This window comes from Bacillus sp. JZ34, from assembly GCF_053903205.1.
This window is the reverse complement of sequence record NZ_CP096403.1, coordinates 1611811-2073183: the sequence shown is the minus strand read 5'-3', so window position 1 is coordinate 2073183 and position 461373 is coordinate 1611811. Positions and strand designations below refer to the sequence as shown.

The 461373-nt window shown below is 45.9% G+C and carries 473 protein-coding genes, 1 tRNA gene, 1 other RNA gene, 6 pseudogenes, 4 riboswitches and 1 other annotated feature (1 of these 486 only partly in view); of the genes and pseudogenes, 86 read left to right on the top strand and 395 right to left on the bottom strand.

Going from position 1 to position 461373, the window contains the following annotated elements; all coding sequences use genetic code 11:
• The 5 genes from sucA to M1D90_RS10570 all read right to left on the bottom strand — a co-directional run.
• A protein-coding gene (sucA, locus tag M1D90_RS10590; RefSeq protein ID WP_023857355.1) for a 2-oxoglutarate dehydrogenase E1 component crosses the window boundary here: on the bottom strand, positions 1 to 380 show its beginning. The gene continues 2455 nt to the left of window position 1, outside the view; 380 of the gene's 2835 nt are visible here — the first part of the coding sequence; the start codon lies at positions 378 to 380; its stop codon lies off the left edge, out of view.
• Positions 381 to 764: 384 nt separating this feature from the next.
• The gene (locus M1D90_RS10585; protein ID WP_105978772.1) at positions 765 to 2678 is read right to left on the bottom strand and encodes a nitric oxide reductase activation protein NorD; all 1914 of its coding nucleotides are present in this window, start codon (positions 2676 to 2678) and stop codon (positions 765 to 767) included.
• 10 nt (positions 2679 to 2688) lie between these two features.
• Entirely contained in the window at positions 2689 to 3579 is an 891-nt protein-coding gene (locus M1D90_RS10580) for an ATP-binding protein (protein ID WP_023857357.1), read from the bottom strand.
• Positions 3580 to 3673: 94 nt separating this feature from the next.
• Positions 3674 to 4234 carry a superoxide dismutase family protein gene (locus M1D90_RS10575; RefSeq protein WP_407640594.1) on the bottom strand — a complete coding sequence of 187 codons (561 nt, stop codon included), beginning with the start codon at positions 4232 to 4234 and terminating at the stop codon, positions 3674 to 3676.
• Between the two features lie 143 nt (positions 4235 to 4377).
• On the bottom strand, positions 4378 to 5688 hold the full coding sequence (locus tag M1D90_RS10570; RefSeq protein WP_023857359.1) for a C40 family peptidase: 1311 nt from the start codon (positions 5686 to 5688) through the stop codon (positions 4378 to 4380).
• A gap of 1118 nt (positions 5689 to 6806) precedes the next feature.
• Between M1D90_RS10570 and M1D90_RS10565 the strand changes: the two genes are divergently transcribed.
• On the top strand, positions 6807 to 8165 hold the full coding sequence (locus M1D90_RS10565) for an MATE family efflux transporter (protein WP_023857362.1): 1359 nt from the start codon (positions 6807 to 6809) through the stop codon (positions 8163 to 8165).
• A gap of 42 nt (positions 8166 to 8207) precedes the next feature.
• On the opposite strand, the gene bshB2 is transcribed toward M1D90_RS10565, so the two are convergent.
• The 4 genes from bshB2 to rarD form a co-directional block, all read right to left on the bottom strand.
• Positions 8208 to 8873 (bottom strand): bacillithiol biosynthesis deacetylase BshB2, encoded by a 666-nt coding sequence (bshB2, locus tag M1D90_RS10560; protein ID WP_025811289.1) that lies wholly within the window; start codon positions 8871 to 8873, stop codon positions 8208 to 8210.
• A 16-nt stretch (positions 8874 to 8889) separates the two neighbouring features.
• Positions 8890 to 9240, bottom strand: a complete 351-nt coding sequence (locus M1D90_RS10555) for a YojF family protein (RefSeq protein ID WP_020451827.1) — start codon at positions 9238 to 9240, stop codon at positions 8890 to 8892.
• Position 9241: 1 nt separating this feature from the next.
• Positions 9242 to 9517: a hypothetical protein gene (locus tag M1D90_RS10550; protein WP_456283437.1), complete on the bottom strand. Its 276-nt coding sequence runs from the start codon at positions 9515 to 9517 to the stop codon at positions 9242 to 9244.
• A gap of 74 nt (positions 9518 to 9591) precedes the next feature.
• Positions 9592 to 10524 carry an EamA family transporter RarD gene (gene rarD, locus M1D90_RS10545; protein WP_020451828.1) on the bottom strand — a complete coding sequence of 311 codons (933 nt, stop codon included), beginning with the start codon at positions 10522 to 10524 and terminating at the stop codon, positions 9592 to 9594.
• An 81-nt stretch (positions 10525 to 10605) separates the two neighbouring features.
• On the opposite strand from rarD, the gene M1D90_RS10540 reads away from it, so the two are divergent.
• A complete protein-coding gene (locus tag M1D90_RS10540) occupies positions 10606 to 11058 on the top strand; it encodes a spore gernimation protein GerT (RefSeq protein ID WP_101561003.1) in 453 nt (150 codons plus the stop codon).
• A 228-nt stretch (positions 11059 to 11286) separates the two neighbouring features.
• The gene (locus tag M1D90_RS10535; RefSeq protein ID WP_020451830.1) at positions 11287 to 11985 is read left to right on the top strand and encodes an expansin EXLX1 family cellulose-binding protein; all 699 of its coding nucleotides are present in this window, start codon (positions 11287 to 11289) and stop codon (positions 11983 to 11985) included.
• A gap of 113 nt (positions 11986 to 12098) precedes the next feature.
• Here the strand turns inward: M1D90_RS10535 and M1D90_RS10530 are convergent, their stop codons facing one another.
• The 3 genes from M1D90_RS10530 to M1D90_RS10520 form a co-directional block, all read right to left on the bottom strand.
• Positions 12099 to 12377, bottom strand: coding sequence for a hypothetical protein (locus tag M1D90_RS10530; protein ID WP_025811285.1), 279 nt, complete (start codon positions 12375 to 12377; stop codon positions 12099 to 12101).
• Between the two features lie 65 nt (positions 12378 to 12442).
• Positions 12443 to 13189, bottom strand: a complete 747-nt coding sequence (locus tag M1D90_RS10525; RefSeq protein WP_025811284.1) for an SDR family oxidoreductase — start codon at positions 13187 to 13189, stop codon at positions 12443 to 12445.
• A 5-nt stretch (positions 13190 to 13194) separates the two neighbouring features.
• Positions 13195 to 13515 carry a winged helix-turn-helix transcriptional regulator gene (locus tag M1D90_RS10520; protein WP_023857369.1) on the bottom strand — a complete coding sequence of 107 codons (321 nt, stop codon included), beginning with the start codon at positions 13513 to 13515 and terminating at the stop codon, positions 13195 to 13197.
• A gap of 134 nt (positions 13516 to 13649) precedes the next feature.
• Here M1D90_RS10520 and M1D90_RS10515 point away from each other — a divergent pair, with 134 nt between their 5' ends.
• Positions 13650 to 14270 carry a nitroreductase family protein gene (locus tag M1D90_RS10515; RefSeq protein WP_020451833.1) on the top strand — a complete coding sequence of 207 codons (621 nt, stop codon included), beginning with the start codon at positions 13650 to 13652 and terminating at the stop codon, positions 14268 to 14270.
• Between the two features lie 44 nt (positions 14271 to 14314).
• Here the strand turns inward: M1D90_RS10515 and M1D90_RS10510 are convergent, their stop codons facing one another.
• On the bottom strand, positions 14315 to 14920 hold the full coding sequence (locus tag M1D90_RS10510; protein WP_025811283.1) for an alpha/beta hydrolase: 606 nt from the start codon (positions 14918 to 14920) through the stop codon (positions 14315 to 14317).
• A 320-nt stretch (positions 14921 to 15240) separates the two neighbouring features.
• Here M1D90_RS10510 and M1D90_RS10505 point away from each other — a divergent pair, with 320 nt between their 5' ends.
• Positions 15241 to 15444: a DUF3311 domain-containing protein gene (locus M1D90_RS10505; RefSeq protein WP_020451835.1), complete on the top strand. Its 204-nt coding sequence runs from the start codon at positions 15241 to 15243 to the stop codon at positions 15442 to 15444.
• Positions 15444 to 16925, top strand: a complete 1482-nt coding sequence (locus M1D90_RS10500; RefSeq protein ID WP_456283434.1) for a sodium:solute symporter family protein — start codon at positions 15444 to 15446, stop codon at positions 16923 to 16925. Before M1D90_RS10505 ends, M1D90_RS10500 begins: the two co-directional genes overlap by 1 nt.
• A gap of 44 nt (positions 16926 to 16969) precedes the next feature.
• On the opposite strand, the gene M1D90_RS10495 is transcribed toward M1D90_RS10500, so the two are convergent.
• Complete coding sequence (locus M1D90_RS10495; RefSeq protein WP_456283432.1) at positions 16970 to 18367, bottom strand: S41 family peptidase; 1398 nt, start codon at positions 18365 to 18367, stop codon at positions 16970 to 16972.
• 159 nt (positions 18368 to 18526) lie between these two features.
• Between M1D90_RS10495 and M1D90_RS10490 the strand changes: the two genes are divergently transcribed.
• Together M1D90_RS10490 and M1D90_RS10485 are read left to right on the top strand one after the other, a co-directional pair.
• The gene (locus M1D90_RS10490) at positions 18527 to 19237 is read left to right on the top strand and encodes a class I SAM-dependent methyltransferase (protein WP_023857372.1); all 711 of its coding nucleotides are present in this window, start codon (positions 18527 to 18529) and stop codon (positions 19235 to 19237) included.
• A gap of 99 nt (positions 19238 to 19336) precedes the next feature.
• Positions 19337 to 19591 carry a hypothetical protein gene (locus M1D90_RS10485; protein WP_020451839.1) on the top strand — a complete coding sequence of 85 codons (255 nt, stop codon included), beginning with the start codon at positions 19337 to 19339 and terminating at the stop codon, positions 19589 to 19591.
• A gap of 35 nt (positions 19592 to 19626) precedes the next feature.
• On the opposite strand, the gene M1D90_RS10480 is transcribed toward M1D90_RS10485, so the two are convergent.
• Both M1D90_RS10480 and deoD read right to left on the bottom strand, forming a co-directional pair.
• On the bottom strand, positions 19627 to 20448 hold the full coding sequence (locus M1D90_RS10480; protein ID WP_020451840.1) for a M15 family metallopeptidase: 822 nt from the start codon (positions 20446 to 20448) through the stop codon (positions 19627 to 19629).
• 33 nt (positions 20449 to 20481) lie between these two features.
• A complete protein-coding gene (gene deoD, locus M1D90_RS10475) occupies positions 20482 to 21180 on the bottom strand; it encodes a purine-nucleoside phosphorylase (RefSeq protein WP_003182742.1) in 699 nt (232 codons plus the stop codon).
• A gap of 208 nt (positions 21181 to 21388) precedes the next feature.
• Between deoD and M1D90_RS10470 the strand changes: the two genes are divergently transcribed.
• The 3 genes from M1D90_RS10470 to M1D90_RS10460 all read left to right on the top strand — a co-directional run bounded on the left by M1D90_RS10470 (position 21389) and on the right by M1D90_RS10460 (position 23487).
• Complete coding sequence (locus M1D90_RS10470) at positions 21389 to 22396, top strand: permease (protein WP_020451841.1); 1008 nt, start codon at positions 21389 to 21391, stop codon at positions 22394 to 22396.
• A 16-nt stretch (positions 22397 to 22412) separates the two neighbouring features.
• Positions 22413 to 23285, top strand: a complete 873-nt coding sequence (locus M1D90_RS10465) for a TIGR03943 family putative permease subunit (RefSeq protein ID WP_043054346.1) — start codon at positions 22413 to 22415, stop codon at positions 23283 to 23285.
• A 70-nt stretch (positions 23286 to 23355) separates the two neighbouring features.
• Positions 23356 to 23487: a hypothetical protein gene (locus M1D90_RS10460; RefSeq protein WP_023857374.1), complete on the top strand. Its 132-nt coding sequence runs from the start codon at positions 23356 to 23358 to the stop codon at positions 23485 to 23487.
• Positions 23488 to 23524: 37 nt separating this feature from the next.
• On the opposite strand, the gene M1D90_RS10455 is transcribed toward M1D90_RS10460, so the two are convergent.
• The 3 genes from M1D90_RS10455 to M1D90_RS10445 form a co-directional block, all read right to left on the bottom strand.
• On the bottom strand, positions 23525 to 23836 hold the full coding sequence (locus M1D90_RS10455; RefSeq protein WP_173636688.1) for a YodL domain-containing protein: 312 nt from the start codon (positions 23834 to 23836) through the stop codon (positions 23525 to 23527).
• A gap of 63 nt (positions 23837 to 23899) precedes the next feature.
• On the bottom strand, positions 23900 to 24511 hold the full coding sequence (locus tag M1D90_RS10450; RefSeq protein ID WP_026579547.1) for a phosphatase PAP2 family protein: 612 nt from the start codon (positions 24509 to 24511) through the stop codon (positions 23900 to 23902).
• Positions 24512 to 24620: 109 nt separating this feature from the next.
• On the bottom strand, positions 24621 to 24791 hold the full coding sequence (locus M1D90_RS10445; RefSeq protein WP_020451846.1) for a YozD family protein: 171 nt from the start codon (positions 24789 to 24791) through the stop codon (positions 24621 to 24623).
• Positions 24792 to 24913: 122 nt separating this feature from the next.
• Here M1D90_RS10445 and M1D90_RS10440 point away from each other — a divergent pair, with 122 nt between their 5' ends.
• Positions 24914 to 25048 (top strand): hypothetical protein, encoded by a 135-nt coding sequence (locus M1D90_RS10440; RefSeq protein WP_020451847.1) that lies wholly within the window; start codon positions 24914 to 24916, stop codon positions 25046 to 25048.
• On the opposite strand, the gene M1D90_RS10435 is transcribed toward M1D90_RS10440, so the two are convergent.
• The 14 genes from M1D90_RS10435 to msrA form a co-directional block, all read right to left on the bottom strand.
• Entirely contained in the window at positions 25041 to 25721 is a 681-nt protein-coding gene (locus M1D90_RS10435) for a hypothetical protein (RefSeq protein WP_020451848.1), read from the bottom strand. The two genes, M1D90_RS10440 and M1D90_RS10435, sit on opposite strands and share 8 nt — an antisense overlap.
• Before the next feature lie 165 nt (positions 25722 to 25886).
• Positions 25887 to 26108, bottom strand: coding sequence for a YozE family protein (locus tag M1D90_RS10430; protein ID WP_020451849.1), 222 nt, complete (start codon positions 26106 to 26108; stop codon positions 25887 to 25889).
• An 86-nt stretch (positions 26109 to 26194) separates the two neighbouring features.
• Positions 26195 to 26476, bottom strand: coding sequence for a YokU family protein (locus M1D90_RS10425; RefSeq protein WP_020451850.1), 282 nt, complete (start codon positions 26474 to 26476; stop codon positions 26195 to 26197).
• Positions 26473 to 27882, bottom strand: a complete 1410-nt coding sequence (gene kamA / locus M1D90_RS10420) for a lysine 2,3-aminomutase (protein WP_020451851.1) — start codon at positions 27880 to 27882, stop codon at positions 26473 to 26475. The genes M1D90_RS10425 and kamA overlap by 4 nt, the downstream gene beginning before the upstream one ends.
• Before the next feature lie 98 nt (positions 27883 to 27980).
• Positions 27981 to 28814 (bottom strand): putative beta-lysine N-acetyltransferase, encoded by an 834-nt coding sequence (gene ablB, locus M1D90_RS10415; protein WP_023857378.1) that lies wholly within the window; start codon positions 28812 to 28814, stop codon positions 27981 to 27983.
• A gap of 27 nt (positions 28815 to 28841) precedes the next feature.
• Complete coding sequence (locus M1D90_RS10410; RefSeq protein WP_026579416.1) at positions 28842 to 30110, bottom strand: peptidase; 1269 nt, start codon at positions 30108 to 30110, stop codon at positions 28842 to 28844.
• A gap of 13 nt (positions 30111 to 30123) precedes the next feature.
• Positions 30124 to 30777, bottom strand: a complete 654-nt coding sequence (locus M1D90_RS10405) for a 3-oxoacid CoA-transferase subunit B (RefSeq protein ID WP_020451854.1) — start codon at positions 30775 to 30777, stop codon at positions 30124 to 30126.
• Positions 30759 to 31451, bottom strand: a complete 693-nt coding sequence (locus M1D90_RS10400) for a CoA transferase subunit A (protein ID WP_020451855.1) — start codon at positions 31449 to 31451, stop codon at positions 30759 to 30761. Before M1D90_RS10400 ends, M1D90_RS10405 begins: the two co-directional genes overlap by 19 nt.
• Entirely contained in the window at positions 31448 to 32788 is a 1341-nt protein-coding gene (locus M1D90_RS10395; protein WP_456283429.1) for an aspartate aminotransferase family protein, read from the bottom strand. The genes M1D90_RS10400 and M1D90_RS10395 overlap by 4 nt, the downstream gene beginning before the upstream one ends.
• A 165-nt stretch (positions 32789 to 32953) precedes the next feature.
• Positions 32954 to 34189 (bottom strand): MFS transporter, encoded by a 1236-nt coding sequence (locus M1D90_RS10390; protein ID WP_043054354.1) that lies wholly within the window; start codon positions 34187 to 34189, stop codon positions 32954 to 32956.
• 139 nt (positions 34190 to 34328) lie between these two features.
• The gene (locus M1D90_RS10385; protein WP_003182774.1) at positions 34329 to 34457 is read right to left on the bottom strand and encodes a YjcZ family sporulation protein; all 129 of its coding nucleotides are present in this window, start codon (positions 34455 to 34457) and stop codon (positions 34329 to 34331) included.
• An 80-nt stretch (positions 34458 to 34537) separates the two neighbouring features.
• Positions 34538 to 35305: a GNAT family N-acetyltransferase gene (locus tag M1D90_RS10380; RefSeq protein ID WP_052500264.1), complete on the bottom strand. Its 768-nt coding sequence runs from the start codon at positions 35303 to 35305 to the stop codon at positions 34538 to 34540.
• A 348-nt stretch (positions 35306 to 35653) separates the two neighbouring features.
• On the bottom strand, positions 35654 to 36094 hold the full coding sequence (msrB, locus tag M1D90_RS10375; RefSeq protein ID WP_020451861.1) for a peptide-methionine (R)-S-oxide reductase MsrB: 441 nt from the start codon (positions 36092 to 36094) through the stop codon (positions 35654 to 35656).
• On the bottom strand, positions 36081 to 36626 hold the full coding sequence (gene msrA, locus M1D90_RS10370) for a peptide-methionine (S)-S-oxide reductase MsrA (RefSeq protein ID WP_020451862.1): 546 nt from the start codon (positions 36624 to 36626) through the stop codon (positions 36081 to 36083). Before msrA ends, msrB begins: the two co-directional genes overlap by 14 nt.
• Before the next feature lie 356 nt (positions 36627 to 36982).
• Between msrA and M1D90_RS10365 the strand changes: the two genes are divergently transcribed.
• Both M1D90_RS10365 and M1D90_RS10360 read left to right on the top strand, forming a co-directional pair.
• Positions 36983 to 37417 (top strand): MarR family transcriptional regulator, encoded by a 435-nt coding sequence (locus M1D90_RS10365; RefSeq protein ID WP_020451863.1) that lies wholly within the window; start codon positions 36983 to 36985, stop codon positions 37415 to 37417.
• A gap of 62 nt (positions 37418 to 37479) precedes the next feature.
• Positions 37480 to 37731, top strand: a complete 252-nt coding sequence (locus tag M1D90_RS10360; RefSeq protein WP_020451864.1) for a hypothetical protein — start codon at positions 37480 to 37482, stop codon at positions 37729 to 37731.
• Positions 37732 to 37791: 60 nt separating this feature from the next.
• Here the strand turns inward: M1D90_RS10360 and M1D90_RS10355 are convergent, their stop codons facing one another.
• A complete protein-coding gene (locus M1D90_RS10355) occupies positions 37792 to 38880 on the bottom strand; it encodes a diguanylate cyclase (protein ID WP_020451865.1) in 1089 nt (362 codons plus the stop codon).
• Positions 38881 to 39015: 135 nt separating this feature from the next.
• Positions 39016 to 40347: an MATE family efflux transporter gene (locus M1D90_RS10350; protein ID WP_256164020.1), complete on the bottom strand. Its 1332-nt coding sequence runs from the start codon at positions 40345 to 40347 to the stop codon at positions 39016 to 39018.
• 96 nt (positions 40348 to 40443) lie between these two features.
• On the opposite strand from M1D90_RS10350, the gene M1D90_RS10345 reads away from it, so the two are divergent.
• The gene (locus M1D90_RS10345) at positions 40444 to 41148 is read left to right on the top strand and encodes a DUF4397 domain-containing protein (RefSeq protein ID WP_075213128.1); all 705 of its coding nucleotides are present in this window, start codon (positions 40444 to 40446) and stop codon (positions 41146 to 41148) included.
• A 95-nt stretch (positions 41149 to 41243) separates the two neighbouring features.
• Here M1D90_RS10345 and ypmT read toward each other — a convergent pair whose 3' ends face one another.
• The 7 genes from ypmT to ilvA form a co-directional block, all read right to left on the bottom strand.
• A complete protein-coding gene (ypmT, locus tag M1D90_RS10340; RefSeq protein WP_020451868.1) occupies positions 41244 to 41444 on the bottom strand; it encodes a protein YpmT in 201 nt (66 codons plus the stop codon).
• Positions 41445 to 41475: 31 nt separating this feature from the next.
• Positions 41476 to 42048 carry a YpmS family protein gene (locus M1D90_RS10335; protein ID WP_020451869.1) on the bottom strand — a complete coding sequence of 191 codons (573 nt, stop codon included), beginning with the start codon at positions 42046 to 42048 and terminating at the stop codon, positions 41476 to 41478.
• Between the two features lie 9 nt (positions 42049 to 42057).
• On the bottom strand, positions 42058 to 42810 hold the full coding sequence (locus tag M1D90_RS10330; protein WP_145624885.1) for an SGNH/GDSL hydrolase family protein: 753 nt from the start codon (positions 42808 to 42810) through the stop codon (positions 42058 to 42060).
• A 139-nt stretch (positions 42811 to 42949) separates the two neighbouring features.
• Complete coding sequence (locus M1D90_RS10325) at positions 42950 to 43540, bottom strand: SCO family protein (protein WP_031305174.1); 591 nt, start codon at positions 43538 to 43540, stop codon at positions 42950 to 42952.
• Between the two features lie 8 nt (positions 43541 to 43548).
• Positions 43549 to 44391, bottom strand: coding sequence for a DegV family protein (locus M1D90_RS10320; RefSeq protein WP_075213130.1), 843 nt, complete (start codon positions 44389 to 44391; stop codon positions 43549 to 43551).
• A gap of 150 nt (positions 44392 to 44541) precedes the next feature.
• Positions 44542 to 44793, bottom strand: coding sequence for a YpmP family protein (locus M1D90_RS10315; RefSeq protein ID WP_145624890.1), 252 nt, complete (start codon positions 44791 to 44793; stop codon positions 44542 to 44544).
• A gap of 92 nt (positions 44794 to 44885) precedes the next feature.
• Entirely contained in the window at positions 44886 to 46154 is a 1269-nt protein-coding gene (gene ilvA / locus M1D90_RS10310) for a threonine ammonia-lyase IlvA (RefSeq protein ID WP_020451874.1), read from the bottom strand.
• Positions 46155 to 46386: 232 nt separating this feature from the next.
• Between ilvA and M1D90_RS10305 the strand changes: the two genes are divergently transcribed.
• Together M1D90_RS10305 and trhA are read left to right on the top strand one after the other, a co-directional pair.
• Entirely contained in the window at positions 46387 to 47388 is a 1002-nt protein-coding gene (locus tag M1D90_RS10305; protein ID WP_456283426.1) for a sigma 54-interacting transcriptional regulator, read from the top strand.
• Between the two features lie 15 nt (positions 47389 to 47403).
• Complete coding sequence (gene trhA, locus M1D90_RS10300) at positions 47404 to 48045, top strand: PAQR family membrane homeostasis protein TrhA (RefSeq protein WP_020451876.1); 642 nt, start codon at positions 47404 to 47406, stop codon at positions 48043 to 48045.
• A 40-nt stretch (positions 48046 to 48085) separates the two neighbouring features.
• On the opposite strand, the gene M1D90_RS10295 is transcribed toward trhA, so the two are convergent.
• The 11 genes from M1D90_RS10295 to M1D90_RS10245 all read right to left on the bottom strand — a co-directional run bounded on the left by M1D90_RS10295 (position 48086) and on the right by M1D90_RS10245 (position 58349).
• Complete coding sequence (locus M1D90_RS10295; protein ID WP_456283424.1) at positions 48086 to 48709, bottom strand: 1-acyl-sn-glycerol-3-phosphate acyltransferase; 624 nt, start codon at positions 48707 to 48709, stop codon at positions 48086 to 48088.
• A 14-nt stretch (positions 48710 to 48723) separates the two neighbouring features.
• Positions 48724 to 49212, bottom strand: a complete 489-nt coding sequence (locus M1D90_RS10290; protein WP_020451878.1) for a dihydrofolate reductase — start codon at positions 49210 to 49212, stop codon at positions 48724 to 48726.
• 357 nt (positions 49213 to 49569) lie between these two features.
• Positions 49570 to 50109, bottom strand: coding sequence for a phosphatidylglycerophosphatase A family protein (locus tag M1D90_RS10285; protein WP_025811261.1), 540 nt, complete (start codon positions 50107 to 50109; stop codon positions 49570 to 49572).
• A gap of 15 nt (positions 50110 to 50124) precedes the next feature.
• The gene (locus M1D90_RS10280) at positions 50125 to 50727 is read right to left on the bottom strand and encodes a YpjP family protein (RefSeq protein WP_023857393.1); all 603 of its coding nucleotides are present in this window, start codon (positions 50725 to 50727) and stop codon (positions 50125 to 50127) included.
• Between the two features lie 272 nt (positions 50728 to 50999).
• Positions 51000 to 51770, bottom strand: a complete 771-nt coding sequence (locus M1D90_RS10275; protein WP_035399808.1) for a class I SAM-dependent methyltransferase — start codon at positions 51768 to 51770, stop codon at positions 51000 to 51002.
• A 36-nt stretch (positions 51771 to 51806) separates the two neighbouring features.
• The gene (locus M1D90_RS10270; protein WP_025811259.1) at positions 51807 to 52241 is read right to left on the bottom strand and encodes a BrxA/BrxB family bacilliredoxin; all 435 of its coding nucleotides are present in this window, start codon (positions 52239 to 52241) and stop codon (positions 51807 to 51809) included.
• Positions 52242 to 52328: 87 nt separating this feature from the next.
• Positions 52329 to 54005 carry a dihydroxy-acid dehydratase gene (ilvD, locus tag M1D90_RS10265; protein WP_020451884.1) on the bottom strand — a complete coding sequence of 559 codons (1677 nt, stop codon included), beginning with the start codon at positions 54003 to 54005 and terminating at the stop codon, positions 52329 to 52331.
• A 343-nt stretch (positions 54006 to 54348) separates the two neighbouring features.
• Positions 54349 to 55485, bottom strand: a complete 1137-nt coding sequence (locus tag M1D90_RS10260; protein ID WP_026579412.1) for a conserved virulence factor C family protein — start codon at positions 55483 to 55485, stop codon at positions 54349 to 54351.
• 30 nt (positions 55486 to 55515) lie between these two features.
• A complete protein-coding gene (locus M1D90_RS10255; RefSeq protein WP_035338550.1) occupies positions 55516 to 56187 on the bottom strand; it encodes an HD domain-containing protein in 672 nt (223 codons plus the stop codon).
• Entirely contained in the window at positions 56175 to 56654 is a 480-nt protein-coding gene (locus M1D90_RS10250; RefSeq protein WP_020451887.1) for a glutathione peroxidase, read from the bottom strand. The genes M1D90_RS10255 and M1D90_RS10250 overlap by 13 nt, the downstream gene beginning before the upstream one ends.
• A gap of 15 nt (positions 56655 to 56669) precedes the next feature.
• Positions 56670 to 58349, bottom strand: coding sequence for a formate--tetrahydrofolate ligase (locus M1D90_RS10245; protein WP_103749549.1), 1680 nt, complete (start codon positions 58347 to 58349; stop codon positions 56670 to 56672).
• 151 nt (positions 58350 to 58500) lie between these two features.
• Between M1D90_RS10245 and metA the strand changes: the two genes are divergently transcribed.
• Both metA and M1D90_RS10235 read left to right on the top strand, forming a co-directional pair.
• Positions 58501 to 59409, top strand: coding sequence for a homoserine O-acetyltransferase MetA (gene metA, locus M1D90_RS10240; RefSeq protein WP_023857398.1), 909 nt, complete (start codon positions 58501 to 58503; stop codon positions 59407 to 59409).
• A 269-nt stretch (positions 59410 to 59678) separates the two neighbouring features.
• Positions 59679 to 60830 carry a diglucosyl diacylglycerol synthase gene (locus M1D90_RS10235; RefSeq protein WP_020451890.1) on the top strand — a complete coding sequence of 384 codons (1152 nt, stop codon included), beginning with the start codon at positions 59679 to 59681 and terminating at the stop codon, positions 60828 to 60830.
• 53 nt (positions 60831 to 60883) lie between these two features.
• Here M1D90_RS10235 and M1D90_RS10230 read toward each other — a convergent pair whose 3' ends face one another.
• A complete protein-coding gene (locus M1D90_RS10230; RefSeq protein WP_020451891.1) occupies positions 60884 to 61573 on the bottom strand; it encodes an AIM24 family protein in 690 nt (229 codons plus the stop codon).
• Positions 61574 to 61857: 284 nt separating this feature from the next.
• Here M1D90_RS10230 and cspD point away from each other — a divergent pair, with 284 nt between their 5' ends.
• Positions 61858 to 62058, top strand: coding sequence for a cold-shock protein CspD (gene cspD / locus M1D90_RS10225; protein ID WP_003230776.1), 201 nt, complete (start codon positions 61858 to 61860; stop codon positions 62056 to 62058).
• A gap of 54 nt (positions 62059 to 62112) precedes the next feature.
• Here cspD and M1D90_RS10220 read toward each other — a convergent pair whose 3' ends face one another.
• Positions 62113 to 62295 (bottom strand): hypothetical protein, encoded by a 183-nt coding sequence (locus M1D90_RS10220; protein ID WP_003182837.1) that lies wholly within the window; start codon positions 62293 to 62295, stop codon positions 62113 to 62115.
• A gap of 160 nt (positions 62296 to 62455) precedes the next feature.
• Here M1D90_RS10220 and M1D90_RS10215 point away from each other — a divergent pair, with 160 nt between their 5' ends.
• A complete protein-coding gene (locus tag M1D90_RS10215) occupies positions 62456 to 62722 on the top strand; it encodes a DUF2564 family protein (RefSeq protein ID WP_020451892.1) in 267 nt (88 codons plus the stop codon).
• Positions 62723 to 62781: 59 nt separating this feature from the next.
• Here M1D90_RS10215 and M1D90_RS10210 read toward each other — a convergent pair whose 3' ends face one another.
• Positions 62782 to 62967: a zinc-finger domain-containing protein gene (locus M1D90_RS10210; protein ID WP_003182841.1), complete on the bottom strand. Its 186-nt coding sequence runs from the start codon at positions 62965 to 62967 to the stop codon at positions 62782 to 62784.
• 14 nt (positions 62968 to 62981) lie between these two features.
• Positions 62982 to 63641 carry a reverse transcriptase-like protein gene (locus M1D90_RS10205; protein ID WP_075213134.1) on the bottom strand — a complete coding sequence of 220 codons (660 nt, stop codon included), beginning with the start codon at positions 63639 to 63641 and terminating at the stop codon, positions 62982 to 62984.
• A 74-nt stretch (positions 63642 to 63715) separates the two neighbouring features.
• Here M1D90_RS10205 and M1D90_RS10200 point away from each other — a divergent pair, with 74 nt between their 5' ends.
• The 3 genes from M1D90_RS10200 to sspL are packed head-to-tail and all read left to right on the top strand — an operon-like array spanning position 63716 to position 64994.
• Positions 63716 to 64417, top strand: a complete 702-nt coding sequence (locus M1D90_RS10200) for a queuosine precursor transporter (protein WP_023857402.1) — start codon at positions 63716 to 63718, stop codon at positions 64415 to 64417.
• On the top strand, positions 64407 to 64805 hold the full coding sequence (locus M1D90_RS10195) for a reverse transcriptase-like protein (protein WP_020451895.1): 399 nt from the start codon (positions 64407 to 64409) through the stop codon (positions 64803 to 64805). Before M1D90_RS10200 ends, M1D90_RS10195 begins: the two co-directional genes overlap by 11 nt.
• Before the next feature lie 42 nt (positions 64806 to 64847).
• Entirely contained in the window at positions 64848 to 64994 is a 147-nt protein-coding gene (gene sspL, locus M1D90_RS10190; RefSeq protein ID WP_003182847.1) for a small, acid-soluble spore protein L, read from the top strand.
• Between the two features lie 9 nt (positions 64995 to 65003).
• Here the strand turns inward: sspL and M1D90_RS10185 are convergent, their stop codons facing one another.
• The 15 genes and pseudogenes from M1D90_RS10185 to M1D90_RS10115 form a co-directional block, all read right to left on the bottom strand.
• A complete protein-coding gene (locus M1D90_RS10185) occupies positions 65004 to 65891 on the bottom strand; it encodes a 5'-3' exonuclease (RefSeq protein WP_456283421.1) in 888 nt (295 codons plus the stop codon).
• A gap of 84 nt (positions 65892 to 65975) precedes the next feature.
• Positions 65976 to 66125, bottom strand: a complete 150-nt coding sequence (locus M1D90_RS10180) for a hypothetical protein (protein ID WP_003182852.1) — start codon at positions 66123 to 66125, stop codon at positions 65976 to 65978.
• 79 nt (positions 66126 to 66204) lie between these two features.
• The gene (locus M1D90_RS10175; RefSeq protein WP_023857403.1) at positions 66205 to 66474 is read right to left on the bottom strand and encodes a YpbS family protein; all 270 of its coding nucleotides are present in this window, start codon (positions 66472 to 66474) and stop codon (positions 66205 to 66207) included.
• A 74-nt stretch (positions 66475 to 66548) separates the two neighbouring features.
• Positions 66549 to 70112: a dynamin family protein gene (locus M1D90_RS10170; protein ID WP_456283419.1), complete on the bottom strand. Its 3564-nt coding sequence runs from the start codon at positions 70110 to 70112 to the stop codon at positions 66549 to 66551.
• Positions 70113 to 70255: 143 nt separating this feature from the next.
• Positions 70256 to 70351: a Fur-regulated basic protein FbpC gene (fbpC, locus tag M1D90_RS10165; RefSeq protein ID WP_003182857.1), complete on the bottom strand. Its 96-nt coding sequence runs from the start codon at positions 70349 to 70351 to the stop codon at positions 70256 to 70258.
• A gap of 63 nt (positions 70352 to 70414) precedes the next feature.
• Positions 70415 to 70918, bottom strand: a complete 504-nt coding sequence (locus M1D90_RS10160) for an isoprenylcysteine carboxyl methyltransferase family protein (protein ID WP_039072797.1) — start codon at positions 70916 to 70918, stop codon at positions 70415 to 70417.
• Positions 70919 to 70925: 7 nt separating this feature from the next.
• Entirely contained in the window at positions 70926 to 72023 is a 1098-nt protein-coding gene (locus M1D90_RS10155; protein ID WP_214485388.1) for a type III polyketide synthase, read from the bottom strand.
• Between the two features lie 41 nt (positions 72024 to 72064).
• On the bottom strand, positions 72065 to 72616 hold the full coding sequence (locus M1D90_RS10150; RefSeq protein ID WP_020451901.1) for a GNAT family N-acetyltransferase: 552 nt from the start codon (positions 72614 to 72616) through the stop codon (positions 72065 to 72067).
• 73 nt (positions 72617 to 72689) lie between these two features.
• Positions 72690 to 74006 carry a nucleobase:cation symporter-2 family protein gene (locus tag M1D90_RS10145; RefSeq protein ID WP_020451902.1) on the bottom strand — a complete coding sequence of 439 codons (1317 nt, stop codon included), beginning with the start codon at positions 74004 to 74006 and terminating at the stop codon, positions 72690 to 72692.
• Positions 74003 to 74587, bottom strand: a complete 585-nt coding sequence (xpt, locus tag M1D90_RS10140) for a xanthine phosphoribosyltransferase (RefSeq protein WP_020451903.1) — start codon at positions 74585 to 74587, stop codon at positions 74003 to 74005. The genes M1D90_RS10145 and xpt overlap by 4 nt, the downstream gene beginning before the upstream one ends.
• Positions 74588 to 74705: 118 nt before the next feature.
• Positions 74706 to 74805, bottom strand: a riboswitch (purine riboswitch).
• 140 nt (positions 74806 to 74945) lie between these two features.
• The gene (locus M1D90_RS10135) at positions 74946 to 76448 is read right to left on the bottom strand and encodes a carboxypeptidase M32 (protein WP_023857407.1); all 1503 of its coding nucleotides are present in this window, start codon (positions 76446 to 76448) and stop codon (positions 74946 to 74948) included.
• Between the two features lie 115 nt (positions 76449 to 76563).
• The gene (locus M1D90_RS10130) at positions 76564 to 78483 is read right to left on the bottom strand and encodes an ATP-dependent DNA helicase (RefSeq protein WP_023857408.1); all 1920 of its coding nucleotides are present in this window, start codon (positions 78481 to 78483) and stop codon (positions 76564 to 76566) included.
• A gap of 108 nt (positions 78484 to 78591) precedes the next feature.
• Positions 78592 to 78768, bottom strand: a complete 177-nt coding sequence (locus M1D90_RS10125; protein ID WP_020451906.1) for a hypothetical protein — start codon at positions 78766 to 78768, stop codon at positions 78592 to 78594.
• A 196-nt stretch (positions 78769 to 78964) separates the two neighbouring features.
• A pseudogene (locus M1D90_RS10120) lies at positions 78965 to 79328 on the bottom strand (hypothetical protein).
• A 152-nt stretch (positions 79329 to 79480) separates the two neighbouring features.
• Positions 79481 to 79599 (bottom strand): annotated as a pseudogene (locus tag M1D90_RS10115) (IS1595 family transposase); the annotation flags it as partial.
• Positions 79600 to 79860: 261 nt separating this feature from the next.
• Between M1D90_RS10115 and M1D90_RS10110 the strand changes: the two are divergent.
• Positions 79861 to 80322 (top strand): hypothetical protein, encoded by a 462-nt coding sequence (locus M1D90_RS10110; protein ID WP_020451908.1) that lies wholly within the window; start codon positions 79861 to 79863, stop codon positions 80320 to 80322.
• Positions 80323 to 80450: 128 nt separating this feature from the next.
• On the opposite strand, the gene M1D90_RS10105 is transcribed toward M1D90_RS10110, so the two are convergent.
• From M1D90_RS10105 to M1D90_RS10070, 8 genes are all read right to left on the bottom strand, one after another.
• Positions 80451 to 81602, bottom strand: coding sequence for a THUMP domain-containing class I SAM-dependent RNA methyltransferase (locus M1D90_RS10105; protein WP_039072800.1), 1152 nt, complete (start codon positions 81600 to 81602; stop codon positions 80451 to 80453).
• Positions 81603 to 81697: 95 nt separating this feature from the next.
• Positions 81698 to 82084, bottom strand: an RNA gene (gene rnpB / locus M1D90_RS10100) — RNase P RNA component class B.
• A 52-nt stretch (positions 82085 to 82136) separates the two neighbouring features.
• Positions 82137 to 82433: a cell division regulator GpsB gene (gpsB, locus tag M1D90_RS10095; RefSeq protein ID WP_003182873.1), complete on the bottom strand. Its 297-nt coding sequence runs from the start codon at positions 82431 to 82433 to the stop codon at positions 82137 to 82139.
• Between the two features lie 80 nt (positions 82434 to 82513).
• On the bottom strand, positions 82514 to 83065 hold the full coding sequence (locus M1D90_RS10090) for a DUF1273 domain-containing protein (RefSeq protein WP_039072801.1): 552 nt from the start codon (positions 83063 to 83065) through the stop codon (positions 82514 to 82516).
• Between the two features lie 116 nt (positions 83066 to 83181).
• Positions 83182 to 83451 (bottom strand): CotD family spore coat protein, encoded by a 270-nt coding sequence (locus tag M1D90_RS10085; RefSeq protein WP_020451911.1) that lies wholly within the window; start codon positions 83449 to 83451, stop codon positions 83182 to 83184.
• A 241-nt stretch (positions 83452 to 83692) separates the two neighbouring features.
• Complete coding sequence (locus tag M1D90_RS10080; RefSeq protein WP_396278697.1) at positions 83693 to 85006, bottom strand: ribonuclease H-like domain-containing protein; 1314 nt, start codon at positions 85004 to 85006, stop codon at positions 83693 to 83695.
• A 5-nt stretch (positions 85007 to 85011) separates the two neighbouring features.
• Positions 85012 to 87255 carry a DEAD/DEAH box helicase gene (locus M1D90_RS10075; RefSeq protein WP_456283492.1) on the bottom strand — a complete coding sequence of 748 codons (2244 nt, stop codon included), beginning with the start codon at positions 87253 to 87255 and terminating at the stop codon, positions 85012 to 85014.
• 132 nt (positions 87256 to 87387) lie between these two features.
• Entirely contained in the window at positions 87388 to 87894 is a 507-nt protein-coding gene (locus M1D90_RS10070) for a PTS sugar transporter subunit IIA (RefSeq protein ID WP_020451914.1), read from the bottom strand.
• A gap of 172 nt (positions 87895 to 88066) precedes the next feature.
• On the opposite strand from M1D90_RS10070, the gene M1D90_RS10065 reads away from it, so the two are divergent.
• Complete coding sequence (locus tag M1D90_RS10065; protein WP_023857414.1) at positions 88067 to 88486, top strand: Hsp20/alpha crystallin family protein; 420 nt, start codon at positions 88067 to 88069, stop codon at positions 88484 to 88486.
• A gap of 18 nt (positions 88487 to 88504) precedes the next feature.
• Here M1D90_RS10065 and M1D90_RS10060 read toward each other — a convergent pair whose 3' ends face one another.
• A complete protein-coding gene (locus tag M1D90_RS10060) occupies positions 88505 to 88951 on the bottom strand; it encodes a YppG family protein (RefSeq protein ID WP_020451916.1) in 447 nt (148 codons plus the stop codon).
• Positions 88952 to 89129: 178 nt separating this feature from the next.
• Between M1D90_RS10060 and M1D90_RS10055 the strand changes: the two genes are divergently transcribed.
• On the top strand, positions 89130 to 89330 hold the full coding sequence (locus tag M1D90_RS10055) for a YppF family protein (RefSeq protein WP_011198064.1): 201 nt from the start codon (positions 89130 to 89132) through the stop codon (positions 89328 to 89330).
• A 23-nt stretch (positions 89331 to 89353) separates the two neighbouring features.
• Here M1D90_RS10055 and M1D90_RS10050 read toward each other — a convergent pair whose 3' ends face one another.
• Both M1D90_RS10050 and M1D90_RS10045 read right to left on the bottom strand, forming a co-directional pair.
• Complete coding sequence (locus M1D90_RS10050) at positions 89354 to 89725, bottom strand: YppE family protein (RefSeq protein ID WP_026579400.1); 372 nt, start codon at positions 89723 to 89725, stop codon at positions 89354 to 89356.
• 57 nt (positions 89726 to 89782) lie between these two features.
• Positions 89783 to 90010 carry a YppD family protein gene (locus M1D90_RS10045; protein WP_035338535.1) on the bottom strand — a complete coding sequence of 76 codons (228 nt, stop codon included), beginning with the start codon at positions 90008 to 90010 and terminating at the stop codon, positions 89783 to 89785.
• A gap of 199 nt (positions 90011 to 90209) precedes the next feature.
• Between M1D90_RS10045 and sspM the strand changes: the two genes are divergently transcribed.
• Positions 90210 to 90314 (top strand): acid-soluble spore protein SspM, encoded by a 105-nt coding sequence (gene sspM / locus M1D90_RS10040; protein WP_009328007.1) that lies wholly within the window; start codon positions 90210 to 90212, stop codon positions 90312 to 90314.
• A 31-nt stretch (positions 90315 to 90345) separates the two neighbouring features.
• Here sspM and M1D90_RS10035 read toward each other — a convergent pair whose 3' ends face one another.
• A complete protein-coding gene (locus tag M1D90_RS10035) occupies positions 90346 to 91305 on the bottom strand; it encodes a DUF2515 domain-containing protein (protein ID WP_023857417.1) in 960 nt (319 codons plus the stop codon).
• Positions 91306 to 91357: 52 nt separating this feature from the next.
• Between M1D90_RS10035 and recU the strand changes: the two genes are divergently transcribed.
• On the top strand, positions 91358 to 91954 hold the full coding sequence (recU, locus tag M1D90_RS10030; RefSeq protein ID WP_003182896.1) for a Holliday junction resolvase RecU: 597 nt from the start codon (positions 91358 to 91360) through the stop codon (positions 91952 to 91954).
• 57 nt (positions 91955 to 92011) lie between these two features.
• Complete coding sequence (locus M1D90_RS10025) at positions 92012 to 94681, top strand: PBP1A family penicillin-binding protein (RefSeq protein ID WP_456283415.1); 2670 nt, start codon at positions 92012 to 92014, stop codon at positions 94679 to 94681.
• 20 nt (positions 94682 to 94701) lie between these two features.
• On the opposite strand, the gene M1D90_RS10020 is transcribed toward M1D90_RS10025, so the two are convergent.
• The 18 genes from M1D90_RS10020 to M1D90_RS09935 all read right to left on the bottom strand — a co-directional run bounded on the left by M1D90_RS10020 (position 94702) and on the right by M1D90_RS09935 (position 110952).
• Positions 94702 to 95205 carry a YpoC family protein gene (locus tag M1D90_RS10020; protein ID WP_075213147.1) on the bottom strand — a complete coding sequence of 168 codons (504 nt, stop codon included), beginning with the start codon at positions 95203 to 95205 and terminating at the stop codon, positions 94702 to 94704.
• Positions 95202 to 95864 (bottom strand): endonuclease III, encoded by a 663-nt coding sequence (nth, locus tag M1D90_RS10015; RefSeq protein WP_023857420.1) that lies wholly within the window; start codon positions 95862 to 95864, stop codon positions 95202 to 95204. Before nth ends, M1D90_RS10020 begins: the two co-directional genes overlap by 4 nt.
• A gap of 16 nt (positions 95865 to 95880) precedes the next feature.
• The gene (locus tag M1D90_RS10010; protein WP_023857421.1) at positions 95881 to 96579 is read right to left on the bottom strand and encodes a DnaD domain-containing protein; all 699 of its coding nucleotides are present in this window, start codon (positions 96577 to 96579) and stop codon (positions 95881 to 95883) included.
• Between the two features lie 74 nt (positions 96580 to 96653).
• Positions 96654 to 97946: an asparagine--tRNA ligase gene (gene asnS, locus M1D90_RS10005; protein ID WP_026579395.1), complete on the bottom strand. Its 1293-nt coding sequence runs from the start codon at positions 97944 to 97946 to the stop codon at positions 96654 to 96656.
• A gap of 148 nt (positions 97947 to 98094) precedes the next feature.
• Entirely contained in the window at positions 98095 to 99279 is a 1185-nt protein-coding gene (locus tag M1D90_RS10000) for a pyridoxal phosphate-dependent aminotransferase (RefSeq protein ID WP_023857423.1), read from the bottom strand.
• 21 nt (positions 99280 to 99300) lie between these two features.
• Positions 99301 to 99786: a cell wall elongation/penicillin-binding protein regulator TseB gene (gene tseB / locus M1D90_RS09995; protein ID WP_020451926.1), complete on the bottom strand. Its 486-nt coding sequence runs from the start codon at positions 99784 to 99786 to the stop codon at positions 99301 to 99303.
• Positions 99787 to 99795: 9 nt separating this feature from the next.
• Entirely contained in the window at positions 99796 to 99966 is a 171-nt protein-coding gene (locus M1D90_RS09990) for a YpmA family protein (protein ID WP_003182913.1), read from the bottom strand.
• Positions 99967 to 100118: 152 nt separating this feature from the next.
• The gene (dinG, locus tag M1D90_RS09985; protein WP_456283413.1) at positions 100119 to 102911 is read right to left on the bottom strand and encodes an ATP-dependent DNA helicase DinG; all 2793 of its coding nucleotides are present in this window, start codon (positions 102909 to 102911) and stop codon (positions 100119 to 100121) included.
• Between the two features lie 123 nt (positions 102912 to 103034).
• Positions 103035 to 103418 (bottom strand): aspartate 1-decarboxylase, encoded by a 384-nt coding sequence (gene panD / locus M1D90_RS09980; RefSeq protein WP_003182918.1) that lies wholly within the window; start codon positions 103416 to 103418, stop codon positions 103035 to 103037.
• On the bottom strand, positions 103418 to 104284 hold the full coding sequence (panC, locus tag M1D90_RS09975; protein WP_095291607.1) for a pantoate--beta-alanine ligase: 867 nt from the start codon (positions 104282 to 104284) through the stop codon (positions 103418 to 103420). The genes panD and panC overlap by 1 nt, the downstream gene beginning before the upstream one ends.
• Before the next feature lie 2 nt (positions 104285 to 104286).
• Positions 104287 to 105120 (bottom strand): 3-methyl-2-oxobutanoate hydroxymethyltransferase, encoded by an 834-nt coding sequence (panB, locus tag M1D90_RS09970; RefSeq protein WP_020451930.1) that lies wholly within the window; start codon positions 105118 to 105120, stop codon positions 104287 to 104289.
• Between the two features lie 248 nt (positions 105121 to 105368).
• A complete protein-coding gene (locus tag M1D90_RS09965; protein WP_023857428.1) occupies positions 105369 to 106352 on the bottom strand; it encodes a bifunctional biotin--[acetyl-CoA-carboxylase] synthetase/biotin operon repressor in 984 nt (327 codons plus the stop codon).
• Positions 106337 to 107530 carry a CCA tRNA nucleotidyltransferase gene (locus M1D90_RS09960; protein WP_050820864.1) on the bottom strand — a complete coding sequence of 398 codons (1194 nt, stop codon included), beginning with the start codon at positions 107528 to 107530 and terminating at the stop codon, positions 106337 to 106339. The genes M1D90_RS09965 and M1D90_RS09960 overlap by 16 nt, the downstream gene beginning before the upstream one ends.
• Entirely contained in the window at positions 107490 to 108671 is a 1182-nt protein-coding gene (gene bshA / locus M1D90_RS09955) for an N-acetyl-alpha-D-glucosaminyl L-malate synthase BshA (RefSeq protein WP_095291605.1), read from the bottom strand. Before bshA ends, M1D90_RS09960 begins: the two co-directional genes overlap by 41 nt.
• Positions 108671 to 109372 carry a bacillithiol biosynthesis deacetylase BshB1 gene (bshB1, locus tag M1D90_RS09950; protein ID WP_020451935.1) on the bottom strand — a complete coding sequence of 234 codons (702 nt, stop codon included), beginning with the start codon at positions 109370 to 109372 and terminating at the stop codon, positions 108671 to 108673. Before bshB1 ends, bshA begins: the two co-directional genes overlap by 1 nt.
• Positions 109365 to 109778, bottom strand: coding sequence for a methylglyoxal synthase (gene mgsA / locus M1D90_RS09945; RefSeq protein ID WP_020451936.1), 414 nt, complete (start codon positions 109776 to 109778; stop codon positions 109365 to 109367). The genes bshB1 and mgsA overlap by 8 nt, the downstream gene beginning before the upstream one ends.
• Before the next feature lie 19 nt (positions 109779 to 109797).
• The gene (dapB, locus tag M1D90_RS09940; protein ID WP_020451937.1) at positions 109798 to 110601 is read right to left on the bottom strand and encodes a 4-hydroxy-tetrahydrodipicolinate reductase; all 804 of its coding nucleotides are present in this window, start codon (positions 110599 to 110601) and stop codon (positions 109798 to 109800) included.
• 12 nt (positions 110602 to 110613) lie between these two features.
• Positions 110614 to 110952 carry a nucleotide pyrophosphohydrolase gene (locus tag M1D90_RS09935; protein WP_146874480.1) on the bottom strand — a complete coding sequence of 113 codons (339 nt, stop codon included), beginning with the start codon at positions 110950 to 110952 and terminating at the stop codon, positions 110614 to 110616.
• Positions 110953 to 111089: 137 nt separating this feature from the next.
• Between M1D90_RS09935 and M1D90_RS09930 the strand changes: the two genes are divergently transcribed.
• Positions 111090 to 111962: a YitT family protein gene (locus tag M1D90_RS09930; RefSeq protein WP_023857433.1), complete on the top strand. Its 873-nt coding sequence runs from the start codon at positions 111090 to 111092 to the stop codon at positions 111960 to 111962.
• Between the two features lie 44 nt (positions 111963 to 112006).
• Here M1D90_RS09930 and ypjB read toward each other — a convergent pair whose 3' ends face one another.
• The 37 genes from ypjB to M1D90_RS09745 form a co-directional block, all read right to left on the bottom strand.
• Positions 112007 to 112807, bottom strand: coding sequence for a sporulation protein YpjB (gene ypjB, locus M1D90_RS09925; protein WP_023857434.1), 801 nt, complete (start codon positions 112805 to 112807; stop codon positions 112007 to 112009).
• A 74-nt stretch (positions 112808 to 112881) separates the two neighbouring features.
• Positions 112882 to 113466 (bottom strand): lipoprotein heptaprenylglyceryl N-acetyltransferase LhaT, encoded by a 585-nt coding sequence (lhaT, locus tag M1D90_RS09920; RefSeq protein WP_026579388.1) that lies wholly within the window; start codon positions 113464 to 113466, stop codon positions 112882 to 112884.
• 52 nt (positions 113467 to 113518) lie between these two features.
• Entirely contained in the window at positions 113519 to 113668 is a 150-nt protein-coding gene (locus tag M1D90_RS09915; protein ID WP_164468298.1) for a hypothetical protein, read from the bottom strand.
• A gap of 35 nt (positions 113669 to 113703) precedes the next feature.
• Positions 113704 to 114471, bottom strand: a complete 768-nt coding sequence (locus tag M1D90_RS09910; RefSeq protein ID WP_020451942.1) for a menaquinol-cytochrome c reductase cytochrome b/c subunit — start codon at positions 114469 to 114471, stop codon at positions 113704 to 113706.
• Between the two features lie 32 nt (positions 114472 to 114503).
• Positions 114504 to 115178, bottom strand: coding sequence for a menaquinol-cytochrome c reductase cytochrome b subunit (gene qcrB, locus M1D90_RS09905; RefSeq protein ID WP_003182952.1), 675 nt, complete (start codon positions 115176 to 115178; stop codon positions 114504 to 114506).
• Positions 115179 to 115180: 2 nt separating this feature from the next.
• Entirely contained in the window at positions 115181 to 115687 is a 507-nt protein-coding gene (locus M1D90_RS09900; RefSeq protein WP_003182954.1) for a QcrA and Rieske domain-containing protein, read from the bottom strand.
• Positions 115688 to 115833: 146 nt separating this feature from the next.
• Positions 115834 to 116280, bottom strand: coding sequence for a YpiF family protein (locus tag M1D90_RS09895; protein ID WP_025811228.1), 447 nt, complete (start codon positions 116278 to 116280; stop codon positions 115834 to 115836).
• Between the two features lie 82 nt (positions 116281 to 116362).
• Positions 116363 to 116902: a ReoY family proteolytic degradation factor gene (locus tag M1D90_RS09890; RefSeq protein WP_020451944.1), complete on the bottom strand. Its 540-nt coding sequence runs from the start codon at positions 116900 to 116902 to the stop codon at positions 116363 to 116365.
• Positions 116903 to 116970: 68 nt separating this feature from the next.
• On the bottom strand, positions 116971 to 118245 hold the full coding sequence (locus M1D90_RS09885; protein ID WP_023857438.1) for a tetratricopeptide repeat protein: 1275 nt from the start codon (positions 118243 to 118245) through the stop codon (positions 116971 to 116973).
• A gap of 232 nt (positions 118246 to 118477) precedes the next feature.
• Positions 118478 to 119764, bottom strand: coding sequence for a 3-phosphoshikimate 1-carboxyvinyltransferase (gene aroA, locus M1D90_RS09880; RefSeq protein WP_205802116.1), 1287 nt, complete (start codon positions 119762 to 119764; stop codon positions 118478 to 118480).
• Between the two features lie 10 nt (positions 119765 to 119774).
• Positions 119775 to 120890, bottom strand: a complete 1116-nt coding sequence (locus tag M1D90_RS09875; protein WP_025811226.1) for a prephenate dehydrogenase — start codon at positions 120888 to 120890, stop codon at positions 119775 to 119777.
• Positions 120891 to 120944: 54 nt separating this feature from the next.
• Positions 120945 to 122030: a histidinol-phosphate transaminase gene (gene hisC, locus M1D90_RS09870; RefSeq protein WP_020451948.1), complete on the bottom strand. Its 1086-nt coding sequence runs from the start codon at positions 122028 to 122030 to the stop codon at positions 120945 to 120947.
• Positions 122031 to 122039: 9 nt separating this feature from the next.
• Complete coding sequence (gene trpA / locus M1D90_RS09865; RefSeq protein WP_026579384.1) at positions 122040 to 122843, bottom strand: tryptophan synthase subunit alpha; 804 nt, start codon at positions 122841 to 122843, stop codon at positions 122040 to 122042.
• The gene (gene trpB, locus M1D90_RS09860; protein ID WP_020451950.1) at positions 122812 to 124038 is read right to left on the bottom strand and encodes a tryptophan synthase subunit beta; all 1227 of its coding nucleotides are present in this window, start codon (positions 124036 to 124038) and stop codon (positions 122812 to 122814) included. Before trpB ends, trpA begins: the two co-directional genes overlap by 32 nt.
• A complete protein-coding gene (locus M1D90_RS09855) occupies positions 124019 to 124675 on the bottom strand; it encodes a phosphoribosylanthranilate isomerase (RefSeq protein WP_025811224.1) in 657 nt (218 codons plus the stop codon). The genes trpB and M1D90_RS09855 overlap by 20 nt, the downstream gene beginning before the upstream one ends.
• Complete coding sequence (gene trpC / locus M1D90_RS09850) at positions 124675 to 125433, bottom strand: indole-3-glycerol phosphate synthase TrpC (protein ID WP_023857446.1); 759 nt, start codon at positions 125431 to 125433, stop codon at positions 124675 to 124677. The genes M1D90_RS09855 and trpC overlap by 1 nt, the downstream gene beginning before the upstream one ends.
• Positions 125426 to 126442 carry an anthranilate phosphoribosyltransferase gene (trpD, locus tag M1D90_RS09845; RefSeq protein WP_020451953.1) on the bottom strand — a complete coding sequence of 339 codons (1017 nt, stop codon included), beginning with the start codon at positions 126440 to 126442 and terminating at the stop codon, positions 125426 to 125428. Before trpD ends, trpC begins: the two co-directional genes overlap by 8 nt.
• The gene (gene trpE, locus M1D90_RS09840; protein WP_023857448.1) at positions 126414 to 127961 is read right to left on the bottom strand and encodes an anthranilate synthase component I; all 1548 of its coding nucleotides are present in this window, start codon (positions 127959 to 127961) and stop codon (positions 126414 to 126416) included. The genes trpD and trpE overlap by 29 nt, the downstream gene beginning before the upstream one ends.
• Before the next feature lie 247 nt (positions 127962 to 128208).
• Entirely contained in the window at positions 128209 to 128592 is a 384-nt protein-coding gene (gene aroH, locus M1D90_RS09835; RefSeq protein ID WP_023857449.1) for a chorismate mutase, read from the bottom strand.
• Positions 128589 to 129677, bottom strand: coding sequence for a 3-dehydroquinate synthase (aroB, locus tag M1D90_RS09830; protein WP_216920183.1), 1089 nt, complete (start codon positions 129675 to 129677; stop codon positions 128589 to 128591). Before aroB ends, aroH begins: the two co-directional genes overlap by 4 nt.
• Positions 129677 to 130849: a chorismate synthase gene (gene aroC, locus M1D90_RS09825; RefSeq protein ID WP_020451957.1), complete on the bottom strand. Its 1173-nt coding sequence runs from the start codon at positions 130847 to 130849 to the stop codon at positions 129677 to 129679. The genes aroB and aroC overlap by 1 nt, the downstream gene beginning before the upstream one ends.
• A gap of 71 nt (positions 130850 to 130920) precedes the next feature.
• Entirely contained in the window at positions 130921 to 131688 is a 768-nt protein-coding gene (locus M1D90_RS09820) for a CheR family methyltransferase (protein WP_020451958.1), read from the bottom strand.
• Positions 131689 to 131828: 140 nt separating this feature from the next.
• Complete coding sequence (gene ndk / locus M1D90_RS09815) at positions 131829 to 132275, bottom strand: nucleoside-diphosphate kinase (protein WP_026579377.1); 447 nt, start codon at positions 132273 to 132275, stop codon at positions 131829 to 131831.
• 124 nt (positions 132276 to 132399) lie between these two features.
• Complete coding sequence (gene hepT, locus M1D90_RS09810; protein ID WP_020451959.1) at positions 132400 to 133362, bottom strand: heptaprenyl diphosphate synthase component II; 963 nt, start codon at positions 133360 to 133362, stop codon at positions 132400 to 132402.
• Between the two features lie 29 nt (positions 133363 to 133391).
• The gene (locus M1D90_RS09805; protein WP_020451960.1) at positions 133392 to 134090 is read right to left on the bottom strand and encodes a demethylmenaquinone methyltransferase; all 699 of its coding nucleotides are present in this window, start codon (positions 134088 to 134090) and stop codon (positions 133392 to 133394) included.
• A 2-nt stretch (positions 134091 to 134092) separates the two neighbouring features.
• Positions 134093 to 134869, bottom strand: coding sequence for a heptaprenyl diphosphate synthase component 1 (locus tag M1D90_RS09800; RefSeq protein ID WP_128823170.1), 777 nt, complete (start codon positions 134867 to 134869; stop codon positions 134093 to 134095).
• A 143-nt stretch (positions 134870 to 135012) separates the two neighbouring features.
• Positions 135013 to 135243, bottom strand: coding sequence for a trp RNA-binding attenuation protein MtrB (mtrB, locus tag M1D90_RS09795; protein WP_023857455.1), 231 nt, complete (start codon positions 135241 to 135243; stop codon positions 135013 to 135015).
• A gap of 27 nt (positions 135244 to 135270) precedes the next feature.
• Positions 135271 to 135840 carry a GTP cyclohydrolase I FolE gene (gene folE / locus M1D90_RS09790; protein ID WP_020451963.1) on the bottom strand — a complete coding sequence of 190 codons (570 nt, stop codon included), beginning with the start codon at positions 135838 to 135840 and terminating at the stop codon, positions 135271 to 135273.
• A 209-nt stretch (positions 135841 to 136049) separates the two neighbouring features.
• The gene (hbs, locus tag M1D90_RS09785; protein ID WP_003183006.1) at positions 136050 to 136328 is read right to left on the bottom strand and encodes a non-specific DNA-binding protein Hbs; all 279 of its coding nucleotides are present in this window, start codon (positions 136326 to 136328) and stop codon (positions 136050 to 136052) included.
• A 417-nt stretch (positions 136329 to 136745) separates the two neighbouring features.
• Positions 136746 to 138224, bottom strand: a complete 1479-nt coding sequence (gene spoIVA / locus M1D90_RS09780) for a stage IV sporulation protein A (RefSeq protein ID WP_020451964.1) — start codon at positions 138222 to 138224, stop codon at positions 136746 to 136748.
• A gap of 201 nt (positions 138225 to 138425) precedes the next feature.
• Positions 138426 to 139142 carry a hypothetical protein gene (locus M1D90_RS09775; protein WP_023857456.1) on the bottom strand — a complete coding sequence of 239 codons (717 nt, stop codon included), beginning with the start codon at positions 139140 to 139142 and terminating at the stop codon, positions 138426 to 138428.
• A gap of 22 nt (positions 139143 to 139164) precedes the next feature.
• The gene (locus M1D90_RS09770) at positions 139165 to 139368 is read right to left on the bottom strand and encodes a DUF2768 domain-containing protein (protein ID WP_020451966.1); all 204 of its coding nucleotides are present in this window, start codon (positions 139366 to 139368) and stop codon (positions 139165 to 139167) included.
• A 325-nt stretch (positions 139369 to 139693) separates the two neighbouring features.
• Positions 139694 to 140734, bottom strand: coding sequence for an NAD(P)H-dependent glycerol-3-phosphate dehydrogenase (locus M1D90_RS09765; RefSeq protein WP_020451967.1), 1041 nt, complete (start codon positions 140732 to 140734; stop codon positions 139694 to 139696).
• Positions 140735 to 140749: 15 nt separating this feature from the next.
• Positions 140750 to 142060 carry a ribosome biogenesis GTPase Der gene (der, locus tag M1D90_RS09760; RefSeq protein ID WP_020451968.1) on the bottom strand — a complete coding sequence of 437 codons (1311 nt, stop codon included), beginning with the start codon at positions 142058 to 142060 and terminating at the stop codon, positions 140750 to 140752.
• Positions 142061 to 142221: 161 nt separating this feature from the next.
• Complete coding sequence (locus M1D90_RS09755; RefSeq protein ID WP_023857457.1) at positions 142222 to 142416, bottom strand: capping complex subunit for YIEGIA; 195 nt, start codon at positions 142414 to 142416, stop codon at positions 142222 to 142224.
• A complete protein-coding gene (locus tag M1D90_RS09750; RefSeq protein WP_020451970.1) occupies positions 142413 to 143312 on the bottom strand; it encodes a YIEGIA family protein in 900 nt (299 codons plus the stop codon). The genes M1D90_RS09755 and M1D90_RS09750 overlap by 4 nt, the downstream gene beginning before the upstream one ends.
• Positions 143309 to 143911 carry a YphA family membrane protein gene (locus M1D90_RS09745; protein WP_023857458.1) on the bottom strand — a complete coding sequence of 201 codons (603 nt, stop codon included), beginning with the start codon at positions 143909 to 143911 and terminating at the stop codon, positions 143309 to 143311. Before M1D90_RS09745 ends, M1D90_RS09750 begins: the two co-directional genes overlap by 4 nt.
• A 72-nt stretch (positions 143912 to 143983) precedes the next feature.
• Here M1D90_RS09745 and M1D90_RS09740 point away from each other — a divergent pair, with 72 nt between their 5' ends.
• The gene (locus tag M1D90_RS09740) at positions 143984 to 144115 is read left to right on the top strand and encodes a YpzI family protein (protein WP_003183025.1); all 132 of its coding nucleotides are present in this window, start codon (positions 143984 to 143986) and stop codon (positions 144113 to 144115) included.
• Between the two features lie 29 nt (positions 144116 to 144144).
• Here M1D90_RS09740 and fni read toward each other — a convergent pair whose 3' ends face one another.
• The 17 genes from fni to M1D90_RS09655 all read right to left on the bottom strand — a co-directional run bounded on the left by fni (position 144145) and on the right by M1D90_RS09655 (position 160528).
• On the bottom strand, positions 144145 to 145194 hold the full coding sequence (gene fni / locus M1D90_RS09735) for a type 2 isopentenyl-diphosphate Delta-isomerase (protein WP_023857459.1): 1050 nt from the start codon (positions 145192 to 145194) through the stop codon (positions 144145 to 144147).
• Positions 145195 to 145209: 15 nt separating this feature from the next.
• A complete protein-coding gene (gene rpsA / locus M1D90_RS09730; protein WP_039072803.1) occupies positions 145210 to 146358 on the bottom strand; it encodes a 30S ribosomal protein S1 in 1149 nt (382 codons plus the stop codon).
• 217 nt (positions 146359 to 146575) lie between these two features.
• Positions 146576 to 147256, bottom strand: coding sequence for a (d)CMP kinase (gene cmk, locus M1D90_RS09725; protein ID WP_025811219.1), 681 nt, complete (start codon positions 147254 to 147256; stop codon positions 146576 to 146578).
• Between the two features lie 80 nt (positions 147257 to 147336).
• Entirely contained in the window at positions 147337 to 147513 is a 177-nt protein-coding gene (locus M1D90_RS09720; RefSeq protein WP_023857462.1) for a YpfB family protein, read from the bottom strand.
• A 162-nt stretch (positions 147514 to 147675) separates the two neighbouring features.
• Positions 147676 to 149028: a germination protein YpeB gene (gene ypeB, locus M1D90_RS09715; RefSeq protein WP_023857463.1), complete on the bottom strand. Its 1353-nt coding sequence runs from the start codon at positions 149026 to 149028 to the stop codon at positions 147676 to 147678.
• Positions 149029 to 149044: 16 nt separating this feature from the next.
• Positions 149045 to 149962, bottom strand: a complete 918-nt coding sequence (gene sleB / locus M1D90_RS09710; protein ID WP_391509418.1) for a spore cortex-lytic enzyme — start codon at positions 149960 to 149962, stop codon at positions 149045 to 149047.
• Between the two features lie 185 nt (positions 149963 to 150147).
• On the bottom strand, positions 150148 to 150816 hold the full coding sequence (gene prsW, locus M1D90_RS09705; RefSeq protein ID WP_023857465.1) for a glutamic-type intramembrane protease PrsW: 669 nt from the start codon (positions 150814 to 150816) through the stop codon (positions 150148 to 150150).
• Positions 150817 to 150895: 79 nt separating this feature from the next.
• Complete coding sequence (locus M1D90_RS09700; protein WP_020451978.1) at positions 150896 to 151864, bottom strand: asparaginase; 969 nt, start codon at positions 151862 to 151864, stop codon at positions 150896 to 150898.
• 108 nt (positions 151865 to 151972) lie between these two features.
• The gene (locus M1D90_RS09695; RefSeq protein WP_023857466.1) at positions 151973 to 152938 is read right to left on the bottom strand and encodes a YpdA family putative bacillithiol disulfide reductase; all 966 of its coding nucleotides are present in this window, start codon (positions 152936 to 152938) and stop codon (positions 151973 to 151975) included.
• Between the two features lie 89 nt (positions 152939 to 153027).
• Positions 153028 to 154302: a Glu/Leu/Phe/Val family dehydrogenase gene (locus M1D90_RS09690; RefSeq protein WP_020451980.1), complete on the bottom strand. Its 1275-nt coding sequence runs from the start codon at positions 154300 to 154302 to the stop codon at positions 153028 to 153030.
• Between the two features lie 195 nt (positions 154303 to 154497).
• Positions 154498 to 155082, bottom strand: coding sequence for a genetic competence negative regulator (locus M1D90_RS09685; RefSeq protein ID WP_020451981.1), 585 nt, complete (start codon positions 155080 to 155082; stop codon positions 154498 to 154500).
• Between the two features lie 153 nt (positions 155083 to 155235).
• Positions 155236 to 156021, bottom strand: a complete 786-nt coding sequence (locus M1D90_RS09680) for a metallophosphoesterase (protein ID WP_020451982.1) — start codon at positions 156019 to 156021, stop codon at positions 155236 to 155238.
• 80 nt (positions 156022 to 156101) lie between these two features.
• The gene (locus M1D90_RS09675; protein ID WP_229029999.1) at positions 156102 to 156491 is read right to left on the bottom strand and encodes a YpbF family protein; all 390 of its coding nucleotides are present in this window, start codon (positions 156489 to 156491) and stop codon (positions 156102 to 156104) included.
• A 121-nt stretch (positions 156492 to 156612) separates the two neighbouring features.
• Entirely contained in the window at positions 156613 to 157341 is a 729-nt protein-coding gene (locus tag M1D90_RS09670) for a LysM peptidoglycan-binding domain-containing protein (RefSeq protein WP_026579370.1), read from the bottom strand.
• A 1-nt stretch (position 157342) separates the two neighbouring features.
• Positions 157343 to 157987: a CPBP family intramembrane glutamic endopeptidase gene (locus M1D90_RS09665; protein WP_020451986.1), complete on the bottom strand. Its 645-nt coding sequence runs from the start codon at positions 157985 to 157987 to the stop codon at positions 157343 to 157345.
• Positions 157981 to 159477, bottom strand: a complete 1497-nt coding sequence (locus M1D90_RS09660; RefSeq protein WP_026579369.1) for a RecQ family ATP-dependent DNA helicase — start codon at positions 159475 to 159477, stop codon at positions 157981 to 157983. Before M1D90_RS09660 ends, M1D90_RS09665 begins: the two co-directional genes overlap by 7 nt.
• Positions 159470 to 160528, bottom strand: a complete 1059-nt coding sequence (locus tag M1D90_RS09655) for a helix-turn-helix domain-containing protein (RefSeq protein ID WP_146874486.1) — start codon at positions 160526 to 160528, stop codon at positions 159470 to 159472. Before M1D90_RS09655 ends, M1D90_RS09660 begins: the two co-directional genes overlap by 8 nt.
• Before the next feature lie 263 nt (positions 160529 to 160791).
• Here M1D90_RS09655 and M1D90_RS09650 point away from each other — a divergent pair, with 263 nt between their 5' ends.
• On the top strand, positions 160792 to 161040 hold the full coding sequence (locus M1D90_RS09650) for a ferredoxin (protein ID WP_003183064.1): 249 nt from the start codon (positions 160792 to 160794) through the stop codon (positions 161038 to 161040).
• 138 nt (positions 161041 to 161178) lie between these two features.
• Here the strand turns inward: M1D90_RS09650 and M1D90_RS09645 are convergent, their stop codons facing one another.
• On the bottom strand, positions 161179 to 161760 hold the full coding sequence (locus M1D90_RS09645) for an ECF transporter S component (RefSeq protein WP_035338506.1): 582 nt from the start codon (positions 161758 to 161760) through the stop codon (positions 161179 to 161181).
• A 155-nt stretch (positions 161761 to 161915) separates the two neighbouring features.
• A riboswitch (FMN riboswitch) is annotated at positions 161916 to 162049 on the bottom strand.
• A 253-nt stretch (positions 162050 to 162302) separates the two neighbouring features.
• Here M1D90_RS09645 and serA point away from each other — a divergent pair.
• Positions 162303 to 163880 (top strand): phosphoglycerate dehydrogenase, encoded by a 1578-nt coding sequence (serA, locus tag M1D90_RS09640; protein WP_023857473.1) that lies wholly within the window; start codon positions 162303 to 162305, stop codon positions 163878 to 163880.
• Between the two features lie 48 nt (positions 163881 to 163928).
• On the opposite strand, the gene M1D90_RS09635 is transcribed toward serA, so the two are convergent.
• From M1D90_RS09635 to M1D90_RS09540, 20 genes are all read right to left on the bottom strand, one after another.
• On the bottom strand, positions 163929 to 164753 hold the full coding sequence (locus tag M1D90_RS09635; protein WP_026579366.1) for a peptidoglycan DD-metalloendopeptidase family protein: 825 nt from the start codon (positions 164751 to 164753) through the stop codon (positions 163929 to 163931).
• Positions 164754 to 164876: 123 nt separating this feature from the next.
• Positions 164877 to 165983 (bottom strand): GerMN domain-containing protein, encoded by a 1107-nt coding sequence (locus M1D90_RS09630; protein WP_023857475.1) that lies wholly within the window; start codon positions 165981 to 165983, stop codon positions 164877 to 164879.
• Entirely contained in the window at positions 165919 to 166503 is a 585-nt protein-coding gene (sigX, locus tag M1D90_RS09625; protein ID WP_023857476.1) for an RNA polymerase sigma factor SigX, read from the bottom strand. The genes M1D90_RS09630 and sigX overlap by 65 nt, the downstream gene beginning before the upstream one ends.
• Positions 166504 to 166775: 272 nt before the next feature.
• A complete protein-coding gene (locus M1D90_RS09620) occupies positions 166776 to 167690 on the bottom strand; it encodes an LCP family glycopolymer transferase (protein WP_026579365.1) in 915 nt (304 codons plus the stop codon).
• A 34-nt stretch (positions 167691 to 167724) separates the two neighbouring features.
• Entirely contained in the window at positions 167725 to 168555 is an 831-nt protein-coding gene (locus tag M1D90_RS09615; protein WP_039072806.1) for a polysaccharide deacetylase family protein, read from the bottom strand.
• A 315-nt stretch (positions 168556 to 168870) separates the two neighbouring features.
• Positions 168871 to 170004, bottom strand: a complete 1134-nt coding sequence (locus tag M1D90_RS09610) for a WD40 repeat domain-containing protein (protein ID WP_026579363.1) — start codon at positions 170002 to 170004, stop codon at positions 168871 to 168873.
• Complete coding sequence (locus M1D90_RS09605; protein WP_026579362.1) at positions 170001 to 171452, bottom strand: HAMP domain-containing sensor histidine kinase; 1452 nt, start codon at positions 171450 to 171452, stop codon at positions 170001 to 170003. Before M1D90_RS09605 ends, M1D90_RS09610 begins: the two co-directional genes overlap by 4 nt.
• A 3-nt stretch (positions 171453 to 171455) precedes the next feature.
• The gene (locus tag M1D90_RS09600; protein ID WP_101561245.1) at positions 171456 to 172157 is read right to left on the bottom strand and encodes a response regulator transcription factor; all 702 of its coding nucleotides are present in this window, start codon (positions 172155 to 172157) and stop codon (positions 171456 to 171458) included.
• Between the two features lie 420 nt (positions 172158 to 172577).
• Positions 172578 to 174359 carry an ATP-binding protein gene (locus M1D90_RS09595; protein WP_026579360.1) on the bottom strand — a complete coding sequence of 594 codons (1782 nt, stop codon included), beginning with the start codon at positions 174357 to 174359 and terminating at the stop codon, positions 172578 to 172580.
• Complete coding sequence (locus tag M1D90_RS09590; protein ID WP_020451999.1) at positions 174356 to 175078, bottom strand: response regulator transcription factor; 723 nt, start codon at positions 175076 to 175078, stop codon at positions 174356 to 174358. The genes M1D90_RS09595 and M1D90_RS09590 overlap by 4 nt, the downstream gene beginning before the upstream one ends.
• Before the next feature lie 144 nt (positions 175079 to 175222).
• On the bottom strand, positions 175223 to 176398 hold the full coding sequence (gene ccsB, locus M1D90_RS09585) for a c-type cytochrome biogenesis protein CcsB (protein ID WP_456283403.1): 1176 nt from the start codon (positions 176396 to 176398) through the stop codon (positions 175223 to 175225).
• 12 nt (positions 176399 to 176410) lie between these two features.
• A complete protein-coding gene (gene resB / locus M1D90_RS09580) occupies positions 176411 to 178051 on the bottom strand; it encodes a cytochrome c biogenesis protein ResB (protein WP_023857483.1) in 1641 nt (546 codons plus the stop codon).
• Entirely contained in the window at positions 178051 to 178587 is a 537-nt protein-coding gene (resA, locus tag M1D90_RS09575) for a thiol-disulfide oxidoreductase ResA (RefSeq protein ID WP_023857484.1), read from the bottom strand. The genes resB and resA overlap by 1 nt, the downstream gene beginning before the upstream one ends.
• Before the next feature lie 84 nt (positions 178588 to 178671).
• Positions 178672 to 179406: a 23S rRNA pseudouridine(2605) synthase RluB gene (rluB, locus tag M1D90_RS09570; protein WP_020452003.1), complete on the bottom strand. Its 735-nt coding sequence runs from the start codon at positions 179404 to 179406 to the stop codon at positions 178672 to 178674.
• A 159-nt stretch (positions 179407 to 179565) separates the two neighbouring features.
• Entirely contained in the window at positions 179566 to 180102 is a 537-nt protein-coding gene (locus M1D90_RS09565; RefSeq protein ID WP_023857485.1) for a spore maturation protein, read from the bottom strand.
• Between the two features lie 4 nt (positions 180103 to 180106).
• Positions 180107 to 180694 (bottom strand): nucleoside recognition domain-containing protein, encoded by a 588-nt coding sequence (locus M1D90_RS09560; RefSeq protein WP_020452005.1) that lies wholly within the window; start codon positions 180692 to 180694, stop codon positions 180107 to 180109.
• Positions 180682 to 181836, bottom strand: coding sequence for a D-alanyl-D-alanine carboxypeptidase family protein (locus tag M1D90_RS09555; protein ID WP_023857486.1), 1155 nt, complete (start codon positions 181834 to 181836; stop codon positions 180682 to 180684). Before M1D90_RS09555 ends, M1D90_RS09560 begins: the two co-directional genes overlap by 13 nt.
• A 153-nt stretch (positions 181837 to 181989) precedes the next feature.
• Positions 181990 to 182481 carry a YpuI family protein gene (locus M1D90_RS09550; RefSeq protein WP_023857487.1) on the bottom strand — a complete coding sequence of 164 codons (492 nt, stop codon included), beginning with the start codon at positions 182479 to 182481 and terminating at the stop codon, positions 181990 to 181992.
• Positions 182482 to 182595: 114 nt separating this feature from the next.
• Complete coding sequence (gene scpB, locus M1D90_RS09545) at positions 182596 to 183189, bottom strand: SMC-Scp complex subunit ScpB (RefSeq protein WP_023857488.1); 594 nt, start codon at positions 183187 to 183189, stop codon at positions 182596 to 182598.
• A complete protein-coding gene (locus M1D90_RS09540) occupies positions 183179 to 183934 on the bottom strand; it encodes a segregation/condensation protein A (RefSeq protein WP_023857489.1) in 756 nt (251 codons plus the stop codon). Before M1D90_RS09540 ends, scpB begins: the two co-directional genes overlap by 11 nt.
• Positions 183935 to 184116: 182 nt before the next feature.
• Between M1D90_RS09540 and M1D90_RS09535 the strand changes: the two genes are divergently transcribed.
• Both M1D90_RS09535 and M1D90_RS09530 read left to right on the top strand, forming a co-directional pair.
• Entirely contained in the window at positions 184117 to 184212 is a 96-nt protein-coding gene (locus tag M1D90_RS09535) for a YjcZ family sporulation protein (protein ID WP_003183108.1), read from the top strand.
• Positions 184213 to 184331: 119 nt separating this feature from the next.
• Positions 184332 to 184853: a DUF309 domain-containing protein gene (locus tag M1D90_RS09530; protein WP_035338489.1), complete on the top strand. Its 522-nt coding sequence runs from the start codon at positions 184332 to 184334 to the stop codon at positions 184851 to 184853.
• A gap of 10 nt (positions 184854 to 184863) precedes the next feature.
• On the opposite strand, the gene M1D90_RS09525 is transcribed toward M1D90_RS09530, so the two are convergent.
• From M1D90_RS09525 to M1D90_RS09480, 10 genes are all read right to left on the bottom strand, one after another.
• On the bottom strand, positions 184864 to 185238 hold the full coding sequence (locus M1D90_RS09525) for a GNAT family N-acetyltransferase (protein ID WP_020452011.1): 375 nt from the start codon (positions 185236 to 185238) through the stop codon (positions 184864 to 184866).
• A gap of 101 nt (positions 185239 to 185339) precedes the next feature.
• The gene (gene ribH, locus M1D90_RS09520) at positions 185340 to 185804 is read right to left on the bottom strand and encodes a 6,7-dimethyl-8-ribityllumazine synthase (RefSeq protein WP_043054366.1); all 465 of its coding nucleotides are present in this window, start codon (positions 185802 to 185804) and stop codon (positions 185340 to 185342) included.
• Positions 185805 to 185838: 34 nt separating this feature from the next.
• On the bottom strand, positions 185839 to 187035 hold the full coding sequence (locus tag M1D90_RS09515; RefSeq protein WP_328067298.1) for a bifunctional 3,4-dihydroxy-2-butanone-4-phosphate synthase/GTP cyclohydrolase II: 1197 nt from the start codon (positions 187033 to 187035) through the stop codon (positions 185839 to 185841).
• Between the two features lie 21 nt (positions 187036 to 187056).
• Entirely contained in the window at positions 187057 to 187704 is a 648-nt protein-coding gene (gene ribE / locus M1D90_RS09510) for a riboflavin synthase (RefSeq protein WP_023857491.1), read from the bottom strand.
• A gap of 11 nt (positions 187705 to 187715) precedes the next feature.
• Entirely contained in the window at positions 187716 to 188804 is a 1089-nt protein-coding gene (gene ribD / locus M1D90_RS09505; RefSeq protein ID WP_456283400.1) for a bifunctional diaminohydroxyphosphoribosylaminopyrimidine deaminase/5-amino-6-(5-phosphoribosylamino)uracil reductase RibD, read from the bottom strand.
• 109 nt (positions 188805 to 188913) lie between these two features.
• A riboswitch (FMN riboswitch) is annotated at positions 188914 to 189064 on the bottom strand.
• A 101-nt stretch (positions 189065 to 189165) separates the two neighbouring features.
• Positions 189166 to 189510 carry a hypothetical protein gene (locus M1D90_RS09500; RefSeq protein WP_020452015.1) on the bottom strand — a complete coding sequence of 115 codons (345 nt, stop codon included), beginning with the start codon at positions 189508 to 189510 and terminating at the stop codon, positions 189166 to 189168.
• Between the two features lie 266 nt (positions 189511 to 189776).
• Positions 189777 to 191966 (bottom strand): RNA ligase, encoded by a 2190-nt coding sequence (locus M1D90_RS09495; RefSeq protein ID WP_096748207.1) that lies wholly within the window; start codon positions 191964 to 191966, stop codon positions 189777 to 189779.
• Positions 191967 to 192182: 216 nt separating this feature from the next.
• A complete protein-coding gene (locus M1D90_RS09490; RefSeq protein ID WP_023857494.1) occupies positions 192183 to 192452 on the bottom strand; it encodes a hypothetical protein in 270 nt (89 codons plus the stop codon).
• Positions 192442 to 193572: a Rap family tetratricopeptide repeat protein gene (locus M1D90_RS09485; RefSeq protein WP_146874500.1), complete on the bottom strand. Its 1131-nt coding sequence runs from the start codon at positions 193570 to 193572 to the stop codon at positions 192442 to 192444. The genes M1D90_RS09490 and M1D90_RS09485 overlap by 11 nt, the downstream gene beginning before the upstream one ends.
• A 229-nt stretch (positions 193573 to 193801) precedes the next feature.
• Positions 193802 to 194239, bottom strand: coding sequence for a peptidylprolyl isomerase (locus tag M1D90_RS09480; RefSeq protein WP_020452019.1), 438 nt, complete (start codon positions 194237 to 194239; stop codon positions 193802 to 193804).
• Between the two features lie 337 nt (positions 194240 to 194576).
• On the opposite strand from M1D90_RS09480, the gene M1D90_RS09475 reads away from it, so the two are divergent.
• Complete coding sequence (locus tag M1D90_RS09475) at positions 194577 to 195473, top strand: DUF1002 domain-containing protein (protein ID WP_020452020.1); 897 nt, start codon at positions 194577 to 194579, stop codon at positions 195471 to 195473.
• Here the strand turns inward: M1D90_RS09475 and M1D90_RS09470 are convergent.
• Together M1D90_RS09470 and lysA are read right to left on the bottom strand one after the other, a co-directional pair.
• Positions 195470 to 196330: a poly-gamma-glutamate hydrolase family protein gene (locus M1D90_RS09470; protein ID WP_456283398.1), complete on the bottom strand. Its 861-nt coding sequence runs from the start codon at positions 196328 to 196330 to the stop codon at positions 195470 to 195472. The two genes, M1D90_RS09475 and M1D90_RS09470, sit on opposite strands and share 4 nt — an antisense overlap.
• A 259-nt stretch (positions 196331 to 196589) precedes the next feature.
• Positions 196590 to 197909 (bottom strand): diaminopimelate decarboxylase, encoded by a 1320-nt coding sequence (lysA, locus tag M1D90_RS09465; RefSeq protein WP_020452022.1) that lies wholly within the window; start codon positions 197907 to 197909, stop codon positions 196590 to 196592.
• Between the two features lie 365 nt (positions 197910 to 198274).
• On the opposite strand from lysA, the gene M1D90_RS09460 reads away from it, so the two are divergent.
• Positions 198275 to 198604, top strand: coding sequence for a hypothetical protein (locus M1D90_RS09460; RefSeq protein WP_023857499.1), 330 nt, complete (start codon positions 198275 to 198277; stop codon positions 198602 to 198604).
• Positions 198605 to 198648: 44 nt separating this feature from the next.
• Here the strand turns inward: M1D90_RS09460 and M1D90_RS09455 are convergent, their stop codons facing one another.
• From M1D90_RS09455 to M1D90_RS09365, 19 genes are all read right to left on the bottom strand, one after another.
• Positions 198649 to 200121 carry a spore germination protein gene (locus tag M1D90_RS09455; protein ID WP_020452024.1) on the bottom strand — a complete coding sequence of 491 codons (1473 nt, stop codon included), beginning with the start codon at positions 200119 to 200121 and terminating at the stop codon, positions 198649 to 198651.
• A complete protein-coding gene (locus M1D90_RS09450) occupies positions 200081 to 200683 on the bottom strand; it encodes a stage V sporulation protein AE (protein ID WP_020452025.1) in 603 nt (200 codons plus the stop codon). The genes M1D90_RS09455 and M1D90_RS09450 overlap by 41 nt, the downstream gene beginning before the upstream one ends.
• Before the next feature lie 6 nt (positions 200684 to 200689).
• Positions 200690 to 201040 carry a stage V sporulation protein AE gene (spoVAE, locus tag M1D90_RS09445; RefSeq protein WP_020452026.1) on the bottom strand — a complete coding sequence of 117 codons (351 nt, stop codon included), beginning with the start codon at positions 201038 to 201040 and terminating at the stop codon, positions 200690 to 200692.
• A 1-nt stretch (position 201041) separates the two neighbouring features.
• Positions 201042 to 202061, bottom strand: coding sequence for a stage V sporulation protein AD (spoVAD, locus tag M1D90_RS09440; RefSeq protein WP_020452027.1), 1020 nt, complete (start codon positions 202059 to 202061; stop codon positions 201042 to 201044).
• Positions 202062 to 202073: 12 nt separating this feature from the next.
• Positions 202074 to 202523 (bottom strand): stage V sporulation protein AC, encoded by a 450-nt coding sequence (spoVAC, locus tag M1D90_RS09435; RefSeq protein ID WP_020452028.1) that lies wholly within the window; start codon positions 202521 to 202523, stop codon positions 202074 to 202076.
• Between the two features lie 13 nt (positions 202524 to 202536).
• The gene (locus tag M1D90_RS09430; RefSeq protein ID WP_025811211.1) at positions 202537 to 202962 is read right to left on the bottom strand and encodes a stage V sporulation protein AB; all 426 of its coding nucleotides are present in this window, start codon (positions 202960 to 202962) and stop codon (positions 202537 to 202539) included.
• A complete protein-coding gene (locus M1D90_RS09425; RefSeq protein WP_020452030.1) occupies positions 202952 to 203572 on the bottom strand; it encodes a stage V sporulation protein AA in 621 nt (206 codons plus the stop codon). The genes M1D90_RS09430 and M1D90_RS09425 overlap by 11 nt, the downstream gene beginning before the upstream one ends.
• Positions 203573 to 203724: 152 nt before the next feature.
• Entirely contained in the window at positions 203725 to 204492 is a 768-nt protein-coding gene (gene sigF, locus M1D90_RS09420) for an RNA polymerase sporulation sigma factor SigF (protein WP_020452031.1), read from the bottom strand.
• 12 nt (positions 204493 to 204504) lie between these two features.
• Complete coding sequence (gene spoIIAB / locus M1D90_RS09415) at positions 204505 to 204945, bottom strand: anti-sigma F factor (protein ID WP_020452032.1); 441 nt, start codon at positions 204943 to 204945, stop codon at positions 204505 to 204507.
• Positions 204942 to 205295 carry an anti-sigma F factor antagonist gene (gene spoIIAA, locus M1D90_RS09410; protein ID WP_020452033.1) on the bottom strand — a complete coding sequence of 118 codons (354 nt, stop codon included), beginning with the start codon at positions 205293 to 205295 and terminating at the stop codon, positions 204942 to 204944. The genes spoIIAB and spoIIAA overlap by 4 nt, the downstream gene beginning before the upstream one ends.
• A 93-nt stretch (positions 205296 to 205388) precedes the next feature.
• On the bottom strand, positions 205389 to 206561 hold the full coding sequence (locus M1D90_RS09405; RefSeq protein WP_020452034.1) for a D-alanyl-D-alanine carboxypeptidase family protein: 1173 nt from the start codon (positions 206559 to 206561) through the stop codon (positions 205389 to 205391).
• A 156-nt stretch (positions 206562 to 206717) separates the two neighbouring features.
• Positions 206718 to 207524: a purine-nucleoside phosphorylase gene (locus M1D90_RS09400; protein ID WP_031304985.1), complete on the bottom strand. Its 807-nt coding sequence runs from the start codon at positions 207522 to 207524 to the stop codon at positions 206718 to 206720.
• A 20-nt stretch (positions 207525 to 207544) separates the two neighbouring features.
• The gene (deoB, locus tag M1D90_RS09395) at positions 207545 to 208729 is read right to left on the bottom strand and encodes a phosphopentomutase (protein WP_043054372.1); all 1185 of its coding nucleotides are present in this window, start codon (positions 208727 to 208729) and stop codon (positions 207545 to 207547) included.
• 193 nt (positions 208730 to 208922) lie between these two features.
• Positions 208923 to 209813 carry a site-specific tyrosine recombinase XerD gene (gene xerD, locus M1D90_RS09390; RefSeq protein ID WP_023855928.1) on the bottom strand — a complete coding sequence of 297 codons (891 nt, stop codon included), beginning with the start codon at positions 209811 to 209813 and terminating at the stop codon, positions 208923 to 208925.
• A gap of 6 nt (positions 209814 to 209819) precedes the next feature.
• Positions 209820 to 210044: a YqzK family protein gene (locus tag M1D90_RS09385; RefSeq protein WP_023855929.1), complete on the bottom strand. Its 225-nt coding sequence runs from the start codon at positions 210042 to 210044 to the stop codon at positions 209820 to 209822.
• A 120-nt stretch (positions 210045 to 210164) separates the two neighbouring features.
• The gene (gene fur / locus M1D90_RS09380; protein WP_003183178.1) at positions 210165 to 210614 is read right to left on the bottom strand and encodes a ferric iron uptake transcriptional regulator; all 450 of its coding nucleotides are present in this window, start codon (positions 210612 to 210614) and stop codon (positions 210165 to 210167) included.
• A 118-nt stretch (positions 210615 to 210732) separates the two neighbouring features.
• Positions 210733 to 211389, bottom strand: a complete 657-nt coding sequence (gene spoIIM, locus M1D90_RS09375) for a stage II sporulation protein M (protein WP_026579353.1) — start codon at positions 211387 to 211389, stop codon at positions 210733 to 210735.
• A 112-nt stretch (positions 211390 to 211501) separates the two neighbouring features.
• A complete protein-coding gene (locus M1D90_RS09370; RefSeq protein ID WP_023855931.1) occupies positions 211502 to 212848 on the bottom strand; it encodes a PTS sugar transporter subunit IIC in 1347 nt (448 codons plus the stop codon).
• 18 nt (positions 212849 to 212866) lie between these two features.
• Positions 212867 to 213166 carry a PTS sugar transporter subunit IIB gene (locus M1D90_RS09365; protein ID WP_003183185.1) on the bottom strand — a complete coding sequence of 100 codons (300 nt, stop codon included), beginning with the start codon at positions 213164 to 213166 and terminating at the stop codon, positions 212867 to 212869.
• Positions 213167 to 213431: 265 nt separating this feature from the next.
• Between M1D90_RS09365 and M1D90_RS09360 the strand changes: the two genes are divergently transcribed.
• From M1D90_RS09360 to M1D90_RS09350, 3 genes are all read left to right on the top strand, one after another.
• The gene (locus M1D90_RS09360) at positions 213432 to 214907 is read left to right on the top strand and encodes an NCS1 family nucleobase:cation symporter-1 (RefSeq protein ID WP_026579352.1); all 1476 of its coding nucleotides are present in this window, start codon (positions 213432 to 213434) and stop codon (positions 214905 to 214907) included.
• 126 nt (positions 214908 to 215033) lie between these two features.
• Entirely contained in the window at positions 215034 to 215576 is a 543-nt protein-coding gene (locus tag M1D90_RS09355; protein WP_039072809.1) for a GNAT family N-acetyltransferase, read from the top strand.
• A 24-nt stretch (positions 215577 to 215600) separates the two neighbouring features.
• A complete protein-coding gene (locus M1D90_RS09350; RefSeq protein ID WP_039072810.1) occupies positions 215601 to 216161 on the top strand; it encodes a GNAT family N-acetyltransferase in 561 nt (186 codons plus the stop codon).
• A 272-nt stretch (positions 216162 to 216433) separates the two neighbouring features.
• Here the strand turns inward: M1D90_RS09350 and M1D90_RS09345 are convergent, their stop codons facing one another.
• Genes M1D90_RS09345 through M1D90_RS09335 form a run of 3 tightly spaced genes read right to left on the bottom strand, consistent with a single transcriptional unit; the run spans position 216434 to position 218624 of the window.
• Positions 216434 to 216886, bottom strand: a complete 453-nt coding sequence (locus M1D90_RS09345) for a GNAT family N-acetyltransferase (RefSeq protein ID WP_023855935.1) — start codon at positions 216884 to 216886, stop codon at positions 216434 to 216436.
• 20 nt (positions 216887 to 216906) lie between these two features.
• The gene (locus M1D90_RS09340; RefSeq protein WP_026579349.1) at positions 216907 to 218070 is read right to left on the bottom strand and encodes a TIGR00375 family protein; all 1164 of its coding nucleotides are present in this window, start codon (positions 218068 to 218070) and stop codon (positions 216907 to 216909) included.
• Positions 218067 to 218624, bottom strand: a complete 558-nt coding sequence (locus M1D90_RS09335) for an NUDIX hydrolase (protein ID WP_026579348.1) — start codon at positions 218622 to 218624, stop codon at positions 218067 to 218069. Before M1D90_RS09335 ends, M1D90_RS09340 begins: the two co-directional genes overlap by 4 nt.
• A gap of 76 nt (positions 218625 to 218700) precedes the next feature.
• Between M1D90_RS09335 and mciZ the strand changes: the two are divergent.
• The 4 genes and pseudogenes from mciZ to M1D90_RS09315 all read left to right on the top strand — a co-directional run.
• Positions 218701 to 218817: pseudogene (gene mciZ / locus M1D90_RS09330) on the top strand (Z-ring formation inhibitor MciZ); the annotation flags it as partial.
• Between the two features lie 100 nt (positions 218818 to 218917).
• Positions 218918 to 219523, top strand: a complete 606-nt coding sequence (locus M1D90_RS09325) for a TetR/AcrR family transcriptional regulator (RefSeq protein ID WP_043054376.1) — start codon at positions 218918 to 218920, stop codon at positions 219521 to 219523.
• Between the two features lie 5 nt (positions 219524 to 219528).
• Positions 219529 to 219876 (top strand): DoxX family protein, encoded by a 348-nt coding sequence (locus M1D90_RS09320; protein WP_456283393.1) that lies wholly within the window; start codon positions 219529 to 219531, stop codon positions 219874 to 219876.
• A 73-nt stretch (positions 219877 to 219949) separates the two neighbouring features.
• Positions 219950 to 220870, top strand: coding sequence for an aldo/keto reductase (locus M1D90_RS09315; RefSeq protein WP_456283391.1), 921 nt, complete (start codon positions 219950 to 219952; stop codon positions 220868 to 220870).
• A gap of 41 nt (positions 220871 to 220911) precedes the next feature.
• Here M1D90_RS09315 and M1D90_RS09310 read toward each other — a convergent pair whose 3' ends face one another.
• The gene (locus tag M1D90_RS09310; protein ID WP_023855942.1) at positions 220912 to 221145 is read right to left on the bottom strand and encodes a YqkE family protein; all 234 of its coding nucleotides are present in this window, start codon (positions 221143 to 221145) and stop codon (positions 220912 to 220914) included.
• Positions 221146 to 221301: 156 nt separating this feature from the next.
• Here M1D90_RS09310 and M1D90_RS09305 point away from each other — a divergent pair, with 156 nt between their 5' ends.
• Positions 221302 to 222231, top strand: coding sequence for an alpha/beta hydrolase (locus M1D90_RS09305; RefSeq protein ID WP_023855943.1), 930 nt, complete (start codon positions 221302 to 221304; stop codon positions 222229 to 222231).
• 22 nt (positions 222232 to 222253) lie between these two features.
• On the opposite strand, the gene M1D90_RS09300 is transcribed toward M1D90_RS09305, so the two are convergent.
• Together M1D90_RS09300 and M1D90_RS09295 are read right to left on the bottom strand one after the other, a co-directional pair.
• The gene (locus tag M1D90_RS09300; RefSeq protein ID WP_003183211.1) at positions 222254 to 222493 is read right to left on the bottom strand and encodes a YqkC family protein; all 240 of its coding nucleotides are present in this window, start codon (positions 222491 to 222493) and stop codon (positions 222254 to 222256) included.
• A 13-nt stretch (positions 222494 to 222506) separates the two neighbouring features.
• Positions 222507 to 222830, bottom strand: coding sequence for an iron-sulfur cluster biosynthesis family protein (locus M1D90_RS09295; RefSeq protein ID WP_020452052.1), 324 nt, complete (start codon positions 222828 to 222830; stop codon positions 222507 to 222509).
• A gap of 109 nt (positions 222831 to 222939) precedes the next feature.
• On the opposite strand from M1D90_RS09295, the gene M1D90_RS09290 reads away from it, so the two are divergent.
• Positions 222940 to 223137, top strand: a complete 198-nt coding sequence (locus M1D90_RS09290) for a CDGSH iron-sulfur domain-containing protein (RefSeq protein WP_023855944.1) — start codon at positions 222940 to 222942, stop codon at positions 223135 to 223137.
• Positions 223138 to 223151: 14 nt separating this feature from the next.
• Here the strand turns inward: M1D90_RS09290 and M1D90_RS09285 are convergent, their stop codons facing one another.
• Both M1D90_RS09285 and M1D90_RS09280 read right to left on the bottom strand, forming a co-directional pair.
• On the bottom strand, positions 223152 to 224123 hold the full coding sequence (locus M1D90_RS09285; RefSeq protein ID WP_456283389.1) for a GNAT family N-acetyltransferase: 972 nt from the start codon (positions 224121 to 224123) through the stop codon (positions 223152 to 223154).
• Entirely contained in the window at positions 224120 to 224494 is a 375-nt protein-coding gene (locus M1D90_RS09280; RefSeq protein WP_341045647.1) for an antibiotic biosynthesis monooxygenase family protein, read from the bottom strand. Before M1D90_RS09280 ends, M1D90_RS09285 begins: the two co-directional genes overlap by 4 nt.
• 557 nt (positions 224495 to 225051) lie before the next feature.
• On the opposite strand from M1D90_RS09280, the gene M1D90_RS09275 reads away from it, so the two are divergent.
• Positions 225052 to 225678, top strand: coding sequence for an esterase/lipase family protein (locus tag M1D90_RS09275; RefSeq protein ID WP_456283387.1), 627 nt, complete (start codon positions 225052 to 225054; stop codon positions 225676 to 225678).
• Positions 225679 to 225827: 149 nt separating this feature from the next.
• On the opposite strand, the gene M1D90_RS09270 is transcribed toward M1D90_RS09275, so the two are convergent.
• Positions 225828 to 226040, bottom strand: coding sequence for a hypothetical protein (locus M1D90_RS09270; protein WP_023855949.1), 213 nt, complete (start codon positions 226038 to 226040; stop codon positions 225828 to 225830).
• A gap of 269 nt (positions 226041 to 226309) precedes the next feature.
• On the opposite strand from M1D90_RS09270, the gene nikA reads away from it, so the two are divergent.
• From nikA to M1D90_RS09240, 6 genes are read left to right on the top strand one after another with little or no spacing between them, the layout of a single operon-like run.
• On the top strand, positions 226310 to 227839 hold the full coding sequence (gene nikA, locus M1D90_RS09265; protein WP_341045650.1) for a nickel ABC transporter substrate-binding protein: 1530 nt from the start codon (positions 226310 to 226312) through the stop codon (positions 227837 to 227839).
• A complete protein-coding gene (nikB, locus tag M1D90_RS09260) occupies positions 227836 to 228777 on the top strand; it encodes a nickel ABC transporter permease (protein ID WP_020452058.1) in 942 nt (313 codons plus the stop codon). The genes nikA and nikB overlap by 4 nt, the downstream gene beginning before the upstream one ends.
• A complete protein-coding gene (gene nikC, locus M1D90_RS09255) occupies positions 228774 to 229604 on the top strand; it encodes a nickel transporter permease (protein WP_411220867.1) in 831 nt (276 codons plus the stop codon). Before nikB ends, nikC begins: the two co-directional genes overlap by 4 nt.
• Position 229605: 1 nt before the next feature.
• The gene (locus M1D90_RS09250) at positions 229606 to 230445 is read left to right on the top strand and encodes an ATP-binding cassette domain-containing protein (RefSeq protein ID WP_039072817.1); all 840 of its coding nucleotides are present in this window, start codon (positions 229606 to 229608) and stop codon (positions 230443 to 230445) included.
• Complete coding sequence (locus M1D90_RS09245; protein WP_020452061.1) at positions 230445 to 231230, top strand: ABC transporter ATP-binding protein; 786 nt, start codon at positions 230445 to 230447, stop codon at positions 231228 to 231230. The genes M1D90_RS09250 and M1D90_RS09245 overlap by 1 nt, the downstream gene beginning before the upstream one ends.
• A 15-nt stretch (positions 231231 to 231245) precedes the next feature.
• The gene (locus tag M1D90_RS09240; RefSeq protein ID WP_075754060.1) at positions 231246 to 232574 is read left to right on the top strand and encodes an MATE family efflux transporter; all 1329 of its coding nucleotides are present in this window, start codon (positions 231246 to 231248) and stop codon (positions 232572 to 232574) included.
• Between the two features lie 50 nt (positions 232575 to 232624).
• Here the strand turns inward: M1D90_RS09240 and M1D90_RS09235 are convergent, their stop codons facing one another.
• The 3 genes from M1D90_RS09235 to M1D90_RS09225 all read right to left on the bottom strand — a co-directional run bounded on the left by M1D90_RS09235 (position 232625) and on the right by M1D90_RS09225 (position 235094).
• Complete coding sequence (locus tag M1D90_RS09235) at positions 232625 to 233266, bottom strand: FusB/FusC family EF-G-binding protein (protein ID WP_020452063.1); 642 nt, start codon at positions 233264 to 233266, stop codon at positions 232625 to 232627.
• Between the two features lie 211 nt (positions 233267 to 233477).
• Positions 233478 to 233816 (bottom strand): YolD-like family protein, encoded by a 339-nt coding sequence (locus M1D90_RS09230; RefSeq protein WP_020452064.1) that lies wholly within the window; start codon positions 233814 to 233816, stop codon positions 233478 to 233480.
• 15 nt (positions 233817 to 233831) lie between these two features.
• A complete protein-coding gene (locus M1D90_RS09225) occupies positions 233832 to 235094 on the bottom strand; it encodes a Y-family DNA polymerase (protein ID WP_023855953.1) in 1263 nt (420 codons plus the stop codon).
• Positions 235095 to 235369: 275 nt separating this feature from the next.
• Between M1D90_RS09225 and M1D90_RS09220 the strand changes: the two genes are divergently transcribed.
• Together M1D90_RS09220 and M1D90_RS09215 are read left to right on the top strand one after the other, a co-directional pair.
• Positions 235370 to 235582, top strand: a complete 213-nt coding sequence (locus M1D90_RS09220; RefSeq protein WP_023855954.1) for a YqzH family protein — start codon at positions 235370 to 235372, stop codon at positions 235580 to 235582.
• A gap of 84 nt (positions 235583 to 235666) precedes the next feature.
• The gene (locus M1D90_RS09215) at positions 235667 to 236905 is read left to right on the top strand and encodes an MDR family MFS transporter (RefSeq protein WP_456283384.1); all 1239 of its coding nucleotides are present in this window, start codon (positions 235667 to 235669) and stop codon (positions 236903 to 236905) included.
• A gap of 50 nt (positions 236906 to 236955) precedes the next feature.
• Here the strand turns inward: M1D90_RS09215 and M1D90_RS09210 are convergent, their stop codons facing one another.
• The 19 genes from M1D90_RS09210 to M1D90_RS09120 form a co-directional block, all read right to left on the bottom strand.
• Positions 236956 to 237339: a VOC family protein gene (locus tag M1D90_RS09210; protein WP_095291531.1), complete on the bottom strand. Its 384-nt coding sequence runs from the start codon at positions 237337 to 237339 to the stop codon at positions 236956 to 236958.
• A 14-nt stretch (positions 237340 to 237353) separates the two neighbouring features.
• Complete coding sequence (coaA, locus tag M1D90_RS09205) at positions 237354 to 238313, bottom strand: type I pantothenate kinase (RefSeq protein WP_456283382.1); 960 nt, start codon at positions 238311 to 238313, stop codon at positions 237354 to 237356.
• A 242-nt stretch (positions 238314 to 238555) separates the two neighbouring features.
• Entirely contained in the window at positions 238556 to 239521 is a 966-nt protein-coding gene (locus tag M1D90_RS09200) for an ABC transporter permease (protein ID WP_023855957.1), read from the bottom strand.
• Positions 239499 to 240161 (bottom strand): ATP-binding cassette domain-containing protein, encoded by a 663-nt coding sequence (locus M1D90_RS09195; protein ID WP_023855958.1) that lies wholly within the window; start codon positions 240159 to 240161, stop codon positions 239499 to 239501. The genes M1D90_RS09200 and M1D90_RS09195 overlap by 23 nt, the downstream gene beginning before the upstream one ends.
• A gap of 115 nt (positions 240162 to 240276) precedes the next feature.
• A complete protein-coding gene (locus M1D90_RS09190; protein WP_023855959.1) occupies positions 240277 to 240765 on the bottom strand; it encodes a hypothetical protein in 489 nt (162 codons plus the stop codon).
• Positions 240766 to 241256: 491 nt separating this feature from the next.
• Positions 241257 to 241868: a bacitracin resistance undecaprenyl-diphosphatase BcrC gene (gene bcrC / locus M1D90_RS09185; RefSeq protein ID WP_023855960.1), complete on the bottom strand. Its 612-nt coding sequence runs from the start codon at positions 241866 to 241868 to the stop codon at positions 241257 to 241259.
• Positions 241869 to 241989: 121 nt separating this feature from the next.
• Positions 241990 to 242676, bottom strand: coding sequence for a bacitracin resistance ABC transporter permease subunit BcrB (gene bcrB, locus M1D90_RS09180; RefSeq protein ID WP_229029997.1), 687 nt, complete (start codon positions 242674 to 242676; stop codon positions 241990 to 241992).
• Positions 242677 to 242716: 40 nt separating this feature from the next.
• On the bottom strand, positions 242717 to 243637 hold the full coding sequence (bcrA, locus tag M1D90_RS09175) for a bacitracin resistance ABC transporter ATP-binding subunit BcrA (RefSeq protein ID WP_023855962.1): 921 nt from the start codon (positions 243635 to 243637) through the stop codon (positions 242717 to 242719).
• A gap of 79 nt (positions 243638 to 243716) precedes the next feature.
• The gene (locus M1D90_RS09170) at positions 243717 to 244751 is read right to left on the bottom strand and encodes a sensor histidine kinase (protein WP_023855963.1); all 1035 of its coding nucleotides are present in this window, start codon (positions 244749 to 244751) and stop codon (positions 243717 to 243719) included.
• Positions 244738 to 245454 (bottom strand): response regulator transcription factor, encoded by a 717-nt coding sequence (locus M1D90_RS09165; protein ID WP_025811198.1) that lies wholly within the window; start codon positions 245452 to 245454, stop codon positions 244738 to 244740. The genes M1D90_RS09170 and M1D90_RS09165 overlap by 14 nt, the downstream gene beginning before the upstream one ends.
• 158 nt (positions 245455 to 245612) lie before the next feature.
• Complete coding sequence (gene bacC / locus M1D90_RS09160; protein WP_456283380.1) at positions 245613 to 264692, bottom strand: bacitracin non-ribosomal peptide synthetase BacC; 19080 nt, start codon at positions 264690 to 264692, stop codon at positions 245613 to 245615.
• Between the two features lie 113 nt (positions 264693 to 264805).
• Positions 264806 to 272623, bottom strand: coding sequence for a bacitracin non-ribosomal peptide synthetase BacB (gene bacB / locus M1D90_RS09155; RefSeq protein ID WP_456283378.1), 7818 nt, complete (start codon positions 272621 to 272623; stop codon positions 264806 to 264808).
• 116 nt (positions 272624 to 272739) lie between these two features.
• Positions 272740 to 288504: a bacitracin non-ribosomal peptide synthetase BacA gene (gene bacA / locus M1D90_RS09150; RefSeq protein WP_456283376.1), complete on the bottom strand. Its 15765-nt coding sequence runs from the start codon at positions 288502 to 288504 to the stop codon at positions 272740 to 272742.
• A 335-nt stretch (positions 288505 to 288839) separates the two neighbouring features.
• The gene (locus M1D90_RS09145) at positions 288840 to 289544 is read right to left on the bottom strand and encodes a thioesterase II family protein (RefSeq protein ID WP_025811196.1); all 705 of its coding nucleotides are present in this window, start codon (positions 289542 to 289544) and stop codon (positions 288840 to 288842) included.
• Positions 289545 to 289590: 46 nt separating this feature from the next.
• Positions 289591 to 290856, bottom strand: coding sequence for an MFS transporter (locus tag M1D90_RS09140; protein WP_456283374.1), 1266 nt, complete (start codon positions 290854 to 290856; stop codon positions 289591 to 289593).
• Between the two features lie 458 nt (positions 290857 to 291314).
• Positions 291315 to 291824, bottom strand: a complete 510-nt coding sequence (locus tag M1D90_RS09135; RefSeq protein ID WP_023855132.1) for a DUF3189 family protein — start codon at positions 291822 to 291824, stop codon at positions 291315 to 291317.
• A gap of 53 nt (positions 291825 to 291877) precedes the next feature.
• Entirely contained in the window at positions 291878 to 292600 is a 723-nt protein-coding gene (locus tag M1D90_RS09130) for a poly-gamma-glutamate hydrolase family protein (protein WP_079289576.1), read from the bottom strand.
• 427 nt (positions 292601 to 293027) lie between these two features.
• Positions 293028 to 293810 carry an SDR family NAD(P)-dependent oxidoreductase gene (locus tag M1D90_RS09125; RefSeq protein ID WP_025811193.1) on the bottom strand — a complete coding sequence of 261 codons (783 nt, stop codon included), beginning with the start codon at positions 293808 to 293810 and terminating at the stop codon, positions 293028 to 293030.
• A 9-nt stretch (positions 293811 to 293819) separates the two neighbouring features.
• Positions 293820 to 294773 (bottom strand): MBL fold metallo-hydrolase, encoded by a 954-nt coding sequence (locus M1D90_RS09120; protein ID WP_023855135.1) that lies wholly within the window; start codon positions 294771 to 294773, stop codon positions 293820 to 293822.
• Between the two features lie 145 nt (positions 294774 to 294918).
• Positions 294919 to 295120: a binding site (T-box leader), on the top strand.
• Between the two features lie 44 nt (positions 295121 to 295164).
• On the opposite strand from M1D90_RS09120, the gene proC reads away from it, so the two are divergent.
• The gene (gene proC / locus M1D90_RS09115) at positions 295165 to 295986 is read left to right on the top strand and encodes a pyrroline-5-carboxylate reductase (protein WP_025811192.1); all 822 of its coding nucleotides are present in this window, start codon (positions 295165 to 295167) and stop codon (positions 295984 to 295986) included.
• Positions 295987 to 296049: 63 nt separating this feature from the next.
• Here proC and M1D90_RS09110 read toward each other — a convergent pair whose 3' ends face one another.
• Positions 296050 to 297654: a M20/M25/M40 family metallo-hydrolase gene (locus tag M1D90_RS09110; protein WP_025811191.1), complete on the bottom strand. Its 1605-nt coding sequence runs from the start codon at positions 297652 to 297654 to the stop codon at positions 296050 to 296052.
• Between the two features lie 136 nt (positions 297655 to 297790).
• On the opposite strand from M1D90_RS09110, the gene namA reads away from it, so the two are divergent.
• Positions 297791 to 298861 carry an NADPH dehydrogenase NamA gene (gene namA, locus M1D90_RS09105; RefSeq protein ID WP_095291163.1) on the top strand — a complete coding sequence of 357 codons (1071 nt, stop codon included), beginning with the start codon at positions 297791 to 297793 and terminating at the stop codon, positions 298859 to 298861.
• A gap of 119 nt (positions 298862 to 298980) precedes the next feature.
• Positions 298981 to 299742, top strand: a complete 762-nt coding sequence (locus tag M1D90_RS09100) for an alpha/beta fold hydrolase (protein WP_033155092.1) — start codon at positions 298981 to 298983, stop codon at positions 299740 to 299742.
• A gap of 35 nt (positions 299743 to 299777) precedes the next feature.
• On the opposite strand, the gene rpmG (M1D90_RS09095) is transcribed toward M1D90_RS09100, so the two are convergent.
• Positions 299778 to 299927 (bottom strand): 50S ribosomal protein L33, encoded by a 150-nt coding sequence (gene rpmG, locus M1D90_RS09095; RefSeq protein WP_003183271.1) that lies wholly within the window; start codon positions 299925 to 299927, stop codon positions 299778 to 299780.
• Positions 299928 to 300044: 117 nt separating this feature from the next.
• Positions 300045 to 300968 carry a ribonuclease Z gene (gene rnz / locus M1D90_RS09090; protein ID WP_025811189.1) on the bottom strand — a complete coding sequence of 308 codons (924 nt, stop codon included), beginning with the start codon at positions 300966 to 300968 and terminating at the stop codon, positions 300045 to 300047.
• 232 nt (positions 300969 to 301200) lie between these two features.
• Between rnz and zwf the strand changes: the two genes are divergently transcribed.
• A complete protein-coding gene (gene zwf / locus M1D90_RS09085; RefSeq protein WP_031304722.1) occupies positions 301201 to 302664 on the top strand; it encodes a glucose-6-phosphate dehydrogenase in 1464 nt (487 codons plus the stop codon).
• A gap of 37 nt (positions 302665 to 302701) precedes the next feature.
• Here zwf and M1D90_RS09080 read toward each other — a convergent pair whose 3' ends face one another.
• The 12 genes from M1D90_RS09080 to M1D90_RS09025 all read right to left on the bottom strand — a co-directional run bounded on the left by M1D90_RS09080 (position 302702) and on the right by M1D90_RS09025 (position 316337).
• Entirely contained in the window at positions 302702 to 304666 is a 1965-nt protein-coding gene (locus M1D90_RS09080) for a TRAP transporter permease (RefSeq protein WP_101561064.1), read from the bottom strand.
• Positions 304659 to 305177 (bottom strand): DUF1850 domain-containing protein, encoded by a 519-nt coding sequence (locus M1D90_RS09075; protein ID WP_146874526.1) that lies wholly within the window; start codon positions 305175 to 305177, stop codon positions 304659 to 304661. Before M1D90_RS09075 ends, M1D90_RS09080 begins: the two co-directional genes overlap by 8 nt.
• Positions 305178 to 305278: 101 nt before the next feature.
• Positions 305279 to 306268 (bottom strand): TAXI family TRAP transporter solute-binding subunit, encoded by a 990-nt coding sequence (locus M1D90_RS09070; RefSeq protein WP_130569432.1) that lies wholly within the window; start codon positions 306266 to 306268, stop codon positions 305279 to 305281.
• 245 nt (positions 306269 to 306513) lie between these two features.
• Positions 306514 to 307227 carry a GntR family transcriptional regulator gene (locus M1D90_RS09065; protein WP_020452095.1) on the bottom strand — a complete coding sequence of 238 codons (714 nt, stop codon included), beginning with the start codon at positions 307225 to 307227 and terminating at the stop codon, positions 306514 to 306516.
• A 119-nt stretch (positions 307228 to 307346) separates the two neighbouring features.
• The gene (locus M1D90_RS09060) at positions 307347 to 308762 is read right to left on the bottom strand and encodes a glycoside hydrolase family 1 protein (protein WP_268015751.1); all 1416 of its coding nucleotides are present in this window, start codon (positions 308760 to 308762) and stop codon (positions 307347 to 307349) included.
• A gap of 15 nt (positions 308763 to 308777) precedes the next feature.
• Positions 308778 to 310094, bottom strand: a complete 1317-nt coding sequence (gene celB, locus M1D90_RS09055; RefSeq protein ID WP_035338357.1) for a PTS cellobiose transporter subunit IIC — start codon at positions 310092 to 310094, stop codon at positions 308778 to 308780.
• 39 nt (positions 310095 to 310133) lie between these two features.
• Positions 310134 to 310466 (bottom strand): PTS lactose/cellobiose transporter subunit IIA, encoded by a 333-nt coding sequence (locus M1D90_RS09050; protein ID WP_025811183.1) that lies wholly within the window; start codon positions 310464 to 310466, stop codon positions 310134 to 310136.
• Positions 310467 to 310471: 5 nt separating this feature from the next.
• Positions 310472 to 310780: a PTS sugar transporter subunit IIB gene (locus M1D90_RS09045; protein WP_065643274.1), complete on the bottom strand. Its 309-nt coding sequence runs from the start codon at positions 310778 to 310780 to the stop codon at positions 310472 to 310474.
• A 147-nt stretch (positions 310781 to 310927) separates the two neighbouring features.
• Complete coding sequence (locus M1D90_RS09040; protein ID WP_020452100.1) at positions 310928 to 312589, bottom strand: alkaline phosphatase; 1662 nt, start codon at positions 312587 to 312589, stop codon at positions 310928 to 310930.
• 139 nt (positions 312590 to 312728) lie between these two features.
• Positions 312729 to 313514 (bottom strand): SDR family oxidoreductase, encoded by a 786-nt coding sequence (locus M1D90_RS09035; protein WP_020452101.1) that lies wholly within the window; start codon positions 313512 to 313514, stop codon positions 312729 to 312731.
• 115 nt (positions 313515 to 313629) lie between these two features.
• Complete coding sequence (gene gndA / locus M1D90_RS09030) at positions 313630 to 315039, bottom strand: NADP-dependent phosphogluconate dehydrogenase (protein ID WP_020452102.1); 1410 nt, start codon at positions 315037 to 315039, stop codon at positions 313630 to 313632.
• Between the two features lie 86 nt (positions 315040 to 315125).
• Positions 315126 to 316337, bottom strand: coding sequence for a DNA polymerase IV (locus M1D90_RS09025; RefSeq protein ID WP_229029996.1), 1212 nt, complete (start codon positions 316335 to 316337; stop codon positions 315126 to 315128).
• Positions 316338 to 316462: 125 nt separating this feature from the next.
• On the opposite strand from M1D90_RS09025, the gene M1D90_RS09020 reads away from it, so the two are divergent.
• Positions 316463 to 316750 carry a hypothetical protein gene (locus M1D90_RS09020; RefSeq protein ID WP_020452104.1) on the top strand — a complete coding sequence of 96 codons (288 nt, stop codon included), beginning with the start codon at positions 316463 to 316465 and terminating at the stop codon, positions 316748 to 316750.
• Between the two features lie 90 nt (positions 316751 to 316840).
• The gene (locus M1D90_RS09015; protein ID WP_229078641.1) at positions 316841 to 317626 is read left to right on the top strand and encodes a membrane protein insertase YidC; all 786 of its coding nucleotides are present in this window, start codon (positions 316841 to 316843) and stop codon (positions 317624 to 317626) included.
• Positions 317627 to 317760: 134 nt separating this feature from the next.
• Here the strand turns inward: M1D90_RS09015 and M1D90_RS09010 are convergent, their stop codons facing one another.
• Together M1D90_RS09010 and M1D90_RS09005 are read right to left on the bottom strand one after the other, a co-directional pair.
• Positions 317761 to 318879, bottom strand: coding sequence for a tripeptidase T (locus M1D90_RS09010; protein WP_023855148.1), 1119 nt, complete (start codon positions 318877 to 318879; stop codon positions 317761 to 317763).
• Between the two features lie 19 nt (positions 318880 to 318898).
• Positions 318899 to 320428, bottom strand: coding sequence for an acyl-CoA carboxylase subunit beta (locus M1D90_RS09005; RefSeq protein WP_456283369.1), 1530 nt, complete (start codon positions 320426 to 320428; stop codon positions 318899 to 318901).
• Between the two features lie 99 nt (positions 320429 to 320527).
• Between M1D90_RS09005 and prli42 the strand changes: the two genes are divergently transcribed.
• Complete coding sequence (prli42, locus tag M1D90_RS09000) at positions 320528 to 320620, top strand: stressosome-associated protein Prli42 (protein WP_023855150.1); 93 nt, start codon at positions 320528 to 320530, stop codon at positions 320618 to 320620.
• Between the two features lie 141 nt (positions 320621 to 320761).
• Here the strand turns inward: prli42 and M1D90_RS08995 are convergent, their stop codons facing one another.
• The 5 genes from M1D90_RS08995 to M1D90_RS08975 form a co-directional block, all read right to left on the bottom strand.
• Positions 320762 to 321721 (bottom strand): aromatic acid exporter family protein, encoded by a 960-nt coding sequence (locus M1D90_RS08995; protein ID WP_020452108.1) that lies wholly within the window; start codon positions 321719 to 321721, stop codon positions 320762 to 320764.
• 71 nt (positions 321722 to 321792) lie between these two features.
• Positions 321793 to 322515, bottom strand: a complete 723-nt coding sequence (locus M1D90_RS08990; RefSeq protein ID WP_026579330.1) for an amino acid ABC transporter ATP-binding protein — start codon at positions 322513 to 322515, stop codon at positions 321793 to 321795.
• Positions 322508 to 323170, bottom strand: a complete 663-nt coding sequence (locus tag M1D90_RS08985) for an amino acid ABC transporter permease (RefSeq protein ID WP_020452110.1) — start codon at positions 323168 to 323170, stop codon at positions 322508 to 322510. The genes M1D90_RS08990 and M1D90_RS08985 overlap by 8 nt, the downstream gene beginning before the upstream one ends.
• Before the next feature lie 86 nt (positions 323171 to 323256).
• Positions 323257 to 324024, bottom strand: coding sequence for a transporter substrate-binding domain-containing protein (locus M1D90_RS08980; RefSeq protein ID WP_456283367.1), 768 nt, complete (start codon positions 324022 to 324024; stop codon positions 323257 to 323259).
• Positions 324025 to 324252: 228 nt separating this feature from the next.
• Complete coding sequence (locus tag M1D90_RS08975) at positions 324253 to 324690, bottom strand: BrxA/BrxB family bacilliredoxin (protein ID WP_095291147.1); 438 nt, start codon at positions 324688 to 324690, stop codon at positions 324253 to 324255.
• Positions 324691 to 324874: 184 nt separating this feature from the next.
• Between M1D90_RS08975 and M1D90_RS08970 the strand changes: the two genes are divergently transcribed.
• Entirely contained in the window at positions 324875 to 325777 is a 903-nt protein-coding gene (locus tag M1D90_RS08970) for a YegS/Rv2252/BmrU family lipid kinase (RefSeq protein WP_065643276.1), read from the top strand.
• Between the two features lie 25 nt (positions 325778 to 325802).
• Here M1D90_RS08970 and M1D90_RS08965 read toward each other — a convergent pair whose 3' ends face one another.
• The 8 genes from M1D90_RS08965 to M1D90_RS08930 form a co-directional block, all read right to left on the bottom strand.
• Complete coding sequence (locus tag M1D90_RS08965) at positions 325803 to 327083, bottom strand: dihydrolipoamide acetyltransferase family protein (protein ID WP_456283365.1); 1281 nt, start codon at positions 327081 to 327083, stop codon at positions 325803 to 325805.
• Positions 327084 to 327106: 23 nt separating this feature from the next.
• Positions 327107 to 328090, bottom strand: coding sequence for an alpha-ketoacid dehydrogenase subunit beta (locus M1D90_RS08960; protein ID WP_026579328.1), 984 nt, complete (start codon positions 328088 to 328090; stop codon positions 327107 to 327109).
• 12 nt (positions 328091 to 328102) lie between these two features.
• The gene (locus tag M1D90_RS08955) at positions 328103 to 329095 is read right to left on the bottom strand and encodes a thiamine pyrophosphate-dependent dehydrogenase E1 component subunit alpha (protein ID WP_020452115.1); all 993 of its coding nucleotides are present in this window, start codon (positions 329093 to 329095) and stop codon (positions 328103 to 328105) included.
• Positions 329096 to 329117: 22 nt separating this feature from the next.
• Positions 329118 to 330539, bottom strand: a complete 1422-nt coding sequence (gene lpdA / locus M1D90_RS08950) for a dihydrolipoyl dehydrogenase (protein WP_020452116.1) — start codon at positions 330537 to 330539, stop codon at positions 329118 to 329120.
• Positions 330529 to 331635, bottom strand: coding sequence for a butyrate kinase (gene buk, locus M1D90_RS08945; RefSeq protein ID WP_023855156.1), 1107 nt, complete (start codon positions 331633 to 331635; stop codon positions 330529 to 330531). Before buk ends, lpdA begins: the two co-directional genes overlap by 11 nt.
• A 38-nt stretch (positions 331636 to 331673) precedes the next feature.
• Positions 331674 to 332768 carry a branched-chain amino acid dehydrogenase gene (gene bcd / locus M1D90_RS08940; RefSeq protein ID WP_026579327.1) on the bottom strand — a complete coding sequence of 365 codons (1095 nt, stop codon included), beginning with the start codon at positions 332766 to 332768 and terminating at the stop codon, positions 331674 to 331676.
• A 3-nt stretch (positions 332769 to 332771) separates the two neighbouring features.
• Positions 332772 to 333683: a phosphate butyryltransferase gene (gene yqiS / locus M1D90_RS08935; protein WP_023855157.1), complete on the bottom strand. Its 912-nt coding sequence runs from the start codon at positions 333681 to 333683 to the stop codon at positions 332772 to 332774.
• A gap of 125 nt (positions 333684 to 333808) precedes the next feature.
• Positions 333809 to 335875, bottom strand: coding sequence for a sigma-54 interaction domain-containing protein (locus M1D90_RS08930; protein ID WP_023855158.1), 2067 nt, complete (start codon positions 335873 to 335875; stop codon positions 333809 to 333811).
• A 153-nt stretch (positions 335876 to 336028) separates the two neighbouring features.
• Here M1D90_RS08930 and M1D90_RS08925 point away from each other — a divergent pair, with 153 nt between their 5' ends.
• Positions 336029 to 336283 carry a DUF2627 domain-containing protein gene (locus M1D90_RS08925; protein WP_020452121.1) on the top strand — a complete coding sequence of 85 codons (255 nt, stop codon included), beginning with the start codon at positions 336029 to 336031 and terminating at the stop codon, positions 336281 to 336283.
• A 110-nt stretch (positions 336284 to 336393) separates the two neighbouring features.
• Here the strand turns inward: M1D90_RS08925 and M1D90_RS08920 are convergent, their stop codons facing one another.
• From M1D90_RS08920 to M1D90_RS08765, 32 genes are all read right to left on the bottom strand, one after another.
• A complete protein-coding gene (locus M1D90_RS08920) occupies positions 336394 to 337119 on the bottom strand; it encodes a glycerophosphodiester phosphodiesterase (RefSeq protein ID WP_328038211.1) in 726 nt (241 codons plus the stop codon).
• Positions 337120 to 337253: 134 nt separating this feature from the next.
• A complete protein-coding gene (locus tag M1D90_RS08915) occupies positions 337254 to 337874 on the bottom strand; it encodes an N-acetylmuramoyl-L-alanine amidase family protein (protein WP_020452123.1) in 621 nt (206 codons plus the stop codon).
• A gap of 35 nt (positions 337875 to 337909) precedes the next feature.
• Positions 337910 to 338215: a membrane lipoprotein lipid attachment site-containing protein gene (locus M1D90_RS08910; protein WP_020452124.1), complete on the bottom strand. Its 306-nt coding sequence runs from the start codon at positions 338213 to 338215 to the stop codon at positions 337910 to 337912.
• Between the two features lie 499 nt (positions 338216 to 338714).
• Entirely contained in the window at positions 338715 to 339284 is a 570-nt protein-coding gene (locus tag M1D90_RS08905) for a serine O-acetyltransferase (RefSeq protein WP_020452125.1), read from the bottom strand.
• A gap of 129 nt (positions 339285 to 339413) precedes the next feature.
• Positions 339414 to 339710, bottom strand: coding sequence for an antimicrobial peptide LCI (locus M1D90_RS08900; RefSeq protein ID WP_020452126.1), 297 nt, complete (start codon positions 339708 to 339710; stop codon positions 339414 to 339416).
• 341 nt (positions 339711 to 340051) lie between these two features.
• Positions 340052 to 340852, bottom strand: coding sequence for a sporulation transcription factor Spo0A (spo0A, locus tag M1D90_RS08895; protein WP_003183361.1), 801 nt, complete (start codon positions 340850 to 340852; stop codon positions 340052 to 340054).
• A gap of 288 nt (positions 340853 to 341140) precedes the next feature.
• Positions 341141 to 342457 carry a SpoIVB peptidase gene (gene spoIVB / locus M1D90_RS08890; protein WP_043054395.1) on the bottom strand — a complete coding sequence of 439 codons (1317 nt, stop codon included), beginning with the start codon at positions 342455 to 342457 and terminating at the stop codon, positions 341141 to 341143.
• A gap of 148 nt (positions 342458 to 342605) precedes the next feature.
• Positions 342606 to 344336: a DNA repair protein RecN gene (gene recN / locus M1D90_RS08885; protein ID WP_020452128.1), complete on the bottom strand. Its 1731-nt coding sequence runs from the start codon at positions 344334 to 344336 to the stop codon at positions 342606 to 342608.
• A gap of 31 nt (positions 344337 to 344367) precedes the next feature.
• Positions 344368 to 344817 (bottom strand): transcriptional regulator AhrC/ArgR, encoded by a 450-nt coding sequence (gene ahrC, locus M1D90_RS08880; protein WP_020452129.1) that lies wholly within the window; start codon positions 344815 to 344817, stop codon positions 344368 to 344370.
• A gap of 163 nt (positions 344818 to 344980) precedes the next feature.
• Positions 344981 to 345826 (bottom strand): TlyA family RNA methyltransferase, encoded by an 846-nt coding sequence (locus tag M1D90_RS08875; RefSeq protein WP_020452130.1) that lies wholly within the window; start codon positions 345824 to 345826, stop codon positions 344981 to 344983.
• A complete protein-coding gene (dxs, locus tag M1D90_RS08870; RefSeq protein WP_023855166.1) occupies positions 345823 to 347724 on the bottom strand; it encodes a 1-deoxy-D-xylulose-5-phosphate synthase in 1902 nt (633 codons plus the stop codon). The genes M1D90_RS08875 and dxs overlap by 4 nt, the downstream gene beginning before the upstream one ends.
• A gap of 232 nt (positions 347725 to 347956) precedes the next feature.
• Complete coding sequence (locus M1D90_RS08865; protein ID WP_020452132.1) at positions 347957 to 348847, bottom strand: polyprenyl synthetase family protein; 891 nt, start codon at positions 348845 to 348847, stop codon at positions 347957 to 347959.
• Entirely contained in the window at positions 348837 to 349097 is a 261-nt protein-coding gene (locus M1D90_RS08860; protein WP_023855168.1) for an exodeoxyribonuclease VII small subunit, read from the bottom strand. The genes M1D90_RS08865 and M1D90_RS08860 overlap by 11 nt, the downstream gene beginning before the upstream one ends.
• A complete protein-coding gene (gene xseA, locus M1D90_RS08855) occupies positions 349090 to 350439 on the bottom strand; it encodes an exodeoxyribonuclease VII large subunit (RefSeq protein WP_026579322.1) in 1350 nt (449 codons plus the stop codon). Before xseA ends, M1D90_RS08860 begins: the two co-directional genes overlap by 8 nt.
• 82 nt (positions 350440 to 350521) lie before the next feature.
• Positions 350522 to 351370: a bifunctional methylenetetrahydrofolate dehydrogenase/methenyltetrahydrofolate cyclohydrolase FolD gene (gene folD, locus M1D90_RS08850; protein WP_020452135.1), complete on the bottom strand. Its 849-nt coding sequence runs from the start codon at positions 351368 to 351370 to the stop codon at positions 350522 to 350524.
• Between the two features lie 16 nt (positions 351371 to 351386).
• Positions 351387 to 351776, bottom strand: a complete 390-nt coding sequence (nusB, locus tag M1D90_RS08845) for a transcription antitermination factor NusB (RefSeq protein WP_020452136.1) — start codon at positions 351774 to 351776, stop codon at positions 351387 to 351389.
• A gap of 292 nt (positions 351777 to 352068) precedes the next feature.
• The gene (locus M1D90_RS08840; RefSeq protein ID WP_031304734.1) at positions 352069 to 352452 is read right to left on the bottom strand and encodes an Asp23/Gls24 family envelope stress response protein; all 384 of its coding nucleotides are present in this window, start codon (positions 352450 to 352452) and stop codon (positions 352069 to 352071) included.
• A 47-nt stretch (positions 352453 to 352499) separates the two neighbouring features.
• A complete protein-coding gene (gene accC / locus M1D90_RS08835; RefSeq protein WP_020452138.1) occupies positions 352500 to 353852 on the bottom strand; it encodes an acetyl-CoA carboxylase biotin carboxylase subunit in 1353 nt (450 codons plus the stop codon).
• Between the two features lie 11 nt (positions 353853 to 353863).
• Complete coding sequence (gene accB, locus M1D90_RS08830; protein ID WP_039072842.1) at positions 353864 to 354343, bottom strand: acetyl-CoA carboxylase biotin carboxyl carrier protein; 480 nt, start codon at positions 354341 to 354343, stop codon at positions 353864 to 353866.
• A 173-nt stretch (positions 354344 to 354516) separates the two neighbouring features.
• Complete coding sequence (locus M1D90_RS08825; protein WP_035338363.1) at positions 354517 to 355155, bottom strand: SpoIIIAH-like family protein; 639 nt, start codon at positions 355153 to 355155, stop codon at positions 354517 to 354519.
• Positions 355156 to 355851, bottom strand: coding sequence for a stage III sporulation protein AG (gene spoIIIAG, locus M1D90_RS08820; RefSeq protein ID WP_020452141.1), 696 nt, complete (start codon positions 355849 to 355851; stop codon positions 355156 to 355158).
• Complete coding sequence (gene spoIIIAF / locus M1D90_RS08815) at positions 355844 to 356473, bottom strand: stage III sporulation protein AF (RefSeq protein WP_020452142.1); 630 nt, start codon at positions 356471 to 356473, stop codon at positions 355844 to 355846. Before spoIIIAF ends, spoIIIAG begins: the two co-directional genes overlap by 8 nt.
• 11 nt (positions 356474 to 356484) lie before the next feature.
• Positions 356485 to 357690 carry a stage III sporulation protein AE gene (gene spoIIIAE / locus M1D90_RS08810; protein ID WP_020452143.1) on the bottom strand — a complete coding sequence of 402 codons (1206 nt, stop codon included), beginning with the start codon at positions 357688 to 357690 and terminating at the stop codon, positions 356485 to 356487.
• Between the two features lie 21 nt (positions 357691 to 357711).
• Positions 357712 to 358077 carry a stage III sporulation protein AD gene (spoIIIAD, locus tag M1D90_RS08805; protein WP_020452144.1) on the bottom strand — a complete coding sequence of 122 codons (366 nt, stop codon included), beginning with the start codon at positions 358075 to 358077 and terminating at the stop codon, positions 357712 to 357714.
• Between the two features lie 42 nt (positions 358078 to 358119).
• Positions 358120 to 358326, bottom strand: coding sequence for a stage III sporulation protein AC (spoIIIAC, locus tag M1D90_RS08800; RefSeq protein ID WP_003183409.1), 207 nt, complete (start codon positions 358324 to 358326; stop codon positions 358120 to 358122).
• Positions 358327 to 358348: 22 nt separating this feature from the next.
• Positions 358349 to 358864 (bottom strand): stage III sporulation protein SpoIIIAB, encoded by a 516-nt coding sequence (gene spoIIIAB / locus M1D90_RS08795; RefSeq protein WP_020452145.1) that lies wholly within the window; start codon positions 358862 to 358864, stop codon positions 358349 to 358351.
• Entirely contained in the window at positions 358858 to 359781 is a 924-nt protein-coding gene (spoIIIAA, locus tag M1D90_RS08790) for a stage III sporulation protein AA (RefSeq protein WP_020452146.1), read from the bottom strand. The genes spoIIIAB and spoIIIAA overlap by 7 nt, the downstream gene beginning before the upstream one ends.
• Positions 359782 to 359872: 91 nt before the next feature.
• Positions 359873 to 360154, bottom strand: a complete 282-nt coding sequence (locus M1D90_RS08785; protein WP_003183412.1) for a YqhV family protein — start codon at positions 360152 to 360154, stop codon at positions 359873 to 359875.
• A gap of 162 nt (positions 360155 to 360316) precedes the next feature.
• The gene (gene efp, locus M1D90_RS08780) at positions 360317 to 360874 is read right to left on the bottom strand and encodes an elongation factor P (protein WP_020452147.1); all 558 of its coding nucleotides are present in this window, start codon (positions 360872 to 360874) and stop codon (positions 360317 to 360319) included.
• 31 nt (positions 360875 to 360905) lie between these two features.
• The gene (locus tag M1D90_RS08775; protein WP_020452148.1) at positions 360906 to 361967 is read right to left on the bottom strand and encodes a M24 family metallopeptidase; all 1062 of its coding nucleotides are present in this window, start codon (positions 361965 to 361967) and stop codon (positions 360906 to 360908) included.
• Positions 361968 to 361982: 15 nt separating this feature from the next.
• Positions 361983 to 362420 (bottom strand): type II 3-dehydroquinate dehydratase, encoded by a 438-nt coding sequence (aroQ, locus tag M1D90_RS08770; protein WP_456283360.1) that lies wholly within the window; start codon positions 362418 to 362420, stop codon positions 361983 to 361985.
• Between the two features lie 79 nt (positions 362421 to 362499).
• A complete protein-coding gene (locus M1D90_RS08765; protein WP_020452150.1) occupies positions 362500 to 363036 on the bottom strand; it encodes a YqhR family membrane protein in 537 nt (178 codons plus the stop codon).
• Positions 363037 to 363287: 251 nt separating this feature from the next.
• Here M1D90_RS08765 and M1D90_RS08760 point away from each other — a divergent pair, with 251 nt between their 5' ends.
• Together M1D90_RS08760 and M1D90_RS08755 are read left to right on the top strand one after the other, a co-directional pair.
• Positions 363288 to 364241 (top strand): DUF1385 domain-containing protein, encoded by a 954-nt coding sequence (locus tag M1D90_RS08760; RefSeq protein WP_020452151.1) that lies wholly within the window; start codon positions 363288 to 363290, stop codon positions 364239 to 364241.
• A gap of 38 nt (positions 364242 to 364279) precedes the next feature.
• Positions 364280 to 364666, top strand: coding sequence for an SA1362 family protein (locus M1D90_RS08755; protein ID WP_020452152.1), 387 nt, complete (start codon positions 364280 to 364282; stop codon positions 364664 to 364666).
• Here M1D90_RS08755 and M1D90_RS08750 read toward each other — a convergent pair.
• The 3 genes from M1D90_RS08750 to M1D90_RS08740 form a co-directional block, all read right to left on the bottom strand.
• A complete protein-coding gene (locus M1D90_RS08750) occupies positions 364663 to 365538 on the bottom strand; it encodes a patatin-like phospholipase family protein (protein WP_020452153.1) in 876 nt (291 codons plus the stop codon). The two genes, M1D90_RS08755 and M1D90_RS08750, sit on opposite strands and share 4 nt — an antisense overlap.
• A gap of 390 nt (positions 365539 to 365928) precedes the next feature.
• Positions 365929 to 366357 (bottom strand): transcriptional regulator MntR, encoded by a 429-nt coding sequence (gene mntR, locus M1D90_RS08745; protein WP_020452154.1) that lies wholly within the window; start codon positions 366355 to 366357, stop codon positions 365929 to 365931.
• 91 nt (positions 366358 to 366448) lie between these two features.
• Positions 366449 to 367285, bottom strand: coding sequence for a lipoate--protein ligase family protein (locus M1D90_RS08740; protein ID WP_023855177.1), 837 nt, complete (start codon positions 367283 to 367285; stop codon positions 366449 to 366451).
• 181 nt (positions 367286 to 367466) lie between these two features.
• Between M1D90_RS08740 and M1D90_RS08735 the strand changes: the two genes are divergently transcribed.
• Positions 367467 to 367853, top strand: a complete 387-nt coding sequence (locus M1D90_RS08735; RefSeq protein ID WP_020452156.1) for a rhodanese-like domain-containing protein — start codon at positions 367467 to 367469, stop codon at positions 367851 to 367853.
• Between the two features lie 154 nt (positions 367854 to 368007).
• On the opposite strand, the gene M1D90_RS08730 is transcribed toward M1D90_RS08735, so the two are convergent.
• The 6 genes from M1D90_RS08730 to gcvT form a co-directional block, all read right to left on the bottom strand.
• On the bottom strand, positions 368008 to 368892 hold the full coding sequence (locus M1D90_RS08730; RefSeq protein WP_023855178.1) for a glycine betaine ABC transporter substrate-binding protein: 885 nt from the start codon (positions 368890 to 368892) through the stop codon (positions 368008 to 368010).
• A complete protein-coding gene (opuAB, locus tag M1D90_RS08725; RefSeq protein WP_023855179.1) occupies positions 368892 to 369746 on the bottom strand; it encodes a glycine/proline betaine ABC transporter permease subunit OpuAB in 855 nt (284 codons plus the stop codon). The genes M1D90_RS08730 and opuAB overlap by 1 nt, the downstream gene beginning before the upstream one ends.
• Positions 369746 to 371002 carry a glycine/proline betaine ABC transporter ATP-binding protein OpuAA gene (opuAA, locus tag M1D90_RS08720; protein ID WP_023855180.1) on the bottom strand — a complete coding sequence of 419 codons (1257 nt, stop codon included), beginning with the start codon at positions 371000 to 371002 and terminating at the stop codon, positions 369746 to 369748. The genes opuAB and opuAA overlap by 1 nt, the downstream gene beginning before the upstream one ends.
• A gap of 359 nt (positions 371003 to 371361) precedes the next feature.
• Positions 371362 to 372819, bottom strand: coding sequence for an aminomethyl-transferring glycine dehydrogenase subunit GcvPB (gcvPB, locus tag M1D90_RS08715; RefSeq protein ID WP_456283357.1), 1458 nt, complete (start codon positions 372817 to 372819; stop codon positions 371362 to 371364).
• A complete protein-coding gene (gene gcvPA, locus M1D90_RS08710) occupies positions 372812 to 374158 on the bottom strand; it encodes an aminomethyl-transferring glycine dehydrogenase subunit GcvPA (protein WP_245117934.1) in 1347 nt (448 codons plus the stop codon). Before gcvPA ends, gcvPB begins: the two co-directional genes overlap by 8 nt.
• A 30-nt stretch (positions 374159 to 374188) precedes the next feature.
• Positions 374189 to 375283 carry a glycine cleavage system aminomethyltransferase GcvT gene (gene gcvT, locus M1D90_RS08705; RefSeq protein ID WP_328038213.1) on the bottom strand — a complete coding sequence of 365 codons (1095 nt, stop codon included), beginning with the start codon at positions 375281 to 375283 and terminating at the stop codon, positions 374189 to 374191.
• Positions 375284 to 375528: 245 nt separating this feature from the next.
• Positions 375529 to 375633: riboswitch (glycine riboswitch) on the bottom strand.
• A 244-nt stretch (positions 375634 to 375877) separates the two neighbouring features.
• On the opposite strand from gcvT, the gene M1D90_RS08700 reads away from it, so the two are divergent.
• The 4 genes from M1D90_RS08700 to sinR all read left to right on the top strand — a co-directional run bounded on the left by M1D90_RS08700 (position 375878) and on the right by sinR (position 379094).
• Positions 375878 to 377557: a DEAD/DEAH box helicase gene (locus M1D90_RS08700; protein ID WP_145624035.1), complete on the top strand. Its 1680-nt coding sequence runs from the start codon at positions 375878 to 375880 to the stop codon at positions 377555 to 377557.
• A 6-nt stretch (positions 377558 to 377563) separates the two neighbouring features.
• Positions 377564 to 378358 (top strand): YqhG family protein, encoded by a 795-nt coding sequence (locus M1D90_RS08695; RefSeq protein ID WP_020452164.1) that lies wholly within the window; start codon positions 377564 to 377566, stop codon positions 378356 to 378358.
• 190 nt (positions 378359 to 378548) lie between these two features.
• The gene (sinI, locus tag M1D90_RS08690; RefSeq protein ID WP_020452165.1) at positions 378549 to 378725 is read left to right on the top strand and encodes an anti-repressor SinI; all 177 of its coding nucleotides are present in this window, start codon (positions 378549 to 378551) and stop codon (positions 378723 to 378725) included.
• A gap of 33 nt (positions 378726 to 378758) precedes the next feature.
• Positions 378759 to 379094, top strand: coding sequence for a transcriptional regulator SinR (gene sinR / locus M1D90_RS08685; RefSeq protein ID WP_023855185.1), 336 nt, complete (start codon positions 378759 to 378761; stop codon positions 379092 to 379094).
• 104 nt (positions 379095 to 379198) lie between these two features.
• Here sinR and tasA read toward each other — a convergent pair whose 3' ends face one another.
• The 3 genes from tasA to tapA all read right to left on the bottom strand — a co-directional run bounded on the left by tasA (position 379199) and on the right by tapA (position 381375).
• Positions 379199 to 379993 (bottom strand): biofilm matrix protein TasA, encoded by a 795-nt coding sequence (tasA, locus tag M1D90_RS08680; RefSeq protein ID WP_020452167.1) that lies wholly within the window; start codon positions 379991 to 379993, stop codon positions 379199 to 379201.
• 72 nt (positions 379994 to 380065) lie between these two features.
• Complete coding sequence (sipW, locus tag M1D90_RS08675; RefSeq protein WP_065644169.1) at positions 380066 to 380650, bottom strand: signal peptidase I SipW; 585 nt, start codon at positions 380648 to 380650, stop codon at positions 380066 to 380068.
• Positions 380647 to 381375 carry an amyloid fiber anchoring/assembly protein TapA gene (gene tapA, locus M1D90_RS08670; RefSeq protein ID WP_020452169.1) on the bottom strand — a complete coding sequence of 243 codons (729 nt, stop codon included), beginning with the start codon at positions 381373 to 381375 and terminating at the stop codon, positions 380647 to 380649. The genes sipW and tapA overlap by 4 nt, the downstream gene beginning before the upstream one ends.
• A 277-nt stretch (positions 381376 to 381652) precedes the next feature.
• Between tapA and M1D90_RS08665 the strand changes: the two genes are divergently transcribed.
• Positions 381653 to 381973, top strand: a complete 321-nt coding sequence (locus M1D90_RS08665) for a YqzG/YhdC family protein (protein WP_020452170.1) — start codon at positions 381653 to 381655, stop codon at positions 381971 to 381973.
• A 29-nt stretch (positions 381974 to 382002) separates the two neighbouring features.
• On the opposite strand, the gene M1D90_RS08660 is transcribed toward M1D90_RS08665, so the two are convergent.
• The 9 genes from M1D90_RS08660 to M1D90_RS08620 all read right to left on the bottom strand — a co-directional run bounded on the left by M1D90_RS08660 (position 382003) and on the right by M1D90_RS08620 (position 387214).
• A complete protein-coding gene (locus M1D90_RS08660) occupies positions 382003 to 382185 on the bottom strand; it encodes a YqzE family protein (RefSeq protein WP_020452171.1) in 183 nt (60 codons plus the stop codon).
• A gap of 88 nt (positions 382186 to 382273) precedes the next feature.
• Complete coding sequence (gene comGG, locus M1D90_RS08655) at positions 382274 to 382639, bottom strand: competence type IV pilus minor pilin ComGG (protein WP_020452172.1); 366 nt, start codon at positions 382637 to 382639, stop codon at positions 382274 to 382276.
• Positions 382640 to 382650: 11 nt separating this feature from the next.
• Positions 382651 to 383139 (bottom strand): competence type IV pilus minor pilin ComGF, encoded by a 489-nt coding sequence (comGF, locus tag M1D90_RS08650; protein ID WP_236613657.1) that lies wholly within the window; start codon positions 383137 to 383139, stop codon positions 382651 to 382653.
• On the bottom strand, positions 383048 to 383395 hold the full coding sequence (comGE, locus tag M1D90_RS08645) for a competence type IV pilus minor pilin ComGE (protein ID WP_020452174.1): 348 nt from the start codon (positions 383393 to 383395) through the stop codon (positions 383048 to 383050). Before comGE ends, comGF begins: the two co-directional genes overlap by 92 nt.
• Positions 383379 to 383816: a competence type IV pilus minor pilin ComGD gene (gene comGD / locus M1D90_RS08640; protein WP_020452175.1), complete on the bottom strand. Its 438-nt coding sequence runs from the start codon at positions 383814 to 383816 to the stop codon at positions 383379 to 383381. The genes comGE and comGD overlap by 17 nt, the downstream gene beginning before the upstream one ends.
• Positions 383817 to 383821: 5 nt before the next feature.
• Entirely contained in the window at positions 383822 to 384115 is a 294-nt protein-coding gene (gene comGC / locus M1D90_RS08635; RefSeq protein ID WP_020452176.1) for a competence type IV pilus major pilin ComGC, read from the bottom strand.
• Between the two features lie 13 nt (positions 384116 to 384128).
• Positions 384129 to 385163 carry a competence type IV pilus assembly protein ComGB gene (gene comGB / locus M1D90_RS08630; protein WP_041817253.1) on the bottom strand — a complete coding sequence of 345 codons (1035 nt, stop codon included), beginning with the start codon at positions 385161 to 385163 and terminating at the stop codon, positions 384129 to 384131.
• Entirely contained in the window at positions 385153 to 386217 is a 1065-nt protein-coding gene (comGA, locus tag M1D90_RS08625) for a competence type IV pilus ATPase ComGA (protein WP_020452178.1), read from the bottom strand. The genes comGB and comGA overlap by 11 nt, the downstream gene beginning before the upstream one ends.
• Before the next feature lie 157 nt (positions 386218 to 386374).
• Positions 386375 to 387214 (bottom strand): STAS domain-containing protein, encoded by an 840-nt coding sequence (locus tag M1D90_RS08620; RefSeq protein ID WP_020452179.1) that lies wholly within the window; start codon positions 387212 to 387214, stop codon positions 386375 to 386377.
• A 107-nt stretch (positions 387215 to 387321) separates the two neighbouring features.
• Here M1D90_RS08620 and M1D90_RS08615 point away from each other — a divergent pair.
• Positions 387322 to 387393, top strand: a tRNA-Gln gene (locus M1D90_RS08615).
• Positions 387394 to 387455: 62 nt separating this feature from the next.
• Here the strand turns inward: M1D90_RS08615 and M1D90_RS08610 are convergent.
• On the bottom strand, positions 387456 to 387833 hold the full coding sequence (locus M1D90_RS08610) for a Spx/MgsR family RNA polymerase-binding regulatory protein (RefSeq protein WP_003183482.1): 378 nt from the start codon (positions 387831 to 387833) through the stop codon (positions 387456 to 387458).
• 210 nt (positions 387834 to 388043) lie between these two features.
• Here M1D90_RS08610 and M1D90_RS08605 point away from each other — a divergent pair, with 210 nt between their 5' ends.
• The gene (locus M1D90_RS08605) at positions 388044 to 388289 is read left to right on the top strand and encodes a DUF2626 domain-containing protein (RefSeq protein ID WP_020452180.1); all 246 of its coding nucleotides are present in this window, start codon (positions 388044 to 388046) and stop codon (positions 388287 to 388289) included.
• A 35-nt stretch (positions 388290 to 388324) separates the two neighbouring features.
• On the opposite strand, the gene M1D90_RS08600 is transcribed toward M1D90_RS08605, so the two are convergent.
• Positions 388325 to 388963 (bottom strand): MBL fold metallo-hydrolase, encoded by a 639-nt coding sequence (locus tag M1D90_RS08600; protein WP_020452181.1) that lies wholly within the window; start codon positions 388961 to 388963, stop codon positions 388325 to 388327.
• A gap of 155 nt (positions 388964 to 389118) precedes the next feature.
• Between M1D90_RS08600 and M1D90_RS08595 the strand changes: the two genes are divergently transcribed.
• Positions 389119 to 389292, top strand: a complete 174-nt coding sequence (locus tag M1D90_RS08595) for a DUF2759 domain-containing protein (RefSeq protein WP_003183486.1) — start codon at positions 389119 to 389121, stop codon at positions 389290 to 389292.
• 60 nt (positions 389293 to 389352) lie between these two features.
• Here M1D90_RS08595 and M1D90_RS08590 read toward each other — a convergent pair whose 3' ends face one another.
• From M1D90_RS08590 to M1D90_RS08525, 14 genes are all read right to left on the bottom strand, one after another.
• On the bottom strand, positions 389353 to 389667 hold the full coding sequence (locus M1D90_RS08590) for an MTH1187 family thiamine-binding protein (protein ID WP_020452182.1): 315 nt from the start codon (positions 389665 to 389667) through the stop codon (positions 389353 to 389355).
• A 15-nt stretch (positions 389668 to 389682) separates the two neighbouring features.
• A complete protein-coding gene (locus M1D90_RS08585) occupies positions 389683 to 390792 on the bottom strand; it encodes a YqgU-like beta propeller domain-containing protein (RefSeq protein WP_020452183.1) in 1110 nt (369 codons plus the stop codon).
• A gap of 54 nt (positions 390793 to 390846) precedes the next feature.
• Entirely contained in the window at positions 390847 to 391971 is a 1125-nt protein-coding gene (locus M1D90_RS08580; RefSeq protein WP_020452184.1) for a M14 family metallopeptidase, read from the bottom strand.
• A gap of 131 nt (positions 391972 to 392102) precedes the next feature.
• Positions 392103 to 393044, bottom strand: coding sequence for an iron-hydroxamate ABC transporter substrate-binding protein (locus tag M1D90_RS08575; RefSeq protein WP_033155114.1), 942 nt, complete (start codon positions 393042 to 393044; stop codon positions 392103 to 392105).
• A gap of 174 nt (positions 393045 to 393218) precedes the next feature.
• Positions 393219 to 395117, bottom strand: coding sequence for an LTA synthase family protein (locus M1D90_RS08570; RefSeq protein WP_020452186.1), 1899 nt, complete (start codon positions 395115 to 395117; stop codon positions 393219 to 393221).
• Between the two features lie 181 nt (positions 395118 to 395298).
• On the bottom strand, positions 395299 to 396273 hold the full coding sequence (locus M1D90_RS08565; protein ID WP_020452187.1) for an ROK family glucokinase: 975 nt from the start codon (positions 396271 to 396273) through the stop codon (positions 395299 to 395301).
• 24 nt (positions 396274 to 396297) lie between these two features.
• Positions 396298 to 396495, bottom strand: coding sequence for a YqgQ family protein (locus M1D90_RS08560; RefSeq protein ID WP_020452188.1), 198 nt, complete (start codon positions 396493 to 396495; stop codon positions 396298 to 396300).
• Between the two features lie 99 nt (positions 396496 to 396594).
• Positions 396595 to 398049 carry a spore germination protein gene (locus tag M1D90_RS08555; RefSeq protein ID WP_023855199.1) on the bottom strand — a complete coding sequence of 485 codons (1455 nt, stop codon included), beginning with the start codon at positions 398047 to 398049 and terminating at the stop codon, positions 396595 to 396597.
• A 76-nt stretch (positions 398050 to 398125) separates the two neighbouring features.
• Positions 398126 to 399664: a rhomboid family intramembrane serine protease gene (locus tag M1D90_RS08550; protein ID WP_026579304.1), complete on the bottom strand. Its 1539-nt coding sequence runs from the start codon at positions 399662 to 399664 to the stop codon at positions 398126 to 398128.
• A gap of 96 nt (positions 399665 to 399760) precedes the next feature.
• On the bottom strand, positions 399761 to 399934 hold the full coding sequence (locus M1D90_RS08545; protein WP_020452191.1) for a hypothetical protein: 174 nt from the start codon (positions 399932 to 399934) through the stop codon (positions 399761 to 399763).
• Between the two features lie 42 nt (positions 399935 to 399976).
• Complete coding sequence (locus tag M1D90_RS08540) at positions 399977 to 400549, bottom strand: 5-formyltetrahydrofolate cyclo-ligase (protein ID WP_026579303.1); 573 nt, start codon at positions 400547 to 400549, stop codon at positions 399977 to 399979.
• A gap of 49 nt (positions 400550 to 400598) precedes the next feature.
• Positions 400599 to 400748: a 50S ribosomal protein L33 gene (gene rpmG / locus M1D90_RS08535; RefSeq protein WP_003183500.1), complete on the bottom strand. Its 150-nt coding sequence runs from the start codon at positions 400746 to 400748 to the stop codon at positions 400599 to 400601.
• Positions 400749 to 400851: 103 nt separating this feature from the next.
• Positions 400852 to 401964 carry a glycosyltransferase family 4 protein gene (locus tag M1D90_RS08530; RefSeq protein WP_035399773.1) on the bottom strand — a complete coding sequence of 371 codons (1113 nt, stop codon included), beginning with the start codon at positions 401962 to 401964 and terminating at the stop codon, positions 400852 to 400854.
• Positions 401961 to 402458, bottom strand: a complete 498-nt coding sequence (locus tag M1D90_RS08525) for a hypothetical protein (RefSeq protein WP_256164112.1) — start codon at positions 402456 to 402458, stop codon at positions 401961 to 401963. The genes M1D90_RS08530 and M1D90_RS08525 overlap by 4 nt, the downstream gene beginning before the upstream one ends.
• A gap of 175 nt (positions 402459 to 402633) precedes the next feature.
• Here M1D90_RS08525 and M1D90_RS08520 point away from each other — a divergent pair, with 175 nt between their 5' ends.
• Both M1D90_RS08520 and M1D90_RS08515 read left to right on the top strand, forming a co-directional pair.
• Positions 402634 to 402984 carry a hypothetical protein gene (locus tag M1D90_RS08520; RefSeq protein WP_011198121.1) on the top strand — a complete coding sequence of 117 codons (351 nt, stop codon included), beginning with the start codon at positions 402634 to 402636 and terminating at the stop codon, positions 402982 to 402984.
• Positions 402981 to 403460, top strand: a complete 480-nt coding sequence (locus M1D90_RS08515; protein WP_095291072.1) for an endolytic transglycosylase MltG — start codon at positions 402981 to 402983, stop codon at positions 403458 to 403460. The genes M1D90_RS08520 and M1D90_RS08515 overlap by 4 nt, the downstream gene beginning before the upstream one ends.
• 56 nt (positions 403461 to 403516) lie before the next feature.
• On the opposite strand, the pseudogene M1D90_RS08510 reads toward M1D90_RS08515, so the two are convergent.
• From M1D90_RS08510 to M1D90_RS08480, 7 genes and pseudogenes are all read right to left on the bottom strand, one after another.
• A pseudogene (locus tag M1D90_RS08510) lies at positions 403517 to 403744 on the bottom strand (IS3 family transposase); the annotation flags it as partial.
• 538 nt (positions 403745 to 404282) lie between these two features.
• The gene (locus tag M1D90_RS08505; protein ID WP_020452196.1) at positions 404283 to 404579 is read right to left on the bottom strand and encodes a hypothetical protein; all 297 of its coding nucleotides are present in this window, start codon (positions 404577 to 404579) and stop codon (positions 404283 to 404285) included.
• The gene (locus tag M1D90_RS08500; RefSeq protein ID WP_026579300.1) at positions 404569 to 405123 is read right to left on the bottom strand and encodes a stage II sporulation protein M; all 555 of its coding nucleotides are present in this window, start codon (positions 405121 to 405123) and stop codon (positions 404569 to 404571) included. Before M1D90_RS08500 ends, M1D90_RS08505 begins: the two co-directional genes overlap by 11 nt.
• The gene (locus tag M1D90_RS08495) at positions 405120 to 405827 is read right to left on the bottom strand and encodes an ABC transporter ATP-binding protein (protein ID WP_020452198.1); all 708 of its coding nucleotides are present in this window, start codon (positions 405825 to 405827) and stop codon (positions 405120 to 405122) included. The genes M1D90_RS08500 and M1D90_RS08495 overlap by 4 nt, the downstream gene beginning before the upstream one ends.
• The gene (locus M1D90_RS08490; protein ID WP_020452199.1) at positions 405824 to 407518 is read right to left on the bottom strand and encodes a hypothetical protein; all 1695 of its coding nucleotides are present in this window, start codon (positions 407516 to 407518) and stop codon (positions 405824 to 405826) included. The genes M1D90_RS08495 and M1D90_RS08490 overlap by 4 nt, the downstream gene beginning before the upstream one ends.
• Before the next feature lie 72 nt (positions 407519 to 407590).
• Positions 407591 to 407935, bottom strand: a complete 345-nt coding sequence (locus M1D90_RS08485; protein WP_020452200.1) for an uberolysin/carnocyclin family circular bacteriocin — start codon at positions 407933 to 407935, stop codon at positions 407591 to 407593.
• A gap of 24 nt (positions 407936 to 407959) precedes the next feature.
• Positions 407960 to 408613, bottom strand: coding sequence for a YIP1 family protein (locus tag M1D90_RS08480; protein ID WP_023855206.1), 654 nt, complete (start codon positions 408611 to 408613; stop codon positions 407960 to 407962).
• Positions 408614 to 408892: 279 nt separating this feature from the next.
• On the opposite strand from M1D90_RS08480, the pseudogene M1D90_RS08475 reads away from it, so the two are divergent.
• Positions 408893 to 409051: pseudogene (locus tag M1D90_RS08475) on the top strand (IS3 family transposase); the annotation flags it as partial.
• Positions 409052 to 409183: 132 nt separating this feature from the next.
• Here the strand turns inward: M1D90_RS08475 and pstB (M1D90_RS08470) are convergent.
• The 9 genes from pstB (M1D90_RS08470) to M1D90_RS08430 form a co-directional block, all read right to left on the bottom strand.
• On the bottom strand, positions 409184 to 409963 hold the full coding sequence (pstB, locus tag M1D90_RS08470; RefSeq protein WP_023855209.1) for a phosphate ABC transporter ATP-binding protein PstB: 780 nt from the start codon (positions 409961 to 409963) through the stop codon (positions 409184 to 409186).
• A 12-nt stretch (positions 409964 to 409975) separates the two neighbouring features.
• On the bottom strand, positions 409976 to 410788 hold the full coding sequence (gene pstB / locus M1D90_RS08465) for a phosphate ABC transporter ATP-binding protein PstB (protein ID WP_049937101.1): 813 nt from the start codon (positions 410786 to 410788) through the stop codon (positions 409976 to 409978).
• A 34-nt stretch (positions 410789 to 410822) separates the two neighbouring features.
• The gene (gene pstA / locus M1D90_RS08460; RefSeq protein ID WP_023855211.1) at positions 410823 to 411710 is read right to left on the bottom strand and encodes a phosphate ABC transporter permease PstA; all 888 of its coding nucleotides are present in this window, start codon (positions 411708 to 411710) and stop codon (positions 410823 to 410825) included.
• Entirely contained in the window at positions 411710 to 412639 is a 930-nt protein-coding gene (pstC, locus tag M1D90_RS08455) for a phosphate ABC transporter permease subunit PstC (protein WP_003183532.1), read from the bottom strand. The genes pstA and pstC overlap by 1 nt, the downstream gene beginning before the upstream one ends.
• 75 nt (positions 412640 to 412714) lie before the next feature.
• A complete protein-coding gene (locus M1D90_RS08450; RefSeq protein ID WP_031304750.1) occupies positions 412715 to 413605 on the bottom strand; it encodes a phosphate ABC transporter substrate-binding protein in 891 nt (296 codons plus the stop codon).
• A 219-nt stretch (positions 413606 to 413824) separates the two neighbouring features.
• A complete protein-coding gene (locus M1D90_RS08445) occupies positions 413825 to 415948 on the bottom strand; it encodes a peptidoglycan D,D-transpeptidase FtsI family protein (protein ID WP_456283349.1) in 2124 nt (707 codons plus the stop codon).
• Positions 415949 to 416049: 101 nt separating this feature from the next.
• The gene (locus M1D90_RS08440; protein ID WP_023855214.1) at positions 416050 to 417336 is read right to left on the bottom strand and encodes an MFS transporter; all 1287 of its coding nucleotides are present in this window, start codon (positions 417334 to 417336) and stop codon (positions 416050 to 416052) included.
• 382 nt (positions 417337 to 417718) lie between these two features.
• A complete protein-coding gene (gene sodA / locus M1D90_RS08435; protein ID WP_003183541.1) occupies positions 417719 to 418327 on the bottom strand; it encodes a superoxide dismutase SodA in 609 nt (202 codons plus the stop codon).
• A gap of 182 nt (positions 418328 to 418509) precedes the next feature.
• Positions 418510 to 418992, bottom strand: a complete 483-nt coding sequence (locus M1D90_RS08430; protein ID WP_026579296.1) for a DUF456 domain-containing protein — start codon at positions 418990 to 418992, stop codon at positions 418510 to 418512.
• Between the two features lie 158 nt (positions 418993 to 419150).
• Here M1D90_RS08430 and M1D90_RS08425 point away from each other — a divergent pair, with 158 nt between their 5' ends.
• From M1D90_RS08425 to ispG, 3 genes are all read left to right on the top strand, one after another.
• Complete coding sequence (locus M1D90_RS08425) at positions 419151 to 419909, top strand: DUF1189 domain-containing protein (protein WP_128822561.1); 759 nt, start codon at positions 419151 to 419153, stop codon at positions 419907 to 419909.
• Positions 419910 to 419993: 84 nt separating this feature from the next.
• Positions 419994 to 420299 (top strand): LysM peptidoglycan-binding domain-containing protein, encoded by a 306-nt coding sequence (locus M1D90_RS08420; protein WP_026579294.1) that lies wholly within the window; start codon positions 419994 to 419996, stop codon positions 420297 to 420299.
• A 106-nt stretch (positions 420300 to 420405) separates the two neighbouring features.
• Positions 420406 to 421524, top strand: a complete 1119-nt coding sequence (ispG, locus tag M1D90_RS08415; protein WP_085959519.1) for a flavodoxin-dependent (E)-4-hydroxy-3-methylbut-2-enyl-diphosphate synthase — start codon at positions 420406 to 420408, stop codon at positions 421522 to 421524.
• A gap of 37 nt (positions 421525 to 421561) precedes the next feature.
• Here the strand turns inward: ispG and M1D90_RS08410 are convergent, their stop codons facing one another.
• Positions 421562 to 421933: a hypothetical protein gene (locus tag M1D90_RS08410; protein ID WP_023855219.1), complete on the bottom strand. Its 372-nt coding sequence runs from the start codon at positions 421931 to 421933 to the stop codon at positions 421562 to 421564.
• A 137-nt stretch (positions 421934 to 422070) separates the two neighbouring features.
• On the opposite strand from M1D90_RS08410, the gene M1D90_RS08405 reads away from it, so the two are divergent.
• Entirely contained in the window at positions 422071 to 422655 is a 585-nt protein-coding gene (locus tag M1D90_RS08405; RefSeq protein ID WP_026579293.1) for a 5' nucleotidase, NT5C type, read from the top strand.
• Positions 422656 to 422725: 70 nt separating this feature from the next.
• Here the strand turns inward: M1D90_RS08405 and M1D90_RS08400 are convergent, their stop codons facing one another.
• The 4 genes from M1D90_RS08400 to M1D90_RS08385 form a co-directional block, all read right to left on the bottom strand.
• Positions 422726 to 423157, bottom strand: coding sequence for a Fur family transcriptional regulator (locus M1D90_RS08400; RefSeq protein WP_035338384.1), 432 nt, complete (start codon positions 423155 to 423157; stop codon positions 422726 to 422728).
• Positions 423135 to 423995, bottom strand: a complete 861-nt coding sequence (locus tag M1D90_RS08395) for a metal ABC transporter permease (RefSeq protein WP_023855222.1) — start codon at positions 423993 to 423995, stop codon at positions 423135 to 423137. The genes M1D90_RS08400 and M1D90_RS08395 overlap by 23 nt, the downstream gene beginning before the upstream one ends.
• A complete protein-coding gene (locus M1D90_RS08390; protein ID WP_023855223.1) occupies positions 423995 to 424771 on the bottom strand; it encodes a metal ABC transporter ATP-binding protein in 777 nt (258 codons plus the stop codon). The genes M1D90_RS08395 and M1D90_RS08390 overlap by 1 nt, the downstream gene beginning before the upstream one ends.
• A 143-nt stretch (positions 424772 to 424914) precedes the next feature.
• Complete coding sequence (locus tag M1D90_RS08385; protein WP_026579292.1) at positions 424915 to 425799, bottom strand: YitT family protein; 885 nt, start codon at positions 425797 to 425799, stop codon at positions 424915 to 424917.
• 126 nt (positions 425800 to 425925) lie between these two features.
• On the opposite strand from M1D90_RS08385, the gene M1D90_RS08380 reads away from it, so the two are divergent.
• Positions 425926 to 426180, top strand: a complete 255-nt coding sequence (locus tag M1D90_RS08380; RefSeq protein WP_023855226.1) for a DUF2624 domain-containing protein — start codon at positions 425926 to 425928, stop codon at positions 426178 to 426180.
• A gap of 29 nt (positions 426181 to 426209) precedes the next feature.
• On the opposite strand, the gene M1D90_RS08375 is transcribed toward M1D90_RS08380, so the two are convergent.
• Together M1D90_RS08375 and M1D90_RS08370 are read right to left on the bottom strand one after the other, a co-directional pair.
• Positions 426210 to 427103 (bottom strand): deoxyribonuclease IV, encoded by an 894-nt coding sequence (locus tag M1D90_RS08375; RefSeq protein WP_020452220.1) that lies wholly within the window; start codon positions 427101 to 427103, stop codon positions 426210 to 426212.
• Between the two features lie 11 nt (positions 427104 to 427114).
• A complete protein-coding gene (locus M1D90_RS08370; RefSeq protein ID WP_456283346.1) occupies positions 427115 to 428434 on the bottom strand; it encodes a DEAD/DEAH box helicase in 1320 nt (439 codons plus the stop codon).
• A 255-nt stretch (positions 428435 to 428689) separates the two neighbouring features.
• Between M1D90_RS08370 and vrrA the strand changes: the two genes are divergently transcribed.
• On the top strand, positions 428690 to 429340 hold the full coding sequence (gene vrrA / locus M1D90_RS08365; protein ID WP_026579290.1) for a VrrA/YqfQ family protein: 651 nt from the start codon (positions 428690 to 428692) through the stop codon (positions 429338 to 429340).
• A 120-nt stretch (positions 429341 to 429460) separates the two neighbouring features.
• On the top strand, positions 429461 to 430405 hold the full coding sequence (locus M1D90_RS08360) for a 4-hydroxy-3-methylbut-2-enyl diphosphate reductase (protein WP_023855228.1): 945 nt from the start codon (positions 429461 to 429463) through the stop codon (positions 430403 to 430405).
• Positions 430406 to 430431: 26 nt separating this feature from the next.
• Here M1D90_RS08360 and M1D90_RS08355 read toward each other — a convergent pair whose 3' ends face one another.
• The 34 genes and pseudogenes from M1D90_RS08355 to M1D90_RS08190 all read right to left on the bottom strand — a co-directional run bounded on the left by M1D90_RS08355 (position 430432) and on the right by M1D90_RS08190 (position 461363).
• On the bottom strand, positions 430432 to 431553 hold the full coding sequence (locus M1D90_RS08355; RefSeq protein ID WP_020452224.1) for a Nif3-like dinuclear metal center hexameric protein: 1122 nt from the start codon (positions 431551 to 431553) through the stop codon (positions 430432 to 430434).
• Positions 431550 to 432197: a tRNA (adenine(22)-N(1))-methyltransferase gene (locus M1D90_RS08350; RefSeq protein ID WP_031304752.1), complete on the bottom strand. Its 648-nt coding sequence runs from the start codon at positions 432195 to 432197 to the stop codon at positions 431550 to 431552. Before M1D90_RS08350 ends, M1D90_RS08355 begins: the two co-directional genes overlap by 4 nt.
• A 155-nt stretch (positions 432198 to 432352) precedes the next feature.
• Positions 432353 to 433078: an endonuclease V gene (locus tag M1D90_RS08345; protein ID WP_456283344.1), complete on the bottom strand. Its 726-nt coding sequence runs from the start codon at positions 433076 to 433078 to the stop codon at positions 432353 to 432355.
• A gap of 224 nt (positions 433079 to 433302) precedes the next feature.
• A complete protein-coding gene (locus M1D90_RS08340; RefSeq protein WP_020452227.1) occupies positions 433303 to 433527 on the bottom strand; it encodes a hypothetical protein in 225 nt (74 codons plus the stop codon).
• Between the two features lie 197 nt (positions 433528 to 433724).
• Complete coding sequence (locus M1D90_RS08335) at positions 433725 to 434384, bottom strand: hypothetical protein (RefSeq protein ID WP_230631855.1); 660 nt, start codon at positions 434382 to 434384, stop codon at positions 433725 to 433727.
• Positions 434385 to 434533: 149 nt separating this feature from the next.
• Positions 434534 to 435046, bottom strand: a complete 513-nt coding sequence (locus tag M1D90_RS08330; RefSeq protein WP_328038218.1) for an Imm6 family immunity protein — start codon at positions 435044 to 435046, stop codon at positions 434534 to 434536.
• 319 nt (positions 435047 to 435365) lie between these two features.
• Positions 435366 to 435869: a hypothetical protein gene (locus M1D90_RS08325; RefSeq protein WP_023855233.1), complete on the bottom strand. Its 504-nt coding sequence runs from the start codon at positions 435867 to 435869 to the stop codon at positions 435366 to 435368.
• A 365-nt stretch (positions 435870 to 436234) separates the two neighbouring features.
• Positions 436235 to 436638 (bottom strand): annotated as a pseudogene (locus M1D90_RS08320) (hypothetical protein).
• A gap of 12 nt (positions 436639 to 436650) precedes the next feature.
• Positions 436651 to 437166, bottom strand: coding sequence for an Imm6 family immunity protein (locus tag M1D90_RS08315; RefSeq protein ID WP_023855234.1), 516 nt, complete (start codon positions 437164 to 437166; stop codon positions 436651 to 436653).
• Positions 437167 to 437182: 16 nt separating this feature from the next.
• Positions 437183 to 439195, bottom strand: coding sequence for a ribonuclease YeeF family protein (locus tag M1D90_RS08310; RefSeq protein ID WP_456283342.1), 2013 nt, complete (start codon positions 439193 to 439195; stop codon positions 437183 to 437185).
• A 25-nt stretch (positions 439196 to 439220) separates the two neighbouring features.
• Positions 439221 to 439484, bottom strand: a complete 264-nt coding sequence (locus tag M1D90_RS08305) for a YwqI/YxiC family protein (RefSeq protein ID WP_025811144.1) — start codon at positions 439482 to 439484, stop codon at positions 439221 to 439223.
• Positions 439484 to 439918 (bottom strand): YwqH-like family protein, encoded by a 435-nt coding sequence (locus M1D90_RS08300; protein WP_456283340.1) that lies wholly within the window; start codon positions 439916 to 439918, stop codon positions 439484 to 439486. Before M1D90_RS08300 ends, M1D90_RS08305 begins: the two co-directional genes overlap by 1 nt.
• 358 nt (positions 439919 to 440276) lie before the next feature.
• Positions 440277 to 440636, bottom strand: coding sequence for a cytochrome c550 (gene cccA / locus M1D90_RS08295; RefSeq protein ID WP_020452233.1), 360 nt, complete (start codon positions 440634 to 440636; stop codon positions 440277 to 440279).
• A gap of 355 nt (positions 440637 to 440991) precedes the next feature.
• A complete protein-coding gene (rpoD, locus tag M1D90_RS08290) occupies positions 440992 to 442113 on the bottom strand; it encodes an RNA polymerase sigma factor RpoD (RefSeq protein WP_020452234.1) in 1122 nt (373 codons plus the stop codon).
• Positions 442114 to 442319: 206 nt separating this feature from the next.
• Entirely contained in the window at positions 442320 to 444143 is a 1824-nt protein-coding gene (dnaG, locus tag M1D90_RS08285; protein ID WP_023855237.1) for a DNA primase, read from the bottom strand.
• A gap of 32 nt (positions 444144 to 444175) precedes the next feature.
• A complete protein-coding gene (locus tag M1D90_RS08280; RefSeq protein ID WP_023855238.1) occupies positions 444176 to 444667 on the bottom strand; it encodes a YaiI/YqxD family protein in 492 nt (163 codons plus the stop codon).
• 264 nt (positions 444668 to 444931) lie between these two features.
• Entirely contained in the window at positions 444932 to 445744 is an 813-nt protein-coding gene (locus M1D90_RS08275) for a pyruvate, water dikinase regulatory protein (RefSeq protein ID WP_023855239.1), read from the bottom strand.
• A 25-nt stretch (positions 445745 to 445769) separates the two neighbouring features.
• Positions 445770 to 446408 carry a helix-turn-helix transcriptional regulator gene (locus M1D90_RS08270; RefSeq protein WP_025804968.1) on the bottom strand — a complete coding sequence of 213 codons (639 nt, stop codon included), beginning with the start codon at positions 446406 to 446408 and terminating at the stop codon, positions 445770 to 445772.
• 197 nt (positions 446409 to 446605) lie between these two features.
• Positions 446606 to 448645 carry a glycine--tRNA ligase subunit beta gene (gene glyS / locus M1D90_RS08265; protein WP_456283338.1) on the bottom strand — a complete coding sequence of 680 codons (2040 nt, stop codon included), beginning with the start codon at positions 448643 to 448645 and terminating at the stop codon, positions 446606 to 446608.
• Positions 448638 to 449525 (bottom strand): glycine--tRNA ligase subunit alpha, encoded by an 888-nt coding sequence (gene glyQ, locus M1D90_RS08260; protein WP_020452239.1) that lies wholly within the window; start codon positions 449523 to 449525, stop codon positions 448638 to 448640. The genes glyS and glyQ overlap by 8 nt, the downstream gene beginning before the upstream one ends.
• A gap of 331 nt (positions 449526 to 449856) precedes the next feature.
• Positions 449857 to 450627: a DNA repair protein RecO gene (recO, locus tag M1D90_RS08255; RefSeq protein WP_020452240.1), complete on the bottom strand. Its 771-nt coding sequence runs from the start codon at positions 450625 to 450627 to the stop codon at positions 449857 to 449859.
• 37 nt (positions 450628 to 450664) lie between these two features.
• Positions 450665 to 450808, bottom strand: a complete 144-nt coding sequence (locus tag M1D90_RS08250; RefSeq protein WP_003183626.1) for a YqzL family protein — start codon at positions 450806 to 450808, stop codon at positions 450665 to 450667.
• A 161-nt stretch (positions 450809 to 450969) separates the two neighbouring features.
• Positions 450970 to 451875: a GTPase Era gene (gene era, locus M1D90_RS08245; RefSeq protein ID WP_023855242.1), complete on the bottom strand. Its 906-nt coding sequence runs from the start codon at positions 451873 to 451875 to the stop codon at positions 450970 to 450972.
• The gene (locus M1D90_RS08240) at positions 451856 to 452266 is read right to left on the bottom strand and encodes a cytidine deaminase (protein WP_020452242.1); all 411 of its coding nucleotides are present in this window, start codon (positions 452264 to 452266) and stop codon (positions 451856 to 451858) included. The genes era and M1D90_RS08240 overlap by 20 nt, the downstream gene beginning before the upstream one ends.
• A 132-nt stretch (positions 452267 to 452398) precedes the next feature.
• A complete protein-coding gene (locus M1D90_RS08235) occupies positions 452399 to 452779 on the bottom strand; it encodes a diacylglycerol kinase family protein (RefSeq protein WP_020452243.1) in 381 nt (126 codons plus the stop codon).
• Complete coding sequence (gene ybeY / locus M1D90_RS08230; RefSeq protein WP_020452244.1) at positions 452757 to 453233, bottom strand: rRNA maturation RNase YbeY; 477 nt, start codon at positions 453231 to 453233, stop codon at positions 452757 to 452759. Before ybeY ends, M1D90_RS08235 begins: the two co-directional genes overlap by 23 nt.
• Complete coding sequence (locus M1D90_RS08225; RefSeq protein WP_228119640.1) at positions 453230 to 455284, bottom strand: HD family phosphohydrolase; 2055 nt, start codon at positions 455282 to 455284, stop codon at positions 453230 to 453232. The genes ybeY and M1D90_RS08225 overlap by 4 nt, the downstream gene beginning before the upstream one ends.
• 164 nt (positions 455285 to 455448) lie before the next feature.
• Positions 455449 to 456408, bottom strand: a complete 960-nt coding sequence (locus tag M1D90_RS08220) for a PhoH family protein (RefSeq protein ID WP_017474322.1) — start codon at positions 456406 to 456408, stop codon at positions 455449 to 455451.
• Positions 456405 to 457601: a sporulation protein YqfD gene (gene yqfD, locus M1D90_RS08215; RefSeq protein WP_456283336.1), complete on the bottom strand. Its 1197-nt coding sequence runs from the start codon at positions 457599 to 457601 to the stop codon at positions 456405 to 456407. Before yqfD ends, M1D90_RS08220 begins: the two co-directional genes overlap by 4 nt.
• 17 nt (positions 457602 to 457618) lie before the next feature.
• On the bottom strand, positions 457619 to 457900 hold the full coding sequence (gene yqfC / locus M1D90_RS08210; RefSeq protein WP_020452247.1) for a sporulation protein YqfC: 282 nt from the start codon (positions 457898 to 457900) through the stop codon (positions 457619 to 457621).
• 55 nt (positions 457901 to 457955) lie between these two features.
• Positions 457956 to 458408 (bottom strand): hypothetical protein, encoded by a 453-nt coding sequence (locus tag M1D90_RS08205; protein ID WP_101561092.1) that lies wholly within the window; start codon positions 458406 to 458408, stop codon positions 457956 to 457958.
• 29 nt (positions 458409 to 458437) lie between these two features.
• Entirely contained in the window at positions 458438 to 459430 is a 993-nt protein-coding gene (gene floA, locus M1D90_RS08200) for a flotillin-like protein FloA (RefSeq protein WP_020452249.1), read from the bottom strand.
• Between the two features lie 23 nt (positions 459431 to 459453).
• The gene (locus M1D90_RS08195) at positions 459454 to 460773 is read right to left on the bottom strand and encodes an NfeD family protein (protein WP_020452250.1); all 1320 of its coding nucleotides are present in this window, start codon (positions 460771 to 460773) and stop codon (positions 459454 to 459456) included.
• Positions 460774 to 460916: 143 nt separating this feature from the next.
• Entirely contained in the window at positions 460917 to 461363 is a 447-nt protein-coding gene (locus M1D90_RS08190; RefSeq protein WP_023855244.1) for a GatB/YqeY domain-containing protein, read from the bottom strand.
• Between the last annotated feature and the right edge of the window lie 10 nt (positions 461364 to 461373).

Below are 461373 nucleotides of genomic sequence, written 5' to 3'. Positions count from 1 at the left end.
ACAGACGCCGGAATTTTTTTCACATCCTGCTCAGTTAACCCGTACTCAGCAAGAGGAAAAAGCTCCTGTTTCTCTTGTGTTTTTCTCAGTGGATTGACGGAAGCGTTTAAATGGCCATAGGTTCTAATATCTTCTGCGAGTTTTATCACTGATGCGATTTTTTGAATAGATCCAGCCGTGAAATCTGCCTCTTCGTTTTTTAGAGAGGCGGCCCTTATATCGCCCGGGGGAGCTCCAAGTTCGTCAAACATCTCTTTTAAATCAGCATCCAAGCTTTCTGGATCCTTGACGTATTGATCGTAAAGCTCCAGCACATAGCCGAGGTTCGGACCGTGAAATTCTTCCCAAGTCATTCTTTGTTTCATACTATTTTGAAACATTTGAACATTACCCCCAACCTAATAATCAAGTGAATGATTCACTATCTTAATATATCTTCTGAACCTTACGCCCAGAAATATGTAATAAAAACGCTTCCACGTACATTTTACCACTGTTTCTCATTTGTTTCTACACAGATTGTTCAAATAAAATTAAAAAATCATCTTGAAAAATAAAAAATTTTATAATTTTGAACTTTCAGACCGAATTCTTTTAAACCGGCTCATTATTTATTCACATATTTCCCCTAACCGTCTATTTTTTAACATCCCGATGTGCTCCGCAAAAAATTAAGTTGATAAAAATAATAAAAATTTCAATATTTCACTGTGTTTCTACGATAAAAAACAGATGGCCGCGAGTATTGCTGCCATCTGTCCTATCTAGCCTATACTTTTGTTCAACAGCTTTTTTAAAAGCGGGTACAGAACATCGGGAAGCTGATCGACGTCCGGCACGAAAAGGCTGTACTTTCCGTACATGTCCTGTATCGTCTTGATTTGTGATTCTTCGATTTCGCTGTTTGATAAAAATACATTGATGACTTCAATATTTCGTTTCCGCGCTTCCATAACGGCTTCATGTGTATCGACAATCCCGTTTTGTTCATAATCGAATGCGGCCGGCTCCCCATCTGAGAAGACAATCAGGAACTTCTGAGCTTCGCTTCTTTGAACAAGCATCTTTGTCATCTGTCTGATCGCATATCCATCCCGGTTGTCTTCCTCCGGTTCAAGCTGCATGACATGCGGTCCGGCGCCTGCTTTTAAGGAATCCGCAAAAGAGACGACCGTATGAAAGTAATTGGGCTGGCTCGTCTCTGTCGCATCGTTCGTATCTTCCCAAAAACCGACGATTTGGTGAGGGACAGCAACAGATTTAAGCGCTTCGTGAAACAGGACAATGCCCCGTTTCGTCTCGGCCATTTTGTCATGCATGCTTGCTGAACAGTCGACGAGCAATGTAAAAACGGCGTCGATCTCTGTTGACGGTTCTTGCTTTTTATAGAAGAGGCGCGGATTGCGCTCTGTAAAGTAACGGAGCAGTTTATTGTTCAATCTGCCTGCATGCAAATCGGTTCTCGGGAGCGTTTTTTTATGCTCGAGCGTTTTTTGAATCATCTGCTTGAGCCGTTTTTGATACGATTCGATTGTTTTTGCTTGAGCCTGGTAGTCTAATATGTCTTCGTTAGAAGGTTTTTCCGGAGGCTTCATCACCGAAAACGCATAGCGGTTTTCTTTGCCGGCTGGTGCGGCGCCGCCGTTTGGCTCATCTTGAACAGATTCAAGCGATTCAAGTTTTGAATAGTCTTTTCTTTTCGTCTGCTTCGCCGTTCCCTGAACTGACCCGAGCGCTTGGTCGCCGTCTTCGCCTTCTCTTAAAGCCCCGCCGGAAATATCGGTTTTTGCACCGTGCTCCAAATCAAACTGGAGAAAGCTTTTCGCCGGAGCTTCCGTTTCTCTGTGCCAAGTCGGCATTTCTTCTTCATGAACTTCCTCATCACCCGCACTTTTCTCTTCAAGCGTCAGATCCTCGCTCAGCTTCGGTTTTGCTTTCAAATCTTGAAAAAGCGCTTCTTCGTCAACTTGTTCGTATTCCAATTCCGGAAAAAAGAAGTACGTATTAAGCATATCTTTTTCGAGCACCTCTTCAAAACCTTCCATCAGCCCGCTTACAATCGAGACGATGTCAGCAGTTGAACGCGCTTCGAATACTCGGGCGAGCTCGGCTTCTATAAATCCCTTCATCGGATCGACCGATTCATGGATAGCCGGTATCTCATCAAGCGGCGACTCCGCGGTCAGCTTAAGATATACAGCGCAAAACAAAGCATCTGTAAAAATGCTCCGCTCCAGATTCAGCGTCAACTGGGTCGCAAAATGTTTCCGGTACATTGATTTCCGGCTCGAAAATACCGGTTTTGTACCGGGCCGCTCCCTCTTGATGAACTCTTCGATTCTGATATCTTCAAAAAGCATAAACAACTGTTTTGCCAAACTCTTAAAATGATATTTCCGAGTCGCGTCAAGCATGCGGGAAAAGTCTTTCATCGAGCTGTAACGGGAGCCGATTGACCGCAAGTATACATCGCTTTTCAAACCGTCTACCATATCCCGGTGGTTCCGGTCTTTCCAAAAATGGCTCATGTAGATCTTTTTCTCAAAAGGATTGTAGTAAGACTGAACCCCGTACTCCACTTCAACCTGATCGCTTTTCGCGAGCGTTTTCGCGAGATCTGTCAGCTCCATAAAAAGCAGAGAGTCAATCTTGCTGTCATTGAATTTAATAAACTTCATAAAAAAACCCTCATTCGAACAAAGTCTGGGCAATATTTCGGACCGCCGCTTTTTCGCGTTCATCATCAAGCTTTTCAACGATGCCGCGTTCGATCGCTCGCAGCGGCGGAATATATGTCGACAGGTCGCAAGTATCGAGAAGCGCTCTGATGGAAGCGGCCTCTTCAGAAACCTGTCCATTATGAGCCTGCGTCATTAAGTCCGATGACAGGGTAACAAACCGGTTCAGCAGCTTCTGATTTTTTAGTTCGGATTGTGTTTCAAGCACCCGCTTCAGCAGGTCACCTTTAATGTAGGGCACGTCGATAATGACAAACCGGTTTTTCAGCGCTTCGTTCAACGGGACCGTTCCGACATAGCCTTCGTTTATCGCTGCAATCACGCCGAATCCCTCTTTCGCTTTGATGACGTCCCCCGTAAACGGATTGGTCATCATTTTCCGGTAATCGAGCACCCCGTTTAAGATCGGCAGCGTTTCCGGTTTCGCCATGTTGATTTCGTCAATATATAGGAAATGGCCGTTGTTCATCGCTTTTGTCACAGGACCTTCGATAAATTCAATAGAGGCGTTCCCGTTGGTGTTTTCAATCGTTTTGTAACCGACAAGCGCCTCTGCATCAAGATCCACAGAACAGTTGACACTGTGCATAGGTTTTTGAAAATAAGCGGAGAGCGTTTCGGCAAGTTTTGTTTTTCCGGAGCCTGTCGGGCCTTTTAACAAAACGTTTTTTCCGAGTGACAGCGCGATCATCGCGTCATAGAGAATGGCGCTGTCTTCCGCTTCATAACCGGGCGTTCCAATCAATGATTGGTATTCCGCGGCAACAGGTTTAGCGGCAGACTGAATCAGCCGCTCTTTTATTTTTTCAGGCAGCTCTAGTTCATGCAGATCATATTTCATGTGTTGTAAAATTCCTTTCTCAAAGCGTCTTCTGTATGTAAGTATACTAGAAAAGATGCACTGCCCTCAATATAAACGGCTTCCATGCGCCGATTCACTTTTTTCCGGTGTTCGTCAGCGCTCCGCAAACCATCCGGGCTCCGGAGTTTCCGGATGGATTTGTCAGATCATCATCCTGATGCTCATGAATGACGAAAGCACTTCCGTCATGATCAAGCAGACTGAACTTGCTTTTCTGATCGAGGGTGACGTCCGGCGCATTTACGATAACGTCGACTTTGCCGTCGGCTCCGACTTCAATATTCGGCAAATCACCGGCATGCGGTCCTTTCGGATTGTGAAAGCCGTGCTCCTTTTGGTCAGGATTGAAATGAGCACCCGCACTTTCAAAATCAGGCTTTTTACACACGCCCGTTTCATGAATATGAAAAGCAAGCATTCCCGGCGGCAGATTATGGGCGCTGACTCTGATATCAAGGCCTTCTGCAGCAGATTCAGACACTTCTATAAAACCGGTTTCCGTACCGTCGCGTTTGATCAGCGGTACTTTTAATGGCTGTGTCATCGCTTCAAAGGTTACTCTATGTTCCTGTTCGACATTTTTTTGCTGAATTTCTTTCTGCTGTGTACATGCAGCTGCCAAACAAACAGCCATACATGTGAGCAATATGTAATGTAATGTTCTCAAACGGCTCCCCCCTTCGCTTTTCTTTTCAGTTTAGACAACGAAGAGGGGCATTAAACCTGTCCTTCCTATCCTGAAAACACGCAAAAAAAAAGCCATATAAAATGGCTTTTTTAGAATGAATACCGTTTTGCGCCGAGATAGCGCTGTTTCCAGTAGGAATTGTTCATGTCGCTGACAGTGACACCGGAATCGTTGGCATTGATAAACTTGTTGTTTCCTAAATAAATGCCGACGTGTGAAGGGCCCGCTTTATATGTTTGGAAGAAAACGAAGTCTCCTCTTGAAGGTTGGCTGACTGGTGACATGACGCTCCAGTATCCGGCTGCGCTCAGCCTTGAGACAGATGTGACTTTGTTCAACGTGTAATAGATGAATCCGCTGCAGTCAAAGCCTGAAGGGTTGTTGCCTCCCCATCTGTAAGGCACGCCGATATGCTTTTCTGCTTCTGCAATCATCCGTTCGACCTTTGCACTTGTCGAAGTGCCGGTTGAAACTGAAGAGTTCGGCGAGCTGGAAGACGGGCTGCCAGATGATCCGGAAGTCGATGCACCGGAGATTTTAAGCTTCTGGCCGACTTGCAGGACATCTGTTTTTAATCGATTAGCTTCTCTGATGCTTTGTACTGTCACATTCATCGAATTTGCAATTTTCCACAGAGAATCGCCTGGTTTAACCGTGTAAGTGGTCGTTTTTGAACTGCTGCTTGTGTTCGTTTTACTTGATGAAGAATTTGAAGACGAACCAGAAGATGTTTTGCTTCCGCTGGAAACCGTTCCTTTCACTTTAAGAACCTGGTTCGGGTAGATCGTGTCCGACTTCAAGTTGTTCAGCGTTTTAATTTCGGCGATTGTCATATTCAAATTATTGGCAATTTTCCATAAAGAATCGCCCAATTTGACTTTGTATGTGCTGCTTGAACTTTGCGAGCTTGAGGATGAGCTGGATGATTTCGAACTGGAACTCGAACTTGAGCCAGAGCTGGAACCGGTGTTTTTCGCGCTTCCTTTAATAACCAGCTTTTGTCCCGGGTAAATCATATCGCTGCTCAGACCGTTTAAGTTTTTAATCTCTTTTACGGTTGTTTTGTAGTCTTTGGCAATCAGCCACAAGGAATCTCCTAATTTCACTGTGTAAGTTGACTTTGCAGTGCTTGAGCTTGAGCTGGAACTTGCGGATTTTGTCTGTGAGCTGCTTTTTGACTTGCCGTCCGGTACTTTTAAAGTTTGTCCGACATAAATAACTGTAGATGAAAGATTGTTGGCTGATTGAAGTGCCGAAACACTGGTATTGTACTCAGCTGAAAGCTTCCACAGTGAGTCTCCGCTTTTCACCTTGATGGTTTGGGCTTCTACCGGTGACGCCGCCAATGAAGTTCCAACTACCGCAGAGGCCGCCAAACCTACTGCTATCTTCTTCTTCATAACCTCTTAACCTCCCGTTTCATTTTCGTTCTCTCTATGTATGCCATTACATTTGCCATTGCTTAAGACTTTATCCAGCCGGTCAGGCAGGTGATCTGATCACCGTATGGATGGCCTTTGGCTGAAAGCCCCCTTTTATATTCTTAAGCAAAAAATGCAATTCACGATTTGTATCGGTCTAATTTATATTTTTTTAATAGTCTTTTTGCCTTTTTACAAATTTCTTATTAAAAATACAGACTGATAGGCACATTGACAAAAATCAACACTTTTTTCAATGCTCGAGATATCGGGTGCTTTTTTTGCAAAGGTTTGAGTTTTAAGTTTTCGGAAATACGATGATCAGTTGTTTTAAAATCAGAGGTTCATGGTGAAAAACAGCGAGAAGGAGTTAACTGGATATGCTGCATGTGCCGAAACAGCCCGAATAGACGCCGTAACATGCGGATTTCTGTGCCGTTTTACAGCCGATTTTCTTTTTCGGATCAAACGGTCAAGCCCAGCGTTCAAGTTGAGGGTGTAAAAACTGCGTATTCTTATTCATTAGTTTACCGTAAATCGCCGATCAATCCTCATCTATTGCCTAATCGAAAAGCAAAGATCAGGATCACTCATACATTTCTACATTTCAGCACAAATTCCTCCACGAAACCATAAATTGACTATATCATACATTTTTTTTGCCAACATCCGGAATTGGGAGTATCTTTTTTTAGATCGAACGGCGTTTTACTATTTCATCTATAGATTCTTATTTCCTATCTTAATATAAAGATAAATCTAAAATTAACACTTAATACTCATTCGTTTTTGTATATCAATAGTCGTTATTTACTATTAGAAAACACATAAAAAAACTTCCGGTTTATTACCGCCGCTTTCATGCATGTTTCCTCCTTTTATGACGCATTTTAAGATATGGAGGTGAATCTTCTTGGCCATTCAAAAAATATGTCAATATTTATGTACGTGTTTAGGAATTCTTTCTCTTTCCTTTATTTATGTGCAAATGTTTAAAAAAGCAAAACAGGCGAAAAAAGATTGAACAGACATTTATTGCATTTTATACATAACGTGTTATAATTTCTCTCGTTATCCAAAAGAAACGGGGAACTGATATGAGGGAAACAAAGGATTTGCGGGAGAAAACAAGGCAGTTTTTAACGATTTTAATTCCGATTTTGATTACGCAAGCGGGACTGTCGCTCATTACGGTTCTCGACACGGTGATGTCAGGCAAAGTCAGTGCCGCCGACCTCGCCGGCGTCGCAATCGGCTCGAGTTTGTGGACCCCGGTTTATACAGGGCTTGCCGGCATTTTGACAGCTGTAACACCGATGGTCGCCCAACTGATGGGGGCCAAGCGGCAAAAGGATGTCCCTTATACTGTTATTCAATCGATTTATGTGGCCGGAATCATCAGCATTGCCGTGATCGTCTCCGGGTACTTACTGATTGATCCGGTGCTTGAGAATCTCGATCTTGAACAGAAGGTAGCGGTCATCGCAAAGCAATATTTAATCTGCATCGGGCTCGGCATATTGCCGCTGTTTGTTTACAATGTGATGCGCTGCTTTATTGATTCACTCGGAAAAACGCGGGTGACGATGCTGGTTACGCTCTGTTCTCTGCCCATTAATTTTGTTTTGAATTATTTGTTCATTTTCGGGAACTTCGGCTTTCCAAAGCTTGGAGGAGCAGGAGCCGGTATGGCTTCCGCCATCACATATTGGTGCATTTGTCTGATCTCTTTATACATCGTCCACAAAAAGACGCCGTTTCACCAGTTTAGGATTTTTGGAACATTCTATTCATTTTCTTTTGCTGAAAGTATGAAACTGCTGAAGATCGGCATTCCGATCGGTTTCGCCATCTTCTTTGAGACGAGTATATTCGCAGCTGTCACTTTGCTGATGAGCCATTTTGACACGGTCACGATCGCTTCCCATCAGGCGGCAATGAATTTCGCTTCGCTTCTTTACATGCTTCCATTGAGCGTATCGATGACGCTGACAATTGTCGTCGGCTTTGAGGCCGGAGCAAAACGGTTTAAAGACTCGAGAACTTACAGCTATCTCGGCATTTCAATAGCGGTCGGTTTTTCATTATTCACCGCACTCATCATTTTACTGTTCAGAGAGCAAATTGCCGGCTTGTATGCGGCTGACCGGGATGTGCTGCTTCTGACAAAGGACTTCTTGCTGTTTGCGTTGTTTTTTCAGCTGTCAGATGCCATCGCCGCTCCGATTCAAGGAGCGCTCAGAGGATATAAAGATGTTAACTACACGCTTGTCACAGCTCTCGTCTCGTATTGGATTATCGGGCTTCCGGTCGGTTTTGTGATCGGAACGTATACTTCATTCGGAGCTTTCGGGTACTGGATCGGACTGATCACGGGGCTCGCAGCCGGTGCAGTCGGGCTGTTCTTTAGGCTCAAACGCATTCAAAACCGCTATATTCACACTCAAAGCGTGTAAAAAGGTGCCGGGCTCATATGCCCGACACCTTTTTTGATCATTTTAATCATTCCATTGATAGGTCCAAAATGTTTCTTTTTCAAACCATGTCTCAACAACCGGCTCGCCATTGGCGAGTTTTTTCTCGATTTCTTTCATAAAGCCGCCTGTTTGAGATTTATGCGCTTTGAGCGCGTTCATTTTAATATCTGCGGCTTCTTTGATATCAAGAACGACATCAGGTTTGCCAAGAACCTCTTCCCTGTGGTGGGTGATGGCCATGCATAAGACGCGCGGCCGGTCTTCTTTCTTTTTCCGCGATAATGCCCTGATAACCGCGGCACCGCACGCATCATGGTCAGGATGAACGCCGTGTCCCGGATAAAACGTCACAACAAGGCTCGGGTTTACATCATCAATGACAGCCTCTATTCGATCGGCCAGTTTTTCTTCATCCTCGAATTCGAGCGTTTTATCGCGGTATCCGAGCATGCGCAAGTCCTGTACATCCATTTCCCTGCAGGCGTCGATCAGCTCTTGCTTTCTGAGCAGCGGAAGGGTTTCCCTGTTGGCAAAAAGCGGGTCTCCCATATTTCTTCCCATCTCGCCCAGCGTCAGGCACGCGTATGTTACAGGTATATCTTCTTTTCGGTTTAAGGCGATCAAGCCGGCGACTCCGAAAGATTCATCGTCAGGATGCGGCAAGATCACGAGTAAATGTTTTTTCATCTATAACACCTTCTTTTTAGACTGCAAATGGCTTTTTGCTGATTTGAAGCGAAATGGCGAGTTTGCCGCCCGGCAAATAGCCGGCGAGAAGCAACCTTCCTTCATCATCAACCGTATAATCCGTCAGGCCTTCGGCGTAGATCCAGCCGTCTTCGATTTTCAAACCGGCGCGAAATGGCCCCTCGCCCGTGATTTTGGCGCGGGAGCATGTCACCTTCGCGTTTCTGATATACGCCACCACGGTCATGTTCTGCTCATCTTTATGCGCGGAATACGATCCGGTTGTCGTCTCCAAATGAATGTAAACAGGCTGGTTTAAAAATGTTTCCAAAGAAGCCTGCACATCTTCTTTTATTATTGCTTTCATGTTACTCCCTGCTTTCTTCGTTTGTTAATAACTCCAATCGTTCCGTATGCCATTCAATCAGCTTGAGCTTCATATCTGGTTCCAATTGTGAATTCACAATGCGCCGGATTGATTGATAGTATTTTTCGTGCTTCGTCTTTCTGAGCCTTGGATGGGTGCGGAGGTCGTTCAACTCATCATCAATCGCCCGATGAAGCGCCTGCCTGCCTTCTCCGTCCATCGTCCGGTTTTTCCAAAGGGTTTTATACGCCCAGAAAAGCTCTAGTTCGTCTGCCATGACGGAATAACCTCCGAATTGCTTCAATAATGTTTAATTATACATAATCAGTGCTTATTGAAAAGAAAAAGGGCTTACGGATGAAAGGAGTTTTTTCTTTTTAAAAATACCTTCTCCGGTTTCTTCCATTGAAATTGCGAAAGTGTAAACAAAATCAGCGCCGCCCATATGCAGGTAAACGTAAAGACCTTACTGCTGCTGAACGGTTCATGGTAGACGAACACGCCTAAGCATAATGTAATGGTCGGAGCGATATATTGCAAAATGCCGACTTGATAAAGCGGAAGTTTTTTCGCACCTTCCGCAAATAAAAGCAGCGGAATCGCAGTTAACACTCCTGCCAAAAACAGCAGTACCATCATGCCGATGCTCCCTGAAGCGGCTTGAGCCTTTTCCGGATGGCTGAAGAACAACAGATAGATCACTGCAACCGGAGCGATCATCATCGTTTCCAGGGTAAGTCCTATGGCGCTTGAGAGCGATGTCCGCTTTTTCGCCAGTCCGTAGAGCCCGAAACTGAATGCAAGTATCAGGGCGATGTACGGCACGGAACCGTACTGGAAGGCGGAAATAAGCACGCCGAAGGCAGCGAGAAGAACTGCCGCTCCCTGCATCCGCGTCAGCTTTTCCTTTAAAAAGACAATTCCGAGCACGATCGATACGAGCGGATTGATGTAATAGCCCAGGCTCGCTTCAAGAATATAACCGTTGCTGACAGCCCATATGTAGACATACCAATTGATCGAAATCAGAACGGACGACAAAATGAGCGGTACAAATTCCTTACGGTTTCCCGAAAGCGCGCGAAATGCTTTGACTCCGTTTTTCCACTGCCGCAAAACGAGAAGCACGCCGCACATGAAAACAAATGACCAGATAATCCGGTGCGCCAGTATATCGAGCGCAGCCGTCTGATCGAGCACTTTCCAATATAAAGGAAGGAGCCCCCACAGCAGATAAGAAAGCGCTGTGTAAATGATTCCTTTCGTTTGAGATGAATGATTCATGTCTGTTTCTTTCCTTTCTTCTCATCACTTTCCGCACTTTTTTGCATATACTGTACCGTCTATGTGAAAGGAAGTGTGATCGTGTTTGATTGGCAACGCTTTTTTCCATTTCAGCAGTTTTCCAAGGACGGATTAAAAAACGCTGACCCGAAAGATGTGGAGCAGTATATCCACCACATGATGAAAAGCGTTTTCGGCCCGGGGTATGCAGTTCAATTTCCTTTTCGTGACCCTCTCTCAAAAGAAACACAGGCGGCAGATGAATCTGATCCGATTGATATTTTTGAAACGACAAGCCATGTATTTGTTAAAATACCGCTCACCCAAGAACAGCTTAACCTTCTGAAAATTAAACATACTTCACAAACCCTGATCATAGAAAACTACCCTGAAAAAGGGCGGCAGGAAAAAGTCGTTCTCCCCTCTCTAGTGCGCAGAAAGGGTACGAAAGCAATATTTAAAGACGGCATTTTAGAAGTGATGTTCTTAAAAAATGAGGACTTTAACCTGTCTGAAATCGACATCACGTTTTGAAAACGGCCAGCTTGGCAAAGCAGGCTGTTTTTTTTCTTCCTGTACCATTTTAACACTAGTCCTCAAGGATGATCACCTCATTTGCCTGACATGCGGCTGAACTTTTACATTTCAACGGTGGTAGTCATTATTCCTTAAAAAATCTCTGTAACTATTTGCTCTTTCGGCTGTTGTCAGTTAGTCCTTATAATGATAATGGTTCTCAATTTATAAAACAGGAGGATGGATATGAAAAAGAAAATCAGCTTATTGATCACAGCAATGTTTTTGACGATCCTTTGTTTTTCACCTCAAGCTTCTGCAGCATACAACTCACTGCATAAGGGCTACGCCACTTACACGGGGTCGGGTTACTCCGGCGGTGCATTGCTTTTGGATCCTATTCCGTCCAATATGAAGATCACCGCTTTAAATCCGACAGATATGAATTACCGCGGAGTGAAAGCAGCTCTTGCCGGCGCCTATCTGCGGGTTGAAGGGCCGAAAGGAAAAACGACCGTCTATGTGACCGATCTGTATCCTGAAGGCGCGCCGGGAGCTCTTGACCTTTCACCGAACGCTTTTCGCCAGATCGGCGATATGAAAGACGGCAAAATCAACATTAAATGGCGTGTAGTCAAAGCGCCGATTACCGGCAATTTCACTTACCGGATCAAAGAAGGCAGCAGCCAGTGGTGGGCGGCAATCCAAGTCAGAAATCACAAATATCCCGTCATGAAAATGGAATATTACAAAGGCGGAAAGTGGATCAACATGGAGAAAACGGACTACAACCATTTCGTCAGCACCAATCTTGGGACAAGTCCGCTTAAAGTCAGAATTACAGATATCCGAGGAAAAGTCGTAAAAGACACGATCAAAAAACTGCCGGAAAACGGGACGTCAAGCGCATATACCGTACCTGGAAAAGTACAGTTCCCTGACTGATCGATCCGGAAAGAATGAGACGGCGGCCAAAGGCGAAAAGATTCGCAAGCTTTGGCCGCCGCTTCATATTGGACATCCGGCATTTTAGATGCCAGCAACAATTGGCTTATTGATCAATAGCCCGATCCCGCCCCTCTGAATGGAGCTGCGCCCGGAACACCTCCGTACGGAACGGCCCCAGGAGCTGACCCGTAGCCGTAATAAGGCGTGCCGCCGTAAGGTCCAGGGTATGGCGGCGGGTAAGCGTAAGGTCTTGGGTAGTTAAAAATCGCACTTCCGAGAAATCCGCCCAGCAATCCGCCGACAAGCGGCGCTCCAAAACCCCAGAATAACGGGAATCTTGCCGGGTATCCGGCAGGACCTGATCTCGAATAAAGCATATGAGGGTTCATTGGCTTTTATCCTCCTTTATGTCTGCCTATAGTAAAGGTATTCATAAAGTCGGGAAACGTTTGGGCTATTCTTCATAAATCATTTTTTTTGTCATTCCGCCGTCCACCGTCAAGTTTGTACCGGTGACAAAGCGATTGTCCGGATCGGTCAAGTAAAAGCATGCTTTGACGATATCCTGAGGGCGGCCGACCCTGTTTGACAAATGCTGTTCGTGGTCAATAGGCCGCAGGGCAGTATCATCACCAGTTTCGATCCATCCCGGGGAAATGCTGTTGACGACGATTGAATCTTTGCTTAAAGACGCGGCCAATGCGTGAGTCAAAGCGATTAAGCCCCCTTTTGACGCGGCATAGGCTTCCGAGTCAGGCTCGGACATAAACGCCCTTGTCGAAGCGATATTGACGATGGCTCCGCCTGTTTTCGCTTCTTTCATTTTTTTGGCGGCTTCTTTTGCGCAAAGAAACGCGCCTTTCAAATTGGTATTCAGAACATCGTCCCATTCTTCCGCCGTCAAATCATAAGGGGACTTCCAAACTGATCTGCCCGCGTTATTAATGAGCGCAGATATCGAACGGCCGTTTCGGGAAGCTTCCTGCATCAGCTGTTTCACATCTTCTTCAGATCCCACATCACAAGCTGCAAACTGAACCCGCGCTCCGGAAGCGGTCAGCTCTTTTTCAAGCTGTTCCCCCTCTTCCTTCAGTACATCGGCGAATACGACGATAAAACCTTTTTGAGCATAGGCGGTCACAAGGTCTCTTCCGATGCCTTTGGCCCCGCCTGTAATGACGACTGTTTCTTTACTAGTCAATCCGGTCAGCTCCCTTCCGGATCGCAATGATGCTCGGCCCAGGTTTGTATCTCTCTGAGGACAGGCTCTAGCGCCGTTCCCTTGTCTGTCAATTGATAGATGACTTTTACCGGCGTTTCCGGCAGCACTTGGCGCTCGATTATTTTGCAGTGTTCGAGCTCTTTTAAACGTTCAGCCAGCATTTTTTGGCTAATCATCGGTATCATTTCGGTCAAGTCTTTAAACCGTTTAGGTCCATCCAACAATACATGGATGATCAATCCATTCCATCGTTTGCCGAGTAAAGAAAAGGCGGCTTCCATTCTAGGACACATTGTAAACCCCAATTCTCTCACCCCTCCATATCCAGTTGACAAATATAATGTGTGCCATTAAAATACTCAATAAAGTTACAAAAAGTAAGTTTCTAACTTTTTGTCTGACTCTATCATAACATGTTTAGCCCAAAGGAGGAAGTCACATGTCTTCACAAGAAAACACCGCTCTCAACATTCTGGAAGAGCGTACTTCGATTAAAGAATATGACACAAGCGTTTCCATTTCCAAAGAGGAGCTGACAAAGCTGCTGAGCGTCACAACAAAGGCTCCGTCAGCCTGGAATCTGCAGCACTGGCATTTTACAGTCTTCCACAGCCAAGAATCAAAAGATAAGCTCCTTCCGATCGCGTTCAACCAAAAACAAGTCAGCCAGGCATCTGCGGTTGTAGCCGTGCTTGGAGACTTACAAGCGAACCTGAACGGTGAAGCCGTATACGGCCCTCTGACAGAAGCAGGTTATATGACCGAAGACATTAAAAACACGCTGCTCGGACAAATCAACGGCGCTTATCAAAACAGCGGATTTGCAAGAGACGCCGCCTTTACTAACGCATCGCTCGCGGCCATGCAGCTGATGATTGCGGCTAAAGCTATGGGCTATGACACATGCGCGATGGGCGGCTTTGACAAGCAAGCGTTCGTTAAAGAATTCAACATCAATGAACGTTATGTACCGGTCATGCTGATTTCGATCGGAAAACCGGTCAAACCTGCGCACAAAAGCAATCGTTTTGATGTGTCTGACGTATCTACATGGCTGTAAACACGCTAAAAACCTTAGTCCCCAAAAAGGACTAAGGTTTATTTTTATGCTTTTATATGCTTTTCATACCAGATTTTCGCCTGGTCGATCTCGCTGTGTGTCAGCTGATGACCGCCGCTTTCCCAGTGAAGGAGTACTTGGGCGCCGGCGTTTGTGAAATAGCCGGCAAGCTCGCTTGATTCCTGCGGCGGGCAGAGGGGGTCTGTTTTGCCGGCTCCAATGAACACGGGCAGGCCTGTCATATCAGGGAGCTTGCGATTTCTAAACGGAACCATCGGATGATGCAAAATCGCCCCTTTCAGTACACGTTCATGACGGAACAGCAGACTTCCCGCGATATTGGCGCCGTTTGAATAACCGATTGCGACCACCCGGCTCCTGTCAAAGTGAAATTCATTTGCGGCTTCATCTAAAAACACTTTTAATTCATCCGTCCGGTCGATCAAATCTTTCTCGTCAAACACCCCTTCTCTCAAGCGCCTGAAAAACCGGGGCATTCCGTTTTCCAGCACATTTCCCCTGACTCCGAGTAAATTTGCATCGGAATCAATCATCCTGCCGATCGGCAGAAGATCGTGTTCGTTTCCCCCTGTTCCATGCAATAACAACAGGGTGGTATCAGAATTCCCTTTCTCATATATATGATTCATTTCCTTTCACTCCTTTTCCCATTTTGTTTCAGCGATGTCATTGCGCCGGTGCTTTCCAGCGGTTCATCAATCAAAAAGCCCCCGTTCGCCCGTCTCTTTCCCATTCTTTTACTCAGCAGTCTCCTGCATGGTGATCCTCTTCATTCTGTTTTATCTCGAATTCAAGATATTAATTATTGTAAAGTTATACTTTCGAATATGCAAGCCAGAACGCCTGTTTAAATAATTTAAAAAATCACTTTTTTCTAATAATTATCTTGTGATTAAATCTGACAACTGCTATGATTATGAACATTAAAATCGCTAAAGGAGGAAAAAAGGTGAATCAACAGCTTTTTAAATGGGTTTTGTTCATCATCCCTTTTATCGGGCAGCTTGCCTTGCTACCATTTGTAAACCGGATTGATCCGATCGTTTTCGGACTTCCATTTTTTCATTTTTGGCTGGTGCTGTGGATTGTGCTGACACCGATGATCACATTTGCGATTTACAGATTTGAGAAAAGAAACGGAGGTTATGAGTGATGCAGGGAAATTTAACAGCGCTCCTCATCACCGCCGGCATTATTTTGACCGTGGTCTGTATCGGGTTTATCGCCGGCAGCAATAAGCAGTCGCGGAAATCGGTTGAAGAGTGGTCTGTCGGCGGAAGGCGGTTCGGAGGGCTGCTCGTCTGGTTTCTTGTGGGTGCCGACTTGTATACGGCCTACACGTTTTTAGGATTGACAAGCACCGCTTTTACAAGCGGAAGCGTCGCTTTTTTCGCGATTCCTTATTCGGTTTTGGCCTATTTCATCGCCTATTTTTTTCTGCCGAAGATTTGGAAGGTTGCGAAAGTGCACCAGCTCACAACGCTGGCCGATTATGCAAGGGAGCGCTTCAGCAGCAAGCTCCTGTCTTCGCTTGTTGCGATTGTCGGCGTCTTAATGCTGATCCCGTATATCTGCCTGCAGCTCAGCGGAATTCAGGATACGCTTCAAGTCGCGGGTACAGGGTTTATTAACGTCAATGTCGTCGTAATCATTTCGTTCGTCCTTGTCGCGCTTTATACGTTTTTCAGCGGCATCAAAGGTCCTACATACACTGCCATTATTAAAGACATTTTAGTTTGGGTGATGATGCTGTTTATGGTCGTTTCGTTGCCGCTCATCCATTTTAACGGCTGGACGCCGATGATTGACAAGCTGGCAAATGAAGCGCCGCATATGCTGACAATCCCTTCTGACGGACCTCGCGGAATCGCCTGGTTCATCACGGCATCGATCGTTTCCGCGTTTGCTCTGTTCATGTGGGCCCATGCGGCGACAGGCGTTTTCACGGCGAACAGCGCGGATGCACTCAGAAAGAACAGTATGTTTCTGCCGTTGTACAATATTGTATTGATTTTAGTCATTTTCTTAGGCTTTATCGCATTTCTCGTACTTCCTGATGACATTAACCCGAGATTTGCATTGCTGTATTTAATTCAAAGTTCCTACGGCGGCGTCACGCAAGGATTCGCCTATTCAACGATTGCCCTGGCAAGTCTGATCCCGTGTTCGATTATGGCGATAGGGGCATCCAACCTATTCGCTAACAATTTATACCGCGATTTGATCAACCCCCGCGTTTCGGGACAAAAGCTGACGATCATCACCCGCTCGATGGTATTCGTCGTCATCGGTCTGGCCCTTTTATTCGGAATGCTGTTCCCGGCAGCGCTTGTAACGCTTCAGCTGCTCGGTGTATCAGGCATGGTGCAGATATTCCCTGCCATCGTCATCAGCCTGTTCTGGAAAAACCAGACGAAGGAAGCGACGATCATCGGTCTTCTCATCGGCCTGGCCGTTACATTTACCGTTTATTTAACAGGTGCCACTTTCGGCATTTACGAAGGCTTCTGGGGGCTTACCGCCAACCTTTTGACCGTTGTCTTGTTGAATCCGTTTTTTGCGAAAAATGTAAAACACAATTCTGTGATCAGCTTTTTGTTCCATGCTAAGAAGGATGTGCAAAAAAGCGCTTGATCACTAAAAAACCCTTGCGCTTCGTGTGAGCGCAAGGGTTTCTTTTATTTTTCTTTTTTTAAGATCTCAATCGCTTTATCCAGCTGCGTATCATTGTCAGCAAGCTTAGCCTGCAGCTTACTTGTCATGCTGATCGTCGTCTCGCCCGTTAGGATGCCTGTCGTTTTCAGCTTTTGGTCTTTTTGAAAAGCCTTAACGGCAGCCTCTGTCTGTGCGTCGAATGCCCCCGTCGCATTCAGCTTATAGCCGAGCGCTTGGAGCATTTGCTGGGCAGCTTTCACTTCGTCTCCGGTGCTGCCTGCCTTATACTCTTTTTTGGAATCCAGGTACGGCAGTTTAGCATAGCTTGGGAGCTCCGCTTTATATTGAGGTTTGATTCCTTTTTCGTGAATCCAGTCACCATTTGGCGTCAGCCACTTGGCAATCGTCAGCTTGACGGTCGATCCGTCAGAGAAGCTCTCCGCATTTTGAACCGTTCCTTTTCCAAACGTATTTTCACCCACAATCGGGATGCCTGAAGACTGGTGAAGTGCTGCGGCCATGATCTCAGCGGCGCTTGCCGTTCCTCCGTTGACGAGAACGACGGTCGGCTTGTTCACTTTTCGCTCCTTCTCAGCTTTGTACACTTCTTTTTTCCCGTTTTTGGATTCAACCTGCATAATGGTTTTGCCTTTATCGACAAACATGTTGCTCATCATAATCGCTTGGTCCATCAGGCCGCCGGGATTTCCTCTGAGGTCAAGCACGAATCGTTCCGCACCTTTTTCAGACAAGTCATCAATGGCTTTCGTCAGTTCCTTAGCGGTATTTTCAGAGAAAGACGTAATTTGGATTTCACCGATGTTGCCGCTGATCATTTTAGAGTACACCGTTTCGATTGGAATCGTATCGCGCTTAATCGTAACATCGATTTGGCCGACGCCTCCCCTGTTGAGAACAAGCTTGACATTCGTGCCTTTTTTGCCGCGGATCATTGCTGTCGCTTCGTTGACGGTCTTGCCTTTTACGCTTTTGCCGTCCACTTTCTGAATTTCATCATGCGGCTTTAAGCCGGCTTTTTCTGCGGGAGATCCTTTAATAGGCGCGACGATTAGAATTTGTCCATTTTTTTCTTCTACTTGGGCGCCGATTCCTTCAAAAGAAGAGGTAATGCTTTCTTCAAAGCTTTTAGCTTCTTTCTTATCCATGTATGTTGAATATGGATCGTCCAAAGCTCCAAGCATCCCTTTAATTGCCCCGTCAGTCAGCTTTTCATCGTCTGCATTTTGATAATAGTCGCTCTTGATTTTGTCGTACGCCGCCATCAGCTTTTCGAATTTCTCGGAGTCTGAAGCGGAATATACTGAACCGCCGCTGCCTTTGCCCACCAGATAAAGCGTCAGTGCGGAGGCGGCGACAGCCGTAATCAATACAGCCAAAAAGAGTTTTAACTGCTGTTTCAAACGAACACCACCTTTTCTTCTTACCATATTATCATGGACGAATCTTTATTCGTCAACTCGAATTACTCAGGATCCGATTTTCCGGTCTGCTGGGATTCGATCGTTTTTCAACCATTATTCCTTTTTTGCATATGCATACAAAAAAGGAGGGATCTCAATTTGAGCGATTATTTAGACATGCTTGCCAGCTTCGGCGTCTCATCCGCTCATCCTGGCGGGATGTCCCTGTCAAAGGCAGTGCTCGCCAAAGCCGGCATCGACCCTGAGCAGCCGATTCTTGATGCAGGCTGCGGAACCGGCCAGACCGCCGCTTATTTGGGGCAGATGCTGTTTCCTGTCACTGCCCTTGATGCCGACCCGGTCATGATCGATAAAGCCCGACAGCGTTTCAAAAAAGAACAGCTATCCATTCCGATTGTCCACTCTCCACTCGAGGAAATGCCGTTTCAGTCTGAAAGCTTTGCCTGTGTATTATCTGAATCTGTACTGAGCTTCACAGATATCCGGTCCGCTTTACAGGAAATCCGGCGGATTTTAAAACCCGGAGGGATGCTGATCGCGATCGAAGTGTGCCTTAAGGAAGGCAACGCTCTGACAGACGAAGCCAAAAAAGAAATCACGGACTTTTACGGATTCACCGCTTTATATGCCGAGAATGAATGGGTCAATGTCCTGCGGGAAGAAGGATTTTCAAAGGTTAGCATCATCCCTGTCCTATTGGAAGACACAGCAGACCCTGATGACGCCGTCGAAATGGATCTGTCGCCTTCGATTTCCGACAAAAACTATGAAACAATGGAAAAACACCTGCATTACCTGGAAAAATACCGGGATTCTCTTGATCATATTATTTTTATATCACATCTATAAACCATCATTTGTCCTCCTTCTTTCGTCCAACCTTTTCTATTGAAACTATCATAAGCTGACTAGGAATAGAATAGATTAGATGATGGAAGGAGCATTCAAGTGGACCGATATTATAGGTTTTGCCACCAAAATGTTGGCAGAGTTGCGAGAATCACCGACAAAGGAGGCCGCGTCCATGTCGGAAGAATCGTCCGTGTATCACCAAGCAAAGTGTATATCGCCCCGATGATCAGACGGGGAGGCCGCGGATTCGCCTACGGATATTACGGCGGCGGATGGGGTTGGGGCCCTGTATACGGACTTGGCCTTGGTTTAATTGCCGGTGTGGCCCTTGCAGGTTTGTTTTTTTGGTAACATGAAAAGGCCGATATCTATCGGCCTTTTCCCTTTTATATCTTTTTCACCTGTTTAAAATACTCTTCAAGCGTCAAGCCGTGTTCTTGGATGACTTTAGCCGCTTTTTTGCCTACATAGCGCAGGTGCCATGGTTCATACTTATATTTCGTAATGTCTTCTTTGTTTTTCGGATAACGGATGATATAGCCGTATTTGTAGGCGTTCTTCTCGACCCATTGTCCGTCTTTCGTATTGCCGAAGTCCTCTGATAAGGCGAAGCCGTTGCTTTTGCTGGAAATATCCATCGCAAGTCCTGTCTGATGCTCGCTTTGACCCGGATATGCCACAGCTTCTTTCGCCTTTTCTTCTCCCTTTTGGCTCACTTCGTTGTTATAGATCGCTTTTTGTCTGTCATAGGATCTGTAGCCGGACACCGCAGCCAGTTCATAGCCTTCTTTTTTCGCGGCACTGAACATCTCTTCAAGCGCTTTGGCGGCTTCTTTTCTGATATACCGCTTGTCAATATCCTCGGTAAAAGAAAATGCGACATCAGGCACTGTCAGGTCGCTCGGTGCATAGTTGCCGGGAAGCGCGTATTCTTTATTGACAAGCGCCAGTATGTTTTCCGGATTTTGAATCGTCGGCAGCCCGTCTACATCTTTAATTTGATTAAAATACTTGCTCTCAAGTATGAACTCCTGATCTTCCAGGCTGCTGTCGTCCTTTTGGTCTTTCGCATCCTTGCTTGCATTTGCAGTGTTCTGTGTTTTAGCCGTGTCATTTTGCTTCTGTTCAGTCATGGTACATCCTGTGCCAAGCAGAACCGCTGCACTCAGCAATGAAGCAATCGTCACGTATTTGTACTTTCCGTTCATTCGAATCCATCCTTTTTCAGTGCATGTATCTGGTTACAATGCGGTATCCAGAGCCAGCAGAATCATATCATTAAAGGTCGTCTGTCTTTCTTCTGCCGTTGTTTCCTCGCCGGTAATAACGTGATCGCTGACCGTTAAAATGGAGAGGGCTTTTCGGCCGAATTTCGCAGCTAATGTATAAAGCGCCGTCGTTTCCATCTCGACCGCAAGCACTCCGTGTTTGGCAAGCTTCTCAATTTGGCTGTCGTCATTATAGAATTGATCCGCCGTAAACACGTTCCCTGCCGTAACCGGGATGTTCCGCTCACTTGCAGCGTCATAAGCAGCTTTTAACAGGCCGAAGTCTGCGCAGGGCGCAAAGTCGATCGATCCGAATGCCACTCTGTTGATTTGCGAATCGGTTGATGAAGTCATTGCCAGAATGACATCTCTTACATTGACGTCTTTTCTGATCGCACCGCACGATCCGACGCGGATCAGGTTTTTCACATCATAGCTTCTGATCAGTTCATTGACATAAATTGAAATAGACGGCACACCCATGCCTGTCCCCTGTACGGAAACGCGCTTTCCTTTATAAGTGCCCGTAAAGCCGTACATTCCCCGTACTTCGTTATAACATTCAACGTTTTCCAAATATGTATCAGCGATATATTTTGCACGCAGCGGGTCTCCCGGCAGCAGCACCGTTTCTGCAATTTGTCCTTTTTCTGCGCCAATATGTACGCTCATGAATATTCCTCCTGCCTTTTTAAAGCTGATTGGTGATGATGATTGCAGCATCCACTCGCATATGTATTATAAACCAACATCGCGGAAAAAGAAAATAAAGCCCTGCAACGCTTCGGCATCATTCTTTTGTTGTCATGTTTAAAAAAGGACAGGCATACCTTTAAAAAAGAATCATTACGATTAGCTATTTCAGGATGGAGGAAAAGTGATGTTTCGTTCACTTAATAGTTATTTAATCGACTTTACCGGGCTTGTTGTCATCGGTGTTTTGCTATGCCTTGTGTCAGCCGGCGGATCGCTCGCCGCAGGCCTCCCCTTCCAGATTCCGGCTTCCGTTCAGCAGCTGAATACGATTTTCATCAGCATTTTAATCGAAGCTCTTCCCTTTGTATTAATCGGGGTATTGATCGCCGGTTTCATCCAGATTTTTGTGACTGAAGAGCACATCCGCTCGCTTTTTCCAAAAAACAGGTTTTCAGGAGTAATTGTCAGCTGTTTGCTCGGCGCTTGTTTTCCGGCTTGCGAATGCGGAATTGTCCCGATCGTGAGAAGGCTCGTCTCAAAAGGCGTTCCCATCTACGCCGGCGTCGGCTTTCTGTTGACAGGTCCGCTGATCAATCCGATTGTCATCTTATCCACTTTTATGGCATTTGGCAATGATTTGCGAATGGCCGTTTTAAGGGTTGCTGTCGGTTTTGCCGCAGCGGTCATCATCGCTTTTGCGATCAGCATGATGTTCCGCTCCAGCCAGCTGAAAACGGAAAGCAGCATAACAGCTGCACACTGCGCCCATTCCGGCAGACAATCCCCTTTTTCGGAAAAGCTATTTGATATGCTGAAACACGCTGTTGACGAATTCTTTGATATGGGAAGGTTTCTGATTATCGGCGCTTTAATTGCCGCACTTGTGCAAACCTACCTCCCGTTAAAGTCGCTGTTTTTGTTCGGAGGGGGCATGCTCGACTCGGCATTGGTCATGATGGGACTGGCTTACTTTTTATCACTGTGCTCTGAAGCGGATGCATTTATCGGCGCCTCCTTCTCCAATTTGTTTCCTTCTTCGTCCATCCTTGCTTTTCTCGTATACGGACCGATGCTCGATTTAAAAAATACGGTCATGATGCTGCATGCGTTTAAGCCGAAGTTCGTCATTTGTTTGTCTGTTCTGATCACAGTTGTTGTCTATGTTTGTATCAAATTTGTCAGTTTACTTTAGAAAGGAGGTTTCACCAATGGTTTTTCAGCCTCGGCAATTTTTGCGCGCACTCGTGTTGGCGGCTTTTTCCGTCTTTATTTTCAAGCTCCATTACACAGGGGAAATTGATAAGCTGATCAATCCGAAATACGATTACACAAGCCTCATCGCCGCAGGTGTGTTTGCGTTTCTGTTTATCATTCAGCTGACAAGGGTCTGGACGGTGAAGGATGACCACTCTGGAGATTGCGGCTGCGGACATGATCATGACGAATCAAAGCCTTTTTTCATCAGGCTGATGCATTATGGCGTAATCACGCTTCCCCTTATCACCGGATTCACCCTTTCCCCGGCTGTACTGAATTCGTCTGTCGCCGCCAATAAAGGGACGATGCTCACCAAAACGGAGATCGCCCCTCAAACCGAAGGCGAAAAGGAACATGTCATGACACCGGAGATTCAGCAGGGGCTCGCCGATTCAGCGATGCCGAAGTCGGCGTATGACCGGAAGATGGAGCAATTTAAGCATGAAAAGCGAATTGTCATGAATGACGATATGTTTGCAGACTATTATGATGAAGTGACAAGCCGTCTTGATCATTACATTGGAAAAGAAATCACGGTCAAAGGCTTCGTCCATAAGGAAGCGGGGCTGAGCGCACGCCAGCTCGTGCTGTCCCGATTTATGATCACACACTGCATCGCAGACGCCAGCCTGATCGGGTTTCTCGCCGAATGGAGCGGCGCTGAGCAATTGCAGCCTGATACATGGATTGAATTGGAAGGAACGCTCGGCAAAGCATCTTATAACGGCGCTGTCATCCCGATCATCCGCACGAAGCGATGGAAGGAGATCAGCGAGCCGAAGCAGCCGTATGTCTACCCGGCCGCGATCAATATGACAGAATAAAGACGACTTTCTCTTGGATAAATAGCGGGGCGTTTAGTCATCCTATTTTTTAGGAAGGAGGTCATAAATGATGGGCAAAAAACAGCGAAACAGAGTCACCGGTCTGAAAAAGAACAACCACATCCCGACAAAGGACGTCATCGCGGCAGAGGATGCACACGAAAAGGAATTCAGCGCCAGAAAACGAAAGAATACAACATAAAAAAACTGCGGACAGCGCTTCCGCAGTTTTTTCAGCTTTACGATGACTGCAGCAAAATGCGGTTGATTTTGCTCCATCCCGTAGACAGCAGTTTATAATAGGTTTTTCCCTTTCTTCCTTCATCGATTAAAACGATGTCGCCTGTTGCAAGGAATCTCGCCTTATAATCATTCGGCACCGTGTCATAAACATTGAAAGTGGAAAATGTCCGTTCCAGCACATCTTCATGGGTTCTGCCGTTTATTTCCGTTCTGTAAACCATTTCATATCCCTTATCTTCACCAAAGCAAGGCGTTTGAAAAATCGTCACATCATAAGGTGTCAGCTTCTTTTTAAACAGTTGAAACATTAACGGCAATACAGATCCCTCCTTTTTTTATACAATTGGCGCTTCGCGGCTCAATCCCTTTGACTACTTTTGTCGAACAAGCGGGTACTTTTCGCCAATTTTTTTGAAGATGAAAAACAGCGCCAGACCGAGAGAAAATCCTGAGATGACATCTGTCATATAATGAACGCCGAGATACATGCGGCTGATGCCGATGAGTCCGACGATAAAGCCTGTCCACATGTAAAGTGCGCGGCTGCGTTGTTGAAAAAAAGGAATGCAGAGCAAAAAGAGATATGCGATAAACGGATATATGCTCGCCGCATTCATTGAATGGCCGCTCGGAAAGCTGTGTGACGATTCGTGGACGAGCGGGTTTATCGCAGGGCGCTCTCTGGCAATCCAGCCTTTTAAAGCTTCATTGGCCGTTCTTTCAACAAAAAACAGCAAATAAAGATACAGTGATGCCGCTGCTTTTTTATAGACGGCAAGTACCAAGGTTAAAGCAAGCATCAGCGGCAGCATGAAGCCGCTTGACCCAAGCTCTGTCACCGCTTTAAAAAACGCTGTGAGAACCGGGTGTCTAACAGACTCGAGAGCTTGTATCACGCTCACATCAAACGATTGAACCGCCGGGATGCGGATAAGAATGGCCATCATTGCAAAGACAGCGGCTGAAAATAGTGCTTTATACATTGAAAAAATCAGTGCCTCCTTGTCATTGTTTTTAAACATTTTACACCCGGCTCCCCCGCCGGGCAAATTTATAAGAAAAACCGGAGCAGGTGCGCCCCGGTCCCTTTTTTCAATCCTCTATATGCTCATCTATCATACATTTTGCAATCAGATAATCAAAGGTGATATCGGCAATTTCGAACAGTTCGTCCTCGCTCGGTATGTAGCCTCTTCTTGTCAGCTCTAGATAAAAAAAATCAGCGATTTCTTCTGTATCTATCATCAGTTCAATTTCTTTCATTGTGATCGCCTCCTTATTCTGATGTATGAGCTGGCATCCGGTTTTATAACCGGTTTGTCATAATGTTTGTCCTCTGTCATATACATGTCGTAACAAGACAAAAGCCGGAAGGGGAAAAGAAAATGATCCAAAAAACGCTTGAAGCACTTGACGGAGAAGGGTTTGACCTGGTATTGGGGAAGGTCTTGAAAGCCATGTTCGGCCTGATTGTGTTCGGCTGTTTTCCTTACTTTTTATATTTGTTGTTTATCATTTGAAATATTCTTTCAGGCTGCTTAACACAAACTCCATCATTTCTTTATATTCCGCATCCTGAAACATTTCATACAATACTTTATAGTCATTGTAAATATCAAGCAGCTCATCCACGACAGCAACAGCCATGTTGCGCTCATGCTCATGCTCCTCGGGATCCCCCGCGAATGGCAGAAACACCTTTTCAGATATCGGTTCATCAAGCTCTTGTCCTGCTTCGCCGACATAATGAACAAACAGAAGCTGATGGACGAACTGGTCCATTTCGTAAGTTCTGAGGACGAGCGTTAAATCTTCTTCTTCGGTTTCAAGCCATTCCCCGTCTTTCAAACGGGTCAGCTCGTAAATGATGTCTTCCCAGCCATCCTCCACATATCTCCAAATTTCCGTTCTGTGCCCGGTGATTTTAAACAATTCTTTGCCGTAATCTTTTACATAGACGACATCCCCGATTAAAAATTCATATTCGATATCAAGCTTTTCCGTATCGACAATGACCCCGTCATAATCTTTGTAGAGCTGAAGAGAAGTCTCAAAATAAAGCACTTCATTATGATTGACTTCATACAAAAAATGCTTATCGATTTTATGAACTTTTGTAATCGTTCCGACCGTCCCGTACATCACGACAACGACAACATCCCCGACTTTGAATTTAGGCGCGTTTGACTTCATATTTGGATTCCCCCTTGCCTTGAAGCTTCCGTGTTACGCTTATCGTATGCTGAGTGCTGTTAATTCGCATGGGCTAAGGTTACAAAGCCCGATGAGTTTTCCGAAAAGCCCAGCCGGCTTTAGGCGAACGTAAAAAATCCGCAGTTATTCAGAACTGCGGATTTTTTATCGCTTTGTTTCCGAAATATATTGCTCCCAAGCCTCATCAAATGTCGTCATCGACGATAAATAATCCCCATTAAGCTCAAGGTAAGAGCTGATTTCATCGTAATGAGTTGATGTCTTGGGAAATCCGTGATCAAGATAAGCGTGGTTCGCAAATTCGCTGATCGCGTCCTTCGGTTTCGGATGGCGGTATTTCATTAAATAATGGTAAAAAGACTTCACGGTCTCCCCTCCTGTCCTCTTTTGATGTTCTATTATACAGGGCGTCTGAAAAAATACAAACAAAAAAAACCGGCAAAAAGCCGGCTTCATGAAGAAAAATCAAAGTAATTGCGCTTCAATATGCGCTCTGTTTTCATCAGCGCATCATACGAAACGGACGAAGGCAGTTTTTTTGTATCGATCAAGAGCAGCTGATTTTCAATTTCCCAAGTGACATTGTCCTCCTGATAGACCATGCCGCAGCCTTCGCATTCCACCGCAGGTGTATCGGTGATTTCGATCGCTTTCGTCCCGTCAGGAAGCTCCCAATAAACCGCCGTGCGGGCTTCCCCGGCTTTTTCTTCACTGCACCATTCACACCTCTTCATTGCACACGCCCCTCAGCTTCGCCTTCTTTTTTTTGCTGAGCAAGGAATTTCTTTTCTTTCAATTCATCGCGCTTTGCCCGGCGGCTTTTCAATGTTTCATGATCGGGCCTTGTGGAATAGCTCTCCCTTCTTTCAAGCCGTTTTAAGCCGTCCGGTGTGTATGAAAGAGCTTGATCCGCATAGATTGCCGATATGCCGATCTCCTCTTTTTCCTTCATTACATCAGGGAAAATTTTGGCAAAATAGTCGTCAGCTCTTCCCGGAATATAGTTCTCAGGCTCAGGATAAGACGTAATGACGCCTTCAAAATTGCGGAGCACGACTTTATCGGGGCTTTGCGAAATCAAGTAATTCGGCTGTATGGCGATTTTTCCGCCCCCGCCCGGCGCGTCAACGACAAAGGTAGGGACTGCATAGCCGCTTGTGTGTCCGCGCAAGCCTTCAATGATTTCAAGACCTTTGGAGACAGGCGCTCTGAAATGGCCGATTCCTTCAGACAAATCGCATTGATAGATATAATACGGACGGACTCTGATTTTCACCAAATCATGCATCAGCTTTTTCATGATGGAAACGCTGTCATTTATACCAGCCAAAATCACGGCCTGATTGCCGACCGGAACCCCGGCGTTGACCAGCTTCTCACAGGCTTCCTTCGCTTCCTTCGTGATTTCGATGCTCGTGTTGAAATGCGTATTCAGCCAGACGGGATGATACTTTTTCAAAATGCTGCAAAGTTTGTCGGTAATCCGCTGCGGGAAGACGACCGGGGCTCTCGTGCCGATCCGGATGATTTCCACGTGCGGGATCGCACGGAGGTTTTTCAAAATATATTCAAGAATTTGATCGTTAATGAGAAGGCCGTCCCCTCCTGAAATCAGGACATCCCTGACATCGGGCGTATCCCGGATATATGCGATCGCCTGATCGAGCTGCTTTTTCGGCACGCCCATGCCGATTTGTCCGGAAAAACGCCGCCTTGTACAGTATCTGCAGTACATCGAGCATTGATTAGTGACGAGAAACAAAACCCGGTCCGGATAGCGGTGGGTTAAGCCGGGGACAGGCGAATCTTCATCCTCATGAAGGGGATCTTCAAGGTCGTATTTTGTTTTGTGCATTTCTTCTGCCAGGGGCACCGACTGCATTCTGATCGGACAGCGCGGATCATCCGGATCCATCAGTGAAGCGTAATACGGCGTAATATTTAAAGGGATCGTCTTTGTGGAGATTCTCACCCCTTCTTCTTCCTCTTTCGTAAGATTGACGACTTTTTTCAAATCGTCAAGCGTTCTGACGGTGTTGGTCAGCTGCCAGATCCAGTCGTTCCATTTTTCCTCGGGAACATCTTTCCAAAGCTCAATATCCTTCCAGTGCCTTTTCGGCTGAAACAGACCGTTTTCCATCTTTCATCCCCCTATCAGCATTTTCCCTATACTTTTCAGGTTATGTGACCGGTGTGAAAAGTGTCTCTTCAAATATAAAACCCGCGGAAGACCGCTTTTTAAGACCGGCTTAAATTTTTGCACCAGATGTTCATGTTCTCGATGGTTTTATAAATGAGGCAGTTGTTCAAAAGCCGGCCCCTATATGAGTATGATAAATGATAAAGACTGGCGTTCATCCCGAAAGAAGCTGCTCTTGCGATTGAATAAACGTAAAAGATACCCGCTTGTTTCAAATCGGTTTCGAGTGCGGCAATCAGCCGCCTCGTCAATGAAAAGCCCCTGTATTCCGGCAGGACGGCGCAGTCTGTTATTTCCGCATTCCCCAAAACGGGATTCACGTCTGCACCTGCTGATGCAATCACTTTTTCCCCGTCAAAAGCGAGGTAGTAAACAGCCCCTTTCCCCATCGCTTCCTTAAGATATGCCGGATCTGAAACAGGCGCGGGGTATACAGGAAAGACGCAGTTGTAGAGATCGGCGAGACCAGGCGCATCACTGGAGGCGGCCCGCCTGATTTGAAAGGAAGCGTTTTGGGCCTCCGCGATGCGGGGAGTGCTGAACAGCTCTGTCAGCATTTGATCCTGCGCAAGCCAGTCAGCGGTTTTTCGCCTGTCTTCTTTCACATATTTTACGAACACGTCAGCATCATGCCCGTTAAAGTATCCGTCAATTTTCCCTTCCGGTTCAAACGTCCGCTCAAGCAAAGCGTTTCTGTCATTCGTTTTGGTGAAAACGATCATTTTCCCTATGCCGTGTTTTTTTGCTTCTTTCAATATGGCGGGAAAAAATGAACACACATCGCCTTCATAATTGATGATTCTGATTCTTTTACTGAACAAGTCGACATCCGCTTCAAGCGTACAGCTGTCATTACTCCATTTTTCCACCATATTTAACCTCCAAAACAGCTGATCTTTTCACCGTTCATAATCACACCAATTCATAATAAACAGGCTGATGATTTTGGCTGACTGAATCAGGGCGTCTTTTTCAATGTATTCATTTGCCTGGTGAGCCATTTTCGTTTCTCCCGGACCGAAGACGATGACAGGGGTGCCTCCGGCGTGCGACAATATTCCGCCGTCTGTCGCCCACGGGGAAGCTTCGATTAGGGGATCGTTTGCCGTGATGGTTTGATAGGCGGATTTCAGCACTTTCGTCAGTTCATGGTCTTCAGCCAAATCGTTTGGGAGCCACATGGCGCCGAACCATTCTATGTCAACAGGGTAGTGTTTAAACCATTCATCATGGTATTGAAGATCATTGAGCCAGTTTTCAAACTCGGACTGGACGGCTTCAGGAGATTCGTTCGGAGCGATTCCGCACCTTCCTTCCAGTGTCACCGTGTCAGCGACCGATGAAGGCCATGCGCCTCCTTTGATCGTGCCGATGTTAATCGGAACCGGAATCGGGATATTGTCATACAAAGAATCTGTTATTCTCTTATTCCTGACCTGTTCAAGCTGGCGAAGCGACTGGATGACAAGCATGCTTTTTTCAATGGCGCTGACACCTTCATATCTTGTGCCGCCGTGTGCAGAAAGCCCTTTGACCGTGATTCTGAACCACATCGACCCCTGCTGCTTAATAAACATTTTCATATTTGTCGGCTCGGGAATCAAAGCGCCGTCCGCCTTGTAGCCCCTCATGACGGCCGCCAGCGTCCCGGCTCCGCCACACTCCTCGTCTACGACACTTTGAAAAATCAGGTCTCCTTTTAATTGAACCCCGCATTGCTCCAGCGCTTCCATCGCCATTAAAAGAGCCGTATTGCCGCCTTTCATGTCAGTTGTGCCCCGGCCGTATATTCGTCCTTGCTTCATGACCGGCTGAAAAGGCTCCGTCTCCCAGTCTTTTCTGTTTCCTTCAGGCACGACATCGATGTGTCCGTTTAAGATCAGCGATTTCCCGCCGCCCTTTCCTCTTTTGACAGCCGTAATATTCGGGCTTTCTTTAAAGCTTGTTCTGTCTGATTTAAACAGCGGGTGCTGTTCCAATTGCTTCATGCTCGGCTCCCAGACATCGATTTCAGCTTCGAATTGCCTCAGTTTCTCCAGGACGACAGCTTGGGCGGTAAATTCACTGCCCATTGTGCTTTTTTCTCCGACGAGTTTTTTCAAAAGGCGAACCGCTTTTTTCTCGTGCGAATCGATCCAATCGCACACCTTTCTCTCTATGTTCTCCATCCAATTCCTCCTCTTACGAAAGCGGCAGTTCGATCCGGACCTTTCCATCCGTCAGCCGCAGCACATCATCAAGATCCTCTTCATTCATCAGCTCTTTTAATACAAAGCCGCCGCTGTCAATGGTGATCACGGCTTTTTCTGTAATCACCATGTCAACGCAGCCTTTTGCAGTCAGTGGCAGAGTGCAGTCGGCGACAAGTTTGGGGGCGCCGTTTTTATCGGTATGGCTCATCACGACAATGACTTTTTTCGCCTTTTGGGCAAGCTCCATCGCCCCTCCCATTCCAGGAACCTTTTTGCCGGGGACGATCCAGTTGGCCAGATCCCCTGACTGGCTGACCTGCAGAGAACCAAGAATCGTGACATCAATCGCGCCCTTTCTGATCATGCCGAACGACAGAGCCGAATCAAAATAAGAAGCGCCTTTTACTACGGTGACAGGCCAGCCTGCCGCATTGCAAAGATTCTCATCTTCCCTTCCTTTTTCAGGCGACTCGCCGATGCCGAGAAGCCCGTTTTCAGATTGGATCATAACGGAAGTGCCCGGATCTAAAAAATTGGGAACTAAAGACGGAATGCCGATGCCCAGATTGACAATCATTCCGCTTTTGATTTCGCGGGCCGCCCGTTTTGCAATTCTCTCCCGCTCTATGACTCCCAAACCCATTTCCAGTTCACCCCTTCCGTTTCAGCGACACCTTCGACAAAAACACCGGGTGTTACAATTTCTTCTTCATCCAGCTCTCCCAGGGGAACGATCCGCTCCACTTCGGCAAATGTCCGATCAGCAGCCATCGCCATAAGCGGGTTCATGTTACGCGCCGTTTTGTCGTAGATGATATTGCCGAATTCATCGGCGGTTTTCCCATAAATAAAAGCGTATTCCGCACTCAGCGCTTCTTCGGCAAGGTATGCACGACCATTCAAAGAAACGATCTTCTTTCCTTGACGCACCATGTCATTATCGATCCCAATATCGGTCAAAATGCCGCCAAGACCTGTGCCGCCCGCACGGATTCTTTCCGCGAGCGTCCCTTGCGGTGAAAATTCAACGGCGAGAAAACCGTCAGTCATTTGTTTTCCCGCAACGGGATTTGATCCGATATGGGAAGCGATCAGCCGCCTTACGCGGTTATTGACGATTAATGGCCCGATGCCGATGCCGGGAAAGCCCGCGTCATTGCATATGACCGTTAAATTTTTTACGCCTTTTTTCAAAATCGCACTGATGAAAGAAGGCGGTGAACCGACTCCCCCAAATCCGCCAAACATGACGGTCGCTTCGTCTTTCAAATCGGCAATCGCATCTTCAACAGCAATTCGTTTGTTCAGGACCGTCATCTTTCGCGTATCACCTTTTCTGCTTGTTTTTCAATCTCGTGTACGGCATGTTTAAATATATGAATAAGTTCTTCCAGCTCTTGATCCGATATCGTAAGGGGCGGCGCAATGATGACCGCATCTCCCCCGCCGCCGTCAATGCCCGCCTGGGACGGATAAAGAAGCAGGCCTCTTTTTTTCGCTTCGGAAATGACGAGAGCCGACACCGGCAGTGATGAAGGAAATGTCTTTTTGCTTTTTCGATCGGCGACAAATTCAATCCCGATAAGAAGCCCCTTGCCCCGAACGTCGCCAATGATGCTTGACTGTTTCATGACTTCTTTCAGCATCTTTTTCAGCTTTTCCCCTTTTATCCTGGCTTGTTTGACAAGATCGTGCTTCAGAATGTAGCGGAGAACGGCGAGCGCCGCACGGGTTGAAAAAGGGTTTGCGCTGTACGTATGTCCGCTCATGATGACTCCTGAGCCGTTTTTGACCGTTTCCATGATGTCATCGGATATGACAGCTGCGGCAATCGGTGAATACCCTGCGCTCATCCCCTTGCCGAGTACGGCAATATCCGGGGTCACACCCCAATGTTCAATCGCCAGCAACCGGCCGGTTCTTCCCATCCCACTCATGACTTCATCCGCAATAAAAAGAATTTCATTTTCTTCGCAAATCTTTTTTACTTTTTTGTAATAACCATCGGGCGCTGTTATGGCTGCTCCAGCAGCCCCGATGACGGGTTCGGCCACGAAGCCCGCGATAAATTGCTTGCCGATCCTTTTAATGGCGAGCTCGATTTCTTTCACGCACGCTTCCTGGCAGTCGGGATGAGAAAGCCGGCATCTGTAGCAGTTTGGCGCGGAAGCGGCGGGATACTTGTGCAGCATGTGCGTAAACCTGTAGCGGCGCTCATAAAATCCCGACAGCGACAGGGCTCCGTTTGTAATTCCGTGATAGCTGTTCCATCTTGAAAGGAAAATCGTTTTGTCGTTTTGTCCTTTTTCCTGCCAGTATTGAACGGCGATTTTCATGGCGGTTTCAACAGCTTCCGACCCGCTGTTGACAAAAAAAGACCAATTCAGATCACCCGGCAGCCATTCAGCAAGGAGTTCGGCAAGCTGTTCAGCTGGTTCACTCGTAAACTGTGAACGGTAGACAAATGAAACGAAATCAAGCTGCTCTTTGAGAGAATCAATCACTTCTTGTACACCGTGCCCGAGATTGCAGGTAACAGCCCCCGAACAGCCGTCAAGGTACCGTTTTCCGGAATTGTCGACAATCCAGCTTCCTTTTGCATACTGAACGACCGGATAGCTTGCGTGCAAATCCGGCTTAATCAAAAATGACATGAAAACATCCCCCCTTCCCCAATGAGAGGTTTTTCTTTACATTATATGAATGGGGAAAAGGCGGCATTCTCTTTTCAAGTGAAATGGTTGATTTCGGAGCGATCGCCGTTAGTGTAAACAAAAAAATAAAAGGACATGTCCTTTTATTTTTCCAAGCGCGCTTATTCACATTGACGTTTTGTCCTGCAAAGCAACGGTTTCCTTCGTCTGTTTTTCCCATAAATAAAATGATCTCATCATCGAAAACGCAGCAAACGGCGCGGGCAGTGCGACGATGAGGAATAAATATTCGGGACTGACAGCATCCGACAACATTCCCGCGGCCGCATAGCCGAGCGGCATAAAAGCGCTGTTGACCGCAAAAAAAGCGCCCAGCGATCTGCCTCTGTTTTCACCTTCCGTTACCCTTTGCAAGTAACCTTCAATATAGATGTTGACTACGCCGCTGATCATTCCGATGACGATCAAAATCGCGGCGCCGAGCACGACATGATTAATCCAGCCTAGAGGCGACAAAAGTAGGCCGAAAATCAGCATTAAAGCGGGCACAGCAGCTTTTGCGTGCTCCGGTTTTGCGATAAAAGACAAGAAAAGCGCCGCAGACAGCGTCCCGCACGCCCAAAATGATTGAAAAGCGCCGCCCAGCCAAGCCTGATCTTTTAATAATAGCGAGGTCCAAATGACGATATATATTGGAAAACCGCTGAATACAAGCTGCTGTATGCTCGTCCCATACAACAAATACTTGAGCGGCTTATTTTGAAGCAAGCTTGTAAAACCGCTGAACAATTGTTTGTTTGTAAAAGGAATACGCTTTTGGCTGCCCCTTTTATCTTTGATTCTCCACTCCAAAAAGATGGATAGGAAGGAGAGGCTTCCGCACAGCACCCATAACCAGCCGAAATGCAGAAAGGAAAACAGAATCCCTGTGACAAGCGGAACGATCACTTGGATAAGCTGTGTGATCACTTCTTGAAATGCGATTCCTTTTTCAATTTGTTCTTTCCTCAGTGTATCCGGCAAGAGCGATCTTGCAGCAGGTTCGATTGCGGTCAAACATGCCGATACAATCACCCTTGCAACCGCCAGTAACATAACTGAACTCATGCCTGACAGCGCCAAAAATCCGATTATTAAAAATACAGTTGAAATGATCATATCTGAAGCCGCAATCAATTTCCCCCTGTGAAACCTGTCGGACAGCCAGCCTGTAAACGGCGATATCAAAATCGAGACAGTCAGCCCGATGCCGATCACGACGCTTCCCGAAAGGGCGCTTCCGGTTTCAGCTAAAGACCACCATACCAATGAATAATAGAAAAGAACCGAACTAAAGAGCGATAAAAACGTTCCAGACCACAGTCTGAAAAAGTCCCCTTTAATGACCCAAGCATATTTCAAAGTTTCTCCCCCGTTTGTCCGATATTTTCACCTCATGATTATATTACATATATATGTAAAATTTTACAACAAAAACAAAAAAACCTTCCGGATGGAAGGCTTTGTGAGCATGTCATGCGACCGGGCGTTGGGCTTTTAGCTAGCAAATGAAAGCCGCACCGACAATGATGAGCAAAATAAAGAGGACAACGATGAGCACAAATGTGTTTCTGCCGTGAAACCCGTAGCCGTATCCTCCAGTAGGACAGCAATAATGGGAGTAATGCACAGGCTTATCATCCTTTCGTATAAAGTCTACACCCCAGCCTATGCAGGCCAAGTCCCAATTGGTATGTGCACCTGCCTACTTTATTCAAACAAATATTTAAATACCGTCGTAAGCTTTCCCTTCTGCTGAAAACCCAGCTTTTCATAAAACGTTTTCACCTGATCGCTTCCCGAAGTCACAAGATAGCACGATTCCATGCTCGATTGTTTGGCAGCGACGAGCATCTGCTTGATAAGGCCCGATCCATAGCCTTTCCGCTGATAAGGCTCCAAAATGGCGACTTCCTCGATTTTAGCAACGTTTTCGTCCTGATCGAGATAAAGCTCGGCACATCCAATCGGTTCTCCTTCTTCCGAGTAGCAGACACACAGCTGAATGATGCCTTCCTCGTAAAAACGATACTTGCGCAGCAGCTTTTCCTTCGCAAACGCTTCATTGATCGACAACGAATCATAAGCCTGCATGATGCGGCAGCCGTCAATGAGAGATTTCTTCGTCCCCCATTCTGCCCGCACAGGGGAAACTCCTTTCCAATCTGCAAGCCGGATCGAATAAAACAATTCTTCATCAAGAATGTATCCAAGATCAAAGAGCGACTTTTTCATTGTGAAAGGGAGATCGCGGTTAAAAGAGCTTTTCACATGAATATAATTTCGGTTTAAAATATCGGGTACCCGAACGAGCAGGGAGTACAGCTCTCTCAGCGGAAATTCGTCCTGCAGCTGCAGAAAATGAGATGAAAACATTTGCGGGATCTGGTCATCTGTGTATATATGATAATGCGACTCAACTTTTTTGCTGCATGTCAGCATTAAATAACGGTCTTCTGTGTTTGAAATGGATGTCACAACGGCTGCCTCTTTTCTAAGATGTTCTATTATATTGTTTTTCGCTTTCAGAGCAGAAAATCCTCTAAAAAAGATGGCCCTTTTGAAAAAAGTCATCTGAACATGCCGTTTTTCTCAGCTTTCTTCGTTTGTATTTCGTGGGATGTTAACAGATTTTTCTATATGCTGGGTATCCTCACGGCAGTCTTATGCCGCTTTACTTTAGCAATAGAAACTACTCGACTTTCTAGCTCGGAGTATTCAATTCCAAATTCGGAGATGAAAAAGCCCTCTCTGCTTTGTGAGAGCAAAGAGGGCAAACCATTGGTTATTTATCATACTAAGGTACACGACGAGTGCCTTTAAGATCTATTTTTCCCCTTCAAACAGCTTGGCATATTCGCCGTACCCTTCTTTCTCAAGGTCATCCTTCGGCACGAAACGGAGGGCTGCTGAATTGATGCAATAACGCAGGCCGTCCGGTCCGGGGCCGTCCGGGAACACGTGTCCAAGATGGGAATCGGCAGACTTGCTTCTCACCTCAGTCCGAACCATGCCGTGTGAAGTGTCAAGTTTTTCTTCGATCTCCCCGGTATCGACCGGTTTTGTGAAGCTTGGCCAGCCGCAGTGTGCGTCAAATTTGTCAAGCGATGAAAACAGCGGTTTTCCCGACACGATATCGACATAGATTCCGTCTTCGTGCAGATCCCAGTATTCGTTTTGGAATGGAGGCTCCGTCCCGTTTTTCTGCGTCACTTCATACTGCATCCGGGTCAGCTGCTTCAGCCGTTCTTCTTTATTGTTCGCCATGCTTACGCCCCCAATGCTGTTGTATAAATCCTTCTCTTCCGCTTCCGATCCGATACTGTGTGTAGCGTTCAGGATGCTTTTTATGATAATCCTGATGATATTCTTCAGCCGGATAAAATGGCGCGGCTTCCAGAATGTCGGTCGCGATTGGATCTTTAAAAATGCCACTTTCTTCAAGCTTTTTCTTCGATTCCTCAGCGAGTTTCCGCTGCTTGTTATTATGGTAAAAAATCGCTGTCCGGTAAGACTCGCCGCGGTCTGCGAATTGTCCTCCGCTGTCAGTAGGATCGATTTGCTGCCAGTAGAGTTCCAGCAGTTTTTCGTATGGAAAGACATCGGGATCAAACGTGATTTGCACCGCTTCCCTATGTCCCGTTGTATTGCTGCAAACCTCTTCATAGGTCGGATTTTCCGTATGGCCGCCGGTATAGCCGGATTCGACTTTTATAATGCCCGGCTGTTCGTCAAAAGGCTTGACCATACACCAAAAGCAGCCTCCCGCAAATGTGGCGAGTTCTCGTTTTTCAGCCATCTGTTCTGCCTCCTTCTTTTCAACATTTGTTGGGAACCATTATATCACAGCATGCTCATTTTTAAGCCCTCTCCCGCTCATCGCAAAATCAGCCGCTGCCTAAAAAGAAAAAATGACAATAATATGTCATTGCCATCACCAAATTCTAAGAAACAGCAGTATTCATCTATCATTGTCATGGACCGTTGTTCAATTGATGGTCAAATGAACTAAAAATCTTCTGAAACATACACTTGAAAAACGAAAATTATGGTATCATAGTGATATCATGTTCATGAAAAATAATATTCATGCTGATTCGGTCATTCCTTTTTAAAAAAAGCTGAAATTTGCTACTTATATGGAGGGGCGAAATTTTGAAAGTTAGAGAACAAATGATGTATGATATGGAAGCACTGCTTCGCACAGTATTTAAACAGATACGTGATGAGATAAATGAGCTGCTCGAAAAAGAGATGTCCCGCAATGAATTCATGATTCTCCGCCTGCTGAGTGAGCAAGGTCCGAAGAAAGTCACGGAGTTTGCAACGATTTTAGGCGTTTCTGCGAGCCATATCACAGCTGTAACCGATGCGTTGGTTGAAAAAGGATGGATCACGAGAGTCCGGTCAAAAGAAGACAGACGGATCATCAAAATCCATCTGACAGACGCGGGAAAAGAAATTATCAGATATTTTGAAGAAAAGAAAACGGAATATTATTTCAAGCGGTTCAGCAGCTTCAGTGATGAAGAGCTGAAAACGCTGATTGAACTGTTCAGCAAATTGGACAAAAAACGGGAACAGCGCTAATCGGGTTTTCATAAATTGGCCCGAATCTGTGCACCTTAATTAAAAAAGAGGTGTATTGACATATGACAGCTCCTTATCTTTGTCCAAACTGCAAAACAAACCGAACACGGTTCAACTTAATCGAACAGTCTCCGACATCCGTTAAGATTGATCCGGCAACAGGGGAGATCATGGAAACGTATTCAGATGACGAGCTTTCTCCATTTCACCTGCCCTACAGCGGTCCCGCCATAAAAGTGCAGTGCGGCGCGTGCGGATTAATTGAAGACGAAAAGACTTTTATCAAACTTGCGGAATTCGATAAACGAACATAACAAAGACAGGATAGATGGACATCGTTTCATCTATCCTTTTTCGTGCAGCTTAACGTGAATTCAAACGGAGGCGCACACCCGGTTTCTCCCAAGGTGTTTAGCCCTGTACAAACATTGGTCGGCTTTTTCAATCAACTCGTCCGTACTGCGAATGACCTCCGGAAATGCCGCAACCCCAATCGAAACGGTAATATGAATCTTTTTAGAATGAGAAATTGAAAAAGTGTGTGTCTCCACTTCCTTGCGTATCCTTTCAGCAATCTCTGCAGCCTGCGAATGAGAACTGTTCGGCAATATGACCGAAAACTCTTCTCCGCCGTTTCTTGATACGATACCTTCCGCACGTGTTGACTTTTTTAAAATCGTTCCCAGTTCTTTTAAAATCACGTCTCCATTTGAATGTCCGTATGTATCATTAATCGTTTTGAAATAATCGATATCGATCATAAGCAAAGACAGTTTCTCGTTCTTCTCCCTTGCGTTTGAAATATGAGCATTCCATATCGCATCAAAATGGCGGACATTATTCAATCCCGTTAAATAATCAAGCGACGATTCCTCTTCATACTTTTTCAACAGAAAATGAGATTTTTTTAAATATGAGACGACATATACTGACGTAAAGCCGCCGATAGTAGATAAAATCCAGAACCATATCATTAAAATTTTCACTAAATGGAAATCATGGAGGAGCATCAAGATCACAATTGAAATCGCCACATTAGCAAAAATAACCAAAGCAAATGTCTTTCGATAAGTGTCAGCGTCTTTATCCATGACCCTGAGGATGAGATAATATCCTATGAATATAACGATCATTCCTGTAAGCGCTGCAATCGAAGATATATTCCCCCCGTAAACAAATCTTCCTCCTATAATCAGCAGAGAACAAATAAAGGCCGGAAAGACGCCCGTAAATAGAAACAAAATCATAACGGGCACATAACGCAAATCAACGATCGTTTCATCGGTTGCCTGGATCGAAAAGAACATGAGCACATTCCCGAGCAATCCTCCCATGACGCCGTCAATCCAATTAAGTTGTTTGTTTGTAGCTTTTCGGGAAAAAATATTCCACTTTAGCTGAGTGTAGATAAAGAGTGAAGTAATTAAAATACACAAATTCAAAAATAAATCGATTAAAAACATGACAAGCCCCCAACACCAAACTCATTTTATATTGTATATATCGTCAATTATTAAGACGATAACAGCATTTTTGTTTCTTTGCTTCAGATGCCCGGCGGGAATCGCTTCCGGGGCTTGCCGCAGGAGCTTGTTCTTTCATTTTTCAAATAAAACGAGGTGCTTCCACTTCCCGTAGCGGTAATATAAAAACGCGGTCAGGCTGCTCAGCATAAAGCTCATTCCAATGCCAAGTGCTATGCCGTTTTCGCCAAGCCACTTTGAAAATAAGTATGTAAACGGATAGCGCAAAACCCAAAAAGAAATCACGTTCAGCACCAAAATTTGAAACATCGCGCCGGCTGCCCTTACAACACCGTTTAACACAAAGTTAATCCCGATAAACGGATAGAAAAAAGCAATCGTTTTTAAATATTCTTCCCCGAATGTAGCTGAATCGGCTTCCGAAATAAACAGCCTGACCGCATGATAGCCTGTCAGAAATATCGCGGTGCTGACGGCAACCATAAACAGCAGAACATAAATGACGCCGTAGTGAGCAATTTTTTTCGTACGCTCCATATCGCCGCTGCCGACGGTTTGGCCAGCCATACTGTTGACAGCCGTGCCGATGGCCATCGCCGGGAGTATCAACAGGCTGTCAAGCCGCTGTACCGCGCTAAACCCTGACACGACACGTTCTCCAAATGAATTGACAACGCTCATAATCGCCATCGAGCCGCCTGAAATCACCATCATTTGCAAGCCGGCAGGCACTCCGAGCTTCAAAATGACGGACGTCTCTTCCAGAGACGGAAGCGCGGGCTTTGAAAATGGAACAAGCCGCTTTCTCACCGTATAGACCACACCGTAAATGAAAGCAATCCCTTGGGAAACGACGGTTGCATAGGCCGCTCCGGCAATTCCGAGGTTGAATACCGAGATAAACAGCGGATCCATGAACAGGTTCAGGATGACGGCCAAGAGGACGAAACGCAAAGGTGTTTGACTGTCGCCGACCGCCCTTAACACTGTACTGATGAAATTATAGCCGAATAAAAATATAATCCCGATAAAATGAATGCTCAAATAGCTTGCAGCCAAATCCATCATATTGCCGGGCGTTTGAAGAAGCGAAAGCAGAGGCTCTGTGAAAAAATAGCCGATAACCCCGAGCAATACGCTCATCGCTGTCATCAGAACAACAAACGCGTTGATATATGAAGCAAGTCCCTTCTTATCCCCTTTTCCTTTCTGCTGCGCAAGAATCGTCAGCGCCGCATTGTTGACGCCCAATACGAACGACAGCACCGTAAAGAAAACCGTCCCTGAGACGGCCGCAGCACCGAGTGCTTTTGCTCCGAGCAGATTTCCGACCCACAAGCTATCGACGAATTGAAATGAAATCTGCAAAAGATTGGCTAAAATGATCGGGCCGGAAAAAAAGACCAGCTGTTTAAACACATTTCCGTATGTAAAATCCGTTTTCATTGTTTACTCCTTTTCATCTGTCGTCTTGATCGCGATGTGACCGATGGCTTCGCAGCCTCATATAATGTCAGAAAGCATGCAAAGGGGCGTGACAAAATGTTCTCTACAGATCATGATGCCCGGCAAATGGCGGAGGGTTTTCGGAGGAACTGCTACCATCTTCCGCCTGTAGAGGCGCCCTTTTATTTTCGAAACGGCGGAAAAGCAGCGATGATCAGACTGCTTCACGCGGCTCCTCACACCGACAATCTCGACGTATACGTAAACGGCATATCCGTTTTTCAAAACATCTCCTATACAGATTTATCTTCTTATGTCCGGTTTCCTGCCGGCCGTATTCAAATCGATGTTTTCCAAAGAGGCAGGGCGCACGGTCCCTTGCTGTCGGTACAGTATCACCTGATCCACGGCGGGTACTGCACGGTTGCCGTTACAGGCACAGCTGCAAAGCTCATTCCCGTCGGAATGTATGACCGGCCTGCGGCTGATCCGGAAAGCCGCAGCATCCGTTTCGTTCATTTATCACCGGACTCTCCGGCTCTTGACTTTGCAGTGCAAAACGGACCTGTCCTGTTTACAGGTGTCCCCTTTCAAACGGTCACGCGGTACATCCAGGTGCGTTCACAGAAAATCGACATGGAGGTAAAGGCCGCCGGTTCAACAGCGGTCCTGCTGAAGGTTCCGAAAATCACGCTTCACGCCGGGGAATCCACAACTTTGTATGGCCTCGGTTTCGTCAACGGCTCCCCTTCTCTCACAATAAAAGCGGCGCCGTTTCCTGCCAAAGCTCCGCCTTCATAGCGAAAAAAAAGAGACCTGATGTCTCTTTTACAGTCTGCTGAAGCATGGACAACAAAATCCTAAAACGGTCTCATGTTTTAGGATTTTGCCGGCAATTATTGATTGTGATGGTCAGTTTTTTTATGTTTTTTCGCATCTAGGGTAAAGATCATAATGCTTAAAAACAACGCACAATACCCGATGTTCAAATACATCTTGTCCATGTTTTCATCGATGAAACTGAAGGCGGCGAGGCCGCCGAAGTACAGTGAAAACAACATAGACAGCAAGCTGAAATATGTGTAGATACGTTCCATATGTTCACCCCTGTAAATCCCGCCGCACGATCTATGAATCTGTTTGTGCAGGCTGATAATAAACAAATTCGATTTGATCTTTTTCTAAATCAATGTCTTTTGCTTTCACATACATTCCGTTTTTAAGCGGCATCTCTGACAGACGGACTTGAATTTCTTTAGCATCCGAACGAACGTGTACAAAATCAGGAAGATCATAAAATTGATCCATGTAGTTCAGCACCATCGATATCGGAACATTTAACTTGCCGATCGAAAATCTCGTCACGTCAAGAACCACATCTCCGTTTTTTTCCACTGTCGGCCGAAAGGACACCCTCGCATCGACTGTCGAGGAAAAGGCGCGGATCGCACCGACGATGTGGAATTCATCGTCGATTTCGATTTGATAGTCAAGATCCGGCGAAGACTCCTTTTCCAAATATGTGTTGATGAATGCGGCCAATGATTCTTTCGTGCTCGTCACGTTCAATTGGTATTCGCTCGGAGTCGGCCTCGACGGTTCCTTTTGACCGCCGGGCATGAATACGAGAATGAAAATCCCGGCAAGTATGATGACGTTGACTGCTGCTAAAATTAAAAATAAGTTCTTCCATTTCTTCATTTTTTCACCTTATTCTGCTTGGGGGTCTTCGTTTTTAATTTGTTCGTAAACGCGTTTCGCTATTAAAGAATACCCGTATTGATTAGGATGAAACTCATCTTTTGCAATCTTCTTTTCATCGCTGTATTCCTCAAAAATATCAGCGATATTCGCTATTTTCGTATTGGAGACCTTTTTCAGCCTTTTTTCTGCGCCTTCATTCCATTCGTCTACGACTTGGTCAATTTCCCTCAGTTCAGACAGCGTAAACTTAAACGGATTATACATGCTGACATAAATCAACTCAGCGCTGGCGTTTTGCTCTCTAATTTCCGCTAAAATATTCGAAAACCGTTTTTCAAACAGTTTTTGTTCAACGCGGAAAGGGGTAAGCGTTAAGTGCGCGAAGTTTTGGCGGACGACTTTCATCAGGTCGTTGCCCCCTATTGTAAACAAAATGTAGTCTGCATCTTTCAGGCCCTCTTGTACTTCTTTTTCTTTTAATCTTTCAAGCAGCTGATCAGTCCGGGAGCCTTTAACGGCATAATTTTTGACCGTTACGGACTTCACATCGCTCCGGCTTTCAAGCTCGTCGGCCACCATGCCGACATAGCCTTTCTTCTCTTGATCGCCTACCCCCTCTGTCAGAGAATCGCCCACTGCTGCAATCACGATATCGCGCTTAGGGGAGACCGATGTTTTTTCAACGCCCGCATTCCATTCCGTACAGGCTGAAAGCAGACAGACGAGGGCCATCATGACTGTTATAAACCGTATGTTCAAAAATGATGCCCCTTCCTTCTAGATACCTAAAAAAAAGTGTACCATGTTTTGATTCTTTTGAAAATGATTTGACAGGTGTAAAAAAAAGCCTGTTTCCGTGGTCAGGAAGCAGGCTTCAGCGGCAGGCCGCCCGTTTTTATCAACGGTTTTCCAGCGTCTTAATATCGGCGATGATTTCATCGTACGGCGTATTTTTTGCACCGTCATAATCCTTGACGACTTTGCCGTTTTGATCGACTAGATAAAATGACGATTGGTGAATCACCTGATCCTCATCTTCAGGTTTTTTCACGATTGCTTTAAAGCTTTTCAGCGCAAATTTTTCAATTTCCTCCTGCGAGTATCCGGTTAAAAAATCCCAGTTTTGAAAATTGAGCGGATAGTTGGCCGCAAATTTTTTCAACTTTTCCGGCGTGTCATTTTCGGGGTCAACGCTGAAAGAGACGATGCGGGCCTGCAGGTTTTCCTCTTCCATTTGTTTTTGCAGTTCAGCCATATGTGAAGTCATCGGCGGACAGATCGTTTTACAGTTCGTAAATATAAAGTCGGCCACCCACACCTGGCCTTTTAAACTTTCAAGAGACACGGTTTTCCCGTCTTGATTTTGAAAAGAAAAAGATTGTACGTCATAGTTTAAAGAATTTTCAATCTTGCTAGTTCCGCAGGACGAAAGAAACACTGTGAGAATACCTGCAAGGAAAATGCCAAAAACGTTTTTCAATCCTTCCATCCCCTTTTTCAATCGGTGTAAAAAGTAAAACCGATCGCTCCTTTTCCGGTATGAACAGAGATAATCGGCGTTGTGTACGCAATATCAATATCGATTCCCGGGATATGTTCAAGCAAAGAGTCTTTCAGCCTATGAGCAAGGTCGAGTGCATCGGCATGGGCGATTCCGATCGCTTGCACCGTCCTTCCCTTCACCGCGGAAAGAAATTGACCCGTTAAATAACGGATAAGCTGACTGGTGCTCCTAACATTTTTTTCAGGCGTATAGATTCCGTCCTCAAGCCTCGCGATCGGCTTAACCTTGAGCAAAGAGCCGATCAGCGCTTTTCCTTTCCCGATGCGGCCGCCTTTGATCAAGTTATCAAAATGATCAATTGTCACATAGAGGGATGTCCGGTCGCGCAAGTTTTCCAGGTCTTTTACAATCGCTTCGGCTGTCATTCCCTTTTCGGCCAGCAAGGCGGCTCGTACGACCTGAAAGCCGAGGCCTTTTGAAATATACATGGAATCAATCACCGTAATATTCCCGTCGACCATGTTTGAAGCGCTTACAGCCGTCTGGTATGTCCCGCTCAATTGGCTTGAGAGATGAATGCTGATCACTTCGCTTCCGTCAGCGGTCAGCTCTTCGTACAGTTCGATAAAAGCGCCTAAAGGCGGCTGTGAACTTTTCGGGAGTTCTGCGGCGCTCTCCATTTTCTCAATAAATTCGTCCGGCTGAATATCGAACCTGTCTCTGTAAACAATGCCGTCGATTGATATCGAGAGCGGGAGAACGGAAATATGATATTCTCTGAGCAGTTCTTCGCTCAAGTCAGCTGTTGAGTCCGTTACAATTTTAATGCTTGGCAATTCCCTTCACATCCTGTCGGTTCAAATGGTGAATTTCCTAGTGAGGCCAAATTCGGCATGAAAAATTCTTTGCCGGCCGAATGCCGTCTTCCGCCCTTTTCCAAGCGGATTTGGCTGTCTTCATGGGCCGGCAAAGAATGCTATCAATTCTTATGCATTATGCTTCAATTCTTCCTGTTGATAAATGGCGAGGTAATCCTGCCATTTCAATGCTCTCTTTAAGTAGTCCCTAAAGGAGTAGACGTTTTTTTTCCGCTTTGAGCAATAGAGTGTCTTTAAAAAGATCTCGAGCCTCAGATTGGCCATAAAAAAATGCGGGTCGTCCTCCTTCAGCAGGGGTATTTCCGTCACCTTCACCTTCTGTCCATCCGAACGTTTGAACTCCAGGCTTTTAAGTAACAAGCTATCAATCCTCATTTATGAGATATTTTCTTTATTATACATAATCTCAGGAGCCGTTGTCTTTGATTTATGCGTGTTTTCAAAAAAATTTCTTAAATCAGCAAATGAAAGAGCCCTTCATCTTTATTCACTTCGACATAGCGGAAGCCTTTGCGGTCCATTCTCGCAATCAGCGGCTCGTAGTCTTCGCGCTGTTTCAATTCGATGCCGACGAGCGCAGGGCCGCTGCTTTTATTATTTTTCTTCGTATATTCAAAGCGGGTGATATCATCGGTCGGCCCGAGCACTTCATCTAGAAATTCGCGCAAAGCTCCCGCCCTTTGCGGGAAGTTCACGATGAAATAATGCTGGAGTCCTTCATACATCATCGATCTGTCTTTGATTTCCTGCATTCTGCCGATATCGTTGTTTCCTCCGCTCACAATGCATACGACATTCTTTCCTTTGATTTCATCCCTGTAAAGGTCTAAAGCGGCGATCGGCAGCGCTCCCGCAGGCTCGGCGACAATCGCGCATTGGTTGTACAGCTCAAGAATCGCGGTGCATACCTTTCCTTCGGGAACGAGCAAAATATCATCTACAACGGTTTCAAGCGTTTTAAATGTCTCTTCGCCGATTTTTTGCACGGCGGCTCCGTCTACAAATTTATCGATTTTCTCGAGGGTCACGACTTCGCCTTTTTTGTTTGATTCAAATAGAGCCGGCGCGCCTTTGGGCTCAACCGCGATCAGCTTTGTATCCGGGGACACGTTTTTCATGTAGGTTCCCACTCCTGAAAGCAGGCCGCCGCCGCCTACACTTGCAAATAAATAATGGGGTTCTGTTTCGATATCGTTTAAGATTTCGACCGCAACCGTTCCCTGTCCGGCCATGACGGCAGGATCGTCAAACGGGTGGATAAATGCCCGTTTTTCTTCCTCGCAGCAAGCGACTGCGCTTTGATATGCATCATCGAACGTGTCGCCTGTCAGGATGATCTCGATGTATTCCTTGCCGAACAATTCGACTTGAGAAATTTTTTGCCTCGGAGTCGTCGACGGCATAAAAATCTTTCCGTGAATACCGAGATGTTTACAGGAAAAAGCGACCCCCTGCGCATGGTTTCCTGCACTGGCGCAGACGACCCCGTTTTTCGTCGTTTCTTTTGAAAGCTGCTTCATTTTATAATAGGCGCCTCTCAGTTTAAAAGAGCGGACAACCTGCAGGTCTTCTCTTTTTAAATATACGTTGCAATCGTACCTCTCGGAGAGCCTCTCATTTTTTTGGAGGGGGGTATGAATGACAACGTCTTTTACATTTTGATGGGCTTTTAAAATGTCTTTGACTTGGATGAGAGAGTTTTCTTTAAGCAACGGTTTCATGTATAAGATCCTTTCTGTATAAAGCTTTATTTAATACGCCATTATATCATGAATATTCAAAATTTAAAGGGCAATTCTTTGTTATTTACAGAATATTATACACTTTCTCAATATATACGGAGTTCTTTTCGATTCTTAATGTGCAGCCAAATATACTTTTTTTCAAAAAACTCTTTATTTGTTCTAATTGGGTGTTATAATAGAACCAATTAGAACCAAAAGGAGATCCGCCATGATTAAACACACGTACCCATCCATAGGGTTCTCCGAGCTGATCGGGGAATGCGATTCCTTTTTGCAAACGAAAAACAGAGCGATACAATTTGCAGCCTCTTCCCATCCGATTCTGATTCATGGAGAAACAGGCACAGGCAAAGAGCTGTTCGCCAAAGCCATTCATTCCGGATCATCTTTCAACCATGATCCCTTCACACACGTAAGCTGCAGCACGCTGAATGAAGATGAAGCGACTGAAGACTTTTTTCTTTCAGAGATGAATGAATCCGGAACCTTGTTTCTCGACGAAGTGTGGGGGCTTTCCTTGCCTCTCCAGGGCAAGCTTTTGGCAGCCATTGAAAAAGGGATGCCAAAAAGACTGATTGTCACCTCAAGCGTGCCGCTCGGTGAACGGATTGAAAGCAGCGAATTCCGCAAGGATTTGTACTACAGGCTCAATGTGCTCGACCTTCCGCTTCCCCCCCTTGCTGAACGGCGAAGCGACATCCCCCTTCTCGTGCATCATTTTTTAAAAAGCGGGGATCATGACATATATGTCGAACCGGTCGTTTGGAAGGCTTTAGAGCAGCATGAGTTTGAGGGGAACGTCAGAGAACTCAAAAACATGACGGATTATATGAAAACCGTCTCAGACGGGAAAACGATTCAGCTTTACGACACTCCGCCGGCGTTAAGAGAACAAATCGAAAAGAAGAAGCCAAAAGATAAAAAAACGGCTTCAACATCACTGACTTTGATGGAAAAAGAGGAGTTTGCGTTTTTGCTCGATGCAGTCAAGCAATTAAATGAAAAAGGAGAGCCTGCCAGCCGCAGAGTTCTGTCTGAACTGAGCAAAAACGGCAAGTCGGAGCTTACCCCCCAGCAAGTGCGCAGCAGATTGGATTATTTGGAAAAAAGAGAGTTTATTACAAAGGGCCGCGGAAGAGCCGGGACAAAAATCACGCTTGAAGGCCTCCGCTTTTTAAACTCTTTAAAGCATCACATTATTCAAGATTAGAAAGGGTGTCTTGGTATGTACACGATTAAAGAAGAAATTGCGAATGCAATTACCCATGGGCTCGGCGTTCTCCTCTCCATACCCGCCATCGTATTTTTGGTGATATTTGCGATTCGCTACGGAAGTCCGGTGGATGTTGTCAGCTTTTCGATTTTCGGCGCTTCCATGCTGTTCCTGTATTTAAGTTCGACCCTTCTGCACAGCATTCAGCACCAAAAAACAAAAGATATTCTTGAGATCATCGATCACTCAGCCATCTACGTACTGATTGCGGGCACATACACACCGCTGCTCCTCGGACCTTTGAAAGGCACGCTCGGCTATACAATGCTTGCGGTCGTCTGGGGACTTGCGATTGGCGGAGTTGTATTTAAAATCTTTTTTGTGAAACGATTTATCGTGGTCAGCACGCTGGTGTATCTTGTGATGGGCTGGATGGCGATTATTGCGATCAAGCCGCTTTATACGGCCTTGACCGGAGAAGGATTCGCCCTGCTGCTCTTAGGGGGAATATTGTATTCTGTCGGAACGATCTTTTATTTATGGAGAAAGATCCCGTATCATCATGCGATTTGGCACACCTTCGTACTCGGCGGCAGCGCCTCCATGTTTTTCTGCGTGCTTTTCTACGTGGCAAAGGTGCCGTTTATATCATAAACGGCGAAAACCAGGCTCCCATAAAGGAAGCCTGGTTTTTTTATGCCCGAAGCTGTTTGTTTTCGGTCAGGACGTATGCCGGGTGGATCGTCAAGTCGATATCAGCAGGTCTCAGCCTCTTGAACAACTTGCCTTTCTTCATGTCTTCCGTACCGGCTGTTTCGACTGCAACGATCGGAATGCCGAGCTTTTTGGATAAAGATTTGTAATCGAGCCCGTCATCTTCAGACAGAATAAAGCTTTGGCCTTTCCTGACGATCTCTTCCACTTTTTCAAGTGATGCTTCCTTGTCGGCGCTTTTTTTGACCACGGCCATTTTATTGAGCCAGCCGCTGAGCAGCGGATAACGAAAGGCGCGCGGATCAGCAAAAAACGAAGCCGTTTTATCAAGGTGTCCGAGCAGCACGGCGAGCTCTGACAGGCCGAGCTTTGGATGCACGTAAAGGACGGGGCCAGCCGGGGATCTTCCATTCTGATGGATGGAAACGGTCGAACCGGTTAAGCCGATGCACCCCCGTAAAAAAGCTTTCGGCTTATCAAAGACAGCTTCCATCTGATTGGCGTACGAAAGGCGCGGGTCAAGTGTCTGTAGCGCCTGCAGGAGCTTGATATGCTTGATGAACATATAGGCCGAATACATCCATAAAAAACAATAGCGAAACATGAAAATCCTCTCCTCTATCCTTTTCTTTGATAAACGAGGAATTCGTAGTCATATGGATTTTTGTCATCTTTCAGGCCTTTCCGCCTCGAAACGATTTCCCACTCAGCTTCGCTGAATTCAGGAAAATACCGGTCCCCTTCAAAGGTTTCATCGATTTTTGTCACATACAGCTTGTCTGCAAAAGGCAGAATCTCCGCGTACAGTGTTGAACCGCCGATGACAAAACATTCTTCGTTTTTGTTTTTCGCAAACCGCACCGCTTCTTCTGCCGAGTGCATCACCTGACAATTCGGAATATCCAGTTCTTTATTGGATGTAACGATGATGTTCTCCCGGTGAGGCAAAGGTTTGCCGATGGATTCAAACGTCTTTCTCCCCATGATCACGGCGTGTCCTTTCGTCACCTCTTTAAAATACTTCAAATCCTGCGGCAGATGCCATGGCAGATCATTATCTTTGCCGATCAGGCGGTTTCTGTCCATGGCGGTAATCAATGAAATCATTAATTTAAAGCCCCCTTATGATGTTTGTAGCGAAATAATGCCGGACGATGCTCATCTCTTTGTGTGATCATCTGTGAACATGATGCATGAAGATGGAGGTTAAAGCTGTGATGAGAGGAAACCTTTCTTCGAGGTTTACATTCTGATCAGGCCGCCCGAATGCATTGGTGTCATTCCCCGTTTTGTTCAATTCCGGTTCTCTAACATATGACGGCATATATCCGCATGATGTTTCATTTTTTTCATCCTTTTGTAGTGTATCTTGTTTAACCTTTCGAAAACAAGACATTTTTCGGGAAAAGACATAAAATATCGGCATAAAAAAACCCCGCCTGATGGCGGGGAGGGCGAGGTCTTTCAACGGCTTTTCGCAACGCTCTGTCCGTCTGTTCTCTCTTCATCCTCAAGATCCTGATGCGAATGGGCAATTCGGCTTGCAGCAGCTGCCGCCAAGGCAGCGACGATATCATCAAGGAACGTGTGAACCTCATCGTCCGGACAGTCGTCCAGTTCTTTAATGATGCCGAACTTTTCTTTATCCAGATAGCCGAAGTTCGTCAAGCCGATCGAACCGTAGACGTTTACGATGGAAAGCGGAATAATCTCGTCGATCCCGTAAAGGGGTTCATCCGTTTCGACCAAATATTGAAGCGGTTCAGGCAATAGCTTTTTCTCGGCAAGCTGGTCAAGCGCTATCCCCGTTAACACGGCATGAACGATTTCCCTTTTGTTTAAGACCTTTTCGACATTCTCAACGCATACAGCAAGCGACAGATCAGGATGGTATTTTTCCTGCAGCTTTTGTACGATCAGTGCAATATCCTCAATCGTAACCCCGCGCTCATTCAGCATATTTTTCGTTAAGTGCACCATTTCATTCATCGTATACTTCTTCATCTGCATCAATCTCCTTTAGTGGCTCATCCAGTTAGGCGGTGTATTGCGGTCCCAGTATATGCTTCCGAGATCGTGATGTTTTTGAAAGCCGTCTTCGGCAGTATGATAATGAAAGTTAAACCAGTACCCTTTATGCGGCGGCTTGTCCCTGCGCACATGGAACCTCAGCACATCCTCCCCCGTTTTCCGGTTGTAAACGTGGAAGATTCTCTCCGACTTCCCCGCCGTCGGCGTTTTGGAAATGACAAGATCCTGGTAAGCGTCATTGTCCTGCATTGTCATGAGATGGCTGACGATGATCTCCTCGACCTTTGGAAGCACTTCTTCCCTGTACTCGTCTTCGATGACCGGCGATATCCTGCTGCCGAATTTTACGAATGACAGATCTTCTGCTTCATTGAGCAGTTCATCCTTGTAGCTGTCAAATGAAGATTTGGATTCGCCGTCTTCTTCAAGTTCGGGCTCTTCCTGCTTTTGATAAACAGCTGTATACCCGGATTCTTTCATGCTCTGATGCTCCTGCGGCTTGTCCGCCATTAATGCCGCAGGAGGAGATACAAGGCCGAACGTTGCAATTGTAAATAATGTGACAAGCGCTTTTCTCATCCACATCTTCATGACTGGTTAGTCCCCTTTTGGATCGCTTTCTCGTTTTCTCTTATTCTATCATAGGTTGAATTTTCAGTCATTCATAAAGTGACGGTGCAAATAAACAAAACGCCTTTTCTTTTGGCGATAAAACGTTTACAATCAAAGATGAAAATTCCAAAATTGGGAGTGATCGTTCATGATTGAAGGTCTTTTTATAACCGCTTCATTGATTACCCTCGCTTATTTTATCGTCATGGAAATCGCAGATTAAAAAATCCCAAGGTATATGCCTTGGGATTTCATTTTTCGAGAACACCGTAATGAAACAGGGCCGTTTTGCGTTTTTTTACGCGAAATCCGTATTTTTCGAAGCGCGGACTTTTCCAGTGGTCTTTCAGGACCACTCTTTTTCTGGCGACCCGAAGGGCTTCATTTAAAGCACCGTCAAGCGTAAACTCGGAATGCGCCCACTTTCTTAAAGGGGCGATGCCGTTTGATTCTTCGATTCCATCATCAAACATCGGGTCAAAGTAGACGATATCTGCTGAATCATCATCAAGCTCCAGCAGATATTCAAAGCTGTCGCCGGAATGAACCCGAATCCTTTTCATCGCCTGATCCAAAGCGTCAAGGCCTGTCTCCCACGATTGAAGCCCCGCCTCGACAAGAAAAGCGAGGAGCGGGCTTTTTTCAATTCCGCACACCTCGCCTTGTTCGCCAGCGGCAAGGCTTGCAATGATGGCGTCTGATCCAAGGCCGAGCGTACAATCGAGCAGCTTGTCTCCCGGTTCAACTTGTGCAGCTTCGACAAAAGGATCCGGTTCGCCTCTTAACATGCGCTTCGCCCGGAACATCGCAGAGTTCGGGTGGAAAAAGAACTTTTCGCCTTCTGAATGATACAGCTCGAAGCGCTCTTTTCCAACCACGAGAACATCTTCCTGCTCTGTCTCCCGGATTTGGCGAATCGGCCGTTTTCTCCGTTCGGAAAAGCGGGCGCCGAGCGTCCGGCTGATTTTTTCCGCCGTTAAAACCGTGTTTTCAGTCGGTCTGTAGCTTGTTGTGACAATCATGTTCTTCTCCGTAAAAAATGCCCTTCAAAGGGCATTTTAGCAATGTTTTTCAAAAGCGTCCGTGATGTTTTTCATAATCTCCGTCATTTCACGGCCTTCAATCTGTTCACGAGGAATGAAATGAACGACTTCTTTGCCTTTCAGCAGTGCCATTGAAGGTGAAGACGGTTCATATCCTTCGAAGTATTCCCTCATTTTCGCCGTTGCTTCGCGGTCCTGTCCGGCAAAGACTGTAACGGTCTCATCAGGCCCGTTTTCGCTTCCGGAGACGGCCTGAACGGCTGCCGGTCTCGCCAGCCCTGCGGCACATCCGCAGACTGAATTGACGACGACGAAAGTCGTGCCTTCTGCACCTTCCATGAATGTCTCAACTTCTTCCGCGGTCGATAACTCTTTAAAGCCGGCCTGCACCAATTCCTGACGCATCGGAAGAACGAGCTGGCGCATGTATTCTTCATAAGCTGTTGACATATTAAAAAGCCCCCTCTATAAACCTTGCTACTGATGTCAAGGATACTACAGCGGGGGCTGAATTTCAAACACCGGGCGAAAAAACCGCTAGATTTTCATAATGCCGCCGGTATTGGCAGATGTCACCAGCTTTGAATACCGGGCGAGATAGCCCGTTTTCACTTTCGGTTCAAATCCGGGCCAGTTTGCTTTTCTTTTTTCCCACTCTTCATCGGAGATTTCGATGTTTAAAATCCGCTTTTCGATATCAACAATGATATGGTCGCCGTTTTCTACGAAAGCAAGCGGGCCGCCTTCGGCTGCTTCTGGCGAAACGTGGCCGATCGAAAGACCGCGGGAGGCTCCGGAAAAGCGGCCGTCGGTAATTAAAGCAACTTTCGGACCGAGGCCCATTCCGACGATCTGCGAAGTCGGTGCAAGCATTTCAGGCATTCCCGGTCCGCCTTTAGGACCTTCATAGCGGATGATGACGACATCTCCCGCTTTTACTTTACGGTTAATGATGCCGTCAAGCGCTTCTTCCTGTGAGTCAAAGACAACCGCAGGTCCTTCATGGCGGGTAATCCCGTCTTGGACGCCGCCGGTTTTAATGATCGCACCGTCAGGCGCCAGGTTGCCGAACAGGACGGCGAGTCCGCCTTGCTCTGAAAACGGCTGATCGATCGGATGAATGACCTCGTAATCTTTCACTTCGCGCCCGGCAATATTTTCGCCAAGCGTTTTTCCCGTTACGGTCAGCGTATCCAAGTGAAGCGCGCCTTCTTTTTTCGACAGCTCGTTTAAGACTGCTGATACGCCTCCAGCTTCATGCAAATCTTCAATAAACACATCGGAAGCCGGCGCAAGCTTTGATAAATGCGGAACCCTTGCCGCTACCTCATTGATCCGTTCAAGCGAGTAGTCGACCCCCGCTTCATTGGCGATCGCAAGCGTATGAAGGATCGTATTCGTTGATCCACCGAGCGCCATGTCTAAAGCGAACGCGTTGTCGATCGCTTTTTCGGTCACGATGTCGCGCGGTTTAATATCCGACTTGATCAACTCCATCAGCTGGCGGGCCGACTGTTTGGCAAATTCCCTGCGGTCGGGCGATGTCGCCAAAATGGTGCCGTTGCCCGGCATGGCGATGCCAAGAGCTTCAGAAAGGCAGTTCATCGAGTTGGCCGTGAACATGCCCGAGCAGGATCCGCATGTCGGACAGCCGAACTGTTCAAGCTCCTCAAGCCCTTTCTCATCGATTTTGCCTGATTGATAAGCGCCAACGCCTTCAAATACAGAGGAAAGCGAGATTTTCCGTCCGTCGCTCGTTCTTCCCGCTTCCATCGGCCCCCCGCTGACAAACACGGTCGGAATATTGATCCGCATTGCTGCCATGATCATACCCGGCGTGATTTTATCGCAGTTTGGAATACATACCATTCCGTCAAACCAGTGCGCTGATACAACCGTTTCCACTGAATCGGCGATGATTTCGCGGCTCGGAAGAGAATATCTCATTCCGATGTGCCCCATCGCAATTCCGTCGTCGACCCCGATTGTATTAAATTCAAACGGAACACCGCCGGCCTCTCTGATCGCCTCTTTGACGATTTTTCCAAACTCCTGCAAATGGACATGACCCGGTACGATATCGATATATGAGTTGCAAACGGCAATAAACGGTTTGCCGAAGTCCTCTTCTTTTACCCCAGCCGCGCGCAGCAAACTGCGGTGCGGCGCTCTGTCGATCCCTTTTGTAATCATGTCACTGCGTAAACCTGTCATCGTGATCCTCCTAAACATCTTCGTATTTACATTCTATATTTTCTGAATATTCAGTTTTAAAAAACTGTCTGCTAACCGCTTGCCGGACTGATCCGCAAGATGACGGTTGTTTTGATCTTCATCTGTAAATCATTCCCCATGAATCAGAACCTCCACATTCCATATGATTGCTAACTACTATATATATTTTCAGCGTGTTTTTCAACAATATTCGAAATATTTTTATAGAAAAAGTGATATTTTATAACAAGACGCGTGACTTTTTTCAAAATTCCCGGATGGATCCCCGCTGCAGAGCGAAGAGCTTAAGGCATAAAAAAAGACGCTGTTTCCAGCGTCCTTGTCAGCCGTCTTTTTTGCGGCTTTCCGTCATTTGCTTCCATACGGAACCTTTCGCTTCTTCACCGTATTCGATCCGTTCGACCGCCATTTTGACTTGAAGGCTGACTTCAAATTCGGGATCGTTTTCAGCTTCTTTTAAAGCGGGAAGCGCGCTCTCATCGCCGACTTCGTACAGAAACATGGCGGCTCTCCAGCGCACAAGCTTGCTCGGGTCCTTGAGCGCTTTGATCATTGCCGGAATCGCTTCCGGGTTTCCGATGTCTGACAGACAATCACCGGCTGTTCTTCTGACCGTGATCGTTTTGTCTTCGAGTGCTTGATATAATAGAGGAAGCACCGCAGGCGTTTCGATCATGCCCAAATAAACGACAGCAAGTCTTCTGATCGATGTTTTCGGGTCATTGAGCGCTTTTTCGAGTACTGGAATGTCCTTTTCATCCGGATCCATTTGTTCAAGATGGGCATAGCGTTTTTGCCAATCTTCCTCATCCATCATTTCAAGCGTTACCCGGTAAGACTTTCGCTGCACAGCCGCGCGTTTATCCTCAGCATCGCTTGATGCGGCTGATTCCGTCAGCTTCCGCAGGCGCTCCTCATCGTAAGCCGCCTCAAGCTCTTCCGTTACTTCACGGCCGATTTCTGAAAAATCGCCGAATCTGACGCCTTGCTCTTTCCAAGACCGTTCGAGCACGACGTTGGAAGACGCGGTTTTAAGCTTCAAGATCGCTTCTTGGAAACGTTCTGGAAGGCCGAAGCGCTCCTCGCGCTCGCCGTCGGTCAATTTCACCTGCATCGGTATCCCGCTGAACATTTGCACGAAGACTTTAACTTCGCCAAACGATTCTTTTTCTTCGGAACGGCCCCCCGCCTCTTCGGCTTCGTCCATTCCGAAAGCAGCACGCACGGCAGGGAGGATGTCTTTCCAGTCAAATCTCGCATTGCGCTCGACAGCGATAAAATCGGCCACATGGTAGACGCCTTTTACTCCCTCTATGTTTAAAACCTCTTGGATGACGGGAGGCGCGCCTTCCGCATGGTCCTTTTTATAATTATTGCTTTTTCCGCCCGGCAGTTCTTCGGTCAAAATCACCTTCATTGTATTCGGGCTCGGTGTCGGTTCTATCGATTTAATTTTCATCATTGTCCCCCTCTGTTAAAAGATCCGGTCTTATTCTACCATAACCCCCGGCCCTGATCTATCAAGGCGGCTTTCTCTGGAGAAGGCGCATTCATTTTCCAGTTCGCCGAGAAATTCGAGCATCAGCTGATGCCTTTTTTCCGCGAGCATCCGTCCCGTCTTTGTATTCATCAAATCTTTTAAAAGGAGAAGCTTCTCGTAAAAGTGGCCGACAGCAGTAGGCGCATTGGCGCTCCCGTAGAGGAGATGCCCCTTTGCCCCTGCATACATCAAAGCCCTGGCGATCCCGACGGCGCCGATCGCATCAAGCCGATCGGCATCCTGAACTGCCATACCTTCTTTTGAAAGGCGTTCGTCTTTATATTTTTCTCTGTCTCTGAATGACATTCTTGTGATGATGGCAAGAATCCCGTCAACCGTTCCAGGATCGACCTTCCAGTCTTCTGAGAGGCGCCTTTTCAACTCATCAAGCGGAACCCGGTGTTCATCGTCCAGCTTTACATCAATCATATCGTGGAGAAGGGCGGAAGCTTCGGTCACAAACAGGTCTGCACCCTCTTCTTTTGCAATCTGAAGGCTTATGTTCCGAACCCTTTCGATATGCAGCCAGTCATGTCCTGTCCCTTCGGCTGCGAGCTTTTTTCTTACCCATTCGGACATCAAGCGGATCTGTTCTGTTTGTTCCTGATTCAGCCCAGCCATTTCTGAATGGCCTCCTCCATCTCCTTTGGATTGGTTTGCGGTGAAAAACGCTCAACGTTCTCCCCGGTTTGATCAACGAGAAATTTTGTGAAATTCCATTTGACCGCTTTTGTTCCAAGCATGCCCTTCGCCTTGTTCGTCAAGTGGCGGAACAGCGGGTGGATTTGATCTCCTTTTACATTCACCTTCGAAAACATCGGAAACGTGACCCCGTAGTTTACGCTGCAAAATTCTTCTATGCTTTTTTCATCGCCAGGCTCCTGATTCATGAATTGGTTGCTGGGAAAGCCCAGAATCTCAAGCCCCCGGTCTTTATATGTTTCATACAAGTCTTGAAGCTGTTGATATTGGGGTGTAAATCCGCACTTTGAGGCCGTGTTGACGATGAGAAGCACTTTGCCTTTATACGGCCGCAGTGTCGTGTCCTCGCCTTTAATCGTCTTGACGCTGATATCGTAAATGGACATGACGGTCCCTCCTTTTTAGAATAAACCTTTGGCCCTGCCGTCTTCACCGACATCCATTTTAAGTGCAGCAGGATGTTTCGGCAGCCCGGGCATTGTTAAAATGCTGCCAGTTAAAGCGACGATAAATCCCGCGCCCCTCGATGGTTTTAATTCACGGACGGTGATGCTGAAACCTTTCGGCCTGCCAATTTTCCCCGGATCATCTGATAAAGAATACTGAGTTTTGGCCACGCATACTGGCAGCCCGTCCAATCCGTTCTTTTTCAATTCCAGCAGCTGCTTTTTCGCCTTTTCGGTAAACTCTACCCCCTCGGCTCCATAAACGGTGCGGGAAATTTTGGCTAATTTGTCTTCGATCGAGTCGGTTAATTCGTATAAATAGGAAAAATGATTGTCCTTTTGCTCCATGACATGAATGACTTCCCTTGCCAGGTCAATCCCGCCTTTTCCGCCTTCTTCCCAAACATTGCACAGTGCAGCCGGATGCCCGTTGTCCCTGCACCAGCCAAGAACCGTCTCAAGCTCATCCTCCGCATCGTGTACGAACCTGTTGACGGCCACAACGTACGGAAGACCGAAGGCGTCTATCGTTTCGATATGCTTGGCAAGGTTTGCGATTCCGCTTTTTAATGCGTTTACGTCTTTTTGCTTCAAATCGGCGAGAGGCATTCCGCCGTGCATTTTCAGCGCTCTTACGGTGGCGACGATCACGACCGCTCCCGGGGTGAACCCGCCGGCTCTCGTTTTGATGTGCATGAATTTTTCCGCACCCAAATCCGCGCCAAATCCCGCTTCAGTCACGACATAATCAGCCAGTTTCGCCGCCGTTTTAGTCGCGATCAAACTGTTCGCCCCGTGTGCGATGTTTGCAAACGGGCCTCCGTGGACGAGCGCCGGTGTTCCTTCAACAGTCTGAACAAGGTTTGGTTTGATGGCATCTTTTAACAGGAGAGCGAGCGCTCCCTGAACACCGAGCATGCCGGCCGTCACCGGCTGTCCGTCAACAGTGTAGGCAACGATCATTGCTGCCAGACGTCTTTTTAAATCGGCCAAGTCTCCGGCCAGGCATAAAACGGCCATGATTTCCGATGCGACAGTAATGTCAAAGCCGTCTTCCCGGGGAAATCCGTTCGCTTTTCCGCCTAAGCCGACAACGGTTTCGCGCAGCGCCCTGTCATTGAGGTCAAGCGTCCTTTTCCAGACGATTTTTCTAATATCGATGTTTAATTCGTTTCCCTGATGAATATGATTGTCTATAAAAGCCGCCAAAGCGTTGTTCGCAGCTGTGATCGCATGCATATCTCCTGTAAAGTGAAGATTGATATCCTCCATCGGAAGAACCTGGGAATATCCTCCTCCGGCAGCCCCGCCTTTCAGTCCCATTGTCGGACCGAGTGAAGGTTCCCTCAGTGCAACGATCGATTTTTTGCCAATCTGCCAGAGCGCCTGGCTCAATCCGACGGTGACAGTCGACTTCCCTTCGCCGGCCGGGGTCGGGTTGATGGAGGTTACCAAAATCACCTGTCCATCGTTTTTTTCTTTTAAACGCTCAAAAATTTTTAAAGAAATTTTCGCTTTTGTGCAACCAAAACACTCTATTTCATCGTCATTTATATTGAGCTTCCGTGCAATTTCGGCAATCGGTTTTAATTCCGTACTTTGGGCGATTTCTATGTCTGATAGATGGGATTTCATTTGCAAGAGGATCCTCCTTTTGGTTCATCACACGATGATTTTCCATATTTTTCACACACTTCTTTCATTGTAACACAATTCACACATTGAAATATCGCCAAAAAGTTCCTATAATGAAGAAAAATCAGCGGAGAAAACCGGAGGTGGCGTGTTGCCTATCAACATACCTATCAATTTGCCAGCGAAGCAGATTCTTGAAAGTGAAAATATTTTTGTCATGGATGAAAAACGGGCTTTTCATCAGGACATCAGACCTTTAAATATTGTGATTCTTAATCTGATGCCGCAGAAAATCAGGACCGAGACACAGCTGCTCAGAATGCTCGGAAATTCTCCTTTACAGGTATATTTCACTTTTTTAATACCGTCTACACACACGCCAAAACATACACCAAGGCAGCATTTGGAACAGTTTTATACAACTTTTTCTTCGATCAGGGACAGAAAATTTGACGGCATGATCATTACCGGCGCGCCGATCGAGCACCTGGAGTATGAGGAAGTGTCCTATTGGAAAGAACTTCAGGAGATTTTAGAGTGGAGCAAAACGCATGTCACGTCAACGCTTCACATCTGCTGGGGAGCGCAGGCGGGGCTTTATCATCATTACGGAATTCGCAAAGTCAAACTGCCGAAAAAAACATTTGGCGTTTTCGAACACAGAATAATGGAGAAAAATGAAAGACTGGTCAGAGGCTTTGAAGAGTTCTACTATGTCCCGCATTCAAGGCATACAGATATAAATATGGATGACCTAAAAGCCGTTTCTCATTTAAAAGTGCTCAGCGTATCCGATGAAGCGGGCGTCTGTTTAATTGCTTCAAAAGATGAAAAACAAGTTTTTTTAACTGGACATCCTGAGTATGATACAGATACTCTTAAAGAAGAGTATGAAAGGGATTTGGCCAGAAACATGGACATTGATCCGCCGGTGAATTATTTTAAAGACGGGCCGGACGGTGCGGCGCCTGTAAACCGCTGGAAAGCTCACGCGACTCTTTTGTTCATGAACTGGCTGAATTATTACGTTTACCAGGAAACACCGTACGAGTGGAAATGAAATTCTCATGCCCTGGTCTGATGCAAGACATTCAAAATGTGTTAAAATACAGTTGGGTTAGTCTTCCATAAGGGGGTTCGGCTTGGCCGCGAAAGCAGGAATAATAAGGAACCCAGTGCTTTCCTGCCGATCCATACTTTAAAAATACCTTAATTTTTGTTCTTCATTTATAATTAAAATAATATTTATGGTATGGTATGTGTGGACATTGACTCCTGTTTTTTTACCATTTTAGCTCTTGCTGTTTGAATTAATTGAGGTGAATATGCTTGAATACCAATAAAAATATATTAATTTTGACTGCAAATTACGGAAATGGCCATGTTCAAGTAGCCAAAACGCTCTACCAAGAGTGCGAACGGCTCGGTTTTAAGAATGTAACTGTTTCGAATTTGTATCAAGAATCAAACCCGATTGTGTCAGAGATCACACAGTATCTCTACCTGAAAAGCTTTTCAATCGGTAAACAGTTTTATCGCCTTTTCTACTATGGGGTCGATAAAATTTACAATAAAAGAAAGTTTAATATTTATTTCAAAATGGGAAATAAACGGCTGGACCAACTGGTTAAAAAACATCAGCCAGACATCATCATCAATACGTTTCCAATGATTGTCGTACCCGAATACAGACGGAGAATGGGAAAAGTCATTCCGACCTTTAACGTCATGACGGATTTCTGCCTTCACAAAATTTGGGTCCACGAACACATTGACAAATATTACGTAGCCACTGATTATGTGAAGGAAAAACTGCTCGAAATCGGCACTCACCCGAGCAATGTCAAGATCACGGGTATTCCGATCCGCAGGCAGTTTGAAGAAGAAATGGACAAAGATAAAATCTACGAGAAGTATCAGCTGTCTCCCGACAAGAAGATATTGCTGATCATGGCAGGCGCACACGGGGTTCTTAAAAACGTAAAGGAACTGTGTGAATCTCTGGTGACGAAAGAGGATGTTCAAGTCGTCGTCGTGTGCGGAAAAAATACGATGCTGAAATCTTCACTGGAAGACATTGAAGCCCTTTATCCAAACAAGCTGAAATCACTCGGTTATATCGAAAGAATTGACGAGCTGTTCAGGGTGGCTGACTGCATGATCACAAAGCCGGGCGGAATTACCCTGACGGAGGCCACGGCAATCGGCGTTCCCGTCATCCTTTACAAGCCTGTTCCCGGGCAGGAAAAGGAAAATGCCCTGTTCTTCGAAGACAGAGGAGCTGCCATCGTCGTCAACAGGCATGAGGAAATTCTTGAATCAGTCTCCTCCCTTTTGGCTGATGAGAAAAAGTTAAACGAAATGAAGAAAAACATTAAAAACTTGCATTTATCCAATTCATCAGAAGTCATCCTGACGGACATTATCGAGCAGTCTGAAATCATCATGAACAAAAAACAGACTGTCCGGGCGCTGTCCTAAAAAAGCCCGAGTCAAAAAAACACTTGCCCTGCAAGTGTTTTTTTCGTTTAATATTAAGATTCCGAGTAATAAACTTCTTCAAACGGCTGCACAACGACAAACCCGTTCCCTGAAAACTTCATTTGGATCGATTCCCCGCTTCCCCTGCCGATGAACGTCTTAAAAGATACATCTGTCACAAATTCAGGCTGAAGGCTTCCAGACCAGGCAACCGTTGCGTTTGGATCGGTATAGACTGGGCTTTCCGGGGTTACGATCAAAGTGAGCGGTTCGTAATGGCTTGTGATTGCAGCCATTCCAGTTCCCTCAAGCTTAATGTTAAACAATCCGCCGGCCAGCATGCCGGAAATTCTTTTCATCAGTTTGATGTCCCAGTGGATCGACGGCTCAAATGCGAGCAGATCGTGCCCGTTCACAAATATGGAGTCCCCCTTCAAGTTTAAGATGGAGATCTTCTTTCCTTGATCAGCGAGATACACCTTTCCGTTTCCTTCCGCTTTCATCAGTGCAGCCCCTTCTCCGCTGAACACTTTTTTCACCATCCGTCCAATTCCGTGTTCAAATACCCCTTCACGCTTAAATTTGACTCTTCCCCTGTAGGAAACCATCGAACCGGCCTTTGCCCACACTTTTCCATCGAGATTAACTTCCAAGAGACGGGGTGTTTCCATTTCAAACAGCCCCTCCCCTTTGTCTTCCTGCTGGGTTTTGGATACAAACTCATCAACCGAATAACGGTTCATCTATAAACACTCCTCTTCGCATTCCTGATATTGGTTTTATTATATACGGGCTGACGCTTAAAATGTTTCGTCCACTTTGCGAAAAATAATGATCAATAACCAGAAACTGAAAACGATTTCAAAGAAATTCCTTAAAAAAGCATTAAAGTTCATTTTTTTCTCTTGACAGCTTGACGAAGCCTCCATAGATAGTGTATAGTGAAACCATCATTTAGCAGAACACCGTTAGATGATGAAAATTTTTTTTAGCACATTGTGCTACAGTACTAGGAGGATTAAGCAATATGCAAAACGGTAAAGTAAAATGGTTTAACAATGAAAAAGGCTTCGGCTTCATCGAAGTTGAAGGCGGAGACGATGTATTCGTTCATTTCACTGCAATCGAAGGTGACGGATACAAATCTCTAGAAGAAGGACAAGAAGTTTCTTTCGAGATTGTTGAAGGTAATCGTGGACCTCAAGCATCTAACGTTGTAAAGCTTTAACAAAATCAAGACAATTGAGACTTCAAATAAGAGGAGAGGCATTTTTTGCCTCTCCTATTTAATTTTCAGCTGAATTTCGATTGCCAGTATATTTTGCTTCAACCTTTGCTCGATTTCCTCAATGTTCTTCTCGAGAGATGGACGCCCCTTTTTCGCGATATCAACGAGCTGTTCAAGATCTTTATATACCTCCACAAATGTCTTGTGAAGAACGGTTTGCAGTTCATTGCTTTCCACTGTTCCTCAGACTCCTTTTTTTCATGATTACCTAAATTAGTAATAAAGACTTATATTTTTTAGGTTCAATAGTTATATCGGATTAATTTTACTTTATTTTTTCTATTTCACACATAAAAATGCCTTTTTTAGAAAAAATACTTGTCGGAGGTGTATGATCATGAACTCAGAACATCGCGATGATCTTGTAACGGGATTTAATCAGCGCAAGCAGCTTGAAATAGCCGTAGAAACCGCCCAAAAGACGACGGGAATGGCGACGAGGCAAAAGAGCTCCACTTTGCTGAAATCGGCGTATCAATCCATCGAAGACGCCAGACAGCTGTCACAGGCTGAGGAACTATCCGCACTGGATGAAGACTTCTTAAACGAACAGCTCAACATCTTAAATGATTGCCAGCACCAGCTTGACGAATCACAGCATTAAAAAAACCGCGTTCAGCGGTTTTTTTAGCGCGGCCCAAGGATGATGGTTTATTGGGGGGATCAATTTTTGTTTGTCAGCACGTCTCCATAGGTTCGGAGCTTTTCTCCGACCGTGCATTTTGAAATGCAAAATGCGTGGGCATACGTTTTTCCGTATTCTTTTCTGAAGTGTTTTTTAATGAAGCACCCTTCACAGTAGGTGTCCTGCAAATGTGTGAGTTCCTTAAAGATCTCTTTCTTATCCAAAACGTTCATCTCCGTTATTCATCTAGTTTGATTTGGCTTTCCACAATGGTATGCTCAAGCATTTTTTTTGCGAGCTGATCCGCTTCCTTGTTGTCTTTGCGGCTGATTTGAATATAGGTGGGCGTTAGCTTTAATTTTTGAAGCTCGCTCTCGATTCTGTCCAGCCATTTCGAATGAACGGGGTCATAGCATGGCCAGTTACCTTCAAGCTGGTTCAGCACGACGAGCGAATCCCCTTTTATGACGACGGAGTTCCTGCTTGCCCCAAGGTCTCTAAGCTCTTTAACGGCTTCGGAGAGAGCCGCATATTCCGCCTCGTTATTCGTTGTCAGCCGAAAGCTCTTGTTCTTTCTCAATCGGTACCGGTCCCCGCCGAGGGAGTAATATATCACAATGCCTAAACCAGCGAGCTGACTTTCTTTATCATAGCTGCCGTCAAAATAGACGGTGATCTCATCCGGTTCAGCCGCAAGTTCTTCTTTCAGCTTTTCCAGCTCTTTCAGAGTCCAAAAGCTGCCCTTCTCATCTTCAAACTCAAGTTCAGTGACATACGGACTTTGAGAAAGCTGACGCCCGGCCGCCACTGCCTCTTTCATCTCGATCCACTCATCAGCTGTAAAAGGAATGGGTGAAGACCCTTTAATCTTGATTTTCATACCTGCTCTCAGTTTCACAAAATCACCTTTATCAAATTATGGCTTGTTATGCTATAATCAAAACAGTTTATTCAGAAAGGAAGTACCCGTTCTTGTTTAACGAAATATTATGGATTAGTTTTGCGATCATTAATTTTATCATTGTTCTCTTCTTTTTTAAACGATTTGGCAAAACCGGTTTATTTGTCTGGATCGGTTTTGCGACAGCCGCCGCCAATATCGAGGTGGTCAAAACGGTCGAGCTGTTCGGGTTGACCGCGACACTCGGCAACATCCTGTACGGAAGCGTATTTTTTGCGACCGACGTCATCAATGAAAGATACGGAAAGGAAGAAGCGAAAAAAGCCGTTTCAATCGGTTTTTTCATTCTGATTGCTTTGACGCTCGTCATGCAGGGAGCGCTTCTGTTCAAGCCGCATCCGGAAGACATTGCACAGCCTGCGCTGGAGACGATATTCGGCTTCTTGCCCCGTGTGGCGCTCGGCAGCCTGCTCGCCTATATCATCAGCCAAACGCTTGATGTTTATGTATATTCGGGAATCAGAAGGTTATTTCCTTCCGATCGGGCACTGTGGCTTCGCAACAGCGGCAGCACAGCCCTAAGCCAGCTGCTCGATACATTGATTTTTACAAGCGTCGCATTTATGGGCGCTTATCCGCTGAATGTCTGGATTCAGATTTTCATCACGACATATGTCTTGAAATTCGTTGTCGCCGTTTTCGCAGCGCCGTACGCTTATGCCGCTAAAAGAATCACCCCTTTGGATGAAAGGAGCGGAAACAATGCCGATTGAGGTCTATATCGACGGAGCAAGCGCGGGTGATCCCGGACCGTCCGGACTTGGCATTTTCATCAAAGACGGTCAGAAGACCGAGTCCTTCTCCCTTCCCGCCGGCTTACTGAGCAATCATGAAGCGGAATTCAAGGCGCTGATCGAAGGAATGAAGCTGTGCGCCGAACGAAACTACCGGATCGTTTCGTTTCGGACCGATTCGCAGATCGTCGAGCGCACGGCGGATTTGGAGTTTGTCAAAAATCAGGCATTTAAGCCTTATCTGGATGAAATCATCCGCTTAAAAAACGATTTTGATTTATTTTTTATCAAGTGGATTCCTTCGAAGTCTAACCAGGCGGCTGACAAGCTTGCGAAAAAGGCGATATTGCTGAATCACCCCGAGTAAAATCCATTCCCGCTGCACATCATAACGAGTGAGGTGGTTCATGTGGAAAAACAGCATTCAGCAGGAAGAGGCCGCCTGACAGGCGGTGTCACGCCCCAGGGAGATATTGTATTAAACCGGGATAACCGGCATACAGACCCAAAAACCGAGCTTGAAAACCGGGCGAAAAAAAGCAATACAAAACATTAGAGAGATCGGTTATCCGATCTCTCTTTTTTCGAATTTCACCAGCAGCGGTTCGATTCCCCGTATTTGATGAAGTCTCAGCATCGCTTTCGCCCTGTCATGCATCAAGGTGAAGTCTGCGTCGTCCAATGAGCAGGAAAGCGGTACATCGCATTTGATTTCTGCAAGGATTCTGGACAGCTTCAGGTCTTCAAGACATTCGGTTATTTTCGTCTGCTGACCCTTTGTCAGCTGTCCGATGTTTTCCAGCAGCCGGTCAACAGTCGAATATTCCTTAATCAGTTTGTAGGCCGTCTTTTCGCCGATGCCTTTTACACCCGGGTAGTTATCGCTTGTATCACCCATCAGCGCTTTGATGTCAATCAAAGCCTTCGGCTCGACACCGGTCTCTTCACTGAATGATTCTTCCGTGTATACTTTATAATTGCCGATTCCCTTTTGTAGCAGGGCGACTTTAACATTGACTGTTAAAAGCTGAAGCAAATCTTTATCACCGGTGACGATCGTGATCTCCGCTTCTTCGCTGAACATCGCTGACAGCGTGCCGATGCAGTCATCGGCTTCATAGCCCGCAATGCCGATATTTAAAATCCCGAGCTCTTCCGCCGCTTCCTTTGCTATGTCAAATTGCGGTATCAATTCTAGAGGCGGCTCGCCGCGATTCGCTTTATAGTCCTTAAATAAATCGTTGCGGTACGTTTTGCTTCCCATGTCCCAGCAGCAGACGACATGACTCGGTTCAAACGCAGACACCGCGGTTAACAGATGCTTTAAAAAGCCGTGAACCCCGTTTGTCGGCACCCCTTTGTCATTCAGCATAAAATTGCGGTGCACCGCAGTCGCAAAAAAAGATCGGAATAATAAAGCCATCCCGTCTACAAGCAGCAGCTTCTTGTTCATTATGGAAACTTCCTTTCATCATACAATGCACTTATTGTACCACAGGAGCAAAAATGATGAAAACAGCGTCAATCGACGCTGTTTCTATTTTTGGTGCTGTTTTTTGCTAGAAATTAATTTGGCGGCTTCCATTTGCGAATAGGATTCAGTCGCAAATTCAGTATTAAAGCCGTTCTTCTTTTTAGCGTTGTTGTTTCGCTGTGCATTGGCGTTGCCAAGCTTTGTTCTTCCCATCACACTTCACCTCCAGCGGGCGTGACATGATTTATGTTTTGCAAAAAAACATGACGCCACACGCGGAAGGATTCACCAGCTAGGCCTGCGGATATTTTCGGCTGACGTATTCGGCGACCATTTCTTTCGAGACGAGCCGTCTCGTGGGAACGATGCCTTTTTTGGCCAATTCGTTCATTTGCATGGTAATTTGGTTGATGAGGCCGGTTGAAAATGCTTCATTTCGCCGGCACTTATCAACCGCTTCATCGATCGCTTTTTCCCTCTCCTGTTCGAGACGCACGAACTGCTTGATGTGCTGGTGCTGTTTTTTGGAATGTGCTGTAATGGCTTCATGAACGTTTGTCATCATCTAATTCCCTTCTTTTTTTATTCAGTCTATCATGTCTGCCGGCCAGATATCCATACCAATATCAATCTGATTCAACTTGAGCGGAGCCATTCGCCTGCCAAGTTATGCGCTTTTTCAATGTTTTCACGCTCTGCGCTTTCCAACGGCTCATGAAAGTACGCTTCTTTTTGTTCTTCGAGTTGAGCTTTTGCGGACAGAACAGCCGCTTTCTGTAATTGTCCGGCGCTCGTTTTGCAGCGCTTTAAACATGTCCGCTTTTCACGTTGAATCCATTCGTCCGTGATAGCCGAAAGCTTTGCAGTAAACGCCTCGACAAGCCGGGCTTTGCCATTTTGCTGAAAAAACGCTTTAGGCGTTTTGAACATTTTCAGTTCATCTGCAAATTCCCCTTCATCCGCTGACGCTGCAGCTGTTTCCCAGCTGCCGGTCTCAGGGCGGTCAGCTGTGATATGAACCGCAAAATAAGGATTATCGGCAAGCCGCTCTTTTACGGCATTTGCCCACTGTTCGCCGGCATACTTGAGCATGATGTTTTCCATTCTGATATCAAGCGCTTTTAGTTCCTGCAAAAATTCGAATTCATACTCCTTTAAGCAGCTTTTCAAAGCGGTTTGCAGATTGGCGCGCCAATCTCCGTTCTGAAGCCCTGGATGGATTGCAGCTTTAAATAAATCGTGTGCATAAAAGGCCAGGCGCTGCCTCATGTGGTAAAATTGCTCTTCCACATCCTTTTCGGTCATTTGAAGGATTGATGATCCCTTTTCTGCTTCTTCAATGACAGCTAAAGCCGCTTGATAAGCTTTGGCGATCCGCTTTTGCTCCGCTTCCTTTTCTTCAGCGGAACGGTGCAGTGAACGGCGGAGCTGAAAGACGGTTTCACACAGTTTTTTGCCTTCATCAAGCAGCTCTTCGACAGCTGTTCTGGCTAGACCATTTTCGATAAAATCGTCGAGCTCCCGCTTTAATCTGCTGAAATCGTTATTCGGCGAAGCTTTTTTGCTGAGCTCCTGTTTGCTCGATACGTGATACAGATGCGGGTTTTGAATGCCTTCTTTCAAGAGCTCTCCCCTAACATAGTCTTCAACCGTCTGTAATTCGGCCGGGTTTTCCGCGAGGTCTGCCGCATTTAAAATAAAAAACATTTTATCCATGCTGAAAGCGTCTTTAATGAGTCCGAGCTTGCGCAAAAACGACCGGTCCGCTTTGGAAAATGCATGCTGGTAGTATGTTAAGTAAAGCAGAGCATCGGCATCTTTCATGTATTGAAACGCAAGCTCAGTATGCCGCTTATTCATGCTGCTGGCACCCGGTGTATCGACGATCGTAATTCCTTTCTCCGTGACCGGTGTGCTCAAATAAACGGTGACTTCACGGACGGCGCAGGCCGTTTGTTCTTCAGCGACATACGGATGCAGATCTTCAGCGGAAATCGTCAGGATTTCCCGATCGTTGATATATGAACCATAACGCTCATAAGCTTTGAGGAAGTTCTTGATCAGCAGCCGTTCATCATCATCCAGGTCTCCTTTTTTCAAAAGGTTTCCAAGTTTTTCGCCAAAAGCGGAGCCTTTTGCCGCAGCCATTTTCCCCTCCAATAGCTGATCCAGTTCCGCTCTGATTTCCTCTTCCGTTTTAAAAACGACTTCAGCCGTCCCGTTCCTTTTGGTTCCCGACGGTTTTGTTATTTTATTAATCGTTGCCGTTGTCGGCGTCGGAGATGACGGCAGCACTTTCCGCCCGCAGAGCGCATTTGCAAAAGACGATTTGCCGGAACTGAATGCGCCGAAGAGCGCCAGGGTAAACTGCCTTGTATGAAGGCGTTCCGTTTTGTCCAAGAATGCTTTTCGCTGCTTTTCCAAAGCAGGAATATCCGCCAAAAACCGGGCCAAGTCGAAAAAGTGCTCAATGTACTCAGAAACGCCCTTTTTCGGATGGAGCACATCGTCTTTACGGCTGCTGTTTTCCCCTTGCACACGGACCGGTTCCGCTCGTCGGGCATCAAGCGGTTTTTCAAGGGGTTTTTTTTCTTCGGCATACCAATTCGCTGGCAGCTCGCTCTGATCGCCGTGTTCCCATTGATCCCAGAGACGGTTTGCTTTTTCATATGACTTCTGCTGTTCGATCAACCGGCTTTCGAGCTCGGCGAGCTTCGCCTGTTCCGCTTCATATTCGACTTTCATCGCTTCCGCCTGCAGGCCGTTTCTTTCTTTGATGAATGTTTTGAGCTGATCGATAAGCGGCTGCGCTTGTCTTTTTGCCTTTCTTCTGATGTTTTCAGCCAGTTCTTTCGTATAGTTCAGCACGTATTCCGGTGTAAGCTCAGCCCCTTTTTTCTGGGAACGAAGCAGTTCATTTTCATCTACCTCTGTCCGAAATTGAAGAACGTCCCGAAGCAGTTCATCACTCTGGACGTTAAAGCGGTTCATGAAAGCCTTGATTGCTTCAATGACATGCCAGTCGATTTCGGCTTGAACCCTTTTTTGAACGTCGGCAAGAAACACTTCTTTTCGTTTTTGTTTTTCTTCAAGCGTTTTGGCCTTGCTGAAAAGAAATCCTTTTTTAAAGCCTTTTTCGATAGATTCCAAATACGATTTGGCCAGTTCTCTCATCTCAAACGGCGTTAAGTTTGCGTTTTGGGCAATTGTATGTATGTCTTTTTTGTTTTGTTCCTCCGCCCGTTTTTCCTGTTCTATCAAATCGGCAAGCCGTGCTTTTACAGACTCGACTTTTTCTCTTAAGGAAGCGGTTTCTTCAGACAGAGCCGTGTCTTCGTCACTGATCAGCATTTTGATATGTTCATGAATCAGGCTGCTGATTTTTTGCTCCGTATATGCCTTTAGCTGCTGTTCGGATTGATGCTGCAACCTTTCCAGCACAGCGCGAAGCCGGGTGAATTCGTTCAGCGGATGACCGGCTTCGGTGACCGATGTAAAAAAAAGATGATCTTCATCGATCCCTTCTTTCTGCAGCATATCAAGCACTTGCTTTTTATAGGCATGGAAGCCTGTTTCTGCTTCGTCATGACGGTCAATCTGGTTCACGATGAAAAAAATATTGGGTATCTGATCTTTTATTGATCGAAGAAATTTCACATTTTCTTCGGAATGGACATGATTGTAATGCACGACATAAAACAAGGCATCCGCCTGGTGAAGTATCGAAGACGCCGATAAAAAATGGGCATCGTCCGTCGAATCAATTCCGGGGGTGTCAATTAAGACGGCCTGAGGCGCGATTCCTGAAAATGGCCCCTCGATTTCCACCATTTCAATCTGGCTGCCGTCCCTGCAGTACGCCTGCACTTTTTCTTTATCATAAGAGCCATCCATCCGGGCGTATCTTCCATCGATCGTATGGAGTGTTGTTTTCATTTCCCCCCGGCGGACCAGCACAAGATTGGCGCTCGTCGGTATCGGACTTGTCGGCAGGACGTCTTCCTGAAGCAGCGCGTTCAATAGCGATGATTTTCCTGCTGAATAATGTCCGGTTAACGCAATGTACACTTCTTTTCTCAGCCATTTTCGGATGATTCCCGCAAGCTGCGCAGACCGCTTGTTATCCCCGATCTTCCTGAGCTCCCCGAAAACCGCTCCGGCTCTTTTCAACAGGTCGTCTTTCGTGTTTATTTGTGCCATGTTTCCTACCCCTTTTTGCGTTGTTGTTTGCCATCTTAGCCCTTTCTCCCATTTTACACAACCTTGCTGTATTTTTCTTCACAATCTGAAAGAAAAAACGAGAAAAAGCTGCCTGTTTCGGCAGCTTCAGCACGTGTATTTATTTATTTTTGCGGATTCGCTCCTGCGATACCTTTTAAGACATAACCAATCAATAAACTGTATGTACTGACCGCCGCCAGCAAAAAAAACATCGTCATACGCGACTCACCATCCTATAATGAGAATGTTTATCATCATTATAAATGAAATGATAATCATTTTCAATGGTGTAATTTTTCTAATGCCTGTTCTTCCGTGCGGATGCGGATGTACATGACAGCAGCGTTGAGCACCGTAAATAAAAGTGCGGTGGCGTATGCCTGGAAAAGCAGGGGCAAAAGCAGAAATTCAAGAGCCACCGCCACATAGTTCGGGTGTTTGAACCATTGATAAGGCCCTTTTCGGACAAGGTTCGTTCCAGGGATGACAAGGATTTTCGTGTTCCAGCATCTCCCCAGAGAAAAGAGCGCCCAATACCGGAGGGCCTGAGTGAAGATGAGGCCTGTTAATACGACAAGCGCCATCGGAAGAGGTCCGCGTTGAAAAGCGATCGTTTCCCAAATCAAAGATATGAAAAACAAAACATGCATCGCGACGATATAAGGGTAATGACGTCTCCCGTATTCGACCGCTCCCTCTTTCAGAGCGTTTTTTTCATTGAACTTCGCGACTGCCAGCTCAAGCAGGCGCTGGGCGGCAAAAATGCTTAAAATTGTCCAAAACATGTGTCAGTCACTCTCTTTTTGTCCATTTCAAAAGCAGCAGCTCCGATGAAAAGCCCGGGCCGAGCGCCCCTAAGAGACCGTATTTTCCCGGTATGGGACTGCCATGCAGGCAATATTCTTTTAAAACATGCATCACAGTGGCTGATGACATATTGCCGTGCCTGGCCAAAATTTTTCGTGAACAGTCGATGTGCGCTTCGGAAAAGCCGAGGCTTGCCATATAAGCGTCGAGAACTTTTTTTCCGCCAGGATGGGCAAGAAATACTTGAATGTTCTCCAAAGCGAGTTGTTCCCTATTGAGAAATGCTTCGACATCGTTCTTTAAATGTGTTTTGATTAATGTCGGAATGTCCCTGGAAAAAACGACACGGAAACCGTTGTCATTGATTTCCCAGCCCATGACATCTTCCGAATCTTCCAAGGTGGCTGATTGTGAGCTCACTACTTCCGGAAGAACCTCCAATCTGGCTGATGAGAAATCCGCTTCCTTGCCGCACATTAAGAGCGCGGCGATTCCATCGCCAAATAAAGATGTGCCGATAAGGTTGCTTTTCGATTGATCATCCTTTTGAAACGTTAAGCTGCACAGCTCCGCCGCAATCACAAGGACATGGGCTTTTGGAAACGCTTTGCAGTATTCGAATGCCCGCGCTATACCTGAAGCTCCTCCTGCACAGCCGAGCCCCCAAATCGGAATCCGCTTCGTCTGTTTTGAAAAAGGCAGAATGTTCATGAGCTTCGCTTCAATGCCGGGAGTCGAGATGCCTGTAGAAGATATAAAAAAAATCGCTTCAATTTTTTCGAAAGGGATTTCTTTTTTCAAAAACCGTTCGTCTGACAGGCAATTCGAAACGGCTTCTGCACTGTGTCTGACAGCCATTTCAATGTACGCCTGATTTTTTTCCTTGAAGCTCCTGGATTCTTTATACCAATCCAAAGGCATGACAAATTGTCTTGAAGCGATTTCTCCATTTTGGAAAGCTGACAGCAGTCGGTCAATGTCTTTAAATGAATCTTTGAACATCTCCCTCGCAAAAACGGCCGCTTCCTTCTGGTCAACATGGCAGCGGGGAAGGCTTGTCCCCGCCGAAATGACGTAGGCCATAACACCACCTCTATTTACAGCGTCTCCCGAATCGCCCGGCCTTATGTGGACCTCTCGAAAAAATAGGCCATCAGCACTTCATCTTCATATTTCCCGTCCGCAAAAACCTGCTCCTTTTGAACCCCTTCAATGATAAAGCCGCTTTTCTCATAGAGCGACAGCGCTGCTTTATTTGCAGAAAATACGGTCAGGCAGAGCTTATGCAGACGATGCAACCTGCACCAGTTGAGGGTGTAGGACATGATTTCCCTGCCGATTCCAAGCCCTTGCGCTTTGCTGTGAAGCCATGTTCTGAACAGCCCCGTGTGCCGCTTCATTTTGAGGTCGCCGCGAATGACCCGGGCAATTCCGTACACCGCACCATCGATTTCAACCGCCGCATACATGTTATCCTTTTCCATCATATCGCTGATGAATGCCCGCTCTTCCTCAAGTGTGCGCGGCCGTTCTTTTTGGATGTACACACCGGTTTGAATCACATCTTTTACTGCTTCAATGATGTCGGGGGCATCCGCCATTTTGACGGGACGGATGACAGCTTCACCGCCGTCTTTCGTGCTGATTCGTTCGACAAGCTCATTCACAGTTTCCATTCGTTACGCCTCCTCTTCATACCGGTAGTATGGCTTATCCGCAATGCAAAAAAACCTCACAATCTGTGAGGTTTTAAACGGCTGATTTTTCAGTTGGAACTGCTTCAGGCTGTTCAGCATGACGAGAAAACGGATGGATATGAAAGATCGCATTCAAGAGAATGGCTGTAAAGCTTCCCGCGACAATTCCGTTCTCTGTCAAAAGCTTGACGGCATCGGGAAGGTTTTGAAACATTTGCGGTACAACCGTCACGCCTAGGCCGATTCCGATGGAACACGCTACGATCAATAAGTTCTCCTGCTTTCCGAAATCAACCCGGCTCAGCATTTTGATCCCGTAGGCGATTACCATGCCGAACATCGCGACCATAGCGCCGCCGAGCACAGGTTTAGGAATGATCGTCGTTAAAGCAGCGGCTTTCGGAAACAGCCCCAACAGAATAAGAAAAGCTCCAGCGAGCGCAATCACGCTGTTTTTCTTAACTCCTGTCAGCTGGACGAGACCGACGTTTTGCGAATAGGCCGTATAAGGGAAGGCGTTGAAAACCCCGCCCAGCAGCACGGCAATCCCTTCGGCACGGTAGCCTTTTGCTAAATCTTTTTCTGTCAGCCGGCGGTCCGTCAAATCACCCAATGCAAAGTAGACGCCTGTAGACTCGACAAGGCTGACGATCAGCACGAGGGACATCGTCAAGATCGGTGTGATCTCAAAAACGGGAGTGCCGAAGTAAAACGGATGGATCATCTGCACCCAGCCTGCGTTTGCCACTTCTGTAAAATCAACTTTTCCTATCAGAGCGGCGCCGGCTGTTCCTGCAATTAAACCGATTAAAATGGAAATTGATTTGATAAATCCTGTTGTAAAACGATATAAAAGGACGATGACCAGTAAAACGGAAAAAGCTAAAGCAAGATTGGACAGCTCACCGAAATCGCTGCTGCCTTCACCGCCGGCCATGTTGTTCATCGCAACGGGAATCAAGGTAATACCGATCACCGTGACGACCGATCCTGTGACCACGGGAGGGAAAAACTTAACAAGTTTTCCGAAGAAAAAAGAAACGATAACGACAATCACACCGCCTGCTATGATGCTTCCATAGATCGCTGGAATACCGTATTTTGAAGCAATCGCAATCATTGGTGAAACGGCTGTGAACGTACACCCCAATACAACAGGCAAACCGATTCCGAAAAAGCGGTTTTTCCAAACTTGCAGCAGTGTCGCCACACCGCACATCAAAATGTCGGCAGACACAAGGTATGTGAGCTCAGCCGGCGTCAAGCCGAGAGCGCCGCCGACGATCAGCGGCACGACAACGGCTCCTGCATACATGGCCAGGACGTGCTGAATGCTTAATGAAACGGTTTTACCGGCCGTAAGTTTCATGACCCAACCTCCTGTAAAAAGGTAACTTTTCCATCGGCAAGAGATGCAATACGCGCAAGGGATTCGACTCTGATTCCAAGATTGTCAAGCTCCTCCCTGCCCGTCTGGAATGATTTTTCGATGACAATCCCGATTCCGCACACCTTTGCGCCGGCCTGTTCAATGATGGAAACGAGCCCTTTCGCCGCTTGTCCGTTTGCCAAAAAATCGTCGATGATCAGAACTTTGTCATCCTTTGAAAGATGGCTGGCTGATACGGCAATCGTACTTTCCGTTTTTTTTGTAAATGAATAGACAGAAGCCGTCAACAGATTTTCCGTTAAGGTAAGCGATTGACGCTTTCTTGCAAATACTACCGGCACGCCCAGTTTCAAGCCTGCCATCACAGCAGGTGCGATGCCTGAGGATTCAATCGTCACAATCTTCGTGACGCCTTCCTCCCGGAAAAGCGAGGCAAACTCTTCGCCCACAGCAAGCATTAATTCCGGATCGATTTGATGATTTAAAAATGAATCAACTTTCAGCACTTCGTCAGACAACACCGTGCCATGCTCTGCAATTTTTCGTTTTAGCTTTTCCATTAAACCCCTCCGTTCATCAATTGCCCTTCATAAAAAAAAGCATTGTCCGCTCGGATTTTGAATGCGAGCGGGCAATGCTTAAAAAGACGAATTCCGTCTGTTTCACTAAATGACGTTCGTTTTCTTAGCGCCCACTCATAGTCGGACATTTACGGTGTCCGGTAGAAACTTGCGTGCCATATCCACGCGATTATATGAGTGATATAATGTATCAAATTATATCAACTTTCGATCCGGTTGAAAAGGGATAAAACAAAAAAAGACGAACCTGCACACATTTTTTTCAGTTTAATGTTCGTATTTAACAGAAAATTCTGATCCAAAAATCCCTCCCGGACTCACGGGAGGGATTTCTTTTTTACAAATAGAGTGTTGTATATTTTTCTTTCAGGTAGCGGATTAAATGACGGACGTTTAATTCTTCGCCTGTCGCAGACTTGATGATGTCCAACGGTTTTTTTCTTTTGCCGTGGATGTGAACGTGCTCTGTCAGCCACTTTCTGATCGGTTCAAATTCGCCGTTTTCAATCATGCGGTCAAACTCCGGAAAATCTTTCAGCATGCTTGATTTCAGTTGAGCCGCATACATATATCCGAGCGCATATGAAGGGAAATAACCGAAATCGCCGCCGGACCAATGGACATCCTGGAGAATTCCTTTAGCATCGTCAGGAGGCGTAATGCCCAGATATGCTTCATATTTGTCATTCCATAGTTTCGGAAGGTCTCCGACCGATACTTCGCCGCTGAAAATCGCTTTTTCAATTTCGTAGCGAATCATAATATGCAGCGGATATGTCAGCTCATCAGCCTCAATCCGAATCAGCGACGGCTTTGATTCATTAACGGCCCTGTAGAACCCTTCGGCAGTAACGCCTGCAAACTGGTCAGGACTTGCTTCTTTTATTTTCTCAAAATACCGCTTCCAAAAACCTTGATGTCTGCCGATAAAGTTCTCATAGAAAAGGGATTGGGATTCATGTATCCCCATTGATGCGCCGTCTGCTAAATTGGTTCCGCCCAGCGCTTCATCAATGTTCTGTTCATAAATGGCATGGCCGCATTCATGAATCGTTCCGAAAACGGCCGAGCGAAAATCGTTTTCATTATATGCTGTGGTCACCCGGGCATCCCCTTGACTGATCGTCACCTGGAAAGGATGAACCGTCTCATCCAGGCGCCCCGCCTCAAAATCATAGCCCAGTTCTTTTAAGAAAAAGTGGCATACATCGCGCTGCCGCTCTTTTGGAAAACGTTCGTGCACAAAGCCCGTATCAGGCTTTTGATCACTGGCGGCAATCTTTTGTACAAGCGGAACGATCGCCTCCCGCAATTCAGAAAAAAGGCCGTCGAGCTTTTCGACTGTAACGCCTGGTTCGTATTGGTCCAGAAGGGTGTTATAGGGGTGGCCTTCATATCCCCAGTACGAGATAAACCGTTTTTTATAGTCGATGATTTTTTCTAAATACGGAGCAAAGAGAGAAAAATCGGACGCCTTTTTCGCTTTTTCCCAGACGGATTCCGCTTTGGATGTCAGCGTCGTATATTCTTTGAAATCCTCTTCCGGAATCTTGCTGTTTAAATCGTATTCTTTTTTCGCTTCCTCAACCGCTTTCTGTGTATCGGCAGGCAGATCCTGTTTTTGCTCGGCAAGGGCATCCAAAAGCTCCTTCATCCGCGGGGACGTTCTCATTTGAAAGACGTCTGCCGACAATTGTCCGATCGCTTCGGCGCGGCTTTCTTCGCCTTTTCTCGGCGCGCCCGTCCTCATATCCCAATACATCACGTTAATCGCCTGCTCATACCGGCTGATTTTCTTTAATGTTTCTAAAAACTCTTTTTCATATGTATTGATCGACATCATTCATCCTCCTCTTCCCTTATATGATGCGAATTGTAATCAGACTAATGGAAATATTTACGAAAGTCAACTTTTATGCAGCCAAAAAAAAGAAAAGCGGGATGTCCGCTTTTCTTTATACATAAACCGGCTGAACAGGAAGCACAGATTCGACTTCTTTTATCACATTCCATTCTTGTTCATCGCCCGCAAAAATGCTGATCGTGCCGCGGTCGCTGTTTGATCTGATCAGACGGCCGATGCCTTGGCGCAGCCTTAGCAGCATGTAAGGAAGTTCTACTTCGCGAAAGGCGTTTTCCAAACCGCTCCGCTTCGCTTCAAACACAGGATCATGCGGCGGAAAAGGAAGCGACCAGATGATGACATGTTGCAGCGGATCTCCGGGAATATCGAGCCCTTCCCATAGATGCACAGAGCACAAAACGGATTCTTCAACCGTTTGAAACTTTTCAACAATTGTACTGATTTCTTCATCCCCCTCAAAGTAAACAGGAAACGAAAATGATTCCTGTGCAGTCCGGCGCTTGAAGGACAGAAGCTCCTCAAAAGACGGAAACAGAATCAGCGTTTTCCCGCCCGATTCTTTGATTGCACGGATTGCCGCTTTTTCTTTTGCTTCTTTTTCCTCAATTCGATGGATGTACACTTTCATCTGCTCTTCATAGTCGTACGGCGAATCAACGGTAAATGATAAGTAGTCGCGGATCCCAAGGCTTGTCGCTAAATAATCGAACGATCCGTTTTCCGATAATGTCGCCGATGAGAAAATAAATGGAATCTGCTTGGAGAACACTTTTTCTCCGAGAACTTCGGAGACGGTTCTCGGCATGACGACGAATGTTGACTCAAGCTCTTTTTGCTCAAGCCAGCTGATCGCATTTTTCCTGTAGAGCGAAAGGGAGTAAGCCATCTGTTCGAGATACTCTTCAACAACGGTTAAAGCGTATTGGTCGATCGTGTACAGCTCGCCTTCAAAAACGAGCGCCTCCCCGATCTTTTCAAGCAAATCATACAGCTCGGCGGCCGCTTTTTTCAGATTGGCATGATCTTTGATGCGCATGCGCTCAGAGCCTTCTGCTTTTTCGGCGTTTTCTGAAAGCAAACCGAAAAATTCGTCGTTGGCGCGAAGCGCTTCTTCGACAAGCTCTGCAAATTCTTCTCTGATGTCATTGCCGAGCAGGCGCTCGAGAAACATTTCGAGCGTCGATTGCTTCACCCTGTACGTCAGCGCCTTTTGCGCCGCAAACTCGAGCAGATGCCCTTCATCGAAAACCACAGCGCTGTGTTCCGGCAAAAGCGGAAGCTGGCCTTCCCGTTTTCTCGCCTCTTCTGTCCAAACGTGCTCCATATAGAAATCGTGGGAACAGATGATGAAATCGGTTGATTTTCGATAATGGTCTCTTGACAGTGTAAGTCCGCATCGGTGCCTCATGTCGCACGTGAGACAGTCTTGAAAAGAATCGTAACCGATTTCAGACCATTCATCATTTGATAAAGACGAATACTCTTTGCGGTCGCCGTACGGATAAAAAGACTGCATGCCCTGCGATTCATGAACGAAAGACGGCAGACTTTCGTAGAGGTCAAGCCATTTCTCATCATCAGATCGCTGCATCGTTTTCTCCAGTTTTTTCAAACATAAATATTGATCATGCGATTTGCTGAGCCTTGCGTCAATCGTCAAGCCCAAATGCTCGGAAATTTTGTAAATATCGCCTTCTTTTTTGACGAGCTGTTCGATCAGCGTCTCATCCGCACAAGCGATGACCGCCGGCTTGCCCGTATACCTGGCATAGCTCAAGGCAAACAGAAGATAGACGAGCGTTTTTCCGGTTCCGACTCCGGCTTCTGCAAACATGACCTTCTTTTCCTTAAATGCCCGTTCTAATTGAAAAGCCATGAATATTTGCTCATCGCGCAAATCAAAGCCTTTTTCAGGAAGAATATCGTAAAATACATCACCGATCCAATTGTTCAGTTCTTCATAAAAGTTTTTTGTTTTTGTTAATGAAAAAGGCAGACGAGATGCTGTCACCCTGCTCCAACCCCCAACTATCGAGTTTTCAGAACTTCTATCCTATCACTATGATTCGGGAAATTCAACAAGAAAGATTTGAGAAAAGGAGCAGGAAGCCTCTCTTAACTATTTCCGGTAAATCGAATGCGTCAAAAACGGATGATCCGTCGATTCCATATGGCTGATCGCGTTTTTCAATTCTTCCTTCGCATATGTAAGGCGCTCTTCGCCAATGTCCTCGAGCTGGTTTTCTGACGTCTCCAGCGCTTTTTGAATCATATGAATGTGATCGCTGTTCAACATGAAATCACCCCTTTTCAAAATCAATAATCCCGAGTATATGCAGGATGAATCGTTTTTATACAGGCTGATTTTATGTTTTTTCTTTGCTCTTGATAAATACGCAAAAATAAAGGGAATCCATAGTATATATGGTTTCCTTCAATCTTGTTATGTAACTCACCCGATTCCGGAACAATTAAAAACTTTAAGAACCGTCTTATATAAGACGGTTCTCCAAAGATTCGATTGCCAGTTTTAGTGCAGTCAAGCGACGCTCATTTAATGTTTTTTGAGGACTGCCTTCTTTTGCTTTGGCTATTTGTTTTTCAATAGATGGAATGATACCTTGTAAAACTTCTTTAGAAGTCAATATGATTTCTTCGTTATAGCCAAAATCTTCTCCATTCCAAATACCTTTTAGGGCTTTCTAAACCAATTTTTACTGCGTTTAGTCTCTTTTTGACAAGAGTTGTGTTTGAACCTTTTTCTTTCGTGCTTTTATAAGCATTTGTTAGTTTATTAAAAGTTGACTCCAACGATTGAATGGACAAATCTTGGATTTCTTGGCTGACAGAATTCATATACAAACCTCATTTTTCTTTTTTAATGATTCAACATTTTTTAACAATCTGCTTAATGGTTGAATTAGGACTGCACATTCATTTTTGCGAGTCGTAAACTGTCATTTCGACTATCGACAAATAAAAATCAAGATATTTCGCAGCGACACCTTGATTAATCGACCACCCACAGTGGAAGAAGGTTCAACATAGCGTTTAACCCATCTTGTTCTTTTTGGGTATGTGGTAATCTGCCGATATCCTTTAACAAGTTGCTAAACGCTTTGCTCAGCTTGATAACTTACCATCGAATATTTGTTCTGATTTTGATTGTATCAAAATTTTGGGGAAGTTTTCAAATATCAACATTTACGTTTAACCGTTTTCACAGCGGTCAAACACCCTTTTTCCAGTCAAACAACAGCTTAACATCAGATAGTAAGGACTATATTAGACAATGTGCGCTTTATCCACAATAAAAACCCAGTCTATTCTGTTTTTCTATCATATCCTGTAGGGACTTAAAAATTTATAGACTAAAGGTGGAGAGTTTATGTACTATTATGAACCGGCAAAGAAAGATTATTGGGATTATGATTATGATCCTTACAAGAAAGATCACGATTATTGCAAAAAGGACTACTACTACCATGAGCCTTGCAAAAAAGACTTCTATTACCATGAACCTTGCAAGAAGGATTACGACTATTGCAAAAAGGATTATTACTACCATGAGGATTACAAAAAAGACTACGATTACCACAAGCCTTGCAAGAAGGATTACGATTATTGCAAAAAGGATTATTACTACCATGAGGATTACAAAAAAGACTACGATTACCATAAGCCTTGCAAGAAGGATTACGATTATTGCAAAAAGGATTATTACTACCATGAGCCTTGTAAAAAAGACTACGATTACCACAAACCTTGCAAGAAAGACTGCTACTATGAGCCGCGCAAAAAATGCTATGATTCGTCTTATAAAAAGAAAAATGATTCATGGATTTACTAGTGAATCGATGTTTTGCCATGCGCTTTTAAGGGGATAATCCCGCGGGCGCGCAAATTTAAAAACGCCGTTCGGCGGCTTTCCAGCTATGGAAAGAAAAAAGGCTGCCGTTTCATGGCAGCCTTTTAGCTTCACTTCTCTTTATTCGGTTTTGGCGGCCTTTTCCCCCAATACTGGTAATAGTCCGTCTTAATAAAACCGTTAAAGAGTTTCCGTTTTTTTGTCGCTTTTTTCCCGTAGCACTCTTCAAAACGCTCGTTTGATGTCAGCATGTAAACAGACCACGTATCAAGTCCGGCAAATGCTTCGCCCATATCTTTATACATGGCTTCGACTGCTTTCTTTTCACCGAGGCGTTCCCCGTACGGCGGATTTCCGACAATCACGCCGTATTCCTCTTTCGTCCGAAAATCCTTTACCTGCATTTGCTTAAATTCGATGAAATCGGCTAGTCCCGCTTCCTCGGCATTCGCTTTGGCGATCTCGATCATACGATGATCCAGGTCATACCCCGAAATTGACAGCGGCTGATCATAATTCGCTTTGTCTTCGACTTCAAGCCTTGCTTGATCCCACACTTCTTTGCCGATCCATTCCCATCTTTCGGATGCAAAATCCCTGTTGAAACCCGGCGCAATATTTTGGCCGATCAAAGCCGCTTCGATCGGTATCGTGCCCGAACCGCAAAACGGATCGACGAAAGGTCTGTCAGGCGTCCAATTTGTCAATTGAATCAATGCTGCAGCGAGGGTTTCTTTCAGCGGCGCTTCCCCTTGACCGGTTCGGTATCCCCGTTTATGAAGCCCGGCTCCGGATGAATCAAGCGTAATGACCGCTTTGTCTTTTAAAAGGGAGACTTCGATTTTATATTCCGGGCCTGTTTCCTCAAGCCACCCGCCTTGTGTCTGATACGCTGATTTCAGCTTCTCGGCGATCGCCTTTTTGACGATGCGCTGGCAGTCCGGCACGCTTGCAAGCACTGATTTAACAGACTTTCCCGTCACGGGGAATGAGGCGTGTTCAGGAAGATAGGCGCTCCAGTCGACCGCTTTTGTCTTCTCGAATAACTCGTCAAAGGTCTTGGCCGTAAATTCGGCAACCTGCACTTTCACCCTGTCAGCAGTTCTCAGCCACAGATTGGCTCTGCAGATGGCGAGGGCATCACCTTCAAACACGACTTTGCCGTTGTCAACCGTACAATCATATCCTAGATCTCGCACCTCTTTGGCAACGATCGCTTCAATTCCCATCGGCGCTGTTGCAATTAATGTATAGGTTTTCATCATATCACCTGTTTTTATGTATGTTTTTTACATGATAAAAGCTCTCCTACCTGCGGAGAGCTTATACATTGTCATCATCATAATAGTGTGTAACGTTCTGTAAGCCATGTTTTGTTCCGTCGTACTGCTGTCGGCTGCTAAGCCTCGTACTCGGGTGGTAATCATCTATCTACAGAGTCAACTCTGTCCTTCTTTCCGTTCATTTCCGTCCAGAAGGTTCCCCTACCAAAATTTGGGTTTCTCGCTCGAGGGGTTTACCGCGTTCCACTCTCACCATTTCTAGTGAGACTTCGTCACTGTGGCACTTTCAAGGATACTCAGCCATATCCATAAAGGACGTAGGCTTTTTTCCTGCCGTCAGCCTTCTGCAAGGCTGCCCTAGCTTATGACTTCGCTAGGCACGAACACTACGGGCATCTCAGCACCGTGCGAGCATGGACTTTCCTCTACAGATGTAAAATCTGCAGCGATTACCCGAACGTTAAGACATCAACTATTATAGCTTAGTTTGTTCTAAAGGGCAAGCGGTTTTCATCAATCGTATAATTTGCTTCCAAACACATGTTTTTCCAAATTGGAAAGCCGTTTTAGAATATCAAAATTGGTCGTATTTGATTGAGCCGGCTGTCTCTTGTTCGCTTCTTCAAGCTGTTTTTTCAACTGCAGGTTTTCCTGCTGCAATTCTTCGATTTCCTGATGGAAGGCTTCATAGTCTTTAATGACCATGTCCAAGAATTTGTCAACATCTTCCTGCTTGTAGCCTCTGACTCCTGTTTTGAATTCTTTTTCCAAAATTTCTTTAGCAGAAAGCTTCACTTTATCAGCAAGCATCTTTTTCACCTCATATCGTGAATCATCATCTTATATTTTTTCAGAAAACGTGTGCAATGTCAAATTTTCTCTTGCACTTTTTACTCTTCGTAAAAGCTGCTTTCTTCAACAGTGACTCTCAGGTCATCCATCGTAATCGTGTAAATCGGAAAATCGCGTTTTTCTTGAGCTTTTTTTGCTTCATTCAGCATATACACAGGCGAGCCTTCTCTTTCTTCGTCGTACAGAATCAATAAGCCATCCGCCTTTTCGATGAAAAACCGGTTTTTTTGTTTAAATTGGACCGGGCTTTCGTACGGCCTGTGTGTCAAGCTTTCAGTGAAATCGCTGGCTGCGAGCACAGCTTCATACTGCTCTTGATTTTTCTCGTTCCACTTCTTTTCCTGTTCCAAAAACGGAGTGATAACCGCCACTTTCAAGTCGGGATATTCTTCCTGCAGCGAAAACGCAACTTCCGCCGCCCATAGTTCCGTGCCGAGCTGGCCTGAGATAAGGATCCATTCCAGCCCTTCCTCAAGCAGGGCGGTCAATCGGTTTTCAAGCGCTTTTTTTATGTAGAACAGAGCCTTGTCATCCTGTTTGAAAATCCCCAGTTCAAACGGCTTGTACCCTGTAACGGCCAATACTTTCATTATGATCACCTGCTAAAAAATGGGGCCGTATTCCGCCCCATTTTTTTAAAAGATATTCTGTTGCTCACGTTCAATCCGGCGCTCGTTCATCCTGACAAAACTTCCGAAAATCCTTTTTAGTAAGGACCCATACCCATTCCAGGTCCTGGCATCGCTCCAGGCCCGGGCATCATTCCTGCGCCAGGGCTCACGAAGTGCTGATGTGATGCCTGGTTGACAGCTGATTGAGTTTGCGGGAAGTAATGAACATGCTGAAAATGCTGATGGTTGACATTCGTTGTGTGCTGCGGGTGAATGTGCGGTACGACGGTTTTGCTTTGCGTATGGTTGTAGCAGCATTGAGTAGGATGAACAATCGGCGCCATTACATGCGGTTTACAGTGCATGAAAATTCCCCTTTCTTTAAGCTTCTATATACACTATTAAACTATGAAGCAAGGGGTAAACATGTACTAATATAAAAACCTATTTTAAAAGTAAGCCATAAAGCTTTCCTTGAAATTCGTCATGATTAATACGATAAACAGTACGACGACAAAAAACAGATAAAACAGCCCCTTATACATATCGACGCTCCCTTCAAACCATTCTAACGCTATTTTACAAGAAGCGATCGGTTTCTACAATTCATAACATGCTTGAAATGTTTGGCTTTCGAAGATCGTCGTTTTCTGCGCTTGCCCGGGGAATATTTCGTCCGAATTTCCTTTCCAGCCGCTCGCGCCGTTTCAAAAGGCCGGCTACTTCTTTTTCGGTCAGCTCAAACTTTTGTGAACCGTGCTGCAGCATCAGGTTATCCGTTACCTCGAGGGCGGCCCGAATGTCCCGCTTTCGATGTTCAAAGTATTTGGCGAGTTCGATGCCTGCGCGCCAGGCGGTTTTTCCGTCTGTTCCATTTTGGAGCTTCAGCCAAAGGGATGCGGCTTCTTTTAGCATGCCCTGCTTTTTATACTGCATGGATAAATCGAATGATGCGCGTTCAGACTGCTCGAAAGGCTTTTTTTCAAGCTCCTGCAATTGCGCTGTCGCAAGCTCTGTCTCCCGGTTGGCGAGAAGCCATTTGGCCATCGCGTACTTTTCGTTTGCTTCCGCTGTCTGCTCCGGAGTGAGGATTTTCTTCGATAAATGGATGTAAAGAGAAATTAAAGAAAGCACATCAAGCTCATTGTGGCGCAAAACGCCTTCAATGATTTCCGGACGCTCCTCCTTTAAAAAATGAAAATACATCATCGGCGCCAGGTAGCCCGGCGTATCTTCAGTTCTTACAACATCCAGCTCTTCCTTTTCCACCGTCCCCAAAGAGACGCGGTCAAACTTATGCTTCCAAAGGCGGCGGGATCCGTGGAGCAGGTCAAAATGGCCGAAATCCGGCAGCTTCGGAACCCTGTCGCGGATCAGCGTATGCCTCGTTTTCACCTGAGGCCAGTCGAACGCTTTTCCGTTATAGGTGACAAGAGACTGAATATCGACTTCACTCAGGAAGCTGTGATAGAGGGCGGCTTCGTGCCCCGGCTTTGGCAGCAGATGCTGTTTGACGACTACGCGGTCGTCATACACCCGTGCATGGCCGAGCAAAAAGATCGCATTGCCGGCTCCTCCCCCGAGACCGGTCGTTTCCGTATCAAAGAAGAAAAGCTGGCTCGGTGTATACCCTTTGCTTGAAAGCGAATGGGAAACGGCGCTGTTGTTCCAGCGCCTAACCGTCTCATGCAGTTCAGAAAATGCGTAATGGCCATGAACATGTGTCAACGGATAAACGACTTCCCTGATCAGGCAATAGCAGTCCTCAAACACATACGGTTTAACACCGAATTCGGCCCATTCTTTCTCAAAGCCGACGGACACGGAAGTCCGCTTTTCTGCCGGAGAATCCGTTTTTTCTTCTTTCGCTTGATTTCCCAGGTGATGCTTATAGCGGTTAAGTTTTCGTTTTAAAGACATTCCGCTCAACCTTTCCAGCCTTTTAAAAGGCGCAGCGCATTGTTTTTTGTCTGATCGCCGCTGCCGCCCGCTCCTATGCAGGAAGGGCATCCTGACTCACACGGACATCTTGAAATCAGCCGATGCGCTTCACTGATGATCTCAGGCATTTGTTCATACACTTTCTGAGACAGCCCCACTCCGCCGGGATAGCGATCATACAAAAAGATCGTCGGCTTTTCGTTATGAACGGCTTTAATTTGCGGAAAAACGTGCAGATCAGACGGATCGCACATCACTTTTAAGGCGGCGACATGTCCCAGGACGTTTGCAGTCCCAAGCAAAGCTTCTTCCAATTTGATGTCGTTCCAATTTTGCCGCTCCTCATCGTTCACCTGCACCCAAGCCGCATTGGTATGCAGTTCCTCTTCAGGCAGATGAATCGGGCCTGAGCCGATATTTTCATGCGTCTCAAATTTTATTTTCTTAAAAATCGTCGCTTTCGCCTGAACGGTCACATCCCCAAAACCGAACGCTGCGGTTTCTGTCTTTTTCTCCTTGTCAACTTCGAGAACTCTCAATAGGACGGCGAGATTAGCATCCGTATAGTAATCAACTTGAACCTCGCGGACAAACGCCTTTTTCTCCTCCCAGTCAAGCTTTTCCACCTGGTATTGGATGCCTTGATGCAAATAAATGGCTTCATCGTGCAGAAGCGTCATGGCGCTGAACCTGTCCATTTCCCCGATCACTTTCGCCTTCTCGCGCTTTGACTGATCAATAATGACAACATTTTCCTGAGAAGCCGACCTCAAGCTGATGCCGTGCGCCGGAAAAGCGTCATTCATCCAGTGATACGTGTTCCCGGTTAAGTGGAGGACTCTTTCTTCTGCCAAGTAGTCAAGAATATCCTCGATTTCGGCACCGCCGAATGTGTCCGTTCTTTTGAAAGGCAGTTCAAAGGCTGCGCATTTAATATGATCGACAAGAATGACCAGGTTATCCGGATTAATGACGGCAGTCTCGGGATTTTGTTTAAAGAAATAGTCCGGATTCTGTACAATGTACTGATCGAGCGGGGCGGAACTTGCCACCATGACAATCAGCGCTTCGTTGTGCCTTCTTCCAGCACGGCCGGCCTGCTGCCAGGCGCTCGAGATCGTTCCCGGATATCCGGTCATGATGCATGTCTGCAGCTGTCCGATATCAACGCCCAGCTCAAGCGCATTCGTGCTGACAACGCCTTTAATGTCCCCGCTGCGAAGGCCTTTTTCAATGACGCGCCGCTCGTTCGGCAGATAGCCGCCCCTGTACCCCTGAATCGAATGAGGGCCGACAATCGGTTTCATCACTTCCTGCAAGTATGTCAATATAATTTCAACCCGGACTCTGCTTCTTGCAAACACAATCGTCTGAATACCGTTTTTCAGAAATTCGGATGCGAGCTTTCTCACTTCAAGGGTCGCGCTTTTCCTGATGTTAAGCGAACGGTTGACCATCGGCGGGTTGTAAAATAAAAAGTGCTTTCTTCCCGACGGGGCGCCGTTGTTTGAAATCAGATGCATCGGCTGCCCTGTGAGCGTCTCAGCGAGCTCCAATGGATTGGCGATCGTCGCGGATGTACAGATAAACTGCGGCTTGCTTCCGTAAAATTCAGCGATCCGCATCAGCCGTCTGATGACATTGGCTACATGGCTGCCAAAGACTCCCCTGTATACGTGAAGCTCATCGATGACAATATATTTCAGATTTTCAAACAATGACACCCATTTTGTATGGTGGGGCAAGATCGCCGAATGCAGCATATCCGGGTTTGTAATGACGATATGTCCTGCTTTTCTGACTTTCTGCCTGATCGAAGGCGACGTATCTCCGTCATATGTATAACAGTTGATCGACGCACCGATTTCATCGATTAATTCGTTCAGTTCACTTTTTTGGTCCTGCGACAATGCCTTTGTCGGAAAAAGATATAAGCTGCGCGCATCCTGGTCTTCTGTGATCCTCTGAATGACGGGCAGATTGTAGCAAAGCGTCTTCCCGGATGCCGTCGGCGTCACAAGTGTCACGTTTTTGCCGGCGGCGCTGTGCAGAAACGCGTCAGCCTGATGGGAATACAGCTTTTCTATCCCTCTCTGCTGTAAAGCATGCACGATTCTTTTATCTAAACCTTCAGGAAAATCGCGGTAATCCGCTTCTTTTTCCTCAATTGTATGCCAATGAACAATTTGCTTGCTGAAAGCTTGGTCTTCTTTCAGAAGCTGAATCATATCTGTCAAATTTCGTTTTTGAAACAACGCTGTCACCTCTCCCTTCTATTTTAGCGAATGTCCGTTCGTTCTGAAAGAGGTGATTTCCTGAGAAAATGAAAAAGCAGAGAATCGCTCTCTGCTTTTTTGCTGTTACTTAACTTTAAGCTCCATGAGCTTTGTCTCGCTTTTTTTCGCCTTTGCCTCTTCATGTTTTGTGACGCGCTCCAACACATCGCCGTTCATAATGACGATCGGCGTAATGGTGCTGCTCGCTTTTTCCTTGATCAGTTCCAAATCGCACGTTATCAAAGGATCGCCGACTTTTACTTTGTCTCCTTCTTTGACATGGGCTGTGAAACCTTCACCTTCCATCGCTACGGTTTCCAGACCGATATGAATCAAGAGTTCCACGCCGGACAGTGAACGGATGCCGATGGCATGTTTTGTATGGAACAGCTGGATCACTTCCCCGTCGACAGGTGAGACGATCTCGCCTGCGGAAGGCTCGACAGCCATTCCGTCACCCATCATCTTTTGGGAGAAAACGGGGTCAGGGACTTTTGAAAGTTCCAAAACTTGTCCGTCAACCGGTGAAAAAACGGTTTCTTCTTTCATTTCATTTTGTTTCTGACCAATACCGAATAATTTTTTCAGCAATACAGTTGGGCTCCTTTCAAAACGCCTCTTTATGATGGCTATTAAAAGAGGAACAGGTTAAATAAATCTTTGGATTCCCCACTATTTAACCACACTTTCAAATTCCCATCAATGAATAACCATACCAAGAGCCCCTGCATAAGCTGAAAATAAAAAACCGGGGTGATGAAGAATGGATTTCAAGGAAAACGACAATCACTCGCTCAGCAAGAAAGATGAAATTCAAGAAGCGGTTGAACAGTTATTTTACAATTCACCTTTCCACGATATTTTAAATTCATTCCAAAAACTGATATCAGACCAGCTTCAGAATTCCACCATTTCCATGAACATCAGAGAGGAGAATGAGGCGCTTCACGTCGACATTGCCGTTCCTGAATCGTTTCAAAACGGAGATATCATGATTGAAGCGAAATCGAGGTATCTTCATGTCGCCTTGAAGGAGAAAAAAGAAAGCGGCGGTTCTTCATCGTTTACAAGCCTGTCCAGAACCGTTTTGCTCCCATATCCCGTCCGCGAAGAAACAATGAAGACGTCGTGGAACCAAAATATCCTCACGGTCTCATTTCCGGAGCAAAAAAAGCATGAATGACCTTCATCCATGCTTTTTTTATTTGAAGAATCCCATAAACCCTTTGGCCAGCGCTCCGACCTGGTTGACCGTGCTCACCATCTGGCCAGCGGTGTCCATCATTTTGCTGAAATCAAACTGCCCGTTCTTTTTTTTGAATTGCGACAGAAAGCTTTGAAACTGTGATGGCTGGTGGAGATTCGGCCGCGGCGAGGGATATGGATGCTGATAAGGAAATGCCTGAAACGGCGGAAGCGGCGGCTGCATTTGCTGCTGAACAGGCTGATGATAGACTGAAAACGGGTCCACATTCTGCTCGATCGGCTGCTGATAGGCCTGCGGCCGCTGAGCTGGATGAGCGTACGGGACGGTTTCCTGGCTGTAGTACGGCTGAACGGGATGATAGGCATGATGGTTTTGCTGATCGGCTTGAACATATGCACCGGGGCCGGAATAAGGATATACGGCGGTTCTCCTCTCTTCCATCTTTCCTCTCCTCCTAAAGCCCTTTTTTATATGTGTATGATATAAAGGCATTTCCTGTTCCAAAGGTTCTGTCACAAGTTTGTCAAAAAGTGTCGAAAATTTTAATATTTGAAAAACAGAAAAAAGTCGAATTGTTATGGTACGATATTATTAATATAAAGGAGAGGGGATGCACCATATGAACGTATCATACTTAAGAAATTGTTTTGCCGAGATGAAACAGTATGAGACAGACTGCATGAACAAACTGATGGATTTTGCCAAGTTTTTGTATATCCAGGGACATCTGACATTAAACGAATTTCGCACAAGTATGAAAGTTCTTGAAGCGAATGGCGCACAGCACCCTGCTTATGATATGAATACGGACGCCAGCTAAACAAACAAAAAGAAGACCGGGTTCTAATCCCGGTCTTCTTTTAATATATCGTCTTCTACGTTTTTCAGCGTATAGAGGACGGACTCCGTCAGATCTTTAAAGCGTTTTTTATGGATTTTGCAGAAATAGGACTGCATGAAAATTTCATTTGCATTTTCCTCAACCGAGCTGAGCTGCTCTTCATAAATGTATTTTGGCCGATTCGCCTTGATATAAGGCAGGCTTTCCGCCAGCCAGCTTTTCACTGTTTGTTCGAATCTCTCGACAGAAGGTTTGACAACCTCGAAAAAATCGTATTCCGTCCCTTCCTCTTTTCCCTTACTGTATCGTTCTTCCGCTTCTTTTACGAGGCGGATTAATTCCCGTGTCTGTACAAGAAGAGATTGTGTATCCAATTTTTTCACCTCGGGTTTATCGTACCAAAGGAAGACGACCGTTACAACGAATCCGGCTTATGCCGTCTCTCCTCTTGGCTCCACTCCCATTAACGTGCTGTTTAAACAAGCTGAGAGCTCTGCCAGTTCTTTTTCAATCAGATCGAGCCGTTCGTTCCAGCCAGCCCGCTTTTCATGCTCCGCCCGGCGTACGGCTTCTGTCAAAGCTTTCTCAGCAGACGACATGTCTGATTCCGTTTCCAAAAGCATTTGAAGGACCGAGTCTTTGCTTGCAAATCCGTTCATTTGCTTCCCTCCTTTTTGATCGCCTTCTATGCATTCTCCCCTATGCGCCCCCTCTCCTCCGCAGCTGACAAAACTAGAAGCAAACCGCCAAAGAAACTCATTTTCCAGCCAAACGCGCCGCTTTCGACAAGTGATCTTGCGAAAAATGGTATGATCAGCGCTTTTTTGCAAAATCTAAAAAGGTAAGGAGGTGCCCGCTGTGGAAAACAACAAAAAGAAATCACCTGCGAAAACAAAACCTGATGCTAAACAAACAGACACACTGGATAAAAAATTAGGCGGACCTAACCGCCCGTCCACTTAAAAAGCAAGGAGAACCCTTGCTTTTTTCTGTTTTACCTCTTATTCAGCCAATGCTCCAGTGAAAACAATGCCTGCAGCTGCCTTCTTTTTTGAAAATACCAATCGGTGATTTCGATCGTTTTCGGCAGTTTTTCATCTTTGAACATCGCCTCTCTCTTTCCTCCGCGAAACCAATCGGATTTTAATCCGTCTAATGAATGGGCAACAACGGGATAACACGTTCTCAAAAATGGCGAGGTTCTGATTTTAACCCCTGCCCAGCGTTCCATATCAAAGCGCGACCCGGTATGCGGAACACATGATGTAAAGTGAAAAAAACCGGGGAAAAGCTCAGGCGAAAACAGCAGCTCGCTTAATTGCTTGCCGAGCTTGATCCTTTCCTTTAAACTAGTGAAGCGTTTGACAGACACGCCGTAAAAAACGCCTTCTACCGTCGGAAAAATGACTGTGTTGAAGTGAAACCATTCACATAGCTGAAAAGGAATCGTCTGAAAAACATTCTTTTTAAACAAAGGATTTTGTATAATAGGAGTTTGGATAGTGTTTTGTTCATTTATAATGAGAGCATACATGAGCCGCTTTTGATCGCGCTCATGCCAGAACCGCTCCCACTCCGTTTTCATAAATGAAGACACACCAAATGAGGAGAGCAAATGAAACAGCGGCTGGCCAAGCTGCTTGGACCAATGGTATAACAGGAGCTGCGGATAGGCGTCCGAAAAAATCAGCCAGTTCGCTCTTTCATACGTTAAAAACAGCCAGTTCTGCTGAAAGGCCGTAAGTCCGAGCTCGAATAAACGCCCTTTTAAATCGGTCATCGACCAGCCGGCATTCCTGGAAACAAATGAAGCCAAAAACGACCACTTGATTTCAGGATGGCGGTCAAAGTAGCGTTTGTAGGCATTTGTCCGTGAGATATTGTCCTTGTTCAGTTTTGCGGTCAGCTCTTGAATGCGGCTCGTCAGCTCCGCCGCGGAAAAAGTGTTGTGCAAGATCAGCCACTTCCGTTAGTATCCAGATTTTTGTAAAAGGAGGATGAAGAAAGTGATTCGTTACCCGAACGGCAAATCGTATCAGCCGAAAACAGCTGCCTCATCCTTGCAAAAGAAGCCGTCGTATTCCAATCGCGGCATGACCCTCGAAGATGACCTGAATGAAACGAATATGTATTATCAATCTCATTCGATTGCGGTCATCCATAAAAAACCGACTCCTGTACAGATTGTTCAGGTCGATTATCCGAAGCGAAGCGCTGCGGTGATCAAGGAAGCATATTTCAAGCAGTCGTCAACTACTGATTATAATGGGGTTTATAAAGGCCGCTACATCGATTTTGAAGCGAAAGAAACGAAGAGCCGGACCTCTTTCCCGCTTCAAAATTTCCACGATCATCAGATCGAGCATATGAAGCAGGTTGTGGCGCAAGACGGCATTTGTTTTGTTATCATATCCGCTTTTGAAGAAATTTATTTTTTGGAAGCAGAAAAATTATTTTATTTCTGGGAGCGGAAAAAGCAAAACGGCAGAAAATCGATCCGAAAAGACGAGCTTCAGGAAGCCGCTCACCCTATTTCACTTGGATACTCGCCAAGAATTGATTATATTAAGATTATTGATCAGTTGTATTTTTCGCCATCATAAATTATGATTTTAAAGTCATGTGAGCGGAAAGGTTTAACTACGAAAGGTTGAGATGTTATGTCAGATCAATTTAACAGCCGCCAGGAACGGCGAAAAGCCCAGCAGGGCAATAGCAGGTCTAATACTCATTCTAAACCCAAGAAAAAGAAAAAAGCAGGATTGTTTAAGAAAATTCTTTTATCCATTTTAATCATTGGTGTTATCGGCTTGATTGCCGGGGGCGTCACTTTTGCGGTGATGGTAGCGGACTCGCCGTCCCTTGATGACGCAAAACTGAAAACACCGTACTCTTCCACCGTCTATGACAAAAACGGAAAAGAAATCGCCGAAATTGGTTCAGAAAAGCGGACGTACGTGTCGATTAAAGACATCCCTGATTCCGTCAAAAACGCATTTCTTGCAACGGAAGACGCGCGTTTCTATGACCACCACGGCGTCGACCCGATCCGGATCGGAGGAGCGCTTCTGGCAAACTTCGAAGGCGGATTCGGTTCTGAAGGCGGAAGTACGATCACACAGCAGGTCGTCAAAAACTCACTTCTGTCACATGAAAAAACGCTGAAACGGAAAGTCCAGGAAGTCTGGCTGTCGTTCCAGCTCGAAAGAAAATATTCAAAAGACGAAATTCTGGAAATGTATTTAAACCGGATTTACTTCTCGCCGCAAGCCTATGGTGTCGGAAAAGCGGCTGAACAGTTCTACGGGGTGACAGATCTAAACGACTTAACGGTCGAGCAGGCCGCAACGCTTGCCGGCATGCCGCAAAGCCCGAATAACTACAACCCGATTAAACATCCGGAAAAAGCCGAGAAACGGCGCAATGTCGTGCTGAGTCTGATGAATAAACACGGCTTTATCTCTGACGCAGAGTACAACAAAGCGAAAAAAGTAGCCGTCACAAAAGGCCTTGTCTCTCCGAAGGAGTACGCAAAAACAACGTCCAACAAATACAGTGCGTTTATCGAGCAGGCCGTCGCCGAAGTGAAAGAAAAAGCGAACGTCACTCCGGGAACGGACGGACTGAAGATTTACACGACGATTGATACAGACGCACAGGATTATGTGGATGAGCTGATGGACGGCGATTCGATCCAGTATACCGAAAAAATGCAGGCCGGCCTCACCTTGCTTGATACGAAGACCGGAGAAATCCGCGCACTCGGCGGCGGACGCGACCGGAAAGCAGGCGACTTTAACTATGCAGTAGATACGAAACGTCAACCTGGTTCAACGATTAAGCCAATCCTTGACTACGGCCCAGTCATTGAGAACAAGAAATGGTCGACGTATGAACAGATTAACGATGAAGCATACACGTATTCAACCGGAGATCCGATTAACAACTATGACAGAAGACACAGGGGCTGGATATCGATGAGAGAGGCACTTGTCGATTCTCGGAACGTTCCAGCTTTAAAAGCGTTCCAGGCAGCCGGAAAAGACAATATTGTAAAATTCGCAGGCAACCTTGGTCTTAACATAAATTCAGATGATTTAGTGGAAGCTTACGCAATCGGCGGCTTCGGAAACGGTGTGTCGCCTCTGCAAATGGCCGGAGCGTACAGCGCATTCGGCAACAACGGCTACTACAATGAGCCTCATACTGTTACAGCGGTGGAATTCAATGACGGCACAAAGCTTGATTTGACGCCTGAATCAAAGGCAGCCATGAGCGATTATACCGCATTTATGATAACGGATATGCTGAAAAGCGCTGTTCAGCGAGGAACAGGAACAGCCGCCCAAGTCAATGGCGTTACTGTAGCAGGTAAAACGGGTACGACGAACTTTACCGAGGACGACATTAGAAAACACGGCATAAGTCGAAATGGAGCGAGGGATTCATGGTTCGTCGGCTATACGCCGCAATATACGGCAGCGGTCTGGACCGGTAAAGAAGGCTTTAATTCGCTGAGCGCGAACGAACAGCAAGTCGCCAAACTTCTGTTCAAAAAACTGATTGCCAAGGTGGACAACGGCAGCGGCTCATTTGAAAAGCCTGACAGCGTCGTTGAAGCGACCGTTCTAAAAGGCTCGAACCCGCCGGTGCTCGCCAGCAGCAACACGCCTAGCGATAAAAAAGTCACTGAGTACTTTGTAAAAGGCACACAGCCGACGACTGTTTCGAAAAAATATGAGGAAAAAGAAGATGCCGACAAGCCGACCGGTTTGAGCGCAGAATATGAAGAAGCATCAAAGAGCATCAAGCTTTCATGGTCATATTCCGGAGACGGTGATGTATCCTTTAAAGTCAAACAGTCTGTTGACGGAGGCGGATACAGCGAAATTCAAAACAGCAGTGCGAAAGAAGCTGTCATACCGAATGCAAAAGAAGGATCCGTCTACAAATTCCAAGTCACGGCCGTTACTGAAGATGGCGAAAGCGACCCTGCTTCTGTGACGCTTAAAGTCAACGCGGCTGAAGATGATGAGTCAAAAGCGGACGATGAAAAGAAAGACGAGGATGACGAGAAGAAGCAGGATGCTGATGATGATCAGGACAAAGACAAACAAAATAACGGCAACTCTAATCAGCCGGATGATCAAAATTCAGGCAATCCAGATCAAAACAATCAAAATCCGGGAAATACAGACGGCAGAAAAGATGATGACGCCGATGATCAAAACAAAGATCAGAATAAAGACAAAAACAAAAACCCGGATCAAGACAGCAACACAGATGATCAACAAACAAATTCCAATGGTCAATCAACCGGAACCCATTAATCTAAAAAGCCACTCACAGTTTAGTGAGTGGCTTTTTTATGATTGATGGTAACATATTTATAAAATTGCTTTTTCATTTCCGTAAACAATTCGTCAAGCTGAATAAAACAATGATACTGCGTTGGTTTCTGGAGGATAAACTCGAGGCGTTCCGTCCAGTTCATCGGCTTAGCTCCAAAATCCTTACGGGTGATAGCCTCCCAGTTGAGACTTGTGACAGGCTCCCCCATCGTCCAGTGGAGGCTTGCGATCAAGCAGCACACCCCGTTCAGCATATCATCCTGGCTGCACCTTGACTTTCTCGTTTTAAAGACGGGCAGAAGCTTTTCTTTTGTACGCTCCCAAGCCGCAAACAGAAGCGGAACCCATTCTTCCGCATGCTCCCACGGCTTGTCCTCTTCTATGTCCAGAAAAAAATCGCAGCAGAGCGGATTTTCCAAAAGAACGTCAAGCTTTTCGCCGGATTCCGGTCTTCTCTTACGCAGCGTTTTTTCGTATTCGTCCAACAGAGAAACGCTTGTCACGGCAGCTTCACCAGCCCTTTTTTATATCGTTTTTGCCCTTCCCTGCACAGAGAAAACAACGGGCATTCTTCACATTTCGGCCTTTGCGCCTTGCAGTGATAGCGTCCGAAAAAGATCAGGCGGTGATGAGTAACGGACCACTCTGATTCAGGCACTTTTTTCATCAGCGTCTTTTCGACTTCCGTGACCGAATCCTTCCATCTGCAAATGCCGAGCCTTTTTGAGACCCTTTCCACGTGGGTGTCGACGGCAATGGCGGGAACACCGAATGCAACCGAAACGACGACATTGGCGGTTTTTCTCCCGACGCCCGGAAGTTTCACCAGCTCATCCCGGTCTTTCGGCACTTCACCGCCGTATTCTTCCAGCAGCATTTTGCAGAGCTTTTGAATATTTTTTGCTTTATTCCGGTATAAGCCGATCGATTTGATGTCCTGCTGCAGCTCTTCAAGCGGAACAGCAAGATAATCTTCAGGCTTTTTATATTTTTTGAAAAGCGTTTTCGTCACTTTATTGACAAGCGCATCTGTGCATTGGGCCGATAAAGCGACGGCGATGACAAGTTCAAACGGATTGTCATGGACTAATTCGCATTCAGCATCCGGAAACATTTCACCGATTGTTTCTAAACAAAACTCGATCTGTTTTTTTGTCAGCATGTCTTCACCTTTCACTTTATTGTTCAAGCCAATTGTAAAAAGGAACCTGTCTTGTATACTCCTTTTGCTCACTCTGCCGCGGTGCGGTCTTCCGCCTGAATCTTTGGCTGTAGTTTGCGGCTTGTTCGACTGTTGAAATGCCGTTTTTCTTCCACTCAAACAAAATCCGGTCAATGTAGCGGAAATTGAGTTTTCCTGATATGACGGCTTCTTTGAGAGCTTGTTTGATCAGCTGTGCATCGTGATGATCCTGGTCAAGCCAGATGCTGAGCGTCTCGCATTCAAGCGGAGACAGCGGCCGCGCAAATTCCTCTTCAAAGATCGTATAAAGGCTCTTCTCTTCGCCTTCATTCTGTTCAGCGAGTTTCTTCTGCTCGTCCATTTCAAGATGCTCAAACAGCTTGCCCCAGAGAGGTTCGAGCGAATACTTTTCAAACTTAATGCCGTTCTGGTCTTCGCATTCTTCTATATAGATGAAGCCTTTTTGAATGAACATTCTCAGCATGTTCATACATTGTTCGGTTTCAATCGACATCGTCTTGCTTAATTCCTCCGGCGTCGGAAAAAATGAACCTCTTTCAACATGCATTTTAATGTTTAAGAGCAGCATGAATTCTGTCTCATTTAAGCCAAGCTCCCGATAGTTCAAAAAAAGCAGATTCGGAATGGTGACAGATCCCATCTCCTGCATCTTAATAAAGTGCTGTTTTTTCATTCGATACACCTCTTACCTTCCAGTATATCATGGATGACTGTGAAAAAGTCTCCTGCAATCAGGAGACTTTTTTCTTAAGGATATAAGCGATTTAATAGTCTTGGGAACGGAATCGTTTCGCGGACGTGCGGAGAACCGCAGATCCAGGCAACCGTCCGTTCGAGTCCGAGTCCGAATCCTGAATGCGGAACTGAGCCGTATTTTCTCAGCTCTGCATACCATTGATAAGCATCCGATTCTAAACCATGCTCTTTCAGGCGCGCTTCGAGAAGCTCAAGATCATGGATCCGTTCAGATCCGCCGATAATCTCACCGTAGCCTTCAGGCGCAATCAAGTCAGCGCACAGTACGACATCGTCCCTGTCAGGTGCAGGCTGCATATAAAACGGCTTTAATGATGTCGGATAGTGTGTAATAAATACCGGTTTGTCATAGCTTTCGGCAATCGCCGTTTCGTGAGGAGCGCCGAAGTCATCGCCCCATTCAATATCGTCAAAGCCTTTCTCTTTTAAGAACTGAATCGCTTCATCATACGTGATTCTTGGAAAAGGCGCTTTGATAAGCTCCAGTTTGGAAGTGTCTCTGCCGAGCGTATTCAGTTCAATTTTGCAGTTTTCAAGCACGCTTTGAATGATGAAAGAGACATAGTTCTCTTGAACTTCAAGGTTTTCATTGAATTCGACAAACGCCATTTCCGGTTCGATCATCCAGAATTCAATCAGATGGCGCTTCGTTTTTGATTTCTCAGCTCTGAAAGTCGGCCCGAATGAAAAGACTTTTCCTAAAGCCATTGCAGCTGCTTCCATGTAAAGCTGGCCGCTTTGCGAAAGGTAGGCATCTTCGTCAAAATACTTTGTCGCAAAAAGCTCTGTCGTTCCTTCAGGTGCGCTTCCCGTCAAAATCGGAGGATCGACTTTAACAAAGCCTTCCTTATTGAAAAATTCGTATGTAGCGCGAATGATTTCATTGCGGATTTTCATCGTTGCATGCTGCCGTTTTGATCGGAGCCACAAATGTCTGTGATCCATCAAAAATTCTGTTCCGTGTTCTTTTGGCGTAATCGGATAATCTGTCGCTTCATGGATGACTTCAAGCGATGTGACTGCAAGCTCGTAGCCGAGTGGCGAACGCTCGTCTTTTTTGACGACGCCTTTTACATATAAAGATGTTTCCTGTGTGACAGATTTAGCGGCTTGAAATGTTTCTTCGTCCACTTCCGCTTTGACGACGACTCCTTGGATAAAGCCTGTCCCGTCTCTAAGCTGCAAAAACGCAATTTTGCCGCTTGAGCGTTTGTTGGCGATCCAAGCGCCGATTGTTACTTCTTCACCAACATGCTTGTACACTTGGTTTATTGTTGTTTTCACTATCGTTTCCCTCCAAAACACGAAAGAATTCGGTCAAGCCCTCATTCTTTCTGACGTCCATAACGTATATTATACCTTTTTTGATTCGATCAGGTCAATGCAGCTTGCGTGCATGCAAAAAGCGTCCAGCTGCGGACGCTTTCTGCTTCTAGCGGCTGCGATTCACGACAAAGCGGCGAATCCGTGCGACCGCTTCTTCCAAAAGTGACAGGGATGTCGCATACGACAGACGGATGTTGTCCGGTGCGCCGAACCCTGAACCGGGAACGATCGCAACTTTTTCTTCTTCCAAAAGCGCTTCGGCGAATTCATCAACGCTTGAAAAGCCGCACGATTCTGCCGCTTTTTTTGCATTCGGGAACAAGTAGAAGGCCCCTTCAGGCTTCAGGCATGTCAATCCCGGAATGTCAACAAGCAGTTCATACACCTTGTTCAGCCGGTCTTCAAAAGCTTTTCTCATCTCTTCAACAGGCTCGTTTGGTCCATTGTAAGCGGCAATGGCTCCGTATTGTGCGACAGATGTCGGATTTGACGTGCTGTGGCTGGCAAGGTTCGTCATCGCTTTAATGATCGGTTCGCTGCCTGCCGCATACCCGATTCTCCAGCCGGTCATGCTGTGTGACTTGGAAACCCCGTTGATGATTACGGTTTGATTTTTAAGTTCTGGAGAAAGCTGTGCGATGGATACATGTTTTTTTCCGCCGTAAATCAGCTTTTCATATATTTCATCAGATACGATTAGAATGTTGCGGCGAAGGCATACTTCACCGAGCGCTTTCAGCTCTTCTTCCGTATACATCATGCCTGTCGGATTGCTTGGGGAATTGATGATCACAGCCTTCGTTTTTTCCGTGACGGCTTTTTCAAGCTGCTCCGGAGAAATTTTGAAGCTGTTTTCCTCAAGGCCTTCCACAAATACCGGTTTGCCGCCTGCAAGCTTGACTTGTTCAGGATAGCTGACCCAGTACGGAGTCGGAATAATCACTTCGTCCCCTTCGTCGAGGAGCACTTGAAATAGGGTGTAAAGAGCATGCTTTGCACCTGTGCACACGATAACTTCAGATTGGCGGTACTCGATTCCCTGATCGCGCTTGAATTTTTCGCGGATGCTGTCTTTCAGCGCCGCAAGACCTCCGGAAGGCGTGTATTTGGTATGTCCTTCATTCATCGAACGGACAGCCGCCTCAATGATGTGCTCAGGCGTATTAAAATCCGGTTCACCCGCCCCAAGACCGATGACGTCGTGCCCTGCCGCTTTTAAATCTTTTGCTTTTGCAGTGATTGCCAGTGTTGCAGATGGTGTTAACGCTGATACTCTTTTAGCTAGATTCAACTCGATTTCCCCCTGTTTCGTCTAAGGCGTAATATTTTTGTGAATTTTTCCGTTTATAAAGTCCACATAGCTTAAACTGTACTGCCCATCTTTATTTAAGTATGTAACTTCCCACAATAGAACATTGCCTTCCCTTGCAAGGTGCACCTCTTTAAGCTCAGACACAAGGCCTTCATCCTGAACCGCTTTTGAAGCCTGGCGGCCGGTAATGCCGTCTGCCGCTTTTTTGTAAATCGTTTTCTGCTTTTTGTCAGCAGGCACCCAAACATACATTTTGCCGCCTTTTTTGTCCGTCCCTGTGACAATGTACTGCTTTTCTTTGCCGACAAACGTCTCCACGCTGTCAACTTGTTTTAAGCCTGCTTCCTGCTTGGCTGTTTCGGCAGCCTGCTCGTGGCCGCTTTCTTTCTGATCCATAGCCGTACGGTAGACATTCGCTCCCGCAAGAAGTGCTGTTAAAAAGATAATACCAAATATCAGTATGAAAATTAATGTTTTTTTGCCCATTTTCTGCTCCTAAGTACGATAAATCGTAAAAATGGCCTGTTTTTGATCTTCTTCATCGAGAGCGAGGCCGAACATGAGATCATCGCGTTTGAGCGTGCGGTTCAAAAGGTCGACGATTTTATACAGGTCTTCTGAATGCTCGACGCTTACGGTAGATAAAATTTCGATTTTGTTTTCCATTTTTCAAATACCTCCGAACGAAACAATAATTGTAATTCATACTCTCTGTGCCTAAAGCCATACTAGTTGTTACAACGGGATAACCGTTTAAATAAACAGCCTAAAAAATAAAACCTTAATCCACACCATTTAAGAGCCGCTTTATGCGGCTTTTAGCCGTTTTTCCCGGCTATGTACGCTTCAAGCTCAAGGAATGTAGGCTCCATGACTTTTGCAGGGGGCAGAGCCTTCATAAACACCGTACCGTAGGAAGAGGTTCGGATGCGGCGGTCGAGAATCACGACCGTTCCGCTGTCTTTCTCCGAGCGAAGCAGTCTGCCGATGCCCTGCCTGAATGCCAGGACAGCTTCCGGCAGAGATACCGCTTGAAACGGGCTTTCTCCCCTTCTCTTTGCCCGGTCACACTTGGCTGATTCAACGGGGTGGTCTGGCGGCCTGAACGGCAGCCTTGCGATGACCAGCGTCGTCAGCTCGTCACCCGGAAAGTCAACGCCCTCCCAAAAATGGTTCGTTCCGAGAAGAACCGCATGGGGATACGATCTAAACAATTTCATAACCTTGACGGGGCTTCCGCCGGAAATCCCCTGTGCAAGGAGCTGACAAGGAAAATCTTCCTCTTGTTTTATTGCATGGTAGACATCTCGCAGCATATCATGAGACGTAAACAGGACGAGCACTTTGGCGTTTTTCTGTTTTGCAAGCGCCTTGACGAAACGCGTGACATCTCGAATATAGTCTTCAGGATCGTTTTGAATCGGGCTGACATCCGTCGGAATCATGATGTTCATATGCTTATCATAAGAAAAAGGCGCCTCGATTTGCAAGGTCCTCGGATAGAAATCGCTTAAACCGAGCTTTTTGATCATATAGTCAAATGAGTTCTCGACGACAAGCGTCCCCGATGTGAGCACAACACTTTTTTTCTCGGTGAAAAACCGGTCGGCCAGAATTTCGCTTGTATCAAGCGGCTGAGCGTAAATGGCCGCGGCGTTTTTTGCGCCCTTCGCGTCAATTTCAATCCAGACGACCTCTTCTTCGACAGGGTCAAACATCAAGCGGGCGAGCGTCTTTCGATATTCTTCAAGGTCGTCCATGCATGAATCGTATTCCTCTAACAAAAACACCTGGCGGCTGGTGAAGGAAGCCTGTTTTTCAGCGAGGCTTTTCTTTTGATCCGAAAACAGCCGGTGCATGTCATACAGCAAGGAACACAGTCTTCTCGCGCTTTCTTCAAGTCTGTTCCATGCCCTGCTTTCACCGATTTCGCCGATCTTATATAAGAGACGGTTGAGATCGTTTCTTGGTTTCCTCCGCTTGACAAAAGAATGAACAGCCGTAAAGAACAGATCGCTTTCTTCAAGAAGCTGAGCGAGCCATTCGTCCATTTGGAAAAAAGATTCTGGTGAAATGCCTGCTGACCGGTAGAGGCGTTCGGCTTTTTTTAAAATCCCCCTTTGTTTGAGGGTGCCGAGCCGCATCAACCTTTTATGGAGAAAGACATAGTCTGCTCTTGCCCCATACTGCTCGCCCGCTGCGCGTTCAAAGTGATGGGCTTCATCAATAACAAACGTATCGGCATCACCGGTATGAATTCGCTGATTGGCTTCGTCAGTCAACAGAAGCGCATGATTGGTAATGATCATATCAGCCTTCTGCGCCCGCGCTTTGGCTCTCTCATAAAAACACAGTTTCCTTAGGGTGCTGTTTTCTGCATATGAATGCGAATCATATGCCAGTCTGTCCCACAGAAGCTTTCCGCCTGACGGAAGATTAATTTCCGATAAATCGCCCGTTTCTGTATCTGTCAGCCAGACGAGAATTTGCGCTTTTGCAAGGACGCTATCATAATTGTCATCATCTTCCTGTAAAATATGCTTGAACTTGCGAATGGATAAATAATGAGAGCGGCCCTTTAAAACCGCGGCTTTGACCGGGAAAGGAAAAATCTTTTCCAAAAGCGGGATATCACGGTTGATCATCTGTTGCTGAAGCAATGTCGTATATGTGCTGATCACGACCGGCTTGCCTGTTTGCTTGGCGCGGATTGCAGCCGGCACGAGATATCCGAGCGTTTTTCCGATTCCAGTGGCAGCTTCGATCAGAGCATGCTCATGATTTTGAAAAGCGGTCCAGACCTCCCGCATCATTTTCGTCTGTCCTTCTCTCTTGTCAAACCGGTCGTTCAATGAAGAAAGCCCGCCGTCTTTTTCCCAAATAAGCGGCTCTGTCTGCGGGTCCCGGCTCTTATGACCGGCCTCTTCATCCTCGTCTTCAGGGGTCCTGATCACAAAGGAACCAACCTTCATAAAGCCGGCATCAAGTTCGGCATCGGCACCTTTTTCAGCGATCAAGCCGTCAAAAAGCTCCTGCGCGTCACTGATCAAATGCCAGGATAGACGTCTGATTGATTTCAAAACCGGAATCGGCAGCCTTTTCAGTCTGTCCATCATATGTAAAAAGATCAAAGCGGTCACTTCTGCATCGCTGTCAGCCCTGTGCGGGTTTTCATGGCGAATCTGAAGCTCTTCGCTCAGCTCAGTCAATTTATAGCCGTCAAAACCCGGAAAAACGATTCTCGAAAGCTCCACCGTATCGAGAACGCTGCATTCAAGCTCGCCAAAACCGGCCTGCTGCAGCTCATACTTTACAAAAGCAAGATCAAAATGAATGTTATGAGCGATAAAACAGCTGTCTTGAAGCAGCTCAAAAATATCTTCGGCAATCGCCGAAAATGGCTCTTCATTTTCAACCATTTCATTCGAAATTCCCGTCAGCTGCTCGATAAAAGCGGGAATCGGCTGATTGGGATTCACATATTTGGAGAAACGTTCGGTCATTTGTCCATTTTCAATCACAACCGCTGCAATTTGAATGATTCTGTCGCCTTTTTTCGGCGAATTCCCTGTCGTTTCCACATCAATGACCACATATCGTTGATTGTTCATTCAATGGACACCTCAATTTCGATACCTTCGACAAAAGTGTAACACGTTTTAGAAAGATGCGGGGAAAAAGCTTCGCCTTCTACTCTTTCTAAACGATATGAAAGCCCCCTAAAGGCAAGGGGGCTACAGAATGGTACGGGCGGGCTCCTGACCCAGCATTTCCTCGATTTCGTTTCTCTCGTTCAAAACGGCAACCTTCGGCTTATGGGTCTTTGCTTCCTCTTCAGACATCATGGCATAAGAAACGATGATGACGACATCTCCCACTTGAACAAGGCGGGCGGCAGCTCCGTTTAAACAAACGACGCCGCTCCCCCTTTCACCGGGAATGATGTACGTTTCCAGCCGGGCCCCGTTATTATTATTCACAATTTGCACTTTTTCATTTGCCATCATTCCGACGGCATCCAGCAAATCTTCATCAATTGTCACGCTGCCGACGTAGTTCAAATTGGCTTCCGTCACTCTTGCTCTGTGAAGTTTTGCGCTCATTAACGTACGGTACATCATAAATCCTCCTTTTGATCTGCCGGGATATCGACGATGATATTATCAATTAAGCGGGCTTTGGAAAACTGAACGGCAACCGCTATGATGACTTTTCCAGTCAATGGCTCCCTGATCTCCAGATCGGGATATGAATAAATATCCGCATAATCGATGACACCGCTCGTTTTTTCAAGAATGCTCCGAACCTCTCGCTTAACAGCTTCCGCATCCCTCTCTCCATCGCGGATCAGCTCGGCGCCGCGCTGAAGGGCTTGATAGAGAGCGGGTGCTTCCTGCCGTTCTTCTGCTCGCAGGTTGACATTTCTTGAGCTTTTGGCAAGCCCGTCTTCTTCCCGTTTTGTTTCAACCGGGATCAGCTCAATATCCATGAAAAAGTCGTTGATCAGCCCGTCGACAACGGCAACCTGCTGCGCATCTTTCATGCCAAAATAAACCCTTGTCGGAAAGGTGAGATTGAACAGCTTTGTGAGCACTGTTGCGACACCGTCGAAATGACCTTCCCTTGAACGGCCGCAAAGGACGTCCGTCCGCTTTTTCACGCTTGCGGTAACCGTCGGCTCCTGACCGTACATTTCTTCAGGCTCAGGAGTGAACAAGATGTCCACTCCTCCGTCAGCCGCAAGCTGCCGGTCCCTTTCGATATCTCTCGGGTACGCTTCATAGTCTTCACCCGGACCGAACTGCATAGGATTGACAAAAATGCTCATCACGACAATATCATTGTCTTTTCGCGCTTTTTCCACGAGCGACATATGGCCTTCATGAAGGAAGCCCATTGTCGGCACAAAACCGATCGTTTTGCCTTCTTTGCGATAATTTTTCGTTACATTTTGTATATCTTTTGCTGTATGGATCTGAATCATGCTTATTTCCCTCCGTATAATCCTTCAAGAACTTGCTGATCGATACGGAATGAATGAGCATCTTCAGGAAACACGCGGCTTCTGACATCCTCAACATATCCCCGAAGCGCTTGTTCAAGCGGCTGATCGATTTGCACATACTGTTTTACAAATTTAGGCGTCCGGCTTACTCCGTGTCCGACAACATCGTGGTAAACGAGAACTTGTCCGTCTGTACCAGGGCCTGCTCCAATGCCGATGACAGGAATCGTGAGCTCCTTTGAAATCTGTTCAGCGAGCGCTGCCGGGACGCATTCGAGAACGAGCGCAATTGCGCCTGCTTCTTCACAGCGCCTGCTGTCTTCAATCAGCTTGCGGGCGCTTTCTTCATCTTTCCCCTGAACTTTATAGCCTCCCAAGACACCGACGGATTGAGGAGTCAAGCCTAAGTGGCTGACAACAGGTATTCCGCCGCGTGTTAAAGCCGTGATCGTCTCAAATACACCGTCGCCGCCTTCAAGCTTCAAAGCATCGGCTCCGCTTTCCTGAACGATCGCCGCGGCATTATTCAGAGCGCTTTCCAAAGAGCAGTGATAAGACATAAACGGCATATCCGTCACCACAAACGTATCTTTTGCCCCGCGTTTTACGGCTTTTGTATGGTGGATCATATCAGCGACCGTCACAGATACGGTCGAATCAAGGCCGAGCACAACCATGCCGAGCGAATCGCCGACAAGAATCATATCGACGCCGGCCTGTTCGGCAAGCTTTGCCGCCGGGTAATCGTAGGCCGTCAGCATGACGATCGGCTCTCCCTCTTGTTTCATTTTTAGAAAATCAATCTTTGTCTTCATGTTTTCTCCTCCTCTTTTTCAGAGGAGATGAGCTGCCGTGCTTGCATGAGCATCTTTTCGGACAGCAAAAAAACCTTCCGGCAAGAAGAAGGATTTCGAATCGTCCGTGTTCGGCAAGAATCATCCCTCTGTCCCAGTCCTTTTTGGATCAAGGCAGACTGTTTTTTATCAGTTGCATGTTTTCCAGGTGCAGTTCCTACAGGATACTGCCCATCCGAAGTATACCAAAAACGCATGGATCCTTCCAACTATGACGGATTTATATCGATATCGGCGGAGTATATTTTTTTGATGCCGTCACTCGTTTCCAGGATCAAGACGCCTTCTTCGTCTATTCCCAGCGCTTTGCCGTGAAACGTTCCGTTCAGCGTCCTGGCCGTCAATTCACGGTTCAGGCTCAAAGCGTAGCTCTCCCATAAAAGCTTGATCGGTTCGAAACCGTAGGCGAGATAGTCTTCATACCTTTTTTCAAATGCCGCCATTATCGTTTGAATCAAAGCGGCTCTGTCGATTTTTTCACCGCTTGCGAGACGAAGGCTTGTCGCTGTTTCTTTTAATTCTTCCGGAAAGTCGCCAGCAAGCTGATTGACGTTGATCCCCATTCCGACGATGACAGAATGGACCTGATCGGCTTCCGCCTGCAGTTCGGTTAAGATCCCGACGACTTTTTTGCGGTTGATCAAAATATCGTTCGGCCATTTGATTTCAGCTGCGATGCCGGTTTGCTCTTCGACTGCCTGAACGATCGCGACTGCGGCTAAAAGCGTCAGCTGCGGCGTTTTTTGCACGGGCATTTCAGGTCTTAAAATGATGCTCATCCAAATGCCGTTTCCTTCTGGGGAATGCCATGCTCTCGCCATTCTTCCCCTTCCTTCGGTCTGCTTGTCGGCAACGATGATCGTTCCTTCCGGCGCACCGTTGTTTGCTAGCTCATGGGCGATTTTTTGAGTTGATGAGACGACATCCTGAAAATGGATGGTCTGTCCCATTTTTTTCGTTTTTAACCCGAGCCTGATTTCATCTTCGGTGATTTTGTCAGGTTTTTTTATCATTTTATAGCCGAGCTTTCGGACCGCTTCAAGTTCATATCCCGATTTTCTCAGATCTTCGATATGCTTCCAAACGGCGGTCCTTGAGCATCCGAGCTCTTCGCTGATTTTCTGGCCTGAAATGAATTCGCCGTCGGCCTCTGTAAACAATTGAATGAGTTTCTTTCTTAAATTTGACTGCATGAATCCAGCCACTCCTCTATGGCTTTTTTTTGATTGGCAAGCTCCCCGTTTAACACGGCCCGCTCAATCCGTTTCAAATCATCGGACACCCATTTCCCGGCCGGCTTCTTTCTGAAATTCAACAAATCGCTTCCAGACACCGCCAGGTCTTTCAGGCTTTTAATCGGAAGCGCGCGGTACGACTGTCTGATTTCAGCCAGCCGCTTTTCATCGATTGCCTGCTTGTCCCTTAAGCTGCGGATGGCGGAAGCGGACAGCAGCGTCTCTTCCCCCGCCTCATACATCGAGACGGCATCCCATTTTTGATCGATTCGTTCAGCCGTCAGGAGCGCCTGTTTTATGACTTTCCCCGGAAGCTTCCACCCTTTTAAAAACCGGTGAGCCTCAGCGGAATCGAGTGATATCATGTGAATGAAAGCCGCCCATATATCCGCTCTTTTTTGAAGTTGGTAAAAAGGAAAAGCACGGGCAGCCAGAACGCGCTCCTTTTTGCCGTCCAGCCCCGGAAGCTCCTTGTAAAGCCCTGTTTCAGCCGCCGCTTCCAAAGCCCTGTCCGCCGCTTTTCCTTTTAAAAGCTTTTCGAATTCAACCGTTTTCCGCTCTGTAGAAATATGAGCCAAGAGCAGACGGTTTTCGCAAATCGCTTTTTTTGTATTTGGAGAAAGCTCAAACTCGAGCTGACTCATAAAACGGAGCGCCCGCAGCATGCGTAGCGCATCTTCGTGAAAACGCTCCGCCGGGTCGCCGACCGTTTGAATCAATTTTTCCCGTATGTCGCGGAGTCCGCCGAAATAGTCGATCAGTCTCCCCTGTTCATCCATCGCCATAGCATTAATCGTCAAGTCCCGCCTCTTCAGGTCTTCTTTCAGCGATTTGATAAACTGAACGCCGCTCGGCCTTCTGTAATCCTCGTACTCAAGCTCTGCACGAAAGGTCGTCACCTCATAGGATTCTCCTTCAAAAAGGACGATGATGGTTCCGTGTTCCTTTCCGACATCAACGGTTTTCGGAAAAATGGCTTCAATTTCTTCCGGGGATGCATCTGTAGCGATGTCAATATCACCGATATCCCGGTTCATTTGGGCATCCCTGACAGATCCGCCTACAAAGTAGGCTTGCCGGCCGTGTTTTTTCAGCTCACGAAGGAGAGGAAGAGCCTTCAAAAAGAGATCCTCCATTTTCACACTCCCCGTCTGTTAATTGTTGATAAATTTCTTCATATTGCGCGATGATTTTACTGGAAGAAAAGCGCTCCTTGATGCTTTCTAGCGCCGCTTCCGCAAACTGGCGCTGCAGGCTTTCATCAGTCAGCAAATGGAGCGCTTTACGAGCTGCGCCTTCAATATCTCCTACATCGACCAAGTAACCGGATTTACCGTTTTTGATCACCTCGGGAATCCCTCCGATATTGGTGCCGATGCACGGAACGCCGCAGGCCATCGCCTCCAGCAGCACTAAACCGAAGCTTTCCTTCTCGGACAAAAGCAGCTTTAAATCGCTGATGGCATAAAGCTCTTCTACGCTGTCCTGTTTGCCCAGGAAAAGAACATCATCTTTTAGTCCGAGCTGTCTGACAAGCTGGCAGATCACGGTCATCTCCGGCCCGTCGCCGACGAGAATCAGCTTCGACTTCATTCGTTTGACAATGCGGCTGAAGACATGGATGACGTCCTGCACGCGCTTCACCTGTCTGAAATTGGATACGTGGATGATCACTTTTTCATCAGGGGCAATGCCGTACTGCTCTTTCAGCGAATGATGCTCCTGCTTTTTTAAATACACGCGCTCATCCACAAAATTATAGATCGTTTCAATTTTTTTGTTCGGTTTGATCAAATCGTACGTTTGCGCGGCAAGAGCTGAAGAAACCGCTGTTACGCGGTCAGATGACTCGATCGCAAACTTGATCAGATCTTTTAAAGACGGATCATAGCCGAGAACGGTTATATCTGTGCCGTGCAGCGTTGTGACCGTTTTAATGTTTCCGTTCAGCATTTGCTTCGCTAAAAAAGCGGAAATCGCGTGAGGCACCGCGTAGTGGGCATGCAGAACATCAAGCTGTTCCCGCTTCGCCACCTCCGCCATTTTGCTGGCCAAAGCCAAATCATACGGCGGGTGCTTAAACACGGCATATTGATTGACTTCGACTTCGTGAAAATAGATGTTGGAATACACTTTATTGAGCCTGTACGGAACACTTGATGTAATAAAATGAATTTCATGTCCTTTTTCCGCAAGGAGCTTGCCGAGCTCGGTAGCGATAATTCCTGATCCTCCGACACTCGGATAACATGTGATTCCGATTTTTAACTGTTTCATCATCCGCCCCCAAATAAATCGTTGTTTAACAGAAGAGTCCGCTTTGAAAAAAACCCTTCCGCGTATGCGACGCCGACCTCTTTTCCCAAAAGCTTTTCCCTTGCTTCGACCGTTTCAATATATCCGTTCGTCAGCGGTGTTTCAACCGACTGCCGGGAACGGGTGAACTGGCTCTGATAAGCAGCAAGGCTTTCCTTTTTTTGATTGATCGTTTCGGAAATGTCGATGACAAATTCGGGTTTGTGAAAACCGTTGATCATATAGTAGTACACGTTTTGGACTTTATGGGCCGGCTGTTTTTCTGCATCTTCGTATTTATGTATTCCAGCGGAAAAGACCGCTTCTTCGACGATTTCCGCTGCGTGCCCGTGATCGGGATGCCGGTCCTTCGGATAAGGGACAAAGACAAGCTTCGGCTTATGTTTTCGAATGACGGCAACCGCTTCCCTGATCGCCTCCTGGCTGGGAAACAGCCCCCTGTCCGGCAGCGTGAGGGAAATCCGCGCGCTGGCGCCGAGAATGTCGGCCGCCTGCGCCGCTTCGCTTTTTCTCGTTTCGACTGTTCCGTTTGAAGACAGTTCAGCCTGGGTTAAATCGCAGATGCCAATTTGAAAGCCTTTTTTAGTATATTTGGCAATGGTTCCTCCCATGCCGATTTCTACATCATCGCTGTGCGCGCCGAAAGCCAGTATATCAAGCATCTCGATCCCCGCCGTGGACAATGTTTCTGAATTCAAACGCGCCTTCCTCGACAGATCGGATCAAGATTTCCGCCGTTCCCATATTGGTGGCGAGCGGAATGGCATAAACGTCAGACAAGCGGATAAGAGCTGACACATCAGGTTCGTGCGGCTGGGCCGTCAGCGGGTCTCTCAGAAAAATCACAAGGTCGATGTCATTTTTCGCGATTAAAGCACCGATCTGCTGGTCTCCGCCAAGCGGTCCCGATTGAAAACGCACGACGGGCAGCCCTGTCGCTTCGGTGATTTTTAAACCGGTCGTCCCTGTCGCAAACAGCTCGTGCTTTTTTAAAATATCTTTATAAGCGGTCGTCAGCTGAATCATGTCCTGTTTTTTTCGGTCATGGGCAATTAAGGCGATTTTCAAAGCGATTTCCCCCTTCTTGTTACTCTATGATATTTTCAAGGCCGTAGACAAGCTGATCGATTTTCATCACTTGTTCAACAGCCAGTTTCACACCAGACATAAAAGATGCGCGGTTGTATGAATCATGACGGATTTTCAAGGTTTGGCCGTCTCCGCCGAACATCACTTCCTGATGGGCGATCAATCCCGGCAGACGAACGCTGTGGAGACGGATTCCGTTTTGATCGGCTCCTCTTGCTCCCGGCAGAATTTCTTTTTCATCCGGATGCCCCTGCATTTTCGCTTCGCGAACAGCCGAAATCATTTCCGCCGTTTTCAAGGCCGTTCCGCTTGGTGCGTCAAGCTTTTGATCATGGTGCTGTTCAATGATTTCGACATCGGTAAAATAGTTGGCAGCCATTTGCGAAAACTTCATCATCAACACGGCTCCGAGCGCGAAGTTTGGCGCGATGATGGCTCCGATCCCCTTCTCGTCGGTCAGTTCCATAAGCTCGTTCAAGTCACTCTCAGAAAATCCTGTCGTTCCCACAACAGGACGGACGCCGTGCTCCAGCGCGATTTTTGTATGTAGCTTGCCGATTTCCGGCGTTGTCAAATCAATCAGAACGTCCGGAGCCGTTTCTGAAAAGCATTCGGTAATATCAGTGTAAATGACGGCTTCTGAACTTGATATCATCACGTCTGACAGCTTTTCACGGTTATATGTACGGTCGATTGCACCGACAAGCTCAAAATGTGCGGTATCTTCAACAAGTTTGACCGCTTCGCTTCCCATTCTTCCGCGCGGTCCTGCTATTGCGATTTTAATGGTCTCCTTTTGCATCTTGATTCTCCTCTACTTTCCTTCTTCTTTTCTTGTCCAGCGGTCTTTGTCACGGGTGTTGAACTTCTCCATGACCATATCATGCGCTTCATCCAATGATATATGAAGCGAATTCGCAAGACAAACTAAAACGAACAATACGTCGCCGATTTCTTCATCGATCTTTTTTTCCGATTCGGTTTTTTTCTTCGGTTTTTCACCGTAATGATGGTTGATTTCCCTCGCCAGTTCGCCAAGCTCTTCCGTCAGCCTGGCCAGCATGGCAAGCGGACTGAAATAGCCTTCTTTAAACTGGCCGATATATTCGTCAACCTCACGCTGTATATCTTTCATCGTTTTTTCTTTCGTCATGCTGACAAAACCTCCTGTCATCTCTTACATGTTAGCGAATTCAAACAAGTTTGACAAATGTTTAAGACGGGTTTGCTGTTTTAAAACGGATACACTATAATATTAACGCCAGCTTTTGGAAGGAAAGGAGTTTTTTTATGTTCGGAGACATCAGAATGAAGAACGTCCTGTTTATTTTAGCAGGCGCCGCTGTTTTTTCCTTTGGACTCGTTCATTTTAATATGCAGAACAACTTGTCGGAAGGCGGTTTTACCGGCATTACCCTGCTGCTTTATTTCCTGTTTAACATCGATCCTTCCATATCCAATCTGGTGCTGAACATCCCGGTCTTCTTCATCGGCTGGAAACTCCTCGGCAGAACGGTCTTCTCATATACCATTCTCGGCACAGTCAGTCTGTCGGTGTTTTTATGGATTTTTCAGCGCTTCCAGATTCATATGCCGCTACAAAACGATCTTGCGCTCGCGGCTCTTTTTGCAGGCGTTTTTATCGGTACCGGATTGGGCATTATTTTCAGATATGGCGGAACGACGGGCGGCGTCGATATTATTGTGCGGCTGATCAACAAATATTTTCAAGTGCCGATGGGCAAAGCCATGTTTGTGTTTGACGCCTGCGTCATTACATTATCCCTTATTTTTTACCTCTCCTATAAGGAAGCGATGTACACGCTTGTTGCCGTATTTGTCGCCTCAAAGGTCATCGATTTTATGCAGGAAGGCGGTTATGCTGCAAAAGGCGCCACCATCATCTCTGAAAAAAACGACCAGATCCAGCGCAAAATCATTGAAGAAATGGAAAGAGGCGTCACGGTTTTAAAAGGTCAGGGGTCATATACGAAAACAGAGCGGGACGTTCTCTACTGCGTCGTTCCGAAAAATGAGGTTTTCCAGCTGAAAAACGTGATTACCTCGGTCGACCCGCACGCTTTTGTAGCCGTAAGCGACGTACACGACGTTCTGGGAGAAGGGTTTACGCTTGATGAGAACAAAAATCCCATCACACGCTGATTGAAGGTCAGCAAAAAAAAGAAGCTCGCGATCAGCGGAGCTTCTTATTTCGGCCAATCTTTTTCTCTTTTTCTGCGCCTGTCCTCTTCAGCTTTATACTTTCTGAAACCGACATATGTCAGTGTCGAGAGGATAATGCTTCCTGTCGTCAGGATGACCCATAACAGTGAAGGGTCTGCATCATCTTCTTCTACTTGATCAAACACATCTTCCAAATCTTTTTCCAAAAGCGTCAGCCTTTCCAGCTTGCTGCTTTCCGTCATTTGCTGAAAGCCCCCGTTTTCCACGACCGCAATATGGTTGGAGACGCTTTTTAACTGCTTTGGCGAAACATCAATCGTTAAGCTTGGATAAATCGTATCATACAAGGATAAAAAATGATTCCACTTTTCCCTGAATGTCAGGTTGTCTTCTTTCTGAATCCCGGCCTTCAAAGCGCTGAAAGAATCCATGATCGGCTTTTTCAAACTGCTCCACAGCGGATCATGGTCAGATTCTATGGCGTCCATCAGCATTCTAAACTGGGCAGCGGCTTTAAATTTTTCCTGCTGTGCGACATCTTCGCTTTCCAGCCTTTTCAGCGTATCATGGTAGGCCAGACTGACCTGGCGGATTTCCGAGCCTGTCATAATACCCTCTGTTTCCCCATTCTCCGCTGCTTTCAGCCGTTTTTCAAAGTATTGAAGAATTTGTACCGCTTCCTCATATTGAGACTGCCTTGTTAGCTGGAATACCGTATCTGACAGTTCCGTCAATTCCTGCAAAGCCGATGATTCTTTCGCTTTTAAACCGGCCGCAGGAAAAACAAGCGCAAGCATCATGCAAAGGATCACCTTTCGTATCATTACGGTCCCTCCCACTCCTTCTATTAAAGCGTATGAAGAGAGGGACAAGGTTAGACCTAGATTGTGAATCCGTGTTACAGCTTAAAAGCTTTCCGGGACAAAACCAAGTAATAGGCCAAAGCGATCGAAGCGATACTGAGCCAAAATGTAAAATAGCCGATCTGCGGCATATATTGATCGAGCATTGAATAATTCGGCATCATGCCAAACAAGTAATCAATGACATCATTATGCAGCGTCCAAACAGCCGCAAGCGCCAAATGCCACCCTTTAAACCGGTAATGAGGGGCGTACAGCACGCCTTGCACAGCCATTGCGAAATGCGACGCGATCAGCATATAGCCCGTCCAATGGAGGCTTCCGGACACCGCAAGCACAAGAATATTCATCACAACCGCCCACAGCCCGTATTTGACGAGCGTAACAAGCGCAAGCGCCTCAAAGAGAGGAGCATTCCTTCCCAATAAAAGTCCGATGAGAACAAATAAAAAAAACAATGTCGCCGTCGGGCTGTCGGGAACGAAAATCAGAAATTTCGCAGGCGTATTCGTCAGCTGCGGAAGGTACCAGTAATACCCGTAAACCGTACCGAAGAAATTAATGATCAAAAGCAGCAGAAGCAGCGGCTTTTGAGCGAGCATGTAGGAAATCAGTTTCAAAGCAATCAACTCACAGTCTCTTTAAATAAAAAAAGCCACCGCCGAGTCAGCTTCACAGACTGACCGCAGAAACGTGCGCCAAGAAGCAGCGGCCTTTCCGGCTTCCGTACGGTTCACGATCAGCAGCGGTCAAAATTGAAAAGGCCATCGACATCGTCGACAGCCCGAGAGGCTGACTTGGCGTCAGCTTCAGCTCTATCAAGAGTATAGCCTGCCTTCATCAACTTGACAACCGTTTTATTTCGCCGTTGTTTCGGAGATGAATTTAGACAGTTCTTTAAGCTCTTTATCAGATCCTTTAAAAACGCCAGCAGGCATTTCGCCTTTTCCTTCCTTGGCGATTTTCGCAATCTCTTCCGGAGACAAGCCGTTGTCAACGAGAGACGGGCCTGCCGCTCCTCCCTGCATGTTGTCTCCATGGCACGAAATACAGCCTTGCTCCTGATAAATCTTATACCCTGCTGCACTCGTATCTATATTGGCCTCTTCCTTGATCTTACCCTGCTCTTCAGCAGCGGCCCAGTCGTGGGTGACAACGGACTGCCATGTTAAGAAAATCGTCGCTGAAATTGCCAAAAGCATCAACCCTACGGCAACCGGGCGTTTAAACGGCCTTCTTTCAGGGCCTCTGTCAAGAAACGGTGCCAATAATAGCGCTCCGAATGCAATTGTCGGAATAATAATTGCGCCGACCACCGTATACGGCCCGGCAGCATATTCGTATTTCAGCAATTGGTAAAGAAATAGAAAATACCAGTCTGGCAAAGGTATGTAGCCGGTATCGGTCGGATCTGCCATCCGCTCGAGCGGAGGCTCATGCACGATGGTCAGCACGAGAAAACCGACAAGGAAAACCGCCCCGACCATCCATTCTTTCAACAGGAAATTCGGCCAGAACGCTTCCGTTTTCCCTGGAAATTCAGAATAATCTTTTGGAATATTCGGTTTTCTTTCCGCCGGGATCCGTGAATCACCGACAAACTTCATCCCTTTTCCCCTCTTCATGCCATCCCCTCCTTCTCAATTGAGTCGCTCGCTTACAGCGGCCCAGAAATTCCTTGCTTGCGAATCATGATAAAGTGTGCAGCCATCAGTCCGAACAGAGCGGCTGGCAGGAAAAAGACGTGTATGGCAAAAAAGCGCGTCAACGTCTGAGCGCCGACAATATCCGGATGACCGGCAAGCAGCGTTTTAATTTCCGAGCCGATCAGCGGCGTCGCCTCAGCAATCTGCAAACCTACTTTTGTCGCAAACAGAGCTTTCATATCCCAAGGCAAAAGGTAGCCTGTAAAACCTAAACCGAGCATGACAAAGAAGATCAAAACGCCGACAATCCAGTTCAGCTCTCTCGGCTTCTTATAGGCCCCCTGGAAGAAAACCCTGAGCGTATGAAGAAACATCATCACAATGACCAAGCTTGCACCCCAGTGGTGCATTCCCCTTACAATCTGTCCGAACGCCACTTCATTCTGCAAATAATAAACAGATTCCCAGGCGTTTTTAATATCCGGAACGTAATACATCGTCAAAAACATGCCGGACAGCACCTGAATCACCGTAACGAAAAACGTCAATCCCCCGAAGCAGTACACGAAAGCTGAAAAATGGTGAGCCGGGTTCACGTGTTCAGGAACTTCATGGTCGGCGATGTCCCGCCAGAGCGGCGTAATGTCAAGTCTTTCGTCCACCCAGTCATAAATTTTGTTTAGCATGATCACCCATCCTTCCTCGGCTTGGCTTTCCCTAAGTAAAGGTAGCCGTCTTTAACCTCTTGCTCATAGCGGTCCAAAGGAGCAAGCGGCGGAGTTCCGGGCACGTTGGTACCATCCTTTTCATAAAGTCCGTAATGGCACGGACAAAAGAACTTATTCGGATTTTTAGGATCGCTGTTCCAGTTGACCGTACACCCCAAATGTTTACAAACCGGTGATAAAGCTACAATTTCGTCCCCACTTTTGAAAACCCACGCTGATCTCGATTCTTCCGATTCGTACCAGGCATCCACTTGTTTGATTTTAAAATCGAAGCGCTGCGGTTCATTTGTCAATTCATCAACGCTGACAACCTGAACCATGTCCTGATCTTCAGTCGGCCTTAAAACCGGATCGAGCGCGAAGCGAACCATAGGCATGAGCATCCCCGCCGCCATAAAGCCGCCGACTCCGGTCAGCGTATAGTTTAAAAACTGACGTCTGGATACCCGATGTCTTTTTTCGCTCATCTTCATATCCCCCCTCAAGTCCCCAGCTACAATATAACTGAAATAGAAAAAAATTCATGAAACTAGGACACCCTCATAATATATCAATATTTTAGGAAGGTCAACATTCCCAAAATCATTATACAAAGGAAATGTAAGTGTTTTTATTAAGAGTTCCAATATTGTAACAAAATGTTCAATATTTGCTCAATTTGGTCTTCCAGCAGCTTCTGCTTTAACGAATCCTTCATATGTTCGAGAGGAATCGCCGGAACCCACAGCAGCTTTTGCTCGCTTTCGAGCACCTGCTTCCAGCGTTCATCCGTCGTTAAAAAAACGATGTGGCGAAAATGTTTTCCGGCCATTTCTTTTAAATCGGCGATATGCTGCGCCGATTTTTCATTCGCATCTAAATATGTACAGGGCGGAAACAAATAGATTCTGCCCTTCAGCTGCCTTTCAAGTTCTTCTGCAAGTATAGACGTAAATTCCCCTTTTGATACGGCCGATTTAAACTGATCTCCCAAATTAACCGATATTAAAGGGATGACAGCTGTATCGATGTATTCTTTCGCGTTCAAGTAAATATCCGCATCGTGCGTATTCCATTTCACGGCTCCCGGCCTCCTCGTTTTGACAGCGCTTTCTCCGGAGCTGAACAAGCCTTGCTCTCGGCAAGGCTTGATTGGCAGCGGATTATCGCAGCTGGCTCAGTTGTTTAGCTAGTTTTTCGAAGCTTTCTTTATCTTGGCGGTCAAGCGCTTCATCGATTTCCCGCAGCAGCTTTTGTCTCTGAAAAGTGGAAATGGAATGCTCCAAAATCTGTTCAGCGACAATTTTATCTTTTTCATTTTCATATAGGTCTTTCGGAATATGGGGATTGGCTTCGAGTACCGCCGCATATTCCGGAGAATTATAGGCTGAGCGGAAGTTCAGCTGGATAAAGAGATCCTGCTGCTTATTCAGCCTGATATCATGAAATGATTTTTCTGCATCGGTCGTCATGACATTTTCTTTATAAAAACGAAAAGGCACTTCCTCAACGCAGTGGGTAGACATGATAATGCCCCTCGGACAAAATTCGGCCTGCTCGACAAAATGCACTTTTTCCATCAGCGAGTCATGGCTCATTAAATAATTCAGAATCCATACACACTCTCTTCGTTTCAGCTGATAATGGTTGAGAAACCAGCGGATAAAATCTTTTTTTTCATTGACAGAAACAGGGGTCTGCATGTTATTCCCTCCTCTATCGCATCTTGTGTATTACTTTATAAATTCCACACAAACCGATCATATCCTGCTTATTCAAAGGAATTTTCATCTTCGATTCTGAAAATCGTCTCCTGGACTTCCTCGTTTGCCGGGTCGAGCTCTGCCAGTTTTTTCAGCAGAGGCAGCGCTTCTTTTCGCCGTCCTTCTTCTAGCAGAAACATTGAATATTCGTAAAGGAAATCGGCGTCATCCCGATAGTGCAAAAATGCGTTCTCATATTCCTCACGCGCCTTGTCGTACACCTCTGTCCGGGCGAACGCCGATGCCAGATGCCAGCTGAACTTCGGATCATCCTCTCCGTATTTGCGCACTTCCTGTACAAGTTCAATAATGCTCTCATCGTCGTCTTCTTCAAGAAACAGGGCAAGCAGGGTATGGACGGCTTCCAGAAATCCGGGGTCCAGCGCCAGCGCTTCACGAAGCAGCTCTTTCGCTTCCGAATGCCTTTTCGTTTTTAAGGCTGCTTTTGCAGCAGAAAGATAAAGCTCTTTGTTGAATTCATCGAAGCGGATTCCTTCTTTTGCCGTTTCAAATGCTTCTTCATAAAGCCCTTCTGCTTCAAAGCTGTTTGCCAGAGGCTTGTAAAGTGAAGAATAAGCAGGATCCATTTCCTTCAGCTCTGTCAGTTGTTTAATCGCAGTTTTAGGATACCCCGCTTTCAGCGCCGTAAAACCAAACCCGAACAGTGTGTTGGGCTCCGGGTTCTCCTTGACGGCTTTTTCATACCATTCAAGCGCTTCTTCAAACGCGCCGGATGAACTTAATGATTCCGCCAGCCGTTGGTACACATTGACGCCGCCGATGACGGCTTCTTCTTCGGCCGCTTTTTTGAATTGACGGACCGCTTTGCCGTAAGCTCCCTGAGTGAAATACAGCTCTCCCAAGGCAAAATCGATAATCGGCTCATCCGGCAAAATGGCTTGGGCCTTTAACAGCTTTTGCTCGCTGACTTCAAACAGACCCTGCATCTGATAGAGGTCAGCCATTAAAAGCAGGCACTGTGGGTACGCTTCATCTGTTTCCGGAATCGTTTCGAGCACGCTGAGCGCTTTTTCTTCCTGGTCGGTTTCGATGAGGAGTTCGGCATAAAAGCATGTCAGTTCCGTTTCATCCGGATACAGTTCATGGAGATCATTCGCTATGGCGATAGCCTTATCGACAATGCCCCATTCGTAATACAGCTGAGCTACTATGGCTTTGTCTTCATCATGAAGGTCAGACTCGATATCAGCAAGCTTTTTCAATCCGCTTTCCGGGTGGCCTGCTTCAACTAATTTTATGGCTTCTTGAATCGAAGTATTCAAATCTAAACGTCCCTTTCTTTCGTCAATTCATCGCCTGCCGTATCAGCCGGCATATCGCGGTGAGTTACTTACTATCATAATTCACGCGGCGGCTTCCGGCAAATATGTTGCCCGCATACCTGTATGAAGCAGATTGATTCTGTTAAGACAAGCTATGCGGGAGACATTCGTTTTATGATTAAACGCCCGGCTTTCATGATTTTCCGGGCTGAAAAAGCCTGAGCACAAGGCTTCAGGCTTTTTTTGCAAGCTTTTCAATATGTTCAAAAAACGAAGGATATGAGACGCTCACAGCTTCAGGCTGTAAAATGTCGATCGGCTGCTCGCAGATGCAGGCGGCGATTCCCAGCATCATTCCGATCCGGTGGTCCCCGTGGCTTGAGACTTTCGCGCCGCCTGTAAGAGGCGTCCTGCCGTGAATCTTCATCCCGTCTTCTGTCGGCTCGATGTTCGCACCGATTTTTTTCAGCTCTGAGGCGACGGTATCGATTCGGTTCGTTTCTTTTACTTTGAGCTCAGCCGCGTCTTTGATGACCGTCGTTCCTTGAGCTTGTGTAGCGAGAAGAGCGATGATCGGTATTTCATCGATGAGGCGCGGGATCAAATCGCCCGAAATTTCAGCGGCTTTCAAAGAGGACGTTTTGATTCTGAGATCGCCGTACGGCTCGGCGTTTCCGGCATTTTTTTCTTCGATTTCAAGATCGGCCCCCATTTCTTTCAAGACATCGATGATTCCCGTCCTGGTCGGATTGAGTCCGACATTGCGAAGCACGACTTCACTGTCAGGAACTAGGGAAGCCGCTGCCAGGAAAAACGCAGCTGATGAAATATCACCCGGCACGAAGACTTCGGCCGCTTTCAGCTGCTGCCCGCCCTCAATTGTTACGCTTGTTTCATCTTCCTGAAGGCTGACACCGAACATTGACAGCATCCGTTCCGTATGGTCTCTTGATTTATGAGGCTCCGTCACCGTTGTGACGCCTTCGGCCTGCAGACCTGCAAGCAAAACGGCAGATTTGATTTGCGCACTTGCAACAGGCGACTGAAAATCGATCGCTGCCAGATGTCCGCCGCTGACAGAGAGCGGTGTATATTCCCCTCCGGCGCGGCCGTCGATTTTCGCTCCCATTTTTCGAAGCGGTTCTGTGACACGCTTCATCGGCCTTTTGGCGATGCTCTCATCGCCGGCGACTGTACTGTGAAACGGGCGTCCCGCCAAAATGCCGAGCATCAGCCTGATCGTCGTTCCGGAATTCCCCACGTCAAGGAGTTCCGCAGGTTCAGCCAGCTGATCGAGCCCTTTGCCGAGGACGGTGACATCACTGCCATTCTGTTCGATTTCCACGCCCATTTTCCGAAAGCAGGCGATCGTGCTCAAGCAGTCGGCTCCTGGCAAAAAGTTTTTGATGACCGTTTTCCCTTCTGCTATGGCTCCGAACATAACAGAGCGATGAGAGATGGATTTATCTCCCGGAATATGAAGCTCTCCTTTTAGTGAACTGATTTTTCCTCTTTTCATGTGTTCCACCTCAATCAGCATAAAATGTTTCATATTTTGCACGGGTTTGAATGCATTTTTCGGCGCGTTTTCGATCTTCATCGGATTGAAAGCTGATTCTGAGAACACCGTTTATGTCTTCCCTTGTTTCAATAATCCGGATGTTCGTAATGCTGATTTTCTCGTCAGCGAGAATCGCCGTAATTTCCGAGATGACCCCGGGATGGTCGGGGACATCGACATAAAGATCGTAAAAGGAAGGAATCGCGCCTTTTTGCCGCAAAGGCAGACCGTCGCGGTATTCCTTGGCCTGCCGAAAAAATTCAAACAGCCCGTCTGCATCTTCATTTTCGATAAAAGACTGGATTCTGTCCAGCTCAAATTTCCATTCGTCAAACCGTTCTAATATTTTATCTTTATTGTGCAAAAGAATATCGCGCCACATCGCCGGGCTGCTTGAGGCAATTCTCGTAATATCGCGGAAGCCCCCTGCGGCAAAACGCTTGACGAGCGGATAATGATCTTCGAATTTGACGGTCTGGTGGACGAGACTGGCCGCTACGACGTGCGGAAAGTGGCTGATCACGCTTGTAACGGCGTCGTGTTCAGCCGGAGACATTTCCACAAACTTTGCATTTGTTCCTTTGAGCAGATCTTTTAAGGAAGCAACCGCTTCTTTGCCGGCGGAGCCGGAAGGCGTCAAAATGTAAAACGCGTTCTCGAAAAGGAAGTCTTTGGCGGCTGCGACGCCCGATTTATGCGATCCGGCCATCGGATGGCCCCCGATAAACCTGTATTCATCCGGCAGCACTTTCTCGGCATGGCTGACGACCTTTTGTTTCGTGCTGCCGACATCTGTAATGAGCAGCTTTTTTCTGATGCCTGAAGCGGCAAGTTCATCAAGCATGTGAAGCGTCTGTTCGACCGGCGCCGCTAAAAAAACGGTTGATGCTTCTTTCACCCCTTCTAAAAAAGAAACAGCCGGAGCATCAATAACGCCAAGCTTTTGTGCAGCTCTTGCCTGCTCTTCTGACACGTCAAACCCGATGATCCGTTTGCCGGGGTGTTCCTTTTTGATGGCAAGGGCGATCGAACCGCCGATTAAGCCCAAACCGGCCAATAAAATCGTTTCATTTGGTTGAGTCATTTTTTATCACCTAAGTTCATCAATAGACTAAAGAGGTGACTGAATCATCACCTCTTACAACATGCCGGCTAACGTTTTCAACAAGCCTTCGTTCTGTTCCTTCGTACCGACCGATATTCTAAGGAATGTCGGAAAGCCGAGCGCATTCCCCGATCTGACGATATAGCCTTTTTTCAGCAGCTCCATGAAAAGTTCGTCTGCATTCCGTTTAAAATCGATCAGCACAAAGTTCGTTTGTGAAGGATAGTAATTTAGCCCGTGCTCATCACAGAAATCGTAGTACTGTTTGAGCCCTTCATTGTTTTTTCTCACGCAATCGTCGATAAATGCCTGATCGCCCAGCGCGGCAAGCGCGGCAGCCTGGCCGAGCCGGTTTGTATTAAACGGCTGTCTCGCCGGCTCAACCGCCTGAATCAGCTGTTCAGAGGCAATCCCGTAGCCGACCCTCAAAGACGCTAAACCGTAAGCTTTTGAAAACGTCCTGAGAATCATCAAGTTCGAAAAGCGTTCCAAAAGCGGAATGGTCTCAGGGTAGTCTTGAGCCGTTACGTATTCGTAATAAGCTTCATCGACGACAGCAAGGACATGTTCCGGGACTTTTTCAAGAAAACGGATCAGGTTGCGGCTGGATTCATACGTTCCGGTCGGATTGTTCGGACTGCAAACCCAGACAACCTTCGTCTGTTCATCGATCGCCTCCAGCATTGCATCCAGGTCGTGGCAGCCGTTTTCAAGCAGGCCGATTTCCCTGACTTCCGCTCCTTCGATGACAGCATTGTGCTTGTATTGTGAAAATGTCGGATTCGCCATTACAGTGTTTGATGCAGGATCCAACAAAGAGCGGGAAATAATTTGAATGACTTCGTCCGTTCCGTTTCCAAGGATGATGTTCGTTTCGTTTACGCCGAGATGGGAGGCAAGCTTTGTTCTTAATGCCGCACTATAGCCGTCAGGATAGAGAGCCATTTGCTGCACTTCGGTCTGGAGCGCTGCTTTTGCCGCTTCCGAACAGCCGTAAGGATTTTCATTTGAAGCGAGCTTGACGACCCGGTCGAGGTTGAATTCTTTTTTGACCTCTTCAATCGGTTTGCCCGGCTTGTAAGGCGTTAATTGTTTTAACTGTTCTTTAATTTGCAACATTCTGTCACCTCATTTTACCATGTACGATCCGCTAAATGTCTTAGCGTATGCCTCAAACGCCTTTAAGGCTTGTTCCCTTGTCTCAGGGGCGATGAGTTCGTCTTTCAGCTCTTCGATCTTTCTGACAAGGGCGCTTCCCACGACAACGCCGTCCGCCAGTTCATTCATCATCTCCACTTGTTTGGAGCTGGAAATCCCAAACCCAACGGCAACCGGGACGGAGCTCATTCCTTTAACTGACCTGATAAATGAAGAAACAGAATCTTCGAATTCATTGCGCACACCTGTCACACCGAGCGAAGAAACGCAATACACAAAACCTTCCGCTTGCTGCGTTATTTTTTGAATGCGCGATTCGCTTGTCGGCGCGACCAGCGAAATATAGGTAATCCCGTGTTTTTTACACTGCTGCTGCAAATATACACTTTCCTCAAAAGGAAGGTCCGGTACAAGGAGTCCGTCTAGCCGATTTTGTCGCAGTAAAGCGAAAAAGTGATCTGTATCTAATTGTAACACAGGATTATAATACGTAAAGAGAATAATCGGAATATGGACGCCGTTTTTTTTCATTTCACCGCCAAGCCTGATCGCTTTTACGATGTTCATGTCGTTGTCAAGCGCCCTTTTGGACGCGCGCTGAATCACCGGGCCGTCAGCGAGCGGATCAGAATACGGAACCCCGAGTTCAAGGGCGGACGCCCCCGCCTCTTGAAGGGATTTCGCCAGCTCGATCGAGATTTCAGGCAGCGGGTCTCCCGCTGTAATAAACGGAACAAATAACTTATCGGACGGCTGTTTTTTCAGATTGAACATCTTGATTCACCTCTTCTTCCAACACCTTCATCAAGGTATGGACGTCTTTGTCTCCCCTGCCTGAAAGGCAGACGAGAACACTTTTCTCTCTCGGCAGTTCTTTAGCGATGTCAAATGCTTTTGCCAATGCATGGGCGGATTCAATAGCCGGCAAAATGCCTTCTGTCTCTGTCAGCAGCCTTAATGCCGAGACCGCTTCATCATCAGTGACAGATTCATATGTGACGCGCCCTGTTTGATGAAGATGAGCGTGCTCGGGGCCGACCCCCGGATAATCAAGTCCTGCTGAGATGGAATAAGGCTCAATGATCTGTCCGTACTCGTCTTGAATCAAGTAGGTCAAAGAACCGTGGATAACGCCTTTTGTACCCTTTGTGATCGTTGCCGCGTGAAGGGGGGTGTCGACACCTTTTCCCGCAGCTTCGACTCCGATCAGTTCAACAGTTTCTTCAATGAATGCGCTGAACATCCCGATCGCATTGCTTCCGCCTCCGACACAGGCGACAACTTTATCGGGGAGGCTTTGCTCCAATTGATAAAACTGCGCTTTCGCCTCTTCGCCGATCATCCGTTGAAATTCACGGACGATATAAGGATACGGGTGCGGCCCGACGACGGAACCGATCATGTAAAAATGATCCTGGCAATGCTGAACCCAGTAACGGATCGCCTCGTTTGTAGCATCTTTTAATGTCCCGTTTCCGCTTGACACCGGAACGACCTCCGCTCCCAAGAGCTTCATCCGGAACACGTTCAGCGATTGTCTGGCAACATCTTCTTCACCCATAAAGACAATGCATGACAAGCCGAACTTTGCAGCGACAGTCGCCGCAGCCACGCCGTGCTGCCCTGCGCCGGTTTCAGCGATGAGCTTTGTTTTCCCCATTTTCTTGGCCAACAGAGCCTGGCCGAGGGCATTGTTGATTTTGTGGGCGCCTGTATGGTTTAAATCTTCTCTTTTTAAATAAATCTTCGCTCCGCCCAGCTGCTTTGTGAGCCGGTCAGCGAGCGTCAAAGCCGTCGGCCTGCCTGAGTAGTCTTTTAAAAGCTTTTGATAATCCTTTTGAAACGAGGGGTCGTCTTTCAGTTCAAGAAACGCTTTTTCGATTTCTTCCAAAGGCTGCATGAGTGTTTCCGGCACGAATTTCCCGCCAAAATCACCAAACCTGCCTTGTTCATTCGGATATGAATACATGTTCGAACATCCTTTCTTCTAAAAGGCCGATCAGCTTTTCGCTTTTCCTGCCTCTTTCTTCAATTCCGCTTGCCAGGTCGATTCCCGGCGGGCGCCGCTTTAAAAGATCCGCGATTGTGTCCGGGTTCACGCCCCCGGCGATAAACAGTCGCTTTCTTTCTCTTTGCGCTGCATCTTTATACATCGGAACGCTGTCCCACGAAAACGAAACGCCCGTTCCTCCTCTGAGCCCTTTAACAGACGAGTCGATGACATACCCGTCGATGTAAGGTGCGAAAGATGCCATGCGCTGAACGGTATCATCCCCATGGTGGAGCGCCTTCCAAATCTCGCAGTCTGTCATGCTTTTCAGCCGCTTGATATCTGCCTCTGTTTCATCTCCGTGAAGCTGGATCACGTCCAAACCGGCATCTTTTACGATTTCTGCTATTCTGCAAATATTTTCATTAACAAAGACGCCGACAAGCTTTTTACCCGCTGTATCCGTTTTGCCACACCAGCGTTTCACATCCTCCGGGTCTGCCGACCGTCTGCTTTCGGCGAAAATAAATCCGAGGTAATCGGCTTTCGAGCGGGCTGTCACCTTTAAATCTTCCAATGAATGAATCCCGCAATATTTTAAGCCCGGTTTCTCCATCATCCGTTCTCTCCGAATAACGCATGGACAGCCTTCAGCTGTGACGGCTCTCTCATTAACGATTCGCCGACTAGCACAGCCCGGGCTCCGCACGCTTTTACAAAAGCGAGGTCTTCCGATTGTCCGATGCCGCTTTCGCTGATAAGAACGCTCCCTGACGGAACGAGTTTTGCCATACGCTCCGTTTGCCCGACGGATGTTTCAAAGGTTTTTAGATTTCGATTGTTTACGCCGATGATTTCGGGTGTAAAGACATTTAAAATACCTTCAAGCGTCTCTTCGCCATGAACTTCGACAAGCACATCCATACCTTTTTCAGCAGCTTGCTGATAGAGGTCAAACAGCTTTTGCGGTTCAAGCGCTTCTCCGATCAGCAGGATCGCATCCGCTCCGATGCGGTCCGCTTCTTCAACCTGAATGGAATCAATGATAAAATCCTTGCGCAGTACTGGCAGCGAAACCGAGCGTTTCACATCTGACAAATAACTGTTCTTCCCTTGAAAAAAAGGTGTATCTGTCAGAACAGACAAACAGTCGGCTTTAGCCTGTTCGTACTGTTTAGCGATTTTTACGGGCTCAAAGTTTTCCTGAATCACACCTTTTGACGGTGAAGCTTTTTTCACCTCCGCAATTAAAGCGACAAACCGGTTAGGAGAAAGAAGCGCCTTTTTAAATGACCGCTTTGGCAGCTTCAAATCTTCCGGCAGTTCGATTTTCAGAATGTCTTCTCGTTTTCTATCAATAATTTGATTAAGCATACAACTCTTCCTCTTTCTGTTTTAATCGTTCCAGCTGATCAAGCGCCTCACCGCTTGCAACAGCTTCTAAAGCGAGTGCAACGCCTTCTTTTAAACCCGGCGCCTGTTCTGCGACGTATAAAGCGGCTCCGGCATTAAACGCTGCGATATGAACAGCCGAATCCGGAGCGCGGTTTTTCAAAATATCGACGATGAGACGGCCGCTTTCTTCAGGCGTCGCCACCTGAATGTCGCTTATGCTGCCGAACGGCAGACCGACATCGCCAGGCTCAACGGTGTATTCGTATGTTTTGCCGCCTTTCAGTTCAATCACATCTGTCGGCGATGTGATCGACAGTTCATCAAGACCGTCCCGGCTCGATACAAACAATACGTGTTCCGGTTCAAACGCTTCAAGTGCGCGGGCCATGAGCTTTGCTTTTTCAATCGAGTAGACGCCGATCACCTGGCGCTTGGCTTTCATTGGATTGCTGAGCGGGCCGAGCAGATTGAATACGGTTCTAAAAGCCAAATCCTTCCTTGCGCCGGCCACGTGCTTCATGGAAGAGTGATAGCTTGGCGCATAGAGGAATCCCATATTGCGGCGTTCAATACTCTGAATCGTTTCTTCAGGCGACGTCTGAATTGAAACGCCGAGATATTCGAGAACATCAGCGCTCCCGCTTTTTGAAGAAACGGAACGATTACCGTGTTTGGCGATTTTTGCCCCGGCTGATGAAGCGATGATCGCCGCCGCTGTGGAAATGTTGAAGGTGGAGCTTCCGTCTCCTCCGGTTCCGCACGTATCAACAACATCTTCCGGCCCGTTTATTGTTTGCGCCTGCTCCCGCATGGCTCTGACAAATCCCGCAATCTCTTCAGCCGTTTCTCCCCTGTAGGCGAGAACGGACAGGAGGCCTCCAATTTCCGCGGCGCTCAGCGAGCCGGTCATCATGTCACGCATGATGCTGTGTGCCTCGGTTTCATTCATTGTTCCTCCATTAACGCATGATTTCAGCAGTTCGTTCATTGCCGTCCTCCCCCTTTTCGAGAAACATTTCTTCAGCGATTTGAATCGTTTTTAACAGAGCCCCCGCTTTATTGCAGGTCTCTTCCCACTCTTTTTCAGGCACGGAGTCGGCTACGATGCCTGCTCCGGCCTGGATGGACGCCACTCCGTTTTTCACGCTCATCGTCCGGATCGTGATGCATGAATCGATATTTCCGTCAAATCCGATATAAGCAATGCATCCCCCATATGTTTCCCTCGGTTCGGGCTCAAGTTCATTTAAAAGCTGAATCGCGCGGATTTTCGGAGCGCCGGTCAAAGTTCCGGCCGGAAATGCGCTCATTAAAGCGTCTACCGGATGAACGCCCGCTTTTAACGAGCCGGTTACGATCGAAATGATGTGCATGACGTGTGAAAAGGAAACGATTTTCGTAAACTCGGGCACTTGGACAGATCCGTACTCAGCTACTCTGCCGATATCATTTCTCGCCAAATCGACGAGCATGTAGTGCTCCGCTTTTTCTTTCTCATCAGCCAAAAGATCTTTTTCGAGCCGCTTATCTTCAGCCTGATCACCGCCTCTTTTCCTCGTGCCGGCGATCGGATGAATTTCAAGATGACCGTTTTGAACATGGATCAGGCGTTCAGGCGAGCTTCCGACGAGATCGCGGTCAGGAAGCTTCATGTAGTACATGTACGGGGACGGGTTGACCATTCTCAGCACTCTGTATAACTCAAAAGAACTGACCTTCACCGGAATATCGAACCTTTGCGAAAGGACGCCTTGAAAAATATCTCCCGCTTTAATGTACTCTTTCAAGCGATTGACATCGGCCAAAAACCGGGATTTCTCATATGTTGATTGAACCCCTTTAAAGCTGGGGGCCGTGTGCCGTCCTTGCGGGAGAAACAGCTCTTTCGTCGTTTTCCGGCCTGACAGCCTGTGTGTAAGCTGTTTGAGCTCTTCTTTCCCCTTTTTAAAAATGCGCTGTTTCTCCTCCCTTGTTTCACTGCCTTCAAGCCTTGCATAGTGGATGAAATGCAGCTTTTTCAGCTCGTGATCATAGGCGATCATCGTCCGGCAGACAAACAGGAGGCATTTTTCCATCTCCGTTTCTTTGCTGTGCCCTTTGACGGACGGTTCAATGAGCGGCATTAAATCATAGCTTAAATAGCCGACCGCTCCCCCTGTAAACGGGATGTCGAGCTCAGGCGCTTTGATCGAATATGTCTCCGACATCCATTCGAGAATTTCTTTTAACTGTGAAGCTGAATAAAGCTTTTTCTGTTTTTGATCGCAGGCGTGAAACCGGCCGCATTCTTCTTTGATCGTCAAAAAGGGATCCAGACCGATGAAAGAATATCTTGACCATGCAGAGGTTTCATCCTGGCTTTCCAGCAAATACACGATGTTTTCCTGCAGCTTCTCGACCAATTGAACGGGCGTCAGCGTATCGACGGAAAAACTCTCAATTATCGGTATTGTTTTAAAGTGTGAAGTATCCTCTGAAAAAGAGGCAAAATCGGTTTGCAGACTCAACAATCTCTCACTCCTTATTCAGGCGGAGAGAATGAGAAGAAGGCCTTTAGAGGACAAATGATTGAATTGAAGAGGGGAAAACGAAACAAACCCAAAAGAACAGCGTCTTTTGGGTAGAATGAATAAACGTTTTGTCTCAACTCAGCTCATCTCAGCTCATTCTCAATCTACCCTAGTCTCATACTCAGCTTTTCTAGACTAAAACCCCATACACACTCCTGTGTATTTCAAGGTTTCTACAATCGTATTACAATTCAGTATTTTTTGTCAATGATAAATCAGGTCTGAGCGTTACGGCATTTTCTAAATAAACGTGGCGGACTTCATCCTGCCGCATATCCGTCTGAACCGTCATCATCACTCTGATGCATTTTTTAAGGGCGTGTTCAACATCCATTTCCTGCATGCACATGACGGGCACATGCTGCCAGCCGTCAAACGTTCTGACGACCTTTGCGGGAAAAGCAGCGTGAATATCGGAAGTGGCAGAAATGAAGATCTGCACGACTTGCTCAGGTTTGAGTTGATTTTCATCGATCATTTTTCCGATCAGCTGCTTCGTCCGCTCCGTAATGTCTTTTTCTGTATCCTGGTCAACTGTCGTCGCTCCCCGAATTCCGCGCATCATCATTTGCCTCCCTCCAATCTCCACATATTCAGCCATCGTTCAATTTCATCGGCTTTAAAGGAGTGCAGCCGCACACTGCCGATCTTATCCAGCAGAACAAACTGAATGATGCCTCTGCGTGTTTTTTTATCGTTCATCATTCGATTGATGAGAGCTTCTGTTGAAACTTCGCGTTTTACGCTTTCCGGATAGCCGAGATTTTTCAGCCAGGCGGCGATTTTTGTGCGGTCAACAGGACAATTCAACACCTTCTCGCTGACAAACAAAGCAAATTGCATGCCTAAAGCGACAGCGTCGCCATGGGTCATCTCTCCGTAGCCGTATTCGGCTTCAACGGCGTGGCCAAGCGTATGCCCAAAATTCAGATAGGCCCTGATTCCCTGTTCGTGCTCGTCTTGTGAGACAACTTCCGCTTTAATCGAAATGCCTTTGTACACCATTTCACTGAGCTGGCCGGTCGTAATCGCTTTAATTGAATCAATTTTAAGCAATTCGTTCAAGAAAGATTCATCACGGATAAATGCGTGCTTAATGACTTCCGCAAGACCTGAACGCATTTCTTTTTCAGAAAGCGTGCTCAAGCATTCGGTATCATAAACCACCGCCTTCGGCTGATGAAAAGCGCCGATTAAGTTTTTTCCGAGCGGATGATTAATGGCAACTTTCCCTCCGACCGCGCTATCATGAGACAGCAGAGTCGTTGGGAATTGCACATAATCGATGCCCCTCATAAAAGTTGAAGCGACGAACCCTGCAAGATCGCCGACAACGCCGCCGCCCAGCGCCACAATGCATGACGAACGGTCAAGGTGAAATTGAATGGCTTCCGTCTGGAGCTTCATAAACAGATCGATTGATTTGGCCTGTTCACCGCTTGGCACCGCAACCTTTTTGACGGGCCATTTGCTGCGGAGAAGGCCGAACAGTTCTTCTCCATAGTGTTTATCAACTTCTTCGTCGGTGATCAATAGCACTTTCGTCATCGGAAGGTTCAAGGATGACAAGAGCTCTGCCGCGTTTTTTCTAATGCCTCCCCCGATGAACACCGGGTAGGATAAAGAAGCGGTTTCGATTTGAAGTGATTTCATTAAAACTCCCTCGCAAGCTTTCTCATTTTCTCAACATTTTCAGCGATCCGGTCCATTTGGTCAACGCCAAACTGCTCGACGATCGCCTTGGCGATTTCCCATGCAACAACCGCTTCAGCCACTACGCTTGCGGCAGGGACAGCGCAGGAATCGGAACGCTCGATGCTTGCTGTAAACGGCTCTTTCGTCTCGATATCAACGCTTTTGAGCGGTTTGTACAATGTTGGGATCGGCTTCATCACGCCTCTGACGACAATCGGCATTCCCGTTGTCATCCCGCCTTCAAGGCCGCCGAGACGGTTTGTAGCGCGCGTATAGCCTTTTTCTTCGTCCCAAATGATTTCGTCATGGACTTCACTGCCGTTTTTGCGTGCAGCTTCAAAGCCGATGCCGAATTCAACACCTTTAAAAGCATTGATGCTCAGCACGGCGGCAGCCAGCTTGCTGTCGAGTTTGCGGTCGTAATGGACATAGCTGCCGACTCCTACCGGCACCCCTTCAACAATCACCTCGACGATTCCGCCGATCGAATCGCCATTTGCTTTTGCTTCATCGATCGCGTCCATCATTTTTCTGCCCGCTTCTTCGTCATAGCATCTGACAGGAGACTCTTCGGTTACTTTTTTCAAGTCTTCGATAGATTCATAATTTGTTTTTTCGGCTTTTACTCCGCCGATCTCCAGCACGTGGCCGGCCACTTGGATGCCGAGCTGGGAAAGGATCTTTTTGGCGACGGCTCCTGCCGCCACACGGACGGTCGTTTCTCTGGCAGATGAACGTTCAAGCACGTTGCGCATATCTCTGTGCCCGTATTTGATCGCGCCGTTCAAATCAGCGTGACCCGGTCTTGGCCTTGAAATCTGTCGTTTCATTTCGCTTTCTTCTTCAGCCGTGATCGGCTCTGATCCCATGATTTTCGTCCAGTGTTTCCAGTCGTTGTTTTCGACGACGAGAGCGATCGGCGATCCAAGAGAACGCCCGTGCCTTACACCGCTTGTGATCCGTGCCTGATCTTTTTCGATTTGCATCCGGCGTCCGCGGCCGTGGCCTTTTTGACGTCTTTGAAGCTCGTAATCAATGTCTTCTGTTGTGATATAAAGCCCTGCTGGGACTCCTTCGATAATTGTCGTAAGCTGCGGACCGTGAGATTCACCGGCTGTTAAATACCTCATGCTTTCGTTCTCCCTTCATCACATTAACGCTTTTAAGTAAAACTATAACATAACCTTTTATAAAAAGTCAGCTAACTTTTTTGATAGAAAAACGTATCTGTCGATTGAAAACCGTATTTTTCCGGATTGAAGATCTGTTCCGTGCTTCCGACAAACAAAACTCCATTATTCTTCAAACTGCCGCTGAACTTATGATAGATCTTCTCTTTTGCTTCCTCTGTAAAATATATGAGAACATTGCGGCATACGATGATATCAAAATCTTTCTCATATGCATCAGCCAGTAAATTGTGTTTTTGAAAGCGAATGTTTTTCTTGATCTCGTCTTTGACGGCAAATCGGTTTCCGTCTTGCGTAAAATAAAGTTCCTTTATCTCTTTCGGCACTTCCTGCAGAGATCTTTCCTGATACACGCCTTCTTTCGCTTTCGCAAGAACTTTGTCATCGATATCTGTTGCGATGATCTGATAGTCTGAGAGGCCTTTCTGTCTGCTTAAAATCATCGATAATGTATACGGCTCTTCACCGGTTGAACATGCCGCACTCCATACTTTCAATGTTTTCGCAGGCTTTAAGAGTGGGAGGATGGTTTTTTCGAGAACCTCCCACCTCTTATAGTTTCTGTAAAATTCTGAAACATTAATCGTCATCCTGTCCAGCGTTTCCTGCAGAAGAGCTTCATTCTTTTCTAAAGCGAGCGCAAATTCGCGGAAATCGCCGTACCCCTTTTTTTCATAAAGAGATGTTAGCCTTCTTTTCATTTGCGCCTCTTTGTACAATGCCAAATCCACACCAGTTATTTTTTTCCATTTATCAACAAAGAAACTGTAATTGTCCATGTTTTCTCTCCTAATCGTCGTGCTGATATGAGTACAATTATAGCTTGTTTTCTTTTAAATTTGTATCTTTAAAAAGAAAAAAGCCTGCCCGGCGGCAGCCATTCTGATCCATATAAAAAAATCAGCTTTTCAGCTGATTTTTAGTAAATCCATTGATTCATTAACTTCTCGTCTTCAACAAGTTCGTCTTCTTTAAAAAACAAGTTGATTTCGCGTGCTGCACTTTCAGGAGAATCTGAACCGTGAATGATATTTTTTCCGACAAACATGCCGAAGTCTCCGCGAATTGTTCCTGGGAGCGCTTCCTTAGGGTTCGTCTTCCCGATCAGCTGTCTGGCGACCGCGATTGCTTCTTCGCCTTCCCACACCATGGCGAATACCGGGCCTGAAGTAATAAAGTCGACAAGCTCGCCGAAAAACGGTTTGCCGTTATGTTCTTTATAATGCTCGCCTGCCGTCTCTTCTGAGACCTTCATCAGCTTGGCTCCGATTAATTGTAAGCCCTTACGTTCGAATCTTAACAAAATTTCGCCGATCAGCTGACGCTGAACGCCGTCAGGTTTTACCATCACAAAGGTTTTTTCCATAGTCGATTCTCCACCCCGCTAATATGTATAGGCTTTCAACACTACAACAGAAATATAGCATTTTTCAAACAATTAATCAATAAAGGGTGGAGAATATTCATACTTTCGACTCATTTGTCTTTTTTTAGAACTTTCGTTTACCGATGTATTTCGCAATTTGGCCCAGTGCCGTCCGCGCCCGGTTTTTCGGGAGCGTTTCAAGCAGTGCGAAAGCCTTATTTAAATACATTTCGCTGACTCTGAACGATTGTTCTATGGCATCGGTTTTCTTCAGTTCCTCGATCACTGGTTTGATCTGTTCCGGAGTCGTTTCACTGTTGACCAGCATCAGCCGCGCTTTTAATTCAGGCGATTTCCGTGCATATAATACGGGAAGCGTGACATTCCCCTGAAGCAGATCACTGCCCACAGGCTTGCCAAGCTCTTTTTCGCTTGAGGTGAAATCGAGGATGTCATCAATAATTTGATAGGACATGCCGACATAATAGCCAAACCAGTACAACGTTTTATGAATGTTTTCACCCGCGCCGGCAGCAATGGCGCCTAGCTGGCAGCTCGATGCGATCAGAAGGGCTGTCTTGCGCCTGATTCTCCGCAAATAGGTTCTGAGGTTTTGCTCCATATTATATTTATCTTTGATTTGTTCAATTTCTCCAAGACAGACTTCGACAATCGCCTTGGACAAGATTTCATGGGCTTTCGGTTCGTTTATTTTCGTCATCGCTTCAAGTGAGCGAGCGAACAAATAATCACCTGTGTACATTGCAATCCGGTTATCCCACTTCGCTTTGATAGTCGGCTGTCCCCTTCTAAGCTCCGCATCATCGATGACATCGTCGTGTACGAGAGAAGCCATATGTATCAATTCCAATGAAACAGCGACATTTTTAATTTTGTTGATATCGTATTCACCGAACATGCCGGAAAGCAGGACAAACACAGGACGAATCCGCTTGCCTCCGGCCTGCAGCAAATGCAGGCTCGCTTCACTTAGCAATGGATAGTCGGAGTGCACGGTCTTTTCAAGCTCTTTTTCTATTAATTCAATATCGTCATTTAAAAAAGAATAAAACGTTGTCAATTTCATATCGATTCACCCGAGTATTTCAGTAGTCATCATCGCTTCAAGCCGACATGTGTAGCCGCTACGCCGCCTGTGAACGGATGATATTGAACATTTTCTAATCCAGCCTCTTCAAACAATGCAGCAAGCTCTTTCATACCAGGAAATTCCCTGGCCGATTCCTGAAGCCATGAATACTCCTTAAAGCTTTTGGCAAAGAGCTTTCCAAACATGGGCATAATAAAACGGAAGTACAGGAAGTACAGCTGTTTGAACCCGAACATTTCAGGCTGGGACGTCTCAAGGCATACAACCTGGCCGCCGGGTTTTACCACGCGCGCCATCTCTTTTAATACGGTTAAATAGTCGGGAACATTGCGAAGCCCGAAGCCGATGGTGACATAGTCGAACGTATTGTCCGGGAAGGGCAGTTCCATCGCGTTGCCGTGGATCAGTTCGATCTGGCTGTAGCTGTCGGTCTTTTGTTCGGCGATGCTCAGCATGTTTTTGCTGAAATCAAGGCCCTTGATTTCCCCTGTCTCTCCGGCCGCATCAGCGAGCGCGATTGTCCAGTCGCCCGTCCCGCAGCAGACGTCAAGCGCTTTGGCTCCTTTTGGTACGTTCATGAGCTGCATCGTTTTGTCGCGCCATTTTTTATGCTGTTTAAAGCTGATGACGGAGTTCATCTGGTCGTAATTTTTATAAATCTTTTCAAACACGCCGTGTACGCGCTGTTCTTTTGACTGCACCATGATTACCCTTCTTCCACTTTCTGATGATAAGTTCGTTTTTCAGGCCGAATTTCCTGCAGGCGTTTCAGAAGCCATTTTTGGACGGCGGGCTTTGCAGCAAGCGACTGGTTGATCGCAAGCTTGGCTTCTTCATAAGCCGCTGCAGCCAGCTGTCCGCATGAAGCCTGGTCTTCCGGAAACTCTTTCTGTATGATCGTCTCCAGCAGCCGGGAATCTGAAGCTTTTTCTTCGGCCGCAAACCTTTTATACACAAGAAAGTCATTGGCGGCTGTTTTCCAGTGAGGCAGGTAAAAGTGGTCGGCGAGATGGTGAAAAAGTGCAGCTTCCACTATGCTGACGCTTTTTTTCAGGCTGTCCGCATCTTTTGCGGAATGGTCGTAAATCCTGATTTTATGTTCGTTTATTTCTTTGATGGCCGCAGCGAGCGTCCGAATCATATAAATATCCTTCATACCCGATAACAGCGAGTAGTACATGCCGCTGAAATAATCACCGGCCAATACGGTCAGCTGGCGGTTTTTATAGTCGTCCTGCTTAATTGAAGCTGCGGTCGTGACTTCATCATGGGTATCAAGGGCTGTTTGAACAAGCATCGCCGTTAAGATGTAACTTTCCTTGTCAGCTTCTTTTAAATCCGTTTCCTCAAACAGAGCGTAGAAAAGAAACAGCTTATCCTCATCAACTTTCGGCGCAGTCAAATGCTTCGCCAAATATGGATGTGAAAGCTTTTGATTCAGCTTGATTTTCAAATAAGATAATTGTCCGTAGATGTCTTGCAAAGATATCACCCTTGTCCCAAAATTCGCAGTTTTTCTTTTTGATTGATTATGTATCTTTTTTGAGCGGAGAAAGTTTAATTATACCATAATATGTTGAAAGATATTGTCTTATGCCACGCAAACGGCCATAAAAGGCCGGCTATCTATTTTTTCGACTCGCTTTTCATCTCGCCGTTTGCCGTCTGAATCAGGGCCTCGCCCCGGATCTTGATCGCAGAGGTGTGCTCGGTAAACTGGCAGATCATCACCTCTCCTTTATCAAGCTTTTCTGAATGATGAAATCTTGTGTCCGTGCCCCTCGTCAGGCCGATCACGTTGACGCCGTCTTCGACGGCTTTGATAACGACAAAATCATTCGATTGATTATTGGTCATGTTCATCGCACACCTTCTCATTTTTAATCATGATGTTTTGATAAGCTCCAACACCTCAGAGCGAGCGGCTACATCTTGTCTAAACGTTCCTCTTACGGCTGAAGTGACAGTTTTTGAACCCGGCTTTTTCACGCCGCGCATCGTCATGCACATGTGCTCGGCTTCAACAACAACCATGACACCGTGCGGAGTCAGCGTTTCAACAATGCTGTCGGCGATTGTTGACGTAATCCGCTCCTGCAGCTGCGGGCGCTTTGCCACCGCTTCAACGGCTCTCGCCAATTTGCTGAGCCCTGTCACTTTTCCCCCTTTAGGGATATAAGCTACATGGGCTTTCCCGTAGAAAGGGACTAAATGGTGCTCACACATTGAATAAAAGGGAATATCTTTAACAAGAACAAGCTCTTCGTGATCCTCGCCGAAAATCGTCTTGAAATGCTCTTTCGGATCTTCGTTTAACCCTGCAAATACTTCGGCGTACATTTTCGCGACTCTTTTCGGTGTATCAAGAAGGCCTTCACGGTTCGGATCTTCTCCGATCGCCTCCAATATTTGCCGGACAGCTTGTTCAATTTGTTCTTTGTTGATTTCTCTCATTGTTTTATATCCTCCAGAAACGCATACATTTAATTCAGATTCTAGCACACTTCAGCTTATAAAAGCAAAATGAAAGGTTTTTTGCCGGCAAAATGTTTTCCATCTGAAAAAAAGCCTTAAAATTATGAAAAGCCCCTTTGAAAAGGGGCTTTCCTGTGAAGAAACAACATGGTATGTATTACGCGCGAAAACGGCATATATACATACAATTATTTTCCTGCTACAGCGTCTTTAAGCGCTTTACCTGGTTTGAAAGCAGGTACTTTGCTTGCAGGGATTTCGATTTCTTCACCTGTTTGAGGATTGCGTCCTTTACGAGCTGAGCGCTCACGAACCTCAAAGTTACCAAAACCGATCAATTGAATTTTTTCACCGTTTTTAAGTGCATCTAAAATTGTATCAAAAACAGAATCAACTGCTTTAGTAGCGTCTTTTTTAGATAGTTCGCTTGCTTCTGCAACCGCATTGATTAGTTCTGTCTTGTTCATGCCTTTCACCTCCTCCCAAAAGGTATCAAACAATAGATTATCATCATTTCTTCACAGTTCAACCTGTTTCTATACCTGTTTGAACAGAAATTTCAAATAAATATAGAAAAGGCATTTCACGGCTTTCAGTGAAAATTTCACTTTGAGAGGAACGTTTGTCCAGTAAAGTGAAGATTTTCTGTATGTAGATTAACACATCTGAATAACCATATCAAGCATTTTAAAGCGATGATCCCTTATTCGTCAAGGTTTAAGCAGAATGAAACGAACAAATATTCCTGTTTTTCCTTTTTTAATCATAATCTTTCCTATATTTCCAGCCGCTTGCCCCTGCCGTCTCAATCCCTTTCACGGCGCCTGTTCATCCTGTTTCAGGCATGAAAAAAAGACCTCCCGTATGATAAGAGGCCTTCCCTTTTATAAGATGATCGCAATCAAGCCGCCTGATCCTTCATTGATGATGCGCTCGAGCGTCTCCTTCAGCTTATATCTTGCATTTTCAGGCATGAGGGACAGCTTCGCCTGAATCCCTTCTCTGACGATGGAGCTCAGGCTCCTTCCGAAAATGTCGGAATTCCAGATCGACAGCGGATCATCCTCAAAGTCCTGCATTAAATAGCGGACAAGCTCTTCGCTCTGCTTCTCTGTTCCGATGATTGGCGCAAACTCGCTCTCCACATCGACTTTGATCATATGAATCGACGGCGCCACCGCTTTCAGCCGGACTCCGAATCTTGACCCCTGCCTGATGATTTCCGGTTCATCAAGGCTCATATCGGTTAATGCGGGAGCAGCGATTCCATAACCGGTTTGTTTCACCATTTTCAACGCATCTGATACTTGATCATATTCGGTCTTGGCATGGGCAAAATCCTGCATGAGCTGAAGGAGGTGATCCTTTCCTCTGATTTCAACGCCGACGACTTCCCTCAAAATTTCATCGTACAGGTAATCCGGCGCGTACAAATCGATTTCGGCGATCCCCTGGCCCATTTCTATTCCGGCGAGGCTGGCGCGCTCGATAAAATCAAATTCGCTGAAGTGTCCGACGACGCGGTCGACATCTCTCAGTCTTTTAATATCTTTGACGGTTTCTTTAACGGAATCTTGATAGTTTTCCCTGAGCCAATGATTCTCTTTTAATACCATGACCCAGCTCGGAAGATTGACGTTGACTTCGAGTACAGGGAATTCGTAAAGCGCTTCTCTGAGAACGCTCAGAACGTCCGCTTCCCTCATGCTTTCAACGCTCATCGCCAGCACCGGAATGTCGTATTTCTCCATCAGCTCTTGCCTGAGCGCTTCCGTTTCCGGATGGTACGGCCTTACGGAATTGATGACCATGATAAATGGTTTTCCAACCTCTTTTAATTCATCGATCACCCGTTCTTCAGCCTCGATATAATCCTGTCTGGCGATTTCTCCAATCGTGCCGTCAGTCGTAATCACAACACCGATGGTGGAGTGTTCCTGGATGACTTTTCTCGTGCCGATTTCGGCAGCTTCGTGAAATGGAATCGGCTCTTCATACCAAGGAGTGTTGATCATTCTCGGCCCGTTTTCATCCTCGTATCCCTTTGCTCCGGGTACAGTATAGCCGACACAGTCGACAAGCCTTATATTCACATCGAGTCCGTCACTGACATGAACTGACATTGCCTGATTCGGAACAAACTTCGGTTCAGTTGTCATAATGGTTTTGCCAGCGGCACTTTGGGGGAGCTCATCTTGTGCGCGCGCCCGGTCTGCTTCATTGTTGATATTCGGGAGCACCACTAGCTCCATAAATTTTTTGATAAACGTAGATTTTCCTGTACGTACAGCTCCTACGACACCTAAGTATATATCGCCTCCTGTTCGTTCAGCGATATCCTTGAAAATATCGACCTTTTCCAAGTGATCCCCTCCCGGACTTCCAATCCTTTTCAATTTTTTACTTCTTCATCAATCAAAAACAGGACACTATAGTGTATGACGTTGTCCTATTTCAATATGACAGCTTAGGGAAATTTTTTCGGCATGCATGAAAAAACCTTTCTCCTCATTGTATGCTGAGGAGAAAGGTTCATGACTGATACTTGCATTTTGACCGATATTCTATTCGAGAAAAACAGGTTCCTGTTTGTCATTCACTGTATACTTTACCGAAAACGCTGGAACAAAAGGCGTCTCTTTCCACATCAAATCCTGAATTTCCTCACCCGGCTTTACCGTTTTTTTCGACCGCTTTATCAGGTTGGCCAAATCCACTCGGTAATCCACTTGAATGTCGCCTTTTTCATCGACGAGAAGCGGCAGAGAGGTGCCGGAAAGCGGACTCGTGACAGAAGGCGCCTCTTTCAGTCCGAGCTTTTCATGGTCAAGCATGAATAAGTGATTGGATACGACTTTTTTATACGGTGGATACTTGTGCTGATCTTTATACATTTCGACCCGAAGCTTTAGCTCTCTGATCATTTCCGACATTTTTATATCAATGAGCTTGACCATCGGCTTTTTTTCTACATCGACAAGAACGTACAAGTACTCTCCGCCGCTTTCATAGGAAGTACCCGGCGGCTCAGCCATATACCGGGGGGACAGCCTGTTAAAATCGATAGGGTATTTTTGATAGATTGGAACGCTCATATCCCTTGTCTTAATCGGCAGAAGCCCTCCCGTCGCCTCCCTGAATTCATCAACGGCCGCCTGCACTTCTTTGAGCTGGTGCTGATACGGCACGCTGTTTTTCGCCTTTCTTTCTTCAGGGTACAAACAGCCGCTTAGCATGATTGCGGTCAATACAGTAACAAGCAGTGCGTTTACGATTTTCATATGAATCTTCCTTTTTTATGCTTTATTCGTTGACGGGACCGCTGAAGACGACAAAAAAGACGATCACGCCGGAGATGAGCATACATGTATAGGCGACGAACGACGTGAGCACTTTTAAAAAACGGTTTTTAAATTTATATCTGCTTATGTATATGGCAATCACCGCTAAGAACATCAGGCCCATTGATCCCAAGGCAAACCACATTTTTAACAGACCGACATTCACATTGAAGCCCTCCTTCTACCTTTTCTTGTGATGTAAGCGTTATATTTCATTTTATATAAGAAAAACCAGAAGTTCAACAGCTTTTCCAATATTTCGAAACGGAAAAAACCGCAAAAAAAACCTGAAGCAAAGAGGGGGGCTTTGCTTCAGGCATAACGATTGTGACTATATAACCCAATTGGTAAGATACAGCTCTTCCAGACTTCGATTCTATTTTATGCAAGTCTTCGGACAAATGTATCCTCTCTTGCCTAAGTCTCCAAAATGTTTCGGTTTTTTTAAAACGAACTTAGAGGAGAGTATAAAGCAGTTGGTGATGGAGTGGTCATTTCATTTGATTTTCAAATGTGTTCACAAGATCTTCCATCTCGTGTGTTTTGACTCTCGCCATCAATGATTCGACTGCCGTCTCAACTTTTTCGCCGTCAAACAATACTTTGTGCAATGCCTCGGTAATCGGCATTTTCACATCAAATTTCTTTGAAAGCTGATAAGCGGCTTTTGTCGTGCGGACCCCCTCAACGACCATCCCCATTTCTTCCAGAACTTCATCCAGTTTGAAGCCTTTACCCAGCATATTACCGGCTCGCCAATTTCGTGAATGGACGCTCGTGCAGGTGACGATCAAATCCCCGATTCCTGTAAGCCCCGAGAATGTCAGCGGGTTTCCGCCCATTTTCGTGCCGAGTCGGGCGATCTCTGCCAAGCCCCTTGTTATCAGCGCGGCTTTCGCATTATCTCCGTACCCCAAACCGTCTGTAATGCCCGCGGCAAGCGCAATGACGTTTTTCAGCGCGCCGCCGATCTCTACGCCGATCATATCCGGATTGGTATACACGCGGAAATTCTGATTCATAAACATATCCTGGATCGCCTGTGCCGATTCAATGCTGCTGTCGGCAGATACGGTTACCGTCGTCGGGTGTCTTAAACCGACTTCTTCCGCATGGCTCGGCCCGGAGAGAACGACGATGTCCTCCCTTAATTCAGCCGGAATTTCCTCTTTCATCATTTCAGAAATGCGGAGCAGTGTGTCAGGCTCAATTCCTTTTGAAACATGTACAAAAATCGCCTTTTGGTCGATGAAGGAAACAGCCTGTGCGAGAACTTCTCGGATCGCTTTTGTCGGAACGGCGACGATGATCGTCTTGACATCGGCCACTGCAGCTTCAAGATCTGTTGTGGCATGCACGTTTTCAGAAAGTTTGACACCCGGCAGATAATCTTTGTTTTCATGGTGTTCATTGATTTGCTGAATCAGTTCTTCACGATGGCCCCAAATGCACACATCGTACTGGTTGTCCGCCAAAACGAGCGCCAAGGCTGTTCCCCAGCTTCCGGCTCCCAAAATCGATACTTTTGTCATTTTTACTACACCTCTTTATTTTCTTGCTCTTGCGAAAATCTTGATTGGTGTTCCTTCAAATCCGAAGGCGTCGCGTATCCGGTTTTCCAAAAAGCGTTCGTAAGAAAAATGCATCAGCTCAGGATCATTGACAAATACGACAAATGTCGGCGGCTTCACAGCCACTTGTGTCGCATAATAAATTTTTAAGCGGTTGCCATTATGCGTCGGCGTCGGGTTCATAGCCACTGCATCCATAATGATATCATTAAGAATATTGGTCTGCACCCTCATCGAATGGTTTTCGCTTGCCGTCATGACTGCAGGCATCAGCGTATGGATGCGCTTTTTCGTCAAAGCGGACATAAACAAAACAGGCGCGTAGTCCAAAAATTGAAAGTGATCTCTAACCTTTTCTTCGAATTCTTTCATCGTCCGCTCGTCTTTTTCGACTGCATCCCATTTATTCACGACGATGACGACGGCTTTTCCCGCTTCATGCGCATAGCCGGCAATCCGCTTGTCCTGCTCGATGATGCCTTCTTCGCCGTCCAAGACGACGCAGACGACTTCTGAGCGGTCGATCGCCTTTAAAGCCCGGAGGACGCTGTATTTTTCAGTTGCCTCATACACTTTTCCCTTTTTTCTCATCCCGGCTGTATCAACGATGACAAAGTCTCTTTGATTGTATGTAAACCTCGTGTCAATGGCGTCGCGCGTTGTTCCCGCAATATTGCTGACGATCACGCGCTCTTCTCCAAGCATGGCGTTTACAAGAGAGGATTTTCCGACGTTCGGCCGGCCGATGAGGCAAAATTGAACGACCTCATCCTCATACTTCGTTTCGGGTATGTTTTTAAAATGTTCGCTGACCGCGTCAAGCAGATCGCCGAGACCGAGGCCGTGCGTCCCTGAAATTGGGTACGGCTCGCCAAAGCCGAGGGCATAAAAATCGTAAATGTTTGCTCTCATTTCAGGATTATCCACTTTATTAACCGCCAGAACGACAGGTTTTTTTGTACGGTATAAAATTTTTGCCACTTCTTCATCAGCAGCCGTGACGCCTTCGCGGCCGTTCGTCATGAAAATAATCACATCTGCTTCTTCCATGGCGATTTCGGCCTGATGGCGAATCTGCGCCAAAAACGGCTCATCGCCGACTTCGATTCCGCCTGTATCAATCAGGTTGAAGTCGTGATTCAGCCACTCGGCAGAGCTGTATATCCGATCCCGCGTCACGCCAGGTGTATCTTCCACAATCGAAATTCTTTCGCCAGCGATCCTGTTAAAGATCGTGGACTTCCCCACATTGGGCCTTCCAACTATGGCTACGACAGGTTTTCCCATAGTACCCTTCCTTTCAATTCAGTAAAGCTTTTCCATCTTTAAATGAATCATCATTTATTTCTCTTTTCAAAAAATCAGTTTGAAGAAAGAAACCCTTCTTATTCCATGAGAAGGGCTTAACTCATATATTATATCAATTTCTAAAAAGATCACAACTGTAATTAAAAATGTTTCACAATCAAATAAAGGTCATCTCCTATTCCGTGGGCGATTCCGTCGAGAATGGCTTCAAGGTTTTTCGCGTACGTGTTCATTTCCTCGGGGGTGTCGCAGAAAAATGCAGCCGTCCCTCCGATCACTCGCTCTCGCCTTGTTGTGACGACGGCGAGGATGAATTTTTCGATTGATTCGCTCATTTTATCACCTTGCTGTGCTTTTCTTTAATAAATTCCATCGGTACGCGAATGGCGTTTTCCAGCGTCGGAACATCGCCGATGACCCTGATCGCCGTCTCCTTGTCCTTGATGACCGGAAGGACAAAAACCGCGACCCGCCCGTCATTCAAATCCCTTTTCGCCAGCGGCGAAAGAGAGGGTTCTCCGGAGTCTCGATACACGCCGAGCACATTGGAAACGTCGAATAAAATCGCTTGCCTTTGCCCGAGATTGGCAATGGTTACTGCGGAATTAAAATTTTTCGGTTTTAAAATAAAACCCATGCCGTGTTCCAAAATCAGCTTCTGTTTTTCAGGAAGCCCGATATTCATAATGTAAATATTGTCAACATAAAGGCCGGCTCCTTCAAAATGAGGCTTTTTATACTCTATATCGACGATGTCCTTAATAAAGCTTCCGGACATTAAGATCCTGCCCGAGATAAAACAGATGAAAGCTGCAGCAAGGCCTGCCCATACCGATGAAAACAGAATATATGCGAGGGTCGTCAGGAGCGATGTGAAAATGACAATGTAATTTCTGCTTTCAAAGGCGATCGCAATTCCTTCGATATACGTGCTGCCTCTTGAAACAAGTTCATAGCCGTCAAGCTGCGTCAATGTTTCGCGTTCCATATTCCGGACATCCCTGAATTGGGTTGCAGCCAGCGTTAAAAACGTAATCGCTGTATAATCCGATTTTAAGATCGACGGAATAATGATCGCTCCAATGCTGGCAGCGATCAAAGCCAGCGCAATATGTATCGTTTTCCCATGAAGATATGTGGGGTACTGGCGGTAGTCGGTTCGGAGCATGTACACTCTGACAACAATACCGGCGATAATTCCCAAGATGATCGGATAAGTATATTGGCTCATGACATTTTTGCTGCTCCTTTATTCAATCGCTTCCATTTGTGATAGAACTGATGCATCAGCCGTTCATACTGGGAGATTCCGTAAACGAGAACGATTCCCGCAGCGCACATTGACAGCCATGAATAACCGCCGGCTGCAATGTCTCCATAAAGCTTTCTGATGACGAATGTATACAAGAGCTCCCCCTGGCACGCACCGAGCACAAACATCCCGAGACGGGCGGCGAAGCTTCTTTCAAAAGCCGTCGTCATGATGACAAACAGAATGATGGTCAGCCATTCAGGCTTTAGGATAAACCAAACAGGGTCATATAATGCAAACAGAAACAAAAAACCGTAGGCGGACACCATCGACAAATGAAGCAGGAGCCGCTTGACGCTTTTATGAAGCCTTAAATAACCGCACAGCATGAAAGCTCCTATATAAAACGACAAATAGGCGGCATTAAAATGCAGAAAGAGCTGAATCTGATACATACTTAACATGATGTTGAGCAGAATAAATGCTGACGCATAAAAGCGAAAGCTGTTTTTCTCAAGAATAAAAGTCGTTAACACCCATAAAAACCACATTGACCAATAATAATAGAATTCTTCCATATGTTTTCGTCCTCCATTTTCAGTATGGAGTGACTTGAGATTTTTTAAACGTGCGATAAGGAGGGAACAGCGTTGGGAAAAGACAGGCAGGAAAAGAAGCTGAAACAGCAGAAGCGAACCGAATCCGACCGTGACCAGTCCATCAGCTACAATGGGGCCGCCTCTCTCGAAAGTGCGGAGGACGCACGGAAGCGAAACCCGTAAAAAAACCGGCTCATGAGAAGCCGGTTTTTTTAGCGCTTGCTGTAAACAAAGGGGTCAACACCCCTCGCTTTCAGCCAATGATATGTATCGCCCTTGATGACGAGCGGTGCTTTTTTCAACTGTTCAATCGTCCGGCACCCCAAGACGGTCATGATCCTTTTTAAATCTTCGATCAGGCTCTCGATTTCGGCGGCTAACGCCTCTTCTCCCGAAGCTGTCAGCACTTGGAGAAAATAGCCCGCCATCCCCGCCGCAGACGCACCCAGCGCTATCGATTTGGCCAGATCAAGGGCATCTTGAATGCCTCCGGATGCGATAATCGGCTGATCGCCGAACAGAGAGCTGACTTCGGCCAGGCTGGCTGCTGTCGATATGCCCCATTGATCGAAAAACTGAACCGCTTTATCTCTGCGCAAATTTTCGATTTTCGAAAAATTCGTTCCTCCGAAACCGCCAACATCGACCGCCTGGACCCCGGCGTTAAAAAGCCGGGCCGCGGTGTCCCTACTCATGCCAAAGCCCACTTCTTTTACGGCGACCGGTACGCTGACATTTCGGCAGATGTCTTCAATCCGGTGCAGGCGACCTGTAAAGCTGCGGTCGCCTTCAGGCATGACAATTTCCTGAATCACATTGAGGTGAATTTGAAGCATGTCGGCTTCAATCATGTCGACCGCTCGTTTGGCCTGATCCACCGTCGCTTCGCTCCCCAAATTGGCGAATACAAGACCCTTCTGATTTTCTTTTCTGACGATCTCGTATGAAGGACGTTCATCAGGGTCTTTCAAAGCGGACATTTGCGAGCCGACAGCGACCGGTATGCCCGTTTGTGCAGCCGCCCTCGCCAAAGCCCTGTTGATCTCAAACGTCGCCTTCCCGCCCCCGCCTGTCATCGCATTGATAAAAATAGGCGAACTTAAAAACAGTTCGCCTATTTTGGTTGAAGTATCAACTTGTGACAATTCCGTTTCCGGAAGGCTGACGTGAACAAACGTAATATCATCAAGCCCGGTCTGACGTTTCTGTCCGGTGGACAAGGCATGATCAATGTGTTCTTTTTTTCTTTTTGCTCGCGTCACCATCATCACCAAATTTTACTTTAATTTATTCAGTTTGTCTCCGATCATTTCACCAAGCTGGAATCCTGAAGACTCTTCCTTCGCCTGGTATTGACGGTAATCTTCCTGCTCTGCTTTATCGGTGTTTTCTTCAAGCTCTTTCATGCTTAAAGAAATGCGCTCTTCCTCTTCGTTGACGTCAAGAACTTTCACTTTAACGCCCTGGCCTTCCTCAAGGACTTCATGAGGTGTTCCGATGTGTTTGTTCGAGATTTGCGAAATGTGGACGAGGCCTTCAACTCCAGGCAGCACTTCGACAAACGCACCGAAGCTCACCAAGCGCTGGACTTTTCCGTCCAATACGTCTCCAGGCTTCACTTTTTCGCCGATGTTGGACCAAGGCCCAGGAAGCGTTTCTTTGATTGATAGCGAAATTCGCTCATTGTCGCGGTCGACGGACAGCACTTTGACTTTGACATCCTGGCCTTCTTCGACTACGTCTGACGGTTTTTCAACGTGTGAATGCGACAGCTGGGAGATGTGAACAAGACCGTCAATGCCGCCGATGTCAACGAAAGCACCGAAATCTGTCAGGCGCTGCACTTTTCCTTCAAGTACCTGTCCCGCTTCCAGCGTTTGAAGAAAATCCTGTTTTCTTTCCGACTGCTCTTTTTCAACAACCGCACGGTGTGATAAAATCACGCGGTTTTTATCTCTGTCAAGCTCAACGACGATTAAAGTAAGCGTCTTTCCTTTATAATCTGTAAAATCTTCAACAAAATGCGCCTCTACAAGCGATGCGGGAATGAATCCGCGCACGCCGATATCGACGACCAGACCGCCTTTGACGACGTCTTTTACTTCGGCTTCAAACACTTCTTTTGACTCAAACTTTTTCTCTAGGTCTTCCCAAGCGCGGTCTGCATCAACAGCACGTTTTGATAAAATCAATGCATCGTCTTCCACTTTTGTCACTTTTAATTCAAGCTCATCGTCTACATTGACGACATCTGATGCTTTTTCAACATGAAGACTTGATAATTCACTGATTGGGATAATTCCGGTTTGCTTGCAGTTGGGGATGTCAACATCGACATGCTTGTCCTCAACTTTCGTTACAATACCTTTCACCACATCTCCAACCTCTGGTACTTGAACATCAATTTGATTCATTTCCTCTGTCATTTCAATAACCTCCTTGGTCCAAACCTACACAGCTTTTGTAAAAACGGTTATTCCGGACGAATTGATATCCGATCCGGACAGCCGATATGTATTAAAGAACCATTCAAAAATGGATATTTGAATGTTCTAAAACATGATTTATTATTACTAACTTCTAATAAAAGCCTGTGTTTGTCAAGTCAAAACATGCAGACAATAAGTAATTTGCCCGGATTTTTTATTTTTGAGCCTTTTTGTCTACAACCTGCAGGATTTTTTCGGCCACCTCATCGATCGTCAGTGAAGTCGTATCGATTTCAAGCGCATCGTCCGCTTTTTTCAACGGCGAAATCTCGCGCTCTGAATCGAGTTTGTCACGGCGCCTGATTTCTTCTGCAAGCGTTTCATAGTTTACATTGTACCCTTTTTTGACGTTTTCTTCAAAGCGGCGTTTTGCCCGCTCTTCAACGGACGCCAAAAGAAATATTTTCACTTCCGCATTCGGGAGAACGTGGGTACCGATGTCGCGGCCGTCCATGACGACGCCGCCTTTTTCAGCCAGCTGCTGCTGCCTTTTCGTCATTTCTTCGCGGATCCCGGCGTATTTGGCGACGATTGAAACCTGGTTGCTCACGTCATCCGTGCGGATCGCCTCTGTTACATCTTCGCCTGCGATATAAACCTTCTGCTCCCCTTCAGGCGAAACCGTGAGATCGATGGCAGATTCTTTTAACAAGGCCGTCAACGCCGCTTCGTCGTTTAAATCGACGCCCTTTTTCAGCGCTAAATACGTAATCGCCCTGTACATGGCACCCGTATCGATATAAATATACGACTTTTTTCCGGCCACGATTTTAGCCACGGTGCTTTTTCCGGCTGCCGCAGGGCCGTCTATTGCAATGCATAATTTCTTTTCCATAATTCCTCTCCTTGCTATCTGGTACTCCTTATAGGATTGTATCATGTATCAGGCGAAAAAGGGGAGATTTTAGCGTGAATTTACGGCTTAAATGTCTCGATCCATTCGCCGATTTTCATGTTGTTCACGCCTTCATACTGCACAACTTTTGACAGATAAGGCTCAGCCTTGGAGAAATGAAAAAGAAGCTGCACGCTGATTAATATGACCGCCTGTACGACAAGAATCTTAAATAATAACCGTTCAATTGTTTTCATAACATTCCTCCGCTGCCCGGAAAGTTTATGGCACCGGGCATGTTCAATTTTCACCGGCGGACGTTCCGCCCATACGTTCAGTATGGAAATGTTTAGGACGAATTATTCCGAATGCTAAAAAGGAAAAGGCATGTATCCGCCTTTTCCCTCTGATCTATCGTTTTACAAATCGTTATATATCGGTTCTGCACTTTTCATTTTTTGGACCTTCTCTTCCGTGCCGTCTTCAGTATTGATAAACATGCGGAATGTATCGTTTTCAATCGTGCCGAGAATTTCGTAGCAGAGCACTTCTTGTGAAAGCTCGTTTGTGACTAAAGCAAGGCGCGTCTCCTGAACCTTTACATTGGGATTCAGGCTTGCTTTCGCTTTTTCAAGCGTTAATTTCGGCTTCGGCAAGTCTCTTTTTTTATGGGAGATTAAGAAATCCTTTGCATTAAATCCGGTAATTTCGCCGTCGTCAAGCGCGACCTTGATGCGGATGCTGTCCGGATAGAGCCAGACGCCGTCCTGGACCGGAACAAACGAAAATACGCCGACGCCGTCGTATTGCGAGCTTTCATCCATCTTCAGGTCTTCGGTTTTATAGCCGTTTTTTTTCAAAAATTGAAGGGCTTTGTTCGACGCGTCGTTCAGGCTGATTTTTTCATCTTTAATTTTTTTGTTTTGGATCAGATAAACCGGATATCCGCCTTTTTCGGTAATGTCCATATAAATATCCGCTTTTTGATCAGGGTCCTGCATGCTGATGCTGTATACATCCCTGTTCGTTTTCTTGCCGCTTTTCGACACTTTGATATTGTAATTTTTGTCCTGAGCGAATTTTTGGGCAATCTTGCGCGCTTCTTTTTCGGTTATTCTCTTGCCTTTTAAATGGTCGTACCCTTGCTGCTCTTTTTTCGTGTTCGTCATCTCTGTCGCGCTTAAATCTGTATCAGAAAACGCACTTGCGCTTTTTTCAACGGTTTTAAATCCATTAATGATCGTATTGTCGCTTTGTTTTTGGCCGGACGCGAGCGCAAGCTCCACATCCATCCATCTCAGATTTTTGTCTATAATCAAATGCTGGACATTACGCAATTCATTTTGTATATCCTTTGAATTTTCATATAGCTGATTTAAAGAAGCGTACTCTTTTTTATTAAGCGGCTCTTTGTCAAGGTCGCGCACGGCTGCTTTGTAGCTGAAATCTCCGACCTTTGCCAAAAATTCTTCTGTCTTGTTAAACGGCATTAAGGTCAGCGGCAGCTGGCTGACATTGTTATGCGCTTCAGAAGTCGTCTTCCATACTTCCGCCAAGGCGGGAGACAGGGTTTTTTTGCTGTTCATCGCAAGTGTGCTCCCGATTTTGTCATGCAGCTGATCCACCTGATAAGTTAAATCGTGAAATGCCCTTTGATAGTTGTTTTCGGCATGAAGCAAAACGGCGTCTTTCTCCTGATGTTCCTTATAGCCCCAATAGCTTGTTCCGACGATGGCGACACCTAAAAGGGCGATTAAAATTCCTCTGATCATTTATAGCACCTCGCTTTTATTCACAGAAAATGTGTTTACCGATCCTTTTAATTTGTGGTCTGCCCCAAATCCATGAGCTAGTGGCCGTGTCAGGGTTAAAGTAGTAAGTCGCATTTTCTGACGGATCCCAGCCATTGATGGCGTCAAGAACGGCTTTTTTCGCCGTTTCATCCGGGGTCATGTAAATCTGTCCATCCGCGACAGCTGTAAATGCAAGCGGTTCAAAGATAACACCAGCCACCGTGTTCGGGAAGGTAGGGCTGTCGAGCCTGTTTAAAATAACGGCTGCAACAGCAACCTGGCCGTCATACGGTTCTCCGCGCGCTTCACCGTAAACCGCTTGGGCCAACAGATTAATGTCGTTGTTCGAGAAACCGCCCGGCATGTTGGCTGCAACGGCATCCTGTTTTTTAGGCGCCTGCTGTTTAGGTGCAGCCTTTGGCTGCGCTTGTTTTTTCGGCTGTGCAGGAGCGGCCTGCTGCTTTTGCTGCGGCTGCTTTTGGGCAGTGCCCTGCTGCTGTGCGCCCTGCTGCTGTCTTGCTTCCGCCTTTTTTCTCGCCTGCTGCTGCACTTCTTTTGAAGGCTTCGTCTGATACTTCAGCGGCATCCCGCCGTAATGTGTAAATTGGTTTCCTTTTCGAAGTTGTCTGTGCACGTAGTCGCTGTAATATTTAGTATGATTGATTAAAAATCGTTTTGTTTTCGGCCCGACCAGGCCGTCTGTATCCTTTAAGCCGAACTGATTTTGGAAATTGCGGACGGCCCAGTATGTCGCCCATCCGTATACTCCGTCAATTCTGCCATTGTAATAGCCGTTGTATTGAAGCCTTGCCTGCAGTTCAATCACATCATCCCCTGTCGCCCCCCGCTGTATCACCTGTTCAGAAAAGGCAGCGCTTTTTTGACTGAATGGAAGTGAAAGACTGGTTGCCATAATGGTACATAAAATGACATTCAAACAAAAAGAACCTTTCGACTTCATGTTTTAAGCCTCCTCCAGCATTTTTGTACCCATATCTTTTGTAGAGAGGCAGATTTTATACACGCTTTCCTTTCTGTTTCAACTTTAGGTAAATATGCCGGACAGAAAATGAAAAAAACCGCCTATGCTCGAGGCGGCTATTGCTGAAGAGACTGCCCGCCGGCTTTGACGGAACGGGCTTTTTTTGCTTTGCGCAAGCCGAACCACCAAAGAAACGCCATAAAGGGCAGCATAAAATAAATCCAGTTTTTTAAGGCGAGCAGAATATAATCGTAGAGACCGTGAAGCAAAGCCGGAATAAAAAGCGAGCAGAACAGCCATTTCATCTTTGTTTTACTTGAGGAAAAACGGGCTTTGCCGATGTAAAAGCCCATGATCACTCCGAATAAGGCATGGCTGGAAACCGGAAGCAAAGCGCGCATAAAAGCGTACTCCACCCCGTTCCCGATGAGATACAATATATTTTCAAGCGTCGCAAACCCCAATGAAAGGCTTGTCCCGTATACGATCCCGTCATAGTGTTCATCAAAATCGATATGCTGAAAAGCGCTGACCATCAGCAAAAACCATTTTAAAAATTCTTCCAAAAAGCCGGAAGTTAAAAATGAAACGACAAAACTGCCCTCAGAAATGTGTTCTTTTTCCAATACATACTGGATAAACATCGTCGGAAAAACGAGCAAGACCCCCAGTATAAAAAGGCGGATGACCATATGAATGGGCTCGGATTCATATTTTTCCTTTAAGTAAAAATACATTAACAGTGCGATTCCGGGAGCTAAGCCTGCTGAGATAATTCCGAACATGAGGAAACCTCTTTCCTTTTCATCTCATTCTATCCTACCATGATTCTGATTGTTTTGAAATTGAAAAAGAACGGGCCGCCTAGTAGCAGAATTTGTCTTTTATACCTTCTTCATAGCTTGCAAGAAGGACGGCCAGTTTCATTCTCGCTTTTTTGCTGTCATAATCCTTGCCTAAGATGACCCCTTTTTTTGCGAGGTCATAGCTGCTGCCCGCATAGTCATAGGTCGTATACACTTCGCCTTCCTCTGCGCTCGTCGTGATGACGATATAAACGCCCTGATGTAAAGCTTGCTCAATATCGCCCACCATATTCGGCGGTACCTGTCCCCTTCCAACTCCTTCAAGGACGATCCCTGCTGCACCCTCGCGGACAGCGGCTCTGATAAACTTGCCGTCTCCATCCAGATAGCATTTGACGATATCCACTTCAGGAAGCGGTCTTTGCAGCTGATGAACATCCCTCTTTAAGGGCTTTTGATAAACGTATACTTTATCATTGTCAATAATCCCTAAGTAACCGAAGCCGAATACGTCAAAACCCTGCAGATTCGAAGCGTGCACTTTTTTAACGTAGCGCGCGTTGAAGATCCTCTCGTTAAAAACAACGACCGTGCCGGCTCCTTTTATATCTGGGCTGCACGCTGTATAAACGGCGTGTCTGATATTTGTATATGCATCTGTTCCTTGCTGCTCGGGGGCTCGTTGTGAGCCTGTGACAACGACCGGCCTCTCATCCTGCAAGGTTAAATCTAAAAAATAAGCGGTTTCTTCAAGCGTGTCCGTACCATGCGTCACAACCACGCCGTCATAGCTGCCGTCCTGAAAAACGCGTTCGACGGTTTGTTTGAGTTCTAGTAAATGCTGAAATGTAATATGCATACTCGGAAGCTGAAACGCCGGATAGACATCGATCTGGACATCTTCCGGCAGGCTGCACATTTCGGCTAATTCAGGACCGCTGATCGCCCCTGCCGCAAGCCTGCCGCTTTCGGTTTTCCGGCTGGCGATCGTTCCTCCTGTTGTAATAAGAGCTACTTTCTTTTTCATGTCAGGCTGCCCCTTTTCATGTTGATCTGTGTGCCGATAAAAAAAGAGAGCACATCTATATATAGAATATGCTCTCTTTTGCCTGATACAAATCATAAAATATTGGTTTTATATTCGTTTAGCAATTTCAGCTGCAATTAAGCCGCCGTGAAAACGTCCGTTTTCAATGAAGATTTCATTTGCGTTGTTCCCGGCCGCAATAACGCCGGCGATGAAGATGCCTTCTTCGTTCGTCTCCATCGTTTCTTCATTAAAGGAAGGACGGCCCGACTCCGCGTCAATTTCGACTCCCATTTTTTGAAGGAAGCCGTGATCAGGGTGATAGCCTGTCATCGCGAATACAAAATCATTTTTGATCTTGGTCTCTTTTCCGTCGACAGAAAAAATCAGCTCTTCTTCCGTAATTTCTTTGACGACCGCCCGGAATTCCATTCTGATTTTTCCGTGCTTGACAAGCGAAAGGAATTCGGGAAGGATCCATGGTTTGATGCTGGAGGAATATTCGTTCCCTCTGTACAGAACGGTCACTCTTGCGCCCGCTTTAACGAGCTCCATCGCCGCGTCGACGCTTGAGTTTTTCCCGCCGATAACCGCAACATCTTTATCAAAATACGGATGAGCCTCTTTAAAATAATGGAACACTTTCGGAAGGTCTTCTCCCGGGACGTTCATATAGTTCGGGTTGTCATAATATCCCGTTGCGATCACGCAAAATGACGACAAATACGTATCCTTTGATGTTTCCACGACAAATTGGTTATTTTCTGTTTTTGTGACGGATTGAACTTTCTCAAACGCGTTGATCCGCAAATTTTTCCGCTTGGCGACTTCCCTGTAATAAGAAAGCGCCTGATTTCTGACCGGCTTGTGATTTTCAGTAATAAAAGCGACATCGCCAATTTCAAGTTTTTCGCTTGAGCTGAAAAAGGTTTGGTGTGTAGGATATTGATAAATGCTGTTGACGATGTTTCCTTTTTCAATGACGAGTGCATCTATTCCGATCTCTTGCATGTGAATAGCTGCTGAAAGCCCGCAGGGGCCACCGCCGATAATGATCACTTTTTCTTCTTTCATGTTCCGTTCATCTCCTGTCATATCGGGCAAATCAAAAAATCTCCTATTTTATGATAGGAGATTTTTTGGGTTGTTGCAAATGTTTGAACCTATATCCAGCCTCTGAAGCGGGATGCTTCCGCCATCTTGCGGACGCCCACCATATAGGCTGCAAGCCGCATGTCGATTCTGCGGTTGTGCGCCATTTCGTAAATATTGTTGAACGACTTGACCATCATTTTTTCCAAACGTTCTTCAACTTCTTCTTCAGTCCAGTAGAATCCCTGGTTGTTTTGCACCCACTCAAAATACGATACGGTTACACCGCCGGCGCTTGCCAGCACGTCCGGTACAAGAAGAATGCCGCGGTCGGAAAGAATTTTCGTCGCTTCGAGCGTCGTCGGGCCGTTGGCTGCTTCGACAACGATTTTCGCCTTGATGTTATGGGCGTTTTCCGCGGTAATTTGATTTTCTATTGCAGCCGGCACCAGAATGTCGCATTCCAGTTCCAGCAGTTCTTTGTTTGTAATGGTGTCATTAAACAGCTTTGTGACCGTTCCAAAGCTGTCCCGGCGGTCAAGCAGGTAATCGATGTCAAGCCCTTCAGGATCATACAGGCCGCCGTATGCATCAGAAATGCCGACAACTTTTGCACCCGCGTCATACATGAATTTCGCAAGGTAGCTTCCCGCATTTCCGAACCCCTGCACGACGACAGAAGCTCCCTCAATGTCGATGTCTTTCTTTTTCGCCGCCTCTTTAATGCAGATTGTAACCCCTTTTGCTGTCGCAGATTCTCTGCCGTGAGAACCACCTAAAACGAGCGGTTTGCCGGTAATGAAGCCCGGCGAGTTGAATTCGTCGATTCTTGAATATTCGTCCATCATCCATGCCATGATTTGAGAATTGGTAAATACATCGGGAGCCGGCACGTCTTTTGTCGGTCCGACAATTTGGCTGATCGCCCGGACGTACCCTCTGCTTAAACGTTCCAGTTCAGGAAAGGACATATCCCGCGGATCACAGATGATCCCGCCCTTTCCGCCTCCATATGGAAGGTCGATGATGCCACATTTCAGACTCATCCAAATAGAAAGCGCTTTAACTTCTTTTTCTGTAACTCCCGGATGAAAACGGATGCCGCCTTTTGTCGGCCCTACTGCATCATTGTGCTGGGCTCGGTAGCCCGTGAAAATCTTAACAGATCCATCGTCCATGCGAACCGGAATTTTCACCGTTAAAAAACGGATCGGTTCTTTTAGTAATTCATACACCTCTTCAGGATACCCCAATTTTTCAAGCGCCTTATGTATCACCGTTTGCGTTGATTTCAAAACGTCATGTGTGTTTTCTTCAGTATGACCGGTGTTTTGATCGGCTACCATTATAAGTTAACCTCCTAAAGTCTTTCTGGCATGTTGTCCTTTCAGAGAATAGTATACACCCTTGCACTAATCATGCAAAGAACAATCAACCATTTTTCGTGAAAATATTCGAGAAAAATCTTTTTTGTTATATTCTTATTTTCGGCAGAAAAAAACTGCTGTTTAACACAGCAGAATATCTTTTTTGAATGCGGGCTATTTGAAATATGTCTGAATGGTCTGAACGGCATTGTTTTCCATGATTTTCTTTCCGTATTCCTGAAGCCTGTAAATCGTTAAAGTCGTCGGATTCCCATATTCGGCTAAAATCGAAATCACGCCGTCAGCCTCATGGGAGTCAAAATCGTCGAGACTTAAGAAATACCTGTCTTCATAGTGGTAGACTGTCCCGCCTTGAATACCGATGCGGTCCAGGTTTTTGGAAAGTTCAATCAGATGCTCAAACGTTTGAAATTCATATATAATGTCAACACTTTCGCCAAGTTTGACTTGCATTTCAATATAGTCCTCATCATACTCATTATCGTCTTCATCTGTTTCTTGATTTTTTGTGACAATGATGACCATTCCTTGTGCTTGAAGAGAATACACTTCAACAGCGATTGGGCCATTCGCTTCGAACCCGAGCTCTGTATTCGCTTCGTTCATCATGTCTTTAAACAGCTGCTGAACTTTAAATGAGTCTTTCCAAAGGTCTTCTTTCGTCAGCCCCCGGTCTGTCAGATCGTCAAGTGTCAGAAAGATTTTGATCTTATTATAATTTAGACGCTCAAGCCGCATAACGTTCCCTCCTGCCTCTTCTTGCACACATCATATATCTTATTATATGGAGATGATGAGTCATAGGTTCTTAATTTTGATACCAGTTTACACTGTGTTTGGGCGGAAGACAAGCACAATGCCGCCTTTTCGTTCCTTTTCAGTGAAAAAGCATCAGTTTCCTTCCATGCAGGGTCCCGGGACCAGCTTAATCAGATGGGTTTCCGGCCTCGCTCCCAGCCGCAGCGGAAGCTTCGATGTGCCATAGCCGTTGCTGATCAAGTACGGCGCCTGATGAACGGTTCCGGTTCCTCCGATTTCACAGAGCCCGAATCTGCCGAGGCGAATCTGTCCTCCGTGGGTATGACCGCTCAATATGAGATCAATACCGTCCGTCTCCTGTATTTGATGATGAATCTCCGGATTATGTGACACAAGGATGGTCGGAAAATCCTGCTGCACGCCTCTGAGCGCTGCCGGGTAATCATCCAATTCGAGCCTGATGTCATCCACTCCGCAAATATTGACGGCTTGTCCTTGATGGTCATGCAAAACCGAAGCATTGCGCAAAGGCGTTACGCCGTGTGCCCTGAATATTTCCTGCAGCCTTTCCTGATCAACTTCATAATCGTTATTTCCCCATACAAAATACGTTTTTCCCAAACTTGAAAGCCTTTTGATATTTTCTTCAATTCTCGAATAAGGAACGCCGCCCTCCGCTAAGTCGCCGCCGATCAAGACGAGCTGAACCCCGTGTTCTTTCACTTCACGAATAATGTCTTCACTGACTGTCCGCCTATGAATATCCGAAATAAAAAAGACGGTCAATTCGTTATTTAGGCGCCTGAGCGAAAACTCGGCTTTCAATACCCGGTTTTCTCGCGCGATACCTGACATTTTCCACACTAAAGCAGCAAAACCGATGAAAACGGCCGAAGCCAGACTGAGCCAATAGATCATGTGCATTCTCCAATCTGTTTTGTTTATCATAAGACGGCTTTATGCAAAAAGACGTTTCTTTTAATAAGAAAACGTCTTTTTTATTTGCTTTCAAAATAAAGATTAATGTCATACTGCTGTTTCATGATCTTAAAAACCGTTTCCCTTGATTTCCACTCTTCAGGCTGGGGCCATAAATCCGTGCTTTTCTGAATAATCTCGCATCTCAGCTTATGAAATTCCCCTTCTGCTTTTTCTTCCTTCTTTTTAAAATAGTAAGCGGTGCTGTATGCAAAAGCGGCCGACAAAATCCAAAGCAGGTAGACGGAGTCATTCAGCAAGCCGGAAAGGAAGCCGTTTTGCCCGAGCCCTTTTGACGCTGCAAACAAACAAAACGAAACCGCACATATCGCCGCCAGCGCCTGCCACCTGAATGTCTGTCTGGCATAGTTTTCGTACTTTTTCTTCCTTTTAATTAAGGCGCGGAGCATTTGTTTCGTCGGTTCGTCCGTAAAACGGTTCAGCTCTTCAAGCTCGCTTCCCACAGTCCTCACACCTTGTCCTATTTGATAGTACAATGTATATGTATTCGCGGGCAAAATGATGCCATTGTTAATAAATCGGGATATTCAGAATCTGGCCGGTGTAGACATTGTTGCCTGATAATTGATTATAATTGCGGATTTTTTCCTCTCCTGACCGGTTCTTATAATATTTCATCGAAATCCGATAAAGCGTCTCTTTTTCGCCAACCGTGTGCTTCAGCACCTTTTTGGGCTGCGGCGCTTGCTGAACAGGCGGCGTTTGAGCTGCGCTTGCCGTTTTCTTCTCTTGTTCCGCAGGCTGCTTCGGTGCGGTAGGCTTCTTTGCAGCGACAGGCTTCTCCTCAGCTTTTTTTGCCTCTTTAGGCTGCTCTTTTTCCTTTTGCTCGTCTTTTTTTGACGGTTCATCCTCTTTATTTTCCGATTGTTTGTTCTCTTTCAGCTTTTCTTCTTGAAGGGCGGCGGCTGTATGCTGCGAAGCCGCCTTTTGATCCGCTTCTTGTTCACCGTTTTGATTTTCATTCGTCATTCCCGTCTCACCGGATTTGTTTTCATAAAACACATTATCATACTGATCAGAGTTGGAATCGCCGCCTTTGTCTTGGTTCAGCATGTACATAAACACCACGAAGACGATGATCGGAATGAAAACAAACATGACTGCAAGTGATGTGAATAGCGGATTTCTGTCTTTATTCTTTTTTTTGCTGTGCTTCTTTTTTTTGTGATACGTCTGCCTGGAAGGAATGTCATCATCAGGTGTCTTCAGTTCAACAGCTGCGGCCGCCTCCCGGCTCATTTCAGCACGGGTCTTCTCCTGCTCCTTCTTCTTCCTCTCTATCCTTGACATCTCCGTCATGCGAACTCCTCCTTACGTGTTGAAAACGAATCTGGCACGCAAATACAACATCGATCAAAAAGTGTGCCGTCACAGGAACGAATAAATTCCCTGTCCATTCAAAGCTCAATCCGAGCAAAAAGCTGATGGACACAACCATTACAAACAGCAGCCATTTTTTCAAATAACGAAAATGCAAAATCGCGAAAATAATGCTCGCTGCCCAGAGACCGAAATGCGTCTGAATAACGCCTCTGAACAATATTTCCTCTGCAAATGCAATGAAAAGGGTAAGAATCACGATATGCGGGTACGAGCGTTCACGAAAAAGCTTTTCATTTATCCCTTCATCGTCATACATATGCTTCGGAGCCCATTTCATCACCATCAGGTCGGCGATAATCACGAGAGCCGCGAGCGGCGCCCCGTATTTCAAGATGCTCAAGTCCGATGGATTCCAAAGCGACAAAAAATCGTCTGCATCATCAAATAAAAAGATGCCCATCAATAATGCGGTAAAAAGCATCAGCATCTGGGAAAAATAGAGCTGTTTCAGCATTTCCCTGTCTGACAGGCGACGTATGATTTCCGACTGCTTTTTCAGCATACACGATCACAGCTGGCGGCAAATATGGCATCTAATTCTTCTTCCCACGCTGTCAATTTGTTCATAGACGGACGGTCTCCTTTGGCTTCGTATGCTTCAAGACTTAAACCGCAGGATGTACAGCACGCTGTGTCATCCGTTTCCAGCGGTTCTTTTTGTTCATTAAAATAAGCGAGCAAGCTTTCCCTGAAACACCCTTCGCTTTCGGTGACGGCGGCGAACCCAGCCGCTTTTTTCAACTTGAGCTTCCTGCGGCTGTCCATCTCCCTCTGAATGACCGCCCGGCCGTCGTCGCCAAGGTGATGCACCTTCTGATAAAGATGTAGAAAATGGCGGGCTTGCGTTTCCGATAAACCGGCCTGCTGTAGAACTTCCCGCCGGTTTCGCTCATCTTTCACTCCGGCAAGCTTTTCGTATAAAAAGCCGATATCACTTTGAGAGAGAGCTTCCATTTGAATGAGCTGCTCCTGGATTTCCTCGTCTCCCGGAGCTTTCAGCAAAATGCTGACGCTCTGCTTTCCATCCCTGCCCGCACGTCCGATTTCCTGCAGATACGCCTCTGTCGTCTGCGGGAGGCTGAAATGGATCACATATCTGACATCAGGCTTGTCAACTCCCATACCGAAGGCGTTCGTGCAGCAGACTACATCAAGCTGGTTGCGAATGAACTGCTGCTGAATCAGCATCCTGTCGCTTGCCTCCATCCCGCCATGATAAAATCCCGTTCTCAATTTTGTCTCATCACGAAGCTTGTCAGCCAGTTCTTCAGCCCATTTTCTTGTCGGGCAATAAACAAGACCGGGACCTTGCAGCTTTTGAACCAGCCCTGTCAGTCGCTCCGTCTTCTCAGCGGTATCCCGCAACTTTTCAATATGAAGCGCAATGTTCGGGCGATCAACGGAATGGATCAAATAATTGGCGCCTTTAAGCCCCAGCATATTGGAAATGTCCTTCAATGTCGCTTCGGTTGCCGTCGCTGTAAGCGCCAGGGTGACGGGATGACCGAGGAGCGCCTTGATGTCTCCAAGCTTCGAATAATCAGGCCTGAAATCATGCCCCCATTGTGAAATGCAGTGAGCTTCATCAACGACAAAAAGGCTGACATTGAGCAATTGAAGCTTTTTTAGCACTTGGCCGGATTGGAGGGCTTCTGGTGAAATATACAGATATTTGAGGCTGTGAAGCCGACTTAATACGTCATTTTTTTCCTGGTGTGTCAAAGCGCTGTTCAAGGCCGCGGCCCGCTTCTCTCCGCGCATTTTTAATTGCTGCACCTGGTCTTCCATTAAAGACAAAAGCGGTGAGACGATCAGGACGGTTCCGTCTTTCAACAATCCGGGAAGCTGGTAGCACAGCGATTTCCCGCCTCCTGTCGGAAGCATCGCCACCGTGTCCCGCCCCTCCAGCACGCTTTTGATGATCTTTTCCTGGCCGTTTTTAAAAGTATGATAACCAAAGTACCGGCGGAGCGCCTGATGAAGTTTATCCATTCCTGATCACCGTTTTCGACAAGGCCAGGCGGATTTTAAAATAGCTGTATCGGCCGCCGAGCCCCTCTTTAATTTGTCTGATTTTATTGGTTTGGTTCGCTTTCGCATAATCGGCAATGATTTTCTGCTCCTCTTTCGACACGTACTGATCGATGGAAAAAGACGGATCATGAATGGCAATTTCCACAATGTGATCCTCGATCGTCGCCGCTTTCAGCTTTCGAATGTCTGCGATCCGGTCTATTGTATGCCCTTCTTTTATAAGAAAAAGCGTTTTTCTCGTCGATTGTGTCAAGCCATCATTCAAAGGAATGTCCTGAATAAGCGTTTGAAAAAGCGGACTTTCACCATTTTGGGCGGATTGAATAAAATGATGCAGAACATCCCAAAACAGTGCATATATGTACCACTCATCAAGGTCCATTTTTTCGGAAAGCTGTCTAAATGTATAGCCCGCTTTTGCCCCGGAAGTCAGGGAGTGGACAAAAATAGCGGCCTGTTCATCATCGTTCAAAACAGACAGCTTCTCTTTCAGCTCATGGTGAAACTGGGCTGCTGTTTCAGCGGCATTCCGGCTTCTTAAATATTGTTTAACCCAGTTCTGAATCTGATAATCTTTTACGATCGGTAAATACACGCGTTCGCGGTAAAGTTTGTTGGAGAGCACCTGAATCAAAAGCGACATCCTTGCCCACATGATTTTGGCTGCCGCCTGATAATAGCCGCCGTGAAAATGGCGGGGCCACGGGTAAAGGGCAAAAAAGCCGGCAAGTTCCTCTTCTCCTTTTTCGGTGACGATGTAAGCGCCGCTTTCCGCTTTTTCTCTGACCAAAGACTCCTGTTTCAATTGTTGAACGCTGACTGTCACCTGCTCTCTGGATAGAGCCGAACAAAAGCCAAAGTATTTTGAAACGGCAAATAAACCGGCGTCCTGTATCGTCTGTGACGACCTTTTTCCTTTTAATAAATGATAGACCGCGCTTGAAGAACGCTCACCCTTCATGGATGACAGAATGTCGAGCACAATGGCGTCAAAAAAATGAACCGGCATATCATCACCTACAATCTTCCGGCAACATTCGATCTTTTCTTCTTTTTATTTTAACAGATTTTGCGGAGAAATCGACGTTTAAACTCATATAAAAGGGGTATGTTAGCAGTAGAACCCTTGTGTGATAAGCATTCTCAATATTTTTGAGTTGAAATGTAAGATTAACACCATTACAATAAGGAATGGGAATAGGTTTCATATCGGATAGATAGAGGGTTAAACCATTTGTTCCAACGAAGAACAATCTGGGAGGTTTTTTATTCATGCCAAAATATACAATTGTAGACAAAGATACGTGCATCGCATGCGGAGCTTGTGGTGCTGCGGCTCCTGATATTTATGATTACGACGATGAGGGAATCGCGTTTGTCACCCTTGACGACAATCAGGGTGTCGTCGAAGTCCCTGACGTCTTGGAAGAAGACATGATGGACGCATTTGAAGGCTGTCCTACAGATTCGATCAAAGTTGCGGATGAGCCGTTCGAAGGCGACCCGCTTAAACACGAATAAAGCAAAAAAACATCCGGTGCACAAAGTGCCGGATGTTTTTTTATCAGATAAGCACTGCTTCGCCAACAAGCAAAAAGAAGCCAGCTCCTTCTGCAGCTGAAAATGCCCGGCACTGTTCCGGGCATTTTTCATGTCTATTTATTTGGCGGCCATGCGGACGTTTTCCTTCAGCCGCGGCTTCAACGAAAGGAAAATCGGCGTGGACACGAGAGCCACAGCGATGCCTTTGATGAAATTAAATGGCAGGATTCCGGCCAAAACTGTGGTTTTGAGCGCTTCTCCCGATAGCACTGGAGCATTTAAAAACCAAGTGTAGGCAGGCAGAAATAATAGATAATTTAAAATGCTCATCGAAACGGCCATCACAAGCGTCCCTGCGAAAAGAGCTGTGACAAACCCTTTGGCAGAACTTGATTTTTTAAGCAGCACAGCCGCCGGCAGGATAAACAATGTTCCGGCAATGAAGTTAGCGGCCTGATCAATCGGAACGCCTGAGGCGCTTCCGGCAATAAAGTAATTCAGCACGTTTTTGATCGCTTCAACGGCAATTCCGGCTCCCGGACCATACAAAATAACAGCGAGCAGTGCCGGGATATCACTAAAATCGATTTTTAAATACGGGAATGCCCCCAAGATCGGAAAACTCAGCATCATTAAAATAAATGCGATGCTGCTCAGCATGCTGATTGAGACGAGACGTCTCACCTTGTTGTGTTTCATTTTGTCACTCTCTCCTTTTCGATCACATCTCACGAAAAGAGGAATGGTTCTTTCCCCCTGCCCTAAACAAAAAACCCGCTTTATTGAAAAAGCGGGGCTGTTTTACAGACAGGTCAAATAAACGTTTGAAAATATCATTTCAAAACGCACGGAACCTCCATCTTCTCCCATCCAGACTATACTGTCGGCTTCGGAATCGCACCGAATCCTGCCCCTAAAGAGGCTCGCGGGCTTAGAGCGCTTGCTCATCACCGCCGGTAGGGAATTTCACCCTGCCCCGAAGATTGATCTTATTTATTTTTGATACTGATATTATTATAAATGAATTGTGAAAAAATGTACAGATTCAAAGCTTATTGCGCTGTTTTGGGGCGTCCTTCAGGATATTTCGGCAAACTCACTTTTTCCACACACTAAAAACCGCACATTCACAGTTATTTCATTTTTAATTTTCGTCTTTCCGCGCGAAACTCATTGACACCCTTTATGGAATATGGTAAATTATCAGATATTTATGACGCTTATTTAGGAGGAAATCTTACATGTTTCGAGTATTGGTCTCAGATAAAATGTCCAGCGACGGCCTCAAACCATTAATGGAAGCAGATTTTATTGAAATTGTAGAAAAGAATGTTGCGGAAGCGGAAGACGAGCTTCATACGTTTGACGCTCTCTTGGTGCGGAGCGCCACGAAGGTGACCGAAGAATTGTTTAAAAAGATGACTTCGCTAAAAATTGTTGCCAGAGCAGGTGTCGGCGTCGACAATATCGATATTGACGAGGCGACAAAGCACGGTGTCATCGTCGTAAACGCGCCAAACGGAAATACAATTTCAACTGCTGAACATACTTTTGCAATGTTTTCAGCGTTAATGAGACATATTCCGCAGGCAAACATCTCCGTTAAATCCAGGGAGTGGAATCGTTCGGCTTACGTCGGTTCAGAGCTTTACGGAAAAACGCTCGGCATCATCGGAATGGGCCGCATTGGAAGCGAAATCGCGAGCCGCGCAAAAGCGTTCGGCATGACCGTTCATGTATTTGACCCGTTCCTGACGCAAGAAAGGGCAAGCAAGCTCGGCGTTAACGCGAACAGCTTTGAAGAAGTTCTGGCATGCGCTGACATTATTACAGTTCATACCCCGCTCACAAAAGAAACGAAGGGACTTTTGAACAAAGAAACCATCGCAAAGACGAAAAAAGGCGTTCGTCTCGTGAACTGTGCAAGAGGCGGGATCATCGATGAAGCGGCGCTTTTGGAAGCTTTGGAAAGCGGACATGTCGCAGGCGCTGCCCTCGATGTGTTTGAAGTCGAGCCTCCGGTCGATTCAAAACTGATCGATCATCCGCTTGTGGTCGCGACTCCTCACTTGGGCGCTTCAACGAAAGAAGCTCAGCTGAATGTCGCTGCACAAGTTTCCGAAGAAGTCCTTCAATATGCGCAAGGAAATCCTGTGATGTCCGCGATCAACCTTCCGGCCATGACAAAGGATTCATTCGAAAAAATCCAGCCTTATCATCAGTTTGCCAATACGATCGGAAACCTTGTGTCTCAGTGTATGAATGAGCCTGTTCAAGATGTAGCCATTCAATATGAAGGCTCTATCGCCAAGCTTGAAACGTCATTTATTACGAAAAGCCTTTTGGCCGGATTCCTGAAGCCGAGGGTCGCGGCTACCGTCAACGAAGTGAATGCCGGCACTGTCGCGAAAGAGCGCGGCATCAGCTTCAGCGAAAAAATTTCTTCCAATGAGTCAGGCTATGAAAACTGCATTTCTGTGACTGTCACCGGAGATGTGACGACATTCTCTTTAAGAGCGACGTACATTCCGCACTTCGGCGGTCGCATCGTTGCCTTAAACGGCTTTGATATCGATTTTTATCCGGCTGGACACCTTGTGTATATTCACCACCAGGATAAACCGGGGGCTATCGGCCATGTCGGACGAATTTTAGGAGACCATGACATCAACATCGCCACTATGCAGGTGGGCCGAAAAGAAAAAGGCGGAGAAGCGATCATGATGCTTTCATTTGACCGCCACCTTGAGGACGATATTTTAAATGAGCTGAAAAACATCCCGGATATCGTGTCTGTTAAAGTCATCGACCTTCCTTAATAAAAAGCCCCGGAACCTGAAAGAAATTCCTTTCGGGTTCCGTTTTTTTTAGGAACTCTCCCTGATCTCAAGCAGCTGGCGGGGATAAATCTGCTCTCCTTTCAAATCGTTCCATTCGATGAGGTGCTGTACAGTAACGCCCATTTTTTCGGCGATATGATGAAGCGTATCCCCTTTCCGCACTACATATGTGCCGGTCTTCGATTCATCGGCATGAAGGCGGAGTGTTTGGCCGGCCTTAAGATTCGAATGTTTCAACTTGTTTATTCTCATGATCTCCTCGATTGATATACCGCTATCCCTGCTGATTTTCCAGAGCGTGTCCCCTTTTTGAACGGTTACTGCACCGCTCATTGTCCCGGCGTTTTGATGAACGTGAACAGAATTTTGCCGGAACGCTTCTTCACGAAACACCGTCAGCGGATTGATTGCATATCTTTTATCTTCAGTCCATGAACCGTAATGCATTTCAAAATGCAGGTGGGTTCCGGTCGATATTCCCGTATTGCCGATGATTCCGATTTGCTCGCCTTTTTTCACCCGTTCTTTTTCCTTTTTCAGGCGTTTGCTTAAGTGGGCATAAACGGTTTCATACCCGTTGTCATGTTTAATAAATATCACTTGGCCGTAGGAGTCGGATTGATACGATTTGCTTACCGTTCCGTCTGCGGCTGCCGCTACAGCCTCCCCTTCGGGAGCAGCGATGTCAAGCCCCTTATGCTTTCCGCCTCTCGTCCCGAATTGATCTGTGATCTCCCCTTTAATCGGTTCAATCCACTCTGAAGCTGCCGCTCCCGGCGTAGTGACGAGAAACGCAAGCCCCGAAAGCCATGCGATCGCGAACAGGAAGTTTTGATGTCTGAGTATCTTCAAGGGTTTCCATATCCTCCTATTACAAGCATCTGCGGTAAAATTCCCCCGATTCGGAGACAGCTTAGTATACTTCCAAATCAATACATTTTATACATCAAAAAAAGACTCCGCGCGGGGAGTCTTTTAGCTTTCTATCGTTATCGGATTCGGTGCGTAAGGAACCTGTACAGATTTCGACAAGTCATAGGCGCCGACCTTGGTTGTGGATGCATTTTTAAATTTCACTTTTGTGAACCCGAAATCTTTGGCGGTCAATAGAAGGCCTTCCACCATCAAAACGTCTTCAGGTTTATTTTCAATATTCGCGGAGGAAGAAAATTGAATGATCAGTTCTTTTCCATTCTTTTGAATATCTTCAATCTTTGTATCATCGGATAGAATGGGTTGTAAATGAGTGCCGCTTTCTTTAACTTTCATCATCTTTATCGCTTCCTGCACCGTTTCGTAAGATTCGCTTGAAGGTGCAAGGAACCGGCGTCCGTCAGAGCTTTCATATAAATAGTAGCCTTTTTGCGTCTGATGCATAATCGCCATATCAGCGAGCATTCCGAATGATTCAAATTCAACGCCAGATTCATCATCGGAAATAAATAAAACAGAATCATATGAACCCCATTTAAAGGTTTCGTTGATCACATTTTTCAGCCGTTCGAAATCTTCCACTGAAAGCTCCGGTATTTTTTCATTTACTTGAATCGTCAGTTTTTTACCGTTTTTCTGTTCTTTGAACTTCACCTGATCAAGATAAGATGTATCAAATGATGTAAATTGGTCCACTTTAAGCCGGCTGTATGCGTGAAGTGCATCTTCAAGATTCGTCATGCTTATGCTTTTCTCAAGACTTATCGGGACAACGACAGACTTGGACTTGTCAAGGAAAGCGAAGGTGATATAGTCGTCTTTTTGATTCTGGGAGACGACAAACGTATTTGCAGGTTCAGACTTGGCAGCATCAGCCTCCGTCTGCACCAATTTTCCGTCAGATGAAATGTTGGCGTCGGCGCTGTTTTGAGATCTGATCTGTTCGATTAATTGAGGAGTGATCAGCATCAGAAGAAAGAGAACCAAAACTGTAGCAGCAAATGCGCCGACCCGTTTTTTCGGTGATTTACGCTTTGGTGCGAAAATCAGCTTTTGATAGATCTGATTTGCCGAACGATTATCCTTAACCGTTGGAAGTTGGCTTAGTAACGCCTTCAGCCGTTCTTCGTTCCATTCTGACTTCTTCATTCTTTGGATCCTCCTTCAAAAGCTCCATCTGTTTACGAAGCACTTTCAGACCGCGGTGCTGAGTGGTTTTCACCTTGCTTTCGGAAAAATTTAAGGCTTTTGCCGTTTCACTGATCGAATACCCTTGGATAAACCGCAATACGATAACGGATCTTTGATCAAGCGTACACCTGTCAAGGGCCTCGAAAATTTCCTTCAGGTTTTCATTCTGCATCACGATGTCCTCAGGCAGAGGCTTGCGGTCTTTTACATCTTGCTTCTCCCAGTCAAACGTCCCCAAAATCCGCTGGCGGATCGTCTGCTGCTTTCTGAACCAGTCGATCGCAACGTGCCGCGCAATCGAAAGAAGCCAGGTTTTTTCGCTGCTTCTGCCTTCAAATGTTTCATAAGAATGCAGGACGCGGATGTATACTTCCTGAACTAAGTCTTCTGCCTGGTTTTTGTCTTTTACCATATAAAATAAAAACTGAAATAAATCCTGATGATACTGATCATATATTTTCTGAAAGGTTTCTTCCACCTGAAACCCCTCCGTTCAATTTATTGTCGTTTGTCAATCTTAAAAGGTTACATTACAACTATTACAACTATATTACGAACATATGAAAATGGAAAGGGGGTTTAACTAAAGTTAAGCTTAATTTTAACTTAACAAGCATAAAAGCACCCGTTCTAAATGAACAGGTGCCAAGCTTACAGGAACTTTCGCTTTCTCACTAAGCTGCGTCCGTATACTCATAATCGGAACGTTCCTTAAGGCGGATCCTTTGAAATGGACTGATTTTCATCCGTTTATGACTTTAAGTCCAATTGTTGGCGAAGCTTTTTGGAAATCTCCTTTCTCTTTTCGTCAGTCACCAGGTGATACCATAAGCCGTCAACTTTTTTATCTTCACCCTCAATTTCTATCTGTTTAATATCCTTGGCAGCTTCTTTATAAGAATGTTGAATATCGATCATCTTGTCCAGTGTTAAGTTTGTTTTGATGTTTTTTTCTAATGCTGTCAAAATTCCTTGATAGTTTGTTAATGATTTTAATTGGGCACCTTCATGAATGATTTCATTGATGATCTCACGCTGACGCTCTTGACGTCCAAAATCACCGCGGGGATCGTCTTTTCTCATCCTAGCATATGTCAAAGCAGTTTTGCCATTAAGATGCTGCTTTCCTTTTGACAGATGCACGCCTTCAAGGGTGAAATCAATCCGATTATCCACCGTAATGCCGCCAATTGCATCGACAATATCTTTAAACCCATCCATATTGATTTTAATATAATAATTGATGGGAATGTTCAAAAATTGTTCTACAGTTTCAACGGTCCCTTCAATTCCGCCATAGGTGTAGGCCGAATTCATTTTCGAAAATTTATTCTTCGATTTGATAAACACCCTTGTATCACGCGGAATACTTGTCATTGTCGTTTTCTTTGTCTCCGGGTTAATCGTCATCACAATCATAGAATCCGGTCGTCCTTTATCACCAGGGCGCTCGTCTATCCCTAATAAGAGAATGGATATAGGATCGTGCGGAGCAGTATCCTTCTGCTCGGCATCCCTGTGAAGAGGCTCGTACATTCCATTTATTGATTTTGCGACGGTACGGTAAATCCCGTATGAAACCACACTGCCAATCGTTATCGCTAGCGCGAGGGCGAACAATATCACATTTTTCATCTTTAGTTTTCTTTTTCTCATTTTCACCATAGTATCCCTTCCTTGTTGATCCAGGTCATATTTTTTAATTCCATCTGAAATGAACCGGTTTTATCGAATCATGAATAGGCTTCATTTCATATCCGTTTTCCTGGAAGTATTTCAATAGTTTCTCCAAATGGGCCGCAGTTGTCGGTTTTTCATGCATTAATACGACAAGCGGCTCAACACCGGAAAGGTTATTGACTTGCTGAATCACATTATTGACGAATTGACCGTTTGTATTTGCAGATTTCCAGTCCTCTGAATCAACAGTCCAGTCCCAAAGATTAAAGTGGTCGCGCTTAATGACTTCTTGAAATGGACCGGTAATATAAGGCTTTGATCCGTAAGGCGATCTGATCAAATGTGTGTCAACGTTGGTCGTTTCTTTGATCGTTTTCAACGTATCGTTCATTTCTGCTGCAAAACTTTCAGGAGATTTATAGATTTTCGATACTTGGTGCGTCACTCCGTGAGAGCCGACAGAGTGGCCGCTTTCAACCATTTTTCTCACAATATCGGGATTTTGTTCGATATTCGGTTTTAACATGAAAAAAGTAGCTTTTGCATGATACTTATCGAGCAAACTTAAGATCTTATCTGAAGCCGCAGGATTCGGCCCGTCGTCAAATGACAAATAGACGACCTTTCCGATTTCCGGCGCTGTTTGCTTATTTTCTTTTTTCTCTGCTTTATGTTTGCCTCCCGTCACAGGTGCTGAAGCGGAGGAATTTTCTTTTAGCGGTTCCTGCTTTGGACCAGCGAGTGCATTCCACGAAATGCATAACAAAGTCACCCCCACTACAATCAACATACCCAGCACTAATTTTCCTAGTGCGCTCAATTTACGATCTTCTTTAGGTGAATTTGACACTTTTTCCAACTCCTTAAGCTGTAATTATCAATCACTAGGTTTCTTTTAATCTCGTCACATACAAGACAACGTTCTATAAGAAGGATGCTCTTTAAATATAAAGGGAAGATATCGCAGAAGTTCGGCCAACTTGTAAACAAAATGTCACAAAAAGAGGAAAAACATCATTTTTTGAGGGATGTTAATTAGTAAATAATAAGACTTATTACCTTAAAGGGGATAGTGAGAAAGGAATGGATAAAAAGAAAAACCTTATTTCGGTATTTAACTGAAATAAGGTTTTTTTTGCCTGATATTAAAGTATAAAACGATCGGTTATTTAAATGTGATGATATAAGCTTGTTCTTCTAAAAATCGCGCCGATGCACTCTCCATAGAAGGATACTGGTATTGTGCGCTAACGAGCAGGCTGTTGCCGTCCGGGCTCCAATATATTTCCGAAGGGATGGTGCCGTGGTATATCGGTTCTTCATACAGGATATTTTTCCCTTGAAGCTTGCCTGCATAGATATTGTCTTCATCCTTCAAAGAGTAAGCGATTTTCTTTAAGTCGTTTGAGAATTTAAAAACAGTTACTTTTTCGAGCAGAGCAGAAAGCTCGCCGTTTCTGCGATCATATTCGTACAGGGTTTCCCCTGTGTCCAGGAATACAAATTGATCATTGTTTAACCAAACAGGCCCGCCGCGGCTGTCCAGACGCTTGTCCTGGATTTTGATGCGGTTGCCGTCAATCGTTCCCATTCTAATCCCGTACTCGTCGGAACGCTGCAACACGGTAAGCAGCAAATCTCGTCCATTATCAGAGATGTTAACTCCCGTAAGCGAATCTTTCTCCGCAAAATCATTCAATGTATACGTTTTGAGCGTTCCGGAATCCGTATCATAAACACGAAGGCTTGTCTGATTCCCCTGCCCGGCATCTAAAACGAGATAACAAACGTATCTGCTATTATTTGACCATGAAACATCTTGGACATAGACCTCATTGCTGGCGGAGATGCTGGCGATTTCTGTGTTTTTTCCGTTCGCTGGCGAAAACAGCTGCATTGATGTCTTACTTAATGACAAAGTGACTCCGGCGATACGCTTTCCGTCTGGAGACATTTTCAGGTTGGACATGTTGCTTTCAATGCCTTTTACGATTTCAGCTTTTTCATAGGGGGAGGAAAGGCGCTGAAGACTGCGCGCTGTACGTTCGGATGTCCCATCTCCCTTGAAAAAACCGACAACGGAATCCGGTGAAGACCACCCAAGCAGCTGCCCTGCTTTTGGAAGGCGATAAATCGTATTGACTTGAAAAGGGCGGGTCTTCTGGTCATCGCTATGATTTTCTTCCCCGCTCGGGATAATAATCGTTTCCGATCTTTTTCCGACATTATAACTGGACACGATAATGACCAGAAACAACAGCACTCCTGCCCAAATGATAAACGGTTTGTTTTTCATCATTTCTCAACCTTTGCGTAAGCTAATTCAACATGAATCACTGTTTGGTTTTCCTTGTAGTACATCTCGATTGTTCCTCCGTGTTCGTCAACAATTGTTTTCACAATGCTTAATCCCAAACCTACACTTCCCTCTTCCTTAATCTTCTGATTGACTGAATAAAAAGGCTGGAACATTTTGGAGTGTTGGTCATTTTCCAATGGAGCACTTGGATTCTTGAATGTAAAAAGAATGTTTTCTCCAACGATTTCGGCCTTAATGAAGATTTCCGAATGAGATAAGCTGTATTTGATGGCGTTGTCCAGCAGATTGATAAAAAGCTGGCGCAGCCTGCTCACCTGACCGTGAACGTACAGGCCATCTTCAATGTCACAGGTAATCCTTTTCTTATACCGTTCTGCCCGAAACTTCATCGATTCGCAAACATCTTTTAAAATTTCCCCTGCCTCGACCCTGTCAAATTGAGCGCCCTTGGCAGGTTCCCGGGATACTTCAAGAAGCTTGATCACCAAATGATGCAGGCGCCTGCTTTCTTCAACAATGTGGTTCATTCCTTTATCAAAAAACACCCGATCCGATTCCCCTTTATCTTTTATGATCTCTGCATATCCTTGGATGGAAGTCAGAGGTGTTTTCAGCTCATGCGTCATATTGTCAAAAAATCGTTTTTCTTGTTCGTTCAATTCCTTTAAACGGTCACGATCCCTTTCGATAGTTAAAATTTGTTCTCGAATTCTGCTGATCATATCGTTAAAGTTGATGGCAAGCTGGCCAATTTCATCTTTTCTATTAAAGTGGATATCCATATCCAGTTTACCCTTCTTGACTTGCGAGGTGGCATCTGTCAGCTTGACGAGCGGAATCGTGATATGTCTGGACAGGATATAAGAGAAAAGAAACGCCGCCAAAAATATGGCAAGTGCGATGTAAAAAACAATATCCAGAATCTCTCCGCTTTGCTTATACTGCAGGTCGAAATTTTTCGAAAAGCGTAATATGCCTACTTTTGTGCCTTCAACGACAACCGGGTATGAAAAAAACACTTCTGCTTTATTGCGGTTATAGGTGATATGATAGGCAGTCTTTCCTTTGATCGCCTGTTTAAGATCTTCATCACTTCCACGGGAAAACGCCTTCTGATCAGAAGCAGACAACAATGCGCCATTCACGGTATAAACACCGACATTGCTTCCTGTGGAGTGATTCAAATTATCTACCATTTCATCGGCCATATCACCGAAATAAAGTTCATTGTTTTTATAATGATTGATTAAAAATGCCTGGTTTACATAGACGGTACTGTTTTTTTTCAGTTCGACTAAATCCGATGTTACAATTTTTTCATTACTCGACCAAATCACGTTCTTAACCGTATGATTGAGCACAAGGAAAGAGAGAGAAAAAATCAGAAAAAAGCCAACAATAAACTTGCCCTTGATGGTCCGTAACACTCTCTACTCCTCCTGCTTCTCGAATTTATATCCGATACCGAACACCGTTTTAATCAAGTCGCTTGCATCGAGCTTTTTGCGGAGTCTTTGAATATGGGTATCAACTGTACGGGTGTCACCGAAAAAATCGTATCCCCAAATGAATTCTAAAAGCTCTGAACGCGTAAAAACTTTTCCCCGATGATCAACCAAAGTCATCAGCAGATCATATTCTTTAGGAGTCAATTCGACGGCTGCCCCGTCTTTTTTCACCAGTCTTTCACCCGGGATGATCACAATATTTTTAAACCGGATCTCATCCTCTTTTTCCGTTTCCCGTTCGTTCACATGATAGGCTTGTTCCAGACGCCGAAGGATCGTGCGGATTCTCGCGACAACTTCGCGCAGATCAAACGGCTTTGTAATATAGTCATCGGCCCCGAATTCCAACCCGAGTATTTTATCCGTGACATCTGATTTTGCGGTGATCATCAGTATCGGAATATTATAGCTTTCAGTCACTGTTTTGCAAATATCCAATCCGCTGCAGTCAGGCAGCATCCAATCGAGCAGCAGAAGATCAGGTTTGAATTGATCTAATTCCCTCATGCCTGAAGAGCCGTTATTGACCGTGCACGTTTCAAAACCTTCGGACGTCAGCCCGTAAGCAAGCAAATCAGCAATTGCTTCATCATCTTCTATAATCAGTATTTTGGTTTTATCCATAAAGTCATCACTCATTCCCTGTTTCAAGTTTATTTTGTCTAGAAACCTCTTTTGTTTCTCGCATCCTTCTATAGAGATTATACATAAATCCAAACCAAACTCTTCCTTTGACGGTCCGCAATTGGAGCGCTGGCGGACTTTTAAGGCGCAGAAAAAATAAACGGCCTTTTATAGATGATCAGAACGGGAGCAATTATGTCCATATGTGATTTTCACTAGTCCATTTGTCCAAATCCTTCATCCATTTCCTCTGATGTTCATCTGTCTTTTGGAATCCCCACTCTTTTAACGGCAACAAAGGCAAAAACGTTTCAGGATAAGCAGAAATTTTACAACTTGGATACAAGTTGCCCTCAAATAACGGAGCACCTGTTCTTCATGAACAGGTGCTCTTTGTTTCTTATGGAACAAGATTCTTCGTCAAATTTGGCCAACATCCTGCTTATTTCTTGGAATGTAAAACGTGAAGGAAGTACCTTCGTTCAGCATGCTGTGGACGGTGATCGATCCGTTGTGTGCATCGACGATGTTTTTAACGATCGCAAGTCCGAGGCCCGTCCCGCCTTTTCCTCTCGTCCTTGCTTTATCCGCCTTGTAAAAGCGTTCAAAAATAAACGGCAGGTCCTCTTCTGGGATGCCGCTGCCCGAGTCTTTCACGGCGATTTTCAGCCCGCTTTGCGCTGACTGCACATCGACATGTACGGTGCCGCCGGCATTTGTATGGCGGATCGCGTTGTCAATCAGGTTCGTTAATACCTGCTCCATTTTGTCCGGATCAAACACAAATTTGGCTTCGTGCAGATCAAGATTGTGAGAAAGCGTAATTTCTTTGTCACCGGCCACTCCGTAAAACTTTCTGAACACCCTCTCGAAAAATTCGCGGAGCTCCACCTGTTCTACGTTTAAGGAAATATGGCCCGCCTCCATTCTGGCAAGGTCCAGCAAATCATTCACAAGCCTTCCCATTCGTAAAGACTCGTCATAGATGACCTGCGCGATTTCCTTTTTTTCTTCCTCAGAGCTTGCAATGTCGTCAACGATTGCTTCACTGTACCCTTGAAGCATCGAAATCGGTGTTCTCAGCTCATGGCTGACATTGGCGATAAAATCTTTTCGCAGCTTATCAAGCCGTCTTTCCTCCGTCATATCCCTCAAAACGGCGACCGCTCCGCGCACATGTGACTGATTGTACAGCGGACTCATGAGCAGCACCCATGTTCTGCCTTGCAGGGTCATTTCAATCATCTGCTCCTTCTCCGTGCCGACGGTGTTTTGAAAAAGCTCGCGCGCTTCAGGAGGCAGTTCATGGCCTTCTTTTACATTCATGTTCTGCTCATAATACCAGGCCTGTAAAAAGCGTTCAGCCGGAGGGTTAGTCACAAGGATCGTCCCGTCGATATTGATGGTGATCACGCCGTCTGCCATACTGCTTAAGATATTCGACAAATGCTCCTTTTCCTGATTGAGCGCTGTAATATGGAACTTCAGCTGGCGCCCCATTTGGTTAAAGGCAATCGCCAGCTCGCCGATTTCATCCTGGGTCAGGATCGGAATCTTCGTATCAAACTTCCCTTTTGCAAGATCCTGTGCACCCTGCCGCATTTTTCTGAGCGGGTAGGTAATCCGGCTTGACAGGAAGAAAGCGAAAATCGTCGTTAACACAATCGCAATTGCAGCGGCAAAGAGAATATACCTTGTCGTATGCTGTGTCGTATCTTTCACGGCAAGAAGCGATTGAGAAAGAAACACCATGCCTTCATCTTCGCCTTTCCCGTACGGTACACCGACAATCAGCTGATCGTTCTTTTGATTGGAGATGACCGTCCGCTTCTGCACTTTTTGATGCTTCTGAAGCGCTTCGTTCAGATCGGAATCATTTTTAATATCTTTTAATGTAATGGAAGCCACTTTTTGATTTTCCCGCGGTGAATACCAATATTCATTCTCATTTTTGATAACGGTGATGCTCGTCAGTTCATCGGCAAGCTCCCATGTGATCGATCTGGCCGTCTCCTGGTCTTTATGGTTTTCCATGATGACGGCCACCTTGCTGGCGAGCTTTGTCAAATCAGCTTCCGCTTCATCGACATGGTAGTTTTCAATAAACTCAAGCAGAAAGAACGTAAGGATAAATAAGACAAATGAAACCAAAAGCAGTATGGTAAACCACAGTTTACCGACTACGCTCTTCCAAAACTTCATTCGTTTCCGACCTCAAATTTATACCCGACACCCCATACTGTTACGATTTTTTTCGCAGCTTTCGGCGAGACTTTGTTCAATTTTTCACGTAGACGTTTAACATGGGTGTCGACCGTTCTCAAATCGCCGAAAAACTCGTATTGCCATACTTCCTTCAGCAGCTTTTCACGATCGTATACTTTATCAGGAGTTTTGGCCAGGAAGTAAAGCAGTTCATATTCTTTCGGCGTCAGGCTGACTTCGGTTCCGTCCGCCATAACTCTGTGAGCATCGTGATCAATGGATAAGTGAGAAAAAACAAGAACATTTTTTGCCGTTGTATCTGTATTCAGATAAGAGGTTTGCGATGATCTTCTCAAGAGCGCTTTGACTCTCAGCACCACTTCCCTCGGACTGAAAGGTTTTACAATATAGTCATCGGTTCCGACTTCAAAGCCCTGCACCCGGTTCGCTTCTTCGCCTTTCGCCGTCAGCATGATGATCGGAGTGGCTTTTTTGTCGCGTACTTGGCGGCATACTTCAATGCCGTCGGTTCCTGGCATCATCAAATCGAGCAGGATTAAATCGTATTCGTTGCCCAGGGCTTTATCGATGGCTTCGTCGCCATTCTCGGCTTCCTCGATCTTATAATTTTCCCTTTCCAGGTACATTTTTAAAAGTCGTCTGATTCTTGCCTCATCGTCTACTACTAATATTTTTGTCTCTTTCGTCTGTTCCATCGTAAACCTCCTGATTTGAATCTTCTTACATTCATTTTATTAGAAAAGCGATCGTAAGCCAAGCTAAGAATGGCCTTTCCCAATTTAAAACGATAAGCTGCGGAAGGCCCGGCGAAAAGCCCGGACCTTCCTGCACCGCACGGATCATGCATAAGAGTGAAGTCCAGCGATGACAAGGTTTACAAAAATAAGATTAAACATAATAATGGCAAAACCGATAACGGCAAGCCACGCCGATTTTTCGCCGTGCCAGCCTCTTGAAAGCCTGAGATGCAGATAAGCTGCATAAAACAAAAATGTAATCATCGCCCAGACTTCTTTCGGATCCCAGCCCCAGAATCTGCTCCATGCCAGCTGTGCCCATATCATCGCGAAAATAAGCGCGCCAAGCGTAAAAACCGGAAAGCCGATCGAAACGGATCGATAGCCGATTTCATCGACAAGGTCAAGGTTCACATTTTTCACGAGCGGCTGAAGAAGCTGACTGATGCGTTTTCTGATGATCAGCCTGATGACACCGTAAAGCAATGCGCCGGTTCCAAACGACCAGAGAACCGTATTCAGCTTCCGTCCTGAAAAAATAGGCGGCACATTGACAAGCGGCTCCATTCTCTCCTCTGTTAAAAGTTCGCCTTTGTTCGGCCCGATCAGAGCGGGAAGCTCGTAAATCATGACGTCTTCCTGGTTGTCTTTATCAATCCACTTGAACTGCGCTTCATAGCCCCCAATGCGGAATGAGGTCGTGACAAGGATAAACGCGAGCGTTGTCACAAGCATAAACATGACAAATTCGAGCCAGAACGTTTTTTTGCCAGGCTGTGACTGATCCACATGCTTGAGCAGAAAGATCACGCCGGCGACAAAGCTGATGGCGAGAATCGCCTGTCCGAGAGCTGCAGTCGTAACATGAATATAAAGCCAGTTGCTTTGAAGCGACGGAATCAGCGGTGTGATATCGGTCGGAAACATGCTGGCATATGCGATTAACAGCAGGACAACGGGCAGTGTAAACAGCCCCAAAGCAGACAGCTTGTAAATAAAGTAGATGATGATGAACGCCAGAACGAGCATCATGCTGAAAGCAGTTGTAAATTCGAAAAGATTGCTGACCGGTGCGTGTCCGGAAACGATCCATCTCGCAATAAAATATCCAAACTGGCATACAAATCCGATGATCGTGATCAACACTGCGATCGACGCCCAGCGGTTCTTCTTCTTCCGGTCTGAAGCCTTGCTCCTGATGGAGCCGCCAAAAAAGAAGACCGCTGAGAGATACAAGAGAAATGCCGCGTACAATAAATTGCCGCTTAACTCTGCCATGAAAACCCCTCCCTATGCTGGCCGTTTATTTTTTTCCTTTGACAGTTCTTTTTGATCGGCCGGTTCGGATATCCCCGTATCCTCAAGTACGGCCTTCAAGTCCTGTTTCAGCCCGTACCAGTTTTTATTCGTATGTCCGGCGACGAGCACATGCCCGTCCAGCGTTCTGAGCCAGATCCTTCTGTGGTGCCAGTACATCCCCTGGATGACGCCGATCATAAAGATGGCGCCGCCGACCATGAGCACCCACAAAGTCAAATCTTTTCTAATGGTGAGGCCTGAGAGATTTTTCGTTTCGACGTGGTCAAACTTCATTTTGTATTTATTGTCGTCAGAACCTTCGATTGTTTCCTGAATCGCAACGAAACTCTTTTCTCCTTTAGGCTTATCCGGGGCGGTGATCTGGAATACAAAAGCCGGATTGTTCGGATTCCTCGTTTTCGTGCTCGGCTCCCCGTCTTTGTTAAAATAAAAGTCCGGCAGGTAGCTTGCAATATGAACTTTGTAACCGTTGCCAAGATCATATTCCGGCTTCGGCTCCAAGAGGTTGATTGCCACTTTGCCGAAAGATTTCCCGCTGTCTTTTTCAATCAGCTGAAAGACCATTTTGTCGAGCTCGCCTTCCTTGTAAGTCAGCTGATAGAGTGCATATGAACCGAATTTCAGCGGGTCATTGACCCTGATCTTGCCGCTTTTCACTTTCTTCAATTCAGGCGCTTCACCCGGGAGGCTGTCATTTTTTCTTTCATATAGTTCAACATCGGTTTGATATGTTTTTGCGACAGTACCGTCACCTGCTTTAGTAATCGCCTCTGAAAATACTTCTTTTTCTTTTTCACTGTCGTACATTTCTTTTGTAAACCGGTTGTTTTTCAAGTAGTAATGGCCGTCAGTTCCCGGGATGGGCACGGTCTCCCCTTCCCTGATCCAAAGGGTTTCGTCGACATACATGCCCGGAACAAATCTGAGCATGACACCGATGAGGAATATGATCAGCCCGATATGGTTCACATATGGGCCCCATCTTGAAAAACGGCCTTTTTCCGCAAACAGGTTTCCGTTTTCTTCTTTGACTCGGTATCGTTTTTTCTTCAGTTTACCGACGATTTGTGATCTGGTGTCTTCAGACATGTCCGCTTCCGTCCGGCTGAAAAGGCGCTGCCTCTCCATAAAGTTCGGATTTCTCGTGACGCCCTGATTTTTCAGCGCCCTGTACAAAGGAACGACCCTGTCAAGGCTGCAGATCACAAGCGATATGCCGATTGAAGCAACCAGAACAATAAACCACCATGAACCGTAAAGATTGTGGAAACCGAGAGTATAATAGATTTGTCCGAGAAGCCCGTATTGTTCGCTGTAGTATGTATCAGCCTGCGCACCCGGCGGCAGGAACATTTCCTGCGGGAAAATCGTTCCAAAAGCAGATGCTGTCAGCGTAATGACGATCAGCCAGACGCCGACCTTTACAGACGAAAAGAAATTCCATATTTTATCTACGATTGTTTTGTTATATGTTTGAGAGCGTCTCGCACTTCCGTCATACCGCATGTCAAGGAGTTTGGCATCCTGTTTGACGAGCGGCTTTCCGCACGATTCACACAAAACGGTGCCCGTCGGATTCACATGGCCGCATTCGCATTTGATTTCTTTCATCATGACGATCCCTCTGGTTTGATCATATTCATATAATCATGGATCATTCGTTCTGTCATCGTGCCAGACACGACTTTGACAATCTCTCCGTCAGGATTGATCAAAAACGTGGTCGGCAGCGGTGTGACATCGTATGCGTTCAGAACCTGCCTGTCTTTATCAAGCACAACCGGAAAATTGACGCCGTAGTCTTTCATAAAGTTTCGGACGGCAAGGTTTGATTCGCCGACATTGACGGCGACGATTTCAACCCCTTGATCCTTAAACACTTTATATTGATTCGCCATGTAAGGAAATTCTCTTTTGCATGGTTCGCACCATGTTCCCCAAAAGTTTAAAAATACCCCTTTGCCTTTTAGATCGTCCAGCTTGAGACGGTTGCCGTCAACATCCTCCAGCGAAAAATTGGGAGCTTTTTCCCCCACCGCCACACTCTCCGTCTTTTGAAACACGGCGCTGTACAGCGTGTAGCCAAGCGCTGCAAGCAGCACAAGGAGGATGCCTGTCCGAATGTAAAAACGCTTTTTTTTCATAATCCGCCCCCTCATTTAGACATTCAGTATCATTATATCATCTCATGACTGCCTGCCATTTGCCTTTTTTGAAGGTTGTGTGAAAATTTAGAAAGCCGCTTTACCGTGTTCCGCCAATGCCCTGAGCCTTTTCACTTCATGAGGCGTGAGCTCTCTTTTTTCCCCGGTTTTCAAGCCCGCCAGGTTCAAAAAAGCGTACTCTTCCCTTTTCAGCTTGAGCACTTCGTGTCCGATGGCTTCAAACATTCTCCTGACCTGACGGTTTCGCCCTTCATGGATTGTGATTTGGACGATGCTGGTCTGCTTTTTCTTATCGAGTGACAAAAGCTTCACTTTTGCCGGAGCTGTCTTTCCTTCCTCAAGGCGTACGCCCCGCTCAAGTTTTTTTAAATTCTCCTTTAAAGGAATGCCTTTCAGCTTTGCCACATACGTTTTATTAATTTCGTATTTCGGGTGCATCAATTTATTGGCGAAGTCCCCGTCATTCGTTAACAATAAGAGGCCGCTTGTATCATAATCAAGCCTTCCGATCGGATAAATCCGCTCCTCCACCTCTGTGAAAAAGTCGGTCACAACTTTCCGGCCTTTATCGTCTTTAACAGCTGATATAACCCCTCTCGGTTTATACAGGAGAAAATAAACGGGTTCTTCGCTTTCAAGCTGGACGCCGTTTACCTCAATCCGGTCTGAGCTTGATACTTTAACGCCGAGCTCTCTGACGGTTTTGCCGTTGACCGTGACTTTCCCTTCTTTTATAAGTTCCTCCGCCTTTCGCCTTGATGCAATACCGGCGTGGGCGATTACTTTTTGAAGTCGTTCCATATCTTTCACCTCATGTATTATCTTACTTTTTTCCAGACCAACAAACAAGTTTGCGGGCGCCTTCTTCCTTAGGAAAGAAGCACTCCGCCCTTAAATGTATCCTTTCTCACGTCAAAAGTAAAACAGTTTTGGCTAAAAAAGCAAAAAAGCGCCTGTTGATCAGGCGCTTCCAAACAGCAATGTTACAATAATCACAGACGCGATAATCCCCGCTAAATCAGCAAGCAGTCCCACTTTTAAAGCATCCCCCATTTTCTTGATTCCGACCGCGCCGAAATAGACGGTCAAAACATACAGCGTCGTGTCTGTCGATCCCTGCATGACAGAGGCCAGCCGGCCGATGAACGAATCGGGTCCGTAAACTGCGATTAAATCGGTCGTCATGCCGAGCGCCGCCGTTCCCGAAATCGGCCGGATCAGAGCCAGCGGAACCACTTCCGTCGGAATTCCCACGGCGGAAAATACCGGCTTTAAAAGATTCATAAAAAAATCGAGCGCCCCTGAAGCACGGAAAACGGTGATCGCTACAAGCATACCGACCAAATAAGGGATAATGGAAAACGCAATTTGGATTCCTTCCTTCCCTCCCTCAACAAACGCTTCATAAGTCGGGACTTTTTTGAATGTACCATACAGCAGAATCGTGGCGATGATAAACGGGATAAGGGCCAGAGAAAGCCAATTGATGAATTCCAAATGCTCACCCCTTCTTTTTTCTTCTATAATAAAAGTATCGGTCGATGAAGATCGCAAAGATTCCCGATATTAAAGTCGCCAAAATGGTCGGCCCGACGATGTCTGTCGGCGCCTTTGCATCATATGTCATCCTGACCGCGATGACGGTCGTCGGAATCAAGGTAATGCTTGACGTATTGACCGCCAGAAAGGTGATCATTGAGCGGCTCGCTTCCCTGCGATTCCGGTTGAGCGCCTTCATCTGTTCCATTGCTTTAATGCCGAGCGGTGTCGCCGCATTGCCCAATCCGAAAAAGTTGGCCATTAAATTGGATAAAATATACCCCATCGCCGGATGATCCGGAGGGATCTCGGGAAACAGCTTTGAAATGAACGGCCGGCACAACCTGCTGAATTTTTCGAGAAGCCCGGATTGTTCGGCGATTTTCATCAGCCCCAGCCAAAAAACAAGGACGCTCATCAGGCCGATCGAAATCGTGACAGCTTCCTTCGAACCTTTAAATACGGCCTCATTGACTTCCTGAACCGTTCCGTTGAAAAGCGCAAACACCAGACCGATCACCGTTAAGCCGACCCAGATTATATTGACCATGATGAACCGCCTGCCGCTTTTTGGAATACGGATTGAAAGGTCTCGAAAAACGATTTTTTCGGCTTTTTGTTGCGTTCGTTTTCATAATAGATCGGTACACTTGCAATCGTTTTTCCGTTGAACATGACGTTCATTTCCCCGATGATGTCCGGGATTTCTTTTTTGTTTTTACGCCACGATTTTTTCGGTTTAAGAAGCTCGATGTCAACCTTCACGTCTTCTTTTTCATCTTCGTTTAACAAATATGTGACATCCCGTTTAATAAAAGCTTTATTCCCGTAAAAAGAGTCTTTTAATTTCGGAACCTCGCCTTTTTTGGCGATGATATATGTTTTGTAGTGGCCGTATACATAGTTGAACATGTTCATATGATCGTTCCAGTCGTCAGGGGCATTGATGGTGACGGCGATCAAATCGGTTCCGTCTTTCGATGAAGTGGAGACGAGCGTGCGCTTCGCCAGCTTGGTATATCCCGTCTTCCCGCCTGTACTGTATTCGTAAAGCCCTGTTAAAAGCTTGTTTTTATTTCTCCAGATGCCTTGCATCGTTTCTGCCTTATAGCGCTTCGTTCCGGCGATTTTTTGGTACGTTTCGTTTGTCATCGCATATTTCGTCAAAAGCGCCATATCATAGGCCGAGGAATAGTGGTCAGGGTGATCATCGAGTCCGTGCGGATTGCGGAACAGGGTGTTTTCCATGCCGAGGTCGGCCGCTTTTTGATTCATCATGTAGACAAACCCTTCCAGGCTTCCGCCCACATGCTCAGCAATCGCAACAGCTGCGTCATTTCCCGATCTCAGCATCAAACCGTAAACAAGGTCCTTCAGCTTCACCTTTTGCCCGCTTGTCAAATAGATTGATGATCCCTCCGTTTTGACCGCCCTGTCGCTGACCGTGACTGTCTCATCCAATTTGCCCGATTCCACGGCCAAAATGGCTGTCATAATCTTCGTAATGCTTGCAATGCGCCGTTTTTCATGCTCATCCTTCGCAAACAATACCCGTCCGGATTGCCCGTCCATGACAATCGCGCTTCTTGCGCTGACATGAAGGGAAGGCTGTGCTTCAGCGATTTGGTATGAAGAGCATAAAAGAGAGCATATGATGATGGCTGCTGCAGCCTGTTTTAGAAAAAAGCGCATTTTTTCTCACGTCCTTGTGGTTGTTTGTACAAGTTTATGCGCTTGTCTTTCCGTTATGAACACCAATTGGATGATTCCCCGAGAAAAATCTCAAGCAACATTAAAACTCCCCCTTTCATGAAAGGGGGAGTTCCGGCACACAGTTCATTTAAGCTATGATCTCGGCTGAACCATCTTCATCCGATAGTCAGTCGCATAGTATTCCAATTCTTCTCTCATCGATTGATATTCTGTTTCAAGCGAAGCCATCAAATTTTTTAATGAGGCCGGCGCTGGTTCGTGAAAGCAAATGGCGTTTTTTCCCGTGTAGGCCGCTCTGCTGTCTTCGTACCAAGTATCTTTTTTCGGTGTAAAAAATTCTTCTATGCATCGATGATAGATCTGATAGAGCGTCCTTTCGGCGGCAGCGTCCTGAAAAGGAACCTGCTTCAGCCTGATTCGGCAAGCCAGAAGCCCTTCTTCACAGTAAACCGCCAGTTTTCTCAAGTTACTGAGGACATCGCGATAATAATCTCTGCTCCCGGGCTCTTCGGCTTCAAGGGATGAGAGCGTCGTTTCGTTTAAATAATCGCTCAGCGTCTGAACGGTCTGTGCTAAAAATTCGCCTGCCTGCTCGGTTTGGGCTCTTGCCATAGATTTTCCCATTGGTGTCGGCACCCTCTCCTCATCGCTTTGTTACAATCGTATTCTTTCATGCATGAAATTAAACATAAAAAATACGATAATATATATTATCATACTTCGGTCCTTAAGGTGAGTCTATTTTAAATCTTCGAACGTCTGGTTAAAGTTCTCAAAGAACAGATCGGCTTCTTCCTGAACCCCGTCTTCTTCTACATTTTCGGGCAGCGGCGGAAGCTCTTCAAGCGTTTTTAAGCCGAATTGTTCAAGAAATGTTTCGGTTGTACCGTACAAGATTGCCCTGCCCGGTCCGTCCGCCCGGCCTACTTCGCACAACAGCGCTTTTGCGACAAGGCTCTGGAGAATCCGTTCAGATTTGACCCCTCTGATCTCCTCGACTTCCGCTCTCGTAATCGGCTGCTTATATGAAACGATGGCCAAAACTTCGAGGGCAGCCTGAGAAAGCCCTTTTGAAGGGGCTTCAATCAGCTTTTTCAAATAGACGGCGAATTCTTTTTTGGTCGAAAGCATGTACGTATCCGCGTACTCGACAAGCTCGATGCCCCTGTCTTCTTTTTCATAGGTTTCTTTGACATCAAGCATAATATCCTGAAGCTCGGCTTCATCGATCTCCAAAACGGATAATAGCTGTTTTTTTGTCAGGCCCTCGTCGCCGGCGGCATACAAAAGCGCTTCGACAATGGCTTTCCAATTCACGATATCAAGCGTCATGAATCGCTTCACTCCCTGTTATGTAAATGTCTGAAAAGTTGTGTTCCTGTTCAATGATGATCAGCTGGTTTTTCATCAGCTCCAAAATCGCCAAAAACGTCACAACGAGATGCTCTTTCTGTTCGTATGGGAACAGTTCCATAAAATGCATCCTTTGACGGGACGATTTCAAACAATCGACGATTTGCGTCATTCGTTCTTCTATCGGTATTTCCTGTCTTGAAATTCTAGTTTCAGACGGCCGGCTGATTTTTTTGCGGTTTAACACCTTTTGAAACGCCCCGAGCATGTCGTAAACGGTGACGGACAGCTTTTGCTCGCTGAGTTTGATTTCCTTGGCATAGTCGCTTAAATCGCTCGGCGGCTTCGCGAATGCTTTTTGCCGCTCTTCCTCGCGCTCCTTCAAATTTTGCGCGGCACTTTTGTATTTTCTGTACTCTATTAATTTTTCAATCAATTCTTCTCTCGGGTCCTCTTCCTCCTCGAGAAACTCTTCGTCAAACAGCTCCTCTTCCTGCTTTGGAAGGAGCATTCGGCTTTTAATGCTGAGAAGGGTCGCAGCCATCACCAAATATTCACTGGCCACGTCGAGCTCAAGTTCGCGCATCGTATGCACATATAATAAATACTGCTCGGTTATCTTCGCAACAGGTATGTCATAAATGTCTATTTCAAGGCGGTTGATTAAGTGCAGCAGCAGATCCAGCGGCCCTTCAAACGCCTCGATTTTCACCTGATATTCCATGTTCATTTCTCACCATTTTCAAAATCGCTTCTAAGCCGGCTAAAACTGGCTACCCTTTAGTATAAATTACGCGTCTGCATGAAGTCCAATATAATTTAAGAAGCTTTGGCATTCGCCTATACGATTTGAGCGTATGCTGCATAGAATACTGTGTAAAATCTTAAACCTGAGGAGGGAACAACATGGGAGGTAAAGGCTTCGGCTACGGCGGAGGATTTGCTTTGATTGTCGTTCTGTTTATTTTGTTGATTATTGTAGGAGCGGCATGGATCTATTAACATAAAAATGAGAAGCGTCCGTTACCCGGGCGCTTTTTTCATAGCCTGGATATATCTCCATTTTTCCTCCGTTCCGTTCTTATGATACACTTTAACGGAAACTTAAAGGAGGATGTCAGATGTATCCCCAAGCTTATATCGATTACCTGGCCGAATTCCACGGGTCAAGGGATTATTTTGAATGCCACGAAATTTTAGAAGACCATTGGAAAAAGGACAATCCCGGCGAGCGGAAATCATACTGGGTTGGATTGATTCAGCTGGCAGTCGCACTCTATCATCAGCGGAGAAACAATTTTGCCGGTGCAGAGAGATTAATGGCGAACAGCATCCGCATCCTGGTGTCCGAAAAAGACGCAGTCGAATCGCTCGGATTGGATTACAGCCGCTTCATCAAGCTGTTAAGGAAGACTTACCAAAAAATTAAAGCCCATTCTCCTTATGAAAGCATCATGCTTCCAATCACAGATGAATCTTTGATCAAAGCATGCCGGAAACAATGTGAAAAAAAGTCGTATGAGTGGGGAGCAAACGATCCACCGGACGCCTTCATCATTGATAAACACCTGCTGAGAGACCGGACTGAAGTGGTTGCCGAGAGGGAAAAACAAATCGAACGGCGAAAAAAGAGCAGAGGCTAGAAGCCTCTGCTCATTGGTTATATGTGATGTCTTCATTTTCGTGATCCTGACAGCGCTCAAAGAATCCTTTAGTTAATTCATTCGGAACCAGCGGTTTAGGTGCAAACATTTGCGAAATGGCCGACACCATTTTTTTGCCGATTCCTTGATGACGGTGAGACGGGTTTACACTGATATGCTTGATCTCGACTTCTTCTTCTCTTTTCTCTACTCCTACACAGCCGACAATATCCTCGCCTTCTTTCCATAGGAACAGCTGCCTTTCAGTGTCCGTTTCATAGTCTTTAATTGTCTGCTGAAGCTGCTTGACGTCCTTCTCATTCGGCATAAACGAAAGGAGCCCCATCGCAATCTTTTCGAATGACTTTTTATAACGAATTAACATAAATACCCCTCAATATATCAAAATGTGGATCTAACGAAGGCTAGTCGCTTCACATCACATTATAAACATTTTTATAACCTTTTTAAACTCTTTTTCGGTAATTATTGAAGCGACCGGGTCAGGTTCGCCATTTCAATCGCTGCCGCGGCAGCTTCTGCACCTTTATTTCCGGCTTTTGTTCCGGCGCGTTCTACCGCCTGCTCGATCGTGTCTGTCGTCAATACGCCGAAGATCACCGGAACGCCTGTTGACATGCTGCCCGCCGCAATCCCCTTTGCCGCTTCATTGCAGACATAGTCATAGTGGCTTGTCGCTCCTCTGATGACCGTGCCCAGTGTAATCACGGCGTCGTATTTTTTCGTTTCAGCCATTTTTTTGGCGATCAGCGGAATCTCGAATGCGCCGGGAACCCAGGCGACATCAATATCATCAGCTTTGACCCCATGTCTCAACAGCGTATCTTCTGCACCGCTTAGAAGTTTGCTTGTAATAAAATCGTTGAACCTTGACACAACGATCCCAATTTTCAAATCTGTTCCAATTACATGACCTTCTATTTTATTCATATGAATCCCGTCCTTTTTTGTGATTGATTTTAGTTTAAAAATGAAGCATATGCCCCAATTTTGATTTTTTCGTTTTTAAGTACTTTTCATTGTCTTTTTTTGTCTCCATCTGCAGCGGCACCCTGTCTGCGATCGTCAGTCCGTAGCCTTCGAGACCGGCAATCTTTCGTGGATTGTTCGTCAGCAGCTGCATTTGTTTCACGCCGAGGTCTCTTAAAATTTGGGCGCCGATCCCGTAGTTGCGAAGATCTGGGAGAAAACCGAGCTTTTCATTAGCCTGCACGGTGTCATATCCTTCTTCCTGCAGTTTATAAGCTTTCAGTTTATTGATTAAGCCGATTCCTCTTCCTTCCTGTCTCAAATAAAGGAGCACGCCCCGGCCCGCTTGTTCGATTTGCGCGAGTGCGGCAGCAAGCTGCGGGCCGCAGTCGCAGCGGTAAGAGCCGAAAACATCGCCCGTCAGGCATTCTGAGTGCACGCGGACAAGGACAGGCTCGTCTCCGAAAGGTATATCGCCTTTGACGAGTGCTATATGTTCCTTGTCATCGATTTCGTTTGTATAGCCGTAAACCTTGAATGTGCCGAATTCGGAAGGCAGCGTAATCTTCACTTCTCGGTTGATCAGCGTTCCCTTGCTGTAGCGGTATTCGATCAAATCTTTAATCGTAATCATTTTCAAGTCGTGCTGGTCGGCTATTTTTTTGAGTTCAGGCACCCTTGCCATCGTGCCGTCTTCATTCATGATTTCGCAGATGACGCCGGCCGGCGCGGAACCGCACGCCTCCGCAAGGTCAACGGCCGCCTCCGTATGTCCGGCTCTTTTTAAAACGCCGCCTGTTTTCGCAATCAAGGGGAAAATGTGCCCCGGTCTTTTAAAATCGCCCGGAAGCGCGTGATCATCAATCAGCGACATGACGGTCAACGACCGCTCTTGAGCGCTGATCCCCGTCTTTGTATCGCGGTGATCCACACTGACCGTAAATGCCGTGTGATGAGAATCGGTATTTTCGTCCACCATCGGATGGAGGTCGAGCCGTGAAGCGATCTCTTCATTAAGCGGCGCGCAGATCAAACCCCTTCCGTGCGAAGCCATAAAGTTGATCACTTCAGGTGTTGCGTATTCTGCCAGCGCAACGAAATCGCCTTCGTTTTCCCTGTCCTCGTCATCGACCACGATGATGACTTTTCCTTGCTTCAAATCGCGTATCGCTTCTTCAATTGTGTGAAACATAGGCGCGCAGCCTCCTTTCATTTAAAACCCGTTTTCTTTAAAAAACGATTCAGTCAATGGCTTTGCCTGTTTGTCTTGTTTTGCTTGGTGGAGAAACCGGTAAATGTATTTGCCGATCATATCGCACTCGATGTTGACGATGCTTCCGGGCTTTTTTTCCGAAAAAATCGTTTCATCCAATGTGTGCGGGATAAGCGAGACTGTTACTTGATCTTCCGTCAGTCCAAAAATGGTGAGGCTGACGCCGTCTACGGCGATCGAACCTTTTAACACAAGCATTTTGGCCAGTGAAGGGTCAAGTTTTAAATCATAGTATACGGCGTTAGCCGCTTTTTCTATGCGCACGATAGACGCGGTGCCGTCGACATGCCCCGACACCATATGCCCGCCGAAGCGGCCGTTTGCCGCCATCGCCCGTTCAAGATTGACGCGGCTTCCTTTTTTTAATGTGCCGAGTGATGTTGCTTTCAGGGTTTCAAGCATGACATCCGCCGTGAAACTGCCGGAACCGAACTCATTTACGGTCAGGCAGACTCCGTTGACAGCAATGCTGTCGCCAAGCTTCACATCCTCGGTCACTTTGTTGGATTGGATGACTAAAGACATGGCGCTTCCCGCCTTTTTCATGTCCAAAATCATTCCGACTTCTTCAATGATGCCTGTAAACATATGCCACCGCCTTATTCTTTTATCGGTTTTGCCGCCAGCTTTATATCCTGGCCGATTTTGGTAATGGTTGTGAAATGCAGTAAGGGGACATCTTTCATCGATTGAAAGCCTTCACCGGAGAGGATGCTGGGAGATTGCAGCCCTCCGATTAATTTAGGGGCAAGATAGAAGATCATTTGCTGATAGAGTCCTTCTTTGACGAAGCTTGCGTGAACCGTCGCACCACCTTCGACAAAGACTGAAGCGATACCTTGGTCTGCAAGGTGCAGAAGCACGTCGCGCACCGGAAGTTCATGCGCATCCAGCACGGTTACCTGTACACCTTCTTTTTCCAGGTTCCGAACCTTTTCGGGATCTGCCTTGGACGTCGTGTAAATCCAGGTTGCCGCTGCTTTATCCTGAATGACTTTTGACTGAAGCGGGATTGACAGCGTCGTATCGAGAACGACACGCACCGGCTGATTCACTGCACCGGGGAGACGGCATGTCAAACTCGGGTCGTCTGCTTTTATTGTGCCCGATCCCACTAAAATACTCTGGTGGTTTTTTCGGTATTGGTGAGCGTCCATCCGCGCTTCTTCAGAAGTAATCCATTTGCTGTCGCCTGTTGCGGTAGCGGTTTTGCCGTCAAGGCTGGCAGCTGCTTTTAATGTCACATACGGAAGGCCTGTCCGCATAAAATGCATGAACTTTTCGTTCAGCTCTTCCGCCTGTTCTTTGAGAACGCCTGTTTCGACCTCGATCCCGGCACTTCTCAGCATCCCGATTCCTCTTCCGGAAACGAGCGGATTCGGATCTTCGGCCGCCACGACTACCCGCTTCAAACCGGAACGGATAATCAGTTCCGCGCAAGGAGGCGTTTTGCCGTAATGGCTGCACGGTTCAAGCGTCACATAAATGACGGCTCCTTCCGCATGGCGGCCTGCCATTTGAATGGCGTGCACTTCTGCATGCGCTTCGCCGTATTTTAAATGAGCCCCCATTCCGACCACTTCACCGTCTTTGACGACAACGGCTCCGACAAGCGGATTGGCTCCTGTCTGACCTTCACCCTGCTTCGCAAGCTCCAATGCAAGATTCATATAATGCGCATCTGTCATGAATTTCCCTCCCTTCTTCCAAAAAAATAACCCCGGATGTCGATCCGGGGGTTTGTTTTTGTGCATGAGAAATAAAACTATGCATCATCATTATTTTTCACATAGTCTCTTCATCCTTCTCCCATCCAGACTTTCACTGTCGGCTTCAGCTTCTCACTGAATCCACCGCTTTGCACGAAGCACAGCGGGTCACGGGCTCTAAAGCTGTCTCTCGCTTTATTACCGCCGGTCGGGATTTTCACCCAGCCCCGAAGGATACAATCGATATTTACTTGTCCTTATGCGTAATTATAGCGGCCGCATATTAAAATTGCAATGAAAACTGCTTGCACAAAAAAACCCTCTGAGAAACAGAGGGTTTTTAATCTGCCACCTTGACGACTTTGATTAATCCGTCGATTCTGTTGGCATTAGAGAAGTAGGCCTTTACTTTGTCTCCTTCTTTAATGTCGGACAGATCCTGGTTGAGATTTTTCGCATTGAAAATGATCTTCGTTCCGTTATCTGATACCCCGTGGTATTCAGTGCCGTCAATTTTGGTGATCTTATATTGATAAATGGTATAGTTCTTTTCCTCAGATGAGACGGTTTGGCTGAGCGCCGTTGAGACATCTTGAACGCTTCCGTTTTTTAAATAATAAAAGCCTCCGGCCAGTACGGCAGCCAAAACGAGCAGAACCGTGAGCTTGAATCTTATTTTCCCCATGATCAAAACCTCCAGAACACGTTCTGAACTATCCTATGTTTATTTCCTTTGAATGATGAAATAAAACATGTTCGATTCAGACGGAAAATATGTGGTTTTTAAGTATAACGCAAAATGAAGGGAAATCGTTTCATATTCAGACGAAATACTACTTATAACCTACGAATGTACATTCTGGTTTAGGGGTGTGTGTGAAAACAAGCTTGAAAATTAAGTCTAAATAACTATGTTCCAAGAAACCGACCGTTTGTTCTGTTTTCTTCGCTTTAGGTTTCGCTGTAAAAGTCGTTTCGGATGGTGATAACGGACTGGTTTTTAAGATACTCGCTGTCTTTCGTTTTGGCCCAGGCGAGAAACTTCACATGCTCGGAATGGAACAGGGCCTCGTGATGGGGCGAGCGACCAGCAGCCGCGCCGAGTCTGTGCTTGATACCGCGCACGAACTTCCAATATTGATAGAAAGGCAGTTTTAATTTTGTCATAAATCCTGCCGAGTCTTCAATCACATATCCTTCTTCTTCAATCGACGGGTCATTTGACACAGACAGGTACCATTTATAAAAATCGGTCCACTGGTCAAAAGAAATGACTTTTTGCTTACATTCTACGCGAAATGTCTCAGCAAAACAGAGGACATCTTCATACGGCAGCTTTTCATATTTCATCTGTCTTTTGACAATGTCGAGAAGGACAAGCTTATCCGATTTGTACTCGATAATGTGCGGATCTTTTTCTGGCAGCACGACTTCAAACACTAACGAAACATTGCGTGTTTTTACATATTCTTTTATATCCTCAATCTGAGATGCGTCAAACGTTTTGTGAAACAGCTCTTCCACCCATTTCGCATGGCCGTCTTTTTGTCCGCTTGCCGATGTATAAGATTTTGAGGTGAAGACGAGCTCATCGGTTTCAGAATTGTAGCCGACCGTTCCCAAAAATCCATTCGCCTTATCATAAACAGTGACCGGAAAGCGCAGCGTGTTAACGAGAACATGCATTTTCGTCGTCAGGCGTTCATCGATGTTGAAAAATTTGTTGTAGCTTCTGCTGACGATTTCCTTGGTGTTTCTGTTGATAAACAGCCCTCTTGCCTTCATGCTGACGCTGTCCCATTTTCTCTCCTGAAAAGCCTTCCTCGTAAAGTTAAAAGAGGAAATGCCTCCGGCTAATTTTTGCTCAGATACATAATCGTGTTCGTCCAAATGCTTTAGAAAATGGTCGACTGTCAGCTCCTCGTGTTCGTGATGAGAATCAAGCGAAGGAGCGGACGTTTTAAACACATCATTTTTTATCTCATGTGTTTGAATGCCAGACCGATCGATGGTGACAACCCTTAAATGCCCGCCGTGCTCCACCTGCCCTTCCAGGTTATATGATTTTGCGGCTGCATGCACTGGAAGCCGGAACATGTTTCTGTGCCCGTGGATTTGAATGATGTTCCGCCCTTCCATATTTTTCGTAAAGACATGGTCGATATCTGTCTCATATCCGCCGACACCGTTGATCAGCTGGCTGGTAGCTGTAAGCAGAAGGTTGTCAGGAAGCGCGGAAATACCTCCGTGCGTGATGATGTAAGTATCTTCTCCATACGTGAAGTAGACAATTTGGTGGAAGCGCCTGGCCAGTTCCCTGATATCTTTTTTGTCAAAGCCTGCTTTGTCTAATTCCGGTTTTGTCTTCTTGTTGAATACACTGCTTCTTGTTTCTTCATCATGCCCGTATTGCTTCAAATATTTATCATGATTTCCTTCGAGCAAAATCACATTTTTACGATCTTTGATACTGAGCAGGAATTGAACGACTTTTGCGTTTTCTATTCCTCTATCAAGCATGTCACCTGTAAAAATATATAACTCGTCATCTTCGAGTCTGCCTTTCAAATAAGAATCCAGCACCGTAAAACAGCCGTGCACATCCCCGATCACATGTATTTTTTCATAACTGTCGAGCCGCCTCGGCTTATACTGTATCACATCGTCAAATTCTTCCGGCTTGATGACCGTTGTCCAGGAAGGCGCCGGTTCGGTTAAAATCCGCTCGTGCATGGCGTGAACCACGCTGTCGGGCACCCGCTTATGCTCAGCCCTCTCCCGGTTTCTCAACAGAGCGGTCTCAAGCGGAATATCGGAAAAATCAACCACATACGCTCTGTAGCGATACTTTAAAACAAGAGCTTTATAGCTTGAAATCATGCTTGGTTTCGCATGTGTGGCATCAACAACGGTGAATTCCCCCCTTTCCATCCTTTCTTCAAGGAGAGTGAACAAAAGCTTCCATACTTTTCCGTCATTTTTTTGAGAAATGTCGTATTTCCCTTCCAAATTTAACACGGGTGACTGATGGATCAGCCTCAGCTGATCAGCAGACAGTGTATATTGATTCAATTGATGATCCCTGATCCAGGTAGATTTTCCGGTGCCAGGGCAGCCTCTAAGCAGTACCAAAGTCCTCATTATTGATCTCCTTATTTAGTTCTGATAAGTTTTATTATAAAAAAATTTAGCATTCCTTCCAAGAATATACGTCCTTATTTGCATTTTGTTTCAAAAAATAAACAAAAAATATCCCCTAAAGGGGTCTTTTTACGTGTTATTTCACACCTATCCTCTTTTTATCGGACATAAAAAGGGCAGTGCTCATATAAGCGAGCACTGCCCTTTGACGGAATATTATGTTACATTTCGTTCTCCGATATGAATCGGTGACGTTTTGGCAGATGTTACGTTTCTCTCAGCAACATGTACCGGTGCGGATGTTACATTTCTCTCAGCGATTTGCACCGGTGTGGACGTTACGTTTCTCTCGGCGATTTGCGTCGGTGCGGACGTTACATTTCTCTCGGCGACTTTCATACCATCTGTTTGCGTCATCAGCACAGCACTTGCCAGAGAAAGTCCTGCTACTGAAGCAGCGGCGGTTAACAACAGTTTAGATTTCATACGACCAGTCCCCTTTTTTCATTTGTTTTCGAGCACTGAATACCGTTTGATAGAAATAAACAGAGTCGCTCAAGCGCCCAATTTCATTATAGTATTCAGCAGCTTCCAATGCCAAGTCCTCAATATCGGGATACATCTTTTTTGACCCGAGCAGCTTAAAAGTTTCCAGCATTTGAGCTCTTCCGTCATCATCAAGATACAAGGCTTTCAAAAAATGAAATTTTGATAGATAGATCGAATCATCTGATCGCCGGGCGATGTCAATCCCTTTGTTTAACGCGTTATCCGCCTGTTCCAGCTGCTTCAGCTTGAAATATGCATGTGCAAGACTAAAAAACGCTTTTGGGAGAATATCTGATGACTCTTCTTGATAAATCGCAGCAGCTCTGTTGAAGTATTCAGCCGCCCGATTAAAATCCCCCATCTTATAATAGCAGTTACCCAAATTGTAATAGGTGTGTCCTTCCAATATGAGCTGGCCTTTCTCCTGTGAAAGCTTCAGCGCCTTTTCAAGATGCGAAAGCGCTTTTTCATTCGAATCCAGATCGTCATAGTTGCCTGCGATGACGAACTCGCATTGGATTCTCCGAACCGTGTAAGTTTCATGCGCCTGGTAGGTTTCAATCGCTTGAAGCGCATAGTTCATCGACACGTGGCTCTGTTTCATATGATAAAACACTTCAGCCATTTTAAAATGAAACTCGGCTCTCTCTATTTCGTCCTCGACATGCAGCAGCTTTTTTTCGGCGCGCCTGTAAAAAGAGATCGCTTTAATATAATCATGGTTTTTATATTCATACATCCCTCTAAAAAAATTGAAATAATATTCAAGCAGGCCTGTCAGCTTTCCTTGTTCATCTTCGATATCTTTTAATATTTCAGAAAAGTCAGGCGGGGTTTCGCCTTCTTCCAATGGTTTTACGTAATCAAGCATGATTCTGTGTCTGAATTCCATTAAGGCGTAATACAATAATAAGTCTTGATCTTCTTCCATTTGAGAAATTTCGCGCTCAATTTCTGCCTTCAGCATTTCGGCGTCCGTAACATTGAATTTGCGTATCGCGTTATACCAGTCATTAATTTTTACGCCGACTGCAGTCGATGGGATTTTTACGCTCACCCCTTACGCCCCTTCCTTTTATACAGATTGCGTTCTCTTTCTAGCTCTTCACTTGAATATATTTTACATAAAGGGTCATTTTTTCACAATTATTTTATTTATTAGGATCATCATTTCCTAGCAAAACGCGGTCGAAGAATCGGTCCCTGGTCCTATTGCATCTGGAAAATGAACACCGTTTCAGACAAAAAAACAGCCCGGCTTAGCGGGCTGTTTCTTCGCTTTCTAATTATGCGTCAAATACTTCGACTTTTTCCATGCCTTGTCCCTGCTCCATTGAAGTGACAGCATCAAGACCTGATGTGACTTTTCCAAAAACAGTGTGTACGCCGTTCAAGTGCGGCTGAGGCTCATGGACGATAAAGAATTGGCTGCCTCCAGTATCTTTTCCTGCGTGAGCCATTGAGAGAGAACCGGCTTCGTGTTTATGCGGATTCCCTTCTGTCTCGCATTTAATCGTATATCCAGGTCCGCCTGTTCCGGTGCCGTGCGGGCAGCCTCCTTGGCTGACGAAGCCCGGAATGACGCGGTGGAACTTCAACCCGTCATAGAACCCTTCGTTTGCAAGTTTTTCAAAGTTGGCGACAGTTCCCGGCGCCGCTTCCGGATATAGTTCAAACTCGATTTTTTTGCCGTTTGTCAGTTGTATGTATCCTTTTTTAGCCATCTTGATTCTCTCCTTTCATTTCACAAGGGTCATTATATCATATCAAAGAAGCACAGAGCCAATCTACCTGAAATAAACGGCGCTCTTGCATCACTTTTGTAAAAGATTTTAAAAAAAGGTTGAATCGCCTGTGAAAATCATGAATGATAAAAGAGCGGTGTGATACGATACCCGGAGGGCATTTGACTTGAAGAAAAATGGATCTCTTTTTTTCTTTGAAACCTCTCTCATCTTTCATCCGTCTATATTTCGGAACGCATTATTTCCGTTCCGGCAGGCTTCTTTAAAAGTACAGCAATTCTGCCTGAAGCCTGCATTTTTAAGGAGGGCATTGAGCTTGAAAAAATCGATACTAGGAATCTTTACAGCATTGTGTCTGCTCATTTTCCCGCAGGTCAGCTTTGCTGACGCCGCAGTGGGTGATGTGATCGTCACGCTGGGGAAAGACTTGTCAAGCCAGGACAGACAAAAGGTATTAAAAGAAATGAATGCGCCTGAAAATGCGACCATCATCGAGGTGACAAATGATGAGGAGCATAAATATTTAGGGGATTATATACCGAAAGCACAAATCGGAACAAGAGCGATTTCTTCTTCTTCGATTACCGTAGCGAAAAAAGGCACCGGTTTGGAAGTGCAGACACACAATATCAGCAGAATTACGGATGAAATGTATTTAAACGCGCTGATGACAGCCGGTGTAAAAGACGCTAAAGTCTATATCACTGCACCATTTGAAGTATCAGGCACAGCCGCTTTGACCGGTTTAATGAAAGCCTATGAAACGACTTCGGGCGAAAAGATCTCCGAAGACGTGAAAAAAGTCGCGAATGAAGAGCTAGTCACCACTTCAGAGCTTGGCGAGAAAATCGGCAGTGAGAATGCATCAGCGCTGATGGCCAAAGTCAAGGAAGAAATCTCGAAAAACGGGGTTCCCGAATCAAAAGAGGAATTGGAAAAAACGATTGATTCCGCCGCTTCCGATCTGGGCGTGACGCTCACAGAGGATCAGAAAAAATCTCTCATGTCTTTATTTAATAACATGAAAAATATTAATATCGACTGGAACCAGGTTGGAGACCAGCTTGACAAAGCAAAAGATAAAATCACGAAATTCCTGGATTCTGAAGAAGGACAAAATTTCCTTCAAAAACTGATCGACTTCTTTGTGTCTCTGTGGAATGCCATCGTTTCCGTATTCACCGGCGGCGGCACCTCAGAGTCCAACGGTTAACACAACCGCCAAAACACCTCCTTTTTCAATTGAAGGGGGTGTTTTATTTTTGCAGAGGGGAAGTCCCCTCCGTTTTCTTCATAGTTTTCGTGAATAAAATCGGTCAGCAGTTTTGTAAATCGGTAAAACGTTTCGTTTTGCGTCGCTGCCCTGTCTTTTAGCGTGAACCGATCAAATAAAGATTGGCGGAATCCTGTGCTCATTTCAAGCTGAATGCTCAGCCCGGAAAGCGACTTGTTGGCGATGTTATTCGGATGGGTTCCGGCGTACTTGTCGTCCGTCGCCAGCATTTCAGCGGCAAACCCCGAGCGATTCAGCTCATCAACCAATATTCTGATTTTAACGCGGTCTGTCCCGCCCACTTTAATAGCGCGGTCTTCACTGTAATAGCCGTGAAGCGACATGACATACTGGTGACTCGCAGTGATGGCGAGCGCCGCCGGCTCGTCAAAACGGGTGCTTGTAATGTGAAGATCCCTATTGCCTGATGATTTCAGCCCTTCAAACAAGTACAAGGAATAATTTTTCGCCACTTCATTGGCGATTTCACTTGTTCCGGGTTCGATGCCGCCTCCATGGATCGCCATGATGAGCATCGGCACTTTTGCGTCCTTCTCCGTCATTCGGTAAGACGCCGGATCTTCATTCCGCTTCAATTCTTCAAAGCTTGAATATTTATCAGCGGACTGTGTTGCAGGATGAGCCGCAGCAGAATATGGGAATGAAATCACAGCAGAAATTAATAAAATATTCACAGAACTGTTTATTGCTGTAAAACACTTCGCTATGTTACAATCAACACATTGCTTCAGGCACTGGAGCATGCGGTGGAGTAGGGATACTTTGGCCGGTTTCATCTACTCCGCCTCTAAATCCGCAAAATCAGCAAATCTCATCCTTTTCACCTTGATCATTGCCTTTACCATCTCCTTTGTTAAATTTTCGTTAAATTCCCAATATTATATACAATCAGCCCGGTCGCTGTTCTATGCATGTCATGATCTTTTTTGCAAAAAACACCGCCCGATGGCCGGGAAATATTCTTCATGCGGCAAACGGGAAAAAATTCTTTTTGAATAAAAAAATGGAGACCCCCCTTGAGGGAATCTCCATTTTTTATTGTTTTACTTTCGATTTCAGCGGCAGATCCAGCTTGACGATATCCTCATACGTCTCTCTCTGAATGACGAGCTGCGCTTCTCCATCCTCGACAAAAACGACGGCCGGGCGCGGAATGCGGTTGTAGTTGTTAGCCATGCTGTAGCCGTATGCACCGGTGCAGAAAACGGCGAGCACATCTCCGTCACGAACTTCGGGGATTTCCAAATCCCAAATCAGCATATCTCCGCTTTCACAGCATTTTCCTGCGATTGATACGGTATCATGACAAGCATCGTTCATCCTGTTGGCGACGGCCGCTTCATATTTTGCCTCATAAAGCGCCGGCCTGATATTATCGCTCATGCCGCCGTCAACAGCCACATATTTGCGAATGCCCGGCACCTCTTTTTGCGAACCGGTCGTGTACAGCGTGGTTCCCGCATCTCCGACGAGAGACCTGCCCGGTTCGATCCAAATCTCAGGGATGTCAAAGCCGAAATGCTCGGCATTTGCTTTGACCGCCTCGATGATTTTTTCAACATAGACATCGGCAGCGAGCGGCTCGTCGTCTTTTGTATAGCGGATGCCGAAGCCCCCGCCGAGATTGAGCACTTCCGGAATGAATGAGTAAGTCTCCCTCCATTCAGCGAGCTTTTCAAAGATCTTGTCTGCCGCAAGAACAAATCCTGCCGTATCAAAAATTTGCGAACCGATGTGGCAGTGCACGCCGAGGAGCTTAAACGCAGATGAGCGAAGGACTTGTTCGATGGCTTGTTCGACCTGCCCATTGTGCAGATCAAAACCGAATTTCGAATCTTCCTGTCCCGTCGTAATATAATCATGCGTGTGCGCTTCAACTCCCGGTGTGATTCTGAGCAAAACGTCTACAGTTTGTCCTGATTGCTTGCAAAGCTTTTCTGTAATGGCGATCTCGTGAAAGTTATCGAGCACGATGCAGCCGATTTGATGCTCCAGAGCCATGGCTAGTTCTTCAGGGCTCTTATTGTTTCCGTGAAAATGAATCCGTTCAGCGGGGAACCCTGCTTTGATCGCAGTAAAAAGCTCTCCTCCCGATACCACATCCAGAGACAGCCCCTCTTGTTCGGCAAGCTGAATCATGGCGACCGCTGAAAACGCCTTGCTTGCATACGCTACCTGCGCTTTTAAACCGGCTTCCCTGAATGCCTTCTGGAATTTTCGGGCGCGCTCTCTTATCAGCGCGACATCGTATACATAAAGAGGTGTTCCATATCTTTCTGCCAATGATAGAACATCGACACCGCCGATTTCGAGGTGTCCACTTTCATTTCGTCTGCTAGTACCATGTAAAAACAATTGTCATTCCCTCTTTCTCTATCTACAAAGGTGCAAGGGGCGGTCCGATTGCTGCCCGATGCATCTTCCGGCTTCATGATAGTGCGATTCTTATGTTGTATTATAACATTTCGTTTTAAAAACTAAACCACCATTTGTCCAAATTTTCTTGATTTACAAAGGGAATAATCCCCTAAAAAACCAATCCATTCTATTGATTATAGAATAACAGAAAACAGCACTTGATAGAAATAGGCATACATAACGTCCATTCAGTTAAAAAAAGAGCTGAAAAATCGAGATTATCGCCCATACAAATAGGCATTTACCTGAATATAATCTTAAAGATGAAAACTAAAAAAACGAAGTGGGAAAGAGGTTATCATATGTATCCAAACCGTTACCCCTACACCCCGGCTCCAGGCTATACACCGGAAGATGTATACGGCTCTTATCAGCCGGCTGTACATCATGAACAGCGAATTTACGAGCCTTATGAAGGGCAGATTATTACAGCTCCGGCGAATACGAGATTTTGGCGGAGAGGAACCGAGGTTTTCCTTCATTCGTCAACGTTTGACCCGTCCGGCCGCGAAATGCTGTATGTCGTCTATCCGATCAGAAGACAGAACAACATCTGCAGCCTCCGGGCAGTCGCGATCTCTGCGAACGAATACAGAGGTATCGGGACCCAAAGACCTGAATTCGATTACTGAAAAAGAGGCTTTTCCCCGGGGAAAAGCCTCTTGGAATACCGTCTTCACGGCTGTCTGGAGCGGTTTCGCGGATGAACGATGCTCGGCCTGACTTTTCCCCCGGGAACGGAAGTGCGCACGAGAACATGCCAAAACGCTTTTCCGTTGAACGGGAGGAGAGGCCATAAGTAAGGCGTCCGCAATGATCTGATCGAAGTCATCACTATAGTTAAGATCGTTAATCCGATGACAAATCCCTCCACTTTAAAAAGCGCCACCAATATCAGCATAAACAGCTTCACCATTTTATTCGCCAGACTCAGCTCGTAGCTTGGTGTCGTGTACGCTCCGATTGCCGAGAGGGAAACGTATAAAATGACTTCGGGAGAAAACAAGCCGACATTGATCGCGATATCGCCGATCAATACGGCAGCGATCAGGCCCATTGCAGTCGAAAGCGCCGTCGGCGTATGAATGGCGGCCATTCTTAAAAATTCGACGCCGAGATCCGCCAGGAAAATCTGCATGATAATCGGGATATGAGTGTCTTTGTTTAAACCGATAAACGATAAATGATCAGGCAAGAGCGACGGCTGAATGACAAACAATAGCCAAAGCGGCAGCAAAAAGGTGGAGGCCAAAATACCGAAAAACCGCACCCACCTTAAAAACGTCCCAACAGCCGGTGTCTGTCTGTATTCCTCAGCATGCTGTACATGGTGAAACAAGGTCGTCGGCGTAATGATGACGCTTGGCGACGTATCGACGATCACGATGACATGCCCCTCTAAAATATGGCTTGCGGCTACGTCTGCCCTTTCCGTAAACCTGACAAGCGGAAACGGATTGAAGCCTTGGCCGACAATGAATTCCTCTACCGATTTATCCGACATCGGCAGTCCGTCGATCTTCACATTTTCAATTTCTTTTTTTAATACTTCAACAAGATCGGGATCTGCAACATCTTCCAAATAGCAAAGGCAGATGTCTGTTTTGGAGCGTTCACCGATATGAAGCATTTTATAGCGCAGGCGTTCATCTCTGATCCGGCGTCTGATCAGGGCTGTGTTGACGATGATGTTCTCGACGAGCCCGTCTCTTGCACCGCGTACGACTTTTTCTGTATCAGGCTCTTCCGGCGTTCTGCCCGGATAGCTTCTGACATCAATGATAAATGCAAATCCCGCATCTTCGACGATGATGGCAACCAGTCCCGACAGCACTTGGTCCACCGCTTCATCAAGCGTTTCTGCTTTTGAAACCTGCTGGTTCAAAAGCCTGTTTTCGACAATGTCTTCGACCTCGCCCGACTCTTTTTCTTTATCATTGAGATGCACCAGTTCCCTTAACAGGTGAATGATGTATTGGGTGTCGCACAACCCGTTGACATAATAAAGCTGAACTTCATGGCCGAGGATAAAGACCTTGCGTACGCCAAGGTCAAAGCTTTCTCCCATGCCGACCCGCTTCTTGAAATACGCTTCATTCTTAGAAGGATCAAGGAATACGTTCGTCTTCTCTTGCTTTTGAGCACTCATGATACCCGCTCCTTTCTAAAATGAGCTCGACCGCTTTCATTGTAATCGGCGACCCTTTTTCCACATCGTCTTTTCTGTTCATTTTACCGATATCACCGATTCCGACGATGATCGGAACATCCAGCTGATCAAGGCAATAGACCGTGTCACCGTTCATTCGTTTGACATCGAGCTCTTTGACCCCGTGTTTATCGACGCCGAATTCCGTCAGTTCACCTTCCGCATCGATTGATACATCGATCCTTGTCCACTCTGCATAATGAGTTTTTGAAGCGACGGCGATGACCCCGAGCACCTCGATATCGGCATGCATCGCTACATATTTCATCGCTGTCTCTCCCGGCCCTTCGCCTTGAAGTCCGGAATCATCAAACATGACGAATACAGGATCATGAGGGGTTTCTAGGATCATGGATACAAGCTCCGGTCCCGTTTTAATGCTTGGATTCCCCGCCGATTGGGAAATACAGCGGCCGCCCGTTTTTCTTGCCGCATATTCGATTGCTTTTGCAGCGTATATATCGCCGTCTGTGACCAAAATGACCTTGCGTTTTGCTGGCATTATCCTTTATCCTTTCGGTTTAAAAATCACGGCAACAAGAAAAGCAAACAAGATAGCGGCAGATACACCGGCAGATGTCAGTTCGAATATCCCCATGCCGATTCCGATAAAGCCATGTTCCTCAGCCTGGTGCATCGCGCCGTGCAAAAGAGAATGGCCGAAGCTGACAATCGGGACTGTAGCCCCGGCACCGGCAAATTCGATAAAACGGTCGTAAAGGCCGAAACCGTCAAGGATCGCTCCTGATACGACAAAAGTTGACATGACATGAGCCGGCGTCATTTTAAAGATATCAAGCAAAAGCTGGCCGATGACGCAAATCAATCCTCCTGCAATAAAAGCAATGACATATTCCATCTTAAGCGTTCCCCCCTTCGGCCCGTTCAAATACGACGCCATGGGCAATGCATGGTATCGATTCTTTTTGCTGGACGATCGTCGGGCTTAAAAGGGCGCCTGTCGCTACAACAAGCACTCTGTTCAGCCTTCCCGCTTCAATTTCTTTAAAAATGTGGCCAAAGGTGACGACAGCGGAACAAGCACATCCGCTTCCGCCTGCAAAAACCTGCTGGTCAGGCGTATAGATCATCAGTCCGCAGTCATTATGTTTTGTCCCGACATTGATTCCTTCCTCTTTTAACAAATCCTTCAAAATCGGGCTGCCGACACCTGAAAGGTCGCCGGTTAAAATTAAATCGTAGTCATCAGGGGTGCGTCCCAGATCCTCTAAATGCTGCTTGATCGTATCCGCCGCAGCGGGGGCCATCGCCGACCCCATATCCTGCGAATCGGTAATCCCCAAGTCGATAACTCTTCCGACGGTTGCACTGCTGATTTTGATGCCGCCTGGCTGCTGACTGAGGACGACTGCTCCGCTTCCGGTCACTGTGGATGTAGCGGTTCCCGGCTTTTGGCCGCCGTATTCCGTCGGGTAGCGAAACTGCCTTTCAGCAGTAGCATTATGACTGCTGGTTGCCGCTAGGGCACGCTTTGCGAAACCTCCGTCAATCAATGCCGAACTGATCGCGATCGATTCCATTGATGTCGAGCATGCTCCAAATAAGCAAAGAAAAGGAATTTTCAAATGCCTCGCCACATAGTTGGCTGTCACGTTTTGGTTGAGCAGATCGCCTGCCAAAAAGATATCGATGTCTTCCTTTTTAAGATTTTGTTTTGATAACGCAGTCTGAACCGCATCCTCCATCAGCTTGCGCTCTGCCATCTCCCAGTTTTTCTGGTTGCAGTGCATTTCATCATAGGTTTTGTCAAATAAGTGTCCAAGCGGACCTTCTTTTTCTTTAGGTCCAACCGCTGTTCCGCTCGAGTTAACAAACAGCGGGTTCTCGAACTCCCATGTTTGTTTTCCAGTTAATTTCATGATGTTTTCCTCCTAAAACAACTTGTCAAAGGCAAAGCGGATCATTCCCACAATATAAGCGGCCACAACGCCGAACACGATGACGTTTCCGGCAAGCTTGAACATGTTTGTCCCCACGCCGAGGACATAGCCTTCACTTTTATGCTCAAGGGCTGCACTCGTCATACTGTTGGCAAACCCTGTAACCGGAACGGCGGAACCAGCACCGGCAAACTGGCCGATTCTGTCGTAGACGCCAAGGCCTGTTAACAGAGCGGAGATTAAGATGAGCGTAGCAACCGTCGGGTTTCCAGCTGTTTTTTCATCAAAGTGGAATACGGCCATATAAAAATTCTGGAGAGCCTGGCCGATCGTACAGATCAGACCGCCGACAAGAAAAGCCTTGATACAGTTCAGGACATAAGGCGGCGTAGGCTGATAAGCTTTGACTTTCGATTGGTAATTATCTTTCAAACTTGACATCATATTCCTCCTTTTATGACAAATGAACAAAAATGAGCCATTGAAACATCGAGCCAAGGATCTTCCCGAACACAATGGCCATTAAAAGAATCAAAATCCTGTCCCCCATACCGATGCGTTTCGCCAGTATCGGAAGCACGTTCAACACTTCTGTCAGCGCCGCTGCAAGCATTCCGATGAAAACGCCCGCAAAAAGGCCGATCGGAACAAGCAGCCATTTGGATAAAAAAAAGCGGGACATGTTCAGCGATTCCCATCCTCCGAACACCGCGCCCAGAATGACAGCCCATTCATACGCCTGGATAAACCCTTGCGTTTTCGTCAGCTGAGTCAGTCTCGGTATAATGCCAAGCACGGTAAGAAAAGCGACAAATCCAGATCCAACCGCAATCCCTCCTGCGAGTCCGAGAAAGATGATAAAGATCACGCTAATGATCATGAATATCCTTTGTCGTTTCTTTGTTTTCGTGCAATGCCACATAATGGTCCAAATCAAGCTGATATTTAAACATCTCGACCTCCAGAGGGCTCGGCTCCTCGTTAAACCGTTTTTTAAATAAATGATTAAAAAACAAAATCATGCCGAGACCGAGACCGATGCTGTACGGAATCTGCAAAAGGTATGGATAGCGGTTCTCCTTGCCCGTCACCATTTCGTAAAGCAAGATGTGTACGTCCCTCATGCTGACATCTTCATGAAAGTTCATGACAGCAAGGCCGGCACCGACGAACAGGAGCAGCCAGACGCCGACGAACAGTACGGGAGACAGCCCCCTTTTCGGATATTGGATCTCCACGATTGTTTCGGAACCGCCGACGGTTTGGACGTCAAGGTCAGGAAACGATTTATGTACAGCTTCGATCACCTTCATCACGTCCAACACCACCATGCTTTGATCCGCTTTGCTGACCTGATAAATAGGCAGCCGTTCAAGCTTTTCTTTGTATCGGCGGTCGCCCGCTACCTGTGCGATATGGCCGAGCAGAATCAATTCATCGGGATCGGCCTCAAGCCGGTGGCGGAGTCTGATAAAAACTTGACGTTCCATCTGGGTCACTTCCTATATGATGGTTATAGTTGTAGTATGAAGTACATCCCATTTATCATTCAGCAAGCGGCAAAAGACCATAAATTACCACAAAAAAACCGGAACGCTCTTTTTTGGAGCGTTCCGGTTTTTCATTAGACATCCGAGCAGCCTCAGCTTTCAAATTGATCCATCTGGTTTTTGATTTGCTTTAAAATCTTTTTTTCAAGCCTCGACACTTGCACCTGGGATATGCCGAGGCGGTCGGCAACTTCAGATTGCGTCTTGTCTTTGTAATACCTTAAATAAACAATCAGCTTTTCCCGTTCATCCAAATCCTTGATGGCTTCCTTCAAAGCGATTTTATCGAACCACTTCTCTTCCGACTGATCGGCGATTTGATCCAGAAGTGTAATCGGGTCTCCGTCGTTTTCGTAAACCGTTTCATGAATGGATGAGGGAGAGCGGACCGCTTCCTGGGCCATCACGACTTCTTCCGAACTGATTTCGAGATAATCGGCGATTTCCTGAACGGTCGGAATCCGGCCGTTTGACTTGGAAAGCTCGTCTTTTGCCCGCCGGATTTTGTTGCCGAGTTCTTTCAGCGAGCGGCTCACTTTGACGGTTCCGTCATCTCTGATAAACCGCTGAATCTCGCCGATAATCATCGGGACGGCGTAGGTGGAAAACCGAACGTCATAGGAAAGATCGAATTTGTCCACCGACTTCAAGAGGCCGATGCAGCCGATTTGAAAGAGGTCATCAGGCTCATAGCCTCTGTTCAAAAAACGCTGAACGACAGACCAAACAAGACGCATGTTTTTTTCTATGAGGAGGTCCCTTGCTTTTTGATCGCCGTTCTGGCTGTTTTTAATCAGTTCTTTCACTTCATGGTCTTTAAGCTGAGTGTTCTGGTTTTCTTTTTTAACCTCCACATCCATAACAAATCTCCCTTAATTGCAAAGCGCTTTGCTTTTTGATAAGTGCTTTGTTAAGTGTATTGTGGTTCCCATCTCAGGTGAGGAGTCGATCGAGATATCATCCATGAAATTTTCCATGATCGTAAAGCCCATTCCCGACCGCTCGAGTTCAGGCTTTGTCGTGAACAGGGGCTGGCGCGCTTCCTCAAGATCAGGGATGCCGACTCCTTCGTCACGAATCGTTAAGTAGACGATATGATCATGAAGGGTGACGGAAATGTATACGTCTCCCTGCCCTGAGTTTTCATAACCGTGTATGATCGCGTTTGTGACCGCTTCAGATACGACCGTTTTAATTTCGGTCAGTTCATCCATCGTCGGGTCGAGCTGAGCGATAAAAGCAGCGACTGTCACCCGTGCAAACGATTCGTTTTGGCTGAGTGCCGTGAACTGGATATTCATTTCATTTTTCATGACGCCACCCCCAACGTTTCAAGTGCACGCTGCTCTGATTGCTCAAGGCGAATGATTTTAAACAGCCCGGACATATCAAATAAACGTTTGACAGCAGGAGAAATGGCGCAGACGATCATTTCTCCGCCGAGCTGTTTAATCTCCTTATATCTGCCGAGCACGACGCCAAGTCCTGAACTGTCCATAAACGAAAGGTCTGCAAGATTCATGACAATATGGCGAATGCCGGATTGTTCCAGATGGTCACTGACTTGTTTTCTCAAGGTTTCTGCTGTATGGTGATCGAGTTCACCTGTCAACCGAATGCATAGTACGGATTCTTTGACGTGAATATCGATTCCGAGGCTCATCCTCATTCCTCCTTGGTTTAAATCGGATAATGAGTGTTTCGCTTCAGACTTTATAAATTCCTTCACCGTGACAAAACTAGTGACCGTTCGGCATTATTCACTCCACTTCGTCCAGTGGGTCATCGTCCGCTTGAACATCGTCCACATCCCTGCTTTATCCATGTCTTTTTCCGCGACAAGAGGGCTTTCAGCGAGAACCTTTCCGTCCTTTTTCAATACGAGCGTCCCAAGCTCTGTGCCTTTTTTGACAGGGGCCTGGATATCTTCCTTCTGTTTGATTTCTTTTTTAACAGCTTCGATATTTTCGCCTTTTTTCGTCAAAAGGGAAATCGGTTCCGATGTGACAAGGTTTATTTTTTGCTCATGGCCTTTATTGACCTTCAAATCGGAAATGATTTCATTGCGTTTATACATCGGATGCGTTTCATATTGGCTGAATGCAAAATCAAGCATTTTTGTGATTTGGGCATTTCGTTCTTTTGGCGTACTGGCACCAAAAACGACAGCGATGACGCGCATGTTTCCTTTTTTCGCTGAAGCTGTCAGGCAGTACTTTGCTTCATTTGTAAAGCCGGTCTTGACTCCGTCAACGCCGGGATAAAATTTGATGAGGCGGTTTGTGTTGACGAGCCAGAATTTTTTATCACTGTTTTCTCTCAGATAGTCTTCATATGTTCCCGTAAATTTCGTGATGTTTTCATATTTTAAAAGCTCTTTCGCCATGAGTGCCATGTCATAGGCTGTGCTGTAATGGCCTTCTTCAGGCAGACCTGTCGTATTTTGAAAAGATGTATCCTTGAGGCCGAGCTCAGCGGCTTTTTCATTCATTCTTTTGACAAATTCCTCTTCAGATCCGGCAATATGCTCTGCCATTGCCACAGAGGCATCATTACCCGATCCGATGGCGATCCCTTTCAGCATATCTTCAACCGTCATTTCTTCGCCGGGCTCAAGGAAAATTTGCGATCCCCCCATTGAAGCGGCATACTCGCTTGTTCTGACTTTGTCTTTCATTTTGATCTTGCCTTCATCAAGAGCTTCCATGATCAACAGCATGGTCATCACTTTTGTCATGCTGGCCGGGGGAAGCTTTTCACGGCTGTTCTTGTCATACATCACCTTACCGGTATCCCGCTCGATTAAAACGGCAGATTTTGCGTCATCAGCAAGCTCCGACGGTTTCTTTTCGCTCTCTTTTGCAAACGCCGGCGGCGCAGTCATCAGGATTATCGTAAAAATCAGCAATTTGGATAAATGACGTTTCATCACCCAGACCTCCATTTCGTAATCCTCTCTATTTTTTCCAATCCAGTTGGATTTATACGGATTGATTGGAAAAAATTTCTCATCAGGCAAAAAGAAAGAGCCAATGCAGGTTCTTATTTGAACTTGCATTGGCTCACATTTCACTTCGCGGCGGTTTTAGCCGATTTTGGCGACGGCCGCTTTAACAAACCGCAAAAAGTCGGCTTTTACTTTTTCGGTGACTTCGATCACTTCGTCATGGGAGAGCGGCTGATCGAGGATTCCGGCTGCCGCGTTTGATATACACGAAATGCCGAGCACGCGAAGGCCCGCATGTTTTGCCACGATGACTTCCGGAACCGTCGACATGCCGACAGCATCCGATCCGATCGTTCTGAGGAAGCGCACTTCGGCAGGCGTTTCGTATGTAGGTCCTGTGACGGCTGTGTAAACCCCTTCTTGTACACTGATGTTCAATTCTTCGGCTGTTTTTTTCGCCAAGAGGCGCAGTTCCTTATCATATGCGGATGACATGTCAGGGAATCTGACACCCAGCGAGGAATCGTTCGGCCCGATCAGCGGATTCGTTCCCATATAATTGATATGATCGGATATGATCATCAAATCGCCGGGACGGAACGATTCATTGACGCCGCCTGCGGCATTGGTCACAATTAAAGTCTCGATCCCGAGTTCTTTCATGACACGTACCGGGAAGGTTACCTTGTCCATTGAATATCCTTCGTAAAAATGAAAACGCCCTTGCATCGCGACGACTTGCACATTTTCAAGTCTGCCGATGACAAGCTGTCCGGCATGCCCTTCAACAGTGGAAACAGGAAAATCCGGGATGTCTTCATATTTAATGCGAACGGCGTCTTTTATCTCATCAGCAAGCACGCCAAGGCCCGATCCCAAAATCAGGCCGACCGCCGGTTTGATTTCTGTTTTGCTTTTAATATAGTCTGCAGCATTTGCAATCATCTGTTTCACGTCGTTTCCTCCTATTTCAGCAGGGATAAAAAGCTTTTTCCGTACTTTGGCATATTCGTTTTAAAGTTGTCGGCAATCGTCGCGCCGATGTCCGCGAATGTATCTGCGAGCGGAAGCGCACCGGGCTTTTCGTGCTTTTTGCTGTATACAAGAAGCGGCACGTACTCCCTTGTATGGTCTGTGCCATGGTGAACCGGATCATTGCCGTGGTCGGCGGTAATGATGAGCAGATCGTCTTCACGCATCTTTTCAAATACTTCGGGAAGGCGCGCGTCGAATTCCTCGAGCGCTTTTCCGTAACCTTCAGGATCACGGCGGTGCCCGAACAGCGCGTCAAAGTCCACGAGGTTTACAAAGCTGATCCCTGTAAAATCTTTGTCAAGCGTTTGCACCAGCTTATCCATCCCGTCCATATTCGATTTCGTTCTAAGCGATTCCGTAATGCCTTCGCCGTCGTAGATATCGGAGATTTTGCCGATCGCAATCACATCAAAGCTGTCATCTTTCAATTCATTCATTACGGTTCTGTCAAACGGCTTCAGCGCATAATCATGCCGGTTCGGCGTCCGTTTAAATTCGCCCGGCTTGCCGACAAACGGCCTCGCAATGACGCGTCCGACCATATATTTCTCGTCAAGCGTAAGCTCGCGCGCGATCTCGCAGATTTTGTACAATTCCTCGAGAGGTACGACTTCTTCGTGTGCGGCAATCTGCAGAACGGAGTCCGCTGAGGTGTAGACGATCAGCGCGCCGGTTTCCATATGCTCCGCACCGAGCTCATCCAAAATCGCAGTGCCTGATGCAGGTTTGTTTCCAATCACTTTTCTTCCGGACTTCTGTTCAAGTTCATGGATCAATTCGTCCGGAAAACCTTCGGGAAACACCTGGAAAGGTTTGTCTATGTAAAGTCCCATTATCTCCCAATGACCAGTCATCGTATCTTTTCCGTTTGAAGCTTCTTTCATTTTGCCGTAATAGGCAAGCGGCTCTTCTGCCTTTTCGACACCTTTGATTTCTCGGATGTTGCTGAGTCCGAGCTTCGACATGTTCGGCAGGCGGATGCCTCCCATGTGTTCAGCAATATGGCCCAATGTATCTGCGCCTTTGTCATTAAATTGATCGGCATCAGGCGCCTCGCCGATTCCAACGGAATCCATCACAATTAAAAATACGCGGTTGTAATCAAATGCAGGCATTTGTCGGCCTCCTTTTTTTCTTTCTGTCAGCTGTAGGCTGTCACGCTTGGCATAAAAAAACCAAAATACCGCTATTAGCCAAGTATAAACCGTTTACACAACAGTTGACAATACGAACGGGAATAGTGAGAAACTTCCCGCAATTTGCTGCTCACTCAACATGAAAAACCGTGCTTTCGCCTGTTCTTTTAGGCTATGCACGGGGATGGTATTGCTTATATACGTCTTTCAGCCTTGTTTTCGTCACATGTGTATAAATTTGCGTCGTCGAAATGTCGGCGTGTCCGAGCATTTCCTGAACGGCCCGGAGATCGGCTCCGTTTTCGAGCAGGTGTGTGGCGAATGAGTGCCTCAGTGTATGCGGCGTCAGCTCTTTATTAATTCCCGCTTCCAAGGCGATTTTCTTTAAATTTTTCCAAAACCCCTGCCGGCTCATCTGTCTGCCGTGGTGATTCAGAAACAGGGCGTCTTCGGAATTTTTTTTCAAAAGCTTTCCCCTCGCTTTTGACAGATATTCGCCGACCGCATGTGACGCCGCTTCGCCGAGCGGAACGATCCGCTCCTTTCTTCCTTTCCCGAAGCAGCGGATAAAGCCCATCGATAAATGGACATCGGACAGCTTTAATGCGATCATCTCGCTGACGCGGATTCCTGTCGCATACAGTAATTCCAGCATCGCTTTATCGCGGTAGCCGAACGGCCCCGTCAGCTTCGGCGTATCCAGAAGCGTTTCGACTTCCTGTAATGACAGCACCTTCGGGAGCGTCCGTTCCGTTTTTTGTGACTCAATATGGACGGACGGGTCCTGGGCTGTTACTTTTTCCCTCAGCAGAAACTGGTGAAAGCTGCGGATGGAAGCGAGATGCCTCGCAATCGTCTTACCGGATTTTCCGGCGTCTTTTAAATGCTTTAAAAACTGGATGATGGTAAGCCTTGTCACCTGGTCAAAAGAGCTCAGCTGCTCCTGTTCCTCTAAATAGGCGGCGTAGCTGTTCAAATCCCGTTCATAGCTCACAACCGTGTTGTGGGAAAGCCCCCGTTCAACAACGGCGTAGTGGATAAAGTCTTTAATATGAACTTTCACGCTATCCTACTCCCCGTTCAAATAAAAAAAGATTAACCGGTTAAACCAGCTGCCCTGCTCGTCCCCTTCCATCGAGGCGACCTTGAGGGCTGCTCCTTCAGGTTTATCATACCGATGATAGTTTTCATACTCTGAATTTATCCATATCATAGCATAATAAAACAAGACGGTAAAACCGGTAAACAGCACGAACACCTTGATCATATCGGCAGCCGTTTTCAGCATTTTCATACGGTTTCAGGTCCCTTCTTTTGATTCGATTACTAAAACTTATGCCAAATGAGACAAGTTTTATACGTCTGAATCAAAAAAGAACCCGCTCATGGCTGAAAGGGTTCTCTCCGGTTTAGACTATTCCGATTCCTTTTGCTGACAGTCATGACAGATGCCGTGGAACGTCAGCCTGTGGTCTTTTATTTTAAATTTCCAATCCTTTTCAATGATTTCTTCCACGTCTTCAAGCAAATCTTCTTCAATTTCAACAACCGAACCGCATTCCATGCAAACAAGGTGGTGATGGAAATGTGCGGCACCTTCTTTACGGAGGTCATATCTTGACACACCGTCGCCAAAATTGATTTTATCCACTACTTTTAATTCAGTTAACAGTTCAAGAGTCCGATATACTGTCGCAAGACCAATCTCAGGAGATTTCTCTTTTACGAGGAGGTATACATCTTCTGCGCTTAAATGGTCTTCCTCATTCTCAAGCAGCACCCTTACAGTAGCCTCGCGCTGAGGGGTGAGTTTATAGCTGGAAGAATGCAGTTGCTTTTTAATCCGATCAATACGTGTTTCCATTGACTTTCCCTCCTACGCCGCATTACCTAGCTTATTATAACAAAACAAGCGCAGGGAGCCAACTATAATCATTATAAATTGAGAAACAAAATGAATATTTTTTAATAATCATTATAAATTAATGCTGTTTCGGCAAGACGTACTCCGTCAGCTTTTCCATCAACACCGGCGAAAGATATGCTTCAAAGGAAGAGGATATAAGAGACATCGCGAGAATCAGGACGAGCACAAAAGCGTACCGGCCAAACCAATGGACAGGCGCTTCTGCAAGGCTGCGTTTGACAAAAAGCTGGCGGATGAGCCTCATCGAAAAGGCGATGGCGCAAGTCCCCATGATCAAGTAAGCTGGGATCAGCAGCATATTTTGCGGGAGCACGGAGACAAAAGACAGGAAAAAGCCGTTGATTCCCATTTGATTGACGAGAAAGCCGACTGTAAATCCGACGACGATCCCTTTTAAGAAGACCATGATAAAAATGACGGGCAAGCCGATGATGGAAATCCCGAGAATCCACATTAAGCCTAAATATTTCATATTATGAAGAAAGCTCTGCAAAAACATTTCCTTTGAGCTGGCTGCTTTTCCTTCTGAAAGCTGTCCAAAAAATCGATTCAAATAGTAGAACAAATCTTCTTTTTGACCGATCGTCATGCTGTTGACGATGACCGCGCCGAAAATCACACCCATTAAAAACAGTACTGAAACAAATAAATAGATTGACAGATGATCCTTCATATGTTGAAAGATGAGCTCTTTGATTGTGGGCTTCCGCATGTATCTTCCTCCCAGACGTGCTTTTGATTTTAATAGATTGTATGAGAGAAAAGAGAGCCGCATGACTTTTTTTGAAAAAAGACAGGCGCCCGTAAAAGGCGCCCTGATCACGTTATGATTCCTCCCTGTTTTCCGAAGAATGCTCCCTGTCCGTATTCACAGTCTTGTTGGCAGCCATTACAAACGGCAGATAAATCACTGTTGAAATGGCGAGGCAAAGAAAGCCGACCCCGAGCGCAAGCCAGTTTCCTCCTGTCCCGAGAAACGGAATCAACGGCCCGGGCGTTGTCCACGGAACAGCGTATGCGATCGGCGGAATCAGCTGAAACTTGATGAACAAGTAGCCGATGACAGTGTTGACTGCCGGAACGATGATAAAGGGAATCATGAAGATTGGATTGAGCACGACCGGAAGTCCGAAAATAACAGGTTCATTAATGTTAAATATCCCCGGCCCGATCGAAAGCTTACCGATGTCTTTATAATCCCGGCGCTTTGAAGCGATGAATATTGCGATCAAAAGCCCCAGCGTCATGCCCGATCCCCCGTAGTTTGCAAAGGCGTCATTCAGCGCCCATGTTTCAGGAAACGGAGCGTTCCAGGCAGAGCCTGTTTTGGCGGCAAAAGCGAGATTTTCAAGGTTTGCTTCGGCAAAGATCGTTTCTCTGATCGCCGCGATTGTATTCGGGCCGTGAATGCCGAACAGCCATAAAAAGTTGGCGACGATTCCAAGGAAAACAACAGTGAAAATATTCGTTCCCATCTCTCTCAACGGCGCCTGCAGCACGGTATACACCAATTCATGCAAACCGTTTTTCGACAGAGACAATAGCGCAAAGCTTAACATCGCAAAACCAATTGTAATGAAGATGATCGGAAACAGCACTTTAAATGTCCGGGCAACCGCAGGCGGCACCTGCGGAGGCATATGAATTTGCAGGCGCTTGGCATTTGAAAGCCTGCTGAACACTTCACCGACGAGGATCCCGATGATTAAGGCAACGAACAGCCCTTGCGCACCGAGCCACTTCGTCGTTAAAAAGCTCTCGTTTTCGATCAGGCGGTACGGTGAATAAATGATAAAATAACAGGATACGGCCGTTAATCCGGCAAGCAGTTCATCCGCTTTCATTGAGATGGCTAAATTGCGTGCGACGAGAAACACAACAAATATGGACATAATATCGAGCGATCCCCGCAGTACGGGGGTAAAGACCGACTGATAATCAGCCAAGTTCGGAAATATCTTTTCAAGGAACAAAATGTTGGCGATAAACCCGTCCGGAGATAAAATAGCGAAATTCAATAAAATGATAATCGACCCTGCCATAATAATCGGAAATGATAGAATAAAAGCATCTCTGATCGCACATATATGGCGCTGTGAGTTCAGTTTTGCAGCAACGGGAACCAAAAACCGTTCCACGTTCCGCTCAAACTTCTCCATAAACCCGCTCATCCCTGTCTCCCCTCCTTTTTATTTCATCAGCTGCAGCGCTTTTTGCAACACAGCTTCGCCGTTCATGGTGCCGTAGTCGCGCATGTCGATCACCTGAACCGGCGTGTCTCCCGCGCTCGCCTCAACCTGTGACTTTTGGTACCTGACTTGCGGCCCCAGCAATACGACGTCCGCGCTTGACGCGGCAGTCCCGGCTTCGGATACAGGCAGTGCGATGATGTCGACCTCTTCGTTCAGCGCCTCGGCATGCTTTTTCATTCTGCTGACAAGCAGGCTCGTTGACATGCCGGCCGCGCAAACCAATAAAATTTTCTTCATTATTTGTTAACCCCCTTCAGTTTCACCTTTTTCCCCGCCGATCAGAAAACGCTTTCATTACAATGCGGAGTAATATTTCAATCTGGTCTTTTATCCTATGACCGAGATAGACAACTGTTTCATAAAAATCAATATTTTTATAACGGTTTCAAACGGCTCGTTTAGTCAACCTCAACAAACGCCTTGAAACATTTGTTTAGTTTATCTAATGAATTTTTCAGAATAATAAGTTATATTTTTCCTTAAAAATAAGCGGAGGGATTATATGAAATCTGTCCAATATGAAAAAGTTCAATCAGACCGTACACTCTCAAACAGCGACCTGCAGCCTCTAAAGCCTGAGGAACGCACATGGAAAGCGGTCAATTTCGCATCGATCTGGATGGGCTGCATCCATAACATCCCGACTTACGCAACGGTTGGCGGACTGATAGCGATCGGGCTTTCTCCGTGGCAGGTGCTTGGGATTATCGCAGTCGCTTCGGTCGTGCTCTATGCAGCCCTCGCATTGAATGGACATGCCGGCACAAAATACGGCGTGCCTTTTCCCGTGTTAATCAGGGCTTCTTTCGGGATATACGGGGCTAATATTCCGGCGCTTCTCAGAGGTTTTGTGGCGATTATGTGGTTCGGCATTCAAGCGTTTGCGGGAAGCATGGCGCTTAACATCCTGATCTTAAATGTGTGGAGCGGCTGGAAAGACATCGGCGGCGATTGGAACTTGTTTGGATTGCATTTATCAGGGCTTTTGTCATTTGCTTTCTTTTGGGGAATTCATCTGCTTGTCCTTCACCACGGAATGGAGTCGATCAGAAAGTTTGAAGTCTGGGCCGGCCCGCTCGTTTATCTCGTCTTTGGCGGAATGGTGTGGTGGGCAGTCGATATTGCGGGAGGACTCGGTCCGATTTATTCGCAGCCGGGAAAATTTCAGACATTCGGCGAATTGATTTGGCCGTTTCTTGCCGGTGTGACGGGAATTATCGGCATATGGGCGACACTCATTTTGAACATTCCCGATTTTACGAGGTTTGCAGCCTCTCAAAAAGAACAAATCAGAGGGCAGTTTTACGGTTTGCCGGGCACATTCGTTCTGTTTGCATTTGCAAGCATTACCGTCACCTCCGGCTCACAGGCTGCCTTCGGGGAGCCGATTTGGGATGTTGTCGATATTCTCGCCCATTTTGACAACCCGTATGTGATCGCGCTTTCGGTCATTACGCTTTGCATCGCCGCCATTTCGGTAAACGTTGCAGCGAATATTGTCTCGCCAGCCTATGACCTGGCCAATTTTTTGCCGAAATATATCGATTTTAAGCGAGGCAGCTATTTGACAGCTGTTTTGGCCCTGTTCACTTTCCCATGGAAGCTGATGGAGAATGAAGCGAGCGTGTTTTCGTTTCTCGGCACAATCGGCGGAATATTGGGGCCGGTCGCAGGCGTTATGCTTGCCGATTATTTTATCATCCGGAAGCGCACGCTTCACATCGAAGATCTCTACTCTCTAACCGGGAGGTATACGTACTATAAAGGCTACAATTACCGCGCATTTGCCGCAGTTGGACTTGGAGCGTTTATGTCTTTGATCGGGACATACTTGCCGGCCCTGAAACCCCTCTATGATATTTCATGGTTTTCAGGCGTGCTGCTCGCATTTGCCGCATACATCTTTTTGATGCGCATCCATCCACCCGGCGTCCTTAGAGATAAAACCGCTGACTACGCTGCCGAAAGCAATGTATAAGCACGGGCTCAAGGTCCGCGAAAACGCTATTCGCGATCCATTTTTTGTTATATTCAGTCATTTTAAACAAATTCGAGCTAAGGAATGTGATAGACTAATGGATATAAAAAATGATTGGAGTATCTCATGAACAAACGCTTTGATGGTAAAGGGCTGAGCTACATCGTCAGGCCAGCTGTCCAACAAGATGCAAAGGAATTATCTGCTGTAAGGGTACAGATCGATGGAGAAACCGAATATTTGGACAGGGAAAAGGGTGAAGGTTTTATTGATGAAGCGGGTTTTAGAGAGCTGATCAAAAGAGACAGCGAACATGACCGATGCTTGTTTTTAGTGGCGGTCGCTCGAAACAGGATCGTCGGCTTTTCAAGATGTGCCGGACAGGATTTAAAACGCTTCTCTCATCAAATCGAGTTTGGCGTATGCGTATTGAAAGAATTTTGGGGATACGGCATTGGAAAACGCCTTTTAAACGAATCGATTGTTTGGGCTGATGCCGCAGGCATTCAAAAAATGACCCTGCGCGTGTCGGAAACAAATGAGAGGGCTTCTGCCCTGTATCAAAAGCATGGCTTTAAAATAGAAGGGATTTTAAAAAAAGACAAGCGGCTTTCTGACGGAACATATAACAACACGATTATGATGGGAAGATGGCACAATCGAAAATAGAAAGAATATCTGGAGGGAACCTGGATGAATCCGATACTGCTCGATTTTCCGGACAGTTTTGAAACCCCGCGCCTTTTTGTCAGAGCGCCAAGGGCAGGCGACGGCGCGGCCGTCCATGACGCCATTCGAAAATCGTTGCCTGAGCTCAAGCCGTGGATGCCGTTTGCAAGGGAAATGCCCGAGGAAGAACATGTAGAAATCAACGTCAGGCAGGCACAGGCCGATTTTATTTTGCGCAACGATTTACGGATGCATATTTTCCATAAAGAAACGGGGAAATTCGTCGGCAGCACAGGCCTTCACCGCATGAACTGGCAAGCGAAACGGTTTGAAATCGGCTATTGGCGCAGTTCTGAATTTGCCGGACAGGGGTACATGACCGAAGCACTTAACGGACTGATTGATTTCGCGAGGGGACACATCAAAGCCAAGCGGCTTGAGATATGCTGTGACAGCATGAACACGAAAAGCAGAAAAATGGCGGAGCGCCTCGGCTTTCAGCTGGAAGCCGTTTTACAAAGCGATGACCTTTCGAATGATTTAAGCGAACATCGGGACACATGCATGTATTCGCGCATCTTCTAAAAAAAGAACCCTTATGATCTTCATGAAGCAAATCATAAGGGTTCTTTCGTTTATGTTTCATATGCAGCTTTGCAAGCTCTTCCCGCCTGCTTTTCGTTTTTCTGACGTGCGTGCTGAATTCAGGCGCCTTGCCTCTTGATACGGCGGCATCTCTGCCTGTGTTTCTCAACATGTGCTCACGCTTTTTCCTTGCCTTGCTTTTGGCCATGTTCCCCACTCTCCTGTCAAATTTTTATCTTATTATTATAGAAAGGCGGGGTTCTGAACGCAAGTCATACGGTTTCTGCCGTTTTGATCATATCCACATGCGGAATGCCGTCCTCCATATAGACGTCTGATATTGCTTTAAATCCGAAGGAGCCGTAAAAGGAACGCAAATGATTCTGGGCGCTGATCTTGACCCTTTTCTCCCCCCGCTCGTCTTCCAAAAAGCGGAGCGCTTGATCAAGAAGCGTCTGCGCATATCCCTTTCCCCTGTCCTCTTTACGGACGATCACCCGGCCGATTGATGCCTCCGGGTAAGCCGTACCGCTCGGGAACAGCCTGCAATACGCAGCGATCTCTCCTTCTTGGCTCAGAAATAAATGGTGTGCCCGCTCATCTAAGTGATCAAGCTCATGATACGGACAGTTTTGTTCAACGATAAAGACGTCTATTCTAAGCTTGATGATGCGGTACAACTCTTCCTTCGACAATTCCTCATACGATTTTAGTTTCCACTCCATCCCTTTTTCCAAAGCCCCCTTCAGCTCTGCACTTTTCCATAGGTTCCGCCGCCTCCGGCTTTCAGCTCTAAATCCCCGTTCCTTGCTTTGATCACGAGATCAGCCGTCTGCGGACGAATGGTTTCTTTTAGTTCGCCTTCTTTTACCCGGTGAAGGATATTCATCTCAGTGCCGAAAGCATCTTTCAGCTTCTGAATCGTTTTCGGACCGATGCCGGGGATCAGCTGCAGCGGAACCTGGTGAACGTACGGCGGGCGCTTGACCGGGCTTTTATCCTGATCGTAAAGCTCCATTAGACGTGTGCTGACGCCTTTTGTAAACTTTCGGCTTCCGCACGCTTTACACACCGTTTCACCTGCCTCCTGCAAACGGCCGCATGTTTCACAAGCGGTTTGAAAATATTTGCCCAACTGCGGATTCATTCCGTAATTGGCGGCAATGCAGCGCCCTTCTTGTCCTCTTAAAGCAAGTGAAAACTCTTGAAAGCTGGCATGTTTAATGTGTAGCTTATTATACTCCCTGCCGATTTTCCCAAGAGAATGGGCGTCCGAATTGGTCAAAAATGCATAGGGATTCAGTTCGGATACGTGTGAAGCCATATCGGTGTCGCTGCTCAGCCCGAGTTCAACCGCATCAATCATCTTCGGGTCAAGCACTTCTTGCAGCGAAAATTTGACTCCTTTGCCATACAGGCTCTTATGCGGCGTAAAAATGTGCGCGGGAATGAACAAGCCGCCGAGCTCTTTCACCTTCCGCTGAAGGCCGATGCCTGTCTCATAGATGCGCTGGGAGCTCAGATGGATATTCGTCACCCTTTCCGAGAGCCAGGCGGAAAACTGCTTCATTGCGGAGATCGACGGCATAAATGCCAGCACATGAATCGGGCCCCGGCATCTGTCATCATTGATTTCCAATTCAGAACCGCACAGAAGCACGGTATCTTTATATTTGATTCCGCCGTCTGCAAGCTCTGTATAACGGCCTGAAGACACCCCTTTTTCAATTTCCGCCAGCACCTCCGGTGAATGACAATCTATAATGCCGATCAGTTCCATTCCTTTATGCTCGCTTGCTTCAATCAAAATTTCGTCGAGCGTAAGCGTTCTGGCAGCCGTTATCTTAACGGGCCGGCCTGATTCCGTCCGCCCGATATGGATATGCATGTCTGCGAATATTTCTTTCATTTTTTTGCTTGCAGGGCCTTTCTCAGCTCCAGATACTGCACGGCATAAGCCGTTTTCGCATCATAGATGTCCTGAGTTTCCATCAATTTCAGCGCACCTGTAAGCGGCACCTCCATTACTTCTACAAATTCGTCTTCATCAAGTTCGCGCTTTTCTTCAAGCGGTGTCAGCTCTTCGGCAAGATACAGGTGCACCAATTCGTCCGCAAAGCCCGGCGATGTGTAAAAAGCGGTGATTTTCTCCAGCTTTGCCGCCGTGTATCCCGTCTCTTCCTCAAGCTCCCGCAGCGCGGTATATTCAGGTTTCTCTCCTTTTTCAAGCTTGCCTGCCGGTATTTCAACGATCGTCCGTTCAAGCGCTTTTCTGTACTGCTTCACCAAAATGATGTTTCCTTTATCAGTCAAAGCAAGCACCGCAACAGCGCCCGGATGCTTCACGATTTCGCGCTTTCCCGTTTTACCATTCGGCAGTTCGACGTCTTCAAGATAAAGATCGATCACCTTGCCCGAAAAAAGTTTTTCTTTAGATATGGTTTTCTCCTCTAAATGCTTCAGTTTGATCATCTCCTAAGTTCTGCTCTGGCTTTTAATCCCATACATTTTATCATACACCATGGAAGGGGGACACGCCATGAAGGTCTACCGGCTGAACAACCGCATCGTCATGTCGGGGAAAGCATGGGAAATCCGCGCCAAGCTGAAGGAATACGGACGAATGTATCACTATGTGAAAGACTGGCTTTCTGAAAAAGAAAATCGAATGATTTTGATTGACATCAAGAAGGATCGCATGAAATAATACTTTTTAGTAACGTTACTTGAAAGTATTATTTTGGAGGCGGATGAATGTGGGAAATGAAAAAGGACGCAAAGGCAAAGAAAGCCGGAAGCGGCTGCTCACAGTTGCTGCAAACGAATTTGCAAACCGGGGATTCCATGAGACGAAAGTAAGTACGATTGTCAAAAGAGCGGGGCTGACTCAGCCGTCTTTCTACTTATACTTTCCAAGCAAAGACGCCATCTATAACGAGCTGATCAATGGCTTTCACGCGAACTTAAAAAATCTGATCGAATCGTTTCGTTTAGAAGAAGGAATCGAGAAAAAACACGTATCAAAACGGGTAACGGCTGCTGTAGAGGCTGTATTTCGGTTTTTGGCAGAGGACCCGGATTTGACCCGCATCGGTTTTTTTCTCAGCCCGGAAGCATATGAAATGAAAAAAGATTTAACACTGGCCTTGAAAGAAAACTTGAAAGCAGAGCAGGAGCTTGGCTACTTCCGGTCCGGCCTGGAAATGGAGACCGTTGCCGAATGCCTGACAGGCATGATTGAGCACCTTGCCGATATCTATTTGCTTGACGGATCAAAAGACCCCTCAAGTCTCGCAAAACAAATCACGGATCTTTTGATCCACGGGATGCTCGTTAATCCGCAACATCCAGAAACGGAGTGAACATGGTGGCATTTATTTTCGTAAAAGCAGGATTGGCGGCATTTATGCTGACCGGAGGCGTAATCAAGGCGATGCACGTTCCTTTTCAAGTGGAACATTGGCGCCATTATCAATACCCGCTGTGGTTTCTTCCAGTAACAGGGTTTCTTGAAATCGTCGGAGCGCTCGGCATGATCGCCGGGATTTGGAATGTGCATCTGGCTGTCGGCTCGGGGCTGTTGTTCTCCCTGCTTATGACAGGCGCCATTCATGCCCACCTATTCCGGGCGCGGCAGCCTTTTTTTACGGCCATCCCTGCCGCGGTTTGTTTGATTTGCGCCCTAAGCGTGATCATCTTCGAGCTGTACTTCTGATTCCGATGCCGATGGGTTGAAAACTTCGCTCCTTTGTATTACGTTCAAAGTAAGAAAAAAAGGAGTGAAGCTTATGAAAAAAAGGACGCTCGGACATTCCGATATACAGGTGAGTGAAGTCGGCCTCGGCTGCATGTCTCTCGGAACAGACAAAAAGCACGCACTGTCAATTTTGGATGAAGCTTTGGCGTTTGGCATCAATTATTTGGATACTGCCGACTTGTACGATTTTGGACGCAACGAAGAGATTGTCGGTGAAGCAATCAAATCAAGGCGCCAAGACGTGATCCTTGCGACAAAAGCAGGAAACCGCTGGGAGGAAGGAAAACCGGGCTGGTTCTGGGATCCCCGGAAAGCGTACATAAAAGAAGCCGTCAAGCACAGCTTAAAGCGGCTGCAAACCGACTACATCGATCTTTATCAGCTGCACGGCGGCACGATTGAAGACAATATCGACGAAACGATCGAAGCTTTTGAAGAATTAAAACAGGAAGGCGTCATCCGCCATTACGGCATTTCTTCAATTCGGCCGAACGTCATTAAGGAATACATCAAAAAATCAAACATCGTCACGGTCATGATGCAATACAGCTTGTTGGACAGACGGCCTGAGGAATGGCTTTCTCTCCTTGAAGAACATGGAATCAGCGTGATTGCAAGAGGACCTTTGGCAAAAGGGATTCTGACAGAAAAACCTCTGTCAGATGCAAACGCCGCGATCAAGAAAAACGGCTATTTATCGTATTCCTACGATGAACTCGTTAAAACAAAAGCGGACATTGAAAAAACGGCGCCTGATTTATCCGCGACCGAAACCGCGATGAAGTATATTCTCGCCCAGCCGGCTGTCGGAGCGGTCATCCCCGGAGCGAGCAAAATCTCCCAGCTTCGGGAAAACGTTGAATCTGTCGGCGGACGCGGTCTGACAGAACAGGAAATCAAAGCACTCCGCTTTTATACAAAACGCGGCGTGTACACTGCACATCGCGAATAAAGCAATAAGAAAGCCCCGTCTCTTGATCAGACAGGGCTTTCTTACTTATACTTCTTCCAGTCGTCAATTCCGCTTTCGTTGAGGAGCTCTTCAAAACTTTTATTTTTTTCCCTTTCCTGTCTTTCCTTGATGAGCCGCTCTTTCTCACGCTCTTTTCTTTTTTCGTCCTCCTCTTTCAATTCGCTCTTCATTTGCTGAAGTTTATCTTTCAAATCGTCGGCGAGCGCATCTTTCAGCAGCTGCCGGGCATTTGGGTCTTGTTTTTTCTTTCCCATATCCTGTCCTCCGTTCTCCCTGTTTGTGATGATAGTTTATCAGGAATCTAAAAGTTCAGGCAAGCCGTCACTCGGAGAGCCGTCTCTCTCGGCAAATGCCAATCGTTGTGTGGTATGATAAAGTGAGAAGCATTTAAGAAAGGAAGAATACATCAGATGTTGATTTGGCTGGCTGCTATCGGGGCGGTTTTGCTGTTTATTGCCGCGCTCGGAATCTATTTTACGAATCAAATCATGTACATTAAAAAACGGACAGACGAATACATTATCGAGCGGGAAACGGCTGACGGCCATTATGACGAAAAAGCTTTTGCCGCTCTCCCGAAAGAAGAAATCAACCTCCCTTCTTCTTACGGCTACAATATTAAAGGATACTACGTCCATCCGCACAAAACGAAAAACACCGTGATTATCTGCCACGGGGTGACGATGAATCTGTTGAATTCGATCAAATATATGAATCTGTTTCTTGATCTCGGCTGGAACGCCGTCATATATGACCACCGGAGGCACGGCACAAGCGGCGGAAAAACAACGAGCTACGGATATTATGAAAAAAACGATTTGAAAACGGTTGTCCATTGGCTTCGGGAAAAACACGGCGAACACGCGCTGATCGGCATTCACGGCGAATCGATGGGCGCTGTCACGACGCTTCTTTACGCGGGAATGGACGATGCCGACGCTGATTTTTACGTGGCCGACTGTCCGTTTGCCACATTTGAGGATCAGCTCGTTTACCGGCTGAAAGAAGATTTTCATCTTCCGGGAGCTTTCATTTTGCCGCTTGCCAGCCTCTTTTTGAGATGGCGGGACGGCTACCGCATCGGTGATGTCTCCCCTTTATCCGTCGTCGGGAAGATCAAAAAACCGGTGCTGTTCATTCACAGCAAACAAGACGACTATATCCCGCCTGAATCGAGCGAAATGCTTTACGAGAAGAAGCCGGGGGAGAAAAGACTTTATATCGCTGAAAAAGGTGCGCACGCGATGAGCTATACCCAAAACAGAACCAGCTACAAAAACACGGTGCGGGACTTTCTTCAAGAGATCACAAATCGGCGTAAAGAAGGCGAACGAGCATAAGTCTCGTCCGCCTTCTTTTGTGCTACAAAATATCCGTAATGTCGCTCATATGATCGCCGATCCAAGAGATGGCCGTCTCAATTGTATCGAATTCCTTTGTTTCAAAAGTCATTTCATCCTGAAGAAGCCAGACATCCTTTTTGACGGACTCTGTCCCTCCGATTGACCAATGAAGGAGTGTATACGGATGATTTTGATGTAAAAAGGACGCCCATGTTTTATTTTGAGCGGTTTGTTTTAAAGATTTTACCTTTTGATTCAAATCGAACGCCACCCTATTTCACTAAAATACTCATTCTGGGAGAAAGCACCTGTGCCGGACTTTTCAGCATCAAGGCACCCGCTTTCTCATAATAGTCGATGGTCATCGCTTCATCAAAAAAGACTTTTTGCGATGACTGAATATAAATCGGAAGCCCGTTTGTCTCAAGGGGCTCGCAACTTCCCGATAATTCGTCCGTCAGCCACAGAACCGGCACGCCGCTGACCGCGCATCCGCAGCCCTCGGAATCATAGCGAAGCTGGATCTTTTTATCAGGATAAGGCTCTGTTGCCCGTTGAATGGCTTGTTTTGCCTGTGCAGTGATTTCAAGCTGCATGATATCATCCTTCTCTATTTCGTTTACGGACATTGTACCACAGGAGCAGGAAAAAGCGCATCGTTTCCGACTGTCAGGCATAAATATGAAGGGATTCGGAGGTGGAATGATGCCCAAAAAAGTGCAGATTAAAGTGATGGACAACGGCGGTTTCCGGGTCACGGGAGACGTCGAACTGATCGATATGGAAGGAAACCCGTTCCCTGAAAAACCCGCTTTTTCGCTCTGCAGATGCGGAAAATCGCTGAAAATGCCTTACTGTGACGGAAGCCACAAAGGAACGTTTGAATCTTGTGTCAGAGCCTGAAACAGGAGGGGGCATTACCTGTCCTCCCCTCCCTTTTCCCATTGTTCAGCCAAGTGCTCAGTCTCTTTTATCCAGCCGTTTTTGCCGTCAACATAGCCTGCCATGTCAAGCGGAAACATCTCCGCCAGCTTCATCTTCAGAGCAGCATATTCTTCGGCCCGCTCCGGATGCGAGATTAAATAATCCCGAAACGCGAGATGCCGCCTGATATCGGGATGCCCGCTTTCATACAGATGGACATGGTGTGTACGCTTCCGTCCTCCTTTTTGAAAGAACCTTCTCCCCGGAATTCCGTTTTCCCCCTTCGATTCATAGCCGAGCATTTTCATCCCCTTTTCGAAGCGGGCTGCGGAGCCGAGATCGTTTACTTCGATCAGGATATCAATGACAGGCTTGGCGCTCATCCCCGGAATTGACGTGCTTCCAATGTGGTGAATATGCAAGACTTCATTCTGGAAAAGCGCTTCAAGCTGCTTTTTTTCTTTGAAAAATTCGCCCTCCCACTCCTCTTGATAGGAGACGACTTTCACCTTTCTCGGCGCATTCAGCGTCAGTCTTGAAAGAACAATTCCTTTTTCAGGTTCATACTGCTCAATCTCGGAAAATCCCAATTTCTGATATAGCGCTTTTGCCGGTTCATTCTCCGCTCCCGTCGTCACTTCAAACGCTTCGGCTTCCTTCTCCATCAATAGATAACGAAGCAATGCCATCGCAATTCCTTTTCGAAAATGGACGGGATGAACGGCCAGCCTGCAGATCGTCAGCTTTTCGGCTGTATGTATAAAGGAAGCGATTCCGGCTAATTCTTCTCCCTCAAACCAGCCGATGAAAGTATCACGGGAATCCATCACATCAAAAGCTGTTTCATTCAGCTGCGGAATGCCCTGAAATTGAATAATCTCCGCTTCTCTTTCATAAGCCGGCCTTTGAACATTTACAATGCAGCGGGCCGTGTGCGGGTCTTTATGATTTAACAATTGAATCATTGCATTTCCTCCCCGCCGGTGCCATCTGACGGGGGCCGGCCGGGCCGCTCCGAAATCCTTGCGGCTTCAACTTTTGCAACCCGCACGGCAAAGTCAGAATACCATTTTGTTCGGCCTTTTTCCTTCGCCTGCCGGTGTTCGCTGTGAAACTTCCATTTTTCAATCGCCTCAAGGCTTTCCCAATAGGAAACCGTTATTCCTTTTCCGTTCATGTCCCTTGCGCTTTCTGCTCCTAAAAAGCCTGGCTGTGCTGCGGCAAGCTTTAGCATGTTCGCAGCCGTCTCTTTGTAGCCATGATCCCCGTTCGTTCTGACCGATGTGAAAATCACTGCGTAATACGGCGGCTCCGGCGTTATTGAAATCATGTTCATCCCCCTTTGGTAAACAGGACTTGATCCTGATCCGGTCTGTCATCATTCGAAACGTCTTTTTTTTTACGAAAATCCCGTTTTCCGCTGATAAGCAATCAACACTTTGTTGATATGCAGCGGACCGCTTTGCAGTCGGAAAAACACTGCACATGAGAGCACAGGCACATTGTTTTCAGTGCCCATGTTTTCATCAAAATCTAACCTCTCCTTTCAACATTGTACCTGACCATCGGCACAAATGTTCTGCAACTAAGCAATGGATATGCTTCCTTATTATACCGTTTCCCGCTCCCAATTTACCATTTTAATACGTCAGTAGATGAATGGGAGTAAATTCTTAGTTCTAATTCAACAGCACAAATCGATTTGCCATCTCCCTGAAAAGCTTCACTCACCTTGCCCCATAGGATACCGGCGCGCCCAGCGGCAAAAAACCGTTTCATATACTGCTCTTTTTCCGAGTGTAAAAAATAGATAATTTTACACTTCGTTTTCATATGTTCGTTTTATAGAATTGTCGTTGTTGTGAACTTATTACTTTTTTAGGAGGAGAAACAATGCGTCGCCATTCATTTTTATCTATTCTATTGATTTTCATGCTGTCTGTTGTGTCCGTATTTTCATGCCGGCCTTCAACAGCTTCCGCCGCTTCCCACAATCCGGTCGTCATGGTTCACGGCATCGGCGGAGCCAATTATAACTTCATCGGCATTAAATCGTATTTACAATCTCAAGGCTGGACAAGCAGTGAGCTTTACGCCATCAACTTTATCGATAAAACAGGAAATAATAAAATCAATGCGCCGACATTATCCGAATACATCAAGCATGTGCTGAATCAAACAGGAGCATCAAAAGTCGATATTGTCGCCCACAGCATGGGCGGGGCCAATACGCTCTATTATATTAAAAATCTGGACGGAGCAGATAAAGTCGGACATGTCGTTACCCTTGGGGGTGCTAACCGGCTGGTTACAAACACGGCGCCTCAGGGAATCGCTCCGAATGACAAAATCTCATACACTTCGATTTACAGCACAAGCGACTATATCGTCTTAAACAGCCTCTCCAAACTTGGTGGTGCAAACAATGTGCAAATCTCAGGCGTAAGCCATGTCGGCCTTTTGTTCAGCAGCAAAGTGAATGCCTTGATTAAAGACGGTTTGACCGTCAACGGGAAGTAAAAGTGAAGGAACCTTGAAGAGCTAAATTTCTTCAAGGCTCCTCCTCATTTATCGGGACTGTCTTCCCGCCCGGCAAAAATAAAAAGGACTCTAAATAAACGCCATTTCCGATCGTTCATTCAGTGTCCGTCAACCCCGTCGATATATGATTATTCCACAATGATTTCAAAGACTCTTTGTTCGAGATTGTATTTAGCGTCTTGGAATGTAAATTTATAATCATCTGCGTCGGCATCAGGTGAAAGCCAAGCTCCGTATTTTCTGATCGTCTGGACGATGCTTTCGAGTTCAGCAGGAGTGAAGTCACCTATGTCTGTGCCTTCGGTTTCAGCGGTATGGCGTATTTTTACTGTAATCATCATCGCTTTATGGCTCCTTTCACTTGCTGTTTGAACATCTTATTAACAGCATATTTTTTTCCCCTGTAAATCGTTCCATTAACTCCCTTGTTTCAAATTATTCGGGCTTTCTTTTTTGCAGACCTATTTTATATGGAAAAGCTGGCCGGGCTCCGAAAAATTTGTCCCCGCACTTTCGTCAAACACGAACAAACATTCCTTTACAACAAAGGAAATATCCCCTATGATAATGAAGGTAAATCGAAATCATTACTACTTGGGGGTATTAACCGATGGCTTACATAGCAAAACGCATGATCATACCGATTGTTTTTCTCTTCATTCTCGCTTCCTGCTCCGCCGGAGGCGCTGACTCAGCGAAAGGTGATGAGAAGAAACTCACCTTTCTTTTCAATATTCCAAGTCAAACCCTTGACCCGAATCTCGATGTCAATTATACGGCTGTCCGCGCCGGCATCAGCGAAACGCTCGTCAAAATCAGCGCTGACCTTTCCATCGAACCTTGGCTTGCCAAGGATTGGGAAAGTAAAGACGGACAAACATGGGTCTTCACCCTTAAAGACAATCTGACGTTTCAAAATGGCAAAAAAGCGGATGCCAAAGCGGTAAAAGCGTCTTTAGAACGGACGATACGCGAGAGCAAAGCGATGAATAACGCCTTAAAAATCAAAGAAATCAAAGCTGCAGGACAAACATTGACGATTACAACAAAGGAGCCTTTTCCCGAATTCCCTTCAGAATTGGTTCATCCAAACACATCGATCATTGACGTCAGCGCAGCAAACATTTCTCAACAGCCCGTTGGGACGGGCCCTTTTCAAGTTTCCTCTTTTGAGGCCGGCCATAAAATAGAGTTAGAACGGTATGACGATTATTGGGACGGCAAACCGAAGCTGAAGCACGTCACATTTTCGTTTAATGAAGACGCAAACGCCCGCGTCATGGCTCTCCAATCAAAAGATGCCGACATTATTTACAGACCGAGCGTGGAGGATATTGACCAAATTCAAAAAGATTCAGCGATTACCGTTGATTCGGTGCCTAGCTTGCGCGTTCACCAGATTCTCTACAATACAAAGAAGGATCATTTCGCTGACCGTCACCTGCGCCGCGCCTTCGACGCATTACTGGACCGCAAAGAAATCGCTGAAAGCATTTTGAACGGGCATGCTCAGCCGGCAGACGGGCCTTTCTTAGCGGATTTCCCGTTTTCCGCCGGTACGGTTCAAAAGCCGAGCGGACTGGAAGCGGCAAAAGCTGAGCTGAAAAAAGCCGGCTACGAGCTTGAAAACGGCAAAGCCGTGAAGGACGGACAAGCCTTATCTTTTACACTGCTAACCTATCAGTCTCGTCCGGAATTGCCTTTAATCGCACAAATTCTTGAATCAAATGCGAAGGAACTGGGCATTTCGATTAAGATTCAACAAGTCGAAAATATCGATGAGTATTTGGCGAAGAACGATGATTGGGATTTGGCGACATACAGCTCGATGACCGCGCCCAGAGGCGATGCCGGCTATTTGCTGAACACCGCCTATATGCCGAATGGCGCTTTAAACTACAGCGGCATCGAAAATCAAACCTTGATCAAATGGATTGAGGAATTCAACCGCACAATCGACAAAGAGAAGCGGGACCGCCTTGCTAAAAAAGCAGCTGAATTGATCGAGAAGGAGACATTGAACTCTTTTATCGTCACTCCCGAAAACATCACGGCATACCGAGACGGTGTATTAAATTGGGAAACGAGCAAAAGTGAGTATTATATGCTGACGAAAGATTTGGATGTGAAAACGAAATGAAGCAGATCGCTAAGCGGCTGTTTGAACTGGTTCTATTCTTATTCCTGCTTTCGTTTATCAGCTTTGTATTTATGAAAGCGGCTCCCGGTGATCCGGTGAAACAGATGCTTCGCGTAGATGATGTAGCGGTAACAGACGAGCAGATCGAGGCATTCAAAGAGGAGCTCGGTTTGGACAAACCGGTTTATATTCAATATTGGAACTGGTTTAAACGCTTTTTCCAATTTGATTTGGGAAAATCCTATACAACACACGAACCCGTCATCGACGAGCTCAGCCGGAAATTCCCGGCGACATTGCTTCTGACCGGCGCATCGCTTCTCGTCATGCTGCTGATCGCCGTGCCGGTCGGAACGCTTTCCGCTTTATACCGGGATCGGTGGATCGATCATCTCGGCCGCTTGCTCGCTTTAGTGGGAGCCGCGCTCCCAAGCTTTTGGCTCGGATTGATACTGATCGATCTCTTCTCCGTCAGGCTGAATTGGCTGCCGTCGATGGGAGCCGGAACGTTTAAACATTTGATTCTCCCCTCTCTCACGCTCGGGATCGCGATGTCGGGCGTTTATGTCCGCCTTGTACGGTCAAGCTTGATCGAAAGCCTTGGTCAGGATTTCATCAGATCAGCCAGGGCGCGCGGTATCAGCGAGGCGAGAATTTTCTTCTTTCACGCGTTTCGCCACTGTCTTGTCCCTGTCATCACGATATTCGGGGTCAGCCTCGGCAGCCTGCTCGGCGGCACGGTGATTATTGAAGTCCTGTTTGCATATCCCGGCGTCGGCAAGCTTGTCGTTGACGCCATCGTTCAGCGTGATTATCCGATCATTCAGGGGTACATTCTTTTCATGGGGATCACGGTTGTCCTGATCAATCTTTTGGTCGACCTCTCCTATCGGTACCTCAATCCGGAAATTCGCTTAAAGGAGGCTGGACGCCGATGAGAAAAAACGTCAAACTTATATTCCGAACCAAAACAGGACTGTGGTTCGTGCTGCTGTTTTCCGCGGCGCTGTTCACCGTCCCCTTCTTTTTGCCGTTCGATCCGCTCCGCACAGATATGGCCAACCGTCTCCAGCCGATCAGCTTGCAGCACTGGCTCGGGACAGACCATTTGGGCAGAGATATATTTTCCCGAATGATCGCCGGTGCGAAAGCGACGGTCGGCACCGCCTTGGCCGCGATTCTGATCTCCGTTTTCATAGGCGTTCCCGTCGGGCTTGTCTCCGGCTTTTTCGGCGGACGGCTGGATCGGATGATCATGAGAATCGTTGACGCGGTCATGGCGTTTCCGGACTATATTGTCGCGATTGTTTTAAGCGGTTTGCTTGGCCCCGGTCTGATGAACTTAATATTAGCCGTTGTCGCTGTCAAATGGGTCGGCTATGCAAGGCTGGTCCGCAGCACGGTGTTTTCGGAAAAACAAAAAGATTACATCGCCTCTGCCGAGCTGACGGGCTTAGGCTCCGGGGCGATTTTAAAAAAGCACTTGCTGCCCCATGTTCTCGGCAACGTTTCCGTACTTGCGACACTTGATATCGGAAAAACGGTGTTAATGATTGCTGCCCTGTCCTATATCGGACTGGGTGCTCAGCCTCCATACCCGGAATGGGGCGCCATGCTGAATGACGGAAAACATTACTTTTTGCATGCGCCTCAGCTTATGGTGATTCCCGGTCTTGCGATCATGTTCATCGTTCTGTTGTCCAACCTGTACGGTGATCGTTTAAGGGACAGGTTTGACGTTAAACACAAGAAAGGAGTTTCTTAGCATGCCGATGTTATCCATTGAGGGCTTATCAATCAGCTCCCGACAGCACACCATTGTCAAAAATGCCTCCTTCTCGATCCATGAAGGGGAATGGTTCGCGCTGCTCGGGGAAAGCGGCAGCGGAAAGAGCCTGACCGCTTCGGCCATAGCCGGGCTGCTTCCGGACGGACTAACGGTGTCCGGCGGAGACGTGATATTCGAGGGCCGCCAGATGCTTCAAGCCGGCCGCAAAGCGCTCCGACGCATGCGCGGAAAAGATATCGCCTGTATTTTTCAGGACTGTCACGGAGCATTCACCCCTTTTATACGGATTGGCAGACAAATTGACGAAATGGTCAAAACGCATACCGATTGGTCTAAGAACAAGCGAAGAGAAGCGATTCTCCGCGCTTTTCGGGAGGTTTCTCTGCCGGAAAACAGAGTATATGAAAGCTACCCGTTTCAATTGAGCGGCGGGCAGCTGCAAAGGGCCGCGATCGCTCAAGCGATGGTGCTCCGCCCGAAGCTTCTCATCGCAGACGAACCGACAACGGCTTTAGACAGCATCACGGCAGCGGACGTCTTGCAACAGCTCACCGTGATGCGCGCCAAAACAAACTGCGCCATCCTTTTTATCACTCATGACCTCCGGCTTGTCAAAAGGTACGCCGATCAAACCGCTGTCATGCAAAACGGAGAAATCGTCGAAAGCGGTTTAACCGCTGATTTAATCAGACAACCGGCACATGAATGTACAAGACGTTTATTCGCAGCCGTCCCGCCGCTGAAAAATCCTCCGCCGAGGCTGACAGCCGCGCCTGAAACAAAGGAAGCGGCGCTGGCGGGAACAGGAGGTGCGTGATGACCCATTCAGCAGAAACCGTTCTTTTTGTCAGCAATCTGACAAAACATTACGCTTGCGGCCACAAAGCGGTTGACAATGTATCGTTCTCCATTCGAAAAGGCGAATGCCTCGGGCTCGCCGGCGAGAGCGGCAGCGGGAAAAGCACCCTCGCGCGCTGCCTTCTCCTGCTCGAAAAAATCGATCACGGAGAGATTCGGCTTCATCAACATCCGCTTCCCGGCATAAACAAAAAAGAGACCCGAAGACTGCGCCGAAAGCTGCAGGCTGTTTTTCAAAATCCGGCCGCATCATTGAATCCAAAGCTCAATATTATCGATTCAGTTATGGAGCCGCTTGATGTTTCCAAACAAGACATACCGCCATTTTTAAAGGACTTCCAAGGCAGCCGCCGTCTGACGGCTGAGCGTCTGTTCTCAATGGTCGGCCTTCCCTCGAGCCTCCTTGACCGCTATCCGCATGAATTAAGCGGCGGGCAGCTCCAAAGGGCCTTAATCGCCAGAGCCATCAGCACTCACCCGTCTTTAATCATCTTTGATGAGCCTACGGCAAGCCTGGATGTCACCAGTCAGGCGAAGATCCTTGACCTCCTCAAAGATTTGCAGGATGATATGGGGCTTTCCTATTTGTTTATTTCCCATGATCTGGCCGCTGTCCACTTTATGAGCCATCGCATCATGGTCATGAAAGACGGGCAGATTGCCGATCAATTTAAAAAAGAAGAGCTTTTTTCTGCCGAAAGGCACCCATACGCCAAAAAGCTGCTTCAGGTGTTTGAATCCTAAGGGGGGGCATAAGAGATGAATCACAGACATTATCTAGCACTCGCAGTTCCGCTGATCATTTCAACGATCACCACTCCTTTGCTGGGGGCGGTCGATACGGCGGTAGCCGGGCAGCTTTCCTCCCCTGCTTACATCGGCGGTGTTGCAGTCGGAACGATGATTTTTAATACGATGTATTGGCTCCTCGGCTTTTTGCGGGTGAGCACATCGGGGTTCGCTGCTCAGTCGCTCGGCTCCCAAAACAGATCAGAGAGCGTTTTGGCTCTTGCCCGGCCTGTTTGCATCGCGTTTTTTGCCGGACTGATGTTCATTCTCTTGCAAAAACCGCTTGAATACGCAGCGCTGACGCTGATACAGCCTGACCGCCATACCGCTGAATTCGCCTCGCAGTATTTTTCGCTGAGGATTTGGGGCGCTCCATTTGCTTTAATCAGCTATTGCATTCTCGGCTGGCTGATGGGAATGTCCCTTATCAAAGTGACATTGCTTTTGCAGATTTCGATGAACGTCTTGAATATCGTGCTTGACATCGTTTTTGTCTACGTCTTTCACATGGAAGTATACGGCATCGCTCTAGCCACTTTGATTGCGGAAGTGACGGGCTGCCTGATCGGCTGCTGGCTTGTGAAAACGAATGCCGCCATGCGGTTTAAGCTGCCGTCCGTCAAGGTTTTGTTCGACCCGAAACCGTTTAAAAAAATGATGGTTGTCAACCGCGATCTATTGATTCGGACATTGTGCCTTTTAACGGTTTTTAATTTGTTTACGGCTAAAGGAGCCGGCTTCGGCGCTGAAGTTTTGGCCGCAAATGCGATCTTAATTCAAATTCATTATATGATGGCTTATGTGTTTGACGGATTTGCCAATGCATCGAGCATTTTTGCCGGGAAAGCCGTTGGAAGAATGGATCGGGAACTTTATTCCCGTACGCTTTCCCTTTCGATCCAGTGGTCGCTGATCTCGGCCGCGCTGCTTTCAGTCGGCTACTTTCTTTTGAAAGGTGTAATCCTTCCCTTGTTTACACCGCTTGAAAGCGTTTTGGAAGCAGCGAAAACCTACGATATTTGGATCGCTCTCTTTCCTTTGGCCGCAAGTTTCGGACTCGTTTTTTACGGGATTTTTACAGGAGCGACTGAAATAGGCCCGGTCAGAAATTCAATGTTCTTGGCTGTTCTCGTCTTCCTGGCCGCCTTTTTTACCGCTGTGCCCGCTTTCGGAAACCATGGGCTGTGGCTCGCTTTTCTTTTATTCAGCCTTGGACGTTCCGTATTCTTATGTATGGCTGTTCCCGGGCTGACCACCCGTCTCTTCGGAGAGCGAAGTGCTGCGAAAGAGGCAGGCTAAAAGCCAAATCATAAAACCCCCCGGCTAAAGCTTAGCCGGGGGGTTCTCGTTTATTCTTTCGTTAATTGTGCGACGAAATGGTTCAGATGATCCAGCGTCATCACATTTTGATTGCATGTTTCACTGTCACAGCAAATATAATTGCCTCTGTCTGTATAGGTTTCTTTCCCGCTTTTCACCCGGGCCATGAACAGTCCGATCTCTTCGGTCCTGTTGCATATCGCGCAGATTCCTTTTTTATTGCTGGATTTGATGGTGCCGTGTATTCCGGTCAGCTTTCCGCCGGCATCCACAATCATGTACTTTCTGCCTGATCCTGCATCATTCCATCCCAGGTAGGAATATCCGCTGAAATCCATCTGTTCAAAATCGGGCGTCTTTAACTTCTTCACTTTAGAAAATAGCTTTTTAGCGGTTTTTACTGTTATACGCTGAAATGGAATGACATGAGGCTTTAATTCGGCTAAAAAGCGCATCGCTTCACCGCTGTCTTCCACTTCTGCCATCTTCTGCAGCAAAGACTTTTGATCGCTGCTGAGATCAGGAAACAGGTTGAACACTTGATCGAGCGCATTGCATTTCAAAGCGTCAAGTACGTTTTCGTCATTGATGTTCGCATGTCCCTGAACAAGGCTGTCCGTTTGAAACTTAATAAAATTATATTGGTCATTTCTGATAAAAGGTGTCTTCATTTCTGCCAGCTCCTTATTTATGGATCTATATTTAAAAATAAGGTGCAAAGCCGGATGATCAGAAATGATACCTTGCTTTTTTTAGGCGATTTGTTTATAACCCCGCCTCATGCAAAGTATCGCCTTTCAAGATAACAGGCTTTGCATGAGACGCTGCAGTCGGCAAATGAATGTCATTTACCATTTTATCCACCTCCGAATACTGATTCTATTATAAACGACAATCGTATTCAATCTCAATGATATCCTCCATCTTTAAAATGCATATTTCATCCGCCCGGCTTACGATCCGCAGCTCCCTTTTCAGGGCGTCGGCATAGTGAATCCGGCCGGCCAGCGTTTTCACTTCCCCCTGCCGATAATAGGCAAATTGCAACATTCTGTTTTCTGCCATCGCTTCACAAATGATTTCATTAAATTCTTCATATTTTTGTTCATCCAGGATCGGTTTTTTGAGTTTTTGAAGGCTTTCATGATATTCCCTGAGCAATTCCACGTGCTCAGGCAGCATCATGGAAACCCATTTGATACTGCCTCTGTCGCGAAGCATAAATGATTCTCCTTTCTATGCCTGATGGCCTCCGACCAATTTTGACCGCAGCCGGGCCGTCCCGGCGTTTGTATAGGAAACGGCCCGCAAAAGCGCTGTTGATCCGTGCCGTTCTCTGATGCCGTCCATCACGTACCCGAGCTGCCGCTTCTTTTCCTGATCGGGACGAAAAAGATCAAGCTGCATATTGGTATCGTCTTGAATATTGGACAAAGAGACGGAAATTTTCCGAACCGTTTTGCCGGCATAAAACCGCTCGAACAATGCCAGACATGTATGGTATAGATCAAGGGTGACATTTGAAGGGCTTTCCATTGTTTTTGAACGGTAAAACCCGCCGCCAAGCTCATCGCGGCTGTATTCGACGCCAAGACTGACGGTCCGGCCCGCCTGGCGGTGGGCGCGCGCCCTTTTGGCCACTTCTTCACACATTTCAAGAATGACATGCTTGACTTCCTCCGGATTCGGGTAATCGCGAAGCAAAATCTGGCTTTTTCCATAGCTGACCTGCCCCTCCAAGAGCGGCGCTCCGATCGCTGAAAGGTCGATGCCCCAAGCGTGATAATAGAGCTGGTTTCCCATCACCCCGAATGTTTTCTCAAGCCGCTTGAGATCATAGTGAGCCAGCTGACCGACTGTAAAAATCCCCATCCGGTTTAACGTCTTTTCCAGCCTGGAGCCGATTCCCCACATGCGGCGCAGCGGAGACAGCGGCCACAGCTTCGTTTTCACGTCTTCGTAGCCCCAAACGGCCACTCCGTCTGCTGATTTTTTCGCTTCAAGGTCAAGGCACAGCTTTGCCATCAGCAGATTCGGTCCGATTCCGACAGCACAGGGAAGGCCAAACTCCCTTTCCATATCATCTTGAATTTTCATCGCAATCGTTCGGGCGTCTCCCCACATGCTCTCAACACCGTCCACCTGAATAAAGCTTTCATCCACGCTGTACGTATGAATGGCATCAGGCGGCACATAGCGGCAGAACAGCCGGGTGAGCTCTGTAGAAACACGGACAAACAGCCCCATCTTTGGATTGACCAGCTTGATGCGCGGATCATCCGGCAGCTGATAAAGCCTTGTTCCCGTTTGCACGCCGAACTCTCTTTTCAGAGCCGGAGAAGCAGCGAGAACGATGCTCCCCTGCCGCTCCGTGTTTCCGACAACCGCCAGCAGGCAAGTCATCGGATCAAGTCCGAGCAGGACTGCGGCACAGCTTGCATAAAAGCTCCGCATATCAACGCACAAAACCGAACGCGACGGATATTGACCGTAATCCATCTCTCTCCCTCCAAAAAGAACTGATGTTCGCACAATTAGTGTATGAATACTATACTCCGAATATACGTTCGATTTCCAGGCGTAATTTTATCCAAAGAAAATCCTGGCTGAAAGCAACAAAAAACACCTTCTTTGGAAAGAAGGTGACATGGCGGATCATTCCAGTTCGGAATGCTGCCGCATCCGGTTTAATGGCTCAAATTGAAAGCTCCCTTGAGAACCTCGTTTTTTCCTAGTAAGATAAAAGAAAAAGCGCTCCTAAAGGAGAAAGACAAATGGATGAGAAACTGATTGAAAAAATGCTCGGACAGGCGCTGAAGCAGTACGGACGCAATGTTGCAACCGATCCGCTCAGCCCCGGCGAAAAAGAAATCCTGAAGCTGGCTTTGCAGGAAAGGCGGATCGAGGAACCGAATGAGGGGCTGCATGCCCATATCGAAGATGTCATCTATGATTATGTCACAAATCAAGGCTTGTTCTCCTTTTGATCACCCAGCATATAGAAATTCCTCTATTCACCTCCATTTGTTTCATGTATGATAAACAAATAAAAACGTAACGGAGAGTTTATCATGAAACAAAAATGGCAGAACATCCACCCGCTCAGCTGGACCATTATTGTCGGAACCATTTTCGGACGTATGGGCACAGCCATGAGCATCCCTTTTTTAGCAATTTATTTGACACAAGTGAAAGGCGCCTCTTCCGGCTTTGCCGGCGCCGTCATTGCAGCGAGCTCTCTGATCGGAATTGCGGCAAGCTTTTACGGCGGGTACTTATCAGACAGGTTCGGCCGGAAAACCATCATGCTCGTTTCGATTTTCGGCTGGACATTCGTGTTCGCCGGTTTCGCGCTCGCCGATCATGTCTGGACATTCTTTGTCATGAATGCCTTAAACGGATTATGCCGCGCTTTGTTTGAACCGACTTCAAGAGCGCTGCTTTCAGACGTATCCAAACCCGAAACGCGCCTTTTCGTCTTTAATCTCCGCTATACCGCGATCAACCTCGGCGTCGTCTTCGGTCCGCTTTTAGGCCTGTACCTCGGATCTTCGAAAACGACGCTGCCGTTTTTCATTGCGGCTTTCATTTATTTTATTTATGCGGCGGTGCTGGTCATTCAATTTAAACACCACACCGTACCGGCAACTGAGCGGAATAAGCGTATAAAAGTGCGGGACGCGCTGGAGGTGACAAAAAAAGACCGGGTATTTACGATTACACTAATCGGTTCGATTCTTTGTTTATTCGGGTATTCCCACTTCACATCCACGCTCGCACAATACATGGCGGCCAGCCCGTTCATCGAAGACGGGACGAAAGTGTTCGGTATGATGCTGACGCTGAATGCCTTGGCCGTGCTTGTCGTACAGTACCCGATCGTACATATCGCCAAACGGTTTTCACCGATTTTATCGCTGATTGCCGGAAATGTGCTGATTAGCGGAAGCCTGTTCAGCCTCTCGTTTTTCCACGATCTATGGTCCATCGTCTTGATCATTATCGTGTTTACGATCGGGGAAGTGCTTCTCTTTTCGATGATGGATTTACTGGTCGACCGGATTGCCCGGCCTGAGCTGAAAGGCACTTACTTCGGGGCTATAGGCTTCACCCAGCTGGGAAGCGTGATCGGCCCTTGGGCGGGGGGAATGCTGCTGGACGCCTTTGGAGCGGAAAAGCCGTTTTTCACTTTTGCAATCCTGTCTGCTGTCACTATTTGCGGCGTTCCTTTCCTGGTGGCAGCCTTCCGGAAGCTCAAAATAGATGAAGCAAAAGTCAAATTAAGTTCGAAAAAAATGATGCAGCATTAATGAAAACAGGCCGGCTCGGTCAAAGGCCGGCCTTCCGGCGGACGCCCGCCTCAAGGCGCCGCAAGTTCGACTTTAATGCGGTCGGGATCTTCGGTATACAAGGCATAATGCCCGCTTCCGCCGGCAAACGGATGTCTGTCTTCGTATAAAATGCGGCATCCCCGCTCCCTCAGTTTCATTGTCATTTCGTCGACCTGTTCTTTGGATGCCGCGTAAAAAGCAAGATGGTTTAAGCCGATGCGGCACCTGTGATAACCCGCTTTGACAAACTGCTCTTTCGCCTGCACAAGCACGAGATAGGCGCCGTTTGCTTTCCAGCTGATCCCGTCTTCCCATTGTTGAAAAACTTCATAGTCAAGCTCTCCGAGAAACCAGCCCCAAAAGCGCTTCGACGCTTCCAAATCTGAAACATACAGTTCAATATGATGGATCATGCAAGCCTCCTCTTCTACACCCGTCTGACGAGAATCTCTTCCACCTTGTGGCCTTCGCCTTTTCTCAAGATTAAATCAGACCGGAATTTTGTAGGCAGAATGTTCTCATACAAATTCGGACGGTTGACGGTCTCCCATATTGACTTTGCCATATGGTCCGCTTCTTCGTCCGCAAGGTCTTTGAATTTATGGAAATAAGAACTCGGATCTTGAAATGCCGTCTCTCTGAGCATGCGAAAGCGTTCAAGATACCATTTGATAATGAGGTCTTCTTCGGCATCCACATAAATCGAGAAGTCAAAAAAATCGGAAACGAAAACCCGCGGTTTTGTCCGGTCGTCTTCAATCGTCGGTGTCTGCAGCACATTGACGCCTTCGATGATGACGATATCCGCTTGTTCAACCGTTTCGTAAACCCCTTCCAATCTGTCGTACGTTAAATGGGAATAAACGGGTGCGCGAACCATTTCCTTGCCGGATTTTAAGTCGTTTAAAAACTCAAGCAATGCTTTGACATCATAGCTTTCCGGAAACCCTTTCCTCGACATTATCTGTTTTTCTGTCAGCACCGCATTGGGGTAAAGAAAACCGTCGGTTGTGATCAGACTGACTTTCAGCCGTTCCTGCAAACGCGAGAGCACCGTCTGAATGATGCGGGCCGTCGTGCTTTTTCCAACCGCGACGCTTCCGGCAATCCCGATGATGAACGGAATTTTGGCCGCGTGAGGATGGTTCAAAAAACCGTTCACCCGGGTGTTCCGTTCATATTGAGTTGTCCGGTGTAAATAAAGCAGCCTCGCCAGCGGAACATAAACGGTTTCGACTTCTTCCAAAGACAGATAGTCATTTAAACCTTCAAGCCTTTTTACTTCCTCTTCGGTCATTTCTACCGCCATATGCCCGCCGAGATTTGCCCAGGCATCGCGGGTATGACTCGTATATAACGTGTGCAAATTCAAATCCTGATTCGCCATTATACTCACCTGCCCTCTGTTCAAAAGCTGTTTACTAAAAAGTGCATGAATTCCTGAGACCGCTTTATTATTATATAGAATTTTTCGAATATTTACGAGGAACAAGGTTTCAATCAAAACAACCGCCTCATCCAGAGACGGCAGATTCTGTTGTTCCAACTATTTGACACTCGCCTGCCAAACCTGAGCCAACGGGCATCCGTCGCTTGCAAAAAAAGAGCGCAAGTGCCTGCGCTCTTTTTTCAAACGACATATTTGCTTTGCCTGTGCGCCATATAATAAGTAACCGCAGACAGCAAGCCGACAGATGCGGCTAAAATGATGACGACCGGAATCATGTCCACCTTCACCGGTGTAAACAGTTTAAAGCCGCCGCTGAAACTGAAAACCGCATGCCCGAGATTAGACAGCAGGTTTTTCAAATCGAATCTCCCCAAAGCAGGGATAAGCAGGCTGTAAACGATATACAGCAAAGCAGGCGTAATAAAGCTTCTGAAGAGGACGCCCAAATAAAATCCGACCGTCGAAAAAATGAAGCTGACCGCCAGAACGACAACGAGCTGAAGCGGGATATTGCTTTTTGAAACAGCGGGTATTGTGAACTCGCCGACCGGTATGGCCCTTGAAGCCAGGGAATAAAAGACGAAGCTTGACACATATGCCGTACATACAACGGCGATCACGGCGGCAGCCATCACCATGTAAACCGAACACTGTTTGGCCAGCAGAACGGATTTCCAATCATGGCTGACAGCTTTCACTTTCACCGTCTTGAACCTGATGTCGTAAGAGGAGATATAGATGGCATACAGCGTAAAAGCCAAGGGAAAAATGATGAAGCCCATCAGCTCAAGCGTCATGATAACCGACTGCTTGGGCTCCAGATGATGGAGGGACAAGACGAAATTCTCATAGTCAAACCTTAAAATATTTTCGACGATCTCTCCGTCGCCATCCTCGCTTTTCAGCTCCCCTTCCTTCACCTTGACGGGCGACGCCAGCGCCTGCTTAATATCGATGCCGAGTTCTTTATATTCGTCTTCAGTCTTTTTAAACTGCTGATAGCTGTCAATTGTATTTTTATAATGTACATATATGTATCCGGATGAAATGAATAATAGAGGAAGCAATAACATGACGAGCATTTTAGAATATGATTGAAATGCAAGCTCTTTTTTGAAAATATTATAAATATTCTTTATAGACATCGCCCAATTCTGCTCCATTCGTTTTAAAATTGTCTATGTGGATAGCTGAACCGTCTTTCAACACGTATAATTGATCGACGATTGAAGAATAAAACTCAAACTGATGGCCAGCGGCAACAATCGTCATCCTGCTCGACCAGTCATTGATCAGCGCCTGAAGCTCCATCATGGACCGGTAGTCAAGCCCGTTTGATATCTCATCCAAAAACAAATATGACGGTTTGTTTAATGCAGCGATCATTAAGGCCAGCTTTTTCTTTTGTCCGTATGAATAGGTCTTAACCTTTTTTTTCAGCAGCGCCCGGCCGAGGAACTTTTGCGATAATTGTTCCAGCTCTTCTTTGCCGGCAGGTTTATTGATCAACAGTTTAATATTTTGATATCCGCTCAGATGATCGTAAAACGGGGAATCGTCATAGATAACGTGCACTTTGCTCCTGACGGCTTCAAGCGGCTCTCCGTCGTACAGAATGCCGCCTTCGAAATGTTCCAGCTTGAGCAGGCATTTCAAGAGCGTCGTTTTCCCGGCGCCGTTTTCCCCCATCAGGAAGGTGACTTTGTTTTTTTCGATATTCATGTTGAGACGGTTGAATACCTTTTTGCTTCCATAAGATTTCGTCAGGTCATCGATTTTGATCAATTTAAAAAATCCTTTCTTGCATCAGGATGGTGTTGCAACATTCTCCATTATACAACGCTGCCATTAATTTCAAAATAGTCTTTTAGCAGCGTTGTATGAAATGGCTTACGGCAAATTAATCGTTTCCGTATTTTCCTTTTTTATTGACCCACCTTCTGTCTGTAAAGGTTGAGCTGGCGAATTCAACATCTCCCCACGGTGTAACGGTCCCGAAGCTCAGCGTTTTTTTCGCTCTCCATTTGTGAAGCCCTGAAGACTTGTAATACCTTTTAATCCCTTTTGCTCTCACGACATTCGGAAAGACGTAGCCGACATCCTGCGATCCGCTGCTTTTCGATACTTTTTTGCCGTTGTAGTACCAGTCGATATAATCTTTCGACCAGGCGAGGAAGCTTCCTCTTTTAATTGTGAGCCTTTTTCCTGCATATGCCGTCACACCGCTTTGGACAGATGCCTGTTCAGGAAGTGACTGCACGTATTCTGTCTTGGCTTCAAGCAGTTCTTTTTGCTCACTTGTCAGCTGCCCGTCCCCAGCAGCCGCAGCGAATGAGGATGGAACCAGGAGCGCCGCAGACAAAGAAAACCCTAAAATCGCTTTTTTCATTTCGTTTCCCTCCGTATTTTTGATAATTCGTATGTACGTCTTCAGCTGCCATCCATAAGCTACTGCCGCATCCAAAACAATTTAAGGTCCGAGTTCTCTCATTTTAATGGATGAAAAAATAGATTTCTAGCAGAATGGACCATTTTATCATTACCTATTGGAAATTATCACCTCCTATGTAATTGATATTATACCATATTTTTACTTATATTCAATTCCTATTATTTGGAATTTTCGTCATGGATAGCCCGCATCTTTTATAATGGGGATGAAAAAAGGAGGAAGAAGAGGAACCTATATACCTGGAAAGCGATTCTACAGCTGTTATTCGTACAAAAAAACAAAGCACCCGACAGACCGTCTACCTTCATGGAGACGGTCATATACTCTTGCTGTCGGGAACCGCCTTCGATTTGGAGGATGAAGAAGCCGATCGTTTATTTGTGAGTGCACATAGCAAAGGCTGCCTAAATCCAAGGCAGCCTCATCCTTTAAAAGTTCTTCGATTTATCGTTCGATTTGCTTTTGGAAGGAACAATCCGGTGTTCCACCTTTTCATAAAGGGACAGCATTTGATGAATAAATGACAGCTTCGGTGCTGTCCAGAATACAAACAGAGCTGACAACACGCCAAGAAGGGCTCCCGCCGCAACATCGAGCGGATAGTGAACGCCCGACCAAATGCGGGAAATGCCTACGGCAAACGCAAGCACAAGCCACAGCCAGCCCGTCTTTTTGTGAAACAGGAAGATTAAAAAGCCGATTGAAAAAAACAAAATCGTATGGTCGCTCGGAAACGAATTGTCAATTTCATGCTCTATCAGCTTGTTGACATTCGGAAGCGTGGCAAACGGTTGATAGTTGGAATGCAGAAAGCCCATGATTTTCCCAAGAATTTCGGCAATCACAAATGCGATGACTGCATAAATGACCATCAATCTGTTTTTTGTCGTCCGGGTCAGCCAATAAACGACAAGACCCAACGCGAGGAAGTACATCATATATTCGGCCAGAAAGTAAACGACCGGATTCAGCATCGAATACTCTTTTCCCAAATCATTAATGAAACGAAAAGCATCAATATTTAATTCTGAAAAAGACATGTTCCATTCTCCTTTTTTATACTTTTATCCTAAATATATCCATTAAAATTGTGCAATAAGCCTTTATCGGGATTAGGAATGTACAAACATGTGTTGCACATTCCCTTAGACTCCTCCTGCATCAATGAATATCGATTTTTTTAAAGTAAACGATTGTCGCGGCTAATCCAAGAACGGTTGTGGCGGCAACACTGATAAAAGAATATTCGGGCGGATATTCCGGAAAGAACGTACCCGAAGCGATCACCCATACCGCCGACCAGGGGAGTAAAGCGCTGTACTCCGTGCCGTATACCATAATGCTGACCATTGATATAATGATTGTAAAGATAATGGTGGGCACGTAGTTTTTAAACAGCAGTGTCACAAATATAATTGGACTGACCAGGAAGAAAAGAAGTGCCCCGCCTATCATAAATTGTTTAAACCCATCTATTAAAACCGCCGAACTGAGCCCTTCAAACTGGCCGATCAGCCCAAACAGCAGCGTCAGCACCCAGGCAATCAACGTCAGCATCATGATCCAAATGAGGAGCAGAACCAATTTGCTGACAATCAGGCTGATTCTTGAAACAGGAATCGTCAATAGATTCTTTAGCGTGCTTTCAGCGTATTCCCGATTGAATAAATATGATGTAATCACGCCATACAACGGGACTCCGATCAAAAGCACAATATACAGGTTGGTATCGGAAAAGGTCTCACTGAAGCGAATCGGTACATCAGGGTACTTGGCTTTTTTAGCCAAAGACGATATAAAACAGATGAAAGGGGCTGCCGCCGCTCCCAGGATACTGACAAGAAACATCTGTGACCGCTTAAGCTTCAGCAATTCGGTATATAGCAAATTAGCCAATCGTCCCGCCCCCAATCAACTTCACGAAATAGTCTTCAAGACTGTCTTCGCTCATCGCAATCTTCAATACGTCTATTCCGTTTTCGACAAACAATTTATTGAGCTTTCCCTGCTGGCCCAAATGGGAGTATACCCGGATGATCCCGTCCTGGTGAACTTCGTAGTCATGAATATCAAAATGCTGTTCCATCAGAACGACCGCTTTATTTTGATCGGATAATTGAAATTCCAGATATTTGCGGTTTCTTTTTTTGAGATGGTCAAACGGAATTTCTTCAAGCAGTTTTCCTTCATGAATGATCCCGACATGATCGACGAGCTGTTCGATTTCAGACAAAATGTGGCTTGATATAAAGATGGTGATGTTTCTTTCTTTGGCGAGAGAATGAATGAGTCTTCTCATTTCTTTGATCCCGATCGGGTCCAAGCCGTTTGTCGGCTCGTCCAGTATCAACAGCTCCGGATAGTGAAGCAAGGCTCTTGCAATTCCCAGCCTTTGTTTCATGCCCAAGGAAAACTTGCCGACGAGCTTTTTCGTTTCATGCTGCAGGCCCACGATCTCCAATACTTCATCGATCGCATTTTTTTTATGGATACCTATGATTTTCGCATTGATCAGCAGGTTTTCCCTTGCCGTCAAGTTTGCGTAAAAGCCGGGCACTTCCACGATAGATCCGATTCTTCTTAAAATTTCTTTTTTATTCTTGAAAAAATTCTCTCCGAAAATTTCTATCTGCCCGCTGGTCGGTTTGATCAGACCCAGCAGCATTCTGATCGTCGTCGTTTTGCCGGCGCCGTTTCGTCCCAAAAATCCGTATATATCTCCTTGTTTTACATTGATATTGAGATGGTCTACAGACTTTTGCGGCCCGTACATTTTCGTGAGATCCGTCGTTTTAATAATTGTGTTCAAAGTTGATCCACTCTCTTTCACTCGCCTTATAACTACATCATAAACAGAAGGATTTAACTTCTTCTTAACCAATTCTTAATTAATTCTTAAATGATTGGAGATGGTTTTGTTTAGGCAGCGAAAAACCAAACGTCGTTTTTTCCCACGGGACGCTCTGTGCCCATATGCGTCCGCGGTTTTTTTCGACGAGCGATTTGGCGATGGCAAGCCCCAGGCCGCTCCCGTCATCAAGGCTTCTCGACCGGTCTCTGCGGTACATTCTATCAAACACGTTTTCAATATCGTTTTCCGGAATTCCCGGACCTTGATCCCAGATGAGAAGCTGATATTCATGTTCTGATTCCGTCAGTTCGATTCCAAGTACTTTTCCCTCTTTTCCATAATGAATGCCGTTTCTCACGATGTTTTCGATCACGCGGATCAAGCTGAGCCGATCTGCAATAACAGAGCATTTCTTTTCCGGGATCTGTACATTCAAATCAATGTCATGTTTTTTCAGTTCCGGCAAAAAGTCGATCAGCGTTTCCCTAGCGACTTCGGCCAGGTCAAAAAACTCTGTTTTCAACTGGACTTCATTCGCGTCCAATTTCGCCATGTTGAATATTTCATCGATCAATTGCTTGAGGCTGTTGGATTTTTTAGAAAGGATATTGAGATATTCCTGTTTCTCTTCTTCCGAAGACGCGACCCCGTCTTTTAATGCATCAACATAGCCAATAATTGATGTGAGCGGCGTTCGGATATCGTGGGAAATATTAGACAGCAGCCGTTTTCTGGCCGCTTCCGATTTTGCGGCGTTGATTTGAACTTTTTCAAGCTGCTCTATCAATTCGTTAATGGAAAAAATGATTTCATTAAACGGCTGACCGCCTTTCGCCAGCAATCTTCTTCTTAAATTTCCATCCGCCACGCGCTTCAGCTCGGTTTCGATCAGCTTTAAGCGATCGATGAAGCGAAGCCTCATCGTAAACAGCAGCGCGGTAACGGCAAACAGAAAAATAAACAACATTGTGCTGAAAACCCCAAAGGAAGCCGTTTTCATATAGATGAACAAAAGTGCTGCAATCGCCGCACATTGCAGAATGAGAAGCAGCAGCTTTTTATCGGTCAGCATCTTTCTCACCTACAAACTTATAGCCAATTCCCCAAACAGTTTGAATAAATTGTGGATCGGAAGGGTCCGGCTCTATTTTTTTTCTCAGCCTTCTGATATGCACCATGACCGTATTGTCATCTTCTATGTATTGATCGCTCCATGCGTTTCGAAACAGCTGCGTTTTCGTAAATACCTGCCCCGGATTTGAGGCGAAAAACTTCAGCAGTTCAAACTCCTTCGCCGTCAGAGAGATCTCCTGTCCGCCCGCGGTGACCGTATATGTTTTCAAATCGATGGTCAATCCTTTAAATTGAATCAGCGATTGTTCATCGGAGCGGCTTTCGCTTCCGAGGACCAAAAAGCGCCTCAGCATGGCTTTGATCCGCGCAAGCACTTCGTTTACGCTGAAGGGCTTTGTTATATAATCGTCGGCGCCGATGGACAGTCCTAAAATTTTATCGCCTTCAAGGTCTTTGGCGGTCAGCATCAGGATCGGAACATTCGTATGATTCCTCATCCTTCTGCAGACCTCGATGCCGTCGATTTTCGGCATCATGACATCCAATATCACGAGGTGGTAATGGTTTTGTTCAAACAGCCTTAACGCATCTTCTCCGTCAACTGCCACGTCAACCTCATAACACTCTCTTTTTAAATAGGTTTTCAATAAATCTCTGATTTCTTTTTCATCATCCGCTATGAGCACTCGAATGGTTTCCACTTGGTTCACCCGCTTTTATTTTGTCTTGATAGATGTTCACACCGCAGCACCAGCTGCTGCTTGTTTTTTGAAATATTTCCTCTCTTTTCTTTGCCTTTCATTATAACAGAGAGTTGATGAGGCAAACAAAAGGCACCCTGAAAAGGATGCCGTTTTGTTCATATTTTGACAGTCTTATTGATGATATCATGGATCAATTTTGCATTTCTTTCAAGAATGTCGGGATGGGACTTGGAGATCATTTGCATATGGGTTCCGGCTCCTTGAACGACTGTAAAGGTTTTGGACGCCGCTTTTTCCCACATCATCATATTTTCATCCCGCTGATTGTCGCTTGACTTGATATAGCTGATATGTCCGTCAATTGCGCCGGTTGTGACTGTGTTTTGTATATATACATAAGACTTCATCACCAAGTCCACTAAATAGTCGCTCAATAATTTCTCTGCATCGCGGTATTTCTCAAGTTCAAATGTTTTGGATATCTCTTCTCTGTATTCCTCCTCTGTGAACTGATGTTTCTCGGCTTTTGTCCGATATTTTGAATCGATGATGATCAAATCTTCGACTTCATATCCTTGCCGGTTCAATTCTTTCGCCACATCAAATGCCAGGATTCCGCCGGATGAATAGCCGATTATTGTGTACGGCCCTTCACCTTGAATGTTTTTAATGATATCCGCGTATTTTCGAACCCTGTTTGCGGATGGAATGAAGTTGAAGCTGTACACCGAATGCTGCTTTAGATACTTGGCCAAGCCCATGTAGGCAATGCCCATCGACGCGGCCGGCGGGAAGCAGAACAGGTTTTTGCCGCCTTCTTCCGCCCTGGTCAGCTGCATGCAATCATCTGTGTAGTCTTTCAGCAGGTCTTGTGCATGCTTCAGAAAATCAGACAGCTCTTTAATGGTCGGCTTGGAGAAAATGTCCTTAAACGGAACTCTGAAGCCAAGCTCTGCATATAGCCTAGAGACAAATGACATGATGTTTAAAGAATTCGCTCCGATATCGAATATGTTGGCGTTGATGCCAATCAGTTCGATATTCAGGATGTCTTCCCAAATGGCGGCCATTTTTTCTTCCAACTCATGTCTTGGAGGCTCATATTCCAGTAAAGCGCCCGCGCTTCGATCTGGCTCTGGAAGGGCCTTCAAGTCGACTTTTCCGTTTGGTGTCAGCGGCAGCTCATCAAGCTTCAGCAAATAGGACGGCACCATATATTCCGGAAGCTCCTTCACCAAAAACGCTTTGATGTCTTCCTGTGTGATGTCTCTTTCGGAAACGACGTATGCGCAAAGAACTTGATCGTTGCTTTGATCTGTTTTGGCGGCAACCGCCGCTTCTTTTATATCGCTGTGCCTTAACAATTGATGCTCGATTTCGCCAAGTTCGATGCGGTAGCCCCGAATCTTGACTTGGTGATCGATCCGGCCCAGATACTCAATATGTCCATCCGGCCTCATCCTTGCAAGATCTCCTGTTCGATACATTCTTTCACCCGGTAAAAACGGATTTGGCAGGAATTTTTCAGACGTCAGTTCCGGTTTGTTCAAATAGCCTTTTGCGACTCCGTCTCCGCTGATATACAGCTCTCCGGCAATTCCGACCGGCTGTACTTCCTGACGCTCATCCAGAATATAGAGCTGGACATTGGAGGCCGGCTTGCCGATCGGGACAGAAACTTGCCGGTCCCGTCCGGCATCATATTGATAGATCATGCAGCCGACAACCGTTTCGGTCGGACCGTATTCATTGTAGATTTCAATGTTGTGATGAAATCTCTCCGTGATTTCTTTGGCCAGTTCCGTTTTTAAATCTTCTCCGCCGACGATCAGGCGTTTGATGCTTGATCCGCTGGCACCCATGTCTTTGACAAGGCTTAAATGAGACGGGGTTAATTTGACAATCCCGGCTTTTTGGTCTCTGAACACTTTTCGAATCAGCGGTTCCCCGTCCCTGCTATGATGATACACAATCACCCGGTTGCCTGAGATTAATGGCGTAAATATCGATGTCACCGTTAAATCAAAGGCAATGGATGAGTAGAGGGCAAAATCAAGCTGTTCGCCTTGGACATATACACGGGCAGCCCAGGTAATATAGTTAACCAGCCCTCTTTGCCTGATCATGACCCCTTTTGGTTTTCCTGTGGATCCTGACGTGTAGATGATATATGCAAGGCTGTCGGTGTTACCCGCCAGTTCCAGATTGTCAGCCGGATAACTGCTGAAATCTCCGGTTAATTCGACGGCTTCCTGATGAAGTGTGCCCAAGTCCTGCTTGTGATCCACAAGGATGATGGCCGCTCCGCTGTCTTCAAGCATATACTTGATCCTTTCTTCCGGATAATCGGGATCAATCGGCAAATAGGCTCCTCCGGCTTTCAAAATGCCCATGATTCCGACCACCATTTCCGGTGAGCGTTCTGCCATGATGGCGACAATCGTATCCTCTTTGACTCCTTTGTCCCTGAGGTATCTGGCAAGCTGATTTGATTTTTCATTGAGCTCACGGTACGTCAGTTTGTCATTTCCTGAGACAACCGCAGCAAGCTCAGGGGTTTTTTCGGCTTGTTCCTCAAACAGCCGGTGAATCGTCTGATTCGGATATTCCGCTTTCGTGTCATTCCATTCGTACAACAGCCTGTTTCTTTCAGCTTCCGAAAGGACTGTGATGTCGTTTAATGACTGATCTTCATTTTGGACGACCTGTTCCATCACTTGTTGAAGGTGTCCTTTGATACCGGCGATGATGTGGTCATGATAGATATTTCCGTCATAAGTCAATTTGATGACCAAACGTTCGCCCGGGACGGCCACAATATTAAATCCGTAATTTGTTTGTTCTTCGGCGTGAATTTCTTCAAAGATAAAACCAGCACCGCGTTTGCCGCTTGTCTCAAATGCACTCTGATCAACTGCGTAATTTTCGAAAATCAGGATATGATCCAGCAGCTCTCTTTTTAATTCACTGAGCGACTGTACTTCCGACAGATTCATGTCATGATATGTCCTGCCTTCCAAAGCCTGTTCCTGAACGCTTTTGATGAGTTCCTTAAAGCTTTGGCTTGTTTCCAGTCTAATTCTCGTCGGTACAGTGTTGATGAATAATCCGACCATTTTTTCGATTCCGGCTACTTGTGCATCCCTGCCGGAAATGACTGTACCGAATACGACATCATCCGTTTGATTGTACCTTGCCAAAAGCATTCCCCAAATGCATTGTAAAACAGTATGGAGGGTGACATTGTTACGGCTGGCAAGCTCTGTGATCCGGCCGGTTAATTGTTGCGGGAATTCTATGACGGCCTCTTTCCTCTTATATTTCGCATGTCCGGAAGAACTCGCCAAAACCGAAATCGGCGATTTTTCGGTAAAGCCTGATAAATAGTTTTTCCAGTACGCTTTTGGAGCTTCTTTATCCTGTTGCTCTAGCCACCCGATATAATCGCTGTACGGTCTTGCCTCTTCAAGCTGGTGTTTTTGCCCGCCTTCTTTCATATGATACATTTGGAACAGCTCTCCCATAATGATTCCCCGGGACCAGCCGTCAAGCAGAATATGGTGGTTTGTCCATATGAACGTATAACTGTCATCCTCGGTTCTCATTAGCGCGGCTCTGATCAATGGTTCGCTGTTTAAGCAAAAACCTTTCTCCCGATCTGCTTTGCGATACGTTTGAATCACTTGCTCCCGTTCCGCCGGACTCTGCTTTCGCAAGTCATGATAGTCAAGATTGATCTTTCTGTCCTTGATGATCACATTTCTTGGTTCATCCGTTATTTCATACTCGATCGAGGCCCTTAGAATCTCGTGTCTTTCCATGATGTCATTGAACGTTTCTGCAAACAGACGCTCATCGATCAATCCTTTCATATCGATGGCCATTTGTTCAAAGTACGCCTGTGATTCCTTGTCTTCGAGTGCGTGGAACAGCATGCCCCTTTGCATGTTGGCAAGCGGATAGATTTTTTCGATTTCCATCCCTTTATATTTCAGTTTGATTTCCTCAAGCTGATCTAAGCTGATGCCTTTGTCTCCGTAATCGGACGGCGTTTTTTCCGTCTCTTCTCGTTCCGCGCAGTGGCGAATGACCGCTTTCAAGGCTTCTTTATATTTTTGAGCAAAAGTTCTGACGACGTCTTCACTGTATGCTCTTGTGTTATAGGTCGTTTGAATGGCCAGTTGTCCCCTGAAGACCACCGCATTGATTTCGAGTGGATTTTCTCTAGTGATGCCCTTTCCGGCTGCTTCTCCCGGCGACAGGTGTGATGAAGAAAATTCTCTGCTGTTGATGTCTTCATCAAGCTGTCCCAGGTAATTGAACAAGATTGGTGATGTTGCGCCTTTTGCGATCTCACTGTCCCGGGTGAGATACTTTAAAATTCCGTAGCCGATGCCTTTGTTCGGCACGTTTCGCAAGTGCTCTTTCACCATTTTAATCGTTCTGGACATGTCTGTTTCTTGTCCCAAATCGATGAATACCGGGTATTTCGAGGTAAACCAGCCGACCGTTCTGCTGATATCGATGCCATCTGCCACCTGTTCTCTTCCATGCCCCTCCAGCATGATTCTTAATTTATTTTGCCCGGTCATATCTCTTGCCGCCACCAGAAGCGCAGCGATCAGAAGATCGTTGATTTCGGTACGGTAAGCTTGGTTTGTTTCTCTTAAAAGCCGCGCTGTCTCCTCTTTTTCGAGTTCCGTGCTGAATGTTTTGCTGTCCTCAACTTTGAAGACACCTGCATCTTCATTCATTTCCAGGAATTTGACGTCTTCACAAACGGCCTTCAGCCAATACTGTTTTTCACCAAGCAGTTTTTCAGTTTTTGAATATTCCGTGATGTGATGTGCATATTCCTGGTAGGAAGCTGTTTTTGGATAGAACTCGACTTTTTCCCCATTTGATAACTGACTGTACCCCAGCGCCAAATCTTCAAATAATATTCTCCAGGAGATACCGTCGACCACAAGGTGATGGATGATGATCAGCAGGTGATCCCCATTATTCGTTTTGAAGAGCGCCAGTTTAACCAGAGGGCCGGTTTTAATATCGATGCTTTGCTGAAGCTCCGTTGCCAATTGGTACACTTTCTGTGGCTGGTCGTTTTCGCTCGAGACATCATAGACAAATAGGTCAAACAGCTTTTTGCCCGGTCCCCGGTTGTACTGAATGATCTTTCCGCCTTCTTCTCTAAACACCGTCCGGAGTGCATCGTGATGTTGGATGATTTCTCTGAATACACGTTTGACGATGCTCTCGTCGAATCCGTTTTTCCTATAAAGTATAACCGCATGGTTGTAATGGTTCCTGTCCGTTTTGTTCAACGAGAAATACTCTTGTTGAATCGGAGTCAAGAGAACCTCGCCCTCTACCGTTTCATATGATGCTGATTTGTCGGTTTCGGCCTTGACATATCGGCTCAAAGACTTGATTTGCGGATTTGCAAACAGATCTTTCATTTCTAGCGACAGGCCTTCTCTTGATAATCTTGAGATCATTTGCAGCGCTTTGATGGAATCGCCGCCTGCTGCAAAAAAGTGATGAGTGATCCCAATCTTGTCAATGCCAAGCACATCTTCCCATATTTGAACAAGCTTTTCTTCCGTCTCGTTCCGCGGCGGTTCGTATTCCGTCTCTTTTCCCGGCTGCGGTTCAGGCAATGCGGTTGTATCGATCTTTCCGTTGGCTGAAAGCGGCATCTTCTCAATTTGGACAAATGAAGACGGAATCATATATTCTGGAAGCTCGCGCATCAGATACGTCCTGATGTCCTCGAACGGTAATTCGGCGTTTGCTGTGAAATAGGCGCACAGCTGTTTTGCACCTTTATGGTCTTCCCTTGCAGCAATAAAGGCTTCCTTGATATCATCATGAGCCAACAGCCTGTTTTTGATTTCTTCCGGTTCGATTCTGTAGCCCCTTACCTTTACTTGGCTGTCCATCCGTCCTGCAAGTTCGATATTTCCATCGCTCAGCCTTCTGGCAAGGTCCCCGGTCCTATACATTTTTGTATGCGGTGCAAACGGATTTTCGACGAATTTTTCTTTCGTGATATCCGGTTTGTTTACATAGCCGCCTGTCACTCCGGCGCCTGCGATGCAGAGCTCTCCGTACACACCTTCCGGAAGCAGTTTCATATTTTCATCAAGCACATATGCATTCGTATTATGGATCGGAGTGCCGATAACCGGATATTCTTTGAAAGAATTGAGGTGTTCCGGGTCGATTACTTTAAAGACTGAGCCGATTGTCGTTTCCGTCGGGCCATAATGATTCATGACTACATGATCGGGATATTGGTTGTAAAATGTCTCAACATCCCTTGTATTGATCATCTCCCCGCCCAAGACGACCAGCCTGAGAGAAGCGCAAGGTTTTTCGGCGGAAAAGCCCGGATCATTGACAAAAATGTTAAACAGAGACGGCGTCAGTTTGATATAGGTGATGCCGTTTTCTTTGATATACTTTAAAGCCCGGTGCGCATTTGTATAGCATTCTTTTCGTGCGATATGCAGTTCGCTTCCGCTTAACAGCGCCGAAAAGATGCTCGTATAGCCCAAATCGAACGCATATGAAGACACAAGCATGGCTTTGTCGTTTTCTGTAAGACCCGCTTCCTTCATAAACCATGCTGTATAATTCACCACATTCCCGTGTCTGATAAATACGCCTTTCGGCTTTCCGGTGGAGCCTGATGTGTATATAATATATGCATTCTGATCGGCTGCACCCGATGCAGACAGGTTTGACGCGGCCTTCGCATCAATCAAACCGTCGGCAACATTGACGATTTCTCCAGCGAACGCGACGTTTTCTTTGACAGAGCCTTTGACAAGCAATATTGCAGCTCTGCTGTCACTTAAAATCTCATTCGTCCGTTTGGCCAATTGCTCCGACTCGATCGGCACGTAAGCCGCTCCGGCTTTCAGTACCGCCATCATGGAAATGATCATCTCAAGCGATGGTTCAATCATGATCGCTACAGGTGCACCGGCGCTTGCTCCTTTGTCTCTCAAAAGCCTTGCCAATTGATTTGCTTTTTCGTTCAGTTCCCTGTACGTCAGCTTTTCATCCGCAAAGACCACCGCTGTTTGCTCCGGCGTTTTGCCAGCCTGATGCTCAAACAGCTGATGAACCGTTTGATCTTTAGGGTAATCTGTTCGTTGTCCTTGATTCTGATCCCGAAGCACTCTGATTTCTTCATCTGACAGCATGTTCACGTCGCTCAACGGCATTTGCGGATCGTTTGCCGCTTCCTTTAAAATATTGATCAAATGGCCCGCCATTCTTTCAATCGTGGACCGCTTAAACAATTTTGTACTGTAGTTGAAAACACATTGAATGCCTTCATTTGTCTCAGCGGCTGTCAGCGTCAAATCAAATTTTGAGATGTTCACCTCGGTTTGGAGTGGCTGGAATATCAAGCCATCGATGTCCGCTTCATCGCCGTCGAAGTTTTGCAGAACAAGCATGGTATCAAACAGCGGGTGTCTGCTCATATCCCGTTTGACATCAAGTTTTTCAACCAGTTCATCAAATGGATAGTCTTGATTTTCATAAGCTTTCAGCGCCGTTTCTTTAACCTCTTTTAAATAATCGGCAAATGGCATGTCTCCTATTGGATGGTTCCTCATCGCCAGCGTGTTGATAAACACTCCGATGACATGTTTCAAATCGCTGTGATGCCTTCCCGCGATCGGTGAGCCGACAACGATATCCTCCTGGCCTGTATACTTCGCCAAGAGCGTTGTGTATCCCGCCAAAAGCAACATATACATCGTCGCGCCGTTCTCTTTCGCCAGTTTGTTCAGCATGGCGGACGTTTCGCCGTCTATTTCAAACTGAACGATATCTCCTTCAATCGAACGCTTTTGCGGACGTTTTTCATCCGCCGGCAAATTCAGCACCGGCACTTCACCTTGAAAAACGTTGAGCCAGTAGTCTTCCTGGCGTTTAATCTCATCTTTTTGATAAAAAAGTTTTTGCCATTCTGAAAAGTCTTTGTACTGAATCGTTAACGGCTGCAATGTTTTCCCCTCATACAACTCGGCCAGTTCTCTTGTGAAAATGGCCATGGATACCCCGTCTGAAATGATATGGTGCATGTCGAACATCAGTACATGTTCATCGCCACTCGCTTTTAATACTTCCACTCTTAAAAGCGGCGCTTTTTCCAAAGCAAACGGCTTGATGAACGCTTTGATTTTTTCTTCCAGCCGGTCCTGTCCGAGTCGTCCGTACTTCACTTTAAAATCGACTTCTTTTTCGATTTTTTGTACAGGTTCGCCGTCAACCATCACAAAGGCCGTCCTCAAGGCTTCATGTCTTTCTATCAATTGCCGAAAAGCATCCTCGAACCGGTCGACATCAAAATCTCCTGAAATTTTCATGGCGAAAGGCATGTTGTAAGAGAGGCCACCTGGTTCGATTTGATTAAGGATATACAGCCTTCTTTGTGCGGATGACAATGCGTAATACTCTTTCTCTTCCGCTTGTGTGATGGACGCATAAGGGCTTTCTTTCATGGATTCGATAAAATCACCGATGTCTTTGATTGTTGGTGTTTCGAATATTTGTCTTAAAGGGACTTCAATCTTCATTTCTTTATGCAATTTTGCAGTCAATGCCGCAGCTTTTAAGGAATGGCCGCCAAGTTCAAAGAAATTGTGGCTGATTCCGATGTTTTCGATCCCTAAAACGTCCTCCCAGATTGAGACAAGCTTTTCCTCTGTGCGGTTCCTCGGTGCTTCGTACGTCGCTTCACTGATTGTGCCGCTAGGTTCAGGGAGCGCTTTTCTGTCGATTTTGCCGTTTGCCGTAAGCGGCAATTGATCGAGCTTGACAAAGTATGACGGCACCATGTAATCCGGCAGTTCCTTGAACAAGCATTTTCTGACGTCTGCAACGCCGGCCGTTTTGTCCACGACGATATATGCGCATAGGTATTTTCCGCCGGCTTGATCTTCCCGCGCCATAACTGCCGCCGCGTCAATGCCTTCTATTTTCAGCAATTGGTTTTCGATTTCGCTCAGTTCGATTCTGAATCCGCGGATTTTGACTTGGTGGTCGATTCTTCCTAAATATTCGATTTGGCCATCAGGTAAAAATCTTGCGAGATCCCCCGTCCTGTACATGTTTTCTCCTGGAACAAACGGGTTTGGAACAAATTTTCCAAGCGTGAGGTCAGGTCTGTTTAAGTATCCGCGGGCAAGGCCTTCCCCGCTCAGACAAAGTTCACCGGGTGTGCCCAACGGCAGCAGTTGCTGGTTGTGATTTAAAATATAAGCCTTGTGATTGCTGATCGGCCGGCCGATGACGACTTTTTCGTCATCCTTTTGCAGCTCGCCCCGCGTTGAGCAAACGCTGTTTTCCGTCGGTCCGTATTCATTAAACAATTTGACGTTCGGCAGCTTTTCAAAATGCTGCCGGATCAGACTTTCATTGAAGCCTTCCCCTGCGACCGTGATAAATCTTAAATCCTCTAAAGGCTGCTCAATCGTGTCGAGCAGGCTTAGATAAAAGCTCGGAACGGCCAGCAAGTTTGTCGCTTTATGCGTTCGCAACGCACCGATGATCTCACGCGGATTCATCCGCAAATCTCTAATTAAAACCAGCTTCGCCCCAGATATAAGCGTCGTGAAAATATCTTCAACAGAACTGTCAAATGAAAAGGACGGCACTTGAAGTGTGGCATCGGCTGTACTGTAGCCATACGATTGTTTCCTCCAATAAAGCGTATTAACAATTGATTGATGGTTGACCATGACACCCTTCGGCTTTCCGGTCGAACCTGAGGTATAGATGACATAAGCCATGTCAGAAGAACCGCTCGTGTGCTCTAAGTTCTCTGTGGCTTTGTCTTTTGTCAGCCCTTTTTCGTTCATATCGATACAGGTGAGATCACCGTCAATCTGTTTGTCCGCCTTTTTCAGCAGGATGCTGATGCCGCTGTCTTCGATCATGTATCTGATCCGGTCTTCCGGATATTCGGGATCGATCGGCAAGTATGCGCCTCCGGCCTTCAGCACCGCCAGCATTCCGACAATCATCTCCACAGAACGCTCAGCCATAACGCCGACGATCATGTCAGGTTTTACGCCTTTTTCCCTTAACAGTCCCGCCAGCTGATTTGACCTTTCATTCAGTGCTTTGTACGAGAGCTTCTCCTTTTCAAATACGACCGCAGTATGCCCAGGCGTCCGTTCCGCCTGTTCTTCAAATAATTGATGGATCGTTTTATTCCTTGGATAATCTGCGTTTGTCCGGTTGAACTCATATAGAAGCGTCTTTCTTTCTTCCTCCGCCAGCATGTCAATCTCTGCGATTTTCCGGTTCTCATTTGCCGTCACTTGCTCAGCGACCCTTTTGATATGACCTTCGATATTGTTGATGATATCCCTGTCATAGACATTGCCGTCATATGTCAAAACAAGGGTGAGCTCTTCGCCAGGAGTCACCGACATGCTAAAGCTGTAATTGCTTTGTTCCGCAGCGCTGATCTCATTCACCTTAAAGCCTGTCTTCATTTGACTCTCTTCAAAGTCCTGTTCATCAGTTTCATAGTTCTCAAATACGAGAATATGATCGATCAGATCTTTCTTTAAGCTGCTCAAAGCCTGGACTTCAGCGAGATTCATATAGTTGTAGCGGTTGCTTTGAATCGCATCTTCCTGAACCTTTTGCAAACATTCGTTAAAACGCGCCTGCTCATTGAATCTGATTCTTGTCGGGATGGTGTTGATAAACAGACCGATCATGTCTTCGATTCCGTCTACGTTTGCTTCCCTGCCCGATACGACCGTTCCAAACACGACATCATCGATCTTATTATATTTCGTAAGCATCAAGCCCCAAATCGTTTGAATCACCGTATGAAGCGTAACGCTGTTTTTAGCAGCGAGCGCCTTCAATTGTTTTGTCAGCTGTTTTGACAAATGGATGACCTTCTCCCGGCGGTCATACAGGCTGCTTTTTTTGCGTTTTGTTAATGTAGGCAGCTGTGCCTGTTCCTCATACCCTTTTAAATATTCGCGCCAATATTGACGGCCCTCTTCCTGATCCTGTCTTTCAAGCCACTTAATATAATCGCTGTACGGCTTCGTCTCCTTTAATGGACTGGCTTTGCCGTTCATCCGGTTTTCGTAGATGACAAACAGCTCACGCATGATGATGCCAAGGCACCAGCCATCGAGTAAAATATGGTGATGGCTCCAGACAAGCCGGTACGAGCGCTCCGCCGTTTTCAGCAAGTAAACCCTCATTAACACATCTCTGCTTAAATCAAAGCCTTTTTTTCGATCTTCATTGATCAATCTCTCAATGAACATTTCCTGTTGCTGTGCGGAGCTTTTCGCGATATTGAAATAGGTGAAATCGATGCTGCGGTTTTCGATGATGATCTGCCTCGGTTCTTCAACAATTTCATATTCATAAGAGGCCCTTAAGATTTCATGCCGTTTCATGATGTCATTAAAGCTTGCCTCAAGAATCGCCGGATCGACATATCCTTCAATATCCATAATCGTCTGCTGAAAATATGCATCTGAGGTATGATCCTCGATGGCATGGAACAGCATACCTTTTTGCATGTTGGCAAGCGGATAGATTTTTTCAATGACGCCTCTGTATCTTCCTTTGATTTCTTCAAGTTCGTCTAAACTGATATTTGTATCTCCATAGTCGGACGGCGTTCTTTCGCTTTCCGTCTGTTGCGTGCAGTGCTTAATGATTTGTTCCAGGCGTTCTTTTAATTGATGATTCAGCCGGCTGATCGTATCTTTTTCGTATTCCATTTGATTAAAGGTTGTATGAATCACCAGCTCATGATGAATCACGATGGCGTTGATTTCGATAGAATGACTTCTCGCGATTTTTCCGCCGATGCTTTCCCCTTCGGAGAAGCTTGAGCCGGAAAATTCGCCGCGATTCATATCGGCATCGATCTCGCCTAAATAGTTAAATGAAATCCGGGCCTTTTCTTTGTTGATAAAATCCGGGTCTTCGGCCATATACTTTAAGAGCCCGTAGCCGATTCCTTTATTCGGTATTTTTCTCAACGTTTCTTTGACCATTTTGATATGTTGGGAGAGGGCTTTTTCTTCTCCTGCATCAAGAAGCACCGGATACATCGTCGTAAACCAGCCGATTGTTCTCGTGATGTCAACGCCTTCTAAAATATCTTCCCTGCCGTGGCCTTCCATCATGACCTTCAGTTTGTTTTCCCCTGTGATGTCCTTTGCTCCGGTTAGTAATGCCGTTAACAAAATATCGTTGATTTCGGTGTTGTAGGCTCTGTTCGTGTTTCGCAAAAGGTCCGCTGTTGCCTCTTTGCCGAGCTTGATGCTCAACGTCGTGCTGTTTTCGTATACATCTTCCTTTAATATGTTCTTTGGCGGAATAAACCGGACACGTGCCTTGGCAACGTTCCGCCAATACTTGGCTTCCTTCAATAAGGTTCGGCTGCGGGCGTATGCTTTTAACCTGCGGGCGAATTCTTGATAGGAATCCGTTTTGTAGCCGATCTCGAGCGTTTGCCCCTTTAATGCCTGACTGTACAATGTTTCGAAGTCCTCAAACAGTATTCTCCACGATACACCGTCGACGACAAGGTGATGGATTACAATGAGCAGGTGGTCGCCCTCATCAGCCCGGAAGATGCCGAGATGAACAAGTTTTCCTTTTCTGATCGATGTTTGTTTTTGAATGCTTGTCGCCAGCTCATACACCTTTTCCGCTTGACGATCAAGCCCTCTTACATCATAAACATCCAGGTCGAACAGGTCTTCCTGAAAGCTTCTGTTGTACTGAATGAAGTCCCCGCCTTTTTCTTCATAGATCATCCTTAACGCGTCGTGCTGCTCCATTATTTTATTGAAAGTCTTTTTGACACAGCTTTCGTCAAATCCGCCCTTTCTGAAGAGCACAAATGACTGGTTAAAGTGATCCAGCTCTTCTTTGTTATTAGCAAAATACCATTTTTGGATCGGAGTGAGTTCTGCATGTCCCGTGACGATTGTATTGGCATTTTGCCTCTGTGATTGTTTTTTAACATACTTGGAAAGATCCTTGATTCTCGGATTGGCGAACAGATCCTTCATTTCAAGCTTCAGGCCAAGCCTGGACAGCCTTGAGACGATTTGCAACGCCTTGATCGAATCTCCTCCTGCTGCAAAGAAGTGATGGCTGATACCGATGTCTCCGGCACCGAGAACATCCCTCCAGATGTCAACGAGCTTAGCTTCTGTGTCATTCCGCGGTGCTTCGTATTCCGCTCCTGTTGCGACATGTCTGTCAGGTGCAGGGAGGGCTTTTCGATCGACTTTATCGTTTGCGGTGAGCGGCAGCTTATCCAGTCTGACAAAATAAGCCGGAATCATATAGTGAGGGAGCTCTTTTTCGAGCCATTCACTGAGCTCGGTTGATGTCCAGTCTTCTTTGGAGACGATATAAGCGCACAAATAATCGCTGTTGTCATCGTCCTTCCTGGCTATAACCGCTGCTTCGTCGATTTTGTCAAGCTTGAGCAATTGATTCTCGATTTCTCCCAGTTCAATCCGGTATCCGCGTATTTTCACCTGATGGTCTATTCTTCCTAAAAACTCGAGATGTCCACCGGGCAGCCATCTGGCCAGATCACCCGTCCGGTACAATCTTTCCCCTGATACAAACGGATGTGAAATAAACTTTTCGGCTGTCAGTTCCGGCCGGTTTAAATACCCGCGTGCAAGACTGATTCCGCCGACGCAAAGCTCTCCAACAACGCCTGTCGGCACAGGCTTCTGGTTTTGATCCAATACATATACGTTTGTATTGTCAATCGGACTGCCGATATGAGGACGACCGGATCCTCCGTAAACCCCCGCCGTTGCACAGACCGTCGTTTCCGTCGGTCCGTAGGCATTGATAAACAGCCGATTTCCGAACCACCTTTTTGCGAGTTCTTCAGTGCAGGCAGAGCCCGCGGAAACGATCACTTTGAGGTTTTCCAATCTGAATTCATCCAACACATTCAGAACGGTCGGCGGCAAAGTCGCATGAGTGATGTCATACTGTCTTAGAAAGCTTGTTAACGGCTGCCCCGGCATCATTTCCTCCTGCCGTCCCAACACTAAAGCCGCCCCGGCTGCCAGCGCCGGAAAGATTTCAAATGCTGACGCATCAAATGATAGTGAAGCAAATTGAATCACTCTGCTGTCCGTGTTTAAATGCATCAATTTGACAACTGCTGAAACAAGATTGCTCAGCCCTTTTTGTTCGATTAAGACGCCCTTCGGTTTTCCTGTGGACCCTGAAGTATAGATGATGTAAGCCAAATCCCCGCTATGGCTGACAGGCTCCAATTGAGCCGCATCCAGGGCGGCAATTTGTTTGTCGTGAATATCAATGTTGATCATGCCGGCCTCTTTGATAAAGGACCGTTTTTTGATGAGCGCCTCTTCCGACAGAAGAAACTTTGTTTGGCTGTCGCCTAGGATGTATTTGATCCTGTCTTCAGGATATGCCGGATCAAGCGGCAGGTACGCGCCTCCGGCCTTCAAAATTCCCAGAAGGCCGATGATCATCTCGGGAGAGCGGTCCACCATGATGCCGACGGCTGTGTTCGGTTTAACCCCTTTGTCTCTTAAAAACCGGGCCAGCTGATTTGACCTCTCATGCAATTGTCGATATGTCAGCTTTTGATCTTCAAACACGACCGCGGTTTGGTCAGGCGATGTCTCCGCCCGCTCCGCAAACAGCCGGCAAATGGTTTTGTCTATTGGAGCATCAGTTTTCGTAACATTAAACCGATATAACAATGTGTTTTTTTCGTCTTCTGACATGGCCTCTATTTGATCAAGCCGCTTGTCCGGCCGATTGGAAATATCCTCTAAAGCACGGACGAAATGCGCCGCCATCCTTTCGACCGTTTCTCTTTTAAACAGCTTTGTACAGTATTCCAAATCAAATTCGATCTTCGAGTCTTTTTCGATTGCCGATAAAGTGAGGTCAAATTTTGAAATATGGATGTCGCTTTCAAACGGTTCAAATGTGAGCCCTTCTATTTCAGCATCCGCTTTTTCCAAGTTTTGCAGGACAAACATCGTATCAAACAGCGGATTTCTGCTCATGTCGCGTTCAAGGTCAAGCTGTTCGACAAGATCGTCAAATTGATAATCTTGGTTTTCATACGCCTTCAGCGCCGTCTCTTTTACATCTTGCAAAAATTCAGCGAATGTCTTGTCGCCCTTCGGATGATTTCTCATCGCCAGCGTATTGACAAACATTCCGATTACATGTTTCAGCTCGTGATGTTTTCTTCCTTGAATCGGCGTTCCGATAATCAAATCTTCCTGTCCGCTATATGTTCTAAGCAAAACCGTATACGCCGCCAGAAGAAGCATATACATGGTCGCTCCGTTGTTTTTGGCGATCCGCTTGAGCTTCTTCGTCAATTCGCCGTCGATTGCAAAACCGATTCTATCGCCTTCAACACTGTGCATTTGCGGCCTCGGGTAATCCGTCGGCATGTTGAGGACTGGAATCTCGCCTTTGAAAATATTGAGCCAGTACTCTTTTTGCCTTTTCATCTCATCTTTTTGATAAAAAGCCCTTTGCCATTCTGAATAGTCTTTATATTGGAGGCTGAGCGGCTCCAGTTCTTTTCCGCCGTACAAATCGCAAATTTCTTTTGTCAAAACCCCCATCGATGCGCCGTCTGAAATGATATGGTGCATATCAAACAGAATGATATGTTCCTCGTCGTCAACCTTGACCACCTCTGTTCTAAAAAGCGGGGCCTTTTTCAAATCAAACGGTCTGACAAATTGTTTGATGATCTCTTGAATGGATAGAGACTCTATTTCGCTGGATTTGATGCTGAAATCTACTTCTTTTTCAATCTTTTGAACTGGCTCTCCATCCGCCATCAAGAAGGACGTTCTAAGCGCTTCATGTCTTTGAATGACAATTTGCAATGCGTTCTCAAACCGGCGTATATCGAAGGAACCCTTGACTTTCATGGTAAAAGGGATGTTGTAGGACAATCCGCTCCCTTCGATTTGACCTAGAATGTACAGTCTTTTTTGCGCGGATGAAAGACGATAGTATTCTTTTTCTTCCACTTTTTTAATAGATGAATCAACACTATCTTTTGTCGATCTGATATATTCTCCCAATCCTTTGATTGTCGGTGTTTTAAAGATTTGCCCAAGAGGGATTTCCGCTTTGAGCTCCTTTCGGATTCTTGCCGCCATCGCGGCCGCTTTGAGAGAATGTCCCCCCAGCTCGAAGAAATGATCGTTGATACCGGCCTTTTCCACCTTTAAAATATCACGCCAAATTGCTGCCAGCTTTTCTTCCGTTTCATTTCGCGGCGCCTCATACTCACTTTCCGCTCCCATCGTTCTGTCCGGCTCAGGCAGGGCTTTTCTGTCCACTTTCCCGTTTTTGGTGAGCGGCAGCTTGTCCATGTTCACGAAATAGGCGGGAATCATATAATCCGGAAGCTTTTCACCTAAAAACCCTTTCAGCTCATCAAGGGAAATCTCACGCTTTGCCGTGATATAGGCGCAAATGTACGGGCGGTTCTCTCCGTCTTCTCTGACGGTAACGATCGTCTCGTTGATGTCTTCATGCATCTCCAGCCGGCTTTCGATTTCGCCGAGTTCGATCCTGAAGCCGCGGATTTTCACCTGATGGTCGATTCGGCCGATGAATTCGATGTTGCCATCAGGCAGCCATTTCGCTAAATCGCCCGTCTTGTACAGCCTTTCTCCCGGCATAAACGGATGCGGGATGAATTTTTCCGCCGTCAGTTCCTCGCGGTTTAAATATCCTTCGCTTAAACCGTCGCCTGCGATGCACAGCTCTCCGGGAACCCCGATCGGCACGAGCTTGCCGGCTTCATCCATGATCAAGACCGACGTATTCGCCAGCGGGCTGCCGATCGGGATTGTATCGGCTTTTTCATCTATTTCATTGATGAAATAATATGTCGCATATACCGTGCTTTCCGTCGGGCCGTAAACATGAATCAATTTATCCCGGCCGACATGATCCAGCACTTTTCTCACATGCGGAATCGACGCTCTTTCCCCGCCAAAAAGGATTTTCCGCAGCTTGGCGAGACAGCCGATATTGATGTCGGCGAGCGTATTGAACAGCGCTGTCGTAATGAACATCACGCTGACTCGTTCTTTCTCAATCACTTCGGCCAGCTCATGTGTATTCAAGACTGTCTCTTTTTCGATCAGGACGAGTGACGCTCCGTTTAAGAGAGCGCCGAAGATGTCGAACACCGATCCGTCAAACGAATAATTGGACAGCTGGAGGATGACATCGTTTCCTGTGATGTCGATATAATTGGTGTTTTTAACGACTCTTGCCGCACTGTAATGCGGGGTGACGACGCCTTTTGGCATTCCCGTAGATCCTGATGTGTAGATGATATAGGCGGTATCGCCGGAATCATTGACAGAACTGAGTGGTTCTTTACTGAATCCGTCTGAAGCCCCTTTGTCCAGATGAACGATGTCAGCCTCACAATCGATTCCGTCTGCCGCTTTTCCTTGTGTAAGCAGTACCGCAGCTTTTGTGTCTTCGAGCATGAAGGCCATTCTGTCTTTAGGCGTTTCAGGGTCAATTGGCAGATATGCGCCGCCCGCTTTTAAAATCCCGATGATGCCGATGATCATCTCGAAGGAGCGGTCCGCGATGATCGCGGCAATCGAGCCTCTCCCGATCCCTTTTTCCCTGAGGAGTCTCGCGGTTTGGTTTGCTTTCTTATTCAGCTCTCTGTAGGTCATGCGCTGAGCACCGAACACAAGAGCCGTCTGGTCAGGCGTCTTCATGGCCTGTTCCTCAAAGAGCTCATGAAGCGGCTTGTCTTTCGGATAATCCGTTTTTGTATCGTTGAATGTGTCTAAAATCCTCTGTTGTTCTTCTTTTGACACAAGGTTGATGTCTTGTAATGTTTGTACCTCATCTTCCGCCACTTGTTCTGCGACGGTGATGATATGCTTTTCTAATGTTTCGATGATGGTGTCGTCATATACATTTTCATCATAGATGAAGAGCAGCTTTAATTGATCGTCAAGAGCCGCGGAAATGCTGAAATGATAATTGGTCTGTTCTTCCCCGCTGACATTCACCATTTCAAAACCTACATCATTTTTTTCTTCAAACGCTTTTTGGTCAACGGCATAGTTTTCAAAGACCATGACATGGTCGATCAAATCATTTTTCAACTCGCTTAGCGCTTGAACCTCCGCTAAATTCATGTAATTGTAGCGGCTGCTTTCCAAAGCGTCGGCTTGGGTTTGGCGCAGAACATCTTTAAAAAGCTTGTCTTTGTCCAGCCTGATTCTGGTCGGGATGGTGTTGATGAAGACGCCGACCATTGTTTCTATACCTTCCACTTCGGCATCTCTGCCGGAAACAACGGTTCCGAACACCACATCCTCGCTGTTGTTGTATTTCGCCAAAATCACGCCCCAAATGCTTTGCAGCACGGTATTGATCGTTACATGATTCTGGTTGGCCAATTTGATGAGGCGATTTGTCAATTCTTTGGAACATACAATTGTTTTTTCTCTTCTTTTAAAACCCGTCTCAGAAGGTGTGCGGAGCTTTGGAAGTGAATTTTTTTGATCATAGCCGCTCAAATAGCTCTCCCAATAGCTCTGAGCTTCTTCTTTATCCTGATCCTCCAGCCATTTGATATAATCGCTGTACGGCCTCGGGTCTTCCAATTGATGATGTTGGCCTTTCCGCTTCATTTCATATATCGTCAACAGCTCATCCAGGATGATGCCAAGGCACCATCCGTCAAGCAAAATGTGATGATACGTCCAGACAAATTGATACGAATCGTCAGACGTTCTGATGAGACAAGCTCTCATCAACGTATCTTTGGCTAAGTCAAAACCCTTTTGTCTATCTTCTGCCAAATATCTCTCCAAAACGCCGTCTTGATCATGCCGGCCTCGTATATCAAGATAGTCAAACTTCATGTGCCGATCTTTGATAATGACGTGCAGCGGCTCATCCAATCTGTGATGAAATGATGCTCTTAGGATCTCATGCCTTTTCATGACTTCATTTAGGCTTTCTTCAAACATCCGCTCATCCACATCACCTTTTAATTCAATGATGAACTGCTCAAAATATGCGTGTGACGCTTCGTCTTTCATGGCATGAAACAGCATTCCTTTTTGCATGTTTGATAACGGATATATTTTCTCAACTTTTGTTTTCATATCGTCATCTCATCTCCTAGAATTCCTTTTGTTTTCAGATCCACATGGGCCGCCCATTTTTAAGCAGCAGGTTAACCATTTCAAGGGGGCTTCTTTAGCTTTTTTCATGATGTCTAGCTGTCGATAGATTCATATTCATTTAATAATTCTTCAAGATCTTCCAACGAGAGTTTGTCATAACCGTAGTCAGAGGACGTTTTTTCGGTTTCATTTTTGCCAGTACAATGGCTGATGACCATTTGCAAACTTTCTTTGAATGCTTGATTCAATTCGCTGATCGTATCTGGAGAATACTCGTATTCGTTAAATGTCGTACTGATCATCAATTGCCTGCCGACAACAACTGAATCGATTTCAACAGAAGCATCTCTTGCACTTTTTTCTCCGATGCTTTGACCTGTTGAAAGCTTTGACGATGAAAATTGTTCAGTCGTCAGATCATGATCGAGCTCACCAAGATAATTGAATAAGATCGGAGGCTTTTCATCCTTTATAAGCCCTTCGTCTTTTCTCAAATACTTGAGGATGCCGTATCCGATTCCGTTATTCGGTATTTTCCGCAAAGTTTCTTTCACGATCTTAATCATCACAGACAAGTCTGTTTCATCTTCTAAGTCGATGAATACCGGATACATTGCGGTGAACCAGCCGACCGTTCTCGTAATATCCACATCTTGCAAAATATCATCTCTTCCATGGCCTTCCATAAGAATTTTCAGCCTGTTTTCCCCCGTCAGCTGCCTTGAGGCGATCAACAAAGCCGTTAAAAGGAGATCATTAATCTGCGTATTGTATGCTTTATGCGCCTCTTTCAGGAGCTGTTCCGTCTCCATTTGGCTGAGGGATATTCTGAGTGTTCTGCTATTTTCATAGTTATCATGTACCGCTTGGCGATGTTTAGGGAGGAATGCCATCTTTCCTTTGGATATCTCCCGCCAATATTCTTGTTCTTTCAGGAGCTTTTTGCTGCTTGCGTACTCAGCCAGTTTTTCGGAAAACGTTTTGTACGAATCCGTTTTATAACCGAGCTCTATCGGTTTGCCTTGCAAGGCTTGACCGTATGCCGCTTCAAAATCCTCGAACAATATTCTCCAGGACACGCCGTCTACCAAAAGGTGATGGATCGCAATCAGCAGATGGTCTCCCTCCGTTGTTTTAAACACGCAGAGCTTGATCATTTTGCCCTCGCTGATGGATATGTCTTTTTGAATATTCGTCGCTATCTGATAAACAGTTTCCTCGAGATTTTTTTCCGTTTTCAAATCATAGACATTCAGATCGAAGACGCTGTCTTCCAAGCCGCGGTTATGCTGAATGATTTCACCGTTCTTCTCCCGATAGACCATCCGTAATGCATCATGGTGTTCTGTGAGTTTACGGATAACCTTTTCGACGATCCTTTCAGCAAACCCGTTTTCCCTGTAGAGCATAAACGCTTGATTATAATGGTTTTGCTCCCTTTGATTCGCTTCAAAAAACGACCTTTGCACAGGAGTCAGCGGCACTTGCCCTTGCACGATTTCGCTGGTGCGAGCTTTCGTTTCTTTTTTGACATATTTACTGAGGTGTCTGATGGACGGATTGGTAAACAGATCTTTAACCTGAAGCTTGAGATCGGCTCTTGATAATTTTGAAACGATTTGCAGAGCCTTAATTGAATCTCCCCCGATTTCAAAAAAATTATCGTTGATTCCGATTTTGTCCCTGTCCAGCACCTCCTGCCAAACAGCGGCCAGCTTTTCTTCCGTTTCATTGCGCGGCGCTTTATATCCGCTTGCCGCTATGGCGTCTCCGGCAGGTTCAGGAAGCGCTTTTCGATCGATCTTTCCGTTTGGCGTGAGGGGCATCTTGTTGATTTGAATAAAATAGGAAGGGAGCATATAATCCGGTAAATGATCGGACAAATATTCCCTCAGTTCATTTGCGTTTGTTTTCGCTCGAGCGACAATATAGGCGCACAGGTACTTATGTCCTTTCTTGTCTTCCCGGTCTATAACGACAGCTTCGCTGATGTTTTGATTTTCCAAAAGCTTCGTTTCAATTTCGCCTGTTTCTATTCTGAAACCGCGAATCTTGACTTGGTGATCGATTCTCCCGAGGAATTCGACATTTCCATCAGGCAGCCACCTTGCCAAGTCTCCCGTTTTATACATCTTCCCCCCGGCGGCAAAACGATTTGGAACAAACCTTTCCTTGGTGAGTTCCGGTTTGTTTAAGTATCCCCTCGCGACCCCTTCACCGCCGATGTACAACTCACCATAAACGCCGACCGGCTGCGGGTTTAATGAGGAATCCAATATATAAAATGCTGTATTGTCCAGCGGCTTTCCTATCGGCGTATTCGCAATCTCTGGAATCCGATCCAAAGCTTCTTCATAATAGCCGGAATCGACAGAAGCTTCTGTGACGCCATAGCTGTTGATGATTCTCATCCTTTGTCCGAACCGTTCAACGAGCCACTTATAATCTTTGATCGTGCAAGTGTCAGAACCCATGATCAACAGCTTCATGCTTGAAAGGTCAAGCTTGTGATGATCGATATATTTCATCAAAGGAATGATCAGGCTTGGCGTCGATTCCAACATATGAATGCCGTATTTGTTGATCATGTCATACAGCAGATTCATTTCCAGTTTGACATCATCCGGGACCATATACATTGTTCCGCCGTTGAGAAGACTGCGGCATAAATCTCCTGCGAATACATCAAACGACATGCTGGCAAGCTGGAGCAGGTTAACTGAAAATGATGCCAATTCATAGTGCTTTCTCCAAGTATAGTGGGCATGAATGATATTGCGGTGCTCGACCATCACGCCTTTCGGGTTTCCCGTCGTACCCGAGGTATAGATGACGTATGCCAAATCACCGGGGGAATTAAGATGCTCCAAATTGCTTCCATCCGTGTCGTAAGCATCGGCCTGATCGATTTGGATGATTTCTCCGGCAAAGCTGATGCTGCCAATAAGCTGATGCTGGGTCAGCAATAGATCAGCTCCGCTATCCGTGATAAGATATTGGATGCGCTCTTTCGGAAGCCCCGGATCGATCGGCATGTACGCCCCGCCGGCCTTTAGAACCGCCAATATGCCTGTCACCATTTCCAACGAACGCTCCGCCATGATTCCGACTACTGACTCCCGCTGAACCCCTTTTTTCCGCAATGTTCTGGCCAATTGATTCGCTTTTTCATTTAATTCGCGGTATGTCAACATATGATCTTTGAAGACCGCCGCCGGATGATTCGGTGATTTTTCGGCCTGCTCTTCAAACAGCTCAGAAAAAATTCCCGACGGGTGTTCGGCGTTCGTATCATTAAATTGATACAGCACTGTGTTCCTTTGTTCCTCTGAAAGCATGCTGATTTCGTTTAACGGCTTCTGCGGATGATCGGAAATATCTCTTAGGATATTCACGAAATGCTGCGCCAGCGTTTCGGCGGTTTCTTTTTTATACAGCCTTGTGCAGAATTCCAGGTGAAACGTAATGACGCCTGCGGACTCTGCTGCTGCCAGCGACAAATCGAATTTTGAAATCTGAAACTCCAAATCAACGGGTTCAACATGCAATCCCTCTATATCAGGCTCTGCATCATCCAGCGCCTGCATATCAAACATTGTGTCAAATAAGGCATTTCTGCTGATGTCCCGTTCCAAATCTAATTTGTCTACGAGTTCATCGAAAGGATAATCTTGATTTTCATAGGCGTTAAACGTATTTTCTTTTACATCTTGCAAATACTCAATGAATGTCCTGCCGCCTTTCGGATGGTTTCTCATCGCAAGGGTGCCTACGAACATCCCGACCGTCTGTTCCAACTCCTCCCGGGTTCGCCCCGCAATCGGCGAACCGACAATGATATCTTCCTGTCCGGTGTATTTCGAAAGCAGTATTGTATACCCGGCCAACAGCAGCATATACATCGTGACTCCGTTTTCTTTCGCTGTTTTTTTCAGCTTATCCGTCAGCTCTCTTTCGATTGCAAATGCGATTCGATCTCCTTCATAGCTTTGCATTTGCGGCCTTGGAAAGTCCGTCGGCATGTTCAGAACAGGGATGGCGTCTTGAAAAACGGATAGCCAGTATTCTTCCTGTTTTTTCAACCGGTCTTTTTGACAGGACCCTCGCTGCCACTCGGAATAATCTTTATATTGGATCTTTAACGGTGCAAGTTCCTTTTCTTCATATAAAGCCGCCCATTCTTTCATCAAGATCCCGATTGATACGCCATCGGAAATGATATGGTGCATATCAAGCAGGAGAATGTGTTCGGCTGCGTTCACCCTCACCAGCTCCGCTCTCAGAAGAGGGGCTTTTTCCAGGTCAAACGGTCTGATAAATTGATTCATCCGTTCCCGAAGGCTGCAATTGTCAAGCTCCCGGTATTTCATTTCAAATGTGACCTCTTCGTTTATATTCTGAACGGGTTCGCCATTGATGGTCACAAAGGATGTTCTTAAGCTCTCATGTCTTTTGATGAGCGTTTTGAAGGCCTTCTCGGCCTTTTTCGTTTGGAGCCCACCTCTTATTTTCATCGCAAAAGGCATATTGTAGGCGGTTTGGCCTTCTTCGATTTGATTGAGGATGTACAGCCTTTTTTGAGCGGAAGAAAGCGGGTAGTATTCTTTCTTTTTCGCTTTTAGAATGTCGGATTGAACTTGTTTTTGTTTTTGTACGATATAAGCTGCGATGTCTTTAATCGTCGGATGGCTGAAGATTTCCTTTAGCGTCACTTCGACTTTTAATGCCGCTTGAATTTTCGCGGCCATTGAAAAAGCTTTTAACGAGTGTCCGCCGATGTCAAAGAAATGGTCGTTAATCCCGATCTGTTCCGCTGGCAAGATATCCTGCCAGATCGATAAAAGTAAGGCTTCCGTTTGATTGCGCGGGGCTTCGTAGCGGGCTTGGGCAAATGCCCCTCGATCCGGCTCCGGCAATGCCTTAAGATCAGCCTTTCCATTGATCGTGCGGGGAATTTGATCAAGCTTGATAAAGCAGGACGGAATCATATACTCCGGAAGGTCCTTCGCCAAACGTTCTTGAACCTGCTCAATATCTGCGTTTTTGTTATTGAATGCGATGTAGGCGCATAGATATTTGCTGTTTTCCTGATCTTCCTTCGCCACCACGATGGCTTCATTAATATCGTCGTTCATCAGCAACCGGTGTTCGATTTCTTCCAGTTCGATCCGATAGCCGCGGATTTTGACTTGGCTGTCGATTCTGCCTAAAAACTCGATGTTTCCGTCAGACAGCCATCTTGCTAAATCGCCTGTACGATATACTCTCTCGCCTGATTCGTCCAGTACAAAGGCCGCTTTTGTCAATGTTTCATGATTCAAGTATCCCCTTGCGACCCCTTCGCCGCCGATCAATAGTTCGCCCGGTACTCCAACCGGTTGCGGCCGGCCGTATTGATCTGCAATGTATACTTTATAATTGCTTAAAGGCTTGCCGATAGGAATGCTCGTTTTTTTGCGGTCTGCGCTGCTTAGTTGATAATAGGTTGCACAAACTGTCGCTTCCGTGGGACCGTAAGAATTGTAAACGTCAGCGCCTTTGATGATATTTTCGACGTACTCAAATTTTAATACGTCGCCTCCACTGATAAATTTCATCTGCGGATGAAAGGTTAAGTGCTGATTTTTATCGATTTCATTCAATAGAAGCGGGGAGCAGCTGACAAGTGTGACACGATGCTTCCCGATCGTTTTCACCAGTTCATCAATGTTCAGATCGCTTACTTTTCTGCTGATCACCAAGCGCCCTGAGCAAGCTAAAATAGGGTAGACTTCTTCAGAAAATGCATCAAATGAAAAGGATACGACTTGCAAAACTGTATCATCTTCGCTCAAAGGGATCCTTTTCGTAAAAGCATCAACATAATGAACGACATTGCGGTGAGTCGTCATGACACCTTTCGGCCTGCCTGAAGAACCCGAAGTATAAATTACATATGCCAAATCAGAAGCCTTATTGACATTTGGGAGATTTTCTTTGCTGAAAGATCGGGTGTCTTCGGCGGTTATCAGTTGACGCCCGTCTATTTTCGATTTAAAGGGCTCCTGGATGACGACCATATCAGCCCCGCTGTCTTCCAGCATATATTTGACTCTGTCCTCCGGATAATCCGGATCAATTGGCAGATAGGCTCCGCCGGCTTTTAAAATTCCGATAATTCCGATGATCATCTCGAGTGAACGGTCTGTCATGATCGCGACAATTGTATCCGGCTTTACGCCCTTCTCTCTTAAAAGCCAGGCCAATTGGTTGGCTTTTTCGTTCAGCTCTCTATATGTCAATTGCTGATCTTCGAATATAACAGCGGGGTGATCGGGTGTTTTTTCAGCCCGCTCTTCAAACAGCCGGCTGAGTGTCTTGTTTTTCGGACCATCTGTCTTCTCATGATTGAATGTATGTAAGATGATGTCTTTCTCCTCTTCCGACATCATCCTAATCTCACTTAACGCCAGTTCAGGGTGATGAGCAGCGTCTTTTAAAACATTCAAAAAATGTCCGGCCATTCTTTCAATCGTTTCTTTTTTATACAGATCCGTGCAATATTGAAAATCAAATTTCAGGTTGTCTCCATGCAAAAATGCCGTCAGGCTTACATCGAATTTCGCGACATGAAATGGAATATCATACGTGTCAAAATGCCCCCCGCCGGCTTCAGATGCGAAATCATCCGCATGCTGCAGATCAAACATCGTATCAAACAGCGGATTTCTGCTCATGTCCTGTGTCAAGCCCAGATGTTCGATCAATGCATCAAATTGATAATCTTGATTTTCATAGGCGTTCAATGTATTGTTTTTGACCGTTTGGACATATTCGCTAAATGTCATGTTCCCCGTTGGCCGGTTTCTCAGCGCAAGGGTGCCGACAAACATTCCGATTGTCCCGTTTAAATCGGCATGCGGTCTTCCGGCAATCGGCGAGCCGACAATGATATCCTCTTGTCCGGTGTATTTTGACAGCAGAATGGTGTAGCCTGCCAAAAGAAGCATGTACATTGTAACGCCGTTTCTTGCGGCTATCGTCTTCAGTTTTTTTGTGGTGTCCTGATCCAATTCCACAACCGTTCTGTTCCCTTGAAAGCTTCGGATTTTCGGTCTCGGAAAATCGAGCGGCATATTCAATACCGGAATGTCTCCCCGGAAGGTGTTAAGCCAATACGCTTCCTGCTTCTTCAACCGGCTCTGCTGCTCGATGTCTTTCTGCCACTCTGAATAATCTTTATACTGAACCGCCACCGGAGGTAATTCTTTGCCTTCACAGCAGTCGGCGAATTCCTTCATTAATATTCCGATAGAGATGCCGTCTGAAATGATATGATGCATATCAACGATCATCATATGCTCAGCTTCATCCACTTTTACGATTTCCGCTCTTAAAAGCGGGGCTTTTTCTAATTGAAAAGGTTTGATGAAACGGCTGATTTTCTCCTGGATGCTTTGATCCCCCAACTCGCTGTATTCAAGTCGGAACTCGGCTTCCTGTTCGATTTTCTGCACCGGTTCGCCATCGAGCATGACAAAAGAAGTTCTTAACGATTCATGCCTTTTGATGAGCGCTTTCCATGCCTGTTCAATTCGGCTGATTTGAACTTCACCGTTTATTTTTACTGCCATCGGCATGTTATAGGCCGTTTTGCTGTCATCAAGCTGATTTAAAATGAACATCCTTTTTTGTTCCCTTGACAAAGGATAGGTTCCGCTTTTAGACGGTGCCGCTTTCGGAAAGCTTCGCTCAATGTCCGTTTCGCCCGCTTCCAGCGCTGCGATGATGTCATCTTTATACCGCTTGATTTGCTGTTTTAAGTCAGCCGTCAATAATTCTTGAGGACCGATGATTTTGATTTTGCCCTTGTTATGGTATAAGGTGATATTTTTCTTTTTCAAATCATTTATGAAGTCCATTATGCTCATACTCATCTCACTCCATTCGTCAGACTTGCGGCCAATATCAGAATCGTTTTTTTGCGGAAAATGGGGCAGCTGTACAATCTATCATTTCAAATGATAGATTGTACAGTGCAATTCCATCACACTTCCTCTTCCGCGTACTCCTCACTAACGGCCGATTCGGCTTCAGCGGTTAATACAAAACGCGCTAATGATTTTGCAGTCGGATGTTTAAAGAACGTGCTGATCCTCATATTAAGGCCAAACGTTTTGTTAATGGAATGAACAGCTTGCATCGCTTTCAGCGAATTCCCCCCCTTGTCGAAGAAATGGCAGGAAATACCCATCCGCTCTGTTCCGAGTACGTCCTCCAAGATGGAAATGATGCGCTGTTCGACATAGTTTCTTGGCGCTTCGTACTCTGCTTCAGTTCCTGCGCTTCTGTCCGGCTCAGGCAGGGCTTTTCTGTCCACTTTCCCGTTTTTGGTGAGCGGCAGCTTGTCCATGTTCACGAAATAGGCGGGAATCATGTATTCCGGGAGCTTTTCACCTAAAAACCCTTTCAGCTCATCAAGGGAAATCTCGCGATTTGCCGTGATATAAGCGCAAATGTACGGGCGGTTCTCTCCGTCTTCTCTGACGGTAACGATCGTCTCGTTGATGTCTTCATGCATCTCCAGCCGGCTTTCGATTTCGCCGAGTTCGATCCTGAAACCGCGGATTTTCACCTGATGGTCGATTCGGCCGATGAATTCGATATTGCCGTCAGGCAGCCATTTCGCTAAATCGCCCGTCTTGTACAGCCTTTCTCCCGGAATGAACGGATGCGGGATGAATTTTTCCGCCGTCAGTTCCTCGCGGTTTAAATATCCTTTGCTTAAGCCGTCGCCTGCGATGCACAGCTCTCCGGGAACCCCGATCGGCACGAGCTTGCCGGCTTCATCCATGATCAAAACCGACGTATTCGCCAGCGGGCTGCCGATCGGGATTGTTTCCGCTTCATCGTTTATCTCGTTGATAAAATAATATGTCGCATACACCGTGCTTTCCGTCGGGCCGTAAACATGAATCAATTTATCCCGGCCGACATGATCCAGCACTTTTCTCACATGCGGTATCGACGCTCTTTCCCCGCCAAAAAGGATTTTCCGCAGCTTGGCAAGACAGCCGATATTGATGTCGGCGAGCGTATTGAACAGCGCTGTCGTAATGAACATCACGCTGACTCGTTCTTTCTCAATCACTTCGGCCAGCTCATGTGTATTCAAGACTGTCTCTTTTTCGATCAGGACGAGTGACGCTCCGTTTAAGAGAGCGCCGAAGATGTCGAACACCGATCCGTCAAACGAATAGTTGGACAGCTGGAGAATGGCGTCATCTTCTGTGATGTCGATATAATTGGTATTTTGAACGACTCTCGCCGCACTGTAATGCGGGATAACCACTCCTTTTGGTGTTCCGGTTGAGCCGGACGTGTAGACGATGTACGCTGTATCGCTTGAGCAATTCACACGCGGAAGATTCTCTCCGCTTAGTAAGTGCAACTCGTCCGAACGCAAATCAACGGTTTTTATATCAAAAGGTTGAAGAAGCGAATCTGTTGTTACTAACAATGCCGCACCGCTATTTTTCAACATATAATCGATTCTGTCTCTAGGCGTTTCAGGGTCGATCGGCAGATACGCACCTCCCGCTTTTAAAATGCCAATGATGCCGATGATCATTTCAAAGGAGCGGTCCGCGATGATCGCGGCAATCGAGCCTCTCCCGATCCCTTTTTCCCTGAGGAGTCTCGCGGTTTGGTTTGCTTTTTCATTCAGCTCTCTGTAGGTCATGCGCTGAGCACCGAACACAAGAGCCGTCTGGTCAGGCGTCTTCATGGCCTGTTCCTCAAAGAGCTCATGAAGCGGCTTGTCTTTCGGGTAATTTGTTTTTGTATCGTTGAATGTGTGTAAAATCCTCTGTTTTTCTTCTTTTGACACAAGGTTGATGTCTCGTAATGTTTGTGTCTCATCTTCCGCCACTTGTTCTGCGACGGTGATGATATGCTTTTCTAGTGTTTCGATAATGGTGTTGTCATACACATTTTCATTAAATGTCAATTTGAGTTTCAGCTGCTCATTTTCTAAAACGCCGGTCAGATTAAAATCATAGTTGGTCCGTTCTTTTCCATGAACACCTTCCAGTTCAAAACCGCTTTCCCCGGATTGGCTTCTGAACAGCTCCTCATCAAACGCATAATTTTGAAAGGCCATGACATGGGTGATCAGCTCTCTTTTCATTTCACTCAGTTCCTGAATTTCCGATAAATTCATATAGCTGTATCGATTGCTTTCGATAGACTCGGCTTGTGTTTTCTTTAACACCTCTTTAAAGCTTCTTGCGCCTTCAAAGCTGATCCGGGTCGGTATTGTATGAATAAACAAGCCGACCATCTCTTCGATGCCGTCAACAGGAGCCTCCCGTCCCGAGACGACGGTTCCGAATACGACTTCATCGGTATTGTTGTATTTGGCGAGAATCATGCCCCAAATTCCTTGAAGAACCGTATTGATGGTGACATGATGCGTCTTGGCGATCCGGGTGATTTTCGTTGTCAGTTCTTTTGAAAACGATATGACTTTTTCTTTGCCGCCATATTCTTCTGACGTTGCGCCGCGATTGAACGCCGGAAGTTCAGACCGCGACTCATACCCTTTTAGATAATCCTTCCAGTATGCCGCCGCTTCTTCTTTATCTTGTTCTTCCAGCCATTTGATATAGTCTCCATACGGCTTCGGCTCTTTTAATCGGCGGGATTCACCTTTCATTATTTTTCCATATAGACTGAACAGCTCGCTCAAAACAATACCCAGACACCAGCCGTCCAGGAGGATGTGGTGATGACTCCAAATCAGCCGATACGATTCGTCATTCATTCTGATCAAACAAACCCTCATGAGGGCTTCACTGCTCAGATCAAAGCCTTTTTCCTGATCTTCTTTTAAATATGTTTCTATGAACCTATGCTGGCGAGTCCGATTTTCGCCTGTCAGATCTATTGATGCGAAAGGCGTTTTCCGTTCTCTAGCTATAATCTGTCTCGGTTCGGATGTGATTTCATATTCAAAAGACGCCCTTAAGATTTCATGCCTCTTCACGATCTCGTGAAAGCTTTCTTCTAAAATGTCCGGATGGACACGTCCTTTTAATTCGATGACAATTTGCTGGAGGTATGCCCCTGATGTCTGATCCATAGCGTTATGAAATAGAATTCCTTTTTGCATGTTGGCCAGCGGATAGATCTTTTCGATTTGAAAAGCGCTGTACTTATCTTTAATACGCTCCAGCTCTTCAAGACCAAGTGAGACATCGCCATAATCGGAAGGCGTCATGTCCGATCCTTCTTTATCAACGCAATGATCGACGATCTTTTCCAGGTTTTCTTTGAATGATTGATTGAGTTGTTCGATTGCGCTTGTTTGGTATTGGTCCTGGTTGAACGTCGTATAGATTGTCAATTCGCCGTTTAAAGAGATCGCATTCATTTCGACGGCGCAGTGCCTTACGATTTTTCCGCCGATGCTTTCTCCCGGCGAAAATGGCGACTGGGAAAATACTTTTCTATTCATATCATTGTTCATTTCTCCAAAATAGTTAAAAGAAAGCGGAGCCTGAGTTTGTATTTTCTGAAGCTCTTCTGTCATGTATTTTAAAACGCCGTAGCCGATTCCTTTATTCGGTATTTTTCTCAACGTTTCTTTGACCATTTTGATATTTTGCGATATTTCTTTTTCTTCTCCCAAATCGATAAAGACCGGATAAACCGTCGTAAACCAGCCGATCGTTCTCGTGATGTCAACACCGTCTAAGATGTCCTCCCTGCCGTGCCCTTCCATCATGACCTTCAATTTGTTTTCTCCGGTGATATCCCTGACTGCGGCGATTAATGCCGTCAGCAAAATATCGTTGATTTCCGTGTTGTAGGCTTTGTTTGCGTTTCGCAAAAGTTTTGCTGTCACGTCTGGGCTGATTCTGATGCACAAGGTCGCGCTGTGTTCAAACGTGTCTCGTTCAAGCTTTTCAGCAGGAATAAATGGAGCATCCGCTTCCAGGGCCTTTTGCCAATACTCCCTTTCCTTTAACAGCCTGCGGCTTTGGGCATACTTCTTCAATTGACGGGCGAACTCTTGGTATGAATCCGTTTTATATCCGATGTCGAGAGGCTCGCCTTTCAATGCCTGAAGGTACAATGTTTCAAAATCCTCGAACAAAATTCTCCACGATACGCCGTCAACGACAAGATGATGGATCGCAATGAGCAGGTGATCGCCCTCATCAGCCCGGAAGATGCCAAGATGAACGAGTTTTCCTTTTCTAATCGATGATTTTTTTTGAATGCTTGTCGCCAGCTCAAACACCTTTTCCGCTTGATTGTCAAGGCCTCTTACATCATAAACATCCAGGTCGAACAAGTTTTCACGATAGCCTCTGTTGTATTGAATGATGTCTCCGTCTTTTTCTTCATAGATCATCCTTAACGCGTCATGCTGCTCCAGTATTTTATTGAAGGCTGTTCTGACGATGTTTTCGTCATAGCCGTCTTTTCTAAAGAGCATAAATGACTGGTTGAAGTGGTCAAGCTCCTCTTTGTTGTTCGCAAAATATCTCTTTTGGATAGGAAGCAGTTCCGTCTCACCTGTAACGGGTTTGTTATGTTTGCGATGTCTCGTTTCTTCTGTGATCAATCGGCTGAGATCCTTTATTTTCGGATTGGCGAACAGCGCCTTCATCTCAAGTTTCAGGTTCATCTTTGCCAGCCTGGAAACGATCTGGAGCGCCTTGATCGAGTCTCCCCCTGCCGCAAAGAAATGGTGGCTGATCCCGATGTCCTCGGCACCGAGAATCTCTCTCCAGACTTGCACGAGTTTTCGTTCGATTTCATTTCGAGGCGGATCGTACCGAGTTCCTTCTATTAAATTTCCGTCCGCCTCAGGCAGTGCGCTTCTATCCACTTTACCGCTTGGGGTGCGCGGGAGCCTGTCAAGCTTAACAAAATAGGACGGAATCATATAATCAGGCATTTCCCTTTCAAGAAATTGTCGTACATTAGCTGCAGGCAATTCCTGATCAGACGCGAAATAGGCGCATAAATAGCTGTTGCCGTTTTGATCCTTTCCTGAGATCACCGCCGCTTCTTTAATTTTCTCATGTGACAAGAGCTGCTGTTCCACTTCGCCAAGCTCTATTCGATAGCCGCGGATTTTCACTTGATGATCGGCGCGTCCCAAAAACTCAATCTGTCCATCAGGAAGCCACATCGCCAAATCTCCGGTTTTGTACATTTTTTTGCCCGGCTCAAATGGATGGTCGACAAACTTTTCCGCCGTAAGCTCAGGTCTGTTTACATACCCTCTGGCAACCCCTTCGCCTGCTATGCATAGTTCTCCGGCAATCCCAACCGGCAGAGGGCGGAGGTCTTTGTCCACAATATAGATGCTTGTATTGAGAAGCGGTCTGCCGATCGGAATGGACGGTGTTTGCGGCACTTTTCCCGATTCGATTTGATGTGAAGCAGCATCAACACAGCACTCTGTCGGGCCGTATACATTCGTGATATTGCATGACAGATTCGGGAATTTATGAAATAGGCCGCCTATGACATCAGGTGTTAAAGCATCTCCGCCGACAATCAATTCCTTCAGATCGAATTCGAGTTCCGTTTTGTCTACATACGCCAGCATGTTTAAATGAGCAGGCGTCATGTCCGATACATTGATGTTGTTTTTCGAATAATACTCAATTAAACTCATCGCATCCCAAGCTGTCTCGCGCGGGACGATGCAAAGGGTATGCCCGAAGAGAAGCGCTGCGAATATTTGTTTGACAGAGGCATCAAATATATAAGGCGCAACCAGTGCTACATTTAAATGAGCATCGAGATGATGGTAAATTCTTTCACTTAATCCATGAACAAGATTGTTCACACTATGATGCTCGATCATGACGCCTTTCGGTTTTCCAGTGGATCCCGATGTATAGATGACATATGCCAAATGCTCCGGCTTGATGTCATGCTTAAGGTTTTCCACGTGGTCATTTTGTCCGGTTTGATCAATCCGGATGATGTCTCCGGCATAAGCTTCACCCAGATCCACATCGCCTGCCGCGCATAATACGCTGACATCGCTGTCTTTTAACATGTAGCTTATTCTTTCCTGCGGATACGCCGGATCGATTGGCAGATAGGCTCCGCCAGCTTTCAAAATACCCATAATACCGACGATCATTTCGATTGACCGTTCTGTGAGAATCCCTGCTATCACATCAGGGCCTACTCCTTTTTGACGCAAGGTGAAAGCCAGGCTGTTCGCCCTTTCATTCAGCTCCCTGTAAGAAATCGTTTCATCCCCGAAGGCAACCGCCGGATGATCAGGCGTTTTTTCCGCCTGCTTTTCAAACAGCTCCGGTATCGTCATCTCTTTGCAGAACACACCGTCTGTTCGGTTAAAATCATACAGAACCCGATGTCTTTCACCCTTTGTCAGGACATCTATCTGATTGATGGCAATGTCCGGATGATCCGCCGCTTGTTCCAACAAGCTGATCAGGTGTTCAGATAGTCTTTTCATTCTTTCCTTGTTGAATAGCGTCGTTGAATACTCAACTTCCAATCTTAATCCGTCTGCCGCTTCACTCGCAGTCACTGTGATGTCAAACTTGGAAATACCGCGCTTGATCTCCACCAGCCTGCTTCTCAGCCCCTCTGCTTCAAACGGCTTTACGTCTGTGTTATGGTACACGAGCATCGTATCAAAGAGCGGGTTTCGGGCCATGTCCCGTTTGATGTTTACTTTTTCTACAAGCTCTTCAAACGGATAATCCTGGTTTTCATAAGCCTGAAGCGTGTTTTCTTTTACCTCTTGCAAATAATGTCTGAAAGTCTTTTTCCCTTCCGGATGGTTTCTGATCGCCAAGGTATTGACAAACATGCCGATGAGATGTTGAGTATCCTCATGATTTCTCCCTGCAGCCGGAGTCCCGACGATGATATCTTCCTGACCTGTATATTTGGAAAGCAGCGCTGTATAACCGGCCAACAGAAGCATGTACATCGTAACGCCGTTTTCTTTCGCCATATGCTGAAGCTTGCGGAATGTTTCACTTTCGATTGCTGCAGTGACTGTGTCACCTTCAGAGCTTTTCGTCAGCGGCCTTTTATGATCTGTCGGGAGATCAAGGACCGGGATATCGCCTTTATACGTCTCCAGCCAGTATTCTTCCTGTCTTTTCAGCTCATCGCTGCGGGCATGGCTATTTTCCCATTCTGCGTAATCTTTATATTGAATTTCGAACGGCTCCAGTGATTTCCCTTCGTACAGTGCTCCCAGCTCTTGAATGAAGATGTCGGTGGACACGCCATCGGAAATGATATGGTGCATATCGAACATCAGCAAGTGCTCACGTTCATTCACTTTGACGACCTCCGCCCTTAAAAGCGGTGCTTTTTCAAAATGAAACGGCCTGATGAAGCTTTTGATTTTTTCTTCGGCGCTTTCTTTGCCGATGTCACTGTATGCGACTTGAAAATCGATCTCTTTTTCAATCTGCTGCATCACCTCACCGTCGATCATGACAAATGAAGTTCGAAATGATTCATGTCTTTTGATCATGTTTTTTAATGTATTCTCAAATCGGCGGATATCAAAATCGCCTTCGAGCGTCATGGCAAAAGGCATGTTATATGCAACATGACTGCCTGCTTGAGAAAGGATATAGAGCCTTTTTTGCGCTGAAGACAATCGGTAATATGGTTTTTCTTCCGTTTTTCCTAACGATGTAAAAGTACTTTCCTTCGCTGCACCGATATATTCCCTCAGCCCTTTAATCGTCGGGGTATCGAATATTTGTCTTAAAGGCAGCTTGACATTCAGTTCTTTATGAATAGTTGATACCAAAGCGGCGGCTTTAAGCGAATGCCCGCCGGCTTCAAAGAAGCTGCTGTTGATTCCGATTTTATTGATTCCTAAAGCCTCTTCCCATATGGAAACAAGTTTTTCTTCCATCTGATCCCGCGGCGCTTCATAGCAGCGATCCATTGTGATGCTCCGTTCCGGAACCGGAAGGCTTTTCTTGTCCACTTTTCCATTCACGGTAAGCGGCAGCCCGTCAAGCTGGACAAAGTGCTGAGGAATCATATAATCCGGAAGGCTTTTCTTTAAAAACGCTTTGATCTTTTCCTGTTCGACTTCCTTTTTAGCCGTTACATATGCACAAAGATACGGGTCATGATCTCCGTCTTCTCTTGCGATGACCGCCGCTTCTTCAATCTTTTCATATTTAAGCAGCTGGTTCTCGATCTCGCCGGGTTCGATCCGATAGCCGCGAATCTTAACCTGCAGGTCAACCCGTCCCAGAAACTGAATGTTTCCATCTGGCAGCATTTTGGCAAGATCACCTGTGCGGTACATTCTTTCCCCGGGTACAAATGGATTTTCGATGAATTTTTCCCGAGTCAATTCCGGTCTATTTACATACCCGCGGGCCAGCCCTTCCCCCGCGATGCAGAGCTCGCCGCTGGCTCCGAGCGGACAAAGCTGCAGGTCTTTGTTCAATATATACACTTTGACGTTATCGATCGGTTTTCCGATCGGAATATTTTGATACGATTTGTCGATTGGAAAACTTGTAGCAACGACTGTATTCTCCGTCGGTCCGTAGTTGTTTACGATTTGATAGCTTTTTTCTTTAAAGACGTTTAATTTATCTCCGCCCGTTAACAGCGTTCTTAACGAATGATTGTCAAGCGCTGTAAATTGTTCGCAGACTGGTGTCGGCAAAAAGCTGATCGTAATATGATGGTTATGAAAATACCGGTTCAGCTTTTCAACATCCAGCCTTGTCTCCTGATTGAGGACATGAACGGTGGCTCCCGCTGTTATATAAGGGAACAGCTCCCAGACAAAAGCGTCGAAGCTGATGCTCGCATAAATCGAGCTGTTGTCGTTTTGTCCGACTTCAAAACAGGATTGATGCCAGCGGCACAAGTTGATCAATGATTGATGCTCGATCATCACGCCTTTTGGCTTTCCTGTTGAACCCGACGTATAGATGACATATGCAAGGTCGCCGCTTTGATTGACATTGTCAATGTTTGACCGATCCTGCCCGGCAATCCTCTCATCATCCATATGAATCAACTCGATCGATTCCGCCGTAAGCTCCTCGGCCAGCGGAACGTCAGAGATGATGACTTTGACTTCACTGTCAAAAGCCATGTATCTCATCCGCTCCAGAGGATACTCAGGATCAATCGGCAAATAGGCGCCGCCTGCTTTCAGCACACCGAGAACCGCTGCAATCATATCGGACGACCGCTCCATCACGATCCCGACGAGCGTATCCGGCTTGACACCTTTTTCTCGCAACAGCCTTGCCACTTGATTTGCTTTTTCATTCAACTGTCGGTACGTCAGTTTTTGATCTTCAAAAACAACCGCAGTGTGATCTGGTATTCGATTCACCTGCTCCTCAAACAGCTGGTGGATTGCTTTTCCTTTTGGATATGCCGTCTTTGTATGGTTGAAGGACTCTAAAAGTGTCCGTTTTTCTTGACGGGATATCATATCGATTTGATGTAAAGTAACATCAAGGTTTTCTGAAACTTCCTCTAAAATCCTGAAATAATCTTCCGCTATCTTTTGAATCGTCTCTTCCTTGAAAAGGTTTGTCGAATATTCAATGTTCAATACGATCTTTTGTTCAAAATCCAACACATTAAAGATCATGTCAAATTTTGCATTGTCCAGTTCAAAGATGATCGGACTCAGCTTGACATCGCCTTTCTGTTTGGTAAACATCCTGGCATCTTCCAGAACAAACATCGTGTCGAACAAAGGATTGCGGTTAGACTCCCGTACACCATTGAGTTTGCGGATCAAATCATCAAACGGATACTCGGAATTGTCAAAGGCCGCTATCGTACGCTCTTTCGTCTGCTGCAAAAATTCTTTAAAGCTGTTGGAAGTATCAATCTCGTTCCGCAAAGCAAGTGTATTTACAAAAACGCCGAATACATCTTGTAGATCAGGATGCAGCCTTCCCGCAGCAGCCGTTCCGACAACGATATCTGTTTGATTTGTATATTTATTTAAAAGCACATAATATGCGCTCAGCATCACCGTATAAAGAGTTGTTCCGGTGTGTTTCGCCAGCTTCCTTATATGATCTGACAGCTCCCGCTCCATTTCCAAAAACACGCTGCTTCCTTCAAACGTGTCGATATGATGACGTTTATAGTCATAAGGAAAGTCCAGCTTTGACGGTATATCGCGATAAACGTCAAGCCAATAAGCTTCCTGCTTTTTCATCGCGGCTGATTGATTAAATGTATGATTCCATTCCACATAATCTTTATATTGCACATTTACTTCCGGCAATGGCACATTGCTATAAAGTTCCAATATTTCATTCATCAGGATCCCTTGAGAAACCCCGTCACTGATGATGTGGTGAAAATTTATGACCAGTATATGCCTATTATCGTCGATTTTGATCAGCTTGGCCCTCATAAGAGGCGGCCGGCTCAAATCAAAAGGCTTAATGGATTCTTTACAGTACCTGCTTGTGATCTCCATTAAAGCATGCTGATCTGTAATTGAAGCGTCTAAGCACTCGTATTCGAGGCGGAATTCGACATTCTCATAAATTTTTTGGATGAGTTCATTGTTTTGAATTTCAAACCCGGTTCGCAAAACTTCATGTCTTTGCAAAAATGTCTTCAATGCGTTTTCAAGCTGTATGGCGTTTATCCGGCCTTCGACAAGAAGGGCCATCGGAATATGGTAAGCTCCCCTTTCATTTTCCAGCATCGACAGCATATACATTCTTTGTTGGGCAGGGGATGTCGGATAATACTCTTTTTCGTGAGCTGTTTGAATCGGATGTTCCATATCGCTTTCTTCTCTGTTTTTCAAATAGTGGTCCAAAGCGATGATTGAATCATTTTTAAAGATTTCGCTGATCGGCATCTCAACATTCATTCGTTTGTTGATTTCCGTGATGATGGATATCGCTTTGAGTGAGTCTCCGCCGATTTCATAATAGCTGACATGAAGATTGATGCTGTCTAGGCCAAATATATCTTTCCAAATCTCCAGAAGCATGGCTTGTGTTTCATTCTCCGGCAGCATCGATCCGCCTCGTTGACCTTCATCTGCGGTATGCTGTTCAGCCAAGTCATGGAGCGTGCGCTTATCGACTTTTCCGTTTACAGTTAACGGGATTTTGTCAATTTCCACGAATTTCGCAGGAATCATATAGTCAGGCAGCGTTTTTTGCAAAAATTCCTTTACATCTAATTGGCTGATCGCGTTCTCTGCTACAACAAAAGCGTATAAGTTTTTGATTCCATCCGGACTTGTGTAATCAATAACCGATGCCTTCGTAATCTCCTGATGGCTTACGAGAGTATTTTCAATTTCCCCCATTTCCACTCTGTAGCCTCTGATCTTCACCTGGCTGTCTTTTCTTCCGAGAAACTCTACATAACCGTCCTCTTTCAAGACGCCATAGTCACCCGTTTTATAGATGTAACCTAATTCCTGATGATGGATAAATGAATGATCCGTTTTTTCTTGATCATGAATATACCCGCTTGCTACCCCTGCTCCGCCTATGTACAGCTCTCCTTCGACACCGACGGGACATAATTGTTTATTCTGGTTCAATACGTATATTTTTTGATTGGCCAGCGGTTTTCCATAAGGAATGCTTTTCCAGTCTTCCTCTACTTTTTGAATCGGATAGTAGATCGACCAGATCGATCCCTCTGTTGCGCCTCCCAAACTAATCACTTCTGCGTTTTTAAACGTCTTCTTTATGGTTGCAGGCAGCTGAAGCGGTATCCAGTCTCCGCTTAGCAGGATGAGTCTGAGATGATGATTGAGCTCGTTGGCCGGGTATACATCGGCCGTCATTCCCATAATCGCCGGAACAGAATTCCAAATTGTAATCCGTTCTTTTTCGACTGTCTCTTTCAGACTGAATACATCCCTTTGGTCATCAATGATGACAAGTGACGCCCCGCTGCTTAAAGCGCCAAACACGTCATAAACAGATAAATCAAAGCACAATGAGGAAATGCCCATTATGTTATCTTGTTCTGTGACGTTGAATTTTTCATTGATATCGAGAATGGTATTCGCTGCGGCACCATGCGTAATCTGAACGCCTTTTGGCTTGCCTGTGCTTCCTGACGTAAAGATGACATATGCCATGTCATCCAAATCGACTTTTCGGTCAACCGGCGCTTTTGAGAAGCGCTCGATATGTTCTTTGTCATACACGTCATGGCTGATGAAGAATTTGCAGTTGCTTTTTGATTGGATATACGCCTTTCTTTCTTCTGGATAATCCGGATCGAGAGGGATATAAGCTGCTCCAGTCTTCAATACAGCCAATAAATTGACAATCGTCCCCAGGCTTCTTTTGCCGATGACACCGATATAGTCGCCCCTTTCAACCCCTTTTCCAATGAGAAATCTTGCGACCTGGTTGGATTTTTCGTCAAGCTCCTGATAGGTCATCACCTCATCATGATGCTTGAGTGCCACTCTGTCAGGTCCATGTTTAACCTGGCCGGTAAACAATTCGTGCAAGGGCTCGGTATCGAAAGATTGATCTGTGTCATTATAGGCGCTGATCATCTGGCGGCTTTTTTCATTTATTTGGATGGTTGAAACGTCCTCGCCGGATACGGCTTTCTGGATGACTGCGATATACTGGTCAAACATCGATTCAATTACTTCATGTTCAAAAATTTGCTCCACATAGTCCCATGTAATATAAAGGCCGCCGTTTATTTCATATACTTGGTTGTCAATGTATACTTGCGATGTTCTCGTGCTAAAGAAATGAATGTTGTCAAAATCGACAAGACTGTCAAATGAGTCGTCGGGATTTTCACTCAGCACGCTTGTGAATACGATCGGCATGACCGCTTTTTTATTCATGCCATTCTTTTTGGCGATGTTTCTGATCACATCAACTCCGTCATAATGTCTGTGTTCCAGTGCTTCTAAAAGCGTGTCCTGAACATTTAAAGCAAATCTCCAGAAAGAGCTCGTGTTTTCTTCGGCATGGATGTCCAGCAGCATTAAAGAGGTAAAATCTCCGATCATGTTCTTGACATCCGGATGAAACGGGATTCTGTTAAATACGGTTAAATTGATAGCAAAGTGGTTTTGCCGGCTCCAATAAGCTAAAATATAGGCATATGCAGCACAAAGGACTGAGGTCGGCGTGAGATGATGATGCCGGGCTTTCTTTTTTAATTCATTCCATGTATGTCCATCCAAAAACGTTGAAAACTTCTTGAACGAAGGTTTCGCTACATGGGCTGGATCTGATTTAAGAGGCAGCTCAGGCGCACTTGGAAAATGATCCAGTTTATCCAGCCAATATTTTTGATCTTTTTGATATCTGCTTGTTTGCTTAAAATCGATCGAGGCCAAAACATAATCTCTGAAGCTGTATGCTAGTGAAGGCAGTTTGAGGCCGGGGTTTTCATATAGTTGTTTAAACTCCCTGATTAATCGTTTCATACTGCTGTCATCGCAAATGAGCGGGTCCACATTGAGGAAAAAATATTTTTTCTCTCCCGGCAGCATAAACGTTTTGAGTTCAAACAAAGGCCATACACTTGGATCAATGATCTTTGATGTCATCTTCTCCCGCTGTTCTAAAATTCTGGCGTTGATTTCTTCTTCTGTGAAACCTCTTAAATCCTGAGTTTCGATTGTATAACGTTGTGTTGCTTCGAGAATTTTTTGCGTTCCGTTTTCAAATACGATCGTGCGGAGAATCGGATGCCTGTCAATCAATTTTTGCAGTGTCAGCTGAAATCGATTCAAATCGACATCAGCTTCAAATTCGACAGTTAAATTCGTAGCGACTCCGCCGATTTCGAACGACTCATCTCTTCCAACTAAATAAGCCAGCTGAATGCCTGTAAGCGGGAATGTTTCATGGATATTTTCCGGATCGGCAGCCCTTGTCACGAAGCCGTCTCCCTTGTCTTCTTGTTGATTAGCTTCGATAAAAGCGCTCAATTCCTTTATGGTCGCAAGCTTAAATAGCTGATGCAGCGGAATTTCAACATTCATTTTTTCCTTTATTTTGGCGATGAGCTCCATCGCATGCAATGAATGTCCGCCCATTTGTGCAAAATGATCATGAATGCCCGCTTTTTCAACGTGCAAAACATCCTGCCAAACAGCTGCCAGCTTTTCTTCCGTTTCATTTCGCGGCGCTTCATATTCGTTTTCCGCCCCCGCCGTTCTGTCCGGCTCAGGCAGGGCTTTTCTGTCCACTTTTCCGTTTTTGGTGAGGGGCAGCTTGTCCAATTTGACAAAATATGCGGGGATCATGTAGTCCGGAAGCTTTTCACCTAAAAATCCTTTCAGCTCATCAAGGGAAATCTCATGATTTGCCGTGATATAGGCGCAAATGTACGGGCGGCTTTCTTCGTCTTCCCGGACGATGACGATCGTCTCATTGATGTCTTCATGCATCTCCAGCCGGCTTTCGATTTCGCCGAGTTCGATCCTGAAACCGCGGATTTTCACCTGGTGGTCGATTCGGCCGATGAATTCGATGTTGCCGTCAGGCAGCCATTTCGCTAAATCACCTGTTTTGTACAGCCTTTCTCCCGGAATGAACGGATGCGGGATGAATTTTTCCGCCGTCAGTTCCTCGCGGTTTAAATATCCTTTGCTTAAACCATCGCCTGCGATGCACAGCTCTCCGGGAACCCCGATCGGCACGAGCTTGCCGGCTTCATCCATGATCAAGACTGACGTATTCGCCAGCGGGCTGCCGATCGGGATTGTATCGGCTTTTTCATCTATTTCATTGATGAAATAATATGTCGCATATACCGTGCTTTCCGTCGGGCCGTAAACATGAATCAATTTATCCCGGCCGACATGATTCAGTACTTTTCTCACATGCGGTATCGACGCTCTCTCCCCGCCGAAGAGGATTTTTCGTAAATTCGACAGACAGTCGACATGAAGATCTGCAATTATGTTGAATAGTGCCGTCGTAATGAACATCACGCTGACCTTCTCCTCATTGATAGCGCTTCCAAGTCTATTGATGTTCAATAACGCTTCCTTCTCAATCATGACCAGCGACGCTCCGTTTAATAAAGCGCCGAAGATGTCGAACACTGATCCGTCAAACGAATAATTGGACAGCTGGAGGATCACGTCGTCTTCTGTGATATCGATATAATTGGTATTTTGAACGACCCTTATGACACTGTAGTGCGGGGTGACGACGCCTTTTGGCGTTCCCGTGGAACCTGATGTGTAGATAATATAGGCGGTATCGCCGGAATCATTGACAGAACTGAGCGGTTCTTTACTGAATCCGTCTGAAGCCTCTTTGTCCAGCTGAACGATGTCAGCCTCACAATCGATTCCGTCTGCCGCTTTTCCTTGCGTTAGCAGCACCGCGGCTTTCGTGTCGCTGAGCATGAAGGCCATTCTGTCTTTCGGCGTTTCAGGGTCGATCGGCAGATACGCACCTCCCGCTTTTAAAATGCCAATGATGCCGATGATCATTTCAAAGGAGCGCTCCGCGATCATCGCGGCAATCGAGCCTCTGCCGATCCCTTTTTCCCTGAGAAGTCTCGCGGTTTGGTTTGCTTTTTCATTCAGCTCTCTGTAGGTCATGCGCTGAGCACCGAACACAAGAGCCGTATGGTCAGGCGTCTTCATGGCCTGTTCCTCAAAAAGCTCATGAAGCGTCTTGTTTTTTGGATAATCGGTCTTTGTGTTGTTAAAATGTAGGATCAGTTCTTTTTCATTCTCTGTCATTTTGTGAAATACCCCATTTTCTAATGAATGTTTAGCAACCATATAAAAATTCTCCTTTTTGATAAAATATTCACCATAATATTGGTCTGTAGTTGCTCTTTTACCGATTTTTTATTGAACCTCCGTCTTGTGAAAACAGATTATCAAAAATAATCATTATTTTCCATGGGAATATTGTTTAATAATGGTTAATTTTTTATGAATTGGATATTTTATATTTTACATTGTCGATACACGTATTTATGAGACAAGATAAACAGCAACCAGATCAAAAGACCTAAAAAACACTGTTCCGATTATAATAAAAGTAATTTTCGAAGCGGCGGAGGAAGGAAAAATAGATTAGACCCGGGCTTGAATCTCGCCGAAATCGTAGGTTAAAACGTCCGGCTGGCTGTCAATGAATGATTGATGATGCCGGTGATCTTTTCAACGTGATGGTGCAAAAAGAAATGATTCCCCTCAAAGTAGTAGGCTGTAAAGTGTCCTGAAGTATGATGTTTCCAATCGGATACATCTTCCTTGCTCATAGCGTCTTCTTTTCCGTTGAGAACGGTAATGTCGCAATCTATTTTGCTGTTTCTTTCTTGATAGATATAGTTTTCTACCATTTTAAAGTCGCTTTTGAGAATGGGGATAAACAATTCAAATAGCTCTTCATGATTGATGAGCTCCTCAGGTGTTCCCCCGAGCTCGACAATTTTTTTCTTAAAAATAGGATTGGGCAAGGTATGCAGTTTTTCTTTCTTTCTGATCCTGTTTGGCGCTTTATAGCCCGAGAAAAAAATGTGAACCGGTTTTTCAGCTCCCGCCCCGCTCATTTGATAGTAAAGTTCATATGCCAAAAGGCTTCCCATGCTGTGCCCAAAAAGAGCGTAGTCGTCACCTTTTCGTTCAGCTTGAACCTGCTCAAAAATGTCTTGAACTGCTTCTTCAAGGCTTTCGTAACAAGGCTCGTTGAAACGCCGGCCCCTTCCCTTCAGCTGAATCGGACAAATCTCAATGTCGGGCTGCATATGGCCTTTCCAGGAATAAAATGCAGATTCGGATCCGCCGGCGTAAGGCAGGCAAAATAATTTCATTTCTATCATTCCCTTTCGTTGTAGATATTTTTTGGTGAATAAGCCGTTAATCGACAGATACGTCAGCCGTCCGATTCAGCGCTAAAAACTTCGGAAGGATAATCATGTAGAAAACGCCAACAGCAATCAGGCTTCCCCCGACTAGCCAATACAGGCTTTCAAGCGCGATCCATGCCGGGTAAAGCCACGCAATAAACAGAAGGGTCAGCGACTGTGAGAGCATCATAAGCGGATGAATCCACCCCTGCACCCTACCCATCATTTTCGGATTGACGATGTTTGGTATCCACCCTCCGATGGCAACGTTGATGCTTGGAAGCGAAACCGCGATAAAGCAGGAGCAGACCATATACATCCACAAACTTTTAACCAGGGAGCCTGAAATCGTGGCACATCCGCAAACAATCAGCGCTAGGATCAAAAGTTGATAAAGCTTCAATTTTTGAGAAAGCAAGGATGCGGCGATGCTCCCCGCCAAAAACCCCGCACCGAAAACAATGCCGAGTACAATCGACATCTCTTCATAGTTTCCAGGTGCAAGCTTGTATTTTAATATAAACACCTGCATGACCGAGAGCCCCCCATTGACAACTCCGAAAAGGACGAATCCGGACACGAGAGCAAGCAGCAATTTATGGTTGAGAATATAAGTAAAACCAAGTGTGAAATCTTTCCATATACCAGCGATATTCAGCTGTCTAATGGAATGTTTTCCATTTGGCATGCGGACGGCATCGGAAATCCGGCAGGCTTGAATTAAAAGCCCGCTCAGTGCGAAGCTGGCTGCATCAACCATAACGGCTCCTTCAACTCCAAGCGTCCAATAACAAAATACGCCAAGCCCGTTTCCGAACAGCATAAATAAACTGGCTACCATTTGATTCAATCCGACGGCCAGCGAATATTCGTTTTCAGATAATATTCCTTGAATAAGAGAAGTTTGGGCAGGGGTGAAAAAACTTTTAACGGCATTTCTTAAAAAAAGAACGGCAAATGTAAACGGCATCCATTCAAGATAGAGAGACAGCAGTAATACAATAGATAGTCCCATACAGATCCAATCGCAGTTTTTGGCGATTTTCTGCCGGTCAAACTTATCCGCGAAAACACCGACGAGGAAAAATACAGCCAATGTAGGCAATGACAGCATCAGCTCGGTCATTGTGGCATATGCAGACTGATTGGAAAAACGGTCTAGCAGGTAAAACAAGAGGGCAGTGAGTCCGATGATCCCTCCCATTTGTGAGGTAAAGGATGCGAAGAACAGCAGCGCATAATTTTTATTTTGAAAAATAGAAAACATTTTTTTCATAGGCGCCTCCTAATTTGTATTGAGACAGACGGATCCATTTGTTATTCTAAAAAAATAACATCATTCTAATTTTCCGTCTCTTATCACGCTGATTTTCATTTTCAAAACTACACTTCTATCATTTAAAGTGTCACAGATTGAATTTCCCAATATAAAATCGCTGCTTCTCAAACGATTGCAGCCGTCTTTTTAACCCCCCGTTTCTTCTTTCAGATAGTATTCTCTAGCAAAGTGGAAGGGAAATCCTTGATCTCTACCCTTCAAATTTACAAAGAAGTAAATTTATGAAAAGTAATTCTAAGGTTATAGATTCGTCCTATTTCAACAATATCCTCTATCTTATATTCAATTTTTTAGAAAATGTCCTTTTTAAAAAACAATTACTATATTTAAAAAATAAAAAAACGCTTCCTATATGGAAGCCGAAAGACTCATCATACTGGAAGCTGTTTAGATGTTCATTTTTTTATGAAATTGTTATCCAGCACTTCGATCACCGAAGAAGTCGTTTTTGAACGGTCTTTTGTTTGCTGCACCAGTTTGATGATGTCTTTGTATGCCTGCTGCGCTCCGAGCACCAGCAAAGGAACCCCGATCGGATCGATTTTCAGCCTTCTTGAAAATAAACCGCCGAATGTCATCGCAATGGGCACAGTCGGAGACGTGTTTGAAAAAACGACTTTTTCCTGCAGTTTTCCGTTTTTTTCAAACAGCTCGAAAACGCCCAGCATGGCTGGAATGACCGCTTTTGATGACCCTCTGCCGATCGTGTACACCTGGTGGCCTTCTTCATCAAGACCGTGAAAGATTAATTTCCCCATTTCCTTCGGACTTAATTGATTAAAACAGTCGGTACTTAAAATTTCGTTTTTCGACGGTTTTCTGCTGAATGGGAGCTTTTTCAGATGATAAGCGGCGGCAAGTGCAGAAGAATGAGTGCCGCCGTAACAGTTGTATATATAGATCAACATACTCACCCTCTTAAATGTCTTTAGTTTTAATGTGACCCAAATATACAATCTTATTTATACCGCGTTTCCAAAACTTCTTTAACAGCTGAGACATACGTTTGGAACGTCTCATTTTTAGAACTTGCCCGCGTCCACAGGCCGAACTCCGAAAAAAAAGCCTCTCGTTGAGGCGTGCTGATTTCCAATTGAATGCTTTGACCTGTTTTGCATTGATTATTGATATTTTCGGGATTTCCCCCTGCAAGCCGGTGGCTTGGGCTGACCAGCTCCGCTGAAAAACCTTGGTTGTGCAGCGCTCTGACAATCGCTTTCGCCCCTCCGGTATCCGTTCCTCCCACAAGCGTATGTTCAACGATGTCATGATATCCATGAAAAGCCAGCGTATAGTTGTGCTCTTTGACCGCTTTGACGGCCTGCGGTTCATCAAAATGATTGCTTGTGATGTGAAGATCCCAGTTTTGCGAGGGTTTGATTCCTTCGAATAAGTAAGTGGAATAATCGGCGCTGAAGGCGCGGACAAGTTCACTGACACCTCCTTCGATTCCTCCGCCGTGCGGCGAAAGAATCAGCAGTTCGGTGCCCATGTCTGTATATTCGATTTGATAATCTTCTCCTTCTGTTTCATGTTCGGCAAGCTCGGCAAAATTGGCGTATTTGTCTGCAGATGAAGCGACGCTCTGCAGCGGAAATTGAAAGATGACCGTTAAGCAAATCCCCGTGACTAACCAGATGATGCAACGATTTTTCATCAATAGGTTCCATTCTTCCTGCACCGTTAAGAAACTCCTTTTATCGTGTATTTTGTTGCGAGTATCACGTGATATCATGTTTCGGCCGGGATGAGAGAATTTCAATAAATGGTAAAATATTACTCCTTTTCGTCACCCAGTTGCCATTTTATATAAGAAGAACAGCATAACGAAAGCGACCTTTACCTTATTTTTCATCAGCGGCCGGCACGTGTTCCCGGAAGCACGGAATCTTTCGGCATACAGTATTTTTATATCGATTGCCTCAGACGGGACAGGTGCCTTCAGATCAAGCAAAGCCTATAGAAGGAAGCACAGGTTCGGTGCAGCGGTTTGAAGAGGGACAAAGTCTCCCTGTCTTTATATGATATTTTGAGCCTCTCTGACAGGAGATCATCTAAAAAAATGCAAATAAAAAAGAAACGGACGATTCCGTTCCTTTCAGAGACGATCATTTTTTATAGAAAGCGCTCCGGCCTGCTCGTTCAACCAGGGCTGGGAAGAGCTGATAGAGTTTGCTGACGCCGTTCATCCAGCCTGGAAGATTAATTTCTCGCTTGTTCGTCATCATTGCCGAGACGACTTTCTTAGCAACCTGATCCGGATCAAGCATCCATCTCTCGACGCTTTTGACATAATCCCCTCTTTTATCGGCCGTCTTAAAAAAGTCGGTTTGAATCGGTCCAGGATTGACCGTTGTCACGTTGACCCTCGTTTCGGCAAGCTCCATTCTCAAGCTGTTTGAATACCCGAGCACAGCATGCTTTGTTGCCGCATAAAGGCTTGACTTGGGCGTCGCTAATTTGCCCGCTTGCGAGGCGATGTTGATAATATGGCCTTTGTCTTGCCTGATCATATGCGGGAGTGCCATTTTCGTGCAGGCGATCAGACCGAATACGTTGACCTCAAACATCGCTTTCATATCTTCAAGGGAAGCGTCAAGCGCGTTTTCGAAAATACCGAATCCCGCGTTGTTCACAAGAATATCAACCGGACCGGCCTCTTGGAACGCCGCTTTTATGTCATCCGTCCGGCTGACGTCCAATGCGATTATGCGGCATTTTGCACCGGTTTCATCGGCGATGTTTTGCTTCAAAGCCATGAGGCGGTCTTTTCTGCGCGCAGCCAGAATGACCTCGGCTCCTTCCTTGGCGGCATGGTATGCGATCCGTTCCCCAAGTCCTCCTGAAGCCCCTGTAATCATCACGTTTTGCTCTTTCAACTTTTGCTGCATGTTCGTCACCTACTTTGCGTAATAGTACTCGATTCCATCGGCCGTTTCTGCTCCGATCCTCCCTTGGGATTCCAAATCGTCAAGCTGCCCAATCGTTTCTGACATCGTTAAGAACAGCTCTTTTTCATAGACTGCAGGGAACAGTTTTTGACATATCTGATAAGGTGAATGCGGTTTTTCAGTAAGGATGCGGTACACCTCTTCGGCTCTGTTTCGCTGCTTTTCCAGCCTTTTGGCGACAAGCTCATTCACTTTTGTGATGTCCTCCCCGTGGCCGGGATAAATAATGTTGAGCGGAAGCTCCCGCAGCCTGCCGAGCGATTTCAAATAGTCCAGCAGCGGAGTCGGGCGCCTTTCTCCTTTTTGCGGCACTTCAAGAAGCGGATTTGAAGAAGACGGCTTTAACAGCAAGTCTCCTCCGAGCATGCTTCCAAGCTCCTCATGATAAAGGACAATATGTGAAGCGGCGTGTCCGGGCGTCTCAAGAACCCTCCACCCTTCAAGCCCGTCAATTTGCGCGCCTTCTGAAACGGTCTCTGTCAAAGTCCGATTACAGGAAAACCGGTACGACGCTTTTACCGTAAGCCCCGGCGGCTTCATATCGCCGGGAACGCCGAATCGCTGATACAGGTATGTAAAAAAGGCCTTTTGTTTTTCAATAAAATCGGGATTTTGGCTGATATACGGTTCATTGAACGGATGGCCGATGATGTTGACCCCTGCGGGGAATTCGTCCAGCAGTCCGGCGTGATCAGCGTGATGATGGGTCAGAACGACCTGGTCAATATCGTTTAATGACAGTCCCTGGCCGGCCAGCTCTTTCTTCAAAACGGCGGCCGCCTCCTTTGTGTTGGGCCCGGCATCGACCAGAGTCAGCGCCTCGCCTCTGACCAAATAAATGTTGACGTCTCCGACTGCAAACGGAGTCGGCAGTGAAATAGGAATGATTCTTGCGTCTTTCATCGTTTGATTCTCCTCATCCTGCGAATTGATGTTGATCATATTTTACCTTTTTCTCCCGCGCATGTCATTTTTGCTTCAAATGCCTGTTGACATTTCATCATTCCTCATAGCATAATGAACAACAAATATATGCAGGTAAATGATTGAAGACGCAATGAAGAGGAATAGTAAACAAGCAATGGTGAAAGAGAGTGAAATCCACGGCTGAAAGATTTCACAGCCCGCTTGCATGTTGAACCTGCCCTCAGAGCGCTTAGGCAAACCTAAACGTATCCCGCGTTACGGGGCAAGAGCTGAGCATGTATATGCTAATGAAGGTGGTACCGCGAAACCTTTTCGTCCTTTGTGAAGACGGAAAGGTTTTTTTGTTTTTTAGAAGGAGGAATTCATAATGAAACGAATGGGATTTATCGGAGCCGGTTCGATGGCTGAAGCGATGATTAAGGGGCTTGTCAAAAGCGGTGCGATGGAGCCGGAAGCGATATTCGTTACGAATCAGTCGAATACGGCCAGACTTCGTGAGTTAAGCGAGACATACGGGGTGTGCGGAGAAGCCGATACGGCAAAAGTCGCCGCCCGTTCGGATACACTCGTTTTGGCGATGAAGCCGAAGGACGCGGCGGCCGGAATGGCCGCACTCCGCCCCTATTTGCGAAAAGATCAGCTGCTGATTTCAGTCCTTGCAGGCATTCCGATTCGCACGATCCAGCACTACGCCGGGCTTGATCTGCCAGTTGTAAGGGCCATGCCGAATACATCGGCCGCCATTCAAAAATCAGCCACAGCCTTTGCGGCAAGCCCGCTCGTGACGAAAGAGCAGATGCGGGAAGCAGCTGACCTCTTTGCGACAGTCGGAAGCGTTGCAATCGTTGAGGAATCTGCCCTTGATGCGGTGACAGCAGTAGCCGGAAGCGGCCCCGCTTTTGTTTATCGATTTGTCGAAGCCCTGCAGGCGTCAGCTGCGGAATTGGGACTTCCTGAAGAAACGGCGAAACAGCTGATTATCGATATGATGTCAGGTGCGGCTCAAATGCTTGAAACCGGCAGGAACCCTTCTGTCATGAGAAAAGAGATTACAAGCGCCGGAGGGACAACGGAAGCGGGCCTTCGGGTGCTTGACGACCATCAATTCGAACAGATCGTCATATCCTGCGTCAAAGAAGCGGCGAATCGTTCTGCGGAAATCAGGGATATGTTTGCGGCCAAAATTTAAAAAAATCGGGAGACAGCGTTTCGCTTGTTCCCGATTTTTCCCCAAGCGGCCCCGTCCGTATACTTAGAGAAGCTTGTGTATCGCCAGCCGAAGGATATCGGGCAGCTTTCCGAATGAAAACGGCACATGGAGGCGTTCCGTCCATTTATGAGGGTCTTTGCCGGCCGGCCCGATATTGATGACCGGCACAAACAGTGCGTTTTCTCGTCCTTTAGGCAATGAATAGCCGTGTTGAAACAGCGGCATATTGGATGTGAACGCATCGACAGACTGCTTTTGCAGCTGAAGGTAGCTTAAATCGGACAGGCCGGGAAAATATTGGACTTCTGTAAATTCAATACCGTACCTGTCGGCCGCATACTGTTTCACATCTTTCATCACCTTTCGGATCAAAGGATCGTCCTTTGAAGAAACAGCCGGATAAAACGGCGGACTGTAAAACAGAACGATCATCGGAGCATCTTCTTTGCAGAGCGAAGCCAATTCAGACACGATTTTCGTTGAAAAATCGCGGTCTCCAAGCTTCCCCCTGTTGGCAAATGCAAAGTTGAGTATGCGCTCCGCCTCGGACTTCCCGGCCTTTTCCTTTGCTTTGTTCCACAGCTCCTCAAACGTCAGCACGGAAACGGTCGGATTCATTGGCGTGAATGCTTCAAATCGCTGATATTCGGCCGTTTTACGCTCAATATTTGTTTGAATATTGGCGGCCGCTTCCTTGGCTGTGTCAAGCAGCATGTGATGGAGCTCGGCGGCGGAACGCTCCATCATCAGCACATTAAAGAGCGACACCGCTGCGTGAGGAGTCTGAACCGAGTACGCTTCCTTCAAATCTTTTTGCATCAGATTGGCCGGGGGAGGCGTCACTTCTCCATCCGCTTCTTCGCAATAGTCAACGTTTAATTCGAGCAGCCTGTTGATTTCGGACACCATTAAATTCGCATTCACCCCTGCAAACGGCTCGCCGACATGCGTCTCAATCCCTTTGCAGAAAAATCCGGCAAGCGCTTTGCCGATGCTGCCTGAATAGACGTATTGCTTCTGATCTCCCGGATGTTTTTCAAACATCGGCTCACAATTTAAGCATGATGTATAATGAAGGCCAAATTCCTCTTCTAAAGCTTTCAGTGCGGGTACGGCTTCAAGCATCCCCTGTGAGTTGACTTCTTCGTCCGGAACCGTAATTAATAGAAGGTTTCCGTCAAATTCTCCGTTCATCGCCCGTTCCAACATCGAAAATTGAACAGCAAGACCCGCTTTCATGTCCATGCTTCCCCTTCCAAACAGCCACTCGCCGCTTTCCAAGTCTCTTCTGACCCGTTTGGGCAAAAGTTCTTTTTTATCATTTAATACATCCATGAGTTCTGGGACTTTGCATGCCGTATGTTTGAATTCGCCGTAGTCTGCCGTATCGACCACGTCAAAATGGCTCAAGAGGAGCACCGTATTTGATTTCTCTTCCTTTTTGACGAGGGCGGTTAGAAAATAACGCCCGTCTTCCATCGGGTGAAGCTTTAAATATTCAGGATTCTTTTGAAAGTACGAACGGTCTTTTAATAAATCATGCATATACTTCGCAAGCGCCACTTCTCCGGCCGTGCCTGAGATGCTTTCGTATTGAACTAGAGAAATGAGCAGCTGTTTCAGTTCTTCCACTGTCTGCCACTTCACAAAGCAAACCCCCTCTTTCGCTGTTTTCCGCAGGTGTATGCAAATATCGTATTTAGTAAAAAATAGAATGTGAACAACTTTATTGTACTGAACATTCTTACATATGGAAATGACTTGAGCAGTTTATATGACGTGAATGGGCAGAATTGGTATAATCGAGGCGAAAACTTACGGGAGGCGAAAAAATTTGAGTAATCGAAAACTGTTCACACCATGGAGTTTAAAAGGAGTTACACTAAAAAACCGGATTGTCATGTCGCCGATGTGCATGTATTCCTCCCATGAAAAGGATGGAAAAGTGCAGCCGTTCCACATGACCCACTACATCTCCCGCGCCGTCGGACAAGTCGGACTGATCATGGTAGAAGCTACCGCCGTCACCCCAGAGGGCAGAATCTCCGATCAGGATCTTGGTATATGGGATGACGCGCATATTGACGGACTTGCCGCATTAACGTCACAAATCAAGCCGTACGGCAGCAAAACGGCGATTCAGCTGGCACACGCCGGAAGAAAAGCCGAGGTCGAAGGTACAATCTACGGGCCTTCAGCTCTTCCTTTCGACGAAAATTCGAGAACACCTATTGAAATGACAAAAGAAGACATAAAAGAAACCGTTCAGGCTTTCAAAAAAGGAGCTGAACGCGCGAAAGCCGCCGGCTTTGACATCATTGAGATTCATGGGGCCCACGGATATTTGATCAACGAATTTTTATCACCGCTTTCCAACAAACGCGAGGATGAATATGGAGGATCACCGGAAAACCGCTACAGGCTGCTTCGCGAAGTCATCGACGCTGTAAAAGAAGTCTGGGACGGGCCATTGTTCGTACGCGTTTCAGCTTCAGACTACAAAACAAAAGGCCTTGATGTCGCCGATTATGTCGGTTTCGCCAAATGGATGAAAGAACAGGGCGTTGATTTGATCGATGTCAGCTCCGGTGCAGTCGTGCCTGCCGACATCAACGTCTTCCCGGGTTATCAAGTCGGCTTCGCCGATACAATTCGCGCCCAAGCCGAAATCCAGACAGGTGCAGTCGGGTTGATCACAAGCGGCCTTCAAGCTGAGGAAATCCTCCAAAATGGACGCGCAGATCTCATTTTCGTTGCGCGAGAGCTGCTGAGAGATCCATACTGGCCGAAAACCGCTGCCAAACAGCTGAACACAAAAATTGAAGGACCTGTTCAGTACGACAGAGCCTGGTAAGTTGCTGATATCCCGCCTCAAGGCGGGATATTTCTTTTTTTCAAACTCGTGAGAAACGAACATCCTTGTTCGTGCGTCTTTCCTAATAGAACACCATATACAGAGAGAGGATGACCTCTATGACCATAACGGAAAGAATATATACAGTTGAAGGATGCATGTTTTACACAAAGCAGAGAAAAGGAAAAAAGAACGCAACCATTATTTTTGAAGCGGACTACGGTTCTTCTTCAAAGACTTGGCAGCCCATTTTACCCGATATAGACGAAGATCTCGGCTTGTTTGCATACGACCGTGCAGGCCTTGGCAACAGCGGGCCGAGCAGCAGCAAAAGAACAGCGGATCAGATGGTGAAGGAACTAAAAGCGCTGCTTGCAGCAGCAGGCGTCAAACCACCATACCTGTTTGTTGCCCATTCGTTCGGCGCCGTCATTGCAAGGTTGTTTGCAAGCCGGTACAGCGATGAAGTCATCGGCATGGTGCTGCTTGATCCCGCTTGTGAAGATCAGGAGGAAACAGTGCTGCCTCTTCTTCCGGAAACATTAAAAGAAGACTACAGCAAACAGTTTTCGATCGAAGGGTCCCATGAGGACTTTCAACAAAGCCTAGACATTCTGAAGCAGGAAAAGAAACACCTTGGTTCGGTTCCTTTGCTCGTCCTTTCGGCGGGAAAAAGAACGGAGGCGGCGAAACAGGCTCATCACGAGTGGCTGAAGCTTCACAGCAGACTGCTGTCTCTTTCGCATCAAAGCGGCTGGATTCAAGCGAAAAACAGCTCGCATTTGATCCATCATGATGAGCCCCACATCGTCCAGCTTGCGATCTATGATGTGTGGTATGCCGCACAGCAGCAAACATACGCTTATCAAGCCGCCAATTAAACAAAAAAACCAGCAGACATTCTGCTGGTTTTTTGTTATTTTGTTTCTCGGTGTATCGTGTGCCTTTTCAGACGCGGAGAATATTTTTTCAATTCCAGGCGATCCGGATTTGTACGTTTGTTTTTTGTCGTAATATAATTGCGGTCCCCTGTTTCAGTACACGCCAATGTAATTTTGACTCTCATGTTGTCCTCCTTATCAAAACGTAATGATTACGCTTTATTATACACCATTTTAAAACCGTGTCAACAAAAAAAGCTTCCCGTCCCGCATTGCCGGAACAAAGAAGCTTCGAATGCCAATTAAGTTCTTTTGATCTCATGCTCATAAAAGTCAAAAGCTGCCACGGTATCAGGAAAGATCGCTTTCGCTTCATTGACCAGTTCAAGCACGTTTTCCCCCTGGTATCTTGCACTGATATGGGTTAAAATCAGTTCTTTTGCGCAGGCCTCCCGCGCTGTTTCCGCCGCTTGTTCTGAAGTGCTGTGATAATAGTCTCCGGCAAGCTCCCTGTCGCCTTTCGCAAATGTTGCTTCATGGATGAGGACATCGGCTTTTTCGGCAAGCTTCTTCACATTCTCGCATGGCCTCGTATCTCCGGAAAAAGCGACAATCCGCCCTTTTTTCGGCGGTCCGATAAAGTCTGCACCGCGAATCTTCCGGCCATCTTCCAATGTGACCGTCTCCCCGTTTTTCAGCTTTTGATAAACAGGGCCAGGCGAGACTCCGGTCTGTTTCAGCGCTTCGGCGTCAAGTGCGCCTGGAACATCTTTTTCCTGCACGCGGTATCCAAAAGCGGGGATGCCGTGAGATACGCTTCTCGCCGTCACGATAAACTGGTCATCTTCAAAGACTGTCCCTTCTTCAATCTCCTTAATCACAAGCGGATATGTGACATGCGTCCCCGATACGTCAAGCGCCGTTTCAAGAAACGTTTTGATTCCTTGCGGTCCGTACACGGTCAGCGGACCTTCTCCTCCCTGGAAAGAGCGGCTGCTGACAAGACCCGGAAGCCCGTATACATGATCGCCGTGAAGATGGGTAATAAAAATCTTTTCAATTTTTCTGGGCTTGATCGATGTATGTAAAATTTGATGCTGTGTGGCCTCCCCGCAGTCAAACAGCCAAACAGACCGCCTTTCTTCTAAAAGCTTCAATGCAACGGATGTGACATTCCTCGTTTTTGCGGGGATGCCTGCTCCCGTTCCTAAAAATAATAACTCCAATATCCTTTCCTCCTGCTAAAAACTTCATCTATCACAAGCATACAGGAAGTCTGAGAAAAAAGAAACGCCGGCTTCACGCCATGCTATGCAACTAAATACCCTGCCCGTTTTCAGTAAACTTTTCATACGATTCGATCTCAAATGTTTGCTTTAAGGGATTATTAGCTTTAAAATGAAGAAAATAAACTTAGCTTCGAATAAAGTGAGGTACGTTTAATTGAAAAAAGATCAAATGGAACCAAAAGCAGTTATCGTAATATTTGGCGCAACAGGGGATTTGGCAAAACGAAAACTATATCCTTCTATCCACAGGCTCTACGAAAACGGACAAATCGGGAATGAATTCGCGGTTGTCGGAGTCGGCAGACGCCCTTGGACAAATGAAGACTTTCGCAGTACCGTACAGCAATCGGTTTCGAAGTTTCCGTTAAACGAAAAGGATGTAGACGAGTTTACATCTCACTTCTACTATCATCCTTTTGATGTTACAAATTCCGGCTCATACCGGGAATTGAACGAACTTTTAGAGAAGCTGGAAAGTACATATGATATTCCGAATAACCGGATGTTTTACTTAGCGATGGCTCCTGAATTTTTCGGAACGATTGCAAAGTTCCTAAAATCAGAGGGTGTCACTTCAACAACAGGCTGGTCAAGGCTCGTGATCGAGAAGCCTTTCGGACATGATCTGCCGAGCGCAAAATCCTTGAATCAGGAAATTCGCGAAGCCTTTACAGAAGATCAAATCTATCGGATTGACCATTATCTAGGAAAGCAAATGGTGCAGAACATCGAAGTCATCCGCTTTGCCAACGCGATTTTTGAGCCGCTTTGGACAAACAGATACATCTCGAACATTCAAATCACGTCAAGTGAAGATTTGGGTGTGGAAGACAGAGCGAGATATTATGAAAAATCCGGTGCGCTTCGAGACATGGTTCAAAACCACATTCTTCAAATGGTGGCGCTGCTTGCGATGGAACCGCCGATCAAGCTGAACACGGAAGAGATCCGCAGCGAAAAAGTGAAGGTGCTCAGAGCCCTTCGTCCGATTCGAAAAGACGAAGTCGATCAGTTTTTTGTGCGCGGCCAGTATGACGCGGGTGTCGTTGACGAAAAACAGGTTCCGGCTTATCGCGATGAGCAAAATGTAGCAAAAGAGTCGAATACGGAAACGTTCGTTGCCGGCAAACTGCTGATCGACAACTTCAGATGGGCCGGTGTGCCGTTCTACATCCGGACAGGGAAACGGATGCAGAAAAAATCAACCCAGATTGTCGTCCAATTTAAAGACATTCCGATGAATCTTTATTACGGAAACGGCAACACGATGCATCCTAACCTGCTGGTGATCCATATTCAACCTGATGAAGGCATCACCCTTCATTTAAACGCAAGGAAGCTTGGAGGCGGCACTTTTGCCCAGCCGATCAAGCTCGACTACTGCCATAACTGCGGGGACGGCATCAACACGCCTGAAGCTTATGAAAAGCTGATTTTGGACTGTTTGCACGGAGACGCGACAAACTTTGCCCACTGGGATGAAGTTGCGCTTTCCTGGAGTTTTGTTGATGCGATTTCTCAAAACTGGGAGGAAAACAAAACCCTTTCCCCTAACTATGAGGCGGGCTCTATGGGACCGAAAGCTTCTGATGACCTGCTCGCAAAAGACGGCTTTCATTGGTGGCCGCTTTAATAAAAAACAGCCTTCACATTGAAGGCTGTTTTTTTATTTATGCTTTTAAGGCCTGCATTTCTTCTGGATGGCTTTTGTCCCGCTTCCACATCAGCTGAAGAACGAACAACAGAAGGAATATGCCGAGACCGATTATGTCGGAATAGCCCTCCGGATAAATCAGCAGAAGACCGCTGGCAGCCGCCATTATTCTTTCAAACCAGAACACTTTTCTCATCCAGAATCCAATCATGCCCGCACCGATGGCGATCATTCCGGACAATGCGGTAAAGATCACCCAGAGAATTTCATACCAATGCGCGTCAATCATGAGAAGCTCCGGAGACAGGACGAATACATACGGGATGATAAAAGCGGCAATCGCAAGCTTTGCTGAATTGATCCCCGTTCTGATCGGCTCTCCTCCCGCAACACCGGCGGCGGCAAATGCGGCCAAAGCAACGGGCGGTGTAATGTCAGCTACGATGCCGAAATAAAACACGAACAAGTGGGCCGACAGATCAGGAACATTCAGCAAAATCAAGGCTGGTGCGGCAATCGTTGACGTAATTACATAGTTTGCCGTCGTCGGCGATCCCATTCCGAGAACAAGAGCGGCGATCATTGTCAAAAAGAGCGAAGGCAGCAATGCGCCTCCTGCCAAATCGAGCAGGCCGTTTGCAAGTTTGAGGCCGAGACCCGTCTTTGTGACGACTCCGACGATGATGCCGGCAGCTGCCGTTGCCGCCGCAACGGAAAGCGCCATTCTCGCTCCTTCCGCGAGAGCCAGCACAATCCCTTTAACGCCCATTCGCGTTTCCCTGTTGAACAAACCGACCAGGATCGCCAGAACGATCGAATACAAAGCGGCATGCATGACCGTGATGCCCGACATTAACAAAAAGACGACCGAAACGATCGGAAGCAGCAAATAAATCTTTTTGAATACTTCCTTGCGGTTCGGCATTTCTTCTTTCGTTAATCCGCGCAGGCCGAGGCGCTTCGCTTCAAAGTGGGTCATAATCCAGATGCCCGTAAAGTACAAAACAGCCGGGATCATCGCGGCTTTCGCGATATCCCAGTACGTAATGCCTCCGCCGATGAACTCAACCATTAAAAAGGCGGCGGCTCCCATGATCGGAGGCATCAGCTGCCCGCCTGTAGATGCGGAAGCTTCGACTGCACCGGCAAATTCTTTTTTATAGCCCAGTTTTTTCATCATCGGAATCGTAAACGATCCGGAAGTGACGACATTGGCGACAGAGCTTCCGCTGATCGTTCCCTGAAGCGCACTTGAAAAAATCGCGACTTTTGCCGGTCCGCCAGTGCTTCGTCCGGCGATCGCCACAGCAAGGTCATTAAAATACTGCCCCACACCGGTTCTGACAAGAAATGAACCGAACAGGATGAACAGGAAGATGAATGTCGAAGACACAGCGAGCGGAGTGCCCAAAATTCCTTCCGTCGTAAAATACATCGTCTGAACGAGCCTTTCCAGCGTCAGGCCGTTGTGAGACAAAAAGCCCGGCAGATACGAGCCGTAAAGGCCGTACAAAAGAAACAGGCCGGCGATGATTGTAATCGGCAGCCCGACAGCACGTCTTGTCGCTTCCAATACGAGCAGGACGGCCAACAGTCCGACATAAAAGTCCGTTTCCGTGATCAATCCGATCCCGCCTACAATCGTTTCATAATTGGCAACCCAATAAGCGCCGACGCCCGCTCCTAATACGGCTAAGATTGCGTCATACCAGGCGACTTTGAATTTGCCGGTCTTCCGTAAACCTTTTGTCGCCGGAAACAATAAAAAAATCAGACCGAGCGCAAATCCTAAATGAACCGACCTTTGAATTTGAGCCGGAAAAACGCCAAAAATGGCTGTGTATAATTGAAACAAAGAAAAAGCGAGCAGGCCGACAAATGCAATGACCCCCGTCAACCCTTTGAGCTTTCTCGTCCCCGCTTCAGGATCGTATTTCTCCAGCAGTTCCTGCTGATCTTTTTCCGAAAGCTGCTCAGTCATTGATATTCACTCCCCTCAGTTGTTGCAAGACATTTAGTTTTCGGACATTCATCCTTGTCCATGTGCCGGGGCGGATGTACCGCTTTAACTCATGTTCAGCGCCTGAATACTTGATCCTGTGATTCGCCCTCACCCTTCCGATCCGCATGTCAATGAACGGAAAGGTCCTCTTCATATCCGAAATGGTATAGACACCGTTATTGATGACGAGCCTTTCACCTTGCTCCGCGTTTGCGGGCATCCCGACGGCCGGATCATGATAGGTCAGAGCGGTCTGCCGAATCATTCCTTTTTCCCACACATACGATTCGATCACTTCTGTCCGATGGATGGAATGCGTATAGATCACATCAAAGCTTTTCTTCTTTTGGAGGGGAAGAAAAGCGATGATCTCGCCGCTGTCCTCTTTCTCGAACACGACAGCGGTCTGATAAGGAATCAGGCATGCCGCTGCAAAAGCGGCAATAATCAGCGCCGGCACAAGCCGTTTTACAATTTTAAATTTCCCCATTTTTCCAAATCCCCTGCCGAATAGAAAAACGATAGACCGATGTTTCATTGCAACGGTCTATCGATTGTCCGGGCTTGTTCATCGCTTATCTGCCTGCGGCTTTACGATTTTTCTATCCCTTTTTCTTTGAAATATTTAGCCGCTCCAGGATGAATTTCAATATCGCCCAATCCTTCAAGCGCGGTTTCAGGCTTGATAAATTCGCCTTTGGCATGATTGATTTTATCGGCTTCAAACAGCGCTTTCGTCATTTTATAGACGGTGTCCTCATCCATCTTGTCGGATGCGACGAGCATCGCTTTGACAGCGACCGTGTTCATATCGCTCCCGATGCCGTAGGTGCCTTTTTTGATCGTATCCTCAGCATAGAACGGATACTTTTCCATCAGCTTTTCCTGCTTATCTTTTTCAATATTTAAAATTTTTATTTTATTTTGCGCAGAAAGCCCTTCGACAGCCCCGGTAGGCGTTCCAGCCGTGATGAAGGCGGCATCGATCGCGCCTGACTGAATGCCGTCTGTCGACTCTTCAAAAGACAGGTTTTGCGGTTTGATGTCGTCAAAAGACATCCCGTGAACCTCCAAAATCTGCTTGGCATTAATGTTGACCCCTGCACCCGCAGCACCCACGGAAACCGTTTTGCCTTTTAAATCTTCAATCGAATTGATTCCGCTTTTTTCCGTTGTTACAATCTGTACAGTTTCAGGATACAGGGCGGCAATCGCCTTGATTCCTTCAATTTTTTCTTTAAACATTTCTTTGCCTTCTATGGCATAAGTGGCAATGTCCGTCTGAGAAAAAGCGACCTCAGCTTCCCCTTTTTGCAGAGTTGCCATGTTTTCAGCAGAAGCACCTGTAGTCTGCGTCGTAAATATGTCTCCTGTTGCATCCTCCCAAAGGTTTGCAAATTGACCGCCGAGCGGATAATATGTACCGCCGGTTCCCCCTGTCAGCAGACTGTAGCTTTCTGATCCTTTTGACGCAGATCCACCGTCCTTATTTCCTGATGCATTGCCGCTTCCGCACGCTGCCAATCCCATGACAAGCGTCAGCAGCAATACAATCCATGATAAGCTTTTCCACTTTTTCATTCATTCTCCCCCTTTGCTTGTTGGACAAATAACAATCCTATCGTACCACGAAAAATGTATTAGTTGTCAATATATTGTTTTATTTCTAATTATTTAGTTAATTTTATGAGCAGCTGGTTCTGAATATGCGCACGGCCTCGGAAATTCCCGTCCGCTAAAGCGATGGCAGCCCACGATCCCCTCGGAGGACAAGCATGCTGGAAGATTGCATGACAACACAAAAAACCCGCGGTTATGCAGGTTTTTCATTTCCGAACATGGACGCTGGAAAACACAAACTTGTCGTAGCGATGCCTTGCAAAAGAATATTCAAACGGTTCTCCCGTATTTAAAAAAGCGACCTGTTCAACTTCAAGAACCGGATCGTCAGGGGCGCATTCCAAGTACTCTCGGTCGAGCGCATTCGACTTATCCGCCCTGATCTTCCGGTGCGAGCCGGCGATTGTCAGTTTCAGCGTCTCGGTGATGTGCCGGTAAACGGAGCCGTGAAGAACGTCTTCATTTAATTCAGAGATGACATTCGAAGGCATATACGTTTCTTCAATGACATACGGTTCGCCTTCAACCTTTCTGAGCCTGATGATATGATACACCGGAACGGTCTTTTCGATTGACAATTGCTTAGCCACTTCATCTGAAGGGAATTCGACATCAAATTGAATGATGCGGCTTTCGATTTGTTTATTGGCGAGAAGCTTGGTCAGCCCGAGGTTTTCGCGGTCTGTCACACTGACGGGAAGCTGCTGAATCGATGATTTTACTATGAAGGTGCCGTGTCCGCGCTTGCGGTACAGCATGCCTTCTGACACGAGAATATCGAGGGCTCTTTTCATCGTCATTCTGCTGCAGGAAAATTCTTTGGCGAGAGAAAGCTCATCAGGTATGGGCTGATCAATCGGATAGTATTCTTCCTGAATCCGCCTCCTCATTTCGTTTGAAATATATTCGTATTTTCTCATGTTTTAACCACCATTACTAAGGATTCTGTATGCTTGTAACACCTTCCTTATCATTATATCGGTTTTGAAGCGGAAATAAAAAGATGGCCCAACAGACCATCTTTTAGTCCGAGTCCTTTTTAAAAACCGTTGTTCTCGGCAAGTTTCTTAAACCAGTATCCGCTTTTTTTAATCGTTCGTTCGCCGTTTTTGTCAAGGTTGACAGATACAAATCCATAGCGGTTTTTATAGGCGTTCGTCCATGACCAGTTGTCCATGAATGTCCAAAGGTGATAACCTTTGACATTCGCTCCTTCCTGAATCGCTCTGTGCACCCATTTTAAGTGTTCTTCGATAAACGCAATTCGGTAGTCATCGCGGATTATGCCGTCTTCGCCACGGAAACGCTCTTCTCCTTCAACACCCATTCCGTTCTCAGAAATAAAGCATTCAATATTTCCATAGTTTTCTTTGACATTCATTAAAATATCATAGATTCCTTTTTCGTATATTTCCCAGCCGCGGTGGCGGTTCATTTTTCGTCCGGGCATTTCATAATGGTCAAAAAAACGCTCCGGCATAAAAGGCGCGTCCGGATGAGGCATGTGCTCCTTCGCTTTCACCCGTCTCGGCTGATAATAATTGATGCCGAGCAGATCGACAGTGTGATTTTTGATCAGCTCCAAGTCTCCTTCTTCCATGACAGGCAAATAGCCTTTTTCTTTTAAAATATCTGTTAAAAGCTGCGGAAACTCACCCTTAACGGCAGGATCAAGAAACGACCGGTTAAAGAAAGCGTCAGCTATTTCAGAAGCTCTCACATCTGCCGGGTGCTGGCTTCGCGGATAGGATGGCGTTAAATTTAAAATGATGCCGATTTTGCCGTCGCCTCCGAGTCTGCGGTAGGCTTCGACCGCTTTGGCGTTTGAAAGAATTTCATGGTATGCGACCTGGACGGCCTTTTGAAAGTCGATGATGTTCGGATAATGAAAATCGTATAAATAGCCGCCTTCAGCAGGAACGATCGGTTCATTGTGGGTAAACCATTTTTTCACACGATCCCCGTACAGCCGGAAGCACGTTTCCGCGTATGAAACAAAGCGATCGACGACTTGCCTGTTTTCCCATCCGCCGATATGCTGGAGCGCAAGCGGCATATCAAAATGATAAAGGTTGACAAAAGGCTCGATCCCAGCCGCCAGCAGCTCATCGATGACTTGGTTATAAAAGGCAGCTCCTTCCTCGTTCAACCGCCCTTTTCCTTCAGGAAACAGACGGGCCCACGAAATGGAGAAACGAAAAGAGTTGTGGCCGAGCTCCTTCATCAGCTGAATATCTTCTCTGTAAGTCTCGTAAAAACGCGAAGTCTTCTCAGGGCCTACTCCGTCAAAAAATCGGTTCGGCTCTTTTTCGTACCAGTGATCCCAAATGTTCTTTCCTTTGCCTCCTTCAGCCGCCGCTCCTTCAGTCTGAGTCGCGGATGCCGCCGACCCCCACCAGAAGCCTTTTGGAAAACGGTATTGAATTTGTTCTAGCTGCAGTTCTGTTTTTGACATGTCATCAATCTCCTTTTAAAGTCCTAGCGTTGTCTGATCTTGTTCCGCTGCATTGATTTCCTGCTCTTTTTTCATATTCATCCGGTCGATGAATTTCAAAAACGGGAACCAGATCATAAAGACAACGGCTAAATTCACAATCTGTAGAATGCCGCCGGCAAGCGAATTGGTCGCCATCATTCCGCTGATAAAAATCGGCACAGTCCAAGGAATCGTGACCCCGGTCGGCGGCGGCACAAGCCCGGACGCCATTGCGAAATACGTAATTAAAGTGACGATCATCGGCGAGATCACCCACGGAATAAAAATGAGCGGGTTCATGACGATCGGCAGGCCGAAAATGATCGGTTCATTTACGTTGAAAATCCCCGGCGCCGCTCCGAGTTTTGCGACCTGCTTCATCTGCTTGCTCTTCATAAACAGCAGGATGGCAATAATCACGGCCAGTGTCATCCCGGTTCCGCCCATTCCGACGGTGTACACTTCCATAAACTGCTTATTGATAATATGCGGAACTTCCCCTGTTGCGGTATAGCTATTCAAATTTTCGATCGAAAGCGTATTCCAGATCGGATCCATAACAGAGTTGATGATAATTTGCCCGTGGAGTCCGAAAAACCAGAGAAGCTGAGTAAAAAATATAGCAATCAAGGTCGGAATGATACCGCTTCCAAGGCCGACAAGCGGAGCCTGTACCAGATTGTAAATTAAATCGTGCATATTCGTATTGAACGCTTGGGTCACAAGGATATTGATGACCAAGTAGACAGACAAGGTCATCACCGCCGGAATCAGCGCGGCAAAAGATTTAGCTACAGCAGGCGGAACGCCGGCGGGCATTTTGATCGTATAGTTTTTCTGGACAAAAAATCTGAAAATCTCCGCGGATGTAAAGGCGGTAATCATTCCGAGGAACATCCCTTTCGCACCGAGCCTGTCAATCGGGATGACGTTCGGAATCACTTCCCCTCCTTCGCCGTTTAATACAAACGGAGTCAGCAGAAGGAACGATGCCAAAGCGACGACTCCTCCAAAAACCGCTTCGACTTCATAAGTTTTGGATAAATAATACCCGATCCCGAACACGACGAAAACGGACATAATGCTGATCGTTGCGCTCGGCGCTATGCTTAAAGCCGACTGGAACGTTTCAAGCGCCGATTTGCTCATCATTTTATTGAGAAACGGCAAATTGGTTAAAACGACAATGATCGATCCGAAAATGGTGAGCGGAAAAGCCAGCATAAACGCATCCCTCAGCACGCCTAAATACCGGTTGTTATTCAGCTTCCCGGCAATCGGCACCAAGAGGTTGCTCAATTTTTCAAACATGGTCTCTTATCCCCCTTCGATTTTGCCATACAGTGCGAATCATAGATTTTTCTCTTTGAATAATTCCAATAATTCGGACACAAGTTCCTTCATCGTGAGCGTCGACATCAAATGGTCCTCCGCGTGCAAGAGCAGCAAAGAGAACTCACTTTTTTCCCCGCCCGCTTCTTTTTGAATCATTTGAAAGTGAATATCATGGGCCTGCTGCAAATCGGCTTCAGCCTGGTGCAGCAGCTCCTCTGCTTTCTGAACGCTGCCGGCGCGGTATGCCCTGATGGACTGAATGACTTTGCTGCGGGCGTTTCCGCTATGAAGAATGAGCTGAAAGCAAATTTGTTCGCCTGTTAATTCATCGAGTTTTAATTTTCCCATCATTATCAATCTCCGATCAAGCTGAGCGCCTGTTCATAAGCTTTCTTTCCGTCTGCCATTCCGTAAGCCATCATATCAATCACATCAACCTTAGTACCGTACTGTTCTGCTTCTTTCTGCAGCTCGCCTTTTAAAAAGCTCATTTGCGGGCCGATGAGAACGACGTTTGCCTCTGCCATCTCTTTTTTTGCCTTGTCCTGTCCGACCGCCCAAATTTTTGCCTCGTCACCGATTGAATGCGCGTATTCCTCCATCTTGGTGACAAGGAGACTTGTCGACATACCCGAACTGCATGCAAGTAAAATCTTTTTCATCGTCATATCCTCCTTTATTAAAAGCGCTTTCACACAACTATTATTATATCTTTTTATTTTTATATGTCTAGACATTTAAAAATAAATGTATGTATTTATTTTGAATAATAAAAACCCCCTCTTCTTTCAAGAGGGGGGCCAAACAAATTATCGGGCGTATTTTTTGAACAGCTGAACTGCTTCCTTCGGCACGTAGAAGGATCCATTGCTTTCAACAATCACGCTGTCTAATTCATATTCCTTTCCGTTGATTCTGATGAGGTTTTTGTTCACCGGCATTTCGGCTTTCCCTTTTTTGCGCGATGCGACAAGAACTGGATTAGCCGGATCTTTCTGATCGATCGTTACGCTGGCTCCGGCTTTTTTAAATGCCTGTTTTGCTTCGATAAATAATTCGTTTGTTAATTTGTCTAAGTTGAAGCCCATTGCTTTTGCCATCGTTTTAGCGATGCCGGTGTTATCGACGAGCCCCTGCGGCTTTTCGGGACCGTACGAATACAGGAAGACATCTTCACCTGTATGACCGCCTGTTGTGAATCCGATGTTGGCTCGGTTGCTGAGCAGCTTGGTGAATAATGAAGCCGCTTCTTTTTTGTTTTTCACGCTTTTCAGCTGTTCCTTCTCTGCCGGCGTTAAATCATCAAGTCCGTAAAGCTTTGCCGCTTCTTCGATATTCGATAAATCGTCTTTTAATTTGCCGGTTGCGCCTTCCACCGTCATTTTAGCCTTTTTCAGCGGATCGATATAGGCTGATACCGGCGTTGTGTCATAGCCTTTCGTCGTGTTGCTGTTGCCGATGGAGATGCCGCTGTTGCCGTGGTCTGAGACGGCAATAACCATTGTATGTTTGTCTTTTTTAGCGAATTCAAGCGCTTCTTTCACCGCGTTATCAAATGCCAATACATCGCTGATCATGCCGATCGGATCGTTTTGATGCGCTGCCCAGTCAGGCTTGCTTCCTTCCACGAATAAAAAGAAACCGTCCTTGTCTTTAGAAAGCGTCTGAATCGATTTTTTCGTCATCTCCGCAATCGTCGGCTGCTCTGGATGCGTTGCACGGCGGTCCATGTCATACGCGAGATCGCGCTGTGAGAATGCGCCCCAAATTTTTTTCGATTTTGACTTGAGGAGCTGATCTTTCGTTTCAACAAAATCGTACTTTTTATCTTTGAGCACTTTGACAAGGTCTTCACCGTCTTTGCGGCTTTTATCCTTTGTCCCCGGCTGAAGCGATTCTTTTCCTCCGCCAAGGACAACGTCCATGTTTTGATAAACCTGCTGTTCACCGAGCACTTCAAAGTTATTGCGGTCCTTATGATGGCCGGAATAGCCGGCAGGCGTGGCATGCTGAATTTCAGAGGTTGCAATAATGCCAGTTGCTTTTCCCTTCTGTTTGGCGCCTTCCAGCACGTTTGCCACAGGCCGGTATTGATCTTTTTTACCGACCTTCTCGACACCTGGTGTATTCACCTTTGAAGGCAGCACTCCAATATAGGAAGAGTTTGATTTTCGTCCCGTTGCCATCGCAGTTGCTGCAGGTGCAGAATCAGTGATCGCCGATTCTGCCGAATGCGTCCGGACACCACCGCTGACAATCTGGTCCATCGCGAGCGGTTCGCCTTTATACCAGCGTGCCAATGTTGTTGCAGAAGAGCTTGTTCCATCCATGACCATCATGATCACGTTTTTGACCTTTGGTTGTTCCTTCTTTTTCGCTGTTTCCATTGCTGCACTGCCTGTTCCCGCTGATCCTAAAGCGACTGCGCCTGCCAGTGTAATGCCGACGATTCTGTTGCGTAAGAAACCCATTCTTATGTACTCCCTCCATAACCGCTTTTTGTTGACAAACCTACACTATCATTGCTATGTAAACAGCACTTTTGCTTTCTATTAATCTTATGTAAATTTTTTTGGGCTTATGATGAAAAGAAGGCACCCCGCCTTCTTTTCATCCTTTTCCAGCTTGGAATCCCGGGTATTTCGTCATTCCGCCGTCCACATACAGCGTCAGGCCCGTCACATAGCTCGCTTCTTCGGATGCAAGCCAGGCCGCGCAAGCCGCGACTTCCTCCGGCTTTCCGATATACCCGATCGGAATCAATTCAACAACGCCTTTTTTCAATTCGGGATCAGCGAATTTTTCGGCGTTAATCGGCGTATCGATCGCACCGGGTCCGATCGCATTTACCCGAATTCCTTTCGGGGCATATTCAAGGGCAAGGGTTTCCGTCAGCAGTTTTGCCCCGCCCTTGCTTGCCGCATAATGGACAAAATGCGGCCACGGGATTTGCTGATGGACGCTCGACATATTAATGACCGAGCCTTTAATATTATGATCGAGCATATAGCCGATCGCTTCCCGGCATCCTAAGAACATCCCTGTCAAATTAGTTGATATGACGCGGTTCCAGTCTTCCAGAGACAAATCCTCAGAAGGTACTTCATTTTCCACCCCAGCGTTGTTCACCATCACATCTACGGAACCGAATGAATCAACGGCCTGTCTGATCAGCGCTTTTACATTGTCTTCTTTTGAGACATCTCCTTGAACGGCAATCGCGCGCGCTCCACTGTTTTCTATTTTCTTCACCGTCTCTTCAGGATTTTCTTCTTCCTTGAAGTAATTGATCACTACATTGGCTTTTTCAGAACCGAAGCGAAGTGCCATCGCTTTTCCAAGACCTGTACCCGCCCCTGTAATAACCACCGTTTTTCCCTCTAAACTAGGATACATGGGTTGATTCCTCCTTATTGAAAATCTCTTTTGAGTAGGTTTCCACAGAAGCGCTTAAACATGCATCCTTCCGAAATCAAAAAACCGCAAGCTTTTCAGCTTGCGGTTTTACATCTTATTTCATCCACTCAGTGTGGAAAATGCCTTCTTTATCTGTACGCTCATACGTATGTGCGCCAAAGTAGTCGCGCTGCGCCTGAATCAGGTTGGCCGGCAATGTCGCAGTGCGATAGCTGTCAAAATAAGCGAGAGCGCTTGAGAAGCAAGGTACAGGAATTCCTTGTTCAACCGCAAGAGAAATCGTTTTGCGGAGAGCGCCCTGATAGCCTTCAACGATATTTTTGAAGTAAGGATCAAGAAGCAGGTTGTCAAGCCCCGGATCGCGGTCATACGCTTCTTTGATTTTTTGCAGGAACGCCGCGCGGATGATGCATCCTCCGCGGAAGATCATCGCGATATCGCCGTATTTCAAATCCCAGCCGTATTCTTCTGATGCGGCTTTCATTTGAGCGAAGCCCTGTGCGTAAGAACAGATTTTGCTCATGAAGAGTGCTTTTCTGACCGCTTCGATCAGCTCTTCTTTGTTCTCGGCGGCTGGTTTCGCTTCAGGACCTGTCAGAAGCTTGCTTGCTTTGACGCGCTCTTCTTTCATGGAAGAAATGAAGCGGGCGAAAACGGATTCCGTAATGATCGGAAGCGGCACGCCCAGGTCAAGAGCGCTTTGGCTCGTCCATTTTCCTGTGCCTTTTTGACCTGCTTTATCGAGGATGACATCAACGAGCGGCTTGCCAGTTTCCTCGTCTTTTTTCGTGAAAATATCAGCCGTGATTTCGATCAGATAGCTGTCAAGCTCTCCTTTATTCCACTCGGAGAAGACTTCGTGAAGCTCATCTGAAGACAGACCGACAATGTGTTTCAAAATAAAGTATGATTCTGAGATCAGCTGCATGTCTCCGTATTCGATGCCGTTATGAACCATTTTTACATAATGGCCGGCGCCGTCTGGACCGATGTATGTCGTACACGGTTCGCCGTCTACTTTTGCAGAAATCGCTTCAAGAATCGGCTTGACAAGCTCATGGGCTTCTTTTTGTCCGCCTGGCATGATAGAAGGACCTTTCAGAGCGCCTTCCTCACCGCCGGAAACACCGGTGCCGATGAAGTGAATGCCGCTTTCGGCCAGCTCTCTGTTTCTTCTCTGCGTATCTTTATAATATGTATTTCCGCCGTCAATCAAAATGTCGCCTTTTTCAAGATGAGGCAGGAGCGATTGAATCGTTGCGTCTGTCGGTGTTCCAGCTTTGACCATCAACAGAATTTTGCGCGGTTTTTCAAGAGATTGAACGAACTCTTCAATGCTGTATGTACCGACAACGTTTTTGCCTTCGGCTTCTTTCAGAAACTCTTCCGTTTTCTCGCTTGATCTGTTGTAAACAGAAACCGTAAACCCGCGGCTTTCAATGTTTAGAGCCAAGTTTTTTCCCATTACTGCTAAACCAACTACACCTATTTGTTGTTTTGCCATGTCAAACGTCCCTTCTAAAGCGTTTAGCATTTTAGTTTAATTTTTATTTAAATTGAAATTACCACACTTTGACCTACATTTTCAAGCTATTGATCTTGTCTCTCGTCCTGGAAAAAATCTTTGTTAAAGCTTGTTCCGCTCGTCTTGCTTTCTTTTTTCACGATCCTGATCCCTTTTTTGATGAGGTCTGTTCCATATTTTTCATTCAATTCGGCCATCACTTTTTGGATCGGCTCATCTTTGGCATCCTCATGAAACGAAAATAAATCAAGCTGTTTGACGGCTTCCTTCCGATTGACGAGGTCTGTTCCCGTCACGCCTAAAAGTCTGACAGGGCTTCCGTGCCAATGCTGCCTGAAAAGGGCTTTCGCTTCCTTCGCAATATCTTCTCTTGAATCGGTCGGATTCAGAAGGGTCTTGCTTCTGGTTATGTTCGTCCAATCCGCAAAGCGGATCATGATGAAAACTTTTGCTGCCATGACCTCTTTTCGCTTCAGCCTGTCGCTTACTGAGACGGAAAGCTTGTCAATCAGGCCGCACAATTCCTTCTCATCTGTGCTGTCATACGGGAGAGTCGAGGAATTGCCGACGCTTTTGAATTCGTATATCCTGTCGGGATTCACCTCTCCGGTGTCGATGCCGTTTGCCCTCCTTTTTAAACGGGGGCCGTTGATACCTAGGAGGCGCTTTAAAGCATACTCATCTGCGGCAGCCAAATCGCCGATCTTGCCGATATCAAGCGTCTTGAGCTTTTCAGCGGTTTTCCGGCCGACTCCGTACATCTCGCTGATGTCCATGGGCCAAAGAATCCGGGGCACTTCGCGCTTTCTCAATATCGTAATGCCGAGCGGTTTTTTCATATCCGAAGCCATTTTGGCCAGGAATTTATTCGGAGCGATCCCGATGCTTGACGGAAGAAGCAGTTCTTCTTGAAGGCGCTCTTGAATTTCCTTCGCCGTTTCATATGCCCGATTTCTGTATGGCGTGTCCGTTAAATCCATGTACCCTTCATCAATGGAAACAGGCTCGACAAGGTCCGTATACTCCCTGAGCACTTGAAACATTTCTCTTGAAGAGCTTCTGTAGCGGTCGAAATTCGGCGGCTTGACGATCAGCTCGGGGCAGAGCCGCTTCGCTTCCCAAAGCGGCATAGGCGGTTTTACGCCGCGTGCTCTCGCCTCGTAGCTGCACGTGACGACGATGCCTTTCCGCTCCTTTGCATTTCCCGCGATGGCGAGCGGCCTGCCTTTCAGCGAAGGGTCATACGCCATTTCAACAGACGCGTAAAAGCTGTTCATATCGATATGAAAGATGACTCTTCCCTTTTGTTTATCAGCAGACAAAACGGCTCCCTCCTGGTACTCAAATTAGACATCCCGGCATTCATATAGTAAGATGTTAAATGAAACGGAAGTGATAATAGATGATTCTTGAATCTTTCAACGATGCTTTTTTACTGTTTGAGTTTTTCACAATCGTCCTTCCCGCACTGACGGCGATCGGTATCGCCCTCATCCTAAAGGACTGCAGTACGGGCGACAGCTGGAAAACGAAACGGTTTGAAGAATATCATGCAATACAGTTTGTTTCTGCAATCGATTTTCTTATCATCCTATATCATCGCATTACGGTATGGATAAGTAAAGTCATTCGCATGAAAGCTTCATCGAACGACGATGAAGACCACCGTTCCCTTCTTCTTTCAATTTAAACGGGAAAAGGTGTCCGGCAGACGGGCCCTTTTATTCAGAAGGAGGAGAACGTGTTGAACACGAAATTAAAACAATTGTTTGCGACTGCAATGTTTTTGATCATGACCATGTTTATAGGTGAACAAGCTTCGGCAGCCACCGGCAGTACCGGAGGAAGCGACAACTTCTTCCAACACTATGTCGTGGGGCCTTTTTCAGAGCTGATTAAAGGAATCGCCGGATTTTTCCACGGAAACTACGGACTGTCGATTATTTTTGTGACCATCATCGTCCGGGTTCTCGTCTTTCCGCTGTTTGCCAACCAGTATAAAAAACAGCGGGCCATGCAGGAAAAAATGGCGCTTGTCAAACCTGAGCTGGATGCGATTCAAAGCAAGCTAAAAAAGACGAAAGATCCTGTGAAGCAGAGGGAAATTCAGCAGGAGATGATGCAGCTTTACCAAAAGCATAACATCAATCCGCTGGCGATGGGCTGCCTGCCGATGCTGATTCAGTTTCCGATCCTAATCGGTTTTTATTATGCGATCCGCTCGACGCCCGAAATTGCTTCACACTCTTTTCTCTGGTTTAACCTCGGGCATTCGGATATTATCGTATCTTTATGCGCCGGGTTCATGTATTTTATCCAGTTCTATGTGTCTCAAAAGCTGAACGCACAGAACGCCCAAACAAATCCGGCGGCTCAGCAGTCCGCCAAAATCATGGGCTTCTTTTTCCCTGTGATGATGACGATCTTTTCGATCAACGTCCCTGCAGCCCTGCCGCTGTACTGGCTGACAAGCGGACTGCTTCTGACGATTCAATCCGTCGTTCTTCATCAAGTTTACCAAAAAAACAAAAAAGCCATTCAGCCTGCTGAATCGGCTACAAAATAAAAAAGCTTGCGCCTTTAAAGGCGCAAGCTTTTTTGCGTTTCCCTTCCATCTTCTCGATCGCGACTTCAGGTAGTGTGACCGTTTCCGCTGAAACCATCGGCTCGAGCTGAAACGGTCCCTGTAAAAACCCGCCTTTATGACGGGTTTGCTACTTCCTCAATAATGGCAACAACCATTTCTGCAGTTTTGACAAGTTCCTCAATCGGCATTTTTTCGTTTTTCGTATGGATTTGTTCATATCCGACTGCAAGGTTGACAGTCGGAATGCCGTGTCCTGCGATGACGTTCGCATCGCTTCCTCCGCCGCTCGTCAATAGCTCGTACGGACGGCCGATTTTCCCGGCGGCTTTTTTGGCGATTTCAACGACGAGATCCCCGTCTTTGTATTTAAAGCCCGGGTACATGACTTCGATTTCCACCTCGGCTCTGCCACCCATTTCAGCGGCGGCTGCTTCAAACGCCTGCTTCATTTTTTCGGTCTGCTTTTCCATTTTTTCCGGAACAAGCGAACGGGCTTCAGCGAGAATGTCGACCTGATCGCAGACGATATTGGTTTGCGTTCCGCCCTCAAAGCGGCCGATATTAGCCGTCGTCTCCTCGTCGATGCGGCCAAGCGGCATTTTGGCAATCGCTTTTGAAGCGATCGTGATGGCGGAGACTCCTTTTTCCGGCTCTACTCCGGCATGAGCCGTTTTTCCGTAGACAGTTGCTCTAATTTTCGCCTGTGTCGGCGCTGCTACGATAATATTGCCGACCTTCCCGTCGGAATCAAGCGCATATCCGTAATCGGCTTTGATCAGCGATCGGTCTAAAGCTTTCGCTCCGACAAGCCCCGATTCTTCGCCGACCGTAATGATAAACTGGATCGTTCCGTGCGGAATGTTTTTTTCTTTCAGCACTTTTACGGCTTCGAGCATCGCTGCAAGGCCTGTTTTGTCGTCAGCTCCCAAAATCGTTGTGCCGTCTGTTTTGACATATCCGTCTTCAATGACCGGCTTCACACCTTTTCCGGGCACGACGGTATCCATGTGGGATGTAAAGTAAATCGTGTCCGCCTCTTTCGTTCCAGGAAGCGTGCACACGAGGTTTCCCGCTCCGTGCCCCGTTTTTGGCGCGGTGTCATCCTCCACGACATCCATTCCAAGAGCAGCAAATTTTTCTTTCAGCACCTTGCAAATATCAGCTTCGTGTTTTGTCTCGGAATCAATTTGCACAAGTTCTAAAAACTCTTCTAACAGGCGTTTTTCATTCATGCTAGTTTCCCCTCCATTTTTAAAGCGGTATATTTCCATGCTTTTTGTCCGGCCTGATTTCTCTTTTGCTCTTCAGCATGTCAAACGTTTGGATCAGCTTCTTCCGCGTCTCTTTCGGATCGATGATATCGTCTACCATGCCGTATCTTGCAGCGGCAAAAGGGCTTGAAGCGTGCATGCATTTCCGGATTTTTTCCTCGCGGGCGGCCCGCGGGTCTTCCGACCGTTCGATTTCCTTCGCGAACAGCACATCCGCAGCTTCCGAGGCGCCCATCACTGCAATTTCTACATTCGGCCAAGCAAACACGGCATCAGCTCCAAGCGCCTTGCTGTTTAAAGCGACATATGCTCCGCCGTATGCTTTTCTTAAAATGACCGTCACCTTGCAGACGGCGGCTTCCGCATACGCGTAAAGGATTTTAGCGCCGTGTCTGATCACCCCGCCGTGCTCTTCGCGTATTCCCGGAAGAAAGCCGGGACAATCCACCAAAGTCAAAATCGGGATCTGAAAGGAATCGCAAAAACGGATAAACCGGGCGATTTTGTCAGCCGCATCCATGCTGAGGCTTCCGGCTAAATACTTCGGCTGGTTGGCCACGATCGCCGCCGTTCCCCCCGCTATCCTTGCAAAACCGATCACCGCGTTTTTGGCAAAGTGGCGCTGCACTTCAAAAAATGTTCCGCTGTCTGCGATTTCCGCGATGATCTGTTTGATGTCATACGGCCGCTGACCGTCTTCAGGCAGAATCGTCATTAAATCAGGCCTTATCTCATCGTCTTTCGCCTTTCTCGCCTTAGCCGGAGGCTTTTCTTCGTGATTCTGGGGGATGTAGGACAAGAGCTTGCGCACCTCACTGAGGACGGCCTCATCGGAATCCCCGGAAAAATGGGCATTCCCGCTGATTGAATTATGTATATAGGCGCACCCCAATTCTCCGGAGCTGACAGCTTCGCCTGTCGCCGTTTTGATGACTTTCGGACCGGTAATGAACATCTGTCCGGTTTTTTCGTTCATGAAAACGAAGTCGGTCAAAGCTGGAGAATAAACCGCGCCGCCCGCACAAGGGCCGAGAATGACAGAGATTTGCGGAATGATGCCTGAGCAAAGGACATTTCGGTAAAAAATATGACCGTATCCATCTAATGATAGCACACCCTCTTGAATTCTCGCACCACCTGAGTCGTTCAGACCGATGAAAGGGGCCTTATTTTTGAGGGCAAGATCCATGACGGCCGCTATTTTTTTGGCGTGCATTTCTCCGAGCGCTCCGCCGGTGACGGTAAAATCCTGGGAAAACAGATAAACGGGCCGCCCATCGATTTTTCCGAATCCCGTGACAACCCCGTCGCCTAACGGGCCGCCGGACTGCCGGCTTCTGGCAAAAGCATTCAGCTCAGTGAACGTTCCCTCATCAAGCAGAAGATCGATTCTCTCTCTGGCGGTGAGCTTGCCTTTTTGCTTCTGCCTGTCGATCCGTTCCTGCCCGCCCCCTAGCAAAGCTTGTTGACGGCTGTTGTTTAAATCGTCGACTCTTTCAAACATATTCATCGTGTTCTGCCCCTTCTCTATTTGATTCTTACACGAAACTTGTCCGATGAAAAAAAGCAGTATAAAATAATGGGAGATTAAAAAACAGAGGTGAAAAGCTTGTCTCGAAAATTCATCAAATTCATGGTTATTTTAATGATCGGCGTCATGGTGCTGACGACTCTGCTTACCGGACTCAGCATGATTTTTTAATACAAATCATGAAAGCAGGCGGCTCTTTTTGCGGAGAAACGCCTGCTTTTCTTCAAGCCCGGACTTCCGCAGGAATAGAAAAAACCGCACGGGTTTCCCCCTGTTCCATTAGATTGACCAATGAAGGAGAAACTCATGCGGTTATGCAGGAGATTTAATTCCTTTAAAGTAGCTCTTAATCACAAGATACTGTTCCATTTCGCCGAGAAAATTGAAAAGAGCAGCGCGCGCTTCAAATTCTTCGCGTGTCGTCGGCAGCTCCATCTCATCAATTTCCTCTCTCATTTTCACGAGCCGCTTCAAAAACTTATGAGCCGTATTGCCGGGATGGATGGCTCCTCTTAAATCATGAAGAAACGCTGCGATCATATGCCCCTGTTCAACCGTCATCGAAATCGACGTGATTTTCGGCAGGACCCTTTCGATAATTTCAAACTGCTTTTCTCTCATTTTAAAGTAGTGATAATAGAGATTTTCGTGCCTGAGAAAGTGATTTTCCACATCACGGTATGCCAGGGTCTTCGCTTCATTGATCAAACGGTGCGTCTCAGGAATCTCTTTTCCCGTCCAGTCCTGTTCCCCGGTCAGCAAATAGCGTTCGATTTCTTCAAAAATCTTGGCAAAGTTATCTTCGATTTTCTGCTGATACTGTTTGAGCTCTTTATCGAGGCTCGGCATGTACAAATTCATCAGCAGGGCAACGCCGATTCCCGTAATGATGATGAGGCATTCATTCCAAATGAGAGAAAGGGTGATCCCTTCTGACATATAAAGATGAAGAATGATGACCGAACTTGTGACGATTCCTTCTTTTATTTTCAGAAGAACGGTTGTCGGAATAAAGAACAGCAGCATCAGACCGATGACAGCCGGATGATAGCCGATCAGTTCAAAAAACGCGTATGAAAAAACGATCGCAAGAATGCATGCCGCAAACCGGGCCCATGATGCCTGAAGGGACCGCTTTTTCGTCACTTGAATACAGAGGATCGTGATGATCCCTGTCGACACAAAATTATGAAGGCCGAGCAGCTGTGCGATATAGATGGCCAATGCTGTGCCAAGCGCTGTTTTTAATGTGCGATAACCTATTTTAAACATCGTTAACCCCAATCTTTTCTGCTAGTCTTAGTGAATAAAAAAGAAGAAGATCAGCATCTTCTTCGCTTATTTTATAGTATTTTCTCTAAAAAGTCTTGAGCTCTTTTCGATTTTGGAGAAGAAAAAAACGCTTTAGGATCATCGTCTTCGACAATGGTTCCTTCATCCATGAAAAGCACCCTGTCGGCGACTTCTTTGGCAAAGCCCATTTCGTGCGTCACGATCACCATCGTCATCCCGGTTTTCGCCAAATCCTGCATCACCTGAAGCACTTCTTTGACCATCTCAGGATCAAGGGCCGATGTCGGCTCGTCAAACAGCATGATGTCCGGATTCATCGCCAGCGCCCTCGCAATCGCAACGCGCTGCTTTTGCCCCCCTGATAAACGGTTCGGATAATCATCTTTTTTATCGATAAGCCCCACTTTCTCAAGCAGTTCTTCCGCTTTTTTCGCTGCCGCCTGTTTGCTTTCTTTTTTGACATGGACAGGTGCATACGTAATATTTTCAAGAACCGTTTTATGCGGAAACAAATGAAAATGCTGAAAGACCATGCCGATGTTCTCTCTGATTTTCAGCACATTTGTTTTCGGGCTTGTAATCTCTTGATCCTGAATGAAAATGCTGCCCTCCGTCGGCTTTTCGAGCATGTTTAAGCAACGCAGAAACGTGGACTTGCCTGAGCCTGACGGACCGATGACAGCGGCTACTTCGCCTTTTTCAAAGGAAACGGAAATATGTTTAAGCACCTCGTGCTTTCCGAAAGATTTTGAGAGATTGCGAACATTAATCATTGACATTCAGCTTCCTTTCAATCGCTTTGCCGACAAACGTCAGGATCAAAACGAGCACATAGTAGATGAGACCCGCAAACAGCATCGGCTCAAGCGGGCTGTAGATCGCCGCTCCTGCCTGATAGCTTCGTCTCATAATATCGCCGAGTCCGATGACGGTGACAACAGCCGATTCCTTTGTCAGTGTAATCGATTCGTTGATCAGCGCTGGCATGATATTTTTAAAGGCCTGCGGCAGCAAGAGATCCTTCATCATCTTTGCATACGGGACGCCCAGCGCCATCGCCGCTTCTTTTTGTCCTTTGTCGATCGCATTGATTCCGGCTCTGATGATTTCTGATACATAAGCGGCGGAGTTTAAGCCGAATGCGATGACGGCCGCCCAGTAAGCATCAATATCGAAGCCCAGCACCTGAGGCAGCCCGTAATAGACGATCATCAGCTGCAGAACAAGCGGTGTCCCCCGGAATATAGAAGTGTAAAAATCGGCAATCCATGCGAGGGGCTTGATCGAACTGATTTTTAAAAGCGTAATCAAAACCCCCAGCAAAAATCCAAGCACGGCCGCAGCCGCGACCACTTTTAAGGTGACGCCCAAGCCTTCCAAAATGAAAGGCATCTCGGGTATTGTACTAGAAAAATCAAGAAAATTCATGTGACTCTCCCTCTCCCGCCTCATCATTAAAGAGGCGCACATCGCTTTAGAAAAAAAAGTTCAACAAAAAGTTGAACTTTTCACGCTTACTTTTTCGTTTCTCCGCCGAACCATTTTTCTTTCAGCTTTTCAAGTTCTCCGCTTTTCTCCATTTCTTCAAGCGCTTTGTTGAACTTCTCGGTCAAATCGCTTCCCTTTTTGAAGGCGATCGCGGAGCCGGCTTTTTCATCCGGTTCTTTCGGCAGATTGTAGCCAACCAGTTCTTCATTTTTATCAATATATTTTTCGGCAACGATATCCTCTATGATTGCTGCGTCAAAGCGGCCTGCTTTGATTTCTTCGGTTAAATCCGAAATGCGGTTGCGGTTTTCAACTTTTAAATTGTAATCCGATGTAAGCTCCTTCGCTTTTTCTTCCTGAATGGAGCCAAGCTGCACGCCGACCGTTTTTCCTTTCAAATCGTCAAGCGATTTGATGCCGCTTGATTTTTTTGTAACGATCATGTTGTGAGCCGTATAATAGACGTTTGAAAAATCGACCTGCTTTTTGCGTTTAGGCGTCGGCGTCATTCCTGAAAGCACGATGTCGACTTTGTTTGTTTTAAGAGCGGTCACCAGGCCGTTGAAGTCCATGTCTTTCACTTCGATTTCATGGCCCGTTTTTTTAGCCAGTGCATTGGCCAGATCAACATCAAAACCGACAATCTTATCTCCGTCTTTCGATTCAAAAGGCGGGTAATCGGCTGAAGTTCCCATCACCAATGTTTTTTTATCAGCAGAACTGCTGCTCGTCCCGCATGCAGTTAATGCAAATGTGACACATGCTGCCACTACCAGTAACATCCATTTTTTCATGTTGTGTATCCCCCTGAACCTTTTTTGAATATTTATTCGTTGATATGTATTTTAAACATTTTCTAGGCCAGATGCAATACCATTTTGAAAAATAACTGAAAAACCTTCAAACAAGCCTTTAAATACCAATTGAAAGCCTATGTTTTTATCTTTCTGATTGCATATAAAAAGAATTTTTATACATAAAAAAAGCCTGCCACTGTTTTGGCAGGCGGTATTTCCTTTACCTTATACTTCTTCACAGTGTTCTTCAAACAATCCTTGAAGCTTAGTGATGACAGCCATCGGCTCATAGCCTTCAATTTCATGGCGTTCGACCATTTTTAAAATCTTGCCGTCTTTTAAAAGGGCGAATGACGGAGAAGAAGGCGGATATCCTTCAAAATATTCCCTTGCTCGAGCCGTCGCTTCTTTGTCTTGTCCGGCAAAAACGGTGACGAGATGATCCGGGCGCTTATCGTAATGAACCGCATGATGTGCGGCCGGCCTTGCAATTCCCCCTGCACAGCCGCAGACGGAGTTGACCATCACAAGCGTAGTCCCTTTTTTCGTGAGCGCTTCATCGACCTCTTCAGGCGTTTTCAATTCGGTGTAGCCGGCAGCCGTTATTTCCTGTCTGGCTTGGCGCACGACATCATTCATAAACAGATTAAAATCCATGTTCACTTTAAGATCTCTCCTTTTTAGCCGCCTTTAGCATGATGCTAAAGGCGCTGTTTGCTCATCTGTTCTAATGATACTTTGAAACCGTCCGAACCGCAAATCAGGCGATTCGTGTTCCTTCAGGTTTATGGCACGGGCAGCCCGGGGAAAAATAAGTAAAGACTCTATCAAATAAAGGAGCACCTTTATGAACCGAAAGAAAGCAATGCTGATTTACAACGGAAATGCAGGACAAAAAAATGTTGAAAAAACACTGGGTGCTGCCGTACCTGTTCTTTCACAGGCTATAGACGAACTCATCGTAAAACCGACGAGAAAGAAACGTGATGCATTCGAATTTTGCCGAAAGATCGGGGAGGATATCGGGCAATTGTTTATATTAGGCGGTGACGGAACGGTGCACGAATGCATTAACGGCATCAGCCAGCTTCAAACGAAGCCAGATATCGGCATTCTCCCGGGCGGCACATGCAACGACTTTTCGAGGGCGCTCCGCATTCCCCAGAACATTGAAAAAGCGGCGGAAGCGCTCGTCAATGGAAAACCTGTCCCGGTCGATGTGTTAAAAGCAAATGATCATTATTGTCTCAACTTCTGGGGCATCGGATTGATTACGGAAGCTTCCACCCATATCAATCAAACGGAAAAAGCGCTGCTCGGGAGAATCAGTTATTTTACAAGCGCACTGCGGACCATCTCCAATCTTGAGCCTTTCTCTTTCCGCCTGTCGATCGACGGAGAAGAGTTTACTGACGAAGCGGTCATGGTGGTCGTGCTGAACGGACCATTTATCGGAACAAACAAGATCCCCCTTCCGCAGCTGAGCATTAACGACGGAAAAGCGGACATCCTCGTCTGCCGGAATACGAATCTGGCTGCATTGAAAGAACTTTTTGCAATGGATGATCCCGAATGGGATTCCTTTGCAGGCGAGCTCTCCTATTATCAGGGGCAAACCGTTGAAGTTGAAACCGTCCTCCCAATGGAAGCCGATACAGACGGCGAAATCTGCACAAAAACGCCAGCTTCAATCGAGGTGCTAAACGGACATCTCCGCATGCTCGCCCCCTTAGAAAAAGAAAAGAGCTGACCCTTAACGGGCCAGCTCTTCTTTTTTAATAAATGGAAGTATGATCATCGATTTGTTCCAAAATCTCTTTCACACGGGCAAGGAATCTGCCGCAAACGAGGCCGTCAAGCACTCTGTGGTCGAGGGATAAGCACAGGTTCACCATATCTCTGACCGCGATCATGCCATGCTCCATGACGACGGGACGCTTGACGATCGATTCAACCTGCAGGATGGCCGCCTGTGGATGGTTGATGATCCCCATTGACTGAACCGACCCGAACGAACCGGTATTGTTGACCGTGAACGTACCTCCGCTCATATCCCCGCTCGTCAGCTTGCCGCTTCTGACCTTATGAGCCAGTTCGTAGATTTCTCTCGCGATGCCTTTAATTGTTTTTTCATCGGCATGCTTGATGACAGGAACGTACAGCGCATCGTCAGTCGCTACTGCAATTGAGATGTTGATGTCTTTTTTCTGAATGATTTTATCTCCGGCCCACATGCTGTTCATTTGCGGGAATTCCTTCAGCGCCTGTGCGACCGCTTTGACAAAGAACGCGAAAAAGGTCAGGCTGAAGCCCTCTTTCTTCTTAAATTCGTCCTTTATTTTGTTGCGGTAGCTCACAAGACTTGTGACATCCACTTCCATCATCGTCCAGGCATGAGGGATTTCATGCTTGCTTCTGACCATATTGGTCGCAATCGCATGACGGATTCCGGTCACAGGAATCTCGACGTCTCCAGCCGCACTCTGAGGCGGTGCAGCTTGAGGGGCGGCTTGCGCCAGCTTTTGGACGGGCTCACTCGCTCCCGCGGCATTTGTATCCGGCTGTTTTTCCGGCGCCGCATCAGCTTGAGGAGCAGCTCCGGAAGCAATGATGCGCTGGATGTCTTTTCTGGTGATCCGTCCGCCGGCACCGGTACCTTCCACCTGCTCCAAATCAATGTTGTGCTCACCGGCAAGTCTCAGCACCGCCGGGGAATAACGTTTTTTCTGAGATGTATCTTTTTCCTCCGGTTTGGCCGGCTCCGCTTCCGCTTGATCCAGATTGGAAACAGCCTCAGCCTCCGGTTTCGCTTCTTCGTTTGTTTCGACTTTGCAGATGACGTCTCCGACTTGCAGAGTTTCGCCTTCTTTCCCGACAAGCTCGGTAATCGTTCCCGTGAACGATGAAGGGACTTCAGCATTGACCTTATCCGTCATCACTTCAGCAATCGGATCGTATTTGTTGACGTGATCTCCGACGCTGACAAGCCATTTGCTGATGGTTCCCTCCGTCACGCTCTCCCCGAGCTGCGGCATTGTCATTTGTTCCACTGCCATACGATATGTCCTCCTTCGCTATATTAAAACTCGGCCAATTCTCTCATTGCTGCTTCTGCTTTATCCGGATTGACCATAAAGAATTTTTCCATTGTAGGAGCATACGGCATTGCCGGGACGTCAGGGCCCGCCAACCGCTTAATCGGCGCATCCAAATCGAACAGGCAATGCTCTGAAATGATCGCGGCTACTTCACTCATAATGCTGCCTTCCTTCGTATCCTCGGTCATCAGAAGCACTTTGCCCGTTTTGGAAGCCGCTTCAATAATCGCTTCCTGATCGAGCGGATATACTGTTCTTAAATCAAGGATATGTGCGGAAATCCCGTCTTTGGCAAGCCGCTCGGCAGCCTGAAGGGCGAAATGGACGCACAATCCGTATGTGATGACGGTAATGTCTTCGCCTTCCCGCTTCACATCCGCCTTTCCGATCGGCAGCACATAGTCGTCACTCGGCACTTCGCCCTTGATCAGCCGGTACGCACGTTTATGCTCGAAGAACAGGACAGGGTCGTCATCGCGGATGGCCGCTTTCAAAAGCCCTTTGACATCATAAGGTGTCGAAGGCATGACGATTTTCAGCCCGGGCTGGTTGGCAAATACGGCTTCAACTGACTGAGAATGGTACAGCGCGCCGTGCACGCCTCCGCCGTAAGGTGCGCGGATGACGATCGGACAATTCCAGTCATTGTTGGAGCGGTAGCGGATTTTTGCCGCTTCTGAAATAATCTGGTTGACAGCCGGCATGATAAAATCTGCAAACTGCATTTCGGCGACCGGTCTCATCCCGTACATGGCAGCCCCGATTCCGACGCCGGCAATTGCGGATTCCGCCAAAGGCGTGTCCATCACCCGCTCTTCGCCGAACTGGTCGTAAAGACCGGCTGTTGCCTTGAACACACCGCCTTTTTTGCCGACATCCTCCCCTAAAACAAAGACGCGGGAATCCTTTTCCATTTCTTCTTTCAAAGCCAAAGTGACAGCATCTATATATGACATAACTGGCATTGTTCTTCCCCCTTACTCCGCATATACATGCCGCAGCGCATCTTCCGGATCTGCATAAGGTGCATGTTCAGCATAATCTGTTGCTTCATTGACGATGGTTGTGATCTCATCCGACATTTGCTTCTCAGACTGGTCGTCCAGAAGCCCTGTTTCTTTTAAGTAATGCGCGAATTTGTTAAGCGGATCATTTTTCTTCGCCTCCGCCACCTCTTCGCGCTCTCTGTAGCTTCGATCATCATCATCGCTGGAGTGCGGGGTCAGCCGGTATGATATCGTTTCGATTAATGTCGGACCTTCGCCTCTTCCGGCACGTTCCCTTGCTTCTTTAACCGCTTTGTAGACTTCAAGCGGATCATTTCCGTCAACGGTCACGCCGGGCATGCCGTAACCGACGGCGCGGTCGGAAATGTTTTCACAAGCCACCTGCTTTTCGTAAGGAACCGAAATGGCGTATTTATTGTTTTCACACATGAAAATGACGGGAAGCTTATGAACGGCGGCAAAGTTCGCCCCTTCATGGAAGTCCCCCTGGTTTGAAGAGCCTTCGCCGAACGTCACAAAAGTCGCGATGTCTTTCTTTTCAAGCCTTCCGGCAAGCGCTACACCCACCGCGTGCGGAACTTGCGTTGTCACTGGCGAAGAGCCTGTGACGATCCGGTTTTTCTTTTGACCGAAGTGGCTCGGCATCTGCTTTCCTCCCGAATTCGGATCCTCGGCTTTTGCAAACGCCGACAGCATTAAATCTTTTGCCGTCATGCCAAAAGCAAGGACAACGCCCATATCTCTGTAATATGGAAGCACATAATCGTTCTCACGGTCTAATGCAAATGCCGCTCCGACCTGGGCGGCTTCCTGTCCTTGACAAGAGATGACAAAAGGAATTTTGCCTGAACGGTTTAAGAGCCACATCCGCTCATCAAGTTTTCTGGCTAAAAGCATGGTTTTGTACATGTCGATTGCTTGTTCATCTGTTAATCCAACTGCTTCATGACGGTTATTGCCCATTTTCTTCACTCCTTCATGCTTTCTAAAAATGAATCGCCTTTCCATCTACGGCAAGGGCGGCTTCTCCGATCGCCTCCGACAGCGTCGGATGCGGATGGATCGTTTGTCCGACTTCCCACGGGGTGGCGTCAAGCACCTTTGCCAGACCGGCTTCAGATATCATGTCTGTCACATGCGGGCCGATCATGTGAACGCCCAAAATATCATCTGATTCGCGATCGGCGACGATTTTGACAAAGCCGTCCGTCTCACCGTACACGAGCGCTTTGCCAATCGCCTGAAACGGAAATTTGCCTACTTTAACGCTTTTGCCCTGTGCCTTCGCCTCATCCTCTGTCAAGCCGACCGATGCGGCTTCAGGACTTGAATAGATGCATTTTGAGACAAGCGAATAGTCGATGTCGTGCGGATTCTCGCCAGCAATATGCTCAACAGCCGTAATCCCTTCGTGGGAAGCAGCATGTGCAAGCTGAAGGCCGCCGATCACATCTCCGATCGCATAGATGTGGGATTCTTTTGTCTGGTACATGCTGTTTGTCGCGATAAAGCCGTTTTCCACTTGGATATCTGTGTTTTCCAGACCGATCCCTTCAACATTTGCCTGCCTTCCGACAGATACGAGCATTTTCTCAGCGGAATAGGTCTGTTTTTCTCCGTCTTTTTCCGCTTGAATGCTGACCGTATCGCCTTTCGCCAATGTGTCGGGCAGCACTTTCGCTCCCGTGATGATGGTGATGCCTTTTTTCGCCAGCTGCGTCTGCATTTCTTTAGAAATATCGGCATCTTCAGTCGGCAAAATCCGGTCTGCATACTCAATGACGGTCACGTCAACACCGAAATCGCACAGCATGGAAGCCCACTCGATTCCGATGACACCTCCTCCGACAATCAGCATGGAAGCCGGAAGTTGCTCAAGTTCAAGCGCTTCGTCGGATGACAGCACGTTTTCCCCGTCAAGCTCAAGCCCTGGCAGCGACCTGGGCCTTGAGCCTGTGGCGATGATGACGTTTTTCGGTATGAGCATCTCATTCTCATCCCCGTTTGCCATCTCAACGGAAACCGTCCCCGGCATCGGGGAAAAAATCGACGGCCCGAGAATTCGTCCGATTCCTTCGTAAACATCAATCTTTCCTTTTTTCATCAAGTGTTTGACACCGTTGTGCAGCTGGTCAATTATTTTTTGTTTTCTGCTTTGAACTTGAGAAAACCGCAGGCCGACTTCAGAAATGACCACTCCGAATTCGTCCGCCTTTTTTGCTGTCCTGTAAACTTCCGCGCTTCTTAGGAGCGCTTTCGACGGGATGCAGCCTTTATGAAGGCACGTGCCGCCGAGTTTCCGCTTTTCAACGACGGCTGTTTTCAGCCCCAGCTGCGAAGCTCTGATGGCAGCCACATAGCCGCCTGTGCCCCCTCCAAGAATCACGAGATCGTATTCAGTTGCCATGACTTTCCCTCCTCTGGTTCGGATACTGTTTCGCCTCTTCTTCGCCGTTTAATACGCGAAATGCACCTTCAGCCAATGCTTGAAGCTCATTTTCTCCCGGAAAGACGACGACATCCGAAATCCAGTCTATGTATTGTCTGATCGAGGTAACAAACGATTTTCCGTACGCCAGTCCGCCTGTCAAAATAATGACATCGACTTCGCCTTTTAAGACGGCGCTGGCCGCCCCGATTTCTTTGGCGATTTGATAAGCCATCGCTTCATAGATGAGCGCAGCCTTTTGATCGCCTTCCTTGATCATTTTCTCAACTTTAACCGCATCCGTCGTGCCGAGATAGCCGGCGAGGCCTCCGCCGCCGACTAGCATTTTCATCAGCTCGCCTTTCGTATACTTGCCGGAGAAGGCCATTTCGATCAGATCACCCGCAGGAATGGTTCCGGCCCGCTCCGGACTGAGCGGACCTTCTCCGTGGAGGCCGTTGTTGACATCGATCACCCGACCGTGGCAATGAACGCCGGTCGTAATGCCGCCTCCCATGTGGGTGATGATCATTTTCATATCTTCATACCGCTTTCCAAACTGCCAGGCCGCTTTCCTCGCGACAGCTTTTTGGTTGAGCGCGTGAAAAATACTGCGCCTTTCAATGGCCGGCGTGCCGGAAATTTTTGCGATAGGGGCCATTTCATCCACAACAACGGGGTCGACGATAAAAGCGGGAATATTTAATCCGTCGGCAATCTCCCTGGCGATGATACCCCCGAGATTTGATGCATGCTGCCCCGCATATCCGTTCTTCAAATCGGTGATCATCGCATCGTTGACTTCGTAAGTGCCGCCTTCAATCGGTCTGAGCAGCCCTCCCCGGGCGCAAACGGCATCCAATTTAGAAATATTGATTCCCTGTTCATGCAGGGTTTCGAGTATCGCCTGTTTTCTGAACGAATATTGATCAATAATGGTTTGGTATTGCTGTAACTCAGCCTCGTCATGACGGATTGATTTTTCGAAAATCGAACGGTCATCATGAAAAACGCCGATCTTTGTAGATGTTGATCCCGGATTGATGACGAGAATACGTTTTTCCTGTACCTGCATTGATATAAAACCTCCAATAGCGAATAGGGGTTATGATCTTAACGCCTGCTTAAAATGTGATGGCCGTTTTGCAAAAATTGACTTCTCGATTGGCGCATGCGCTCAATACGCTCTTCCGCCAGGCGGTCTGCGGCCAAGTATGTCGGAATGCGGTCGCGTTTTGAAATTTCAAGGACGCGTTCAATATTTCCGTAGATGCCTTCGACTTTTTTCAGCGCGCGCTCTGAATTATAGCCGTAAAGCTCGTCAGCGACATTGATGACGCCGCCGGCATTGATGACATAGTCAGGGGCATAAACGATATCCATGTCGTGGATTTGATCCCCGTGGCGCGTTTCTTTCAGCTGATTGTTGGCTGCCCCGGCAATCACTTTGGCTTTCAGCTGCGGAATCGTATCATCGTTGATTGTCGCTCCCAGAGCACACGGTGCATATATATCGCACTCCTGTGAATAAATATCATCCGGATCGACGGCACGGGCGCCGAATTCGGCGACTGCGCGTTCGACCGCTTCTTTATTGATGTCGGTCACGATCAGTTTCGCGCCTTCTTCGTGGAGATGACGGCACAGATTGTATGCCACGTTTCCGACCCCTTGGACAGCAACGGTTTTTCCTTCAAGCGAATCTGTCCCGAAGGCCTCTTTTGCCGCAGCCTTCATCCCTTTATATACCCCGTAAGCCGTTACCGGGGAAGGATTGCCAGATGAACCGAAAGCAGGCGAAATGCCTGTAACAAAATCAGTTTCGTCATGAATGATGTCCATATCTTCAACGGTTGTACCGACGTCTTCCGCGGTGATGTATCTGCCGTTCAGCCCTTGAATGTAACGGCCGAAAGCGCGGAACATTTCTTCGTTTTTATCTTTGCGCGGATCGCCGATAATAACGGTTTTGCCTCCTCCGAGGTTCAGTCCGGCCGCCGCGTTTTTATAGGTCATTCCCCGCGCAAGGCGCAGCGCATCTTCAATTGCGGCTTCTTCACTTTCATATGTCCACATTCTCGTGCCGCCGAGAGCCGGCCCGAGAGTCGTATCATGAATCGCGATGATCGCTTTTAATCCGGACTGTTTATCTTGGCAAAATACCAATTGCTCATAGTCATACTGTTCCATATATCGAAATAGTTCCATTTTTTATTCCTCCTCTTGTCGTGCTTCAGACGTACACAGCGCCAAAGCAATCGAATACAGCTTGTTTTCTGCGGAATCGGCCCTGCTTGTCAAGGCGATGGGCGCTTTTGCCCCTGCCAAAATGGCTCCCACTTTCGCACCCGCAAAATGAATCAATGATTTGTAAAGGACATTGCCTGTTTCAATTGAAGGAACAAGCAGGATGTCAGCCTCGCCCGCAACGATTCCAGAAATGTTTTTATGCCGGGCGGCAAGCGGTGAGATCGCGTTATCCAACGCAAGAGGCCCGTCAACGATGCAATTTTTGATTTGGCCCCGATGATTCATCTGCGTCAAGGCAGCTGCATTTAATGTCGCTTCCATTGCGGGATTCACCGTTTCCACCGCGGCGAGGCAAGCGGCTTTCGGCATTTGCACGCCGACCGCTCTCGCCACGCCGACTGCGTTTTCTAAAATTTGTTTCAGCTCATCAAGCTTGGGGCTGATATTCATTGCCGCATCTGTTACATAAATCAGCCTCTCAAACCCGCTGACTTCAAAAGCTGCTACATGTGACAGCACATGCGAGGAACGGAGCCCGTACTCTTTATTCAAAACGGCTTTTAATAGCACGGCTGTCGGGACATTCCCCTTCATGAGAACATCAGCATTTCCGCTTTTGACAGCTTGAACGGCAATTCTCGCCGAATCCGCCGGCGATTCCGAATGAATGATATCCACGTGCCGTTTTGAAATGTTCTGTTCTGTCATCATATGCCTGATCTTTTCTCTGTGCCCAATCAACAAGAACCGGGCAAATTGTTTGTCGACCGCAAGTTTGACTGCTTGCAGCACTTCGTCATCTTCTGCATGTGCGACGGCGACCGTTTTATTGTCTAGCTCCGCCGCTTTTTGCAATAATTGTTTCAGCTTCATAGTACCCACCTTTCTTAGCAAACATCCGCCCACTATATCATGCAAGTTTCGTGCCAGTATAAAAAAGCGGTTCGGTACTGTGATCCTGTTTTACAGTTTGCATGATTTTGCACTCGTTTTGCAATTTATTGCATGCTATCTTTTGCAAGATTGTATTTATCCATTTTGTAATAGAGATTGCGGATACTGATTCCAAGCGCTTTCGCCGTTTTCGTTCTGTTGTATTGATGCTTTTCAAGCGTTTCTTTTATGACATGAGCTTCAAACCGTTCAACCGCATCAGACAGCTTTTCCTCTTCAATCTCAGGGAAAGCTGCTCCGGCTTCCACCTTTTTTTTCGGACGGTCTGCTTCAGGCAGGTGTTCGAGATCAATCCATTCCATTTGCGGTTTTAAAAAGATCATCGCCCGCTCAAGGACATTTTCAAGCTCTCTGACATTCCCCGGCCACTTCCGTGCTTTTAACGATTTGAGTGCGTTTTTCGTGAGCCCCTTTACATTGCGTCCGTATTCTTGATTGATCTTCCCAATCAAATGCCTGCTCAAGGCTTCGATATCCTCTTTCCGCTGCCTGAGCGGCGGAATTGATATCGGATAGCGATTGATCCGGTAGTACAAGTCTTCGCGAAACCTGCCCTCAGCGAGCGCTTTTTCAATATTGACGTTTGTCGCTGCGATGACCCGGACGTTCACAGAAATCGGTTTGGTCCCGCCGACTCTGACAATTTCTTTTTCCTGAAGAACGCGGAGGAGCTTCGCTTGTGTGTTTTGCGTGAGCTCTCCGATTTCATCCAAGAAAATGCTGCCGTTGTTCGCCTCTTCAAAAAATCCTTTTTTGCCGCCGCGGCGCGCGCCTGAAAAAGCGCCTTCTTCATAGCCGAACAGCTCTGATTCAAGCAGTGATTCCGAAATGGCCGCACAATTGACGCGAACAAACTTATTATACTTTCGGTCACTTTCGTTATGTATGGCATGGGCAAAAAGCTCTTTCCCCGTTCCCGATTCGCCTCTCAGCAAAATCGTCGCAGGCGTCTTCGCCCCCAATTTCGCCTGTTCCAGCGCGACGAGCATCTGCTCGCTTGAACCGATGATGTCGGCAAATGTATATTTCGCCTCGAGTGTACGGATAATCTGGCGCGCTCTGTTCAGCTCGTTTGTGAGCGATTGAATTTCAGATACATCGTGAATAACACCGACGCTCCCTTTTAAAATACCGTCAACGATAATCGGCGCGACATTGACGATCACTTCTTTTTTATTGGGGCCGACTTTCATTCTGACCCCTCTGACAGGGCGCCTCGTTTCAAGCACTTTCAAATGCATGCTTTCACCTTCGGATATGTCGGTATTGGCCGGCTTCCCGATCACCTGGTCTTTTGTCAGGCCCGTCATCTTTGTATACGCCCTGTTGATCATCATCCCGTTTCCGTTTTCATCAACGACCGATATCGCTTCATCCGAAGATTGAATGATCGCTTCAAGCATCGTTCTGACTTCCTTCAGGTTGGTCACCTCTTCAGCCAGCTCGACCGCATCGGTAATGTCCTTAAATATGCTAAGCGCCCCGAGCAGCGTCCCTCCGTCATCGATAATCGGAATTCTGGTCGTGACGATCTGCCTGTTCGGATGGAGAAATTGTTTTTGATGATACTCAGGCTCTCTCGTATTGAGAATGCGCGGCAGCTTCGTCGTCGGGATCACGCTTTGAATATGCTGGCCGATCGCTTCAGTGCGCTTTGTCCCGGTCATCACTTCCGCCATTTTGTTAAACAAAATGATCTCTTCGTTAATGTCGATAAAAATCATGCCGTCATTCATAGAGTTGAAAATACGGTCGTGTTTATACGTCTGCTCTTTTAACATTTGGATGAGCTGCTGCTTTTCGTTCATCAGCTGAGAGATGATATAAGCGAGCGATCCCGGCACCACGATCGTACTGTCGTGCTTTTTTCGCATCAGTTGCTTTAATACACCGGCGTCTCCGGTCGTTTCAATGATGATATCGATCTGTTCTGTGATGTACGGCGCCCAATCGAGCGCCGTTTCGATATCGTTTTTTTGCGCGATGAAAAGCCCGGGAGCTTCCGGATTTTTATCGATGACCGCCTCGATATGCATCGTCTTTGTTTTCAGCAGCACATCCAAGAGAGCAGTCCCCCCTTTTCCAGCACCAACGATCAGTACTTTTTGCATCATCCCTTTACCCCTTTGTATGAAAAATTTTGCACACTATCACGTTCACTTGCAACAATTTGCACAACATCTATGTTATCATGTTTTCCTTTCTTGACAAACTTTTTTTTCAAATAGACAATAAAGGTAAATCTTTGGTAAGGGGATTCGTGTATGGGGAGAATGATCGCACTGCTCGTTTTGCTGATACCGGGAGGCCTGGCTGCTCTCGGAATTAAATTGATGCGCGACACTGTTTTCGGCGTTTTGATCAGCCCGTTTCAGATCCTTTGGCTTCAGGGGCTGGCGGGGTTCATATGCTTCGCAGGCGGCCTTTATTTATTAGGCGGATTTATTCTATACAGAGACAGAAAACGCAACCAAGTAAGCCCCCGCTTTAGAAAAAAGCAGAGCGGCCGCGAGGTGTGATCTCTGCGAACGGAAAGCAAAAAGCCGCAGATATTGTCTGCGGCTTTCAGATTGTTGACAAAATCCCAAAACGACTTTTAGTTTTGGGATTTTGTAATCCTTTCAGCGTGTCACATCTCGGCTTTTATTTTTAACGCTTTTTCGGGAAAATCGGTGAAGAAACCGTCAATTCCTTCAGCAATCAGCTTTTTCATCTCCTCTTCACGGTTGATGGTGAACGGCCGGACCGCTTTTTGTTTCAAATGGGCGTTTTTGATCATGTCAACCGACATTGAACGGCGATACGGATGAAATCCTGTAGCCGGAATCATTTCAATGTACTCCTCCGGCTTGTAGATGACATCCATGTAAAGCGCGGCCAACTCGATACTTGGATTCAGTCTGCTGCATAACGCAAGGCTTTCATGATTGAATGATGAAAGAATGATCCGGTCTTGAAGGCCGTACGCTTCAATCATCGACATCACCTTTTCTTCCATTCCTTCATAACGGATAATGCTGTTTTTCAATTCCACATTGAGAAGAAATTCAGCATCTGCCGCCCACTCAAACACTTCTTCAAGGGTCGGTACCGGGACAGAGCCGGTTTTTTCGGAAAAACGGTGGCTTGCGTCTCCGCGCTTGATCTCCGCATATGTAAGATCCTTTACATATCCTTTCAGCGAAGTCGTCCTGTCAAGCTTTTCATCATGTATTATAACAAGACGTCCGTCTTTTGCCATTTGTACATCCAATTCGATGCCGTCTGCACCGATGGCCGCCGCCTGCTTAAACGCCTCCATTGTATTTTCGGGAAAAGTGCCTGAAGCTCCTCGGTGTGCAAATATTTTCGTCATTTCTGGTTCACCTCTACAAGAATTGCAAGTTTATATCCCATTATGAAGGTCTTACTGTTTTCTTTCCACACATAAGGCCTTTTTTAACATAAACATAACACAAGAACCCCGGTCTTATACCGGGGCCCCTATTGTTATTCGTAATAAGCTGTGACAGCGTCAGCAATCGCGTCTGCCGCTTTTTCCTGATATTCCGGACTTTCGAGTTTAGCTGCATCAGTTTTGTTCGTGATAAAGCCGAGTTCAACTAAAACACTCGGCATTTGAGAATTTTTGATGACATAAAACCCTGATTCTTTTACACCTCTGTCCCGAGTGCCAAGCGCATCCGGAAGGCGTTCTTGAATGTTAGACGCCAGGCGTTCGCTGTCAGCGGCTTGATAGGCAGAATCGAAGTATGTTTCTGTACCTGACGCTTCAGGGACGGCCGAGTTTGCATGAATGCTGATCAGCAAGTCCGAAGCGTGCTTGCTCGCTTTGGCCACCCGGTCTTCCAGCGTCAAAAACGTATCATCCGTTCTTGAGGCGACTGTGGCAGCTCCCTCTTCTTTCAGTTTTTCATCAACCAGCTTTGCCACTTCAAGATTGACATCTTTCTCAAGCAGCCCGTTTCCGACCGCGCCGCTGTCTTCGCCCCCGTGACCTGCGTCAACATATACCGTCTTACCGGAAAGCGGCTCAGCTGCAAAAGCAGCTGGAAAAACCGCAATAAACGAAAACAGCAGCAAAACTAAACTCCTCATTAACAGTTTCACGATTAGTTCCTCCTACAATCCCTTTTTGCAAACGATCATTCTTTCTCTTTCATATCTTCAAGCTGTAATGTTCCGTCCTCTGTTTTCGTGTACTTCACTTCCACCTTTGTATCATCCTTGATCCCCTTATATTTATCCCGTTTTTCGGGAGGGACCTGAAACGTCGTTTCTTTACCGTCAATATTGACGGCGACGGTATGCTGATCCGCCAAACCGACAAAGGTGCCTTCTTTCACAAACGTTTCCCCGCCTGTTCCTTTTCGGCTTTCATTATGTTGCGTTGTCCCGCAGCCTGCCAATAGCAGCATAGCGAACAAAACAAGGATGACTCCTTTTTTCATGTCGACCACCTCGCCCGCTGAATTTTTTACACCCCGTACCTTATCTTTAATACCCGGCGGCTGTAAAGCAGGCCACGCCAGCAGATATTGGCCCGATTTACCCGTCCAACGCCCCAGGGATTTCCGAATTGTTAGAAGCCATCCGCTCAAAAACGTCTGTGAAAAACGGTCTACCCAAGGCGAAAAATGGTTGTCATCTGGAAGAAATCAGATCTATTTCATCATTTTTATTTTTTTGTATAAAAAAACGTCTTTTTTCATAAGAAAAAAGACGTTTCATGCGGCTTTCGCTTTATATGATTCAGTCTATGACGCCAATGCACCGGGCGTGAGACAAACTTTGAAAAATAGACGGATACACCGAAAGCTGGCTGCGTGCTATGTAGCTTTTATCAGAACTTGCAGGAATGCATTTTTTAAAGGCCGGCTGCTTGATGACAACATTTAGTCCTTCATAGCGGATGATTTAGCAGCGCTGCTCCTTCCGCAGTTCTCATGCTTATATTTGCTGCTGCAGAGCCTGCTTCCGGTCCATTGTTGACGGCGCCTCTTTAATCTTTTTGGCAGGCACACCGGCTATTGTAATGTTTTCCTCAGTGAAAGATTTGTTGACTACGGCGTTTGCGCCAATCGAAATGCCGTCGGCAATGTGAATGCTGCCAAAGAGCTTTGCTCCAGGCCCGATCCAGACATTGTCTCCGATTGTTGGAACATCGTGGTGAGCGTGATTTTGCCCGATGTTAACTCCTTGATGAATGTCACAGTTTGCACCTATTTTTGCATTGCTGTTTACGATGAGCAATCCGTAATGGTTGATCCTCAACCCCGGACCGAAAACATTCACCGGGATGTCAAATCCGAGCTTCAATCCTCTCTTTTTATGCAGATACCGGTAAACATGCTTGAACACCTTGGAGTTGGCATTTGAGTAATATTCATGTTTGCGCAAGGCTATCTGATACTTCCAAATATCATCGCCAAACCATTTAGGCCTTTTTCGACTTGAGATTCCTAACGCTTTCTTGTCTTGTTCGAGATAATAGCGAAGATCTGTTTTCGTAAAGATCATCATACCACCTGCTTATTTCATACTTTTAACTCGAGATTGGCTTTTTCGAAAGGTTTTACATTCTCCGCCATCTATTTCCGTGAAATTACTAAAAGGAAAACAAAAAAAGGGGGAGCCCCCCTTTTTTGTTCATCCTTCGTAAAAACCAACCCAAGTGTTAAAAACATTACTGTAAAATTTCCCTTTGAAATACCATGTTCCATCGCTATCAGAAAATTTGTTACTGAAAACTCCTGAAGAAGATTTTACACATTTTGATGATTTGCTGCTTTTGAATGAGCTTGGCAAGTCACTTGGACAATTGATGTATTGAGCAGTCGGATGTGCAATCACCTCAGATGAATGCGGTGCAGCAAATACCGGCGCTGTAGAAATAAGTAAACCAACAGCCAGAGTCGTACCAGTTAATAATTTATTGACTTTCATTTTAAAACAACTCCTTTTCCATTTATTTCATTTCGATTTCATCATATAACAAACAGGCATGTCTAAAAAGTGCACAAATTATAATATTTTGGTATTTTTTGATGAGCTGTTAGGCTGACTTTACACAATACACACCGTGCTGAAACACAAACAGTACATTTAAGAGCAAAAAAACAGCCTCGTTTATAAAAACGAGACCTTCAAATACTGTATGAAACCCTTCGGATCGCAATTCATCGCAATAAGGGCGAAAAATTCATCGGAATTACGATAAACTATTCGTTAGAAAAAGGTCGGCAATTCAACGGTAAATCTTCGTCAAAACCGCGCCATGTCAACGTTTAAGAAGCCTTATGCTCCAGTCTCAGCTTGTCTGCGACCATCGCGATGAATTCTGAATTCGTCGGCTTGGCTTTTGACATGCTGACTGTGTAGCCGAAAAGTGACGAAATCGAGTCGATGTTGCCTCTGCTCCATGCGACTTCGATGGCGTGGCGAATCGCCCGTTCGACTCGGCTTGCAGTCGTGTTGAATTTTTTGGCGATATCCGGATAAAGCACTTTTGTAATGCTTCCGAGCAGTTCGATGTCGTTATACACCATGGAGATGGCTTCCCTTAAGTATAAATAGCCTTTTATATGAGCGGGCACGCCGATTTCGTGGATGATGGTCGTGATGCTGGCGTCCAGGTTTTTCTTCGGCGATTCCGGCTGCGGCCGAAGCACACTGCTTTGAGAAGACGGGGCACGGTGTGTCAATTGAGATCCGTTTCCGCTGACCTGGCGGATATGGCCGACTAAGTTCTCCATGTCAAAAGGCTTCAAAATAAAATACGACGCGCCCAAATCTACAGCTTTTTTCGTCACGTCTTCCTGACCGAACGCCGTCAGCATGATGACATTCGGCTGCTTTTTAAGCTGCGATTCCCTCAGCCTTTCAAGAACGGCCAATCCATCGAGGTGAGGCATGATAATATCCAGCACAAGCACATCGGGCTCCTTGTCTTTAAACAACGAAAGGCATTCCTGTCCGTTGTACGCGACACCAAGTACTTCCATGTCGCTTTGTCCCTCGATATATTCGCTTAATAGGCCGACAAGCTCCCTGTTATCATCAGCAACACATACTTTAATTTTCTCCACGTTTCTTCCTCCCCAATGTGTATGTTGATAAATTTCATCATTCTTTTCTAATATGTTTAATTCGACAGCACCACTTTATTCCCTTTTTTTAAAAAGGATTTTTCCAATAATAGTGGTATCTCTCGCTTTTTCTCTGTTTTTTTCTGATTTTCTCGATTTTTCGACTCGAAATGCGACTTGACAAACCGGGGAACGTGAATTTGTCGAAAAATCTTTTCTTCTTTCATTTTAACGCACAACGCGCAAGAAAAAAAGACGAAATCAAAAACTGCCGGAGGAATCCGGCAGTCAGCTTGCTTTTTCTTTTTTATAAATATCGATTCCTGCTTCAGACAGCATCCATTCAATATGCACGCCGTATCCGCTCGTCGGATCATTGACGAAAACGTGAGTTACGGCGCCAATGATCTTTCCGTTTTGGATGATCGGGCTTCCGCTCATCCCTTGAACGATGCCTCCTGTTTTGCTCAACAGCCTCGGGTCGGTAATTTTCAGCACCATCCCTTTTGTAGCCGGAAACTTCTGAGGTGTCGTACTGACGACCTGAATATCGAATTTCTCGACTTTGTCGTTTTCGATAACCGTTAAAATTTGGGCCGGGCCTTCTTTTACTTCATCTGAAAATGCAATCGGAATGGCTTTGTCAGCGATGCGGTTTTTGATTGACTCGTGAAGCGTCCCGAAGATCCCGAATGGACTGTTTCTGTTGATATCACCAATCACTTTTCGTTCTGATGCGAAACGGGCCAGTTTCTCTCCGGGATTTCCGCCTGTTCCTTTTTCAATCGAAGTGACGGTCGATTTCACGATTTGCCCTTTTTCAACAACGATCGGTTTTTTCGTATCCATGTCTGAAATGACGTGACCAAGCGCTCCGTATTTTTTCGATTTCGGCTCGAAAAAAGTCATTGTGCCGATTCCTGCGGCAGAGTCCCTGATATATAAGCCGATTCTGTATTTATCTTCAGCCTGGTCTTTTTTCGGAATGAGCTTCGTTTTGATTTCTTGTTTATCTCTTTTAATCGACAGATGTAAGGTTTCTCCTGTTTTCCCGGCCTTTTGAATAAAAGGGGTGATGTCATTCATTTTTTCGATTTTCGTGCCGTTGATTTCGGTGATAATGTCGCCTACCGCGATTCCGGCTGCTTCACCGGGCGATTTTTTGCCTTCAGAGGTATTGATTTGATGAAAACCTACGACCAATACGCCAACGGAGTGAAGCTTTACACCAATAGACTGCCCGCCGGGGACCACTTTCAAATCAGGCAGGACATTTACTTTCGTTTTTTTAACTGGGAATCCGGCAAAATCATAGACGAGTTCTGCCTTTCCATTCTTTTCACCTTTTATTTCCACTTCACTTTGATTTTCTTTCAGTGTGAATGCTTCCGATGATCCATCTTTCGAAGCACTGACGGATAAGCTCGTTTCAACCGCACGGGTACCCGTCTCAAAAATGTTCAAGTTTTTTGGGATTACAATGTATTCTTTCACCGGTTTGTAAAACCCTACACTTATTAAAGAAACAAGGAGAATCATACCCACAACTTTTCTGATTTTTTCAACATCCACCTTTTCACTCTCCTCGCACCTAACCCACACCATATAAAATTTCTTTCGCTACATTCATTACTTTTGCCTTTCGGACAGCGATTTATAACTGCGGACGGAAGAAAATCATTGGATAAAATGATAAGAATGAGTTTGTATAAGAAAATGCCGACAAAAAAATAAGCTGTTCAGGATGAACAGCTTATCCGGTAGTTTTAACAAGCTTAGCTTGGTTCAAAAGTTCTTTCGCATGGCGCTTCGTCAGATCCGTTACTTCGACTCCGGCGATCATCCGGCCGATTTCCGCTATTTTTTCCTGTTTTGTCAACGGTGTGACGCTTGTCGTCGTTCTCCCGTCTTTCGACTGTTTCGTAATCAAAAGATGGGTGTCAGCCATCGCGGCCACCTGCGGCAAGTGGGTAATGCATAAAACTTGAGAGCCGATCGAGACGCGGTGTATTTTTTCGGCGATCGCCTGCGCGACTCTGCCGCTTACACCCGTATCCACTTCATCGAAAATGATCGATGTAACATCCTGCTGAGCAGAGAAAATGCTTTTCATGGCCAGCATGATTCTTGACAGCTCTCCTCCAGATGCAACCTTTGACAAAGATTTGAGCGGTTCTCCCGTGTTTGTTGAGATTAGGAAATGGACGGTATCAATGCCGTGCTTTGTGAGCTGAACCGGCATACCGTTGACGACGGGTGCATCATCATCCCGTTCCGCTTTTTTCACCTGGAATTCCGTATCGAATGTCGATTTTTCCATATACAGATCTTTCAGTTCCTGCTGAATCTGTTTGGCCAGTTTTTTCGCCCATTTTTTTCTGATTTCGGACACATTGGCGGCTTCAATCGCCACATCCTTGCCGATTGATTCGAGGCGGGATTTTAATGCCTGCAAGTGGCTGTCCCGGTTTTCGATCCGGTCGATCTCTTCCTCTATCTTAGCCGAATAAGCTTGGATATCTTCGACAGTAGCGCCGTATTTGCGTTTCAGCTGTTTGATTTCGTTTAATCGCGATTCGATATAATCGAGGCGCTCGGGGTCGTATTCGAGTTCATCCAGCATATTTCTGATCTGAAAAGTTGAATCTTCGAGAATGTAGTATGCGTTGGCTACGGATTCAGATACTTTATTGAGCCCTTCATTGATGCCTGAGACGTTTTCAAGCTCGCTTGAAGCCATGCCGACCCAGTCAAGCCCGGCCTGCTCGTTGCGAAGCGCATTATAGGCATTTTGCAGAGCTTCGTATATTTTTTCGAAATTAGCGATTTGACGGCGCTCTTCCTGAAGAAGTTCGTCCTCTTTCGGCTCAAGGTTTGCAGATTCGATTTCATCAAGCTGAAACTGTATTAAATCGAGTCTGTGAGCCATTTCCTGCTCGCTTTCAGAAAGCTCTTTCACCTTTCTCATGACGTCCATGTAGCGGCTGTAAACTTCCTGATACGCTTTTAAAGCATGCTCGATTTCTTCTCCTGCAAACCTGTCCAGAAGCTGAAGATGGTGCTCATCCTCCATCAGCAGCTGATTGTCGTGCTGCCCGTGTATGTCAAGCAGCAGTCTGCCGACTTCCCGCAAAGCGGCAATGGTGACAAGTTTTCCATTGACGCGGCAGATGCTCTTGCCGTTTGCGTTAATATCTCTCCTCATGACGATCATGTCATCCGAGGCTTCAATCCCCAGTTCTGTGCACAAATCAAAAACCGGATGGCCGCTGTCAAGGAGGAAAAGCCCTTCCAATTCGGCTCTTTTTTCGCCATACCTGACATATTCGGACGAGCCGCGGCCTCCGACAAGCAAAGAGACGGCGTCGATGATGATCGATTTTCCGGCCCCCGTTTCACCGGTCAGAACCGTCAGCCCTTTTTCAAAAGAAACGGTTAATTCTTCGATAATGGCAAAGTTTTTGATCGATAATTCAGCTAACAAGCTTTCATGACACCTCTTTTCAGGCCTTCGTTTATAAAAGCTCCAATATTTTCTTCTGTACGATTTTGGTATCATCATGCGTCCGGCAGATGATCAAAATGGTATCATCTCCGCAGATCGTTCCCATGATTTCTTCCCAATCCAAATTGTCCATCAGCGCCCCGATCGCCTGCGCGTTGCCCGGCATTGTTTTTAAAACGATCAGATGGCTGGCTGAGTCGATTTTGACAAATGCGTCCATCAATGATCTTTTTAATTTGGAAAGGGGATTAAAGCGCTGATCAGCAGGCAGGCTGTATTTGTAGGAACCGTTGTTTGTCGGCACCTTGACCAAATGAAGCTCTTTAATGTCCCGCGAGACGGTGGCCTGCGTCACATTATAGCCGTCTTTCTTTAAAATATCGACAAGCTCATCCTGCGTTTCAATTTCATTAGCGGTGATAATCTCCCTGATTTTAATATGCCTTTGACCTTTGTTCATTTCACACCTCGTTTTATACACAAATTGTGTATGTTTATACATTTATGTTAAATGATTTTGTCGGAAAAGTACATGTTTGCAGTAAAAAAGGAATAATAGCCCACTATTATTCCTTTTTGCGTGCCGGCCACCCTCGCATTCGCCGTACGGCTCTCAAGGGTTTTTAATCACGCGGATCCGTTTTTTTCGCTTTTAATGTCTTGTGAGCTTCTTCGACAATTTGATTGATCGTTTCTTCTGCTATCGGCGTGCCAGGTTGCTCTTCTCCGTCCCAATGCAAATGGAGAAGGAATTCGATGTTGCCGTCGCCGCCGGTAATCGGCGAAAACGAGACGTTTCTGCAGTCATATCCTTCCCGAGCCGCAAACCGGCTGATGTCATCAAGCACAGCTTGATGGACGAGGGGATCGCGGACGATCCCTTTTTTCCCAACGGATTCCCGCCCTGCTTCAAACTGCGGTTTGACGAGAGCGATGCAGTCGCTTCCCGGAACTAAAATGCTCTTAAGCACAGGCAGGATGATTTTCAGTGAGATAAAAGAGACATCGATCGTCGCGAACTCCGGCAGTCCTTCCGTAAAATCGGCAGGTGTGCAATACCGGAAATTCGTGCGTTCCATCACTACAACCCGCTCATCCTGTCTCAGCTTCCAGGCGAGCTGATTATACCCGACATCAACGGCATATGAGCGGAGAGCGCCGTTTTGCAGCGCGCAGTCAGTGAAGCCGCCGGTGGAAGAGCCGATGTCAATCATCAGCTTGCCTTGAACGGAAAGCTGAAACTCTTTTAATGCTTTTTCAAGTTTTAATCCGCCTCTTGAGACGTATTTTAACGGGTTTCCTTTAACGGTCAGCGGAATCGTGCGGTCGACCTTTTCGCCCGGCTTGTCCAGTCTGTTTTCATTCGTATAGACGATGCCGGCCATGATGGCTCTTTTCGCTTTTTCCCGCGTTTCCATTAACCCTCTTTCTACTAATAAAACGTCGAGCCGTTCTTTTTTTCCTGTCATGATCCAATTCCTTTATGAGTCTTTACGGGCGTCAATAGTCTTATTCGTCTGATGACGTCTTCTTTTGTCATTCCGATCTCTTCCAGAAGCTTGGCGACACTGCCGTGTTCAATAAATTGATCAGGTATCCCCATTCTATCAATGATCGGGCTGTAAGACTGATGTTCATGGGCATACTCAAGGATCGAGCTGCCGAATCCGCCTTGGAGCACAGCCTCTTCGATCGTTAAAATCGGAAGCCCTTCGTTCAGGATTTCCATCAGCATGTTTTCGTCAAGCGGCTTGATAAAACGGGCGTTAACCACTCTGACCGAACGTCCTTCTTTCTGCAGCTCCTCCGCGGCAGCAAGCGCCATCGGAATGGTGGTGCCGAATGTTAAAATGACCGCGTCTGTCCCGGGTCTCAGCACTTCCCACGTTCCGATCGGGATCGTTTTCAATTCTTTATCCATTTTGACGCCGAGTCCGTTTCCGCGCGGAAAGCGCATGGCAATCGGGCCGTCATCGTATTTGACAGCCGTGTTGACCATGTGCTGGCCTTCGTTTTCGTCTTTCGGCATCATGAGAACCAAATTCGGAATATGCCGTAAAAAAGCAATGTCAAACACGCCCTGGTGTGTTTCCCCATCAGCGCCGACTAGGCCCGCTCTGTCAATGCCGATAAATACATTTAGGTTTTGCCGGCAAATATCATGGACAACCTGGTCATAAGCGCGCTGAAGAAATGTCGAATAGATCGCCAGAAACGGCTTCATATTCTGAGTCGCGAGACCAGCCGCCATCGTTGCCGCATGCTGTTCCGCAATGCCGACATCAAACATGCGCTCCGGAAACTCGCTCGCAAACCCTTCAAGTTTTGAACCGACAGGCATGGCCGGAGTAATGGCTACAATCCTTTCATCCTCGCGGGCAAGCTTCCTGACCGTTTCGCTTACGAGCGCGCTCCATGATGGCGCAGCGGCTTTCGGCTTAACAAAATCACCGGTATCGATTTTATATGGGCCGGTTCCGTGCCATGTGCCGGTTTTATCGGTTTCCGCAGGCTTATAGCCTTTTCCTTTTTTCGTAATAACGTGGAGGAGTACCGGGCCTTTCGTCTTTTTCGCATACTGCATGTTTTCAAACAGTTCATCATAGGAATGACCGTCTACAGGCCCTAAATACGTAAATCCGAGCTCTTCAAAGAACATCCCGGATACCAGCAGGTATTTCAGGCTGTCTTTGATCCGCTCGGCTGTAGCGGCAAGCTTCCCGCCAACAGCAGGAATCCGCTTGAACAAATACTCAAGCTCATCTTTGACCCATTGGTATTTTCCGGCTGTGCGCAGCCTTCCGAGCATGGAATGAATCGCTCCGACGTTTGGAGCGATGCTCATTTCGTTGTCATTCAAAATGACAATCATGTCTTTTTGCTCATGGCCGATATGGTTAAGCGCTTCAAGAGCCATGCCGCCGGTCAGTGCACCGTCTCCGATGATCGGGATGATATATTCGTTTGTCCCTTTCAAGTCTCTCGCAGCTGCCATCCCCATCGCACCGGAGAGAGAAGTCGAACTGTGGCCCGTTTCCCAGACATCATGTTCGCTTTCATTCCGCTTTGGAAAACCGCACAGTCCTTTATGCTGACGCAGGGTGGCGAAGTCCTTTCCGCGGCCGGTCAGCAGTTTATGGACATACGATTGATGCCCCACATCCCACAAAAACTTATCTTTCGGGCTGTTAAATTCTTTATGCAATGCAATGGTAAGCTCGACAACGCCGAGATTCGGACCAATGTGCCCTCCGGATTCAGAAAGCGTTTCAATTAAAAAACGGCGAATTTCAGCGCTCAAGCTTTCCAGTTCTTGATTTGAAAGGTTCTTCAAAAATGCAGGGTCCTTTATCGATAACAGATCCAATCGGATCAACTCACTTTCAGCATGATTTCTGCAAGTATGCGCCTTGCTTCATTTTAAGTTTCAGCTTGAATTATTATATGACGAATTCATCCCCATGCGCAAACTTGCATATGCGGACGCTTCGTTTGAAAAAACAGCCGCTAACACAACGTGATAACGGCGCGGCGTTTTAGAGTTCAACTCTTTATATTTTAGCATAATAAGCCTTTGATGCTCAAATGGAAGCCCTGTATCAATGATCCCTTGCGGCAATCATATCGCAAAACTCGTACATAAGCTCTTTTTCAAGCGGAAGCTCTGAAATCAGCCGTTTTGCTTTTTCAATATGTTCATCAAGCTTTTGGCTGGCGCCCTCAAGCGAAAGGAGCGACGGATAGGTCGATTTTCCGTTTGTCTCGTCAGATCCGATCCGTTTGCCGATTTTATCCTCTGATCCTTCAAGGTCGAGAATGTCATCTCTGATCTGGAAGCCGATGCCGATATGATGGCTGAATTCGCGGAGCTTTTCGATCTCTTTTTCAGATGCATCTGCTAGAATCGCCCCCGCGATGACGCTGAAGCTGAGGAGTTTAGCCGTTTTTCCTTCGTGAATCCGCTGCAGTTCATCAAGAGAGACAGACTTTGATTCCGCTTCCATATCTAAAATCTGACCGCCGACCATGCCTTCAGCCCCCGCTGCCGATATCAGCTCATTCACCAGTCTGATGCGTTTTTCAGCAGATACATCAGAAGGCATATTGGAAGTGATCATTTTGAAGCTTTCGGTTAATAAGGCGTCTCCGGCGAGAATGGCCGTCGCTTCCCCGTATATTTTATGGTTTGTCGGCTTTCCCCTTCTGAGGTCATCGTCATCCATACAAGGGAGATCGTCATGGATTAATGAATACGTATGGATCATTTCAACCGCGCACCCTACCGGAATTCCGGCTTCTTCGTCTTTTCCGTACGCATGAAGAAGCGCAAGTACCAAAATCGGTCTCAGCCGTTTCCCTCCGGCTTCCAATGAGTACAGCATGGATTCCTTAAGGATGGACGGCGCTCGCAGGTCTTTAATATACATCGGAAGGCGTTCTTCAATTACTGTTTTTCTCGATTTTAAAAATCCGTCAAGTTTACCGGTCACCTTTTTCCTCCTCCCGAACACTGAAAGGAGCTAATTCCCCATTTTCCCGCAAAATGTAGTCCATCTGCTTTTCGACATTTTGCAGTTTTTCGTGGCACATTTTCGAAAGAGCCATCCCTTCCTGGAAGTAGTCGATCGCCTTTTCCAAAGGCACATCCCCTTCTTCAAGCTTTGATACGATCTGTTCCAGACCTTTCATCGCCTCTTCAAATGTCAGGTCTTCCCGTTTTGTTTTGTTTTCTTCAGCCATTTGTTTCGCCTCTCTTTTGCAGTACCTCACAGGTCAGCGTCCCATCGTTTAATGTGACGCGGATCTCGTCTTTTTCATGAACCTGTTCAATACTTTTAATCAATTCGTTTTCTTTATATGTCAAACTGTACCCTCTTTCCATCACTTGGAGAGGGCTTAATGCATTCAGTTTACCAAGAACCGTTTGAAACTGCGAGTGAATCTGCTTAAGCTGCACATCCATATTCCGCTTCAGCCGGACTGTCTGCTCTTCATGCCTCTTTCTCGCTTGTTTAAGCTGCTCCTCGGGATGAAGCATCTCCAGCTTGTATGTCTGTTCGTTCAGTTTTTGTTTTTTGCGTTCAACGGTCATCGCCAGCTGTTTTTGGAAACGGTCGAATATCAGGTCGAATTCCTGTTCCTTTTGGGCATACAGCCGTTTCGGGTAGCGGAAGGCATAAGAGGACTGGAGGGTTTTCACGCGCTCCTGCCGCTTTCTTAAATCCTGCTTCATCGATTTTGCAATTCTCGCTTCGAGCGTTTTCAGACGCTCCAGCAAATCAAGCATATTAGGTACGGCCTGTTCGGCCGCTCCCGTCGGGGTCGCCGCGCGCAAATCCGCAACAAAATCGCTGATTGTAAAATCCGTTTCATGCCCGACGGCGGAAATGATCGGAATGTCGGAAGAAAAAATGGCCCTGGCGACAGCCTCTTCATTAAATGCCCACAGCTCTTCGATCGATCCCCCTCCGCGTCCGACGATTAATACATCGCATAACTCTCTGCGGTTAGCCTCTTTGATGCTACTGACGATGGACTCGCCCGCGTTTACTCCTTGAACGAGCGTTGGAAAGACGATCACTTTTACAAGGGGGTATCTTCTTTTAATGGTGGTGATCACATCGCGTACAGCCGCTCCGGTTGGAGATGTGACAACACCGACGACGGATGGGAACGCGGGGATGGGTTTCTTATGTTTTTCATCAAACAAACCTTCTTGCGACAGCTTTTTCTTAAGTTCTTCATACGCGAGATGAAGCGCACCTATGCCGTCAGGTTGTATTTCTTTCGCATAGAGCTGATAATTGCCGCTCGGTTCATATACCGAAATGCCGCCTCTCACCAATACCTTCATCCCGTTTTCAGGGGTAAAGGCGAGATTTCTGTTTTGTCTGGCGAACATGATGGATTGAATGCGGGCGTTATCATCTTTCAGTGTAAAATAAATATGGCCTCTGCTATGTATTTTAACATTTGACAGCTCGCCCTTGATCCAAATATCTTCAAGATGGGGGTCCACGTCAAATTTGCGCTTAATATATTTTGTCAAAGCCGTGACCGTGACAAATGAAATTTCACTCATGGCACAGTCTCCTTTCTAAGAAGGCACAAGCACGTTTATCCGCCGGCGCGAGACCAGGCGGATGAACGGCTGTACATTAAAGTTAAATTGTACGCTTCGCTGATTTAACCGTGTTATGGGCCAGCATTGTAATCGTCATCGGACCGACACCGCCCGGTACGGGTGTAATATAGGAAGCCTTTTCCTTCGCTTCTTCAAAATCGACATCACCGACGAGCTTTCCGTTGTCAAGGCGGTTAACGCCGACATCAATGACAACGGCTCCCTCTTTCATTTGATCCGCTTTGATGAAATTCGCCTTTCCGACAGCGACAATCAGAATGTCGGCTTTTTTTGTGTGAGCCGTAATGTCGGCCGTTCTTGAATGGCAGTACGTAACGGTTGCGTTTTCGTTCAAGAGCAGCTGCCCTACCGGCTTTCCGACGATATTGCTTCGCCCGACGACAACAACCTCTTTTCCCGACAGATCAATCTCGGTTTTCTTTAAAAGCTCCACGATGCCCGCAGGCGTGCAAGGCAGAAATGTATCTTCGCCAAGCAGCATCTTTCCTACGTTTAATGGATGAAAACCGTCAACATCTTTGTCAGGGGATATTCTTTCAATCACCGCTTGTTCGGAAATATGATCCGGAAGAGGCAGCTGGACAAGAATTCCGTGAAAGTCGTTATTTTGGTTGTACTGGTCAATTACTTCAAGAAGTTCCTGTTCAGAGAAACTTGCATCGAAATGATCCAGCTGAAAACGAATCCCCATGGCTTCAGCTGCTTTTTTCTTTCCCCGTACATATGAAAGAGACGCCGGATCATCACCAATTAAAATAACGGCCAGTCCCGGGGTCACTCCTTGTTTTTTCAGCTCTTCAACTTCCTTGGCCAGCTGCCCGCGCTTTTCCTTTGCTGTTTCTTTCCCGTCGATGATGGTTGCTGTCATTTGCTCTCCTCCTAGATTATTCAAGATCGGATTTAATGTTAGAAAGAACACCGTTTACAAACTTCGCCGACTTGTCATCTCCAAATTGCTTGGCCAGTTCAATCGCTTCATTCATAGAGACGTTGACAGGTATGTCTTCTAAAAAAATCATTTCGTAGGCGGACAAACGCAAAATCGCGCGGTCGACATTCGCTAGCCTGTCAAGCTTCCAATTGACGAGATGCCGTTTGATCATCTCATCGATTTTCTCTTTGTTCTCTAAGACCCCGTAAACAAGCTGCTCGAAAAAAGCGTCGCTTTCCTGCCCGTCCAAGGCGTGCTGCATCGCTTCATTCGGTTCTGTATCACTGACATCAATCTGGAATAGTGACTGCAAAGCCTTTTCTCTTGCTGTTCTTCTTTTCATTCTTTCTTTTTCTCCTTTAACCCTCTTTGCCGCTTGCCGTTTAAGCCACAAAGAGATCATATCATATTTTTAGTCTTTCCGCATGCAAAAATCGCGGTTTTATCGTCAATAACCGAATAATAAGAAACAAACATTTGTTATCATTCGTTTTTCGAACTTCTTTGCAAACTTTCCGGTTCCTCTTATTTTTGGTCGATAACAGCGGAAAGATGCTTTTAAACGTCATTTTTTAAAACGGAACATGAAAAAACCAAAGGGCCGTCATTCCCCTTGGTTCTTCCACTTCACCGCACTACATCTCTTGATCGACTTCCACCTCGTGCGTTTTTGAATCGAATTGAATGCCAACGATGTGAATATTGATTTCATTAATCGAAAGAGCTGTCATATTGAGAAGCGTCTGGCGGATATTATCCTGAACGGCATTTGCAACTTTAGGAATCGAAACGCCAAACATCATCACGCAATAAACATCAATGATAATTCCGTCATCTGACAAATCAACTTTGACGCCTTTGCCGTGATTCTTTTTTCCAAACCGTTCCACGACACCTGTCGCAAAATTGCCGCGCATTTCAGCTACGCCTTCAACTTCGGAAGCTGCGATTCCGGCAATGACTTCGATGACTTCCGGAGCGATTTCCACTTTTCCTAAATGATTGTCTTCATGGCTCATTTCCAATAAGCTGTTGTCGTCTTTCAATATGTTCACCTCCGTTAAAATTACGACCCCATTACATCATATATTTCTAAAAACTTCGTATTGAATTCTCCGCTTACGAATGTTTCGTGCTCGAGCAGTTTCAGATGGAACGGTATCGTCGTATGAACGCCTTCGATGACGAATTCGCTCAACGCTCTTTTCATTCTTGATACAGCTTCTTCCCTCGTCTTCCCGTATGTGATGACTTTTGCAATCATGCTGTCGTAATAAGGAGGAATCGAGTATCCCGGATAAGCCGCAGAATCCACTCTGACGCCGAGCCCGCCCGGAGGCAGATACATCTCGATTTTTCCCGGAGAAGGCATGAAGTTTTTCTCAGGGTTTTCCGCATTAATCCGGCATTCGATGGCCCAGCCGTTAAAAGTGACTTCATCTTGGGTGAGGGCTAATTTTTCACCTGATGCCACTCTGATCTGCTCTTTAATCAAATCAACGCCCGTCACCATCTCTGTTACCGGATGCTCAACCTGAATGCGCGTGTTCATTTCCATAAAGTAGAACTTCTGCTCGCGGTAATCGTAGATAAATTCAACTGTTCCCGCGCCCGTGTACTTAACGGCTTCAGCCGCTTTGACAGCCGCCTGCCCCATTTGCTCCCTGATTCCTTCATCAAGCGCAGGTGAAGGGGTTTCTTCAAGCAGCTTTTGGAGCCTTCTTTGGATTGAACAGTCGCGTTCACCCAAGTGAATCGTATTTCCGTGTGTGTCCGCAAGCACTTGGATCTCGACGTGTCTGAAGTCTTCAATGTACTTTTCAATGTACACACCCGGGTTGCCGAAAGCGGTGGCCGCTTCCTGCTGAGTGATTTTAATGCCGTTGATCAGTTCTTCTTCCGTACGGGCGACCCTGATTCCTTTTCCGCCGCCCCCGGCAGTTGCCTTTATAATGACAGGATACCCTATATCGCGCGCTAATGAAACCGCATCTTCAATATCTTCAATAATTCCTTTGGAACCCGGTACGATCGGAACGCCAGCCTGCTGCATCGTTTCCCTGGCAACATCCTTTGTCCCCATCTTAGAGATCGCGTCTGCTGTCGGACCGACGAAGGTTACGTTTACCTCTTCGCAAAGCTCGGCAAAATCGGCGTTTTCCGCCAGGAAGCCGTAGCCCGGGTGAATCGCATCAGCGCCGGTCATTTTGGCGACGCTGACGATGTTCGTTATATTCAAGTAGCTGTCTTTTGATAGCTTAGGTCCGATGCAAAATGCTTCATCAGCCATCTGAACATGGAGCGCCTCTCTGTCGGCCTCGGAAAAGACGGCTACTGTATCGATCCCCAGTTCTTTACAAGCTCTGATAATTCTGACAGCAATTTCTCCCCTGTTCGCAATTAATAGCTTTTTGATCATCTTATTGCTCCTTACTCTGCTTTTACTAAAAATAAAGGTTGTCCGTATTCAACCAGCTGGCCGTTTTCAACCAATACTTCAACGATCTCGCCTTTCACTTCGGCTTCGATCTCATTAAAGAGCTTCATTGCTTCCACAATGCAGACGACAGAGGATTCTGTTACCTTCGAACCGACTGTTACGTAAGGGTCGGCTTCAGGCGAAGAAGACGCATAAAACGTTCCGACCATCGGAGAGGTGATTTTGTGGAGGTTTCCGCCGTCTTTTGCGGCTTCTTCTGCTGCAGGCGCATCCTGAACTTGCGCTTGCATCGCGGGAGCTTCCGGAGCCGGTGTTTGAACAGGCGCCGCAGCCACTTGCTGGATGGTTTGCACGGCTCCGCTTTGTTTTTTCAGTTCAACCTTCGATCCTTCGTTTTCGTATGTAAATTCATTTATCGAAGATTCATCAATTAATTTTATCAACTGTCTGATTTCATCAATGTTTAACATGCTATCGCACTCCTAATGAAAAAGATTTTACGCATTTATCAGTTAGTACTAAAAGTACATACTATATTCATCTTACAGGAGAGGAATGCCGAATTCAACTACAATCATGAGCGCCCTGCATCAACAGGAGCCTCAAGCATAAAAAAATCCCGCTTTTTGCAAGCGGGACATGTTTACTCTGCTGGCTCGAACGTCACAGCCACATCGTTTAAGTTTTTCACTTCTTTTGCGACGATGTCGATGATATCGGTGGCAGCGGCCTTCGAGTGCTCCTTCGCCTTCACCGTAATATTGACTTTATCGCCGTCGGCATTGACCAAGGCGTCTTTATAGCCTTTTGTTTTGATCAGCGTTTCAAGCGTCTTTTCCGTTCCTTCAGCTTCACTGAGCTCTGTCATCTTGTCGTAAGCTTCGCTTTTTTCTTTTGCCGTCGCTTTATCGCTTCTGACGATTTCGGTTAATTCCTCCCTCTCCCTGCTGCGCTGATCGTCCATTTCCATGCGGTATGTTGTGAATAAATCTTCATCACCGGATGATTCTTTTGTTACAACTTCTCCGTTCTGCTCACTCGCAGACGTTTCTTTATCTTTTGTGTCTTTCCCTTCAGTTTTGTCTTTAGCAGGCGCGGTGTCTTCTTTGCCATCTTTGGCAGGCTCTTCTTTCATCGGTTTTTCTTTTTCAGCAGCGACTTGTTCTTTGTCATCCACCGTGACGACATTTTCTCCTTCAGGCGACATAATGTAGTAGACACTCAGCACAACGACGAGACTTAACATGGTTAAAAGCCAAACCGTTTGTTTTTTCAGCATCATTTATGAATCCTCCTTCATTTTTTTAGGGGCAACAGCGACGCGGTGGCTCGGAACATCAAGAACCCTTGTCACTGCTTCAATGATGGTCTTTTTTATTTGAACGTTGTCGACTCCTTGAGCGACAACGAGAACACCCCTGATATCGGGCTTTTTCGTCTGAACGACGACAGGCGTCTCTTTATCTCCGTTTTTGATGATGACAATTTCTTCGTCAGAAGACATTTCAGACACCGTTCGCTTGCCTCCCTGTTTATCTGTCTCATTCGTTGAAGTCTCCTGGGTTTTTCTATTTTTCTCGAATATTTTCAATGAGGTTGCATCAACATTGACGACGATTGATACGTCTTCCACGCCGATAATCGTTTCCAATATGTCTTTGAGCTGATTCTCATATTCCTGTTCGTAATCTTGGATCGAGTCCTTCGGTTTGTCATCTGAGGCGGGTTTGAACACTTCTTTTTCACCTTCACCGCTCTGTCCGGCGCTTTCAGACGAAGCTTTTTGTGAAGCCGACGGCTGATCTGCCGCTCGATCTTGAGAAGGTTCGGAAGAGAAGATTTGACTGACGAGCATGAAGGAAACGCCGAGAACAAAAAGCAGCAGAAAATAGTGATATTTCGTCAGCTTTTTTCCGTTTTTCTCGTCTTTGGGTAGCAGGTGGCCGATCAGCTTTTCGATCCAGGTTCTTTTATTCATTGCCGCTTCGTTCTCCCCCTTCAATATGAACTGTAATCTTGTCGGGGCTTATTTCCCATATGCCTGCAAGCTGTTCTCTGACTTCCCCCGTCTCTTTCTTTTCTCTTTCTCGCATTGGCTGGTAGCCTCGATCCGTATTGATTTCGACAGGAGCGACGGCTTGGACCGTTTTTTCGGATGCCGGTTCTATGAATACCGAGACTTCCGCATGCTTACTGAGATCTTTCTCTGTTTTCAGCTGGCCGTCAGAAGAGACCGCGACTCGGTCAATCTTGTATTTGTCGCTGGTAAACCTTCCCTCTGCGCTCTTTTTCAATTGAACAGCCATCTGTTCTAAGATATATGCTTGTTGTGAGGCTTGTATTTCTTTTTTTTCTGAATTCAACTGATTTTTTATTTCGTTTGACTGAACTTGTCCGTTTTTTGTAAGCCTCTCAAAGATTACATCCGGATCGGTCCTGAATAAAGAGAAGATCGGATTCAGTATCACAACGATCAAGAGCAGGCTGATCACCATTTTCGCGTATTTTTGCATGCTCGAATTCGGCAGAAGCATATCGATGACGATCGCCATCAGAATAAATAGAATAATGTTCGTGAGCCACTCTGTCAGAAATTCCATCTCATCCCTCCCTACTTCATCATCATCGTCAAATTCCCCGCTGTAATGATCACGGTTAAGCTTAAAAAAAACATCAGCGAAACGATGGCCATGGCCGCGAAAATGTAGATGACGCTTTTGCTGATGACATCCAGGCAGCTGATCACCGGACCGCCTCCGAGAGGCTGGAGAACGGCTGCGGCAATTTTGTATATGAGCGCGAGGGAGAGGATTTTGATTGCGGGAAAGGCTGCGATGCAAATCAAGATCGCCACCCCGAGTATCCCGACGGTGTTTTTCAACAGGAGAGACGCGCTGATCACCGTGTCCGTCGCTTCGGTAAACATGCGGCCCAATACGGGGATGAAGTTTCCGGTGATGAATTTGGCCGTCCGCAAAGTAATGCCGTCCGTCACTGCGGCTGAGGCGCCCTGAACCGAGATGACACCGAGGAACACGGTTAAAAATGCAGCCAGCGTGCCGATCGCCGCGTTTCTGAGGAGCTGAGCCAGCTGTGTGACTTTATACTGGTCCGTCATCGTGCTGACAATGCTTAAAATCGCTGATAAAAACAAAAGCGGCAGCACGATATATTGGATAAACAAGCCGCTCGTGTTCATGAGAAAGAGAATGACCGGATGAAAAAATGCGGCTGAGGCGGCTCCTCCCGAAGTCGCCATCAGCGCTAGAAGCAAAGGTACGAGCGACAGAATAAAGCTTGTCATCGTCTGGATCGCTTCATTCGCATATGTGACGGCAACCCGAAAGCTGTTGAGCGCAAGAATGATCAGCACCATGTAGACAATTGCATACGCCACTTTGCTGACGGTGCTTTGCTGAAACGCGTTTTGCAAAAGCTGAAGCAGCACGCAGAAGATGGTCAACAGGATCAGCGTCCCGAGCAGTTTCCCGTTAGCCAGCACTTCATGAAACAAGTAAGAAAACAGCGCTTTGCTCCATTCCTCAGGCGAAAAGTGCTTTTCACCTTTGACAAATTCAAGCAGGCTTCCTTTTTGACTTTCGGGAAGGTGTCCTCCATACTCAGTCAAAATGTTGTTCCAGAACTCCCCGACCCGGTCAAGCTCCAAACCTTCAGCCTGCTCTCTGGCCATCGCTTCAGCCGATTCTTCCGCGGCGGGTTCCCCAACCGGCTCCGCTTCTTTTGGCGAAGCTTGTACATCATGCGCTCCAAAGCATACGATTCCTATGACCAAGAGCCAGAACAGAAAACGCTTCACTCAGGAAATCCTCCTTTCTGACTAAGACATGGAAGGGATGAGTCCGATGATCGTTTCGATAATGACGGTTAAAATAGGCACGGCCATGACTAAGATGAGGATTTTGCCTGCCAATTCGATTTTTGAAGCAATCGCACCCTGTCCGGCATCTTTCGTCAGCTGGGCGCCAAACTCCGCTATATAAGCAATCCCGATAATTTTCAAAATCGTTTCGACATACATCATGTTGATGTTGGCATTGGCAGCTATTTTTTCAATCATCCGAATGATTTCGTAGACTTGATCGACTAAGAATAAAAAAATCGTGCATCCGGCAAAAACGACAATCATAAAAGCAAACGTCGGTTTTTGCTCTTTCACAATCAAGCTGAGGAAGGTGGCGATCATTCCCAATCCTACGATTTGTACGATTTCAATGAGTGAGCCCCCCTATCCTTGAAATAGAAAGACAGCTTTTATCTTTTGGAATAGATCATCGACAACAGTAGCCACCATGAACAATATATAAATGAATCCTAAAAGCGTGACCCATTGGGCATATTCCTTCTTCCCCATTTGATCCAGTATGGTGTGAAGAAAAGCGACGACGATCCCGACGCCGGCAATTTGAAAAATAATATTTACGTCTACTCCCATTTCGTGTATGCTCCCCTCTTCATTACATCAATAGAAGAATCAGCAGCAGTCCCGACAAGAACCCAAGGCTCTTCACCATTTTTTCATTTTTCGCCTGGGCGAGATTTGCTTCAGCTTCCTCTGTCTCTAAATGGGTTAACGCCAGTTTGATATGTTTTTGCTGAGAAATCAGATCATGACGGCCAAGCGTTTCGCCGAATTGCCGTAAAATCTCGTATTCTTTCTTTTTGAGAGCCGTTTCGGGCCATACTTTCTCCAAGCTGTCTTCCCATGCCGTCCCCGCTGAAGCGCTGCCTTTTTCCAGCTGTTCTGCAAATGTCTGAAACAAAGAAGCTATCGGCCCGGAAAGCTGGTGTGCGATCTGCTTTGACGCCTGAAGGAGCGGTGTGTGCCCGTACATGATTTCAGCCTCTAAAGACTGCAAAGCGGCCAACAGCTGGCGGATTTGCTTCGGTCTATCCCTGAAAGGCTTCGCCATTTCAAATCCTGTCCATGTGGCTGCTGCCAAAATAAGCACGGCACCTAAAAGCTTCAGCATGATAACATCCTCTTCGCCGCACCGAGCGGCTCTCCATTCCCGTTCAAGATGCGGCTCAGGCTGCCGGGACCGTTCTTTCTGGATAGTTCCACGATTCTCTCAAAAACCCGGTGCTCCTGAAGCATTTTCAATGATGGACGCCTGGCGATATCGGCATATGAGGAGCCGTGAGCCGAAACGATGACAGACACCCCCGCATGGACCGCTTCCAAGAGCGCTTCTGCGTCTTCCATTCTTCCGATCTCATCGGCGATCATAACCTCCGGACTCATCGATCTGATCATCATCATCAGGCCTTCCGCTTTTGGACAGGCGTCAAGGATGTCTGCCCGGTCGCCGAGCCGATATTGCGGGATGCCGTTTACACAACCTGCGATTTCAGACCTTTCGTCGACGATTCCCACCTTTTTGGCAGACACGTTGCCGCTCCCTGAGCTGATCAGCCTGGCGAGATCTCTGAGCAGTGTTGTTTTTCCGGTTTGCGGCGGACCGATGATCAGCGTGTTCAGCCACGAGTTTTGAAATAAATGAGGGACATACGGTTCGGAAATGCCGATTTTTTCTTTGGCAATGCGGATATTAAATGATGATATTTCTCTGATTCCTTTGACTGCTCCGTTTTCGACGACAACCCGGCCGGCAAGCCCCACGCGGTGTCCGCCTCTGATCGTGACATATCCTTTTTTCAATTCCTCTTCCAGTGTATACATGCTGTAATTTCCCAGCCTGTTTAAAAGAAGCGCCGAGTCTTCAGGCGTCGCCGCATAAGGGAGAAAGCGTGGCTTTCCTTTGTTCACCAGTTCGAGCGGACGACTTGTCCGAATCCGAATTTCTTCTATCTGATTGATTTCATGGTCGCCAAGACCGTTGAGCGCGCGTTTGATCGTATCGGGGAGAATCTCTGTGATGTGATGCAAAAACACTCCCTCCTCTTTTTGCTTGTCTTCTATAAAAATGTATGATCAACGGAAGACATTATGACAAGTCGGTCTCTCTTATCATGTGTCACTATTTATAGATCCCCGCGATGATCAACACCACTCCCATAAAGATCAAAATCAGCTTTGCGTAAGAAAGCTGCCCTGCAATCTGATAGATGCCGATTGTCATTGTAATAATAAAGATGAGCGGTCCGACCATCGCAAGCACACTGTTGACCGCCACGGCTTTTCTGACGTCGTTTGTCAAAAGCATTACGACAGCCGCCGTCAGTTCGATCAAAGATGATACCACTCTTAACGCAGCCATTGTCAAAACCGTCGGATTGACTTGTCCAAAGAAAAGCTTCATGATCTTAAACCTCCAGTAACACATCCTCTTTTTTTACAATCTATGCTCCTCATTGAAAAAGTAGTCTTCCGATTTTTCTATTTGGCCTGTGAGAGGTAAAAGATTTCAGACAGCAAAAAAAGAGCCGGCTTCAATGAAGCCGGCTCTTTCCCGCTGTTACTCTTATGCTCTTGATACGTAAGATCCGTCAGAAGTATTGACAACAAGCGTATCTCCTTCGTTTACGAAGAACGGTACGTTGACAACAAGGCCTGTTTCTGTTTTTGCCGGTTTTGTTCCGCCTGAGGCTGTGTCGCCTTTAATGCCCGGTTCTGTTTCCACAACTTTCAGTTCAACTGTATTCGGAAGTTCGATTCCGATCGTCTCTGTCTGATACATCATGATGTGGACAGACATATTTTCAAGCAGGAATTTGAGCTCGTGTTCGATTTGCTTCTCGTTCAGCTCAAGCTGCTCGTAAGATGTCGTATCCATAAAAACGTGCTGGTCGCCGTTGGCATACAAGTACTGCATCGTTTTTGTTTCAATTTGGGCGCGTGCCACTTTTTCACCTGCGCGGAATGTTTTTTCCTGAATCGCGCCTGTGCGAAGATTTCTCAGTTTGGAGCGGACAAATGCCGCACCTTTTCCCGGCTTAACGTGCTGGAAGTCAACAACGCGCCAGATGCCTCCATCTACTTCAATCGTTAATCCTGTACGAAAATCGTTTACTGAAATCATGATTATCCTCCTATTGCTCCAATCAAACGGATTATAAAATAATTAATTCTTTCGCGGAATGGGTAAGGGATTCGTTTCCTTCCTCTGTCAGGACAATATCATCTTCTATCCTGACCCCGCCTTTTCCCGGTATGTAAATTCCCGGTTCAACCGTTACAACCATGCCTTTTTCAAGCATCTGGTCCGAACGTGCTGAAAGCGCCGGACTTTCATGAACTTCCATGCCGAGGCCGTGGCCTGTTGAATGGCCGAAATACTCGCCGTAGCCTTGTGAAGATATGTAGTCCCTTGTATAAGCGTCAGCCTGTTTCCCGGTGATTCCTGGCTTGATGCTCCGCATGCCGATAGCCTGCGCCTCAAACACGGTTTGATAAATGCGTTTCAGCTCATCATCCGGCTCTCCTACCGCGACCGTACGCGTTATGTCCGAGCAGTAACCTTTATAGTAAGCCCCGAAGTCCAATGTCACAAGGTCGCCTTTCTCAATCGCTTTGCCGCTTGCCACTCCGTGCGGCAGACTTGAGCGTACGCCTGATGCCACGATCATATCGAAGGACGAATGATCCGCTCCCTGGCTCCGCATGTAAAACTCGAGCTCATTGGCGACTTCAATTTCGGTGATGCCGGGCTTTATGACCGTCAGAATATGGCTGAATGCATCATCTGCAATCTTTGCAGCTTCCTTTAATATCTTAATCTCTTCACTAGACTTAATCAAGCGCAACTTTTCCACAGATTGAGAAACAGGAACGAGTTCAGCTGCGCCAAGCTGCTCTTTGTAGGCGGCATACGTTCCGTATGTCATTTTATCCTGTTCAAAACCGATTTTGTTTATCCCCATCTCTTTGATCACTTCGGCGGCCTTTTGAACGATTCCGCCGGCATGCTGAACAATGTCAAAGCCTTTGACTTGATCTTTCGCCTGTTCTGTATAGCGGAAATCTGTAATAAAGACCGCTTGGTCGCCGGAGATGACCGCCAGTCCTGAAGATCCGGTAAATCCGGTGATGTACCGCAGATTAACGCTGCTCGTCACCAAAATCCCGTCAATACCCAAACCGCCGAAAAGCTCTCTCAATTTGTTTAGTTTCATTGTCCACTAGTCCCCCTATTTGTTATTTGCGTTCATAAAATAACAGATGGCCAGATTATAACCTTCAAAGCCGAGTCCCGTGATCTGGCCTCTTGCAACCGGAGCGATGACCGAGCGGTGCCGGAACTCTTCCCTCGCATGAGGGTTTGAAAGATGGACCTCAATCACCGGTATACTGATTGCTGCCACCGCATCGCGGATGGCATAGCTGTAATGGGAGAAAGCCCCCGGATTCAGGACGATTCCATCGTATTGTTCCTCTGCCTCATGAAGAGCATCAATCAGGTCCCCTTCGTGGTTTGATTGAAAAAAAGTCAATTCAATCTGAATGCCTTCGGCAAATTGAAAAAGTTTTTGTTCCAAATCAGTTAATGTGTCTGTACCGTATACATCGGGTTCGCGTTTTCCAAGCCGGTTTAAATTCGGTCCGTTCAATATTAAAATATGCGGCAACTCTGCCTCCCCCTTCTCATCACGCAAAAAAATGTCCACTTACAGTGAACATTTTATCATATTGCTTCCTGATCAGGCACTATTCTCTTGTTTCTCCAAGGGCCCGCGTCAACTTTTCAGAATTGAGCTCATTGTATTCAAACGAAATGGAATAGCCGACGAATAAACCGTAAAGCAGGTAAATGCAAAGCGTCGTCACAACCGTTTCCCTCTTTAATTCAGCCACAGTCTGAACATCTGGGAACATCGGATTGAACAGGTAAAACACGACAGCCCACAAAACGGCTCCATATACAATGCCTGCCCACATGCCTTTGACCTGCTTCAAAGTGCCGTAGTAAAGCAGGGCAGCTCCGATGGAAATAACACCGATCAGCAGGATGCTGATAAACGTCCCGAGAAATCCGTTTTTCCAATCGCCGATGACAAAAGGCTGGAGAATCATGTTTGCATTGACTTCGGAGAACTTAAAAAGGTACGCAAGCTCACCGAGTGCACTCCAAAGCACTCCGCCGACAAAGCCAGTCGTGATCACCCTTCCGATGAAAGTCATCGGAGTTTCACGCTTATTTTGCTCAAGCTCTTCCGGCTGTTTTTGATTGTCTTCATTACCCATACAGTCCAGATCACCTCCATTTCCAGTATGTCCAAAAACAGCCTTGCCAACATCAGCTTTCCCGGATTTTTAAGATCCGAGTGTAAAAAGCATGAAAAAGGGTATACTTTAATTAGATTTGGCTTTGTAATAGGTTCGAATTTCTTAAATTTTTGAGCCCGTCAATCTAGAGGTTTCAGCGTTTTTCCTGTACAATAGGTGTAAGGAAATGGTTAATGTACTCATAGATTGATACAGATAGGTTGATGCAAATGTCAAATCAAACAAAACAGCCCGCATACGGAGGGCAGGCTGTCGTCGAAGGCGTTATGTTCGGCGGCAGGCGCCATTATGTAACCGCGATCCGCAGAAAAGACGGAAGCCTTGAATTTTTTAAGCTGCCTCGGAAAACCAATCCGGCGCTTGAAAAATTTAAAAAAATTCCTTTTCTCAGAGGGATTATCGCGATTATTGAAGCAAGCGCGAACGGCACCAAGCACTTGAATTTTTCGAGCGAACGCTATGACCTCGATCCTTCTTTAGACGATCAATTGAAAGAAGAGAAGCCGTCCAAGCTGACGATGATTTTTGGCCTCGCCGCAGTCGGCGTCCTGTCTTTTTTGTTCAGCAAGTTTATTTTTACGCTCGTGCCCGTTTTTTTAGCGGAGCTCACGCGTCCGGTCTTTCAGTCGGACGTCGCGCAGATTATGATCGAAAGCTTTTTTAAGCTGCTCCTTCTCTTAAGCTATATTTACGCCATATCATGCACTCCTTTTATTAAAAGAGTTTTTCAATATCACGGAGCAGAACACAAGGTCATAAACTGTTACGAGCAAAATCTGCCGGTCACGGTTGAAAACGTTCAGCGGCAGTCAAGACTGCACTACCGATGCGGAAGCAGCTTTATTTTATTCACCGTCATCGTGGGCATGTTTGTTTACTTGCTCGTTCCTACTGACCCTCTCTGGGTCCGTATTTTGAATAGACTCGCACTGATACCCGTCGTTCTCGGCATTTCATTTGAAGTTCTGCAGCTGACAAACAAACTGAGAGACATCCCCGTATTGAAGGTGCTCGGCTATCCGGGTTTGTGGCTGCAGCTTTTAACAACGAAAGAGCCGTCTGACGATCAGGTGGAAGTCGCCATCGCAAGCTTCAATGAGCTTCTTCATATGGAGACCAAAGCAGAGGACGAACAGAAGGAACCTTCTAATATCGTAATGTAATGCAACGAATTGGTTAATTTTTTGGGAGGTGGACAGTTATGAAGCAACGCGTACATCCTGTCTCAGCTTTAATTATTGCGTTTGGAATTTTTGGGTTTGTCTATTTCGCCGTCACAAGTCCGGGCCGCCTGCTCCAATACTTGGTTGTTTTTGCAGCGGTCGGCGCCATCATTTATTTCGTGATCAGGCGCATTTCCAATCGCGATATGGGCAGTGAAGGAGCCGCTTTTAAGAAAGCAGCCAAGCAATCCAACAAGCGTTTTCAAGATCACAAAAAACGCTCTATAAAAGGCAAGGTTAATCATCTGAGAAGCGTACCGTCTATTAATAAATCGAAGCCGGTATTGGTGAAGAAAAAAAGCCAGACTCAGCTGACAGTGATTGAAGGCAAAAAAAGCAAAAAGAAAAACAGGGCTTTCTTTTAAAACGTCCACTGTTTCAAAAATAATTCTGTTCGTTTTTTTCCTAGCTCGATTAGAGCTAGTTTTTTTTCTGCCGACATCGCGAATTCAGTCGACAGGACTTCCTCAACAGGTAAAAAAATGATGTTGCGCTCATGTTTTGTGGCAATGTGCCTGGCGTCATGCGCCTCTTTCATCGTCTCAAACAGCGCCCCGAACAGTTCGAACGCATTTTTAATCGTTTTCTTCGGCCTCTCTTTTTCATTGGGCATCAACGTGATCCCCAATACCGGCCGTTTTTTTTCTGTTGTAAACAGCCACATCGGAAAATTGCTCAGAACTCCGCCGTCTACGACAACGCTGATGCCGCTGGAGGACTTGAGCTTCACCGGCTCAAAAAAATAAGGAATGCTGCAGCTCATCCGGACCGCCCTGGCGACGGAAAAACGCCTTGGGTTTAAGCCGTATCTGTTTAAATCGTCAGGCAGCACAAGCATCTTGCCATTCGATAAGTCGGAGGCGATCAACTTCAGTTTTCCCTGTTCAAGATCCCCGAAAACTGAAATGCCTTTCGCTTTCAGCTTTTCGGAAATCCAGTTTTCCAGTTTATCTCCTTTATATAAACCGAGCCGCCAATAAATCGATGCCCATTGCAGCATTTTCAAAGGCAAGAGTGAAAATCTCGGGTCAAGGAGCTCGCTTTCATTTAATTCTTCCATCATTTGACGGATCTCCGCGCTTGTATAACCTGCCGCGATAAACGAGGCAATAATCGAACCGGCGCTCGTTCCGGCCAGCCTTTTAAATCGGAAGCCCCGTTTCTCAAGCGCCTCGTATGCCCCCACAAGTGCAATCCCTTTCATACCGCCGCCTGAAAAAACCCCGTCGATGTACATCGCGATCTCCCTCCCTTAAAAGATGGCTTTACACCATTTTAAGAAACGGACAGAAAAAAAAGACCATGAGACAAAGCGGCAGCTGGAAAAACTGATACGGAAAGAGAAAAGCCGCCGTTACCCGGCGGCTTCAGCGTGTCGACAAACCCTCGCATTCGTTGTCAGGCCTGCGCGTCGGTGCTCACGAATAGAGGAAGGATCGGCGGCTAACCGCCCAGGCGTCCTGCCTGAACGCCGCCGTCATCACTTCCTGTGAAAGTCTGCTCCGATGCTCGGCCTTCCTAGACTGCAAGGGTTGGGGGTCACGCTGGATAGGATGACAAAATCCCAAAACCAAAAGTCGTTTTGGGATTTTGTCAACAATCTGAAGCCGCCGTTACCCGGCGGCTTTTATTGATTTTCCTGTTCGTTTCTTTTTTGGACGCTTCTCAAATCGTCGATTCTTTTGCTGTCGTCTTCAAAATACTGCACAAGATCTCCGACACGGTCAATGCTGTTCCAGCTTAAATGATGCTCGATTCCTTCGACATCATCATAAATTTTCTCTTCGTCAACACCAATGATTCGTAAAAACTGCTCCAATAATTCATGTCTGTATACTAAACGTTTGCCTATTTTCTTCCCTTTAGGCGTCAGCACGAGGCCGCGATACTTTTCATAAATCAAATATTCGTCTTTATCGAGTTTTTGAACCATTTTTGTAACCGAGGAGGGATGGACGGCCAGAGCTTCGGCTATATCTGAGACCCTTGCATATCCTTTTTCTTCAATCAGCATATAAATTTGTTCTATGTAATCTTCCATACTCGGTGTTGTCATCAAATCCCTCCAAATCACACCTATTCAAATCATTACAAGTTTACACTATGTGCATGTAAAAAACAAGCAACGGGATAACGTTTTCACCCGATTACCTTCTATAATTCCATTCATCTGCCGCATACTTCGTTCTGGCGAGATCGGCGACAAATTCCGTTTCCTCTTCTGTCAGTTCATAAGGCTCCAAATGAATGTTAAGCCCCTTTTCGAACCCTTTTTTAAAAGCTTTGCTCGCTTCTTCAATCGTGATTTTTTCTTTTGCGAGCTCATTGATGGCGACCGCTTTTTGTTTGAAGTTTCTCTGCATGCGCTCTCTGAGGCGATCATTTTTGTAAATAAACAAATCAAAGAGCTTGTCCTCATCCAGATCAAGAAGGATCGAACCGTGCTGGAGAATGACTCCTTTCTGCCTCGTCTGGGCGCTTCCTGCGACCTTTCTGCCTTCGACAACGAGCTCATACCACGACGGCGCGTCAAAACAGACGGAAGATCTCGGGTTTTTCAGGCTCTGTTTCTCTTTTTCCGTTCTTGGTATGGCGAAATACGCATCAAGTCCCAGCTCTCTGAAGCCTTCAAGAATACCTTCTGAGATGACGCGGTACGCTTCCGTCACCGTCTTGGGCATTTCCGGGTGTTCTTCAGACACAATAACACTGTAGGTCAGCTCTTGATCATGGAGCACGCCTCTTCCGCCGGTCGGCCTTCTCACAAAGCCTAAACCGTGTTTTTTGACGGCATCCAGATTGATTTCCTTTTCGATATTTTGGAAATAGCCGACTGAAAGCGTTGGCGGATTCCAGCCGTAAAAGCGGATGGTCGGCGGAATCTTATTTTCGCTGTGCCAATAAAGGAGCGCCTCGTCGAGCGCCATATTAAAAGCGGGATCCTGTCGTCCCGAATCGATAAAACGCCATATTTCTTTTTCCATAACCTACCCTCTTTTTCTTTGGTATAAAATAAGTCTACCATTCCCTCTTAAAATTGAAAATAAATTCGGCGAATCAGATGACAGATTTCTGAGGCTTTACTATAATAGTATTTGTCTTAACATATCGTTAAAAATCTCCCGATTATCAGACGGGATGAATTCAAAAAGGAGTCGGATCAGATTGTCTACCAGCAGCATTATCATTCTCTTGATTTGCGCCGCGCTCATCATCTACGCGGTCGTTTCATACATCTATCAGCAGCGCATTATGAAAACCTTGACAGAAGAAGAATTCCGGGCCGGCTATCGCAAAGCGCAACTCATCGATGTGCGCGAGCCGAACGAGTATGAAGGCGGCCACATTTTGGGTGCGAGAAACATTCCGCTTTCACAGCTTAAGCAAAGAAAAAGCGAAATCCGTCCTGACAAACCGGTTTACCTGTACTGCCAAAACAACGTCAGAAGCGGAAGAGCCGCCCAAACGCTCCGCAAACACGGCTGTAAGGAGATTTACAACCTGAAAGGCGGGTTCAAAAAATGGGGCGGAAAAATTAAAACGAAAAATTAATAACCGCAGCTGTCTCCAGTTGCGGCCAACATCCTAAAGCGTCTTTGCGTTTTAGGATTTTTTTTAGCATATCCTGCTGACAATCAAAACAGGCGGAGCAGATGATCCTTCAAATAAAAATAAGCCGGCGAAATGGGTTCGCCGGCTTTGTTCGTTATTTTTTCAAGTCTTCGATTGAATTGACATCTTTCATGTATGTCGGAACGACAAGGCCAATTTTTACGCCTGTCATGCTTGTACCGATATCTTCGTATTTGCCTTTGTATTTTTCAGCATATGTTTTATGCGTTTGCGGCAGCCATGCAGCAAGTGAAGCATCGACGCTTCCATTTGCAATTCCAGTCCACATCGGGCCTGCTTCTACTTGGCTGAGCGTCACGTTGTAGCCTAAGTCTTCAAGAACTTTTGCGATGACATTTGTGCTCGCAATTTCACTGTCCCATGCCACATAGCCGAGCTTAATTTTTTCGCCGTCCGCTTTATCGACGCCTTTTGTCCATTTCTTAACAAGGTCTTGATGTTTTTTAACGAAATCTGCTGCAGCTTCTTCCGCTTTTTTGCCTTCCTGAACGGCAAGCATGACTTCTCCCATATCATCCTCTGTCCAGCTGAATTGGCTGAGCAGCTTGTGTGCGCCCGGATGATCGTCCTTGAATCCTTTGCGCGTAACAGTATGGATTTCTTCGGCATCGCCGTAAGAACCTTTTGGATCTTTCAAATATTTGAGATCGTATTTTGCAAACATCCAATGCGGTGTCCAGCCCGTAATAATGATCGGATCTTTTTTATCGTAAGCTTTTTTCAATGCGGCTGTCATCGCTGAGCTTGAGCCTGATGTTACAGCCCACTTGCTCAGATCGTAGTCCTTGAGCGCCTTGTCCGTTGCATTCATAATGCCCGCTCCAGGATCAATGCCGGTAATTTTATAACTGACTTGATCGCCTACAGACGCGTTTTCATTATTATTGCTGCTTCCGCAGGCAGCCAGACCCAATGTCAGTACTGCTGCAGTGCCGATTCCCGCTATCTTTTTCCACATTATGCATTCCCCCTGCTTTTTTTCAATTTTATATTTTGTGTAACCCGGTCAAGTACGATCGCAATAATAACAATCGCAAGCCCGGTTTCTACACCGGTACCCGTTTGCAGCTGGGTAACAGCCCGGTAAACTTCTTCTCCAAGTCCAGGCGCACCTACCATGGATGCAATAACGACCATTGACAACGCAAGCATGATGCTTTGATTGATACCGGCCAGAATGGTTTTCGTCGCAAGCGGCAGCTGCACTTTAAAGAGCCGCTGGCTTGTCGTTGAACCAAATGCTTCTGTAGCTTCAATCAGATCTTCCGGCACCTGCTGAATTCCTAAGATTGTCATCCGGATTGTCGGAGGCATCGCAAAGATAACGGAAGCGACAACACCCGGCACAACCCCGATATTGAAAAAGAAGATGGCCGGAAGCAAATAAACGAATGCCGGCATCGTCTGCATTAAGTCAAGAATGGGCGTAACGATTCTCCGAACCGTTTTCTTTTGGGAGCCCCAGATTCCGACCGGAATGCCGATAATGACAGAAATCAGAACGGATGTGACGACAAGCGCCAATGTCTGGAGCATGGCGTCCCAATATCCTAAATAATCAATGATAAAAAATCCGATTAAAGTAAACAGCGCAATGCCTCTTTTGCTGATCAGCCAGACGAGCGCGGCAAAGATAACGGTCAAAATAACCGGCGGAACAAAACCCAGGCCTTGGACAATCGCATCAACAAACGATTCCACTCCGCTGGCAATTCCGTTAAATACCCCGCCGAACGACACCGTCAGCCAGTCAACAAACTGATCGATCCAATCGGCTAAAGGAATGCGGGGAAGCGATGATAAAGTAAACATTATCTCACCTCCTGAACAACAGTTTCATGAGCTGGTTCATGATCTGAATGTGCATTAATATACCGGTCATTTCCGGCAAGCGCTCCGATTAACGCGCCTTTGACGATGATCCCTTTCATCCGCTGTTTTTCATCGACGACAGCAATCGGGATGCTGGCATCAGAGACCAATTCAAAAATATCCGTCAGGACCGCATTCTCTTCCACGGTTGTAATGTCTCTCGAGATGACGCTCTCCAGCGTCTGGCTTTTTTCGGCTGCTTTTTTAGCTGTTTCAGCATCAACAGAACCAAGAAGCCTATTGTGTTTGTCAACGGCATAAATCGAGGAAATCCCGAGGTTTTTCATCAGCGTCAGAGCGACGCGCGGCCCTTTGTCTGCGCGTACGGTTTCAGCGCGTTTCATAATATGACCGGCTGTCAGCACTTTAGACAAGTCGACATCTTCAACGAATTTTTCAACATATTCATTTGACGGGTTCATTAAGATCTCTTCCGGCGTACCGATTTGAACGATGTTTCCGTCTTTCATCAATGCGATTCGATCGCCGATTCTCAGCGCTTCATCAAGATCATGGGTAATGAAAATAATCGTTTTGCCTACTGATTCATGCAAATCGAGGAGTTCATCCTGCATATCTTTGCGAATCAGCGGGTCAAGCGCGCTGAACGCTTCGTCCATCAGCAGAATGTCCGGATCATTCGTCAATGCGCGGGCAAGCCCGACGCGCTGCTGCATCCCGCCGCTCAGCTGATCCGGATATTGCTGTTCATATCCTTCAAGACCGACAAGCTTTAATGATTCCATAGCTCTTATCCGGCGTTTACTTTTATCGACTTTTTGCAGTTCCAATCCGTACTCTGTGTTTTCAAGAATCGTTTTGTGCGGAAACAGAGCGAACTTTTGAAAGACCATGCTGATTTTTTTCCGGCGGATTTCCCGAAGCTGGTCTTTGGACATATTTGTTATCATGTCACCATCTATGTACACATGTCCTGCAGTCGGTTCAATCAGCCGGTTTAAAAGCCGCACCAAGGTTGATTTACCGCTCCCTGATAGACCCATGATGACAAATATCTCACCTTCATACACGCTAAAATCCGCTTGGTTCACCCCGACGGTCGCCCCGGTTTCTTTCAGAATTTCTTTTTTGGTTTTGCCATCGGCAAGCAGCTGCGTTGCTTTCTTTGTATTTTTCCCAAAAACTTTAGACACTTTTTCTACTTTTATCTTGATTGGCTTTTCGTCTGAATTCATATTTCTCCTCCCGTATGAAGCAATCTAATATACCGTAACATTTATGTAACATATGAGACAAACGGCATATTCACTGTCATTTTGTATCAAACCTTCATATTCATCGTTGTCACTCTCTACCCTTGTGAATCCTTTTAAATACTCCATAATCCTCTTCTTTTAAGGCAAATTAAACCATTATATTTCATAAAAACATTGAAACTATCACGTTTTACAATGTAATTTTTATTTTTAATTTTAAATTAGATGAATTTACTATTTAATACGAGAGAAATCCTTATCATTCAGTACATAAACCGTTTACATAAAGATGTTTTTTTCACAAAAAAAACCGGCGAAATTGATCCGCCGGCTTCTTATCATTTTTCATAACGCAGCACGGGCTTCCGCGCAGCTTTTGTTTCATCCATGCGTTTCACAACGGTTGAATGCGGTGCTTCCTGAACGACTTCAGGCGTTTCCTCCGCTTCTTTTACAATCTGGATCATCGTATCGATAAACGCATCGAGCGTTTCTTTAGACTCTGTTTCTGTCGGTTCAATCATGATGCATTCCTCGACATTGAGCGGGAAATAGATAGTCGGCGGATGGAAGCCGAAGTCCAAAAGCCGCTTTGCGATGTCAAGCGTCCTGACTCCCAGCTTTTTCTGGCGCCTTCCCGACAGCACAAATTCGTGCTTACAGTGCCGGTCAAACGGCAGATCGTAGTATGGAGCAAGCTTTCTCATCATATAATTCGCATTTAAAACGGCGTTTTCCGTTACTTCTTTGAGCCCGTCCGGCCCCATTGAACGAATGTACGTATAAGCTCTCACATTGATGCCGAAGTTTCCGTAGTAAGGTTTCACCCTGCCGATCGAATGCGGACGGTCATGGTCAAAGGTATAACGGCCGTCTTTTTTCACCAGCACCGGCTTCGGCAAATACGGAATCAATTCCTTCTTGACGCCGACAGGGCCTGATCCAGGTCCTCCGCCTCCATGCGGTCCTGTAAAGGTTTTGTGAAGGTTCAAATGGACGACGTCAAATCCCATGTCACCCGGCCTTGCTTTGCTGAGAACGGCGTTCAGGTTCGCTCCGTCATAGTACAGCTTTCCTCCGGCTTTATGGACGATTTCAGCCATTTCTAAAATATTTTCTTCAAAAAGGCCGAGCGTATTTGGATTAGTCAGCATTAACGCGGCTGTTTCTTCATCTACGACACGCTTTAAATCTTCAAGATCAACAAGACCGTCGTCATTCGATTTGACGGTGACCGTTTCAAATCCGGCAACAGTCGCAGACGCCGGGTTTGTACCGTGGGCCGAATCAGGTACAATGACCTTCGTCCTTTTATGATCGCCGTTTGCCTCATGGAACGCGCGGATCATCATCAGCCCGGTCCACTCGCCGTGCGCACCCGCAGCCGGCTGAAGGGTGACCTCATCCATCCCCGTGATCTCTTCCAAATGCTCGCTCAAGTCGTACAAGAGCTCCAGCGCACCCTGCACGGTCCGTTCATCCTGGAGCGGATGGATCGCAGAAAGTCCCGGGATTCTCGCGATTTTTTCGTTAATCTTCGGGTTGTATTTCATCGTGCATGAACCGAGCGGATAAAAGCCCGAATCCACTCCGTGGTTGCGCCTTGATAAAGCCGTATAATGGCGCATAATATCAAGCTCAGACACTTCGGGGAGATCTGCCGGTTCGTCTCTGAGATACGCTTCGTCAAGGACGTCTGTCACATCTGTTTCAGGGACGTCAAGCTCAGGAAGGCTGTAGCCGACCCGCCCTTCTTTTGATACTTCAAAAATAAGCGATTGATCCTGATTATTCATGGCGATCCCCCAATTCATTCATGAATGTATCGATTTCCTCTCTTGTCCTGAGCTCTGTCACGGCGATCAGCATGTGCTGTTTTAAATCCCGATATGAAGCGCCGAGATCGTAGCCTCCGATAATATTTTTCTCAAGCAGGCGTTCATTCGCTTTTTCGACAGGTTCATTGAGCCTGACGACAAACTCATTGAACATCGGCCCGTCAAACACGACTTCAAGACCGGCCCGTTTAGCTGCTTCTTTTGCGTAAGCCGCTTTTTGCAGGTTCTGCCATGCGATTTCCTTGACGCCTTTTTTGCCGAGCGCCGTCATGGCGACTGATGCGGCAAGCGCATTGAGCGCCTGGTTGGAGCATATATTTGATGTTGCTTTATCCCGTCTGATATGCTGCTCCCGCGCCTGCAAGGTGAGAACGAATCCCCTTTTCCCGTTTTCATCTTCCGTCTGACCGACGAGACGGCCAGGCACTTTTCTCATCAATTTTTTCGTGACGGCAAAGAATCCACAGTGCGGCCCGCCGAAAGCGGCCGGTATTCCGAACGGCTGGGCATCCCCGACAACGATGTCAGCTCCCAGTGCCCCGGGCGGTGTTAAAAGCCCGAGAGCCAGCGGATTGGCGGACACGATGAACATGCTTTTCCCTTTATGGGCGATCGGTTCAATGTCTTTCAGCGGCTCAATTCGCCCGAAAAAGTTAGGGTATTGGACGATCACTGCTGCTGTATCTTCGCAGACGGCTTCATCAAGAGCCGCAAGATCTGTTGTTCCGTTTTTGGCAGGGACTTCTACCACGTCGATGTACTGTCCTTTCGCATACGTTACTAAAACCTCGCGCGATTCGGGATGGACGGTTTCCGAAACGACAATTTTTTTCTTTTTTGTATGTCCTGAAGCAAGCATTGCCGCTTCGGCTAATGCCGTTCCCCCGTCATACATCGACGAGTTGCTGATATCCATGCCCGTCAGCTCGCAAATCATCGTTTGAAATTCAAAGATCGCCTGGAGCTCCCCTTGAGAAATTTCAGGCTGATACGGTGTATAAGCCGTGTAAAATTCCGACCGCGAAATCACGTGGTCCACGATGACGGGCTGGTAATGATCGTATACGCCCGCTCCCAAAAAAGAGGCGTGCATCACTGTATCTTTATTTTTAGCCGCGAGTTTCGTCAGCTCTTTTGTGAGCTCAGTCTCGGACTTTGCCTTTTTAATTTGGTATTCCCCTTTAAATTTGACGCTTTCGGGTATATCGGAGAATAGCTCTTCGATCTTCTCGACTCCAATTGCCTCAAGCATTTCTTTTTTATCCTGATCTGTAGCTGGCAGGTAACGGTGCTTCATCTTCAGTCTCCTTTCACGGCCATGGCAAACTTACGGCTGCCGTTTGTAAAATGGGGTTTTCACGATTTTGGCTTTCAAGCGCTTATTTCTGATTTCCACTTCAACGACGGTGTCGAGGGCGCAGGCTTCTTTTTTCAGCAATGCGAGGCCGACGTTTTTCTTTAAGGTCGGCGACTGTGTGCCGGTTGTCACCTCGCCTGCTTGTTCGCCTTGATAATAGACGGCGTAGCCGTGCCTTGGAATGCCTTTATCGATCATTTCAAGGCCGACGAGCTTTCTGTCCGCTCCATGTTCCTTTTGGCTTGCCAGGACGGCTTTTCCGAAGAAGTTCGAGGCTTTGTTTGTTTTGACGGCGAATCCGATGCCGCCTTCGATCGGTGTAATATCTTTTGAGAGCTCCTGTCCGTACAGCGGCAGCTTCGCTTCAAACCTCAGCGTATCTCTGGCCCCGAGGCCGCACGGCACTAATCCCGAATCCTTGCCCGTTTCAAGAAGCAGCTTCCAAATGTAGGCTGCATCTTCACTCCGGCAGTAAATCTCAAAGCCGTCCTCTCCCGTGTATCCCGTTCTGGACACAAGCGCCTGCACGCTGCCGATCGCCGCATCATCCCTGAACGTAAACGGCTTTAACCCGGCAAGATCGCTATCTGCGACCTGTTTTAAAATCGATTCGGCCTTCGGTCCTTGAAGGGCAAGCAGCGCAATCGCGTCAGACACGTTTCGAACCGAAACGTCTCCTTCTTGGTGCTTGTTCATCCAATCGACGTCTTTGTCGATATTGGCTGCGTTAATGACGAGCATGTAAACATTGGCCGCTTTTTTATAGACGAGGAGATCGTCGATCGTTCCGCCGTTTTCATAGCACATGGCCGTATACTGGGCACCGCCTTCTTTCAGTATCGAAACATCGTTTGTCAACAGTTTTTGCAAAAACGGAAGGCTGTCTGTTCCTGTGATTTCGACCTCCCCCATGTGTGAGACATCAAAAAGCCCCGCTTTCGTCCTGACGGCTTCATGCTCCTCTTTAATTGAAGAAAATTGAACAGGCAGTTCCCAGCCGCCAAAATCAATCGTTTTTCCGCCATATTCCTTATAAAGGTCAAATAAAGGCGTTCGTTTAAGCATTCTGCTTCCCCCTTCGCTTTTCAAACTAAAAACAAGTTTGCCAATCATCAGAAAACAAGAAAGATTCCAACATCACCTGGATGGTTCCGCCGCTTTGGACGGCACAAAAAAGGACAGAGAAGCCCCTTTGTCAGTTCTGAGGCTCTCTGTCCTGGCACCTGAAAGTTTACTTTGCATCAAAAGCAAAGATGTCCCCTTTGGTGGTTTGTTAAAACATCATATGATACAAACTCTCTCCAGAGTTGCGTCAAGCAAGAGTTCTTTTGCCTGAGAGATTCACTGTTTCCCCAGCTTGCTCCTTCGGCGCCGCTTTAAGGTTTCCCGCTATCGGTCTCTCCCCTTGCTGTCATTCGCTCATATTCATTTCTTTTCATGGACATACTATATAAAGCTTATGATTTTTTTACTGATGATCTACAAATATCCTACCATCATCACAACAATTGGGCAACAGGAAAAATCATTAACAATTTATTATTTTAAAATAAGAATGTTCGTGTTTTGTTTATTTGTTAGTAAAATCCGTTTTTTTCACGCAAGATTTTCTTTTAAAAAAGAACATTTGAATCTCAGAAGAGAAAGGCGGCATTAGTGATGAGACCAGACATTCATTTCGACAACGAGTGGCCGGAACAGTTCAAAAAGCACCTTGATGAAGACGGACCATGGGCGAATTGGGAGCTTTACAAGCTTTCCTGTGAAGTGCAGAAAAGGCTTGCGATTCCGACGTTTGAAGGCTTGCAGGCCCCTTATCACCTCCCAGGCTTTACCCCGCTTCCCCATCAGCTCGAAGTCGCCCGGAAGGTAGTCGAGCAGATGAACGGAAAAGCCATCTTGGCGGATGAAGTGGGCCTCGGCAAAACGGTCGAGGCTGGGCTGATATTAAAAGAATACATGATTCGCGGGCTGGCCAAGAAAATCTTAATCCTCGTCCCCGCCTCGCTCGTCTCGCAATGGGTGAAGGAACTGCGGGAAAAGTTTTTAATTCCGGCCGTGGAACAGAAAAAAAGCTATGTCTGGGAGCAGTGCGATGTTGTCGTCTCCTCCCTTGACACGGCAAAGCGGTCGCCGCACAGGGAGACGGTTTTGTCGATCCAGTATGATGTGGTGATTATTGATGAAGCTCACAAACTGAAAAACAATAAAACAAAAAATTACGAGTTTGTCCGCAGCTTAAAGAAAAAATATTGCCTGATGCTGACGGCGACGCCCATCCAAAACAAGATCGACGAAATATTTAATCTCGTTTCCCTGCTAAAACCCGGACACTTGGGAAATGAAAGCAACTTCAACAAAGATTATACAAAACAGATCAATTCAGCTGAAGCGCATGAACGCTTAAAGTCCCTTATCAATAAAGTCATGATCAGAAACAGACGGCATGATACCGGCATCACCTGGACGAAGCGCCATGTCGAAACCGTGCCCATTTCCTTTTCTCCTACAGAACAGGCTTTGTATGACGAGATTAAAAAGCTGAAGACAAGTCATCAGCATTCATCAAGCATGTTCTCAATCATGACATTGGAGCGCGAATGCTGTTCAAGCAGAGAAGCTGTCTATATGACGCTGAAAAACATGCTTGACCGAAAGGATCGCGAAGCGCCGGTGATCTCCGAACCTGTCATCCACCATTTGATCGAAAAGGTCAACGAGGTCGCGCAAAATTCAAAAGCGCTGAAAGTTGTTGAGCTCATTCAAGAACTCGATGACAAAGTCATCATCTTTACTGAATACAGGGCGACGCAGATTTATCTGCAATGGTTCCTCCAGCAGAACGGCATCAGTTCTGTACCGTTCAGAGGCGGATTTAAAAGAGGAAAGAAAGACTGGATGAAAGATTTGTTCAGGGGCAAAGTTCAAGTTCTGATCGCGACTGAAGCAGGCGGTGAAGGGATCAACCTTCAATTTTGCAATAAAATCATCAACTATGACCTTCCGTGGAACCCGATGCGTCTCGAACAAAGGATCGGCCGGATTCACCGGCTCGGCCAGGAACGCGATGTTTACATTTTCAACATGGCAACAAAGCATACCGTAGAAGAGCATATTTTAAAACTTCTCTATGAAAAGATCCATTTGTTCGAAAAAGTCGTCGGAGACTTGGATGATATTTTAACAAAAATCGAGGTCGGCAATTTTGAAGACCACCTTCATGACATTCTCTTTTACTCCGCGACAGACGAGGAAATGAAGATTAAAATGGAAAACTTAACCTCTTTCATTTCATACGGAAATGAAGCCGTTTCAAACCAAGAACAGATCGGAGGCTAAAATCAAATGCGTCAGGAAGAAATATATCTGTTTTTAGAACGCTTTTTCATCGCAAACGGCTGCACGATCACCGACAAAAGTTCAGGCCACATGACTGTGCAGCTGACGGTTGAAGTCGATAAACAGATTATGAACAGGCCGTTTTACTGGCACTGGCTCGAAAAGACGGGCGGAGAACCTAATCCGATGAAAATCACGCTGATCACGAATGAAGACGAGGCCCCTTCCGATATCGAAGGTGAGTTTATTCATTTTGGATCACCAAGACTTTTTCAAATTTTCCAGGCCGTGCAAAAAAACGGCAAATTTATTCGCCTTTATGAGAAAATCCGTTCCGATGGAGCCCATATTTCCCTGGAACCGTGGCTCGGCATGAATGTGACGATCTCGTACCAATCCGACATGAAAAAAGATAAGCTTCTGTCTCTCGGCCTTCATTTAATCAGCGGTCAGCTGGTCGAATCGTTTCAAGAACAAATGGAGGCCCGAGATCTCTCTTCACAGATCTCTGACTACTGCTACACGATGTCGCCGTTGATTAAGCCGGAAAGCGGCATTAAACGGCTTGAGCGCTATATCGAACAGGCGGCCAGAAGCGAGCCGCTTGATTGGGCTGAAGCTTCCCTGAAACGCTGGAATAACGACCTGTCACTTTTAAACCAATTTTACGAGGATACTGAAGAAAAACCGGAGGAATACGAAATTGAGAAAAAGGCTCTCCAAACGCTTTACGAGCCTAAAATCGATATTAAAGTTCAAAACGGGGGATTATTTTATTTGCACAAAAAAAATTCAGGATAATTTTTCCGATTCGACAACATTCTTGTTTTTATTCAGTGAGCTGGACTTATAATAGAACTAAAGAGATAGGAGGAACTTTCGTAACACCATTTGGACAAGCTTGGTAAAGTGTTGAGTCTCGGGGTTTATCTTTGTTTATCACAACACGGTTGTCTGAAATACATAATGAAGTATTTTGGGGGGGAAATGTATGAATAAAGATAAAAATGAGAAAGAAGAATTGGATGAGGAGTGGACAGAACTGATTAAACACGCTCTTGAACAAGGCATTAGTCCAGACGATATACGTATTTTTCTCAATTTGGGTAAGAAGTCTTCAAAACCTTCCGCATCAATTGAAAGAAGTCATTCAATAAATCCTTTCTGAATGTGCTATAATATCGAAAGGAAGGTGATGACATTGATTGGCCAGCGTATTAAACAATATCGAAAAGAAAAAGGCTACTCACTATCTGAACTAGCTGAAAAGGCTGGGGTAGCGAAGTCTTATTTAAGTTCAATAGAAAGAAACTTGCAAACAAACCCCTCCATTCAATTTCTAGAAAAAGTCTCCGCTGTTCTGGACGTCTCGGTTCATACCCTGCTCAATGAGAAAGATGAAACCGAATACGATGGTCAATTAGATAGTGAATGGGAAAATCTAGTTCGTGACGCTATGGCATCAGGGGTTTCTAAAAAACAATTTCGAGAATTTTTAGATTATCAAAAGTGGAAGAAAAGACAGGAAAAGGAGTAAGGGAAACATATCTTACTCCCTTTGGCATTTTTTACGCTGAATAAGCCGATTCCTCATGAACATAAAAAAACGGATCATACAGATCCGTTTTTTAAATTGCACCATTATTTATCTTCACTGTGCGCTCTTTCGTTCTCTTTTACATAACCTTTTTCATCGGCATGTTTTTTGCCGTCGATTGTCAAGCCGTTCCATTGAGTACCTTCGAATGAGAAGTCAAGCTGCACAGAATCTCCTTGATATTTGTTCTGTACCATTCTGCCGCTGGCGTCTGTTGTTTTGTCATTGACGAACTCAATCACCAATTGAACTTTGTCAAAGTCATATGGATCTTTCGGAATGCCGTCGTATTCAGGCGCCGTTTTTCCGTTGATTGTCGCTACATTGATTTTGCCATTGTCATGCAGGAACTCTGGCTCGATTGCTTTCTTCACTTTTTCGTACGCGGCCTTATCTTTTTTCGCGGACATATTGTACAGATCATAAAGGTTGGCTTCATCTAAAATGATGTTTTTAGGATAGCCGTTTCCGCCTTCAACTCCGACAGTCAGAACGCTGACTTTAAATTGTTTCAGGAAGTCTTCCGCTGTGCTTTTTCCGCCGTTTTTCGCGTTTCCGTCAACGAAATTGCTGTAGCCAACCTGCATCAGCACTTCTTTAATCGCAAGTGATCCGTCATTTTTGAATTCGAAATCTTTAGTGAATTTGTCGCCAGGTTTTAAGTTGGACAAGTTCACTCTTGCAGATGTATCTTTCGCATTCAGGTCAAGTGTACCTGCTGCATAAGTTGCTTGAGTTGTTTCGATGTCGTTAAACGCAGCCCAAGTTCCTCCTCCTACTAATGCCAGTCCAAGCGCAGCAGACGCAACGCCTAATCCGAGTTTTTTCTTTGTACCCATTGATAACTCCTCCTTTTATAATAAGAAAATCTGTATATATGGAGACCTGAATGTTCAGGTGACCAACGAAGATTACATGGAAACTGATTGATCTTTCCCGGCGGCTTCAATTGCCTTAGTTTTTTGGTCAATCTCTCTTAAAGCCGCGGATACAGTAATCACTGCATAAAGAATCAACAAGAGTCCCGGCACGATCAGCAATATGGCTGTGCCGATCGGTTTACTTGCAAAATCCAGCAAATACCCGGCATACGGAACCGTAATGCCCGAATACTTAGCGACAACATTTTCCGCCAGCACCGGATCGGAATCAGGGTTTTGGTTATTGTCACCCTTTGTTTTAAACATGAGGTTTGATTTATTTTTTGTTATACCGATAATTCGGTGGGTAACCATGGTGTTTTCGTCTTGCATGAATGTAATGATATCTCCCTTTTTCAAAGACCCGGGATTTTCAATCTTTTGAACGGCTATCACAGAACCTGTTTTAAACTCCGGCTCCATCGAACCGGATAAAACCGTTTTCAATTGATAGCCGAAGAGCTGCGGCTCTCCGCCGGACGACTTTGTCGAAATTACGACGATGACCGCGGCGATGATGAGTGTGAAAATAATCACATATAAGATATTGCTGACCCATTTGATCACATGTTTCATGACGCTTCCCCGCTTTCTAATGAATTTTCTTCTTTTCTATTTTCTTTATCTACGGATTCACTGCTCTTTGGTGTTTTCTCTATGTCCTGTTCAGACTTTTCCCGTGTTTCTGTCTGTTCTGTTTGCTTCGGCTTTTCTGATGCTTTTTTAGGCGGCTTCGGTGTTTCTTCTTTACAGTCTTGAAGCTTCATCACATTTGACCAAATAAAAGGTTTGCCCTTTTTCACATCGGGATGGCCTTCAGGCTTAATCAATTTAAATGCGTAGAGCCCTCCTTTTGCCGCCCGCTTTGACTCTATCCGGTAGATGTTCTTTTCGGCTTCTTTTTTGAACGCGCCTTTATCGATCACAGTCCCGTCCTCTAACGGTTTTTTGGCATTACCGAGTTTATGCAGCTCCCACTTCCATTCAGAGTCGGCGATTTGGCTGCCGCGGTTTTTATATTCTGCAAACAATGTCAGCGGTGCACAGACCGTTCCTTTCGTCTTTGTCTGTTTTTGAAGCTTCAAATTGCTCCCGTCCCACTGTTTCCCATCTTGAGGAAATGAAGAGGCCGCTTTCATTGTCATGCTGTATGTTTCCACATCGTGAAATGATGCGTTTGTATGCTGTGACAGCTGACTCCCCAATCCAATTAAAAGATAAATGATCAGCAGCGTTTGAAAAACGATGATGTTTTTTCCGGCTCTTTTTCGGGATCTCCTAGTTCGAGATAATCGGATCATGACTACCCTCCTAGCGAGTATGTAATGGCTTTTTCCGCTCGTTCGTTTTAAAGAACTTGATAGTTAGAGTATAAAGAACAAATGTGCCATTTGAAAACTATCAAAATAGTCGATTAAGTTCGTTTTACAGAACGTTTTCGTTTAATTCCTCAAAAAATCTCTCAAATTCTCATCTTTTTGAAAAGTTTGAAGTTCTTTATAAAGTACATAATTTCTTCTTCATTTTTGTATAAACACTGTTGACAAGGAAAAAATAGGATAGAAAGGATGATGCCCCGTGCTGAAAAATGCTATGTTATGCTCTTTTTTACTGCTTGCAAGCATTGGGCCGCTCAATGCCCATGCGGCAGCTTACGAAACAGCCCGCATGTCTAAGTGGGAAGAAAAAGCGGTTGAGGAAGCAAAAAAGAGGTATCCGGAAGCAGAAGTGCGTCTCACGAAAAAAGTATGGGATCGAAAGCGGGCGGATGAAGCGGTCAAACAATACCATGTCACATTGAGTGAAGGAAATAAAAATTTCGGAGTATTTGTTACAATTTCATTTGAACCTGTGACACACAAAATCAACAAAGTCGTCGTTGTGGAAGAATATAAATAAGCCGCTTTGCAGTAGAAAGCGGCTTGTCTTTATTTATGCCTTTTAAAAAACATGATACACCCAAGAGGAAGAATGCCGAACCATTGATATATCCTGGACGGCGGCTTTGATTCTTTACGTTTTTCTTTCATTTCTTTTCTTTCCTGCTTAGGCGTGTCCATATATTTTACGAGCTGTTCCGTCATATATTTAACATAATCGTTCGTTTTCATCACATCACCTCTTGGGGAGTTCTGTCAGTTGAAGTGTTGTCATACGAATCTTTTTTTATACATTCTTCATGATTCCGACACACAATTTTTAATATTCTTTCCACTGTGTGATTTTCTTAGTGCTCAAATCATATTGAAATTCAGCGCTCGTTTCTGTGCCGGAAGCTGTCGTTACCTCTATCTTCACTCGCTTGAGCCGCTGATGAGCCGGATTGACAGTATACGATATCAAGCCATGCTGTTTTTGAATTTTCTCTTTTGTCTCTTCGTGAATATGAGACAAGGCATGGAGCATTCCATTTTGGAGTAGGTTTTGCTGAATATGAAATTCTTTTGTTTGCTGTGCAAACATTCGTTGATTCGATAATAAAACAGCTGAGTGACCCGCGCAGAGCATGCAAATCACAGCTGTGAAAACAGCAGCCGGATAAATGAATCCTTTTGAATTTTTCACGTGATCACCTTTTACATATGATAGAGCGGAATGGACTTACGGTATGACTTGCCGCTTAAACTTGTCGCTTCAAGGATCAGCAGATGATCTTCAATCACAAACCTCATGTGTTTGACATGTTGCAAAAGCGGCACATGACCTTTTCCATTGACTCTTTTTCGAATAACTGTCTGATATTTCTCATAGCGAACGGCGGCACCTTGGCGATTTGTCATTTCCAATGACTGATGATCGTCGCCCACTCTTAGATCAACCGAGTTCCTGCATTCCTTCAATATTTGCTCGGCAGTAATCGTCCATTCGCGCGGGTGAATATCCGCACCGTTTCTTTCCGGGGATAAAAACAGATGAAATATCGAGGCCATCGTTCCTGCAATGAACATATACACCATTAAGGAAACCAGTACATTAAGAAGGGTAAATCCCTTTTGACCGCAAAATGGTGAAGCAACGCCTTTGACTGTCTCTTTTTTTAATGGAGATGCATACTTCATAATCATCTCCCTGCTCCTTCCATTCAATAAAGTAAGATGTGTTTCGGTAAAGCACAGTTTCTTTAGGCTGAAACCGTCCGGTCAGTGTGTAGCGGCTGATCTTTTCATCCAATATGCGATATGCCTCTTCTTCTTTTTCAGATGCCCCGCGCTGCAAAGACAACTGATGAACCATAGGAATCAATAACATGGTGATCATGACCCAAATGCCCAATGCGGAAACAGCTTCAACTGTTGTAAAGCCTCTATTTTTTTTGCACATTAATCTTTCCGCTTCCTAAATAGATCGTCAGTGCAAAAGAGGCGTGCTGTGTATCGATCACGATTTTCCCCCCTTGATTCGGAACTCCGCTTGGGTTAAAAGTAAGAGTTCGCTTGAGCGTCGCTTTTTTGAACGCAATATGGCAACTGTATGTCCTGACCAGCTTAGGCGATGAGCCTTCGTCCGCGTGCTTAATAATATAGCGGCAGCCGGCAAAGTCAAACTGCACCTTAACCGTCGCATGGCGGACGAGAGCTGTCTGCTGTGCGTAAAGCAGATCCTCTTCAAGCTGTGAGACAAAGTGCTGAACAACTCTTTTTTCATAAACGGGAGGCAGTGCGGCAAAGAGAAGAGAGAGCATAATGGAACCGATCATCAATACAGTTAGGCTTTCCAAAAGCGTAAATCCTTTTTGATTCATAACCGTCAATCAGCCTGTGCTTTGCCGTTTGAAATTTTAATTGCTTTCCCATTCGGGCACTTTAAGTTCTTCTTCACGTAACCTTCAGATTCAAGGTCCGCCCTACTCGGCGTTTTCCCGTCATGATCCATTTGATAAGCCGTGATTTGCGCTTGAACCATATTAATTAACCCTTCGCATCCTTTCTTTTGAATACTTTGATTATGCTTGGTCACATTCGGTATGGTGATCAACAGCAGGATGGAGATGACGAGCATGACGACTAACATTTCTATCAGTGTAAATCCCTTTTCATTCACAGTTCCGTCCTCCTTATAACTGGTTCATCATTTGATACATTGGCAAAAGCATAGACAAATAAAGAATTAATATCATCGCCGCTGTTAGCCCGTAAATCAATGGCTGGATCAAACCTGTCCATTTTTCTGCTTTCCGTTCAAGCCGTTCAATCAAAAATTGACTGTATGAATACAGCTCTCTGTATAAGAGTCCGTTTAATTGGCCGTGAGCAACAGCCTTCGCCAGATCATTTTCATAAAACGGATGCCCGGCCAGCATCTGCTCCAGACTCTCCCCTTGTTTCAGCCGCTCGATCAGACGCTTCGCTTCATTTTTATGAAATGATAAAAACGGCTGGCTTTCAAATGCTTTTAAACTGTCATATACAGACAGACCAGCTTGCAAAAGATTGCTCAATTGGAGCGATAAAAAATAACTGTTGAATAGTTTGAAGGTTTGGCCCAGCAAGGGAATTCTAATGAGAAAGGTCATTTTGTCTTCTGGAGGTTTATGGCGAAATGAACACAGATAATAGAGGGATAAAGCGGCGGCAATCAACATCATTCCTGCGATAAAAAGATAAAAATGATCAAAAACCGAAAAGATGAGGGTCGTTGCAAAAGACGTTTCAACGTTCATTGATTCATAGATCGCGGAAAATTGCGGGATGATTGCCGATTTCATAATAGAGATAATGACGCAGACCGTTAAAACTAAAAACAAGGGATATCTGGCGGCTTTCTTTAGTTTTTCGGTTTGAGCGATCTTGCGGTGAAGCAGCTCTCCGCTCTGCCGAAAGGCATATGGCAAATTCCCGTGCTGTTCGGCAAAGTAAACAATGGTAACAGCATCCTTATGAAATGAAATCATTTCAAGCACTTGAAACACAGGTCGCCCTTCTGTCAGCTTCTCCATCGCAAATGTCAGATCTGCTCTTCGCCTTTCATTCAATTGCAGTTTCAGCATACTTAAAGCATCCAAAATCGTATATCCGCTCTTCATCATGTCTCCGAGTTTTTTCAGAATGTCCGCCTGTTCCCGGACGGGCCACTTCTTTTTAATCTTCATGGCCTATCCAGCGTTCATAAGTATTCGACGGCAGATATCCGAGTGCTATTCCCTTCTGGATCAGCGTTTTCAATGTTTCTGTTTTTATGTCACCGCACCTGCCTTTTGCTTCTTCGATGCAGAGATTGAGGCTTTTTCCGTACAAAAGCTCGAAGATGCTTGCTCTTCTCACAGGCCTCGACAATCTGCAATATAAAGAGCAGTTGTCGCCGCAAAACGGGCAGACGAGACCGACGAGGCGCTGGGCGCTGATTGCGACCAGTGTTTGTTCAATTTCTGTCATATCAACGCCGAACTCGAGCAGCCTGTATATTGCGCCTTTGGCATTTTTCGCATGCATGCTCGATAAAACAAGGTGTCCTGTCAAAGCTGCCCTGACTGCGATTTGGGCTGTTTCGGCATCGCGAATTTCCCCGAGGATGATCATGTCCGGATCGTGGCGAAGCACCGCCTTCAACCCCGCAGAATAAGTCATGCCAGCTTTTTCGTTTACTTGCACTTGCAAAATGTTTTCGCTTCTTGATTCAACAGGGTCTTCCAAGGTAATGATATTTCGCTTAAAATGCCGCTTAGCGTATTCGATTAAAGAATAGAGTGTTGTCGTTTTCCCCGAGCCTGTCGGACCGGTGAACAGAATTAATCCGTGGGAATGCTTCAGAAAAGACAGCAGCTTGAATGTTGCACTCGGAAACAATGAGAGCTTTGTGAGCGGCTTGCTGCTCACCTTGGGAAGAAGCCTGATGACCAAGCTTTCATCATGGATGGTGGGCAGAGTGGACATTCTTAAATGAACGGGCTGACGGTTGATATAAAGAGTCAAAGCTCCGCTTTGCGGCAGCCGTCTTTCCCCAATATCCATCGAAGAAAGGAATTTAAAGTGAGAAATGAGCCTTGAGCACTCATTTCTCGTTAATCTGTCTTTTTGAAAAAGTTCATCATCAATCCTGAAGCGGACCACCGCCTCTTTTTCACCGGGAACAATATGAATGTCTGACGCCTTCATTCTATATGCCTCGTCAATTAATCTTCCGCTTAATGATTCAATCGTGTACAAACCATTGCGCCTCCTTTCTAAGCGCAGTTTATACGAAAAACATCGGAAGCATCAAATCCTTAAAAATCGCAAATCAAGCTGAATACGAAGCAAAAACGGAATTTCCGAATACCGATTTGACTATTTTATTCAGCTTCCAACTGCTGAAATGAGAAATTTAAACCTTCTCTTCAGCCTTGCCGTTTTCACGGATGCAAAAGCCTTTATTGCAAAGCGCCTTAGCAAGGCTCTGTTCTGTGTTAATATGCGAAAAATCCATCCCAAGCTTCACAACTGTTTGGGCAATCTCCGGTCTCAAGCCCGAAAGAACCGTCTCAACGCCAAGTAGTTTTGTGCTGTCTACGACTTTGAACAACTGGTAGGCAACCATCGTATCGACGACAGGAACACCGGAAATATCAATAAACAGATGCGAGAGATGAAGCTCAGCACACTGCTTAAGCGCAGATTCAATGATCACCGTTGCCCTGTGAGTATCAATTTCGCCAATGAGCGGCAGCACACCGATGTGTTCTGATACCGGTATAACAGGTGCGCTCAGTTCGCGTATCATCTCGGTCTGCGCCTTCAATTGCCTCTTTGTCGTATGCTCATATTCAAGAATAAACTGTTCAATAACCTCATCCATCATTGAGTGAAGCTGTTTATTCCAGATAAAAAAGTCTTTTTTCGAACAGTCCGGTGCATGTTTATCCGAAAAATGCTCGATTTCATCTATTAAAAGTTCACGGCACACTTTAAACCCCTTTATGCTTTCAGTCACCGGAATTTGGCTAACAGCCCTGTCGTAGGCAATTTCCTTGGCGCATCCGGAGGCTTTATCCCAGCATAGCGCCTGTTCATCCTTGGCAAATACCCTTGAAACAGCCAGTAAAAAGTCCTTATATTGCTGTGCCGTTTTTTCTTTTTCAGACGCTGTTCGGGACAGCCATTCATCGGTGATTCTGTCCGCCTGTTTGACCAAATACTCATAAAGGGCTGCATGCTTGTTTTCCATGTCAATCCTCCTCATTGTTTTCCTTTAAAATCAATCGGCTATATGACCAACATTTTGATCACTATGTATAAAACGAAATCGATTGTCTACACTATACGTAAGCGCATTGGGCTATAGCCAAGCGGTAAGGCAACGGACTTTGACTCCGTGACGCGCTGGTTCGAATCCAGCTAGCCCAGTTACACAGGCGAAAAAACGAAGATATGCTGAACATGCAATGTGTCAGCAATCTTCGTTTTTTTCAGGAAACAGAACGGTGTAAGGTGTGTTTTTTTAATTTTAAGAGTTCGCCGGGATTATATCCGACAACCAGCTTATCGCCGTTTACGATAATCGGGCGTCTCAGCAGCTTTGGTTTTTGAATTAACAATTCCAGCACTTCGCTGACCGTTAATTCTTCGATATCAAGATTTAACTCTTTAAATGCCTGGCTTCTTGTCGCCAATATCTCATCAATTCCTTCGGTCGTGAGAGACAAAATATGTTTCAGCTCGTCCTGATTCGGCGTTTCCCTGAAAAGATGCCGCTCTGTAAAATCAACCTGGTTCGCTTTCAGCCAATGTTTCGTTTTCCGGCATGATGTGCAGCTCGGGTATGAATAAAAGGTCAGCTCTTCCATGAATGATTCCTCCTTAAAATGTACTGACTTTGTCTTTGTATGTTTTAGTACCCGTGATATTTTCCGTTTAAACACGTGACAGGTGATTTTTTAAAAATGCTTATCACAAAATTGTAAAAAATGAATTGATTTTCCCAAAATGAAAATGTTTACATTTCAAGATAAATTGGCTTATAATAAAATCAAAGGGGCTTTTTGGGAGGGATATAAATGAATCGCATGTTCCGTGTGTTAGGATTCTGGACAGGTATCTTTGCGGTCATGTTTTATTTAGGAAATATGAAAGATGCATCACTGCTGTTCTTCGGTCAAACTGTATTTTTTGTGTTCTTATCGTATCTCAACTTGACCGAGCGGATGTACATTTATATTTTCGGTGCTTACTTGACAGTCTTTTTTGCCGCATTTACATATTATTCTGTGTTTATTATGGTTCCCGGGCAGGGAGGCCATTAAAAAAGACGATCCATCAGGATCGTCTTTTTTATGTTTTACAAAGTAAATCCGTTGATGAACGGGTTTTGTTCCTGTTCTGTTGCAATGTCCGTCTCGGGGCCGTGACCGCTTAACACAAGCGTCTCTTCCGGAAGCGTCAGCAGTTTTTGATGAATACTGTCCATCAGCACCTTTTGATTTCCTCCCGGCAGGTCTGTACGCCCGACTCCCCCTTTAAATAAAACATCCCCGGAAACGATCAGGTTTTCTTCTTCCGCATAATACGAGACGCTGCCCGGAGAATGTCCAGGCGTAAAGAGCATGCGGAGCGTAAAAGAGCCGATTTTAAGATCCCCCTCTTCTTCGATCAGATGATCTGCTTTTTCTGCTGTGATCGTCTGTCCCGTAAGCAGCGCTGAACCATTTAATGAAGGATCAGTCAGCCATTCAGCTTCATTTTTATGTACGTATACAGGAATGTTCCATTCTTTTCTGACATTGTCCACGGCTCCGATATGATCAAAATGAGCGTGAGTGAGCAATACTGCAAGAGGCTTCAAACCGTTTTCTTTTATGTATGCATTCAGTTTCCCTGATTCGCTGCCGGGATCAATTATTAAACAGGTACCGTCATCATGGGATAAAATATAAGCGTTCGTCTGGATAGGCCCTAAAGGCATTCTTCTCCATTTCATTTTCTTCACCTCAGATTCATCTTTCTTTGTTCCATTATGAAGGTTTTGCGGGAAACTTTCAATGAATCATGTTGTCCTCGACAAATTTGATGAAAACGGTTAAAATAAAATTGGAAATATACTGCAGGGGATCCAAACGAAGGGGGTTTATATTGATGTTGCTCGTGATCATTTTCGGTCTAGTCACGATATTATCTGCTCTTGGAGTTCTTCGTTCTCTTAAACAAATCAACGTTCTTGGCATCTTATTTGGCGGGGCGGCTTTTTTAGTGTTTGGATGGTTTACCGTCATGACAATCATTAACAGCGGGTATCCGACAGTCCACTAAACCCGGTGCCTTTAGACAAAAACAGCCTTATTCCGTTATTCCGGAATAAGGCTGTTTTTCTTATTGGCTGAAATGACGCTGGACGCTTGCAAGCTTGCCTTCCATCGTCGTTTTCTTGTCGCGGCGGTCGTCAATCCTGATATTCGTCGCCACTCTGTGGATGCCTTTTTGGAAAGGCGCTTCGTGAATCGTCTGAATCACCTCAAATAAATCGCTTAATTCCCCTTCAATCAAAGTATTCATCGGTGTCAGCTGATATTGGATTTTGCCTTCTTTTTTAAATCCTTCTAAAATGGTTTGAATCTCCGCTACATACGCGCTTACGCTCGGAGTTTCGGTACCGATCGGTATGATGGTAACGTCTGCTATGGCCACTGTCCATTCTCCTTTCTATTCTTTTGACACAAGGGGTGCTGCAGTTTTTGAGTTGAATGAAATGATTTGATCCTGGGTATAACCGTACAATGCATAATCCCCGTCAGGAGATACGGTAATCGGAAGCATTTCCACTTTTTCACGAATGACTTCCCGTTTGCCGGTTTTGAGACTGACGGAAATCAGATCATACAAGGAGCCCGACTCATTCGGCTGATACGTATAAAACAGCTCATGCCGAGGGTCGTAGCTGTATTCCATCGGTGACAGGCTGCCATATTCCGAGTACAGCGGCAATTTGAAAGAAATTTTCTTTTCCGAAGAAGAAACGTCTGAAAATATGTAGGTGCCCTGGCGATGACTGGATGAAGGCGCTACAATCAGCCGCATATCCCCCAGAACATCGAGCAGTACGGCATCACCGGCGAGCTTCTTTTCCCGTCCGTCCGCTGTGTTGAAGGAATAAACAGGAGCCGGTTTTTCCCGGTTCCGTTCATTCCATTTGATATATTCAAAAGTGTCAGCGGAAGTCCAATGAACAAAGGCGGCCTGTGCGATGTCTTTTTCCGTTTGCTGTTCTTTCGCATCAATCAGGCGCGATTCATAATTCCAATCTTTCGTAAAAGTTGTGACGTATAAAAGATAAGGGTCAAACCGATTCCAGTCCACTTGCAGTTCATGCGTGCGAAATTTTTTTGTGTACAGCTGTTTTCCCTGTAAATTAAGCAAAGTTAACTTCATTTCAGAGCCGTTTCCGGCGGTTTGGATGAGAATCATGCCTTTTTCCCTGTTTACTTCCGCCGCTATCAGCCTGTCATCCGTCTTGTAGATCGTTTCGCCCGTCCCTTTAAATATATCATATGATTTGACTTCACTTCCTGCGACCGGATCGGTTGCGGTGTATATAACGGTTTCATCATCAAGCCATCCTGCCGCCTCATCAAAGTGCCGGTCCTTCAGCGCTATCACTTTTTTATCTTTTACTGCTGCACTGCTTTTCTTTTTCCCTTCCGGCTCCTCATGATGAACGCTTTTTGTTCCTTCCTGATGCTGCGGTGTGCAACCAGCCGCAGCCACGGTCATCACAGCGGCAATAAGCCATAACGAAACTCTCAAACCGGCCATTCTCCCTCCATAAATGATTGGTTGTCTAATTTACGATTTTCACCGTGAAAAGTTTCAGCTTTCAAAAAAGCAGGATGCCCAAAGTATGCCTCTGCTTTTACAATATATATCGTCAAATTGTTTCAGTGGTAAAGGATTTTTTCCTTTGCCGAGTTCAACAGTATATCCTTCTCTTCCGAAAAAATGAATAAACCAATCTCTAAATCCTGCATAGCTGTCTATATATCTGACGCCCTTATAACCGCTCAGGCGCTCAAATGTTTGGATCACATCGGCTGATTCAGGAGGCTCCAGCCCCTTGTATCCCCAATAAATTTCCTCTCCCTGTGTGTGAAGCGCCACAAGCCGATCAGGCGGCTCGTTTGCGATTAAATCCCTCATCGCTGCCGCTTCCGGTTCTGTCAGCGGTTCATCTCCGGGGTAGTCCCTGTAGGAAGGGGATTTGGGCGGTTTTCTCTGTTTTTCGATCTCCCAAAAAGACGGAAACTGATTATTTAAATCCACTCCGTTTATATTGGCTTTCCATTCCCGGAAATCCGGTTGATGCTCATTCATCTCATCCAGTGCTTCCCGCGCTATCCCAAGATGACCGGGACCGTTAAGCACAAGATCAACCCCGTCGGGATTAACGATCGGCACGACGGAAAGCTTTGTTGATGAAAAAATGTCAAGCGGTGAAAAACCTAAAGCGGACCGGCCTGTACATAAATGATAACAATATTCTTTGAGCCATTTCATCAAAACAGAAGTGGTGATCCATTCATTGGCATGAAAAGAAGCATTCATATGCGTTTTTTTTTCGGCATTTTCAGCTCCGAGGAGCAGTTCGTATATAGGCTGGCCCATGCTTGAGCGACCGATGATGCGGGAAGTAACAAACGGAAAGCACTCCGTCAATCTGTCAATTTCCTTTTTCAGTACTGCTGAATCGTAAACGACTGTTTTTGTCAGCCACTGTTCATCTTCAAGTGTGTATTGATTCACCAATAATTGCAGCTGTTCATATGTTTCGGCTGCTGGAACGTTTTTTCCTGCTTGAAAAGACGCTCCCGGAAAATAAAATTCGTCCGCGGCTGCATTCGCGTTTGCGCTGATTAAAAGCGGTTCGGGTATGTTCAGGATATTAGACAATCTTTCCATATTCTGCTTTAACTCCGGTTTGATGTTGATGAATGCCATCAATGATCCCTCCCACAATAGCATATGATGAAGGCTCGTTTAAAAACTCTCCCGGTTCGCTTAAAAAACGCTTTTTCAATAAGGTTTCAGCCCGCAAAAAAACTTCCGCCCAAATAGGCGGAAGTTCATCTTTATTTCGCTAAGCTTTCTGTAATAAAGTCAAGCTGGCCCTCTAATGAAATCGGATCGGAAAAGTAGAAGCCGACAGGGTCGATTTTATAGACATGTTGATTTTTGACCGCGCCAAGGTTCTTCCAAATAGAGGTATTAAGCACGGCGCTGTCGTCTCCGCTTGATTCCCAGGGCCCTATAAATATATAATCTCCGGCGAATTCAGGCAGCTTTTCTAATGAAATGCTCGTGTAGCCCGGCCCTTCGTCGATTGCTTTTTCCTTCGTCAGCTTTGTCGCCTTTAAGCCGAGATCTTGATAAACAATGCTTCCTCCCCTTCCGAATTGATCGCCGAATACAAAGATTTCTTTGCCATTCGTTTGCATAATGGAAACCGTTTTGTCCCCGACCGCTTTTTGAATTTTTGATTTTGCCGCGGCAACTTTTTTGTCCCATTCAGCCAGCCATTTCTCCGCTCGATCTTCAGTACCTGTCATTTTTGCGAAATCCTTCAGCCGTTCAGTGTTATTCAAGCTGTCATATTTCAAAGCGACCGTCGGAGCGATTTTTTCCAGCTTTTCGATATCAGCGCCTTGGGTCGTCCATACGACAATCAGGTCCGGTTTTAATTGAATAACCTTTTCAGCGGAATTTCCTTCACCAATGTTTGTCACACCCTCGGTTTTCCCCTTGAAATAAGGATTTTTGAATACCCTGTCAGGGGCACCCACTACATTGAGACCGAGTGTCTTGAAATAGCCGAAATAATCGTCAGCCATGACAACCACCCGTTTCGGATGCTTCGGAACTTTAACCGTTCCGTTTTCAGCCTTGTATGTAATCGTTTCTTCGCTTTTTGATTGAGAAGACGAATCTTTGCTCTCCGTTTGATTGCCGCATGCTGTCAATGCTGCGATCAATAATAGTACAAAGCATGCTCCAGCGAGCGTCTTTCCTTTCATATTCACCTTTCATACCTTCTTTCTGGTTTGAATATCGATAAAGAGAATCATTATCAATTATATCATAACCAGCATCGGCTTGGATCATGATTTTTATGACGGACTCTTGTCATTAAAAACAGGCCGGAACGATATCCGGCCTGCTGCATCAGCTTTCTCCGCCAAAAGAAAAGCTTACTCGTCTTTCGGCTTGGCGTCAGATTGCTTTTTTAAGCGCTCGCTGTCATAAAACCTCAGCAAGTCGCCATAAATGATTTGATCTGAATATGAAAGCTCCTGTTTCGCTTTTTCAATGTACGGCTCACAGCCTTTTTTATCTTTAGACGGCTCTCCTGTCGATTTATCATAGCATATGCCGTCTGTGTATACTTTGTCTTTCGTAATAAAGCTGCCGTCGCGAAGCACTGTAAACTCCGTTTTGTCTTTGGCAAACAGGTCGTTTCCAAACTGGATCTGATCGCTCGAATCGATTCCGAGAAGGTTCAGTACAGTCGGCCGAATATCGATTTGGCCGCCGACGGTGTCAATGGCTTTCGGCTCTTTATCCGTCACTCCCGGAATGTGGATCACAAGCGGGACTCTTTGAAGCTGTACTTCCTCAAACGGGGTTACTTCTCTGCCGAGGAATTGGCTCATCGCTTCGTTATGGTTTTCGGAAATCCCGTAATGGTCACCGTATAACACGATAACAGAATTATCGTAGAGGCCGTCTTCTTTCAGCTTTTCAATAAATCGTTTAAGCGCTTCATCCTGATAGCGGACGGTCGGGAAATATCTGTTTAACGTACGGCTTTTTGAATCAAATTCATCGATCAGTTTATCTTCCTCATCCAGCTCAAACGGAAAATGGTTTGTCAGCGTGATCAGGCGGGTATAAAACGGCTGAGGCATTTCTTTCATCAGCTCTGATGTTTGTTCAAAGAATTCCTTATCTTTCAGTCCCCAGCCCACTGAGTTTTCTTCGTTTACATCATAGGAATTGATATCGTAAAACTTATCGTATTTAAACGTATCGTACATAATATCCCGATTCCAGAAGCTTTTGTTGTTCGCATGGAAAATCGATGAATAATAGCCGTGGTTTTTCAATATTTCAGGCATTGCCGTATATTCGTTTCCTGCATTCGTAAAGAAGACCGCTCCTCTTCCAAGAGGATAGAGAGAGTTGTCAACGATGAATTCGGAATCTGCCGTTTTGCCTTGGCCTGTCTGATGATAGAAATTCTCGAAGCTGTAGCTTTTCTTTATCAGGTCGTTTAAATAAGGCGTAATCTCTTTGCCGTTTAACTTTTGGTTCACGACAAAGCTTTGGGTGGACTCCAGGGAAACGAGGATCACATTCCGACCCTTGGCGATCCCGGCCAGGTTATGATTGGTGTCCGTGCGGTTTGCGTTGACATAGTTTTCAATCTCCGTGAGGCTGTTGCTGTCGGCCAGCGCACGCTGTGCAGACTGCTTTGACTGGATCAGCCCGTCATAGATATGGAAGTTGTAAAGACTGATATTCTTCACAAGAACTTCCCTGTCAAACGATCTTGTCAAAAGCTGCGGTCTTTCTGTTTCAGAAATCCCTAAATTGAAAAAGAAAACGGCAGCGACAAATAGATAGTAAGCCGCGCGTTCCTTTCTTGTCGCCTTTCCGCCTGTTTTGGCAGGCTGGCGCTTGTACAGCCAAATTAAAATGGCAATGTCGACGACGAGGAGCAAATCGGTCGGCATAAACAAAGAGTTGATACTGCTTCCCAAATCACCCATATTATTCGTCTGGAACAATACAGGAATCGTTAAAAAGTCGTTGTAAAAACGGTAGAAGATCATGTTCGCAAGCAAGACAAACGTCAGGACGATGCTTGCCCCGATAATAAACCGGTTCCTGTTTTTTTCTTTGAAAAACAGGCCGATTCCGAATATAAACAGCAAAAAGCTTAAAGGATTGATGAACAATATAAACTCTTGCATGAAGTTTTCAATTTTAATGTTGAAGCTTGTTTTGTAGACGACATACGTTTTCAGCCACATCAGCAATGTCGCAATTAACAAAAACGAAATTTTTGAAAAAAATGACTTTCGCATTCAAAACCTCCCTATGCAGCAAGACGCATGTTTCCGCAAACTGAATTTCCACATATTGTTTTATTTTAGAAAAATCGCTAAAATTACTAAATCATATCTTAACCTGTCTGTACAAAAAAATCAATCATTTTTCACATTGGCTTAAAAGTGTTAACAATGCTGCAAAGCGGTCCGAAAATGCTTATAAAACAGGCTCCGCCTGGCTTTTCAGCCATTGGTTTTTGGCGATCCATGCGCCGCCGATCACGCCTGCGTCGTTTCCAAGTGAAGCGATTACGATCTCAGCCGCCTCGCCGGCCCGCGGGAATACGAAGCGGTTGAAAGATTGTTCAACTTTGGAGCGCAGGATTTCTCCTGCTTTTGAGACGCCTCCGCCAATTACGATTTTCGAAGGATTGAGCGAGCTCGCCAAGTTGCCGAGGACCATTCCTAAATGACCCGCCACATAATCGACGACTTCGCAAGCAACCGGATCATTTTCCCGGGCCGCTTCAAAAATATCGCGTGCCGTGATATCCGGACATGCACGCAAGTCTGTATCTAGATGACCGGATTCTATTTTTTCTTTGGCAATTCTGACGATGCCCGTAGCCGAAGCGATCGTTTCGATACAGCCGCTTTTCCCGCAGTTGCACGGCGCTCCTCCTTCAGGAACTGAACAGATGTGGCCGATTTCTCCGCCTGCACCGTTTTGCCCGCGGACGATTTCTCCGTTTACAATAATGCCGCCTCCGACACCCGTTCCCAACGTGACAAGAATCAAATCCTTTGCGCCGTCTCCCGCTCCTTTCCACATTTCGCCGAGAGCCGCGATGTTCGCGTCATTTTCAATGACCGCCGCTAATCCTGTCTCTGCTTCAAGGTGGTCTTTTAACGGATAGTTCTCCCAGCCCATGTTCGTCGTTTTATAAACGATGCCGGTCTCCGTATTGACGGGGCCCGGAGCGCCCATGCCGATCCATTTTAAGATGTGCTTCGGTTTGCCGAGCTCTTTCAATTTTCCGTCGATGGCTTTTGCGATGCTTACCGTAACCGTTTCCCCCGATTTATCGGTCGGAATTTCCCACTTGTGCAGGATTTCACCATAAGCGCTTACAAAAGCGAGCTTTACCGTTGTTCCTCCAAGGTCGACTCCGACCAGCCAGCTGTCATTCATTTTGCTCCCCCTCTAATCCCTGTTTTATTTTCTCTTTACTTTTGTGAGTTCATTCTGCAAAATTGAAACGCCTTTAAGCCACTGTTCTTTTTCTATCAGATTCGAAAGAAACATTTCTTTCAGTTCGTCCATCATATATTCAAGTTCAAGTTCGCGATCTCCAAAATAAACATAACATCCAAACTGTTTCAGCAACAGCTGTACATCATAGGCTGTTTTCATTTTATTTCACCATTCTTTAAAGGTCTAACATTAGAGTATTCATAAAGCTGTCCGGCGTCAAGCAAAAAAAAGCCTGTTTTCCTGAAGGAAAACAGACATTCAGCGGTCTGGATCCTGGGGATCCAAAAATACGGGCCTTCTATTTTTCAGCGGCATTGGCGTTCGAATCGCGATATCTCGAAAGGCTCTGTAGTCAAAGGGGATAAACGGCCATAAATACGGCACATGAAACGACTTCATTCTGACCAGATAAATCACCCAGCAGAAGATCGCGATGACAAAGCCGATCGGTCCGAATGCGCCGGCCGCGATCAGGAGAACGATTCTTGCCAGCCTGTTCGCTATGCTCAGCTCATAGCTCGGCGTAGCAAACGTGCCGATAGCCGCAACAGCGAGATACAAGACGACTTCATGCGAGAAAAGTCCGACCTGCACCGCCACTTCTCCGATCATTAAAGCAGCTACAAGTCCGAGAGCCGTAGCCAGAGACGACGGGGTGTGGATTGCAGCCATCCGCATCATGTCGACGCCTATTTCAATTATGATGAATTGCGCAAGCAGCGGAAGGGCCCCTTTTTTTTCAGGCCCTATATATTGAAGGGCGTCCGGCAAAAGATCGGGATGGACAGAGAGCAAAAACCACAGCGGCAGCAAAAAGATCGATGCCAACACAGATATAAAACGGACCACTCGCAAATAGGCGCCTGCAAGCGGTTTGTTTCTGTACTCTTCGGCATGCTGCAGATGGTGCCAAAAAGTAACAGGGGTAATCAGCGCGCTTGGCGAACCGTCCACAAAGACGAGAATGTGGCCTTCGTACAAATGAACGGCCGCAGTATCAGGCCTTTCTGTATAGCGGACCGTCGGATAAGGATTCCAATGACGGCCGCCGATATATTCTTCCAGTGTCTTTTCCGCCATTGTCAAAGCGTCCGTATCGATCGCTTCAAGCGATTGCTTCAGCTTTTTTACACTTTCCAAATCAGCGATATCTTCCAAATAGCAGATGACAACATCTGTTTTGCTTCTTCTACCGACCTGAAGGAACTCCATTCTGAGGGAACGGTCGCGGATTCTTCTTCTCGTCAGTGCGGTGTTGAACACGATCGTTTCGACGAAGCCGTCTCTTGAACCTCTGACGACACGTTCATTGTCGGGTTCCTCCGGGTTTCTTGCCGGGTATGTCCGCGCATCGATAATAATGGCATGGTCCACCCCGTCGACAAGGAGAACGGCCGGCCCGGACAGCACCTGGGCGGCTGCTTTGTCGAGGTCGTCTTCCGTATCAATTTCGATGTATGGGATGTACGTTTTGATCAGCTTCTCAAGCGGATCGTCTTCCAGAGTTTCGGGGGTGAGCCTTGAGAGATTCTTAAGCAAGTGGTGCATAATATCATCTTTTACAAAGCCGTCGACAAGATAAAGCGACATGTCTCTATCAGCATAAACAACATCAAGCCGGATCATATCGAAGCTTTTGTCGACCCCCAGCTTTTCATTTAAATATTCAACATTTTTCGCTAAATTTTTTTGGACCGCATGCTTTTTTTCCATTGTATATTAAAAGCTCCCGTCAAATGAGTCTATACTAAAGACCATTTTTAACATAACGGAAGCTTTTCATACTTGGTTACCGGGCGGTTTCTTTCTTAAGTTCGTCCCGAAACGCTTTATACAACTCTTCATCAGGCTTTTCTGCCAACGCTCTTTCAACAGACTGTTCGGCTTTGGCGAACTCGCCTTTTTGAGCATAGAGCCTGGCAAGATTATAGAGTGAGGCGTGATCTGATGGATCTTTTTCAACGACGGCCTCGAACCTTTTCTCAGCGTTTTCAAACTCGCCGAGCTGAAATTCGGAATAAGCGAGCAGCTTTAAAGTGTCGCTGGAAGCGTCCTGCTTTGAGCCCGCTTCCTGCAAGGCATCTTTTACCTTTTCATAGTCTCCCTCTTCATACCATTTCGCCGCCTGATGCAGCATGGCATTTTCCTGCATCGAAGCTGAATGTGTCCCAATGTACAGAGCGCCTCCTCCGATGACAAAGATGAGAACCCAGCCTGTCAGCCGCTGGAGTGGTCTTTTTTTCCCGGGGATTCCGACTGCCAAGGCCGTCAGAAGTCCGCCGATCAATCCGCCGATATGGCCGGCATTGTCAACATTTGAAATCGTGAAACCGAGGCCGAGGTTCAGAATGATAATCACAATGATATTTGTTCCAATCGTTTTTAAGAAAGCTTTCCGATTTGAAAAAGCCAGATACAAAAGTGCTCCCAAACAACCGAAGATGGCTCCCGAAGCCCCTGCGGACGGATACGGGCTGAACAGAAAGCTGCCGATCGATCCAAAAATTCCGGCTGATATGTATATGACAAGAAAGCGGAATGATCCAAACACCCTTTCTGCCGCGGCTCCGACAGACAGCAATGCAAATGTATTGAACATGAGGTGGACCAATCCGATATGAAGAACGATCGGCGTGACAAGCCGCCACCATTCCCCTGCTAACAGGAGGCTGTTTTCCTTCGCACCGAACCGGATGAGCGTGTCGGTATTCTGACTGCCGCCCGACATTTCCAGAAGCAGAAACATGAAGACTTGAAGCACTGCAAAAATCCAGGTAAACATCGGTTTGCCTTTCTCAAATACAGCCGCTTCCCGCCGCCTTTCTTCTTCTCTTGCTTTAGCCGCTGCTAATACTTCGGCTCTCTTCTCTTCCACATTCTCGTATCCGGCATCGTGCATGTGGCCTGTCAGCTCATCCGGCCCCATGTTTAAAGCAACGGCGAGTTTGCGGAAGCCTTCTTCAGCCGAAGCGTGCTCAATAAAAACCGGCACGATGCTGATCCGTTTATCTGCGACCGGATGACTGACAACATCTTCCCACTCATCTACAGGTGCTTCCTGTGACAAATAGACGTTTAATATCGAGAGCTTTCGCTGCCTTGATGCTGCTCTCAGGCGCTCCGCTCTTTCATAAAGAGATTCCAAGTCACCGACGAGATCCTGTCTGAAATCGATATCCTTCCGAAAAACGCGAACCAAATCATACGGCGCGCTCCCCCTTGCTTCAAGCCAGGCTTCTCCGAATGAAGCTGGTGCCTGCACAAGCTCAAAATCCCTGTCTAAGAGGTTCCCGATGAAATTCCAATACAAATAATCGATTGAATACATACCGACGCTCCACAATTGTTTTTGTCCATTATAACAGGAAACGCGTCATTCTGCGCCTTTTAAGCGCTTTAAAAAAATCCCGTTTTTAAACGGGATTCAGAAAGCCTGCTGTATAAACTTATTGCGAAAAAACGGAATTCTCATCATCAAATGGATAAAATAGTGGCGGATCTGGTTTTGACCAAGAATGAAATTGATGACACGATAACGGTTTTGAAAAAACACAAGGGCGGCAATGACGCCTACTGCAATGAATGTAACTTTTCTCATATGATCCCTCCTATAACCGTATCGTGTCTCATTTTTTAATAATTATTCAGCAGACCCGCTGCAGGTGTAAACGGCGTCTTCGGTAAAAATTTGCTCAACCGGAATGTCGTGCGGCTCCTTTGGGACATGATCGATCACTTGGCACTCGAAAGCCAGCGATGCGGTATCTTTTGTGAAACCGGCCAGGTATCTGTCATAATAGCCGCCTCCATAGCCGATTCTGTATCCTGTCCGGTCATAGCAAATTCCCGGCACAAGGATGAAATCGATGTCTTCAGGCTCCATCCGCCCGGTTTTGTGCACGATCGGTTCCTGCAGGCCAAAATACACAACTTCAAGATCGCTTTCATCCTGAAAGCTGCGAAAGTGCATCTCTTTTGTATCAGGCATACATTTCGGAATGCACACCGTTTTTCCTTCAAGCCGTGCCTGTTCGATAATCGGTTTTGTCGGAACTTCGCGATTTCTGGAAATCGTAAGGGCAATGCCAGACGCTTTTTTCCACTGTTTGGATTGAAAAAGCTTCCGGTGAATCGCTTCCGCCTTTAGAAGAAACTCCTGTTCCGGCATGTTTGCAAGCCTCTTTCTGACCTCATTTCGTAAAGAACGCTTCACATCTCTTTCCCCCTTAAAAACAGAAAAACAGCAGGAAAATCCCTGCTGCTTACTTTGTTTCGCGGTGTAATGTTGATTTTTTGTCACGTGGGCAATACTTTTTGAATTCAACGCGATCTGGATTGTTACGCTTGTTCTTTGTAGAAATATAGTTACGCTCGCCGCATTCAGTGCAAGCTAAAGTAATATTAACGCGCATTTATTTTTCCCTCCAAACTATATATCATTTCTGTTCAGACTTATCTATAATACCACTTATGATGCCGGAATGCCAGGCGTTTTTTTTAGTTTGTCACGGTTTGTTAAAAAGACGTGTGATACACATGTTGCAAAAACACATTTTTGATATATCCAGGATCATGCAAATCTAATATATAAGCCTCTGCCGTTTGTCCGACCTTGTGCAGCTGCTCCTTATCGCGGACAATTTCTGCAAGCGCATATGCAGCTTTATCAGGATGATTAAAATCAACCTGAAAACCGGTCACCCGATCGATGACGAAATCGTTCCATCCCCCGTTGTTTCCGACGGCGACGGCAGCGCCGGCTGCCATGCTTTCTTGAGCAGCAATGCCGAACGGCTCATAACAACTTGGAAAAACAGCCATTTCACAAAATGCCAGCCAGCTCTCTCTTTCTTCTTCACAAAGGAAAGGAAGAATTGTCACACTTTCCTTAATGCCCAATTCTCTTGCCTTGGTCTCGATCCCGCTTTGAAGCGGTCCTTCCCCGGCAATGACAAGTTCAAGATCAGGCTGCCGTTTGCGAAGCTGCTGAAAGGCGTGCAGCCATTCGATAAACCCTTTTTCCGGAACAAACCTTCCGCAGGAAAAAAAGTACGGTACGCTTTTCATTCGTTTTTTCACCGTGCGGCTTTTTATGCACGGATGGGGAATGACGCGGACTTGCTCGAAAGGAAGCGAAAACGCCTTTTGCATGTCTGTCTTCATCATGCTGCTCAGCACGAGAATTTGATCGCTTTTTTCAGCCAGAAGCCGTTCGAGGCTTGCTCTGTATGGGTGGACATTCTCGCCTGCTGCCGTTTTCCGGCCGCTTTCAAGGCCGTGTACCGTGGAAATCAGCGGAAGAGCCAGCACCTCGCTGAGATAAACGGCGGCAGGCGCGGTGATATCATCATTTGCATGGATAAAATTAAATTGTCCTTTATACGCCAGCACGGTTTTGATCATCTGAAAATTCATGGCGGCCACCGCCTCTTCAAAAGAAGCGAACGCTTTTAAATCAAGCGGAATCTCAAGCGTTTTCCATCCATTGCTGTTTTGCCCGGCAGCCGTCGTGCAGACGGTAAAGCTGACTTCGTTCCGCAATAGTTCAAGGTGACTTTTCACATAGCGCCCCGCTCCGCTTTTCAATAAAAGAGGATTTTCCAACGACAGCAGCAATACATTGATCAACGGAAACGCTCCTTTCCTTCTATTAAAGAATAACTCGTGTACGCGGAAAATTGAGTCGTCCAATCCTGCTGATTGTCGTGATACAGAAAACAGCTGCTGTTTGAATGGATTCCGTTTTCCCCAAGGTAGAAGCAGCCGGAGGTGAGAACGGCCAGCGACATGTTGAGCGAATTGTATATCCGGTATTCCGCTTTGTAGAACGCATTGCCTGCAGCGGGAAAAACCGAGGCTTCCCCTTTAAATGCACCGGTATGGATCGTCCGTACGCTGCGCTCTCCGTTTTTTACGCAAAAGAGAAGAACTTGCTTTTCGACGTCTTTAATATTTTCAAACAGCACCGCTTCAGCTGCCGAAAGCGCAGCATCTGAGATTTCCCAGCTCAGCCGAACGGTTTCATGATCCGGCGAAGATATTTTTAAAATATCGTTACAAAACAAAGATTCGCTTCGAATACTATGTTGAAAAGGTTTTTTCGAGATGATTATCCTTTTCACCGTGCGCCCTCCCGTTAAGCCCTGTTATGTATTTATCCTATTGGAAATGGCCCCGCAGGCGCAACGAAAATAAAATTCTTCGACAAAATTTTTATTTTTTGCATTAACTCCTTTTGAAGCAAGCGTTTTTATGGTATAAAAAAGAAGGAGAAAATTAGAATTGAAGGTGATGAACGTGGAAATTGCTATCATTGCGCTGCTCGTTGTCAGCATTGCGCTGATTGCATTCTCATATTTTCAAAGAGAACCGATCAAGGAAGTTGAACAGGAGTTGGAAACCCTTCAGCTGTCCGCCATGCAGGAAATCTATAAATTGAAAAAGAAGATGACCGTGCTTGAGGAAGAGCTCCTCGATTCAAATGTGGTCGTCCGCAGACCAAATGCCGGCATCAGCCAGCATATTGCGAAGCAGATTCTTTCAAAATACCAAAACGGCATGTCTGTAGACGCCATCGCTAAAGCTGAGCACGTATCTGTCGAAGATGTGAAAGCGATCATTAAAGACAATGAGAGGGTGCTTGTATGACCAGACAAAGTGTACAAGCATTTGCCGGAGGAATGATTTTGGCTACCGCCGTTCTTGCAGGCGCATTTTATTTGACAGATAACGGAAAAGTTGAAGCTTCTAAAGACGCTCAAAACATCAGCGAAACCGATGTCAAAACCTATTTAAAGGACAACCAGCAGGTTTCGCTGAAACGCGAAGAATACCAGCAGCTGCTCCATTATAAAGAGACCGCTCTGAAGCAGGATGCTTCGTCTCAAAACAAAAAAGAGAAAGAAGCAGAAAAAAAAGATTCCAAGTATAAGCTTGAAATCAAAAGCGGCATGAGCACGGCTGAGATAGCAGACCTCCTTGCAAAAGGAAAAGTCATTTCATCTGCCGATGACTTCAAAGATTATGTGAAAAAGACCGGAAACGAATCCAAAATCCGCGCAGGTAAGTACGAACTGAAGCGCGGTGACAGCTTGAAAAACATCGTCAAAACGCTGTCCAAATAAAAAAGCAGGCTGGAACGGGACTGACCCCCGTTTTGAGTCAGGATTTAAAAACACCTTTAAACAACCAATTCCCGATAGTTTACCGGTGATTGGTTGTTTAGTTTTGTTTTAATACGAATATTGTTAAAATAATGAATGTATTTCTTTAACAGTGTGTTCTACGATGGCAGTCGTAGTTCGATCAATGCTGTTAAGATCAAACGTTTCAGACTTTAGTGAGGAATGAAACGATCCGATGGAGGCATTATATTAATAGCTTTCTGATACTCATAAGATGTATACACTTAACCTTGATCGCACAGTAAGCAAGGACCCATATGTAATTTTTACAAGCTGAAGCAGTGCGGGTACAGTTCATAAAAAGGTTGTGGCTCCTGCACCATCTAAGTGTGAGATCATCCCACTTGCAGCTGTACCCATGGAAACAGTGACAACATTCCCCTTTGTCAGCTGTTTAATGCTTTGATTAGAGCTTTCAAAGAATCCTGTGTCTTGTAGAATGCAAAAATTAAAGTGACGAAGATAAACATGGTCGCCACTGGCAGTACTTTGATAATCCCTTCTTTAAATATCATTGATGCCAAATCCAGAAATAAGCATCCCTACCAAAGGCACCATGGTCGGACTTGCTTTCCCCAAACCAGTAAACGTTAACATAAGCCCTCCCCCTACAGAAACCGTTTACATACCTATACAATAAAAAAAGATGAAGAACCCATTCGTAGTACGAAGTTGAACTTGTCAAAAAGCAATTCAAATTATTAATTTAAACGATATAAAAAAACATCCATTAAGGACGTTTTTTGATTGATAATTAAGCAATCAATTTAACCAAAAGAAAGTAACTGTAATTAAAAGTATTAAATATATGGCCGAAAAAATTCTATAAATACCTTTTTTGGTTTGAAAAGGTGGGGATATAAAAGTTACTAAAATGGTCGGGCCAAACAAAGCAATCAAAAAGTACCTATAATCAAAAAAGACAGTACAGATTGATAGTAGTATTGAAAAATAAAATACTATTATAAATGAAGTATTAACTTTACTTTTCGTTTCTTTTTGTTCTTCTTCTGTATGATCATCCAGTAATTTATCTATCTGCTTTTTATTAAAGAACATAAGAGCCTCCTAATGTTAATTTGTTAAGTAAATAAGGCGTTATTAATGCTTCTGTAACAGCAGCAAGTAATGTCAATAAAAAAAGTATAATAACAAAGTACAAAAAATCTTGTAGAAACTGTTTTTTTGAAAAATAAATACCCCTTATCTTCATATACACGTAATCTAACAATTTGAAACCAAGTGCTCCCGACAAAATCATTGCCGGAATCTCAAAAATACCGTGAGGAACCAAAGCAGTTAATATAAATAAGACATCGTTTCCATGGTCAGTGATACTATGTAAAGAAGATAGACCGACTAAGAAGCCATTCAATAGTAATAAGATAGATGTCAAAATTCCAAATGTAAACATTGAAAAAATGAGAAATAAATTTGCTGCAAAATTATGTGTAAAGTAACCTGATACTGTGATATTTTGAACATTATCTTGACTAAGGCTAGGTAGAATATTGTTAAAAATCACACCAAGAACTAAACCCACTATGTAAAAGGAGCTTGCTATATAGAGTATACGCTTATTTCTTTTTATTAATTCCTTCATTTTAGTATCGTATCCATATCCCTTATAATCAAATCTTCAAAATCCTTTATGTCTGTCAGGTGATTATATTCTTTAACTAAAGTACCATTAATCAGTATACCAACCTTATCGCATAGTTGTTGCGCTATGTTTACAAGGTGTGTAGACATGATGACAGTATTCCCCTGTTCAGCATAACGTTTGAGAAAACTTTTCATCATCTTTGTAGTGGGGGGATCAAATGCCCCTAATGGTTCATCTAATATTAATATTTCTGGTTCATGAACTATGGCTCCTGCAACAGATAACTTATGTTTCATACCAAAAGAAAATGTAGATATCATGTCGTTTTCATTATCTTTCAATTTAAATTGACTTAACAAAAGATCTATTCTATCATTTTTAATCTCATAAGGGACTTCTTGTAAATCAGCAACAAACTCAAGGTACTCTCTAGGTGTTAAATAATGATAGATAAAAGGTGCGTCTGGAACGTATCCTATATATTTAAGGTAAGAGGATCTTTCAGATTCCAAGGTTTCTCCTTTGACAGTGATTTTACCTTCGTAAGGTTTCACTATACCAAGGATACATTTTAAAAGAGTTGATTTACCAGCTCCATTTGGTCCAAGTAAGCCGTAAACTTTGCCTTTCTCTATCTTTAAATTAATAGATTCAAGGATCAGTTTATCTTTATATTTGAAAGACACATTTTCAATGTTCATGTTTTCATCTCCCAATTTTTCGTTCCTATTCTTTTAATCCAAAAATAATAAAAGACTCCAATACCTATAACAAATAAAATGGTACCTGTCACAATGATTAAAAAGAATACTCCCCTATTAATAATATTAAAAGTAACGAGAACGCCTGTGATACCATACAACTGAAGGTAAAATGCCAGTAACACTCCGAGAATAGTATGTTCAAAAAATGATGCTTTAACAGATGAACCAATGTCTTCAAAGTTCTCCCAATCTAAACGAGGATAGAGAAATGTTCCAATAATTTGTCCAGCCCCTATGATAAGACTGATGGAGTTAATCATGATGAACAATATAAGCTGCGTCATAATATCTAAGTTGAATAACAATAAGATGAATAAAAATAACGTATTCATTAAAATAAGAATCACAGATAAGTGCAATAAAGATTTTCCTGCGATCAATTTAAAAATAGAAGCACCCGAGCTCTTATAAACGTAAAGGTTCTCACGCTCTGCATCTGCTGAAGTTACGCCAAGTAATCCCTCTCCTAATAAAGATGTATTATAAGTCACAGCAAATAAAATTGGGTAGATAACAAAAATGTCTGAGAAATCAAACCACTTTTGATTTAAACTAAGACCTATCAATACACCTAGTTCTACTGCAATCATATTAATGGAAAGTACCAGTCGTTTTTTTATTGTAAAATTAGCTCTTAATAATGCAGTAAGGTCTTTCTTTAGAATAGCAATATTTTGCCGTGGTAAGGTCTTTTGTAAGAAACTTAAAAAAGGCAACTTGATTGGTTTTAATTTTGGCAAAAGATTATTAGGTACTGCTTCTTTTATAATCAATACTTTCAAAATTAAATGAAAGGTAATAAATGCGAAAAGGCAACCTAAAGCAATATAACCTATAGAACATAAAAAAAATAAATGTATATCACTTGTTGAAAGTAAAAACCAATTTGTAGGCAGCCAATTGGTGGTTAATATCGTATCTAATTTGAATAGATATATGAAATTGCCAATAGCTTCAAGGAGATCATTTTGATAAAAATAATTAAGTCCAATCCAACCAAGAAAAGTAGTTGAAATGGCAGATATACAGGCAATTCCTATAAGGGATAACAAGCTTTTTAATCGTGAATTTAAAATGTTATGTAGAAATTTAGAATAAACGATGTATGTAAGCGATGAATAAAGACTTGTCAGTCCAACAATAAATATTAGCAGTGATGGAAATGATAACAAAAGATATATACGGTCATGTGTAGAAAAATTTATAAAAAAGAGTATAGGGAATAACACTACTGTTAATTTAAACAGGATGTTTAGAAAAATTGTTGTGAAGAACCTTGATAATAAAATTTTTTTGGGATCCGTTTTTAAAGTATGAAGAAGAAGAAAATCTTCAGGATATACATATCGATGTATGATATCAGTCGATGATTTTAATATATTCAAAACAAAAAAGAGAATGATAAAGTTAGTACCTAGAGTTAGAATATGCTCGGGAACTCCAGTTAAAAGAGTCTGTGAGGCTTTATATAGAATAAATATATACACCAAGAAAAAGGGCGCAAAGACAAATAGAATTTTATTTGATTTAAGTAAATTTTCGCTTGATGGGAAAAAATAAATCAAGCGATTTAAAGTTCGTCTATAGGTTAGTTTAAAGTTTGCAATGAGAACCCTTTTGTTGAGCATGTGTATATTCCTCCTAGAACGAAAATAAGGAGGAGTATAATTATACTCCTCAATCTCTTCCTTTTGAGCATCTTACCATTCAGCAGCATATTTCTTGCCGTATTTTTTAGCTAGCTTTTTCGCTGTAGCTACCATTGCAGCTGTAATTAGACCAGTTCCGCCCAAAACAACAGCCAATAGGCTGAGAATTGTTAATACATCGCCTGTTGTCATAATAACACCGATTGCTACATAGGCTGTTTTTTTACTAATTCCTAGGTTTGTTGCAAGGTCTAAAGCGAACTGATGACCTGAACTAAAGTCAATAGAAGCTAAACCTGCAATACCTTCTGAAGAGCCCATAAGGAAAGTAGCAATGGCAAAGAGAGAAACTACACCTGTAATACTTGCAATTTTAAAAAGATTGCTATTTTTCATCTTGAAATCTCACCTCCTTTCAGTTTATAAAAATAAACTTGTTGAAAAAAGAGAAATAATACCTAAAGACATTGTAATGCTAATGATTATGATGGTTTTTTTATAAGAAATTTGATGTATTACTTTTAAGGCAATACACCCTAGAATAGTAGACCACCAAAAGAAAGGGTCGATAATAATATTCAAGATAATATCTAGCGGCTGTTGAGAATTTGGGTAAATAACTGAAAAGGCGAAATCACTACCTAAAAAGAAAGAAAAAATAATGAGTATTGTAAATTTGATGCCTATAGGTATGATTGAATAAATAAAACTAGGGAAAAATTCTTTGGCTGTAGCGGTCCCGCCAATTAATATCCCAATAATATGTATAATAAAAAAGCTTACAAGAACCATCGAGGTAAATTGAATAATACCTAATACTAATGTAATGATCATAATGAGTGTATTCATATCAGTTGTATAATCAATTCCATTGTCTTGAAATGAATTATTAATCAAGGTAGAGAGTGTTGGGAAGATAGCTAAATAAAAGCCTAAGAACAGAAACAATACAGCTAGGAAGACAAACCAAGAATGACGATAATTCTTATCGCTAGAATACTTGATAGAAAAAAAGTCCTTTGGAGAAAATATGAAATGATGTACGAGAGTAATAAAGTTTTGTTTATTATCCATAAATGCTCCTTATATAAACAAAAGTATTTTTTGTTAATTCTATTAAAAACATATCACCTTTTACAATGTTTGGTCAATATGGGATTTTATTTATTAAGGTAAATTTAAGGTTGAATTGTTTCGTGAAAATCGAAAAGAATGCCTCTGGGACTACCCCCTTTTTTAAAACTTCATTTTGTTGTTTCAGCTAACGACTTTCTGCCTGCATTCAGAAGAATACTCGGGATCCTTTCGATAAGTATATTGTTTTCCAACAGAAGACGTGGAGGTGTTTTTTCTATGGGGACAAGAGTGAATTATCCGGTTGAAGTCAAACGGAAGGCTTTAGAAATGAGATTGGTAGGCGTACCTAAGAAAGAGATCATGCAGAAATCGAATATCAAGAAAAAGGCGCGGGTTCAGGCATGGGGCAGGTGGTATAAGGCTGCGGATAAACACTGATTCGAACAGTTGAAGGTGTTTTTTATTTGTCTCATCTTATGGGACCGGTCCCCTTCGTACCAGCCTGCTTTTTTATTGCCTCCGCTCCGGTGCAAAAAAGGCTGCCGCTTTAAAGCGGCAGCCTCTTTCTCATCCGAACCGGCCTGTAATATAATCTTTTGTCCGATAGTCGTCAGGACTTGAAAACATTTTGACCGTATCGTTGCACTCAATCAGCTCGCCCATGAGGAAAAATGCCGTTTGATCGGAAATTCTCGATGCCTGCTGCATATTGTGCGTGACGATTGCAATCGTGTATTTCTCTTTCAGCTTGAGCATCAGCTCTTCAATTTTCAAAGTCGAAACTGGATCAAGAGCTGATGTCGGTTCATCCATCAAGAGAACGTCCGGATTGGTGGCCAGCGCCCTTGCGATGCAGAGGCGCTGCTGCTGCCCCCCGGAAAGTCCGAGCGCCTGGGAATGAAGGCGGTCTTTCACTTCATCCCACAGCGCCACATCCACAAGCGCTTTTTCCACCCTCTCATTCAATTCCTTTTTGTTTTTCAGTCCATGGATCCTTGGTCCGTATGCGACATTATCAAAAATCGACTGGGGAAACGGATTTCCTTTTTGAAACACCATACCGACTTTCTTCCGCAGCTCAACAAGATCGACTTTGCTGTTGAGTACGTTCGTTCCGTTGTAGCTGATCTCTCCGGTCATTTTGACATTCGGAACCATATTGATCATGAGATTCAGCGTTTTAATGAAGGTCGACTTTCCGCAGCCTGACGGACCGATGATGGCGGTAATTTCGTACTCGGGTATTGTCAAGTTAATGTTCTTTAATGCGTGATGTTCGCCGTACCATAAATTCAAATCATTGATCTGGTACACATCTTTTGGCTTTACGGCTGTTACAGCGCTCATACCGGCCCCTCCTTATCCAAACCTGCCGTTGATGTAATCCTCTGTCTTTTTTTCTGAAGGATTCATAAAGATCTTTTCCGTACGATCGTATTCGATCAAATCTCCGTTAAGGAAAAATGCCGTTTGATCGGAAATTCTTGAAGCTTGCTGCATGTTATGCGTGACAATGATGATCGAGTATTCCTCTTTTAATCCGACGATTAATTCCTCTATTTTCGCATTTGAAATCGGATCGAGCGCTGAAGCAGGCTCATCCAAAAGCAGGACTTCAGGCTTCATCGCGAGCGTCCGGGCGATGCAGAGGCGCTGCTGCTGCCCGCCTGACAGCGAAAAAGCCGACTCATGCAGCCTGTCTTTCACTTCATCCCACAGCGCGGCTTTCCTCAAGCTTTCTTCCACGATCTCATTAAGCACAGATTTACGCCGTTCACCCGCATACTTTAAAGCATGGGTAATGTTGCTGTAAATCGATTTTGGAAAGGGATTCGGCTTCTGAAATACCATTCCGATTTCCCTTCTCAGATTGACGACATTGATATTGGAATCAAGGATGTTAAGTCCTTCATATCGTATTTCTCCGGATGTTCTGGCTGATGGAATCAGATCGTTCATCCGGTTGATGCTTCTTAAAAAAGTTGATTTTCCGCAGCCTGACGGGCCGATCAAAGCCGTAACGGCATGTTTGTCAACATGCATGGAAATGTCGTTGACGGCCCGCTTTTCTCCATAGTAAATATTTAAATTTTTCACTTCTAAAATATGTTCTTTCGCTTCAGGAAACGGAGCGATTCCGATAGTGTCGCGCACGGTTTCCAAAACCGGCATCTGAACCTGAACCATATGATTTCATCCTTCCTTCTTATTTGTTTGCCGTTAACTTTTTATGAATAAAAGAGCCGAGCCATCGGGCTGCCAAATTAAAGATCAAGACGGACAGTACAAGAACGGCGGATGCCCCGTTTGCGATCGCTTCAGCATCAGGGATGATCCCCTGTGTGTTTACATTCCAAATGTGAACGGCCAGCGTTTCAGCCGGTCTGAAAATATTGAGCGGCGAGGTCTCAGAAAACGGATTCCAATCGGCGAAATTCAGTCTCGGCGTGGTTAGTCCGGCTGTAAACAGCAAAGCGGCAGCTTCGCCAAATACGCGGCCCGACGCAAGAATCGCCCCTGTGATGATGGACGGCACCGCACCAGGGATCAAGACCGTTTTAATCGTATGCCACTTGGACACACCTAAAGCAAGGGAAGCTTCTTTTTGTTCCTTAGGTACAGAGCGGATCGCATCCTCTGTCACCCTGACCATGACGGGAAGGTTGAAAATCGTCAAAGCAAGCGCTCCGCCGATAATGCTGTACCCCCATCCGGTCAAATTAACAAACATCAGCATGCCGAACATCCCCATGACGATCGAAGGAAGGGATGACAGAACTTCAATACAGACACGGATAAAATCGGTCAATTTGTTGGCGGGCGCATATTCAGCCATATAAATTCCTCCGCCGACTCCAAGGGGAACCGTGATCAGCATCGTCAGTGCGAGAATATAAAACGAGTTGAACAGCTGATCGCGGATTCCGCCGCCGCTTGAAAGCGCACTGGAACGCGAAGTTAAAAAGCTGAGACTGATATGTGAAACACCATTGATGATGATATAAGTGAACAAACCGACAAGAATGGCGGCGATTACCGCAGCAATCAATCCAAAAACACCGGTTGCTAAACGATCTGTTACTTTGCTGTTCATTACAGTTTCCTCCTGGATGACAGATAGCGGATGAGCAGGATGAACAAGAACGACATGATCAGAAGGACAAGGCCCATTGACCAGAGCGTATTGTTTTCCACGCTTCCGTATGTTGTATGGCCCATATTCAACGTTATAATCGTTGTTAATGTCCCCGCAGGGTCTAAAAGGCTCTCAAACAGGTTTCGGGAATTTCCGATGACCATCTGCACGGCCAGCGCTTCGCCGAACGCCCTCGCCATTCCTAAGACGACGGCTGTCAGAAGCGAAGGCAGCGCTGCCGGTATCAGCACTTTTCGGATCGTCTGCCAGCGGGTTGCGCCCAATGCGTATGATCCTTCGCGCAGATTTTTCGGCAGCGACATGAGCGCATCCGTTGAAATAGAAGTGACCGTCGGCAAAATCATGACAGCCAGGACAATCGTTCCCGCCAGAAGGCTGTGGCCCGATCCGCTTGACTTAAACTGTGAAATGAACGGCACTAACACTGTAAGGCCTATGAATCCATAAACGACGGAAGGAATACCAACAAGCAATTCGACAACCGGCTGCAGTACTTTTCTGCCCCATGATGGCGCGATTTCCGTCATGAAAATCGCACCTCCTATTCCAAGCGGTGCAGCAATCAAAGATGCAAGAAGGGTCACTGCAAAAGATCCGAGTATAAACGGAAGGGCTCCGTATTCAGGGTTTTCGTTCGTTGGATTCCAATCTAGACTGGTTAAGAACTCAATTGGACTTACACCATTGGCCAGAAAAGATTGCAACCCCTTATTTCCGAGAAAAATTGTGATCGAAATCGCCGCCGCCATCATGATAAACGCGCACGACGCAACCAAAATCCTCCCGCGGATTTCATCCATTTTGCGATTATGCTTGGAGCTGATCAGCCGCTCTTTTGCGGACAGTTTCTCTATTTTTTGAACCATTTTTTTACACTCCTATAAGAACAAGTCATAAGAGGGAAAGTGTCAGGAGCACACTTTCCCGCCTTCTATTGTCAATTATTTATCAGTTTGCTTTCCATTCGCATCGCGCTTGACTTCCATGTCTGTTACTGGAATGTAGCCCTGCTCCGTCACGATGGATTTTTGAATGTCATCGTTCATCAAATAGTCGAGGAATTCTTTCGCCAAGCCTTCAGGCTCGCCTTTCGTATAAGAATGCTGGTATGCCCAGATCGGGAATTTGCCTTTTTGTACATTTTCGGCTGTCGGCTTAACGCCGTCGATTGAAAGCGGAGTGACAGTGTCATCCTTGATATAAGAAAACGCAAGATATCCGATTGCTCCAGGCGTTTCAGCGATTAACTTTTTCACTGTGTTTGAAGAATCTTCCGTGATTCCTTCAGCCGGAGTTTCTCCGTCAAGTGCATATTTAACAAAAGTCGCGCGGGTTCCTGAAGAATCAGGACGGTTGACAAGCGTAATCTTTTGATCTTTCCCGCCTAGTTCCTTCCAGTTCTTGATTTTACCTGTGAATACCTTTTTGAGATCCTCTAACGAAATGTCATCGATGCCTACTTCAGGATTGACCGCAGCTGCCATTCCGACAACCGCAACTTGATGATCGGTAAGTTCTTTGGCAGGAATGCCTTCTTTTTCTTCGGCAAAGACATCGGAGTTGCCGATTTGGACTGTGCCTTCAGCCACTTGGGAAAGACCTGTGCCAGAACCTCCAGCCTGAACTTGAATATCGGCATCAGGATTTTCATCCATGAATTTTTCAGCCGCTGCTAAAACAAGAGGCTGCATCGCCGAAGAACCCGAAATCGTCAAAGAACCTGAAGCCTTATTCTCTGCTTTATCGCTTTGTTTGCCTTCGTCTGCATTGTTGTTTGTACTGCTGCTTCCGCAAGCTGCTGCGAAGACAACTAAAACGGACATGATGAACATCAGTGTGATTTTTTTAAATGGTTTCACTTCTTAATCCTCCCGCGTAAATGTGTAATTTGTCCTACGGGTATAGCGTAACTTTTCAGTGTTAATCTTGTTTAAATGAATTATTAAGGTTTTGTAAAATAAGCTTGAACTTTGTATAGAATGCGGATGAAAGGAACGGGCGCACAAAAAAACACCTGCATGGTTCAATGCAGGTGTTTTAATGAAAAAGTCCTATTCTGTAGCTTCTTTTTCGATTTTGTCTTTATTTTTTTCGGCGGTATTTTCTTTCGATTGTTTTGATTTCAGTTCAAAATACTTATCAAGCACTTTCCGGCCGAGTTCGTTTGTAATTGAATATCTTTGGCCATAGTCATTATAAACCCAAGGAACGACGACGGAAATTGCGACTTCAGGATTATCGTAAGGAGCGTAGGCAACAAGCGTTGTATTGTATGTCGGTGTTCCCGTTTTCGATTTGTCCGGTCCGTCATAGAAAGACTGGGCCGTTCCTGTTTTTCCTGCTGGTTTATATGAAGCAGAAGCAAACTGACCCGCTGCCGTACCTTTTGTCATTACGCGCCTGAATCCGTTTTGGACTTCTTTAATGTATTGATCGCTCATGTCTAATTTGTTCAATACTTCAGGCTGCACGGACTGTTTAACGGCCCCGATTCCTTTTTTCGAATCAGGCTCCCTGATCTCTTTCACGAGCTGCGGCTTCATGCGGTACCCGCCATTGGCAATCGTTGATACGTACTGAGCCAGCTGCAGCGGTGTGTATGTGTCATACTGTCCGATGGAATAGTCAAGCAAGAAACCAGGCAGTCTTTGAGATCCTTTGTAGCCTGTTGCTTCATTTGGCAGATCGATTCCGGTTTTGACGCCGAGGCCGAACTGGCTGAAATAATACCTGAATGTGTCAAATGCTTTTGTTTGAAGATTGAGAGGCTGGTGCGCCTTATATTGACCTTTACCAAGGGCGATCGCCGTTTTAAACATGAACACGTTTGAAGATTGTTCAAGCGCTCCCTGGATACCCAGTGTTCCCAAGCCCACTCTCCATGACTTTTTCGGATTCGGCGAGTCACCGATCCAAAGCGGTTCATCAAGAAAAGTCGTATTTAAATTAATGGCTCCCGTCTGCAGACCTGTTAAAACAGTGGCCCCTTTGACAGCCGAGCCCATCGCATAAGAAGACGTCATCGCGCCGAGGGCATAGTCGTCAACCTTTAATTTGCCGCTTTCGTTTTTAAGCTGCTTGCCGGCAATCGATAACACTTCCCCGTTTCGCGGGTCCATCATGACGACGAATGCGCGGTCGAGAAGCGGAGCGCTATGCTGGGCTTTGGCGGACTTCAGTTCATCCTCAATAATTTTTTCAATCGCTTTTTGCATATCAACATCGATCGTCAAGACTAAATCTTTTCCGCTTTTCCCCTCGGAAATGACTTCCTTATCGACGATGTCCCCTGATTTGTCGGTAATATTTTTTACTTTCTCTTTCTGTCCCTGAAGCACATTTTCATATTCGGCTTCGAGGTAGCTTTTTCCGACCCGGTCATTCCGGTTGTAGCCGAGCGACAAATAATGATCAAGCAGACTTTTCGGAAGCCCTTCATTTGAATCAGATATGCTGCCGATCATCGTTCTGAGCAGACCGTTATAAGGATAATCCCGCTTCCAATCTGACGTCACATCGACTCCCGGAAGCTCGTCCAGGTGTTCGCTGACAACCGCCATTTCTTTTGCCGATACGTCTTTGTTTTTAATATACTGCGGAGTCAGCGCGTACCCTGAATCCATCTGGCGCTTGATTGCCAAGACTTTCAAATCTTGATCTGTCAGTTCTTTCAGTTTATCTTCCGTAATCCTGTCAAGCTGCAGCTGGTATAAATCGTCTTCTTTCAGCTTGCCGTCCTTAACTTTTTTCCGGTCCTGATCGGTGATGAGCTTCTCGGCTTTTTTCGGCCTCGTTAAAATCCAGTAGTCCTTTTTATCGCGCTCCGTTATTTTATCTGTATCGATTTCGATCATTTCTGCAAGTTTTTTTGCTATTTTGAGCCTGTCCTCTTGAGAGGTCGATGATGTCCTTGTGTATGTAATGGCATTCATCGGTTTATTTTTCACGATCGTGTTTAAGTTCCGATCATATATTTTCCCCCGCGGAACGCTTGTCGAGACATCGACTTCTTCCTGCTTCTGCACTTCGTTCGTATAGTCTTCGCCAAAGACGATCTGCACCATGCCGAGGCGCACGACGACGATGGTGAAAATAATAAAAGCGAGCAGGAACAATATGTTCAATCTAATGGGGAGCGATTTACGTTTTTCAGTTTTCATTTTTTTGTTCATCATTAGCATCACCTTTTTGAAATAAAGAAAAGACACCTTATGAAAAGGTGCCAAATCTATTGTAAAGTTTTTTTCGGCATTTTTCTACTATTTTCCCTTGCGGCTTACCTTTTTCCTTCTAAATAATTGGGTTCAGCTGTTTGTTTATGCGCATCTTTTCCGACCGTTTCGCGGGCGGGCTCTGTCAGACGGATATCTTTGACGAAATAGTAGATCAGCGTGTGGCCTGCCCCCAGCAAAACGAGGGAAACCGGAATGCCCAGGTCTTCTTTCAGCAGCGACACGAGCAGCAAAAAGACCAAGATCGAGACAATCCGTCCGATGTTTAAAAAAACCTCTCTGACGACAATATATTCGATCCGCGCTTTCCGGGCATACCTTGCTTTACCGATCACATCATATGTGAGCGATGAATACGGTACGAGCAAAATCGGATAGCCGATCGCAATCGCTACAGCATACAGCAGCAGCGTCACATACGTCATATGAAACAAAATCAGAAATAGAGCGCCGAACAGGATGAGACCGCCCATTAAAATCGCCTTTTTGCGCGCTCCTTTTTTAATAAGCCGCGTTGCGAAATAGTATGCAAAAAAAGAAACAGCTGAATTAATCAAGCCGAACTTCCCCAATGCCAACTCGCTCTTTGTCGTAATAAAGACAAAGACATTGATTAAAAAAACGAAAATCCCTTCTCTCAGCCCCTGAAAAAAATGAGCATTTGTAATGCTGCGCCAATTCGGGTCTGAATTTCGTTCCGCCCAGATTTTCTTCAAAATGTAGCGGCCGCGCGATTCACGCCTCTTTAAAAAAAAGCTCGTGATGACAGCCACTGAAAATAAAGCCAAGGACAGGCTGAAAATCACCGTGTACCCCGTGTTGTCAGCAAGCCGTGAAATAACATAGCCGGCGACAATCGGACCGATCATTCCCGCGCCGGAATTTAAAATGCCGAGAAACCCGTTAAAAAAATCTCTCGTGTCCGGCTCAGTGATTTCAAATGTCAGGACATTAAACGCAAGCCAATAAAATCCGTAGCCAATTCCGAGCACACTGCCGAGCAGCACAAGCCGTGATCCCGCATTCTCCCCCGCCAACAGCACAGTTAAATAAAATACAGCCAAAAACGAAACGCCAAACCTGAGTATAAACACCCTGTCGATTTTTTTAGCAAGGCGGCCTGCAAACATAAAGATGATAGGCTGCATCACGACGATCGACAAATTGTAAATAGCCAAATCGACAAACTGTCCGGACTGCTTCCACAGATATACATTCACAAACGTATTGGAAAGGGCAATGCTAAGAGAATAAAGGCCGCCGACTGCAAGCAGCAGCAGGAGGTCCCTGTTTACTTCAACATCGCCTATTATGTTTTTGATTCTGCTCATAACTGACTCCCCTTTACTGATCATCATTAGTCTGTCTCATCAAAAGTCAGTTATGTACTTCAGAGCAAAAGAAACGAAAAACAAACAGACCGGCTTTTTGCCGGTCCTTCAACAGCCGCTCCGCTTCGCGAACAACATAAAAAGGCCCGCTTTCCGCGGGCCTCTCAGCGTGTCGACAAACCCTCGCATTCGTTGTCAGGCCTGCGCGTCGGTACTCACGAACCCAACATTCGCTCCGCTCCGATGCTCGGCCTTCCTAGACTGCAAGGGTTTTCAATCACGCTGAAAAGGGATGATAAAATCCCAAAACAAAAAGTCGTTTTGGAATTTTATCAACAATCTGAAAGGCCCGCTTTTCGCGGGCCTCTTTTCTCAAACTGGATTATTTTGCTTCGCTGTAAAGGCGTGCAACTTCATCCCAGTTCACGACGTTCCAGAATGCTTTAATGTAATCTGGACGGCGGTTTTGGTAATTCAGGTAGTATGCGTGCTCCCATACGTCAAGACCTAAGATAGGGGTCTTGCCTTCTGAAAGAGGAGAATCTTGGTTTGGCGTGCTTGTGATTTCAAGCTCTCCGTTATTGACAACAAGCCATGCCCAGCCGGAGCCGAAACGGCCAGCTGCTGCAGCGGCAAAGTCTTCTTTGAATTGATCGAAGCTGCCGAATTTGCTGTTGATCGCTTCTGCCAATTCACCAGTCGGAGCGCCTCCTCCGTTTGGAGAAAGAAGTTTCCAGAACAATGAGTGGTTGGCATGTCCACCGCCATTGTTGCGGACAGCTGTGCGGATGTTTTCCGGTACAGCATCAAGGTTTGCAACAAGCTCTTCAACAGATTTGCTTTCAAGATCCTGTTTGCCTGCCACCGCTTCGTTCAATTTTGTAACATATGTGTTATGGTGCTTCGTATGGTGAATATTCATCGTCTCTTTGTCGATGTGAGGTTCTAACGCATCGTAAGCATAAGGTAATTCTGGAAGTTTGTAAGCCATATCAATTCCTCCTTAATTTGTATGTATTGAAATGCCGCCTTTAGCAAGCCTTTCCTCTTTCAATGTATCAAAAGAAAAGGCTTGTTTCAATGGAAATGCTCACAAAATGATCACAGTTGCATTTCAAGCGCTCACTAAACTTTATCCTTTTCCCCTTCTTTTTAAACATGGACGGGAAAATTTTAGAGCACAGTATATAAAAAGTAGCCGATCATTATCAGCTGAATCACACTTTTCGCAAAAACGCCTGAAATAAATCCGATCAATGAACCGATCCCGATTCTGGCCGCTGTTTTCAAATCCTTCTGATGGACAATCATCTCACCCGCCAAGGCCCCGACAAAGGGCCCCAAAATAATGCCCGCCACAGGTATCACAAAAGGTCCGATCAAAAGGCCGATTGTGCTGCCCCATATCGCCGCCCTGCTGCCGCCGAAGCGCTTAATACCGAGGAGATTTGCAATATAGTCAGCAGCAAACAATACGGCTGTAAAAATGCCTTCAATGATCCAAAACAGGTAGGAGTAATGCCCGAATGTAAATAAAAAACCGTATAGTACAAAGCCGGCTACGATGAAAACGACGCTCGGAATGATGGGATAAACAAGGCCGATGAACGCAATGACGAACATCGCCGCAATGATGATCCAATATAAAACATCCATCCGAATCTCCTCCAATCGATTGTGATGCTTCATATTATACCCATTTTTCCAAAAGGAAACTTCCAGAGCCCCTGTTGATCGATAAGTTTTCTTGTATTCGTCCTTTTGTGACGATACAATAATGCAGATACATTATAGAAATAGGAAGTGAAAAACGAATGAATTTATTTCAGCGATTTTTTAAAAGTACATATTCCCCTCACTCGATTGGCAAAATGCGTTTCCAAGGCATAGGGAAAACGATTTTATACGTATTTTTGCTCAGCATCATCGCCGCTCTCCCGAACCTTTACCATATCAGCAGCGGAGTGGTGAATACAATGAACAGCTTTCAGTCAGCTGTAAAAGAATTCCCCGCTTTCTCCATAAAAGACGGCTCACTGCAAACAGATGCAAAGAAAGCGATTGAATCACAGTCATTCGGATTTGTCATCGTTTTTGATCCGAGCGGCTCTTATAAAACAAAACAGATCGAAGACAAACGGAATTCCGTCGGCATTCTGAAAGATAAGTTTGTCATCGCCATTGACGGCCAAGTTCAGGAAATGCCGTACACCATGCTTCCCGAAGACATGTCCAAGGACGATATCCTTTCTTTAGTTGATCAAAATAAATCGGTGATTGTTCCCGTCTTATGCGTTCTGCTGTTTTTGGCGACAGCAGCCGGAAAATTCATTGATGTCTCGGTTCTTGCCGTCATCGGGCTGATCATACGCAATGGACAGAAGAAAATGCTCTCCTATAAGCACCTTTGGGTGATGTCTGCTTATTCGATCACGCTCGCGACCGTGTTTTTTGCAATTATGGACGCGCTGGAGGCGGTGGTTCCAAGTCAGTTTCTCCTGAACTGGTTTGTGAACTTTATCATCCTGTTTCTCGCCATTAAAGAGACGCCGTCTTCTAAAGCAGCAAAGTAAAACGGGAAGGAGCAAATTTATTGTCATGTTGAAAGAGGGACAAGCGTAACATAATAAAAAATGCATGAAATGGGGACAAATCAGATGAAACGTGTGATTGTGCTGTTTTCGATTTTGCTCGCCCTGTTCATTGTTTATTATGACTTGAAATCAGGCACCATCCCTCAAAACGCCTTGCCGGCTTCAACCATGGCAGCAGAAGCTCCGGCTGCAAGCCTGCAATATAAGACCGTTACCGTCAAACCCGGACAGACCGTATTTTCAATCATCGGGAACAGCGCCGTTCCGGCCGACAAAATAGCCGAAGATTTTGAAGCGCTGAATCCGAATGTGAAGGCGAGCCGCATTCAAGCAGGCATCACCTACAAGTTTCCCGTTTATCCTGAATAAGCGTTAATTTCTTGTCAGTTTCATGAACGGGCTGTTACAATAAGACTTGTAAACGATTTGGTATAAGAAAAGGAGCAACCGCCTCCGAATTATACTTAAGGAGCGAATTCAAGTGAGTGAAATCACACATCGTACAAAAACGCGTCCCGTTAAAGTGGGACCTTTAACAATAGGCGGCAATAACGAAGTCGTCATTCAAAGCATGACAACAACAAAAACACATGACGTTGAAGCAACCGTCGCCGAAATCAACAGACTCGCGGAAGCGGGATGTCAAATCGTCCGTGTCGCCTGTCCTGATGAACGGGCTGCAGACGCGATTCCTGAGATCAAAAAGCGGATATCCATCCCTCTTGTCGTGGATATTCATTTCAACTATAAATTGGCTTTAAAAGCGATCGAAGGCGGAGCCGATAAAATCCGCATCAATCCGGGAAACATCGGCCGCCGCGAAAAGGTTGAAGCGGTGGTCAATGCAGCGAAGGAAAAGGGCATTCCAATCCGGATCGGTGTCAATGCAGGCTCTCTGGAAAAACGAATCCTTGAGAAATACGGCTATCCGACAGCAGACGGCATGGTCGAAAGTGCACTGCACCACATTAAAATTCTTGAAGATCTCGATTTCCACGATATCATCGTCAGCATGAAGGCGTCTGATGTCAATCTGGCGATTGAAGCGTACGAAAAAGCGGCAAAAGCATTCGATTATCCGCTTCATTTAGGCATCACCGAATCGGGTACGCTGTTTGCCGGTACGGTGAAAAGCGCCGCCGGTCTCGGCGCGATCCTTTCAAAAGGAATCGGCAATACATTGCGGATTTCTTTAAGCGCGGACCCGGTCGAAGAAGTAAAAGTCGCCAGGGAGCTCCTGAAATCTTTCGGGCTCGCTTCCAATGCAGCGACATTGATTTCCTGCCCGACTTGCGGCCGGATCGAAATCGATTTGATCAGCATCGCCAATGAAGTCGAAGATTACATTGCTAAAATCAAGGCACCGATCAAAGTTGCCGTTCTCGGCTGTGCCGTCAACGGTCCCGGAGAAGCGCGTGAAGCCGATATCGGGATTGCCGGCGCACGCGGCGAAGGCCTCCTGTTCCGCAAAGGCGAAATCGTCCGGAAAGTGCCTGAGGAAACGATGGTCGAGGAATTGAAAAAAGAAATCGACAAGCTCGCCGAAGAGCATTATGCCAAACAAGCGGCCGAAAAAGAAAAATTAAACACATAATCAAAAAGCTTGACGGATATCCGTCAAGCTTTTTCCGTTAGAAAAACGGGGTGATGAATATGCCAAGCACCAAGGAAACTGCACCGATACCCATTGCCCATGCTCCTAAGCCAGCTGCTCCTTGTCTTCTGGCTATATAACCGACAATGATCCCTGCAATTCCTAACAGCACTGGAAGCATAAACAAGGAAATAATCGAAAGCGCAAGCGCGATATACCCGGTTACGCGTCCGCCGGCAGCATCGGCATCGTTACGCGCGTCACCGTTGTCCCTGTTATCCGTACGATAAGTCGGGGCAACTTCTGCTGCTGTTTCTTCTAAAAAGTCATCATTATCTAAAGTCGCATCGACTAGGTCAGCATCATAACCGGCCCGGTTACGACCGCGAACATTTTGATCTCTTTCCATTCGATATCCCCCCTCTTTAATCCATAAAGGAGCATTTATAGTTTAAGCATTTTAGCCCGATTCATGTTTGCTAAACTTTACTGTAAATGTTAAAAGATTATGATACACTGGAGGAATGGATGATAAGGAGTGTGGACATGTTACATTTAGGAATCGATATTGATGGAACGATCACTGCCCAGGATACTTTTGTTCCCTATTTGAACGAGTCGTTCAGCCTCTCCATTACATTGGAAGATATTAAGGAATATGACTTAACAAAGCTGCTGAATATATCCCAGGAAGATTTTTGGAAATGGATGAACGAAAACGAGCCCCGCATCTATCAGGAAGCATTGCTGGCTCAATATGCCAAACAGACGCTGGATGAGCTGAAAAAGCAGCATAAGCTGATATACATTACGGCAAGAAGACACCATCTGGAGGATATCACCTTTGATTGGTTCGAGAAACGCGACATTCACTATGACCATATAGAACTTGTCGGCGGTCACGATAAACTGGAAGCCGTCTTCAGGCATAAGATCGATGTTTTCTTTGAGGACCACCACGGGAATGCAACCATGATTGCAAAAGAAGCAGGCATTCCGGTTCTGTTGTTTAATACGCCGTATAATCAGCTTCCGATCGATTCAAACATCGTCAGAGTCGACAGCTGGCTTGAAGCCGCCCAATGGCTGAAAAAGAACGAGAAAACGATTAAAGGCGCAAAAAGCATGTAAGATAAAGTCTCTTACATGCTTTTTGCGTTAAAAAGGCATATGGCTTTTTAACGCCATATGCCGCTTTTCTTTACTGCGCTTCTGCGCTTTTTTCTTCGCATCGCGGGCACGTTCCGTAAATTTCAAACTTGTGGCCGCTGATCTGGTAGCCGTCAAGATCGTCTGTCAGCTTTTCCATCGGGCATAGCTCGATTTCCTTCGTTTTGCCGCATATCATGCAAATAAAATGATGGTGGTGATGAGCAGAAGAACATTTAAAGCGAAACAGCTTTTCACCGGAAAGCTCAGTCGTTTCCAAAATGCCGAGTTCTTCAAACAGCGACAAATTCCTGTAGATCGTATCAAAGCTTAACCCTGGATAATCATCGTTTAAAGCGGAAAGGACGTTTTTCGCCGTTAAATATTTATCAGAATCACTAAACAGCTGAAGCATATCCTCCCGTTTGCTTGTATATTTATATCCTTTTTCCTTCAGTAAATCAAGCGCTTCCTGTACGTTCACGGCGAATCCTCCTTTTGATTTTATTATAACTGATGCACAGTATCAGGATAAAGATCGACAGCATCACGATTGTTCCCCCCGGCGCAAGATCGAGATGATAAGCAAGCACCAGGCCGACGATGACGGAAAGTTCACCGAATAGAATCGATAAGAAGATCGCCTGCTTAAACCCCTTGGCAATGCGCATGCTCGCAGCGACAGGGAGCGTCATCAGCGCTGAAACGAGAAGCGTACCGACGATTCTCATAGAGGCGGCGATAACAAGCGCAACGATCAAAATAAATATAAAATGAATCCACTTTGCGGAAATCCCCGAAGCTTTAGCATGCTCTTCATCAAACGACAGAAGAAACAGCTCTTTAAAAAGGGAAAACACCACAATCAAAACGGCCGCGGAAATTCCGACGATCACCAGCATGTCTTCCCGCGAAACAGCGCTGACGCTGCCGAATAGATAGCTGAACAGATCCGTATTAAATCCGTCCGCAAGCGAAATAAAAATAACGGAAATCCCGATTCCCCCCGACATGATAATCGGGATCGCCAGCTCTTGATAATGTTTATAAACCGTTCTCAGCCTCTCGATAATCAAAGATCCGGCAACGGAAAACGCCATTCCGAAATAGATCGGGCTGACGCCGGCGAGTACTGCAAACTGTTTGCCTGCATACAGGCTCGCTGCTATGCCGGCTAAAGAGACGTGGCTGAGCGCATCTGCGATCAGCGACAGGCGCCTGACAACGATGAATACACCGAGCAAGGGCGCGATGAGGCCGATTAATATTCCTGAAATAAAAGCGTTTTGCAAAAACTCATAATGAAAAAAAGGTGTCAGCATTATTCGTGTCCTCCATGATGATGGTGATTGTGGCTGATGGCTTGAACATCATGCCCGTAAAATTGAGACAAGTCTTGATCTGTCATGGACTCAAACTCTTCTGTATTGCCGTGAAAATGAAGATGTTTATTCATGCAGGCAACGTGTGTGACTTTATCGGAAACCGTGCCGACATCATGGGTGACAAGAATGAGTGTAATGCCTTTTTCACGATTCAACTTCTCCAGCAGCTTGTAAAACCCTTCAACTGTTTTTTGATCGACTCCAACCGTCGGCTCGTCAAGAATGAGCAGCTTCGGTTCGCTCACAAGCGCTCTCGCGATGAAAGTTCTTTGCTGCTGTCCCCCCGAAAGCTCGCCGATGTTCCTGTCTTTCAGGGACGTGATGCCGACGGCTTCGATCGCTTCATCCACCTTTTGCTTATCGGCTTTGGACATGCGTCTGAATAAGCCGAGCTTCGCTGTTAAACCGCTTGCCACCACTTCATATACGGAAGCGGGAAAACCGGTGTTAAAGCTGTTTGCTTTTTGGGATACAAAGCCGATTTTGCTCCAGTCCTTAAATTTTCTGAGAGGGACGCCGAACAAATTAAGTTCGCCTGTCTGCGGCTTAATCAGCCCCAGAATGCATTTCAGCAATGTCGTCTTTCCCGATCCGTTTGGACCGACCAAGCCGAGAAAAGTCCCTTCTTCAATGTTTAAATTGATATCTTCTATCACATTTCGATGATCATAGGAATATGATACATGCTTCATTTCAATAATAGGTTGTTTCAATACGTTCACCTTCAACTTCTCCAGAATCATTACGATTTATCGCACAAAAAGAAAATGGCAGCCAAAAAGCAGCAAGCCATTTTCACGATTGACCAGTTCATCTTTAAATTATACATATAAACTAAAAAAAAGTAAATGAAAGCCTAATGGATGGCATTTTTGAACTTTCCTCCACGCGTTTCGTGCGTGTCCATAATCGTTATAAAAGCATTGTGATCAATATTGAAAACAATCGATTTCAGCTTTGTCACTTCAAGCCTGGTCACAACGGCATAAATCACCTCTGTATCCTCATCGGAATAGCCGCCTTTCCCTTTGAGCTTTGTCGTTCCCCGGCCGAGGCGATGCAGCAGCGCATCGGAAATCTCCTCGTATTGATCTGAAACGATGATGACCGCTTTCGTCTCATCAAGCCCTTGAATAACGGCGTCGATCGTCTTCATCGCAATATAGTACGTCATAACCGAAAACATAGCCTGCTCAAGGCCGAATACAAAGCTTGCCCACGTAAAAATAAAGACATTGACGAACATGACAAATTCGCCGACTGAAAATGGCAGCTTTTTCGTAAGCAAAATGCCGAGTATCTCAGTTCCATCCATAGAACCGCCGTTACGAATAACAAGCCCTACGCCGAATCCGAGCAGAAGACCGCCGAATACGGCTGCCAGAACGGGCTGAGTCGTAACCCCTTCTACATGATGCAACAAGGTTTCAATAATTGATAAGCTGATGATTCCGATCAGGGTTGAAATTAAGAACGTTTTTCCGATGTGCTTGTAGCCTGAAAACATAAACGGAATGTTAAGAACGACGACGAGCAGTGCGAAGTTGATATACGGAGTATCTTTAAAAATGTAGTCCAATATTAGTGAAATGCCGATAATGCCCCCGTCAATGATGTTGTTCGGCACTAAAAATAATTCGATGCTGGCGGCTGCACAGGCAGCCCCGACGAGAATCATGACGATCCGAAACGCCACTTTGACCGCTGATTCTTTTTTATGCTGTTTTATGGTATTTGCCATTCTGTCTCTCCTTTTTCCAAACTGGCCAAACTGTCCCTTATCATCATATCATTTAACAGACTGAAATAAAAAAATGACACATTTTTAATTTTACGCCATACATTAGTTCAGAGGGGAGGAATGGACGTGATTTTATTTCAAAAAATCGTGCTGCAGCGTTTAAATCAGGTCACGGCTGACGAGGTGCTGAAGTACGCTAAACAATACGGAATTCATGTAACAAGAAAACAGGCGCTTGAAGTGGAAAAGCTTGTGAAAGGAAAAAACATCAATATTTTTAATGAGGAAGAACGCAATAAACTGCTCAAGCAGGTGGAAGCGGTCACTTCAAAAGAAGCGGTGCAGCTCTTGAACCAGCTATTTTCTCAATACGTATCATAAAAAAGGGGAGCTGATACGCCCCCCTTTTTTTATTGCTGCTTGATTTTTTCCAGCAGCCCTTCATCAAACTGTTTATTTTTAAGCATTTCAATTTCAAACCGGTATGGCGGCTTTTTGTTCTTTTTATCTTCTCCTACATAAGGCGTTTCAAGGATTTTCGGAATATCTTTCAGCTGATCGTGGTGGACGATGTATTGAAGCGCATCAAAACCGATTTCTCCGAATCCGATGTTTTCGTGCCGGTCCTTTCTCGCGCCTCTGACATTCTTGCTGTCATTAATATGAAGCACTTTTAAACGGTCGATTCCGACGATCTTATCGAATTCGTTTAAGACACCGTCAAAGTCGGATACGACATCGTAACCCGCGTCATGGGTATGGCATGTATCGAAGCAGACGGATAAATGTTCATTGTGTGTAACGCCGTCGATGATCTGTGCCAGCTCCTCAAACGTCCGTCCGCATTCTGAACCTTTGCCGGCCATCGTTTCCAAAGCGATCTGCACATTCTGATTCGGGTCGATGACCTCGTTCAATCCTTCGATGATTTTTTGAATGCCCGCTTCTGCGCCTGCACCTACATGAGCTCCCGGGTGAAGAACGATTTGTCTGGCGCCGATCGCCGACGTCCTTTCAATTTCAGAACGCAGGAACTCGACACCGAGCTCAAATGTGGCCGGATTTGTTGTATTGCCGATATTGATAATATACGGGGCATGAACGACGATATCAGAGATGCCGTTCTCCTCCATATGGGCTCTTCCTGCTTCAATATTTAAATCCTCGATTTTTTTCCTGCGCGTGTTTTGCGGCGCTCCCGTATAGATCATAAATGTATTGGCGCCGTAGGAGCTTGCCTCCTGACTGGCCGCAAGCAGCATATGTTTTCCGCTCATTGAGACGTGTGAACCGATTTTCAACAAAACTGTTTCCCCTACTTTCCTTTTCTAAATTGCTTTCTTTTTTGCTGTCTTTTTCTTTTATTGATTTCCGTCTGCATTTTCTTCTTATATCCCGGCTTGACTTTTCTCGGTTTTTTCACAAGCCGCTTGGCGGCCTCATCCGTTTCATCAGGCGTTCTTTTTCGATTCTGACGGCGCTTGCGGTCATCGATCTTTTTCCACTCGCCTTTTTCAAGCCTCATGTTTTCAAACACGATTCCCATCTGTTCAAGCTTCACAAGTGCATCTTCGTCAGAGGTATCATAAAACGTCATCGCTGTTCCGGATGTTCCGGCGCGCGCTGTACGGCCGACGCGGTGAACGTAAAAATCAAGATCGTCTGGCAGTTCATAGTTAATGACATGGCTGATGCCTTTAATATCGATTCCCCTTGCAGCCAAATCAGTGGCTATGATATAGGTGAATTCCAGATCGCCGATTTGCTTCATCACTTTTTTTCGTTCCCGCGGCGTAAGCCCTCCGTGAAGAAGTCCGACTTTCATCCCTTTGTCCGTCAGGTATGCGGCGATTTCGTCAGCCGTTGTTTTTGTATTGGCAAAAACAATCGCCAAATACGGATTTAAATGGGTCATAACCTCGAGCAGCAGCTCATTTTTATCCCTGTGTCTGGAAGGTATCAGCACGTGTTCGATTTTTTCGGCCGTGATGTGCTTCGGCTCAACATGCGCATACCTCGGATTGGCCATATACTTTTTCAGGAAAGGCTTTAATTTTTCTGGAATCGTTGCGGAAAATACGAGCATCTGCAAGCCTTCAGGCATATGCGACCCGATAAAATCGACATCTTCCAAAAATCCCATATCAAGCATTAAGTCCGCCTCGTCGATAACGAGCGAACCGGCTTTATGAACATCGAGCGCCTGCTCCCTGATCAGATCTGCAATCCGCCCCGGCGTACCAACCACCAGATGGGGCTGTGTTCTTAATTTGTCAATCGATTTTTGTTTATCGGTACCGCCGATGAAACATTTCGAACGAACCGCTTCATCAGGCCCTAAAAACTTGGTGATTTTCAGGACTTCCTGATGAATCTGGTTGGCGAGCTCCCTTGTCGGAGCCGTAATCACGACTTGAACGAACTCTTTTTCAAAATCGATCCTGCTTAAGAGCGGGAGCAGATAGGCATGCGTTTTTCCCGTACCTGTCTGCGACTGTCCGATCGCGCTCTCCCCTTTCAGCGCCGCAGGAATTAACCGCTTCTGAATATCAGTCGGCTCATAAAATCCCAAGTCGTGAACAGCCTCTATAATAAACGGCTTTAAATCGTACATTTCAAATTTCGTTTGTTTCATTTTCCCAACTCCTTCTTGGAAAGCCTTTATTCCGACGCTCCAAGCTTTATCCTATATGGCTGAATTGTGCGCTTATGTATCCTTTTTTATGCCGCACTGCTTAAAAAAAGGCTGATATCATGTCCATCATTAAATTATAACTGATCCTGCGGAAAAAAACCATCACCCCCGCCCTATTCGGGCCGGCGGCAAAGGCACTTTGCCACCGTTGGTGCATACCCTATCAAGAGAAGGATTTTGAAAGGAGGTACAAGTATGTTTCAGCAACAGCCGATGAGAAATCAGCCAGGACCGCAGATGCCGCAAAGGCCCGGCAGAGCCTTGATGCCGAGACATCCGGGGATGAGAATGCAGCCCCCTCAAGCGCAGCAGCGCGGCCTGCAGCAAATGTTTCAGCCGATGGGCGCCGCCCAGGAGCAAGCAGGGGCGCGAGGAGGCGGCGGGATTCAGGGTTTGCTCTCGAAAATCCTTCCTGGATCTGCCGCGTCCGGGGGAACAGGAGCAGGCCTCGGCGGAACCGGAAGCGGCCTTGGAGGCATTCAGGGTCTTGCCAATCCGGCTACCATTTCAAACATGCTCGGCAATGTTCAAAAAGCGCTCGGTGTAGCCCAGCAAGTAACGCCGATGATTCAGCAATACGGACCTCTCGTCCGCAATCTCCCCGGCATGGTGAAAATGTTCAGACAGCTGAATTCCGATGATACTGAAGCGGAGGACAGCGAACAACAAAAAGACGAACCGGACAACAAGACCGAAACGAGCGGCGAAAAGAAAGAAGAAATAAAAGTGTCTTCCAAAACACCCGAAAAATCCAAAGCCGAAGAAATCAGAAAAAAACGGAGCCGTTCAGCCCCTCCGTCTGCAAAAAGAAAAACCGGAGGATCAAAACCTAAACTGTATGTATAACATTCTTTGATATCTCCTGCGGGATCAGATATAATGAGGTCTATAGAGACTGCAAAAATAAGCCGTTTTTTACGGCTTTTTATCATGCCCGGCTCTTACTTCTTTATAGGAGGACTAAGAATGAACGTAATTAAAATATCGCCGCGCGGCTATTGCTACGGTGTCGTCGACGCCATGGTCATCGCAAAAAACGCGGCTCTCGATAAAAGTCTGCCGAGACCTATATATATTTTAGGAATGATCGTTCACAATAAACATGTCACCGACGCATTTGAAAAAGAGGGCATTTATACGCTTGACGGTCCGAACCGGCTTGAGATTTTGAATCAGGTCGACAAAGGAACGGTGATCTTCACCGCTCACGGCGTTTCGCCCGAAGTCCGTAAAATAGCTGAGGATAAAGGTCTTGTCGCGATTGACGCCACCTGCCCTGATGTGACAAAAACACACGATTTAATCCGAAAAATGAAAGCGGAAGGCTATCACGTCATCTACATTGGAAAAAAAGGACACCCGGAGCCTGAAGGAGCGGTCGGTGTCGCCCCGGATATCGTTCATCTTGTCGAAACCGAAGAAGACGTGGAAAGGCTGGACATTGAAGCGGAGAAACTGATTGTCACGAACCAAACGACGATGTCCCAATGGGATGTCCATGATATTATGGAAAAAGTAAAAGAAAAATATCCGGATGTTGAATTCCACCAGGAGATTTGTCTGGCCACCCAGGTGCGTCAGGAAGCGGTGTCCGAACAGGCGAAAAAAGCCGACTTGACAATCGTTGTCGGCGATCCGAAAAGCAATAACTCGAATCGCCTCGCCCAGGTCTCCGAGGAAATCGCAGGCACGAAAGCATACCGGATCGGCGATTTAAGCGAATTAAAGCTGGAATGGCTCGACGGCGTGGAAACCGTCGCTGTAACGGCCGGCGCATCGACCCCGACTCCGATTACAAAAGAAGTCATCCGCTTTTTAGAACAATTCGATCGTGAAGATCCTTCCACATGGAAGATCAGTCACGAAGTACCTCTTCAAAAAATCTTGCCTAAAGTAAAAGCAAAAACCTGAAGCATCCATCGCTTCAGGTTTTGTTTTTATAAAAATGTAAACGGGTTCGTATTTGTATCTGATGGAAAGACGGCGACATTGTATTTTTTCTTTCGGCACATCGCCGTCAGCTTTTTCGCAACTCCGTTTTTCATGATTTGTTCGGCATAATGTCCAGGGTCGACCACATTCAGCCCGATCATCATGGCATCGTGCGCCGTATGGAAATAAAGATCTCCTGTTACATATACATCGGCGCCCATACGTTTTGCATGATGGATGTATTTATTGCCGTCGCCGCCTAATACAGCGACCTTCTTCACTTTCGCATCAGACTTGCCCACCATCCGCGCTCCGTTTGCCTCCAGCTTTTCTTTCACATAACGGGCAAATGCTTCGAGTGTCATCTCTTCATTCAATTCACCGATACGGCCCAGCCCTTTTCGAAGCGGACTCTGCTCGACGGGATAAATATCAAAGGCCACTTCTTCATACGGATGAGCCTCATTCATCGCTTTGATCACGGATTTTTCAATACCTGACGGATAAACGGTCTCGATTCTTACCTCTTCGACCCGTTCAAGCTCGCCCCGCTTGCCGATAAAAGGATCGGCTTCAGACAGCGGCTTGAAGCTGCCGACTCCTTCTGAAGAAAACGCACAGTGGCTGTAGGCGCCGATATGACCGGCTCCGGCGTCTCCAAGCGCTGCGCGCACCTGTTCTTCATAATCTTTCGGGACATAGACGGCGAGTTTTTTCAGCGGCTCTTCGTAGGTTGGAACGAGCACTTTTGTGTTCTTTAATTCCAGCGCTTCCGCAAGCATGTCGTTGACACCGCCGTCAGCAACATCGAGATTTGTATGAGCCGCATAAACGGCGATATCATGCTTGATGCACTTTTCGATCAGCCTTCCGCCGGGCTGGTCTGTGATGACATGTTTCAGCGGCCTGAAAACAGGCGGATGGTGCGCAATGATTAAGTCAACGTTCTTTGCAATCGCTTCATCAACCGTTTCTTCGAGAACATCTAGCGTGACCATGACATTGGACACCGTTTTGTTCAGCGTGCCGATTTGCAGGCCGATTTTATCGCCTTCAACGGCGTATGACTTTGGTGAAAATTGTTCAAACAATTGGATGATTTCATGCCCGTTTATCGTTTTTGTCATCTTCTAAGTACCTCCTTTAAGACCTCTATCCGTTTTGACAGTTCAAGCAATTTTTGTTGATTTTCTGCACTCGGAAGAGCCGCTTCAATTTGTTGATAGATGTTTTCCGTATGTTTCAGTTCTTGCGACCATTTTTTGATAAAAACAGCATTTTTTTGTTTGGCCAAAAATGGGCCGACAAGCATGCCTGCCGCAAAGGAAATCCCATCGTAAGCCGCATCCCGATCGCCCGCTTCCGCGACGAGAACCTCATAGTACTTGCCGTCTTCTTCAAGGATTTCTTCATTGATCAGTGCATAGCCTTCCTGATAGAGCCATTCTCTAATATGGTGAGCGTGGATATTCGGCTGTAAAACCAAACGTTCCTTACCTGAGAGCTTATCCTTGCCCGCTTTTAGAATGTGAGCAATGAGCGAGCCTCCCATTCCGGCAATCGTGATCACATCAGCTTCGCCCTTTTCAATCACTTCAAGCCCGTCGCCTTTCCTTACGGATATGAGCGGACTTAATTGCAATTTCTCAACCTGCTGCTTCGCAGAAAGAAAAGGACCATCTGTGATTTCTCCGGCGATCGCGGCACTTGCCAGTCGATTCAGCACACAAAAGCAAGGCAAATACGCATGATCAGACCCGATATCAGCCACAACCGCCCCTTTTGTTATGTATTTCGCCACAGTCTGCAGCCTTTTCGATAACTTCAATTCATTCACAATTATCACAACTTTTCTAGATTCATTTTTCCTTTACTATCATATAAAAAATCGCTTTAGTTTCCAAGCTGGAACAGCAAATCAACATTTTACTCGATCAATTTTTGATTTTCTCTGTAGTACGCACGTAAAGCATGAGTCTCAAGATCCGCGAGCCGAACCGGAATCGGCATCCTGCTTTCTCGATTGACCAAGCTCATTGCGATGTCATAACTGCTGTCTAAATCAATCAAATGTCCGCATGATAGAAATATCGGTTTGACATCTTGCCTTGTCCGCACCGCACGTCCGTAGACTTCGCCATCAATTACAATATCAGTATAAGCACCGAAATTATTATCAGGCATCACAAAATCAGTTTGTTTTATTTTCAAGTAAGTTTTCGCAATGCCGATCGTTGGCTTTTCGAGAAAAAACGCCGCATGTGTCGCAATCCCCATATGGTTAAAATGGAGATAGCCATTCCCGTCAAATAAAAAAACATCCGGTTCAATCGTCAGCTTCTTAGCCGCCTTAATAATAAGCGGCAGCTCCCTAAAAGCAAGAAACCCCGCGATATAAGGCACAGCGATTTTTCCTGCACTATGTACTTTTTCAATGACACGCTTCGTATGAAAATCCAGCACGATGATACTGCAGACACCAAACGCTTCACCATCTTCCTCCCAATAAGCTAAATCAACCCCCGCACAGGTTTGCAGAGCGTCTTTACTGATGGAGTTTACTAGATTGATATGTTTTTTTAGTTTTGTTTGTATCGTTAAGAAGTCATTTTCTTGGTTTAAATTAAAATCGTGTATGTTGTTGATGTTCATCTTTAAAAACCAACTTTCTATCATCCCATTTTTTAAGCGCCTTTAGCCAGATCATATCTAAATTGTTCAGTTCATTCAAAGTTATTGATTCATACCGGGATAAGCCGGGACAGCAAGATGTCTTATAGAATGAGCAGCATATAAAAAAGAACCCCTCAACAAGCAAAAAATTGGGAGCTCTGTTTGTCTTTTTGTAAATCGAAGTATTTTCTAATCATTCATTATTATTCTTTATTTCTCAGCTTCATCGTCATACTGTTTACACCCTCAAAAACAGCGTCCCGTATGATTTCAGTGTAATTCTCATAACTGTCGCTTTTGGCTTTAATGATATCTAAAACTTGTTTAAATTGTCCATCTATGATAATCGTAATGCCTTCGACCTTTTCACCTGTCTGATCATTCACAAATTCCTCATTTAACATGGTTACCGTATCATTACTATTCATAAGACACTCTCCTATCTTTTTGAAAATAAATTTTTCCCTTTATGATTGATCCAATACTTTTGATTTGTAGGAACTAGATTTGTAAAGTCCTCATAAATTCCGATCCAATGATTCGGTACATATTCTTCATAAGATGCTGGCTCTGGGTATATGGAATACAACTTTTTTTGACTAAAATCTAACAAATCATCGGCTGGCTATTTATATTTATGTTCGGCTGCTTTTTGAAGTGTGGCTTCGATGTGGTCCACTAATTTTTCCGGCCTTCTCGTTTCCATGTCTTCTAACGGGTTTTCCCAGTCTAGATTTTTTATTAACAGCATATAAAAGGTGCCTGAAGGATCAATATCTATGTACCAGCCGACATCTAAAGTCAAGCGGCTTTCTTTATGCTCCAACTGCAATAATGATGACGTAAAGTTGAACCAGTCATCACTGTCTTCCTCTAACTGATCTGGATCGATATCAATTAGTTTATTATAAGAGACAGTCCATCCTTGAGGAACTCTCAGACGTAAATAGTCAGGAGGGCCTTCAAAAATAAAAATGTTCCCTCCAAATGCCGCCGCTTCTATTTTCCAAATGATCCGTTCCAATTCGTCCACTAACTGCCGGCGATCTTCAACATTGATTGTGTCAATCGTTTCTCCATGATTGTCACAAATATGTATAAGATAATCATCATGGCCTTTAATGATTTTGACCGCAGCATGATATCTTTGTTTTTCTAATTCTATTAATTTGGTATTTGGTTCAACTGTTTCTTGTGTGACGGTTAAATCATGATATTTAACGAACCAGCCGCACGGTATATTTATAGGTTCTAATGATTTTATGGAATTAGACAAATCGTTCACTCCTGATTTTCTATTATAAACTGTTGATTTGTTTTCTGCTATATCTTGTATTTCTGCTCAGGGATTTCCTGTAACTCTAAACTTTAAACATCCTTTTCTAATTTGATAAGTTCTAATTCACTAAGGTTAATAAAATAGGAGAGCTGTAGTTAATTTTGTATTTGTAATTCCTTTAATATCTTTTTCCTCAAATCACTCGCAATATCTCCATTTATGTAATCGTCCAGCAAAGAATTTATTTTCTGAATATAATTATCTGCATCTTCTATACATTTTTCAAAACAGTCAATAAAATGATCCACTAATGTGTCATCAACTAAAGTAATTGGTTCTGGGTAATATTTAACCCCTTCTCGTTCAAATGCTTTTTTACTAGTGTATGCAACTGCATCAATCATACAGTTCCAAGCTGCGACATCTATTTCATTATCTGACATCTCTTGAATTATAGTTATACCATTTTTCTCATTATCCAATAAATCATAAAGAATATCCCCAATATCATTTTTATCGTTTATCCACTCCCAACATTTTTCTAGAATTTCCTGGGCAAACATTTGGTCTTCCTTTCGGGAAAATACCGACGAAACTTTTTCTGAAAGCCCAAGAAATAATATTACTTTATCGTCTTCTGTGAAACGATCGAAGTTTGTATCAGTCATCATTTTAACCTCCAACTAATCAATATCCTTTTCATTTTTAATCTTTAGATTAAGTCACAGTTTACCTTAATGCTTTCATCAATTTCCTTCCGATGTTACAAAGACTTTCAACGTTTTTGAGGCTTTGTAGGGGTCAAGCGCGTATTCACGATGGTGTTTTGCCGTTTTTTGCGATTTGATATTTTATTAATATCATCGTCGAGTGTCCAATCCGTAGCTTGGATATTCAGCTTTCTTATTTCTATTCTAACTATTAAGTAAAAAATCTTGAAAAGCATACAGCTAATCAAGACTTGAAATTGATTATATTTATTTTTTCTTATTCGTTGCTACTAGATGGGACAAAGACAATAAATTCCCCTTTAGGATATGTTCCCTTCCAACCGCAAGGCCATCCGCCTTCTTTATATATCTCAAAAACCTTTTCATAAAAATTATTTGTTTTTCCATTGACCAACCGATTTAAAGCACACATTGTGAGGTCTCCTTCAATCTCCTCATGAATATCTACATAATCAAACGGAAGAAAATTTTCAGAGTAATTTTCATAGTCACCGAAATACTCGTATAATTCATCCTGCTGAGTAGCTAAGTCTAAATCGTATATCTTTTCTACAATATTTTCAGTTCCTAATGACTTAACATTCTCCCACACTGTATCAACTTCATTTAAATCTTGTGACCAAGCAAAATTTTGCGCATCACTAAAACTATTGATTACTTGCAAATTAGGTACATTAAAGTTCTTACTGAAAAACATCTTGTTATTACGAATAAAGCTTATTACTTCTTCGACTAATGGAGTGTTCTTACCAAAATCCATTTAGATAACCACCTTTCCCATAATTCTTCAGTTGTTCCACCGCCTCTGTTCCAAATAGGGAGCTATGTGTCAGTACTTAACTATTTGCATTAGATGACTGACGGAGGTCCAGTTCAAACTGCCGACACTAAAATACAAAGGACAGTGTCCACAAGCTCTCCTGCTTGGAGCAATCATCATGCTCGTCTTCTTGTCTTTTATGTATGACAAATTGAAATATGAATAATTTTATTTCTTTTTTCAACCATTCACATTAAGAAACCTTGAAAGCTATTGCCAATCAAGGTTTCTATAAAACATATTTTACGTCCCGTCATAACCCGTACAATAAAGCCTTTCGAAAATAGGAATTACTGTTTTCTTAATCAAAATCCATGGTCAAAGTCTATTTCATACAAATCTACCCATTCTATAAAAGTCGGCATTGATTTAGTTCTAATAAACTCATTAATTATCCGGTAAGCTAAACACGATCCACATAACTGCAAGACGGAACCTTCATTGGCTCCCCACCTACTAAATGTTCCACCGTTTCTATTTCAACATTTTTATTCATTGGAACTAGGTAGTCTGGATGTCTCATTATAAAGAAACCATATGGTTCATCATAGAAGAAAATTAACCATTCATCACAGCCCTCTACTTCAAGACATGAATCCCCGCTTCCTTGCTTCCAATAATCCTCGCCTTTTTCAAATACAATACTTCTTATAAAATCATCATTCGGATTTTCAATTGGTTCTTCAACCGGTCCATTATACGTGATCATATTAATACCACCTTATTTGGCAGCCTCAATATTAAGTAAAAAATCTTGAACGCTCTTCCTGGAAACTTTCTCCTTACTGTCTTTTTTCAAAAATTTCAAAAAGGCTTTTTCTTTTTGGCCTGGATTTTTAGATAATAAACTAAAGTGACTGTGAAATTCCTCAAATAACTCGTAAGAATCAATAGATTCGATGGTTTCAGGTAAATACTCATCTTTCTGATATTTATATGCTTTGTAAATTGTATAAGATATTGCATCAGCAATACATATCCAAGCATCTAGAGCATCTTCATTTGATTCAAGCTGCATTAAAGTTAAAATCCCTGTGTCATCTAAATTTTCCAGGTAAGTATAAAGATCGTCTGCTTCTATATTCTTGTGTTCAAGCCACTTCCAGCAGGCATCTAGTGCTTCTTTTATATAATTGAAATCATTTGATTGTTTTAATGTAGGAACTATCGCTTCACAAAGTCCTAAATAATATGCAGATTTTAAATCATCATTCAATTCTTCCCATTCTTGAAACATCTACTACACTCCTCAATTAAATATATTCACCATTTTTAATAACTAAATTCAATCTTCCGTTCGGCTTGATTCCTTGAATAGTCTCAGAAGTTACTTCTATCGTCAGATTAGGAAACATCTCACTAAACTGCTTAAATACTCCAGCTGGCACATTCGGATTATTTAGCCCTTGAATACAGGTTGGACAAACCCCTTTAGGATTAGATTGGTGAATTTTTAATGTTCCTGTTATTTCAGCAGGATTTTTTCCTAAAGCTTCTACTTTGCTTATAAAGTCATTTAACACGCCTTCTTCAGCATGTCTTGTTGCACTTGCGATTTTTCCTGGAGATTTGATAGGTCTATCTGGCATTACTGAGTCTAAATCAGGAAGCCCGGCTTCTTTTCTGACTTTAGGCGATCCACCCTCAAACACTAAATTTTCCAAACCTTCCACATCTGTCTTTCCAACCGCAACAGTGTCAGTTTTAGGAACATTCCATTTTTGGCGTAGAACATCTAAATCAGCTTTTCCAACATCTATTTTACTCCCAATCCTATTGGCTCCCTTACTGACGTTCCCCCCACCACTCACCATCTTCACAATCCCAAGCTCTTTCACCGGCGTTTTCTCAACATTCACGCGGACAATTGGGGTGCCGATGCGGTGGCCTGTTGTGGAGGCCGGCTGTTCGACGTAGACGCGGACGTTTGTCGGAACTTGGAAGGATTTCACCTTTTCAAGGATGTTGTTTCCTTTTTGTACCAGCGCCGCTTTTGGCGATTTCGCGAGCGGAATGTTTTTGCCGGCCGTTTTGGCCAATGTTTGAGCGCCGTGGTTTGCCGTTTTTGCGACAGCACCTGCACCGACGAGACTCAAGGCTGCTTCGATCAGGCCTTGTTTCCGCCTCTCCTCAGAAACTTTGTTTCCAAACATGTCCTTGCCCGTGACGGCTTCTGAGAACCCATTTGAAGCGACAAGGCCGTAGGCGCCCATTTCCGTCATTTTCAAGACGTTCAACGTTTTTGAGGCTTTGTAAGCGTCAAGCGCGTGTTCAGCGGCGATGAGTCCTTTTCCTGTTTTATAAATGGCTTTGCCGCCTTTGAAGGCTCGGCCTGCCCACCCTACGATCGGAATAAATCCTGCTGCCGCCATTGCTCCGGCGGCGACACGCTGGCCGTCTGTCAGCTTTTCTCCTGTGACCGGGTCGACGCCGTCAGCGGCTCTCTTATAATCATAATACCCGCTGACTTCTCCGACAAATGTTCCGGCTGCGTCGAGCGCTTTTAAATACCAAGGCTTGTTCGCTTCTTCTTCTTGTTTTTCCTGAAGCCTGCGCGCTTCTGCCTGTTCATTTTTGAATTCAATATAATTGGCGGCTTGATTTTCGACGTCTATCGTATTTTTATAGATCTCGCTTGAGTGGAACGATTTCAAGCTAAAATACATCGGCGAGGCGGTTTTTCCGTGGCTTGTAGCTTCCATTAGCCCGGAATATTTGCCGAGCACGGCGCTGTCGAGCGCTTGTAAGTTTGTGTATTCGGTCTTGAGCGATTCATCCAGCTGATTAACGGCGTCGATGGTGTTTTGCCGAGTTGTTTGCGCTTTAGACATTTTATCAATATAGTCATCGAGCGTCCAATTGTCCAAGTCAACGATATCGCTGATACTCGCGATGATTTTATCCATTTCCAACTTGAGCCCCGAGACGATTTCCGTCGCTTTCAAATCAGCGTTTTTCAGTTCATGATCCAAAAAAGAGATTTCCACATAAGAATCGGACAGCTTTTTGTCCTTTATATCACCTGATACACCTTTAAAAAAAGCAATCTGCGCTTCAACAAGCTTTAACCAACTGTCTACAATCTCTGCCTGTCCCTTATAGAAGTCTTTAATGTTGTCCGCACCTTTCCCCTGAAAATCATCACCTAAATCGGCGACTCCGAGAAACGCTTTTTTGAGCGTTTGCAGTTGATCCTCAAAGGTTTCGTATTGTTTCTTGCGGTTATTCGCTGCTTCAATTAAAGAATGCGCTTCAAATACTTTCATTGAATTGTCCTCTCTAACCTAAGGGCTATTTTCTGGCGATTGCTTTGTCCTGCTCTTTCAGCAAATCGACATTTTCCTTCGTATCCTTTATGTTTTTGTGTACGGCTTTTTTGTAATCGGCCACCATCTGATGTATGTTCTGCTCGCGTTCGTGGCACTTTGTCACATATGTCAATTTATTTTTCCCCGCAGCTTTCGGAGGATTTGGCAGGTCTAGGGCATCGAGCGCCTCTCTTACGGCCTCCAGCTTTTTGATGACCGCTTCATGTTTCAGCTTGATTGTCGTCATTAAAACCAGCTCCAACTGTTTTTGATTGAGCGGAGTTTATCGCTCAACTGATCAATCGCTTTTTCTCCGAGAGAAAGCAAATGATCCGCCTCTTTAGCTGCCGCTCCCGCCAATTCAAGGCTGTGTTTTTCAATTTCCAGCGCGAAAATTTTTCTCTCCAGCTGTGAAATATAGCCTTCGTACTTTCCGTTCACGATGTTGTACATTGATGTATGAGCTTCATCCCGTTCGTCATCAAAATCATTGGCGAAGTCCCCCGTCCAGTGGCTGTTCAGGTGAGGGTGCAAGATTTGTCTGATCTCGACTATCCCGGTTTCGTGTTCTTTCTCAATCTCCTTTTTGGCTGTTTTGACTCGTTCAATCCGGCTTTCTACATCAGCCAGCTTTTGGTTAATCGTGCTGTGGATATGATTCAATGTGCTCTCATGACTCATATGATTCACCTCAAGAAATACTCAAATAGACGGATGTCACCAGTGCATCCGCTGCATTTTCTCCATTTATATAATAGTAAAATAGATGCAATCTTACTTAAATAGGGTGGAATGCTTATTTTTTCCCTTGCAAAGATGAGTGCAGTCTTCAGAAAAAGTAATAAAGACCTATTACCGATAGACGCCGCACCGTCATAAAGGACGAAATCACGGATGCTGAAACAGTTCAAATCACCCTTTCGAGGTGACTCCTCGTCAAGCAAGATCACCCATTTACCGAAAACAGAAAAAGGATTCGCACAAAAGCTCTTATCAAAGCTTTCATTGCGAATCCTTTTGGTGATGAAACGGTTTTAACCTATTTAATCTCCGACACCCATTTTGCCATATCATCAAGCTTTTCCGCCGGAACCAGTCCTCCCGGCATTCCGTTACCGCCTTTTTCAATCTTTTCTTTAATCGCACCTGTATCCATCCGGTCCCCGACGCCCTTCAGTTTAGGTCCTGATACACCTTCATAATTCTCGCCGTGGCAGGTTACACAGTTCGCTTTGTAAATTTCTTCAGGCGAGGCATCCGCTTTGTCTTCTTGAGCTGTTTTATTCCCTTCGCCTGCAATTTCTTTTTCGTCATAAAGGCCTTTTATGGATAAGATAAAAACCAGTCCTATGCCCATAATGGCGATTAATAAAAATGGTATCAATGGATTGCGGTTCATTTTACATCCCCCTTTTTAATTTACCCCTGCCCCTTATGTAAACAATTCTAATTCTACTTTAATTTTACAAAAAGTAAACCAATTATGAAACAAAAGCTGATGAAGTTCACATTTTAGACAAAATAACGGATGATGAAGCAATTGTTCATTTTCCATTTAAAGACCAGTTTTTGAATACGGTTACAACAATAATTATAAAGGGCTTTTCCTTCGATCTCAAGGTTATAATGACTCAAAATGCACTTTTGGATATTTGCAAATTCGAAAGAAATTAAGTAAAATATAATCGGGTTACCAATAATAGCGCTTTCATTCTGTCGTAAAAAAAAGAACGGATCTCCTGACCCGTTCAAGTTTATTCGAGAAAATCTTTCAAGCGTTTGCTTCTGCTTGGATGTCTTAATTTACGAAGTGCTTTAGCTTCTATTTGACGAATTCGTTCTCTTGTTACCCCAAATACCTTACCAACTTCTTCTAATGTTCTTGTACGACCATCATCAAGGCCGAAGCGAAGGCGGAGCACATTTTCTTCACGGTCTGTCAATGTATCCAGTACATCTTCAAGCTGTTCTTTCAGCAATTCATATGCTGCATGATCTGACGGAGAAGTCGCTTCCTGATCCTCAATGAAGTCTCCCAGATGTGAATCGTCCTCTTCACCGATCGGAGTCTCGAGTGAAACCGGTTCCTGGGCGATCTTTAGAATTTCACGGACTTTTTCAGGCGTCAGATCCATATCTTCCGCAATCTCTTCAGGCGTTGGCTCGCGGCCGAGATCCTGAAGGAGCTGCCTTTGAACACGAATCAGTTTGTTGATGGTTTCAACCATATGAACAGGAATCCTGATCGTTCTCGCCTGGTCGGCAATCGCTCTTGTAATCGCCTGTCTGATCCACCATGTCGCGTATGTGCTGAATTTGTATCCTTTGCGGTAGTCAAACTTTTCTACCGCCTTCATCAGGCCCATGTTTCCTTCCTGAATAAGGTCAAGGAAAAGCATTCCGCGGCCGACATACCGTTTTGCGATGCTGACGACAAGTCTCAAGTTGGCTTCAGCCAGACGGCGCTTCGACTCTTCGTCGCCTTCTTCGATTTTTTTCGCGTATTCGATTTCTTCTTTTGCAGACAAAAGGTTTACCCGTCCGATTTCTTTCAGATACATGCGGACAGGGTCGTTTATCTTAACGCCCGGAGGCACGCTTAAATCGTTAAGGTCAAATTCTTCTTCGGCCTTGGCCAGCTGTTGAATATTAGGATCCTCATTTTCTTCGTTCTCGCTAATTAATTCAACGCCTTGTTCTCCTAAAAATTCATAATACTCATCCATTTGGTCTGATTCGATCTCGAAGCTGGACATGCGCTCTGCAATTTCTTCATATGTGAGCACTCCGCGCTTTTTTCCGGCTTCTGTTAATTGATCCCTCACCTGTTCAAATGTGAATTCAGTTTCGGTCTCGTGTGCTTGTTTATCAGCCATTCATGGATCCCTCCTTCCAAAACTTACAGACGAATTCTAAAAGCATCCCGCTTTTTTTGTTCCTATTTCACGAATAAAGCCTTCTCTCTCATCTAGGGCTTCACGGGAAAGCAAATCATAAATTGACAATATATGATTAGGACAAGCAGCTTTTGCTCCTCCGTTAGGATTCATTGCCAAAAGCTTTTCCTATTATATATAACGGTTTATTTCAGCGAACGGTTCAGCTTAACAATTTCCTGTGCCAAAGTTGCCGCTTTGATGAAGTCTTTTTGCCTCTCGGCTTCCGCCCTTGCAGCTTCTTTTTCTTTTATCATTGACCAATTTCGATAATTCAACACTTTTTTTACATAATCAGATAATTCCGCTTCACTTAATTCTTCGTTCACCTGAAGCATTAAGATATCTGTCAGAAGCTGACCGAGTTCCTGATCCTCAACTCTCTTAAAGAGCTCCTGGATGGAAATGTCCGCTCCTTCTTCATACATGGCGTACAAATAAGCGGCAATCGCGCGGTGCTGATCAAGGTTGAATTCAAAGCCCACCCGGTCTAAAACCTTTCGAATGACGTCCCGGTCATGAATCATGTGAGCCAGGAGCATCCGCTCCGCGTTCTCATGAGCCGGCCGAAGACCCGTCTTTCTCCGCGGGGCGCGCGAAACGGCCGCCTGCCGCTCTTTTGAGTCCTGACGGCTGCTTTCCCTGCTGCGGCTTACAGCCTGCTTTTCAAATACGGAAAGCTGATCCTTCAAGGATTCAAATGAGATTGAAAATTCATTTGCCAGCTGTTTGACGTATATTTCCTGTTCCAAAGGTCCGCTGAGAAGGCTGACTTCCTTCAGTACATCGTTGATATAGGCTAAACGGTCTCCTTCATCAGACAGGTTTCTGCCCTTGCGGAAATAGTTCATTTTAAACGTCATCATCGTAACGCTGGCCCCTATTACATCATTCTTAAATTTCTCGCTTCCGAATTTTTTGATGTAGTCATCGGGATCCAGCCCGTCAGGTATCATGGCCACCTTGACGTCGCAGCCTTTTTTCTGAAGAATCTCCGCCGCTTTCAGCGTGGCTTCATAACCTGCATGATCCGAGTCATAGCACAGTATGACCTCTCCGACATTTCGCCTGATGATTTTCGCATGCTCTTCTGTCAGCGATGTGCCCATCGTGGCGATCGATTCTTTCACACCGGAACTGACGGCTGAGATGACGTCGGCAAATCCTTCAAAAAGGACGGCCCTCTCTTCTTTTCGAATGTGAAGGCGGGCCTGATGGAAATGATAGAGAAGCTTGCTTTTTCGAAAAAGCGGCGTTTCCGGGCTGTTCATATATTTTGGCTGCTCCCCGGTGAACGTCCTTCCGGAAAAAGCGACCGTTGCGCCGTGATGATCATGAATCGGAAACATAATCCTGTTTCTGAAACGGTCAAAATAGCCGTCACCGTTCTCGCGTCTGATGATGAGTCCAGCTCTTTCCATCAGCGCAAGATCAAAACCTCTCCGTTCCAAAAACTTTGTGATGAAATCCCATGAATCAAGGGCGCATCCGATTTCAAACTGCTCGATCTGCTCCATCTCAAAGCCTCTTTCGAGCAAATAATCGAGCGCTTCCTGGCCTTCCTTTGTATTGACCAGCAAATGATGATAAAATTTCTTTAACAGATCATGAGCTTCCGCCATTTTCTGTTCATCCGAACTGCCTGTGCTGTATGCTGATACAGCCGCTACCTGCTCCGGCAGATCTATTTGATATTTGTCCGCCAGGTGAGAGACGGCCTCCGTAAATGAATAACCTTCCATTTGTCTTAAAAATGAAAAAACATTCCCTCCCGCTCCGCAGCCAAAACAATGAAAAATCTGTTTTTCTCCGGAAACGGAAAAAGATGGCGTATTCTCACCATGAAAAGGACAAAGCCCAAAATAATTACGCCCCTGTTTTCTCAACTGGACGTACTCTCCGATAACTTCTACGATATCAGCTGATTTTTGCACCTGTTCTACAATTTCGTCTGGTATACGATTGCCCATGTTCCAACACTCCGTCGTACATAATTCGCTGCTTAGTACGTAAATCCTTCAATTTTCGACAAGATTTTTTGCAGCTCTTTGACAAATCGCTCTCGGTCTTCCTTGACCAGTTTTTTCGGGCCTTTCGTGTAACGTCCGCTTCTTCTCAATTTTTGTGCGACGTGACGGCGGAAAAGAGCATGATCGATGGAGTCCTCTTCGAAAAGATAGCCTCTCTCCGACATCACATAGACCTTTTTGCCAAGCAAAAGTGATGCCAGCCCGATATCTTGTGTGACGACGACATCACCTGGTCGAACATGGTTGGCAATGTACAGATCGGCTGCTTCTTTATGCGGATCGACATATGTCCAATTCTCTTCTTCTTTCCTTGTGACTTGAAAATGCTCGAATGAAGCCACGAATATGACCTTTACGTCGAAATCCGCCGCTGTTTTGAGCACTTCATCTTTCACCGGGCATGCGTCTGCATCGACAAAAATCGTCCTTTCTTTTTCAAGAAGACTAATTCTCCATCCCTCCATCAATCTCCTGCTATAAATACAGGCAAAATCACACAGGTTTCAAAAATAATCGATCTATAAGAATTTGTCGAAAGTTTTTTTCGGGAAATTCTTGACACGATACCCATAATAGTTTATTCGTTCTGTACTAAGCTTAAACCTAAAAGTTAATTATTTTATCACAATTTTTTATTATAATACAAATGGGTTAAAGATGCTAACATTTTCACTTTTCCCAAAACCATCAAAGCAAAAACCCAGGATGGGGTGTCCTGAGTTTTATTCTTAGACCCTTTTTGTCATCATGTTGTGAATAATGTTGGCCGTTTCCTCTACCGCTTTATTTGATACGTCTACGACATTGCAGCCGATGCGGCCGACGATCTTTTCAAAGAACTCCAGCTCTTCTTTGATGCGGTTGATATTAGCGTAAATCGCTTTGTCGTTGAGGCCGAGCGATTTCAGGCGCTCCTTGCGAATATGGTTCAGCTTATCCGGGCTGATTTTTAACCCGATGCATTTAGCCGGATCAACGGTAAAGAGCTCTTCGGGAGGATCCACCTCAGGAACGATCGGAACGTTTGCCACTTTTAACCGTTTGTGCGCCAAGTATTGGGATAACGGAGTTTTGGACGTTCTCGACACGCCGATCAGCACGATATCCGCTTTTAAGATGCCCCTTGGGTCTCTGCCGTCGTCATATTTTACGGCAAATTCGATGGCCTCTACCTTCTTAAAATAATCTTCGTCCAGCTGCCGGACTCTGCCCGGCTCGTATTTCGCGCTGAAGCCGTAGACCGTCTCCATTTTCTCAATCAGCGGGCCGATGATATCGTAATACACGACATTCGCCTTTTCCGCTTCGGCGATTAAAAAATCACGAATCTCCGGGACAACAAGCGTAAAACAGATGATGCCTCCGTCCGCTTCTGCCAGCGAGATCACTTCTTTTATTGTTCCGCGGTCTTCGACATAAGGAATCCGCCTGATGTTTGTCTGCTCGGATGAACCGTTAAACTGGCTGATAGCCGCCTTGACTACGAGCTCAGCGGTCTCGCCGACAGAGTCTGATACAACATAAATCGTCCGATTACTCATGATATCCCTCCATTTGAAGTTCACTCTACATGATTTCATTTTCAGATAAGCCGACTAAAATTTTTGTCATGTTCGTTTTCGTAATTCTTCCCACAACTTCATAGCCTTTTTCTGTATCTTTTACAACAGGCAGTGCGTCAATTTGTTTTTCGATAAGCATCTTGGCAATGTCCAAAATGAAATCGTCGCGCCTGCAAAGCGTAATGTTCGGCATTCTCGTCATAATGATATGGACGGGTATTGAAGGGAGCTCCTGTTTGCCGATGCTGGCTCTGAGCAAGTCTTTTCGTGAAAGTACACCGACTAAGATGGCATTATCATCAACGACAAAAAGCGTTCCTACGTCCTCTAAAAACATCGTGCAAATCGCATCATAAACGGAGACATTTTCATGAATGACCACCGGAATGGACTGGAAGTCTTTCACCTGCAGCTTTTTCAGCTTATCAGCCAAGAGCTGCGTGCCCGTCTTTCCCGTGTAGAAATAACCGACCCGCGGCCTTGCTTCCAAAAATCCTGACATCGTCAATATCGCCAAGTCCGGACGAAGCGTAGCCCTTGTCAGATTCAGCTTTTCCGCGATATGTTCTCCGGTAATCGGTCCGTTCTCTTTGACAATCTGCAAAATATGCTCCTGACGTTTATTTAGTTCGATCGTACTCACCACCTTTAAGCCGAAGCTCACAATTCGTTCGTTATGTATAAAAGTCGATAACATATTATAACGCATATGAAGACTAAAATAACAGCAATTACAATTGAATTCTATGAAAAAGACAGGCACAATTTGACAAGGATGTGAAAAATCAATTTGAGCAAAAAGACGATTGCCAGCTTGTCAGCAACCGTCTTCTGCGGTGTTTATTTTACAATGATGGCATTGATGTTTGCAAAAGATCGGATCAGCTCCGCCAGGCTTGCCATTTGCGCCAGGCGGTTCGCTTTTAATCTTTCATCTTCGGCATGGACCATCGTGTGATCAAAATAAGCTTCGATCGGCTCTTTTAGCTTGGACAGCTCACTGAAGGCTCCCTCATAATCTTTTGCTTGGTAAAGGGTCTCTAATTGCTGTCTGCACGCCTCATAAGCTTTGAAAAGCTCCTCTTCTTGAGGGTTTTCAAACAGTGACGCATCAATGGCGTTCGTTTCGCTCTTTTTGCTGATCGAAATAACCCTTGCCAGCGCTTCAGCCGTTTCTTTAAATTCCGGTTTTGCTGCAGCCGATTCAAGAACAGCGGCTTTTTTGACAGCCGAATACGGCTCAAGGTTCGAGCTTTCGAGCACGGCATCCACCACATCGTAGCGGATGTTTTCCGCTGTTAATACGTATTTGAGGCGCTGTTTAAAGAATTCGAGCAGTTCGCTGTTTGCTTCCTGTCCGGCAAACGCAGCCAGTTCTTTGAATGAAATGCCCCAGTTCCGGTCAAGCAGGATTTGGACGATGCCGCTCGCCTGTCTTCTTAGTCCATACGGATCCTGAGATCCTGTCGGAATAACGCCGATTTTAAAGAATGAAGCGACCGTATCAAGTTTATCCGCTAATGCGACGACGGCGCCGACGATTGATGAAGGTGTTTCCCCTCCGGCTTGTCTCGGCATATAATGCTCATTGACAGCGAGCGCCACTTCTTCTTTCTCCCCGAGCATCCGCGCATATTTTTCACCCATGATGCCCTGCAGCTCAGGAAATTCGTAAACCATGTGTGTCACAAGGTCGAATTTTGAAATGTGCGAAGCGCGCTTGATCAGCTGCACCGTCTCTTGATCCGCACCGATGATTTCAGCGATTCTTTCAGCAACCGCCTCAGTGCGTCTTACTTTGTCTCCAAGCGATCCCAGTTCTTCGTGGAAAACGATCTTTTCGAGTTTTTTCACATTCTCGTCAATATTTAATTTTTGATCTTCATTATAGAAGAAGGCGGCGTCTGAAAGCCTTGCTCTCAGTACTTTTTCGTTCCCTCTCGCCACGTTTTCAAGGGCGCGGCTGTCTCCGTTGCGGACGGTCACAAAGTAAGGAAGCAAATCGCCGTTTTTATCTTTGACAGGGAAATAGCGCTGATGCTCTTTCATCGTTGTCACGAGCACCTCTTCAGGAATTGCGAGAAATTCCTTTTCGTAAGAACCGAACAGAACCGTTGGATATTCAACCAGATGGGTAACCTCATCCAGCAGATCCTCGTCTCTCGGAATGTCCCAGGACTTTTCAGCCGCCAGTTCGTCAAGCTGCTTAACGATCAGCTGCTTCCGTTTGTCCGGATCGGCAATCACAAACTGGCTTTCCAGTGCCGCTTCGTATTCAGAAGGTGCGCTCAAGCTGGCTGCTTTTCCGAGGAAGCGGTGTCCCTGTGTTGTGCGGCCGGTTTCGACATGAGCGACTGAAAACGGAACGACTTCACTGCCGAACAGCGCGACGATCCATTTAATCGGCCTGATGTATTTCAAATCTTCGCTGCCCCAGCGCATGTTTTTTGGAAAGTGGAGGCTTGTCACCAAGTCGCCGAGCTCAGGAAGTAATGAAAACGTATCCTGACCTTTTTGGAATTTTTGCACAAAAACATATTCCGTTCCTTTGATGTCTTTAAAATACAAATCTTCCGGACTTGCTCCTTGCCCCCGTGAAAAGCCGATGGCCGCCTTTGTCCATTCGCCGTTTTCGTCAAGGGCGATTTTCTTTGCCGGTCCTTTCGCTTCTTCTGTCACATCGTCCTGCTTCTCCGCCACGTTCTCGACAAGAACGGCCAGTCTTCTAGGGGAGTTATAGAGCTTGACGGAACCGAAGGCAATATTTTTTTCCTTGAGCCAGCTTTCCAGTTTTTCACCAAGCTGAGTCATGCTGTCATGCATGAAGCGCGCCGGCATTTCTTCTAATCCGATTTCTAAAAGCAAATCTTGATTACTCATGTGAAGCCTCTTCCTCCTTCAGCATTGGGAAACCCAACTTTTCGCGTTCATCATAATACGTTTTTGCCACTTTTCTGGCCAGATTTCTCACCCTTGCAATATATCCTGTGCGCTCCGTGACGGAAATCGCTCCTTTTGCGTCAAGCAAGTTGAACGTATGCGAACATTTCAGTACATAATCATAAGCAGGATGGACAAGTCCCTGATCCATCTGACGGTTCGCTTCTTTTTCGTACGTGGCAAACAATTCGAACAGCATGTCGACGTCAGATGTCTCGAACGTATAGACGGAATGCTCGTATTCAGCCATCTTGAACAGGTCTTTTATCGTATAGCCTTTCGTCCATTCGAGGTCAAAGACGTTTTCTTTGTCTTGAATATAAGAAGCAAGGCGTTCAATACCGTATGTGATTTCCACAGAAACCGGTTTACACTCAAGCCCGCCGACCTGCTGAAAATAGGTAAACTGGGTGATTTCCATGCCGTCAAGCCACACTTCCCAGCCAAGCCCGGCGCAGCCGAGCGACGGATTTTCCCAGTTATCCTCGACAAAACGGATATCATGCTCCAGAGGGTCGATTCCAAGAGCTTTTAATGAATCTAAATAAAGCTCTTGAATATTGTCGGGAGACGGCTTAATGATCACCTGGAATTGATGGTGCTGATAAAGCCTGTTCGGGTTGTCCCCGTATCTTCCGTCCGCAGGGCGTCTTGACGGCTCCACATAAGCGACTTTCCAAGGTTCAGGTCCAAGGCTCCGCAAAAATGTATATGGACTCATCGTTCCTGCACCCTTCTCTACATCATACGACTGCAAAAGTACGCATCCTTCATTGGACCAGTGCTTTTGCAGGGTCAAAATCATTTCTTGAATATTCAAATGAAGCACCTCCATAAAACGTGTTTTCAAGTTTAATTTTTGGCATAGGGCTGGTTTGGGCAGAAAAAAACTCCCGTCCCTATGCTTGTTTGCCCACAAACATAGGGACGAGAGTTCTCCCGCGGTTCCACCCTAATTGCTGAGAGGAAATGTCTCAGCCTCTTTTTTAAAAGTTGCTCAGGGAATGCCTTTCATTACGCTCTCATCCCCGGCTTTCACCGCCCCGGAGTCGCTTCAATGAGGCCGTGCGCAATTACTTCTTTCCGTCAACGCAACGTCATTATTGAATCCAATCTTCATGACATGATCTTATAAAAAGATGAAGAGGTTGTCAACTTTTGTTTTCATCGCCCAGCATCTTTTTCATATTGTCCATTTGTTCCATGAAGCGCCGCGATTTCAGGTAGATCCCTGAGTACTCGTCATAGTACGTCTGTATGACCCTTTTCAGCTCATCCTTCGTCTCCTGTTTGACCGAGACATTGCCGAGCCTTGACAAGTCAAAATAAAAAAACAGCCTCAACAGCCTGGCGGATGCGGGAGACAGCGGTATCCTGTATGGATCTTTCGCAAAACAGCGGTGGCAGATAAAGCCGTTGTCGCGGATCGAAAAATGAAATGTGCCGTCTTTGCTTTTGCAATGTACACATTCATCCAGCTCCGGATACAGCCCCATCACGCTGAGCATTTTAACTTCGATAAGGTTGGCGATAATGTCGGGATCTGTACCGTCATCGAGCCTCCTCATCGACTGAAGAAGCAGCTCAAATAAAAACGGATTCGGTTTCTTTTCCTCCGTTCCCTTGTCGATTAATTCAGTGATGTAGGCCGCGTATGCTGTTAAAAACAGATCCTCGCGTATATGCCTCATGCTTTCGATCATCTCGCCCTGCTCCAATGTGCCGAGACCGGATGATTTGCGGAATAAAAAAGAAGCATAAAGGAACGGCTGGGAAATCGCTGACAAGCGGCTGTTCGGCTTTTTGGCGCCCCTTGCCAGCACACCGATTTTCCCGTGTTCTCTCGTCAACAGCGTAATGATTTTATTTGTTTCACCATAGTCGTTTGTACGAAGGACGATACCTTCACATTTCGTCAGCATATGTGCACCATCCAAAAATTGGAGGGGTCAAGCATGATCACAAAATTGGAAAGTCAATTTGCGCTAGCTCTTCTTCAAGTACTTCGGGTCTTTCCAGGTTCTCCTTTTCCAATTCTTTAAAAAGGAGGTACGTGTCTACGCTTCCTGTTTGTGAAAATACATTCCAAGTAAAATTCAACATAAAAAGCCCCACCTTTCTGTTTATAACTAGCTTTTTAAACATCCAAATTCTTAAGATTATCTTGACCTTGTATCCTCCATTTCATGTTAAACAATTTTTTCTAATATATCTTTGATTTCGAGAGATTTTGTCACGACTAAACCGCGGTCAAGCTCTGTCCGTTAATACTCGTCTTCTCTAAATCCAAAATCACGAAGCTGAGACATCTTGTTGCGCCAGTCTTTCTGCACTTTAACCCACAGCTCTAAAAACACCGATGATCCGAGCAGCGCCTCGATATCAGTTCTTGCCCGCTTGCCGATTTCTTTAAGCAGGCTGCCTCTTTTTCCGATGACGATCCCTTTTTGTGAATCGCGTTCGACGACGATGGTCGCGCTCACATACACAGAACCGTTTTCCCGTTCTTGAATGGACTCGATCGAGACCGCAATGCTGTGAGGGATCTCTTCCCTTGTCAGATGCAGCACTTTTTCCCGAATCAGCTCAGAAATGATAAATCGCTCCGGATGATCGGTCACCTGGTCACTCGGGTAAAACTGCGGACCTTCCGGCAAATAATCTTCAATTTGCTTTAAAAGCGTATCGATATTATTTCCCTCAAGGGCGGAGATCGGAACGATTTCCTGAAACGGATACCTGGTTCTGTACTCATCGATCAGCACAAGAAGCTCATCCGGATGAATCCGGTCGATTTTGTTGACGATCAAAAATACCGGCGTCTTGACTCCTTTTAAGCGCTCGATGATAAATTCGTCGCCTTTTCCGTAGCCTTCCTCCGCATTGATCATAAACAAGATCAAGTCGACTTCCTTTAAAGTGTTCTGCGCCACCTTCATCATAAAATCGCCCAATTTATGCTTCGGTTTATGAATGCCCGGCGTATCGATAAAAATCGTCTGGGATGTATCGGTTGTCAGCACACCTTGCACTTTGTTTCTTGTTGTTTGCGGTTTGTCGCTCATGATGGCGATTTTTTGGCCGATCACGCGATTCAAAAATGTAGATTTTCCTACGTTTGGTCGTCCGATAATGGAGACAAATCCTGATTTAAAGCTTTCCTGTGTCATGTAAGTCCTCCGATGAAAATGCTCCTGGCAGTAATTCTTGAACCGTCATTTCTTTGATTTGGCCATTCAGATTGGTTAAGATGACAGGCATGTTTGGTGAACAAAGTTCAGAAATCACCTGTCTGCACGCTCCGCACGGCGACACCGGACCCGGCGTATCCGCTGCGACGGCAAGCATCTTAAACGATTTTTCCCCTTCCGAGTAAGCCTTGAACAACGCTGTCCGCTCGGCGCAGTTGCACAGGCTGTATGCAGCATTTTCAATGTTGCAGCCTTTGTACACCTTGCCGTCCTCAGTCAAAAGGGCAGCGCCGACTTTGAATTTCGAATACGGAACATATGCAAATTCCCTTGCTTTTAAAGCTTCTGCAATCAATTCTTGTTTAGTCAATGTGTGTATTCCTTCCTATAGCGGTTATGGTACCGCTAACACTTTTATTTTACATAAAAATGGCTTCTTTTTCACGCCCAAATCACAAATGTAAAATTTTTGTAAGAATTGCGCACAATGAAAGGCACGGCATCAAAACAATTTTGACAAAAAGATGAGTAACCCAATCATACACGAAACGGCCGCAAACACGCAAACCGCCCCGGCCGCCGCGTCCTTTGCCGCCTTTGCAAGCGGGTGGTTCTCTTTTGTGAAAAGATCGATCGTATGCTCCACAGCCGTATTCATCAGCTCCAAGGCAAGCATTCCGCCGATCAGGATCAAGATGATGGACCATTCGATCAGAGTCAGCCTGAAGAAAAAGCCGCAGACGATCACAAGGATGGCGGCCCCGGAATGAATTCTAAAATTGCGCTCCGACATGAACGTCTTGACTATTCCTGTTAAGGCGTTTGAAAAACTCCATTTCAGACGGCGCCATTCATTTTGTTTATGAGGATCTTGAGAGCCCATATCGATTCAAAATGTCCTTTTGCTTAGTGAACATCTCTTTTTCCTCTTCTTCTGTCATATGGTCATAGCCGAGGAGGTGCAAGAAGCCGTGAACCGTCAGAAAACCCAGCTCCCTCATCAGTGAATGCCCGTATTCTTCGGCCTGTTCCCGTGCTTTATCAGCGCTGATGATGATATCTCCGAGAACGGGCGGCATGTCAGCGCCGATAATTTCAATCTCTCCTTCGCCGTCTTCTTCAAGGGCAAATGAAATGACATCAGTCGGATAATCTTTGCCTCTGTACTCTTTGTTGATTTTTTGGATCTCTTCATTGTTGACGATCGTAACCGAAACTTCGGCGCCGTCTGCGACGCCTTCCTCTGCCGCTGCGAATTGAAGAATTTTCTCAATTTCAGCAAGCTGGTCTTCAGGGACCCGTCCGGTCTCGTCTGTGATATCTAGAATTAAACTCATGTGTGTTTCACCTTCTGTTTAGGATTAGCTTCCGGATATTCGATCCGGGAATGAAAAATGCCTTTCAGCGTTTCGCAGAGCGTCTTTGCAATAATATTGAGCTCTTTTAAAGTCAAATCGCATTCGTCAAACTGCCCGTCCTGCAGCTTATCTGATATGATCCCGCGCACCAGCTTTTCAATCCTTTCGGGATTCGGGTTATGCATTGAGCGGACGGCTGCTTCGACACTGTCGGCCACCGAGATGATCGCCGCCTCTTTTGTCTGGGGCTTAGGGCCAGGATAGCGGAACTCTTCTTCAGTCGTCTGATCGCCTTTTTCTTTCGCCTTATAGTAAAAAAACTTGAGCAGCGATGTGCCGTGATGCTGTTCGGCGATGTCGACAAGCTCCTTCGGCATTTTATGATCCCTCAGCATATCGGCGCCGTCTGTCGCATGGGCAATGATGATGTTTTTGCTCAGCTGCGGAGAAAGCTTGTCATGCGGATTATCAATATTCATTTGGTTTTCTATAAAGTATTGGGGCCGCTTTGTCTTGCCGATATCATGGTAATAGGCTCCGACTCTTGCCAAAAGCCCGTTTGCTCCGACAGCTTCACATGCCGCCTCCGATAAGTTCGCGACCATAACGCTGTGATGGTATGTGCCGGGTGTTTCCGTCAGAATTTTGCGGAGCAGCGGATGATTCGGGTTTGAAAGCTCGAGAAGCTTCATCGTGGACAGAATCCCAAAGCCGCTTTCAAAAAACGGCATGAGCCCGAGAACAAGAACTGACGATCCGATGCCGGACACCGCTCCCATGACAAGGTATGTCCCCATCTCAAGTCCGGTTTGCGCCGTGTTTTGAATCAGCTGCAGGGTAAACAGGACGACGATGTTGATCAGGGAGACAAACAAACCGGCCTGGAGGATTTTCGCCCTCGCATTATGCTTCCCTAAAAACAGTATACCCGCCATCGAGCTGATCAAGAAATACGTTCCGATTCCATAGTTAAACGTGCCTGTCACACCCTGGTTAAACATCATGCTTCCGCAAATGGAAAGGATCATGCTTGACAGGATCGCCAGCCTTTCATTGATCAGCAGTTTAATGAGCATCACGCCCATCGCAATCGGTACGAGATAGCCGATATGGCCGATTTCAAGCTGCTGAAACAGGCTGATCACTTCCATGACGATTAAAACGATCGCTGTAATCAATGAAAACAGCATGAGCGACTTATTTTTCGGAATCCGGCTGCTGTACTGCCTTTCGAAATAGTAAACCAAAGCTGAGATGAAAAGCGCGATTAAAAGCAGCAGTCCGCCGACAGGCTTGAAGATGTTGGCTCCGCTTAAGAGTCCTGTCAGTTCAAGCTTTCGATAGACTTCCCTGTCGATCAGCTGATTTTCCTCAACAAGTATCTGCCCCTGCTTGATCTGCACCTGCTGCACGCTGTCAGCCGCTTCCTGACGCTTCTGCTCCGTCTTGTCAGGATCGTATACATAGTTGGGAATGATTGCAAAGCGTCCGATTTCATCGGCGGCGTTTTTTAATTTTGAAGGTATTGAATTACCCTTCAGCTCTTTCGTTACATGCTCTTTCGCTTCATCAAGCTTGCCGGCGCGGATTTCTTTGCTCATCACGTCATTGACGGCGGTGATGACCGAATCCTGTGTCATGGAAAGCTCTCCGTCGCTGGCCTTCAGCAGGTGTTTGATTGAATCCTGCGACAGCGAGTCCGTCACATCTGAAGTCAGCTTTTCTTCGACAGATTTGATCTGGTCTTTTTCAGATGGGGCCTGCTTGTCTTTTTTCTCTTGTTCTGCGCTTTCTTTTTTCACTTCTTTAATGATGTCGAAAATTGATGAGACAAGGTCGACCCTGTTGTCAGAGTACTCTTTTTTCAAGGTGTACTGGTCGGGAACTTCCTCTCTCGCTTCCTGCTTTTTATTAGCCGTTGCCTTTTGATCTTCGACTGTTGCCGGCGCATAGATCGTATTCTCGCTGATCGAAAATAAATCGAGGTCGAGGGACTCGGGCCTCACATGGAAAAACAGCAGGATGAACATTAGCGCGGATAAAGCCGCATAAAGAATGACGGGGAGGAAGCGGCCGTTTTCCAAGCGGATGGGCCGAAACTTTCCGTCTCTTTTTTTCTTTTTCAACAAAAGCACCTCTTTTCCCGCGGGAAACTAAAAAATGACCCGATAACGGGCGATCGGGCCATTCGGAATTATTTTGACTTTTCGTATGCTTCAATAATACGGGCGACAAGCGGGTGTCTGACCACGTCCGTCTGATCCAGTTCAACAATTGAAATGCCTTCGATATCAAGGAGCATCTTTTTTGCAACAGCAAGCCCCGATGTGACGCCCTTCGGCAAATCGATTTGCGTAATGTCGCCTGTAATGACCATTTTAGAACCAAAACCCAATCTCGTCAAAAACATTTTCATTTGTGCCGGTGTCGTATTCTGCGCTTCATCCAAAATCACAAATGCGTCGTCGAGCGTCCGCCCCCTCATGTAAGCAAGCGGCGCGATTTCGATCGTTCCTCTTTCAAGCAGCCGTGCCGTATGGTCCGTTCCGAGCACGTCATGGAGCGCGTCATATAGCGGTCTTAAATATGGGTCGACTTTCTCCTTTAAATCCCCCGGCAAAAACCCGAGGCTTTCCCCTGCTTCAACAGCTGGTCTTGTCAAAATGATTTTTTTGATGCGTCCGTTTTTCAGTTCATGAACGGCCTTTACGACAGCCAAATAGGTTTTCCCCGTTCCTGCAGGGCCGATGCCGAAGATTAAGTCGTGCCTTTTCATGGCGGCGATATATTCTCTTTGACCGATGGTTTTGACTCTGATCGGTTTTCCTTTGGCGTTTTTCGTAATTTCCTCTTCATACATGCTTTCAAAAAACTCAAGCTTCTGCTTTTTCGCCATCTTGATCGCATACAAGACATCGCGTTCTGATATCTCGATTCCTTTGCGGATGAGATTCAAGAGGGATGCAAGCAGGCTGTCCACGATTTCAAACGTTTCTTCGTCTCCGGTCACATAGACGGTTTCACCGCGCGTGACAATCGAAATGTTCAGCTCTTCCTCCATTAACTTCAAATGGGAATCCTGGTTCCCAAACAGCGCTTGAGCCTCGTTCGGACTTTCCAGTTGCTGATGAATCGCAAGTAAGTGTTCTGTCATTCTTTAGTCTCCTGAACAATTGGTGTTGTTTGAACAATGTCTTCAATAACCTGGTAAAGGATGATCAATTTAACTTTACCATTCTCACTCGTTTCGTGCAAAACTTTTTCACTAATAATGTTCCCGTCGCTCCCGATTTTTTTCCTGATGTCTCTTTTTCCCATTTCGATCCCTTCAAGGACCGCTTCTTTTTTCGAGTACACCCTTTTGATTTGTTCGCTCTCTCTCGTATGTTCCTTTTCATATGCGACAGGAAGCGTAAAATTCATAAAATGCAGCGAGTGTTTTTCGGTTTCTGTCTTCGGACGCGAGAACTCTTCTTTTTTAAAAGAAAAGCCCCAGACAGGCACAGAAAAAGAACCGAAGGATAGCTTGTGACTTGTCCTTACTTTACCCGTAAAAACGTCAAATGATGTCTCAAGAGGAACCGTTACCTTTGACTTGTACCAGGTTTCACCGTAGATTTTCCCTTTGGCTCCGACTTTTTGCTTTTCCTCTTCGCTCCCGATCAGTCCGGAAACAAGCATTTGCCCTTTTTCAACGTGCTGATTCACGGTGACGAGCGGCTCGCCTTTTTCCACGAACATTTTCGAGATGGTCGCCCCTTTTTTGGCGACGATGTGCCTCGGACCAATATATTTTTCTTTGTCAGGTTCATTTTTTTCAACCACTTTCATGTGAAGGGCCGTGCCGTTTAATTCAATGCCCACCCAGGTGATGTTTTCGACGCGCTTTGTAAGCGCGTGCTGAATTTTTTCCGGGGTCAGCATCGTAAACTGAAGGCGCCCTTTTTTGACGCCGATTTGATTCAAGTGCTGTCTGATTTGATGTTCTGTCTCCGGATTGGCTCCTGTTATGTCAATTTTCCAAAGCATGTTGGACAATAAAAACATGATGATAAAAAAAGCAGCAATTCCAATAGTGAAGCCGCTATTCCGTTTAGACTTCTGCACAAGGAAAGGGAAACCTTTTCGTCTGACGAAGCGGCACTTGCAGTCAAAATCCCTTATGACCCTCCGGAAGGCATGTACATCAGAAAGCGGAATATAAAGAAAGACAGCGTCTTTCTTTTTCTTAACATTAAACATCGGGATGCTGCGCCTGGTGCATTCATTTAATAATCGCTCGATCCCCTTTCCCGTTATCTCAAGCTGGATCTTTCCTGAAAAAAAAGAAAGCCATTTATTCTTCACGATTCTTTCCCCCCGACTTATGAATCGATATAGCGTACGAGCTCAATCGTGCCTTCAAGCAGAATTTCCTCAGGCAAAATCGTTTTGATGACAAAGTTTTTGCCTTGAATGATGCACTGCCCCTGTTTGAGCATCAGCCTTACTTCCGTATCGCTGAAAAGCAAAAGCCCTCTGTGGTTTTCAATATATATGTGAAGTCTTCCTATCATCGTGATCCTCGGAAGATCCATCATGACATCAGGGGGAATTTCCAATGTTCTTGTCAGCCACGCTTTGATGCGGTTTTTTCTTTGCGCCATAAAAAAAGAACCCCCTTTCATCTCATATGTATGAGTGATATGGGGGTTCTAATACTTAAATTTTAGGCCGGTGCCTCATTGTATAATGCGGCTTTCTCGACCGCGGAGGGCCGAATACTTCGCTGAGTACAACGCCTTGGACAATCGTGTTTTTATTCATATCGAGCAGCTCTTGTTTCCGGTTGATCACCCGGCTGCTCTGCTTTTTAATGGCCCGTTCAACGGCCGGCATGGACCGCTCGGCATCCGCTTGTATTCTGCGGAGTTCTGCGGCCATATCTTCGCTTTTTGCAGCAGCCGCTGCTGCTGCAGGCCGTTGTTGTTTGTTTTCTGCCGGCTGGCGCTGTGCCGTCTGCTTCGGCGTCGTCTGCGTTTTCGGCCGTTCAGGCACCGGTTTTCGCTTGGTTTCTTCATTTTCATCATTTTTTCCGAGCTTGTTGAATATGAAGGAGATGGCTGCGATGATGGCCGCCATGATAATCGGATTGTCGAACAGGATATCAAGCAATGAGCTCCCTCCTTTTTACAGGGGCTTGTTTATTTATGATCCTCTTCATTTTGGTCTTTCGTCATCTTTCCGAAAGAATCGCGCATGTCTGTGTCGGCGTCGATGTTTTTCATATTGAGGTAGTCCATGACTCCGATCTTTCCGCTGCGGAGAGCTTCAGACATCGCAAGCGGCACTTCGGCTTCTGCCTCGACGACTTTAGCACGCATTTCTTCGACGCGGGCGCGCATTTCCTGTTCTTGCGCAACCGCCATGGCGCGGCGTTCTTCTGCTTTCGCCTGGGCGATGTTTTTATCGGCTTCAGCCTGGTCGGTCTGCAGAATCGCTCCGATGTTTTTGCCGATGTCAACGTCAGCGATATCGATCGATAGAATTTCAAACGCTGTGCCTGAATCCAATCCTTTGCTCAAGACGGTTTGTGAAATCATATCCGGGTTCTCAAGCACTTTTTTATGATTATCGGAGGAACCTATTGTCGAAACGATCCCTTCGCCGACACGGGCAATGATTGTTTCTTCTCCCGCTCCCCCGACAAGGCGGTCGATGTTTGCGCGAACCGTGATTCTCGCTTTTGCTTTCACCTCGATACCATCCATTGCTACACCGGCAATAAACGGCGTTTCGATGACTTTCGGATTAACGCTCATTTGAACGGCTTCAAGCACGTCACGGCCCGCTAAATCGATGGCCGCACATCTGGCGAATGTGAGTTCAATGTTTGCACGCTGGGCAGCGATAAGCGCGTTGACAACCCGGTCAACATTACCCCCTGCAAGATAGTGGCTTTCAAGCTGATTGATAGTAACATCAAGTCCCGCTTTATGCGCTTTGATCAGCGGGTTCACCACGCGGTTTGGAATGACGCGGCGGAGCCTCATTCCGATCAGTGTGAAAATGCTGATTTTAACACCAGCGGCCAAAGCCGAGATCCACAGCATGACCGGGACGAATGTAAAGAAGACAGCTAGTAAGATGATTCCGGCTGCTATAATAAGCAAAAGAAACAGTGTTGACGGATCCATAATATTCCTCCTAATAATATAATTTATAATTCTCTCACAACAATGCGTGAGCCTTCCACTTTAACCACTTTCACTTTCTTGTCCTTCGCGGTGAACGAGCCTTCAGATACGACATCAAGCCGTTCATCGCCGATGATGACCGTTCCGGACGGTCTGAGCGGTGTAAACGTGACGCCGGTTTTACCAATTAAATCGCGCCGGCTTTCATTTGACACATATCCGCTTTCCGTGCTTGTCGAGTCAGTTAAGATCAATTTTTTAAAAAATTTCATACGCTTCCCCAACACCCTTGTTAATAGAATGGATGCCGCTATAGAAACAGCAGTTGCAATCAAAATGGATACGGCCATGACCTTAAAGCTTCCCGATGCTAAAAAGAGGCTCGCAACAATCGCGATCAGGCCGGCAATCCCTGCTATTCCGCCCGGCAAAAAAATCTCTAAAATAATTAAAATAATGCCTGCTGCAAACAGAAGGATCGTTTCCATTCCGGCAAGCCCGGCGACGAGATGACCGTAGAAAAAGAGCAGCAGCGCGGAGAGTCCCATAAAGCCGGGGATCCCAAAACCAGGCGAATAAAGCTCGACAATCAGCCCGAGACTTCCGATTGAAAGGAGAATCGGAATCACGACCGGATGCGTGATGAACCGGGCCACCTTTTCGGCGAAGCTCACCTCGGAACGCTCGATTTTGGCATCCTTCAAGTTCAGCTTTTTCAAAAGATCATCAAGGCTCGAAACTGTGCCTTCGGAATAGCCGACTTCCAGCGCTTTGTCAGGGCTTAATGTGAGCAGCTCGCCCTTCGGCGCCCCAACTTCTTTAGCATCGACATCCGCATCGGCCATCGCGAGAGCGTATTTCGGATCACGTCCGTTTTTTTTGGCTGCGTCTTCCATTTCAGCGAGCCACAGAGATTCCGACTTTTTATCAGCGGCATTTCCCTGCGTGTCAATGATCGCGGCAGCTCCCATTTTCCCGCCGGGCGCCATATAAATATCGTCTGCATTCAAGGCGAGGTAAGCGCCTGCGGACAGAGCCCTTCTATTCACATAAGCGGTCACCGGAATGTCGGAGTTATGTATCGTATCAGCCATGTCAAGGACTGCATCGACCGCTCCGCCGGGGGTATTGATATCGAGTATGATATGTTTGGCATTCATATCTTCCGCTTCTTGAAAAGAACGCTCAAGAAATTTTGAAAGCCCTTTTTCAACCGTTTCTTCGATCGGAATGACATACACTGTATCTCCATCCGCTTTCACGGTCAAATGAACGCCTAGTAATAAGAATAAAACAAAACCGCTGGCCAGAGCAACAAAAATTCTAAATTTTTTCAGCAGCAACGATGTCTGAGACCTCCTTCCCCTATTATCATTAACATTACATACGTTATAAATGTAGCAAAGGTTTCATCTTTCTACTACTTTTCTATTGTATGAACACGCACAAAAAAAGACGCCTTTAATTGCTTAAAGGCGTCTTTTTCTTAAGACAGTTGTTTGCTGACAAGCTTATTGACGAGACCGCCGTCCGCCTTGCCTTTGACTTTCGGCATGATAGCGCTCATCACTTTGCCCATATCCGCTTTTGAAGAGGCGCCGACTTCGGCGATCGTCTCATTGACGATGCCGAGCAGCTCTTCTTCCGTCAGCTGTTCAGGCATATAAGCTTCCAGAATGTCTAACTCTTTTTGAACTTTATCTACTAAATCTGAACGATTAGCGTTTGAAAATTCATGGAGGGAGTCTTTACGCTGTTTTAATTCACGAGAAAGAACAGTCAGTTCTTCATCATCGGTCAGCCTGTCTTTCTTAAGCTTGATTGCTTCGTTTTGAAGCGAAGCTTTGACCATGCGAATGACAGTCAGTTTGTCTTTCTCACGGTTTTTCATATAGAGCTTCATATCTTGATTCAGCCGCTCAAGAAGACTCATAAATCCACCC

Coding starts and splice junctions, on each gene's coding strand:
- ybeY (WP_020452244.1), bottom strand. CDS start 453,233: ATGAGTTTAATTCTAGATATCACAGACGAGACCGGACGGGTCCCTGAA.
- floA (WP_020452249.1), bottom strand. CDS start 459,430: ATGGATCCGTCAACACTGTTTCTTTTGCTTATTATAGCAGCCGGAATC.
- nikC (WP_411220867.1), top strand. CDS start 228,774: ATGAGAAAAAACGTCAAACTTATATTCCGAACCAAAACAGGACTGTGG.
- M1D90_RS10160 (WP_039072797.1), bottom strand. CDS start 70,918: ATGTTTTGGACAATTTTAAGCATTTTTGCCGCCCAGCGCCTGCTTGAG.
- M1D90_RS09480 (WP_020452019.1), bottom strand. CDS start 194,239: ATGGCTAAAAAAGGATACATACAACTGACAAACGGCAAAAAAATCGAG.
- M1D90_RS08280 (WP_023855238.1), bottom strand. CDS start 444,667: ATGGAGGGATGGAGAATTAGTCTTCTTGAAAAAGAAAGGACGATTTTT.
- M1D90_RS08905 (WP_020452125.1), bottom strand. CDS start 339,284: ATGATCTTTACGAAAACAGATCTTCGCTATTATCTCGAACAAGACAAG.
- M1D90_RS08300 (WP_456283340.1), bottom strand. CDS start 439,918: ATGAGTCATGAGAGCACATTGAATCATATCCACAGCACGATTAACCAA.
- M1D90_RS10125 (WP_020451906.1), bottom strand. CDS start 78,768: ATGTTGAACAGCGATCACATTCATATGATTCAAAAAGCGCTGGAGACG.
- M1D90_RS09720 (WP_023857462.1), bottom strand. CDS start 147,513: ATGAAAACAATTGAACGGTTATTATTTAAGATTCTTGTCGTACAGGCG.
- M1D90_RS08340 (WP_020452227.1), bottom strand. CDS start 433,527: ATGAATAGTAATGATACGGTAACCATGTTAAATGAGGAATTTGTGAAT.
- rarD (WP_020451828.1), bottom strand. CDS start 10,524: ATGAATCATTCATCTCAAACGAAAGGAATCATTTACACAGCGCTTTCT.
- M1D90_RS08550 (WP_026579304.1), bottom strand. CDS start 399,664: ATGTATTCAATCGATTATTTGTATTGGAATTTCATCGGGAACCTCTTA.
- spoVAD (WP_020452027.1), bottom strand. CDS start 202,061: ATGAAATTAACTGGAAAACAAACATGGGAGTTCGAGAACCCGCTGTTT.
- M1D90_RS10275 (WP_035399808.1), bottom strand. CDS start 51,770: ATGATTGTCACAACAAGCTACAGACCGACTGAAAACACGGTTTTAACG.
- M1D90_RS10535 (WP_020451830.1), top strand. CDS start 11,287: ATGAAAAAGAAAATCAGCTTATTGATCACAGCAATGTTTTTGACGATC.
- M1D90_RS08480 (WP_023855206.1), bottom strand. CDS start 408,613: ATGGATAATAAACAAAACTTTATTACTCTCGTACATCATTTCATATTT.
- cccA (WP_020452233.1), bottom strand. CDS start 440,636: ATGAACCGCAATCCATTGATACCATTTTTATTAATCGCCATTATGGGC.
- M1D90_RS09525 (WP_020452011.1), bottom strand. CDS start 185,238: ATGTTAATTCGTTATAAAAAGTCATTCGAAAAGATTGCGATGGGGCTC.
- M1D90_RS08495 (WP_020452198.1), bottom strand. CDS start 405,827: ATGAACATTGAAAATGTGTCTTTCAAATATAAAGATAAACTGATCCTT.
- M1D90_RS10480 (WP_020451840.1), bottom strand. CDS start 20,448: ATGAACGGAAAGTACAAATACGTGACGATTGCTTCATTGCTGAGTGCA.
- panD (WP_003182918.1), bottom strand. CDS start 103,418: ATGTACCGTACGTTAATGAGCGCAAAACTTCACAGAGCAAGAGTGACG.
- bcd (WP_026579327.1), bottom strand. CDS start 332,768: ATGGAACTATTTCGATATATGGAACAGTATGACTATGAGCAATTGGTA.
- folD (WP_020452135.1), bottom strand. CDS start 351,370: ATGACAGCAACCATCATCGACGGGAAAGAAACAGCAAAGGAAAAGCGC.
- bacA (WP_456283376.1), bottom strand. CDS start 288,504: ATGGTTGCTAAACATTCATTAGAAAATGGGGTATTTCACAAAATGACA.
- M1D90_RS10270 (WP_025811259.1), bottom strand. CDS start 52,241: ATGTCAACAGCTTATGAAGAATACATGCGCCAGCTCGTTCTTCCGATG.
- M1D90_RS09025 (WP_229029996.1), bottom strand. CDS start 316,337: ATGAACAGCTTTTACGCGTCTGTTGAAATGGCGTATGACCCTTCGCTG.
- rpsA (WP_039072803.1), bottom strand. CDS start 146,358: ATGACAGAGGAAATGAATCAAATTGATGTTCAAGTACCAGAGGTTGGA.
- M1D90_RS10460 (WP_023857374.1), top strand. CDS start 23,356: ATGGGCAAAAAACAGCGAAACAGAGTCACCGGTCTGAAAAAGAACAAC.
- M1D90_RS08990 (WP_026579330.1), bottom strand. CDS start 322,515: ATGATTAATGTTCGCAATCTCTCAAAATCTTTCGGAAAGCACGAGGTG.
- M1D90_RS09665 (WP_020451986.1), bottom strand. CDS start 157,987: ATGCTGAAAAAGCAGTCGGAAATCATACGTCGCCTGTCAGACAGGGAA.
- M1D90_RS08250 (WP_003183626.1), bottom strand. CDS start 450,808: ATGTTGAATTTTACTTGGAATGTATTTTCACAAACAGGAAGCGTAGAC.
- dapB (WP_020451937.1), bottom strand. CDS start 110,601: ATGCAAAAGGAGACCATTAAAATCGCAATAGCAGGACCGCGCGGAAGA.
- M1D90_RS09655 (WP_146874486.1), bottom strand. CDS start 160,528: ATGCCGGTTCATTTTTTTGACGCCATTGTGCTCGACATTCTGTCATCC.
- spoIIIAB (WP_020452145.1), bottom strand. CDS start 358,864: ATGCTGAAGCTTTTAGGTGCCGTGCTTATTTTGGCAGCAGCCACATGG.
- comGF (WP_236613657.1), bottom strand. CDS start 383,139: ATGATTATGAAGTATGCATCTCCATTAAAAAAAGAGACAGTCAAAGGC.
- gcvPA (WP_245117934.1), bottom strand. CDS start 374,158: ATGAAGCACCGTTACCTGCCAGCTACAGATCAGGATAAAAAAGAAATG.
- M1D90_RS10455 (WP_173636688.1), bottom strand. CDS start 23,836: ATGTTTCAACTGTTTAAAAAGAAGCTGACACCTTATGATGTGACGATT.
- M1D90_RS08395 (WP_023855222.1), bottom strand. CDS start 423,995: ATGCTGACACCTTTTTTTCATTATGAGTTTTTGCAAAACGCTTTTATT.
- bcrC (WP_023855960.1), bottom strand. CDS start 241,868: ATGTCTTTTTCAGAATTAAATATTGATGCTTTTCGTTTCATTAATGAT.
- kamA (WP_020451851.1), bottom strand. CDS start 27,882: ATGGAAAACGGTCTGTTTCAGCCGAAAAGGCACTGGAAGGATATTGAG.
- ribE (WP_023857491.1), bottom strand. CDS start 187,704: ATGTTTACAGGCATCATTGAAGAAGTCGGAATGATTTTGGACATGAAA.
- aroC (WP_020451957.1), bottom strand. CDS start 130,849: ATGAGGTATTTAACAGCCGGTGAATCTCACGGTCCGCAGCTTACGACA.
- M1D90_RS09035 (WP_020452101.1), bottom strand. CDS start 313,514: ATGTATCCTAGTTTAGAGGGAAAAACGGTGGTTATTACAGGGGCGGGT.
- M1D90_RS09765 (WP_020451967.1), bottom strand. CDS start 140,734: ATGACAAAAGTATCGATTTTGGGAGCCGGAAGCTGGGGAACAGCCTTG.
- M1D90_RS08305 (WP_025811144.1), bottom strand. CDS start 439,484: ATGACGACAATCAAGCTGAAACATGAAGCGGTCATCAAAAAGCTGGAG.
- M1D90_RS08600 (WP_020452181.1), bottom strand. CDS start 388,963: ATGAAATGGAGAAGAATGCCTTTAGGGCCTATCCAGACGAACGCTTAT.
- M1D90_RS09060 (WP_268015751.1), bottom strand. CDS start 308,762: ATGTCAAAAACAGAACTGCAGCTAGAACAAATTCAATACCGTTTTCCA.
- folE (WP_020451963.1), bottom strand. CDS start 135,840: ATGAGAGAAATCAACAAAGAACAAATTGAACAAGCTGTCCGGCAAATA.
- spoIIAB (WP_020452032.1), bottom strand. CDS start 204,945: ATGAAAAATGAAATGAATATCCAGTTCACGGCACTCAGCCAAAACGAA.
- accC (WP_020452138.1), bottom strand. CDS start 353,852: ATGATCAAAAAGCTATTAATTGCGAACAGGGGAGAAATTGCTGTCAGA.
- M1D90_RS10530 (WP_025811285.1), bottom strand. CDS start 12,377: ATGAACCCTCATATGCTTTATTCGAGATCAGGTCCTGCCGGATACCCG.
- M1D90_RS08985 (WP_020452110.1), bottom strand. CDS start 323,170: ATGAATTTTCTTGATTTTTCTAGTACAATACCCGAGATGCCTTTCATT.
- M1D90_RS09225 (WP_023855953.1), bottom strand. CDS start 235,094: ATGGATTACGGTCAATATCCGTCGCGTTCGGTTTTGTGCGTTGATATG.
- M1D90_RS08930 (WP_023855158.1), bottom strand. CDS start 335,875: ATGCAAAAAGTACTGATCGTTGGTGCTGGAAAAGGGGGGACTGCTCTC.
- M1D90_RS09190 (WP_023855959.1), bottom strand. CDS start 240,765: ATGAAAAAAGCGATTTTAGGGTTTTCTTTGTCTGCGGCGCTCCTGGTT.
- M1D90_RS09555 (WP_023857486.1), bottom strand. CDS start 181,836: ATGCGCTTTTTTCTAAAACAGGCTGCAGCAGCCATCATCATATGCTCT.
- M1D90_RS09490 (WP_023857494.1), bottom strand. CDS start 192,452: ATGAAATCTAAACTGTTGTTAACCGCCGCTGCTTCAGTAGCAGGACTT.
- M1D90_RS08385 (WP_026579292.1), bottom strand. CDS start 425,799: ATGGCAAATACCATAAAACAGCATAAAAAAGAATCAGCGGTCAAAGTG.
- M1D90_RS10010 (WP_023857421.1), bottom strand. CDS start 96,579: ATGAAAAAACAGCACTTTATTAAGATGCAGGAGATGGGATCTGTCACC.
- M1D90_RS09460 (WP_023857499.1), top strand. CDS start 198,275: ATGTATCCAAACCGTTACCCCTACACCCCGGCTCCAGGCTATACACCG.
- M1D90_RS10395 (WP_456283429.1), bottom strand. CDS start 32,788: ATGTCATTTTTGATTAAGCCGGATTTGCACGCAAGCTATCCGGTCGTT.
- pstB (WP_023855209.1), bottom strand. CDS start 409,963: ATGAGCGCTGTAACAGCCGTAAAGCCAAAAGATGTGTACCAGATCAAT.
- M1D90_RS10055 (WP_011198064.1), top strand. CDS start 89,130: ATGAACGTATCATACTTAAGAAATTGTTTTGCCGAGATGAAACAGTAT.
- M1D90_RS09430 (WP_025811211.1), bottom strand. CDS start 202,962: ATGATCATTAGCGTGATCTTTATCATCTTTCTCGGACTCGCAGGAGGG.
- M1D90_RS09470 (WP_456283398.1), bottom strand. CDS start 196,330: ATGAAACCGGCCAAAGTATCCCTACTCCACCGCATGCTCCAGTGCCTG.
- M1D90_RS08225 (WP_228119640.1), bottom strand. CDS start 455,284: ATGTTCATCCTGCTGTTTTTCCATGTGAGGCCCGAGTCCCTCGACCTC.
- efp (WP_020452147.1), bottom strand. CDS start 360,874: ATGATTTCAGTAAACGATTTTCGTACAGGATTAACGATTGAAGTAGAT.
- M1D90_RS09700 (WP_020451978.1), bottom strand. CDS start 151,864: ATGAAAAAGAAAGTAGCTCTTATTACAACAGGAGGAACGATCGCCAGC.
- M1D90_RS08875 (WP_020452130.1), bottom strand. CDS start 345,826: ATGACAGGAAAAAAAGAACGGCTCGACGTTTTATTAGTAGAAAGAGGG.
- rpmG (WP_003183500.1), bottom strand. CDS start 400,748: ATGCGCGTTAATATTACTTTAGCTTGCACTGAATGCGGCGAGCGTAAC.
- M1D90_RS08960 (WP_026579328.1), bottom strand. CDS start 328,090: ATGCCAGTTATGTCATATATAGATGCTGTCACTTTGGCTTTGAAAGAA.
- ablB (WP_023857378.1), bottom strand. CDS start 28,814: ATGGTGGAAAAATGGAGTAATGACAGCTGTACGCTTGAAGCGGATGTC.
- spoIIIAD (WP_020452144.1), bottom strand. CDS start 358,077: ATGATCGCCACCTTCCTCAGCTTGATTGTGAAAGAGCAAAAACCGACG.
- recO (WP_020452240.1), bottom strand. CDS start 450,627: ATGCTGACGAAATGTGAAGGTATCGTCCTTCGTACAAACGACTATGGT.
- buk (WP_023855156.1), bottom strand. CDS start 331,635: ATGCAGGTACAGGAAAAACGTATTCTCGTCATCAATCCGGGATCAACA.
- M1D90_RS09250 (WP_039072817.1), top strand. CDS start 229,606: ATGCCGATGTTATCCATTGAGGGCTTATCAATCAGCTCCCGACAGCAC.
- ndk (WP_026579377.1), bottom strand. CDS start 132,275: ATGGAAAAAACCTTTGTGATGGTAAAACCTGACGGCGTTCAGCGTCAG.
- M1D90_RS10360 (WP_020451864.1), top strand. CDS start 37,480: ATGACAGCTCCTTATCTTTGTCCAAACTGCAAAACAAACCGAACACGG.
- deoB (WP_043054372.1), bottom strand. CDS start 208,729: ATGCCTGCATTTGATTACAACCGCGTATTTTTAATTGTGATGGATTCC.
- M1D90_RS10555 (WP_020451827.1), bottom strand. CDS start 9,240: ATGAAAGCAATAATAAAAGAAGATGTGCAGGCTTCTTTGGAAACATTT.
- M1D90_RS10570 (WP_023857359.1), bottom strand. CDS start 5,688: ATGAAGAAGAAGATAGCAGTAGGTTTGGCGGCCTCTGCGGTAGTTGGA.
- M1D90_RS09595 (WP_026579360.1), bottom strand. CDS start 174,359: ATGAAGTTTTGGAAGAGCGTAGTCGGTAAACTGTGGTTTACCATACTG.
- serA (WP_023857473.1), top strand. CDS start 162,303: ATGTTTCGAGTATTGGTCTCAGATAAAATGTCCAGCGACGGCCTCAAA.
- M1D90_RS09590 (WP_020451999.1), bottom strand. CDS start 175,078: ATGGAACAGACGAAAGAGACAAAAATATTAGTAGTAGACGATGAGGCA.
- M1D90_RS08785 (WP_003183412.1), bottom strand. CDS start 360,154: ATGAAGCTTTTCTTTGGACAAGTCAATCCGACGGTTTTGACAATGGCT.
- pstB (WP_049937101.1), bottom strand. CDS start 410,788: ATGCCGGTTTTGGAAACCGTGCGCGACACTATCGGAATCGCTCCGTTT.
- M1D90_RS08995 (WP_020452108.1), bottom strand. CDS start 321,721: ATGTTTAAAATAGGTTATCGCACATTAAAAACAGCGCTTGGCACAGCA.
- M1D90_RS08505 (WP_020452196.1), bottom strand. CDS start 404,579: ATGTTCTTTAATAAAAAGCAGATAGATAAATTACTGGATGATCATACA.
- M1D90_RS08355 (WP_020452224.1), bottom strand. CDS start 431,553: ATGACAAAAACGATAAACGGGCATGAAATCATCCAATTGTTTGAACAA.
- M1D90_RS08445 (WP_456283349.1), bottom strand. CDS start 415,948: ATGATGAACAAAAAAATGAAAACTGAAAAACGTAAATCGCTCCCCATT.
- M1D90_RS10410 (WP_026579416.1), bottom strand. CDS start 30,110: ATGGAGAACATAGAGAGAAAGGTGTGCGATTGGATCGATTCGCACGAG.
- M1D90_RS08190 (WP_023855244.1), bottom strand. CDS start 461,363: ATGAGTCTTCTTGAGCGGCTGAATCAAGATATGAAGCTCTATATGAAA.
- M1D90_RS10090 (WP_039072801.1), bottom strand. CDS start 83,065: ATGAAAGTATTGGCCGTTACAGGGTACAAGCCGTTTGAACTGGGGATT.
- M1D90_RS09610 (WP_026579363.1), bottom strand. CDS start 170,004: ATGATGAAAAACAAACCGTTTATCATTTGGGCAGGAGTGCTGTTGTTT.
- M1D90_RS10285 (WP_025811261.1), bottom strand. CDS start 50,109: ATGAAGAAGTATACGATGAATGAAATGGTGCACTTAACGAAAAATATG.
- M1D90_RS08955 (WP_020452115.1), bottom strand. CDS start 329,095: ATGGGCAATAACCGTCATGAAGCAGTTGGATTAACAGATGAACAAGCA.
- M1D90_RS08910 (WP_020452124.1), bottom strand. CDS start 338,215: ATGAAAAAAGGAGTCATCCTTGTTTTGTTCGCTATGCTGCTATTGGCA.
- M1D90_RS10510 (WP_025811283.1), bottom strand. CDS start 14,920: ATGAATCATATATATGAGAAAGGGAATTCTGATACCACCCTGTTGTTA.
- M1D90_RS08275 (WP_023855239.1), bottom strand. CDS start 445,744: ATGAGTAATCGGACGATTTATGTTGTATCAGACTCTGTCGGCGAGACC.
- ypeB (WP_023857463.1), bottom strand. CDS start 149,028: ATGATCAGAGGAATTTTAATCGCCCTTTTAGGTGTCGCCATCGTCGGA.
- nth (WP_023857420.1), bottom strand. CDS start 95,864: ATGCTGACAAAAAAACAGATCGAGTTTTGTTTAGAAACAATCGGTGAA.
- M1D90_RS09310 (WP_023855942.1), bottom strand. CDS start 221,145: ATGGGAAAGAAAAAACAAGACCCAAATGCCCGGCAGCTGCTGAAAGAT.
- M1D90_RS08440 (WP_023855214.1), bottom strand. CDS start 417,336: ATGAGCAGAATCAAAAACATAATAGGCGATGTTGAAGTAAACAGGGAC.
- M1D90_RS09295 (WP_020452052.1), bottom strand. CDS start 222,830: ATGCAGCTTGAAATCACTGCACAGGCAAAACAAGCCATTCAACGGGCA.
- M1D90_RS10065 (WP_023857414.1), top strand. CDS start 88,067: ATGGATTTCAAGGAAAACGACAATCACTCGCTCAGCAAGAAAGATGAA.
- trpD (WP_020451953.1), bottom strand. CDS start 126,442: ATGAACGAACTGCTGAAATCATGCGTTAATGGAGGAACAATGAATGAA.
- M1D90_RS10575 (WP_407640594.1), bottom strand. CDS start 4,234: ATGGCTGTTTGTTTGGCAGCTGCATGTACACAGCAGAAAGAAATTCAG.
- M1D90_RS08750 (WP_020452153.1), bottom strand. CDS start 365,538: ATGTACATCGACGGGGTTTTTTCAGGCGGCGGTATGAAAGGGATTGCA.
- M1D90_RS09235 (WP_020452063.1), bottom strand. CDS start 233,266: ATGAAGACACCTTTTATCAGAAATGACCAATATAATTTTATTAAGTTT.
- comGB (WP_041817253.1), bottom strand. CDS start 385,163: ATGAAGATTAAAAAGAAGTGGCCCGTCCGGGAACAGGCGGACATTCTG.
- M1D90_RS08925 (WP_020452121.1), top strand. CDS start 336,029: ATGGGGAGAATGATCGCACTGCTCGTTTTGCTGATACCGGGAGGCCTG.
- namA (WP_095291163.1), top strand. CDS start 297,791: ATGGGCAGAATTGGTATAATCGAGGCGAAAACTTACGGGAGGCGAAAA.
- M1D90_RS09370 (WP_023855931.1), bottom strand. CDS start 212,848: ATGAGCGGGTTTATGGAGAAGTTTGAGCGGAACGTGGAACGGTTTTTG.
- M1D90_RS09540 (WP_023857489.1), bottom strand. CDS start 183,934: ATGGAATATCAGGTGAAAATCGAGGCGTTTGAAGGGCCGCTGGATCTG.
- nusB (WP_020452136.1), bottom strand. CDS start 351,776: ATGAAAAGAAGAACAGCAAGAGAAAAGGCTTTGCAGTCACTATTCCAG.
- M1D90_RS09695 (WP_023857466.1), bottom strand. CDS start 152,938: ATGAAAGAAGAAAAAGTGATCATTATCGGCGGTGGCCCCTGCGGGCTT.
- M1D90_RS10515 (WP_020451833.1), top strand. CDS start 13,650: ATGTCTTCACAAGAAAACACCGCTCTCAACATTCTGGAAGAGCGTACT.
- M1D90_RS09275 (WP_456283387.1), top strand. CDS start 225,052: ATGCGTCGCCATTCATTTTTATCTATTCTATTGATTTTCATGCTGTCT.
- spoIVB (WP_043054395.1), bottom strand. CDS start 342,457: ATGGTGTGGGTTAGGTGCGAGGAGAGTGAAAAGGTGGATGTTGAAAAA.
- M1D90_RS09340 (WP_026579349.1), bottom strand. CDS start 218,070: ATGAAAGAAATATTCGCAGACATGCATATCCATATCGGGCGGACGGAA.
- M1D90_RS09015 (WP_229078641.1), top strand. CDS start 316,841: ATGTTTTTGATCATGACCATGTTTATAGGTGAACAAGCTTCGGCAGCC.
- M1D90_RS09930 (WP_023857433.1), top strand. CDS start 111,090: ATGTTCGGAGACATCAGAATGAAGAACGTCCTGTTTATTTTAGCAGGC.
- fbpC (WP_003182857.1), bottom strand. CDS start 70,351: ATGACGATGTTTTTTTTGCTGGCGGCGGTCAGTACATACAGTTTATTG.
- tapA (WP_020452169.1), bottom strand. CDS start 381,375: ATGATCCGATTATCTCGAACTAGGAGATCCCGAAAAAGAGCCGGAAAA.
- yqfC (WP_020452247.1), bottom strand. CDS start 457,900: ATGGCGCAAAGAAAAAACCGCATCAAAGCGTGGCTGACAAGAACATTG.
- M1D90_RS08515 (WP_095291072.1), top strand. CDS start 402,981: ATGACCAGACAAAGTGTACAAGCATTTGCCGGAGGAATGATTTTGGCT.
- bshB1 (WP_020451935.1), bottom strand. CDS start 109,372: ATGCTTGATATACTGGCTTTCGGCGCGCACAGCGATGATGTAGAAATC.
- M1D90_RS08700 (WP_145624035.1), top strand. CDS start 375,878: ATGAGACCAGACATTCATTTCGACAACGAGTGGCCGGAACAGTTCAAA.
- M1D90_RS10185 (WP_456283421.1), bottom strand. CDS start 65,891: ATGAACAAGAAGCTGCTGCTTGTAGACGGGATGGCTTTATTATTCCGA.
- M1D90_RS10025 (WP_456283415.1), top strand. CDS start 92,012: ATGTCAGATCAATTTAACAGCCGCCAGGAACGGCGAAAAGCCCAGCAG.
- pstA (WP_023855211.1), bottom strand. CDS start 411,710: ATGAACAGCAAAGTAACAGATCGTTTAGCAACCGGTGTTTTTGGATTG.
- M1D90_RS10295 (WP_456283424.1), bottom strand. CDS start 48,709: ATGTTTCGCTATTGTTTTTTATGGATGTATTCGGCCTATATGTTCATC.
- rpmG (WP_003183271.1), bottom strand. CDS start 299,927: ATGAGAGTCAAAATTACATTGGCGTGTACTGAAACAGGGGACCGCAAT.
- sigF (WP_020452031.1), bottom strand. CDS start 204,492: ATGGATGTGGAGGTTAAAAAAGAAAACCAGAACACTCAGCTTAAAGAC.
- M1D90_RS09515 (WP_328067298.1), bottom strand. CDS start 187,035: ATGTTTCACACAATTGAAGAAGCGATACGCGATTTGAAGCAAGGAAAA.
- M1D90_RS08620 (WP_020452179.1), bottom strand. CDS start 387,214: ATGGAAAACAAGCATGCAGCCCTTTATGAGTATTTGGTCAAACAGGCG.
- M1D90_RS08410 (WP_023855219.1), bottom strand. CDS start 421,933: ATGGAAAGAGATCAAAATGTTCGCGGTCGTAACCGGGCCGGTTATGAT.
- M1D90_RS09360 (WP_026579352.1), top strand. CDS start 213,432: ATGAAATCTGTCCAATATGAAAAAGTTCAATCAGACCGTACACTCTCA.
- spoIIIAF (WP_020452142.1), bottom strand. CDS start 356,473: ATGGAATTTCTGACAGAGTGGCTCACGAACATTATTCTATTTATTCTG.
- M1D90_RS08490 (WP_020452199.1), bottom strand. CDS start 407,518: ATGCTCAACAAAAGGGTTCTCATTGCAAACTTTAAACTAACCTATAGA.
- gcvPB (WP_456283357.1), bottom strand. CDS start 372,819: ATGAATAATCAGGATCAATCGCTTATTTTTGAAGTATCAAAAGAAGGG.
- M1D90_RS10450 (WP_026579547.1), bottom strand. CDS start 24,511: ATGTATAAAGCACTATTTTCAGCCGCTGTCTTTGCAATGATGGCCATT.
- M1D90_RS10180 (WP_003182852.1), bottom strand. CDS start 66,125: ATGGGAAGAACAAAGCTTGGCAACGCCAATGCACAGCGAAACAACAAC.
- M1D90_RS10105 (WP_039072800.1), bottom strand. CDS start 81,602: ATGAAAACCTATACATTAATTGCAACAGCGCCGATGGGAATTGAAGCG.
- M1D90_RS09080 (WP_101561064.1), bottom strand. CDS start 304,666: ATGACTGAGCAGCTTTCGGAAAAAGATCAGCAGGAACTGCTGGAGAAA.
- sodA (WP_003183541.1), bottom strand. CDS start 418,327: ATGGCTTACAAACTTCCAGAATTACCTTATGCTTACGATGCGTTAGAA.
- trpC (WP_023857446.1), bottom strand. CDS start 125,433: ATGCTTAATCAAATTATTGATAGAAAACGAGAAGACATTCTGAAAATC.
- spoIIIAC (WP_003183409.1), bottom strand. CDS start 358,326: ATGGGAGTAGACGTAAATATTATTTTTCAAATTGCCGGCGTCGGGATC.
- M1D90_RS09455 (WP_020452024.1), bottom strand. CDS start 200,121: ATGAGTGCTCAAAAGCAAGAGAAGACGAACGTATTCCTTGATCCTTCT.
- dinG (WP_456283413.1), bottom strand. CDS start 102,911: ATGAACAATCAACGATATGTGGTCATTGATGTGGAAACGACAGGGAAT.
- M1D90_RS09495 (WP_096748207.1), bottom strand. CDS start 191,966: ATGAGGACTTTGGTACTGCTTAGAGGCTGCCCTGGCACCGGAAAATCT.
- ypjB (WP_023857434.1), bottom strand. CDS start 112,807: ATGATACGAAAGGTGATCCTTTGCATGATGCTTGCGCTTGTTTTTCCT.
- M1D90_RS09065 (WP_020452095.1), bottom strand. CDS start 307,227: ATGAGAAAATACGAATATATTTCAAACGAAATGAGGAGGCGGATTCAG.
- spoVAE (WP_020452026.1), bottom strand. CDS start 201,040: ATGGAATATGTCATTGCTTTTATTGCAGGAGGATTGATTTGCGTCATC.
- xseA (WP_026579322.1), bottom strand. CDS start 350,439: ATGAGTGAAATTTCATTTGTCACGGTCACGGCTTTGACAAAATATATT.
- M1D90_RS09745 (WP_023857458.1), bottom strand. CDS start 143,911: ATGGAAGAATTCTATTATTATTGGTCAATGTGGTTTTTATGGGTGTTA.
- cspD (WP_003230776.1), top strand. CDS start 61,858: ATGCAAAACGGTAAAGTAAAATGGTTTAACAATGAAAAAGGCTTCGGC.
- rluB (WP_020452003.1), bottom strand. CDS start 179,406: ATGGAACGACTTCAAAAAGTAATCGCCCACGCCGGTATTGCATCAAGG.
- M1D90_RS09170 (WP_023855963.1), bottom strand. CDS start 244,751: ATGCTGACCGATAAAAAGCTGCTGCTTCTCATTCTGCAATGTGCGGCG.
- sinI (WP_020452165.1), top strand. CDS start 378,549: ATGAATAAAGATAAAAATGAGAAAGAAGAATTGGATGAGGAGTGGACA.
- M1D90_RS10280 (WP_023857393.1), bottom strand. CDS start 50,727: ATGAAGATGTGGATGAGAAAAGCGCTTGTCACATTATTTACAATTGCA.
- M1D90_RS08755 (WP_020452152.1), top strand. CDS start 364,280: ATGAAGCAACGCGTACATCCTGTCTCAGCTTTAATTATTGCGTTTGGA.
- M1D90_RS09120 (WP_023855135.1), bottom strand. CDS start 294,773: ATGAAAGACGCAAGAATCATTCCTATTTCACTGCCGACTCCGTTTGCA.
- panC (WP_095291607.1), bottom strand. CDS start 104,284: ATGATTCAGATCCATACAGCAAAAGATATACAAAATGTAACGAAAAAT.
- M1D90_RS09630 (WP_023857475.1), bottom strand. CDS start 165,983: ATGAAGAAGTCAGAATGGAACGAAGAACGGCTGAAGGCGTTACTAAGC.
- M1D90_RS08980 (WP_456283367.1), bottom strand. CDS start 324,024: ATGAAAAAATGGATGTTACTGGTAGTGGCAGCATGTGTCACATTTGCA.
- bacB (WP_456283378.1), bottom strand. CDS start 272,623: ATGAGCATAATGGACTTCATAAATGATTTGAAAAAGAAAAATATCACC.
- spoVAC (WP_020452028.1), bottom strand. CDS start 202,523: ATGTCAAGTTTGAAAGATAATTACCAATCGAAAGTCAAAGCTTATCAG.
- M1D90_RS09400 (WP_031304985.1), bottom strand. CDS start 207,524: ATGATTGCAAATGCTGCAGACTATATTAAAAGCAAAACAGAAATCAAA.
- trhA (WP_020451876.1), top strand. CDS start 47,404: ATGTACACGATTAAAGAAGAAATTGCGAATGCAATTACCCATGGGCTC.
- M1D90_RS10400 (WP_020451855.1), bottom strand. CDS start 31,451: ATGACGGTCCTGAACAAACGAATTGCTGTTGAAGATGCGATTGCCGAT.
- M1D90_RS09040 (WP_020452100.1), bottom strand. CDS start 312,589: ATGGGTTTCTTACGCAACAGAATCGTCGGCATTACACTGGCAGGCGCA.
- M1D90_RS09855 (WP_025811224.1), bottom strand. CDS start 124,675: ATGGAGAAACCGGGCTTAAAATATTGCGGGATTCATTCATTGGAAGAT.
- M1D90_RS08545 (WP_020452191.1), bottom strand. CDS start 399,934: ATGAGAAAAGTTACATTCATTGCAGTAGGCGTCATTGCCGCCCTTGTG.
- M1D90_RS09530 (WP_035338489.1), top strand. CDS start 184,332: ATGTATCCCCAAGCTTATATCGATTACCTGGCCGAATTCCACGGGTCA.
- celB (WP_035338357.1), bottom strand. CDS start 310,094: ATGTTTGAAAAATTGAGCAACCTCTTGGTGCCGATTGCCGGGAAGCTG.
- M1D90_RS09680 (WP_020451982.1), bottom strand. CDS start 156,021: ATGATCTATTGGCTCAGTCTGGCTTCGGCCGTTTTCATCGGTTTTGCT.
- M1D90_RS09100 (WP_033155092.1), top strand. CDS start 298,981: ATGACCATAACGGAAAGAATATATACAGTTGAAGGATGCATGTTTTAC.
- M1D90_RS08425 (WP_128822561.1), top strand. CDS start 419,151: ATGAATTTATTTCAGCGATTTTTTAAAAGTACATATTCCCCTCACTCG.
- M1D90_RS10170 (WP_456283419.1), bottom strand. CDS start 70,112: ATGGCACAAATAAACACGAAAGACGACCTGTTGAAAAGAGCCGGAGCG.
- M1D90_RS08920 (WP_328038211.1), bottom strand. CDS start 337,119: ATGACGAAAATATTTGCACACCGAGGAGCTTCAGGCACTTTTCCCGAA.
- nikB (WP_020452058.1), top strand. CDS start 227,836: ATGAAGCAGATCGCTAAGCGGCTGTTTGAACTGGTTCTATTCTTATTC.
- M1D90_RS10350 (WP_256164020.1), bottom strand. CDS start 40,347: ATGAAAACGGATTTTACATACGGAAATGTGTTTAAACAGCTGGTCTTT.
- M1D90_RS09020 (WP_020452104.1), top strand. CDS start 316,463: ATGATTCTTGAATCTTTCAACGATGCTTTTTTACTGTTTGAGTTTTTC.
- M1D90_RS10215 (WP_020451892.1), top strand. CDS start 62,456: ATGAACTCAGAACATCGCGATGATCTTGTAACGGGATTTAATCAGCGC.
- der (WP_020451968.1), bottom strand. CDS start 142,060: ATGGGAAAACCTGTCGTAGCCATAGTTGGAAGGCCCAATGTGGGGAAG.
- M1D90_RS09560 (WP_020452005.1), bottom strand. CDS start 180,694: ATGGTCAATATAATCTGGGTCGGCTTAACGGTGATCGGTCTGGTGTTT.
- M1D90_RS08730 (WP_023855178.1), bottom strand. CDS start 368,892: ATGTGGAAAAAGATAGCGGGAATCGGCACTGCAGCAGTACTGACATTG.
- M1D90_RS09010 (WP_023855148.1), bottom strand. CDS start 318,879: ATGAATGAAAAACGCCTGTTAGAAGAGTTTTTAGAACTTGTGCAAATT.
- M1D90_RS09960 (WP_050820864.1), bottom strand. CDS start 107,530: ATGGAGGATCTCTTTTTGAAGGCTCTTCCTCTCCTTCGTGAGCTGAAA.
- mtrB (WP_023857455.1), bottom strand. CDS start 135,243: ATGACCAATAATCAATCGAATGATTTTGTCGTTATCAAAGCCGTCGAA.
- coaA (WP_456283382.1), bottom strand. CDS start 238,313: ATGGCGAATCAGGATTTGAATTTGCACACGTTATATACGAGTCATACC.
- dnaG (WP_023855237.1), bottom strand. CDS start 444,143: ATGGGCAATCGTATACCAGACGAAATTGTAGAACAGGTGCAAAAATCA.
- msrB (WP_020451861.1), bottom strand. CDS start 36,094: ATGGCGAACAATAAAGAAGAACGGCTGAAGCAGCTGACCCGGATGCAG.
- resB (WP_023857483.1), bottom strand. CDS start 178,051: ATGAAAGAAATCAAATGCGAATGCGGCCATGTGAATCCGACGGGCACC.
- M1D90_RS08330 (WP_328038218.1), bottom strand. CDS start 435,046: ATGACTGATACAAACTTCGATCGTTTCACAGAAGACGATAAAGTAATA.
- sipW (WP_065644169.1), bottom strand. CDS start 380,650: ATGAAACATGTGATCAAATGGGTCAGCAATATCTTATATGTGATTATT.
- proC (WP_025811192.1), top strand. CDS start 295,165: ATGAAACGAATGGGATTTATCGGAGCCGGTTCGATGGCTGAAGCGATG.
- bshB2 (WP_025811289.1), bottom strand. CDS start 8,873: ATGAAAAAACATTTACTCGTGATCTTGCCGCATCCTGACGATGAATCT.
- M1D90_RS09890 (WP_020451944.1), bottom strand. CDS start 116,902: ATGCAGACCCCTGTTTCTGTCAATGAAAAAAAAGATTTTATCCGCTGG.
- cmk (WP_025811219.1), bottom strand. CDS start 147,256: ATGGAAAAGAAATTATGCATTGCAATAGACGGCCCTGCGGCAGCCGGA.
- M1D90_RS09900 (WP_003182954.1), bottom strand. CDS start 115,687: ATGAGCGAAAAAAGACATCGGGTATCCAGACGTCAGTTTTTAAACTAT.
- M1D90_RS10155 (WP_214485388.1), bottom strand. CDS start 72,023: ATGGCCTACGTCATTTCGGCGGGGACAAGCCTTCCCCGCTGCCATGTT.
- M1D90_RS09345 (WP_023855935.1), bottom strand. CDS start 216,886: ATGGAGTGGAAACTAAAATCGTATGAGGAATTGTCGAAGGAAGAGTTG.
- M1D90_RS08315 (WP_023855234.1), bottom strand. CDS start 437,166: ATGTTTCAAGAATGGGAAGAATTGAATGATGATTTAAAATCTGCATAT.
- M1D90_RS09935 (WP_146874480.1), bottom strand. CDS start 110,952: ATGACGAAAGAAAAAACGATGAAAGATATACAGCGTGAGGTTGACGAA.
- M1D90_RS09290 (WP_023855944.1), top strand. CDS start 222,940: ATGCCCAAAAAAGTGCAGATTAAAGTGATGGACAACGGCGGTTTCCGG.
- M1D90_RS09820 (WP_020451958.1), bottom strand. CDS start 131,688: ATGGACAATTACAGTTTCTTTGTTGATAAATGGAAAAAAATAACTGGT.
- M1D90_RS09500 (WP_020452015.1), bottom strand. CDS start 189,510: ATGGGGAAAATAAGATTCAAGCTCACGGTTCTGCTCGTTTTGGCTGCC.
- M1D90_RS08605 (WP_020452180.1), top strand. CDS start 388,044: ATGAATCGCATGTTCCGTGTGTTAGGATTCTGGACAGGTATCTTTGCG.
- M1D90_RS08860 (WP_023855168.1), bottom strand. CDS start 349,097: ATGGCTGAAGAAAACAAAACAAAACGGGAAGACCTGACATTTGAAGAG.
- M1D90_RS10045 (WP_035338535.1), bottom strand. CDS start 90,010: ATGAACGGATTTGCAAGCAAAGACTCGGTCCTTCAAATGCTTTTGGAA.
- M1D90_RS09355 (WP_039072809.1), top strand. CDS start 215,034: ATGAACAAACGCTTTGATGGTAAAGGGCTGAGCTACATCGTCAGGCCA.
- M1D90_RS10080 (WP_396278697.1), bottom strand. CDS start 85,006: ATGTCTTTAAAACGAAAACTTAACCGCTATAAGCATCACCTGGGAAAT.
- M1D90_RS08345 (WP_456283344.1), bottom strand. CDS start 433,078: ATGAACATCAACAACATACACGATTTTAATTTAAACCAAGAAAATGAC.
- M1D90_RS10195 (WP_020451895.1), top strand. CDS start 64,407: ATGCCGATTGAGGTCTATATCGACGGAGCAAGCGCGGGTGATCCCGGA.
- prsW (WP_023857465.1), bottom strand. CDS start 150,816: ATGTTCGGAATTATCTCAGCAGGCTTAGCTCCCGGAATCGCACTGTTA.
- M1D90_RS09245 (WP_020452061.1), top strand. CDS start 230,445: ATGACCCATTCAGCAGAAACCGTTCTTTTTGTCAGCAATCTGACAAAA.
- comGE (WP_020452174.1), bottom strand. CDS start 383,395: ATGTGCAAAAAAAATAGAGGCTTTACAACAGTTGAAGCTGTTTCCGCA.
- xpt (WP_020451903.1), bottom strand. CDS start 74,587: ATGGAAAAGCTAAAACGAAAAATTGCAGAGCATGGCACGGTGTTGTCT.
- M1D90_RS10175 (WP_023857403.1), bottom strand. CDS start 66,474: ATGACAAACGTTCATGAAGCCATTACAGCACATTCCAAAAAACAGCAC.
- M1D90_RS08760 (WP_020452151.1), top strand. CDS start 363,288: ATGTCAAATCAAACAAAACAGCCCGCATACGGAGGGCAGGCTGTCGTC.
- M1D90_RS09550 (WP_023857487.1), bottom strand. CDS start 182,481: ATGGGAAAATCTATGGCAAGAGCCCAAACCGAGCAGGCAGGCGAATTT.
- M1D90_RS08360 (WP_023855228.1), top strand. CDS start 429,461: ATGAACGTAATTAAAATATCGCCGCGCGGCTATTGCTACGGTGTCGTC.
- ahrC (WP_020452129.1), bottom strand. CDS start 344,817: ATGAACAAAGGTCAAAGGCATATTAAAATCAGGGAGATTATCACCGCT.
- tasA (WP_020452167.1), bottom strand. CDS start 379,993: ATGGGTACAAAGAAAAAACTCGGATTAGGCGTTGCGTCTGCTGCGCTT.
- M1D90_RS10585 (WP_105978772.1), bottom strand. CDS start 2,678: ATGAAGTTTATTAAATTCAATGACAGCAAGATTGACTCTCTGCTTTTT.
- M1D90_RS09675 (WP_229029999.1), bottom strand. CDS start 156,491: ATGCTCCGCGCCTTAATTAAAAGGAAGAAAAAGTACGAAAACTATGCC.
- M1D90_RS08900 (WP_020452126.1), bottom strand. CDS start 339,710: ATGAAAGTCAATAAATTATTAACTGGTACGACTCTGGCTGTTGGTTTA.
- M1D90_RS09620 (WP_026579365.1), bottom strand. CDS start 167,690: ATGGTGAAAATGAGAAAAAGAAAACTAAAGATGAAAAATGTGATATTG.
- M1D90_RS08405 (WP_026579293.1), top strand. CDS start 422,071: ATGTTACATTTAGGAATCGATATTGATGGAACGATCACTGCCCAGGAT.
- M1D90_RS09450 (WP_020452025.1), bottom strand. CDS start 200,683: ATGCCAGCAAAACGCAAGGTCATTTTGGTCACAGACGGCGATATATAC.
- M1D90_RS08450 (WP_031304750.1), bottom strand. CDS start 413,605: ATGTTCATCATGTCCGTTTTAGTTGTCTTCGCAGCAGCTTGCGGAAGC.
- M1D90_RS08565 (WP_020452187.1), bottom strand. CDS start 396,273: ATGAATGACAGCTGGCTGGTCGGAGTCGACCTTGGAGGAACAACGGTA.
- era (WP_023855242.1), bottom strand. CDS start 451,875: ATGACACAGGAAAGCTTTAAATCAGGATTTGTCTCCATTATCGGACGA.
- M1D90_RS09215 (WP_456283384.1), top strand. CDS start 235,667: ATGAAACAAAAATGGCAGAACATCCACCCGCTCAGCTGGACCATTATT.
- M1D90_RS10465 (WP_043054346.1), top strand. CDS start 22,413: ATGGTTTTTCAGCCTCGGCAATTTTTGCGCGCACTCGTGTTGGCGGCT.
- ilvA (WP_020451874.1), bottom strand. CDS start 46,154: ATGAAACCGTTGCTTAAAGAAAACTCTCTCATCCAAGTCAAAGACATT.
- qcrB (WP_003182952.1), bottom strand. CDS start 115,178: ATGCTAAACAAAATTTATGACTGGGTGGACGAAAGACTTGACATTACG.
- M1D90_RS09755 (WP_023857457.1), bottom strand. CDS start 142,416: ATGAGCGAATCAATCGAAAAATTCATCCTCGCCGTCGTCACAACAAGG.
- aroH (WP_023857449.1), bottom strand. CDS start 128,592: ATGATGATGCGCGGAATTCGGGGAGCGACGACAGTTGACCAGGATACA.
- msrA (WP_020451862.1), bottom strand. CDS start 36,626: ATGGCTGAAAAACGAGAACTCGCCACATTTGCGGGAGGCTGCTTTTGG.
- M1D90_RS10075 (WP_456283492.1), bottom strand. CDS start 87,255: ATGATTCAGCTTCTGAAAGAAGACCAAGCTTTCAGCAAGCAAATTGTT.
- M1D90_RS10245 (WP_103749549.1), bottom strand. CDS start 58,349: ATGAAATCCCATCTATCAGACATAGAAATCGCCCAAAGTACGGAATTA.
- glyS (WP_456283338.1), bottom strand. CDS start 448,645: ATGAGTAATCAAGATTTGCTTTTAGAAATCGGATTAGAAGAAATGCCG.
- panB (WP_020451930.1), bottom strand. CDS start 105,120: ATGAAGACAAAGATTGATTTTCTAAAAATGAAACAAGAGGGAGAGCCG.
- M1D90_RS08695 (WP_020452164.1), top strand. CDS start 377,564: ATGCGTCAGGAAGAAATATATCTGTTTTTAGAACGCTTTTTCATCGCA.
- M1D90_RS10150 (WP_020451901.1), bottom strand. CDS start 72,616: ATGGAAACTGTGAATGAGCTTGTCGAACGAATCAGCACGAAAGACGGC.
- M1D90_RS09200 (WP_023855957.1), bottom strand. CDS start 239,521: ATGTCTATAAAGAATATTTATAATATTTTCAAAAAAGAGCTTGCATTT.
- M1D90_RS09350 (WP_039072810.1), top strand. CDS start 215,601: ATGAATCCGATACTGCTCGATTTTCCGGACAGTTTTGAAACCCCGCGC.
- M1D90_RS10550 (WP_456283437.1), bottom strand. CDS start 9,517: ATGGCAGACGAACTAGAGCTTTTCTGGGCGTATAAAACCCTTTGGAAA.
- M1D90_RS09045 (WP_065643274.1), bottom strand. CDS start 310,780: ATGAAAAAGATTTTACTTGCATGCAGTTCGGGTATGTCGACAAGTCTC.
- M1D90_RS09425 (WP_020452030.1), bottom strand. CDS start 203,572: ATGGAACGTCAAGTTTTTATCAGACTCCGCCACCGGCTTGAGGCCGAT.
- M1D90_RS09535 (WP_003183108.1), top strand. CDS start 184,117: ATGGGAGGTAAAGGCTTCGGCTACGGCGGAGGATTTGCTTTGATTGTC.
- M1D90_RS09230 (WP_020452064.1), bottom strand. CDS start 233,816: ATGCTTCGCGACAGAGGCAGTATCAAATGGGTTTCCATGATGCTGCCT.
- M1D90_RS08370 (WP_456283346.1), bottom strand. CDS start 428,434: ATGAAACAAACGAAATTTGAAATGTACGATTTAAAGCCGTTTATTATA.
- opuAB (WP_023855179.1), bottom strand. CDS start 369,746: ATGTTTACTTTATCATCGCTTCCCCGCATTCCTTTAGCCGATTGGATC.
- ribD (WP_456283400.1), bottom strand. CDS start 188,804: ATGACAGATGCGCATTATATGAATCTTGCATTGGAGCTTGCGAAGCAG.
- M1D90_RS08970 (WP_065643276.1), top strand. CDS start 324,875: ATGAACCGAAAGAAAGCAATGCTGATTTACAACGGAAATGCAGGACAA.
- M1D90_RS10250 (WP_020451887.1), bottom strand. CDS start 56,654: ATGTCCATTTACGATATCAGCGTCAAGACGATTAAAGGCGAGGACACG.
- yqiS (WP_023855157.1), bottom strand. CDS start 333,683: ATGAAGCTGAAACAATTATTGCAAAAAGCGGCGGAGCTAGACAATAAA.
- M1D90_RS10500 (WP_456283434.1), top strand. CDS start 15,444: ATGCAGGGAAATTTAACAGCGCTCCTCATCACCGCCGGCATTATTTTG.
- M1D90_RS10305 (WP_456283426.1), top strand. CDS start 46,387: ATGATTAAACACACGTACCCATCCATAGGGTTCTCCGAGCTGATCGGG.
- M1D90_RS09670 (WP_026579370.1), bottom strand. CDS start 157,341: ATGAGCCGGGAGGCGGCCGCAGCTGTTGAACTGAAGACACCTGATGAT.
- M1D90_RS09270 (WP_023855949.1), bottom strand. CDS start 226,040: ATGATGATTACAGTAAAAATACGCCATACCGCTGAAACCGAAGGCACA.
- M1D90_RS08485 (WP_020452200.1), bottom strand. CDS start 407,935: ATGAAAAATAGCAATCTTTTTAAAATTGCAAGTATTACAGGTGTAGTT.
- M1D90_RS10345 (WP_075213128.1), top strand. CDS start 40,444: ATGTTCTCTACAGATCATGATGCCCGGCAAATGGCGGAGGGTTTTCGG.
- M1D90_RS09280 (WP_341045647.1), bottom strand. CDS start 224,494: ATGAACATGATTTCAATAACGCCGGAGCCGCCGTATTACGCAGTGATT.
- M1D90_RS10435 (WP_020451848.1), bottom strand. CDS start 25,721: ATGAAGTCAAACGCGCCTAAATTCAAAGTCGGGGATGTTGTCGTTGTC.
- M1D90_RS09650 (WP_003183064.1), top strand. CDS start 160,792: ATGCCAAAATATACAATTGTAGACAAAGATACGTGCATCGCATGCGGA.
- M1D90_RS09775 (WP_023857456.1), bottom strand. CDS start 139,142: ATGAAAATCGTAAACGCACTGCTTGTTACTGTATTGACCGCAATCATG.
- M1D90_RS10580 (WP_023857357.1), bottom strand. CDS start 3,579: ATGAAATATGATCTGCATGAACTAGAGCTGCCTGAAAAAATAAAAGAG.
- gpsB (WP_003182873.1), bottom strand. CDS start 82,433: ATGCTTGCTGATAAAGTGAAGCTTTCTGCTAAAGAAATTTTGGAAAAA.
- lpdA (WP_020452116.1), bottom strand. CDS start 330,539: ATGGCAACTGAATACGATCTCGTGATTCTTGGAGGGGGCACAGGCGGC.
- M1D90_RS10325 (WP_031305174.1), bottom strand. CDS start 43,540: ATGGAAGGATTGAAAAACGTTTTTGGCATTTTCCTTGCAGGTATTCTC.
- hbs (WP_003183006.1), bottom strand. CDS start 136,328: ATGAACAAGACAGAACTAATCAATGCGGTTGCAGAAGCAAGCGAACTA.
- pstC (WP_003183532.1), bottom strand. CDS start 412,639: ATGGTTCAAAAAATAGAGAAACTGTCCGCAAAAGAGCGGCTGATCAGC.
- M1D90_RS10355 (WP_020451865.1), bottom strand. CDS start 38,880: ATGTTTTTAATCGATTTATTTTTGAATTTGTGTATTTTAATTACTTCA.
- aroB (WP_216920183.1), bottom strand. CDS start 129,677: ATGAAATCACTTCAAATCGAAACCGCTTCTTTATCCTACCCGGTGTTC.
- M1D90_RS08825 (WP_035338363.1), bottom strand. CDS start 355,155: ATGATGCTGAAAAAACAAACGGTTTGGCTTTTAACCATGTTAAGTCTC.
- M1D90_RS08235 (WP_020452243.1), bottom strand. CDS start 452,779: ATGGGCTCTCAAGATCCTCATAAACAAAATGAATGGCGCCGTCTGAAA.
- M1D90_RS08585 (WP_020452183.1), bottom strand. CDS start 390,792: ATGGCCGGTTTGAGAGTTTCGTTATGGCTTATTGCCGCTGTGATGACC.
- M1D90_RS08570 (WP_020452186.1), bottom strand. CDS start 395,117: ATGCGAAAGTCATTTTTTTCAAAAATTTCGTTTTTGTTAATTGCGACA.
- M1D90_RS08775 (WP_020452148.1), bottom strand. CDS start 361,967: ATGAAACTAAACAAATTGAGAGAGCTTTTCGGCGGTTTGGGTATTGAC.
- M1D90_RS08580 (WP_020452184.1), bottom strand. CDS start 391,971: ATGGCATTCATCAACATCAAACCGGAGTTAAAGCAGAATATGGAAAGA.
- M1D90_RS08325 (WP_023855233.1), bottom strand. CDS start 435,869: ATGGATTTTGGTAAGAACACTCCATTAGTCGAAGAAGTAATAAGCTTT.
- ilvD (WP_020451884.1), bottom strand. CDS start 54,005: ATGACAGGTTTACGCAGTGACATGATTACAAAAGGGATCGACAGAGCG.
- accB (WP_039072842.1), bottom strand. CDS start 354,343: ATGTTAAACATTGATGAAATCAGACAGTTGATAAAATTAATTGATGAA.
- M1D90_RS09075 (WP_146874526.1), bottom strand. CDS start 305,177: ATGGGGAAATTTAAAATTGTAAAACGGCTTGTGCCGGCGCTGATTATT.
- M1D90_RS10255 (WP_035338550.1), bottom strand. CDS start 56,187: ATGGCTGGGCTGAATCAGGAACAAACAGAACAGATCCGCTTGATGTCC.
- M1D90_RS09210 (WP_095291531.1), bottom strand. CDS start 237,339: ATGATCCATCATATTGAACTGTATGTTTCAGATTTGGAAGCGTCGAAG.
- M1D90_RS08220 (WP_017474322.1), bottom strand. CDS start 456,408: ATGACAGAACACTTACTTGCGATTCATCAGCAACTGGAAAGTCCGAAC.
- nikA (WP_341045650.1), top strand. CDS start 226,310: ATGGCTTACATAGCAAAACGCATGATCATACCGATTGTTTTTCTCTTC.
- M1D90_RS09750 (WP_020451970.1), bottom strand. CDS start 143,312: ATGAGCCAATATACTTATCCGATCATCTTGGGAATTATCGCCGGTATT.
- M1D90_RS10425 (WP_020451850.1), bottom strand. CDS start 26,476: ATGAAGAGGTGTGAATGGTGCAGTGAAGAAAAAGCCGGGGAAGCCCGC.
- M1D90_RS10135 (WP_023857407.1), bottom strand. CDS start 76,448: ATGTCGATCAATACATATGAAAAAGAGTTTTTAGAAACATTAAAGAAA.
- M1D90_RS09140 (WP_456283374.1), bottom strand. CDS start 290,856: ATGAAAAAAATGTTTTCTATTTTTCAAAATAAAAATTATGCGCTGCTG.
- M1D90_RS10445 (WP_020451846.1), bottom strand. CDS start 24,791: ATGAAAGAAATTGAACTGATGATAGATACAGAAGAAATCGCTGATTTT.
- M1D90_RS10405 (WP_020451854.1), bottom strand. CDS start 30,777: ATGGGTTTGGGAGTCATAGAGCGGGAGAGAATTGCAAAACGGGCGGCC.
- bcrB (WP_229029997.1), bottom strand. CDS start 242,676: ATGTTTCTTGTCAGTATCCTGGGAGCGGCGGCAGCCCCTTTCATCTGT.
- M1D90_RS10110 (WP_020451908.1), top strand. CDS start 79,861: ATGTACTATTATGAACCGGCAAAGAAAGATTATTGGGATTATGATTAT.
- M1D90_RS08840 (WP_031304734.1), bottom strand. CDS start 352,452: ATGAGCCATGAAGACAATCATTTAGGAAAAGTGGAAATCGCTCCGGAA.
- M1D90_RS10060 (WP_020451916.1), bottom strand. CDS start 88,951: ATGGAAGAGAGGAGAACCGCCGTATATCCTTATTCCGGCCCCGGTGCA.
- M1D90_RS09690 (WP_020451980.1), bottom strand. CDS start 154,302: ATGGTAGCCGATCAAAACACCGGTCATACTGAAGAAAACACACATGAC.
- spoIIAA (WP_020452033.1), bottom strand. CDS start 205,295: ATGAGCCTCGGAATCGATATTCACGTCAAAGAATCCGTACTATGCATT.
- gndA (WP_020452102.1), bottom strand. CDS start 315,039: ATGGCAAAACAACAAATAGGTGTAGTTGGTTTAGCAGTAATGGGAAAA.
- hisC (WP_020451948.1), bottom strand. CDS start 122,030: ATGTTGCAAATTAAAGAACAGTTAAAACAATTAACGCCTTACAAGCCG.
- M1D90_RS10260 (WP_026579412.1), bottom strand. CDS start 55,485: ATGAAAATTAAATCGATAGAACCGACACCGAGCCCGAATACAATGAAG.
- M1D90_RS09240 (WP_075754060.1), top strand. CDS start 231,246: ATGAATCACAGACATTATCTAGCACTCGCAGTTCCGCTGATCATTTCA.
- M1D90_RS10290 (WP_020451878.1), bottom strand. CDS start 49,212: ATGATTTCATTGATTACCGCCATGGACAGAAACCGCCTGATCGGCAAA.
- deoD (WP_003182742.1), bottom strand. CDS start 21,180: ATGAGCGTACATATTGGCGCAGAAAAAGGACAAATTGCAGAAACGGTG.
- M1D90_RS10230 (WP_020451891.1), bottom strand. CDS start 61,573: ATGAACCGTTATTCGGTTGATGAGTTTGTATCCAAAACCCAGCAGGAA.
- M1D90_RS09805 (WP_020451960.1), bottom strand. CDS start 134,090: ATGGTGCAGTCAAAAGAACAGCGCGTACACGGCGTGTTTGAAAAGATT.
- mntR (WP_020452154.1), bottom strand. CDS start 366,357: ATGACAACACCGAGTATGGAAGATTACATAGAACAAATTTATATGCTG.
- M1D90_RS09365 (WP_003183185.1), bottom strand. CDS start 213,166: ATGAAGAAAATTTTATTGGTTTGCGCGGCCGGCATGTCAACGAGCCTG.
- aroA (WP_205802116.1), bottom strand. CDS start 119,764: ATGAAAAGAGGAAAAATCAGTTCACTAAAAGGAGAGCTTCATATTCCG.
- M1D90_RS09600 (WP_101561245.1), bottom strand. CDS start 172,157: ATGGATAAAACCAAAATACTGATTATAGAAGATGATGAAGCAATTGCT.
- M1D90_RS09385 (WP_023855929.1), bottom strand. CDS start 210,044: ATGAAAATGCTGAAAACGGCTGCCGATATGATCAAGGTGTTCGTGCTG.
- M1D90_RS09005 (WP_456283369.1), bottom strand. CDS start 320,428: ATGAATATGTTTGAAAGAGTCGACGATTTAAACAACAGCCGTCAACAA.
- ccsB (WP_456283403.1), bottom strand. CDS start 176,398: ATGGCAGAGTTAAGCGGCAATTTATTGTACGCGGCATTTCTCTTGTAT.
- opuAA (WP_023855180.1), bottom strand. CDS start 371,002: ATGAATTCAGACGAAAAGCCAATCAAGATAAAAGTAGAAAAAGTGTCT.
- ypmT (WP_020451868.1), bottom strand. CDS start 41,444: ATGGAACGTATCTACACATATTTCAGCTTGCTGTCTATGTTGTTTTCA.
- M1D90_RS08420 (WP_026579294.1), top strand. CDS start 419,994: ATGAAACGTGTGATTGTGCTGTTTTCGATTTTGCTCGCCCTGTTCATT.
- M1D90_RS10565 (WP_023857362.1), top strand. CDS start 6,807: ATGAGGGAAACAAAGGATTTGCGGGAGAAAACAAGGCAGTTTTTAACG.
- M1D90_RS10085 (WP_020451911.1), bottom strand. CDS start 83,451: ATGCACTGTAAACCGCATGTAATGGCGCCGATTGTTCATCCTACTCAA.
- M1D90_RS08430 (WP_026579296.1), bottom strand. CDS start 418,992: ATGGATGTTTTATATTGGATCATCATTGCGGCGATGTTCGTCATTGCG.
- M1D90_RS09145 (WP_025811196.1), bottom strand. CDS start 289,544: ATGAAATTATTTTGCCTGCCTTACGCCGGCGGATCCGAATCTGCATTT.
- M1D90_RS10440 (WP_020451847.1), top strand. CDS start 24,914: ATGATCCAAAAAACGCTTGAAGCACTTGACGGAGAAGGGTTTGACCTG.
- rpoD (WP_020452234.1), bottom strand. CDS start 442,113: ATGGCTGATAAACAAGCACACGAGACCGAAACTGAATTCACATTTGAA.
- M1D90_RS08560 (WP_020452188.1), bottom strand. CDS start 396,495: ATGAAAACAGCCTATGATGTACAGCTGTTGCTGAAACAGTTTGGATGT.
- M1D90_RS10335 (WP_020451869.1), bottom strand. CDS start 42,048: ATGAAGAAATGGAAGAACTTATTTTTAATTTTAGCAGCAGTCAACGTC.
- bacC (WP_456283380.1), bottom strand. CDS start 264,692: ATGAAAACAAAAGTTGAGAAAATATATCCGTTATCAAACATGCAAAAA.
- M1D90_RS09910 (WP_020451942.1), bottom strand. CDS start 114,471: ATGAAGAGGGGAAAAGGGATGAAGTTTGTCGGTGATTCACGGATCCCG.
- hepT (WP_020451959.1), bottom strand. CDS start 133,362: ATGAAATTGACAACGTTTTATTCTTTTTTAAATGACGATATTGAATTA.
- M1D90_RS09685 (WP_020451981.1), bottom strand. CDS start 155,082: ATGCGGCTTGAGCGTCTAAATTATAATAAGATCAAAATCTTTCTGACA.
- M1D90_RS09875 (WP_025811226.1), bottom strand. CDS start 120,890: ATGACTCAACCAAATGAAACGATTTTATTGGCCGGTTTGGGCTTAATC.
- scpB (WP_023857488.1), bottom strand. CDS start 183,189: ATGACGCTTGATATCGTGAATTGGAAAGCCATTGTCGAAGCGCTTTTG.
- sleB (WP_391509418.1), bottom strand. CDS start 149,962: ATGGCAACCAGTCTTTCACTTCCATTCAGTCAAAAAAGCGCTGCCTTT.
- M1D90_RS09070 (WP_130569432.1), bottom strand. CDS start 306,268: ATGAAAAAGTGGAAAAGCTTATCATGGATTGTATTGCTGCTGACGCTT.
- M1D90_RS09990 (WP_003182913.1), bottom strand. CDS start 99,966: ATGGAAAACAAAATCGAAATTTTATCTACCGTAAGCGTCGAGCATTCA.
- tseB (WP_020451926.1), bottom strand. CDS start 99,786: ATGGGCAAAAAAACATTAATTTTCATACTGATATTTGGTATTATCTTT.
- M1D90_RS08610 (WP_003183482.1), bottom strand. CDS start 387,833: ATGGAAGAGCTGACCTTTTATTCATACCCGAGCTGCACATCATGCCGG.
- spoIIIAG (WP_020452141.1), bottom strand. CDS start 355,851: ATGAATAAAAGAACCTGGATCGAAAAGCTGATCGGCCACCTGCTACCC.
- M1D90_RS09405 (WP_020452034.1), bottom strand. CDS start 206,561: ATGAAACGTCATTTATCCAAATTGCTGATTTTTACGATAATCCTGATG.
- M1D90_RS08660 (WP_020452171.1), bottom strand. CDS start 382,185: ATGAAAACGAACGATTATGTTAAATATATGACGGAACAGCTCGTAAAA.
- comGD (WP_020452175.1), bottom strand. CDS start 383,816: ATGAATCAAAAAGGATTTACGCTTTTGGAAAGCCTAACTGTATTGATG.
- M1D90_RS08555 (WP_023855199.1), bottom strand. CDS start 398,049: ATGGAAAAAAAGCATGCGGTCCAAAAAAATTTAGCGAAAAATGTTGAA.
- M1D90_RS09645 (WP_035338506.1), bottom strand. CDS start 161,760: ATGAAACACAACAAGGTGAGACGTCTCGTCTCAATCAGCATGCTGAGC.
- vrrA (WP_026579290.1), top strand. CDS start 428,690: ATGTTTCAGCAACAGCCGATGAGAAATCAGCCAGGACCGCAGATGCCG.
- M1D90_RS08765 (WP_020452150.1), bottom strand. CDS start 363,036: ATGGGTAATGAAGACAATCAAAAACAGCCGGAAGAGCTTGAGCAAAAT.
- M1D90_RS09305 (WP_023855943.1), top strand. CDS start 221,302: ATGTTGATTTGGCTGGCTGCTATCGGGGCGGTTTTGCTGTTTATTGCC.
- M1D90_RS08500 (WP_026579300.1), bottom strand. CDS start 405,123: ATGAAGGAATTAATAAAAAGAAATAAGCGTATACTCTATATAGCAAGC.
- ribH (WP_043054366.1), bottom strand. CDS start 185,804: ATGAATAAAATAGAAGGTCATGTAATTGGAACAGATTTGAAAATTGGG.
- M1D90_RS08310 (WP_456283342.1), bottom strand. CDS start 439,195: ATGAAAGTATTTGAAGCGCATTCTTTAATTGAAGCAGCGAATAACCGC.
- trpA (WP_026579384.1), bottom strand. CDS start 122,843: ATGTTCAATCTGAAAAAACAGCCGTCCGATAAGTTATTTGTTCCGTTT.
- M1D90_RS08740 (WP_023855177.1), bottom strand. CDS start 367,285: ATGGAAAAAGAAATATGGCGTTTTATCGATTCGGGACGACAGGATCCC.
- fur (WP_003183178.1), bottom strand. CDS start 210,614: ATGGAAACACGTATTGATCGGATTAAAAAGCAACTGCATTCTTCCAGC.
- M1D90_RS09285 (WP_456283389.1), bottom strand. CDS start 224,123: ATGATTCAATTGTTAAATCATAAAGACCCGCACACGGCCCGCTGCATT.
- M1D90_RS09050 (WP_025811183.1), bottom strand. CDS start 310,466: ATGGGAAAATTAAAACTCGATGAATTAACAGGCGAACAAATTTGCTTT.
- bshA (WP_095291605.1), bottom strand. CDS start 108,671: ATGAAACAGTTAAAAATCGGAATCACATGTTATCCGAGTGTCGGAGGA.
- zwf (WP_031304722.1), top strand. CDS start 301,201: ATGGAACCAAAAGCAGTTATCGTAATATTTGGCGCAACAGGGGATTTG.
- gcvT (WP_328038213.1), bottom strand. CDS start 375,283: ATGCTTAAACGAACGCCTTTATTTGACCTTTATAAGGAATATGGCGGA.
- M1D90_RS08965 (WP_456283365.1), bottom strand. CDS start 327,083: ATGGCAGTGGAACAAATGACAATGCCGCAGCTCGGGGAGAGCGTGACG.
- M1D90_RS10470 (WP_020451841.1), top strand. CDS start 21,389: ATGTTTCGTTCACTTAATAGTTATTTAATCGACTTTACCGGGCTTGTT.
- trpB (WP_020451950.1), bottom strand. CDS start 124,038: ATGTATTCATATCCGAATGAACAAGGCAGGTTTGGTGATTTTGGCGGG.
- M1D90_RS09125 (WP_025811193.1), bottom strand. CDS start 293,810: ATGCAGCAAAAGTTGAAAGAGCAAAACGTGATGATTACAGGGGCTTCA.
- M1D90_RS08575 (WP_033155114.1), bottom strand. CDS start 393,044: ATGAAAGGAAAGACGCTCGCTGGAGCATGCTTTGTACTATTATTGATC.
- M1D90_RS09315 (WP_456283391.1), top strand. CDS start 219,950: ATGAAAAAAAGGACGCTCGGACATTCCGATATACAGGTGAGTGAAGTC.
- M1D90_RS08595 (WP_003183486.1), top strand. CDS start 389,119: ATGTTGCTCGTGATCATTTTCGGTCTAGTCACGATATTATCTGCTCTT.
- spoIIM (WP_026579353.1), bottom strand. CDS start 211,389: ATGCGGAAGCCCACAATCAAAGAGCTCATCTTTCAACATATGAAGGAT.
- M1D90_RS09220 (WP_023855954.1), top strand. CDS start 235,370: ATGGATGAGAAACTGATTGAAAAAATGCTCGGACAGGCGCTGAAGCAG.
- M1D90_RS09660 (WP_026579369.1), bottom strand. CDS start 159,477: ATGGATAAACTTCATCAGGCGCTCCGCCGGTACTTTGGTTATCATACT.
- M1D90_RS10145 (WP_020451902.1), bottom strand. CDS start 74,006: ATGAAACTTACGGCCGGTAAAACCGTTTCATTAAGCATTCAGCACGTC.
- M1D90_RS09965 (WP_023857428.1), bottom strand. CDS start 106,352: ATGCAGTCAAATTTAAGAAAGAAACTCATTCAATTGTTTACAGAGGCC.